The 461,373-nt window shown below is 49.9% G+C and carries 421 protein-coding genes, 3 pseudogenes and 1 riboswitch (1 of these 425 running past the window's edge); of the genes and pseudogenes, 268 read left to right on the top strand and 156 right to left on the bottom strand.

Annotated features, from left to right (window positions below):
* The 14 genes from ACX93W_RS05150 to ACX93W_RS05085 all read left to right on the top strand — a co-directional run.
* On the top strand, positions 1 to 382 hold the 3' portion of the coding sequence (locus ACX93W_RS05150; protein WP_459391232.1) for a hypothetical protein. 83 nt of this gene lie to the left of the window's left edge; 382 of the gene's 465 nt are visible here — the last part of the coding sequence; its start codon lies beyond the left edge, outside the window; the stop codon is at positions 380 to 382.
* Positions 375 to 899, top strand: a complete 525-nt coding sequence (locus ACX93W_RS05145; protein ID WP_459391231.1) for a hypothetical protein — start codon at positions 375 to 377, stop codon at positions 897 to 899. Before ACX93W_RS05150 ends, ACX93W_RS05145 begins: the two co-directional genes overlap by 8 nt.
* A 107-nt stretch (positions 900 to 1,006) precedes the next feature.
* Complete coding sequence (locus tag ACX93W_RS05140; RefSeq protein WP_459391230.1) at positions 1,007 to 1,243, top strand: hypothetical protein; 237 nt, start codon at positions 1,007 to 1,009, stop codon at positions 1,241 to 1,243.
* A 63-nt stretch (positions 1,244 to 1,306) separates the two neighbouring features.
* Positions 1,307 to 1,606 carry a hypothetical protein gene (locus tag ACX93W_RS05135; RefSeq protein ID WP_459391229.1) on the top strand — a complete coding sequence of 100 codons (300 nt, stop codon included), beginning with the start codon at positions 1,307 to 1,309 and terminating at the stop codon, positions 1,604 to 1,606.
* Between the two features lie 4 nt (positions 1,607 to 1,610).
* Complete coding sequence (locus tag ACX93W_RS05130; RefSeq protein WP_459391228.1) at positions 1,611 to 1,814, top strand: holin; 204 nt, start codon at positions 1,611 to 1,613, stop codon at positions 1,812 to 1,814.
* Positions 1,801 to 3,330, top strand: coding sequence for a phosphodiester glycosidase family protein (locus ACX93W_RS05125; RefSeq protein WP_459391227.1), 1,530 nt, complete (start codon positions 1,801 to 1,803; stop codon positions 3,328 to 3,330). The genes ACX93W_RS05130 and ACX93W_RS05125 overlap by 14 nt, the downstream gene beginning before the upstream one ends.
* Before the next feature lie 459 nt (positions 3,331 to 3,789).
* Complete coding sequence (locus ACX93W_RS05120; protein WP_459391226.1) at positions 3,790 to 4,971, top strand: hypothetical protein; 1,182 nt, start codon at positions 3,790 to 3,792, stop codon at positions 4,969 to 4,971.
* Positions 4,937 to 5,584, top strand: a complete 648-nt coding sequence (locus tag ACX93W_RS05115; protein WP_459391225.1) for a hypothetical protein — start codon at positions 4,937 to 4,939, stop codon at positions 5,582 to 5,584. Before ACX93W_RS05120 ends, ACX93W_RS05115 begins: the two co-directional genes overlap by 35 nt.
* The gene (locus tag ACX93W_RS05110; protein ID WP_459391224.1) at positions 5,584 to 6,225 is read left to right on the top strand and encodes a hypothetical protein; all 642 of its coding nucleotides are present in this window, start codon (positions 5,584 to 5,586) and stop codon (positions 6,223 to 6,225) included. Before ACX93W_RS05115 ends, ACX93W_RS05110 begins: the two co-directional genes overlap by 1 nt.
* A gap of 137 nt (positions 6,226 to 6,362) precedes the next feature.
* On the top strand, positions 6,363 to 7,625 hold the full coding sequence (locus ACX93W_RS05105; protein ID WP_459391223.1) for a DNA polymerase IV: 1,263 nt from the start codon (positions 6,363 to 6,365) through the stop codon (positions 7,623 to 7,625).
* Positions 7,622 to 8,131 (top strand): hypothetical protein, encoded by a 510-nt coding sequence (locus ACX93W_RS05100; protein ID WP_459391222.1) that lies wholly within the window; start codon positions 7,622 to 7,624, stop codon positions 8,129 to 8,131. The genes ACX93W_RS05105 and ACX93W_RS05100 overlap by 4 nt, the downstream gene beginning before the upstream one ends.
* Positions 8,100 to 8,345 carry a YolD-like family protein gene (locus ACX93W_RS05095; RefSeq protein WP_459391221.1) on the top strand — a complete coding sequence of 82 codons (246 nt, stop codon included), beginning with the start codon at positions 8,100 to 8,102 and terminating at the stop codon, positions 8,343 to 8,345. Before ACX93W_RS05100 ends, ACX93W_RS05095 begins: the two co-directional genes overlap by 32 nt.
* Before the next feature lie 36 nt (positions 8,346 to 8,381).
* Entirely contained in the window at positions 8,382 to 8,582 is a 201-nt protein-coding gene (locus ACX93W_RS05090) for a hypothetical protein (RefSeq protein WP_459391220.1), read from the top strand.
* A 109-nt stretch (positions 8,583 to 8,691) separates the two neighbouring features.
* Complete coding sequence (locus tag ACX93W_RS05085) at positions 8,692 to 9,084, top strand: DNA-directed RNA polymerase subunit alpha C-terminal domain-containing protein (RefSeq protein ID WP_459391219.1); 393 nt, start codon at positions 8,692 to 8,694, stop codon at positions 9,082 to 9,084.
* Positions 9,085 to 9,680: 596 nt separating this feature from the next.
* Here the strand turns inward: ACX93W_RS05085 and ACX93W_RS05080 are convergent.
* A complete protein-coding gene (locus ACX93W_RS05080; RefSeq protein ID WP_459392014.1) occupies positions 9,681 to 9,911 on the bottom strand; it encodes a helix-turn-helix domain-containing protein in 231 nt (76 codons plus the stop codon).
* A gap of 249 nt (positions 9,912 to 10,160) precedes the next feature.
* Between ACX93W_RS05080 and ACX93W_RS05075 the strand changes: the two genes are divergently transcribed.
* The 16 genes from ACX93W_RS05075 to ACX93W_RS05000 all read left to right on the top strand — a co-directional run bounded on the left by ACX93W_RS05075 (position 10,161) and on the right by ACX93W_RS05000 (position 22,795).
* Positions 10,161 to 10,448 (top strand): hypothetical protein, encoded by a 288-nt coding sequence (locus ACX93W_RS05075; RefSeq protein ID WP_459391218.1) that lies wholly within the window; start codon positions 10,161 to 10,163, stop codon positions 10,446 to 10,448.
* A 279-nt stretch (positions 10,449 to 10,727) separates the two neighbouring features.
* Positions 10,728 to 11,321, top strand: coding sequence for an RNA polymerase sigma factor (locus ACX93W_RS05070; RefSeq protein WP_459391217.1), 594 nt, complete (start codon positions 10,728 to 10,730; stop codon positions 11,319 to 11,321).
* Entirely contained in the window at positions 11,318 to 11,926 is a 609-nt protein-coding gene (locus tag ACX93W_RS05065; protein ID WP_459391216.1) for an anti-sigma factor family protein, read from the top strand. Before ACX93W_RS05070 ends, ACX93W_RS05065 begins: the two co-directional genes overlap by 4 nt.
* 39 nt (positions 11,927 to 11,965) lie before the next feature.
* The gene (locus ACX93W_RS05060; protein WP_459391215.1) at positions 11,966 to 12,553 is read left to right on the top strand and encodes a histidine phosphatase family protein; all 588 of its coding nucleotides are present in this window, start codon (positions 11,966 to 11,968) and stop codon (positions 12,551 to 12,553) included.
* Between the two features lie 325 nt (positions 12,554 to 12,878).
* Entirely contained in the window at positions 12,879 to 13,616 is a 738-nt protein-coding gene (locus ACX93W_RS05055) for an ABC transporter ATP-binding protein (RefSeq protein WP_459391214.1), read from the top strand.
* Positions 13,613 to 14,959 carry an ABC transporter permease gene (locus ACX93W_RS05050; protein WP_459391213.1) on the top strand — a complete coding sequence of 449 codons (1,347 nt, stop codon included), beginning with the start codon at positions 13,613 to 13,615 and terminating at the stop codon, positions 14,957 to 14,959. The genes ACX93W_RS05055 and ACX93W_RS05050 overlap by 4 nt, the downstream gene beginning before the upstream one ends.
* Before the next feature lie 62 nt (positions 14,960 to 15,021).
* Entirely contained in the window at positions 15,022 to 16,104 is a 1,083-nt protein-coding gene (locus ACX93W_RS05045) for an efflux RND transporter periplasmic adaptor subunit (protein ID WP_459391212.1), read from the top strand.
* 204 nt (positions 16,105 to 16,308) lie between these two features.
* Positions 16,309 to 17,475, top strand: coding sequence for a hypothetical protein (locus ACX93W_RS05040; RefSeq protein WP_459391211.1), 1,167 nt, complete (start codon positions 16,309 to 16,311; stop codon positions 17,473 to 17,475).
* A 55-nt stretch (positions 17,476 to 17,530) separates the two neighbouring features.
* A complete protein-coding gene (locus ACX93W_RS05035) occupies positions 17,531 to 18,037 on the top strand; it encodes a gamma carbonic anhydrase family protein (protein ID WP_459391210.1) in 507 nt (168 codons plus the stop codon).
* 22 nt (positions 18,038 to 18,059) lie between these two features.
* Complete coding sequence (locus tag ACX93W_RS05030; RefSeq protein WP_459391209.1) at positions 18,060 to 18,242, top strand: IDEAL domain-containing protein; 183 nt, start codon at positions 18,060 to 18,062, stop codon at positions 18,240 to 18,242.
* Positions 18,243 to 18,352: 110 nt separating this feature from the next.
* Positions 18,353 to 18,769, top strand: coding sequence for a DUF2487 family protein (locus ACX93W_RS05025; protein WP_459391208.1), 417 nt, complete (start codon positions 18,353 to 18,355; stop codon positions 18,767 to 18,769).
* 235 nt (positions 18,770 to 19,004) lie between these two features.
* Positions 19,005 to 19,535 carry a Rieske 2Fe-2S domain-containing protein gene (locus ACX93W_RS05020; protein WP_459391207.1) on the top strand — a complete coding sequence of 177 codons (531 nt, stop codon included), beginning with the start codon at positions 19,005 to 19,007 and terminating at the stop codon, positions 19,533 to 19,535.
* Between the two features lie 16 nt (positions 19,536 to 19,551).
* Entirely contained in the window at positions 19,552 to 20,223 is a 672-nt protein-coding gene (gene qcrB, locus ACX93W_RS05015; protein ID WP_068683858.1) for a menaquinol-cytochrome c reductase cytochrome b subunit, read from the top strand.
* A 45-nt stretch (positions 20,224 to 20,268) separates the two neighbouring features.
* Positions 20,269 to 21,123, top strand: a complete 855-nt coding sequence (locus ACX93W_RS05010; RefSeq protein WP_459391206.1) for a c-type cytochrome — start codon at positions 20,269 to 20,271, stop codon at positions 21,121 to 21,123.
* A 107-nt stretch (positions 21,124 to 21,230) separates the two neighbouring features.
* Complete coding sequence (locus ACX93W_RS05005) at positions 21,231 to 21,869, top strand: DUF1405 domain-containing protein (protein WP_459391205.1); 639 nt, start codon at positions 21,231 to 21,233, stop codon at positions 21,867 to 21,869.
* A gap of 44 nt (positions 21,870 to 21,913) precedes the next feature.
* Positions 21,914 to 22,795 (top strand): sporulation protein YpjB, encoded by an 882-nt coding sequence (locus tag ACX93W_RS05000; protein ID WP_459391204.1) that lies wholly within the window; start codon positions 21,914 to 21,916, stop codon positions 22,793 to 22,795.
* A gap of 12 nt (positions 22,796 to 22,807) precedes the next feature.
* On the opposite strand, the gene ACX93W_RS04995 is transcribed toward ACX93W_RS05000, so the two are convergent.
* Positions 22,808 to 23,671, bottom strand: a complete 864-nt coding sequence (locus tag ACX93W_RS04995) for a YitT family protein (protein ID WP_459391203.1) — start codon at positions 23,669 to 23,671, stop codon at positions 22,808 to 22,810.
* Positions 23,672 to 23,831: 160 nt separating this feature from the next.
* Between ACX93W_RS04995 and ACX93W_RS04990 the strand changes: the two genes are divergently transcribed.
* The 21 genes from ACX93W_RS04990 to ACX93W_RS04890 all read left to right on the top strand — a co-directional run bounded on the left by ACX93W_RS04990 (position 23,832) and on the right by ACX93W_RS04890 (position 44,120).
* On the top strand, positions 23,832 to 24,167 hold the full coding sequence (locus tag ACX93W_RS04990) for a nucleotide pyrophosphohydrolase (protein WP_459391202.1): 336 nt from the start codon (positions 23,832 to 23,834) through the stop codon (positions 24,165 to 24,167).
* Positions 24,168 to 24,218: 51 nt separating this feature from the next.
* Positions 24,219 to 24,761, top strand: a complete 543-nt coding sequence (locus ACX93W_RS04985; protein WP_459391201.1) for a tetratricopeptide repeat protein — start codon at positions 24,219 to 24,221, stop codon at positions 24,759 to 24,761.
* Positions 24,762 to 24,767: 6 nt separating this feature from the next.
* Positions 24,768 to 25,574: a 4-hydroxy-tetrahydrodipicolinate reductase gene (gene dapB / locus ACX93W_RS04980; RefSeq protein ID WP_459391200.1), complete on the top strand. Its 807-nt coding sequence runs from the start codon at positions 24,768 to 24,770 to the stop codon at positions 25,572 to 25,574.
* A 34-nt stretch (positions 25,575 to 25,608) separates the two neighbouring features.
* Positions 25,609 to 26,028: a methylglyoxal synthase gene (gene mgsA / locus ACX93W_RS04975; protein WP_459391199.1), complete on the top strand. Its 420-nt coding sequence runs from the start codon at positions 25,609 to 25,611 to the stop codon at positions 26,026 to 26,028.
* Positions 26,029 to 26,031: 3 nt separating this feature from the next.
* A complete protein-coding gene (bshB1, locus tag ACX93W_RS04970) occupies positions 26,032 to 26,724 on the top strand; it encodes a bacillithiol biosynthesis deacetylase BshB1 (protein WP_459391198.1) in 693 nt (230 codons plus the stop codon).
* Between the two features lie 62 nt (positions 26,725 to 26,786).
* Entirely contained in the window at positions 26,787 to 27,953 is a 1,167-nt protein-coding gene (gene bshA, locus ACX93W_RS04965; RefSeq protein WP_459391197.1) for an N-acetyl-alpha-D-glucosaminyl L-malate synthase BshA, read from the top strand.
* Positions 27,938 to 29,203, top strand: a complete 1,266-nt coding sequence (locus ACX93W_RS04960; RefSeq protein WP_459391196.1) for a CCA tRNA nucleotidyltransferase — start codon at positions 27,938 to 27,940, stop codon at positions 29,201 to 29,203. Before bshA ends, ACX93W_RS04960 begins: the two co-directional genes overlap by 16 nt.
* Positions 29,200 to 30,180 (top strand): biotin--[acetyl-CoA-carboxylase] ligase, encoded by a 981-nt coding sequence (locus ACX93W_RS04955; protein ID WP_459391195.1) that lies wholly within the window; start codon positions 29,200 to 29,202, stop codon positions 30,178 to 30,180. Before ACX93W_RS04960 ends, ACX93W_RS04955 begins: the two co-directional genes overlap by 4 nt.
* Positions 30,181 to 30,640: 460 nt before the next feature.
* The gene (gene panB, locus ACX93W_RS04950; RefSeq protein ID WP_459391194.1) at positions 30,641 to 31,543 is read left to right on the top strand and encodes a 3-methyl-2-oxobutanoate hydroxymethyltransferase; all 903 of its coding nucleotides are present in this window, start codon (positions 30,641 to 30,643) and stop codon (positions 31,541 to 31,543) included.
* A complete protein-coding gene (gene panC / locus ACX93W_RS04945) occupies positions 31,540 to 32,433 on the top strand; it encodes a pantoate--beta-alanine ligase (RefSeq protein WP_459391193.1) in 894 nt (297 codons plus the stop codon). The genes panB and panC overlap by 4 nt, the downstream gene beginning before the upstream one ends.
* On the top strand, positions 32,418 to 32,801 hold the full coding sequence (panD, locus tag ACX93W_RS04940) for an aspartate 1-decarboxylase (protein ID WP_459391192.1): 384 nt from the start codon (positions 32,418 to 32,420) through the stop codon (positions 32,799 to 32,801). Before panC ends, panD begins: the two co-directional genes overlap by 16 nt.
* A gap of 119 nt (positions 32,802 to 32,920) precedes the next feature.
* Positions 32,921 to 33,634, top strand: a complete 714-nt coding sequence (locus tag ACX93W_RS04935) for a hypothetical protein (RefSeq protein ID WP_459391191.1) — start codon at positions 32,921 to 32,923, stop codon at positions 33,632 to 33,634.
* Positions 33,635 to 33,648: 14 nt separating this feature from the next.
* The gene (dinG, locus tag ACX93W_RS04930) at positions 33,649 to 36,567 is read left to right on the top strand and encodes an ATP-dependent DNA helicase DinG (RefSeq protein ID WP_459391190.1); all 2,919 of its coding nucleotides are present in this window, start codon (positions 33,649 to 33,651) and stop codon (positions 36,565 to 36,567) included.
* A complete protein-coding gene (locus ACX93W_RS04925; protein WP_459391189.1) occupies positions 36,533 to 37,192 on the top strand; it encodes a redox-sensing transcriptional repressor Rex in 660 nt (219 codons plus the stop codon). The genes dinG and ACX93W_RS04925 overlap by 35 nt, the downstream gene beginning before the upstream one ends.
* A complete protein-coding gene (locus tag ACX93W_RS04920; protein WP_459391188.1) occupies positions 37,173 to 38,474 on the top strand; it encodes an amidohydrolase in 1,302 nt (433 codons plus the stop codon). The genes ACX93W_RS04925 and ACX93W_RS04920 overlap by 20 nt, the downstream gene beginning before the upstream one ends.
* A gap of 32 nt (positions 38,475 to 38,506) precedes the next feature.
* Positions 38,507 to 39,013, top strand: a complete 507-nt coding sequence (locus tag ACX93W_RS04915; protein ID WP_459391187.1) for a hypothetical protein — start codon at positions 38,507 to 38,509, stop codon at positions 39,011 to 39,013.
* 114 nt (positions 39,014 to 39,127) lie between these two features.
* A complete protein-coding gene (locus ACX93W_RS04910) occupies positions 39,128 to 39,667 on the top strand; it encodes a hypothetical protein (RefSeq protein WP_459391186.1) in 540 nt (179 codons plus the stop codon).
* Complete coding sequence (locus ACX93W_RS04905) at positions 39,660 to 41,153, top strand: AAA family ATPase (RefSeq protein ID WP_459391185.1); 1,494 nt, start codon at positions 39,660 to 39,662, stop codon at positions 41,151 to 41,153. Before ACX93W_RS04910 ends, ACX93W_RS04905 begins: the two co-directional genes overlap by 8 nt.
* A 119-nt stretch (positions 41,154 to 41,272) precedes the next feature.
* Positions 41,273 to 42,142 (top strand): 3-hydroxyacyl-CoA dehydrogenase family protein, encoded by an 870-nt coding sequence (locus ACX93W_RS04900; RefSeq protein ID WP_459391184.1) that lies wholly within the window; start codon positions 41,273 to 41,275, stop codon positions 42,140 to 42,142.
* Complete coding sequence (locus ACX93W_RS04895) at positions 42,142 to 43,350, top strand: acetate/propionate family kinase (protein ID WP_459391183.1); 1,209 nt, start codon at positions 42,142 to 42,144, stop codon at positions 43,348 to 43,350. The genes ACX93W_RS04900 and ACX93W_RS04895 overlap by 1 nt, the downstream gene beginning before the upstream one ends.
* A gap of 83 nt (positions 43,351 to 43,433) precedes the next feature.
* Entirely contained in the window at positions 43,434 to 44,120 is a 687-nt protein-coding gene (locus ACX93W_RS04890) for a DnaD domain protein (protein ID WP_459391182.1), read from the top strand.
* Positions 44,121 to 44,227: 107 nt separating this feature from the next.
* Here ACX93W_RS04890 and ACX93W_RS04885 read toward each other — a convergent pair whose 3' ends face one another.
* From ACX93W_RS04885 to ACX93W_RS04845, 9 genes are all read right to left on the bottom strand, one after another.
* The gene (locus ACX93W_RS04885) at positions 44,228 to 45,250 is read right to left on the bottom strand and encodes a MerR family transcriptional regulator (RefSeq protein WP_459391181.1); all 1,023 of its coding nucleotides are present in this window, start codon (positions 45,248 to 45,250) and stop codon (positions 44,228 to 44,230) included.
* Positions 45,251 to 45,264: 14 nt separating this feature from the next.
* Positions 45,265 to 45,918 carry a methylthioribulose 1-phosphate dehydratase gene (gene mtnB / locus ACX93W_RS04880; protein ID WP_459391180.1) on the bottom strand — a complete coding sequence of 218 codons (654 nt, stop codon included), beginning with the start codon at positions 45,916 to 45,918 and terminating at the stop codon, positions 45,265 to 45,267.
* Between the two features lie 5 nt (positions 45,919 to 45,923).
* Positions 45,924 to 46,580 carry a 2-hydroxy-3-keto-5-methylthiopentenyl-1-phosphate phosphatase gene (locus ACX93W_RS04875; protein WP_459391179.1) on the bottom strand — a complete coding sequence of 219 codons (657 nt, stop codon included), beginning with the start codon at positions 46,578 to 46,580 and terminating at the stop codon, positions 45,924 to 45,926.
* Between the two features lie 85 nt (positions 46,581 to 46,665).
* Complete coding sequence (locus ACX93W_RS04870; RefSeq protein ID WP_459391178.1) at positions 46,666 to 47,898, bottom strand: 2,3-diketo-5-methylthiopentyl-1-phosphate enolase; 1,233 nt, start codon at positions 47,896 to 47,898, stop codon at positions 46,666 to 46,668.
* The gene (gene proC, locus ACX93W_RS04865) at positions 47,895 to 48,764 is read right to left on the bottom strand and encodes a pyrroline-5-carboxylate reductase (protein WP_459391177.1); all 870 of its coding nucleotides are present in this window, start codon (positions 48,762 to 48,764) and stop codon (positions 47,895 to 47,897) included. Before proC ends, ACX93W_RS04870 begins: the two co-directional genes overlap by 4 nt.
* Before the next feature lie 26 nt (positions 48,765 to 48,790).
* Positions 48,791 to 50,044: a glutamate-5-semialdehyde dehydrogenase gene (locus tag ACX93W_RS04860; RefSeq protein WP_459392013.1), complete on the bottom strand. Its 1,254-nt coding sequence runs from the start codon at positions 50,042 to 50,044 to the stop codon at positions 48,791 to 48,793.
* A gap of 22 nt (positions 50,045 to 50,066) precedes the next feature.
* Complete coding sequence (gene proB, locus ACX93W_RS04855; RefSeq protein ID WP_459391176.1) at positions 50,067 to 51,176, bottom strand: glutamate 5-kinase; 1,110 nt, start codon at positions 51,174 to 51,176, stop codon at positions 50,067 to 50,069.
* A 562-nt stretch (positions 51,177 to 51,738) separates the two neighbouring features.
* On the bottom strand, positions 51,739 to 52,932 hold the full coding sequence (locus ACX93W_RS04850) for an aminotransferase class I/II-fold pyridoxal phosphate-dependent enzyme (RefSeq protein WP_459391175.1): 1,194 nt from the start codon (positions 52,930 to 52,932) through the stop codon (positions 51,739 to 51,741).
* A gap of 189 nt (positions 52,933 to 53,121) precedes the next feature.
* Positions 53,122 to 53,706: a hypothetical protein gene (locus tag ACX93W_RS04845; protein ID WP_459391174.1), complete on the bottom strand. Its 585-nt coding sequence runs from the start codon at positions 53,704 to 53,706 to the stop codon at positions 53,122 to 53,124.
* A 121-nt stretch (positions 53,707 to 53,827) separates the two neighbouring features.
* On the opposite strand from ACX93W_RS04845, the gene ACX93W_RS04840 reads away from it, so the two are divergent.
* Positions 53,828 to 54,631, top strand: a complete 804-nt coding sequence (locus tag ACX93W_RS04840; protein WP_459391173.1) for a carbon-nitrogen family hydrolase — start codon at positions 53,828 to 53,830, stop codon at positions 54,629 to 54,631.
* Between the two features lie 14 nt (positions 54,632 to 54,645).
* Here the strand turns inward: ACX93W_RS04840 and ACX93W_RS04835 are convergent, their stop codons facing one another.
* A complete protein-coding gene (locus tag ACX93W_RS04835) occupies positions 54,646 to 55,545 on the bottom strand; it encodes a LysR family transcriptional regulator (protein ID WP_459391172.1) in 900 nt (299 codons plus the stop codon).
* A 271-nt stretch (positions 55,546 to 55,816) separates the two neighbouring features.
* On the opposite strand from ACX93W_RS04835, the gene leuC reads away from it, so the two are divergent.
* From leuC to ACX93W_RS04750, 17 genes are all read left to right on the top strand, one after another.
* Positions 55,817 to 57,232 carry a 3-isopropylmalate dehydratase large subunit gene (leuC, locus tag ACX93W_RS04830; protein ID WP_459391171.1) on the top strand — a complete coding sequence of 472 codons (1,416 nt, stop codon included), beginning with the start codon at positions 55,817 to 55,819 and terminating at the stop codon, positions 57,230 to 57,232.
* A gap of 30 nt (positions 57,233 to 57,262) precedes the next feature.
* Positions 57,263 to 57,871: a 3-isopropylmalate dehydratase small subunit gene (gene leuD / locus ACX93W_RS04825; protein WP_459391170.1), complete on the top strand. Its 609-nt coding sequence runs from the start codon at positions 57,263 to 57,265 to the stop codon at positions 57,869 to 57,871.
* Between the two features lie 172 nt (positions 57,872 to 58,043).
* Positions 58,044 to 59,489: an N-acetylmuramoyl-L-alanine amidase gene (locus ACX93W_RS04820; protein ID WP_459391169.1), complete on the top strand. Its 1,446-nt coding sequence runs from the start codon at positions 58,044 to 58,046 to the stop codon at positions 59,487 to 59,489.
* Positions 59,490 to 59,666: 177 nt separating this feature from the next.
* Complete coding sequence (locus tag ACX93W_RS04815; protein WP_459391168.1) at positions 59,667 to 60,281, top strand: GerMN domain-containing protein; 615 nt, start codon at positions 59,667 to 59,669, stop codon at positions 60,279 to 60,281.
* 23 nt (positions 60,282 to 60,304) lie between these two features.
* Positions 60,305 to 62,404, top strand: a complete 2,100-nt coding sequence (locus ACX93W_RS04810; protein WP_459391167.1) for an S-layer homology domain-containing protein — start codon at positions 60,305 to 60,307, stop codon at positions 62,402 to 62,404.
* 150 nt (positions 62,405 to 62,554) lie between these two features.
* Positions 62,555 to 63,235, top strand: coding sequence for an endonuclease III (nth, locus tag ACX93W_RS04805; protein ID WP_459391166.1), 681 nt, complete (start codon positions 62,555 to 62,557; stop codon positions 63,233 to 63,235).
* 20 nt (positions 63,236 to 63,255) lie between these two features.
* On the top strand, positions 63,256 to 63,528 hold the full coding sequence (locus ACX93W_RS04800; protein ID WP_459391165.1) for an NAD/NADP transhydrogenase alpha subunit: 273 nt from the start codon (positions 63,256 to 63,258) through the stop codon (positions 63,526 to 63,528).
* Between the two features lies 1 nt (position 63,529).
* The gene (locus ACX93W_RS04795; protein WP_459391164.1) at positions 63,530 to 67,255 is read left to right on the top strand and encodes a dynamin family protein; all 3,726 of its coding nucleotides are present in this window, start codon (positions 63,530 to 63,532) and stop codon (positions 67,253 to 67,255) included.
* A gap of 292 nt (positions 67,256 to 67,547) precedes the next feature.
* Positions 67,548 to 69,353, top strand: coding sequence for an ABC transporter ATP-binding protein (locus ACX93W_RS04790; protein WP_459391163.1), 1,806 nt, complete (start codon positions 67,548 to 67,550; stop codon positions 69,351 to 69,353).
* A complete protein-coding gene (locus tag ACX93W_RS04785; RefSeq protein WP_459391162.1) occupies positions 69,343 to 71,166 on the top strand; it encodes an ABC transporter ATP-binding protein in 1,824 nt (607 codons plus the stop codon). Before ACX93W_RS04790 ends, ACX93W_RS04785 begins: the two co-directional genes overlap by 11 nt.
* Positions 71,167 to 71,240: 74 nt before the next feature.
* On the top strand, positions 71,241 to 72,425 hold the full coding sequence (gene purT / locus ACX93W_RS04780; RefSeq protein ID WP_459391161.1) for a formate-dependent phosphoribosylglycinamide formyltransferase: 1,185 nt from the start codon (positions 71,241 to 71,243) through the stop codon (positions 72,423 to 72,425).
* A gap of 27 nt (positions 72,426 to 72,452) precedes the next feature.
* Complete coding sequence (locus ACX93W_RS04775) at positions 72,453 to 72,746, top strand: YqkE family protein (protein WP_459391160.1); 294 nt, start codon at positions 72,453 to 72,455, stop codon at positions 72,744 to 72,746.
* A gap of 139 nt (positions 72,747 to 72,885) precedes the next feature.
* Positions 72,886 to 74,076, top strand: coding sequence for a M14 family metallopeptidase (locus ACX93W_RS04770; protein ID WP_459391159.1), 1,191 nt, complete (start codon positions 72,886 to 72,888; stop codon positions 74,074 to 74,076).
* A gap of 116 nt (positions 74,077 to 74,192) precedes the next feature.
* A complete protein-coding gene (locus ACX93W_RS04765; RefSeq protein WP_459391158.1) occupies positions 74,193 to 75,203 on the top strand; it encodes a DUF3137 domain-containing protein in 1,011 nt (336 codons plus the stop codon).
* A 344-nt stretch (positions 75,204 to 75,547) separates the two neighbouring features.
* Positions 75,548 to 77,518, top strand: a complete 1,971-nt coding sequence (gene parE / locus ACX93W_RS04760; RefSeq protein ID WP_459391157.1) for a DNA topoisomerase IV subunit B — start codon at positions 75,548 to 75,550, stop codon at positions 77,516 to 77,518.
* A 12-nt stretch (positions 77,519 to 77,530) separates the two neighbouring features.
* Positions 77,531 to 79,984 carry a DNA gyrase subunit A gene (gene gyrA, locus ACX93W_RS04755; protein WP_459391156.1) on the top strand — a complete coding sequence of 818 codons (2,454 nt, stop codon included), beginning with the start codon at positions 77,531 to 77,533 and terminating at the stop codon, positions 79,982 to 79,984.
* A gap of 287 nt (positions 79,985 to 80,271) precedes the next feature.
* A complete protein-coding gene (locus tag ACX93W_RS04750; protein ID WP_459391155.1) occupies positions 80,272 to 80,676 on the top strand; it encodes a MarR family transcriptional regulator in 405 nt (134 codons plus the stop codon).
* Between the two features lie 67 nt (positions 80,677 to 80,743).
* Here the strand turns inward: ACX93W_RS04750 and ACX93W_RS04745 are convergent, their stop codons facing one another.
* The 3 genes from ACX93W_RS04745 to ACX93W_RS04735 form a co-directional block, all read right to left on the bottom strand.
* Positions 80,744 to 81,985, bottom strand: coding sequence for a CapA family protein (locus ACX93W_RS04745; RefSeq protein ID WP_459391154.1), 1,242 nt, complete (start codon positions 81,983 to 81,985; stop codon positions 80,744 to 80,746).
* A gap of 204 nt (positions 81,986 to 82,189) precedes the next feature.
* Positions 82,190 to 82,900 (bottom strand): RluA family pseudouridine synthase, encoded by a 711-nt coding sequence (locus ACX93W_RS04740; protein WP_459391153.1) that lies wholly within the window; start codon positions 82,898 to 82,900, stop codon positions 82,190 to 82,192.
* The gene (locus ACX93W_RS04735; protein WP_459391152.1) at positions 82,897 to 83,766 is read right to left on the bottom strand and encodes a class I SAM-dependent methyltransferase; all 870 of its coding nucleotides are present in this window, start codon (positions 83,764 to 83,766) and stop codon (positions 82,897 to 82,899) included. Before ACX93W_RS04735 ends, ACX93W_RS04740 begins: the two co-directional genes overlap by 4 nt.
* Before the next feature lie 114 nt (positions 83,767 to 83,880).
* Between ACX93W_RS04735 and ACX93W_RS04730 the strand changes: the two genes are divergently transcribed.
* The 8 genes from ACX93W_RS04730 (at position 83,881) to ACX93W_RS04695 (ending at position 93,149) form a co-directional block, all read left to right on the top strand.
* Positions 83,881 to 84,072, top strand: coding sequence for a hypothetical protein (locus tag ACX93W_RS04730; RefSeq protein WP_459391151.1), 192 nt, complete (start codon positions 83,881 to 83,883; stop codon positions 84,070 to 84,072).
* A gap of 176 nt (positions 84,073 to 84,248) precedes the next feature.
* Positions 84,249 to 85,400 carry a hypothetical protein gene (locus ACX93W_RS04725; RefSeq protein ID WP_459391150.1) on the top strand — a complete coding sequence of 384 codons (1,152 nt, stop codon included), beginning with the start codon at positions 84,249 to 84,251 and terminating at the stop codon, positions 85,398 to 85,400.
* A 24-nt stretch (positions 85,401 to 85,424) separates the two neighbouring features.
* A complete protein-coding gene (wsfD, locus tag ACX93W_RS04720; protein WP_459391149.1) occupies positions 85,425 to 86,927 on the top strand; it encodes a glycan biosynthesis hexose transferase WsfD in 1,503 nt (500 codons plus the stop codon).
* A 35-nt stretch (positions 86,928 to 86,962) separates the two neighbouring features.
* Entirely contained in the window at positions 86,963 to 88,534 is a 1,572-nt protein-coding gene (locus tag ACX93W_RS04715; RefSeq protein WP_459391148.1) for a hypothetical protein, read from the top strand.
* A 10-nt stretch (positions 88,535 to 88,544) separates the two neighbouring features.
* Entirely contained in the window at positions 88,545 to 89,795 is a 1,251-nt protein-coding gene (locus tag ACX93W_RS04710; protein ID WP_459391147.1) for a glycosyltransferase family 2 protein, read from the top strand.
* Positions 89,796 to 89,808: 13 nt separating this feature from the next.
* Entirely contained in the window at positions 89,809 to 91,908 is a 2,100-nt protein-coding gene (locus ACX93W_RS04705; protein ID WP_459391146.1) for a cellulose biosynthesis cyclic di-GMP-binding regulatory protein BcsB, read from the top strand.
* Complete coding sequence (locus ACX93W_RS04700; protein ID WP_459391145.1) at positions 91,901 to 92,752, top strand: GGDEF domain-containing protein; 852 nt, start codon at positions 91,901 to 91,903, stop codon at positions 92,750 to 92,752. Before ACX93W_RS04705 ends, ACX93W_RS04700 begins: the two co-directional genes overlap by 8 nt.
* Positions 92,753 to 92,819: 67 nt before the next feature.
* Positions 92,820 to 93,149 (top strand): antibiotic biosynthesis monooxygenase, encoded by a 330-nt coding sequence (locus tag ACX93W_RS04695; protein WP_459391144.1) that lies wholly within the window; start codon positions 92,820 to 92,822, stop codon positions 93,147 to 93,149.
* A gap of 87 nt (positions 93,150 to 93,236) precedes the next feature.
* Here ACX93W_RS04695 and ACX93W_RS04690 read toward each other — a convergent pair whose 3' ends face one another.
* The 3 genes from ACX93W_RS04690 to ACX93W_RS04680 all read right to left on the bottom strand — a co-directional run bounded on the left by ACX93W_RS04690 (position 93,237) and on the right by ACX93W_RS04680 (position 95,974).
* Positions 93,237 to 93,533, bottom strand: a complete 297-nt coding sequence (locus ACX93W_RS04690; protein ID WP_459391143.1) for a hypothetical protein — start codon at positions 93,531 to 93,533, stop codon at positions 93,237 to 93,239.
* 84 nt (positions 93,534 to 93,617) lie between these two features.
* Positions 93,618 to 94,703, bottom strand: a complete 1,086-nt coding sequence (locus ACX93W_RS04685; protein WP_459391142.1) for a nitric oxide synthase oxygenase — start codon at positions 94,701 to 94,703, stop codon at positions 93,618 to 93,620.
* Positions 94,700 to 95,974, bottom strand: a complete 1,275-nt coding sequence (locus tag ACX93W_RS04680) for a serine hydrolase domain-containing protein (RefSeq protein ID WP_459391141.1) — start codon at positions 95,972 to 95,974, stop codon at positions 94,700 to 94,702. Before ACX93W_RS04680 ends, ACX93W_RS04685 begins: the two co-directional genes overlap by 4 nt.
* A 157-nt stretch (positions 95,975 to 96,131) precedes the next feature.
* On the opposite strand from ACX93W_RS04680, the gene ACX93W_RS04675 reads away from it, so the two are divergent.
* The gene (locus ACX93W_RS04675; protein WP_459391140.1) at positions 96,132 to 96,965 is read left to right on the top strand and encodes a helix-turn-helix transcriptional regulator; all 834 of its coding nucleotides are present in this window, start codon (positions 96,132 to 96,134) and stop codon (positions 96,963 to 96,965) included.
* 165 nt (positions 96,966 to 97,130) lie between these two features.
* On the opposite strand, the gene ACX93W_RS04670 is transcribed toward ACX93W_RS04675, so the two are convergent.
* A complete protein-coding gene (locus tag ACX93W_RS04670; protein WP_459391139.1) occupies positions 97,131 to 100,244 on the bottom strand; it encodes a hybrid sensor histidine kinase/response regulator in 3,114 nt (1,037 codons plus the stop codon).
* A gap of 151 nt (positions 100,245 to 100,395) precedes the next feature.
* Between ACX93W_RS04670 and ACX93W_RS04665 the strand changes: the two genes are divergently transcribed.
* Complete coding sequence (locus ACX93W_RS04665; RefSeq protein ID WP_459391138.1) at positions 100,396 to 101,505, top strand: HD domain-containing phosphohydrolase; 1,110 nt, start codon at positions 100,396 to 100,398, stop codon at positions 101,503 to 101,505.
* A gap of 154 nt (positions 101,506 to 101,659) precedes the next feature.
* On the opposite strand, the gene ACX93W_RS04660 is transcribed toward ACX93W_RS04665, so the two are convergent.
* From ACX93W_RS04660 to ACX93W_RS04650, 3 genes are all read right to left on the bottom strand, one after another.
* On the bottom strand, positions 101,660 to 103,537 hold the full coding sequence (locus tag ACX93W_RS04660; protein ID WP_459391137.1) for a glycosyl hydrolase family 18 protein: 1,878 nt from the start codon (positions 103,535 to 103,537) through the stop codon (positions 101,660 to 101,662).
* A gap of 298 nt (positions 103,538 to 103,835) precedes the next feature.
* Positions 103,836 to 104,123: a YxcD family protein gene (locus ACX93W_RS04655; RefSeq protein WP_459391136.1), complete on the bottom strand. Its 288-nt coding sequence runs from the start codon at positions 104,121 to 104,123 to the stop codon at positions 103,836 to 103,838.
* Positions 104,124 to 104,125: 2 nt separating this feature from the next.
* On the bottom strand, positions 104,126 to 104,551 hold the full coding sequence (locus tag ACX93W_RS04650) for a hypothetical protein (protein ID WP_459391135.1): 426 nt from the start codon (positions 104,549 to 104,551) through the stop codon (positions 104,126 to 104,128).
* 143 nt (positions 104,552 to 104,694) lie between these two features.
* Between ACX93W_RS04650 and ACX93W_RS04645 the strand changes: the two genes are divergently transcribed.
* From ACX93W_RS04645 to ACX93W_RS04535, 23 genes are all read left to right on the top strand, one after another.
* Entirely contained in the window at positions 104,695 to 105,225 is a 531-nt protein-coding gene (locus ACX93W_RS04645; RefSeq protein WP_459391134.1) for a DUF309 domain-containing protein, read from the top strand.
* Positions 105,226 to 105,432: 207 nt separating this feature from the next.
* Entirely contained in the window at positions 105,433 to 106,947 is a 1,515-nt protein-coding gene (locus ACX93W_RS04640) for a carboxypeptidase M32 (protein ID WP_459391133.1), read from the top strand.
* Between the two features lie 209 nt (positions 106,948 to 107,156).
* Positions 107,157 to 108,167, top strand: a complete 1,011-nt coding sequence (locus tag ACX93W_RS04635; protein ID WP_459391132.1) for an ABC transporter substrate-binding protein — start codon at positions 107,157 to 107,159, stop codon at positions 108,165 to 108,167.
* Between the two features lie 28 nt (positions 108,168 to 108,195).
* Positions 108,196 to 108,987, top strand: coding sequence for an ABC transporter ATP-binding protein (locus tag ACX93W_RS04630; RefSeq protein WP_459391131.1), 792 nt, complete (start codon positions 108,196 to 108,198; stop codon positions 108,985 to 108,987).
* Between the two features lie 355 nt (positions 108,988 to 109,342).
* Positions 109,343 to 110,140, top strand: a complete 798-nt coding sequence (locus ACX93W_RS04625) for an ABC transporter permease (RefSeq protein WP_459392012.1) — start codon at positions 109,343 to 109,345, stop codon at positions 110,138 to 110,140.
* 42 nt (positions 110,141 to 110,182) lie between these two features.
* A complete protein-coding gene (locus ACX93W_RS04620) occupies positions 110,183 to 111,151 on the top strand; it encodes an aromatic acid exporter family protein (RefSeq protein ID WP_459391130.1) in 969 nt (322 codons plus the stop codon).
* A gap of 1,169 nt (positions 111,152 to 112,320) precedes the next feature.
* The gene (locus tag ACX93W_RS04615; protein ID WP_459391129.1) at positions 112,321 to 112,890 is read left to right on the top strand and encodes an outer spore coat protein CotE; all 570 of its coding nucleotides are present in this window, start codon (positions 112,321 to 112,323) and stop codon (positions 112,888 to 112,890) included.
* A gap of 268 nt (positions 112,891 to 113,158) precedes the next feature.
* Positions 113,159 to 114,673 carry a putative amidoligase domain-containing protein gene (locus ACX93W_RS04610; RefSeq protein ID WP_459391128.1) on the top strand — a complete coding sequence of 505 codons (1,515 nt, stop codon included), beginning with the start codon at positions 113,159 to 113,161 and terminating at the stop codon, positions 114,671 to 114,673.
* Positions 114,674 to 114,912: 239 nt separating this feature from the next.
* Positions 114,913 to 117,747: a DNA mismatch repair protein MutS gene (mutS, locus tag ACX93W_RS04605; protein WP_459391127.1), complete on the top strand. Its 2,835-nt coding sequence runs from the start codon at positions 114,913 to 114,915 to the stop codon at positions 117,745 to 117,747.
* 196 nt (positions 117,748 to 117,943) lie between these two features.
* Positions 117,944 to 120,313, top strand: coding sequence for a DNA mismatch repair endonuclease MutL (gene mutL / locus ACX93W_RS04600; RefSeq protein ID WP_459391126.1), 2,370 nt, complete (start codon positions 117,944 to 117,946; stop codon positions 120,311 to 120,313).
* Positions 120,310 to 121,089, top strand: a complete 780-nt coding sequence (locus ACX93W_RS04595; protein ID WP_459391125.1) for a class I SAM-dependent methyltransferase — start codon at positions 120,310 to 120,312, stop codon at positions 121,087 to 121,089. The genes mutL and ACX93W_RS04595 overlap by 4 nt, the downstream gene beginning before the upstream one ends.
* Positions 121,079 to 122,107 (top strand): tRNA (adenosine(37)-N6)-dimethylallyltransferase MiaA, encoded by a 1,029-nt coding sequence (gene miaA / locus ACX93W_RS04590; protein ID WP_459391124.1) that lies wholly within the window; start codon positions 121,079 to 121,081, stop codon positions 122,105 to 122,107. The genes ACX93W_RS04595 and miaA overlap by 11 nt, the downstream gene beginning before the upstream one ends.
* A 6-nt stretch (positions 122,108 to 122,113) precedes the next feature.
* Entirely contained in the window at positions 122,114 to 122,353 is a 240-nt protein-coding gene (hfq, locus tag ACX93W_RS04585) for an RNA chaperone Hfq (protein ID WP_068683714.1), read from the top strand.
* A 258-nt stretch (positions 122,354 to 122,611) separates the two neighbouring features.
* Positions 122,612 to 125,083, top strand: coding sequence for a transglycosylase domain-containing protein (locus ACX93W_RS04580; RefSeq protein ID WP_459391123.1), 2,472 nt, complete (start codon positions 122,612 to 122,614; stop codon positions 125,081 to 125,083).
* A 45-nt stretch (positions 125,084 to 125,128) separates the two neighbouring features.
* The gene (locus ACX93W_RS04575; RefSeq protein ID WP_459391122.1) at positions 125,129 to 125,785 is read left to right on the top strand and encodes a peptidylprolyl isomerase; all 657 of its coding nucleotides are present in this window, start codon (positions 125,129 to 125,131) and stop codon (positions 125,783 to 125,785) included.
* 44 nt (positions 125,786 to 125,829) lie between these two features.
* Complete coding sequence (locus ACX93W_RS04570; RefSeq protein ID WP_459391121.1) at positions 125,830 to 126,300, top strand: VOC family protein; 471 nt, start codon at positions 125,830 to 125,832, stop codon at positions 126,298 to 126,300.
* Positions 126,301 to 126,519: 219 nt separating this feature from the next.
* A complete protein-coding gene (locus ACX93W_RS04565) occupies positions 126,520 to 127,077 on the top strand; it encodes a DUF402 domain-containing protein (protein WP_459391120.1) in 558 nt (185 codons plus the stop codon).
* Positions 127,074 to 127,751 (top strand): SanA/YdcF family protein, encoded by a 678-nt coding sequence (locus tag ACX93W_RS04560; protein WP_459391119.1) that lies wholly within the window; start codon positions 127,074 to 127,076, stop codon positions 127,749 to 127,751. The genes ACX93W_RS04565 and ACX93W_RS04560 overlap by 4 nt, the downstream gene beginning before the upstream one ends.
* 102 nt (positions 127,752 to 127,853) lie before the next feature.
* Positions 127,854 to 128,825 (top strand): AAA family ATPase, encoded by a 972-nt coding sequence (locus ACX93W_RS04555; protein WP_459391118.1) that lies wholly within the window; start codon positions 127,854 to 127,856, stop codon positions 128,823 to 128,825.
* Positions 128,826 to 128,877: 52 nt separating this feature from the next.
* The gene (locus ACX93W_RS04550) at positions 128,878 to 130,203 is read left to right on the top strand and encodes a methionine gamma-lyase family protein (protein WP_459391117.1); all 1,326 of its coding nucleotides are present in this window, start codon (positions 128,878 to 128,880) and stop codon (positions 130,201 to 130,203) included.
* A 61-nt stretch (positions 130,204 to 130,264) separates the two neighbouring features.
* Entirely contained in the window at positions 130,265 to 130,681 is a 417-nt protein-coding gene (locus ACX93W_RS04545; RefSeq protein ID WP_459391116.1) for a MerR family transcriptional regulator, read from the top strand.
* Positions 130,682 to 130,757: 76 nt separating this feature from the next.
* Positions 130,758 to 132,086: a type I glutamate--ammonia ligase gene (glnA, locus tag ACX93W_RS04540; protein WP_459391115.1), complete on the top strand. Its 1,329-nt coding sequence runs from the start codon at positions 130,758 to 130,760 to the stop codon at positions 132,084 to 132,086.
* A gap of 179 nt (positions 132,087 to 132,265) precedes the next feature.
* On the top strand, positions 132,266 to 132,973 hold the full coding sequence (locus ACX93W_RS04535; protein WP_459391114.1) for a DUF421 domain-containing protein: 708 nt from the start codon (positions 132,266 to 132,268) through the stop codon (positions 132,971 to 132,973).
* Between the two features lie 10 nt (positions 132,974 to 132,983).
* Here ACX93W_RS04535 and ACX93W_RS04530 read toward each other — a convergent pair whose 3' ends face one another.
* Together ACX93W_RS04530 and ku are read right to left on the bottom strand one after the other, a co-directional pair.
* The gene (locus ACX93W_RS04530; protein ID WP_459391113.1) at positions 132,984 to 133,466 is read right to left on the bottom strand and encodes a ferritin family protein; all 483 of its coding nucleotides are present in this window, start codon (positions 133,464 to 133,466) and stop codon (positions 132,984 to 132,986) included.
* 123 nt (positions 133,467 to 133,589) lie between these two features.
* Entirely contained in the window at positions 133,590 to 134,444 is an 855-nt protein-coding gene (gene ku / locus ACX93W_RS04525) for a non-homologous end joining protein Ku (RefSeq protein ID WP_459391112.1), read from the bottom strand.
* Positions 134,445 to 134,596: 152 nt separating this feature from the next.
* Between ku and ACX93W_RS04520 the strand changes: the two genes are divergently transcribed.
* From ACX93W_RS04520 to ACX93W_RS04495, 6 genes and pseudogenes are all read left to right on the top strand, one after another.
* On the top strand, positions 134,597 to 134,809 hold the full coding sequence (locus ACX93W_RS04520) for a spore coat associated protein CotJA (RefSeq protein ID WP_459391111.1): 213 nt from the start codon (positions 134,597 to 134,599) through the stop codon (positions 134,807 to 134,809).
* Between the two features lie 14 nt (positions 134,810 to 134,823).
* The gene (locus ACX93W_RS04515) at positions 134,824 to 135,087 is read left to right on the top strand and encodes a spore coat protein CotJB (RefSeq protein WP_459391110.1); all 264 of its coding nucleotides are present in this window, start codon (positions 134,824 to 134,826) and stop codon (positions 135,085 to 135,087) included.
* Positions 135,088 to 135,123: 36 nt separating this feature from the next.
* Complete coding sequence (locus ACX93W_RS04510) at positions 135,124 to 135,693, top strand: manganese catalase family protein (RefSeq protein ID WP_459391109.1); 570 nt, start codon at positions 135,124 to 135,126, stop codon at positions 135,691 to 135,693.
* Positions 135,694 to 135,841: 148 nt separating this feature from the next.
* Positions 135,842 to 135,998: pseudogene (locus ACX93W_RS04505) on the top strand (putative PEP-binding protein); the annotation flags it as partial.
* Positions 135,985 to 136,098 (top strand): annotated as a pseudogene (locus tag ACX93W_RS04500) (putative PEP-binding protein); the annotation flags it as partial. The pseudogenes ACX93W_RS04505 and ACX93W_RS04500, both read left to right, overlap by 14 nt.
* 234 nt (positions 136,099 to 136,332) lie before the next feature.
* Positions 136,333 to 137,541 (top strand): hypothetical protein, encoded by a 1,209-nt coding sequence (locus ACX93W_RS04495; protein ID WP_459391108.1) that lies wholly within the window; start codon positions 136,333 to 136,335, stop codon positions 137,539 to 137,541.
* A 261-nt stretch (positions 137,542 to 137,802) separates the two neighbouring features.
* Here the strand turns inward: ACX93W_RS04495 and ACX93W_RS04490 are convergent, their stop codons facing one another.
* On the bottom strand, positions 137,803 to 138,342 hold the full coding sequence (locus ACX93W_RS04490) for a CBO0543 family protein (RefSeq protein ID WP_459391107.1): 540 nt from the start codon (positions 138,340 to 138,342) through the stop codon (positions 137,803 to 137,805).
* A 181-nt stretch (positions 138,343 to 138,523) separates the two neighbouring features.
* Between ACX93W_RS04490 and ACX93W_RS04485 the strand changes: the two are divergent.
* The 12 genes and pseudogenes from ACX93W_RS04485 to ACX93W_RS04430 form a co-directional block, all read left to right on the top strand.
* A pseudogene (locus tag ACX93W_RS04485) lies at positions 138,524 to 138,736 on the top strand (SDR family NAD(P)-dependent oxidoreductase); the annotation flags it as partial.
* 51 nt (positions 138,737 to 138,787) lie between these two features.
* A complete protein-coding gene (locus ACX93W_RS04480; protein ID WP_459391106.1) occupies positions 138,788 to 138,949 on the top strand; it encodes an SDR family NAD(P)-dependent oxidoreductase in 162 nt (53 codons plus the stop codon).
* Positions 138,950 to 139,423: 474 nt separating this feature from the next.
* Positions 139,424 to 139,567, top strand: a complete 144-nt coding sequence (locus ACX93W_RS04475; protein ID WP_459391105.1) for a hypothetical protein — start codon at positions 139,424 to 139,426, stop codon at positions 139,565 to 139,567.
* A 57-nt stretch (positions 139,568 to 139,624) separates the two neighbouring features.
* On the top strand, positions 139,625 to 140,017 hold the full coding sequence (locus ACX93W_RS04470; protein ID WP_459391104.1) for a hypothetical protein: 393 nt from the start codon (positions 139,625 to 139,627) through the stop codon (positions 140,015 to 140,017).
* Complete coding sequence (locus tag ACX93W_RS04465) at positions 139,993 to 140,814, top strand: sensor histidine kinase (RefSeq protein ID WP_459391103.1); 822 nt, start codon at positions 139,993 to 139,995, stop codon at positions 140,812 to 140,814. Before ACX93W_RS04470 ends, ACX93W_RS04465 begins: the two co-directional genes overlap by 25 nt.
* Before the next feature lie 499 nt (positions 140,815 to 141,313).
* Positions 141,314 to 141,886, top strand: coding sequence for a TetR/AcrR family transcriptional regulator (locus tag ACX93W_RS04460; protein ID WP_459392011.1), 573 nt, complete (start codon positions 141,314 to 141,316; stop codon positions 141,884 to 141,886).
* 172 nt (positions 141,887 to 142,058) lie between these two features.
* Positions 142,059 to 142,817, top strand: a complete 759-nt coding sequence (locus ACX93W_RS04455) for an SDR family NAD(P)-dependent oxidoreductase (RefSeq protein ID WP_459391102.1) — start codon at positions 142,059 to 142,061, stop codon at positions 142,815 to 142,817.
* Positions 142,818 to 142,857: 40 nt separating this feature from the next.
* Complete coding sequence (locus ACX93W_RS04450; protein ID WP_459391101.1) at positions 142,858 to 143,943, top strand: alkene reductase; 1,086 nt, start codon at positions 142,858 to 142,860, stop codon at positions 143,941 to 143,943.
* Positions 143,944 to 144,022: 79 nt separating this feature from the next.
* Positions 144,023 to 145,021 carry an NADP-dependent oxidoreductase gene (locus ACX93W_RS04445; RefSeq protein ID WP_459391100.1) on the top strand — a complete coding sequence of 333 codons (999 nt, stop codon included), beginning with the start codon at positions 144,023 to 144,025 and terminating at the stop codon, positions 145,019 to 145,021.
* A 46-nt stretch (positions 145,022 to 145,067) separates the two neighbouring features.
* Positions 145,068 to 145,850: an SDR family NAD(P)-dependent oxidoreductase gene (locus tag ACX93W_RS04440; RefSeq protein ID WP_459391099.1), complete on the top strand. Its 783-nt coding sequence runs from the start codon at positions 145,068 to 145,070 to the stop codon at positions 145,848 to 145,850.
* Between the two features lie 24 nt (positions 145,851 to 145,874).
* Complete coding sequence (locus tag ACX93W_RS04435; protein WP_459391098.1) at positions 145,875 to 146,267, top strand: hypothetical protein; 393 nt, start codon at positions 145,875 to 145,877, stop codon at positions 146,265 to 146,267.
* A 395-nt stretch (positions 146,268 to 146,662) separates the two neighbouring features.
* Positions 146,663 to 147,883, top strand: a complete 1,221-nt coding sequence (locus ACX93W_RS04430; RefSeq protein WP_459391097.1) for a benzoate/H(+) symporter BenE family transporter — start codon at positions 146,663 to 146,665, stop codon at positions 147,881 to 147,883.
* 27 nt (positions 147,884 to 147,910) lie between these two features.
* Here ACX93W_RS04430 and pdxR read toward each other — a convergent pair whose 3' ends face one another.
* Positions 147,911 to 149,344: a MocR-like pyridoxine biosynthesis transcription factor PdxR gene (gene pdxR / locus ACX93W_RS04425; RefSeq protein WP_459392010.1), complete on the bottom strand. Its 1,434-nt coding sequence runs from the start codon at positions 149,342 to 149,344 to the stop codon at positions 147,911 to 147,913.
* A 589-nt stretch (positions 149,345 to 149,933) separates the two neighbouring features.
* Between pdxR and ACX93W_RS04420 the strand changes: the two genes are divergently transcribed.
* Positions 149,934 to 150,284 carry a DinB family protein gene (locus ACX93W_RS04420; protein ID WP_459391096.1) on the top strand — a complete coding sequence of 117 codons (351 nt, stop codon included), beginning with the start codon at positions 149,934 to 149,936 and terminating at the stop codon, positions 150,282 to 150,284.
* Positions 150,285 to 150,331: 47 nt separating this feature from the next.
* Here the strand turns inward: ACX93W_RS04420 and ACX93W_RS04415 are convergent, their stop codons facing one another.
* On the bottom strand, positions 150,332 to 150,574 hold the full coding sequence (locus ACX93W_RS04415) for a translation initiation factor 2 (protein ID WP_459391095.1): 243 nt from the start codon (positions 150,572 to 150,574) through the stop codon (positions 150,332 to 150,334).
* A gap of 183 nt (positions 150,575 to 150,757) precedes the next feature.
* Here ACX93W_RS04415 and ACX93W_RS04410 point away from each other — a divergent pair, with 183 nt between their 5' ends.
* The 7 genes from ACX93W_RS04410 (at position 150,758) to ACX93W_RS04380 (ending at position 156,033) form a co-directional block, all read left to right on the top strand.
* On the top strand, positions 150,758 to 151,222 hold the full coding sequence (locus ACX93W_RS04410) for a VOC family protein (RefSeq protein ID WP_459391094.1): 465 nt from the start codon (positions 150,758 to 150,760) through the stop codon (positions 151,220 to 151,222).
* A gap of 296 nt (positions 151,223 to 151,518) precedes the next feature.
* Complete coding sequence (locus tag ACX93W_RS04405) at positions 151,519 to 152,091, top strand: RNA polymerase sigma factor (protein ID WP_459391093.1); 573 nt, start codon at positions 151,519 to 151,521, stop codon at positions 152,089 to 152,091.
* Positions 152,069 to 152,392 carry a hypothetical protein gene (locus tag ACX93W_RS04400; protein WP_459391092.1) on the top strand — a complete coding sequence of 108 codons (324 nt, stop codon included), beginning with the start codon at positions 152,069 to 152,071 and terminating at the stop codon, positions 152,390 to 152,392. The genes ACX93W_RS04405 and ACX93W_RS04400 overlap by 23 nt, the downstream gene beginning before the upstream one ends.
* 34 nt (positions 152,393 to 152,426) lie before the next feature.
* Positions 152,427 to 153,302, top strand: coding sequence for an ABC transporter ATP-binding protein (locus ACX93W_RS04395; protein WP_459391091.1), 876 nt, complete (start codon positions 152,427 to 152,429; stop codon positions 153,300 to 153,302).
* Complete coding sequence (locus tag ACX93W_RS04390) at positions 153,299 to 154,588, top strand: ABC transporter permease (protein ID WP_459391090.1); 1,290 nt, start codon at positions 153,299 to 153,301, stop codon at positions 154,586 to 154,588. The genes ACX93W_RS04395 and ACX93W_RS04390 overlap by 4 nt, the downstream gene beginning before the upstream one ends.
* Positions 154,589 to 154,650: 62 nt before the next feature.
* Positions 154,651 to 155,262, top strand: a complete 612-nt coding sequence (locus ACX93W_RS04385) for a hypothetical protein (protein WP_459391089.1) — start codon at positions 154,651 to 154,653, stop codon at positions 155,260 to 155,262.
* A 150-nt stretch (positions 155,263 to 155,412) separates the two neighbouring features.
* A complete protein-coding gene (locus ACX93W_RS04380; RefSeq protein WP_459391088.1) occupies positions 155,413 to 156,033 on the top strand; it encodes an NAD(P)-dependent oxidoreductase in 621 nt (206 codons plus the stop codon).
* A 185-nt stretch (positions 156,034 to 156,218) separates the two neighbouring features.
* On the opposite strand, the gene ACX93W_RS04375 is transcribed toward ACX93W_RS04380, so the two are convergent.
* A complete protein-coding gene (locus tag ACX93W_RS04375) occupies positions 156,219 to 157,154 on the bottom strand; it encodes a metallophosphoesterase family protein (protein ID WP_459392009.1) in 936 nt (311 codons plus the stop codon).
* Positions 157,105 to 157,491: a hypothetical protein gene (locus ACX93W_RS04370; protein WP_459391087.1), complete on the bottom strand. Its 387-nt coding sequence runs from the start codon at positions 157,489 to 157,491 to the stop codon at positions 157,105 to 157,107. The genes ACX93W_RS04375 and ACX93W_RS04370 overlap by 50 nt, the downstream gene beginning before the upstream one ends.
* 59 nt (positions 157,492 to 157,550) lie before the next feature.
* On the opposite strand from ACX93W_RS04370, the gene ACX93W_RS04365 reads away from it, so the two are divergent.
* The 3 genes from ACX93W_RS04365 (at position 157,551) to ACX93W_RS04355 (ending at position 162,708) form a co-directional block, all read left to right on the top strand.
* Complete coding sequence (locus tag ACX93W_RS04365) at positions 157,551 to 158,027, top strand: iron-containing alcohol dehydrogenase (RefSeq protein WP_459391086.1); 477 nt, start codon at positions 157,551 to 157,553, stop codon at positions 158,025 to 158,027.
* Positions 158,028 to 158,131: 104 nt separating this feature from the next.
* A complete protein-coding gene (locus ACX93W_RS04360) occupies positions 158,132 to 159,964 on the top strand; it encodes a UbiD family decarboxylase (protein WP_459392008.1) in 1,833 nt (610 codons plus the stop codon).
* A 431-nt stretch (positions 159,965 to 160,395) separates the two neighbouring features.
* On the top strand, positions 160,396 to 162,708 hold the full coding sequence (locus ACX93W_RS04355) for a collagen-like triple helix repeat-containing protein (protein ID WP_459391085.1): 2,313 nt from the start codon (positions 160,396 to 160,398) through the stop codon (positions 162,706 to 162,708).
* Between the two features lie 77 nt (positions 162,709 to 162,785).
* Here the strand turns inward: ACX93W_RS04355 and ACX93W_RS04350 are convergent, their stop codons facing one another.
* A complete protein-coding gene (locus ACX93W_RS04350; RefSeq protein ID WP_459391084.1) occupies positions 162,786 to 163,658 on the bottom strand; it encodes a hypothetical protein in 873 nt (290 codons plus the stop codon).
* A gap of 266 nt (positions 163,659 to 163,924) precedes the next feature.
* Between ACX93W_RS04350 and ACX93W_RS04345 the strand changes: the two genes are divergently transcribed.
* From ACX93W_RS04345 to ACX93W_RS04320, 6 genes are all read left to right on the top strand, one after another.
* Positions 163,925 to 164,692 (top strand): DUF817 domain-containing protein, encoded by a 768-nt coding sequence (locus ACX93W_RS04345; RefSeq protein ID WP_459392007.1) that lies wholly within the window; start codon positions 163,925 to 163,927, stop codon positions 164,690 to 164,692.
* A 151-nt stretch (positions 164,693 to 164,843) separates the two neighbouring features.
* The gene (locus ACX93W_RS04340) at positions 164,844 to 165,080 is read left to right on the top strand and encodes a hypothetical protein (protein ID WP_459391083.1); all 237 of its coding nucleotides are present in this window, start codon (positions 164,844 to 164,846) and stop codon (positions 165,078 to 165,080) included.
* Positions 165,081 to 165,263: 183 nt separating this feature from the next.
* Positions 165,264 to 165,926: a hypothetical protein gene (locus ACX93W_RS04335; protein ID WP_459391082.1), complete on the top strand. Its 663-nt coding sequence runs from the start codon at positions 165,264 to 165,266 to the stop codon at positions 165,924 to 165,926.
* Positions 165,913 to 167,637, top strand: coding sequence for a GMC family oxidoreductase N-terminal domain-containing protein (locus ACX93W_RS04330; protein ID WP_459391081.1), 1,725 nt, complete (start codon positions 165,913 to 165,915; stop codon positions 167,635 to 167,637). The genes ACX93W_RS04335 and ACX93W_RS04330 overlap by 14 nt, the downstream gene beginning before the upstream one ends.
* 74 nt (positions 167,638 to 167,711) lie before the next feature.
* A complete protein-coding gene (locus tag ACX93W_RS04325; protein ID WP_459391080.1) occupies positions 167,712 to 168,704 on the top strand; it encodes a hypothetical protein in 993 nt (330 codons plus the stop codon).
* A 269-nt stretch (positions 168,705 to 168,973) separates the two neighbouring features.
* The gene (locus ACX93W_RS04320) at positions 168,974 to 169,453 is read left to right on the top strand and encodes a hypothetical protein (protein ID WP_459391079.1); all 480 of its coding nucleotides are present in this window, start codon (positions 168,974 to 168,976) and stop codon (positions 169,451 to 169,453) included.
* Positions 169,454 to 169,539: 86 nt separating this feature from the next.
* On the opposite strand, the gene ACX93W_RS04315 is transcribed toward ACX93W_RS04320, so the two are convergent.
* A complete protein-coding gene (locus ACX93W_RS04315; protein WP_459391078.1) occupies positions 169,540 to 169,821 on the bottom strand; it encodes a hypothetical protein in 282 nt (93 codons plus the stop codon).
* Between the two features lie 150 nt (positions 169,822 to 169,971).
* A complete protein-coding gene (lexA, locus tag ACX93W_RS04310; protein ID WP_459391077.1) occupies positions 169,972 to 170,592 on the bottom strand; it encodes a transcriptional repressor LexA in 621 nt (206 codons plus the stop codon).
* A gap of 279 nt (positions 170,593 to 170,871) precedes the next feature.
* On the opposite strand from lexA, the gene ACX93W_RS04305 reads away from it, so the two are divergent.
* From ACX93W_RS04305 to ACX93W_RS04285, 5 genes are all read left to right on the top strand, one after another.
* Entirely contained in the window at positions 170,872 to 171,147 is a 276-nt protein-coding gene (locus ACX93W_RS04305) for a LysM peptidoglycan-binding domain-containing protein (protein ID WP_459391076.1), read from the top strand.
* 211 nt (positions 171,148 to 171,358) lie between these two features.
* Positions 171,359 to 171,553, top strand: a complete 195-nt coding sequence (locus ACX93W_RS04300; RefSeq protein WP_459391075.1) for a DUF896 domain-containing protein — start codon at positions 171,359 to 171,361, stop codon at positions 171,551 to 171,553.
* Positions 171,554 to 171,574: 21 nt separating this feature from the next.
* On the top strand, positions 171,575 to 172,564 hold the full coding sequence (locus ACX93W_RS04295) for an aldo/keto reductase (RefSeq protein ID WP_459391074.1): 990 nt from the start codon (positions 171,575 to 171,577) through the stop codon (positions 172,562 to 172,564).
* 184 nt (positions 172,565 to 172,748) lie between these two features.
* Complete coding sequence (locus tag ACX93W_RS04290; RefSeq protein ID WP_459391073.1) at positions 172,749 to 173,177, top strand: hypothetical protein; 429 nt, start codon at positions 172,749 to 172,751, stop codon at positions 173,175 to 173,177.
* Between the two features lie 21 nt (positions 173,178 to 173,198).
* Positions 173,199 to 173,987, top strand: a complete 789-nt coding sequence (locus tag ACX93W_RS04285; protein WP_459391072.1) for an HAD family hydrolase — start codon at positions 173,199 to 173,201, stop codon at positions 173,985 to 173,987.
* Between the two features lie 87 nt (positions 173,988 to 174,074).
* On the opposite strand, the gene ACX93W_RS04280 is transcribed toward ACX93W_RS04285, so the two are convergent.
* Positions 174,075 to 174,617: a 1,2-dihydroxy-3-keto-5-methylthiopentene dioxygenase gene (locus ACX93W_RS04280; protein WP_459391071.1), complete on the bottom strand. Its 543-nt coding sequence runs from the start codon at positions 174,615 to 174,617 to the stop codon at positions 174,075 to 174,077.
* 141 nt (positions 174,618 to 174,758) lie between these two features.
* On the opposite strand from ACX93W_RS04280, the gene metH reads away from it, so the two are divergent.
* The 16 genes from metH to ACX93W_RS04200 all read left to right on the top strand — a co-directional run bounded on the left by metH (position 174,759) and on the right by ACX93W_RS04200 (position 196,364).
* Complete coding sequence (gene metH / locus ACX93W_RS04275; protein ID WP_459391070.1) at positions 174,759 to 178,199, top strand: methionine synthase; 3,441 nt, start codon at positions 174,759 to 174,761, stop codon at positions 178,197 to 178,199.
* 157 nt (positions 178,200 to 178,356) lie between these two features.
* Positions 178,357 to 179,319, top strand: a complete 963-nt coding sequence (rnz, locus tag ACX93W_RS04270; protein WP_459391069.1) for a ribonuclease Z — start codon at positions 178,357 to 178,359, stop codon at positions 179,317 to 179,319.
* A 101-nt stretch (positions 179,320 to 179,420) separates the two neighbouring features.
* Positions 179,421 to 181,709, top strand: a complete 2,289-nt coding sequence (locus ACX93W_RS04265) for a DEAD/DEAH box helicase (RefSeq protein ID WP_459392006.1) — start codon at positions 179,421 to 179,423, stop codon at positions 181,707 to 181,709.
* Positions 181,706 to 183,007 (top strand): ribonuclease H-like domain-containing protein, encoded by a 1,302-nt coding sequence (locus ACX93W_RS04260; RefSeq protein WP_459391068.1) that lies wholly within the window; start codon positions 181,706 to 181,708, stop codon positions 183,005 to 183,007. The genes ACX93W_RS04265 and ACX93W_RS04260 overlap by 4 nt, the downstream gene beginning before the upstream one ends.
* Positions 183,008 to 183,011: 4 nt before the next feature.
* Positions 183,012 to 183,848 carry a TIGR01457 family HAD-type hydrolase gene (locus ACX93W_RS04255; RefSeq protein WP_459391067.1) on the top strand — a complete coding sequence of 279 codons (837 nt, stop codon included), beginning with the start codon at positions 183,012 to 183,014 and terminating at the stop codon, positions 183,846 to 183,848.
* 7 nt (positions 183,849 to 183,855) lie between these two features.
* A complete protein-coding gene (locus ACX93W_RS04250) occupies positions 183,856 to 184,665 on the top strand; it encodes a DNA-formamidopyrimidine glycosylase family protein (protein ID WP_459391066.1) in 810 nt (269 codons plus the stop codon).
* Between the two features lie 49 nt (positions 184,666 to 184,714).
* On the top strand, positions 184,715 to 185,056 hold the full coding sequence (locus tag ACX93W_RS04245) for a cyclic-phosphate processing receiver domain-containing protein (protein WP_459391065.1): 342 nt from the start codon (positions 184,715 to 184,717) through the stop codon (positions 185,054 to 185,056).
* Between the two features lie 47 nt (positions 185,057 to 185,103).
* Positions 185,104 to 186,120: an SAM-dependent methyltransferase gene (locus ACX93W_RS04240; RefSeq protein ID WP_459391064.1), complete on the top strand. Its 1,017-nt coding sequence runs from the start codon at positions 185,104 to 185,106 to the stop codon at positions 186,118 to 186,120.
* A 102-nt stretch (positions 186,121 to 186,222) separates the two neighbouring features.
* On the top strand, positions 186,223 to 187,860 hold the full coding sequence (locus ACX93W_RS04235; protein ID WP_459391063.1) for a protein kinase domain-containing protein: 1,638 nt from the start codon (positions 186,223 to 186,225) through the stop codon (positions 187,858 to 187,860).
* A 97-nt stretch (positions 187,861 to 187,957) separates the two neighbouring features.
* Positions 187,958 to 188,656, top strand: a complete 699-nt coding sequence (locus ACX93W_RS04230; RefSeq protein WP_459391062.1) for a response regulator transcription factor — start codon at positions 187,958 to 187,960, stop codon at positions 188,654 to 188,656.
* Positions 188,653 to 190,011, top strand: coding sequence for a HAMP domain-containing sensor histidine kinase (locus ACX93W_RS04225; RefSeq protein WP_459391061.1), 1,359 nt, complete (start codon positions 188,653 to 188,655; stop codon positions 190,009 to 190,011). Before ACX93W_RS04230 ends, ACX93W_RS04225 begins: the two co-directional genes overlap by 4 nt.
* 70 nt (positions 190,012 to 190,081) lie before the next feature.
* On the top strand, positions 190,082 to 190,942 hold the full coding sequence (locus ACX93W_RS04220; RefSeq protein WP_459391060.1) for a carbon-nitrogen hydrolase family protein: 861 nt from the start codon (positions 190,082 to 190,084) through the stop codon (positions 190,940 to 190,942).
* A 78-nt stretch (positions 190,943 to 191,020) separates the two neighbouring features.
* Entirely contained in the window at positions 191,021 to 191,689 is a 669-nt protein-coding gene (locus ACX93W_RS04215; protein ID WP_459391059.1) for a GNAT family N-acetyltransferase, read from the top strand.
* A gap of 754 nt (positions 191,690 to 192,443) precedes the next feature.
* Positions 192,444 to 193,115 carry a GNAT family N-acetyltransferase gene (locus tag ACX93W_RS04210; protein ID WP_459392005.1) on the top strand — a complete coding sequence of 224 codons (672 nt, stop codon included), beginning with the start codon at positions 192,444 to 192,446 and terminating at the stop codon, positions 193,113 to 193,115.
* An 86-nt stretch (positions 193,116 to 193,201) separates the two neighbouring features.
* Entirely contained in the window at positions 193,202 to 193,906 is a 705-nt protein-coding gene (locus tag ACX93W_RS04205) for an MBL fold metallo-hydrolase (protein ID WP_459391058.1), read from the top strand.
* Positions 193,907 to 194,357: 451 nt separating this feature from the next.
* Positions 194,358 to 196,364 carry an endonuclease MutS2 gene (locus tag ACX93W_RS04200; RefSeq protein ID WP_459391057.1) on the top strand — a complete coding sequence of 669 codons (2,007 nt, stop codon included), beginning with the start codon at positions 194,358 to 194,360 and terminating at the stop codon, positions 196,362 to 196,364.
* Positions 196,365 to 196,401: 37 nt separating this feature from the next.
* On the opposite strand, the gene ACX93W_RS04195 is transcribed toward ACX93W_RS04200, so the two are convergent.
* Entirely contained in the window at positions 196,402 to 197,040 is a 639-nt protein-coding gene (locus tag ACX93W_RS04195) for a thiamine diphosphokinase (RefSeq protein WP_459391056.1), read from the bottom strand.
* Positions 197,041 to 197,234: 194 nt separating this feature from the next.
* Between ACX93W_RS04195 and ACX93W_RS04190 the strand changes: the two genes are divergently transcribed.
* Entirely contained in the window at positions 197,235 to 197,903 is a 669-nt protein-coding gene (locus ACX93W_RS04190; protein WP_459392004.1) for a trimeric intracellular cation channel family protein, read from the top strand.
* A gap of 3 nt (positions 197,904 to 197,906) precedes the next feature.
* Entirely contained in the window at positions 197,907 to 198,416 is a 510-nt protein-coding gene (locus tag ACX93W_RS04185; RefSeq protein ID WP_459391055.1) for a low molecular weight protein-tyrosine-phosphatase, read from the top strand.
* A 124-nt stretch (positions 198,417 to 198,540) separates the two neighbouring features.
* Here ACX93W_RS04185 and ACX93W_RS04180 read toward each other — a convergent pair whose 3' ends face one another.
* Positions 198,541 to 199,278, bottom strand: coding sequence for an alpha/beta hydrolase (locus ACX93W_RS04180; protein ID WP_459391054.1), 738 nt, complete (start codon positions 199,276 to 199,278; stop codon positions 198,541 to 198,543).
* Between the two features lie 371 nt (positions 199,279 to 199,649).
* Here ACX93W_RS04180 and pdhA point away from each other — a divergent pair, with 371 nt between their 5' ends.
* From pdhA to ACX93W_RS04125, 11 genes are all read left to right on the top strand, one after another.
* A complete protein-coding gene (gene pdhA, locus ACX93W_RS04175; protein WP_459391053.1) occupies positions 199,650 to 200,717 on the top strand; it encodes a pyruvate dehydrogenase (acetyl-transferring) E1 component subunit alpha in 1,068 nt (355 codons plus the stop codon).
* Between the two features lie 21 nt (positions 200,718 to 200,738).
* Positions 200,739 to 201,716: an alpha-ketoacid dehydrogenase subunit beta gene (locus tag ACX93W_RS04170; protein WP_459391052.1), complete on the top strand. Its 978-nt coding sequence runs from the start codon at positions 200,739 to 200,741 to the stop codon at positions 201,714 to 201,716.
* A 61-nt stretch (positions 201,717 to 201,777) separates the two neighbouring features.
* Positions 201,778 to 203,070: a dihydrolipoamide acetyltransferase family protein gene (locus ACX93W_RS04165; protein WP_459391051.1), complete on the top strand. Its 1,293-nt coding sequence runs from the start codon at positions 201,778 to 201,780 to the stop codon at positions 203,068 to 203,070.
* Between the two features lie 3 nt (positions 203,071 to 203,073).
* Positions 203,074 to 204,489, top strand: a complete 1,416-nt coding sequence (lpdA, locus tag ACX93W_RS04160) for a dihydrolipoyl dehydrogenase (protein ID WP_459391050.1) — start codon at positions 203,074 to 203,076, stop codon at positions 204,487 to 204,489.
* A gap of 125 nt (positions 204,490 to 204,614) precedes the next feature.
* A complete protein-coding gene (locus ACX93W_RS04155; RefSeq protein WP_459391049.1) occupies positions 204,615 to 205,118 on the top strand; it encodes an acyl-CoA thioesterase in 504 nt (167 codons plus the stop codon).
* A 166-nt stretch (positions 205,119 to 205,284) separates the two neighbouring features.
* Complete coding sequence (locus ACX93W_RS04150) at positions 205,285 to 206,241, top strand: thymidylate synthase (RefSeq protein WP_459391048.1); 957 nt, start codon at positions 205,285 to 205,287, stop codon at positions 206,239 to 206,241.
* 25 nt (positions 206,242 to 206,266) lie between these two features.
* Positions 206,267 to 206,758, top strand: a complete 492-nt coding sequence (locus ACX93W_RS04145; protein WP_459391047.1) for a dihydrofolate reductase — start codon at positions 206,267 to 206,269, stop codon at positions 206,756 to 206,758.
* Between the two features lie 179 nt (positions 206,759 to 206,937).
* Positions 206,938 to 208,425, top strand: a complete 1,488-nt coding sequence (locus tag ACX93W_RS04140; RefSeq protein WP_459391046.1) for a glutamate synthase subunit beta — start codon at positions 206,938 to 206,940, stop codon at positions 208,423 to 208,425.
* Between the two features lie 366 nt (positions 208,426 to 208,791).
* The gene (locus ACX93W_RS04135; protein WP_459391045.1) at positions 208,792 to 209,109 is read left to right on the top strand and encodes a hypothetical protein; all 318 of its coding nucleotides are present in this window, start codon (positions 208,792 to 208,794) and stop codon (positions 209,107 to 209,109) included.
* Between the two features lie 51 nt (positions 209,110 to 209,160).
* Positions 209,161 to 210,240, top strand: coding sequence for a hypothetical protein (locus ACX93W_RS04130; protein ID WP_459391044.1), 1,080 nt, complete (start codon positions 209,161 to 209,163; stop codon positions 210,238 to 210,240).
* 17 nt (positions 210,241 to 210,257) lie between these two features.
* Complete coding sequence (locus ACX93W_RS04125; protein WP_459391043.1) at positions 210,258 to 212,588, top strand: type IA DNA topoisomerase; 2,331 nt, start codon at positions 210,258 to 210,260, stop codon at positions 212,586 to 212,588.
* Between the two features lie 57 nt (positions 212,589 to 212,645).
* Here the strand turns inward: ACX93W_RS04125 and ACX93W_RS04120 are convergent, their stop codons facing one another.
* Positions 212,646 to 213,380, bottom strand: a complete 735-nt coding sequence (locus ACX93W_RS04120; RefSeq protein WP_459391042.1) for an HAD family hydrolase — start codon at positions 213,378 to 213,380, stop codon at positions 212,646 to 212,648.
* 130 nt (positions 213,381 to 213,510) lie between these two features.
* Complete coding sequence (locus ACX93W_RS04115) at positions 213,511 to 213,735, bottom strand: hypothetical protein (RefSeq protein ID WP_459391041.1); 225 nt, start codon at positions 213,733 to 213,735, stop codon at positions 213,511 to 213,513.
* 140 nt (positions 213,736 to 213,875) lie between these two features.
* On the opposite strand from ACX93W_RS04115, the gene ACX93W_RS04110 reads away from it, so the two are divergent.
* The 8 genes from ACX93W_RS04110 (at position 213,876) to ACX93W_RS04075 (ending at position 222,668) form a co-directional block, all read left to right on the top strand.
* Complete coding sequence (locus ACX93W_RS04110) at positions 213,876 to 214,601, top strand: phosphonate ABC transporter ATP-binding protein (RefSeq protein WP_459391040.1); 726 nt, start codon at positions 213,876 to 213,878, stop codon at positions 214,599 to 214,601.
* A 114-nt stretch (positions 214,602 to 214,715) separates the two neighbouring features.
* A complete protein-coding gene (locus ACX93W_RS04105; RefSeq protein WP_459391039.1) occupies positions 214,716 to 215,330 on the top strand; it encodes an RsiV family protein in 615 nt (204 codons plus the stop codon).
* A gap of 48 nt (positions 215,331 to 215,378) precedes the next feature.
* Positions 215,379 to 217,058 carry an APC family permease gene (locus tag ACX93W_RS04100; RefSeq protein ID WP_459391038.1) on the top strand — a complete coding sequence of 560 codons (1,680 nt, stop codon included), beginning with the start codon at positions 215,379 to 215,381 and terminating at the stop codon, positions 217,056 to 217,058.
* A gap of 208 nt (positions 217,059 to 217,266) precedes the next feature.
* Positions 217,267 to 218,286 carry a phosphotransferase gene (locus ACX93W_RS04095; protein WP_459391037.1) on the top strand — a complete coding sequence of 340 codons (1,020 nt, stop codon included), beginning with the start codon at positions 217,267 to 217,269 and terminating at the stop codon, positions 218,284 to 218,286.
* A gap of 23 nt (positions 218,287 to 218,309) precedes the next feature.
* On the top strand, positions 218,310 to 219,224 hold the full coding sequence (locus ACX93W_RS04090; protein WP_459391036.1) for a polysaccharide deacetylase family protein: 915 nt from the start codon (positions 218,310 to 218,312) through the stop codon (positions 219,222 to 219,224).
* A gap of 21 nt (positions 219,225 to 219,245) precedes the next feature.
* Positions 219,246 to 220,217, top strand: coding sequence for an AAA family ATPase (locus ACX93W_RS04085; RefSeq protein WP_459391035.1), 972 nt, complete (start codon positions 219,246 to 219,248; stop codon positions 220,215 to 220,217).
* A complete protein-coding gene (locus tag ACX93W_RS04080) occupies positions 220,214 to 221,314 on the top strand; it encodes a DUF58 domain-containing protein (protein WP_459391034.1) in 1,101 nt (366 codons plus the stop codon). The genes ACX93W_RS04085 and ACX93W_RS04080 overlap by 4 nt, the downstream gene beginning before the upstream one ends.
* Complete coding sequence (locus tag ACX93W_RS04075) at positions 221,298 to 222,668, top strand: DUF4129 domain-containing protein (protein ID WP_459391033.1); 1,371 nt, start codon at positions 221,298 to 221,300, stop codon at positions 222,666 to 222,668. Before ACX93W_RS04080 ends, ACX93W_RS04075 begins: the two co-directional genes overlap by 17 nt.
* A gap of 120 nt (positions 222,669 to 222,788) precedes the next feature.
* On the opposite strand, the gene ACX93W_RS04070 is transcribed toward ACX93W_RS04075, so the two are convergent.
* Complete coding sequence (locus ACX93W_RS04070; RefSeq protein ID WP_459391032.1) at positions 222,789 to 223,772, bottom strand: YpdA family putative bacillithiol disulfide reductase; 984 nt, start codon at positions 223,770 to 223,772, stop codon at positions 222,789 to 222,791.
* Positions 223,773 to 223,993: 221 nt separating this feature from the next.
* Here ACX93W_RS04070 and ACX93W_RS04065 point away from each other — a divergent pair, with 221 nt between their 5' ends.
* Positions 223,994 to 224,515 carry an ADP-heptose synthase gene (locus ACX93W_RS04065; protein WP_459391031.1) on the top strand — a complete coding sequence of 174 codons (522 nt, stop codon included), beginning with the start codon at positions 223,994 to 223,996 and terminating at the stop codon, positions 224,513 to 224,515.
* A 50-nt stretch (positions 224,516 to 224,565) separates the two neighbouring features.
* Here ACX93W_RS04065 and xerS read toward each other — a convergent pair whose 3' ends face one another.
* Positions 224,566 to 225,663, bottom strand: a complete 1,098-nt coding sequence (gene xerS, locus ACX93W_RS04060) for a tyrosine recombinase XerS (RefSeq protein WP_459391030.1) — start codon at positions 225,661 to 225,663, stop codon at positions 224,566 to 224,568.
* 152 nt (positions 225,664 to 225,815) lie between these two features.
* Between xerS and ACX93W_RS04055 the strand changes: the two genes are divergently transcribed.
* The 5 genes from ACX93W_RS04055 to ACX93W_RS04035 all read left to right on the top strand — a co-directional run bounded on the left by ACX93W_RS04055 (position 225,816) and on the right by ACX93W_RS04035 (position 229,420).
* Positions 225,816 to 226,568 carry a DsbA family oxidoreductase gene (locus ACX93W_RS04055; RefSeq protein ID WP_459391029.1) on the top strand — a complete coding sequence of 251 codons (753 nt, stop codon included), beginning with the start codon at positions 225,816 to 225,818 and terminating at the stop codon, positions 226,566 to 226,568.
* A complete protein-coding gene (locus ACX93W_RS04050) occupies positions 226,565 to 227,644 on the top strand; it encodes a lactonase family protein (protein WP_459391028.1) in 1,080 nt (359 codons plus the stop codon). The genes ACX93W_RS04055 and ACX93W_RS04050 overlap by 4 nt, the downstream gene beginning before the upstream one ends.
* A 152-nt stretch (positions 227,645 to 227,796) precedes the next feature.
* Positions 227,797 to 228,006, top strand: a complete 210-nt coding sequence (locus ACX93W_RS04045; RefSeq protein ID WP_459391027.1) for a cold-inducible protein YdjO-related protein — start codon at positions 227,797 to 227,799, stop codon at positions 228,004 to 228,006.
* Positions 228,007 to 228,041: 35 nt separating this feature from the next.
* Positions 228,042 to 228,497, top strand: a complete 456-nt coding sequence (locus ACX93W_RS04040) for a thiol-disulfide oxidoreductase DCC family protein (RefSeq protein WP_459391026.1) — start codon at positions 228,042 to 228,044, stop codon at positions 228,495 to 228,497.
* A 44-nt stretch (positions 228,498 to 228,541) separates the two neighbouring features.
* Positions 228,542 to 229,420, top strand: a complete 879-nt coding sequence (locus ACX93W_RS04035; RefSeq protein ID WP_459391025.1) for a radical SAM/SPASM domain-containing protein — start codon at positions 228,542 to 228,544, stop codon at positions 229,418 to 229,420.
* 36 nt (positions 229,421 to 229,456) lie between these two features.
* Here the strand turns inward: ACX93W_RS04035 and ACX93W_RS04030 are convergent, their stop codons facing one another.
* Together ACX93W_RS04030 and ACX93W_RS04025 are read right to left on the bottom strand one after the other, a co-directional pair.
* Positions 229,457 to 230,692 (bottom strand): chloride channel protein, encoded by a 1,236-nt coding sequence (locus ACX93W_RS04030; RefSeq protein WP_459391024.1) that lies wholly within the window; start codon positions 230,690 to 230,692, stop codon positions 229,457 to 229,459.
* A 2-nt stretch (positions 230,693 to 230,694) separates the two neighbouring features.
* Complete coding sequence (locus tag ACX93W_RS04025) at positions 230,695 to 231,504, bottom strand: hypothetical protein (protein WP_459391023.1); 810 nt, start codon at positions 231,502 to 231,504, stop codon at positions 230,695 to 230,697.
* Between the two features lie 229 nt (positions 231,505 to 231,733).
* Between ACX93W_RS04025 and ACX93W_RS04020 the strand changes: the two genes are divergently transcribed.
* From ACX93W_RS04020 to ACX93W_RS03995, 6 genes are all read left to right on the top strand, one after another.
* Positions 231,734 to 232,162: a GNAT family N-acetyltransferase gene (locus tag ACX93W_RS04020; RefSeq protein WP_459391022.1), complete on the top strand. Its 429-nt coding sequence runs from the start codon at positions 231,734 to 231,736 to the stop codon at positions 232,160 to 232,162.
* 19 nt (positions 232,163 to 232,181) lie between these two features.
* Positions 232,182 to 233,612 carry an MBOAT family O-acyltransferase gene (locus ACX93W_RS04015; RefSeq protein WP_459391021.1) on the top strand — a complete coding sequence of 477 codons (1,431 nt, stop codon included), beginning with the start codon at positions 232,182 to 232,184 and terminating at the stop codon, positions 233,610 to 233,612.
* A gap of 9 nt (positions 233,613 to 233,621) precedes the next feature.
* Positions 233,622 to 235,457: a polysaccharide deacetylase family protein gene (locus ACX93W_RS04010; RefSeq protein ID WP_459391020.1), complete on the top strand. Its 1,836-nt coding sequence runs from the start codon at positions 233,622 to 233,624 to the stop codon at positions 235,455 to 235,457.
* A 21-nt stretch (positions 235,458 to 235,478) separates the two neighbouring features.
* Positions 235,479 to 236,468, top strand: coding sequence for a zinc-binding dehydrogenase (locus ACX93W_RS04005; RefSeq protein WP_459391019.1), 990 nt, complete (start codon positions 235,479 to 235,481; stop codon positions 236,466 to 236,468).
* Between the two features lie 62 nt (positions 236,469 to 236,530).
* Positions 236,531 to 237,697, top strand: a complete 1,167-nt coding sequence (locus ACX93W_RS04000; protein WP_459391018.1) for a PstS family phosphate ABC transporter substrate-binding protein — start codon at positions 236,531 to 236,533, stop codon at positions 237,695 to 237,697.
* Positions 237,698 to 237,714: 17 nt separating this feature from the next.
* The gene (locus tag ACX93W_RS03995) at positions 237,715 to 238,686 is read left to right on the top strand and encodes a 2-hydroxyacid dehydrogenase (RefSeq protein ID WP_459391017.1); all 972 of its coding nucleotides are present in this window, start codon (positions 237,715 to 237,717) and stop codon (positions 238,684 to 238,686) included.
* A gap of 18 nt (positions 238,687 to 238,704) precedes the next feature.
* On the opposite strand, the gene ACX93W_RS03990 is transcribed toward ACX93W_RS03995, so the two are convergent.
* Together ACX93W_RS03990 and ACX93W_RS03985 are read right to left on the bottom strand one after the other, a co-directional pair.
* Positions 238,705 to 240,762: a molybdopterin-containing oxidoreductase family protein gene (locus tag ACX93W_RS03990; RefSeq protein ID WP_459391016.1), complete on the bottom strand. Its 2,058-nt coding sequence runs from the start codon at positions 240,760 to 240,762 to the stop codon at positions 238,705 to 238,707.
* Between the two features lie 73 nt (positions 240,763 to 240,835).
* Positions 240,836 to 241,621 carry a helix-turn-helix domain-containing protein gene (locus ACX93W_RS03985; protein ID WP_459391015.1) on the bottom strand — a complete coding sequence of 262 codons (786 nt, stop codon included), beginning with the start codon at positions 241,619 to 241,621 and terminating at the stop codon, positions 240,836 to 240,838.
* A gap of 109 nt (positions 241,622 to 241,730) precedes the next feature.
* Here ACX93W_RS03985 and pyk point away from each other — a divergent pair, with 109 nt between their 5' ends.
* The 4 genes from pyk to ACX93W_RS03965 all read left to right on the top strand — a co-directional run bounded on the left by pyk (position 241,731) and on the right by ACX93W_RS03965 (position 246,174).
* The gene (gene pyk, locus ACX93W_RS03980; protein ID WP_459391014.1) at positions 241,731 to 243,149 is read left to right on the top strand and encodes a pyruvate kinase; all 1,419 of its coding nucleotides are present in this window, start codon (positions 241,731 to 241,733) and stop codon (positions 243,147 to 243,149) included.
* Positions 243,150 to 243,758: 609 nt separating this feature from the next.
* Positions 243,759 to 244,793, top strand: a complete 1,035-nt coding sequence (locus ACX93W_RS03975) for an EamA family transporter (RefSeq protein ID WP_459391013.1) — start codon at positions 243,759 to 243,761, stop codon at positions 244,791 to 244,793.
* A 65-nt stretch (positions 244,794 to 244,858) separates the two neighbouring features.
* The gene (locus ACX93W_RS03970; protein WP_459391012.1) at positions 244,859 to 245,488 is read left to right on the top strand and encodes an SGNH/GDSL hydrolase family protein; all 630 of its coding nucleotides are present in this window, start codon (positions 244,859 to 244,861) and stop codon (positions 245,486 to 245,488) included.
* A 419-nt stretch (positions 245,489 to 245,907) separates the two neighbouring features.
* Positions 245,908 to 246,174 carry a CD3324 family protein gene (locus ACX93W_RS03965; RefSeq protein WP_459391011.1) on the top strand — a complete coding sequence of 89 codons (267 nt, stop codon included), beginning with the start codon at positions 245,908 to 245,910 and terminating at the stop codon, positions 246,172 to 246,174.
* Between the two features lie 125 nt (positions 246,175 to 246,299).
* On the opposite strand, the gene ACX93W_RS03960 is transcribed toward ACX93W_RS03965, so the two are convergent.
* Positions 246,300 to 246,590 (bottom strand): hypothetical protein, encoded by a 291-nt coding sequence (locus ACX93W_RS03960; RefSeq protein WP_459391010.1) that lies wholly within the window; start codon positions 246,588 to 246,590, stop codon positions 246,300 to 246,302.
* A 195-nt stretch (positions 246,591 to 246,785) separates the two neighbouring features.
* Here ACX93W_RS03960 and ACX93W_RS03955 point away from each other — a divergent pair, with 195 nt between their 5' ends.
* The 13 genes from ACX93W_RS03955 (at position 246,786) to ACX93W_RS03895 (ending at position 264,905) form a co-directional block, all read left to right on the top strand.
* Positions 246,786 to 251,291, top strand: a complete 4,506-nt coding sequence (locus ACX93W_RS03955; RefSeq protein WP_459391009.1) for a DEAD/DEAH box helicase — start codon at positions 246,786 to 246,788, stop codon at positions 251,289 to 251,291.
* Positions 251,292 to 251,547: 256 nt separating this feature from the next.
* Entirely contained in the window at positions 251,548 to 252,006 is a 459-nt protein-coding gene (locus ACX93W_RS03950; protein ID WP_459391008.1) for a MarR family winged helix-turn-helix transcriptional regulator, read from the top strand.
* A 167-nt stretch (positions 252,007 to 252,173) separates the two neighbouring features.
* Positions 252,174 to 253,763, top strand: a complete 1,590-nt coding sequence (locus ACX93W_RS03945) for an MDR family MFS transporter (RefSeq protein ID WP_459391007.1) — start codon at positions 252,174 to 252,176, stop codon at positions 253,761 to 253,763.
* Positions 253,764 to 253,952: 189 nt separating this feature from the next.
* Entirely contained in the window at positions 253,953 to 255,509 is a 1,557-nt protein-coding gene (locus tag ACX93W_RS03940) for an ABC-F family ATP-binding cassette domain-containing protein (RefSeq protein ID WP_459391006.1), read from the top strand.
* Positions 255,510 to 255,688: 179 nt separating this feature from the next.
* Entirely contained in the window at positions 255,689 to 256,408 is a 720-nt protein-coding gene (locus ACX93W_RS03935) for a YebC/PmpR family DNA-binding transcriptional regulator (RefSeq protein WP_459391005.1), read from the top strand.
* A gap of 349 nt (positions 256,409 to 256,757) precedes the next feature.
* The gene (locus ACX93W_RS03930) at positions 256,758 to 257,945 is read left to right on the top strand and encodes an MFS transporter (RefSeq protein WP_459391004.1); all 1,188 of its coding nucleotides are present in this window, start codon (positions 256,758 to 256,760) and stop codon (positions 257,943 to 257,945) included.
* 179 nt (positions 257,946 to 258,124) lie between these two features.
* Positions 258,125 to 259,165, top strand: coding sequence for an HD domain-containing phosphohydrolase (locus tag ACX93W_RS03925; RefSeq protein WP_459391003.1), 1,041 nt, complete (start codon positions 258,125 to 258,127; stop codon positions 259,163 to 259,165).
* Positions 259,166 to 259,219: 54 nt separating this feature from the next.
* Positions 259,220 to 259,801 (top strand): TetR/AcrR family transcriptional regulator, encoded by a 582-nt coding sequence (locus ACX93W_RS03920; protein ID WP_459391002.1) that lies wholly within the window; start codon positions 259,220 to 259,222, stop codon positions 259,799 to 259,801.
* A gap of 244 nt (positions 259,802 to 260,045) precedes the next feature.
* Positions 260,046 to 261,086: an NADH:flavin oxidoreductase gene (locus ACX93W_RS03915; RefSeq protein ID WP_459391001.1), complete on the top strand. Its 1,041-nt coding sequence runs from the start codon at positions 260,046 to 260,048 to the stop codon at positions 261,084 to 261,086.
* A 103-nt stretch (positions 261,087 to 261,189) separates the two neighbouring features.
* On the top strand, positions 261,190 to 261,612 hold the full coding sequence (locus tag ACX93W_RS03910) for an organic hydroperoxide resistance protein (RefSeq protein WP_459391000.1): 423 nt from the start codon (positions 261,190 to 261,192) through the stop codon (positions 261,610 to 261,612).
* A gap of 72 nt (positions 261,613 to 261,684) precedes the next feature.
* The gene (locus ACX93W_RS03905) at positions 261,685 to 262,806 is read left to right on the top strand and encodes an NAD(P)/FAD-dependent oxidoreductase (RefSeq protein ID WP_459390999.1); all 1,122 of its coding nucleotides are present in this window, start codon (positions 261,685 to 261,687) and stop codon (positions 262,804 to 262,806) included.
* A gap of 194 nt (positions 262,807 to 263,000) precedes the next feature.
* Complete coding sequence (locus ACX93W_RS03900; RefSeq protein ID WP_459390998.1) at positions 263,001 to 263,804, top strand: sugar phosphate isomerase/epimerase family protein; 804 nt, start codon at positions 263,001 to 263,003, stop codon at positions 263,802 to 263,804.
* 15 nt (positions 263,805 to 263,819) lie between these two features.
* Positions 263,820 to 264,905, top strand: coding sequence for a Gfo/Idh/MocA family protein (locus tag ACX93W_RS03895; RefSeq protein ID WP_459390997.1), 1,086 nt, complete (start codon positions 263,820 to 263,822; stop codon positions 264,903 to 264,905).
* A gap of 55 nt (positions 264,906 to 264,960) precedes the next feature.
* Here ACX93W_RS03895 and ACX93W_RS03890 read toward each other — a convergent pair whose 3' ends face one another.
* The 3 genes from ACX93W_RS03890 to ACX93W_RS03880 are packed head-to-tail and all read right to left on the bottom strand — an operon-like array spanning position 264,961 to position 268,895.
* Positions 264,961 to 266,154, bottom strand: coding sequence for a Ger(x)C family spore germination protein (locus tag ACX93W_RS03890; protein WP_459390996.1), 1,194 nt, complete (start codon positions 266,152 to 266,154; stop codon positions 264,961 to 264,963).
* Entirely contained in the window at positions 266,147 to 267,250 is a 1,104-nt protein-coding gene (locus ACX93W_RS03885; RefSeq protein ID WP_459390995.1) for a GerAB/ArcD/ProY family transporter, read from the bottom strand. The genes ACX93W_RS03890 and ACX93W_RS03885 overlap by 8 nt, the downstream gene beginning before the upstream one ends.
* A gap of 16 nt (positions 267,251 to 267,266) precedes the next feature.
* Positions 267,267 to 268,895: a spore germination protein gene (locus tag ACX93W_RS03880; RefSeq protein WP_459390994.1), complete on the bottom strand. Its 1,629-nt coding sequence runs from the start codon at positions 268,893 to 268,895 to the stop codon at positions 267,267 to 267,269.
* 230 nt (positions 268,896 to 269,125) lie between these two features.
* On the opposite strand from ACX93W_RS03880, the gene ACX93W_RS03875 reads away from it, so the two are divergent.
* Complete coding sequence (locus ACX93W_RS03875) at positions 269,126 to 269,632, top strand: TVP38/TMEM64 family protein (RefSeq protein ID WP_459390993.1); 507 nt, start codon at positions 269,126 to 269,128, stop codon at positions 269,630 to 269,632.
* A gap of 87 nt (positions 269,633 to 269,719) precedes the next feature.
* Here ACX93W_RS03875 and ACX93W_RS03870 read toward each other — a convergent pair whose 3' ends face one another.
* The 3 genes from ACX93W_RS03870 to ACX93W_RS03860 form a co-directional block, all read right to left on the bottom strand.
* Complete coding sequence (locus ACX93W_RS03870; protein ID WP_459390992.1) at positions 269,720 to 270,325, bottom strand: DUF1349 domain-containing protein; 606 nt, start codon at positions 270,323 to 270,325, stop codon at positions 269,720 to 269,722.
* 90 nt (positions 270,326 to 270,415) lie between these two features.
* Positions 270,416 to 272,752 carry an MMPL family transporter gene (locus tag ACX93W_RS03865; RefSeq protein WP_459390991.1) on the bottom strand — a complete coding sequence of 779 codons (2,337 nt, stop codon included), beginning with the start codon at positions 272,750 to 272,752 and terminating at the stop codon, positions 270,416 to 270,418.
* Between the two features lie 33 nt (positions 272,753 to 272,785).
* The gene (locus tag ACX93W_RS03860) at positions 272,786 to 273,397 is read right to left on the bottom strand and encodes a TetR/AcrR family transcriptional regulator (protein WP_459390990.1); all 612 of its coding nucleotides are present in this window, start codon (positions 273,395 to 273,397) and stop codon (positions 272,786 to 272,788) included.
* Positions 273,398 to 273,614: 217 nt separating this feature from the next.
* Here ACX93W_RS03860 and ACX93W_RS03855 point away from each other — a divergent pair, with 217 nt between their 5' ends.
* On the top strand, positions 273,615 to 274,544 hold the full coding sequence (locus ACX93W_RS03855; RefSeq protein WP_459390989.1) for an MBL fold metallo-hydrolase: 930 nt from the start codon (positions 273,615 to 273,617) through the stop codon (positions 274,542 to 274,544).
* A gap of 101 nt (positions 274,545 to 274,645) precedes the next feature.
* Here ACX93W_RS03855 and ACX93W_RS03850 read toward each other — a convergent pair whose 3' ends face one another.
* Positions 274,646 to 275,587, bottom strand: a complete 942-nt coding sequence (locus tag ACX93W_RS03850) for a tyrosine-type recombinase/integrase (protein WP_459390988.1) — start codon at positions 275,585 to 275,587, stop codon at positions 274,646 to 274,648.
* Positions 275,588 to 275,787: 200 nt separating this feature from the next.
* Here ACX93W_RS03850 and ACX93W_RS03845 point away from each other — a divergent pair, with 200 nt between their 5' ends.
* From ACX93W_RS03845 to ACX93W_RS03835, 3 genes are all read left to right on the top strand, one after another.
* Positions 275,788 to 276,132, top strand: a complete 345-nt coding sequence (locus ACX93W_RS03845) for a YojF family protein (RefSeq protein ID WP_459390987.1) — start codon at positions 275,788 to 275,790, stop codon at positions 276,130 to 276,132.
* 19 nt (positions 276,133 to 276,151) lie between these two features.
* Positions 276,152 to 276,826 carry a bacillithiol biosynthesis deacetylase BshB2 gene (gene bshB2, locus ACX93W_RS03840; RefSeq protein ID WP_459390986.1) on the top strand — a complete coding sequence of 225 codons (675 nt, stop codon included), beginning with the start codon at positions 276,152 to 276,154 and terminating at the stop codon, positions 276,824 to 276,826.
* Between the two features lie 262 nt (positions 276,827 to 277,088).
* A complete protein-coding gene (locus tag ACX93W_RS03835; RefSeq protein ID WP_459390985.1) occupies positions 277,089 to 277,697 on the top strand; it encodes a hypothetical protein in 609 nt (202 codons plus the stop codon).
* Here the strand turns inward: ACX93W_RS03835 and ACX93W_RS03830 are convergent.
* The gene (locus ACX93W_RS03830) at positions 277,691 to 278,419 is read right to left on the bottom strand and encodes an EcsC family protein (protein WP_459390984.1); all 729 of its coding nucleotides are present in this window, start codon (positions 278,417 to 278,419) and stop codon (positions 277,691 to 277,693) included. The genes ACX93W_RS03835 and ACX93W_RS03830 overlap by 7 nt on opposite strands.
* Positions 278,420 to 278,662: 243 nt before the next feature.
* Between ACX93W_RS03830 and ACX93W_RS03825 the strand changes: the two genes are divergently transcribed.
* Positions 278,663 to 281,344: a family 78 glycoside hydrolase catalytic domain gene (locus ACX93W_RS03825; protein ID WP_459390983.1), complete on the top strand. Its 2,682-nt coding sequence runs from the start codon at positions 278,663 to 278,665 to the stop codon at positions 281,342 to 281,344.
* A gap of 65 nt (positions 281,345 to 281,409) precedes the next feature.
* Here ACX93W_RS03825 and ACX93W_RS03820 read toward each other — a convergent pair whose 3' ends face one another.
* On the bottom strand, positions 281,410 to 282,273 hold the full coding sequence (locus ACX93W_RS03820; protein WP_459390982.1) for an AraC family transcriptional regulator: 864 nt from the start codon (positions 282,271 to 282,273) through the stop codon (positions 281,410 to 281,412).
* Positions 282,274 to 282,506: 233 nt separating this feature from the next.
* Between ACX93W_RS03820 and ACX93W_RS03815 the strand changes: the two genes are divergently transcribed.
* The 4 genes from ACX93W_RS03815 to ACX93W_RS03800 are packed head-to-tail and all read left to right on the top strand — an operon-like array spanning position 282,507 to position 285,717.
* Positions 282,507 to 282,869 carry an ArsR/SmtB family transcription factor gene (locus tag ACX93W_RS03815; protein ID WP_459390981.1) on the top strand — a complete coding sequence of 121 codons (363 nt, stop codon included), beginning with the start codon at positions 282,507 to 282,509 and terminating at the stop codon, positions 282,867 to 282,869.
* A gap of 37 nt (positions 282,870 to 282,906) precedes the next feature.
* On the top strand, positions 282,907 to 285,162 hold the full coding sequence (locus ACX93W_RS03810; RefSeq protein ID WP_459390980.1) for an ATP-binding cassette domain-containing protein: 2,256 nt from the start codon (positions 282,907 to 282,909) through the stop codon (positions 285,160 to 285,162).
* A gap of 46 nt (positions 285,163 to 285,208) precedes the next feature.
* The gene (locus ACX93W_RS03805; RefSeq protein WP_459390979.1) at positions 285,209 to 285,409 is read left to right on the top strand and encodes a hypothetical protein; all 201 of its coding nucleotides are present in this window, start codon (positions 285,209 to 285,211) and stop codon (positions 285,407 to 285,409) included.
* 53 nt (positions 285,410 to 285,462) lie between these two features.
* Entirely contained in the window at positions 285,463 to 285,717 is a 255-nt protein-coding gene (locus tag ACX93W_RS03800; RefSeq protein WP_459390978.1) for a hypothetical protein, read from the top strand.
* Between the two features lie 116 nt (positions 285,718 to 285,833).
* Here ACX93W_RS03800 and ACX93W_RS03795 read toward each other — a convergent pair whose 3' ends face one another.
* A complete protein-coding gene (locus ACX93W_RS03795) occupies positions 285,834 to 286,613 on the bottom strand; it encodes a GNAT family N-acetyltransferase (RefSeq protein ID WP_459390977.1) in 780 nt (259 codons plus the stop codon).
* Between the two features lie 284 nt (positions 286,614 to 286,897).
* On the opposite strand from ACX93W_RS03795, the gene ACX93W_RS03790 reads away from it, so the two are divergent.
* Positions 286,898 to 287,725: an EcsC family protein gene (locus tag ACX93W_RS03790; RefSeq protein WP_459392003.1), complete on the top strand. Its 828-nt coding sequence runs from the start codon at positions 286,898 to 286,900 to the stop codon at positions 287,723 to 287,725.
* An 18-nt stretch (positions 287,726 to 287,743) separates the two neighbouring features.
* Here ACX93W_RS03790 and ACX93W_RS03785 read toward each other — a convergent pair whose 3' ends face one another.
* Entirely contained in the window at positions 287,744 to 288,358 is a 615-nt protein-coding gene (locus ACX93W_RS03785) for a TetR/AcrR family transcriptional regulator (RefSeq protein WP_459390976.1), read from the bottom strand.
* 154 nt (positions 288,359 to 288,512) lie between these two features.
* Here ACX93W_RS03785 and ACX93W_RS03780 point away from each other — a divergent pair, with 154 nt between their 5' ends.
* Together ACX93W_RS03780 and ACX93W_RS03775 are read left to right on the top strand one after the other, a co-directional pair.
* Positions 288,513 to 289,454, top strand: coding sequence for a COX15/CtaA family protein (locus tag ACX93W_RS03780; protein WP_459390975.1), 942 nt, complete (start codon positions 288,513 to 288,515; stop codon positions 289,452 to 289,454).
* Between the two features lie 30 nt (positions 289,455 to 289,484).
* Positions 289,485 to 290,249 carry an alpha/beta hydrolase gene (locus ACX93W_RS03775; RefSeq protein ID WP_459390974.1) on the top strand — a complete coding sequence of 255 codons (765 nt, stop codon included), beginning with the start codon at positions 289,485 to 289,487 and terminating at the stop codon, positions 290,247 to 290,249.
* 92 nt (positions 290,250 to 290,341) lie between these two features.
* Here ACX93W_RS03775 and ACX93W_RS03770 read toward each other — a convergent pair whose 3' ends face one another.
* A complete protein-coding gene (locus tag ACX93W_RS03770; RefSeq protein ID WP_459390973.1) occupies positions 290,342 to 291,289 on the bottom strand; it encodes a DMT family transporter in 948 nt (315 codons plus the stop codon).
* A 148-nt stretch (positions 291,290 to 291,437) separates the two neighbouring features.
* Here ACX93W_RS03770 and ACX93W_RS03765 point away from each other — a divergent pair, with 148 nt between their 5' ends.
* The 5 genes from ACX93W_RS03765 (at position 291,438) to ACX93W_RS03745 (ending at position 296,235) form a co-directional block, all read left to right on the top strand.
* Positions 291,438 to 292,328 (top strand): AraC family transcriptional regulator, encoded by an 891-nt coding sequence (locus ACX93W_RS03765; protein WP_459390972.1) that lies wholly within the window; start codon positions 291,438 to 291,440, stop codon positions 292,326 to 292,328.
* Between the two features lie 334 nt (positions 292,329 to 292,662).
* Positions 292,663 to 293,691 carry a ribosome small subunit-dependent GTPase A gene (gene rsgA, locus ACX93W_RS03760; protein WP_459390971.1) on the top strand — a complete coding sequence of 343 codons (1,029 nt, stop codon included), beginning with the start codon at positions 292,663 to 292,665 and terminating at the stop codon, positions 293,689 to 293,691.
* 70 nt (positions 293,692 to 293,761) lie between these two features.
* Positions 293,762 to 294,304 carry a cyclase family protein gene (locus ACX93W_RS03755; protein ID WP_459390970.1) on the top strand — a complete coding sequence of 181 codons (543 nt, stop codon included), beginning with the start codon at positions 293,762 to 293,764 and terminating at the stop codon, positions 294,302 to 294,304.
* A 574-nt stretch (positions 294,305 to 294,878) separates the two neighbouring features.
* Positions 294,879 to 295,427, top strand: coding sequence for a GNAT family N-acetyltransferase (locus tag ACX93W_RS03750; protein WP_459390969.1), 549 nt, complete (start codon positions 294,879 to 294,881; stop codon positions 295,425 to 295,427).
* Positions 295,428 to 295,710: 283 nt separating this feature from the next.
* On the top strand, positions 295,711 to 296,235 hold the full coding sequence (locus tag ACX93W_RS03745) for a MogA/MoaB family molybdenum cofactor biosynthesis protein (RefSeq protein ID WP_459390968.1): 525 nt from the start codon (positions 295,711 to 295,713) through the stop codon (positions 296,233 to 296,235).
* Between the two features lie 109 nt (positions 296,236 to 296,344).
* Here ACX93W_RS03745 and ACX93W_RS03740 read toward each other — a convergent pair whose 3' ends face one another.
* From ACX93W_RS03740 to ACX93W_RS03730, 3 genes are read right to left on the bottom strand one after another with little or no spacing between them, the layout of a single operon-like run.
* Positions 296,345 to 297,367: a helix-turn-helix domain-containing protein gene (locus ACX93W_RS03740; protein WP_459390967.1), complete on the bottom strand. Its 1,023-nt coding sequence runs from the start codon at positions 297,365 to 297,367 to the stop codon at positions 296,345 to 296,347.
* A gap of 18 nt (positions 297,368 to 297,385) precedes the next feature.
* A complete protein-coding gene (locus tag ACX93W_RS03735) occupies positions 297,386 to 298,435 on the bottom strand; it encodes a Gfo/Idh/MocA family protein (RefSeq protein WP_459390966.1) in 1,050 nt (349 codons plus the stop codon).
* Positions 298,436 to 298,448: 13 nt separating this feature from the next.
* Entirely contained in the window at positions 298,449 to 299,531 is a 1,083-nt protein-coding gene (locus ACX93W_RS03730) for a Gfo/Idh/MocA family protein (RefSeq protein ID WP_459390965.1), read from the bottom strand.
* A gap of 267 nt (positions 299,532 to 299,798) precedes the next feature.
* Here ACX93W_RS03730 and ACX93W_RS03725 point away from each other — a divergent pair, with 267 nt between their 5' ends.
* From ACX93W_RS03725 to ACX93W_RS03680, 10 genes are all read left to right on the top strand, one after another.
* Positions 299,799 to 301,604, top strand: coding sequence for a cache domain-containing sensor histidine kinase (locus tag ACX93W_RS03725; protein ID WP_459390964.1), 1,806 nt, complete (start codon positions 299,799 to 299,801; stop codon positions 301,602 to 301,604).
* Between the two features lie 35 nt (positions 301,605 to 301,639).
* Positions 301,640 to 302,395, top strand: a complete 756-nt coding sequence (locus ACX93W_RS03720) for a response regulator transcription factor (protein ID WP_459390963.1) — start codon at positions 301,640 to 301,642, stop codon at positions 302,393 to 302,395.
* A gap of 34 nt (positions 302,396 to 302,429) precedes the next feature.
* Positions 302,430 to 304,085: an extracellular solute-binding protein gene (locus tag ACX93W_RS03715; protein WP_459390962.1), complete on the top strand. Its 1,656-nt coding sequence runs from the start codon at positions 302,430 to 302,432 to the stop codon at positions 304,083 to 304,085.
* A 413-nt stretch (positions 304,086 to 304,498) separates the two neighbouring features.
* Positions 304,499 to 305,440 (top strand): ABC transporter permease, encoded by a 942-nt coding sequence (locus tag ACX93W_RS03710; RefSeq protein WP_459392002.1) that lies wholly within the window; start codon positions 304,499 to 304,501, stop codon positions 305,438 to 305,440.
* A 1-nt stretch (position 305,441) separates the two neighbouring features.
* A complete protein-coding gene (locus ACX93W_RS03705) occupies positions 305,442 to 306,296 on the top strand; it encodes a carbohydrate ABC transporter permease (RefSeq protein WP_459390961.1) in 855 nt (284 codons plus the stop codon).
* 71 nt (positions 306,297 to 306,367) lie between these two features.
* Entirely contained in the window at positions 306,368 to 307,936 is a 1,569-nt protein-coding gene (locus ACX93W_RS03700; protein ID WP_459390960.1) for an extracellular solute-binding protein, read from the top strand.
* A 115-nt stretch (positions 307,937 to 308,051) separates the two neighbouring features.
* A complete protein-coding gene (locus tag ACX93W_RS03695) occupies positions 308,052 to 309,014 on the top strand; it encodes a sugar phosphate isomerase/epimerase family protein (RefSeq protein WP_459390959.1) in 963 nt (320 codons plus the stop codon).
* A 38-nt stretch (positions 309,015 to 309,052) separates the two neighbouring features.
* Entirely contained in the window at positions 309,053 to 309,574 is a 522-nt protein-coding gene (locus ACX93W_RS03690) for an MgtC/SapB family protein (protein WP_459390958.1), read from the top strand.
* Between the two features lie 141 nt (positions 309,575 to 309,715).
* Positions 309,716 to 310,744 (top strand): copper amine oxidase N-terminal domain-containing protein, encoded by a 1,029-nt coding sequence (locus ACX93W_RS03685; RefSeq protein WP_459390957.1) that lies wholly within the window; start codon positions 309,716 to 309,718, stop codon positions 310,742 to 310,744.
* A 41-nt stretch (positions 310,745 to 310,785) separates the two neighbouring features.
* A complete protein-coding gene (locus ACX93W_RS03680) occupies positions 310,786 to 311,346 on the top strand; it encodes a GNAT family N-acetyltransferase (RefSeq protein WP_459390956.1) in 561 nt (186 codons plus the stop codon).
* Positions 311,347 to 311,594: 248 nt separating this feature from the next.
* Here ACX93W_RS03680 and ACX93W_RS03675 read toward each other — a convergent pair whose 3' ends face one another.
* Both ACX93W_RS03675 and fabF read right to left on the bottom strand, forming a co-directional pair.
* Positions 311,595 to 312,485, bottom strand: coding sequence for a dihydrodipicolinate synthase family protein (locus tag ACX93W_RS03675; protein WP_459392001.1), 891 nt, complete (start codon positions 312,483 to 312,485; stop codon positions 311,595 to 311,597).
* A gap of 796 nt (positions 312,486 to 313,281) precedes the next feature.
* Positions 313,282 to 314,535: a beta-ketoacyl-ACP synthase II gene (fabF, locus tag ACX93W_RS03670; protein WP_459390955.1), complete on the bottom strand. Its 1,254-nt coding sequence runs from the start codon at positions 314,533 to 314,535 to the stop codon at positions 313,282 to 313,284.
* A 132-nt stretch (positions 314,536 to 314,667) separates the two neighbouring features.
* Here fabF and ACX93W_RS03665 point away from each other — a divergent pair, with 132 nt between their 5' ends.
* The 4 genes from ACX93W_RS03665 (at position 314,668) to ACX93W_RS03650 (ending at position 318,831) form a co-directional block, all read left to right on the top strand.
* Positions 314,668 to 315,513 (top strand): helix-turn-helix transcriptional regulator, encoded by an 846-nt coding sequence (locus tag ACX93W_RS03665; RefSeq protein ID WP_459390954.1) that lies wholly within the window; start codon positions 314,668 to 314,670, stop codon positions 315,511 to 315,513.
* A gap of 303 nt (positions 315,514 to 315,816) precedes the next feature.
* Positions 315,817 to 317,112: a histidine--tRNA ligase gene (locus ACX93W_RS03660; RefSeq protein WP_459390953.1), complete on the top strand. Its 1,296-nt coding sequence runs from the start codon at positions 315,817 to 315,819 to the stop codon at positions 317,110 to 317,112.
* An 8-nt stretch (positions 317,113 to 317,120) separates the two neighbouring features.
* Entirely contained in the window at positions 317,121 to 317,735 is a 615-nt protein-coding gene (locus tag ACX93W_RS03655; RefSeq protein ID WP_459390952.1) for a DNA-3-methyladenine glycosylase, read from the top strand.
* Between the two features lie 109 nt (positions 317,736 to 317,844).
* On the top strand, positions 317,845 to 318,831 hold the full coding sequence (locus ACX93W_RS03650) for a glycoside hydrolase family 43 protein (protein WP_459390951.1): 987 nt from the start codon (positions 317,845 to 317,847) through the stop codon (positions 318,829 to 318,831).
* Positions 318,832 to 318,880: 49 nt separating this feature from the next.
* Here ACX93W_RS03650 and ACX93W_RS03645 read toward each other — a convergent pair whose 3' ends face one another.
* The gene (locus ACX93W_RS03645) at positions 318,881 to 319,660 is read right to left on the bottom strand and encodes a helix-turn-helix transcriptional regulator (protein WP_459390950.1); all 780 of its coding nucleotides are present in this window, start codon (positions 319,658 to 319,660) and stop codon (positions 318,881 to 318,883) included.
* 117 nt (positions 319,661 to 319,777) lie between these two features.
* Between ACX93W_RS03645 and ACX93W_RS03640 the strand changes: the two genes are divergently transcribed.
* The 6 genes from ACX93W_RS03640 to ACX93W_RS03615 all read left to right on the top strand — a co-directional run bounded on the left by ACX93W_RS03640 (position 319,778) and on the right by ACX93W_RS03615 (position 328,873).
* Positions 319,778 to 320,917, top strand: a complete 1,140-nt coding sequence (locus ACX93W_RS03640; protein WP_459390949.1) for a DUF2264 domain-containing protein — start codon at positions 319,778 to 319,780, stop codon at positions 320,915 to 320,917.
* A gap of 174 nt (positions 320,918 to 321,091) precedes the next feature.
* Entirely contained in the window at positions 321,092 to 322,366 is a 1,275-nt protein-coding gene (locus ACX93W_RS03635) for a hypothetical protein (RefSeq protein WP_459390948.1), read from the top strand.
* A gap of 176 nt (positions 322,367 to 322,542) precedes the next feature.
* Positions 322,543 to 326,526 carry an S-layer homology domain-containing protein gene (locus ACX93W_RS03630; RefSeq protein WP_459390947.1) on the top strand — a complete coding sequence of 1,328 codons (3,984 nt, stop codon included), beginning with the start codon at positions 322,543 to 322,545 and terminating at the stop codon, positions 326,524 to 326,526.
* 159 nt (positions 326,527 to 326,685) lie between these two features.
* Entirely contained in the window at positions 326,686 to 327,666 is a 981-nt protein-coding gene (locus tag ACX93W_RS03625) for an alpha/beta fold hydrolase (RefSeq protein ID WP_459390946.1), read from the top strand.
* 279 nt (positions 327,667 to 327,945) lie between these two features.
* Entirely contained in the window at positions 327,946 to 328,170 is a 225-nt protein-coding gene (locus ACX93W_RS03620) for a hypothetical protein (protein ID WP_459390945.1), read from the top strand.
* 151 nt (positions 328,171 to 328,321) lie between these two features.
* Positions 328,322 to 328,873 carry a hypothetical protein gene (locus ACX93W_RS03615; RefSeq protein WP_459390944.1) on the top strand — a complete coding sequence of 184 codons (552 nt, stop codon included), beginning with the start codon at positions 328,322 to 328,324 and terminating at the stop codon, positions 328,871 to 328,873.
* A gap of 227 nt (positions 328,874 to 329,100) precedes the next feature.
* Here ACX93W_RS03615 and ACX93W_RS03610 read toward each other — a convergent pair whose 3' ends face one another.
* Entirely contained in the window at positions 329,101 to 329,682 is a 582-nt protein-coding gene (locus ACX93W_RS03610) for a TetR/AcrR family transcriptional regulator (RefSeq protein WP_459390943.1), read from the bottom strand.
* The gene (locus tag ACX93W_RS03605; RefSeq protein ID WP_459390942.1) at positions 329,679 to 330,140 is read right to left on the bottom strand and encodes a nuclear transport factor 2 family protein; all 462 of its coding nucleotides are present in this window, start codon (positions 330,138 to 330,140) and stop codon (positions 329,679 to 329,681) included. The genes ACX93W_RS03610 and ACX93W_RS03605 overlap by 4 nt, the downstream gene beginning before the upstream one ends.
* 316 nt (positions 330,141 to 330,456) lie before the next feature.
* On the opposite strand from ACX93W_RS03605, the gene ACX93W_RS03600 reads away from it, so the two are divergent.
* The 7 genes from ACX93W_RS03600 to ACX93W_RS03570 all read left to right on the top strand — a co-directional run bounded on the left by ACX93W_RS03600 (position 330,457) and on the right by ACX93W_RS03570 (position 335,768).
* A complete protein-coding gene (locus ACX93W_RS03600; protein WP_459390941.1) occupies positions 330,457 to 331,029 on the top strand; it encodes a dihydrofolate reductase family protein in 573 nt (190 codons plus the stop codon).
* Between the two features lie 440 nt (positions 331,030 to 331,469).
* Complete coding sequence (locus ACX93W_RS03595; protein ID WP_459390940.1) at positions 331,470 to 331,997, top strand: arsinothricin resistance N-acetyltransferase ArsN1 family A; 528 nt, start codon at positions 331,470 to 331,472, stop codon at positions 331,995 to 331,997.
* Between the two features lie 166 nt (positions 331,998 to 332,163).
* Complete coding sequence (locus ACX93W_RS03590; RefSeq protein WP_459390939.1) at positions 332,164 to 332,487, top strand: ArsR/SmtB family transcription factor; 324 nt, start codon at positions 332,164 to 332,166, stop codon at positions 332,485 to 332,487.
* A 13-nt stretch (positions 332,488 to 332,500) separates the two neighbouring features.
* A complete protein-coding gene (gene arsB, locus ACX93W_RS03585) occupies positions 332,501 to 333,556 on the top strand; it encodes an ACR3 family arsenite efflux transporter (protein WP_459392000.1) in 1,056 nt (351 codons plus the stop codon).
* 21 nt (positions 333,557 to 333,577) lie between these two features.
* Positions 333,578 to 334,000, top strand: coding sequence for an arsenate reductase (thioredoxin) (gene arsC / locus ACX93W_RS03580; RefSeq protein ID WP_459390938.1), 423 nt, complete (start codon positions 333,578 to 333,580; stop codon positions 333,998 to 334,000).
* A gap of 42 nt (positions 334,001 to 334,042) precedes the next feature.
* Positions 334,043 to 334,438 (top strand): protein-tyrosine phosphatase family protein, encoded by a 396-nt coding sequence (locus tag ACX93W_RS03575; protein WP_459390937.1) that lies wholly within the window; start codon positions 334,043 to 334,045, stop codon positions 334,436 to 334,438.
* Positions 334,439 to 334,808: 370 nt separating this feature from the next.
* A complete protein-coding gene (locus ACX93W_RS03570) occupies positions 334,809 to 335,768 on the top strand; it encodes a sensor histidine kinase (RefSeq protein WP_459390936.1) in 960 nt (319 codons plus the stop codon).
* Here the strand turns inward: ACX93W_RS03570 and ACX93W_RS03565 are convergent.
* Both ACX93W_RS03565 and ACX93W_RS03560 read right to left on the bottom strand, forming a co-directional pair.
* Positions 335,740 to 336,261 (bottom strand): DUF1905 domain-containing protein, encoded by a 522-nt coding sequence (locus ACX93W_RS03565; RefSeq protein WP_459390935.1) that lies wholly within the window; start codon positions 336,259 to 336,261, stop codon positions 335,740 to 335,742. The genes ACX93W_RS03570 and ACX93W_RS03565 overlap by 29 nt on opposite strands.
* 138 nt (positions 336,262 to 336,399) lie before the next feature.
* Positions 336,400 to 338,034, bottom strand: coding sequence for a hypothetical protein (locus ACX93W_RS03560; RefSeq protein ID WP_459390934.1), 1,635 nt, complete (start codon positions 338,032 to 338,034; stop codon positions 336,400 to 336,402).
* Between the two features lie 130 nt (positions 338,035 to 338,164).
* On the opposite strand from ACX93W_RS03560, the gene ACX93W_RS03555 reads away from it, so the two are divergent.
* Entirely contained in the window at positions 338,165 to 339,034 is an 870-nt protein-coding gene (locus ACX93W_RS03555) for a helix-turn-helix domain-containing protein (RefSeq protein ID WP_459390933.1), read from the top strand.
* Here ACX93W_RS03555 and ACX93W_RS03550 read toward each other — a convergent pair.
* The 7 genes from ACX93W_RS03550 to ACX93W_RS03520 all read right to left on the bottom strand — a co-directional run bounded on the left by ACX93W_RS03550 (position 339,024) and on the right by ACX93W_RS03520 (position 345,579).
* A complete protein-coding gene (locus tag ACX93W_RS03550; protein WP_459390932.1) occupies positions 339,024 to 339,998 on the bottom strand; it encodes an alpha/beta fold hydrolase in 975 nt (324 codons plus the stop codon). The two genes, ACX93W_RS03555 and ACX93W_RS03550, sit on opposite strands and share 11 nt — an antisense overlap.
* 118 nt (positions 339,999 to 340,116) lie before the next feature.
* Positions 340,117 to 341,493 carry a sensor histidine kinase gene (locus ACX93W_RS03545; RefSeq protein WP_459390931.1) on the bottom strand — a complete coding sequence of 459 codons (1,377 nt, stop codon included), beginning with the start codon at positions 341,491 to 341,493 and terminating at the stop codon, positions 340,117 to 340,119.
* Entirely contained in the window at positions 341,490 to 342,164 is a 675-nt protein-coding gene (locus ACX93W_RS03540; RefSeq protein ID WP_459390930.1) for a response regulator transcription factor, read from the bottom strand. Before ACX93W_RS03540 ends, ACX93W_RS03545 begins: the two co-directional genes overlap by 4 nt.
* A gap of 133 nt (positions 342,165 to 342,297) precedes the next feature.
* A complete protein-coding gene (locus ACX93W_RS03535; protein ID WP_459390929.1) occupies positions 342,298 to 342,879 on the bottom strand; it encodes a DJ-1/PfpI family protein in 582 nt (193 codons plus the stop codon).
* Positions 342,880 to 342,951: 72 nt separating this feature from the next.
* Positions 342,952 to 343,722 carry a phosphoribosylformimino-5-aminoimidazole carboxamide ribotide isomerase gene (hisA, locus tag ACX93W_RS03530; protein WP_459390928.1) on the bottom strand — a complete coding sequence of 257 codons (771 nt, stop codon included), beginning with the start codon at positions 343,720 to 343,722 and terminating at the stop codon, positions 342,952 to 342,954.
* 138 nt (positions 343,723 to 343,860) lie between these two features.
* Positions 343,861 to 345,291 carry an MDR family MFS transporter gene (locus ACX93W_RS03525; protein WP_459390927.1) on the bottom strand — a complete coding sequence of 477 codons (1,431 nt, stop codon included), beginning with the start codon at positions 345,289 to 345,291 and terminating at the stop codon, positions 343,861 to 343,863.
* 51 nt (positions 345,292 to 345,342) lie between these two features.
* Positions 345,343 to 345,579, bottom strand: coding sequence for a hypothetical protein (locus ACX93W_RS03520; protein ID WP_459390926.1), 237 nt, complete (start codon positions 345,577 to 345,579; stop codon positions 345,343 to 345,345).
* Positions 345,580 to 345,813: 234 nt separating this feature from the next.
* On the opposite strand from ACX93W_RS03520, the gene ACX93W_RS03515 reads away from it, so the two are divergent.
* On the top strand, positions 345,814 to 346,452 hold the full coding sequence (locus ACX93W_RS03515; protein WP_459390925.1) for a DedA family protein: 639 nt from the start codon (positions 345,814 to 345,816) through the stop codon (positions 346,450 to 346,452).
* 89 nt (positions 346,453 to 346,541) lie between these two features.
* On the opposite strand, the gene ACX93W_RS03510 is transcribed toward ACX93W_RS03515, so the two are convergent.
* Entirely contained in the window at positions 346,542 to 346,814 is a 273-nt protein-coding gene (locus ACX93W_RS03510; protein ID WP_459390924.1) for a hypothetical protein, read from the bottom strand.
* Positions 346,815 to 347,041: 227 nt separating this feature from the next.
* Here ACX93W_RS03510 and ACX93W_RS03505 point away from each other — a divergent pair, with 227 nt between their 5' ends.
* A complete protein-coding gene (locus ACX93W_RS03505) occupies positions 347,042 to 348,475 on the top strand; it encodes a hypothetical protein (RefSeq protein ID WP_459391999.1) in 1,434 nt (477 codons plus the stop codon).
* A 13-nt stretch (positions 348,476 to 348,488) separates the two neighbouring features.
* Here ACX93W_RS03505 and ACX93W_RS03500 read toward each other — a convergent pair whose 3' ends face one another.
* Positions 348,489 to 349,067 carry a hypothetical protein gene (locus ACX93W_RS03500; protein ID WP_459390923.1) on the bottom strand — a complete coding sequence of 193 codons (579 nt, stop codon included), beginning with the start codon at positions 349,065 to 349,067 and terminating at the stop codon, positions 348,489 to 348,491.
* A 117-nt stretch (positions 349,068 to 349,184) separates the two neighbouring features.
* The gene (locus tag ACX93W_RS03495) at positions 349,185 to 349,547 is read right to left on the bottom strand and encodes an immunity protein Imm33 domain-containing protein (protein WP_459390922.1); all 363 of its coding nucleotides are present in this window, start codon (positions 349,545 to 349,547) and stop codon (positions 349,185 to 349,187) included.
* A gap of 195 nt (positions 349,548 to 349,742) precedes the next feature.
* Here ACX93W_RS03495 and ACX93W_RS03490 point away from each other — a divergent pair, with 195 nt between their 5' ends.
* Positions 349,743 to 350,942 (top strand): oxalate decarboxylase family bicupin, encoded by a 1,200-nt coding sequence (locus ACX93W_RS03490; protein WP_459390921.1) that lies wholly within the window; start codon positions 349,743 to 349,745, stop codon positions 350,940 to 350,942.
* A gap of 188 nt (positions 350,943 to 351,130) precedes the next feature.
* Here the strand turns inward: ACX93W_RS03490 and ACX93W_RS03485 are convergent, their stop codons facing one another.
* Positions 351,131 to 353,347, bottom strand: a complete 2,217-nt coding sequence (locus ACX93W_RS03485) for an MMPL family transporter (protein WP_459390920.1) — start codon at positions 353,345 to 353,347, stop codon at positions 351,131 to 351,133.
* A gap of 218 nt (positions 353,348 to 353,565) precedes the next feature.
* Here ACX93W_RS03485 and ACX93W_RS03480 point away from each other — a divergent pair, with 218 nt between their 5' ends.
* Together ACX93W_RS03480 and ACX93W_RS03475 are read left to right on the top strand one after the other, a co-directional pair.
* Entirely contained in the window at positions 353,566 to 354,180 is a 615-nt protein-coding gene (locus ACX93W_RS03480) for a TetR/AcrR family transcriptional regulator (RefSeq protein ID WP_459390919.1), read from the top strand.
* Between the two features lie 54 nt (positions 354,181 to 354,234).
* Positions 354,235 to 354,528: a DUF3817 domain-containing protein gene (locus tag ACX93W_RS03475; protein ID WP_459390918.1), complete on the top strand. Its 294-nt coding sequence runs from the start codon at positions 354,235 to 354,237 to the stop codon at positions 354,526 to 354,528.
* A 103-nt stretch (positions 354,529 to 354,631) separates the two neighbouring features.
* On the opposite strand, the gene ACX93W_RS03470 is transcribed toward ACX93W_RS03475, so the two are convergent.
* The 7 genes from ACX93W_RS03470 to ACX93W_RS03440 form a co-directional block, all read right to left on the bottom strand.
* Positions 354,632 to 355,417 carry an undecaprenyl-diphosphate phosphatase gene (locus ACX93W_RS03470; RefSeq protein WP_459391998.1) on the bottom strand — a complete coding sequence of 262 codons (786 nt, stop codon included), beginning with the start codon at positions 355,415 to 355,417 and terminating at the stop codon, positions 354,632 to 354,634.
* A gap of 66 nt (positions 355,418 to 355,483) precedes the next feature.
* On the bottom strand, positions 355,484 to 356,578 hold the full coding sequence (locus ACX93W_RS03465) for a hemolysin family protein (RefSeq protein WP_459390917.1): 1,095 nt from the start codon (positions 356,576 to 356,578) through the stop codon (positions 355,484 to 355,486).
* A gap of 247 nt (positions 356,579 to 356,825) precedes the next feature.
* The gene (locus tag ACX93W_RS03460) at positions 356,826 to 357,989 is read right to left on the bottom strand and encodes a DUF3900 domain-containing protein (RefSeq protein ID WP_459390916.1); all 1,164 of its coding nucleotides are present in this window, start codon (positions 357,987 to 357,989) and stop codon (positions 356,826 to 356,828) included.
* A 27-nt stretch (positions 357,990 to 358,016) separates the two neighbouring features.
* Positions 358,017 to 360,125: a HelD family protein gene (locus tag ACX93W_RS03455; RefSeq protein ID WP_459390915.1), complete on the bottom strand. Its 2,109-nt coding sequence runs from the start codon at positions 360,123 to 360,125 to the stop codon at positions 358,017 to 358,019.
* A 146-nt stretch (positions 360,126 to 360,271) separates the two neighbouring features.
* Positions 360,272 to 360,571 carry a DUF1294 domain-containing protein gene (locus tag ACX93W_RS03450; RefSeq protein ID WP_459390914.1) on the bottom strand — a complete coding sequence of 100 codons (300 nt, stop codon included), beginning with the start codon at positions 360,569 to 360,571 and terminating at the stop codon, positions 360,272 to 360,274.
* A gap of 32 nt (positions 360,572 to 360,603) precedes the next feature.
* Positions 360,604 to 363,177 (bottom strand): ATP-dependent helicase HrpB, encoded by a 2,574-nt coding sequence (gene hrpB, locus ACX93W_RS03445; protein WP_459391997.1) that lies wholly within the window; start codon positions 363,175 to 363,177, stop codon positions 360,604 to 360,606.
* A 26-nt stretch (positions 363,178 to 363,203) separates the two neighbouring features.
* Positions 363,204 to 364,031 carry a hypothetical protein gene (locus ACX93W_RS03440; RefSeq protein ID WP_459390913.1) on the bottom strand — a complete coding sequence of 276 codons (828 nt, stop codon included), beginning with the start codon at positions 364,029 to 364,031 and terminating at the stop codon, positions 363,204 to 363,206.
* 204 nt (positions 364,032 to 364,235) lie between these two features.
* Between ACX93W_RS03440 and ACX93W_RS03435 the strand changes: the two genes are divergently transcribed.
* The 3 genes from ACX93W_RS03435 to ACX93W_RS03425 all read left to right on the top strand — a co-directional run bounded on the left by ACX93W_RS03435 (position 364,236) and on the right by ACX93W_RS03425 (position 367,836).
* Positions 364,236 to 365,987 (top strand): helix-turn-helix domain-containing protein, encoded by a 1,752-nt coding sequence (locus ACX93W_RS03435; protein ID WP_459390912.1) that lies wholly within the window; start codon positions 364,236 to 364,238, stop codon positions 365,985 to 365,987.
* Between the two features lie 142 nt (positions 365,988 to 366,129).
* A complete protein-coding gene (locus ACX93W_RS03430; protein WP_459390911.1) occupies positions 366,130 to 367,158 on the top strand; it encodes an ABC transporter substrate-binding protein in 1,029 nt (342 codons plus the stop codon).
* A 75-nt stretch (positions 367,159 to 367,233) separates the two neighbouring features.
* Positions 367,234 to 367,836, top strand: coding sequence for a nitroreductase family protein (locus ACX93W_RS03425; protein WP_459390910.1), 603 nt, complete (start codon positions 367,234 to 367,236; stop codon positions 367,834 to 367,836).
* Between the two features lie 108 nt (positions 367,837 to 367,944).
* Here the strand turns inward: ACX93W_RS03425 and ACX93W_RS03420 are convergent, their stop codons facing one another.
* The 35 genes from ACX93W_RS03420 to ACX93W_RS03250 form a co-directional block, all read right to left on the bottom strand.
* A complete protein-coding gene (locus ACX93W_RS03420; protein WP_459390909.1) occupies positions 367,945 to 369,732 on the bottom strand; it encodes a copper amine oxidase N-terminal domain-containing protein in 1,788 nt (595 codons plus the stop codon).
* 182 nt (positions 369,733 to 369,914) lie between these two features.
* Positions 369,915 to 370,394: a GNAT family N-acetyltransferase gene (locus ACX93W_RS03415; RefSeq protein WP_459390908.1), complete on the bottom strand. Its 480-nt coding sequence runs from the start codon at positions 370,392 to 370,394 to the stop codon at positions 369,915 to 369,917.
* A 20-nt stretch (positions 370,395 to 370,414) separates the two neighbouring features.
* Positions 370,415 to 370,924, bottom strand: coding sequence for a chloramphenicol phosphotransferase CPT family protein (locus ACX93W_RS03410; protein ID WP_459390907.1), 510 nt, complete (start codon positions 370,922 to 370,924; stop codon positions 370,415 to 370,417).
* 107 nt (positions 370,925 to 371,031) lie between these two features.
* A complete protein-coding gene (locus ACX93W_RS03405; RefSeq protein WP_459390906.1) occupies positions 371,032 to 371,661 on the bottom strand; it encodes a type 1 glutamine amidotransferase family protein in 630 nt (209 codons plus the stop codon).
* 114 nt (positions 371,662 to 371,775) lie between these two features.
* Complete coding sequence (locus tag ACX93W_RS03400) at positions 371,776 to 372,738, bottom strand: helix-turn-helix transcriptional regulator (RefSeq protein WP_459390905.1); 963 nt, start codon at positions 372,736 to 372,738, stop codon at positions 371,776 to 371,778.
* A gap of 13 nt (positions 372,739 to 372,751) precedes the next feature.
* Entirely contained in the window at positions 372,752 to 373,447 is a 696-nt protein-coding gene (locus ACX93W_RS03395) for a CD3324 family protein (protein ID WP_459390904.1), read from the bottom strand.
* Between the two features lie 14 nt (positions 373,448 to 373,461).
* On the bottom strand, positions 373,462 to 374,166 hold the full coding sequence (locus tag ACX93W_RS03390) for a hypothetical protein (protein WP_459390903.1): 705 nt from the start codon (positions 374,164 to 374,166) through the stop codon (positions 373,462 to 373,464).
* A 385-nt stretch (positions 374,167 to 374,551) separates the two neighbouring features.
* On the bottom strand, positions 374,552 to 375,265 hold the full coding sequence (locus tag ACX93W_RS03385) for an adenosylcobinamide amidohydrolase (protein ID WP_459390902.1): 714 nt from the start codon (positions 375,263 to 375,265) through the stop codon (positions 374,552 to 374,554).
* Positions 375,262 to 378,090: a cobyric acid synthase gene (locus ACX93W_RS03380; RefSeq protein ID WP_459390901.1), complete on the bottom strand. Its 2,829-nt coding sequence runs from the start codon at positions 378,088 to 378,090 to the stop codon at positions 375,262 to 375,264. The genes ACX93W_RS03385 and ACX93W_RS03380 overlap by 4 nt, the downstream gene beginning before the upstream one ends.
* 17 nt (positions 378,091 to 378,107) lie before the next feature.
* On the bottom strand, positions 378,108 to 378,932 hold the full coding sequence (gene cobS, locus ACX93W_RS03375) for an adenosylcobinamide-GDP ribazoletransferase (protein ID WP_459390900.1): 825 nt from the start codon (positions 378,930 to 378,932) through the stop codon (positions 378,108 to 378,110).
* The gene (gene cbiB / locus ACX93W_RS03370) at positions 378,914 to 379,894 is read right to left on the bottom strand and encodes an adenosylcobinamide-phosphate synthase CbiB (protein WP_459390899.1); all 981 of its coding nucleotides are present in this window, start codon (positions 379,892 to 379,894) and stop codon (positions 378,914 to 378,916) included. Before cbiB ends, cobS begins: the two co-directional genes overlap by 19 nt.
* Positions 379,894 to 380,580, bottom strand: a complete 687-nt coding sequence (gene cobU, locus ACX93W_RS03365; RefSeq protein WP_459390898.1) for a bifunctional adenosylcobinamide kinase/adenosylcobinamide-phosphate guanylyltransferase — start codon at positions 380,578 to 380,580, stop codon at positions 379,894 to 379,896. The genes cbiB and cobU overlap by 1 nt, the downstream gene beginning before the upstream one ends.
* Positions 380,581 to 380,582: 2 nt before the next feature.
* Positions 380,583 to 381,689: a nicotinate-nucleotide--dimethylbenzimidazole phosphoribosyltransferase gene (cobT, locus tag ACX93W_RS03360; RefSeq protein ID WP_459390897.1), complete on the bottom strand. Its 1,107-nt coding sequence runs from the start codon at positions 381,687 to 381,689 to the stop codon at positions 380,583 to 380,585.
* A 13-nt stretch (positions 381,690 to 381,702) separates the two neighbouring features.
* On the bottom strand, positions 381,703 to 382,497 hold the full coding sequence (locus ACX93W_RS03355) for an ABC transporter ATP-binding protein (protein WP_459390896.1): 795 nt from the start codon (positions 382,495 to 382,497) through the stop codon (positions 381,703 to 381,705).
* Entirely contained in the window at positions 382,494 to 383,498 is a 1,005-nt protein-coding gene (locus ACX93W_RS03350; protein WP_459390895.1) for a FecCD family ABC transporter permease, read from the bottom strand. Before ACX93W_RS03350 ends, ACX93W_RS03355 begins: the two co-directional genes overlap by 4 nt.
* Before the next feature lie 37 nt (positions 383,499 to 383,535).
* The gene (locus tag ACX93W_RS03345; RefSeq protein ID WP_459390894.1) at positions 383,536 to 384,549 is read right to left on the bottom strand and encodes an ABC transporter substrate-binding protein; all 1,014 of its coding nucleotides are present in this window, start codon (positions 384,547 to 384,549) and stop codon (positions 383,536 to 383,538) included.
* A gap of 198 nt (positions 384,550 to 384,747) precedes the next feature.
* A riboswitch (cobalamin riboswitch) is annotated at positions 384,748 to 384,950 on the bottom strand.
* A 281-nt stretch (positions 384,951 to 385,231) separates the two neighbouring features.
* Positions 385,232 to 386,101, bottom strand: a complete 870-nt coding sequence (locus ACX93W_RS03340) for an ATP-binding cassette domain-containing protein (RefSeq protein ID WP_459390893.1) — start codon at positions 386,099 to 386,101, stop codon at positions 385,232 to 385,234.
* On the bottom strand, positions 386,098 to 388,575 hold the full coding sequence (locus ACX93W_RS03335) for a hypothetical protein (RefSeq protein ID WP_459390892.1): 2,478 nt from the start codon (positions 388,573 to 388,575) through the stop codon (positions 386,098 to 386,100). Before ACX93W_RS03335 ends, ACX93W_RS03340 begins: the two co-directional genes overlap by 4 nt.
* 64 nt (positions 388,576 to 388,639) lie before the next feature.
* Positions 388,640 to 389,953, bottom strand: coding sequence for a hypothetical protein (locus ACX93W_RS03330; RefSeq protein WP_459390891.1), 1,314 nt, complete (start codon positions 389,951 to 389,953; stop codon positions 388,640 to 388,642).
* A gap of 439 nt (positions 389,954 to 390,392) precedes the next feature.
* A complete protein-coding gene (locus tag ACX93W_RS03325; RefSeq protein WP_459390890.1) occupies positions 390,393 to 390,875 on the bottom strand; it encodes a tetratricopeptide repeat protein in 483 nt (160 codons plus the stop codon).
* Positions 390,876 to 390,956: 81 nt separating this feature from the next.
* Complete coding sequence (locus ACX93W_RS03320; RefSeq protein WP_459390889.1) at positions 390,957 to 392,276, bottom strand: deoxyguanosinetriphosphate triphosphohydrolase family protein; 1,320 nt, start codon at positions 392,274 to 392,276, stop codon at positions 390,957 to 390,959.
* A 261-nt stretch (positions 392,277 to 392,537) separates the two neighbouring features.
* On the bottom strand, positions 392,538 to 393,527 hold the full coding sequence (locus tag ACX93W_RS03315; protein ID WP_459390888.1) for a Rieske 2Fe-2S domain-containing protein: 990 nt from the start codon (positions 393,525 to 393,527) through the stop codon (positions 392,538 to 392,540).
* A 23-nt stretch (positions 393,528 to 393,550) separates the two neighbouring features.
* Positions 393,551 to 394,711 (bottom strand): BMP family ABC transporter substrate-binding protein, encoded by a 1,161-nt coding sequence (locus ACX93W_RS03310; protein WP_459390887.1) that lies wholly within the window; start codon positions 394,709 to 394,711, stop codon positions 393,551 to 393,553.
* 24 nt (positions 394,712 to 394,735) lie between these two features.
* A complete protein-coding gene (locus ACX93W_RS03305) occupies positions 394,736 to 395,197 on the bottom strand; it encodes a (2Fe-2S)-binding protein (protein ID WP_459390886.1) in 462 nt (153 codons plus the stop codon).
* The gene (gene pucD / locus ACX93W_RS03300; RefSeq protein ID WP_459390885.1) at positions 395,194 to 397,515 is read right to left on the bottom strand and encodes a xanthine dehydrogenase subunit D; all 2,322 of its coding nucleotides are present in this window, start codon (positions 397,513 to 397,515) and stop codon (positions 395,194 to 395,196) included. The genes ACX93W_RS03305 and pucD overlap by 4 nt, the downstream gene beginning before the upstream one ends.
* A 37-nt stretch (positions 397,516 to 397,552) precedes the next feature.
* Positions 397,553 to 398,614: an FAD binding domain-containing protein gene (locus ACX93W_RS03295; protein ID WP_459390884.1), complete on the bottom strand. Its 1,062-nt coding sequence runs from the start codon at positions 398,612 to 398,614 to the stop codon at positions 397,553 to 397,555.
* Positions 398,615 to 398,633: 19 nt separating this feature from the next.
* Positions 398,634 to 399,563 carry an ABC transporter permease gene (locus ACX93W_RS03290; RefSeq protein WP_459390883.1) on the bottom strand — a complete coding sequence of 310 codons (930 nt, stop codon included), beginning with the start codon at positions 399,561 to 399,563 and terminating at the stop codon, positions 398,634 to 398,636.
* 98 nt (positions 399,564 to 399,661) lie between these two features.
* Positions 399,662 to 400,774, bottom strand: coding sequence for an ABC transporter permease (locus tag ACX93W_RS03285; protein ID WP_459390882.1), 1,113 nt, complete (start codon positions 400,772 to 400,774; stop codon positions 399,662 to 399,664).
* The gene (locus ACX93W_RS03280) at positions 400,771 to 402,303 is read right to left on the bottom strand and encodes an ABC transporter ATP-binding protein (RefSeq protein WP_459390881.1); all 1,533 of its coding nucleotides are present in this window, start codon (positions 402,301 to 402,303) and stop codon (positions 400,771 to 400,773) included. The genes ACX93W_RS03285 and ACX93W_RS03280 overlap by 4 nt, the downstream gene beginning before the upstream one ends.
* A complete protein-coding gene (locus ACX93W_RS03275; RefSeq protein ID WP_459390880.1) occupies positions 402,300 to 402,974 on the bottom strand; it encodes a nucleotidyltransferase family protein in 675 nt (224 codons plus the stop codon). The genes ACX93W_RS03280 and ACX93W_RS03275 overlap by 4 nt, the downstream gene beginning before the upstream one ends.
* Positions 402,904 to 404,091 (bottom strand): XdhC family protein, encoded by a 1,188-nt coding sequence (locus tag ACX93W_RS03270; protein WP_459390879.1) that lies wholly within the window; start codon positions 404,089 to 404,091, stop codon positions 402,904 to 402,906. The genes ACX93W_RS03275 and ACX93W_RS03270 overlap by 71 nt, the downstream gene beginning before the upstream one ends.
* A gap of 44 nt (positions 404,092 to 404,135) precedes the next feature.
* Positions 404,136 to 405,461 (bottom strand): 5'-deoxyadenosine deaminase, encoded by a 1,326-nt coding sequence (locus tag ACX93W_RS03265; protein WP_459390878.1) that lies wholly within the window; start codon positions 405,459 to 405,461, stop codon positions 404,136 to 404,138.
* Positions 405,462 to 405,529: 68 nt separating this feature from the next.
* Positions 405,530 to 405,886: a hydroxyisourate hydrolase gene (uraH, locus tag ACX93W_RS03260; RefSeq protein WP_459390877.1), complete on the bottom strand. Its 357-nt coding sequence runs from the start codon at positions 405,884 to 405,886 to the stop codon at positions 405,530 to 405,532.
* Complete coding sequence (uraD, locus tag ACX93W_RS03255; RefSeq protein ID WP_459390876.1) at positions 405,886 to 406,416, bottom strand: 2-oxo-4-hydroxy-4-carboxy-5-ureidoimidazoline decarboxylase; 531 nt, start codon at positions 406,414 to 406,416, stop codon at positions 405,886 to 405,888. The genes uraH and uraD overlap by 1 nt, the downstream gene beginning before the upstream one ends.
* A gap of 36 nt (positions 406,417 to 406,452) precedes the next feature.
* Positions 406,453 to 407,616: a pyridoxal-phosphate-dependent aminotransferase family protein gene (locus ACX93W_RS03250; protein WP_459390875.1), complete on the bottom strand. Its 1,164-nt coding sequence runs from the start codon at positions 407,614 to 407,616 to the stop codon at positions 406,453 to 406,455.
* 213 nt (positions 407,617 to 407,829) lie between these two features.
* Here ACX93W_RS03250 and ACX93W_RS03245 point away from each other — a divergent pair, with 213 nt between their 5' ends.
* Positions 407,830 to 409,482, top strand: a complete 1,653-nt coding sequence (locus ACX93W_RS03245) for a PucR family transcriptional regulator (RefSeq protein ID WP_459390874.1) — start codon at positions 407,830 to 407,832, stop codon at positions 409,480 to 409,482.
* Here ACX93W_RS03245 and add read toward each other — a convergent pair.
* Positions 409,463 to 410,578: an adenosine deaminase gene (add, locus tag ACX93W_RS03240; protein ID WP_459390873.1), complete on the bottom strand. Its 1,116-nt coding sequence runs from the start codon at positions 410,576 to 410,578 to the stop codon at positions 409,463 to 409,465. The two genes, ACX93W_RS03245 and add, sit on opposite strands and share 20 nt — an antisense overlap.
* A gap of 175 nt (positions 410,579 to 410,753) precedes the next feature.
* Between add and ACX93W_RS03235 the strand changes: the two genes are divergently transcribed.
* Complete coding sequence (locus ACX93W_RS03235) at positions 410,754 to 411,620, top strand: hypothetical protein (protein ID WP_459390872.1); 867 nt, start codon at positions 410,754 to 410,756, stop codon at positions 411,618 to 411,620.
* Between the two features lie 114 nt (positions 411,621 to 411,734).
* Here ACX93W_RS03235 and ACX93W_RS03230 read toward each other — a convergent pair whose 3' ends face one another.
* The 13 genes from ACX93W_RS03230 to ACX93W_RS03170 all read right to left on the bottom strand — a co-directional run bounded on the left by ACX93W_RS03230 (position 411,735) and on the right by ACX93W_RS03170 (position 432,148).
* The gene (locus ACX93W_RS03230) at positions 411,735 to 412,046 is read right to left on the bottom strand and encodes a rhodanese-like domain-containing protein (RefSeq protein ID WP_459390871.1); all 312 of its coding nucleotides are present in this window, start codon (positions 412,044 to 412,046) and stop codon (positions 411,735 to 411,737) included.
* A 212-nt stretch (positions 412,047 to 412,258) separates the two neighbouring features.
* Positions 412,259 to 415,252: a VWA domain-containing protein gene (locus ACX93W_RS03225; RefSeq protein WP_459390870.1), complete on the bottom strand. Its 2,994-nt coding sequence runs from the start codon at positions 415,250 to 415,252 to the stop codon at positions 412,259 to 412,261.
* Positions 415,236 to 417,242, bottom strand: coding sequence for a vWA domain-containing protein (locus tag ACX93W_RS03220; RefSeq protein ID WP_459390869.1), 2,007 nt, complete (start codon positions 417,240 to 417,242; stop codon positions 415,236 to 415,238). The genes ACX93W_RS03225 and ACX93W_RS03220 overlap by 17 nt, the downstream gene beginning before the upstream one ends.
* Positions 417,243 to 417,281: 39 nt before the next feature.
* Positions 417,282 to 418,301: a DUF58 domain-containing protein gene (locus tag ACX93W_RS03215; RefSeq protein ID WP_459390868.1), complete on the bottom strand. Its 1,020-nt coding sequence runs from the start codon at positions 418,299 to 418,301 to the stop codon at positions 417,282 to 417,284.
* Entirely contained in the window at positions 418,298 to 419,287 is a 990-nt protein-coding gene (locus tag ACX93W_RS03210) for an AAA family ATPase (protein ID WP_459390867.1), read from the bottom strand. Before ACX93W_RS03210 ends, ACX93W_RS03215 begins: the two co-directional genes overlap by 4 nt.
* A 13-nt stretch (positions 419,288 to 419,300) precedes the next feature.
* Positions 419,301 to 421,091, bottom strand: coding sequence for a hypothetical protein (locus ACX93W_RS03205; RefSeq protein ID WP_459390866.1), 1,791 nt, complete (start codon positions 421,089 to 421,091; stop codon positions 419,301 to 419,303).
* Positions 421,092 to 421,533: 442 nt separating this feature from the next.
* Positions 421,534 to 422,454, bottom strand: coding sequence for an ABC transporter permease (locus ACX93W_RS03200; protein WP_459390865.1), 921 nt, complete (start codon positions 422,452 to 422,454; stop codon positions 421,534 to 421,536).
* Positions 422,451 to 423,383, bottom strand: coding sequence for an ABC transporter ATP-binding protein (locus ACX93W_RS03195; RefSeq protein WP_459391996.1), 933 nt, complete (start codon positions 423,381 to 423,383; stop codon positions 422,451 to 422,453). Before ACX93W_RS03195 ends, ACX93W_RS03200 begins: the two co-directional genes overlap by 4 nt.
* Before the next feature lie 38 nt (positions 423,384 to 423,421).
* Positions 423,422 to 425,797, bottom strand: a complete 2,376-nt coding sequence (locus ACX93W_RS03190; protein WP_459390864.1) for a hypothetical protein — start codon at positions 425,795 to 425,797, stop codon at positions 423,422 to 423,424.
* A gap of 228 nt (positions 425,798 to 426,025) precedes the next feature.
* On the bottom strand, positions 426,026 to 426,688 hold the full coding sequence (locus ACX93W_RS03185) for a hypothetical protein (protein ID WP_459390863.1): 663 nt from the start codon (positions 426,686 to 426,688) through the stop codon (positions 426,026 to 426,028).
* A gap of 224 nt (positions 426,689 to 426,912) precedes the next feature.
* Positions 426,913 to 429,948, bottom strand: coding sequence for an efflux RND transporter permease subunit (locus tag ACX93W_RS03180; protein WP_459390862.1), 3,036 nt, complete (start codon positions 429,946 to 429,948; stop codon positions 426,913 to 426,915).
* Between the two features lie 30 nt (positions 429,949 to 429,978).
* Entirely contained in the window at positions 429,979 to 430,677 is a 699-nt protein-coding gene (locus ACX93W_RS03175) for a response regulator transcription factor (protein ID WP_459390861.1), read from the bottom strand.
* Positions 430,649 to 432,148 (bottom strand): sensor histidine kinase, encoded by a 1,500-nt coding sequence (locus tag ACX93W_RS03170; protein WP_459390860.1) that lies wholly within the window; start codon positions 432,146 to 432,148, stop codon positions 430,649 to 430,651. The genes ACX93W_RS03175 and ACX93W_RS03170 overlap by 29 nt, the downstream gene beginning before the upstream one ends.
* 255 nt (positions 432,149 to 432,403) lie before the next feature.
* Between ACX93W_RS03170 and ACX93W_RS03165 the strand changes: the two genes are divergently transcribed.
* Together ACX93W_RS03165 and ACX93W_RS03160 are read left to right on the top strand one after the other, a co-directional pair.
* Positions 432,404 to 433,654, top strand: a complete 1,251-nt coding sequence (locus ACX93W_RS03165) for an MFS transporter (RefSeq protein WP_459390859.1) — start codon at positions 432,404 to 432,406, stop codon at positions 433,652 to 433,654.
* Positions 433,647 to 434,336, top strand: coding sequence for an HAD family hydrolase (locus ACX93W_RS03160; RefSeq protein ID WP_459390858.1), 690 nt, complete (start codon positions 433,647 to 433,649; stop codon positions 434,334 to 434,336). The genes ACX93W_RS03165 and ACX93W_RS03160 overlap by 8 nt, the downstream gene beginning before the upstream one ends.
* Here ACX93W_RS03160 and ACX93W_RS03155 read toward each other — a convergent pair.
* The gene (locus tag ACX93W_RS03155; RefSeq protein ID WP_459390857.1) at positions 434,333 to 436,036 is read right to left on the bottom strand and encodes an ATP-binding cassette domain-containing protein; all 1,704 of its coding nucleotides are present in this window, start codon (positions 436,034 to 436,036) and stop codon (positions 434,333 to 434,335) included. The two genes, ACX93W_RS03160 and ACX93W_RS03155, sit on opposite strands and share 4 nt — an antisense overlap.
* Entirely contained in the window at positions 436,026 to 436,877 is an 852-nt protein-coding gene (locus ACX93W_RS03150; RefSeq protein WP_459390856.1) for an energy-coupling factor ABC transporter ATP-binding protein, read from the bottom strand. Before ACX93W_RS03150 ends, ACX93W_RS03155 begins: the two co-directional genes overlap by 11 nt.
* A 121-nt stretch (positions 436,878 to 436,998) precedes the next feature.
* Between ACX93W_RS03150 and ACX93W_RS03145 the strand changes: the two genes are divergently transcribed.
* Positions 436,999 to 437,586, top strand: coding sequence for a biotin transporter BioY (locus ACX93W_RS03145; RefSeq protein WP_459390855.1), 588 nt, complete (start codon positions 436,999 to 437,001; stop codon positions 437,584 to 437,586).
* 90 nt (positions 437,587 to 437,676) lie between these two features.
* Here ACX93W_RS03145 and ACX93W_RS03140 read toward each other — a convergent pair whose 3' ends face one another.
* The 3 genes from ACX93W_RS03140 to ACX93W_RS03130 form a co-directional block, all read right to left on the bottom strand.
* Positions 437,677 to 438,186, bottom strand: coding sequence for a RicAFT regulatory complex protein RicA family protein (locus ACX93W_RS03140; protein WP_459390854.1), 510 nt, complete (start codon positions 438,184 to 438,186; stop codon positions 437,677 to 437,679).
* A gap of 22 nt (positions 438,187 to 438,208) precedes the next feature.
* Positions 438,209 to 439,786, bottom strand: coding sequence for a tRNA (N6-isopentenyl adenosine(37)-C2)-methylthiotransferase MiaB (gene miaB, locus ACX93W_RS03135; protein ID WP_459390853.1), 1,578 nt, complete (start codon positions 439,784 to 439,786; stop codon positions 438,209 to 438,211).
* Between the two features lie 164 nt (positions 439,787 to 439,950).
* Positions 439,951 to 440,565 carry a TetR/AcrR family transcriptional regulator gene (locus ACX93W_RS03130; RefSeq protein WP_459390852.1) on the bottom strand — a complete coding sequence of 205 codons (615 nt, stop codon included), beginning with the start codon at positions 440,563 to 440,565 and terminating at the stop codon, positions 439,951 to 439,953.
* Positions 440,566 to 440,747: 182 nt separating this feature from the next.
* On the opposite strand from ACX93W_RS03130, the gene ACX93W_RS03125 reads away from it, so the two are divergent.
* Positions 440,748 to 442,238 carry an MDR family MFS transporter gene (locus ACX93W_RS03125; protein ID WP_459390851.1) on the top strand — a complete coding sequence of 497 codons (1,491 nt, stop codon included), beginning with the start codon at positions 440,748 to 440,750 and terminating at the stop codon, positions 442,236 to 442,238.
* Positions 442,239 to 442,327: 89 nt separating this feature from the next.
* Here ACX93W_RS03125 and ACX93W_RS03120 read toward each other — a convergent pair whose 3' ends face one another.
* The 18 genes from ACX93W_RS03120 to ACX93W_RS03035 form a co-directional block, all read right to left on the bottom strand.
* Positions 442,328 to 442,900 carry a phosphate propanoyltransferase gene (locus ACX93W_RS03120; RefSeq protein WP_459390850.1) on the bottom strand — a complete coding sequence of 191 codons (573 nt, stop codon included), beginning with the start codon at positions 442,898 to 442,900 and terminating at the stop codon, positions 442,328 to 442,330.
* Between the two features lie 192 nt (positions 442,901 to 443,092).
* A complete protein-coding gene (locus ACX93W_RS03115; RefSeq protein ID WP_459390849.1) occupies positions 443,093 to 444,037 on the bottom strand; it encodes a dipeptidase in 945 nt (314 codons plus the stop codon).
* Between the two features lie 85 nt (positions 444,038 to 444,122).
* Positions 444,123 to 444,383, bottom strand: coding sequence for a stage V sporulation protein S (locus ACX93W_RS03110; RefSeq protein ID WP_006036664.1), 261 nt, complete (start codon positions 444,381 to 444,383; stop codon positions 444,123 to 444,125).
* A 139-nt stretch (positions 444,384 to 444,522) separates the two neighbouring features.
* Positions 444,523 to 445,317, bottom strand: a complete 795-nt coding sequence (locus ACX93W_RS03105) for a TIGR00282 family metallophosphoesterase (protein ID WP_459390848.1) — start codon at positions 445,315 to 445,317, stop codon at positions 444,523 to 444,525.
* A gap of 67 nt (positions 445,318 to 445,384) precedes the next feature.
* Positions 445,385 to 446,935, bottom strand: a complete 1,551-nt coding sequence (rny, locus tag ACX93W_RS03100; RefSeq protein WP_459390847.1) for a ribonuclease Y — start codon at positions 446,933 to 446,935, stop codon at positions 445,385 to 445,387.
* Positions 446,936 to 447,122: 187 nt separating this feature from the next.
* The gene (locus ACX93W_RS03095; protein WP_459390846.1) at positions 447,123 to 447,824 is read right to left on the bottom strand and encodes a regulatory protein RecX; all 702 of its coding nucleotides are present in this window, start codon (positions 447,822 to 447,824) and stop codon (positions 447,123 to 447,125) included.
* 97 nt (positions 447,825 to 447,921) lie between these two features.
* Positions 447,922 to 448,971, bottom strand: a complete 1,050-nt coding sequence (gene recA / locus ACX93W_RS03090) for a recombinase RecA (protein ID WP_459390845.1) — start codon at positions 448,969 to 448,971, stop codon at positions 447,922 to 447,924.
* A 335-nt stretch (positions 448,972 to 449,306) separates the two neighbouring features.
* On the bottom strand, positions 449,307 to 450,554 hold the full coding sequence (locus ACX93W_RS03085) for a competence/damage-inducible protein A (RefSeq protein WP_459390844.1): 1,248 nt from the start codon (positions 450,552 to 450,554) through the stop codon (positions 449,307 to 449,309).
* Positions 450,555 to 450,664: 110 nt separating this feature from the next.
* Positions 450,665 to 451,240: a CDP-diacylglycerol--glycerol-3-phosphate 3-phosphatidyltransferase gene (gene pgsA, locus ACX93W_RS03080; protein ID WP_459390843.1), complete on the bottom strand. Its 576-nt coding sequence runs from the start codon at positions 451,238 to 451,240 to the stop codon at positions 450,665 to 450,667.
* 168 nt (positions 451,241 to 451,408) lie between these two features.
* A complete protein-coding gene (locus ACX93W_RS03075; protein ID WP_459390842.1) occupies positions 451,409 to 451,900 on the bottom strand; it encodes a YajQ family cyclic di-GMP-binding protein in 492 nt (163 codons plus the stop codon).
* A 35-nt stretch (positions 451,901 to 451,935) separates the two neighbouring features.
* Positions 451,936 to 452,832 (bottom strand): RodZ domain-containing protein, encoded by an 897-nt coding sequence (locus ACX93W_RS03070; RefSeq protein WP_459390841.1) that lies wholly within the window; start codon positions 452,830 to 452,832, stop codon positions 451,936 to 451,938.
* Positions 452,833 to 452,911: 79 nt separating this feature from the next.
* Positions 452,912 to 453,679 carry a DUF3388 domain-containing protein gene (locus tag ACX93W_RS03065; RefSeq protein ID WP_459390840.1) on the bottom strand — a complete coding sequence of 256 codons (768 nt, stop codon included), beginning with the start codon at positions 453,677 to 453,679 and terminating at the stop codon, positions 452,912 to 452,914.
* Positions 453,680 to 453,881: 202 nt separating this feature from the next.
* Entirely contained in the window at positions 453,882 to 454,133 is a 252-nt protein-coding gene (locus ACX93W_RS03060; protein WP_459390839.1) for a DUF3243 family protein, read from the bottom strand.
* Positions 454,134 to 454,245: 112 nt separating this feature from the next.
* Positions 454,246 to 454,992 (bottom strand): elongation factor P 5-aminopentanone reductase, encoded by a 747-nt coding sequence (gene ymfI, locus ACX93W_RS03055; RefSeq protein WP_459390838.1) that lies wholly within the window; start codon positions 454,990 to 454,992, stop codon positions 454,246 to 454,248.
* Positions 454,989 to 456,275 (bottom strand): EF-P 5-aminopentanol modification-associated protein YfmH, encoded by a 1,287-nt coding sequence (gene yfmH, locus ACX93W_RS03050; protein ID WP_459390837.1) that lies wholly within the window; start codon positions 456,273 to 456,275, stop codon positions 454,989 to 454,991. The genes ymfI and yfmH overlap by 4 nt, the downstream gene beginning before the upstream one ends.
* A gap of 3 nt (positions 456,276 to 456,278) precedes the next feature.
* Positions 456,279 to 457,553 carry an EF-P 5-aminopentanol modification-associated protein YfmF gene (gene yfmF, locus ACX93W_RS03045; protein ID WP_459390836.1) on the bottom strand — a complete coding sequence of 425 codons (1,275 nt, stop codon included), beginning with the start codon at positions 457,551 to 457,553 and terminating at the stop codon, positions 456,279 to 456,281.
* Between the two features lie 117 nt (positions 457,554 to 457,670).
* Entirely contained in the window at positions 457,671 to 458,450 is a 780-nt protein-coding gene (gene sleB, locus ACX93W_RS03040) for a spore cortex-lytic enzyme (RefSeq protein WP_459390835.1), read from the bottom strand.
* Positions 458,451 to 458,614: 164 nt separating this feature from the next.
* Complete coding sequence (locus ACX93W_RS03035) at positions 458,615 to 461,317, bottom strand: FtsK/SpoIIIE family DNA translocase (protein WP_459390834.1); 2,703 nt, start codon at positions 461,315 to 461,317, stop codon at positions 458,615 to 458,617.
* Positions 461,318 to 461,373 lie beyond the last annotated feature (56 nt).

Below are 461,373 nucleotides of genomic sequence, written 5' to 3'. Positions count from 1 at the left end.
CGATGTTTTGCACATGATAAACACCCCTTTGTTATCTCTTTCTGAAAAGTTGCCGTTCTCCAAGACTATATTTGCAACAGTTGCATTTAATATAATTGCTCGTGAATATAACGATTTTCATTTGAAAATTATTAACCCGGATGGAAAGACTATTCAAATTGTCGATTTGAACGAATATGTCATGGCTCCGTTGCAGAATGCACCTAAGGCGGAAAATGAAAATGAAGGTATTGCGTTAATGGGGGTAATAGGTGTAAAGCTAGGTGAAGTGGTCGAATTCGAGACAACAGGCGAATATAATTTTGTAGTATACTACAATGATGAACCGATTGGTATATCTTCATTGTTTATTGATGATGGTGGAAGTGATATGTATGAGTAGCGTCAATAAGAAGAGGTCTCGTAATTTATTTTCGATTCCCAACAACGGCGAATTCAACAAATATTACCCCCATATAACCTCTCCTCCTTCATTTAATATTGCAATAGAACAATTAACCAGAGGTTACAACGAACGTGCTTATGGATCGGGAGAAAGTGGTGATAAAATGGATGAATCCACAAAAATGATGATAGAACGACTCGAAAGGGATTCTAGAGAACGTGAAGAAAGATACCACAATGACGCTCGAGAACGTGAACAGCGATTAGAGAAACGTTTTGAGCGTATAGAAACGTTATTAAGTTCCTCTCGTCAAGAGATGCGTGATGACATAGCAGGTTTGAAGTCTGATATGAAAAGTGATGTTGCTGAGATTAAAACAGACTTTAAAGAAATGAAGCAAGATTTCAAAGATCTAAAGAAGTCTACTGACGACACTAATAAATGGATCATCGCTTTAGCCATAACTACGATTTTAGCAATAGTTGCCGTTGCGGTCAGCGTGTGGGTTAAGTGAATTTTAATTATCAGTAGTAATACAGTAGTTTTTATTATATACAATAGGAATATCAAAGCTCTCGACAGTTGTCGGGGGCTTATTTCATTTCGAGGGGAGAAATTAATTTGGCTGAAATCAAAAAGAAACTGGAAATCCTCGCCAACGTCGATAATCCAGTTGAAGAAATCAAGGAATGTGTAATTGCCATATCCATTATGCATGGCGTAGGGCAATTGGAGATTCTGAAGCAAGTTGAAATGTGGCTTGGGGAAACGATTACCGCAGCTGAAAAAGGTACCAAGGCAGCAGAAGAGGCAAGGTCAAAAGAAGCTAAACCAATAGAGGAGCAAGAGTCCAGTTAATCGGATTCTTGCTTTTTTATTTGCTTAGGAAAATTTTCCTGACCTTATGGAAGGGGTGATGGATTGGAAAAAGATACTTTGATAACGGTTATTGCCGTGATCGCTTCCCTTACAAGCATTTTTATCGGCTGGTGGGGAAGAGGCCGGACAATGAAGCAAGACGTTGCTTCTGGTGCAACCAAAGACGCTGAATTGAGAACTGACATGCAGTATATCAAACGGGGAATCGACGATGTTAGGATTGACCAAAAGTTACAGGGGCAGAGGTTTGATCAGTTGTCAGAGCGAGTAACACGAATTGAAGAAAGCACAAAATCTGCACACAGGCGGCTCGATAGATTCGAGAGCGCGAAAGGGGAATAATCAAATGACAAAAGAATGGATTAAAGCAGCAACAGTAAGGGCGGTAAAAACGGCAGCTCAAACGGCAATTGGTGCTATTGGGGCTGCAACAGTATTTAATCAGGTGGGCTGGGCAACGGTAGGCGGCACGGTGCTTCTCGCCACTATTACAAGCTTTTTAACATCATTGGCAGGCTTGCCAGAGGTTAAAAACGATGATCGGGCATAATCGCGCCAGCATCAAAAATGGTAAGGTCGAGCATGGCCCACTGACTTACCCGCGCACCGGCAAATACAGCAAGGCCGATGGCTATACCGATTACCGCCAGCTCGATATCCCGGCAGCAGCTATCATTCGAACGGAGTTGGTCACGGCAAAGGGGAAAACGGTATCCGGCATCCTGGCTGATATGGTCAAAAAATACGGCGGTAGTTGGGTATGCCTCAACGCCGCTTTTTTTGCGCCCGATGGCAGTCTGCTGGGCCTGACGCATCAAAACGGCAAGACGACCTATCCAGATGTCAAAGGCAAGACGGAGCAGCGCCCACACCTATACCGCAAGGGCGGACGCTTTGGCATTGGCAGACAGGCCAGTCCTGCGGGGCTTGATTGGGCTATCTCTGCTGTCCCTACGCTTGTCCAAAGCGGCAGCGCGGTCCTGACTCCAATTGCAGCGGAGCAAACGCCATCGGACGTTACAGCCACTAACCCGCGCATGATCACGAGCATCAAGCCGGATGGCACACTGGGCATCGTCGTTGTGGACGGTCGTGGCACTTATGACAAAGGCTTTACCAGCAGAGAGGCGGCGATCCTTGCGGCTCACCTCGGTTACACTAATGCGGTTAACCTGGACGGCGGGGGCAGCGCTACGCTGGCGGCGAATAACGACCAGCTCCGCAAGCTGCTGGACATCGACAAGGCCAATGGCAATAAGCGTCTGTATCATGTGGCGGACATGGGCGCGGATCAGCAGGAGCGCGTAGTCCATCATGCGCTTTGTATTCAGGTCGATCCGGCCAAGCTGCTGCCTGATTATATCGTCGATCACATTCCGGCAAGCACGCCTAAAAACCGCCGTTCGGGGAGAATGCTTAAAGCTTCAACCCTGACCATACACAACACTGGTAATCCAACCAGTACAGCTCACAATGAGCGAGCCTGGCTGACAAATCCAAAAAATGATGTGACGGCCAGCTATCATATTGTTATTGGTCCAGAGACAACAGCAGCGGACAGCCGGATTGTCGCTATTGAGACACTTCCTCTTAATGAGGTTGGCTGGCACGCTGGAGACGGTACTTTGGCAACCGGCGGTAATATGACATCTATCGGCATCGAAATTTGCGAGAGCGGTAATTATGCAGCCACACTAGAATTTGCCGTACAGCTTGTGGCCGAAATGCTGAAGGAACGCGGTTGGGGCGTTGATCGGTTGCGCCGCCATTGGGATTGGCCGTCATCCTCTGGCTACCGTAAGATTTGCCCGCGCCTCATGTATAATGGTGGGGAATGGACGGGCTGGAAAGAGTTTAAAGGCCGTGTCGCCGCTGCTCTTAATCCAGTTGTAAGCCCTCCGTATACTGTCAGTGATCAAGTCAACATTGAGGTCAACGGCAGGATTCTGGAGCAGAAGGGAACGCTTAAAGACGGAGTAACAAGCGTTCCTGTAAGGGTAGTCGCTGAAGCTCTTGGAGCTGAGGTGAGTTGGGAAGAAACTCGTCGCACGGTCGTCATTATATAAAGCAAAAAGAGAAAGGTCGTTTCTGTTTGATTTTCAACAATAATAAAACCCCAACAATGTCGATATTACAGCATTCTTGGGGTTTATTTTTTTTAGACATCAGGATAAAATATTTGCATTTTGGATAGCCCCATCAGATGTTACATCCCCATTAGTCCATTAATAATTTCGCTATTCTTCCTTAAAACTTTCCATATTCAGCTTCGACTCATTTTTCAGGCTCCAACTTGGTGGGGTGAAATCTGATTTTAGGACTATCTAACATGAACTGCCAAATAACTATTTTATCCTTTTTAGTTCAATTGGAGTGTAAGACCGCCAAAAAAGATGCTGTCAGTTAAATCCTCTTCCAATAGACAATCAATCAAGACGACATAATAGTACAAAAGTCTTGCATATTTTCGTTGTTTGTTAGATCATGGGATTATATCCTATTGATTGAAGTTGGAGGTAATTTACTTGTTATCCACAAAAGTAATGAAAAATATTCAATTGCAAGAATGGGAAGACTTTTTCAGAACATATAATGTACCTCGTTGGAGTGTTGAAACACGGGGTGGATCTAGTTTATTGAGATATAGTAAAATCAAAACTTTTTTACAAGATAATTTATCGTCAGAGACTCCATCATTTAGTGAGGAACAGTTAGATGATTTTATATTCGATAAGCTGTTCTATTCAAATTCTAATTATCATGTTTTGTATCAATTCAATACTTTCTTTGCAGATATGGGTACAACCATAGCTGATATTGAGGAGTTTGCACAAAGAAATTCTAATCTTATGATCAATGCATCATTAATAAATTGGCGGGACAATACTAACTTAATTAACCTTTGTACAATACGGCCAGAATTTAATGATGATGGTTTTATGCAGGCATTCAATATTCTGTTACGCATAGATACTTTGGATCAACAATACGGGGCAACAAATGCTTTTTGCGCAGTTACAATTGACCTAGAAAGAAATTTCTGCATTCTTAGATTCAATCAACTACAATTTGATCTCACAAGAACTGAGCTTATGGATATTGTTAAGGTTTTGAAAGCGACAAATGTTGAGGGAGAGGTATTTGAGCCACTTGAATTGAATATAACAACTTTCGATGAAACTGATGCAACTGCTTCAATATATGAAATGTTTGCAGAACTAAGTGCTGAGGCGGAAGCTGTACTTGATGCACAAGTTAATGATGAAACTGAAGATAAAATAAATGAATTCCTTTCAGAAATTGTGGCAGAAGTAAAAGAAGATTATGTTGAGCAAATAAAAAATGTTATTTATCAAGATATTACCGAAAGGATGGAAGACATTCAATTTGAAAAAGGGTGGATATTTAAATTTCATTTTCGGGAAAGTGACTACACTAGAGCATCATCAAGAAATGAGAAGAGATTACCGATTTACGATGTGAAGTCTTTTTGGCAGCTTAAAGAAATAATACACAATGCTCAATCTATGCAAGAGGCAAGTTTTCATTGGCATCTTAATGAAGTTCCTGGCGATGAAAACTTTGTGGATGTGCGAATTGAGTATAAAAATGGTACAATGATTGTGTACTACTACACTAAAATGAGGGTGAGTAGAAGGGAGAAGGAGGAATTTGTTTTACGAAAAATTAAAGCATATTTACAATAATTCCAACTGCAAGCACCACTTTCAAATTTCAGTTCTTGAATCACTCCATACTTTTATTCAACAATCCTTAAATAGTCGTAAAAAAAATATTAATCCACATGATTTTTCCAAATTCACTGGGCTAACATTAAAATCATCTCTTCAATTTTTACTTTACTTTTCTGATAAAGACGGCGTTTTTGAAGTTGTTTATTTTTTCGAATGTACTAAGTCAGTTTGCAACAATAGAATTTATTTAGTTGAAGACGACTTAAATAGCTCGGAGAATGTTGTTGCGTGTGAAGAATGTGGTAATTCTTATGTTATTGGAAATGTTCAAGAGTATATTAGGGCACATTTTAGAGTACGCAAAGAATATCTGAGTCAAATTCCAAAAATCACTACACAAGTAAGTAAGGTTGATCCTAAGTCCACTTTCGAAGCATTGAAAGGGCTATCCGATGATTTAAAGCAGAAGTCCCCTTCATCTTTAGATGAATTTTTGGAGTTTGGTGAAGGGGACGAGGAAAGTGTCGCTTTAGACCAATTGGATGAGGGGAATATTGATGAATCAGGTGAACAGATATCAAGAGTGGTAAGCAACTTTCTTATGAAGTGTAGACAGAGGTATTGATGAAAAAGAGTTTTGTTTATTATAGTTGGCTAATATTGGGATTCTCAGGCGGGAACCTTTTGTCATTCTTTATACTTGTACTTTTGTTACAAGAAGGATACTTTGAGAAACCTCTCGACAGTCTTTGGTCAGGTTTTTTTGAGCTATCAAGTTCTTTATTAGGTGGATTGGTTGGTGGGTTAACTGCATATTTTGTAGCAAAGTATCAAATAAAAAGTCAACATGAGGTTGATTCGAAAAACAAAGACAATGCTCAAAAGATAATATTTAACATAATATCTGAAGAAATGAAAATGAATCATAGTGTAATTAACGATATAACTGACATTATTCCAGATAGCGATTATGAAAGATTTCTTCTTGCCACATCGTTAGTTTCACAAGGTTACACTGAAGTAAAAGAAGCGTTACATATGTTATTATCCGATTTAACTCTCGATTTTTTAATGCAGGTTAGAAGTGAATTGACTAACTATGAGTACATAAATGTTCACAAAGCAATACATCATTTACTTGTTGTAAGTAAATTGGGCGAAAAAATCATGGAACTAAATAATGCTGAAAATATTGCAAATATGCTAAAGCAACTGAGACAAAATGCAATCATGTTTAATGAATATTATACTAATTTGAAATCCTAGACGGAGCCCCATTATACATGGAGGCTTTTTTGTTTGATTCATTTCTAATCAAAAAAACTTTTTGTGTGTTATTTCCATTGCATACCGAACATATATTTGCATATAATAAGAACAAACGTTCGTGATAGGGTGGGGAGATGGATTACGGGAAACGGTCTATATTGTTGATCGACGGTCAGTCATTTTATGCCAGCGTGGAAAAGTCAGCCCATCCAGAATATAAAGATAAGCCGGTTGCAGTTGGAGATCCGGACCGAAGGAGCGGTATCATATTAGCGGCCTGCCCAATTGCAAAATCGCGCGGCGTAACAACGGCCAGCAGGGTAGGAGAGGCTTTGGCGATATGCAAAGACCTTATCATAATTCGCCCCCGCATGCAGCGATATATTAGCATCTCATTGTTTATTACAAGCATCTTTGAGTCATTTACAGAACTGGTGGAGCCTTATTCAATTGATGAGCAATTCTTGGATGTGACAGGATCAGTTGCTCTTTACGGCTCTGCTGAAGAGATTGCACGAAAGATACAACATAATGTTCAACTTTCAACTGGCGTGCTTTCAAGGATCGGAATTGGCCCCACAAAGGTGCTTGCGAAAACGGCAACAGATAACTTTGCCAAAAAACGCCCTGAAGGCATTTTTCGGCTGGATGCAACTAACATCGAGCGGGATTTGTGGCCGCTGCCGATCAATAACATGTTCATGGTCGCCTCACGGATGACGGCCAGATTTACAATGCAGGGTCTACGCACCATTGGGGATATTGCAAGGCTTGAGCTTCCCGTTTTTAAAAAGATGATGCGCAGGATGATGGGTAAACAATCCGATATCCAAGCGGAATATTATTGGCAAACGGCCAACGGCATCGATCCAAGTCCTGTTGTTCCATCTATAGCGACACCGCTCAAGTCTGTGAGCCACGGTAAAGCGCTCAGAGCGTCATTGTACAGTCGTCGGGAGGATATCGAGGTAGTTTTATTGGAGTTGTGCGTTGAAGTCGGCAGGCGGGCGCGTTGCTTGGGAGTGCAGGGGAGGGTTGTTGCCCTTGGCGTTGGAGAAACGGATGGGCAGCGCGGAAATGTATTCAACCGGCAATTGACGCTAATTCGACCTACATCACTGACACATGATTTAGTCACCGCTGTGCAGACTCTCTTTGATCAATATTGGCAGGGACTACCTGTAACCCATATTGCGATTGCTTTGACGGGGTTGTCCTCAGATAAAATTCAGCAGCTGGATCTTTTTGAGGACCGCGCAAAACAATTTGACCTGGAGTTGGTAACGGACGAGATTAAAGACCGTTTTGGAGATGCATCTATTATGAGGGCGTCATCGCTGCTTAATTCTGGCGTGGCCCGCGAAAGAGCGGGGCAGATTGGAGGGCACTTTAAATGAGTAAACTGGACGGGAATGAACGATGGAAGACTAAAATGTTACTCACGGAACACAAGGAGCAATATGAACAGCGTCATCAACCCAAGATCATCGGTATGCCCACCAATGATGAAATGACAATGATTCGTGATTACATCATGTATCCAAATATCATATCAATGCTTCATCGTAGCATTGACCAAATTAGAACGGCTAACATCCCATTAAAAGAACTGCTTGCTCGTTGCCTGGAAGTCATTATGTTCTCGGTGACTGATGACTATTACATCCTTAAGCGTGATCTTAAGACGAGGAATATCCAGGTGTTCACGGATACAACTGATGACGGTGTTTTTTATCATCGTTACCTCTGTAGGGGATATGAAAACCGATTTGGCATTACGAGGGAAGCGCTGAAAGCAGAAATGGGTAACCGTCTGGCAAGATACACTGATCAGCTTTCCCAAAAACTAAAACGATCGGGAGGAAACGAAGATGGCGAAAGTAAAAGCGAAAAGACCCACTAGAGACGAATTTGTATTAGAGGAGCTGGGCGAGCGCTTAGTTGAAGCTAAGAATGAAGAAACGTTGATCGAACTTGAGGTTTGGGGACTTGACGAGCCGGTTAAAGGATTGATCACAAATATGGATTCAAGGACAAAACTTGTTCATGTCGAACACAATGGTGAACTATTTAAGGTTCCGTTCCTGGACATTATGAAAGTCGCAAATCCAAACTAACAAGACCCGGAGGAATGATTGCTAGGAGGTAATTCATTGGCAGTTGACATTGAAATAATTAAAGCTAAATTAATGCAATCATATGAAGATAAGACCACAGTTTCTTTTGTTGATTATGACGGCTATGCATACAAAGGGGTTGTAACAGGCATTGATCGGATATTCAGGGGATTTGAATTGAATGATAAAGAATGGCATGATCCATTAGCAATAGAATATTTAGAAGATGTAGAATGAGCTTTGGCGTACAGTTTGCAATAAAGGATACAGGAATATTTTCCCGTCTTCTCACCATGCCAATCCCTGCCATATACTGATTACAAGTCATTATGACAGGGGGCAGGCCGTGGATTCGCATCTAGAGAAACTAATGGAGAAATACGAAATACCTAGACAATACTATGAGTTGCCCGTCAAGCTGCTGGGGCAGTTTTTGTATGATATTGATAAGGTGCATTTATTTCCGAGGATCGTCAGCTCACTGAGAAAATCAGGCATCATTACTTTAGGGCAACTAATGAATGCAACAGAGTTGGATTTAATCGGAGTGCGCGGAATGGGCGATGACAGCCACAACCTAATGCACGCTCTACTCAGAAGAGGTACAGCAGATCCGGCTTGGTTATTGATTATGGAAGGTAAACCGATCCCGAGGAAATGGGAACCAGAGCAACCTTTTGACGATCATCTAACAGATTTGAAGAACCGATATTTCGAACGATTAAAAAACATGGAATAGAACTATAACTTCAAGAGCCGCGCGGTTGTTCATACGGCGGCTCTTTGTTGTTTAGAAGAAAGTATTGGCGGCAATGCTGTATTTGAGGTGAAAATCATGTCAAAGCGGAAACCGCCAATCGTAAGAGTTAAAAGCACTCAGGTCACTATTGAATATTACAGTGGTACAAAAAAAGGACCGATCATAGAACAACTTCATAGACTCCTCGCTTCACAGGGATATATAAGACTAAATCGGAATGAGTTAATCCACCTAGCAGGGATGACCAAATACGAGGGTGGGATACTTTATTTCGGAGAAGATGACCGTCTAAAATGCAATGTTCCAAGACGTTCAAAAAAAGAAATAAATGAGTATATAAAGCAAATGTCGAAAAATAATTTATGATTTTTATGAAATTTGACCAAAAGTACATATAGTTTTGGTCAAAAATAATTTTTTTGGTTCCATGGTTCGACAGCCGATAATGACAAGATGTGATATTCTAATATTAGAAAAGATTAATTAATTTATCAAACGAACCAATGAAGGGGGAATAGATATGTGGACCATTCCACTTTAGAACTAATAGCTCTAATACGCGATAGAAGGGCGGATCATTTATCCGCTTCTTGCTTCTTATCAATCCACTCATGAAGTTCACTTTCGTCACATTCGAGAAGCATACATGCAGTATGGATGTCTTCAGGCTGCATGGCCCTCTCGTTACGGCAAAAGTGGGAAATCATTCGTTGAGATCGCCCTGACCTACGAGCATATTCAGTTTGACTCCATCCTCGTCTCTTGAGTAGGTCAGGGAGCAAGCACCTTCCTCGTGAGAAGAGCATGCTTGTCATTTCCCCTTTTTCATAAATACAATTTTAATATACCATACAATAACGGCAACTGTATTTAATGAAAAAGGTTTAGTTAAAGCAATTTTATGGGCGTGAGCAGGATGATCTTCCTGTTCATCATGAGGGTAATTTGAGGGTTGATATAAATGTACAAACCAATACAAATAAATTATAATCGGAACATAAGTTCGCATACGAAGGTTGAAAACAATACAACATGAATTGAAAGGGTGGGGGCGTATGAGTTTGTTGGCGAATTATATCAATAAAAGGAAATGGGAAGTGGTTGAACTTTGTGAAGCAAGCAACGCCGATCTCAATGAAAATTTCTATGGCATCATCAAATTAATGAAACATCATTCTGAATCTGAAGAGTTGGATCGCTTCATTTCTGAAATTGAAGATATGTTTGCACAAAAAACAAACGTTGCCCACATTGCGTATAAACACGGACTACATGACGGACTAAAATTGCTTCAGAACATGAACGATGACATGCAAGGAATAATAGATACAGTTTCGGGATAGGACTTTCCACTCCTATCCAATAACTGTATCGTTCAACATGAACGGTGACCACTCCTCGGAGTGGTTTTTTTTTGCCCAAATGGAGATATGAGAATAATTTCATGAGTTCTGCGGAGCTCAAATGTCGAATGAAGCAGGAATTTGCGTGCGAAACACGAATAGTTAACCTACCCGTATGAATTGGGTTTTTGATGGAATGACCGCAACTTTTTGAATCCGGGCAGGTACAATGTATCGAGAAGTCCGGGAATATTCTGCAGGTGAGGAGGTTCGCCTGTCATGACGGATTCCCAGTTAATACGCGAGATAAAGGATGGCAATGTCGAACTGTACTCCGAGCTGATGCGGCGTTACCAGCGAAAAATATTGGCCTTTATCTTTCATATGCTGAAGAGCGCAAAGCTTGAGCTGCTGGCTGAGGATTTGTGTTCGGAAACATTTTATAAAGCCTATCGCAGTCTTCATTCTTTCAGGGAAATGGATGCTTCTTTTTCCACCTGGCTATATACGATTGCCCGCAATACCGTATTGAGCGAGCTCAGGAAACAGAAATCTGCCAATGTGTCGCTGGACGAAGCGGGTTATGAGCCGGCTGCTCCGATGGACGCTACTCCTGAACAACGCCTGTTGCGGAATGAACGGATGGATATGGTGCGCGATGCCATTAACAATTTGCCGGAGAAGCAGCGTTCAGCGCTTATTCTTCGGGAATATGAACAACTTGATTATCAGGAGATCGCCAGCATTCTTGGGCAAACCGTCAGTTCGGTCAAGTCGCTGCTTTTCCGGGCCAGGGCCAGCGTCAAGTCGCAGTTGGAGCCCTATTTCGGGAGCTCTCCCGCATCGGAGCCTTTTGAAAGGATGAATACATGATGAAGTGTGTTGAGGTGCAAAACCGATTTCCCCAATACTGGGATATGGACGAAGAAAACGAAGAGCGGATTGCGATAGAGGCCCATGTGCTGGATTGCCCTCACTGTTCCATTTTGTTTCATGATTGGGAGGACACCGACGACATGTTGGGCGAGCTTGCAAATGAACCGGCTCTTTTTGGTCCGTCCGAACACGTTAATCGCTCCGTTATGGACCGGATTTATGCGGAGCAGTCCTGGCTGATGCCCGTTCCAAGCAAAAGCTATCAATTTTCCCGTTCATTCCGTCGAAATTTGGCTATAATCATTGCAGCATGCATGGCTATGTTTGCTTGTGCGTTTTTTGTATTTGTTTTTGATTATCGCGACGCTACGCCTCAGGATGAAATGATCCAATTGAGCGGTCTGATGGATACGGGCAATGTGACTGGGGACAATGGCATTATGGCAGCGGGTTTTTACGCCGAGGTTCCGGTTGCCAGCATCAGCGATCCCTTTGTGCTGAAGGTGGTTCCGGCCTTTCCGCAATATTACGTTGCGTTGTCGCTGCTGGGTCTCGTCATGGCATTGCTGACGCTCAATTGGCTTTCCCGAACAAGGAACTGAGTTATATATGCATTGAACACCAGAGAAGGAGAGAGAGCATTGAAAATAGGATTGGTCAGACATGGCTTAACGGACTGGAATAAAAAAGGAATCATTCAAGGCCAAAGCGATATTCCTTTAAACGACGAAGGCAGGGATCAGGCTGCCAGACTTGCAGATTGGCTTGCTGAGGAGCCGGGATTGTGGGATGCAGTTGTCTCCAGCGATCTGCTGCGGGCGCGCGCTACGGCGAAGGTGATTGCCAGTAAACTCGACATTCCGCTTCTGGAATCCGATATTCGACTGAGAGAGCGGCATTTTGGGCAAGCGGAAGGCACTACACTGGCGGAACGCGAGGCTAAATGGGGAATGGACTGGAAGCAGCTTGATCTTGGCATAGAAAGTGATGAGGTGCTGAGGGTACGCGGCAGAGAAGCGCTAAAGCAGCTGGAGGATCGTGAAAAGGGCCGGAATATCCTTATTGTCTCGCACGGCAGCTTTATCGCCCAGATGCTTCTGGAATTATCCCCGGGGCTGGAGGATATCAAGCTTGGCAACTTATCCTACTCTATTCTGGAACAGCGAAACGGAAGCTGGCAAACGCTGCTCCACAATTGCACCAAACATTTGGCTGCAGCCAACGAATAGAAACCAATCAAGTGCGACGAGATGTCGCGCTTTTTTTGTGTTATTTTGCCAGGGTAGTGTGATTAAATAGATACGCTAAAGCCTGTTTCTTTGGGAAAATAAGTATTAATGTCCGGATGAAAGACGCTGTTGCGGTATAAATGGAAATAAAATGAAACGCATTTCAATCCTAATCCGTATTCAAGTCAGTGCGGTGAAATGGCGGACATTTCGAAATGAGATTATAAAAACTTTTTTTAAAATTTTTTTTAATTGTGTGCAGGGTTTGGTTTGAGGCCGCTCGTCTATTAGAGGGAGAGATTATGGGAATGAAGGAGTGGAGAAATTGCTTTCTGTAGAGGGCTTGTCCCATGCATTCAAAAATGGCAGCGAAACAACGCTGGTTTTGCAGCAAATTAATTTCCGTGTTCAAAAAGGAGAAATGATTGCCTTGCTCGGCAGCTCGGGTTCGGGGAAATCAACCTTGCTCAATTTAATGGCCGGTCTGATGAAGCCGACCGAAGGCCATATCTACATAGCTGATCACGATATCGTGAAAATGAATGAAAACAAGCTTGCGGAATTCAGGCGCAAACATATCGGATTTATTTTTCAGGCTTACGAATTGCTGCCCAATTTGACCGTACGTGAAAACATTGAACTTCCGCTTGTATTTCAGTCCATGAAACCATCGCTACGCAAACAGAAGGCGCTGCGGCTGCTGGAGCAGGTAGGCATTCCCGAAAAGGCGGAGTTATTCCCGTCCCAGCTTTCAGGCGGACAACAGCAGCGGGTAAGTATAGCGAGATCGCTGATTACGGAACCTTCGGTCATTTTTGCCGATGAACCAACGGGCAATCTGGACACAAAGACGGAAGAAGAGATTTTGGAAATTTTGAAGCGGCTTAACCAGACGATGAACACAACCTTTATTATCGTAACCCATGAACGCGAAGTCGCGCAGCAGACGGAATATATTATTACGCTGAAAGACGGGAAGCTGGAGACATCGCGCCAGCCCGAGGAACCCAAAGCGGATGAAGAAGCTGCTGCAATGCGGGAAGCCGAGGAGGTGCCGTCTTGAGAATCAGTGATCTGTCAAGATTGTCATGGGATCAGGTCAGACGCCGGAAGGTGGTGACCATGCTATGCGCGGCGGGGTTGTCGATCGGCTGTGCAGCTATTATTTTGGCCATGAGCATTGGGGAGTCCACGCAAAAGATCGTGGAATCGGAATTAAACACCTTTTTGAAAATGGACGAAATTACGGTGATGCCCAGCAACGGGGCACAAGGCGCTGATGCAAGCGAGGAAGCAAAAAACCGGGGATTGCTAACCGATCAAAAGCTGAACATTATGAGGAATTTGAAGCATGTCAAAGCCGTTGCCCCTTATCAGCAATTGAACTACATGCAGATGACAACCGTGGACGGCAAGCAAGGTTCTGCCAATATCATTGCGACCGACCTGAATACGCTGGAGAGCTTTGGCGAGTCCTTCATGCAGGGCCAGGCCGACGGCTCCGATGCCAACGGCGTTGTGCTCAGCTACGGAGCGACGATGGGGCTTATGGACCCCGATACTCGGGACAAGCTTTATGCGGCAATGGATCGAAATCCATACGATGCTACCGTGCAGGAGCAGTACCGTACGATGATGGTCGTGCCAACGTCCATGTTTAACGTGCAAATTCAGCTCAATAGAATAGATGAAACAGGCAAACAAAGAGTCAGCTCTCCGCTTCGGGTGATCGGCGTACTCAAGAAGCCCAAAGGGCAAAGCGATATTAGCATTTCGTATGACCGGACGATGTACATAACGATGGATGCGGCGGAAATGCTCAGAGCCGAGCTGAGTCTTTCGGCCGGAGAGGTCAGCGCAACGTCATACAATTCCGCCAAGGTGAAAGTGGATGCGGAGGAGCATGTCAAGGGAGTCGAGGGGCAGCTGCAAAAGCTCACCGTATCCACCCAATCCAATCTGCTTCAAAAAGAGCAGCTTGAGGAGCAGTTTGCTGTCTTTAAGGCGATTGCCATCGGCGCTGGCGTGTTCATCCTGATTATCGCCTCCATCTCGATTATCGTAGCGATGACCATGTCTACTTATCAACGCCGCAGGCAAATCGGCATTATGAAGGTTTTGGGAGCCAACTTGTCCCAGATCCGAAACATGTTTATTGTGGAGGCGGCGCTTCTTGGTTTGCTTGGAGGGCTGCTGGGCATTTTATTTTCCTACTGGATTGTATGGGGCATTAATGCGTTAATTCTTTCGTTGAACAATGGGGAAACCGATATCTCCATCTTTATTCCATTCTCCGCTATTCCTGTTGGCATGACCTTTGCAATTATGACCGGCATTATTTCCGGGATTTACCCGGCAGTCAGCGCTTCTCGGACAGATGCGCTATCGGCAATCAAACGCGATTAACGAGCAATGAGAGAAGTAAGAGGAACGACGCACCGAACAAGCAGAAAAGGGGAAAGGGAAACGTGAAGAAAAAAATTAAATGGATTGTAATCGCCATTATATTAGCGGGAATCAGTTTTGTGCTTTATTCCATGTCAAAGCCGGCTCCAGCCACGGATCTGGCGTTGGAATCGGAGGCGATCACGTTTCAGGTAACGAAGGAAACGTTGACGCAAAGTATTCAAGTCAAAGGCAAATCGCTTTATGAGCAGGAAACATCCATCTATTCTCCATTCAGCTCCAAAGTGACGTCATGGAAAGTGGAGGACGGGCAGCAGATTAACGAAGGCGATGTTTTGTTTACGCTGGATAAAACCGACCTGAACAACCAAATTACGCAAGAGGAAGCAGAGCTGCGCAAAGCCGATCTGGAGTCGGAGCTTCAAGCCTATATTGCCGGGATCGACAATGAAACCGCGGCAATGGACATGACGGAGGAAAATCGCAAAAAAATGCTTGCCAATCGCGAAATTTCCCGGCTATCCAAGGAGCTGGACAATGTGAGAAAGTCTATACAACAGCAAGGCCTCCAACAGAAAAAACAGCAGCTCAAGGAAGCGGAGTACCGTTCTCCTTCTACGGGAATATTCCTGTTTGATTCCGGTGCCAAGCAGGCTCGCGTTTTGGGCGACAACCAATATGTCGGCAAAATCGTAGATTTGGACAAGCTGCAGTTTATTGCGCTTGTTGGGGAACAGGACGTCTTCCGCATCAAACCCGGCATGGTCGTTAAAGTAACGATGACCGCAATGAAAGAAGTGCCGCTGTCGGGCACGGTCATCCATGTATCGAAATTTGCCAAAACGGGAACGGACCAGAACAGTCTGAATCAGGCCGCGCAATTCGAAGTTTCGATTTCTCTTGAGCCAAGCGAATACCTTATTGCGGGTTTATCGCTGACCGGCGATATTCAAACCGCCAGCAATGAAAATGTGCTTACTCTGCCATCTATAGCTGTCATGCGCGATCAAAGCTCCGCATACGTGATGCTTGACAGCGGGAATGGGGAGTTCCAGCGCAGGGATATTAAAACCGGCCTGGAAACCTCGGATAAAACCGAGGTGCTGGAAGGATTGCAGGAAGGCGACAAGGTAGCTTTGCCTTAAATGATTTTATCCCGCTATCCATAAAAAGAAGAGTCTGGCCGTATTCGGCTGGATTCTTTTTTTATTATGGGCGGAAATAACGTGGATTTTAAGTTGGGAGCGGGTATGAATTCACTGAATTGTCCAATAATGGTATTACAAGATGAATGCAGATTACTACGATAAAACGCCAGTTTCCTTCCCTGGAGGAGCGGAAAGGAGAGTATGATGAATTTATCGGATATGCTGGGGTATGCGGATATCGGCCAACTCAGCCGGATCGCGGCCGTATACAATTGCCAGTGCAATGGCAATTCAAAAAACGATTTGATTCAATCCATTCTGTCCACCGTCAGCCGACATGATGTTTTTGACAGCCAGATCGATACGATGAAGCTGGATGAGCTGCGTTTTCTGAATTCGCTATTGTTTGAAAACCGGGAGGCATATAGCTTGGAGGATTTAGTCGCCCGAGCCCAGCAAAGCCGGTTTGGTCTTGAACAGGAGCCGGCGAAGTCGGAGAGCGCGCCAACCAAACCCAAACAGCGGAAAAAGAAGCAGCCGCAGGAGCCCGAGCCCTTCAGTCCACGGGATATGATCCTTCGCTTCAAGCATCAAGGCTGGTTGTTCAACGGATTTAGCGGGCCCAACCGGTACATGTTTCAAGTGCCGGGCGATTTGAAGGAGCGTTTCCGCGAAACGTTGCGCAGAAGATTTGCGGAAGAGCTGGTGTATAGCGACGAGCCGCCTTTTTACCGGGATGAGCAGACGCTGCTGAAGGATGATGTCAATTTATTTTTGAAGTATGTTCAGCGTCATGAAATTGGGCTGATGCCGGATGGTTCCATGTATAAGCGCTTTGTTCTTCAGGCGCTGGAGCATATGGCCATTCGGGAGGAAATGCCGTCAAAAGGCGAGTGGAGATTCGGGTACGGCAGACATTTCAATCAATATCCCGACCGTTTTTCCTTCCTGTACGACTATTGCATGTCCATTGGCGCTTTAGAGGAAAGCGGGGGCCGTCTGACAGTGGCAGAGGGCGGCCGGGCCAGATTGGCGGAACCGCCGCTTCAGGACGACGAAAGGCTGTACCGGTATTGGCTCAAGCTTTACAAAACGCCGGTATCCAATCTGCTTTCCCTGGTTCATTGGATCCAAGCGCTTGCCAGTGATTGGGTTACGGCGGAATCGCTTAAAAAAAGCCTTCTTCCCTTCGTAAAGCCTTACTATTACGACAGCGCCGAAGCCGTGCTGGAGAGAAGAGTGTGGACCATGATGCTCCATCTGGGCCTGCTTCGGATTGGCGAACATCCCCTGCATGGAACGGTTCTGAGAATGACCAGAGCCGGCAACGCCATTGTAACGGGTGAGGGACTGCGAGAAGGACGTTGACAGGATTAGCCGCTGCTGCTAGAATCTCTCCCATATTGATGGAGGAGAGTGTCCTATGCTGTTGCCGTTTAAGGGCAAACACCCCGTTGTTGCGGAATCTGTTTTTATAGCGGAAGGCGCCAAGGTGATTGGCGAGGTCGAAATAGGTAAAAATAGCACAGTTTGGTTTAACGCGGTGCTGCGAGGCGATCTTGCTCCCATCGTGATCGGCCGCAGCTGCAATATCCAGGACGGTACGGTTGGCCATGTCAATACAAACCAGCCGCTCATCGTGGAAGATGAGGTTTCCGTCGGGCATAGCGCCATTATTCATGGCTGCAGACTGGGCAGAGGCACATTAATCGGAATGGGGGCCATCGTACTTAACGGCGCTGATATTGGTGAATATGCTTTAATAGGAGCCGGATCAATCGTTACAGAGAACAAGGTAATACCACCCTATACTCTATCACTGGGTTCACCAGCCAAAGTCGTTAGGGAACTGACAGAAGACGATTTGCTGCGGATGAGAAGAACGATGGAGAGCTACGTGACTAAAGGTGTGGAATATAGGATCTCTTAGCGCCGGCGTGGAGGTGTATCCTATGGACAAAATGAAAATGACGTACGAAACCATGTTGGGACTGGCAGCGGAGATGGTGCTTGACGACGCAGTCCTCCGGTTTCAAACAAACAGGCTTCAGCATGCAATCGACAATGCGCTTTCTGCTGGCGACGAGGATACGTTTCATCTTCTGGTCCGGCAGCTTAACGAACTTCAAACCTGACAAGGGGGACTCCGGTTCCGGGGAAGCGTATTTCTTCTCTGGCGCTCGGAGCCTTTCTTATGTAAAATGAAATGGATTTTAAAGAAAACGCTTTAAGAGGGGAAATCGGAATGAAATTCAGCGACATCAGCCTTGCCGAATGGGACGAGCTGCAGCCGTACCTGGATACGTGCCTGCTGCCGGTAACGGGCATGAACGGGGCGGAAACGCCGCCGGAGGCAACCCTCGCGCTGGAGAACCTGCGCGATCTGTTGGACCTTATCGAAATACCTTTTAAGGGAAGAGTGGTTACTTACCCCGCATGGCATTATACGACCGATGGAGAGGGATTGACGGAGGCTTTGGCCAAATGGATTTCGTCTCTGCGGTCAACGGGCTTTAAATATGTGCTGCTGGCAACGGCCAGCCCCAGCCTTGATCTGAGCCGGTGCGGAGCTGATGCCGTCATTAGTCCCGGCAACGATGGCGGCCAGCCGGAGCAAGGCGAAGTATCCTTGCTGATTAGATCGTTATGGAACGGTAAATAGTCATCAATATGGAAATGTAAGTGCATAGTTTTGCCCCTTTTTGGGTAAAACAAACATTAGCAACATCTAATTGTGACAAAGTATTAACAAATCATTGAACAAGTTTGCGGTTTTGACACAAAATTGTGACCAAATTATTGACGCTCCCTAATGCCTAAGCTATGATAAGTAATGTCTTGGTACCTGCCATGAAGTTATTCGCGAGATATGGTTGGCAAAGGGGGTTAGAACAGAAATGAGTAACCATGAACAGCATGAGTCGGCGCATCGGCCCGTTCAGAAAAAAGAAATGTCCCGGCGTCAATTTTTGTCCTATACGCTAGGGGGCACGACAGCCTTTATGATGGGCGGCGCAGTTTTGCCGATGGTTCGTTTTGCAGTTGACCCTCTTCTCGTGAAGAAGGGTGAAGGGACTTACGTAAAGGTTGTCGAAGAGAGCAAAATTACAGCGGAGCCGCAAGAATTCAAATTCAAAGTGCACCAGGTGGACGGCTGGTACGAAAGCGAGCCGGAGCTGGTATCCTGGATAGCACGGGATGCCGAGGGCAACATTTTTGCATTGTCGCCGGTGTGCAAGCATTTGGGCTGCACCATATTCTGGAACACTAAGGGCCAAAATGAATATGACTGTCCGTGCCACGATGCCCGATACACCAGAGACGGCAAAAACATTACGGTAGCCAGATTGCCGCTTGACGAGTACGATGTCAAGGTTGAAGACGGCATCGTTTATTTGGGGGCCATCAAGCCGAACACTAGAGTCTAAGGAGGGCGTACTTCAGATGTTTAAAAACGTATACAACTGGATTGATGAACGTCTTGATATTACGCCGCTTTGGAGAGACGTGGCGGATCACGAGGTGCCGGAGCATGTCAATCCCGCACATCACTTTTCCGCATTTGTGTATTGCTTTGGCGGCCTGACGTTTTTTATTACGGTGATTCAAATCCTGTCGGGCATGTTCCTGACCATGTATTATGTGCCTGATATTATCCACGCTTATGCAAGCGTTGACTTTTTGCAGCATCAGGTTGCATTTGGCCAGATTGTCCGCGGCATGCACCATTTTGGAGCAAGCCTTGTTATTGTAATGATGTTCCTACATACCCTGCGCGTTTTCTTCACGGGCTCGTATAAAGCTCCGCGCGAAATGAACTGGGTAGTCGGAATGCTCATCTTCTTTATTATGTTAGGATTGGGCTTTACCGGCTACCTGCTGCCATGGGATAACAAAGCTTACTACGCGACCAAGGTAGGGGTTGAAATTGCCGCTTCTGTTCCTTACATCGGACCTTACATTGCCGACTTCCTTTACGGTGGCGACATTGTAGGCGCGCAAACGCTAACACGCTTCTTCGCGATTCACGTATTTTTCTTGCCTGGCGCGTTGATTGCCATGTTGGCGGCGCATTTCCTAATGATTCGGAAACAAGGCATATCAGGACCACTATAAGTGGGACTTTTTGAACACGAACTATAAGGGAGGGAGGGCTTACTTATGGCTCATGGTCATAAATCGAAAGAAAAGGTTGTCTTCGTCGGCGACTCTCGCGTCAAAAAAGCCGGCATGTTCCAGACACCGCCTGATTACACGGCATTTCCGGGAAAGTCGGAAGCCTTTATCCCAAACTTCCTATTAAAGGAATGGATGGTCGGCTGTGTGGTGCTGGTCGGATTCCTGGTTTGGGTCATCGCGGAGCCTGCTCCGCTAGGTTATCCTGCCGATCCAACTAACGCATCCTTTATCCCGATGCCGGACTGGTATTTTCTCTTTTTGTATCAATTCCTGAAATACCCTTATGTTTCGCAGGATTATGTCCTGCTGGGCACCATGGGCATCCCGGGAATTATGTTTGGCGCCTTGATGCTGGCTCCGTTTCTGGACACAGGAAAGGAACGCCGTTTCTACCGTCGTCCAATTGCTTCTTCCCTGATGCTGCTTACCTTGGCGTCTTGCGTATACCTCACTGTCGTTTCCTGGGATCATTACCAGCACATGCTGGCGGAAAATAATACGATTCCAGAGCATCACGAACGTGCGGACAAGGCAAGGGAAGCGTTTGAAAGAGGAGAACCGCGGCCTAACCCGCTCAAGAAAACCGCGGCCATCATTGAAGCTGACGACCCAGCTATGTCCATAGCTCAAGCGCAATGTATCGGTTGTCATGCCGCGGATTTTAGCGGCACTGCAGGACCTGCGCTGATTGGCGTAGGCAATCGGTTGACCCAGGAGGAAATCGCCGCAATCATTACCAACGGCAGCGAAAACGGGGCAATGCCGCCTTTCAGCGATGCGCTTTCGGCCGAAGAAATTGACCAGTTGGCCGTATGGCTGGCGAAGCAAACCCAATAAGAATCAAGAAGGCCTGATTGTCATTTGACGATCGGCCTTTTTTTTCGCACAATAGAGACTGCGGGCATACGGTTCGCTACATATGAATACGGGAGAGGTAACGGGGAATGAATCTGAGCTTTTTTTGGAGCAAAAGCTTTTTGTTAAACCGGAGTTTTTTGTGGATCTTGTTTACGGTTAACTTTTTGGGTACGATCTACGGCTACATTTGGTATGATTACCAAATTCGGATGACCCTTCAGGAAAAACCGCTATGGATGCTGCCGTTTGTGCCAGATTCCCCTACGGCAAGCCTGTTTTTTACGTTAGCTCTGTTATTCCTGTTGTTTCCCCCTCGGAAAACTTCAGTTGTGACCAATGGATTTCGGATGCTGATTGAAGGATTGGCTGTAGTATGTTCCGTGAAATACGGAGTTTGGGCGGTTGCTATGATCTGGGCCGGCGCGGCTCAAGGCGATTTGTTGATCTGGAGCCATTATATGCTGATTGTCTCTCACCTGGGCATGGCGCTGGAGGCGCTTCTGTTTTTCCGCTTTATGAAGGCGGGAGCGGTTAGTCTGGCGATTGCGCTTGGCTGGCTGCTGCTGAATGATACAATGGACTATACCTTCGGTATTTTTCCAAGCTTGCCTAGAGAACTGCTGGATGACCTCGATGTGATCAAGTGGTTTACCGTGTCTCTTTCTTTTATCAGTTTTGGCCTTGCTTTGCTTGTATGGAAAAGACGCTCAAAAACCTCATCATAAAGCCGGACATCCCCTCATAAACTCTTTTATGGGGGGATGTCCGCATGAAGGCTCGTATCGCAGCTCCATTAATTCTATGTATATTGTTAACGCTGGCTTCGTCATGGTCAGTATGGATACGTCCGATAAACGCCGGGCATTTGGATCAGTCTCCCGGCGGTCACCATATCCAGCTTCAAGTAATGAATAATACCGCTTCTGATTTGTACGCCGCAGCTCTATCAAATGAACGGCATCTCGCGTACAACCGGCTGATGAAGCTAAAGCAGCAGACGGAAGCCGGCATGCTTCGGGGATTTGGCACGGAGGCCGGATGGGTTGCGCTGGATAACGAAATGACAGAGACAGAAGCTTTGCTGCTGTCCGGCTCTCCGTCGCGCGCCTGGGCGGAGGGAGCGGCCCGCATTGCGCTGGCCGCCGATGCGATGTCTTCCGGAAGCGGAGGTTTGTGGCTGCAATACGAAAAGCTGCTGGAGGATGATCTCGCAGCAATCCGCAAAGCCTGGAAGCGCAGCGCAGGCGATCCCGCAGCCGCTGCTGCGGCGCGGCTGAATAGTTTTTCAGCCCATGCAGGCCGGATCGCTCCCGCAGCCTTAATGGCTGGCTCCGCGCAGGCAACGGAACAGCTCCTACGGAGTATCAGTGAAGCTGCCGCGCTGCTTGATGCCAAGATGGCGGGAACTGCCGATGAACGCAGGCTCCAATTGGCGGTGGAAGCTGCTTTTGTCTCCATGGAAAACGCGTCATCCGCAATGTTTGAAGGCGAGGCCTATCGCAGCTCCGTCCAGCCGATTTCCGCGTCTGCCGGAAGGCCTGATGTTATGCAGTGGGCATTATTTTTGGGAACGCTGATTTCCGCCGTATTAACATGGACAGGCTGGAGGAAATACAAACAAAATCCGTTTGGCGTAAAAACGCTCCGCTAATAAGCGGAGCGTTTATTCCTCCTTGAAGCCTTCGCCAAGCACGTCGTGCACATCGTTAATGACGATAAAAGCATGGGGGTCGATTTTGCGTACTATGCCTTTGAGGCGCCGGGTTTCATAACGCCCGACTACGCAATAAACGACCTCTTTGTCTTGTCCCGAAAAGGCGCCTCTTGCCTGCATCAGCGTTACGCCTCTTTCCAGTTCCTTCGTAATGGCCGACGCAATCGCCGCGCTATGATCGGAGATGATGGAGAAAGCTTTGGCAGAATAAGCGCCATCCTGGATAAAGTCGATCAGCTTGGAGGCGACAAAAACAACAACGAGCGTATACAGCACCTTTTCCAGCGTGATGTAGAACAAGGAAAGGCCGATAATGAGAGCATCGAAGGAAAGGATGATCTGCCCCATGCTGTACCCTCTCCTGCGTGAGAGGATTCGGGCGATGATATCGATGCCTCCCGTTGTTCCTCCAAACCGAAAAACGATGCCGAGACCCGCGCCTAGCGTTGCCCCGGCGTAGAGAGCGATCAGCATGTGGTCGCCTGAGCTTTGGAAGGGGACTAGCCATCCCATCCGGATAAACCACTCCGTCAGCGCCAGAAAACCCGACAGCGAAACCGTGCCAAGGATCGTGTAGATCATCTGGAATTTGCCAAGAGCCCTCCAGCCTAACAGAAAAAGCGGAATGTTGAGCACCAGCGTCGTAATGGACAACGGCAATCCCGCTGCGTAATTGAGCAATACCCCTATCCCCGTTACGCCGCCCTCCATCAGCTGGTTGGGAATAAGGAAGTAGTGGAGGCCAAATGCGTAAATGGCCGTTCCCAGCATAATCGGCACAATCATTTTCAGCTGCGTCATCAATTGTTTCATTCCGGTTGCAACTCCTTTCCGCGGTGGACTGTCTCTTTATAGTATGGGCAAATATGCGCCAAGCAAAAAACATTGATTTTCATTAGAGCAATACGGTAACATAGGAGTCGTATAACCATAATTGCGTGAGTGCAACCTCTATTAGGAAAGGGAGTCCCCTATGGCGGATAAAACGATGTCCGATATACAGCGCGAGGTGGACGAATACATCTCGCAATTCAAGGAAGGTTACTTCAGCCCTTTAGCTTTGATGGCGCGTATGACCGAGGAGGTAGGGGAACTTGCTCGCGAAGTAAACCACTCCTACGGAGAAAAGCCCAAAAGAAGCGATGAAGCCGACAATTCCATAGAAATGGAGCTTGGTGATATCTTGTTTATTTTATCATGTTTTGCCAACTCTTTGGGAATTGATCTAAGCCAGGCCCATGACAAGGTCATGAACAAATTCAATACCCGGGACGCCGATCGCTGGACGAGGAAAACCGGAGAACTGTAAGCAAGCCCCCTACATATGCTGTACCATAATCCTGTACAGGAGGATGGACAGATGGATGGGGAAAGCTGTGTCCGAAAAGCGTACGAGTATATTCTGAACGGCGATTTTGAAGAGGCTATAGCATGGTTTGAGCAGGCGATTGCAGCGGAACCCGCCAACCCTGCCTTTTATCATAAATGCGCGGTATCCTGCGCTCGCAGCGGCAAATGGAGCAAAGCTAAGGTGTATGCCGATTTTGCGGAAAAGCTGGAGCCGGACAATGAGGAATACCGTTACCATTCCGGAGTGATACAGGCGAGGCTTCTGCTGATCGAAGCTAACGGCCTGCTTGCCCTTTCGCCGCCTATTATGGGAGAAGCGGCTTCCCTGCTTCGCCAGGCGGTGTCCTTGGACCCCCTGTACTTCGACGCTATTTTTACGCTTGCGCTCGTTTACCAAAGTGCGGGCGACTTGGAAGAAGCCTATATTAGCGCGCGGGAGGCGCTGCGCCTCGATCCACAGCATGCCGCCGCCAAGCGGCTGTTCGGCGATATCCGCCGCAAACGCAGATTTAGAGCCATAACCTCAACATTCAGCAGAAAAAAGGACAGGTGATTAGCAGTGACAAATCAAAGGATAAAAGTAGCAGTTACCGGAGCCGGCGGAAGAATGGGCCGAGAAGTCGTCAAAATGGTGCTGGAGGATGAAGCGCTGGAGCTTGTTGCTGCAGTCGATCCTTCAGCAGGCCCGGTTGACGCAGGCATTTTCGCCGGAGGCAAACATACCGGCGTAACGGTCAGCTCAACGCTCGAAGAAGCCTTGTCTTCAAGCCAAAGCGATGTTCTTGTAGACTTTACCGTACCTCAGGCCGCCTATATCAATACAAGAACCTCTATTGAATACGGTGTTCGCCCTGTCATCGGCACAACAGGCTTTACGCCGGAGCAAATTGCCGAGCTGGACGAGCTTTGCAAGCAAAAAGGAATCGGGGGGCTTATTGCGCCGAACTTCTCCATCGGAGCCATTCTGATGATGAAATTTGCGGCCCAGGCCGCCAAATATATGCCGCACGTCGAAATTATTGAATATCATGGCGACCAGAAATTGGATGCGCCATCCGGCACGTCGATCAAAACCGCTGAGTTGATCGCCGAGGCGAGGCAAGAGCTGAAACAGGGCAATCCTGCCGAGGAAGAGCTTATTGAGGGAGCTAGGGGCGCATATTACAACGGCTTCCGTATACATAGCGTCAGACTTCCAGGCGTATTCGCCCAACAGGAAGTTGTATTTGGCGGCCATGGACAGTCGTTGAAAATCCGCCATGATTCCTATGAACGTGCCGGTTATATGCCCGGGGTCAACGTTGCGGTCAAAAAGGTAATGACCTATAGCGGACTTGTATACGGCTTTGAGCATATCATGGACTAATCCAAAATCCGCTCCAGCTTGAGAGGAGAACATCATGTTGAAAATTGCATTTATCGCGCATGACCGTAAAAAAGAGGAAATCGTTAATTTTGTAACGGCATATGAGAAGGTATTTGTGCCGCATCAGCTTTATTCCACCGGGACAACCGGGACTCGCATTATGGAACAGACGGAGCTGAAGATTCACCGCTTTATGTCGGGTCCGCTTGGAGGAGACCAGCAGATCGGAGCAATGGTAGCCGAAAATGAAATGGATCTCATCATTTTTCTGCGCGATCCTTTGATGGCGCAGCCCCACGAGCCTGACATTATAGCGCTGCTTCGACTTTGCGACGTACAGGGCATACCGGTTGCAACAAACGTAGCTACGGCCGAATTGCTCGTCAAAGCGGTAGAACGCGGCGATTTTGCATGGCGCGAGCTTGTGCACAAGTACAAGCCGGGACTGGAGTAGGGGATGGACAAGCTGGATATTCTCATTTTTGGCGCGCATGCCGATGATGCGGAAATCGGCATGGGCGGCACGATTGCCAAGCATGTAGAAGCCGGTTGCCGCGTCGGCATATGCGATCTGACCCAAGCCGAGATGTCCTCCAATGGCACCGTGGAGCTGAGACGGCAAGAAGCCTCCTCAGCCGCTGCGGTGCTTGGCTTGTCGGCTCGCACCAACCTGCAGCTTCCCGATCGGGGACTGACGGGGGGGCCGGAGCAGATAGAGGCCATTGTGCGCGAAATTCGACGCTTTCGGCCGCGTCTTGTTTTTGCGCCCCATTGGGTTGACCGCCATCCTGATCATGTCGCCTGCAGCAAGCTGGTGGAGGAAGCGGTTTTTAACGCCAAGCTGCGCAATTTTTTGCCTGACATTCCCGCTGTCGGCATTGAGCAGCTGATCTATTATTACATTAATGACATGGAACATCCTTCGGCTGTGGTAGATATCAGCAGCCATTACGATAAAAAAAGAAAGTCGCTGGAGGCCTATGCCTCGCAATTTAATCTGAAGGCTACCGATAATAGCGTCGAAACGCCGCTGACAAACGGCTATTTGAAGCGAGTAGAAGCAAGAGATTATTTGCTCGGCCAAAGCAAGGGTTGGACCTATGCCGAAGGCTTTGCCATCAAATCACCGCTTACCGTTTCATTATTTTGACAAAAAGTACAGCCCATTCGGAATATAATGGTTCATGCGACAAACGCGGAGGTGCGAAGGGCATGGCAAGAAAGCTGAAAATCGGCATTACATGTTATCCGACACTCGGCGGATCGGGCGTTGTTGCAACGGAGCTTGGAAAGCTGCTTGCGGAACGCGGACATGAAATTCATTTTATCACGCACAGCATTCCTTTTCGGCTTGGCCAATTTCATAAAAATATTTTCTTTCATGAAGTAGAAGTAAACGATTATTATGTGTTCCGTTATCCGCCTTACGACTTGTCCCTTGCCAGCAAAATGGCGCAGGTTGTCAAGATGCAAGGACTGGATCTGCTTCATGTGCATTACGCCGTGCCGCATGCCGTATGCGCCCACTTGGCCAAACAGATGGTCGGCGATGAGCTAAAGACGGTTACGACGCTGCACGGAACGGATATTACGGTGCTTGCGCAAGATGAATCGCTGAAAGATCTAATTGCGTTGGCCATTAACCAAAGCGATGCCGTTACTGCGGTTTCCCGCGATTTGATCCAGGAAACAAGACGTCTCTTGGACATAACCAGACCCATGGACCTCACTTATAACTTCGTGGACAAACGCGTTTATTATCCACGGGATGTAACAGGTCTTCGCAGCGATTATGCGGCGCCCAACGAAAAAATACTTATGCATATATCCAATTTCCGTCCCGTCAAACGGGTAAGCGACGTCGTCGATATTTTCGAGAAGGTGTCGAAGCGGCTGCCTGCCAAGCTCTTGCTGGTAGGGGAAGGACCGGAATTGTCAAAAATTCAATATAAGATCAAAAGCATGGGCCTGGAGGAAAAAGTGCATTTCCTGGGCAAACAAGAGGATGTCGCACAAGTTATTTCCATGGCCGACGTTTTGCTGCTGCCTTCCGAGAAAGAAAGCTTTGGACTTGTTGCCCTGGAAGCTATGGCTTGCGGCGTTCCGACGATCGGCTCTAATGCTGGCGGTATTCCGGAGCTCGTTACGCATGGCATCACCGGCTTCCTTTCCAGCATCGGCGATGTGGAGGAAATGGCCAGCAATGCCGAGCTGCTTCTGACGGACGAAAAGCTGCACCAGCAGTTTAGGGAAGCCTGTCTGTACCGGGCTCACGAGGAGTTCTGCAATGACGGAATTACCGACCAATACGAAGCCATCTATTATCGCGTACTTGGCATTGAGGCAGAGGCGGAGAAGGCGATGTGTCAATCCCAATGAAAACGGAGCTTAGTTGCGGCATGAAGGCCGCTTTGCCGGTATTGCTGAAATTGATTCAGCACGGACATGAAGCGGTCTTTGTTGGCGGAGCCGTCAGAGACCTGATTCTGGGGCTGGAAGACAAGGACGTGGACATTGCCACCTCCGCACTGCCGGAGCAGACGATGGCGCTATTCCCCAAATGCATCGGCACGGGCCTGCAGCACGGCACAGTAACTGTGATGGTGGAGGGCAATGGGTACGAGGTAACAACCTATCGGCAGGAATCCCCTTACGAGGACCATAGGCGTCCCGGCGGAGTTGAATTTATTCATGATCTGGAAGGCGATTTGCTGCGGCGGGATTTTACGATTAATGCGATGGCTCTTGGTGCGGAAGGAGAGCTTCATGATCCCTTCGGGGGTTTGGAGGATTTGAAAAACCGCCGACTTCGATGCGTGGGTGACCCTGATGCCAGACTGCAAGAGGATGCTCTTCGCATGCTGCGCGGTGTTCGTTTTATCGGTACTTACGGACTTACTCCGTCGCTCTCCACCTGGAAGGCGCTTCGCCGTCATCGCGCCTTGCTTCGTCATGTCGCCATGGAGCGGGTCCAAGCTGAATTGGACAAAATGCTGGATGGTGTTGACCCTTCGCGCAGCCTGGTTTGGCTGCAGCGGAGCGGCCTGCTGAAGCATACGCGCGAAGAACTGGAACTGCCGGATTTGGCGGGCTGCCGGGATCTGCCCTGGCTGGAGAAGCTGTCCGGCAAGGACAATCGGTATTCCGCGTTATTTATCGCATGCGGAATGGATGGAGCTGCAGCATACTCCTGTATGAGCAAGCTGCGGTTTTCCGGCAAACGAATGGATGCCATAAGGAATCGGCTGAACATTCATTATCGCCACCTGTTTGTGCCGGAGGGGGCCGATGAGGCTTCTCTCTGGCGCAAAACCGTTCTGGAATACGGCAGTGAGGCGGCAAGCGAATGGCTGGAGATGACATTGCTCCTGCCGGATGACCTGGCTCCCGGAGTTACGGGTAAAAGCGATGATTTTCGGAGGACAATGGAGAATTTGCCTATTACATCCGCGCGCGAGCTGAACGTCAACGGAGCAGAGCTTGCCGAGGCGCTGGGAAGGAAGCCGGGACCGTGGACACGCGAAATGCTGCTGCGTCTGCTGCATGCCGTTGCGGACGGCGAACTGCCCAATCACAAAGAAGTCCTGATCTCTCAAGGGAAGAATTGGACAATGGAGAGTAGTCAATGAGCCAAAATGAATTGCTTGAGTTGTTTATTCAAAACCGGGGCCAATATGTGTCAGGCGCTTTTGCAAGCCAGGAGCTTGGCGTAAGCCGAACCGCGATATGGAAAGGCATTCGCAAGCTGGAGGCGGCAGGGTATGAATTTGAAGCCTCTACCAAGCTTGGTTATCGCCTGCTGTTTCACCCGGACAAGCTTGACGAGGATACAATTAAAGGTTTGTTGAAAACGAATTCGTTCGGGCATCCTTTGCATTACCGCGACGAGTTGGGCTCAACACAGGACGCGGTAAGGGCTTTTGCGGAGGAAGGGGCGGAAGAAGGCGTCTTGGTGGTAGCGGATTCTCAGCAATCGGGAAGGGGACGTATGGGACGGTCCTGGATTGCGCCAAAAGGAAAAGGCATCTGGATGAGCTTGCTGCTTCGTCCTTTGGTCCCCATTCATTGCGCGCCTCAGCTCACCTTGCTGGCAGCCGTCGCTTTATGCCGAAGCTTGAGAAGGGAAACGGGGCTCGACATCGGCATTAAATGGCCTAACGATTTATTGATTGAGGGGAAAAAAATAAGCGGCATCCTGCTGGAATCTGCGGCGGAAGATGAGCGGCTTAAATATATCATTGCCGGGATCGGCATCAGCGTTAATATGTCGCAAAACGATTACCCCGAGGAGCTTCTGGAAAAAGCGACTTCGCTTCGAATCGCTTCCGGAAGCAGTTTTTGCCGCGCCCAATTGATGACGTCTTTTTTGCTGGAATGGGAAACTCTTTACAAGCTGTATCTGGATACCGGCTTCCAGGGCATTGCAGCCCTGTGGGAATCCTTGTCCGTATCGCTCGGCAAAAGGATGGAGCTTACAACGCCTCAAGGCAAGTTGACCGGAGTTCCAATCGGGCTGGACAGTAGCGGCGCCATTATCGTCAAGCGGGACGACGGCGAGGTCGTCACTCTCTTTTCCGCGGAAATGGGTGAACCCAAACAGGCCTGATTATTTACGAATGCCGGTTGTTTTGGTAAACTGTAAGAGCAGGCGGTATTCTTGAGGAAGCTGCACTGTCGCAAAAAAACAAAGCTTTTGTGAAGGAATGGATCATGCATTCTGCTCTGAGCCGTAGGGACCGAGACAGAAGGAAGCATAAAAGGCAAACGTTTCCTTTTCTCTGTGGGAACCTTTTTAGCGGCGGCTAAAAGGTTTTTTTGTGTTTACACTACAAGGCGAGTTCAAAAAGTCCGGTTTTCAGTACCAAGAAGATGGGATGAAGCTAGAAATGGAGTAGCGGAGCTTAGTGAGAGCTAAGTGAGCAACCCCAATGTTTCCGGAGGAAACATACTTCGTAAGCCTACGCTTATTTCGGCTGAATTCCATATTCGATGTTGACTATGCCGCCAGGCATGTTTCGTAATGGAAAGCGGATTTTTTGAACAACCTTAACAAGGAGATGAAGAGGATGAGGAAACGGTTAGGCATACATGCCCTCCGGAAAATGAAAAACGAAGGAAATCCTATTTCGATGGTGACTGCCTACGATTATCCGTCGGCGATATTGGCGGAAGAGGCAGGAATCGACATTTTGCTGGTGGGCGATTCATTAGGCAATGTGGTGTTGGGCTATGAAACGACATTGCCTGTAACGCTTGACGATATCGTTTATCATACTAGAGCTGTTGCCAGAGCCGCTGGCGGCACCATGATTGTGGCGGACATGCCGTTTATGACATACGGCGCAAGCCGGGAGCACACATTGCTGAATGCCGCTCGCATCATGCGCGAAGGCGGAGCCCAGGCAATCAAGCTGGAGGGCGGTCAAGAAATCGCCGACGAGGTAAAGGCTCTTGTCAATGCCGGCATTCCGGTTATGGGACATATTGGACTGACGCCGCAATCCGTTCATCAGTTGGGCGGCTACAGAGTGCAGGGGAAGACGGAGGAAGACGCAGCCCGTCTGCTGCAGGATGCCATCCAATTGGAGAAAGCAGGAGCTTTCGCGATTGTATTGGAGCTTGTGACCGAGCAGGTTGCGGCTCAAATTACGAGCAAGCTGTCCATCCCCGTCATTGGGATCGGCGCTGGCAGATATTGCGATGGTCAGGTTCTGGTTTTCCATGATTTGCTGCAATATTCTTCTCCTTATTTTGAGAAAAAATTTGTTAAAACATACGCGGATATCGGGACAACGATCCGAGGCGCCATTGAAGGTTTCGTTCAGGATGTGAAAACAAAAGCGTTCCCGGCAGAGGAGCATGTCTTCCAGCCGGAAAGCAGAGGGCCGGAACAGCTTTACGGCGGCGGAGCCGCAACCAATAATGAGCAAGGCACATCGCAAAGCGCCAGGGAAGTGACGGCAAAATGATTATTTGCAGAACGATTCCGGATTTGAAGGAAAAGCTACGCGAAGCCAGAACCGGCGGCAAAAGCGTTGGTTTTGTGCCAACAATGGGATATTTGCACGAAGGACATGCCAGCTTGCTCAGAAAAGCGCGGAGTCGGGATGACGTTGTTGTGCTCAGTATATTTGTCAATCCCATGCAGTTTGGTCCGGGAGAGGATCTGGACCGATATCCGCGGAACGAGGAACGGGACCTGGTCCTTGCGGAAAGCTGCGGGTGCGACCTTGTTTTTCTGCCCGCCAAAGAAGAAATGTATCCCTCCAGGCCGCTCACCTCGGTAAAAATAAGCGGTTTGACGGAGCGGCTGTGCGGAGCCAGCAGACCGGGCCATTTTGATGGAGTTGGACTGGTGGTTGGCAAGCTGTTTAATCTCGTGTCTCCAACCCGGGCGTATTTCGGCATGAAGGATGCCCAGCAAGTGGCGGTTATCACGGCCATGACAGCAGATTTGAATTTCGACGTCGAAATCGTGACCGGCGAAATCGTCAGGGAGCCTGACGGTCTTGCGCTCAGTTCGCGCAATGTTTATCTCTCGCCCAAGCAGCGCGAGCAGGCAGTGGTTCTGTCGCGTTCTCTGAAGGAAGCGGGGGAATTGAGCCAGCAACCCGGAACGACGTCTGGAGGCCTGCTCCAAGCCGTCAGAGAGGCCATTGAAAGCGCAGAGGAAGCGGTTATCGATTATGTGGAGCTACTGCTCTATCCATCGCTGGAGCCCGTATCGCCGGACCAGCCGCTGAGTGAGTTGGAAGGAACCTATATCGTGGCGCTAGCTGTCAAATTTGGCTCCACGCGCCTGATTGACAATGCATTGTATAATCACATCGGAGGTGGATCATCATGTTCAGAACAATGATGAAGTCCAAGCTGCACCGGGCAACGGTAACGGAAGCAAATTTGAATTACGTAGGCAGCATTACCATCGATGAGGATTTGATGGATGCGGCGGATCTGCTTCCCAACGAAAAGGTGCAGATTGTCAACAACAACAACGGAGCGCGTTTTGAAACCTATGTCATCATTGGCGAAAGGGGATCTGGCGTGATCTGCCTGAATGGCGCCGCGGCAAGGCTGGTGCAGCCCGGGGACCAAGTCATTATTATTTCTTATGCTGCAATGACCAATGAAGAAGCCAGAAACTACAAGCCGATTGTCACTATTCTGGATAGCCAGAACAAACCGGTTAAACTGCTGAACGAAGAGCTGCACGCGACTGTCTTATAACTGTTTACATGGGATATTGCCGCCTGCATTATGCAACGACTGGCATGCCGTATGAAAAGACCCCTGCAAACAAAAAATGACCGTATCACACCTACTCCATTGATAAGGCGGGATGCGGCATGATTGGGCATGTGTTCGCAGTTATGAACGAAATGCTTGATGGGATCAAACAACAGTACCCGGGTTCAGCCGACCAGGAAAGAAGTCTTTTGCTGGAGCAGATTGCAGGGCTGAGGGCATTGAGTGACGAATTTATCGAGCATTGGCTTCAATTTGAGGAACGGCTTGCGGAGCTTGGAGAGTCGGCTGAGCAGCTTGCCAAACCAACCGTTGAAATATCTGCGGCTAAACAAACGGATGTCATCGGGAAGCCGGCTGGCGGCGCTATTCCTTGCAATCCCAATGATTTGGCCGTTCCCGACGAAGTTGCCGGCATTATGGACAAAGGACAAGGCTATTATAAATTATTTATGTTTGATGAAGCGGCAAAACATTTTCAAATTACGGTTGCCGCAGCTCCGGAATGCAATATGGCAAGGCTTTTTCTTGGCATGAGCCAGATGCATTTGCGAAATTGGAATGAAGCGCAAGGCCATTTTCAACTGCTTGTAGCATTGTCGGACTTTCCCAAATGGGTCGCTTTAGGATATAATGCGCTTGGGTGCATTCAAGCGATACGCATGAATATGGCTCTAGCCGAAGAGCTTTTTCGCAAGGCGCATGAGACATATCCCGAATTTAGTGATTCATTAAGCAATTTGCAATCATGCAGGCAGTCGGCGGCCGGACAATTGTGTCTTTATTTTGGCAGTACGGAGCTGATTTATTTGTGAGAGGACAGGGATGGATGAAGTATGCGATTCTGGATTTAGAGACAACCGGACATAGCGCCGACGATGAAATTATACAAATTGGCGTTGTGTTTGTCTCGCACGAGCTGACCGTATTGGATACGTACAGCTCATTTGTAAAACCCGCCATTATCATTCCATCCTTTATTACCGGGCTAACTGGCATCAATAACGATACGGTTAAAGATGCGCCTTCCTTGCACGAAGTATTGAAGGAATTGCTGCCGCTTATGGAGGATACCGTTCTTGTTGCGCATAACGTCGGCTTTGATTCCTCTTTTCTGAATCAAGCGCTCCAGCGCTGCGGATATTTGCCGCTTAACGGTCGCAAGCTGGATACGATGGATTTGCTCCGCATCCTGTTTCCTTCCATTACGACCTATCAGCTAGGGGCTGTCGCAGACCTTTTTGGCATCAGCCATGAACGTCAGCATCAGGCTGACAGCGATGCGATGGCCACGGCGGAGATATTTATTCGGGCCGTCCAAAAATTGCGCTCTTTGCCGCTGCTTACGTTGCAGCGGCTTACTGCGTTAATTGACTCCTCCAAGGATCTGCATTGGTTTTTGCGCCTGATCGAGCAGGAATTGGAACAAACGACGGTATTGGAATCGGCAGAATTTGACTATTATCGCCAGTTTGCTCTCAAGGCAAGGGAATGGAGCGAAGAGCAGCCTCCGCGTGGTGAAAGCAGTAATGAAGGGGATCAGTTATCGCTCACCTTCCCGGAATACCTCGACAGCATCAAAACAGCCATGATGGACAAGTTTGCGGCTTATGAAGAACGCGAGCCGCAAAACATTATGTTTGATGAAGTTTATAAAGCTTTATCGAGCGATAGCCATTTGCTGATTGAAGCAGGGACAGGAACGGGGAAATCGCTTGGGTATTTGATACCGGCGCTTTATTACGGCGTTCAAAGCGGCAGCAAGGTTGTTGTCAGCACGCACACCATCAACCTGCAGGAGCAAATCCGCGGGCGCGACGTGCCATTGCTGGAGGAAGTGCTGCCCTTTCCTTTTAGAGCGTCGATTTTTAAAGGCCGCGGAAATTATCTTTGCTTGCGCAAGTTCGAAGGCAAAGTGAATACTCTGGATTTCAATTCGCCCCATGAAGATGGAGTTACGGCTTCCCAAATGATCGTTTGGCTTGGGGAAACCGAAACCGGCGATCAAGAGGAATTGAATTTCGGAAGCAGGGGAGCGGATTTTTGGCAAACTGTCGCCAGCGACGCGGATTCTTGTCTGAACCGGGCATGCCCTTGGTTTAAACGATGTTACTATCATCGAGCCAAGCATGAATCCAATATTGCGGATGTGTGCATAACCAATCATTCCTTGCTTTTTACCGATGTTCAATCGGAGCACCGCTTGTTGCCTGCTTATTCCCATCTGGTCATTGACGAGGCTCATCACGTGGAGGAGACGGCAAGCAAGCATCTGGGTTTCAACGTGAATTATTATTCCTTCGTCAATACATCGATTCATTTGTATAAGGACAGCCGCAGCGGCTTGCTCCAAAATTTGCGTTACCGGTTGCAGCAAGAGGACGACGAACGGGTGAATGCGTGGATCGAAACCATCGATGCGCTGCTGATTCCCAAGCTTCAGAACATGAAGGAATATTGGGATAAGCTGTTTGAGCTGCTGTTTGCCCTTATCGGCACTTCCGGGGAAGGACCGGGCGACAACGGGGCGGCTGTATTGAGGCTGCAGGGCAGCCAGCCTCCGGAAGGCTGGGATGATATTGCAACCTACGAGGAGCATGTTCATACGGCTTTGTCCCTATGGCTTAAAGACTGCGAGAAGCTTGCATCGGATATCAAGGAACGGATTGATGATCACGGCGTTCAGGCGGCGCTGACGGATTTAAACGGTGAATTGAGAAATTTTGGGCGGATCAAGGATGAATTGCGGATTCTGGTCAAAATGGAACAGCCGGATTTTGTGTATTGGCTGGAAGCCAGCCCGGTTACGCGGCATCGCTCGCTGCATTTTTATGCGGCGCCGATTCAAGTCAGCAGGCAGCTGCAAACTTACTTCTTTGATGCCAAAGACAGCGTCATCATGACGTCGGCAACGTTGACCGTTCAGAAATCATTCCAATACGTTATGGAGCAGCTGGGGCTGGAAGGTTACGAAGTGCAGAACAGGCTTCAAACCGTGCAATTGCCGTCTCCTTTTCAGTACAGACAGCAGGCGCTGGTTATTGTGCCGCGAGATTTTCCGCCATATAAAGGAGCTTTCCCGGACCCTTCTTATCTGGAGCGGCTGGCGCAATCCATTGGGGATGTTGCCGTCGAAACCGGGGGCAAAATGCTGGTGCTGTTTACATCGTACCGAATGCTCAGAGCCGTCTACGAGTTGCTGAAAGATCCGTTGGAGGTTTCCGGCATACAGGTGCTGGGCCAAGGCATCGACAGCAGCAACCGGACCAAGCTGACGCGTCGTTTCCTGCAGCAGGCCGAATCCGTTTTGCTGGGCACAAGCAGCTTTTGGGAAGGCGTGGACATCCCCGGGGAAGCATTGACTTGCCTGGCTATCGTCCGATTGCCGTTTCAGCCGCCCAACCATCCCGTTGCCGAGGCAAAAGCGGAGGTGCTTCAGCGGAGGAAGCAAAATCCATTTATGAAGCTGTCCATACCGCAGGCGGTTATCCGGTTTAAGCAAGGATTTGGACGTTTGGTCCGAACGGCCCACGACAAAGGCATTGTCATTATTTATGATACTCGCGTGATCGAGACCTACTACGGCAAGCATTTTCTTTATTCCTTGCCGGGACCGAAAATGGAAACGATGTTTACAGCCCAGATCGTACCGAGAATTCGGGACTGGCTCATGCCGGAAAGTGAAGTTTCATACGAAGAGGGAGGCGACAGGGATGAAAAGCGCGAAAATATCGGAAGCGGTAGTTAGAAGGCTTCCTATCTATCTTCAATCCTTGAACGAATTGCACAGCCGCGAAATCGGAACGGTGTCCTCGCAGGAGCTTGGACAACGCCTGGATCTTAATCCGGCGCAAATTCGCAAGGATCTGGCCTATTTTGGAGAATTCGGTCGCAAGGGCATCGGTTATGACGTCATCTATCTGATCGAAAAAATTCGCCAGATTCTAAAAGTAAACCAGACGATCAATGTAGCATTGGTGGGGGCGGGCAACTTGGGCCTTGCCCTCTGCAACTACAACAAATATTCCAAAGACAATATGAAGATTACCGCCGTATTTGACGACAATCCTCAGAAGATAGGCACTAAAATCAACAACTTGCTTGTGCAGCCGATGGACGAGCTAGTGGAAACGGTCAAGGCGCGCGCGATTCGGATCGGCATTATTACGGTTCCTGCTATGGAAGCCCAAAATGTTGCTAACCGTTTTGTTGAAGCCGGCATAGAAGGCGTGCTTAACTTTGCTCCAGGCATTCTTCGCGTACCGGATGAAGTGCGTGTTCAGAATGCGGATTTTACCCGAGAATTGTTAAGTCTGGCGTATTATTTGAATCAGGACGAGGAGGAAAACGAAGATGGGCCAGCTCTGGATTAAAGACGGGCTTTTTATTTCGATGGAGGATGGCGTTGCGCCTTTTAGAGGCCATATGGTTGTTGAAGGCGACCTCATTACATACCTTGGCGATAAAACGCCGGAAGGCTTGCAGGAAGGCGTCGAAGTGCTGGATGGCAGCAAGCTTGCTTTTATGCCGGGGCTGATCAATACCCATGGTCATGCCGCTATGAGTCTGCTGCGCGGTTTCTCCGATGACCAGAAGCTGCAAGTATGGCTGGAGCAAAAAATGTGGCCGATGGAAGCCAAATACGAGGATGCAGATACAACGGCCGGCGCGGCGCTCGCTATTGTGGAGATGCTGAAGACGGGCACCACAACGTTTGTCGATATGTATGACCGTATGGACAAGGTAGCGGCTGTAACGGAGCAATCCGGCATTCGCGGCGTTTTGACGCGCGGCGTAATCGGACTCTGTCCTGAGGAAGTGCAAAAAGAGAAGCTGGACGAAGCCATCGCTTTTGCACGTGAATGGAATGGGGCTGCAAACGGCCGGATTTCCACCATGTTGTCCCCGCATGCGCCTTATACCTGTCCGCCGGCTTATATCGAAAAGTTTGTTCAGGCGGCGCATGATTATGACTTGCCTCTTCATACCCATATGTCCGAAACGATTGCCGAGGTCGAGCAAAATGTTGCCGATTACGGAAAACGGCCGGTGGAGCATCTAGATCAATTAGGCTTTTTCTCCCGTCCGGCGCTGCTTGCCCATGCGGTTCATCTGACTGATGACGAAATTGCCATTTTGGCAAGCAGGGGAGCCTCGATTTCCCATAATCCTGTGAGCAATCTCAAGCTTGCCAGCGGAATCGCCCGGCTGAACGATCTGATGAAAGCCGGCGTTAAAGTTTCGCTTGGCACGGATAGCGTAGCCAGCAATAACAATCTGGATTTGTTCCAGGAAATCAATATGGCGGCTTTGCTGCACAAAGGCGTCTCCGGCGATCCTACGGCGGTGCCGGCAGCGGAAGCGTTGAAGCTGGGCACTGTATACGGAGCCGAGGCGATCTGGCAAGGAGACCGCATCGGGAAACTGAAGGTTGGCTACAAGGCTGACTTTATCGGCATTAATTTGGATCAGCCGCATTTCTATCCGCTGTCCGATGTTGTGTCCCATCTGGTTTATGCGGGAACCGGCAGAGATGTTGTTCACGTCTGGGTGGACGGTCAGCAAGTACTGCGCAACGGTATTTGCACACAGCTTGACGAAGAAAAAATCGTCAGGGAAGCGGCCCTGCGTTTTGAAAGGCTGCTCAAGGGCTGATGAGGGCCGTTCAGAGAAAGCGAGCTCCTTTTATGACAAGGAAGCGTTGGATTTTGATTTCGATAGCGGCTATCGTCACATTGAGCGTCTGGTTTGGCTTTTATTTCCGCGATGTGATGAGTCCTCGCTGGAGCGAGCTTAACCAGGCCCGTGAAACGGCAATGCAAAGCGGTTTGATCGCCGATGTGGTGCAATTGGACAAACATGTCTGGGAGGAAGTAACCTGGGTCGCCGAAGGCAAGGACCCGCAAGAGCAGGAAATCTATCTGTTTATGCTGGCTAATGGCGAAATCGAAACGTTCCACAAAAGCAAGGTTTTGACGGAGCAGGAGCTTTTAGAACGATTCCAACGGGAAAAACCGGATAGCGAAGTCATCCGCATCTCGCCAGGCCGGCTGCGCGGCGGCCCAGCCTGGGAGATCTATTATACAGAGCCGTCAGGAAACGGTGTAAGCCACTACTATAGCTTTTACCGCTTTGATGAAAGCGCAGAGCTGCTGGATACATTCAGATTGCCGGCAACAACAACGGGACCGTAAGGTCCCGTTTCCTGTTTTTACACGCCCATTTCGGCATCTCGATATGATATACTCTGATATAGATGTTCTGATAGATCAAAGTATATCAAATATAGATGCGGAGGGATTTGAAGGATGAGAAAACCACGTTGGGCGCCTACTGCAATAATTGCTGCGTGTGCGGCAGGGTTGTTGTTCGGCGGCTATATGCTGTACAGCCATTTCTTTGTAGCCGCTCCGCTGGGCGAAGCGTTTAAATCCGTAACGGGCGTTGCGGAGGCTGGCGAACCCGTCGTTAACGAGAATAGCATTAAAGTAACTTTGGAGCTTGAAAAGGACGCAAGCTTGAGCCAGGTATACCGCGATGTTGCCGCTGCGGGGAAACAGAGCGGCGGAGACCGGAAGCTTGAACTGGATATCGCCGCCAAGTCCTCGGAAGAGCTTGAGCAGCTGTGGCAGAGCTTGCTGTTCCAGGTGGCGGAGGCCATGGAAAACAAGACGTATTCCGATATCCCGCAAGCGGTGGAGCAAGCCGCGAGCCGGCATGACAAAATAGAGGCATCCACCGAGATGGACGAGCGCAATGTTTACATTACGCTGAGAAAAGACGGAGCGGCTAAATATATGGTATTGCCGCGCGACGGCGCAAGCTTGGGGGTGTGGAGCCATGCGTAAGTACGGATTGGAGCTATTGATTGGCAGCGCAGCGGCACTTCTATTGTTTCTAGCCTATGTCGGCGTAAATGTGGTGCCAGTTCTTCTGCTCGTTTCGCTTGCGGCGGGTGTTGCTTTTGCATCGAAGGGCCGTGGGCGCTTAACGGCAATGTCGGGCAAAAACGGGCGTCAGATGCCCGTAAAATCAACGTTAACCTTCGAATCGATAGGCGGTCAGGATCGGGCCAAGGTAGAGCTTGTGGAAGCCCTGGATTTCCTGGTCAAACGGGAGCAAATCGCAAAGCTGGGCATTCGCCCTCTCAAAGGCATACTGCTTGCAGGCCCTCCGGGAACGGGAAAAACGCTGCTGGCTAAAGCCGCGGCTCAATACACCGATTCGGTTTACCTGGCGGCTTCCGGCAGTGAATTTGTCGAGATGTACGTCGGCGTAGGCGCCGGACGGATTCGCGATCTTTTCCGGGAAGCTCGCACCAAGGCGAAAAAAGACGGAAAAAGCAGCGCCGTTATTTTTATCGATGAAATCGAAGTGATTGGCGGCAAGCGCGACGGCGGACAGCAAAGGGAATATGACCAGACCTTGAACCAGCTCCTGACAGAAATGGACGGCATACACGGCAATGAAAACCCGCGTATTTTGCTTATTGCGGCAACTAACCGTAAAGAAATGCTGGACAGCGCCTTATTGCGTCCCGGCCGCTTCGATCGTCATATAACGGTTGATTTGCCGGATCGGAAGGGCAGACGTCATATTCTGGGCATCCATGCCGCTAACAAGCAGTTGGATAACTCGGTAGATCTGGACGAAATTGCAGAGCAAACCTTCAACTTCTCCGGCGCGCAGCTGGAGTCGGTTATGAACGAAGCCGCCATTTATGCTCTGCGCGAGGATTTAGAAGAAATCAGTAATCAGCATATGATTATGGCGATCGATAAGGTCATGCTGGGCGAAAGAAGCGACAAAGAAACGTCGCCTGACGAGCGCAGAAGAGTTGCCCTGCATGAGCTGGGCCATGCGATTGCTGCCGAAACGCTGCGTCCCGGCACCGTCTCCCAGGTTGCGCTGTCGCCGCGCGGCGGAGCGCTTGGTTATGTGCGGCATCAGCCGCTTCAAGACCAATATCTCTACAGCAAGCAATTTCTGAACGAGCAGATTATGATCGCGCTTGGAGGAGCCGCCGCGGAAGAGATGTTTTACGGCGAACGGAGCACCGGCTCCCGAGGCGATTTCGATCAAGCGGTGGGCATCGTCAAAAATTTGGTGGAATGCGGATTAACGGAACTGGGCATTATAGATTCAACCATGATGACCCCGGATCGCTGGGCGAAAATAACTTCATCTATTCTGGACGGTTTGATGGCGGAAACGAAGGAACGTCTGGAACGCCATCGTGACGTTTTTCAGTCATCGCTGCCTGAATTGTTGAAGGAGGAGAGCCTCGACGGAAGCCGTTTCCGTGAGCTCCTGTCGCAAAATATGGCGGTATAAGCAATAAAAACGGTTACATTATTACAATTTAAAGGCGGACCTAAGGTTCGTCTTCTTTTTTGTCGAAAATCCGTTATAATAGTAGAGAAATCTCAATCCAGAGGGAGCAGTTGCTGCATATGATAAAGAAAGTTGGCGTTATTGGATTAGGAACGATGGGGCAGGGCATTTCTGAAATGCTGGCCGCAAAGGGACTTGAGGTCGTTGTAATTGAAAGAACCAACGAGAGACTGTCTTACGGCATGAGCATGGTAGAAATCAGCCTGGACAAGCAAATTGAAAAATGGGCATTGACAGGCACAGAGAAAAAACTGATATTGTCCCGAATTCATGCTGCTATTACGTACGAAGAGCTGGCCAGCTGCGAGCTTGTCATTGAGACAATTTCGGAGGATCTGGAAGCGAAAAAAGAAGTTTTCCGTCGTCTGGATGATATTTGCAAGGAAAACACCATACTGGCAAGCAATACATCAACACTCAGCCTGACGGAACTGGCAAGCGCAACACGCTTTCCGCAGAGGGTTATCGGGCTTCACTTTATATATCCCGTTTCCAAAATCGATCTGGTCGAAATTGTACGCGGCTTGAAAACATCGGACGACACGTTTGCTCAAACGAAGTTTTTTGTAGAAGACGTCATTCATAAAAACGGAATAATGGTATTTGAATCGCCGGGCTTTGTGACAACAAGGCTTATTTGCTTGTTGATCAACGAGGCTCTCCATGTGCTTGAGGAAGGCGTTGCGTCTGCCGAGGACATCGATAATGCCATGAGAACCGGCTACAGCTTCCAGCACGGACCGTTCGAGATGGCGGACCGTTTTGGCCTGGATTCCGTACTTGCGGCGATGGAAAATATGTTCCGCGAATACGGCGAGCTGAAATATCGTCCATCCATCGTCTTGAAAAAGATGGTGCGCGCGGGGCATCTTGGCGTTAAAACGGGTTACGGCTTTTTCCACTATGACAAGGATGGGGATCGGATCTAATGAAAGTACTAGTAATTAATGCTGGCAGCTCGTCGCTGAAATACCAGCTCTACAATATGACGAATGAATCTGTGCTTGCGAGCGGCCGTGTCGAACGGATCGGCATGGATTCCTCCATTGTTACGCACGAACCAACTGACAAGCCGGAAGTTCGCGATGTGAGCGAAATTCTGGATCATGTTACAGCCGTTAAACGCGTAATCGACATGTTGACTCATGAAGAATACGGCGTTATCACTTCTATGGACGAAATCGATGCCGTTGGTCACCGCGTCGTACACGGCGGCGAGGTGTTCAAAAACTCCGTATTGGTTACGACCGAAGTCAAAAACGAAATCAAACGTTTGTTTGACTTGGCGCCGCTGCACAACCCGGCCCACATGATGGGGATTACCGCGGTTGACAACAATTTGCCGAATGTGCCGCAAGCGGTTGTATTCGACACGGCGTTCCATCAAACAATGCCGGCATCGTCTTACCTTTATCCGATTCCGAAGGTGCTGTACCGCCGACACAAAATTCGCCGTTACGGCTTCCACGGAACGTCGCATGCCTACGTCAGCGACGTGGCCGCCAGCTACTTGAAAAAGCCGCTTAAGGAGCTGAAAATGGTTACTTGCCATATCGGAAACGGCGCCAGCGTGACGGCTATTCTGGACGGCAAATCCTTCGATACCAGCATGGGCATGACTCCGCTGGAAGGTCTGATGATGGGTACAAGAAGCGGCGACATCGACCCTGCCATCGTTCCTTTTGTAATGGGCAAGGAAGAGCTTACGCTGAGCGAAGTCAACTCCATGTTGAACAAGCACAGCGGCATGATGGCCATCTCCGGCGTTAGCAGCGACATGCGCGAAGTAATAGACGCCATGAACGAAGGCGACGAAAACGCCAAGCTGGCTTTTGATATGTATGTATACCGCGTCCGGAAATATATTGGAGCTTACGCTGCTGCGATGAACGGCATCGATACGCTTATTTTTACAGCAGGCGTTGGCGAAAACTCCGCAGTGCTTCGCGAAGCGGTTTGCCAAGGCATTACGTTCCTGGGCATCGAGCTGGATAACGAAAAAAATGCTGTCCGCAGCAAAGAGGCAAGAGAAATTTCGACGCCAGATTCGCGAATTAAAGTATTGGTTGTTCCAACCAACGAAGAGCTGTTGATTGCAAGAGACACCTTTGAACTGGTTCAAAACGCCTCGAAGTAAGGCGGTTAAACCAACAACGAATACTAAAGTGCGCGCAGCGAGACCACGTACCGCATACACAGAGGCGGGGGGAGGATGCAGTCTTGAGCGATGATTTATGGAAGGCATATGCCCATGGCATGGCTGCAGCGCTTGGAGGGCGGGGGGTATACCTGCCCTCTTTGCTTCTTAAAAGCGGTGCCGATCTGGGACTTAACCATTCGGAAGTTATGCTGCTGCTGCAGATCTTGACCTATTCGGAGGGCGAAGGCAATGACTTCCCGACGCCAGCGGAGCTTGCCGAAGTGATGGGAAGCACATCCCGTCAGATCGAAGGCTGGCTGGGACGGCTGATCAAGGATGGTTTTTTGAGCATCGACGATTACATAGAGTCAGGTACAGGGCTGCAAGGCGAGCGATACAATTGGAGCGGGTGGCTGATGAAAGCGGCTGAATGGGAGTCGGCTCGAAAGCGGGAAGCCCGAAAGTCATCCGAGCCGTCGGCCCTGCGCAAGTCAAAGCCAAAACCGGACACCAATTTATTTTCGGTATTCGAGCAGGAGTTTGGCCGGCTGCTATCACCGATGGAATGTGAGACAATCAGCGCATGGCTGGACCAGGATAAGTATTCGGAGGAAATCATTTTATTTGCACTTAAGGAGTCCGTTTTTGCGGGCAAGCTGAGTTTACGGTATATCGATCGTATTCTGATGGAATGGAGCCGCAATCGGATTACCAATGCGGAAGAAGCCAGAGCGCATGCAAGCAAGTTTCATGGGGGACGCAGTTAATATAAAGTCTGCATTACGCAGCAGAAGCGGGACGGTGTTAGCTTCCCGCTCGTAACGTACGGGGAATGATACTGCTAGGTTGATGATTTATAGCTTTTGTTCAAACCCTAAGCCTTGACGCCATAGAGAATGCCGCTTCCAGCTTCCATGGAGTCAAAAACAACGGAATATCCATGGTTTTCCAACCACTCTTTAAGCTCGGCCAATGAAGACGGCGTTAATGCGCCTGATTTTTGGTCCGGGCTTTTATTATTAGCTTGAGACATTGGCTCTGCCCGGAACAAACCGGCAATCGCAAGCCGTCCGCCCGTTTTTAATACCCGATCCGCTTCCGCCAGCGCAATTAACTGCTGCGGAAGACTTAAATGCTGGAGAGACAAGGTACAGGCAGCAAAGTCGTACATATTTGAACTTAGCGGCAAAGCCAGCAAATTGCCCGCTCTGGCATCGACCTGCATCATTCTGGAGGACAGAAGCGCCAGCATTTCCGAGGATTGTTCCACGGCTGTCAGAGTAACGCCAGAAGCAATTAATAAGGCGGAGAAGTTGCCGCTGCCCGCGCCCAGGTCCAGCCCGCGCTCTCCGGGACGAGGATCCAGCCATTCCAGCGTACGCTGCAGCAGATATTCATACTGGTCCGCTTTAAGAAGATCGCCGTGGGCGGCGAGAGGGGCTAACGCACCATGCCGCCTTGCCAATTCATCGTAATTCCACTGATCGCTCCAGTCATTGCGCAAGGAACGTTTCTGCCGCAGCATAGCAGCGGATTGCTCGGCCTCTTCAAGCGTGGTTTTGTTTTCTCCTCGCCAGGCAGCGATCGTTTGCTCCAGCAAATGCAGCTCTTCCATGCCGCGAAGCAGCTCGCCATACAATGCAGACCGGGTTTCATCCAGCTTGCGAATAAAAGAAGCCGGCTCCTGGCGGCTTTGAAGCAACCCTCCGATTGCGGCGATAGGAACGCCAAGCTCGCGCAGGGCTACAATCCAGCGAAGCTGCTCCATATTTTCCTCATCATAGCTGCGATAGCCGTTATGATGTGTTTTTTCGGGCGATATCAGCCCTTTTTCCTCATAGAAACGAAGGGCCCTTGGCGTTACGCCAAGGGCTTTAGCTGCTTCATGCACCTTCATGGTTTCGATCTCCTTTAGCCTTTGCCGTTTTTGAGCAGCTCAAGCCGGTAGACATATTCAAAAATAAACTCAAACGCCTCCAGATGGCGTTTTGCTTCAAAGGCGTTGGCTCCCCATGCGTAAATGCCGTGCTTGCGCAGCAAAATGCCGGGAATGCGGCTATCAAAGCGTTCTGTTATTTCGGGAACGATGGAAGGAATATGAGCGAAATTGGAGACAATCGGAATTTCGATTTCCGCTTCTTCATCCCAGATATTAAAGCCCTTAATTAATTCAACGCCAACGGCAGGCACGCTTTTACGATCCCAGAAATATTCTGAAATGACATTGTTAAAGACAGTATGCACATGAAAAATCGCGCCTGCTCCCGTCAAACGATAAATTTCGCAATGGATCAACGTTTCGGCGGAAGGCTTAAGGCTTGTCGCTTCGGCGGGTTTCCCGTTTTGATCAACAAACAGGTAATCCTCTGGCGTATGGACAGTTTTGTCCTTGCCGCTTGCCGTAATGGCAAAATGGAACTCTTCAGGGCGATAGTCTCCTACGCGCACCGACAAATTGCCGCTTGTTCCAGGAAACCAGCCGCGTCCGGCAAACAGCTCCTTAACGGATCGCAATTCATGCAGCGCCGCTTGCTTATGCTCCGTTGTCAGACTTTGAAAACTCATGAACGTTACATCCTTTCTTTCTCCATCGCCGCAATAATATCGTGGAAGGATTCATACTCAGTGTGGCTTAACCCCAATTCCTTGCATTTTGCAGTCAAATGGGAGCGGGAAAAAATCCGGTCGGCCAGCTTGGCTCCTTCAAAATCGGTTACGCTGTCGCCAATTACGATTCGGGTGTAATCCTCAGCTGGAAAACGGCGCATAATGGTTGTTTTGCACATGCCGCAATCATTGCTGCATTGTCCGTCGCAAGGGTGGGGCCACGTAATGGCAATGCGTTCGCCGCTAAAATCGCTGCCGTTGCAATAAATATGATCTTGCGGAATATCAAAAGGCTTCAGCACGGGATACACAAAAAAATCAATGCCCCCGCTTGTTACATAAAACTCGATATCATTTGCTTTGCAATAGTGAAGAAATTGACGAAATCCATCCCGAATGACCGCATTGGAAACGCCAAAATCAACAACCTCCTCTTCCATGGAAGAGGGAAGAAGGGCAAACAAAGCGCCTACGCCGCTGCGGATGGACAGCTCTGTAGAAATCGTTTTTTCAGCCAGCGGTTTCCAGCCTTCCGGGTCAAAATGTTTGATGATGGCGATAATGTTGTCATTCACCGTGATAGTGCCGTCAAAGTCGCAAAAAACAACCTTTTTTTTCATCTAAACGTAAATCTCCTTCTAATTAAGATGAGAAAACCTCTAACGAGGCCTCTCAGATATAAGCGACCGCGTTTGGCCAGCCTCTTTATGATTCCCTGACGCCCCAGGCTTCGATAGCTGCAGACAGCTCCGCGTGGCCAGCAGAGGCAGCTGCCTCGCGCAACGGGATGCCTGCCTCCGCAGCCGCAATCGCTTGGCGGAATGCTTGTCCGCCCGCAGCGGTACCGCCGGGATGTCCGTGAATGCCTCCGCCTGCGTTAACGACAACATCTCTGCCAAAGTCTTTCAGAATAAGCGGAACCAAGCCGGGATGAATGCCGGCCGAGGGTACCGGGAAGCTGGTTTTTAGTCCATGAAGCGGAGCTAATAAAGCATCTTTGACGGCCATGTTTTCTTCCCTTGGCATCACAACCGAGCCGTAAGGGGAAGGGAAAAGGACCAGATCCGCTCCCGCCAGCCGCATCAGCTTGCCCAAAAGCAGGGAGGCGCTAATGCCGTAATGGGGGGAAGGGTAGATCGCACCGGCCATTGCGGGATGCGCTGCTATCGGCACCGAGATGTCCGGATCGCTGCTCAGCTCATGCAGTACGTCAAATCCGTAAGCCAACACGTTAAACAACAAGGCGTTGGCGCCGGCTGCAATTGCTTTACGGGCCTGATCGGCAAGGCGGGAGGTCGGACCAGTCAGATTGACAGCATAGAGCAGCTTTTGCCCCGTTTCGGCCTGAGCTTTGGCTGCTGCCTCCATACAAGCTTCCACGCGTTTCTCCAGTGGTGTAAGGGGGTTTTCAAACAGAATTTCATCGTCTTTGATCAGATCGACGCCGCCCAGCGCCTGGCGATAAAATTGCTCCTGCAGATTGGCCAGATCATATCCCACCACGGATTTGAAAATGCTCATGAGCAAGGGACGGTCGTGAACGCCCAGTAAATTCCGAACGCCTTCAAGGCCGAATTTGGGACCCGGGAATGCGGATGCATAATCCTGTGACACCTCAAGATCCACCAGCCTGATCTTGCCGTCCATGGACAACTTGCCAAATACGGTAACGAGCAAAGCGGGCAGATCGCGGCTGAAGTTGATGTCGGGATACGCAATGGCGATATCGGCATAACGGGTTCCGGCTGCTCCATCCGCGGATTCAAAAACCTCTACGGAAACAACCTTGCCAAGATGTTTTTCCATCTCCGCCTTTTGCGCTTCAGGCAGTTCCGTCCAGCTGCCCACGGTTAAGCCAACCGCTATGGACAACGCTTTTTTGTGGAAATCGGCTTTATCGTCAAAGGCGCGATAAGTCGCTACGCATACGCCGTTCATTTTGAAACGCTCCTTTCAATATCCCGACCCATCTCGCCCGCGCGTTCTGCCGCCCGGAACATGGCTTTGATAAAGGTGCCGGACCAATCCTGCTGCGATAACACCTCAATGGCTGCTTGGGTCGTGCCGCCCGGGGATGTTACCTTGCGCCGCAGGTCCTCCGGCTTTTCACCGGTTAAACGTACCATTTCGGCAGCTCCCGTAACGGTTTGCAAAATGAGGTGGTGCGCTGTTTCCCGTTCTATGCCAAGCTGGCTGGCCGCTTCGATCATGGCTTCCATAAAGTAATAGACGTAAGCGGGGCCGCTGCCCGACAGGCCGGTAATGGCTCCTTGCAGGTTCTCGTCCACCACGGCATGAATGCCAAAGGAGCTGAAGATGGTTTCTGTTATTTCGCGCTGCTCCTGCGATACGGAGGAGGAATAGCTGATGCCTGTTGCTCCCAAACCGATTGTACTCGATGTATTGGGCATGCAGCGGACAATGGGCTGATTGCCGCCCAGCAAAAAGGACATCGTTTCGATGGACAAACCCGCAATGACAGAAATAATAAGCGTTTTTGGCGATAACAGTCCGTTAAGCTGTACCAGCGCTTCCGCAGCATCTTTAGGTTTCATCGCGAGGAAGATAATATCCGCCTTGCCAAGCAATTCTTCCTTCGTAGATCCGTCCAAAAGGGTTGTAACGTCATAGAGACGTTTCAGCTCAGCCAGTCTTTCACCGCCGCTTCTGTTCAACATTGAAACGCGCTGTGGAGCCAGCAGTTTTTTTTGCAACATGCCCCGCAGGATCGCCTCCGACATGGAGCCTGCTCCATAAAAACATACATTTAAACTCGATATAGCATCGCTAGCTGCTGTATTCATTGATGTTTTCCTCCATTTTAGGCTATCTATCCTCTAATTTGGCCGCTGCCGTATATGCGATATTTGGTAGAAGTCAGGGAAGGCAGACCCATAGGTCCGCGCGCATGCAGCTTCTGCGTGCTAATTCCGATTTCCGCTCCGTAACCAAATTCGAATCCGTCGGTAAAACGGGTCGAAGCGTTGTGATAAACCGCAGCCGCATCAACTTCCTGGAGAAACCGTTTGGCGTTTTTATCGTCTTCCGTTACAATACATTCGGAATGTTTGGTTCCAAATGCGGCGATATGATTCAATGCCTCATCAAGGCCGGATACGATTTTTACATTTAAAATGTAGTCATTATATTCCGTTGCAAAATCTTCGTCCGTCGCTTGGCGCGCATTTGCCAGCTCGCCGGAGGTTACACCGCTGACGCGTAGCTCGGCGTCGGCTTTGACCATAGGAGCAATCAGCGCTTCCAGGCCGCCGTTTTTGGCAAAGCTCTCGTGGACAAGGAGCGTTTCCATCGAGTTGCACACGGATGGGCGCTGCATTTTGGCATTGTAAGCAATTGACGAAGCCATGGCAGCATCTGCGCTTTCGTCGACATAGACGTGGCAGATGCCAGCGCCGGTTTCAATGACGGGTACGGTGGCGTTTTCCACGACATTGCGGATTAATGCCGCGCCGCCCCGAGGGATGATCACATCCAATAGCCCGTTCAACCGAAGCATTTCGTTGACGGATGCACGGTCGGAGTCCTCAATGAGCTGGATAGCGTCAGGCGGCATATCCGTGGCCTTTAGGCTATTTCGCAAAACCTCCACGATTTTTGCATTGGAGGACAGGGCAGCCGAGCCGCCGCGCAGCACGACGCAGTTGCCGGTTTTCAGGCAAAGACCGGCGGCATCAACGGTTACATTAGGCCGTGCTTCGTAGATAATGCCGATAACGCCAATCGGAACGGCAATTTGCTCTACTTTCAAGCCGTTGGGGCGAGTGAAGGACTGAATGGTTGAGCCTACAGGATCCTGGAGCAGGACAATCTGTCGCAGACCTTCCGCAATGCCGGCGATACGTTCATCGTTCAGAGCAAGCCGATCCAGCAGGGAGGGGCTGGTGCCTTGTTCCTTGCCGCGGCGCAAATCCTCGGCGTTAGCGGCGATAATGTCGGAGCGATGAGCCACTAACGCGTCAGCCATCGCCTCCAGCGCTTTATTTTTTTGATCAGTTGTCAGCCGGTTCATGGCAGCGACCGATTGTTGCGCCGCAGTGGCTTTTTGTTTCACTTCACTTGTCATCATGTTCATCCTCGCTTTCACCTTATGATTTTAGTGTAATCCATTCGTCCCGATGTATCACTTCGATGCGGGCGACCTCGATTCGGCGCGCCACTTCCTCGCTGCCGAGGCCTGATGCGGCCTGCAGCTGCCATGCCGCATAGTTGACGACGCCGCGGCCTAATGTCGCTCCGTCGGAATCTACGACTTCAACCACGTCGCCGGGATGGAAGTCTCCCGATATAGCCGTCACTCCAGCAGGCAGCAGGCTTTTGCCGCGAACCAGCAACGCTTCAACCGCTCCGTTGTCCACCGTAATGACGCCTTGCGGAATGGAGTGGAAGCCAAGCCATTGCTTTTTCATGGGCAGGCTGTGGAGCTTGGTGTCAAAATAGGTGCCCTTGCCGCTGCCGGAAACGGCGCTTGCCAGATCATCCCTGGTCTGGATTTTGCCAATGAAAGTCCGGACGCCGCCCCGCATGGCGATTCGCGCGGCTTCGATTTTGGATCGCATGCCGCCGGTTCCCACGGCGGAGCCGGAGCCGCCGGCGACCTTAAGGATATCCTCGGATATTTGCTCCACAACGGATATTTTGGTCGCATTGGGATTGATGCGGGGATCCTCGGTGTAGAGGCCGTCCATGTCCGTAATGATAACCAGCTTGCTTGCTTTGGTCATGGCCGCGACCAGCGCCGATAAATTATCGTTGTCGCCAAACTTCAGAACAAGCTCGTCGGTTGCGACGGTGTCATTTTCATTAATAATGGGAATAATGCGACGTTTAAGCAGCTCCTCCAGCGTCATAAGCGCATTTTGAATACGTCTGCGGTTTGAGAAATCGGCTCTGGTCAACAAAATTTGAGCGGCGACAATGCCGTATTGGGCCAGCTCCTCCTGATATGCCTGCATAAGCAGCGCCTGACCAACTGCGGCGGAAGCTTGTTTTTCATGCACGGCCTTGGGTTTGGCGGCGTAGCCGATTCGCATGAATCCAGCTGCCACCGCTCCTGAAGTCACCAGCATCATTTCATCGCCTTTGGCATGCTGCGATGCCAATTCAGAGGCAAAAAAAGCGATGCGCTCCCGGTTTAAGCCGCCTTCCTCGGAGGTGAGGGAGCTGCTTCCTATTTTTACGACTATACGTTCCGACATTGAACATCCCGTCCTCATCTGATTTTATGACGACATTCTTTTCATGACGACAAAAAAGACTTTCATCCTATAAAGGACGAAAGTCTTAGCTTCCGCGGTACCACCTTTGTTGACAGCCCATAGTGAAACCGATAGGCCGTCCGTCTTTATGCCCTGTAACAGGGGGCGCTGTCCGGCTTGTCGCCGGCCGCTCGGAGGTAGGTTCAGCTTGGGGCCCACGGTAAATTCTTTCAGCCTTCGGAATTTACTCTCTGGACGCGGCCGTTCAAGCTTACTGGTCCCGTCATCACGTTCTATTTTAAATAGGTGTTCAAAAAGTTCGCTTTTCAGTACCGAGAAGATGGGATAAAGCTAGAAAGCGAGGAGCGTAGCTTAGTTAAAGCTAAGTGAGCACCTCAAATGTTTCTGAAAGAAGCATACTTCGGAAGCCTACGCTTATTTCGGCTGAATGCCATATTCGACGCTGCCTATGCCGCCAGGCAGACTTCGTAATGGGAAGTGGACTTTTTGAACATCCTCTCTAATTGTGATAAGGATAACATGAAAGAATTGCAGTGTAAAGCTATCGGAACAGCCCCAGCCGCCCGATTCTTGCAACGGCTTCGCGAAGTCTAGTTTCATCGCTTAGCAAGCCCAGCCGGACATAGCCTTCGCCGTTTGAACCAAAGCCGACGCCGGGCGCTACAACAACATCCGCCTCTTGCAAAAGCTTGTCGGCAAAGCTTTCCGAGGTAAAGCCCTCCGGTACGGGCAACCAGCAGAAGAAGGAGCCGCCAGGCTTCGCAGCCTTCCAGCCAATCTCGTCAAGCGCCTCGTATAGCGCGTCCCGTCTGGACTCGTAAACCGCGTTCAGCTCCGTCACGCATTCCTGCGGGCCGCTTAGCGCCAGCGCCGCTGCTTCCTGAATGCCGCCGAACAGGCTGCAATAATAATGATCCTGAATCAAATTGATCAGGGAAATGACATCGGCGTTGCCAAGGGCGAAGCCTACCCGCCAGCCTGCCATATTGTACGACTTGGACAAGGTGTAAAATTCAACGCCGACTTCTTTGGCGCCTGGCGTCTGGAGAAAGCTGACGGGACGTTTTCCGTCAAAGCCGATAGCTCCATATGCAAAGTCGCTTGCCATCACGACGCCGTTTTGCCGGGCAAAGGCAACACATTCCTCATAAAAAGCAGGCGTCGCTACCGCGCCGGTTGGGTTGTTGGGGTAGTTCATAAACATCAACTTGGCCTTGCCGGCGACGTCGGCTGGGATGGCTTTAAGATCTGGCAAAAAGCCGTTTTCTTCCTTGAGCGGTAAAAAGCTCATGCTTGCCCCAGCCAACGCCACGCCGGACCAATAGTCGGGATATCCGGGATCCGGCACGAGACAGATGTCGCCGGGATTCAGGAGACATTGGCTGATTTCGACCAGGCCTGTCTTGCCTCCGAACAATATGGCTACCTCGGTAGCGGGATCCAATTCTACGCCGTAATCTTCCCGGTAGCGCTTTGCTACGGCCTCTTTCAAAAAAGGATACCCGCTGAAAGGGGGATATTTATGGTACAAAGGATTGGCCGCAGCCTCCTGCAGCTTGGCTACAACGTGGGGCGGCGTCGGGCGGTCGGGATTGCCCTGGCCCAAATTAATGACATCTTTGCCTTGCGCAATTCTGGCGTTCGCTTTGCCCACCAGTTTGGCAAAAAACTGCTCCGGCAGTCCCGCCATCCGTTCCGCAGGCTGTACGAACCGAACATTCAAACCGCTTTCCATTCCATCACTCTCCGCATTCCTGACAATTATGCCACCGCTGCGCAAGTCGAGACACCTCGTCTTGCATAGACATTGACAATAATGTAGCACGAAGTAAGCCGGATTTGAAGATGTCTGAATCAATTCCTTTAAAGACACTTTGAAAAATAGGTTTTAAAGTGGAACTTTCGGCTGAATCCCATATTCGACTTAAAGCGGAAGAGCTATTCTTTTGACAAAATCGTCGATGGAGCTTCGGAACAAAAAGAGATAGGGCTTGCGCTCGTTATCAAAGGCCAGCAGGAGAGGCGGCTTCCCCTTGGCGATAAAGAGAAACAGGTTATCCGCATTAAAATGGATGCTGCCGCTGTGAATCGGCGCCGGCCCGGCAAGCGGTATCCGAACGACATAGCTGTAGCCTTGGCCGGGCGACAGCTGCGGTGCAAGTCCTGTCAACGTTTTTGTCCAACCCATAGCCATTTGCTGAAATGAGGTATCGTTCGGGACGGTTTTAATAATTTTGCCCATTTCCACATCAAATACTTGAATCGGGCCGGGAGTTGCAGAACCTTGCGTTGCCCCGTATGAACCAATCCATTTGCTGCCGCCGATTGCTGCACTTATGCTTCCAAGGACGCGCGAGTTCTGATCCGTAGAGTCAATTGATGCTTCTGCGCTGATAACAGAAGCTGCGGCCTCCATGCCCGGAACAACCTCGGAAGGCGCCAATCCAAGAGCCCACCAGATGCACCATGCCGCCGCTATAGCAATGCCAGTCCATTTTTTTGAAATCAAGATCATTCACTCCTCTAAATTGAATATGCTGCCAGCCTTCTACTCTTACCTTGCCCAGCTTGACAGGTAACCATGAGAGGGTATCATTAGGGAAATGAAGTATCAGCGGGAGGAAATGGCGATGAGCAAAGAGTTGAAGCTGGCGTTGCTGCAAATGGATATTAAAGCGGGGGATCCCGTAAGCAATTATATAAAAGTGGGAAAAATGCTGCACGATGCGGTGTCAGGGGATGTAAAGCCCGATGTCATTGTATTGCCGGAGATGTGGAATACGGGTTATGCGCTGACCGAAATAGAGAAACTGGCGGACAAAGAGGGCATCCGCACGAAGGAGCTTTTATCGGCCTTCAGCAGGGAGCATAGCCTTGTCGTGGTTGGTGGCTCCATAGCGGAGCTTAGAGAGGACGGCGTCTATAATACGTCTTATGCGTTCGGCAGAAACGGAGAAATCATTGGACAATATGCCAAAATGCATCTGTTCAGGCTGATGGATGAGGAAAAATATTTGAAATCGGGACAAAGCATGGGGCGGCTTGAAGTGGAGGGAGAAGAAGCGGCTTTAATGATTTGTTACGATATTCGTTTCCCCGAGCTATTTCGAAGTCTGGCGCTAGGCGGAGCCAAGCTGGCCTTTGTGCCGGCGGAGTGGCCTAACCCCCGCCTGCACCATTGGCGCACGCTTCTGACAGCCCGCGCCATTGAAAACCAGATGTATGTCATTGCGTGCAACCGCTGCGGAGCAAGCGGCGACACCAGCTTTTTCGGACATTCCCTTATCCTTGATCCATGGGGAGAAACGGTAGCCGAAGCGGGCGAGGAAGAAGGCATCCTCACTGGGGTTATTTCACTAGGCCTGGTGGACGAGGTCAGATCCAGAATTCCCGTTTTTGAGGACCGGCGTCCCTCTCTGTATCAACTGGACTAAATATAGTAGGAAAATCAAGGGCTCCCGATGTTTTTCATCGTGCTGTTTAAGGTTGAAATAAATGCGTCGGCTGCTTTGGACAGGTATCGTCCCTTGCGGCTTGCGACAACCAATTGCCTGGTCGGCTTGTTTGCTAGCGGCAGGTAAGCGGGCGACATGTCGGAGCCTTTGCCTCTGGTCAGCATTTGCGGCACAAAGGCGATGCCCATGCCGCCGGCCACAAGCGATTGCACGGTTTCAATATTGCTGCTTTCAAAAACGATAGAAGGCGTAAATCCTGACTGCTGGCAAAGCTCCACGGTAATTTGCCTGAAGCCTTGTCCTCTTTTGAGACCGATAAATGGCTCATTCGCCAGCTCGGCAATATCTACCGCTCCCTTTCGGGTTGCCAAAGGATGAGAGGGGGGAACGGCGAGACAAATCTCCTCCTCCAGAAACGGCTGCCACGCAAGTGAATTATCAATAAGCGGCAGGGAAAGCAAGCTGATGTCCGTGCCGCCGCTTGCGGTCAGCTGTTCCAGCTTGGCGGTTGTTTCTTCCACCAATACAACCTCGATCTGCGGGTATTTGGCTCCAAATTCGGGCAGCACCAGCGGCAGGACATGGGATCCGGTGATAGGCAAGGTTCCAACGACGAGACGTCCCCGTCTCATCTGGGCCATATCGTCCATCTCTTGTTTCAATTGCTCGACCGCATCCAGGATCGATTGGGACTTTTCTACAAAAACTTGTCCCGCCTGGGTCAACTCAACGGAGTTGGTGGTTCTTCTGAATAACAGAACGCCTAATTCCTGCTCCAGCTTGGAGAGCTGCTGGCTTAACGAAGGCTGCGCGATATGAAGCTTGTCGGCTGCCCTTGAAAAGTTTTTTTCGGCCGCGATTTGAAGGACATAATTTAGTTGTCTCAATTCCATGTTTTGAACTCCCCTTGTGCTCGTGCAGAAGCAGGTATTGGATAAAACGCCGATAACGCCAGGCCGGAACAATGATGCGATACACTGAAGCTGCCCGTCACCCAAAATCTGCGCCTGTACAAAACACTCTTTTTTTATTATAGTTAATTTCTATAGACATTATAGATATTATATCTTAGATCAATGAAGAAAGACATGGTATGATAGGTTTAATTTAAGGAGCCGAGAACTTCGGCGTCTATCGCAATTATGAACTTATGGGGTGAACAGAATGGCTAAAAAAACGATGTTCGAAAAGATCTGGGACAATCATGTCATTCATCAGGAAGAAGGCAAACCAAGCGTTATTTATATCGACCTTCAGCTGGTGCACGAAGTAACGTCGCCGCAAGCTTTTGAAGGCCTGCGCCTGTCGGGACGCAAAGTGCGCCGTCCGGACCTGACGTTTGCAACGATGGACCACAACGTTCCTACCAAGGATCGCTTCAATATTACAGATCCAATCTCCAAGCAGCAAATCGACACGTTGACTCAAAACTGTCAAGATTTCGGCGTTAAGCTGTACGGCCTGGACAGCCTCGATCAAGGGGTTGTGCACGTAATGGGGCCGGAACTGGGCCTGACGCATCCCGGCAAAACAATCGTTTGCGGCGACAGCCACACATCCACGCACGGAGCGTTCGGCGCGCTTGCTTTCGGTATCGGCACAAGCGAAGTTGAACACGTTATGGCGACTCAGTGCCTTCAGCAGTCCAAAGCCAAAACGATGGAAGTTCGCTTCCACGGCAAACGCAAGCCAGGCGTAACGGCAAAAGACTTGATCCTGGGCGTTATCGCGCAATACGGCACCGACTTTGCAACAGGTTATGTTATCGAATACCGTGGCGAAGCCATCACCAGCCTGACCATGGAAGAGCGCATGACGGTCTGCAACATGTCCATCGAAGCAGGCGCACGCGCCGGCTTGATCGCGCCTGACGAAACAACGTTCAACTATCTGCGCGGCCGCGAATATGCGCCGGCTAACTTCGACGAAGCGGTTGCCGAGTGGAGCAATCTGACGACGGACGAAGGCGCCGAGTTCGATACGGTTGTGGATTTCGATGTGGACTCCCTGATTCCGCAAGTAACCTGGGGAACAAGCCCCGGCATGGGCACAGACATTACGTCCGCTGTTCCGAATCCTGCCGACATGGCAACTGAAAATGAACGCAAGGCTGCTGAAAAAGCCCTTGAATATATGGATCTGAAGCCAGGGACGCCTATGACGGAGATCGAAATCGATTACGTCTTTATCGGTTCTTGTACGAACGGCCGTATCGAAGACCTTCGTGCCGCTGCGGAAATTGCCAGAGGTTACAAAGTAAGCGAAAAGGTAACGGCAATTGTAGTACCGGGCTCCGGGCGCGTAAAAATCCAGGCCGAGAAGGAAGGACTGGACAAAATCTTTACCGAAGCGGGCTTCGAGTGGCGCGATGCGGGCTGCTCCATGTGTCTTGCGATGAACCCCGACGTTCTCGTTCCGGGCCAACGCTGCGCTTCCACCTCGAACCGCAACTTCGAGGGACGTCAAGGACGCGGCGGCAGAACTCATCTGGTATCGCCTGCTATGGCGGTTGCCGCTGCAGTTAACGGCCGCTTTACCGATGTGCGCGACTGGGAAATCAAAGAGCCGGTATTGAGCTAAGCCGGGAAAGCAGAGAGGGGACTTATATCCATGGAACCATTCAAACAATTAACAGGAGTCGTTGCGCCCGTAGACCGGGTCAACGTTGATACAGACGCTATTATTCCAAAACAGTTTCTGAAGCGCATTGAGCGCAGCGGATTTGGACAATTTCTATTCTACGAGTGGCGTTTTCACGAAAACGGCGACATTAACGCTGAATTCGAGCCAAACAAACCCCGCTACGAAGGGGCTTCCGTATTGATCTCCCGCGCCAACTTCGGCTGCGGCTCCTCCCGTGAGCACGCGCCTTGGGCGATTCTGGACTACGGCTACAAAGTAATTATTGCGCCGTCGTACGCTGATATCTTTTTCAACAACTGCTTCAAAAACGGCATTCTTCCGATCAAGCTGAGCGAAGAGCAGGTTGAAGACCTGTTCCAGCGTACTGCGCAGCATGAAGGCTACAAGCTGCACGTTGATCTGGAGAGCAAATCGTTGTCCGACGATTTTGGCCTGAAGCTGTCGTTTGAAATCGACGAGCATCGCCGTCAATTCCTGCTGCAAGGTCTTGACGATATCGGACTTACGCTTCAGCATGAAGATAAAATTTCGGCTTACGAGCAAAAACATGCGGTTCGTCTGGGCCAACAAGCCTAAGCAAAAACCTCGAAAAAGAGGACAGTCCGGCAAATAAACCGGATTGTCCTCTTTTTTCCTCCAATCGCAACTTTTTCTGACATTATGCGTCTATATCTTTGTGTTCCTTGTCGGACAAGTTTGCCGGGGATAAACTTTGCCGGCGGGAACAAATCAGTCATCGAGGTGGGAAATGAAAAAGTCGTTATCCATTCTGCTGCTCCTGTCGGTTATGTTCACAATGTTTGCTACCGCCGGACATGCCGCCGGCAATCCGCCAAAGCTGTTCCTGAATGGAACTCAGCTGTTCTCTGACGTTGATCCGCTGCTTGAAAACGGAGTAACGTACGTACCGGTCGCCATTTTATCCGAAGGACTGGGCTATAAGGTCAGTTGGGACGGAACGCTCAAAAAGGTGACGATCCAGAAAGACGCCACGATGATTGAAATGATAATCAACGAAAAGCGTATGAATGTCAACGGAAACGACGTTGAGATGAACGCGGCGCCGCGGCTTTTGAACTGGCGCACGCTCGTTCCCGTTCGGATCGTCGGCGAACTGCTTGGCCTGGAATTTGATTGGAAGGAAAAAGAACGCGAAGTACATATGTCTGAACCCGTGCCGCAGCCTGAGCCGGAAACGCCTGTCGAGCCGCCGGTTGAAGAAGTTCCAATCGGCTATATCAGCGACATAAGCATTAACGGGAATTCTCAAATTGTGATTGCTCATTCCGGAGTTGTGTACGATGGCAAGCCGATTCAATATGAATCGCCGAAACGGTTGGTGTTTGATTTCAGGAACACGACCTATCTGCCGCATGTATTCCAGCAGTTTACCGAGGAATCGCAAGCTAAAGTAACCGTTGCCAGCAATCCGCTTTTGAACGGCTTCCGATATTCCCAATTCCAGACTAGTCCGCTCATTGCGAGACTGGTCATCGAAATTGGCGAGGATGCTGGATACGTATTGACACAAACCGAAGGCGAAATCGTAGTTTCTCTGATGCCTTCAAGCGACGTGCCGGTTATTGTTGCGCCAGAGCCTGAAACGCCGATTGAGCCCGAGGCGCCGGTTGAACAACCGCCGACGGACGACGGCATTATCGACATTGTCATTGACGCTGGTCATGGAGCCAAGGACCCCGGCGCTTACAGCAAGCCAAACGGCAAGTATGAGAAGGAATTCAACCTGAGCCTTGCGCTGAAGCTAAAGGCTGAGCTGGAAAAGGACAAGTCTTTCCGCGTCCATATGACCAGAAGCGATGATACCTTCCTGGAACTGAACGACAGAGTCAAATTTGCTGAAAATGTAGGAGCCGATCTTTTTATTTCGATTCATGCCAATAGCTTTACAAAAGATACCGTAAGCGGAACAGAAACCTATTACGAGCGTCCCGAAAGCAAAGCATTTGCGGAAATTGTCCACAAGCATTTGCTCAAGGGAACAGGACTGACTGACCGCGGCGTCAAAAAAGCGGCGTTCCGCGTCATAAAGGATACGACAATGCCGGCTATTTTGCTGGAGGTAGGTTATTTGTCCAGCCCGGTTGATTCCAAAGTGCTGTTTGACGAAAAAGCGCAAACGCGAATTGCTGTCGAATTGGCCAATGGCATCAAGGAATACGCAAAGTCAAAATAAAAGTGCGTGTTTAAAAAGTTCGCTTTTCAGTACCGAGAAGATGGAATGAAGCTAGAAATAGAGGACCGGATAGTTCGGCTGAATTTCATATTCGACGCTGATTATGCCGCTAGGCATGCTTCGTAATGGAAAGTGGACTTTTTAAACAACCTCTAAAAGGAATTGGAGTTGGTCAGCATGTCGAAACAAGGAAAAAAATGGAGCCTGCTGCTGGCTACCGCCGTTCTTGCGGTTTGGCTTGGCGGTTGTGCTGCTGTGGATAAGGAAAACGGTGGAGCCGTAAATGGTGAAACCCCGTCATCAGAGGTTACGGCGACTCCAAGCGCTGATGCATCCCCTTCACCGGAAGTCGAGGAGTCCGAAGCTCCCGCAACGCCTACACCTGATCCCAATGCCGAGCGTACAACAGTCACATTGCATGAGTCCGATGGCGAATTAATGGATATGGTCACGAGAGAGGTTGAAGTTTTCTACACAACCGATGAAGAGTTGATTGCGGCAACAATTGCGGAGCTGCAAAAAGAACCTGGAAACGGAAATATCTCACTCATGAACAAGATCGAAGTCAAATCATTGACGCTTGAAGGCGATCGGCTTGTGCTGGACATTCATATTCCACAAGAAGGAAGATTCGGCACATCCGGCGAACTTATGTTAGTATCCTCGCTTCAACAAACGGCCTTCCAGTTTGACTTCATTAATGAACTGGACATATTGCTGGATGGAGAAGCAGTTGATTCGCTAATGGGACATGTAGAGCTTCTTCATCCTATTACGCGTGAAAGCCAATAAACAAGTTGAAGGAGACCGGTTATATGCCAAAGCAATTGAAATGGAAAAAAATGATGAGCGGCATCCTTGCATTGTCGCTGGCAACCGGAGGAGGAGCGGTCTATTTGTCCGCTCCTGTTGCCGTTTTTGCTGAATCCGCCCTGAAGACGCCGTTTACGGATATGACTGCCGGGCACTGGGCAGAGAAGCATATTGCGAAGCTGTACCTGCAGGGAGTCATCGACGGTTACCGGAATTCGGTGGACAATACATTGACCTTCCAGCCGGAAAAAAGCATCACCCAGCAAGAAGCCGTTCTGATGGCTTTGAAATTCAGCGGCTTGAAGGACGAAGCCGAAGCGCGTTTTTCCTCTTCCATGGTGTTTTTCCAAGACGGATTTGAGGTCAGCTCGTTCTTTATGCCTTATATCGAATACGCATTTACCGAAGGTTTGCTTGACCGTACGGAAGAGTATAATTTGGCTTCCGCAGACAAGGAACAGACATGGGGAAGCAAGCCTGCCAGCCGTGAATGGGTTACCAAGCTGATTGTCAAAGCCATTGGCCAAAATGCGATCGCCCAGCAGCTTCAAACCGTTCCTTCCCATTTTGCCGATGGGTCCAGCATTTCTCAGCGTTACCTGGGATACGTCAATGCCGCGTTCCAGTTGAAGCTGATCACGGGCAAAACAGAAACGACGTTTGCTCCGGGCGATCCTGTCAACCGGGCGAGCCTGGCTACTCTGTTCAGCCGCGCTCAATACAATTTCCCAGTCCAATATGCCGGACAGGAAAATGGCGTTATATCGGATCTGCAGGATGGCTTGATCAAGCTGTATGACAATGGTACGGAAACGAGCTATTTTGTGGATGGCAATACGTTGTTCTATCATTACAATTCCGACAAGCCGATTACAGTATCGGAGCTTGTGGAATATAGCGACATTACCGTGATCGCCCGTGACGGCGTAGCCAAATATGTTGAAGTGCTGGGCGATGTTCAGCATACCGAAAATATTTCGGGTACATTCTTGCGCAACGTTCCCGAGGATCAAGCCTTTTACCTCTGGATTGACAAGGAGCCTGTCAAGTTTGCTTATGACGCTTCCACGCCTCTGGTAGATACAGACGGCAAGGTGCTTAATATCGCTGATATTAAAGAAGGACGCGCCATCACGCTGGTTCGCGACACTTTCCGTACCGAGCCAAAAATCATCAAGCTGGTTGCAGACGCTCAAGTGCCGGTAACGAAGGTGACTGGTGTGTTTACCGATGTAAAATCTAATTTGATAAGAATTAATGAAAACAATAATTATGTCACGAAGGAATTAGTGCTCGGGGCAACTGTTGAAATAAATGGTTTAACTGCTCCTAGCATTACAGATTTGATAGAAGGTTCTGATCAAGTCGAATTGTCCCTGAATGATCAAGACAAGGTTACCCATGTCAAAGTGCTTAACCGCGATGTCAAATTGCTTGCGGGAGCCGAAATTTGGGAGGTTAACGAAGCTAAAAACCTGATTGCCGTTACGGATTCCAACGGGAAATCACAGCTGCTGACCCTTACCGACAAAACCAAATTCGACTATATGGGCACAACTCTGGATCGCGCCGCAGCTATTGCCATGCTTCAAACCAATAAAAACGTCGTGATCAGCTATACGCATGACAGTGTTGTTCATATTAAATTTGTTCTTAACTACACCGGTACTTTAACTACGATCGATACCAAAAACAAAAAGCTTACGCTGCAAACGGCGGACGGAGCAATCGCGACTTTGCCTTACACATCAACAGTCGTAAGCGACGTTAACAAGCCGCTTGCTGCACACGGGGATTTGAAAACGGGAGATACGCTGACCGTCTTGCTCAAGCAGGATAAAGTCGAGGTAACCGCTATTCAGGTTCACCGGACCAATCAATACGAGGTTGTTTCCATCGATGTTGCAAAAAGAATAATCAAAGCCAAAAACCTGCTAAACGAAACATTCGATATCAATGTCAATAATGCAGAGTTGTTAAAAGCAGATGGCACGAAAGAGGTAATCGGCCTGTTTACAGCCGGCACCAAAATCGATGTTTCGTATGTAGGGACAAATGTATCCAAGGTAAAAATCGTAGCTTCAGGGGCATCAAACGGGTAAGCTGGCAGCTTATTCCACGCCTTTTGTGAAAAAAAAGAAAAAACTGCCCGAAAGGGCGGTTTTTTTTTGAGAAAAGCGGTTTTACTGGTTGCGTACCGTGACAAATTTCGCTACACTTTGAACGATAGTGCAAATGTGGAGGCTTTATTGATGAATGCGAAGCAGAAGATGCGTCATATATTGGATACTATAGCCGACATGTTTCCTGATGCGCATTGCGAGCTGAACCACAGCAATCCCTTCGAGCTGACGATCGCCGTATTGCTGTCAGCGCAATGCACGGATGAAACGGTCAATAAAGTGACGGAAGGATTGTTTCAGAAATATCGTTCTCCTTGGGATTATTTGAGCGTCCCGCTCGAGGAGCTGGAAAATGATATTCGCAGAATCGGATTATTTCGCAGCAAGGCGTCCAACATCCAGAAGTTAAGCCAAATCCTGATTGATAAGTATGAGGGAGAGGTGCCGGAAAGCCATGAGGGCTTAACGGAGCTTCCCGGTGTTGGTCGAAAGACGGCAAATGTGGTCATGTCGAATGCCTTTGGCGTGCCCGCGATAGCGGTGGATACGCATGTGGAGCGGGTTTCAAAGCGGTTGTCGATTGCGGCGGAAGACGATTCCGTGTTGACGGTGGAGCAAAAGCTCATGAAGCTTGTGCCCAAGGATGAGTGGACGTTAACCCATCATCGGCTCATTTTTTTCGGGCGATACCACTGCAAGGCGCAAAAGCCGCAATGTCCCATTTGTCCGCTGCTGGACATCTGCAAAGAGGGCAAGCGACGTATGAAGCCTGCCGCCAAGACCCAAACTAAAGCAAAGAAAGCCAAATAAGGAAACGAAGGATGATGAAAATGAAGTGCATTTCCGTGTATACCAACAATTTTGAGCTGTTCTCCGATATCTATGAGCAGGTGCTTGAAGCTCCGCCGCAGGAGAATGAAGATATTGTTATTGAAGGCATTACCGTAAGCGGCTCCGGAGACGTGCCCGACCAATATATCGACCGTATGCGCACGAAACCGGAAGTTGTTGTTATGAAAGAAAAAGAGCGCAACATTATGATTCTCCAGCACGGAAACGTATTCGAAATTTGCCTCCCCTCCGACGAAGAGGAAGCTGTCTAGGTTGACGGAACTGGCAACTATGAACACGCAGAATATAGCTGACGCTTTGCGCCGAATGGCGGAGTCATGGTCCCAAGCAGGCGATGACGGCCGTTCGGAGCAAGCGCAGGAACTGCTCAGTAAGCTGACCGATGGTCGGCTTACTGTTGCATTATGCGGTCATTTTTCGGCGGGCAAGTCCAGCCTTGTCAATGCGTTATGCGGGGCAAAGCTATTGCCATCAAGCCCAATTCCAACCAGCGCCAATATCGTGTCGATCCGGGGGGGCGACAGGCCATATGCGGCGGTGGAAACAGTTCGAAACGGCGAAGTTGTCCAAGCGGAGATTCCTATTGAAGAGCTGGACCGTTATTGCGTCGACGGAGAGCGCTTTCAATCGGTCTCCATTATTTATCCAAGTCCATTGCTGGGTCAAGATATCGTGCTGCTGGATACGCCGGGCATTGATTCCACGGACAATGCCCATCGGTTGGCGACGGAATCGGCGCTTCATCTGGCGGATGTTGTTTTCTATGTGATGGATTACAATCATGTCCAATCCGAGATCAATTTCGCTTTTGCCAAAAGTCTGAAGGATTGGGGAAAACCGCTTTATTTTATCGTCAACCAAATTGACAAACATCGGGATCGGGAATTAAGCTTCAGCGATTACGCCCGCAGCGTAGAGGAAGCTTTCCATGCCTGGCACCTGGAGCCGGCCGGTATTCTGTATTTGTCGCTGCGCCAGCCGGATCATCCGCAGCATCAATGGAACAGCTTGATCACTCTAATAAGGGAATTGGCGGATTCACGCGAGGAATTATGCGCTTACAGTGTCTATTCCTCGATGCGTCATTTGCTGCAGTCCCATTTGAAGCAGCGCGATGAGCAAATGGAGCCTGTAAGGCTTGCTCTTCTGGATGAAGCGGGAGGCGAGGAAGGGCTGCGAGAGGTAGAAGCAGCCATCCAACGATTGTTCGGGCTTAGCGTATCGCTTCAGAACGGGAAGGAAGAGTTCCGAGCCGGTCTGTTGCGAGAACTGCAGTCCATCCTGGATAATGCCAATATTACGCCAGCTAGTCTTCGGGACCTGGCGCAAGCTTTTCTGGAAAGCCGAAAACCTGGCTTTAGAGCCGGTCTGCTTTTTGCGGGCGCCAAAACGGCCGCGGAGCAGTCGCGCAGGCTAGAGGCCTTCAGCTCCGAGCTGCTTTCGTTGACGGATGCCGCTATCGACTGGCATGTAAGACAGCTGCTTCGTAAAGCGGGCGAAGGGATAGCTTTTGACATTGAGACTCTGGAAGCGGAAATGGGTTCAAAGCTGGCCTGGAGACCGGATGAGGATTGGCTGGCTGGCAAAATCAAACCCGGTGCGGTTATGGGCAATGAATATACGATGATTTATTGCAAAGAAATATCCGCCGATTTAAAAGGTCGGTACCGGGGATTGGCGCTGGAGGTTATTGATATTCTGGCGCAACATGCCATTAAAGCGGCCGATGAAAAAATTAGCGCTGTACGGCGGGAGCTGAAAGAAGCGGAGGAGCAGGCCGGCGCTGCACGCAGCCTTCGCCAGCTGGAACAGGAGGAAAGCCGTTATAAGGAGGGGCTGCAAGCTTTGCTGCCTCCGCCTGCGGCAAGCCCTGTATTACCGTTACCGCGGCGAGAAGCAACCAGGCTTGACGTAGCGGATTCGCACATGATTGCAGTCGGCAGCCAAGACACGTCGTGGGCAGCGGCTCATGCCGGACCATCTGAAGGCGGCGTTAAGCAGCCCGTTGTTTCAGGAGCGTCAGGGCATGAAGTAATGCAAGCCGGCGCTAAGCAGGACACATCCCGTGATACAGAGGAAGGCGGCTCCGCCTTGGGACTTCAGCGCGACGCCGCGGCACGGCTGTCCGCCGCTGCCGTGCTTCTGGAAGGCCAGCCAGCGCTTCATACTGCCGCTGCCTCCATGATCGAGAAGGCTGCGCGGTTGCAGAGCAGCACCTTTACCATTGCGCTGTTCGGCGCTTTCAGCGCGGGTAAATCCTCGCTGGCAAATGCCCTAATTGGGGAAGCGGTGCTGCCGGTATCTCCGAATCCAACGACGGCGGCAATTAACCGACTCATGCCGCCGGATAGCGACTATGAACATGGTACGGCACGAATCGTTATGAAGACTCGGGATGAGCTGCTTGCCGATCTTCGCTATTCGCTTCATTTGCTTGGGGAAGATGCCTCCGAGGCTGCTTTGCCGGACGCTTCCGCCATTATGGCTCTGGTGGATTCGCTTTCTCCCAATACAGTCGGAGCCGGTGGCCGGCCTCATTACAGCTTCCTGAGAGCTGCGCGGGCGGGATGGGCCAAACATGAACCGCTGCTTGGCCAGGTGCTGAAAGCGGAAAGAGCGGAATATGTTTCTTTTGTTGCGGAAGAGTCCCGTTCCTGTTTTGTCAGCAGCATCGACTTTCATTATCGCTGCCCGTTGACGGACGAAGGTATCGTGCTGGTTGATACGCCTGGAGCGGATTCCGTTAACGCCAGACATACCGGCGTTGCGTTCAACTATATCAAAAACGCGGATGCTATCTTGTTCGTCACCTATTACAACCATGCCTTTTCCCAGGCAGATCGCCAGTTTCTGGACCAGCTTGGGCGCGTGAAGGACCAGTTTGAGCTGGATAAAATGTTTTTTATCGTGAATGCAAGCGATCTTGCTTCAAGCACCGACGAGCTTAAAGGCGTGCTCAGCCATGTGGAGAGCAACCTTCAGAAGCACGGCATAACCTTTCCACGCCTCTATCCCGTTTCCAGCATTATGGCGCTGGATGGAAAAGAAGGGGGAGACCGGGAGGCCCTTGCGCAATCCGGATTGCCTCAGTTCGAAGAGGCGTTTCATTCCTTTGTCCGGCATGATCTGGGGCAGCTCGCCGTGCAGTCCGCTCAAGGCGAGATTCAGCGGGCTCTGCAATTGATTGATGGCTGGATCGCCGGGGCTGAAGGCGACGCAGCCAGCCGACAGGCTGAACTGGGCAAGCTGGAACGTCAACTGGATACCGCCAAAGCCGTCATCCAAAGCTTCAGGGAAGGAGAATTCCCGCAAGGCTTGCGACAGGAAATGAAGGAGCTTCTGTATTATGTTGTGCAGAGGCTGCAATTCCGGCTTGGTGACTTTTATCATTTAGCGTTTAATCCCTCCTCCTTGCAGGACGACGGACGGGACTTGAAGCGTGCGGTATGGACGTCATGGCTGGAGCTTCAACGGCTGTTCCAGCGTGAGCTGTCGCAGGAGCTGCAGGCCACTACGTTGAGGCTGGAAAGAGGTATATGGCGGGAACTGAACAAAGGGTACGAAAAATGCTGCAATGCTTTGCTGGAAGATATGCCGGACTATGTCCCCCCGCCTGGATCGGAAGGTTCGCTCCAGACGCCTGCCGAAGGAAGCGACTGGGAGGAGGGAGCCATCCAAGCCAAGTGGCTGTGGAGCCGATTCAAATCGCCTCGCCATTTCTTTGAAGGTGAGGGCAAAGACGGCTTGCGCAAGGAGCTGGAAGCCCTTGTTGTTCCGTCTCTGCAAAACAAGGCTGATTCCATTGGAGAAGAGTGGTTGAAGCATTACGAAGCCGTTTGGCAAAATGCCGCCGCGGCTCGCAGCGAGCGCCTGCTGAAGGATGTAGCATCTTTTGGCCAGGGCAAACGTCAGTCTTTGTCCGACCAATCCAATCTCGGAGCGCTTAAAGAACTGCGGAATTCTCTTATCCATCTATGATCTGCATTGTCTTACTATGAAATGTTCTCGGTATTCGCTAAATGCTTTTGCCGGCTGTGCAGCAGCCAGCAAAAGCATTTTTTTGCAGGTTGTGTGCGTTCATGCAAAAACGGAGTAATAGGCACATTCTATATACAATGAGGGACGATTTAGGAGCTTTTCGGTAGTCCATCTTCCTAATCGCCCCAATTGAAGGATTCCTTCGGAAATTCGCAAATTTATCGAATTTGCCCGTTATAAGGGATGCTGATAATATTCATTCATACCAAAAAAGATGGGGAGTTGGATTTCGTTGGATGTCATGAGGCGACTGAAAGCCTTCTATTTGCCCGAAGTAAAGTTTTTGTATTTATCCGTATTTTTTCTGATGTGCGCAACGGCTTTTGGACTTGTTTATCCTATGCTTCTCAGTTATTTAATCGAAAATGTCATTAAGCCGAGCCAGTTTGAAAAAGTGCCGATGCTGGCGCTTATTGTTGTAGGCGCTATCAGTTTGAAGGCGGTCAATCAGTTCCTCCATGGCTTTTTTGGCGGGCGATTGGGCAACAAAGTCGCATACCGTATGCGCAACGCCTTGTACGACAAGCTTCAAACCCTGTCTTATCAATATTATGACAAAGCCAAAACAGGCGATCTCATGTCGAGGCTGACTGCGGATCTTGAGGCAATCCGTCAATTTATCGGATTTGGATTTGCGCAAATTTTGAACATGGTCATCATGATTTTGTTCGGCGGCGCAATGATGCTTTATCTGAACTGGCAGCTGACGCTGATTACGTTGGCTCCTATTCCGCTGCTTATTATTATTGCGCTCCGATTCGAGAAGCTAATTCATCCCGCTTTTCAGGAAATGCGCCAAGCGATGAGCAATCTGACAACTGCCGTTCAGGAGAATATAACCGGGGTCAGAACGGTTAAATCCTTTGCCCGCGAAGGACATGAAGTTTCGAAGTTTTCCTTGCGCAGCGAGGCGTATCAGAACAACCAGGTTAGGGCGGCGACGCTGTGGGCCAAATTTTTCCCCGCAATGGAGGTCAGCGCCAATCTTTGTCCCGTTGTGCTGCTCGTTGCAGGCGGAATCATGGTTATTGACGGAACATTGCTGCTTGGCAATTTTGTCGCATTTTTCAGCTTGATCTGGTACATTGTTGGACCGATGTGGGGGCTTGGCTTCCATATTAACAACTATACGCAATTCAAGGCATCCGGCGAACGCGTGATCGGCCTGATGGAAGAGCATGTCCACGTTAATAATGTGGAGCATGCGGTAGAACTGGACGCACAGCATACGCGAGGACATGTCGTTTTTGATCGCGTCACGTTCAACTATCCCGACAAACCTGCAGCCTTGACCAATATTTCCATTGATGCAAAGCCGGGCGCGGTTATTGGCTTTTTGGGTGAAACAGGCTCCGGTAAATCAACGATTATTCAACTGCTCATGCGTGCCTATAACATCAAGCAGGGCAAAATTACGTTGGACGGCATCGATATCCGCAATCTGGACGTTGCATCTCTCAGACGTCAAATTGCGCCGGTATTTCAGGAAACCTTCCTCTTTTCGGCCGCCATTCGGGACAATATTGCTTACGGTGTGAGGGACGTCACACAAGAAGATATCGAACGGGCAGCCAAGCTGGCCAAAGCCCATGATTTTATTATGGAGATGCCGCAGGGCTACGACACGATTGTAGGCGAACGGGGAATGGGTCTGTCGGGCGGCCAGAAGCAGCGAATTGCGATTGCCAGAGCATTGATCAAAAATCCTCGTATTCTGGTGCTTGATGATGCCACAAGCGCGGTGGATATGGAAACCGAGCATGAAATTCAAGCCGGGTTTAAGGAACTGATGAAAGGGCGGACCACTTTTATTATTGCCCATCGGATTTCCTCGCTGCGTCATGCCGATGAAATTATTGTTCTGGAGAAGGGACATATCGTTCAGCGCGGAAAGCATGAAGAGCTGATCGCGCAAGAAGGCCCTTACCGCGACACCTACGACATTCAATACGCAGACTTTGAAGCAGCCAAGCAATCCCGCAGTGTATCCGGGGATTTGCATGACTATGCAAAAGGAGCAAGCAATCATGAGCGCTGAACAAGCATCGAAAGGACGGAATCGCAACGAACGTTTCGTCTATCAGGACGATGATGCCATTGAAAAACCGTTTAACTGGGCTCAACTCCGCAGATTGTATTTTTACATGAGGCCTTACCGCCGCCAGTTGATGCCCGTAATGATCATGATGGTGATCGGCACCTTAACCCGATTGGGCATCCCGCTTTTGATGCTGGAGGCGATTGACGGCATTCTTGACGAAACAAAGGGATCGCAAAATGTCTATCATCTGGTAGGTGTCGGCGCAGGTATGCTGGCTCTTTACATCCTCCAGTGGATCTCGAATACGTATCGGATCAAATATACGAACATTATCGGACAGCAGGTTATATACGATTTGAGGGCGCACCTGTTCAAACATATTCAAAAGTTGTCCTTCCGCTTCTACGACAAACGTCCGGCTGGCTCCATCCTGGTTCGCGTCACTAATGACGTCAACGCGCTTCAGGATTTGTTCACCAACGGCGTAGTCAACCTTTTGATGGATTGCATTCAATTGGCGGGTATCGTTATCATCCTGCTGGCATTAAACATCAAGCTTGGATTGGCGGTCATGATTACCGTTCCGCTGATGTTTATCGTGTCGACCTCGCTGCGCAAGCGTATCCGTTTCGCTTGGCAGGATGTCCGCATGAAGCAATCCCGCATCAATTCCCATTTGAATGAAAGCATTCAGGGGATGAAGGTAACGCAAGCGTTCGTGCAGGAAAAGGACAATATGGGCTTTTTCGATCACATGAACACAATCAACCTGAAGTCATGGAACAAGGCTTCGGCGCTGAACCAAACGTTTGGCCCCGTTATTGAAATAACCGCCGCGATCGGCACGTGTATCCTGTTCTGGTACGGCGCGATGCTGATTCAATCGGAAGCTATTACAATCGGTTTGCTGATTGCCTTTGCCAATTACATCGGCAACTTCTGGGAGCCGATCAACCGCTTGGGCCAGATGTATTCCCAGCTTCTGATCGCGATGGCTTCCTCGGAGCGGATATTTGAATTTATCGATGAAGAAACAACCGTTAAGGAAGGCGAAGAAGCCAAGCTATTGCCATCCATTAAAGGCGATGTAACCTTTGACAACATTGTGTTTGAATATGAAAAAGGACGCCAGGCGCTTAAAGGGATCAGCATTGATGTAAAAGCGGGCCAATCCATCGCGTTGGTAGGCCATACCGGCTCCGGAAAAAGCACCATCATTAATCTGCTCTGCCGCTTCTACGATCCCGTGCAAGGACGGGTGCTGATTGACGGCACCGACATCCGCGACGTCAATATCGAAAGCCTTCGTTCGCAGATAGGCATTGTGTTGCAGGATACGTTTATTTTTGCAGGATCCATTCGGGACAATATCCGCTACGGGCGTCTGGATGCGACAGACGACGAAATAATGGAAGCCGCCAAAGCGGTGCATGCCCATGACTTTATCATGGGGCTGCCGGATGGCTACGACACTCAAGTAGAAGAGCGGGGCAACGTGTTGTCCATGGGACAACGCCAGCTGCTTTCGTTCGCACGCGCGCTCTTGGCAGATCCTCGAATTCTTATACTGGACGAAGCAACTGCCAGCATCGATACAGAAACCGAGCTGAAAATCCAGGAAGCGCTGAAGACGCTGCTTGCAGGAAGGACTTCGTTTATGATTGCGCACCGCCTTTCTACCATCCGTCATGCAGACGATATTATTGTGCTGGATCACGGTGTTATCGTGGAGCAAGGCAATCATGAGCAGCTGGTTGCCAGACGAGGCGTTTATAACGGCTTAATCGAAGCCCAATTCCGCTTTTTGTAAGGGCCATATTGATTTTTAGAGATAGAACCTCCACAATGGAAATGACGAAATTTCTATGGTGGAGGTTCTTTATTGTGACTTATGGATCGCCGTTAGGCGCATACGGAAAAAAATTGCTGCTGCTTGGCTCTGGGGAGCTGGGCAAGGAAGTTGTTATGGAGGCGCAGCGGCTTGGCCTGGAATGTATTGCCGTGGACCGGTACGATCATGCTCCAGCCATGGCGGTTGCTCACCGCTCCTATGTACTCGATATGCTGGATGGCGATGCGCTTCGGCATTTGATTCAGCTGGAAAAGCCTGATTATATCGTACCGGAGATTGAAGCGATTGCGACAGAAACGCTGGTTGCATTGGAGGAAGAAGGGCATCGCGTCATTCCGACTGCAAGAGCCGCCAGGCTGACAATGGACCGCGAGGGTATTCGTCGACTGGCCGCGGAAGGTCTAGGCTTGCCGACGGCTCCGTACCAATTTGCAGATTCTCTGGAAGAATTGACGGAGGCCGCAACGCAGCTGGGTTTTCCTTGCGTCATTAAACCCATCATGAGTTCATCCGGTAAAGGACAAAGCGTATGCCGTTCGGCCGAAGAGCTGGAGAGCTGCTGGAACTATGCCATGGACGGCGGGCGAGCGCGCAACAGCCGCATTATCGTTGAAGGATTTGTAACCTTTCAATCGGAAATTACGCTGCTGACTGTCCGTTCGGTTTCGGGGACGTCATTCTGCGCGCCAATCGGGCATGTGCAGAAGGATGGCGATTATATCGAATCCTGGCAGCCGCATGAAATGACTGAGGTTCAAATCGCACAAGCTGAGGATATCGCGTTGAAAATAACAGACGAGCTAGGCGGATATGGCATCTACGGAGTGGAGTTGTTCCTGACGGAGGAAGGCGTATTGTTCAGCGAGGTTTCGCCTCGTCCGCACGATACCGGCATGGTAACGATGGCAACGCAAGACGTTTCGGAGTTTGGTCTGCACGTTCGCGCTATTCTGGGGCTGCCTATTCCCGGCATTCGCCTGTTGACGCCGGGCGCGTCTCATACGCTTAAAGCGGATCGCGATTCTGCAGCTTTCCGGATTAGCGGATTGGAGGAGGCTTTATCTGTTCCCAATACGCAGGTGCGCGTATTCGGAAAGCCCGTAGCGTTGCCCGGACGCCGTATGGCGGTTGCCCTTTCCTCAGCCGGAGATGTCGAAGGAGCAAGGGCTTTGGCAAGGCAGGCGGCACAGTCCCTGTCCATTCAATACGACAATTAAGACACACCTAAGGGGAAGGTGATAGAAATGGCTAAAAAGAAAAAAGGCGGTTATCCGTCAAACGGCAATACCCGAGGCAAAGCAGAAGAAACCGGCAGCAAGCAGCAGGAAGGCGGAGCAACGCTGAAGGAGCTGCTAGGCGCCGATGTTCTTGGCAAGCTGAAGGCGCAGGCTGACGAACTGAAGCGGAATGAGGCGGAAATCCAGGAACGTAAGCGTCAGGAAGCCGAGGAGGCCAAACGCCGGGAACAAAAGCTTCGCGAAAACGATTTTGCCTATTTGCTTGAGAACAGCAAATCCGGCGGGGGCAAATACAGCTAAGCATCCGCCCGCCAAGGAAAAGCCTGCCGCCCGGCAGGCTTCTTTTTTGCTGCTCCGCTAATGGGACGGGGTGCTGAGCGCATATACTGTTTTGATGGAAAAGCGACCATGGAAATGGCGACAGGAAGGTGGCTGCATCATGCAGATTGCGGTACAAAACGGCGATACGTATTGGAAGTTCAGCGTTATATTCGGGGTTCCGGTGCAATTAATCGCGGATTCCAATCCCGCAATATCGCCTGAAGCCTTGCAAGCGGGACAAGTTGTGCAAATTCCGGGCTATGAATGGCGTCGTCACACAGTAGTCGCTGGAGACTCCCTATGGCGGATTGCATCGGCCAACGGGATTTCCGTTGATTTGCTCTTGCGAAGCAATCCCGGCGCGTCGAGCGGCAATCTGGCAATCGGTTCCGTGCTGCTAGTGCCGCAGCGAATTACCCGCCGCATTATTCATGCGGAACGCCCTTATACTTACGCTGGTTTGACGGAGGATCTGAATGCGCTGATCGCCTTGTATCCGTTTCTGCGAAGGGACACAATGGGCAAATCCGTCATGGGCAAGGATATCCCCGAGCTGCGTGTAGGACATGGCAGCCGCATCGTTCATTTTAACGGTTCGATCCATGCCAACGAATGGATTACAACCTCTGTCCTGATGCTATTCCTGAATGATTATTTGTTGGCTCTAAGCAGCGGGGCAGATATTAGGGACGTCTCGACCTACCCGCTGTATCTCGAAACGACGTTGAGCCTGGTGCCCATGGTAAATCCGGATGGTGTTAATCTTGTCATTGATGGCGCGCCTGAAAGCGAGCCATACCGCAGCAGCGTAATTGCCATAAACGGAGGGAGCAACAGCTTTAGCGGGTGGAAAGCGAATATTGCAGGAGTGGACCTTAACAAGCAGTTCCCCGCCTTGTGGGAGCGGGATGCCGTGCTTGGTCCGCAAGAGCCTTCTCCGCGCGATTTTTCCGGTACGGCTCCGCTTACGGAACCGGAGGTTCGAGGGCTTGCGGACTTGACGCGCCGCAGCAATTTTGCCCTTGTTCTGGCCTTCCACACGCAAGGCGAAGTCATATACTGGGGCTTCCAGGGACTCGAGCCGCCGGAGTCCGCCATTTTGGCAGCGCGTTTTGCGGCCGCCAGCGGATATGAGGCGATCCGGTTTGTCGATAGCACGGCGGGTTATAAGGATTGGTTTATTCAAGATTGGCGGCGGCCGGGTTTTACGCTGGAGCTCGGAAGCGGCATCAACCCTTTGCCTTTATCGCAGCTGCCGGATATGTACGACAAGACGCTCGGCATTATGCTGATTGCTTTGCAAGGATAAATGTTTAAGTAAAAAATGGTACAGTTTGGTTGTATTTATATTGTATAATAGACGAGTTCAGACAATGGCGAACGCTTAAAGCGTTCAGAACAATAATGTTTAGGGAGAATGCAATCATGCTGTTTCCTGCCGCCGACCAACAGATGCAGTCCGTGGATACCGAAGCAAATTCCTTTGAACGGGAACGTCTTAAGTACAAAAAAGCTTACTGGAGCTGTTTTTTTGTCCTATCGCTTCTCTTGATTCTTGCTTTAACGACTTTGGTTTTACAGGTTCGGGGAGTTGGCATTGCTTTGGCTCTGATCACTCTTCTTGCTTTTATCGCGACCGCTATGCTTTTATGGCGCAAACGCTATTTTTTCCGGGAACGATTCAAACAGGAACTTATACCCGGCGTATTGCGTCAATTATTTCAAGAGCCGCATAATGCTAGCGCGGGCGCGGATAATGAAAACGTCTGGATCTACCGCCCCGACGGGGCAATCGACGAAAAGCGTATTCGCCAATCCCGCATGTTTGATGATGCTATCGACGAAATAACGGGAGAAGACTACTTAGCCGGGCAGCTTGGAGCGACCCGCTTTGAATTTTCGGAGCTGAAGCTGGTCCGTCTGGATGAAGACAATGAACGTCCCGTCAAGCATAAAGTATCGCTGTTCAAAGGCGTGTTGTTTATCGCGGATTTCCATACGAAATTGCAAGGCCGTACAATTCTGCAAGCAAGAAGTTTATTCGGGATCGGAAATGTGTTTAGCCGGGCATTCCACGCTATTGCGAACCAATTTCGGGATGAAGAGGATAAAATGGTTCCGGTAAAGATGGAATATAATTCCTTCAACCAGCTTTATGAAATATATTCAACGAATGAACACGAGGCAAGGAGTATTTTTTCTCATGCACTTATGGAAAGAATGGTTCGGGCTAAAAACTATCATCCGCGCATCGCGGCAATTTCTTTTGTCGATTCCAGCATGTATGCGGCAGTAAAAAGCAACCGCGGCTATTTGGAGCCGGATATGGCCAAGCCGATCGCCAAACAAATGGAAAACGTCAGAGACGAAGTTCTTTTTGTTCTCGGCTTGATCCAGTTGATGGGGCTGAACAACGGGGGCGAAACCCAGGAATAAATACGACAAGCACAGGATCCTTTGCAAGGGAAAGAGAGCTTCTCTTTACCTGCTGCAAGGGATTTTTCTTGCAAAATAATAATAAGGCGGGCGAAATTTGCGCAGTATGGTAACAACGGTTGCTGTTGCGGCATCGGCAACAATATGATAACGTATATCCGGCTTTGTTTTTTTCGATTACGCGAAAAATGAGGGGCGGAAGAAGGCGCATTGCCGGGATTTGAACCCGCCCGATTCGGTGTCGAGCCGCTGACTCAGACTGGCGCCGCATCTTTACGAATGGGAATAGTTGCTTTAAAATACTTGAAGACGATGCATTTGGCATTGATATTGGGAGGAAGCACATGGCTGAGCAATTGGATTTTATAGCGGGAGCGCCGGCCGAGGGACGAAACTACGAGGCCGATGACATACAAGTGCTTGAAGGCTTGACTGCCGTCCGGAAACGGCCGGGCATGTACATAGGCAGTACCAGCAGCTCCGGGCTGCATCATCTGGTATGGGAAATCGTCGATAATGCGGTGGACGAGCATTTGGCGAAATTTTGTTCCGCCATTGAGGTTACGCTGCACAAAAACGGCTCGATTACGGTACACGACAATGGGCGGGGCATCCCGACGGGCATGCACAAAACCGGGATCCCGACGCCGCAGGTTGTTTATACGATTCTTCACGCTGGCGGAAAATTCGGCGGCGGCGGTTACAAAAAGTCTGGCGGTTTGCACGGCGTAGGCGCATCCGTAACCAACGCGTTGTCGGAATGGCTGGAGGTTGAAATTTACCGGGACGGCAAAATTCACAAAATGCGCTTTGAATATTGGATTGACGATAACGGCAAGGAGCATGTGGGCGAACCGGTAACGGGACTGGACATTATCGGGAACACCAACCGCACCGGGACAAAAGTTACATTCAAACCGGACGGACGGGTTTTCCAAAGCGGCACCTCGTTTAATTACGACACCCTTGCGGAGCGTTTGCAGGAGATTGCGTTTCTGAACTCCGGCTTAAAGGTCAGCATCAAGGATGAGCGTTCCGGCAATGCCGACGTATTTCATTACGAAGGCGGCGCAAGCCAGTTTGTGCAATTCCTGAACGAAAATAAAACGGTGCTGCATGACGTTGTCCATTTTGTCGGGGAGCGGGACGACATTGAGGTTGAGGTTGCCCTTCAGTATAACGACGGCTACACGGAAACGATCGCATCGTTTGTCAATTCCATTCCGACAAGAGGCGGCGGCACCCACGAAACGGGATTCAAAACCGCATATACCCGTGTCATGAATGAATACGCCCGCAAATCGGGATTGTTAAAGGAAAAGGACAAAAACCTGGATGGCAGCGACCTTCGCGAAGGGATGATGTCTGTCATTAACATCAAAATGTCCGAGGTAGAGTTCGTCGGCCAAACCAAGGACCAACTCGGCAGCGCTTCCGCCCGCAGCGCGGTTGACGCCGTCGTTACGGACCGCATGAACGTCTTCCTAGAGGAAAACCCGCAGGTTGCCCAATCTCTTCTAAAAAAGGCGGTCCAGGCGTCCAAAGCGCGGGAAGCGGCCCGTAAGGCGCGCGAGGAAATCCGCAGCGGCAAAAAACGGAGCGAAAGCTCCAATCTGGGCGGAAAGCTCACGCCGGCACAATCCAAGGATTATGCGCGCAACGAGTTGTTTATCGTGGAAGGGGATTCCGCTGGCGGCTCCGCCAAGCAGGGACGCGACTCCAAGCATCAGGCGATTCTGCCCCTCAAGGGCAAGCCGATGAACCCGGAGAAAGCCCGCCTCGCGGATATTTTGCGCAATGATGAATACAAAGCGATCATTTCCGCGATCGGCGCAGGCGTAGGGCCGGAATTTGAAGCTGAAGAGAGCAACTACAGCAAAATTATCATCATGACTGACGCGGATACGGACGGCGCGCATATTCAAGTGCTGCTGCTGACGTTTTTTTATCGCTATATGAAACCGCTGATCGATTCCGGAAGGATTTATATCGCCCAGCCGCCGCTTTACAAAATTACCCGCAAATCGGGCAAGCTGGAGACGGTGCGGTATGCCTGGACGGACGAACAACTCCAAAACTATTTGAAAGAAATCGGCAAGGGCTACGAGCTTCAGCGCTACAAAGGACTTGGCGAGATGAATCCCGATCAATTATGGGAAACAACTATGAATCCGGAGACGCGCACGCTGTTGCTGGTTCAAATCGAGGATGCGGCAAAAGCGGAGCGAAGAGTGTCCACGTTGATGGGTGACAAAGTCGATCCACGCAAACGCTGGATTGTTGAAAATGTCGACTTTACGGAATACGAGGAATAGAGGGGAATAGCTATGGGTATTCTGGAACAATTTTTGCCCGCGTACCTGGAAGAGATTGTTGGCGACCGATTCGGACGCTACTCCAAATATATTATTCAAGACCGTGCTATACCGGACGTGCGGGATGGTCTGAAGCCGGTGCAACGCCGTATCCTGTACGCTATGTACGATTCAGGCAATACGCCGGACAAGCCATACCGCAAATCCGCCAAAACAGTCGGCGACGTGATGGGCAACTACCATCCCCATGGCGACTCATCGATCTACGAGGGCATGGTGCGGATGGCTCAGCCATGGAAAATGGGTCATCCGCTAGTGGATGGCCACGGCAACTGGGGCTCTCAGGATGATGATCCTGCTGCGGCGATGCGTTATACAGAAGCTCGGTTGTCCAACATTGCGCTTGAACTGCTTCGCGATATTGAAAAAAGAACGGTGCAGTTCAAGGACAATTTTGACAACACGACAAAAGAACCCGTCGTTTTGCCAGCGCGTTATCCCAATCTGCTGGTTAATGGGGTCAGCGGCATTTCTTCCGGCTTCGCTACGGAAATACCGCCTCATAATCTGCGAGAAGTCATTGACGCTTGTATCGCATGTATGGATCGCCCGAATATTGCCCTGGAGGAATTGATGGCAATCGTCAAAGGACCAGATTTCCCCACCGGCGGACTGATTATGGGCGAAGAAGGCATACGCGAAGCCTATACAACAGGCAAAGGCCGCATTTATTTGCGTTCCAAAACGGCAATCGAGGATTTGCGCGGCGGCAAGCAGCAAATCGTCATTACGGAAATACCGTACCAGGTTGTCAAGTCGCGGCTTGTAACCGCCATGGAAAATATCCGTCTTGAGAAAAAAATCGAAGGCATTGCCGAGGTTCGCGACGAAAGCGGACGGAATGGCTTGCGCATCGTTGTTGAGCTGAAGAAGGATGCGGATGGAGCCGGCATTTTGGCCTATTTGCTCAAAAAAACCGACTTGCAGGTCACCTACAATTTCAATATGGTGGCGATCGTCAACAAAGCACCACAGCAGCTTGGGCTGCTGCCGATGCTTGCAGCCTACATCGATCACCAAAAAGAAGTGGTCACCCATCGCACGGCTTACGATCTGGAAAAGGCAGAGGATCGGGCCCATGTGGTAGAAGGCTTGGTCAAGGCGCTTAATGTGCTGGATGAGGTCATTGCGACCATCAAGGCATCCAAAAACCGTGCCGACGCCCAGAACAACCTGGTTGCGAAATTTGCCTTTACAGAGCGCCAGGCCGATGCGATATTGACGCTGCAATTGTACCGCTTGACGAATTTGGAAATTACGGCGCTGGAGAAGGAATTGAAGGAAGCACAGAAGCGTATTGCGTATCTCCAATCTATTCTGAACAGCGAGAAAAAGCTGCTGGGCGTCATTAAAGACGAACTGCTGGAAATCCGGAACAAATACGGCATTGACCGCCGCAGCGATATTCAAGGCGAGGTCGAGGAGCTGAAGGTCAATCTTGAGGTTCTGGTTGCGCCTGAGGATGTATTGGTTACACTCAGCCAGGAAGGCTACATGAAGCGTACCACCATGTTGTCCTTTACCCGTTCGGGAGGCGAATTGGACAGCGCTGGCGTTAAAGACGGCGATATCATCCGCGAACTCCTGCAGGTCAACACCATCGATAATTTGCTGCTGTTTACGAGGAAGGGGCAATATTATCTGCTGCCGGTGCATCAAATTCCGGAATTTAAGTGGAAGGATACCGGTACGGCCGTTGTCAACATTATTCCGCTTCCGAAAGACGATTCCATTATTAGCGTCATTCCGGTCAAGGATATAAGCGCATCGCAGCAATCTATTGTTTTCGTAACCAAAAAAGGTCAAGTGAAGAGAAGCGAATTAAAGGACTATGCAACGACTCGGTCCACGGCGGTAGCCGCCTGCAAAGTCGGCGAAGGCGACGAAGTGATTAACGTAACGCTTAGCGAAGGCGGACGTCAGTTGATGCTTGTATCGCGGAACGGACTCAGCATTCGTTTTGACGAGGCGGAGGTGGGCAGCATGGGCCGCGTGGCTGCCGGCGTCAAGGGCATCAGCCTGCGAGACGGCGACGAGCTTGCGGCGGCGCTGTGGGTTTCTGACGATGAAGGCGAAGTGTTGGTCATATCCGACATCGGTTATGGAAAACGTTCGCTGCTGCTTGATTATCCTATCCAGGGCAGGGGCGGTAAAGGCGTTCAAACCTTTGAATTTAAAGAAGGCAAGCGAGTGCGTTCCAACGGAGCCTCCATCGTTGCCGCGTATTATTGCAGGGAGCCGCAGGATTTTGTGGCGATTACTTCGGGCGGCGGCAAATTAATTGCAAACTCCGAAAAAGCGCCGATCGAGGAACGAAAGGCTACTGGCAAGCAGCTGTTCGCAGTTGAGAAAAACGAGGTTATTATTTCCTCCTTTATCCGAACAACGCCGGAGCTGCAGGGCTAAAAAAGAATGGAGCCCGTTATGGCGTTTCGCCATAACGGGCCTTTTTTCGTAGCGCCCAAACAACTATTATGTCGGTTTTGCGTGAAGGTTAGCGATTAGAGGCGCAAACTATTAATTGCATTAACCTTTTATTCGACATTTTCAATTGTTATAATAGAGGAGTAGCTTGAATGTTTAGTTCGGCTGAATGCCATATTCGATGCCGATTATGCCGCAAGACATGCTTCGTAATGGGAAGCGGATTTTTTGAACAACCTCTATAATGGACAGAAAGCGGGTGGGAAGGCGTGGTAGCCGAGGACTTTGCGAAAGTTTGGACAAAGCTTTCGCGCGAATGGCGGATCAGCATGGAGCAATCGCTTGCTCCGCTTACAGAGGGACAGCTGAATGTGCTTGAGCTGCTTTTGGAATCAGATCCTATGAAACCATCTGATCTGATTCAGCATTTGTCTACAACTCCTGCGGCCGTTACAACCCTGCTGGACAGAATGGAGCGGAACGAGCTGGTTGTGCGTTCGAGGGACGATCAGGATCGGCGCATCGTATGGATAAAGGTTTCTGAGAAAGGGGCTGCGGAAGCGGAACGCGGCAAAGCTATCCGTCATTCCCTGATTGAGCAGTCGCTGGATCAGATTTCGGAATATAATCAAAAGCTGCTTGTTCTGCTGCTTGGCAAAGTAGCCAACCCATAAAAATAGCAACGTCATCAAAAAGCCCGGCTGCTCACATTCAGCAGCCGGGCTTTTTTTGATCATTGTTCTATTTCATAGATTCAAGCCGAGTGTTGAGCATGGTCAGGTCCCGCTGCAACGTCTCATAATCCGTAGCTGTCAATAACTCATCATCGGAGGCTGCCAACACGTCTTCAACGGGCAAAATCCGATAACGGAAGTTTTGATCCGGCTTGTAGCGATGCACCCAGGTCGGGATAGCTTCAACTTCTTTAATGACGGTGCCGCCTTCCGTCATGTTTTTGGATACCGAAACTTTAAAGATTACCCCGTAGTCCTTGGAATCTCCTCGCTGATTGGAAATGAAATTGCCCATGGAATAGATGATAAGGCACTCCTTGCGATTTCCGTCTTCGTCGAAGGCTTCAACCATTTCATAAGGCTGCACAACGTGGGGATGGGAGCCCGCAATAATGTCGGCGCCCGAAGCGGCAAGCGACCGGGCCAGGTTTTTCTGCGTTTCGCTAGGCACCGTCTGGTATTCGATTCCGAAATGAAGAGCTACTGTCACGAGATCGGCTCCTGCACTGCGCAGCTTGGCAATATCCCCCTTGATGGCCTCCTCGGAAATTAGATTAACGAGATAAGGTTTTCCCTTCGGAATCGGAATGCCGTTTGTTCCGTATGTATAGGACAAAATCCCCATTGTAATGCCGTTTTGTTCAACCAAAACCGGCGTATCCGCCTCCTCCTGGGAAGCTGCCGTACCGGTAAACGCAAAGCCAAGCTCCTTCAGATTGTCGATCGTGCGAAGCAGTCCTCGTTCCCCTTTGTCAAGCGAATGGTTATTGGCGGTTGACAGCATATTGAATCCGGCGTTTTTAAGCGCTTCCGCAAGCTCCAGCGGCGCATTGAACGACGGATAACCCGTGTAGCCAAAGTCCGCTCCCGCGATTGGTGTCTCTAGATTGGCCATTACCCAATCTCCGCTTTGCAGGATCGATTTGACCGGCTCGAAATAAGGATCGAAATTATAGCTTTTGGCAGCGGCATCGTATGCGCCAGGCAACTGCGGAGAATGGCTCATAATATCGCCGACGCCGATCCAGACCGCTTCGGCGAATACCGGCTCCGGCGTTGGTGTTGGCGATGGGGGAGATGTGTTTGGGGTTGCCGACGCCGAGGGACTGGTTTCAACCGCAAGCGGCGTTGGATTATTTGCAGCGGGAGTTGGATTGTCGTTTTTCGCTCCGGCAAAAATCCAAATGACGGAGGAAGCTGCCAGAAGCAGCAGGATGAATGCGGGTAAGACCCATCTTCTTTTTTTCATATATTCCATACGTCCTTTCTTGCAGAGCATGAAGCCGACTTGCCGCAGGCGGAGCAAATACCCCGTTGCGATGCAGCGCTCTTTCATGAGGCAAATGCAAAGCTTCGAGGAAACTCACCGTTGTGGAACGATGCTTGTAGAGGCTTCTTGTTGCTGAAAACCGTACTTTGTATACACGCACCTTTATGATTAAGCTGACATTTGCTACGAGGTGAAGTGTCTTGCCGCCGCCTCAAGCTGGTCCGGGCTCCAGGTTTTCCATGATCCCGCAAGCTCGGGCAAGGAAGAAAAGGATAAATGCTCCTTGGTTACGGGGTGGGGGAAGGATACGGAGGTCGACCATAAGGCAATACTGGACAAAGCGCCAGGTTTCCGGTTACCGTATTTTTGGTCTCCGGCCAAGGGATGGCCGATATGCGCTAGCTGGGCGCGTATTTGATGCGGTCGTCCCGTCTCTAAAGAAATCGCCAACAGCGATGAAGCGCCGTTACTGGCTATAACAGCATAGCTGAGCACCGCTTCCTTGGCGTCTGGTGCAGGATGATCCAGCACGGTTACAATATTGCGGCTTCCGTCCTTGGAAATATAATGGCGAAGCTTGGCGCTGCTTCTGGCCGGAACGCCGTGAGCGACACACATATAGGTTTTGCCAAAGGTGCGGCTTCTTACCGCTTCCGATAGACGCGAGGCCGATTTGGATGTTTTGGCGAATACCATTGCCCCCCCAACGGGGCGGTCGAGCCGATGGACCAACCCCAAATAAACATTGCCCGGTTTGTTGTAGCGAACCTTCAGATCATCCTTCAGAATCGTGAGCATGTCGGGATCGCCCGTTTCATCCTCTTGCGAAGGAATGCCTGGCGGTTTGACAACCACTAACAAATGATTGTCCTCGTACAAAATGCTGACCATCATGAACGGGACTCCCAGCGCCCCAGTATGCCGCAAGGCAATTGCAGGCCGGAAGCGGTAATGGGCAATCCGATTTCTCCGCAGTTGATCTCTCCGCCGTATTTGGCTTTCATGGTGTTATGCAGCAGATGATGCAGCACCGTCGGCGAAAGTCCCGTTGTGTACGAGTTGATCAGCAGAAATAACGGATTTGGCGACAGGATGGTTGTACAGGTTTGCAGGAACGGATATAGATTTTCCTCCAGTTTCCAGGTTTCACCGTTTGGTCCGCGGCCATAGGAAGGAGGGTCCATGATGATGGCGTCGTATTGACGGCCGCGGCGTTGTTCGCGCTGGACGAACTTGAACACATCATCGGTAATATACCGGATAGGCGCATTTTCCAGGCCGGACAAAGCGGCATTTTCTTTGGCCCATTGCACCATGCCTTTTGCGGCGTCCACATGGCAGACATCTGCTCCGGCTGAGGCAGCCGCGACAGTAGCGCCGCCTGAATATGCAAACAAATTGAGTACGCGGATCGGTCTGTTGGCATTTCTGATTTTGTTCATCATCCAGTCCCAGTTGGCGGCTTGCTCCGGGAACAATCCGGTATGCTTGAAGTTGGTCGGCTTAATATGGAAGGAAAGCTCGCCGTAAGAAATAGTCCAGCGTTCCGGCAGGCTTGGTTTCATATCCCATTTTCCGCCACCCGACGTGCTGCGGTGATAGTGGCCGTCGGCTTTTTTCCATTGCGGGGTTTCGTTCATGATGGGCCAAATAATTTGCGGGTCGGGTCTGCGCAGCACGTAAGAACCCCAGCGCTCCAGTTTGTCTCCGTCGCCCGTATCGATAATTTCGTAATCTCTCCATTGATCAGCTATGTACATATGCGGTAACCCTTCCTTGACTTCATTAAGTCTTGTAATATGTTGACATCATCGCTTATTATAACGAAGCGGAAGATACTAATCAATGAAAGACCGCATAGGGAGGCAAGGTAAATGATGAAGCTGGAATGCGAATGCGGCAATTCGACGTCGTTGTTTGCGACGGGAGACCGCGACGAGCATAATCGGGAATACATCGAGCTGGAGGACGATGACCGCTTTACATTCAAGGTGGGGGAAGACAGCGTCATTTTTCGCTGTTCATTTTGCGGATACACGTATCGGCTGAAGCAATACGAGAGCTGAGTGGAGGCCTGGCTGCCAGGCCTTTTTTATTTTTTAAAGCCGCATTTTAAACATTTTCCAAGAGTTATTCAAATTGTGTTTAGATTTTGTACAGCAGTTGATGGTAATATTATTAATGACGCTAAAAGAATGCTGTCGACTTGCGGCTTAACGTGTCGGAGAAGGGGGAATGGCGCATGTTGCGTTACAACCGCAGCAAGGTTGTCAAAACGGTAATCGTAACCGGCGGTCTTGCGCTGTTCCTTGCGGCATGCGGCTCACAGGATCAGGGAGCTGCGCCTCAGCCAAGCCAGACGGCATCGCCGCCTGCTATTCATCATTATGGCGATGTGTCGAATGCGCAAGACAGACGTCAACAATTACATGAATTTATTACCGAACATATGACGGGACCTTACGGCATCTATACAAACTTGCAGGATACGGCCCAGGATGCCGAATTAACGACGGGGCACGAGTTATTGAGCGAATCGGCCGGACTAATGATGAGGCAAGCCGTTTTAAATGGGAACCGGACGGAGTTTGAACAGGTGTGGGAATTGGCCCGCCAGACGTTTGATTCGGAAGAGATATTCAGCTACCGCTACAGCCCCAAGCTTGCGAAACGTTATTCGGTTAATGCGGCAGTTGACGATATGCGTATCATTCGGGCGCTATACGAAGCGGCCAACGAGTTCCAGGCTGAAGAATACCGAATGGAAGCAGATCGTTATGGCGCCCGCTTTTATGGGACAAACGTAAAAAACGGGCAACTGCACGATTTTTTTGATGAAGAATACAGCATAACTAATGACTTTATTACGTTATGTTATATTGATTTGAAGACATTAGAGCTGCTTTCCGTGGATACGGAGCAAAAGCAAAAGCTGCTGGACAGGATGGAGCTTGTTATAAAAGAGGGCTATTTGTCCAATGAATTTCCTTTTTACCAAACGCGCTACAGCTACGGTACCGGAGAGTATAGCGGCGAATCGGTTAATACGGTGGAATCATTGTTGACGATTCTGCATTTGGCCGAGGTAGGCAAGCATAAGCCTGAAAGCATCTCTTTCATTAAAGAGAAGGTAAGCGCAGGCGAAATGTACGGACGTTATTCAACAAGCGGCAAAGCCGAAACGGATATTCGGTCAACCGCTATTTATGCCATCACGGCTATGATTGGCTCGGTTCTTGGTGATCAGTCGCTTTACGAGGAGAGCATCAGCCAAATGAATCAGTTCCAAATCAGCGACAAAACCAGCGGGATGATGGGCGGTTTTGGCGATACGGGGACAAAACAGGCTTATTCCTTCGATAATTTGATGGCGTTGCTTGCTTATTCATATTAATGCTACAGGAAAGAGGGCGCTTAGATGAATCAGTCCAGGGCCGGCTTAACGCTAAGGCGCTTTTTGGCTTTTATGGCCCGGTATGTGTCACCGGCGGGATTTGCTGCAGCTGCAGCGCTTTTAATTACGGTCATTGCCTTGTTTACGCCGCCGTATATCGGTATGGCGGACAATGGAGATTTTTTCCGTGTTTTATACAGCAACGGCCTGTATTTCCATTTGCCGGACTATGACAGCCAATACCTTGGCTACTTTGTGAAGGAATTTGGCATTTTACAGTATTATAACGAAAATGGAGCTATATTTTCCTCCTCGCAATCGTTGTTTATCCAGCTCTCTCTTGCGTTAAACAAATTGTTGATCAGTTCAACGATATTTGATGTCAGAGTACAGTCGGCTTTGCTGACCCTCTTGTTTATTGCCGCATTATATTTGCTGGTGGAGAGCCTTACTTGGAAAATCAAGCCGAAATATGGCTACATTATAGCTTTGATTGCTGTTTTTATGTTTGCCGATACGGCGTATACCGCGTTTTTTAATTCCTTTTTCAGCGAAGGCATAGTCTTGATCATGCTGATGTTTACCTTTGCCTCAGGCTTACTGCTGTACAGAAGGCGGTATAACGACTATGTCATGCTTGTCGTTTTTTTAATCAGCGGCCTGCTGCTCACCACAAGCAAACAACAAAATGCGCCGGTAGGCGTCATATTGGCGGCGGCTTGTCTGTTTCTGTTTTTTATTTCAAAAGAAAAATCCTTTCGGTTTATGACTTTTGCAACATTGTCGCTTTTGTTTTTTGCAGGCGTCGCCACCTACGTTTTTATCCCGAAAGAATACGTAAATATTAATCAATATCATGCCATGACCCGTGGCGTGTTGCTTGGTTCGGACGATCCTGAAGCAGCTCTGGAAAAAATGGGAGTGGACAGGCAATATGCCATTTTGAAAAATAGCATTTATTATGAACCATTTACGACGGTGGACGTTAATTCCGATATATTGGAGAGAAACTTCTATAGTCAATACGGTTTTGGCAAAATATTGGGTTATTACCTCACACATCCCAGCCAGGCAATCGGCATGCTGGATCTGGCGGCCAAAAACGCGTTTACGATTCGACCGCCCGCAATGGGCAATTACGAAAAGGCGGAGGGAAAGCCATTTGGCAAACAAACCGTGTTTTTCTCCGGTTACAGCTTGATCAAAAAAGCGTTTGCGCCTAAAACCTTTGGTTTTATCGTGATCTGGATCGTAGTGATTGCAGGCGTATACATGCCATCCTTCGTATCCGCCGTAAGGACCAGGAATTTCCGGCATGCTTCGCGGCTGCCGCTTATTCTTGCCATGATTCTGATGGGGTTATCAGGCATTTTTGTCTCCATTATCGGGGCCGGGGATGCCGACTTGTCCAAACATGAATTTCTGTTTACCGCTACCTTTGATATGGTTACCTTTCTTGTTATTGCCGATTTGATTCGACGCAGGCTGTGGCATAACGGACACGAACTGGACACCGAACCGAAGTGAAAAACGATAGCAAGAGACAAGAAGGTGAAACCGCGATGAGAAATAAAAAGGCCGCAGCTATCATTTTTTCACTGCTGCTGCTTCTGGGAGCAAGCCAAGGCGTTTTTTGGCCAAACAAGGCCTACGGCGAAGAGACGCCCCCGCTTACCGTATTGTTGTTGTATGACAGCATGGCTCACGGCACAGAGAGGGCCGGAAATATCGAGCTGCTTCAGCGGCAATTATCTTCCTTTGGGACCGAGGTTACCGTATTGGCGGAGGATGATTATTCGCAAGGGCTGCTGGAGCAATATGACAGGCTGATTATGGTCAAAAACGCGCCGGAAATCAACCTGTTGAATCAACCTTTATTACAGGATATTGCAACATACCGGGGCCGGCTGTTGCAGATTGGTGGAGAGCTCAACGGACCTTTGCTTGAAGGGTTGCCCGTCACGCTACAAACTTCGTCCAGAAAGCAAAACGTAAAAATCGGCATTGGAGAGCTTTGGGAAGAAGCAGCTTCCGTTCAGGAAGCGACGTTTGTGCATGTGAAAGAAGATTCCGCTGGAGCGGTAAAGAGGATTGGCACACTGCTTCCTTCCGATTCAAACGATGAAGAAATGCCTTTTGCGGTCATGAACGAGGCAGCCGCTTACGTGCCCCTTTATATGAAAGGAAATCTTAGCGAGCTCGCTATGCTGTACGTTTTGAAGGATTGGTTTGGCAAAGAAGGGAATGGCGGAATGTATCTGCTTGTAAAAGAGATCTATCCCTTCTCCGATCTGGAGCTTCTGGCAGAGATGGCCGATCGTTTTTATGAAGCCGGCATTCCGTTTATCGCAAGCGTTCGGCCCGTATTCGACAACCTGGAATATCCGGCCATGATCAGATATCTGGAAACAATCAAATACATCCAGTCGCGAAACGGAAGCATTGTGGTGAACGCGCCGGTGGTAGCCTCAACTATCGGACAACGGGAGCATACGTTGAATTTGAAAATGGATTCATTCATCAATGCGCTGGGCGACTACGGAATTGCTCCGCTTGGCATGGGCGCCGAGCTGTATTGGTCCTATGATTCGGAATACGCGGAAGACGGCTTAAGCTTTTTCGACTCGGTGATTTTGTTTCCCAATCAGCTCATCATGCATCGGGCCCAAACCAATGTCTCGCAGCCCTATGCTTCAGCGCTTTATAGCATGCAGCCTGAAGATATCGGTTACGTGCATTCAGAGAAAAAGTGGCAGACGGTTCCCGTGGATATGGCTTTAACGCTGGATTTCCCTGACGATGAAGAGCAGTTGCAGGCGATGCTGGATAACGTGTTTGACCGGTGGCTGGTTTTTTCCGACTATAAGCTTGAGAATCATGAAGTGAAGTCATCGAAACACATTATCACATCCGGCAACGGCTTGTTATTGAACGGCAAACAGCTTAATTTTAATGATGCCGTCCTTATGGTGGATTCCGACTATCAATATGTCGATGAAGGAGTCGTCAGCTTTTCAAAATTGTTCAGCATCCAAAATAAAATCTTTATTGTGATTATCATTTTGGCATTGATTTTTTTTGGCGTCCTGTTTATGGCGGGATATCGATTGTACAAACGTAAATACTTGAAATAAGGAGAAGACTATGACGATTGCAGACATTTTAATGTTAATAGCCGTTATCTGCATTTGGTCCCTTCTGCTCGTAAATGTGGTGCTTATCATAGCGGGATATTTGTTCTATATCCAAAGCGAAAACGAGCCGGTGCCGGAAATTAAGGGAGAAGCGCCGTTTGTGACGATTATGGTTCCTGCGCATAACGAGGGCATAGTGATAACCAGAACGGTGGAATCATTGCTGGAGCTGGATTATCCGCATGATCGCTATGAAATTATCGTTATCAACGATAATTCCTCGGATAATAGCGCGGAGCTTTTGGCCAACGTCCAGCAGCGATATAAGGGCCGAAATCTCATTATTATCAGCACGGATTCCGTCACGGGGGGCAAAGGCAAATCCAACGCGCTTAACATTGGCTTCCAGCGAAGCAAAGGCGAGCTAATCGCCATCTATGATGCCGATAATACGCCGGAACGCACGGCGCTTCGTTATCTGGTAGGCGAAATTACGAATGACCCTACATTGGGCGCCGTTATCGGCAAATTCCGAACACGCAATAGGGACACAAACCTGTTAACCCGCTTTATCAACATCGAAACGTTGTCGTTCCAATGGATGGCTCAGGCGGGAAGATGGAAGCTGTTTAAGCTTTGCACGATTCCGGGAACAAACTTTATTATGCGCCGTCACATTATTGAAGATATCGGCGGCTGGGACGTTAAAGCAATCGCGGAGGATACAGAGATCAGCTTCCGCATCTATACAATGGGTTACCGTATTAAATTTCAGCCCAAGTCCGTTACGTGGGAGCAGGAGCCGCAAACGGTCAAAGTATGGTTCAAGCAGCGAACGCGCTGGGCGAAAGGAAATATTTATGTCATTGTCAAAAACATTCCGATGTTATTCGACAAAAAAGCGGCCAAGGTTCGTTTTGATATCCTTTATTTCTTATCCATTTATTTTCTTCTGTTAACGTCTCTGGTTATGTCGGATTTGCTGCTGATTCTTCACGCACTTGGGCTGGTCTACACAACAATTGCCGGATTCAGCTCCTTCCTGTGGCTGCTTGCCATTACCTTATTTATCGCGGGGACCTTTATTACGTTAACGACAGAGAAGGGGGAGCTCCGGCTTTCCAATGTATGGATTATTATGTTGATGTACGTATCCTATTGCCAGATGTGGATGGTTGTGGCCGCTTACGGCTTGTACAACTACATAAAGGATTTGTTGTTTAAGCGGGAAGTCAAATGGTACAAAACCGAACGTTATTAAAGCGGAGGAAAGCATGATGAAAAAAAGGTTGTTCAGCATAGGACTTATCTGCATGTCGCTGTTATTGGGGCAGTTTCTCCAACTGGGCAGCATGATCGCAAGCGCGGCCGAAGAGGCGGGGACGGAACGTTACGAGATGTCCGTCATCTCATCGGATGCCTCATTATCTGGAGCATACACGTCAAGACAAGAATATTTTCAAGTGCCGGAACATTGGGAGGTTGACGGAGCGACCCTGCATCTCGACTACCAGGTGTCGCAGCTTGCCATTGAGGATCGTTCCAGCATTACGCTGCAAATGAATGGCGCATCCTTTTATTCATTTCGCCCCGATCCCAACAAAGAGGGCAAGCAGCGCCTCACAGTCGCGATTCCGCCTGAAGTATTGACTGCGGGCACAAATACGCTGGCTTTGATAGGCAATGTCATGACAATTATCGACGATGTTCTTTGTTTGCCCGAGGACAGCAGGGATAACTGGCTTCAGCTGTATAGCAGCTCAAGCGTCAGCTTTAGCTATTCGACAAGCCCGCTGGACGGCACGATCCGCGACTTTGCGAAACGCTTCACGAGTCTGGAGAGCATGGGAAAAAGCTTAAATGCAATCACCATTCCGCAAGAAGCTTCTGCAGCCGAGATGGGAGCGGCCGTACAGGCATTATCCGGCTTCAGCAAGTCGAACAGCCAGCAGGACAAGCAGATTCCCCTGATTACTTTCGACAATCCATATTATGACAGCAAAGAGCTGGTTACGGCGGTTGGCCTCTACGATCGTCTTCCCGCTAATCTTCAATCGGCTCTTGGCAATCCTGATCTGGAAGGCCAAGCGCTGATTTCATTGGTGGAGCAGGATGGACAATGGGTATTGATTGTGACTTCCAAAGATGACGCATTGCTCGTCAAAGCAGGCCGTTTACTCGCCAATAGTGAACTGATGAGCCAACTGGACGGAAACAGCAAGGTTGTGGATGCCAACACCGATGTGTCGACTCCGCCGGTGGGCATTAGCCAAAACATTGTTTTGACCGAGGCAGGGGACACGTTGACGGGACCCCGTCATCAGGAAAAAGCTTATTTCGTTTCGCTGCCGGCAAATCGCTCCATAGCGGACGCCAGCAAAATCAGCCTTGATTTTCGGTACGCCAAAAACCTGAATTTCGAAAACTCCGTTGTGACCGTTCTGATCAACAATACGCCGATCGGGAGCAAAAAGCTGAGCGAGGAACTGGCGGACGGCGATTCCATGACGCTGACGATTCCGAAAAACTTGAATATTTCCGGCAATTTCTCCGTAGTCGTTGCATTTGATCTGGAGCTGGAAAATGCAGCTTGTATTCAAACACAGAGTTATATGCCATGGGCCTTTGTTACGAAGGACTCCGTCATGCAGCTGAATACAAAGGACCGCACCGAGCTATTGTTTAATAACTATCCTTATCCGTTCCTGCGCGATGGCGTATTTAACGAGGTTGCGGTTATCCTTCCGAAGGAACGCGACACTCATACGTATTTCAGCGTATCCAATCTGTTTAATCTGCTTGGCCAATATGCGGAGGGCAATACAGGTAATGTAGTCTTTTACGAGGATGATGTTGCGCCCGAGACGTTAAAAAAGCATAACGTAATTGCCATTGGCAGTTATCAGAATAATAAAGTGATTAGAGACGTCAACGATAACCTGTATTTTAAATACGATTCTGCCGGAAACGGGCTGTTATCCAACGAAAAAATGAGTATCGACTCCCAATACGGCACTCGACTGGGCACGCTGCAGCTGCTTGAATCGCCTTTTGATTCCGGACATGGCTTGCTGGCAGTTACAGCTGCAGATCCGCAATTTTATCAGCTGGCTTCCAAGCTGGTGGCAAGCCAGCAAACGATGTGGAGAGTATTTGGAGACGGGGTTACAGTAGATCGCGACGGCAACATCAACGCCTTCCGCTTTAAGCAGGATGCCGAACAGGATCGGCCGTCGGCAATTAGCAACATTACGGAGAGAACGGATGTGCTTTATTTTACTGTGGCCGCGGGGCTTGTGCTCGTGCTGGTTCTCGTTTCCTTAATTCTCCTGTTCCGCAAATATAGAAAACGGGGGGATCGCGACAATGCGTAATCAAAGCAGTATTATTTCGGACAGCGGATTTTTGCTGCTAATTGTGCTCAGCTTTATATCCATTGTTTTTACAGCCGGAGACCCCAATCAATACATGCAAAATATCATTTTTCTCAATGTCGCGTTTCTAATCGCGGTTATTACGTACTTCACAAATGTGACGGCCGGGCTGATTCTGAACCTTCTGTTTATTTTTGGCTTCGGCACGTACACGCTGTACGAAACGCTTGTTGTTGGAGGAACGATTAATAGCGCTAATTACTTCTGGCTGCTTATGACACCTCTGTTTACTGTCGTAACCTGGATGTTCTCTTATGCCAGCAGGCGTCTGCAGAGCGAGAACGAGCAGCTTAGAAGAGCCAATGACCGTCATGCAACGATGGACGAAAAAACAAATCTGCGGAATAGCCGTTCATTCCAGAACGACGCATCCATATTTATGGCGTTATCGACCCGCTACCAAATCCCGCTTACGCTCCTGGTCATCAATGTGAAGTACTGGGACGAGCTGCGGAGAATGATTAGCGAGGATGAAATGAACGAAGCTATTCTGGAATTATCCAAAGTTGGGCAAACGAGCATTCGGACGAACGATGCGCTCTATATGTTGAACACCGACAACCCCACATGGGGTATGCTGCTGTTCACCGACAGACCAGGCGCCAACATTGTAATCGACAGGCTGCGGCAAAAAGTGAAAGAGATTAATACTGCCGAGTTTTCTGCTAAATACAAGGTGGAATTAACCCTGAAAATCGGAGCGGTTCAACATGAGCCGGAATCGGTCACAACGCCTCTGGAGTTTATTGTCAGAGCCAGAAAAGAACTGGAGTACGATGTGTAGAGGTTTGACATTGAAAATCATTATCGGTACTATGAGGATATACGGTTCGATAATGGGAGGAAATCATTTGTATATTCAATTGCGGACAATGACAGTAAAACAAGGTTTTGGGGAACAAGTGGCGCAAACCTATGCTGTGCCGGGACATATTGACACAATGCCGGGGTTGATTGACCGTACGGTTATGGTCAACGCCCGAAGCAAAGAAACAGAAGAGGTTGTTATCTTGATTCGTTGGGAATCGCAGGATGCCTGGAAAAATTGGGAGAAGGATCCCGTTCACATCGCCGGACACCGTAATAAGCGAAATGCGGAAAAACCGGATTATTTGCTGGATGTATCCGTCAATATGTATCATGCCAACCATGTGTTCCAAGGCACCCACGGAAAAGAATAGCTCAGAAGCCGCTAGTTTGCTGCACTAATGGGAAAGGCCGCTTGCGCCATTGGCGTGTAAGCGGCCTTTGTGTTTTTTGATATAGCCCTAGTAACAATAATAGTATTCCCAAATCTTGTAGGAGTCGTCCTTGCAGTCCCACCAGTTCTTTTTGTTAAACCAGTTCCAAAAGCTGGCTTTAGGCGGATTATAGCTGTTTGTTTTGACGTAGTTGTCAAAGCTGGATTGGCTGTTGCTTGTACTCCCGCCAAAAAATGAAAAAATGGTTGAAATAAAGCTTTTGTTTTTGTCTTGAGCTGAAAACCCGGATGCAAAAGCGGAGGCCGGAAATGCCAGCAAAGCCATTAACAGCGTCAAGCAAATGACCCTTTTGAGCATGGACATGGGAAACCCCTCACAGTTCCACTAATATAAAGAACGATATTGTTCTTTATATAGAATATTACAACATGTCCCTAATATTGTAAATCAGGATTTGAAAAAATTAGGCGTAAGCTCTTCATCGTTAAAGCCTGTATGAAAAATGGAGGTGGCGGCAGGCGACATTGGCGGAATAAGCCAGGACCAGCGGCCGGTTATTTCGCGTCCCCGGTCCGCTTCATTTTTTTGAAAGCGGGCAAATTGTTGAGCAGCAGTATGATGGTCGACAATGGATACGCCATGCTTGCGGTAGGAGTGCAAAACAGCGATATTAAGCTCAACCAGCGCTTTGTCCTTCCATAAGGTAAAATCGCGAGCCGTATCTAATCCAAGCTTTTCGGCAATAGCGGGGAGCAGGTTGTAACGCGCCTCGTCAGTCAAATTGCGAGCGCCAATTTCGGTGCCCATATACCAGCCATTAAAAGGAGCAGCGGGATAGGAAATGCCTCCGATCTCTAACCGCATATCGGATACGATGGGAACGGCATACCATTTGATTCCCAGTTCCGCAATGGCTGTATATTGGGGATGCTCGATGGGGACCTCCTTGACTATACTTTGCGGCAGAGGGAACAATTGCGGTTTTTCGCCAGATGCATTAATAACTAGAGGAAGGACGTCAAAAGGCGTTCCTTCGCCTTGCCAGCCCAAATCCATACATGTCTTTGTGAAGTCCAGTGATGCAGGGTCCCCTACAATTGTTCCGTTCCTCTCGTAACCCGCGTACCGGATAAGCTGATGATTCCAGATGCGCGGGCCGCGTCCGTCAAGATCGGCGGCGGAAAATATCGTGATGAATGGCCGGATCGTTCCGCCGTTTGTGGCCGAAGCGATATGCTGGAGCAAAGCTTCTGCCATTTGCCCGGTTGTTTCGACATGACGGGCATCCGTTACGCTCAAGCTTTCCCAAAACAATCTGCCAATACATCGGTTGCTGTTGCGCCAAGCCATGCGTGCTCCGTGTTCCAATTCTTCTGCGGTATGCCTGTATGTTCCGCTATTTCTTATTTCAGTCTGAATAGCTTGGATTCTTTGTTCTGTTTCCAGACTGCTCTTGCGCAGCTCCCCGTAACACTTCTCGATAAAGGCAGCAGCTTCCTTAATTAGAGGGTTATCTCCCGAAGTATGGCTCAAAGTTGTTCACCTTCGATTTTTGACATGCCCAGAAAACTCCAACTGCCATTATCATCTTGCTTGAAATGATGGGTCCACAGGAAGTGGCAATGATGGAATTCGGTATCCGTTACCGGATAGATCGGATTGAGTTCCTTATTATTCCAGATAAAATAATATCCATTTTCGTTTTCTCCAACAACCGCCTTGCATCCGTACCCTTCATAAGTGCCTGCAAGGCGCTGGAAGTGTCCGGATGGCAAGCTGCAAGCAGGCGGAAATTCCGGTATGCGGGCGTCGAGCCCCAATGCCACATCGGCAAGACAATCTGCCAATGCGGTAACCGGAGTGAAATTGTAATTGCTCAAAACAATAATCGTTAACTTCTCTTCCGGGTAACGGTGCAGCTCGGTTCGGAAGCCATGATACGCGCCGCCATGGTACATTCTTCTGTGTCCATTGCGTCGATCAAGAAACCAGCCCATGCCGTATGGCGCTGATTCGTCATGAAGCATATCGTCAATAACGCCTTTTGGAAGCAGACTGTCTCCATAGAAGGATTGATCCCATTTCAGTAAATCCTCAACAGTGGAATACATTCCGCCTGCTGCGCCAACCGAGCTGATCTCGACATATTCGGCAGGAATAGGCGTGTTGCCTGATGCGTGATAGGCAGAAGCCAGATCCTGAACAATTGTACGGCCTGTCAGCAGTCCTGTATCTTTCATTCCAAGCGGATGGAGGATAAACTCTTGAAGAAACTGGTCATAGCTTTTGCCGCTGACGGCTTCTACGATAAGCCCGAGCAGGTAGTATCCGGAATTGTTGTAACTAAAACGTTCTCCCGGTACGCCATGGGGAAGATGTTTCGCCAACAGCTCAAAAAAGGCTTCTTTTCCCATCGGCCATTTGTTGTAGTTGCCATTGTATTGCGGCAGGGAGGTCATATTGGGCAAGCCGGATCGGTGATTCAGCAGATGCCGGACAGTGATGGCTCCGAATGTTTTCATTTCAGGTATGTATTGGGATGCCAGAGCGTCCAGTTGAAGCCGATTTTGACGTGCCAGCAGCATAATCGCCATAGCGGCAAACGATTTGCTTATGGACCAGATGCCGAAGCGGGTATTGCGCCGATTGGGAACGCGGTGTTCCAGAGAAGCAGAGCCGTAGGCGCCCAGATGTACAATCCTGCCTTCGCGGGCAACCAGCACGGTTCCGCTGAACGGCCATTTTTCCCGATATTGATCGATGTATTTCTGCAGAGAAGACGTGATCGTAGCCGTTGTAGTCATGAGGGATTCTCCTTCCGTTGATAACCACTATTGTAACATGAACGATATACGATCAACTATTCGGAAATAGGCCAGCTGCGATTGACAGAAAGGGCTGAAGTCATTAGTATTAAAGATAGTGAGAATCGTTATCAATGCAAGGGGGAGAAGATGTCCCATGTACTACGAAGAACTGTCACAAGCATTTGCGGAAGTGCCGTTGGAAGTGTACGGCATATACCGGACGCAGTTGGAGTCCGGCATCTATCGAGGCCATGCCGAGCAGCCGACAACAAGGAGCGCGCTGCTTATTCCGCTGCAAGGTTCAGCGGAGTTTTATTTCGACGATCAGGAAGCAATCAGTCTAAAACCCGGCAAAGCGCTTATTGGCGGGAAAGGCATGCGTCTGGAGCTGGAAGTGGGGGAAGAGGGTTTTGTTTATTTTTTGGCCCATTTCCTGCCGTACGACGGCTGCCATGAACTAAGCGGCAAGCTGACCGGCTTGTCCGTGCTGGAACTCCAGACCGAGCCGGGACATCTTATGCTGATGGATCAGCTTCTGCAGCTTGACGGAGCTCCCGGGCAAGTGGAGAAGCTGGAGAAAAAGGCGTTATTTTATCAGCTTGCCGGAAAGGTATTATCCTCGGAGCGGGCATTTCACAACCGCCAAAGCAGCGATATGGTGCAGGATGCCATCCGTTATATAACAACGTGTTACATGGATGCCATTACGCTGGAGTCGCTGTCGACGCGTTATGATCTAAAGCCTAAATACTTCTCTTTTCTGTTCCAGAAATATGTCGGGATCAGCCCAATCCATTATTTGATCCAATATCGGATGTTGTGCGCTCAAAAGCTGCTGTTGACAGGTCAATATCCCGTGTCGGACGTAGCGCGAAGCGTAGGATATTCCGATGCTTATTATTTTAGCAGGCTGTTCAAAAAGCACACCGGAATTCCTCCCAGCCAGGCATCATTGTTCGGCATGCGAAATAATCCATCTTTATTATAACAAACCCGGAGCTTGGGGCACTGACGGATGAATGGGAAACAAGCAATGTACGGCATTCAGGCGGTTATTGATGCCCTGGATTCCGCACAATAGGCCAGTAACGCAAGCAAGGGGCAGTCCATTGCATTTTCTCCTTCGGGAGAATGCAATAGACCGCCCCTTTTTTTAATTCTGCGCAGCTTGTCGGTCGGGAATTCGGAACGAGATGCTGGTGCCTTGGTCCGGGATGCTTTTGATCATCAAGCCTTTACCATAGTGTTGAATCAGGCGTCGATGGGTGTTGGCAATGCCGATGCCGCCATTTCGGTCAAAGGCTTGCTTCAGCAGCTTATCCGCCTTGTCCTGCGTCATGCCTTTGCCGTTGTCGCGAATTTCAATCACAACCTCGTCGTTTTGCCTCTGGATAGCTATCGTTATCGTTCCGCCTCGGGACAAACTCATAATGCCATGCTTCACGGCATTTTCAACCAGCGGCTGGATAGACAGAGGAGGGAGATACAGGTGAATCTCCTGCTGAATCTCCCAATTCACGTTAAGCCGTTCCTCGAACCGTTCCTTTTCGATATAGAGATAAGCCCGAACCAGCTCCAGCTCATGCGACAGGACAACTAGTTCTCCAGCATTGAGGAAATGGAAGCTGATTCGCAAATAGGAGGTAAAGGCTTCCGCAAGCATTCTCATTTTTTCGCTGTCGATATCGCTTAACGCCAGGATGGAGCTTAATGTATTAAACAGGAAGTGGGGATGAATCTGGGCTTGCAGGTAAGCAGCCTCCATCCGCAGCCTTTCCGTTACGGACCGCTTTAGCGTTGTAAGCGACCAGACGCGGTATTTTAGTTCAAGCCCATCCACCGGTTTGGTCAAATAATCATTTGCTCCAGCCGAAAAGCCGGCATAAACATCCGCAGGCTGGCTTCTGGCGGTCAGCAGCAGGATGGGGAGCTCTGATATGGAGTAGCGCTCGCGAATTTCTCTGGCAAGCTCGTATCCATTCATGGACGGCATCATGACGTCGGTGATGACCAAGTCCCATTGCCGCGTCGGAAGCAGCTTCAACGCCTCTTTGCCCGAAGTTGCAAATGTCAGCAGATAAGGACCGCTCGCCAGAATATTGGACAATATTCTTAGATTAACGGGATCGTCGTCCACCGCCAGAATGTGTACCCGATTAACCTCGTCCTCTGGCCCGGAAGCTGCCGAAAGCCAGCTTTCCTCCCACTCCTTATCCTCTACGTTTTCGACCAAAATGGCATTAGGGGGTTCAGTCCTTGACTCAGAGTCAGCAATTGCGGTCATGGACCGTTCAGCCTGTGCCAGTGAAAACCCGAAGGTTGTTCCTTTGCCGGGCGCAGATTGCACATTCAACTGGCTGTCGTGCAGCTCCACCAGTTGCTTGCAAATGCTCAGCCCTAGTCCAAAGCCGCCGCCTTCGCCGTCGTCCCCTTGCTCATAGGGCAAAAAGATGACCTTCAGCGCATCCTCATGGATACCGGCTCCCGTGTCGGTAACCTTAATGATGATTTTGCCCCCGGTTTCCTCGGCCGAAATGGTAATGGAGCCTTCCTGCGTATGTTTAATGGCGTTATGAACCAAATTAAACAGAATTTGAATCAGTCGTTTTTCGTCAGCCATGACCGGAGGGAGGTCCTCGGGAATGGCCGAAATCAGTTTCAGCGGTTTATCCTCTGTCAGATAGGCCAGCATATCCAACACGCCGGGCACGATGGCGTCCAGCCGGAGAGGAGTTACATGAAGCCGGATTCCGTTCTCCTTAAGTGTAAGCAGCTCAAGCAAATCGTCCAGCAAACTGGACATGCGTTTGCCGATTTTGAGCAGCAGCCCCATATCCTTCAGACTTCGCGATCCCATGTCCTGTTCTCTTGAAACAACGCTTTGGGCAATGTTGATTATTCCGTGCAGCGGCGTTCGCAGCTCATGCGAGGTATGGGCCAGAAAACGATCCTTCACTTCATCCGCAGCTCTCAGCTTTGCATTCAACCGGGCGTTTTCCAAAGCGTTGCTCATATAGCTTTTAAACCAATAAGTCGAAAAGGATATGATGGCGATCAGAATATCCAGCGGATAATATTCGCCGTAAACAAATTGCCTGCTGCTCAGCACGCCCCAGACAATGCTGGACAAAATGCTCATTGCCGCCAGCATCAGAAAAATCGCACCGGGCCGGCGCTTCATCAGCATGAATACAATCAGCGCCAAAAACCAGAGAACGGGAAGCATGTAAAAGAGATTAAAAAGATTGTATTTCACCGAATAATGTACGGCAGGGGTTGGGGCAACGACTACAAATAAGCAATAAAGCAGGTGCAGAATGGTATAGGAGCGAAACCATCCTTTATCCCCTTTGCTCTTGGCAAAGTTACGGGTGAGCAGCAGCATAAAGTAGGTCAAACTGATATAGGACAAAATGGTGAGCTTGACCGTCCAGGCATAAGTGATTGGCAGCCAATACAACAACAAATAATCGTGACTGACCACAATAGAGATTCCGGCTGAAGTCAGAAGACCAAAAAAGACGAAAAAAGCTATTTTTGTCCGGTCCAGTAAATAAAGAATACAAGCGTATACGCCGTGCAGGAGCAAAATGACAAAGGTGGTTAACTGAAAACCGATGGAATTCCAGCGTACCGTGTCCACGGATGATTGCAAACCAAGCATCACGGGCTTAATCAATCCGCCCCGGTAGGGGTTATCGAAATTGGCAACCCTGATGTTCAATACAAGCAAGGATTCTCCTTTGGCCGTCGTATACGACGGCGTATAACCCGCGCGTCTCGGAACATAGTCGGCTTTATTGTCGGCCGGCACACCAAATGTCCAAGATGGTTTACCGTTAATTTCCGTGACGGATGATGTTTCAACCTGCTTGATCCAGAAGGTATAGGGATCGTCATCGGCAGGTTCAGGAACGGCAATGGTCAGTTGGTATACACCGTAGCCATACGCGTTAGAAGCCGCGCCAAACGTCCCGCCGTTCTGCCAGCTGCCGGGAACCTGAACATAGGAAGGTTCGCCGGCAGTCTCAAAGCTGTCGGGATAAAACTCCCATTCGCCGTTAAGCGCCAAAGGCCGATTTTGCGAGAAGTCCCAATCCCTTAAATCAACAAAGCCCTTTTCGATAACAGGGACCGAAGGCGGAGCGTTCCACTGCACCCAGATGAGGCGCATGGTCAGCAAAAAGGCTAAAAAGAACAGCATAATCAGACTATATTTGATGAGGATGGAGCGGCTGTGTTTTGTCATGCTGTTTAAGTTCGACATGATTAACGATCTTCCTTCTCAAAAGACTTGCCTCGGCGTATAATTCGACAAAATCATGTCGAAAAACATCGCTTCGCCCGATAAATTGCAGGAATTCAAAGCTTTCGCATCGAATTAAATTGACAAAAGAAATGGGATGAGGAACGCCAGAATGAATCAAGTGTCCGGAAGTGCCGAAGAATTGCTGGCCGTAATTTTCGACTACACCGCCAGAATTGCCAATGAAAACAGGCTCCAGCACGTGTTAGTGTTAATGGCCGACATGGGACGTGATATGGTAAAGGCTGATCGCTGTGCCGTATGGCTGATCGACCATAAAGCAGGGCAATTATTTACGGCAATTGCCCACGGCGTCGGAGAACTCCGGATCGCGGCAGGCACTGGAATTGTTGGTGCATGCATTGCATCGGGGGAGCCGCTTCTTATTGACGACGCTTATCTGGACCATCGCCATAGCCCGGACAGCGACAAAAAAACGGGATACCGGACCAAGGCGGTTTTGTGCATTCCGTTTCGCAACAATGCCGGCGAAGTAATCGGGGCATATCAAGCGATTAACAAGCTTGGATCGGACGAGGTTTTTTCAGCTTTGGACTTGCGGCATTTGTCGCTTGCCGCCGCTTATACCGGAAAAGCGCTCGAGGCCGTTATGCTGCATGAAGAGATGCTGGAGACGCAAAGAGAGATTATCTCTGTCATGGGCGAGATCGGGGAAAGCCGTTCCAAGGAAACGGGTCATCACGTCCGCCGGGTTGCGCAATATTCCTATCTGCTTGCGCTTGGCCTCGGCATGGAGGAGAAGGAAGCCGACCTGTTGCGAAGCGTGTCTCCGATGCATGATATTGGCAAAGTCGCCATCCCCGACTCCATCTTGCTCAAGCCTGGAAAGTTAACGGAGGAAGAGTTCCAGCTTATGAAAAACCATACGTTGATCGGCCATCAGCTTTTGCGCCATTCCAAAAGGGAAATGCTGCAGGCTGCTTCGATTGTGGCCCTTCAGCATCATGAAAAATGGGACGGAAGCGGTTATCCCAACGGTTTAAAAGGTGAGGAAATTCATCCCTACGGCCGGATTACTGCCGTTGCGGACGTTTTTGACGCGCTTGGCAGCAGCCGCGCTTATAAAAAAGCCTGGGAATTGGACGATATCATCAATTTGCTCAATATGGAAAAAGGGAAACATTTTGATCCCGGAGTTGTTGACGCCTTTATGACCATGCTGCCACGCATTCTTGAAATTCGCGACGCGGAGTCGGATTAGATGTACATAAATGGGGCTGACCGAAAAGTTTGACATGGTGAATACTTATTCAGCAAAACCGGTCTCTACCGGTCCTTTCTGCTGACTATTTATTCGTTCCACATGACTTTTCGGACAACCCCAACTTATTGTTCCGGATTGTTCCGGGGACTTATTAAGATTTGGACCGCAATATCTTGGTCCATAACTCGGCATCCTCATAACCTAAACGCCACGCGGCAACGCCTGCCAAATCGTATTTTTTGGCAATGGCAATACGAGCCAGCACGGTTTCATGCGTTTCAGCCCAGAACACATGGGTGTATCCATCCTTCTGGTAGGTATATTTCCACTGGCCGGATTCCGCATGGTAAACTCCTGTAGCGTTGTTTTCCTGAATCAGCCTTGGAATCTCCTTCATAAAGATAGCCCTGTTGTCGACCATCCTTCCGGACGCGTCAAGCCGCCATTCCCTCACATAAAAGGGGATACCAAGCATCAGCTTGCTGCGGGGAACGCCGTAATCCAGAAACTGCTTGACGCCCTCCTCAGCCCACGCGAGTCCGGCTACGGAGCCAGGTTTGTCGCTGCCTCTCCAATGCTCGTCATAAGCCATAATAATAACAGTATCCACAATGGAGGACAACGCCGCGTGATCGTAGGCCGTCAGATGGTTCCAGCTTATGCTGCCTCGCGGCAAATCGATGGAAACCTTCAGTTTTTTGGCGTGGGCGGCACTGGTTAATGCTTTAACAAATGCGGTATAGGCTGCCCGGTCGGCTCCCGCAACTTCCTCAAAGTCCAGGTTGACGCCATAAACGCCTAGCTCGGATAACCGCCCGACCAATGCGTCGATAAAGACAGTTTGCGCTTCCTTATTTTTAAGAAATTGGCTTGTCATTGCACGATCAAACTGATTATGAACCAGCGGAACGGTTAAAATGCCTCTTTCCTTCAACATCGCCACGGTTGCAGGGTTGGAGGTATCCTCCAGCCCGCCGTTGGCATCAGTCAACTGAAACCAGGTTGGCGAATCCATGTCCAGCCCTTGCGTGCCGGCGACATGGCTTTGAATCGTTGCGGAAGCGCTGCTTCCGTTCCAGCCCAGCACCACCAGCGGTTTCACATTGGTCCAGAGCTTACGGCCCTCCAATGTTACGATTGAAGCGTTCGCGTAATAAGTCGCATAGGAAAGGGCGGAGGCGAGCTTATGAAAGCTATTGATTTTACGGTCGCCTTGGAATACCTGTAGGTAGGGATAGCTGGACCATAATACTTTCCCGTCGTTCAGCACCTCGGTATTGGCAAGCGTAACGGCCAGCTTAACCGCCTCCGGCAATCCGCGGAAAGCTTTAACGAGCTTGCCGTTTTGCCTCACCTCGTAGCCCGGAATCGTGGAATGGACAACGGCTCCGCTTTTCAGATTAATCAGTTGGCTGCCAGGAAGGTTTTCGGCTGCCGCAATTCCGTTTTTCAGAAAGGAAATGGGTCCAATGGACTCCGCCGCTTGACCGTTAACGGTCACCTGATAGAGAGGTTCGGCCGCGCTTTGCGCCGCAGCCTGCTCCGGGGTCAGGTTATCCCATATCCATTTCCCCGTTGCCAGTTCAATGACATGGGCATTGCTCCATTTTTTCGCTTCTTTCTTGGCTTCTTCCAGCGTGACATAATTCCAGTCCGGCAACGTGATATCGCCCTGATAAAGACGATAAGCAGCATAGGAAGAGTAGCTCCAGCCCGTACTCTGCAAATCTCGGATATGTACATTTTTTTGGCTTTTTGCGAGCGCTAGAGCGTCCGCGTACGTTCCGAATTCCCAAGCCGCCTCGGAGGCGCCGTTTACATAAACCTTGTACCTTGGAAAGTTGTCCCAAACCCACTGTCTGCCGGCAATCTGCTCGACATGACTGTAGCGGAATTGTTTGGCGTAATACACGGCTTCCGATTGAGACGCAAATTCTTTCAATGGTTTTTCGTTCTGGTAGACGCGGTATTGTGTCATCTTGCCGCTAGCGGCTTCACTCCTTGGCGGAGCAGCCAGCGTCAAACCCATCACCAATACTGCCGAGACCGCAAGCAGAATCGCTTTTCTAACTGTAAAACTTGCCTTTAAGCGCGGTCTCTGAGTTGCAATGGGCCTCGATAAAGGATTCATCCGCATTGGTTTGCAATCACTCTCCTCTGTTAATCTAGTACATTAGACGCGAGAGGAGGGGAGGAGTTGCTTCAATGTGGTGTAGTAAAATGTGGGAATGGGCGGAAAAATAAAGAAGATAAACAAAAAAAAGCAGGATGCCTGGTTCGGCAGCCTGCTGGATAAACAAAAGATGAGCTTGCATGGTACAACTACATTAACCGGCGAATTCCGCCCAAAATTCGCCTTGCTCTTCATCCAGGCCAAGCTTAATATCGGACCGGAAAACGCGGCGGTTTTGCTGGGAGTAGAGATATTGCTCGATGGCTTCCAGCAAATTGGACTCTATCAAATACTGGCTGCGGCCTGCTACCCAAATTTCAGCGGTATAGCCGTATTCCTCATCCCAGGATAGCTGCACCTCGACCTCTGTAGGCGCTATGCCGCGCCGTTCGGAGACATGAAGGCAAATCGCGTTAATGATTTCATCCGTATAAAGTCTCACGATTACTGAGGCCTCCGCGGATCAGGACGTTGTTCCTTCTTGCTTCGCAAGTAAACAAAGGCAACCCGGATCAGCATAATGACCGCAAAAATCGCCAGCAAATTGATCAATAGGCCAAAAATTTCGCCCATTGCGCCCATGCCGCCAAACATGCTGCCGAACAACAGACCTGCCAAACCGCCTGCTACCATGCCTTTCATAAAGCCGCTGCCGCCGAACAAACCGCCTGTTTTGGCAGCTGTGCCAGCCGTTGCGCCGCCAGTAGTGGAGCCGGTAGTGGTCTTGCTTACATTATCTGTTTTTTTCGGGGTTTGCGTAAAGCTTTGTTTTGGCGATTTGAAGCCGCCGCGTCTTGCGTCCGCCTCCTGCGGGAAGCCAATTGCCAGCAGCAGGGTAAGCGCGATCATAACCAAGAACCCTTTTTTCATTACGTTCTTTCTCCTCCTGTTAAATAAGGTATCTAATTTGCTAACATAATGGAATACGGCTACTATGGAATCAGGTTTCATTTTTTTATGGACAAACTTTATTGAATTATGATATTTCTCACAGTTGAGGGTTGGGTGGACAGATGAAGGATTATCCTGATGCCTATTGTTCCTATTTAATTGAATTTCATGCAACAAGAGACTACTTTGAGTGCCACGAGCTGCTGGAGGAGCACTGGAAAAATCATCCTCAAGACGGCTATTCCGCTATGTGGGTAGGCCTTATCGGGGTAGCTGTGGGGCAATATCATGAACGGCGGGGCAATTTGCGCGGCGCAGCCAAGAGTTATTCCCATGCAATGGGCAGGCTAAGGGAAGCCAACCTTGAATTGCTGGGCCTGGATACGATCAAGCTGATCCGGCAGCTAGAGGAACGGAGCGCTGCGGCGGAGCACGCATTGCCTTATGCGGACATGATGCTTCCGCTTGCTGATCGCAACCTGCTGGAGAGATGCGTGAAGACCTGTGTCGAGCTGGGGCTGGAATGGGGCGCGCCAAGTCCGATGGGAGATGAGGGATTGATTCATCGCCACAAGCTGCGCGACCGCTCTGAAGTTATTGCCGCAAGAGAAGAAGCGCTGAAGCAGAACCGCCGCAATGGGAAAAGCGAATAGAGTCAGCATGTTTGGTATAACATTTTCATGACTGAAAAATTGCCTGCGGAGATCATGCTAGAGGCGAATCCTGAACGTGGAAGGCGCTAACGCGGCAGCGGGCGAAAGTTGCGGAGCGCAGTTTCAGGGTTTAATATATTTATAGGAAGCAAGCTGCGGCTAGCTGCCAATAATGATGGCCGGTATGGCGAAAGGCGGAGTGGAACAATGACGCAAAAACAGCAAGACATTTTGGCGGGCTTCAGGGAAAGAATACATAAGATTCAAAGCTATGGAGAAGCGCTTGCGCTGATGCATTGGGATTTGCGGACGGGCGCGCCGCGCAAAGGGATGGACATAAGATCAGAATCGCTGGGCGTATTGTCAGGCGCTATGTTCGAGCTTTCTGTTGCGCCCGAGCTGGGAGAATGGCTGGAGCAGCTGGAGGAAAAGGCTGCATTTTCGGAGCTGTCGGAAATGGATCAAAGGCTGGTTCAGGAAACCCGCAAACAATATGACCGCAGCGTCAAAATTCCGCCAAAGCTGTTCCAGGAATACACCGTGCTGGCATCCCAGTCGGAGTCCAAATGGGAAGAAGCCAAACACAACAACGACTTTGCAAGCTTCCAGCCTTATTTGGAAAAAGTCATCGGCTACACCAATCAGTTTATTGATTTGTGGGGACCGGGAGCAACCCGCTACGACACCTTGCTGGACGAATACGAACCTGGCATGACAGTTGCCGAGCTGGACTCCATCTTCGGCGGGTTGCGCGCTGAGCTTGTGCCGCTGGCGGAAGCGATAGCGGCTTCGCCGCATCAGCCGGATACCTCTTTCCTTGAAGGGGCGTTTGACAAGGAAGCGCAGAAGGACTTTGGCCTCTATATTCTTGGACAAATGGGCTACGATTTTGCGGCGGGACGACTGGACGAAAGCGCTCATCCCTTTGCAACGGGGCTGAACCCGGGCGATGTTCGCATCACAACCCGCTATTTGCCGAACGATGTAACCTTTGCTCTGTTCGGAACCATTCATGAAGGCGGGCATGCCTTGTATGAACAAAACATCGCTGCCGAGCTGACCGGAACAACGCTTGCTACAGGCACTTCCATGGGTATCCACGAATCGCAATCGCGCTTCTGGGAAAATGTGATCGGCAGAAGCCCGGGCTTCTGGCAGCGTTATTTTGGCGAGTTCCAAAAACGGTTTCCGGGCCAGCTGAATGTTTCGTGGGAGGAGTTCTACCGCGGCAATAACGTTGTTAAGCCGTCCCTTATCCGCATCGAGGCCGACGAGCTCACGTATAATCTGCATATCATTATCCGGTATGAGCTGGAGAAGCTGATCTTTAACGGAGGCGCTAAAGCAGCTGACCTTCCTGAGCTCTGGAACAGCAAATACAAGGAATACCTTGGCGTGGTTCCAGGCAGCGACTCGGAAGGCGTGCTTCAGGACGTGCATTGGTCCGGCGGGGCGTTTGGCTACTTCCCATCCTATTCGCTCGGCAACATGTACGCTGCCCAGTTTACGGATACGATGGAGCGCGAAATTCCGGATATGTGGGAGCAGGTTAGCCGCGGCGAGCTGCTTCCCATCAAGGAGTGGCTGGGCGACCGCATCCACCGTTTCGGCAAGATGCGTACGCCGTCCGAGCTGATCACCTCTGTAACGGGCAAAAGCCTGGATCCGCAATATTTGGTGAGCTATCTGAAGTCCAAATACAGTGATATCTACCGGCTGTAAAAATTCCAAAACGCTAATCGTATAAACTCTTTCCAAGATTACCTTAGCGACAAATTAATTTAGTTAAGCAAAGCCCGCAGGAGAATCCGTGCAAACGGACCCCCGCGGGCTTTTTTGGCGTTATGTCTACGTCAGCTTATCACTTACGGCATCTGTTTTGCATAGGCTGTTGTACATTAATTTTTGCCAATTGGCGGGAGGAATGACCTATGAAAAAAGGCAGGCTGGGATTGCTGCTGGCCGTCCTGCTGGCGGCATCAGCCGTATTGTCCGGATGCGGCAAGGACAGCGGGGAGAAAAAACATGTGGTGATCGGCGAAGTGACGCGGTCGCTGTTTTATGCGCCGCAATATGTGGCGATCGAAAAGGGATTTTTTGACCAGGAAGGATTGGACATCGAGCTCACGACAACGCCTGGCGGCGATAAAACAATGACGGCGCTTCTGTCCGGCTCCATTGACGTTGCGCTGGTGGGATCGGAAACGTCGATCTACGTCTACCAGCAAGGAGCCGATGATCCCGTTATCAATTTTGCCCAGTTGACCCAAACCGACGGAACCTTCCTTGTGGCAAGGGAGAAAATCAACAGCTTTGATTGGTCGGAGCTTAAAGATTCTGTATTCCTTGGGCAAAGAAAAGGCGGCATGCCGCAAATGGCGGGCGAATTCGCGATGAAGAAAAACGGCATTAATCCCGGCGTTGACCTGGAAATGATTCAGAATATCGATTTTGCAAACATCGCCGCCGCTTTTTCGTCGGGAACGGGAGATTACGTTCAGTTATTCGAGCCTACCGCCTCTATTTTTGAAAAAGAAGGCAGAGGGTATGTCGCGGCATCCTTCGGCGTAGAAAGCGGGCATTTGCCCTACACCGTGTTTATGGCGAAGCAAAGCTACATCGACAAAAACAGCGAGCATATTCAAGCGTTTACCAATGCCGTGTACAAGGCGCAGAAATGGGTCGCGGAGCATAGCGCAGAGGAAATCGCGGACGTCGTCATTCCTTACTTTGAAAATGTAGACAGAGACATCCTGATCAGCTCCATCGACCGCTACAAATCGCAGGGTTCATTTGCGGAGAATCCCGTTGTGGATGAAGGGGAGTGGAGCAATCTGCTGAACGTCATGACGGAAGCCGGCGAGCTGGCCCAGGCAGCGGAACATGGGGATTTGGTGGATACGAGTTTTGCGGAAGCCGCGATTGCAGATTCCGCCAAATAGAGCGCTAGAATCAAAGGAGGAGGATGTGATGAAGCAAACGCCGGCTATGGAGCTGCGGGGAGTCTCTCACGTCTATGTCAACGACAAGGGCGCTTATCTGGCGGTGGAAGGTGTCCAGTTGGCTGTTGCCCGCGGCGAGTTTGTCAGTCTTGTAGGTCCAAGCGGCTGTGGCAAAACGACCCTCCTCAGCCTCCTTGCCGGCCTTTTTCCGCCAACGCTTGGGCATGTGCTGCTGGATGGCAAAGCCGTTACGGGTCCGGCTCCGCAGGTGGGCTATATGCTGCAGCAGGACTACTTGTTCCCATGGCGCACCATTGCGGACAATGCCGCCGTCGGCCTGGAAATCCAGGGACGCAAAACGCCGCAAAGCATGGAAAAGGTAGGGGAATGGCTTGCGGAACTGGGGCTTGAGGGGAGCGGGGGACGATATCCCCATGAGCTGTCGGGCGGCATGAGGCAACGCGTCGCCCTTGTCAGGACGTTGGTTACCGAGCCGGAGGTGCTGCTGCTCGACGAGCCATTTTCCGCGCTGGACCTGCAAATCAAGCTGCAGCTGGAGGACCTTGTTGAGAAAACGCTCCGTCGTTTGGGCAAAACGGCGGTGCTGGTGACGCATGATTTGGCGGAGGCCGTTGCAATGAGCGACCGAATAATCGTAATGGGCCGCGGACCTGGCCGCATCACTCGCGAAATCATCGTGCCGGATGCGCTCCGTGCGGCTTCGCCGCTAGAAGCAAGGGGGCTGCCGGAATACGGCGAGCTTTTCCGGGAACTGTGGGAGGAGCTGGAGGAAAAGGAGGAGGACAGCAATGGCGCATGACGATCCCGGCGGACGTACACGGGAGCCGTTGACCGGTGACGGGTCGGAACTGGCCGGACTTGGCGAAAATCATCAGCGGGACGAGAAGCTGGCTGGGGAGGGGGCAGGCCGTGCTGGCAGTGGCGGTAACCATAAGCGAGACGAGAAGCAGGCTGGAGAGGGACCAGGCTGGGCCGGCAGTGGCAGGAAACATCGGTGGAATGCGAATCAGGCTGAGGGCAGGCCGGAACAAGCCGGACTTAGCGGAAAACGTCAGCAAGATGCGAAGCTGGCTGGGGAGGGGGCAGGCCGTGCTGGCAATGGCGGTAACCATCAGCGAGACGAGAAGCCGTCTGGTGATGAGCGCGACCGGCTAATGAAGCAGCTTCACTTGAAGCATTTAGAACGTCAAAAGAAGCAGTCGGCTGCCGCAGGCGCAACGCAATTGGCTTTGCTTCTGTTTTTTTGCGGCTTATGGGAGCTTGCAGGGCAAAACAAATGGATCGACCCTCTGTTGTTCAGCTACCCTTCAAAGCTGGCTGCCCAATTATGGAGCGGCTTGTATGGCGGAAGTCTGTGGCCGCATATCGGGGTGACGGTGTCGGAGACGGTTGCCGGTTTTGTGCTGGGTACGCTGGTTGGGACAGCGCTTGCCGCGCTGCTGTGGTGGTTTCCGTTTCTCTCCCGAGTGCTGGACCCGTATCTGGTAGTTTTGAACAGCATGCCAAAGGTGGCGTTGGGCCCAATCTTCATTGTAGCGTTAGGTCCCGGCTTCTTTTCCATTTTGGCTATCACGTTGTCCGTCACGGTCATTATTACGACTCTGAACATCTACAACCGCTTCAGGGAGATCGACGGCGGTTATATCAAGGTGGTTCGCCTCTTTGGAGCCAACCGGATGCAGCTGTTCCGGCTAGTCATTCTGCCGGGTTCATTCCCCGTGATCATTTCAACGCTCAAGGTGAATGTCGGCCTGGCTTGGATCGGCGTTATCGTAGGGGAGTTTCTTGTTGCCAAAACGGGGCTGGGCTACCAGATCATTTACGGCTTTCAGGTTTTCAATTTTACGCTGGTGCTGTCAAGCCTGGTTGTTATTGGCGTTGTGGCGACCGCGATGTACCGTGCCGTAGCGGCCTTGGAGAAGAGGTTGACGGCGGGCTGGCGAGAGCGGTAGGATGTGGAAGAACACATTCCATCGGATTCGGAGATACATTCTATGGGCATTCGGATTGTCAAAACGGCAGCCGCTGCGATTGCGGCTATTTATACGGCACTTTACTTGGAGCTTGAGCCTGCGCTGGCCGCGGGCATTCTGGCGATACTCGGCGTCGAGGCGACTCGGATGAAAGGGCTCAAAAGCGCAGCCATCCGGTTCATCGCTTCGGTGCTGGGGCTTTTTTTCGCTTCGCTTATTTTTACGCTGTTCGGCTTTCATTATTGGGTCGTAGCGATTTTTATTCTGTTTACTTTTCCGATACTGTCACGCTTTATGTTGAAGGACGGCATTTTGACCAGCTGTGTTATCGTCTTTCATCTGTTTGCCTACAAGGAGGTCACGGCGGACATTATCGCGAACGAAGTGCTTCTGCTGCTGGTGGGCCTTGGCTGGGCGACCGTTATTAATGTCATGTACATGCCCAAGGAGGATCGAAGCCTGGCCGCGCTCAAAAGCGGACTGGAGGAAGCGTTCAGCGCAATTTTTTGCGAGATGGCGCTTACGCTGCGCAATCCCGGCCATGTCTGGTCAGGCAGCCAATTGCTTGAAGCCGAGGTAATCATGGCAAAAGGGGCGGAAGGTTCGCTGCGCAGCCGCGAAAACCGGCTTTGGCTGCATGAAGCTTATTGGACAAGCTATTTTCAGATGCGTCGCGAGCAATTCACGTCGATTGGACAAATGCTGGCGGAGCTGTCGCTTGTATATGAAAAGGTGCCGCAAGGCGAACATCTGGCGGATCTGTTCGATCAGCTGTCGATCGACGTCAAAAAAGACGTATACACCGGGGAAGCCGAACGAATGGCTCACGACCTTGTGGGACTGTTTCGCGGCATGGAGCTGCCCAAAACGCGCGAGGAATTCGAGATCCGCGCCAAGTTGTTGACGCTGCTTCACGAAGTGGACCGTTACCTCGCCGTCGCCAGACGGCTGAAAAAGAAGCCGAAGGAAGAGAGCAGACAGGAAGCGTAGTGTTTTGCGGGGGGAGAAGGGCGACGGGCGTAAAGGGTGAAATATGGAATATGGCAAGAAGAGAACAGAGTTGAAGTGTGCGGAGGAAGGGACAAGGGAAGAAAGAACAAAGATGAAGTGTGCGGAGGAAGGGAACATGGGACGAAGAGAACAATGGTGAAGGGAGTAAATGGAGCGATCAAAGTGGGAAATGGTGAATGGGAGTGAAGGGCGAAAATGAAGATAAAGGCGAAGGGGGGCGCAGGGCGCAAATGATGCAGGATGCGTAAGGGATCAAATGGCAAACAAAACAACCCTGTAACCTACTTCGTTCCGTAGTCTGCACCAGCCGGAGCCTACCTCGCCAACAGCCTAACGGTCATCTATGACCGGCAGAACCTAAAAGCGGAAATCTACTCCGTTCCGTAGTGTGCACCAGCCGGAGCCTACCTCGCCCAACAGCCTAACGGTCATCTATGACCGGCAGAACCTAAAAATGGCTGTTTTCTTCCCTGTAACGGTCACCTATGTCCATTAGCGCTCAAAAGTGGTGTTTTTTGGACGAAAATGAGCGTTAACGGCCATTAATGACCGTTACAAATTGGATTTCTGTAAAAAGGAGCATCTAAAGGTCATGGATGACCGTAAGAGGAAGGCGTGTGGTGTGTGGTGCGCTCTTCAAGGGCGCAGCTAACGTTTTGAGATCGGACTGTGCGATCCGTCCATAGAGGTTTCTTTTATTGACAGTCGATCGCTTGGTTCTGAGCTGGCATCTTTTTATTGTAGGTTTCTTTTAATCGCTTCTATGTTTGCTGCATGCTTATTAATGCATGAATGTTGGTTTCCCATGAGCTGATGCTTCCTCATATGTATAATTTAAGCAAGCTGCGTTTTTACGTATTAGTTAGGTCTTCTTCGTAGACATCATTTCTGCATTGCGCCTTGGGAAGTTCGACTGTAGCATATATCGCGCTGCATGCCGCCATTTCCACTTCATATTTTCGCCAAGCAGAGAATAGAATGTAGCAAGCGGGAAAAACGATGGTGTGGATTTTCCCCGTTCTGCGGCCCGTGCTAGCTGCGGCAGGAGACATGCAAAATAAATTTTTCGGATTAGACTCGTTTAATCAACAAACGCCTATGACCTGCATACACTTTAATTGAATGATTGTATGGAGGAGGTTAAATCAATGACTATTGCAGATAAACAGCTACAGTGCAGAGAAATAATAACAAAAGCTGTCTGCGGCAAGGGTCGTAAGTTTTCCACTGTAACCCATACCGTTACACCGCCTCACCATCCGACCAGTATTTTGGGCGCATGGATAATCAACCATCAGTATGAAGCGGTTCGTTCGGGCGACGGTATAGAGGTGATCGGTACTTACGATATCAATATTTGGTATTCGTACAACAAAAACTCCCAAACGGACGTAGCCAAGGAATCCGTACAATTCGTCGAAAATGTTCCGCTTTCGTATGTTGATCCCAAGCACAGGGCTGCGACAGAGGAAGTGTCAGCCGAGGTGCTTCAGGAGCCCAACTGCATTGAGGCGAACATTTCCTCTAGCGGCGCAAGCGTAGTAGTGCGCGTCGAGCGGGAGTTTGCGGTCGAGATGATTGCCGAGACGAAAGTCTGCGTAGCTGTTGTTCCGGGCGGCTGCAGCGATCATGATGACAAGGATTTTGAGTTCAGCCTTGGCGACGAGGACGGAGACTTCGAGGACCTGGATTCCGATTTGCTGGACGACGAGCTGTAACTCGCCGTCTGGCAATAATGCATTGTTCTCTTTTGGATACGGCATTATATGCTGCTTCGGCGGCAAATTCGAGGGCGAAAGCCCTCCTTTTTTTTGGCATCGCAAGTCCTTGGCGCCCGATTCATTATCATACAGGCGCTCATTGGTGGGGAGTGGCACGCTGTGGCTGCTGCAAGCGATCACCGTTGGATTGAAAGTCTGGAGGTTTGCGGTAGTGCGCTCTTCTCGTTGAAATCGGCAGCTGCCGCATACGAAAGGTGGCATGGGAATGGGGGAGCTGTGGGTTTGGGACGGAACTGCATATGAATCCATGATGTCCGAGGATGCGCCTCGTCGTTTGCCTTTGAATAAGTCGCCACGCCAAGGAGATGTCGTATTGCCGCTTACATGGAGCTTGCTGCCTCGCTCTTCGAAGCAAGTTGGAATCTGGCTGCTTAATGAAGGCGCTTCTTCGCTTGAGGACATGAGCCTTGGGCGGCAGCGTGAACTTTGGCGTATGTCGGGCCTCGGTGTAGCAGAGGGGCTGCCTGACGAGCGGTTGTTTGTTGTGGAGGTATGCAATCTGGAGCCGCTTTCCGTAATGCGTGCAGAAAATGGCGTCTGGCAAAAGACGGTGATGGCAATGTCAGAGCAGCAGCAACCAGAGAAGATAGAACTCAAAAGAGGTGCTGAACCTAAAATTAGAGGATACTTGGAACGTAAAGATATAGGGGGAACGGGACAGCAAGATAGTGGAGGCGCGGCATCCTGGAGAAGCAGCCGCGCCGGGGAATGGCCGAGCGACGCAGCGCTGCGGAGGGTCGCGCGCGTTGCCGTGCGCGCGTTGTATGTGCTCCGCCTCGATATTGGCGAGGCGGTTGTTGCCCTTGCCGGCGACGGCCGCTGCGCCGTCAGAGGGGTGCGGCCGCTGCTTGGCGACGGCGCAAGCCAGTCGGCCGCGCTGCGGCGTTTCGCCGCAATGCTTGACGCGGCGGGAGCCATTGACGAGGGTCGGCGCATATTGCTGGGCGCCGATCCCGAGTTTGTGCTGCTGATGCCGAGCGGCAAGGTGGCTCCGGCATCGCGCTTTTTCGGCGCCGGCGCCGGGGGAGCAGCGGGCGCCGACGCCGTGTTGGTGGGGCGACGGCTGCTCTATCCCGTCGCCGAGCTGCGGCCGGCGCCGGCGGAGGGCCCCGCCGCGCTGGCCGGCAATATCCGGCGGCTGATGCTTGCCGCCGCCGCAAAGGTGCGCGACCCGAGGCTGCGCTGGGTCGCGGGAGCCATGCCCGTGCCGGGGCTTGCGCTCGGCGGGCATATCCACATCAGCGGAGCGCCGCTCACCAGCCGCCTGCTGCGCCTGCTGGACAACTGCGCGGCCTATCCGCTGGCTATGGTGGAGGACCCCGCCGGGCGCGGCCGCCGTCCCCGATACGGCAGTCTCGGGGACTTTCGCTTGCAGCCGCATGGCGGGTTTGAATACCGGACGCTGCCGAGCTGGCTTGTCTCTCCGGCAGCGGCCAAAGCCGCTTTTGCGCTGGCGCTGCTTTGCGCAAGGGAAGCCGCGACGCTGCCAAGAATCCCGGCAGCGGAAGAGCGTTACCGCGCCGCCTATTATGCCGGCGACCGAAAAGAGTTATCCGCATGCCTGGACGACATCGCGGATGTAATGACAAGGTGTGCCAGCTACGAGGAGCTGGCTCCCTTCATAGAGCCGTTGTTTCAAGCGGCAAGAGCGGGCAAAACATGGGACGAACAAAGCGATTTTCGACTCAAATGGCGAATCCCGTTTCCGCAGTATAATTAATGCGGTTAATTAAATCCGTTAAGTAAATTCGTTAATTAAATATCGATAATAATAGGTGTTATGTAATTGGGGAGATGCCTGAGATGCCTTATAACCCGCCTATGAGTTTTTTAAGGGCGCCTTTCACTGTCTTTTCCCACGCAGAATAAGGGCTTTAAGCGGTAAATCCGCATGGTTATGGCGCACGTCTGTTCCGCTTGGTATAATAACATATTATATACATAGCAGGAGGAGCAGCAATGAGCGGTTATACTCCGATGATTCAGCAATATTTGGCAATCAAGGAAGAAGCGAAAGATGCCTTTTTATTTTTCCGATTAGGCGATTTTTACGAAATGTTTTTTAACGACGCCATCGAAGCGTCGCGCGAGCTTGAAATCACGTTGACGGGAAGGGAAGGCGGCGGAGCGGCCAAAATTCCGATGTGCGGCGTTCCCTACCATTCCGCTGAAAACTATATAGCCCGGCTTGTCGAAAAAGGATACAAGGTGGCGATATGCGAGCAAGTCGAAGATCCCGCCGCTGCAAAAGGCGTGGTCCGCCGCGAAATTGTCCGTATCGTTACACCGGGCACCGTAATGGAAACAAAATCGCTGGAGAGCAAGCACAACAATTTTATTGCTGCGGTAGATTTGGCCGGCGGCATGATTGGATTAGCGGCTTGCGATTTGACGACCGGAGAGCTATACGTGACCTCCTTCCCGCAGCAAGGCGAAGCGATGATGGACGAGCTTAACGTTTATAATCCTTCCGAGGTTGTAGGGAGCGAAAGCCTGCTTGGCGCTTTGCAGGGCGCGGCCTCATGGGGAGGAACGGCTGTTCTTACCGCAAGAGCCGCCGTATCTCGGGAAAGGCTGGCCGAGCAATTTGGAGACGGGGAACTGGCTGGTCTTTCACCGGCGCGTTTGCAAGCTGTAGGCGTTATGATTGGTTATTTGGAGGATACCCAGAAGCGATCCTTGGGACACGTGCGGAGTATCGCTTCTTATGAGCCGAATCAATATATGATTCTGGACCACTACACGCGCCGCAATCTGGAATTGACGGAAACAGTACGCGACCGGAGCAAAAAAGGCTCGTTGCTCTGGCTGCTGGATCGGACGGGCACCTCCATGGGAGCCAGGCTGCTGCGCCGCTGGATCGACAAGCCGCTCCTGAGCAGCTCAGCAATCGGCAAACGGCTTGACGCTGTTGAGACGTTGTATCGCAACCTGATTTTGCGAGAAGACGTTCGCAGCCAGCTCAGTCCGATCTACGATTTGGAGCGCCTGGTGGGGCGTGTCGCTTACGGCAACGCCAACGGGCGCGACTTGAACGCGCTGAAAGCATCCCTTCTGCGCATTCCGGCTTTGATGGAGCTGTGCCATAATTCCGGTTCGGCGGTGCTGCAAGACCTCGTGCGCGATGCCGACGACTGCGGAGACATTGCGGATATGATCGAAACCGTGCTGGTGGACGAACCTCCGATTTCCATCCGTGAAGGCGGTTTGATTAAGGGCGGATACGACGAATATCTGGACCAGCTTCGGGAAGCCAGCACAAACGGGAAAAAATGGCTAGCTGAGCTTGAGCGCCAGGAACGGGAAGCGACTGGCATTAAATCGATCAAAATCGGCTTCAACAAAGTATTTGGCTATTATCTGGAGGTATCCAAAGCCAATCTGGCCATGCTGCCTGAAGGCCGCTATGAGCGCAAGCAGACGCTGGCTAACGCTGAGCGGTTCGTCACGCCTGAACTGAAAGAGAAGGAACGGCTGATTCTGGAAGCCGAGGACAAAATGGTCGATCTGGAGTATGCCCGTTTTATCGAGCTGCGCGACCATATTGCGCTTCATCTTCACCGCTTGCAGCGCGCGGCTGCGATGATTGCGGAGCTGGACGTCTACCAGTCGCTTGCGACGGTGAGCGCAGAGCGCCGCTATACCCGTCCGAATGTGACGGAAGGATTTGATCTTGCCATCAGAGAGGGCCGCCATCCCGTGGTCGAAGCGATGATGGACGGAACGCCTTTTATCGCCAATGATGCGGTGCTAAGCAATAACGATCAGCGGATTTTGCTGATTACAGGACCCAATATGGCTGGCAAAAGCACCTACATGCGCCAGACTGCCTTAATTTGCGTAATGGCGCAGATCGGCTGCTTCGTTCCGGCCCGGAGCGCGGAAATTCCGCTGGTCGACCGCATTTTTACCCGGATTGGCGCAGCTGACGATCTGATCGGCGGACAAAGCACGTTTATGGTAGAAATGAAGGACATTCAAATCATGACGGAAAAAGCGACCCCGAGCAGCCTTGTCATCATTGACGAGCTTGGCAGAGGCACATCTACTGGCGAAGGGATGGCGATTGCGCAAGCCGTTATTGAATTTGCCCACCATCATATTGGCTGCAAGGCGCTGGTGTCCACTCATTTCCATGAACTGGCCCATCTGGAGGAGTCGTTGTCTTCCCTGGGCAATGCCCGGATGGCGGTTGAAGAAAGCGGGGAGGATGTAACGTTCCTGCGGCGTTTGATTCCAGGCGCAGCCAGCACCAGCTATGGCATATATTGCGCGAGACTGGCCGGCTTGCCCGACTCCATAATTCAGAGAGCCTACAGCTTGCTGGAGGCTACAAGCAACGGGCATGCCGCAGAAAGCCCGTCCCGAGCCGGCGTTTCTACTTTTCCCACGGCAAGTTCGGGAGAGGGACGCGATCATTCCAACCAATTTGCGGCTGTCGTACATGAATCGGAACCGTCTGCTTATGAGAGTGGCCAATCCGTCAAAATAGCGAACCCGGAAGATCGTTCAACCCAAGCGAATGTATTTAACAGCATTAATGATAATGAAATTAATGACATTAATAATTCGATGCCGATCCTGAATGTTGATCGGAAAGACGGCCCATCTGCTGTCGTGCAGCTATCCATGTTCGAGGAGCCTGCTGCTGCGGCCGAGAGTCATGGTAGGCGCAAAGCGTCGCCTAAAGCTGAACAGCTTGCAGACGATCTGCGCAAGCTTGATCTCTTTAATATGACGCCGATGCAGGCGATGCAGTGGTTGAATGAAATGAAGGGCAAGCTGAGGGAGTAGCGATTAGACGTAGACCCCCTGACAAAAGCCCCTGCGCTGCGAATAGAGTTTATGGGGACATTGCGTATTCGGCTGAATGGCGATTAGGGAACAGCTCATTTTGAGAACTGCATAATCGGGGTACCGATTGATTGGAGATCGGAATAGTGATCTGAATAGTTCGATCTGAACAGTTCAATGAAAGGAGGGGATGAGGTTGTCCAGAATAAAAGTGCTGGATGAAAAGCTGGCTAACCAGATTGCCGCAGGCGAGGTGGTGGAGCGCCCGTCTTCCGTGGTGAAGGAACTTGTGGAAAATGCAATTGACGCGGGCAGCACCACGATTGACGTTTACGTCGAGGAAGGCGGTTTGACGCTGATCCGCGTTGTCGACAATGGGGGAGGCATCGACCCCGAAGATTTGCCAACCGCTTTTCAGCGCCATGCCACCAGCAAAATTTCTTCCGGCAGCGATCTGTTCCGCATAGCCAGCCTGGGCTTTCGCGGAGAAGCCTTGCCCAGTATCGCGGCGGTTTCCCGATTAAGCGCCATTTCGGCCAATAGCGACAGCGGGCTCGCGAGAAAACTGGTTATTGAAGGCGGGAGCATCGTCACGGAGGAACCGGCGAATTCACCGCAAGGAACGGAAATGTCGGTACGGGATTTATTTTATAACACGCCTGCCCGCTTAAAGTATATGAAGTCGATTCAGACGGAGCTTGGCCATATTTCCGATTATATGAATCGGGTAGCGCTGGCTCATCCCGGTATCGCGATTACACTTAAGCACAATGGTTCCTCGCTGCTTCAGACGCTTGGCACCGGCGATCGTTTGCAGGTCATAGCCGCCGTTTATGGAAGCAGTACAGCAAAAGCGATGCTGGCTGTATCCGCGTCGGATCCCGATTTCGAGCTGACGGGTTATGTGTCCAAGCCAGAGCTGACAAGAGCCAACCGCAACGGAATTACGCTAGTCGTTAATGGTCGCTACATTCGTAGCTTTGCGGTAAACGCCGCGCTCCAGCAGGCATACCACACGCTGCTGCCCATCAATCGCTTTCCGCTGGCAGTGCTTGAGGTTGAGATGCATCCCTCTCTTCTGGATGTCAACGTGCATCCTTCCAAAATGGAGGTGCGTTTCAGCAAAGAAACGGAGCTGAAGGCGCTTATCGAAAAAGCCGTCAAGGCTGTGCTGGGAGCGCAGCGATACATACCTGGCCCGGACTCCGGCAAAAAGCAGCCTCGGTCAGGCCCGCTCTATGTGCAGGAATCCATAGCGTTCCATATTGGTGATCGCCTTGAGCCCGGCAGCAATCCATCGGACCAGGCAAAATCAAGCATTACAGCCGATGGGGGAACGCCAGGGGGGGCAGGCAGCGGCAGCAGGCTGCCCGACAACCGTCAGGAGCCGCGAAGCATCAGCTATAATCAAGCGCGTCCGTTCAATGGCTATGCGAATGAGCGAAATCAGCAAATCCCTCGGGCGGCCGTCGAAAAGTTGTATGCGCCGCCGCGGCAAAATCCGGGTTTGCCAAATGGAAAACATGCCCAAGCTGAATATAGCAGCCAAGCTGATTATAGCGTCCAAGCCGCAGATTCTGCTAACCAGGGACGTCAAGCCGACACCGCAATGGAAAGCAAGGGCGCATTCGGCGATAAGCCGGGAAATGCCGACGTTCCATACGGTCAAAGCCAAAACGAGCAGCTTAAACATGAGGAATTGCCCAGAGATGTTGAACCGCTACAACCTGCAGAACAGTTCAGCTATGAAACGGCCGAAGTTATCCATGAAAACAATGAGGCTATCCATGAAAACGATGAGGCTATTCACGAAGCGGGCGTAGCAGGTCCAGAGACTCCAACCGAAATAGATGACTCAAGGGATGGAGAACCCTTAAACGCTAACGATATTTCAGATGATGGAGAAGGTCAAAACCATAGAGACGCCTCGGAATCTAGTGCTGTTCCTAACGTTCGTGAAGCTCCGGTACCGTCTCCCGGTTTTCCCGAGCTGCATTGGATCGGCCAGCATCATGGGACTTATATTGTGGCCCAGGCGGACGACGGGCTTTATCTGATTGACCAGCATGCGGCGCACGAGCGAATCAATTATGAATATTATCTCTATCAGTTTGGCCACCCGGCGGCCGAAAGCCAAGGGCTGCTGGTTCCTCTGACGCTGGAATTTACGCCTGGGGAAGCGATGCAGCTGCGCGACAGGTTAGAGCTGTTCCGGGAAGCCGGGGTGGATATCGAGCCGTTTGGAGCGCAGACATTTCTGGTCCGGGCGTATCCGCAATGGCTGCCTCACGGCGAGGAGAAAGCGGTGCTGGAGGAAATGGCGGAGCTGCTGATCGCGGAACGGAAAAGCATCGATATTGGAAAGCTTAGGGAAAAAGCGGCCATCATGTGCGCCTGCAAGGCGTCCATCAAAGCCAATGACCGAATGACGCGTGAAGAAGGCGATGTACTTCTGGCAAGGCTATCGGGCTGCAGCCAGCCGTATACTTGCCCGCACGGGCGGCCCATTATCGTCCATCTGTCCACGTACCAGCTGGAAAAAATGTTTAAACGGGTGATGTCATGATCGTTACAACAGCTCCACGGCCCTCGGAAACGGCCAGACGGAGAGCCTCCAAACTGGCAGCGGAGCTGGGAGCTTCGCTTGTGCAGCGGCGGGGAGCGACTGTACGCCAATTGCTCGGCGCGGCCTCCGGCAAACAAGCGATAGTCGTGACGGAACGCGAGGTCCGTTTTTATGACGGGGAAGATGCAAAACCGCTATTTTTTCATCCAAGCATGGCCTTTATCCGGGTCAAAAGGTTAAGGGACGGCGGTAGCGATCCGCTTGTCGAATGGTCGGGCTGCAAACCCGGCGACGCCATTATCGATTGTACGGCCGGAATGGCCGGCGATTCTCTTGTTTTGTCCTATGCGGCCGGTGAAACCGGCTCGGTAACGGCGCTGGAGAGCGGGGAGGTGCTGGCTGCGCTTGTCCGTGAAGGGTTGTCCTCCTACCAGTCGGGACTCCGCGACGTGGACGATGCGATGCGGCGGATCCGGCTTGTGACGGCGGCACACCGCGATTATTTGGCAAGCTGTCCTGACAAAAGCGCCGATATTGTTTATTTTGACCCCATGTTCCGTAAGCCGGTTTATGAGTCCTCTGCCATTTCCGCATTTCGTCCCATTGCCAATGGCGATGCGTTGTCGGAGGAAGCGATTTTCCATGCCAAGCGAGTGGCGAGAAAAACGGTCATTATGAAAGAACACGGGGCTAGCGGAGAATTCCAGCGGCTCGGCTTTACGCCGTGTCAGCCGGGCGTTCCCAAAATTACGTATGGAGTGATACATGTTGATTGAACACCAGAAGCGTTGGAATCTGCCAAGCGGAGAATCTAATGGCGGCAAAATTCCTTTGCTTGTGCTGATTGGCCCAACCGCGATAGGCAAAACCGCTCTCAGCCTCAGTATAGCGGAGCAGTGGAACGCCGAAATTATTTCCGGCGATTCCATGCAGGTTTATCGTGAAATGGATATCGGAACGGCAAAAATCAAAAAAGAAGAACGGCGGGGCATCCCGCATCATCTGATCGACATCGTTGATCCTGACCAGGCTTATTCCGCCGCCGATTTTCAAAATGATGCAAGAAACGCAATTGCCGAAATTGCGGGACGAGGCAAACTTCCTTTTATCGTTGGGGGGACGGGATTATATATTGAATCGCTTTGTTATGACTACCGTTTTGCGGATCATGGCTCGGATGAGTCGTTTCGGACCCTTCAGGAGGCCTATGCCGCCTCGCACGGGGTTGAGGCGTTGCATAAGCGTCTGGCGGAGGTGGACGCGGAGACGGCGGAGCGGCTCCATCCCAATGATGTGCGCCGCGTCATCAGGGCGCTTGAAGTGCATCATTTGACTGGCGTGCCTTTCAGCAAGCAGCAGGCGGGGCAGCGGAAGGAATCGCCATACGAGCTTATCATTTTGGGGCTGGCGATGGATCGTGCGGCACTGTATCGCCGTATCGAGGAGCGAATTGACATCATGCTGAATGAAGGTTTGCAGGCCGAAGTAGAGAGCTTAATGAAGCGGGTTCCGCCGCCCCATCCGACGCCGCTTCAGGCGTTGGGCTACAAAGAGCTGGTGTCTTATTTGCGCGGAGAATTGTCCTATGAAGCCGCCGTAGAGCTGCTGAAAAGGGACACAAGAAGGTTTGCAAAACGCCAGCTTTCCTGGTTCCGGCACATGAACGAAATTCACTGGTTCGACACAGATGAAAATTTTCAAGAGAATTTGAATGCAATTCATGGTATAATAGCAGGAAAGTTTCAAGGTTATCTTGAATATAATTCTAATCAATCTTTTGTAGACGGGGGTTAGCGTCCAATGAACAAGTCGATCAATATTCAAGATACGTTTCTGAATCAGCTACGCAAAGAAAACATTCCGGTAACCGTTTTTTTGATGAACGGTTTTCAAATTCGTGGCGTCATCAAAGCCTTCGATAATTTTACGATTATTATCGACAGCGAAGGCCGGCAACAAATGGTGTACAAGCATGCCGTATCGACTTTTATGCCTCAACGCAATGTTTCGCTGATGCAGCAGGACGGCCCGACGGCTTAATTTAACGGCGCCGGACAAGGCTATTTGCTGGTTGGCCGCTCCTGATTCTTCCGGGCTGGAAGACGGGAAAACAGGTCGGTTTTGGCCATTATTTCAGGATTCGCGAAGCGCTGAAACGGAAAGTCATGAAACTTTCTTATAGAAAGGTTCGTTTAACTAGATAGCGGCATGCAGGAGCAACCCGCTTTAACGGGTTGCTTTTGTCATTTTGAGGCAATGCTGTCTACTAGCGAACAAGTGAGCAGGAGGGAAGCCGTCATGACGGAGAAAAAAGCCAGGGGGGCCGCAAGACCCGCAAAAAAGAAAAAGAAAAGAATGTCGGGACAGGCTTGGTTTTACACCATCTTTTTTACACTGGTTATTGGTGTGGTATGTGCGATTATTGGTTATTTGCTTATTATTCTAAACGGCGAGCGGCTGCTTGCCGAACATGGGAACAAGCTGGATTTTGGAGAAGCGTCCATTGTCTACGATGTCGACGGCAACGAGATTTCGAGGCTGTACGTTTTTGACGAGCATCGCGAGGCCGCAGAGTATTCGGAAATTCCGAAGCATATGCTGGAGGCGATTGTGGCAACGGAGGATCGAAGATTTTACGACCATTCCGGGCTGGATTTCTTCGCGATCGGACGCGCGCTGGTTAAGGACGTTGTTGCCAGAAAAGCGGTTGAAGGCGGCAGCACCATCACCCAGCAGCTGGCGAAAAACGTATTTTTGTCAGCGGATAAGACGTTTTTCCGAAAAGCGACGGAGGCTTCAATCGCCGTGGCGCTTGAGCAGGATATGACGAAAGACGAAATTTTGACCATGTATTTAAACCGGATTTATTTTGGCAAAGGCATTTATGGCGTGAAGGCGGCGGCGCAATTTTACTTTGGCGCAGAGCTGTCGGAGCTTGAATTATGGCAAAGCGCCACGCTGGCGGCCATGCCAAAGGGTCCCAATTTGTACAACCCCATAAATAACCCGGAAGAGTCCATGAAACGCAGAGCCGTTGTCTTGCAGCTCATGTACCAGGAAGGCTACATTACGGAATCGCAGATGAATGAAGCCAAAGCGGTTGTTTATGTGCAGCCTGTCAATCAGGATCAACTGAAGACCGGCTCCTACCATGCGTTTGTCGATTACGTCATCGACGAAGCCATGGCCAAAATGAACATCGACGAAAACGAGCTGCGGGTCAGCGGGCTGCAAATCTATACGACATTGAGTGTGCAAGCACAACAGACAGTCGAAAAAGAGTTTGCCAACGCAGCTAACTTTGAAGAAAGCAAAGATGACCAAATTGTTCAAGGCGCCATGGTCATTATGGATCACCAGACCGGAGAGGTTAAAGCTATTGCAGGCGGCCGGGATTATGAAAAGCGCAGCTGGAATCGCGCGGTGAAGCCGCGTCAGCCGGGGTCCTCGATCAAACCGATCGTAGCGTACGGACCGGCGCTTGAGACCGGGAATTATACACCGTCTACCGTTCTGAAGAACGATCAAAAATGTTTTGGCAACTATTGTCCAACCGACCGTTGGGGTCCAGTCGAGGTATCCATGACGCAAGCCATTAAGGATTCCCGCAACCTCGCAGCCGTCTGGATGCTGAATGAAATTGGAGTGAAAACCGGTGCCAATTTTGCAAAAAAACTCGGCATTCCGGTACTGGACGATGACATGAACCTGGCGTTGGCGCTTGGCGGCATGACGCGCGGGGCTTCCCCGATGCAGATGGCGACGGCGTACAGTGTAATGGCAAACGGAGGGAAGTCCGTTGATGCCCATTCCATCCTTCGCATTCAGAAAAAGGGCAAGGATGTTTACACCTATAAGGCGCCGGAAACGAAGCAGCTGATGTCTGCTCAAACCGCGGCTTATTTGACACAAATGATGCAAACGGTCATCGAGCAAGGCGGAACCGGAACAAGAGCCGCGATCGACCGCCCTGTAGCGGGCAAAACGGGTACCACTCAGCATGGTATCCCGGGTTATTCGGGCTCGGGCATCAAGGATGCCTGGTTTGTCGGTTATACGCCGGAGTGGACAGCGGCCGTCTGGATGGGCTACGATAAGACTGACGTTGATCATATTTTGCAAAAGGGCAGCTCGCAATCGGCGGCTTTGTTCGCCAAGGTCATGCAGCCTGCGCTAAAAGGCGTGCCGAAGAGAAGTTTCCAGTCGGCTCAGCCCGTGCAAGAAGAAGAGGAAGAAGAAGAACAGCCATTAACTACGGTTAACGGTCTCAGCGCTGTTTTCGAGCAAGAAAGCATTAAAGTGATCCTGAGTTGGGCCGCAAACGAAGAGCCCGATATCACGTATGAGGTTTTCCGCAAAGAGGAAGGGAATAGCGGCTATATCTCCTTTGTGGATGATGTTGCAGGCACATCCGTGGAGGATATGAGTGTTTTCCCTGGTGTTACTTATGATTATTACGTGGTTGCGCACGACAAGGCCAGAAATGTAAAAAGCGAGCCTTCGGCAGTCGTTACCGTAAGCATTCCGCAAATCGACCTTGGCACGCCGGGCATACCGATGGAGCCGCCATCGGAAACTCCGCCAGTGGAAACATTGCCGGTGGAAACGCCGCAAGCAACTCCGGATCAAGGCGGGGAGCAGCCTACAGCTACTCCGTCGCCGACAGGCGACGGAAGCATCGGCGGCGAAGCGCCTATAGAGACGCCGCTTTCAACAGAAGCTTCCGGTGAAACCGAAGAAGGCCAAGACACGGCGGAAACGCAAGGTTAATTTCGATGGTTGCCGACAGGCTTGTCATGAGATGGGTGGTTGGAAATGTTGAAATCAAGAAGATTTTGGTTTGCTGCCGCGATGATGACGGTTATGCTTATCCTGTTGGCGGGCTGCGGATCGGGCAGCACAAGTGCCGGCGCCTCCAATCAAGATGAGGAGCCGGGAGAGGTGAAAATCTCCAGCTGGAGCAAAATGCCGGAAATGGCTATTGATCCCGACAAAAGCTACCGCGCCGTCGTGGAAACAAGCATGGGTACCTTCGGCATCAACTTGAATGCGGAAGACGCCCCGGTGACAGTGAACAACTTTGTATTTCTGGCAAACGAAGGTTTCTATGAAGGCTTGACCTTTCACAATGTAATTGATTCCTTTATGATTCAAGCCGGCGATCCGCTGGGCAATGGAACGGGGAATGCGGGTTACCGCATTCCCGACGAGCTGGATACCGAAACCTCGTATCACGAAGGCACGGTGGCGATGTTCAATACAGGCGTGCCAAACTCGGGGAGCAGCCAGTTTTTTATCTGCACGGGTCCTGACGCAGCCAATCTAAACCGCCAACCGGACTATGCGGTATTTGGCGAAATCGACCAAGGCATGGATGTGGTCAAGAGCATTGCAAGCGTTCCTGCCCAAAACGGTAAGCCGCTTGAAGATGTTACAATCATAAGCGTGACGATTGAGGTTAAAGCCTTGTAGGCGGTTTTTAGGAACGATTTATTAAACGAAGGCGAGTGAGTTCATTGATTAAAGGACTGTATGAAGCCCATCTGCCTGTCCGAAATCTGGAAATTTCCATTCCATTTTACACAAGCTTGGGTTTAACGATGGCTTGGCGAGATGCAGATACCGCTTTTTTCTGGATTCAGCACGGCATTAGCTGGGTCGGGTTATGGGAAGGGGAAGAGCATAAAACGCCTTATCATCCTTCGTTGCGGCATATCGCATTCCGAACAAGTTATGAGGAGTTGAAGCAGTCACTCAATTGGCTGGATTCGATTGGCGTTGAGGCGGTCCCATTCGGCAGGCGGCATTCTGTGGAGCCTTTTGTCAGACCTAATCAGGGGAATGCCTCCGTGTACTTTAATGATCCGGACGGCAATAGTCTGGAGCTTATGTGCTTTGTTGATGTGCCGGAGTCCCTTCGGCATATAACGGACAAGCTTTCGTTTCAGGAATGGGAAGCTATGCTGGCATCGTCGTCAACGAAATGAAAAAACCGCAATTTGGGCTTTTGCAGCAAGAAAAACCGCGTTTAGCGGCAGGCTTTAAAAGCCACAACACATCAGGCGCGCGTCATGTCAAACATGCGCGCGCTTCTTTTTATAAGCGGAGGCCCGGTTTATTTTCGCGGTCCGCTGGAGATGGACGTTAAGATATGGTAATCTTTTTCTATAGGTGGATTCCTAAATGAACGGAAAGGTACGTTCCTTATGAAAAGAAAATTTTCTGATCGCGCGAATTGGCGCCGTATCCTGCGCAGGAGCTATTCCTGTCTGGCTCTTGACGGCGACGAGTTCAAAGGACTCGTTACCTTTTACCGCATTCATGAGCTGCGTGAGCCGTTATGGAAGGAATACGATGGAAAAAGGCTGTGCCTTGCCGACCGCGGCTACTTGTGGATGCAGCATTTTCCGAAAGGCGAGCATTTTGTCGTAACAACAATGTTTGATGATAAAGGGCGAGTGGTGCAATGGTATATCGACGTTTGCAAAACGCAGGGACTAACCGACCAGCAAGTGCCATGGTTTGACGATTTGTATCTGGACGTCGTTGTTTTGCCAAGCGGCGAAGTGTACCTGATGGACGAGGATGAGCTGGAGGACGCGGTGAGACAAGGCGATGTAACGGGCAAGGAAGCCGCGCTTGCGCGCAAGACGGCCGGCAAGCTGCTATCCAGTATCAAAAGCGGCAGATTCCGTTATTTTACGTTAAGTCTCAAGCACCGAAAAAGCCTGCTTGCCCAGAGGGGAGAATTAAGCGAGTCATGAAGAAAGCAGCAAAAAAAAGGAGCAGGCCGCGTCGTCGAGGGACCGCCTTTCGACCGTGGCGGCTCCTGTTTCGTTTTATACTGGCCGCATTTACGGCAACGGCAATCTGGTGCGTATACGTGCTGTGGCTCGTAGGCAGCTATGATATACCGGAGAAATATCCTCCGGCGGATGCCGGCATTGTGCTTGGCGCCGCTCTGTGGAATGACCGGCCAAGTCCGGCTTTGCGCGAGCGCCTGGAGCTGGCTATACGTCTGTACGAGGAAGGGACGGTGAAGCGGCTTATCTTGACCGGCGGCCATGGAGGCCGGCATTCAAGCTTGTCCGAGGCTGAAGGCATGCGAGATTATCTCGTTGCAGCCGGAGTGCCGGAAGAGGCCCTGTTGCTAGAGGACAAGGCAGCCGACACGTATCAGAATCTGGTATTCAGCCATGCCGTCGGCGAACGGGAGGGCGTGACCAATTATTTGATTATTACCCATGACTATCATGCTACCCGGGCGGAGGAAATGGCTCGGTATGCGGGATTGGATGCAATGGCCGTTGCTGCCGTGCATTCCGACGTGCTGAATCCATATTATAACAACACTCGGGAAATGCTTGCGTATTCCAAGTGGAAGCTGGACTGGGCCTTGATGAAGCTAGGCATTCTTTCTCCTCCAACGCTGCCGTGAATCTGCTAATATGGCGCTGCAAGATAGAATAAACTTGTAGTGTATATCGGATGATTGACCGTAAATTCGGCCGCATCCGGTTGAAGGAGGGCGGTGCACGGGATGAGTGGAGGAGTGATTTCGGGAACCGGCAGCAGCTCTGCCAGGCCTTCCCGGCAAATCAATGTAGTGCTTAGAAGCCAGGAATCATTTAGCGGCGGAGCGGCTCATGCGCTTGATGCGGAGCCGATTCCACAGGTTAAGCCGCTTCCGGCGGTGGACCATTTTGCGGATATTCAAAAAGAGCTGGACCCCATGATCGGGATGGACAGCGTCAAAGCTCTCGTCTATGAAATTTATGCGTTGCTGTACATCGGCCGCATGCGTCTTGAAGCTGGCCTGTCCGGCGGCTCGCAGGTCTATCATATGATTTTCAAAGGCAATCCCGGCACGGGCAAAACAACGATTGCCCGCATTGTTGCAAAGCTATTTCAAAAGATGGGCGTTTTGTCCAAAGGGCATTTGATTGAGGTTGAGCGGGCGGATCTGGTCGGCGAATACATCGGACACACAGCCCAAAAAACAAGGGACCTCGTTCGCAAGGCGCTTGGCGGCGTCTTGTTTGTGGATGAGGCCTACAGCCTCGCGCGCGGCGGTGAAAAGGATTTTGGCAAGGAAGCTATCGATACGCTTGTAAAAGCGATGGAGGACCATCGGAATCAATTTGTACTTATTTTGGCGGGATATCCGCTTGAAATTGAGCAATTTTTGGCAACGAACCCGGGACTGCCTTCGCGGTTTCCGCTTCAAATTGAATTTCCCGACTACTCAGTGGATCAACTTCTTCAGATTGGCGAGCAGATGGTCAAGGAACGCGATTACGTGCTGCTCCCGCAAAGCATGTTCAAGCTGAGACAGCATTTGATACAGGAAAAACTAAATGATTTGTTTTCGTTCAGCAACGCCAGATTCGTGCGCAATATTCTTGAAAAAGCGATGCGCCATCAGGCAGTGAGGCTGATCGGCCAATATTCCAGCTCTATTCCGACCAAAAGCGAGCTGATGAGCATTCGGCCGGAGGACTTGAAGCTTTAACCCGGCGAGAGTTCTGAACGGGAGATATCAGACAGAGGAGACTTGAGAAGCAATGAATGAAAGGCAGCAACACGACCAAACAGAACAACAAAACCAAACGGAGCAGCAAGTATTATGGGAGTCGCTGGTGCGGCTTGCGGAAACGGCGGAGGATGAAGCGGCATCCGCATTTCGCGCCATCGACCGGACGGCGGAGCGCAACCAGTGGAAGGTAATTCAAGCTTTCAAGAAGCACGGCGTCAGCGATTTTCATTTTTCGGGTTCGACGGGGTATGGATATAACGACAGGGGACGCGAGGTACTGGATCTCGTCTATGCCGACGCGATGGGGGCGGAAGCGGCGCTGGTGCGGCCTCATTTTGCTTCCGGCACGCATACGATTAGCACCGCGCTGTTCGGCGTGCTGCGTCCCGGCGACGAGCTGTTGTACATAACGGGCAGTCCTTACGATACGCTTCACAAGGTGATCGGAAAACCAGGCGACGGCACGGGTTCCCTGCGCGACTGGGGGGTGCACTGCTCCGAGGTGGCTTTGCTGCCTGACGGCTCGCTGGACTGGACGGCAATTGTGTCCGCCATCACAGAGCGAACAAAGGTAATTGGCGTACAACGCTCCAGAGGATACGATTGGCGCTCCTCTTATACGATTGCGCAAATTGCGGAGATCGTAGAGCGAATCAAGGCAATACGGAGCAATCTGATCGTTTTTGTCGACAATTGTTATGGCGAATTCACAGAGTTGATGGAGCCGACACAGGTAGGGGCGGATTTGATGGCGGGTTCGCTCATCAAAAATCCCGGCGGCGGTTTAGCGGAGACGGGCGGCTACATTGCCGGAAAACAGGCCTACGTCGAAGCCGCTTCGTATCGGCTGACCGCGCCCGGCATCGGCTCCGAGGTGGGCGCGATGCTGGGCACGCTTCGCTCCATTTATCAGGGGTTGTTCCTTGCCCCACATCTGGTGGGACAAGCGTTGAAGGGCAGCGTGCTGGCTGCCGCATTGTTCCAGCGGCTCGGCTTTGAAACGAAGCCGCGTTGGGACGAGCCCCGGACGGATCTCATCCAGGCGGTGCGCTTTGGCGCTCCGAAGCCGTTGATTGCTTTTGTGCAGAGCATTCAAAAAGCGGCCGCTGTGGATGCCCATGTTGTGCCGGAGCCATGGGATATGCCCGGATATGAAAGTCCGGTGATCATGGCGGCGGGCACTTTTATCCAGGGAGGCAGTCTGGAGCTGTCGGCCGACGCTCCGATTCGCGAGCCATACATCGCTTATATGCAGGGCGGATTAACGTATGCTCATGCCAAATATGGTATTTTGACAGCTCTGGAAAGGCTTGTTTCAGAAGGACAAATTGTGATTAAACCTCACATAACTTGACACGTTTGTGACGGGAAGCTACAATGGAGCTATAACTGAGTTATTGGAAGGTTGATGCGACATGGCTGATGAAATACGCAGAAATATGGCCTTGTTCCCGATCGGCATCGTGATGAAGCTGACGGACCTGACGGCCCGGCAAATCCGGTATTACGAGCAGCATGAGCTGATTGTTCCGGCCAGAACAGCGGGCAATCAACGCCTGTTTTCGTTTAACGATGTAGAACGATTGCTGGAAATTAAATCACTGATTGAAAAAGGCGTAAATATCGCCGGCATTAAGCAAGTTATGAATCCGGTTTCGAAGGAATCGGACGACGCAACGATTGTAAGCGAGCAATCCGAGGTCACCCGCAGGGAAATGTCCGAGCAGCAGCTGCACCGTTTGCTGAAGCAGCAGCTGATGGAGAAGAGACCTGGACGCGCCTCGATGATTCAAGGTCAGCTGACTCGGTTTATGAATCATAATAAGCGCTAATTAAAAGCCGCTTATGGCTCCTGGAGTTTAATCAAATGCGGACTTTTTGTACAACCTTAATCAAGGAGATGATTCAATGAGCTACACAAAAGAGGATATTAAACGTATTGCCGAGGAACAGAATGTCCGGTTTATCCGGCTGCAGTTTACCGATTTGCTGGGTTCGATTAAAAACGTCGAAATTCCCGTAAGCCAGTTGGACAAGGCACTTGATAATAAAATGATGTTTGACGGTTCTTCCATCGAAGGTTATGTGCGTATCGAAGAATCCGATATGTATCTCTACCCGGATCTTGACACCTGGGTTGTTTTCCCTTGGGTTGCACAAGACCGCGTTGCTCGTCTGATTTGCGACATTTACATGCCTGACGGCACTCCGTTTGCCGGCGATCCGCGCGGCATTCTGAAGCGCGTGCTGAAGGAAGCGGAAGAGATGGGATATACGGCGATGAATGTAGGTCCGGAACCGGAATTTTTCCTGTTCAAAACGGATGAGTCCGGCGAGCCTACAACGGAGCTGAACGATCAAGGCGGTTACTTCGACCTTGCGCCTATGGATCTTGGCGAAAACTGTCGCCGCGAAATCGTGTTGACGCTGGAGGAAATGGGCTTTGAAATCGAAGCCTCCCACCATGAAGTCGCTCCGGGCCAGCATGAAATCGACTTTAAATATGCGGACGCAATCAAAGCGGCCGACCAGATTCAAACGTTTAAGCTGGTTGTTAAAACAATTGCCCGCGTACACGGTCTGCATGCAACCTTCATGCCAAAACCGCTGTTCGGCGTCAATGGCTCCGGCATGCACTGCCACCAATCCTTGTTCCAAGGCAGCACTAACGTGTTTTATGACGAAAAGGACAAGCTGGGACTCAGCGAAACCGCTCGTTACTACATGGCTGGCATTCTGAAGCATGCTCGCGCCATGGCGGCGATTACGAACCCGACGATCAATTCCTACAAACGTCTGGTACCGGGTTACGAGGCGCCTTGTTATGTGGCATGGTCCGCCAGCAACCGTTCGCCGATGATCCGTATTCCGGCTTCGCGCGGTCTTTCGACACGCGTTGAGGTTCGCAACCCCGATCCGGCGGCTAACCCGTATCTTGCGCTTGCGGTTATGCTTAAAGCTGGTCTGGATGGTATTCAAAACAGAGAGGTTTTGCCTGCTCCAACGGATCGCAACATCTACATCATGTCGGAAGAGGAGCGCCAGGACGCCGGCATTCCAAGCCTGCCGCTTGATTTGAAGGAAGCGCTGGATGAGCTGCTGCGCAGCGATGTAATCTGCGACGCTCTCGGCGACCATGCCTTGGCTCACTTCTACGAGCTGAAGGAAATCGAGTGGGATATGTACCGCACGCAAGTGCACCAATGGGAAAGAGATCAATATCTGACGCACTACTAAGAGGGTAAAAGCTTGTTATAGTAAGGGTTGTCAATGGATAGAAACCGGATGAAAAACATCATGTTTTTCATCCGGTTTTTTTGTGTTAGCCAGAGTTGCATACTGCTGCAAAAGCAGTTTAATCATAGGATTTTGTGGACATAGTATGGATGAGGATTAAAGGAATAGGAGTTGTTTGGATGGACCACCTTATTATTCTGATCAGAAGTATTTCTGCATTTGTCATTCTAATGTTGATTGCAAGGTTGCTGGGAAAACAAACCTTATCCAATATGAACTTCCATGAATTTGTAACGGCTGTTATATTAGGGGCCATGGCTGCCAACTTTGCATTTAATGAAAAGATAGAGGTTACGCATCTTGTTATAGCGCTATCCGTTTTTACTCTAACTTCCTTTATTCTATCCAAACTTTTTTTGAAATTCAGGAGTTTTAAGATGTGGACCGAAGGAACCCCAACCGTTCTAATTGAAGGCGGCGCAATTCTAGAGAGCAATTTGAAGAAAAATAATATGACACTGGATTCTCTAAATCAGCAGCTTCGTCAAAAAGAGATTTTTAATATCGAAGATGTGGAATATGCACTTCTTGAAATTAATGGTAAGTTGTCTGTTCAAAAGAAAAAAGAGCTACTTCCGGTTACACTGAAGGACCTTCGGCTAAATCCGGGCCATACCTCGCAATTTCCGATAGAGCTAATCATTGACGGACAGGTTTTACAAAAAAATCTGGAGTCTAACCAGATTTCGGAAGACTGGCTGATGTCGCAGCTCAAATCACGGGGCAAAGAGCCGGCAAACGTATTTTATGCTGTAAGAGGCAGCAATGGTCAACTTTATGTGGATGAATATAACGATAAGATCCAACATCCGATCGACATTGAATAAGCTTTATGGCTTAACCGAGATTTTTTGCAATCAGGTAATTGTATTTGGAGGCGTGTTTAAGCTCATCCAATATAATGCCAAATACCGTGTCTTTGTAAATGCCCGCAGGCAACCCGAACCACATGTTGCGATATTTTTCCACCGCTCCCAATTCTCCTTGAAGTGCCCGCTGTAAACCCTCTAGATAACGGGTTACCTTTTGATAAGGTTCACTACCCTCTGTCGTAACTTCCTGACCGGTCAGTTCCCGGTACATCTCTCTAAACATTTTATTGTGGCCTCGTTCATCATTTCGGATACCTGCTATTAGATCTACTTGCTCCTGGGAAGGCGCGAGGCTGATTAATTCATCATAAAACAGTTCATCGTTTCGTTCCCCTTGAATGGCTTCTTTCATGATTTGCAAGGAAACATTGTAATTGGTATTCCAGACTGGCGAAAAAGGTGATCGTACCGTGTAAGGATTTACCCAGTAAAAATTATGATAGTACAAACGTAACAACTCCCAGCATTTATTTGCTGAGAGTATATGCACGATAGCCCAATTTGGTTCTAAAACAGGGATTCTATTCCTGATTCTGGCGGAGAGCAGGTTTATTAGTTATTGAAGCTTTCATCATGACGTTTTTGCCGCTTTGGGTTTTGCCGGCTTTCGTTTTTTCGGTGTAGCGGCGGCGCCTCCGGTGTCTGTGGGGGTTTGCACGGCCTGAAGCGAGGCCTGAAGCGCAGCCATCAGGTCGATTACTTTGCTTGGCCCGGCCGCAGCAGGCGCGGCTACCAGGTCCGGATTTTCGCCTGCAACCTTATCTTCAATAAGCGCTAACAAATTAGCACGGTATTCGTCTGTATATTTAGTGGGATCAAACGGCTCGCTTAATTGTTCAACAAGCGTTTTAGCCATAGATAGCTCCTTGTCGTTAATAGCTGGAGTAAGCGGTAAATTGGGAACCTGGTTAATGGAGCGGATTTCGTCGGGGAACAGCATCGTTTCCAGACAAAGGCAGTTATCGACCACCCGGATAGCCGCCAAGCTGCTTTTTGCCCTAATGTTGATGGTGGCAATTCCGATTTTTCCGGTTTGGCGTATCGCCTCTAGAAGCAAGGAATACGCCCCAGATCCCGCCATATCGGGCGAAAGATAATACGGTTTTTCAAAATAAATGGGATCAATATCGACAAGGTCAACAAAATCCAATATTCGGATTGTCCGTGCCGCCTCCGGCTTCAGCGCTTCAATTTCCTCTTCTTTTATGATGACGTATTTATCCTTCTCGTACTGAAATCCCTTCACAATTTCCTCGGGCCCCACTTCTTTGTCGCAATGCGGGCATTTTTTCTCATATTTGATCGGCATGCCGCACTCCTTGTGCAGTTGTCTGAAATGGACATCCCGATCTTCTGTTGCAGAATGCATTTTGACGGGAACATGAACAAGTCCAAAGCTGATTGCGCCTTTCCATACCGTTTGCATACGCTCACTCCAATCTCATTTTCCCGATAGTTTTCCCTGTTGGGCAATGAAAGTATTCTTCAGCATTTGCAAAAGCAGTCGCTTGCACATATCGTACAACCCGTGGTTCATAACGTGTAAGAGGAGGAATAGGCCTGAAAGGAGTGAGAGGAATGGATGATCAATTCCGCTATTATAAACCTTTTGTTAGTCCGCTTGACCCTTGCCCGCCAATTCCGATAAAAAGCTACAATGTCCCGCTGCAGCTGTTCATCAATTTTCAGCCCCCCGATTGGCCGCAATACCAGCCTCACGAAGCTTTGAAAAAGGGTACGTTATGGCCCGCATTATTTGCTCCGTATCCTGATCCATTAACTGGAACGTAAGGGGGGACCGAAGCATGTCCATTGTGCTGGACGACGCTTATTACAAGCTGCTTCACGATTTGCAGGCAGCTGATTTTGTGCTGGTGGAGTTGAATCTTTATCTGGACACACATCCCGAGGATGAAACTGCCATCAAACAGTACAATCAATATGCCGAGCTTCGTAAAAGGATCGCGGCACAATACGAAGCGCAATATGGCCCCTTGATGCATTTTGGCCATAGCTTATCCAAAATGCCATGGCAGTGGAAGGAAGCGCCTTGGCCTTGGCAGGTTTGAGTTCACCAATAACGCAGAGAATGGAGGAAGGCGTTCATGTGGGTGTATGAAAAAAAGCTCCAATATCCCGTCAGGGTTAGCAAATGCGACCCGCTTATGGCCAAGTTTTTGATCGAGCAATACGGCGGCGCGGATGGTGAACTCGCGGCCGCGCTTCGTTATTTGAATCAACGTTATACGATTCCCGATAAGGTAGTGGGACTGCTAACGGACATAGGGACAGAGGAATTTGCCCATCTCGAAATGATCGCCACGATGATCTACAAGCTGACGAAGGATGCAACGCCGGAGCAGATGAAGGCGGCTGGGCTCGGCGACCATTATGCGAATCATGACAAAGCGCTATTTTACCAAAATGCATCCGGCGTGCCGTGGACGGCCAGCTACATTCAAGCCAAGGGAGATCCCATTGCCGATCTGTATGAGGATATTGCGGCGGAGGAAAAAGCGAGGGCGACCTATCAATGGCTGATCGATATGACGGACGATGTGGACCTGCAGGATAGCCTGAAGTTCCTTCGGGAGCGGGAGATCGTACATTCCTTGCGTTTCCGCGAAGCAGTGGAGATTTTGAAGGAGAAGCGGGACGAGCGGATTTTTTATTGATTATTAAACTGATATATAGATAAACAGTAAAACCGTAGAGACAAAATGAACAAACTGCACTCAATTGTTAGACACATCTAACGTTGGAGGTGCAGTTCTTTTTGCTGCGGTATTTTTTTGTGTCAAATCGATAACTTTTTCTTTTGCTAATGGCGGTGAGGGCGAAGGGCTGTACTGCACTGAATTTCTGTACATGGGCCGTGACAAACTCCCATCCGAGGAAGTTTAGACAATGCCTACCGGTTGGTGCTTGAAGCCATGAACGGTCAACCCGTTGCGAGCGTGCGCTGGATATTAGCGGTGATAATAGCTGGAGCATCCGAAGGAAACCAATTGGCTAAAGAGGTCGACTTTTTCAGCATTGGAACGAATGATCTTATTCAGTATACGATGACTGCTAATCAGGCGGCTATAGCGGCCATTGGTTTGAAGACGTTGCAAGTCGGAGACAAAGATAGATGGGCGATAAGGCGCCAGGGAGCGCTATGAAGGAAAGTCATGCGAATAATAGTTCGTTCGGCAGTTGTTGCAGAGCAAAAAAATACCCTACAATAGGGACGAGTTTAATGAAGTGGGAATGTTTAGCATTTAACATTGTTGTGCCCAACAAGGCTGGATGCAAAAGAAAGGGAGATGAAAATGCCGAATGACAAGAAAGCTCATCCTTATACCAATCCCATAAGCGAACCCGGTCGATATCCAATTGATTTGACCGCTCCTCAAAGTCACACCTTGATTATTAAGCCCGGCGTAGGCAGCTTGTCCATTGGACCGTCTGATTTAGGGACGAAGGCGGATCTTCATGCTGTTGCTGCTGCGGATTTGAATTGGAGTGTATTTGAAGTCTTTGCGACGCCGGCAGGCTCGCCATGGCCGCGATACCTGAATTATACAGGCAGCGATACAGGCTTTTTTGAATGGGCAAAAAGCCGTCCCGTTGAAGAGATGACATGGAGCCCCGTTTTGTCAACGGACACGGCGGTGGATGCGACTCAATCCAAGTTTCATGGTTTAAACATCAATCTCGACCAGCCTGGAGGTCAACTTAGCCTTAGGCTTCCAAAGGAATGTTATCGCCTCAGCGTGTCTGGCGATCTGTTGCGATTTTCCGCCACAGGCGATTTGCCATCCATGCTGGTGTTGGCACCGTATACTAGCAAACGTAAAAATGCAGAGCCTTTTATATTGCCGGACTTGGGAGAGTTGCGTCATGTTACGAACTTGATGCTTCAAAATGAACCTATGGCGCAACCTATTTCGCTGGAGTGCATAAGCCGGTTTCCAAACCTGACCTCCTTAAGCCTGTGGGGAAATTTCTGCGATTTGGGTACATTGGCCGTGCTTGAAGGGCTGGTTAATCTGGAACTGCGGTTTATGCCTGATCTGACTTATCTGCCCGCGCTGGATTCGTGGCCGCTGCTGGACCGATTCATTGCTTATAATGTCGAAGAGGACGGGGGCAAGCAGCTAAAAAAACAAATGAAAGCTCGTGCCATAACCCGTCCATGGAACGACTACGCATCAGTAAGCAAATTGCGAAAGGCGGAGTGGTGGACAAGCGAATATGGCCAACCATTTTCTTCCTGGCCGAAACGTCTGGCGAAGGTGGCTAACGAAGCGTACAACCTTGCACAGGAAGCGCTGGCACAGGCAAGAAGTTTGGCCGAAGCCGAAGTCGCTATTACTGACTTCGCCAAACGCTTCAATGCTCTCAAAGGCATTGAAACCACCGAACGCGAAGACCTTGGCGAAGCGGTATGGCAGCTTAGCCAAGGCGATCATTTGATTAGCGAGCCTATACCAGAGGAACTGGCTCAGCGCTGGTTTGATTCCGTGCGTGATTACTGAATGAGGGGATTTTTTATTGATATATTTTGAAAGAAATAGTCATTTCTAAAAAATTGAGTATTTCTTACATTGTGCATCCATAAACCATGAGGTAAAGGCTCCAATGAATGGGGGTTTTTATTTTTGAAGTTTGAAGATGATTATGCGATTGCGATTATGCAGCTCCGGCTTCGTCAGATAACTTTCGGTGAGATGATGTGACCAGCTTATGCGAAAATACGGTAAGTATTTCTTGGAATAACTGTAGGACGCGTCCCGGTTTCAAACCAAATCTATATGGGATTTGACGAATCTCCAGGCTAAAACGACTAAAAAAAACGCGGTGGAATAGGAAATGAATGTCCATCCGATATGCCAGCCGTTTGTATACGTCACCCGTCCCAATATTAGCGCAAGATATTCAAGCAATGTGGTGAATGTAATGAACAGCAAAAATAAAATAATGGATGGGATTCCGAATAATCGCTTGGTTAAGGAGTAAATCATCAGGCAACCAAGCACTGCGTATAGACCAAGGTCAAGCGGGATGGCTGATATGGTCTCGTTGCGTTTCAGGATTGGTTTGAAATGCCAAAAGTCAAAATAAAACCCGATTGTGTTAATTAAAATGGCAATAAGCGCGGTAATAGGGCTCATCACCATAAACAATTTCGCATGTTTACAAGCCAGGGGGTATGCAAGCAACCATGGGAGTAAAAATCCAATTATAAGATTTAGAAACATGCTTGTTAAACTCCTCGATACAATATTTAAAAATCGATCATCAAAAGAAATGTTCATCAAACGCAAGCCTGATTTCATCAGTGTTTAACTTCAATTATTATGTAATGGAAAGGCAAGTGTTATTCGGCATGCGGTTCAAAAATAGATAACATTGAGGAAATCACTGCCGGCCGCGGCTAACTCAGGAGGTGAAGTGATTTCGGTTAGAGCCTAGTGGAGCAGCAGGATAGTTTAAAGTTCCTTTGGAAGCGGGAGATCATCCCTAACGTTTCCTTTTGGCGGATGGTATCACGCTACAAAGTTTGCTGTGGAAGAATTTTCAGACGCTTTGCGCATGGAAGTTGCGCCGTTGGGTATTGATGTAATTATGATCGAACCAGGTGGAATAAAAACAGATTGGGGCAGCATTACAGCAGAGCATCTCAAGCAATCCTCAGTGACAGAGCATATGATAAGCTCTCGCAAAAATTAACCTGACATTATTGAGCAAGTAGAGCCTAAAATCATTTAGGGGGACTAATCAATGAATTACGATGGTAAGGTTTGTGTTGTAACGGGCGGAGCAAACGGCATTGGTCGTTGTATTGTTGAGGAATTTTTAGATGCGGGTGCTTGTGTTGCCTTTAATGATGTCGATGATGAAGCTGCTGAGAGATTAATTCTAAAATACGGAATAGACAAATAGATGGTGGAATGAGTAAGCAGATGATTTATCATAACGATCAAGGATGGACATTTAAACCTTAAATCAATAGTGAGGGACTTGGGGTGATGTAAAAACACCACCGCGTTCCAAATTCACTTCTTTTTCTTCCTGAAAAGACCGAAAAATATGATGAAAATTAAAACGACGATTATGAACCCACTCAATGTGATCACCCCTATTTCGGATTATAGCATGAGCAAATAGAGTTTTGGAGTTTTCTTGAAAAAAACAGTGACCCATAAGAAGGATACTTTGAAAAAAGTTCCTCTCCTGTGGGTCATTTGTATTGTGGAGGGAGAGTTATGTGGGCATCAGCACCTGGAAAGCGAAATAGATATTTTTTTCGTCGACTCTGTGTCAGAATTAGGTCGAGCTTGTATGATTTCTGTTTGTGTAGTTCCGATATGATAAGGGTATATTAGACAAGGTGTGCCATCTGAGAGGATGATCAACTTGAAAAACGGACTTTTTCGTCTAAGCTGGAACTCTATACGATTCAAGCTGGTGGTGGGCTTGCTGCTTACCGTTCCAATGGTGATTTTGCTTATCTACAACAATGGATACGCGATTGGGGTCGTGCACAGCAAGGTCGCGTAATCCAACCGTAATTTAATAACGATGTGCATGGCTCAGATTGATAGCAACTTACACGACGTGGATAAATATTTAACCAATCTTATCGTGAATGACAAGGACTTGCAGGAGCTTGAATATTTCTATTCGGAACAAAATCGCATGTTAGCTAAAGTTCGCCTCGATAATAAGCTGAAGGCCGACATATCGTCCCATCCGTCCATCGATTCCTTATTTGTGTTTAGCGTGAATGGACAGGATTATATCGAAGTTTACAAGGATTATGAAAGTATTCAGGAAAGAATGTCCATAAGCGACTATGTGCAAACAACGATACAGGAACTCATCGAAACGGAAGGGACGACGGACAGCCAATGGGAGGTTAAGCAAATTGATAATACATACTATTTGCTGCGCATCCTTCAAACCAAAGATGCATATGTAGGAGCTTGGGCAAACATCGTGGCGGGTTGATTCTGATTCCTGTATGCTTCCTCGTTTTGCGCACAATGGTGCTGCGTCCGCTCAATCGAATTTTAACCGTAATGAGAAGAGTTGGAGAAGGAAATTTAAACACTCGGATCGATTCATTCCCGACATCCAACGAATTTAGAGTCGTCAACGAAACGTTTAATCATATGATCGGTCAAGTGCAAGAGCTGCGCATCCATGTACGGAATCATGAGTTAATTCAGGAAATGTCGATGAGTCTCGTTCAATATTTTCGTTATATGTTTCGCAGCAATCTGACTTTGGTTCCTCTAAAAGATGAAATCAAGCATATCCGCAACTATATGCGTATCCAAGAGATGCGTTTTCCCGGAAAATTATCCTTTGCATTAACTATGCCCGATTACTTGCAAGATACCGGCTTTCGAACCGTTGAAGACACGGCAGAACAGGGGCTCCTCTTGAACGGAAAGCCGATCAAGCTTAACGGCGTATGCCGACATCAGGAATTTGGAGGCATTGGCAATGCTATTTTGAAAGACCACATGGAGCAAGATATGTCTCTTATCCGGGAAATCGGCGCAAACAGTGTACGTCTTGCACATTACCAGCACGATGATTATTTTTACACGCTTTGTGATCGGCATGGGTTGCTGGTATGGGCGGAAATTCCCTTTATTTCGATTTCGTCGACGATTGATCCCGAAAATAGGAATGCAATGGAACAATTGGGATTTCTGATCAAACAAGCCTATAACCACACTTCGATTTATTGCTGGGGCGTTCAAAACGAAATTACAACGCAGAAGAGATCGAATTAAAGAAAGAGAATTATTCTACATTCGATACGATCGAAGAGCTCTACAAAAACTCGTCGGCCAAATCAGTGTTGCTTAAATATTTACAAACCATCCGTTTTTTGAGGCGACGATGAGCGTTATGTCCATTCAGAAAATGTCTCAGCTTGCGTTCTATAACATTCCGCCGGAGCTGATGACCGTCATTAACCAGGAACTGAATGCCATTCCCAAATCGCAAGACTAAGCAACGAAGTAAACTACCAGTAAGAGAGGTAAGCGAGTACACTAATTACTACAAAGCAAACCTGCCAGCAATATAAAGTACACCGCTTAGAATGGACCTTGGATTAAACAGCAGGTTTATCCGATGAAATTCCAGGGGGTGCATTTTTAATAGCAAAAGGGACAGAAATTTAAGCGGTATACGCATTTACTAAAAAAGCGTTTGGAAATTGGGGTACGGATAACTGGTTTGCCAAACAATCAATTAATTGTATAATGGTTACTCGAGGTGATGATGATGGCAAGATCCAAAGAATTTGAGGTCGATGTAGCTTTAGATAAAGCAATGCATCTATTCTGGACACAAGGATATGAGAAAACATCAATGCAAGACTTGGTTGACTGTATGGGGATTCATCGAAAAAGTATCTATGATACCTTTGGGGATAAACACACCTTATTTATGAAAGCTTTGGAACGATATGAAATGAATCAGACTAGAAGAATCCAGCTTTTGCTTAAAAAAGAAAAACCAATCAAACAATTGATTCGCGATATATTTGAGTCGACCGTCATAAACAATGGAGGTCCTTTAGGGTGTTTTTTGGTTAACTCAGGTGTGGAACTCGGTGTATTAGACCCTGAAGTTTCATCCTTGGTTGGCAATAGTTATACGCGAACGGAGGAATTCTTGTCTGCCCTTGTACTAGAAGGACAACAAACGGGGGAAATTAAGGCTGACCTTGATCCGGTCGTTATTTCTCAATATCTAATGAATTCCTGGCTAGGACTGCGTGCGTTGGTTAAGACTACAACAGATCAACAAAAGTTAACGAATATTATAGATATGTCGCTATCTGTTTTAAACTAAGGCTTGTATCACATGACTTAAACAAACATAAAAATAATTCTTTACCGTTCGTTCTACAAATGGTATACTAACACACAAGTTAGAACTAACTTTTTTTGCACATTAAAGAACGATCGTTCAATAAAGTGGAATCTAACTACAATAAACGAAAGAATATGAGGGAGAGAATAAGATGAAATATACAGTTATTACAGGAGCAAGCTCAGGGATTGGATATGAAACAGCTTTAGCATTTGCTAAACACGGGAAAAATTTGATTCTTGTGGCTAGAAGAATGGATAAATTGGAAGAGCTTAAATCGATCATTCAGGAAATGAATTCCAACGTTAAAGTTATTGTTCAACCAAGCGACCTATCTGTTGCCGCAGAAGCTTACGCGCTATATAACAATCTAAAGGACTATCAAATTGAAACGTGGATTAATAATGCGGGACTTGGTGAAGGCTCGTTCATTGCTAATCAAAATTTGGATAAAGTAGAGATGATGCTGCGTGTTAACATCGAATCCTTGACCATTCTTTCAACACTGTATGTGCGAGATTATGCAGATGTAGAAGGTACGCAGTTAATTAATGTATCTTCAGCGCTTGGATATGCTATTGCTGTTGGCAGTGTTGCATATTCTGCTTCCAAATACTACGTGAGTGCCTTTACAGAAGGTCTAGCCAAAGAATTGGAATTGAAAGGTGCAAAACTAAGGGCGAAAATTCTGGCACCAGCGATAACAGAAACTGAATTCGTGCAAAAATCTATAGATGCTGAAGGCTTTGATTATAAGGCAAATATGCCTAAGTACCATACGGCCAAAGAAATGGCTGGCTTTATGGTGGAATTGTATGATCATAACGAAGCGGTCGTAGGGATTGTAGATCAAAACTATGATTTCCATTTGAGAGGCGCAATCTACCCGGTCATTTCAGAATTGAATTAAATCTATCGAAAATATCATGAAGGCTAAGGAGTGTATTTCATTGGAAAAGGTTTGGAGTAAAACGAAAATTGGCAAAATGGAGCTGCCCCATCGATTAGCAATGGCACCCATGACACGCAGTCGAGCACAAGAAGATGGTACTCCTGGAGAGTTGGCTGCACTTTATTATGCTCAGCGTGCAACAATGGGGCTCCTAATTACGGAAGGTACACAACCTTCTGATGATGGACAAGGTTACTTGTGGTCACCTGGCATTTATAACGATAAGCATATTGAAGGATGGAAAAAGGTAACGGATGCCGTACATGAAGCTGGCGGATATGTTTACATTCAGTTAATGCATGCTGGTCGGATGTCGCATCCGGACAACACCCCACATCATCGTCAACCTGTTGCTCCATCAGCAATCGCGCCGGGCGTAGAAATATTCACAGCTACTGGGTCGCAGGAAATTCCTGTTCCACGTGAGTTGAGCCAGGAGGATATTCAAACCACAATTAACGACTTCCGAAAAGCAGCTGCTGCAGCAATTAAGGCAGGTGCGGATGGTGTTGAAATTCATGGAGCCAATGGATATTTGATTAATCAATTTTTAGGAGCAAACTCGAATATACGCACAGACGAGTATGGTGGATCTGTAGAGAATCGTGCTCGCTTTGCAATTGAAGTAACGAAAGCAATCGTCGATGAAATTGGAGCAGAACGAACGGCATTCCGCATTTCGCCAGGAACGCCACTTGGTGGAATCCAGGATGGTGAACAAGGACCTGAACTTTATCGCTACCTTGTAAAGGAATTGGCTCAATTGGATTTGGTGTACCTCCATATCATGCATCTCGGAGATGAAAACTTGCTTCAAGACATTCGTTCGATCTGGAAGAATTCACTGTTAGTCAATCGGGCTGGAAGAACGTTGGAGGATCTCAGTGTAGATTTAGATCGAGATCTCGCCGATCTGGTACCGGTTGGCGTATGGTCTTTAGCCAATCCAGATTTAGTTGAACGCCTTCAACAAGGTGCGCCGCTAAATGAAGCCGATCCGACAACATTTTTTGGATTGGGAAGTAAAGGGTACACGGATTACCCTACATTGGAAGAATTAAAGTCGCAAGAGGGCTCGCGCTAGAAATAATCATAAGACATGGCGTACAACTAAATATTGTACGCCATATTTATAGTCTGTTAGTAAAGGAAGAGGATGGAAGATGAAAGCGGCTCAAATACAGAAATACTCCCGAAAAATTCAGGTTGGAATCAATCATATTGATACACCGCAAATTCTTAGTCGTGAGGTCCTCGTTAAAGTAAAAGCTGCGGGTGTAAATCCACTGGATCTAATGAATATGAATGGCAGTGTTCGGATGATTGCCGATTATAAGTTGCCATTAACCTTAGGGAATGAGTTATCGGGTGTCATTGAAGCTGTCGGTGATGATGTTTTGAATTTTAAAGTGGGGGATTCCGTATATACAAGGTTACCTCTGAATAAAATTGGTGCGTTTGCTGAATATGCGGCTGTGCATGAGGATGCCTTATCCAGAATGCCTGAAAATCTTTCTTTTGTTGAAGCTGCAGCGGTACCCCTTACCGCATTGACCGCGTATCAAGCATTGCATGATATACTCCGAGCCGAGCCAAATAAAAAACTGTTTATTCCTGGAGGTACGGGAGGATTCGGAGCAATGGCCATACCAATTGCCAAGTCTATGGGATTAACGGTTATAACAAGTGGAAGCGAGAGAGGCAGATCGCGTACATTATCTATTGGAGCAGATCAATTTATTAATTATAAGACTGAGCATTACGCTGATATCCTATCTGATATCGATTATGTGATCGACACGCTGGGCGCGGATGAAATCAAAGCGGAATTGAGCATTTTGAAACGACATGGGAAGTTAGTTTCTTTGAAAGCAGGGCCCAATTATCGTTTTGCAGTAGACAGTCATTTTCCGATGTGGAAAAAAGCATTGTTTGGTCTCGTAGGTGCACGTTTTGATTCTTTAGCACGGAAGAATCAAAACGAATATCGTTTTTTATTCGTGCACTCCAGCGGGCTTCAATTACATGAAATCACAACCCTCGTGGAAAAAGAAAATATCAGACCTTCGATCGATTCAACATATACGTTTGATAACATTGAACAAGCATTGATTAAAGTGTCAACGGGTCACTCTCAAGGCAAAGTAATTCTTACCTTCTAAAGGCTTGAGAAAATCAGTTTAAATTAGAGGAGAGGTAAGCGATAGTATGAGAAAGACCGTTCTAATTACAGGGGTATCCGGTGGGATCGGTAAAGAGTTGGCAGATCGGTTTGCCAAAGGTGGACATCATATTGTGCTGGTAGCTCGCAGCGAAGTTAAAATATTGGATCTTGCACAAGAGTATCGGAAAAAATACGGCATTCAGGCGACGGTTATTGCCAAAGATGTAGCGGCACATGGAGCACCACAAGAAATTTTTAATGAGTTAAAGGAAAAGGGGATTGTTGTTGACTATCTTGTCAACAATGCGGGATTCGGTCTGTTCGGGACATTTATGGAGACAGATATGGAACAAGAGATCAATATGATTGATGTAAATATTAAAGCTTTAACTGTGATGACGAAGCTGTTCCTGCCTGATATGATTCATCGTGGATACGGCGGAGTGATGAATGTGGCTTCGTTGGTAGGTTTTTTCCCTGGACCTTTGATGTCAGTATATTATGCGACAAAAGCGTACGTGCTATCGTTCACCGAGGCTTTGGAGAATGAAGTAAGAGGTACTGGCGTTACAGTGACGGCACTGTGTCCAGGTCTGACATCTACCGGATTTGTTGAACGTTCAGGTATGGGTGTTTCAAAAATGCTGCAGGGTCCGATCATGGAAGCGGGACAGGTGGCAGAAGAAGGATATCGAGGCTTCCTGCGTGGCAAGACATTAATTATGCCAGGAGCTCGTAACCGATTCATTGCCTTTATGCCGCGCTTGTTACCGCGTAAGATGATGACTCGCATAATTAGATTCTCCCAAGACAAGACAGGACATTAAACATTTAAAAAGGAGCTGGTTGAAATGGTTTTTTATGATTCCCCTCATGCAACCGTTACATGGAATGAGGAAAACAAGGTAGTTGTTTTGCAATGGAAGAGCTTTGCGAAAGGTGAACAATATCGTACACCACTAAATAAAGTGTTGGAGTTAGCGGTGCAAAAACGCACGAATAAGGCGTTATACGATAGCCGTCACTTGGCCGTTATTTCGCCAGATGACCAAGAATGGGTTGCACAAGAGTGGTATCTGAGATCAATGGAGGCCGGAATTAAGTATTCAGCACTGATTGTTCCCCATAAAGCGATAGCTAAATCAAGTGCAAACCGAATGCTCTCAGGAATGGACATATCCAATCCAACTCAAGAATTCCATGACATAGATGAGGCATTTCATTGGCTCAAGTCTATTAAATAAGAGTGAATGAAGGGAGCTAATCCTTGTTGACGTTATAGGATTATGCATGTTCGACAATAATGTCTTTGATTTTGACCAGAAGCAGTTGCTGCCGCTGCCGCTGCCGCTGCCGCTTGGGTATTGGCTTCAAGCTACGATAATAGCCTGATTCGCTGACAGCAAGTGCTTCGCACATCGGCCGTGGCGGTCCATCGATTCATGAAGTCCATCTCCTCTAAAATGAAAAGCTGATCGCTAAGGGGTCCCCGAAAGGGGCTTCTTTTTTTTCGCAGATCAAAATTTCATCTGGGAATCTACTTTTGGATTGCTCAAAATAAATATTTTGGACGTATATACACAGTCCATAGGTTGATATACTGACATAGTATTTTCCAAAGGGGAGGAAGGCGTACAACATGAAAGATTCATCTTATTCACTTCGCGGCGGTGATGTCATATCGCCTGTTTTAGCGGCTTTAATTTCAGTTATTGTCAATTATGGTGGTACTTTTATTCTTGTGTTTCAGGCGGCGAAAGTTGCCAATCTAAGTCCGGAAATGACAGCTTCATGGATTTGGTCTATTTCAATTGGGGTTGGGATAACCGGGATCTGGTTGAGCTACCGGTATAGAGAGCCGATTATAACTGCATGGTCAACGCCAGGCGTTGCATTTCTTGTTTCGGCATTGGCGGTCACGCCTTATCCGGAAGCTATCGGAGCTTACATGATTTCTGCATTGGCCTTTATTGGATTAGGGCTATCCGGTATGTTTGAACGGTTTGTCCGACTTATTCCTTCGGGAATTGCTTCAGGTTTGCTAGCGGGTATTTTATTGCAATTTGGCATTTCAGCCTTTGAAGGAGCAAAAGTAGATCCTTTACTTGTCGTACTATTGTTTGCGGCATATATCTTATTGAGGCGGTTTACAAGCAGGTATGCAATCGTGGGCATTCTGATTATCGGTTTAGCGTATTTAATTAGTATGGAAAAAGCGGACTTCAGCTCTATAAGTTTAGCAATTGCGTCACCTGTTTTTGTCGTTCCGGAGTTTTCGCTGCACGCGGTATTGGGCGTAGCGCTGCCCTTGTTTATTATTACTTTGACCGGACAATATATGCCCGGCATGCTAGTTTTGCGAAATGATGGTTTTAAGACGAGCGCAAATCCAATTTTGACGGTCACAGGTTTAGGTTCTCTCTTAGCAGCACCGTTTGGTTCGCATGCTTTTAATATAGCAGCCATTACAGCAGCGATTTGTACAGGAAAAGATGCTCATGAGGATTCATCAAAACGTTATATTGCAGGTATCGCCTGCGGTGTTTTTTACATCATTGTTGGTATTTTCGGCGTGACGCTTGCTGCATTGTTTTTAGTCCTGCCTGCAACTTTTATTGCGACGCTGGCGGGCTTGGCCCTGATCGGTACAATTGGCGGCAGCCTTGCCAATGCTTTAATGGAACCAAAAGGCCGTGAAACTGCATTAATCACGTTTTTGGCAACAGCAGCAAATGTAACCCTGCTTGGTGTTGGGGGCGCATTTTGGGGACTTGTTGCGGGGTTGGCGGCACATTTGATCATACATGGGAAATTCAATAAAAAGAACGACACATTTTCCAATCAGCAACTAACAAAATAAACCTGGATAATGGCTCGGCAAAGATACTTATTGCAATAGTATCGTTGCCAAACGTCCAATTCCTTGCTCAATGGCAGCTTCATCTACTTTAGCGAATCCAAGTATCCATCCTTTTCGGCTGCTTTCCAAACAGTATTTGCTGAGGGGATAAATTTGAATTCCGTTTTCAATAGCTAGATTCGTAACTGTCTTTTCGTCAAATGCCGAATCTGTCTCAAGAAGCATATGCAGTCCGGTTTCGACGCCGCTAAGTGTAAATCGTTCGCTAAGGCCGGTTGAGACGATAGCCTTAGTCATGGCCTCATGCCGTCGCCGATACACATTCCGCACTCGCCTCATATGCCGCAAGAAGTGGCCGTGTTCAATAAAATGAGACAGCGTTAATTGCTCCATAATTGGCAGGTGACGATAAGTAAATTCCTGTACTTGAGCAAGCCGGCGAATAGCTTCATGAGGGCCAACAATGGCTGATATCCGAATGCCGGGAGCGATCATTTTGGAAAAACTCATCATATACAATGTGTTCTGGGGCAGCTGACTAAACAAAGTAGGCAGTGGATCGCCGCGGTAACGAAATTCGCTATCGTAATCATCTTCCACAATCCAAAATTGAGATTGAGCGGCCATGTGTATCAATTGTTGCCGACGCGGTTCCGACATAATCACGCCTGCTGCGCACTGATGGGATGGCGTAACATACACAAGCTTGGATTCCGGATGAATGTGGTCGACGCAAAGTCCGAAATCATCGACGGGAGCAGGGACCACCTTCATTTTTCGATAACTCATCGCCATCCAGGCCGCAGGGAATCCCGGGTCTTCAACCGTTACGGTTTCGCCTTCCTGTAGCAGGGCTTGGGCAATTAAATCGATGCTGTGCTGAGCGCCGGAGGTTAATAAAATCTGGTCAGCGTGCACATGAATGCCTCGTTCGAGTGACAAGTATCGTTGAATCTGTTCGCGAAGCGGCAGAAAACCCTTTGCGTCGCCATAAGCCCAGATATTGGAATCCGCGCCAGTTGAAGCTTGCAAAAAGGATTGTCTCCAATTTTTGTGAAATTGCTCATCTAAATAAGGCTCGTGGGGACTAAAATCAATTTCGGGTTTAATGCTTGCGTTATGTCCAAACCAATTGTGCAAATGACCTATGGAGACATTCATTAATGGTAAATCGGGCGTTGTGGGCCCTGCCGATTCCTTAACCTCTGTAGGAGATGCCGTATAGTTCCATTCATTAACTCTTGTCCCGCCTCGACGGGAAGTTACCGTGTATCCACGGCTGAATAGCTCTTCGTACACAATTTGTATGGTAGAACGCGATACGCCAATTTGCAACGCCAGTTCACGCGAAGGAAGCAGCAATTCGCCAGGCGGCCATTTTCCGGTCATAATATGATCGATCGCCTGATTCAAAAGCTGCTGCCAGATCGGACGGACATCGTCACGGTTTACTTTTAATATTATAGTCACCACCGTTGTACTCTACCGAATTTATGGACTGCTAAAATACCGTGAAATTGCCAATCCATTGATTGATATACTATCATAGCAATCTTTAGTTCTGCAAGCAGATGTATATACAAACGTTGAGTCATGAAAAGTGCCGATACATTCAGTTTATAGGAAGTTCTAAGAGTTTGAGAGAGGGAGGGGGCGAGATAGCAGTAAACTGCATTGCGAAGTGTCGCGCCCCTCCTAATAGGAATGAATGTGCGGGAAATCATGTTAGTTCATGTCTGTAATCAGATAGACTTGCAAGCGCGAAATCCGAGGCTTGGATAAACGCAAGATGGAAGATTGTTGAGGGTGAGCGCAAATACCCCTGCATACGATTCCGTGCACCAGCGGCCACCACGAAGAGCTGCTCTTTGTTTGTAGGCGCGCCGCCAGAAACCATGAAGGTTTTTGTAGTCGGAATGGCCATCCGGGCTAACTGACGCAGGAATTGCTAGAAGCTTCAATTCCGGGTCCACTGAAAGGCTGTTTAATTTCCCTTTGCCATATTGACCCGTGTCACCAGTCCCCGTAACATGAGGAGGAGTTAAAACAGATGGATGTATTACGCAGTCAATATGAAATGATAACGCGCACAAGGGAATCATTATTTCGTTTTTGCGAAAGCATGTCTCCTGCAGATTATGTAAAAGAGGTTGAAGCATCAGGCGGAACGTCTATTTGCAGTTTGAATATTCATGTTGCCGATTGTTATCGGGTATGGTTGGGAAATCGCGGCCTGGGCAAATCACTTCCAAAAGTAAAACCAGAATCCATTAAAGGTGTACTGGAAACACGCGAATTATTTAAAAAAACAGATGTTTTGGTTGATGAATTTCATCATAGAGGGCAAATATTAAAATTAGGAAGACAACTTGGATATATCCCGCCCAAAATGAACCTCTAAAAACTTACTAATGATAGAAGATAAACGATATAGATTTGAATTGCCGCTCAAATGATGGGGCGGTTTCTAATCTTAATGAGCTCGCTTATATAATAGTCAAGCTGTCGCTGAGTTGATTCCACATCCTGAACATTACGGCTGCCAGACTCATTTTGCAAATCCTGTTCTATAGCCTCTAGCGCTAATCCGGCAGCTAAAGCGGCGATTCCATCGCCTATTGTAGCTATGGAGGCTCCTATAAATGCTAACTTGGCAATTTCGATATCACGCAGCTTCTTATTGATATCCACATGTATCCCCTCCAATTTACATGTATTAGTATATGTGAATTTACTTCTTTCCGTGAAAAGATTGAGCAAAATCATACTAATCGAAGGTTCTCCTCTTTTTTTATCTCGGCATGAAATGGTGACATATAGTAGTCACCTATTGTGGATTATACTACATGTATAACAAGAAGGAGGTTGTACTTGATGTCAGCTATTGCTTATTTGAATTTTGACGGAACGGCGGAAGAAGTGATTGGATTTTATTGTGAAGCTTTAAACGCAACGGAAGTGAAAATGGTGAAGTTTGGGGATATTCCACAAAATCCTAACTACCCATTGCCGGAAAATGAGTTGGATATGGTCATGGAGTCTTCCATAGAATTTGTAGGCGGAAAAATCATGTTGTCGGATATTTTGCCTTCAATGAAGGCGGTAACAGGTGAACTGGTAAAAGGGAATAATATATTGATTAGTCTAATCATTGATGATAAGCAAAAACTGGAAGAGTACTTTAGTCAGCTATCCCTGGGCGGACATGTTATTATGCCGTTATCCAATACTCCCTGGTCATCTTGCTTTGGATTGCTTGTTGATAAATATGGAGTTAACTGGAAATTCAATAGCGACGCAGATCAGTTTCTTGACCAAGTAATTTCCAATAAAAAATAACTCATACTGAAAAATGGTCTTCGAACTGAAGGCCATTTTTTGTGTTGTATTAAATCTACTCATGTGTCGTTGTGTCTGTACTTATTCTTATTTAAGTCCTTGGCCGACTTTGTTCTTATGATTTTCCCCCTTAAGACTATATGCTCATCTCGCCCATTTCGCGACTCTCCGGTACAAGACGTTAAGTTCGTCACTGACTTAAATGATGACATTCCTAATAATGGACTGTAACGATTTACTGTCGATGGACGAATAAGAGAGGACATGTCAAAAAGCTGAGAGGCGGAGAGGGTGGGATGCATCAGGAGGAAGTGAAGCTCAGGATGTTTGTTCAGGGCAGCCATGCTGCCTTTGAAGAAATCGTTTTGGCTTACCGGGAGCCTGCAATCCGTTTTGCGTGCCAGTATGTCCATGATCGATATGTTGCAGAGGATTTAGTTCAGGATTGTTTTGCCCACCTGTACGTATATCCATGGAAATACAATTTTCAAGCTTCCTTCAAAACTTATTTGTTTACGCTGATTCGCAACAAGTCCGTAGACTACTTGCGCAAAAAAGCAAGAAGGCGGGAATGTGCGGAACAGGATGAGGAAGCAAGGAGCAAAATGGAGGAAATGGCTCCGGGGCCAGAGCAGAGAGCGCTGGAACTAGAAAGCAGGCAATATTGGGAGAAGCTGCTTAATTCCTTAAGCACGGAGTACAGATCAGCCCTATATATGGTCGACGTGGAGGGAATGTCGCCTAAGGAAGCAGCCGAAGTGCAAGGCAAGACGTCTGCGGGCTTTAGGGTTACGCTTTTCCGGGCAAGAAAGAAGCTAAGAACATTTGTGGAAAAGGAGGATTGGTATGGAAAGCCGGAATGGGACTGATCATAACAAAATCATTAATAAAGCGGATGATGAACTTTTTTTGCGCGGCATCTATCGAAAAGCGTCCGTCCTGGAATGCGAACGGAGAGAGAATGAACGTGTTTTGATCAATCGCAAAAAATTGCGCAAGCAATGGCTTATCAGAATGGGCGTGACGATGGCTGCTGTTATCGGATTCATTTTGATATTGACATTGAACTCTTTTGATAGGGTGGCTGTTCTGATGCTGTCCTCTATTCTCCTTGTTCTGGGACTGCTGCTGGAGCATATGGAGTTGCGAACGTCTGCTAACAAAGAATAGAAGAGCCAAAGGCATATAATGGAGCGTGAACGTGATGGAGGTAACCTTAAACGAGTTGACCAAACGTTTTGGACAAAAAACCGCATTAAATGGTGTGACACTGAGATGGGGAGAGGGCGTGCAGGGATTGCTCGGGCCTAACGGTGCGGGCAAAACAACGCTGATGAGACTGCTGGCCACTCTGCTTACACCAACTTCAGGCAATGCAATAATAGATGGGGTTCCGCTAAAAGAGAAGCAGCAAATCAGGCAACTGATCGGTTATTTGCCTCAGGAGTTTTCTTTTTATCCCGGCATGTCCGTGGTGGACGCATTGGACTATCTTGCCGTTCTTTCGGGGCTCAACGCGGCTTCCCATCGAAAAAGAAAAATAAACGAATTGCTGGAAGCCGTTAATCTGGAGAAGCACCGTAAAACAAAGGTTAAAGCGTTATCCGGCGGCATGAAACGAAGGCTGGGAATTGCCCAAGCGATGATTCACGAGCCAAAACTGCTAATTGTGGATGAACCCACCGCGGGATTGGATCCCGAGGAACGCATACGTTTTCGCCAGCTGCTTGCCGGTTTCTCCAAAAACAGAACCGTCCTTTTATCTACGCATGTGGTGGAAGACATTGAAGCCTCTTGCCGTGAAGTAACCGTACTCACGGAGGGTTCGGTCCCCTTTCAGGGCAGTGTCGCGCAGTTAGCGGAGCAAGCTAGAGGAAAGGTGTGGACGGCTGAAATGGATAGCTCCGAATGGCATGTCGCAAACCGGTCATTCAGAATCGTTTCAGCGGTGGCCAAAGGTTCCTGTATGAGTGCCAGGCTTCTGGCCGACTCCGCTCCGCTACCCGGGGCAACATCCTGCGAGCCAACAATGGAGGACGGTTACCTCTGCCTGGTCAAGGAGGGAGGGAGCTTCCGATGAGCTTTTTGACACTGCTCGGCAAGGAAATGGGAATGTTGTTCCGCAATATGGTTTTGTATTTGCTGATCGCCGTTATTGTTTTATTTTATTGGAGTAATTACGCAACGGAGGAAAGCTGGAATGAAGGCAGGGCGCCTGTCCCGCCTATAGAAATATCGGATCAGGTCTCGGCACATAGCGGGGGGCTGGGAGGTGGAGACGCTTCGGAAGGGACTCCTCCAATGCCTGTATATGGTTTTAAAAAAATAACGGCTCCCGAACTCGTTGCCCAGCGTTATCTTTGGATGCTGGAGGATGATTTGGAGAAGGGATGGACGGAACAGCGAATTGTTTTTGGAGTGATTGCAAACAAAAGCCGGTTGTCCGAGAGGGACCGGGAGTACATGAATGAGAGCCGAGCGAAGCTCGAACGGGTTGTAAAAGACCCGGCTTCATATACTGGGGTTGAGGTGCGGCAAATCGCTGCTGACCTGGATAGCGAGCTTGGGGGTTGGACCAATTACATGCGAGAAGGCGTTTCATTTATGGAGCCGATTGAAACGTTTGAAGGCGCGATGGAAAGCTATCATGCGTTAAAGGCAGAGTATGACAAAAGAGTAGCGGGCAATCAGGTTTTCTCTGGGATGGCTAGGTTGTTCAGCGATTATATGGGACTTACTGCGGGTTTGTTTCCTGTATTTTTGGCAGCCTTTACGATGGGCCGAGATCGGAGCAGCCGGATGATTGAACTCGTCTCCAGTCGTTCGATCCGGGCATGGCGTTATGTTGGGGCAAGGTATTTGGCTCATGTTATTCTGATCTCGCTGGTTTATTTACTGCTTGCGGCAGTGGGAGCATGGCAAACGGCAGAAGCGCTTGGCGGGGTTGGAGTGTTTGGAGACGTATTGCTGATTTTTCTGTCATACAGTGTGGGCTGGCTTATTCCTACTATAATGGCGACGACTGCATTTGGCTTGCTGATCAGCATTGTGGCGGGCAGTGGTATTGCCGTAATACCTCTTCAAATGGTTTGGTGGTTTATTTCGGTTTTCCCTCTCATTGGAGACTATAGAGTGTTTAAGCTCTTTTTGCGGTTTAATACGGCTGCCGAGGCGGAAACCTATCATCGGTATGGGAATGCGATTTTGGCCAACCGATTGTTCTACGTCTTCTTAGCTTTGGCGATGGTGGCTGTCGCAGCACGGATATGGGAACGCAAAAGGAGCAGCGGGAAAATGACAATAAGCAGATTTGGACCCAAGAAAAGGCGGGCAGAGATGCCGTTGAAGAGTGGAGGTGAGGGATGAGCGCTCATTCATCGTCTATACACTCTGATTCTTTTGGTAAACAGGATGGGGCAGCGGTTCTTTTGATACGGAATTTACGCCTTCTTGCGGGTCCGTTTTGGTTAGCGGCGTTTGTGATTGTTTTAACGCTTGCGGTTTTTTCCAACCCGTCCTTTATGGCGACTGCTGATGCGGCGTTTTGGGGCGAGCGTTTCGTGACGCTGTTGACCCTGCTTCTGTTCCCGCCGTTGGCGTTGATGGAATCGGGTGGCATAGGAGAAGGTTTACTTGCGAAAAGGCACCGTTTTGAGATTGTTTTTGTATGCCGATGGTTATTGTCCGCAGGGTATATGGCTATTCTAGTGGCTGTATTTTACGGGGTTACAGGAGTAATGGGAGCCAACTTTGGCGGCATGCTTATCGTTGGTGTCCTGATTAACAGTCTGGCGCTTGGTTCGGTTGCTTTGCTGGCCGCCATCCTTTTTGGAAGCCTTTCTGGAGGATATATACTTGCAGTGGCCTGGTATTTACTGGATTGGATGACAAAAGGGAAATGGACCGGGCAGTTCTATTTATTCAGCATGTCGGACGGATTTTGGAATGCGGATAAGTTGTGGCTTCTCGCCTTGTCGTTGCTGTGTCTGATCGGTTCGGCATGGATATTGCCTATTTTAATGAAGGGCACGGCTGCTTGAGAGCCTGCCATTTGTTAAACGAAACCCACTGGTGTAAGGCTCCGATTAGTTGGGGCCTTTTTTTTCTGCGTTTTCAATCGGAGCAACACCTTTCGGGTTATACTTATATTCTCGAACATTATTAATATTCTCTAAAGGAGACTTCATCCCATGAACATATTAATTTTAGGTGCAACTGGACGGGTGGGAAGCCAACTCGTTGCCCTTGCCCTTCGTGATAGCCACCACGTTACGGCATTGGTCCGCAATCCGGAAAAGATTGGAACTAATAATAATCATCTAGCCATTATTCATGGTAATGTTTTGAATCAGGATGACCTCAGGCTTGCCATGTATGGAGTAGATGTCGTTATAAGCGCGCTAAATACGGATGGCACAACTACGTTATCCCAAAGCATGCCCCTCATAATGGACGCAATGCAAAAAGAGGGTATCCAAAGAATCATTACGATTGGTACCGCAGGCATTCTGCAAAGCAGAGCTACCCCCGAAGTGCTTCGTTATCAGTCAAGCGAATCAAGGCGCAAATCCGTTCGTGCAGCTGAAGAGCATCATAAAGCGTACGATTTGTTAAAGCAATCCATACTGGATTGGACTATTGTTTGTCCCACGTATTTGCCGGATGGCGATAATGTGGGGGTATATCGGGTTGAACGGGATTTTTTGCCGGTAGGCGGGGTAGAGATATCCGTGCCGGATACGGCACATTTTGCATATAGCCAAATAACAAGCAACGCTTTTGTAAAATCACGAGCAGGTATTGCCTATTAAGGCTCTGAGAAGACAAGAGCGCAAGGGGCAATTATCCTTCTGAGGGCGCTCATATAATGTAAAGCCAATGCAGGACAATTGCAAACGTCGAAATAGCTCCCACGATCACTCGGGAGCTATTTTTTATGAACCAATATTATATCTGGATAACGCATAAATGCTTCCTAGCGTGTTCCTACCGTTGCTTACTGCAAATTAATAACATTAGGGGGGTAGATCCAACGCTTTTGGATGTGCTCGCGTTTTTTTATAACAATCCGATTTTGATAAACATCCACAATCAGGCTTTCGCTTTTGTTACATTTCGACTGCTCCTTTACGACTTGTCTAACGGAGCCGCTTCCGACCATGTAGAAGTGGTCATAGCAAAATTGTTTCGTGGTTTCTAAATCCTCATGAGTATGCCCGGTAAACAAAATAATCGGTTTATGCTTTTCGAGAATATGCCGTAGTTTTTCGTGTTGGACAATCCCTCTCTCAAGAGCCGAACCATCCAAGGAGCGCTTCAGCGGCTGATGAAGAAAAATAAACGTCGGGCGATTGGGTCCATTATAGCTTGCCGCCTCTTCTTGAAGTCGCTCTGAAAGCCAATGAAGCTGTTTTTGGCTTAGATACGCATCTTCGTGAACGGAAGGATCTTCATCGCGATATCGCTCTCCGCTTAAAAAAATAAAATGATAACCGTTCAGCCAAACATCATGATAGACCTGATCATATTTAAAATGCGCAAGGAATAGCCCCTTTGCTTGAATACTTGTCCAGTTTGGGTTGAGTTGGCGGCCAAAATGACTTTTATCCCAGACCTGGTAATACTCGTGATTTCCGAGTGTAGCATGCACCGAAGGATGAGGAACCTTGTCCAAAAGTGTAATCAGTCGTTGATAATCTTGACTGTAACCGTCCGTTAAGTCTCCATTAAGCACAAGAAGGGAGCTTCGCGGGTTTACCGACTGGTGGTCCTTGAGAGATTCCAGGAATAGTTGATGTGACCGTTGATCGAAGTCTACGATATGTATGTCGCTGAGAACAGAAAAGGTAAATGGAAGATCATCGTTTTTTGCCGCCGTTTTATTAAAGGAACAAAGGAGCAGGATAAACAATAAGCTGCAGGCAAGTTTCACTTTCAAAAGATTTTCTCCTCGTGTGCAGCAAAAATTGTTGAGCAAGCTCCAGTAATTCAAGCTTGATAAACTCCTGCGCAGTTTCAGTTTTCCCCGTTTCTTTTTTAAAACATATCCGACAAATAGTTGGGGGAATACCCCATGGCTTGCGCAAGTCCCTTGACCCGAGGCATACCCGATTTCTTGATCGCTTCGGGAGTGCATTGCTGCAGGTGTCCAGATTTCCGCTAAACTCCACCTGAATATGCTGGACGATCCGTTCCACCATTTCTTTTTCCTGATCGGACAGGTGAAGCGCTTCGTTGGCCTCACATGCAAAAAAGCTGTAATCGGACATTTTATGCCACAGTGAGCCGCCTCTTATTAAATCGCGATGGAAGCATAACATCCAGCCATTTGAAAATATTTGATATCCTCACCTTGTCGGCAACAGGAAGCGAGATGAACAGCTCCGCCGTTATTACAAACGAAGACAATACCGAAAAGTTTGGTTTTAACAGTCCTGCGGTATTTCCTGCCGTCTCGGTTATCAACCCCGAGCTTCAAGCGACAGTAGGCAACGAATATTTGGCGTATTCCGCCGTAGATATTTTGTCCCATTTCCTGGATTTGTATTTACAGCAACCTACATTCCTGCTAGGTTTGGCCGTGGTTTATCCTGCCTGGATGAATCGGCATATGCCGACCAACAGAACGCGTTATGAGCAATTCACGCGCAATGTATTTGGATTGAATGATGCAGAATCAGGCATTGAGGCGCTTACGGACTGGTTTGTTCAGATTGGTGCGCCGATCAAGCTGATTCAAGTTGAAATCGGCTCGGACAAGATCGAAGAGATCGCCGACCATAAGGGAATAGAAGGGCGCCATTAAGTTGGCGTCTTTTTTCTATTGTCCATAGTTGAGATATTATTCACATATAGGTACTATAGAGAAAGGGCCAATATAGGGCTAGCTGGTGAAGGGAGTGTTTTACCATTTATAAAACATTGGAAGCTTGCATAAAAGATTTAGAGCAACATGGGCATCTCATACGAATCCGGGAGGAAGTAGATCCCGAGCTTGAAATGGCTGCCATTCACCTACGAGTATATGAAGCGGGAGGGCCGGCCCTCCTATTTGAAAATGTCAAAGGATCGCGTTTTCAGGCGGTATCGAATTTATTCGGAACGCTTGAGCGAAGCAAATTTATTTTTAGACAGACATGGGCCTCAACGCAAAACGTCATCGCCTTGCGCAATGATCCGATGAAGGCTTTAAAAAATCCTTTCCGGCACATTCAGGCCGGTGCTTCGGGAATAAAAGCCTTGCCTCTTAAACAAGGGAATGTGCTGTCCAGCTTTAAAGAAATCAAGATAAGCGACCTTCCGTTAATTAAACATTGGCCAATGGATGGAGGAGCCTTCGTTACATTGCCGCAGGTATACTCCGAAGATCCCGATAAAAAAGGGGTTATGAAAGCAAACCTCGGGATGTACAGGGTACAGCTTACAGGCAATGATTTTGAAACGAACAAGGATATCGGCTTGCATTATCAGATCCATCGGGGCATCGGCATTCATCAGCATAAAGCCAACCGTAAAGGCGAGCCGCTTAAGGTAAGCATTTTTGTCGGCGGACCGCCTGCGCATACCATATCTGCCGTTATGCCGCTGCCGGAAGGACTGAGCGAGCTGCTGTTTGCCGGGTTACTATCGGGCAGAAGATTCAGGTACGGCTATGACGGGGATGGTTACTGTATTAGCGGGGATGCCGACTTTGTCATTACCGGGGACATTTATCCCGGCGAAACAAAACCCGAGGGACCTTTCGGAGACCACCTTGGTTATTATAGCTTGGTTCATCCTTTTCCTGTGATGCGTATCCGCAAAGTGTATGCAAGGCAAAATGCAATCTGGCCTTTTACAGTCGTTGGCCGGCCGCCGCAGGAGGATACGTCGTTTGGAGCGCTCATTCACGAACTTACAGGTTCAGCCATCAAGCAGGAGATCCCGGGGGTAAAAGAGGTTCATGCCGTAGATGCCGCAGGCGTTCATCCTTTGCTTCTGGCAATTGGTTACGAGCGTTATACGCCTTACACTAAGGTGAAACAGCCGGCTGAGCTGCTTACAATCGCTAACCGGATTCTTGGCACAAACCAACTAAGCCTTGCCAAGTATTTATTCATTGCTGCAGAGGAAGAACAACCCCTGAGCACTCATCAATTACCGGAATTCCTTTCCTATATATTGGAACGAATTGATTTGAAGCGAGATATTCATTTTCAAACGAACACCACCATCGATACATTGGATTATTCCGGCAGCGGTTTGAATCAGGGGAGCAAAGTTGTATTTGCTGCATGCGGCGAAAAAAAGCGCGACCTTTGCACCGAAGTTCCGGAGCAGCTTAAGGAACTACGGGATTACGTCAACCCGCGGCTTGTTCTCCCGGGTATTGCTGCTATCGAAGGACCGGCGTTTCATACCTATGCTGATGCAGAGAAGCAATTGCAAGAGCTGACCACTGCCATAAGCGCACGCGGAGAGATGTCCAATTGTCCGCTGATTGTTTTATGCGACGATAGCACCTTCCTCAGTGAAGAAGTAGATAATTTTCTTTGGACAACCTTCACACGGAGCAACCCTTCCCATGATATTTACGGGGTGAACGCTGGCATTACGTTTAAACATTGGGGCTGCGACAATGTCATCATCGATGCCAGAACGAAGCCGCATCATGCTCCGCCGCTTATTTTGGACCAAGCCGTTGAAAAACGAATTGATCAATTATTCGCTAAAAATGGAAGTTTAGGCGGTTTGTTGAGGTAGTCGTTATTATAAAAATGCATATGGATTAGAATTGGGTAAAGGCGCCATTTTGATGGGGCCTTTATTTGTTTTGTAATTCATTAATGACATTAATTCCCTATCCTTCAGGGGAATCAGGGAACAACAGCGATTGGAAGAGCTTTTCATATGCCGACCCACACTGCGAAAACTCTTTTACTCAACTTATATCATTTTATTTCTTTGAAAGGAAACCAGCATACGCACAAACAAGCACCGTGCGTTTTACATAAAATAATCGAGATTAAAGGGAGGTGCAGGTGTTGGGAATGCGATTGAACAAAAAAAGGACAGTGAGGCTGATTAAGAAGAGAAGAGAACAATCTCTATCTGTTTTATCTAATTCATCCTCGAAAAAATCAAAAAAAAGAGTGATCCATTCGCACAAACGAAGAAAAAAGCATGATGACGTATTGTTTAATGTAATCGGGCCAAATGGAGACGCCACAGTAGAGAAGTGCGGAAATCTTGTTTTTGAATCCGAAACGATAGATATCGAAGTTTCCAAAGGATCGGCAATTGTTCGTCTTGAAGCTCCGGTTGGTCCTGAGGGGCCGAGGGGAAAACGCGGGAAACACGGAAAACATGGTAAACATGGCAAGAGAGGTAAACGAGGAGAAAGAGGGCCGACAGGAGCAACTGGCGCTACAGGCGCGACAGGCGATACAGGTGAAACGGGAGCAACTGGGGCTACCGGAGCTACAGGATCAACGGGAGCAACCGGGGCTACAGGACAAACAGGTAGCACTGGAGCCACTGGCGGAACAGGAGCAACCGGAGCAACCGGGGCTACAGGACAGACCGGTACGACAGGCGACACTGGAGCGACTGGAGTAACAGGCCCAACCGGTCCGACAGGCCCAACCGGTCCGACAGGACCGACGGGTCAAACAGGCGAGACAGGTGAAACCGGAGCAACCGGAGCTGATGGTACAACTGGGGCGACTGGCGCAGATGGAGCGACAGGCCCAACAGGCCCAACAGGTCCAACGGGAGCAGGCGGTGCAACTGGAGCAACCGGAGCGGATGGAGCAACAGGCCCGACCGGCCCAACTGGAGCAACCGGAGCCGATGGAGCAACGGGCCCGACCGGCCCAACAGGAACAGGCGGCGCAACTGGTGCAACCGGAGCTGATGGAGTGACTGGCGCAGACGGAGTAACAGGCCCTATCGGCCCTACCGGCCCAACGGGAGCAGGCGGCGCAACTGGTGCAACCGGAGCTGATGGAGCGACTGGCGCAGACGGAGCGACAGGCCCTACCGGCCCAACGGGAGCAGACGGGGCAACTGGTGCAACTGGAGCTGATGGAGCGACTGGCGCAGACGGAGCAACAGGCCCTACCGGCCCTACCGGCCCAACGGGAGCAGACGGGGCAACTGGTGCAACCGGAGCTGATGGAGCGACAGGCCCAACAGGAACAGGCGGCGCAACTGGTGCAACCGGAGCGGACGGAGCGACAGGCTCTACCGGCCCAACGGGAGCAGGCGGTGCAACTGGAGCAACCGGAGCTGATGGAGCGACTGGCGCAACTGGAGCAACCGGAGCTGATGGAGCAACAGGCCCTACCGGCCCAACGGGAGCAGGCGGAGCAACTGGTGCAACCGGAGCTGATGGAGCGACCGGCCCAACGGGAGCAGACGGGGCAACGGGTGCAACTGGAGCTGATGGAGCGACTGGCGCAGACGGAGCAACAGGCCCGACCGGCGCAACGGGAGCAGGCGGCGCAACTGGAGCAACCGGAGCTGATGGAGCGACAGGCCCGACCGGCCCAACGGGAGCAGACGGGGCAACGGGTGCAACCGGAGCTGATGGAGCGACTGGCGCAGACGGAGCGACAGGCCCGACCGGCCCAACTGGAGCAACCGGAGCCGATGGAGCAACGGGCCCGACCGGCCCAACAGGAACAGGCGGCGCAACTGGTGCAACCGGAGCTGATGGAGCGACTGGCGCAGACGGAGCAACAGGCCCGACCGGCCCAACGGGAGCAGGCGGAGCAACGGGTGCAACCGGAGCTGATGGAGCGACCGGCCCAACGGGAGCAGACGGGGCAACCGGAGCTGATGGAGCGACTGGCGCAGACGGAGCAACTGGCCCGACCGGCCCAACGGGAACAGGCGGCGCAACTGGTGCAACCGGAGCTGATGGAGCGACTGGCGCAGACGGAGCGACAGGCCCTACCGGCCCAACTGGAGCAGACGGGGCAACCGGTGCTACTGGGGCAACAGGACCCGAACCGACGTTTTTCACAAAAGTAATTAACTTTGGCGGGAACAATGTTGGCTTTCAGCGTATAGCCGGCTCGCCGGGAGCTCTCTCCAATGCGATTCCATATGTCGATGCAGCCGATGGAAGCGTAGTGGCTTTTTCGGGGGCGATAGATGTAAACAACTTGCCAATCGGAACGTACCTTATCCAAGTATGCTTTGATGTCATTAACAACTCAGTTGCTCCGTTGGCGGGCAATATCATCTCCACCATTACGCTAACCACTACTGCCGTTTTGTCCGGCACACTCATTTTCTCTATTCGTCCAACAGATGTAGGAGCGCAGCCCGTGCGCGTTTCCAATGGAGCCGCATATGCGGTTACACCAAATGCAACAGTCACATGGACCAGCAATATTGCTGGTAACCCTGTTACAAGAAATGACGCCATTTCGGTATTCTTGAATATGAACGTAACACAAAATGCCGTTTACTCCGTTTATATTTCAACGGCTATTTAAGCAATCGCTGCGATTGTTCAATCAACAAGCCAAGACAAAAGAGAGGGGCCGACGATGTTCTCCTCTCTTGCTTGCGCTCATTTATTGTTTTTAAAGGTGGATTCCAATGCTGAAATCGCCGCTCCCCAATGTTCCGCATCGCTTTTCGCTATAACGCTGCCATGGCGCGCTGTCAGGGTTAAGACTGGATTTTCGGAGGCGTCGGAATCATCTTGCAGACGATAAAAAACAAGATATTCCTCTTCAAGTTCAATGTACTGAGGGAGAAAAAAGGCTTCTTTTGAAGCAATCCGCTCGTCGCCCTTATATTGCTTTATCAACTCTGAAGCTGCCAATTTGATGGCTTTGTTTTCCTCAATAACAGAAGTTGGTTTTAGGCGCAATACATAGTCCGAAGCATCAATGAGTTGGGACAAGTCTTGAGCCTGCTCAAGCACCGTATTGGCAGGGCCATCAAAGGTTGACAGTGTGGACGATTTGTTTATTTCATCCCTAATTTGCCCAGAGGTTTTGCCGCTAAATGGCCCAACGGCGAATCTCCCTCCTTCTAGCGGATTGGGATGAATAAGAGAGGCATAGGTAGGTCCTTCAAAATATTCGGAGTTTCGCTGTTCCAGAAACAGCAGATATTGCGTTCCTTCCTCCGCAAGCGGTTCGGCAGAAAATACGGAAATGGAGTGCTCCTCCAAATGATCCCTTCCTTTTAGCTGTTCTTTAACTTTGACCGAATACTCTATGGTTGTTTTGCTAAACTCGCTGCTGCTTGCCAATTCGCCTACTATAATATAGTCGGATAGCGCTACAATATCATCCATTGTACGAATCGAAGGATCTATTAAGGCGCTGTTTAAGCCGGCCTGAAAATCATATTCCCGATCATTCTCCGCACTGCATGCGGAAAGTCCCAAAGCTAGCGATAGGAACAATAAAATGCCTCTGACACGCTTCATCTTATCTCTCCTCTCTAATTAACTTTCTTTTATATGAAAATATAGTAACATGAGGAAAATAACGCGTACACTCATTTTATGGATAGCCATTATGATCGAGGTGCAAAAAACAAGAAAAACGCAAACATTGATTTTCTCTTTTTCGAAGCTCTCCTTGCCTATATGATAAATGGAGCATGAACTTGGGTTCAACATGAACCGTTCAGAGGAATGCTGCCGCCGTTTCAATACGGTATGGAAAGGAGCAGATTTAATTGAAATCGATCATGCAACTTCTGCATTTTGGCTACCATCAGGCGATGAGCTGCATTTTTCCTGTCGCTATTTTTGTCACATTGGCACTTACAAGCGCACTCGAGATTCCTTATCTCCCCCGCTATGACGTTATTTTGCTTATACTGCTTGGCGTGCAATATTTGATGTACCGGAGCGGATTAGAGACGCTTGACGAAATAAAAGTGATTTGTGTCTTCCACTTGATTGGTTTAGCGCTGGAGCTGTACAAGGTGTGGATGGGGTCATGGTCTTATCCGGATCCCGGGTATAGTAAGCTTTTTGGCGTCCCGCTTTACAGCGGATTTATGTATGCGAGTGTTGCGAGTTTTATGTGCCAGATTTGGCGAAGATTGCGCATGGATATGACTGGATGGCCGGGACTTGCGCCTGCTGCCTTATTGGGAGGGGCTATTTATTTCAATTTCTTCACCCATCATTTTATTCCCGATTTTCGCTGGTGGCTCACCGCGCTTGTATTTATCGTCTTCTGGAAAACGAGAATTATTTACCGGGTGCGGAAAGCAACTTATGTGATGCCCTTAACGCTTGCTTTTATCATTGTTGGCTTCTTTATATGGGCGGCGGAAAATATTGCGACCTTTCTGGGCGCGTGGAAATATCCCGATCAGCATGAAACCTGGCGTCTGGTCAGCTTCAGCAAAATCAGCTCATGGTTTCTTCTGGTTATCATCAGCGTTATTATCGTGGCCCAGCTCAAACATGTGAAGGCTGGCCGCGCTGCGAACAAAGAAATGTAGCTGAGGGCACATGCCCTGGTAATCGCCATTTACCTGAATTACCCTAGGGCTTGTTTGCAAACACACCCTAAAAAAATCTCCACAGAGACAAAACCTTAACGTGCCAACCGGCACTATATAGATGAAGCCCAAAGCCAATAGCCGAAGCAGGATGACTCCCGATAAGCTATCATTCGGAATAGAGCTTCAACTGTATAGAGACTACTACGACTACTGCTATCAAAAGATTGCTGGAAGTTCGCCCGGCAACGATCGCGTCAATCTTCATTTCGCCACCAAATCGTTCCTCGGCGGATTATTCCCGATGCTCGTTACGCAATCGCTGGAAGATGGATATTTAAAGTATAGCCATCACAAAATGGTTGGCGTAGTCCACTTGCTTCGCTAGTTTTCCCGCTGTCGGGTCGGCCGTTAATGACGGTCGGCCTTATTGCGTTTGGGATAAATTCAGTATGCCGGAATGGGTCATAATTCGCCTTTTGCCGAATAGGAATAGTGAATCGGGCAGGTATGCCCATACGCATCTTTGACTGTACAAGTGCGGTTTTCAGCTCTAAAAGGGAGGGTTATTATGCATCCCGCTCATGCTTATGCCAGAAATGTTGACTTAAGCACCTTAACGACCTTTCGAGCGCTTGTGTCGGCTCTCATTCCCAATACGCCGGAGCTTTCCGTTTTTGGGGCGGAGCAAACCTTGGGCGCAACGGATTTCTGTATTCAGGACTATCTGATTTGGGAATTGGATCACTCCCTGTTGCTTGTTGCAAGCGAGGGCCTCGCCAATATTCCATTGTCGGCGTCAACCGCCATTCTGCTTAATGCAGGAGCTATTGAGCTGCTTAATGCCGGGCAGGCGCAATGCTGGCCAAACTTGACCATATGGCATCTCAGCCCATTTGCGTCCATTGCCGCCATCGACCGCATTCGCGTTCTCCAATTTCTAGGGGATGCTCAGTTAGAAATGGGCCCGCTGCCGCCTCCTTATGGCAACAAGATATGGATTGTTGCCATGATAAGCTTCCTGAACCGGCATAGTATGTTTGGCAATTATTCCGAATGGCCCGCCTACGGAAGTACGCGTCTGATGACGCCGGTTGACCGCAGGCTGCAATATTTTCCCGTTAGCTGGAGTCAAGTCGGCTATCCCGGGGTGCAGCCCGGCTATCGGGTTTTTATGGGATCTCCATTAACCATTGTGAGAGAAGGAGGGACGTCAACTGTTGTATCAAGCTGAAAAGGCTTTCGATGCCGACGTCATTGTCATTGGTTCGGGGGGCGGCGGAGCCGTTGTGGCCAAGGAACTGGGCGAAGCCGGATTGAATGTGCTGGTGCTTGAAGCAGGTCCCTGGTACGGAAATAAAAAATGGGAAAATCCGAACAGCGAACGAGGCGGGGAATGGAGCTCGGAATACGGCGACCTGGATATCGGAATTTATAAAAAAATTTACAACGGCTACGAAAATAATATGAACGACATGGTTTCCGGCGCGTTCCGCTTTGGCCCCGCCGACCGCGGCCGCCCTCCGTGGCACCGGATGATAGCAGGAAAGGGAGCGATTTGGCAGGTTGCAGGCGTAGGAGGAACAACCCAGCATTACTGGACGCAATCTCCTCGCGCCTTTCCGTCTGCAATTGACGGGATTTGGCCGATCAGCTATCGCGAACTGATGCCCTATTACGAAAAAGCGGAGGCCACGTTGCCTGTACAATTTTCGCCTACGACACCGAAGGAGGAATTGTTTTATTACGGCGCCAAAAAAGCGGGCTGGAGCCTGAATCCCACCCTCAACGTCACTCAGCCCGGGTACCGGCCCAACCCCAACGCCATTTTGCCCGTCAACGAACATCTGATGGACCCTAATTATTCGCTGGAGCAGTTGTCCCATATGGAAGGGTGCACGCTCAAAGGGAACTGCGTAAACGGATGCAGCGTAGGGCCCTCCGTTGACCGGATTGCCAAAAGAAGCACGCTGGTCAGCTATGTGCCGCTGGCGCTTAAGACAGGCCGTGTAGCCATTCGCCCAAATTCTTTTGTCATAAAAGTGCTGACCGAAGCCGATGCCCAAGGAGGAGTTCGGACAAGCGGCGTTTTGTTCAGGGATACATGGTCTGGCGAGATCGGCGAGTTGTCGGCTAAAGTGGTGGTCATGGCCGCAGGTTGTATCGAATCGCCGCGCTTATGGCTGAACTCCGATCTTCCGCACAATGATTGGGTGGGCAGGGGTTTGACCAATCATTGCTTCGACTGGGTTGGCGGCGTATTCGACGAACGGGATTTGCTTCGGGTGATGGGCGTAAACCAGGTGTATCCTTATGCGGGACATACATCGGGCGCGCGGGTCGACATACCGGGCATCGGGATTTTCCAGGTTTCTTGCCTTAGCCCCGGACTGATGTCTTATTTGACCTACGGCTTCAGCGAGGCTGGATACAACGCCTTAAATCCCCCTGCGAAAGGCGAACCTTGGGATATTCGAGGCATGGTCGCAGGTCCTCAACTGAAAGAGCTCATGATGAATTACACAAGAACGATGACGATGCTGCTGCTTACAGACGATGAAACGTTGTACCACAACCGGGTGGAGGTAGATCCGCTGCTCAGGGATGAAAACGGCCCGATTCCGGTTATCCATTACACGCCAAGCGCCAAAACGTTGAAGCGGCGCGATCAATTGGCCAGATATGCGTCAGAGACGCTGCAGCAAGCGGGCGCCCGCTCCATTATCCGCTCAGATACGCCTTTTTCCTTTATGCTTCATCTGGAAAGTACGATGAGAATAGGACACGTGGTAGATGTCAATTGCGAAGCCTACCAAGTCAAACGGCTGTTTATTGCGGATAATAGCGTCCATTACAATGGAATAGGCGGCCCGAATCCGACTCTGACGACGCAAGCTTTGGCCACGAGAACAGCTGAGAAAATCGCATTCCTCTACTTTTCTTAGGAGCGCCATAGTTGGAAGCTGGTTTATTATAGTATACTTCTAGTGACCAGAGTTTGACTGAGAGGGGACAGGAAATGGCCTATTGGACGAAATCGGTTTTTTCGGACTTGCCTGCGGCGGCGAAGGATGCATGGCTGAAAGAGCTTGTGCAGGCGCTGCCTGGCGGGTTTTCTTATAAAGGACTTGCGTCTTTTGAAAGGTTTGGAACTGCTCTGGAAACGGGAGTATATCTCTATGGAGATAGAGAGTTTGTTTATGTTCCGGGAGATGCGGTGACGCTTGGCTGGGAGGACTGGCAAGAAGGAATGGACGAAGACACGGAGGAGGAATTCCGGGCTACGTTGGATGAATACGATGTGGAGGATGGCACCGCCTTTTTGAAAAGCATGATGTCCCCGGTCCGCAAGGCTGACATTCCGCCGATGCTGGTTGAACGTTACGCGCGCGGAATTGGCTGGATCGAGGTTGCCGAGCAGGATGAGGAAGCCTATGACTACGAGGATTTTCACGAGGAGCTGGAAAAGTTCAAAACCTCCGGCTATAACGAATATACGTGCTACAACAGCTTCAAATTTGTTCGGGAACAAGACGCCGTAAGATGTTATCTTTTTGATGAAGAATTGACTTATGGAGGGCTTGTTGAAGAGCTTTCATCAGAAGGTTTTTCGCTGCCTAACGAGGATCAGTGGGAATACCTGTACGGCGGCGGCTGCCGCACCCTGTTTCCATGGGGAGACAGCTTTGATTACAGCCTGCGGGTAAAATATTTCGGCGACGAGGATGGGGCGGACTCAGCCGGCAAGGAGAAAGGATATGACCTTGAGAAGCCAAACGGATTCGGGCTTTGTTTTGCAGGCGATCCTTATCAATATGAGCTGATCTCGGGAGAAACCTCCTTTTTGCTCAAGGGCGGAGACGGCGGCGGGATGGTATGCGGCGGTACGGGCTTGCTAATGGGGTATTTGCCGGCCGTTGCCCCGTATTACCGCGATCCGTATGGGCAAGAGCTGGAGTGGGAGGACCTGTTTGATCATATGAATATCAGGAGAATCATTGTCCTGAAGTAAGGGACAACGTATGTTTATCCCTTTAACGTCATCGTTAAGCAAAATAATGCCAAGAACAGGTTGGAGAAATCCAGGCCTGTTTTTTTTGGGCCGGGTAGGGATATTTTAGTGGTTGCAAGGAAATGATGAATCATATAGAATGAGAACAAATGTTCTGTTTATGGAGCCGGTTAACAATCGTGGCAGGACATCGTAATGAAGTCATTACGGGACCGCATTCGCTCTGCTGCTGCGAGCAGAGGCGGACGGCACAAAACGGGGGGCTTTGAATGAGCAAGCTTGACGGAAACGAAAGATGGAAATCCAAGATGCTTTTGACGGAACATCAGGAGCAGCATGACCAGCGTGGCCAAATTCCCGTTAGCGGCCGTCCTGGATTAGAGGAATTGACCATGATACGCGACTACATTATGTTTCCGCATATCATTGCAATGCTGCAGAAGGGGATGGAGCATATCCGCGTGTCGCGGCTTCCCCTCAAGGACCTGAACATTCGTTGTCTTGAAATATTTATGTTGCGTACAACGGATGAATATTATGACCTGAAGCGATCTCTGAAACGGCGTAACATTAAAGTGTTTACGGATGAAACCGGGGACGGAATTCTGTATCACCGCTATTTGTGCCGGGGATACGAAGAGCGGTTTGGCATTGCGCGGGAAGCGCTGCGGATGGAGATCAGCAATAAAATGACTCAATACATTGAGGAACTGGGAGAACAGCTGCGGGCGCCCAAACGGGAAGGGTAAGAAATACAACAGGAGGGACGGGCGGCCCCGCCATTCATACGCACAAATGATGGACCATCTCTTGCGAGATGGTTTTTGCTTTTTCTTTATTTATTTGCTTGATACAGCTCGAGTGAGACGTTTTCCGACTCCTCATGATCGGGCAACTGGGAATAAAACATCCCATAGAGCAAGGCATATTTCTCATCATCGGAATCGGAGTGAATTTCTATGTATTCACCATAGGTGGTGTCAATGCTAAAATAGCGAAGCTGCGTAATGATTTCGCCGCTATCCGACTTTATCGTCTCCGAGTCGTAAGCAACGGACTGGATCTCGTCCAGGTTTACTTTGTGATCCAGAATTGCTGGCAGTTGGTCTATCATCATTGCCCTCCTTATGTAGACAAAAAGCGCAAGTCCTAAGGAAATGCTGCAATGCATCCCGAAACCTGCGCTTTATATTGTAGAATAGGTTAACATCTTGCTCACCCCGCTAAACGTCTCCAAAAGAATTCAGAGAGAGGTGCTGGTCGCACTTCAGTGAATGTCGCGGAACAATCCGATTACTTTACCCAGAATGGTCACATTAGGCAGCAGAATCGGTTTCATGGAAGCATTCTCGGGCTGCAGGCGAATGTGATCCCTCTCTTTGTAGAACGTTTTGACGGTAGCCTCGTCGTCCTCCGTCATCGCAACCACGATTTCGCCGTTGTTGGCCGTTTGCTGCTGTCGCACAATCACATAGTCGCCGTTATGTATGCCGGCTTCAATCATGCTGTCGCCAATAACATTAAGAATAAAAACGTTGCTGTCCCCTACATAATGGGAAGGAAGCGGGAAATAATCCTCTATATTCTCCGTCGCCGTAATGGGCAGGCCTGCGGTAACTTTGCCCACGATTGGCACCTGCGCTACGGGAAGCGGAATGACGTTGTCATTGGGATCCTGGTTAAGGATTTCGATCGCGCGAGGCTTCGTGGGGTCGCGGCGGATAAAACCCTTCTTTTCCAAACGGTCCAGATGGCCGTGTACCGTGGAGCTGGAGAGCAATCCGACAGCTTCGGCAATTTCTCGTACGGACGGGGGATAACCCTTATCCTTGACTTCCTGCTTGATAAAATCAAGAATCGAATTTTGTCGCTTGGAAATCTTCGACACTTCCATCATCTCCATTCATGCTTATTGTGACAAATTATAGCACAGAACCGAGGTTCGTACAAACATAAGTTCTCAAGCACAAAAGTTCGCATTTTGTATTGACCGCAAACATTTGTTCGTGTTATCTTAAAAACAGAACAAACGTTTGGGGTGCTGAATATGCTAATGATGAGTTCAAGCAATAGCTCTTACAAGTCCATTCATGTTATGAACGCTATAGGAAAGACACAGGAGAAGATCTCCGGTCTCCGGCAGGTTGCCAATTGGATTAGAGGCCACATGCTGAAAGCTATTGTCAGCGCGGTATTATTTGCGGTGTTGTCCACATGCTTTCTGATTGCCGTGACCAATGCTTTGCCGGAAACGGTTGCGGAACCTTCCGGTAACGAAATTGTAATTGCAGTGGGCAGCGGCGACACTCTCTGGGGCATTGCCGGTCGCCATAGCGACGGGGGTCAGGATATCCGGTATGTCGTACACATGATTAAGGAACGGAACGGCTTGCAGACCTCTGCCATCATGCCTGGCCAAAGGCTCATACTTCCTGAATTATAAGTAAGGATCACTTTGTCTCATCGCGCTTCCTTCATATCCCATTAGTCATAGATAGCAATAAGGCCTGTTGCGTTACGCAGGCCTTATTGCTTTTTTATTTGTATGCTTTCAAAGGCTTGCAGAGGTCGCTTATACCTTGACAATGAGGCGCTGGAAGTGTCAAAGTAAGGAGAAGTGATTTTTGCAGCATGACCGGAGGGAGCAGAGAGTAATGGATATTGACAAGTTGATTGCCAGAATTAATGAATTGTCGCGCAAGAACAAAACGGTAGGACTAAGCGATGAAGAAACAAAAGAGCGTGACGAGCTGCGCCAGCAATACCTGAATAATTTCAAACAGAATTTCAGGCAGCAGCTGGACACTATTAAATATGTAGAAGACGAAGAAAACAACATCACGCATTAAGTTTGGAGGGCGGTTTAACCGATGAACTACCATTTGCTAGGGAAAAGCGGGCTTGCAGTATCCGAATTGTGTCTGGGAACGATGACTTTCGGCAATACGACCAGCGAAGGCGATTCTATAGAAATGATTCACCGGTTTCTGGACAAGGGCGGCAATTTTCTGGATACGGCAAACGTTTATGTTAACGGGCGTTCGGAGGAAATTGTCGGAAAGGCCATACAAGGCAAGCGTTCGGAGGTAGTGCTGGCTACCAAGGTTCGGATGGTAACCTCGCCTCACGTAAACGGGGCTGGTTTGTCGCGCAAACACATCATGGACGAGGTCGATGCCAGCCTCAGGCGGCTTCAGACGGATTATATCGATCTTTATCAGGTTCATGCCTGGGATCAGGCGACGCCGATCGAAGAGACGCTGCGAAGTTTGGATGATCTGGTTACGTCGGGCAAAGTTCGCTACATTGGCTGCTCCAACTTTTTTGCATGGCAGCTGATGAAAAGCCTGGCTTGCAGCGATGTCAACCGTTACGTTCGGTTTGTATCGCTCCAGCCGCAATACAGCCTTGTCAGCCGGCAGATGGATAGGGAAATGATGCCGCTTTGCCTGGAGGAAAAGGTTGGCCTCATTCCTTGGGCTCCGCTTGGAGGCGGTTTCCTGACGGGAAGATACGGGCGCGAGGAGCCGACGGAAGGCCGTTTAACGGCAAAAGCGGGTGAAAGCTCGTGGCAATATCGGAATACCGAACGTAATTTTTACATACTGGATACGCTGCTGGACGCGGCCCGTCAGGTGGGAAAAACGCCTGCCCAAACCGCGCTTAATTGGCTGCTGGGGAAAGAAGGAATCGTTTCGCCGATTTTTGGCGCCAGCACGTTGGCTCAGTTTGAGGATAATATCGGGGCTGCGGGCTGGGAACTGCCCCAGGAGCTATGGGACAAGCTGGATCAGGCCAGCGCCCTGCCCCAGGACTATCCGGATCGTTTTATCGAGAAATTCCGCCGTCCCTTGCTATAAGGTCTAATCGTTCGAGTTCAAAGGTTCGGTTTTCCGACATAGGCAAGAGGCAGGCTCCGGCTGCCGGAAAGAGCAGCATGTATAATAATGAAGCGGAGGAATGGCAGTGTCACGCTCATGGGAACGCAAAGTACGTAAAAATATGAGTACCATTAATAAAGCAAGGAAGAAACAGGGTCACAGCATGATGACTCCCAGCGCGGAGAAGATTGACCGTTTTACCGGGCGCAATATCATTATGCCTGTTATGCTGCTGCTGTTTGTAGGGGCTTACAATGTTCTCATGCAAACCGATCCTAATTTCCAGGGCGGGGCAATGTATTGGACAACCTTAATTGCCTATATCGCGCTGGCGGCGCTGTTTTTCTTCCGTCGTCCTTATTTGAACGTTGGCAAGGATTATGTGCAATCGCGCCGCTTTACGGGCGACAAAAGGGTCAAGGCTGCCGATATTGAGCGGATTACCGTGTTGAAAGGTTATGTTGTCGTAAGACCGAAAAAAGGCGGAGGCTGGACTTTTTCGCGTTTGCTGAACCGTTTCAAAACGGATGATATGGCGGCAAGGCTGGAATCGTTTGCTGCAGCGCACGGTATCGAATTTGAGCAAAAATAAAAAATGGGAGTGTAGGGGAACATGGCTAAAAAAGCGGTATTATTTGACTTGGACGATACGTTGCTGTGGGATGACCGCAGCGTAAAGGAAGCTTTCCACGCAACTTGCGAGGCAGGCGCGGCTGAAGCCGGGGTTGATGGGGCAGAGCTTGAGGAAGCCGTTCGCAAGGAAGCGAGAGCGCTTTACGAGTCCTATGAGACGTTTCCGTTTACAAAAATGATCGGCATCAATCCTTTCGAGGGGCTTTGGGCTAACTTTACCGCTGGCGAACAGGAGGAGTTCCGCAAGCTTCAAGCGCTGGCTCCAGGCTACCGCAAGGCTGCATGGACGCTTGGACTCAAAGCGCTTGGCGTAGACAATGAAGAGCTTGGGGCAAAACTTGCGGAGCAGTTTCCAGCCGAGCGCCGGAAACGCCCGTTGGTCTATGATGAAACGTTTGCCGTTTTGGATGCTCTTAAGGGCAAGTACAGCCTGCTTCTGCTTACAAACGGTTCCCCGGATTTGCAGCAGGAAAAATTGGACGGGGTGCCTGAACTGATGCCTTATTTTGATCATATCATTATTTCAGGCCAATTCGGGGAAGGCAAGCCAGCGGCGTCTATTTTCAAGCATGCGCTGGAGCGACTCGGCATTGAGCCGGAGGAAGGGATCATGGTAGGCGACAAGTTGACTACCGATATTTTGGGCGCCAACACAATTGGCATGACCTCCGTCTGGATTAACCGCCACGGAGCGGTACGGAATGATGAAATCGTGCCTAGTCATGAAATTTCCAGTCTGCATGAGCTCTTGGCCCTGCTTGAGGAATAGAGACGCAAGTTTATAGGTAGCAAAAAAGGCCCCCGCCCGGCTTGGGCCGGAGCGAGGGCTTTACTGCATTTTTAAATGCGAGGCTGCTTATTTCGATTGGAATTTCTCATCAGCATAAGGATGCGCGATCCAGCCTTCTGTTTCAATGAACAGGCGAACGGCTACGATTTGGCGGTTTTCCATCAGCGTGAAGAAATGCGGCGTGTCCTCGGATACGGAGATAACATCTCCCGCTTCCAGCTCAACATCGAAGTAACCAACTTCGTCAGCGCCCTTGATGACAAAGATGCCGCGTCCCGCTGTAATGGCGCGTACTTCGTCTTCTGTATGGGTGTGTACATTTTCAAATTTTTTCAAAAGCTCATCCAGGTTTGGAGTCGCATCCGAGAGGGAAATAATATCCCATGTCAGATAGCCGCGCCGAGCGGCAAGATTATTGATATCATCTTGGAATGTCTCCAGGATTTGCGCTTTTTCTTCATCGGACAGTTCAAATTTATTTTGCAATTCTGCCGGCAGCTTGGCAGGATTCCAGTGTTCGTAGAGAACCCCTTGGCTTTTCAGGAAAGCTTGAACGTTTTCCTCTCCTTTAATACGTTCCTCTGTGTTGCGAATTCTAATTTCAGCCATGATCATTCCCTCTTTTCCAATAGAAATTAAATGATATAATAATTATAAAACAAACAGCATCAAATGTCGATGAGAAACCTTTTCACCTAAAAGGGATTCTGCTAAACTATTTGTTAATGATTTCGGGAAGGGTGTAGCAACGTGTCGAAGCCGACCTTACAACAACTGTTCCAGGAGCGCATATTGATTCTGGACGGCGCGATGGGTACGATGATTCAGCAAGCTGACTTGAACGAGGATGATTTTGGCGGAGCCGAGCTGGACGGCTGCAATGAAATGCTGGTATTAACCCGTCCGGACGTCATAACGTCCATCCATGAGCAATATCTGGAAGCGGGCGCGGATATTTTGGAAACCAATACCTTTGGCGCGACTAGCGTCGTGCTGGCGGATTACGATATCCCTGAAAAAGCAAGAGAGATCAATTTGGCGGCTGCCAAGCTTGCGATTGACGCCGCGCAGAAATACAGCACGCCGGAGAAGCCTCGTTATGTGGCGGGCGCTCTGGGACCAACCACCAAAACGTTGTCCGTTACTGGCGGCGTAACTTTTGACGAGCTTGTAGAAAGCTATTACGAGCAGGCGCTTGCTTTGCTGGAGGCGGGCGTGGATGCGCTTTTGCTGGAAACCTCGCAGGATACGCTTAACGTCAAGGCAGGCAGCATCGGCATTCGCAACGCGTTTGAGACATCGGGAATAGAAGTGCCGATTATGATATCCGGCACAATCGAGCCGATGGGCACTACGCTTGCGGGTCAAAGCATCGAATCCTTTTATATCTCGCTGGAGCATTTGAAGCCCGTATCGGTCGGTCTGAACTGCGCCACCGGTCCGGAATTTATGCGCGACCATATCCGGACGTTAAGCGAAATTGCCGGTGCGGCAGTCAGCTGTTACCCCAATGCGGGTCTGCCCGATGAAAATGGGCAGTACCACGAGTCTCCAGAGTCCCTGGCGCGCAAGCTTGCCGCGTTTGCGGAGCAGGGCTGGCTGAATATGGCTGGCGGCTGCTGCGGAACGACGCCCGCCCATATCCGGGCCATGGCGGAAACCATGGCGGCTTACGAGCCGCGCAGAACGATGGGAGCTCATCCCGATGCTGTATCCGGCATCGATACCGTATTTATCGAGGATGACAATCGCCCCATCATGATCGGCGAACGTACAAATATATCCGGTTCGCGCAAATTCAAACGCCTGATCAAGGAAGAGAAGTTTGACGAAGCGTCGGAAATCGCAAGATCGCAGGTAAAGGGCGGCGCCCATGTCATTGACATCAACCTGCAGGATACCGACATCGACGAGGCGTACGCGGTGCAGCAATTTTTGCCCCAGGTGGTCAAGAAGATTAAAGCGCCGCTCATGCTGGATTCCACGTATGACCATATTATCGAGCTGGGCTTGAAATATTCACAGGGCAAAGCCATCATTAACTCCATCAATCTGGAGGATGGCGAAAGCAAATTTGAACAGATCGTTCCGCTTATCCATCGTTACGGCGCGGCCGTTGTTATGATTCTGATTGACGAGCGGGGGCAAGCTGTTTCCCGTGAAGCCAAGCTGGAGGTCGCGGAGCGTTCCTACAAGCTGTTGACGGAAAAATACGGCATTAATTCGGAAGATATTATTTTTGACCCTAATATGTTTCCGGTTGGCTCCGGTGACCCGCAATATATCGGTTCTGCGGTGGAGACGCTGGAGGGCATTCGTTCCATTAAGGAAAAATTCCCGCGCGCCAAAACGATTCTGGGATTGAGCAACATTTCCTTTGGTCTGCCTGATGCAGGACGCGAGGTATTAAACTCGGTTTATCTGTACCATGCAACTAAGGCTGGGCTGGATTATGCCATTGTCAACACGGAAAAGCTGGAGCGTTATGCCTCTATACCAGAGGAGGAGCGCAAACTGGCGGAGGCGCTGATCTACGATACCAATGACGATACGCTTGCGGCGTTCGTTGCGGCGTTCCGTAATAAAAAGGTAGAGAAAAAAGAAAAAATCTCCACCTTGACGCTGGAGGAACGCCTGGCTTCCTACATTGTGGAAGGAACAAAGGAAGGGCTTATTCCGGATTTGGACGAAGCGCTCAAAAAGTATGTGCCTCTGGAAATCATCAACGGGCCGCTTATGAGGGGCATGGAAGAAGTAGGTCGATTATTCAACGGCAATGAACTGATTGTTGCAGAAGTGCTGCAAAGCGCGGAAGTGATGAAGGCTTCCGTCACCCATTTGGAGCAATTTATGGAGAAGGAAGAAAGCTCCGTCAAAGGTAAAATTATTTTGGCCACGGTAAAAGGCGATGTGCACGACATCGGCAAAAACCTGGTGGAAATTATCCTTTCCAACAACGGATACAAAATCATCAATCTCGGAATCAAGGTTCCGCCTGAACAATTGATCGAAGCGTACCGCCAGGAAAAAGCCGATGCAATCGGCTTGTCGGGTCTGCTCGTCAAATCTGCGCAGCAGATGGTCATTACCGCTCAGGATATGCGCAATGCGGGCATCAGCGCGCCTATACTGGTAGGAGGCGCTGCGCTTACGCGCAAATTTACTAAAACGAGAATCGGCCCGGAATACGACGGATTGGTTCTATACGCCAAAGACGCTATGGACGGGCTGGATATCGCCAACAAGCTGATGGATCCGGAGCATCGCCAGCGTCTTGAAGAAGAATTGGCAGCTTACAAAGCTTCCGGGGCAGCGGAAGAGGAGACGGTAAAACCGATGCCGCAGCTGACGCGGGCGGTTCGCTCCAAAATTTCCCCGGACGCTCCTGTGTTTGCGCCGCCGGATTGTCAGCGCCACGTCCTGCGAGACGTGCCGATTCCGCATATCGTGCCGTATGTCAATATGCAGATGCTGCTGGGCCATCATTTGGGGATTAAAGGAACCGTCGAAAAGCTGTTGGCGGAGGGCAATGAAAAAGCGCTGCATTTGAAAGACACGGTCGAAACCATCTTTGCGGAGGGCGGCAAGGAAGGTTACCTGCGTGCGCATGCCATGTACCGCTTTTTCCCGGCCCAGTCCAGCGGCAACGATGTTATTGTGTATGATCCGGATGAACCCGGCAAAGAGATCAAACGGTTTACATTCCCGCGCCAAGCGGTTGAGCCGCATCTTTGTCTGGCGGATTTCCTGAAGTCGGTGGAAAGCGGCGTAATGGATTATGTTGGCTTCCTGGTCGTAACTGCGGGCCAAGGCATTCGCGAATTAGCCAATGAGTGGAAAGACAAGGGCGATTATCTTCGTTCCCATGCGCTGCAAGCCGTTGCGCTGGAGACCGCGGAAGGACTTGCCGAAAAGATCCATCATATGATGCGCGAGCTTTCCGGCTACCCTGACCCGCCGGAAATGACAATGAAACAGAGACATGGCGCGCGTTACCAAGGTATCCGTGTATCGTTTGGATATCCGGCATGCCCTAATTTGGAGGACCAAGAGCCGCTGTTCCAGCTATTGAAGCCGGAGGATATCGGAGTGGAGCTGACGGAAGGTTTTATGATGGAGCCCGAGGCGTCCGTATCCGCAATGGTGTTCGCCCATCCGGAAGCGCAATATTTTAATGTTGAAAAAGTATAAAAATCGAGTTATGCTGCTAGGCATATTTCGTAATGGGAAGCAGACTTTTTGAACCACCTCTTTAAGGGCCTTCCTCCATTCGACTGGAAAGATCGGATGGAGGAGGCTTTTTTCGCTAAATACAGGAGTGCCGTATGAAGGAGGCAATCAGGAAATTATGAAAATGTGGTTTTTGGGAACCGGCGCAGGCCGGCCGGCTAAACATCGCAATGTAAGCGCCATTGCGCTGCAGCTTCCGGAGCCCCGCGGCTGGTGGCTGTTTGATGCCGGCGAAGCAACTCAGCATAGCCTGCTTCATTTGCCGCTTAAGCTGTCCCGTCTGGAAGCGATTTTTATTACGCATCTGCATGGCGATCATCTGTTTGGATTGCCGGGACTTCTGGGAAGCCGGTCGTTTGACGGGGGGACAAGCCCGCTGAAGATATATGGCCCAAAAGGGTTAAAGAGCTATGTGGAAACCACTTTCGCCATAAGCGGAACGCATGTGGAGTACGAGCTGACCATTATCGAGCTGGAGGAAGACGGAGGGCTTGACGCCTTTTACCGGGATGATCTGCTTCAGGTCGATGCCCGGCTGCTTCATCATCGGGTTCCGTGCTTTGGTTATCGCGTGACGGAGAACGACAGACCGGGACGGCTGATGGCGGAGAAGCTGAAGGACCGCGGCTTGGAATCAGGTCCCGCTTTCGGAAAGCTAAAGCGGGGAGAAAGCGTGGAGCTTCCGGACGGAAGCATTGTGAAGCCGGAAGACTTTACCGACGGCATGGTGCCAGGGCGGGTAGTGACGATACTCGGCGATACAAGCCCTTGCAGTGCGGTGGGTGAGCTTGCGCGGAATGCCGATCTGCTGGTGCATGAAGCAACCTTTGCGGCCGGATTGGAAGAGAAAGCCCATGAATTCGGGCACAGCACAACGACCGAAGCGGCAAAAGCTGCGCTTGCTGCGGGAGCCGCAAAGCTGGCAATGACGCATTTTAGCGGCAGATACGGGAACGAAGAGTTGTCGCAGCTGGAGGAAGAGGCCAAGTCTGTATTCCCGTCTGTTTTTGCTGCAACAGATGGAAGCTGCGTTGATATTCCCCGGCGTTCCACGGTTCGCGATGAAATGCAGGGCAAATAGCATTGCGCACCGAACATGTATTCTGTACAATATAGAACAGCGGAAGCCTTTGCCGGGAGGGGCAAGGCTTCATGGAACGGAAACGGGGAGTGATGGGGAGTATGAACAGATGGACAGGCAAGGCTGGCAGCTTTGAGGAATGGCTGGACCATATCCGACAGGACACGGAGATCATGGGCAACGTAACGCACTGGAGGACGATTCCTTCCAGGGAGGCTCAATTTGCGCCGCTGCCGTCTTTGCTGCATCAGCGTTTACGGGATGCGCTTAGCGGAAGGGGCATTAACGGCTTGTATCGCCATCAAGCGGAAGCCTTTGATGCCGTCAGCCAAGGGAAACATGTCGTAGCGGTAACCCCGACCGCCTCTGGCAAAACCTACTGCTACAACCTGCCCGTTCTGCAAAGCCTGCTGGACAATGATGAAGGAAGAGCGCTGTATCTGTTTCCTACCAAAGCGCTAGCGCAGGATCAGGTAGCGGAGCTGCAGGAGCTTGCGAACTTGATGGACGTAGATATCAAGACGCACACTTATGACGGGGATACGCCTCCCACGGTTCGAAATGCGATCCGCAATGCCGGACATATCGTGGTGACGAATCCCGATATGCTTCATTCCGCGATTTTGCCGCATCATACCAAATGGGTCAAGCTGTTTGAAAACCTCAAATATATCGTGATCGACGAAGTGCATGCCTACCGTGGCGTATTCGGCAGCCATGTCGCCAATGTCATTCGTCGTCTGAAGCGGATAGCGGCTTTTTACGGATCCAAGCCGCAATTCATTTGCGCGTCCGCAACGATCGATAATCCGCGAGAGCACGCGGAAGCGCTTATCGGGGAGACGGTGGCCCTGGTTGACAACAACGGAGCGCCGATGGGCGAAAAACATTTTGTGTTTTATAACCCGCCCGTTGTCAACAAGCAGCTTGGCATCCGCAGAAGCAGCGTGCTGGAAACGAGGAAGCTGGCGGCGCGGCTGTTGAAGCAGGGAATCCAAACAATCGTGTTTGCGCGCAGCCGCGTTCGGGTCGAGCTTCTGCTGACCTACTTGCAGGAGCTGGTGCGGGATAAGCTGTCGCCGTCAACCATCAGAGGTTATCGGGGAGGGTACCTGCCCAACCTGAGGCGCGAAATCGAACGGGGGCTGCGGAGCGGCGAAATTCGCGGCGTTGTCAGCACCAACGCGTTGGAGCTTGGCATAGACATCGGACAGCTTCAGGCTTGTGTGCTTAACGGATATCCAGGAACGGTAGCCAGCACCTGGCAGCAATCCGGCCGCGCGGGACGGCGGCAGGAAAGCTCGGTTACCTTTATGGTGGCAAGCAGCAATCCGCTGGACCAATACATGATTCAGAATCCGGACTTTTTCTTTAATCGCCCGCCTGAACGGGCGCTTATTCATCCCGATAACCTGCTTATTCTGATCGACCATGTAAAGTGCGCGTCATATGAGCTGCCCTTCAATAGAGGAGAAACCTTCGGAGGCGAAAAACTGGAGGATTTGATGGAGTTTCTGGTGGAGGAAAAGGTGCTGCATTATGCCGACGACCGTTGGTATTGGATGAACCAGTCTTTTCCCGCCCACAACATTTCGCTGCGGTCCGCCGCCCAGGAGAATTTCGTTATTGTCGATATGACGGATAGCCAGCACCGGGTGTTAGGAGAGGTGGACCGTTTCAGCGCTCCAACGCTTATTCACGAGGAAGCCATCTACATTCATGAAGGCGTCCAATACCAGGTGGAAAAGCTGGACCACCCTGAGAAAAAAGCATACGTGCGGCAGGTTGACGTCGATTATTACACCGATGCGCAGCTGGCAGTGGAGCTGAAAGTGCTTCATGTGGACAAGGAAGCCGTAACCGGAGAGCTGCTGCGGCAATATGGAGAGTTGACCGTCAACGCCAAGGCGACTATTTTCAAAAAAATTCGTTTGCGCACTCATGAAAATATCGGTTCCGGCCCCATCCATCTTCCGGAGGAGGAGCTGCATACGAGCGGCTACTGGTTCTCCTTCAACGAGGAAGCTGCGGCGCGGCGGAGCAAAAACGAAATGCAGTTTGCACTGCTTGGCATCGCCAACGTTCTGGTACATATCGCCCCGCTGTACTTGATGTGCGATCCCTTCGATATCCGTGTCGTGCCTCAGGTGAAGGCGGTTCATACCGGACGCCCAACCATTTATTTCTATGACCGTTATCCTGGCGGAATCGGTCTGAGCGAGCGGCTGTACCAGGTGCATGACGAGCTGATCCGGCGGGCCAAAGCGCTTATTTCCCGCTGCTCCTGTCTGAGCGGCTGCCCGGCATGCGTTGGTCCGATCGAGGAAGTTGGACTCTTGGGCAAGCAACAGGCCATGCAGCTGCTTACGGAAGTAGGTGGAGCGGAATGAGCGGTTTCAGAGATAGAATGAACAGGCTACGCGGAGGGGGAGAAGAAACATCGCCCTCCCGTTCTGCAGCTTTGCCAGATTCGTCAGTGGAAGAGAAGGAGACCGACCCTGCTGAAGCGGCCTGGCGGGCAATGGGGGTTGTCTTGCGCCAAACGGATAAGGGAAGTTATCTTCAACGCCGGACTCAATATCCCGCTACTCATCGTCATGGCATACATGCGCTGAGCGAATGGCGGGATGCCGAGGAAGGTTTGCGGATGTTTCATCACAGCCGTGGCGAAATAGGGGAGGAAGCCATACTCTATCTGGATCTGGAAACGACGGGGCTTGGCTCGGGAACCGGCAATGTTCCCTTTATGGTGGGTCTATCCTATATGGAGAACGGGTTCTGGGTCGTGGAACAAAATTTGATTCGCCATCCCTCGGAGGAACGTGCCATGCTGCACGACCTTGCGCTTCGGATCGGCCGTTGCAGTCATCTTGCGACCTACAATGGCAAAAGCTTCGATTGGCCCCTTGTCAAAAGCCGAATGATTATGAATTCAATTCCTCTGCCTTCGGAAGACCCGCAACATCTGGATTTTTTGCACCCGTCGCGTTCAATCTGGCGCAATACGCTGCCTTCGCTTAAGCTGAGTTATGTGGAAGAAGAAAGACTTGGCATACAGCGCGTGGAGGATGTGCCGGGTTCGCTTGCGCCTAGCCTCTATTTTCAATATTTGGCCAGCGGAGATCCCGCCCCTCTTGATGGCGTCTTCCGGCACAATGAAAGCGATTTGTTGTCTCTGGTTTGCTTGTCCGTCCGTTTTGGACTGCTGCTTCGCGGCGAAATTTTTAACCGCATTCCTTATCCGGAGGAAGCCGAAGAGCTTGTCCGAAGCGGCTTGTGGCTGGAGAAAATGGGGCTTGGCCCTCTGGCTGAACCGCTGTACCTTTTGGCGGATGGTAAGGATGCCGATAACTCGTTATGGCTGAAGCTAGCCGAACGTGACAAGAAGGCTGGAAACTTTGAGCGCGCTGTGTTATTGTGGCAGAAGGTCGTCAGCATTTCCGGGAGCCGGCTCGGTCCGGATGCCCAGGAAGCTTGCGTCCAGCTTTCTATGCATTTTGAGCATCGGGTTAAGGATTTGCACCAGGGTCTTCATTATGCGCAATTGGCGCTTCGGGGATCAGAGGAACGGGAATCCCTGCTCAAGCGAAAAGGAAAACGAAAATCCGATGTGGACGGCATGCGCGCACGGGTGGAGAGATTGTGGCGCAAAACGGGAGTCCATCATCGTTTGGAATGCGGGGAATAGACAATTGGAACCATTCAAAGCAAAAGCGCTGCTTATTGACCTGGATGGCACGATTTATCACGGCAAACACGCCATTGAAGGCGCGGACCGGTTGATCGTTTGCTTGAAGGAAGCAGGCTTGCCTTATCGTTTTGTTACGAATAATTCGTCCTCTTCGCCCAACAAGGTAGCCGAGCGGTTGAGAGACATGGGCATTGACGCTGAACCGGCCGATGTATGCACTTCGGCGCAAGCTGCCGCAGCTTATGTAGCGAGCCGCAAGCCAGGGGCTACCGTCCATGTAATAGGCGAGGAAGGATTGCTGGAGTCTTTGCGGGATGCCGGGTTAAACCTTCAGGGCGAGGCGCCGGACTTTGTTGTACAGGGCATAGACCGCTGCTTTACATATGAAAAAGCAGCGCTTGCAGTGGACCGGATTAGAGGCGGCGCAACCTATGTGTTGACCAATCCCGATTTGCTTCTGCCATCGGATAACGGTTTTATACCCGGCGCAGGCTCGATTGGAGCAATGCTGGCTGCCGCAAGCGGCGCCGAGCCGGTATTGATCGGCAAACCATCATCCATTTTAATGGACTACGCTTTAGAGCAATTGGGCTGCAAGGCGGAGGATACCTGGGTGATCGGCGACAATTTGGCTACGGATATAGCAGCGGGCAAAGCTGCCGGTTGCGGCACGCTGCTCGTGCTGACGGGATTAACAACCCGTGACAATTATGAGATGTATGCGCAAAAGGCGGGCTGCAGACCGGATTTGATCTGCCCAGCTTTGGATGATGTAATGAAATGGATTGCCGGTGAACAAACGGCGCACACAGGCTTGTTGCCAATCAGGGAGGAATGACATTTACATGCTGGAGCTTCCGGAGCTGGAATTGTACCGGGCTTTGCTGGCAGAACGCTGCGCAGGGTTGCGGATTACAGCCTTTACTATAAAAAACAAAGCATTTAAGCCGTTAAAAAGCAAGGAGCAGGAGCTTGTAGATACAAGCATCTGGTTTGTGGAACGCCGGTATGGGCTGATCGTTTTCCATCTGGACAACGGCAAACGGTTGACTGTCGCTTTTAATGAGCATGGTTATCCTTATTTCTGCACGGCGGAGGAAACAAGGGGCATAAAGGGAGATTTGATCATTTCCTTTGGCGACAAAAACCTCTTTTTGGTTGGCGTGGAAAGCGACGGGATCGGGTTGCTGTCAGTGAAGCAATTGGAAGAAAGCTTAAGAGGCCAGGCGCTTGATCCACTGGACAAACGCTTTACATTGACCAAATGGAATGAAAGCTTGTCCAAAAAACGGGGTTATGTTAAATCCGCCTTGACGGATGCCAAGCTTTTGCCAGGCATTGGCCCGGTTTATTCTGATGAAATCGCATTTGCGGCAGGCATTGCTCCAAACGCCAAAGTGCCGGAGCTAAGCCGCGAACAGAGGGAAGCGTTGTACAAAGCGATAGCCGAAACGATTCGCCAGTCGATTTCAAGCGGAGGCGTTAAAAACCAGCCGCTTTTTCCCGGAGACGAGTTATCCGGCGGCTTTGGAGAGCGGCTTCAGGTATACGGGCGCGAAGGCGAACTGTGCAGCCGTTGTGGCGGCACAATAGCAAAAGTAACGGTTGCGACACGCAAAGCCTATTGCTGTCCGCAATGCCAAACCGTCAACTAAGCAGTGATTGTACGGCAGCGCCGAACAGAATTGGGAAGGAGGAAGCCGCATGATTCATGTCTATTTGGATGACTACCGGGCTTGCCCGGCCGGATTTGTGCTCGCCAAGGATGCGCGGGAGTGCCGCCTGCTGCTGGAGGCAGAGGCTGTTGATATCCTGTCGCTAGACTTTGATTTGGGATGGGGACAGCCTACGGGCATGGAGGTGGTTCGGCATATAATCGCCAGCCGCAAGTTTCCCCGCCGTATCTATATCCATACCTCCAGCGCAGCGGGCCGCGTCAGCATGTATCATGAATTGAGCCATCATCTTCCGTCGGACACTCAATTGTTCGGAGGACCAATGCCGGCTTCACTGCTTCAGGAAATCGCAAGCACCGCAATGTCCTGAGACAGAGGGCGGCGCGCTAAAAGACAGGATGAAAGAGGCAACCCATCGTGAGTTTATGGATTGGAACGGCTAATCAGGGCTATGCCCCTTATGCAATGGAAGAAATACGAAAAATAATACCGGGCTGCGGCTTCAAGCCGCTTTCTCCAGGCGAGGTTTTCTGGATGGAAAGCCCGCTGGACAAAGACGCGACGATGAATGCGCTGCATGGCTCCGAGCTAGTGTTTCTGCGCCATATTCAGCCCGTCGAGATCTCTTTGGACGCATCAGGCGACAGCAGTGATCTGGATAAGCTTGCCGATGTTCTTCGTGAGGCTTCGTCTTTTTTTCAGGGGAAAAGAGCGGCTGTTCATCTTCGTAAAGCAGCCGGCTCCTCATTCAGCTATGGCGCTTCCGAAACAAAAACGGCGCTTGAAGCGGTATTGACGGAAGCAGGGGCTGAGCCCGATGTACAGCATCCCGAGGTTATATTTTCGATTTATGCGTCACGGGATGACTTGTTCGCGGGTTATGCAACGCCCTATGACATGCTATCGGATTGGCCGGGCGGCGCAGTCCGTTTCCAACGGGAAGACGGACAGATATCCCGCGCCAAATTCAAGCTGCTGGAGGCGGAGAGAGCCTTTGGTCTAGACTATAGCCAATTTGCCCGAGCAATCGATATCGGCGCCGCTCCGGGCGGATGGACTTCTCTGCTGCTGGAACGAGGGCTAAACGTAACGGCGGTTGATCCCGCTGAATTACATTCCTCCCTGCAAGGCCATCCGGCGCTCCGGCATCTGAAGATAAACGCTTCGGAAATTAAGCTGGAGAAGGGTTCCTACGACCTTCTTGTTTGTGATATGAGCTGGAGTCCGATGCAAATGAGCAGGCTGGTTCTTGATTTGAGGGATTCGCTGGCTCCAGGCGCAAAAGCCATTATTACCGTAAAGCTTATGCATCGCAAGCCGCTGCAAAGCATTCGGGAGGTCAAAGAGCGTCTCGGAACGGGATTCCATATTCTGAGAAGCAAGCAGTTGTTTCATAACCGCGAGGAAATAACGCTTTTTGCAGAGAAAAAATAGTGTTTCGGCAATAACGCAAACAGGGAAAGAATCCCGAATGATCTGTCTTTGACGGATTGTTCGGGATTTTTTTATGCCCAAGCCTTGAGAGGAGATATGACGATGGAACCAAAAATGGAACGCGTGAACGAAGGATATAGAAGGACAACACCGCTGCAAGGTCATAGTTCGCCGGGATCTCGCCGCAAAAATGAAGGCGACATAATTGGTGATCGATACCGCATTTTACGCATAATTGGAGAAGGCGGGATGGGTATTGTATACGCGGCGGAGGATCTGCGACTTGGAGGCATGGTTCGGGCAGTCAAAATCGGGGTATCTGGAAATAGCAGAGAGGGGTTGGGTGAAGAGGCGGCCACACTGATGAGGCTTAACCATCCTCATTTGCCGCAGCTGCTGGATTATTGTCCGGCGAAAAGCCTTGATGATGTCGAGGCGCTGGTAATGGACTATTTTGAGGGCATAACGGGAATAGAAGCTGTTCATTCGGGGGGACTGGAGCAAGAGTGCGTGCTCGGGATTGGTATCCAGCTTTGCGATGCGCTCTCTTACCTGCACGAGCAGCCGGTTCCCGTCATTCATCGGGACTTGAAGCCGTCCAACATCCTGATTGGAGCCGGGGGACACGTCAAGCTGATTGATTTTGGCATATCGCGTTTATTTCAGGTAGGACAGACCCATGACACGGTTATGCTGGGCACAGCGGGATTTGCTTCTCCGGAGCAGCGGCAGGGCGCCCAGAGCGATGCCAGAAGCGATGTATACGGCTTGGGCGCTCTGTTGTATTTCCTGGCATCGGGAGGCGGAATGATCGGGAACGGCAGCCGCAAGGAGCAGCTAAGCCTGTTGGCGAAGCTGGAGGGCCGCTTCACCGCCGAGGCCCGCCAACTGCTCAGCGACATGCTGGAGCCGGACAAAAGCCGCCGTCCCCAGAGCATGCGCCAGGTGCGCGAAGTCATGCTGCAATGCGGCGGCCGGCAAGCAGGACTGAAACAGACTTACGGCGGAGGCGGCTCGTTCCGCCGGAGTCGGGCCAAATGGATCAGCGTTTTGTCGCTGACTCCGGGAGCAGGCGCAACCACGCTGGCCCTGACGCTTGCCTGGATGCTGGCTCGCGAGGGCAAGGCGACAACGGCGTTGGAATACGCCGGATTGGCGTCCGAATGGACGGAGCTGCTGCCGGGCTGCTGGGAGGGTCAACCCAATATGGAGCAGGGCATATGCCGGGGAGGGCTGAACCGCGCAAAAAACGCCATCCATGTGCAATTGCTGTCTCTTCAGGGGATATCATCACGCAGCGCAAATCCCCGGTCGGCGCTGCTTGGCCAAGCGCTGCGCGAGGCCGAAGGAGAATATGTCATTGCCGATTTGTCCAGCGGCTGGGATGGAGATGCTCTTCAAGGAATGCTGTCCCAGTCCAGCTTGGTGCTTGCAGTAGGCGACCCTGCGTTGTCCAAATGGCAAATCCCCAAACTTCTGAAGCTTGCTGCGCTTAAGGAGCAGTTGGAGAAGGAGGGGCGGCATTTGCACTGGATTGCCAACAAGGACTTGAAATTCCGGGGCAGGCAGGAGTGGCTGTCTTCCTTTCCGGCCCTTCCGCTCGCGGTCGTGCCGTTGTTGCCGGCCCGCGAGGTGCTGGATACGCTTTGGAGAGGGAGATGGCTCACCGAGCATCCCGTGTTGGGGCAGGAGCTGGATAAGGCTTTTCGCCCTATTGTTGGGGATGTTTTGAAGCTCTGAAGAGCGACTGCCGGCGTATGGATTGGAATGGACTGGCTTGCATTTGCGGAGCCCCTTCATTATGATGAAAGTACTATGCAATGGAAGGAGTCAATTCATGAACGAGCGTGTTCTTGTGGTTGAGGATGAAGCGGGAATCGCGCGCATATTGCAGTTGGAGCTGGAGCATGAGGGCTATGTCGTTGGCGTCGCAAGCGATGGTCGCACTGGCTACGAGATGGCTTCGGGCGGCGATTGGCAGCTTGTGCTGCTGGACGTCATGCTGCCGGAGATGAGCGGCATTGAAGTGCTTCGGCTGATACGGCAAGCGGGAAATCCGGTGCCGATCATTTTGCTGACGGCAAGGGATACGGTGCCCGATAAGGTAAGCGGCTTCGAGCATGGAGCCAATGACTATATAACAAAACCTTTTGCCATGGAGGAACTGCTTGCGAGGGTGCGCAATATTCTGCGGATTTTCCAGAAGTATCCGCGCGAGGCCGAAGGCTCCGATCTGATCAAGCTAGGCGATTTGTCCATTGAGCTTCGCACTCGCAAGGTGTATCGCAAAGATATTTTGATCGAGCTGACGCCGAGAGAATTCGAACTGCTGGTTTATCTCGTGGAAAATCGCAATGTGGAGAAGTCGCGCGAAGATATTTTGTCCGAAGTATGGGGGTATGACTTTATCGGGGAAACCAACCTGGTAGACGTGTATATCCGGTACTTGCGGCAGAAGCTGGACAAAGGCTACCGGCACAAGCTGATTCATACGGTGCGTGGCGTAGGATATATGATTAAGGAGCCGGATGCATGACGCTGCGTAAACGTTTTACGCTTTTTACGATATTTTGGCTTATCCTGATTTTGATTTTTTTCAATATATTCGTTTATTTCTACGTGATCAAAATAACGACCCAAAGCGAAGAAGAGGTCATTGCGACAAAGGTCAATCTGATGCTGGAAAATCCCCGAATACAGAGCGGGCGGGGCCTCAATTCGCCGGATCTGCTGGTGGAATATCATAATGTCAACGAAATGATCCGGATTATTGTGCCCAATAACCGGGTCGTGAACATATCCGGCACACATCCCGTTTTGATGGAGCTGCCCGCCCAGTTCGAGGCGATTCATCATACGGGCATGCTGACGAAAGGCGGAGAGCGTATCCTCTTTATGAGGGTGCCGTTGTACGAGGACGGCAAGGTCATCGCCATGCTGGAGGTCAACCGCATTTTGGACGAGCTGGACGATTATTTGCAGGTGCTGGTTGCGGCGCTTAGCGTGACTAGCGGCGGCGCCATCCTGTTTGCCATCTTCGGCACTTATTGGTTTACGTCCAAGCTGACTGCGCCGATTCAGCAAATGGTAAATACGATGCGCGAAATTGACCGAAGCGGAAAGCTGCGGCAGATCGAGGTAGGCAACCGGGAGGAATCCGCGGAGCTGCAGCAGCTGGTTCGGGCGTTTAACCAGATGATCGGCCGGCTGGATCGAACGTTTGCGCGGCAAAAACAGTTTGTCGCCGATGCCTCTCATGAGCTCAAAACGCCATTAACCGTCATTTCCAGCTACGCGAACATGCTGAAGCGTTGGGGTCGCGACAACGAAAGCGTGCGCGACGAGGCCATCGACGCAATTGCCAGGGAAGCGGAAAGATTGCAGAACCTGACCAAGTCCATGCTGACACTTGCGGAAGCGGAGCAGGAGGATTGGCTGCGCCTGGAGCTGTTCGACGTGGTGCAGGTGGTTGACGAACTGGCGACGATGCTGCAAACGACGTTCCAGCGTCCGATTCGCGTAAAAACATTATCCAGAGTAGTTCGCATGGTCGGGGACAAGGACAAAATCAGGCAGCTGCTTGTTATTTTGCTGGATAATGCGATTAAATACTCGAAAGACCCTATTGATATTTCTATTACTTTGATGCGCAACATTGTCAAAATCGAGGTTAAGGACAAAGGGATGGGCATCTCCGAAAAAGAAATTCCGCATCTGTTCGAACGTTTCTACCGCGTAGACGGCGCACGAAGCCGCACAACGGGCGGCGTAGGTCTGGGATTGTCCATCGCCAAACGAATAGTCGATATGCATGAAGGGAAAATCGATGTGTTCAGCTTGCCTGACCTGGGAACAACCATCACGCTGCAATTCAAGCAGCGCCGCTCTTGAGAAGCGCCGTGTTTTTATCTAGCGCGGCAGCTGACTAATCTGCAATAATAACAATTCGGGAGGAAAAGCAATGAAGTTTCGCACTGCCGCCGTACAGTATCATTTGGCGGATATTGATCATATCGAGGAGTTCAAGCATCAGGTTACCCATTATGTCAAAACGGCTTCGGAATACGGCGTACAATTTTTGCTGTTTCCGGAGTTTATGACGACCCAGCTTCTGTCCCTGGGCGATGGCAGCGGAAATGCGCTGCCGATCGAAAGGCTGCCTGATTTTACAGAGGCCTACATAACGTTGTTTCAGGAATTGGCTAAGGCCTATGACATGTACATTGTTGGCGGAACGCATGTCGTAGAGGTTGAGGGAGGCAAACTCCGCAATGCCGCCCACTTGTTTCATCCCGATGGAAAAATCGATGTCCAGCACAAAATCCATCTGACGCCTACCGAGGAGACGGAATGGAATATGTCCAAAGGCGATGGCGTGGAAGTGTTCCAAACGAAGTTTGGCACGATCGCTATGTTGACCTGCTATGATATCGAATTTCCGGAAATTGTGCGGATGGCCAGGGCAAAAGGAGCAGATGTTATTTTCTGTCCATCCTGCACGGACGACAGACATGGGTTTTACCGCGTCCGGTATTGCTGCCACGCGCGCACGATCGAAAATCAGATTTACGTGGTTGCGACGGGTACGGTTGGTTCGCTGCGCAAGGTCGATTTTATGAGGGGCAATTTTGGTCAAGCGGCCATTATCGCTCCCAATGATATTCCGTTCCCGCCAGGAGGCATTATTGCGGAAGGCGTTATTAACGACGACATGCTTGTTGTAGGCGACCTTGATCTCGACCTGCTGGAAGAGGTGCGGAAAAACGGTTCCGTCATGACCTGGCGCGACCGCAGAGCCGATCTGTATACGGACTGGTCTTAGCGAAAACGGCTCTGTGTTAGATCCAGCCTGGACGAACGATAAAGGAACGGCAGCGTTCCGTAGGAAGGAGGCTGCAAGTTGAACAAACAACTTTATATCATAAATGAAGGCAAACCTGAACTGGCTACCATTCGGAGCTATGGAGCTGCCGATTTTGACGGAATGATCGACGTGCAGCGCGAAAGCTTTCCTCCGCCTTACCCGGAGGAGCTGCTCTGGAACAAGGAGCAGCTGTCAAATCATGTGACAAAGTTCCCGCAGGGAGCGCTTTGCGTGGAGATTGGAGGCCGGTTGGCAGGGTCGATGACCGCCCTCCTAGTGAATATGGGAGACTATCATGGCTCACATAGCTGGGAGACCATTGCGGACAATGGATACATAGGCAACCATAACCCAAAAGGCGACACACTTTACGTCATCGACGTATGCGTCATTCCCGCTTACCGCAAGGCCGGCGTCGGCAAATGGCTGATGCAGTCCATGTATGAAACGGTTGTGCATCTTGGCTTAAAGCGGCTCCTTGGAGGCGGCCGCATGCCGGGATATGCCGCCAAAGCGGATAACGCGTCGCCAGAGCAATATCTGGAAAAGGTGATTTCGGGAGAGTGGAAGGACCCGGTCATCACCTTTTTGCTGAAGTGCGGAAGAATGCCAATCGGAGTGGAGCGCAATTATTTGGACGACGAGCAATCCTTGAACAATGCCGCATTGATGGAATGGCGCAACCCATTTCTCCATGCGGAATAAAGCTAGAAATCGAGGAGCGGAGCTTAGTGGGAGCTAAGTGAGCACCCCAAATGTTTCTGAAAGAAACATACTTCGGAAGCCTACGCTTATTTCGGCTGAATGCCATATTCGACGTCAACCTTGCCGCTAGGCAAGCTGCGTAATGGAAAGCGGACTTTTTGAACATCCTCTATAAATCAAAAGTTCAAAAAGTTCGGTTTTCAGTACCGAGAAGATGGGATGAAGCTAGAAACTGAGTAGCGGAGCTTAGTGGAAGCTAAGTGAGCAACGGAAGCTTCGGCTGAATGCTATATTCGACGTCAACCTTGCCGCTAGGCAAGCTGCGTAATGGAAAGCGGACTTTTTGAACATCCTCTATAAATCAAAAGTTTAAAAAGTTCGGTTTTCAGTACCGAGAAGATGGGATGAAGCTAGAAACTGAGTAGCGGAGCTTAGTGGAAGCTAAGTGAGCAACGGAAGTTTCGGCTGAATGCCATATTCGACGTCAACCTTGCCGCTAGGCAAGCTGCGTAATGGAAAGCGGACTTTTTGAACATCCTCTATAAATCAAAAGTTTAAAAAGTTCGGTTTTCAGTACCGAGAAGATGGGATGAAGCTAGAAACTGAGTAGCGAAGCTTAGTGGAAGCTAAGTGAGCAACGGAAGCTTCGGCTGAATGCCATATTCGATGTCAACCTTGCCGCTAGGCAAGCTGCGTAATGGAAAGCGGACTTTTTGAACATCCTATAAAAGAAAGCGAGTGTGTTTGAACGATGTTGACTTATCACCGTGTAACATCCCTAGACGATCCTTACTTTAAGCCTCTGCATGAATTGCTAGGGACTATTTTTCCGCCTGAAGAGGTGCTGGCGTACGAGCTCTGGCGCGAGCCGCTTCTGGATCCATCCATTCATGTCTATGCGGCCTTGTATGGAGAGGAAGTTGTGGGAGCCACGGAGTACCGCTATTATCCCGACCTGCGCGTAGCCATGACGGATTTCACCATTATCGGAAAACCGGCAATGGGCATCGGACGTTTCCTGCTGCGCAACCGCGAGAAGGACTTGCAGCGGCTGGCGCAAGAATCCGGCACCGAGCCGCTTGGCATGTTCGCAGAGGTGTATGACCCGTACCGCGCTGCGGAACATGGTTTTGGCGGCGTATCTCCGATGAACCCTTATGTTCGCCGCGAGGTGTTGTCCCATATCGGCTACAAGCGTCTGGACTTTACCTATGTGCATCCGTCCTGGGATCACGAGGGACAGGCAGTGGAAGAACTGGATCTATGCTTCCTTCCGCAAGACGAGGAGCGCCAGGAGCTGGACGCTGCGTTGATTGCTACCTTCCTGGAAGGTTATTATTCCGCGCTGCCCAATAAACCGGAGGCATGGCTCGATATGGTCGAAAGCCTCAATAAACGCGAGACGGTTCAATTAAAACCGCTATGACGGAGCTTATTTTTCGCGGAACGGGCGATTCACAAGGCGTTCCGCGTGTTTATTGCCAATGCGCCGTATGCGAGGAGGCAAGGCTGTTGGGACCGGACGGAGGCATTAACCGCAGGTTTCGCTCTTCCTTGCAAATCAATGATGACAAGGCTGGTGTCCTCTGGATTGACTGCGGTCCCGACTGGAAGCTGCAAATGGAGGCGGCGGGGCTGAGAAGAATAGATGCCATGCTGATAACCCATGCCCACTACGATCATATTGGCGGGTTGCCGGAGTGGTACGATGTTTGCCGCTGGACAGACCAAACCGGAATTTTATATGCGCCGTCTGAAGTGATTAGCGAAATCAGGTCGCGTTTTCCATGGCTGGAGAGCCGGATTCGCTATTTGCCATTCGACGAAATTTTAACCTTTGGCGATTGGGAAGCAACTAGCTGGCGGGTCAATCATGGGAAAAACGGATATTCGTATGCTTTTCACTTCAGACATGCCGCAAACCGTTATTCGTGGGCGTATTGCAGCGACGCAATTGATTTGACGGAAGAACAGAAAAAGCCGCTGGAAGGATTGGATCTGCTGGTTCTGGGAACCAGCTTTTACAAGGAGCCGTATCCCCGCGAAACTCGTTCTGTCTATGATGTAACGGAAGCAGCCGAGCTTGCGGCGGCTTTGAAACCAGGGCAAATGTGGCTCACCCATATGTCGCATGATATCGACATCAGGGGAGGACATACCTTGCCGTCGGGAATGGAATATGCGGCGACAGGCCAATTGATCACACTGCCGGTTTGAAAACTCTGCAACGAAGCCGGAAGTCTAAGCCAAAACAGGCAGTGAGATCGCACTATTGACTTCTATAATGTGGTTCAGTTAAGATAAGGTGGAATAAGGTTAAAGTGTTTATACAACCTTTACAAAGGGGAAATTTTAATGATTACCGGTGTTCTTAACTCATAAATTGGATATGACCAAGCATCATGAAGGTCCTGCTGAACGTATAGTAGAGGCTTTGTTTCGTGATCTGGTCCCATGAGTTGAGAACATGAGGATTTCCGCCTGCATACCTGAAGGTAGACAGACTGAACACCGTGCTTCTTGGCAAGCACGGTTTTTTTGTTGCCATTTTTTGTATAGCGCCGCATAAGCGCTCTATTTGGCAATGGTCTGTTGTCCCGAAAGACAGGAAGAGACGCTCACGCGTTCCTTCCTGTCTTTTTTGTTTATAAAAAAGGAGGCATAAAGCATGAATGAAGCAACTTTAAAAACGCTGGAATACGACAAAGTGAAAGAAAGCATCGCAGATTTGGCGGTATCTTCCGCAGGAAAAATGCTTGTGGAAGAAATGAAGCCGCTAACGGAAATACGGGCTGTCGAGTCCAGATTGCGCGAAACGGAGGAAGGCTGTCGGCTTTTGGCCAGAGGAGCGAGCATCCCATTATCCGCTATGGACGGTATTCAGGATTTGCTGTTATTGCTCGGCAAAGGCAGAGTTTACAATGAGCAGGAATTGGAGCAGCTGGCGGTGTGGCTAACCTCCGTTGCTCAAATGAAACGTTATATGGTCAGCAAACATGAGCTGGCGCCTACCATTTCAGGTTATGGCGCAAATCTGGATGAATGTCCTCGCCTGAGGGAGGAATTGCAGCGATGCTTGAGATACGGGCAGCTCCTCGACGAAGCAAGTCCAGAGCTGGGCTATATTCGCAGGCACATCTATGCAGTAGAGGATAAAATCGAAAAGCGGATGAACCAGCTGATGGGCAAATACAGAAGTTATTTGCAAGAAGCCGTCATAAGCCGGCGAGGCGGCAGATTGGTGTTGGCCGTAAAACGCGAACAGCGAAAATTTGTGCCCGGCTCGGTGCTGGACGAATCCGCCAGCGGGCAAACGCTGTTTGTGGAGCCGACAGATATCGGTGCGCTGCAAGGCGAGCTTGCTGACTGGAAGGCAGCGGAGGAACGCGAGCGTTACGCTGTTTTGGCCGCATTGTCCCAGCAAGCGGAGGTTCATGGGAGAGCTCTGTTCGCGAATAGGGAAGTCATGGCGATTCTAGATTACATTACGGCGCGCGCCAAATGGTCGCAAAGCTGCGGCGGACGACGCATTACGACAGCTTCAGCACCTGTTATCGTCTTGCGCGACGCCCGCCATCCGCTATTAGGGAGAGAGTGCGAGCCGCTTAACGTTGAGCTGGGTTTGGACTGGAAGCAGCTTATTATTACTGGACCCAATACAGGCGGAAAAACGATCGCGTTAAAAACGATAGGTTTGCTGGCGCTACTCCATCAGAGCGGTTTGCTTGTGCCGGCCGGAGAGGGCAGCACATTGGGGCTGTTTACCCATATCGCCGCCGATATCGGAGACGGCCAAAGTCTGGAACAATCGCTAAGCACCTTTTCCGCACATTTGTCCGTGTTAAGCGCCATGCTAAATGAAGCGGATTCCGGCAGCCTGTTGCTGCTGGATGAGATGGCGGCGGGAACCGATCCTTCCGAAGGCATATCGCTATCTATCGCCGTTTTGGAGACGCTGCTGGAGCGCCGTTCATTGGTTGCCGCAACCACACATTTTAATGAAATAAAGACCTATGCGGGTTCTACGGAAGGCTGCATGAATGCACGGATGGCCTTTCATCCCGATACGCTTCGGCCGCTTTACCGGCTTGAGATCGGGGAGGCGGGAGAAAGTCACGCCTTTGACATTGCAAGACGTTACGGTTTGCCGGATGCTGTACTGGCGAGAGCCCAAGCGTTGCTTCAGCAGCATACAAAGCCGGCGCCAGACACTGAATGCTATCCGGGAAGGAAAGTCGAAGGCAATAAGGAAAGGCCTGAGGGCAAGGGGATACGCCAACACGAAAGTAGAAGCGGGAAGAAGCAGGCACAAGTTAATAGAAGGAATGGATTAAACGAGACTGGCCGGGAAAAAGAGGAGAACGCGGCTCCAACCGCCGCGCAGGCGTTTCAGAAGGGCGACTCTGTCTGGATTTATCCCCTCCGCAGAGCGGGAATTGTTTTCCGGCCTGCGGATGAACGGGGCAATGTCATTGTCCAGGTGAAGGGGGAAAAGCTGACCTTTAACCGGAAACGACTCAAGCTTTACATCCAGAAAGGAGAGCTTTACCCCGGCGAGGACTACGATATGGCAATTGTCTTCGATACAAAAGAAAACCGCAAGGCGCGCCATCAGCTGGAGCGGAAGCATGTTGAAGGATTAGAAATCGTGACGGAGGCAAAGGATGTGGACTAAGCGTTGTCTAAAGCCCGCCATGAGTTTTAAGACAACGCTAATCCCGGCTTTGGATCACGAGCAATTTGCCGCTTGCCAGGGTAACTTGTCCCGTCTGCGCAGCCAGCACATTGCTAATGCCTAAAGACTGGCCAATCGTTAGAGTGGCATCCTGGAGCGGATATTGAAATCCGGTCAATGTGATGCCGGTTACTGATTCCGTCAACGGCAGCAGAGATACTTGAGAGTAGCCGAGCTGATGCACGTCAAGACTGGATGTGGCGAGTGCAATTGCATTGTGCTTGTCCAGTATGCAGGCTTCGATTCCTTCGGCTTCGGCAAGCGCCAACAGATGAACGTTTGCGAGCGCATGATCAAATCGGGTGCCGAGGGCGCCCAGCAGCTTGATGCGGGCCGGTTTTTTGGAGAGGGCTAGACGAAAGGCCATCTCGGTGTCGGTGTAATTTTTGTCGACAGGATCGCAGGTAATGAACTCGCCGCAATTAGCGGCAATTCTCTCCTGTTCCTCTGCCGTTACGGAATCAAAGTCGCCAATCGCGACATGAGGGGCAATGCCATTGTCCACCAAAAATAAAGCGCCGCTATCGGCGCCGATCAAGTAGTCGCCGTCTTCTATATGTTGAAGCGCCCAAGCGCCAAGGCTTCCGCCTGTACAAATGATTATGCTGATGCCCATTATGTATTCTCCCATTCTGACAGATATCCAATCTTTGATAGTATAGCTCCTGTGGGCAAATCCTACAATAAAGGCGGGATAAGGAGCTGTCGCCTATTGTACAAATTTGTCGTTGCGAACACGGGCTAGCGGGGATAAAATGGGGGAGGGGCGGAGCAGAGTGTAATGGGAAGCGAGGCTAGGCAACAGTGAGCATGGATATTTTCAGCGTGTTCAGCTTGATCGGCACGATTGCGTTTGCGGTCAGCGGCGCCGTGGTGGCGATGGAAGAGGAATACGATATTTTGGGCGTGTACGTGTTAGGGCTGGTTACAGCTTTTGGCGGAGGGGTCATCCGGAATTTGCTTATCGGCATGCCGGTAACCATGCTGTGGAGCCAGGGGTATTTGCTGAAAACGGCACTTGTGGCGATGACGATTGTGTTTCTGCTTCCGGTCAGATGGATTCTTCGCTGGCGCAGAAGCGAAGCTTTTTTTGATGCAATCGGATTGTCGGCTTTTGCCATTCAAGGAGCGCTTTATGCAACCCAAATGAACCATCCGCTCAGCGCGGTGCTGGTTGCCGGGATGCTGACGGGTATCGGAGGAGGCATCATCCGCGATTTGCTTGCGGGAAGAAAACCGCTGGTGCTGAAGGATGAGATTTATGCGGTATGGGCCATGTTAGCGGGGCTAGCCGTCGGCATGGGCTGGTTTGTTGGGCCTGTGGAGCTGCTGGTGTTATTTGTTATCATTATCGCATTCCGGATGATGTCGGTCTATTTCAAGTGGAAGCTGCCGCGCAGGTCGTTGAAAGGAGCGTTTGCCGCATCCGCCAACAACGCAAACCGCAAGAGCAATTTTTTCAAAAGAAAGGGTAGTTAGCGGATGGAAAAAAAGGCGCGAATCCTGTTTGTATGCCTGGGCAATATTTGCCGTTCGCCCATGGCGGAAGCCGTTATGCGGCATGAAGTCGCCAAAGCTGGTTTGAGCAGCGTCGTGGAAGTGGATTCTGCGGGCACGGGCGATTGGCATCTGGGCAAGCCCCCTCATGAAGGAACTCGCCATGTGCTGGATCAGCATGGCATTTCTTATGCGGGAATGGCGGCGAGACAGGTCAAACGCGATGATTATGATCAATTTCACTACATCGTTTGCATGGACGGGAAAAATTACGGAGACGTCCGAAAGCTGTTCGGCATAGGCGGCGTGCACGACGGAGCCGGGGAGAACGCTTGGCCCAAGGTGCTGACCTTTATGAGCCTTTTGCCAAAACGCGGCTCGGAGGATGTTCCAGATCCGTATTACACCGGCAACTTTGATTTCGTTTATGAGTTAGTGGAAGAGGGTTGCGAAGCTCTGCTTCAAAAAGTGAAGGCTGATTTGGAGCTTGATTAACGCTTGCCGGACCGGCAGCGAAGACGATGCTTAACCCCGCGAGGGATATACATCTTGTCTTCGTGTCCACCGGTCCGCAGCAAGTACGAAGGTATTGTTGTTTTACAAGCAGGTAGGGGAGTGTTTATTCCACTTCAATAAAGTGGAGGAGAGCTTGCGGCACTTCCTGCTGCCAGAAGCCCCATTGATGTTTGCCGTCTTTTTCTTCATAGAAAACGGAGGCGCCCTTTTGCTTCAGAATCGCTACGGTATCGCGGTTAAGCTGCACAAAATCAAATACGCCGCGGTCTGTTTCGAAAGCGTTCTCCTGCAGTCCGACGATCATATACATATGCAGTCCGCTTAGATCGGAAGACTCCGCAAGAATTTGCTGAGATGCAGGGTAGAAGGCGCCCGACATGGAGATTACGGAATTAAAAAGTTCAGGGTGGCTTACAGCCAGATGAAGGCTTGCCGTTCCCCCAAGGGAGTCGCCTGCAAGAATCCGGTACTGTGGTTCCCGCCGAACGGAAAAGCGTTCTTCAATAAAAGGGACAAGCTCTTCGGCGAAAAAAGCGATATAGCCGGCGTAACGGTTTCCATCCGGCGCATATTCATCACTGCGAACCGATTTGTCGACATCAACGCCTACAATGAGGAACGGCTCCAGTCCCTCGTCCAGGATAAGACGCGTGGCGGTGGTCGCGATCCGGCCGAAATTGAAAAAATCCTCGCCGTCCTGGCAGTAGACAACGGGATAGCTCAGCAGCTCATTATAGCCCGGTGGAAGAAAGACGCGAAGGTTTCGGCTGCCTTCCGGCAAATACCGGCTTTCCACCGTTTCTTTCAGAATGGTTCTTTTCATGTAGGGATCGTTGCTCATGGATATGCTCCTTTGCGTGAATGGAATGGAAAACCTTAGTTATGGGAACACAATAAAAGTGCGTGTTCAATAACCTCTAAAAAGGGGTCATATCAACTCAAGCAGCACCCAGCTTCCAGGTCGCCTGCAATTAGATTCCTTCTTGAGCCTGAAATGGCGCTGCAAGCGACACAAGAGATTGTTGTATTATTCTGTTACAGTGATTTTTGTCATCTGTAGCATATACAATTTCTTAAAAAAGAATAAAAATCTCTTCGAAAATCGGGGGTTTTTCTCTTTTTGCTTTGACCATTTTTGCTAAACAGGTTTATAATAATTCTATAACAGAGCAACCTGATTTTCAAATATTTCAATTGAGGTGAGCGTTCAAAATGAGCAAACTGCCATACGAAGTTCAAACGGAGCCAGTAGCACCGTTGTCCGTATTGTCGCTCGATGGAGAAGTAACAAATCCGGACCTGCTTCCGGAATTGTCTGATGATCAATTAAAGGAAATTATGTACCGTATGGTATTTACCCGTACTTGGGACGAGCGGGCCGTTAACCTGGGCCGTCAAGGCCGCCTCGGCTTCTACGCTCCGGTTTCGGGTCAAGAAGCTTCCATGGTTGGCAGCGAATATGCACTGAACAAAGACGATTTCATTTGCCCGGGCTACCGCGATATGCCGCAATTGGTATGGCACGGACTTCCGCTGTACCAAGCGTTCCTGTACTCCCGTGGACACCAGCACGGCGGACAAATCCCTGAAGACGTGCATGTATTGATGCCGCAAATTATTATCGGCGCTCAAATTCTGCATGCCACTGGCGTAGCTATGGCATTCAAGAAAAAAGGCGAAAAACGCGTTGCCATTACGTACACAGGCGATGGCGGTTCCTCCGAAGGCGATTTCTACGAAGGTCTGAACTTTGCCGGCGTATACAAACTGCCTGTCATTTATGCTGTTCAAAACAATGGTTATGCAATCACAACGCCGTTCGAGAAACAAACGGCTTCCCTGTCCATCGCTCACAAAGCGGTTGCAGCCGGCATCAAAGGCGTACAAGTTGACGGCATGGACGTTCTGGCCGTTATCAAAGCTGTTCGCGACGCGGCTGAGCGCGGCAGAAACGGCGAAGGCGCAACGCTGATCGAGCTGTTGACGTACCGTTTCCGTCCGCATTCCCTTGCAGACGATGCGACTAAATACCGCACTAAAGACGAAGAAGCAGAATGGGCTCTTAAAGATCCGATTATCCGTTATGGCAAATACCTGGAGAAAAAAGGTCTTTGGACGGAAGAAGATACAAACCGCGTAAAAGAAGAAGCAAAAGCTGCTGTAATCGAAAACATCAAAAAAGCTGAAGCTGTTGAAAAAATGACGGTTGCCGGCTTGATCGATACAATGTTCGAAACAACACCGCAACACCTTGAAGAACAAAAGGCCGATTTTCAGTAAGAAGGGGAGGATTAAACAATCATGGCACAAATGAATATGCTTGAAGCGATTCGCGATGCAATGCGCGTAGAATTGACACGTGATCCCAACGTAGTCATCTTCGGTGAAGATGTGGGCAAGGTTGGTGGCGTGTTCCGTGTAACAGAAGGTTTGCAAAAGGAATTTGGCGAGGAGCGCGTATTTGATACGCCGCTTGCTGAATCCGCAATTGCCGGTATGGCGGTTGGCATGGGGCTGCAAGGCTTCCGTCCTATCGCGGAAATCCAGTTTGTAGGCTTCATCTATGAAGCGCTTGACCAAATGTTCATCCAAGCAGCACGTATGCGTTACCGTTCCGGCGGCCGCTACAACTCGCCGATCGTATTCCGCACGCCTTTCGGCGGCGGCGTTAAGGCAGCCGAGCTGCACACGGACTCCCTTGAAGGTCTTGCGATTCAAACGCCGGGCATCAAGGTGATTATTCCTTCCAATCCTTACGATGCAAAAGGCCTGATGATCTCTGCGATCCGTGATAACGATCCGGTGTTCTTCATGGAGCATCTTAACCTGTACCGTGCGTTCAAGGCAGAAGTGCCTGAAGGCGAATATACCATTGAAATCGGCAAAGCCAACGTTGTTCGCGAAGGCAGCGACGTTACGATTCTGGCTTACGGCATGATGGTTCACACCGCTGTTAAAGCTGCGGATGAGCTGGAAAAACAAGGCGTAAAAGCGGAAGTTATCGACCTTCGCACGCTTCTGCCGCTGGATATCGACACCATTGTGGCTTCCATTCAAAAAACAAACCGCGCTATCGTGGTGCAAGAAGCGCAAAAAACATCCGGCGTAGCCGCTGAAGTAATTGCGCAAATTAACGAAAAAGCAATTCTGCATCTGGAAGCGCCAGTTCTTCGCGTAGCGGGCCCGGATACCGTATATCCATTCGCGCAAATCGAAGACGCATGGCTGCCTACACCTGCACGCATTGTTGCGGCTGCCAAAAAGGTTATTGAATTTTAAGGCTTTTTAGTTGACATATTGTAATACTTGACAGGGAAAATGCTAAAGGAGGTTGCTTGCGGTGGCAAAATTTGAATATAAGTTTCCGGAGCTTGGCGAAGGCCTGCACGAAGGCGAGATTGTAAAAGTATTGATCCAGCCCGGTCAAACCGTAACAGATGACGACATTATTATGGAAGTGCAAAACGACAAGGCGATTGTTGAAGTGCCTTGTCCGGTAAACGGCAAAGTGCTTGAGGTAAAGGTGAAGGACGGACAAGTATGCCATGTTGGCGAACTTGTAGCGATCATCGAAGCTGAAGGCGAACTTCCTGAGGGAGCGGAAGCTCCTGCCGAAGAGCCGAAGAAAGAAGAAGCGGCGCCTGCGGCTTCCGCAGCTCCGGCCGCGGCTCCAGCAGTAGAAGCGAAAGCAACTAATGCTGCAGTTCTGGCTACGCCAAGCGTTCGCAAGTTTGCTCGCGAGCAAGGCGTAGATCTGGCTCAAGTGAACGGCTCCGGCAAAAATGGCCGCATCACTCGCGAGGACGTTAGCGGATTTGACGGCGCTGCTGCACCTGCAGCCGCTACTGAAGCTCCTGCAGCGAGCGCAGCTTCCCAAGAAGCTCCAAAAGCAGCTGCGGAATCCAAACCGGTTGTATCCGGAGACGCATACCGTCCGGAAGAGCGCGTTCCTTTCAAAGGCATTCGCAAAGTTATCGCCGGCGCGATGTCCAAATCGGTTTACACCGCTCCTCACGTTACCATCATGGACGAAGTGGACGTTACCGAGCTTGTTGCGCTGCGTGCAAAATACAAGCCTTATGCGGAGAAAAAAGGCTCCAAGCTTACTTACCTGCCATTTATCGTCAAAGCTTTGGTTGCAGCTTGCCGCCAGTTCCCGATCATGAACTCCACGCTGGATGAGGCTAACCAAGAAATCGTTTACCGCAAATACTACAATGTTGGTATTGCAACGGACACCGACAATGGTTTGATCGTTCCTGTTATCGAAGATGCTGACCGTAAAAACATCTTTATGGTTGCAGACAAAATCCGCGACCTGGCTCTTCGTGGACGCGACGGCAAACTTGCCGGCAACGAACTGAAAGGCAGCACAATCACGATTTCCAACATTGGTTCCGCAGGCGGCATGTTCTTTACGCCGGTTATCAACTTCCCTGAGGTTGCTATCCTGGGTACTGGTCGTATTTCCGAAAAAGCGATTGTACGCGACGGCGAAATCGTTGCTGCTCCTGTAATGGCACTGTCGCTCAGCTTTGACCACCGTCTGATCGACGGCGCAACAGCCCAAAACTTTATGAACTATATCAAGCAGCTTCTGGCGCAGCCTGAACTGTTTATTATGGAGGTATAAGAGATGGTAGTAGGCGACGCTTCACTCGATATCGATACGTTGGTCATTGGTGCAGGTCCCGGCGGTTATGTTGCCGCCATCCGCGCCGCGCAGCTTGGTCAAAATGTTCTGGTTGTCGACAAGGAATATGTTGGCGGCGTATGTCTGAACGTAGGCTGTATTCCTTCCAAAGCACTCATCTCCGCCGCTCATCAATTTGAGTCCGTGAGCCATGCATCCACTTTTGGCATTGAAGTTGGAGAAGCCAAAGTTGATTTCAGCAAAGTTCAAGAGTTTAAAAACGGCATCGTCAAAAAGCTTACTGGCGGCGTTGCATCCTTGCTGAAAGCGAACAAGGTTCAATACTTCCAAGGCGAAGTGATGTTCATCAACGAAAACGAAGCGCGTGTCTTCAACGATCAAGAAGCGCCTCGTTACCGTTTCAAAAACTGCATTATCGCTACAGGCTCGCGTCCAATCGAGCTGAAAGCATTCCCATACAGCAAACGCATCGTGTCTTCTACAGGCGCGTTGTCGCTGCCTGAAATTCCGAAAAGCCTCGTTGTTATCGGCGGCGGCTACATCGGAATCGAGCTTGGCCAAATGTACTCCAAGTTCGGCACTAAAGTAACTGTAATCGAAGGTTCGGATTCCATCCTGCCGGGCTTCGACAAAGATATGTCCTCCATTGTTGCCAAGAAACTGAAGAGCACTAATGTTGACATTGTTACCGGCGCGCAAGCAAAAAGCGCGGAGCAAACCGATAATGATGTTACAATTACGTACACAGTAGGCGACAAAGAAGAAAAAGTAACAGCTGATTACCTGCTCGTTACTGTTGGACGCCGTCCTAACACAGACGGAGAGCTTGGCCTGGATCTGGCTGGCGTAAAAACAACCGACCGCGGTCTGGTTGAAGTTGACGCACAATGCCGCACAAACGTATCGCATATCTATGCGATCGGCGACATTACGGCTGGCCCTGCGCTTGCGCACAAAGCCATGTACGAAGGCCGTGTTGCTGCGGAAGCAATCTCCGGTTTGACCAGCGTTGTTGACTACAAATGCGTGCCTGCCGTTTGCTTCTCCGATCCGGAATGCGCAAGCGTCGGCATCAGCGAAAAAGAAGCAAAAGACCAAGGCCTTAAAGTCAAAGTTGGCAAATTCCCATTTGCCGCGAATGGCCGCGCGCTTTCGCTTAACGCTTCCGAAGGTTTCGTGAAGCTGATTTCCGATCCGGACTCCGGTCTTGTGCTTGGCGCACACATCGTTGGCCTGGAAGCATCCAATATGATCGCAGAATTGGCGTTGGCTATCGAGATGGGCGCTACCCTTGAGGATATTGCGCTTACGATCCATGCTCACCCAACGCTGGGCGAAATCGTTCTGGACGCAGCCGAGGTTGCATTGGGCCATCCGATTCACACTTTTGTGAAATAAGAGCCTAATATCCGGAATTATATAGATTTCACAGCAAAGAGGTCAGGCGGTTTCATACCGCCGCGGCCTCTTTGCGCATATTATGGCCTATATGGATAATTGCGGCGATGAAGGGGAGACAACGTATGGAAGTGCTAGAGCCCAAAGCGACCAATCAGTCCCGAACTTTGATGACTCAGCTCATTTTTCCGCAAGACACTAATCACTACGACACCATGTTTGGCGGCAAGCTTATGGAATACATGGACAAGGTAGCGGCAATTGCGGCTATGCGGCATGCAAGGGGAAGAGTTGTTACCGCTTCAACGGACAGTCTGGACTTTCTTGCTCCAATCCGGATTGGAGAAGTCATCGAGGTGGAAGCGTTCGTCTCCTGGACCAGCCGCAGTTCGATGGAAATCTACGTCAGCGTTGTATCGGAAAATTTGTATAGCGGCGAGCGCAAGCCGACGGTCACTGCCTTTTTTACGTTTGTTGCGCTAGACGATAACGGCAAACCAACGCCAGTTCCTCCCGTGGAGCCGGAAACGGAGGAGGAGAAGGCGCTGTTTCTTTCCGCGCCGGAGCGTCATGCCTTGCGCAAGCAGCGCAAGAGGGAGAGAGCGGTTAGCGGGAAAAATCCTGGCTAGACTCTTTGGGGATGAACGAACGCGTTTAGCCGTGGTGGAAACAAAAAACGGTCGTGAAACGGCTAACGGAATGATATAATGAGTGTCATTAAGGTGTTGTCTTGCATAAGGCTGGATTTGGCATCAATTGTCGCAGCACCAACAGCATCGGGAGGTTGAAGTTTTCATGAACGGCGAGCAGCAATATTTGCAACTGCTGAGGGATGTGCTGGACAAGGGTTCGCGCAAGGAAGACCGGACGGGGACGGGAACAATCTCGACATTTGGTTATCAGATGCGATTTGATCTGTCTCAAGGATTTCCGTTGATGACTACCAAGCGCGTAGCTTTTAAGCTGGTGGCCAGCGAGTTGTTATGGTTTATTAACGGCGATACCAACATTCGTTATTTGCTTAAGCACAATAATAATATTTGGAATGAATGGGCCTTCAAAAAATGGGTGGAGAGCGATGCCTACAATGGCCCGGATATGAAAGATTTTGGCCTGCGCTCCCAAACTGACGAAACCTTTGCCGTTTTGTACAGGGAGCAAATGGACCTTTTTAAAGACCGGATTTTGAATGACGACGTATTTGCCGAGCAGTTCGGCGAGCTTGGAAATGTTTACGGCAAGCAGTGGAGGGACTGGCGCACTTCCCGCGGGGACAGCGTGGACCAGCTTCGCGATGTGATCGAGAGTATCAAGAAAACCCCGGATTCCAGAAGATTGATTGTTTCGGCCTGGAACCCGGAAGATGTGCCGACCAATATGGCATTGCCGCCATGCCACACTATGTTCCAGTTCTATGTTTCGGAGGGCAAGCTGTCCTGCCAACTGTATCAGCGCAGCGGCGATATTTTCCTGGGGGTGCCGTTTAATATTGCCAGCTATGCGCTGTTGACGCATCTCATTGCGCATGAGTGCGGGTTGGAGCCCGGCGAATTCATCCACACCTTGGGAGACGCGCACATCTATCTCAACCATCTGGACCAAATACAGGAGCAGTTGACGCGTGAGCCAAAGCCGCTGCCCAAGCTGGTGCTGAATGGCGATAAAACCTCGCTTTTTGATATGGAGCTGGAAGATCTCAAGCTGGAGAACTACGAGCCCCACCCCGGCATTAAAGCGCCGGTGGCCGTATAAACAACGTTTTAGGGAGGTGGCAAGGATGTCGGTAACGATGATTGCGGCTATGGATATTAACCGGACCATAGGCATTCATAACGAGCTGCCGTGGAGATTGCCCGCGGAAATGGCTTATTTTAAAGAAAAGACAATGGGGAAAACCGTATTGATGGGACGAAAGACCTTTCAAACGCTGCGTAAGCCGCTGGAAGGCCGCGTAAACGCCGTATTGACAAGAGGGGATGGAAGCGGTCTTGCTGGCTGCGAAATCGTACAATCGGCCGATGAGGCGCTCCAAAAATATGCCGGAGACGGCATCGAACTGATGGTTGCCGGCGGGGCGGAGATCTATCATTTGTTTTTGCCGCATGCGGACAAGATATTGCTTACCGTCGTGGACACGGACATTCCGGGAGGCGACGCCTTTTTTCCGGCGTTGGATGCTGCCGAATGGAAAATAACGGGAAGCCAATCCAGAGAGATCGATGACAATAATCCGTATTCATTTACCTTCTATAGATATGAGCGTGCTTGAATTCAATCATCATTCCAAATCAAGATTTGACGAACGATTCGTCATAAAGTGCAAATGATTGTGCGGAAAATCCATTAACGATCCTGTCTCAGTAATGCTAGCATGTTATAATAAAACGCACAGACTGCAATCAACATAAAATAGCAGCATACAGGAACGAGGACGGAGGAACTGCAATCATGTCTACACCAACTGGATTTATGGAATATCAGCGCCAACTGCCGGCCGATCGCGATCCTATCGATCGCATCAAGGACTGGAATGAATTTCATAAGCATTTGAGCGACGAACAGCTTCGCACGCAAGGCGCGCGCTGCATGGACTGCGGCACGCCATATTGTCATACGGGCATGGAATTGGCGGGCTCCGTATCGGGTTGCCCGGTCAACAACCTGATTCCGGAATGGAACAACCTCATTTACAGAGGGTTGTGGCGCGAGGCGCTTGAGCGTTTGCACAAAACGAATAATTTCCCTGAGTTCACCGGCCGCGTCTGCCCGGCTCCTTGCGAAGGTTCCTGTACAGTTGGCCTGATCGGCGACGCCGTAACGATTAAAACAATCGAACAGGCCATTATTGACCGCGGCTTTGAAGAAGGCTGGGTTGTTCCACAGCCGCCGAAAATGCGCACGGGCAAAAAGGTAGCGGTAGTAGGCTCGGGACCAGCAGGTCTGGCGACGGCCGCTCAGCTGAACAAAGCCGGTCATACCGTCACGGTATACGAGCGCGCAGACCGGATTGGCGGTTTGTTGGTGTACGGCATCCCGACCATGAAGCTGGAGAAACATGTTGTTCAGCGCCGGGTTGATCTGCTTGCAGAAGAAGGCATTCAGTTTGTGACGAACACGGAAATCGGCAAAGATATTTCCGCTAACGAATTGCTTGACAGTTTCGATGCGGTCGTACTGTGCGGAGGTTCCACCCGCGCCCGCGACGTGGAAATGGAAGGCCGCCATTTGAAAGGCGTTCATAAAGCGATGGACTATTTGAACGGCACGATCAAAAGCTATCTGGATTCCAATCTGGAAGACGGGAAGTACATTTCTGCAAAGGACAAAGACGTCATCGTGATCGGCGGCGGCGACACTGGTTCTGACTGCGTCGCAACGGCGCTGCGCCATGGCTGCAAATCCGTTACGCAATTTGGCACACATGCCAAAGCTCCGCTGGAGCGCGACACCATTAATAACCCGTGGCCGCAGTTCCCGAATGTTTACACGCTTGATTACGCCCATGAAGAAGCAAAAGCTTTGTTTGGCGAAGATCCTCGCGCATTCTCCGTTCTGACGAAAAAATTCGTCGGCGACGAAAACGGAAACCTGAAAGAGCTGCACACTGTACAGATCGAACGGACTGTCGACGAAACAGGACGTAAAATTTACACCGAGATCCCGGGAACGGAAAAAGTATGGCCGGCTGATCTTGTATTTATCGCAGTAGGATTTGAAGGTCCGGAAACTACGATTATCGAGCAGTTGGGACTGGAGCAGGATCGTCGTTCCAACGTAAAAGCAAGATACGGAAAATATGTAACAAACGTGGAGAAGGTATTTGCCGCAGGCGATATGCGTCGTGGACAAAGCCTTGTCGTATGGGCCATCAACGAAGGCCGTGAGGCTGCTCGCGAGGTAGACAAATATTTGACAGGCTCCTCCATGCTGCCTTAAGAGGTAGTTCAAAAAGTCCGCTTTCCATTGCGGAAAATGCCTGGCGGCATAACCAGCGTCGAATATGGAATTCAGCCGAAACATCCGGTCCTCACATAGCTACCACTACGCTCCGGTCCTCTGTTTCTAGCTTCATTCCATCTTCTCGGCACTGAAAACCGAACTTTTTGAACCGCATTTAATGAGGTAGTTCAAAAAGTCCGCTTTCCATTGCGGAAAATGCCTGGCGGCATAACCAGCGTCGAATATGGAATTCAGCAGAAATTTAATAAGGTAGCGTGGCCCCGTGAGGGCGACGCTGAACCTATTCCGTGAGCGCCTTCGGGCGCTTTCTTGTTTTTTAGCCGCAAAGGAGAGTGCAAAACGATGATTAAATACGGAATGGATACAGTACACGAGCTTGTATTTGCCGGATTTCAAGCCAGGATCGAAAAACGGGACAGTCAATGGATCGACGTCTGGCTAAAGCCCGAATTGGCGGAATCATCCCTATTGCCTGGGGATATCATCGATTTTTCTATTTTGGTCATCGCCACGCCGGATGGACGCTTGGTTCAAAGCGTAGCGCTGGATGAGGAATGCGACTGCGAATATAGCTTCACCATTGGCGAAAAAGAACAAATCGCCGCATTTATCGAGCGGGATGACATTCAGCGCCAAATTTGCGAGGCAGCAATACCGTAAGCAGGAAAGTTGTGGTAAAATCGGTGTGAAGACAAGGTGCCGGGGGTTATAATGATGACTGCCAATCCTGCCTATATATTAACGCCGACTGATGTAAAGAATATACGCGGGTACGTACATAACAAATATGCCGCTATGCCAAGCGACAAACGAGTGGAGATTGTGGCGGACGCGGTCCAGCGGATCATTCACCGGCAATTGCCGGATTTTGAGCTGTCGCTGAAGCAGCGTTTGACTAGCGAATTGATTCGCTCCACAGTCATGCAGGAGCAGCGGCCGGTAAGCGCCGACGATGTGTACCGGCTTTGCCTGGAACTTGACCAAAACGATGAAAAAATCGCGGGCCCCCTTCAAAAGTGGATTAACGTGCAAGGCGAGAGGTTGGCTGCTGCAGATGGAGCGTTATCCGCGGTTTCTTCTAGAAACCAGGCACTAGACGTTCAAGGAGCCTCTGCAACCGCAACGTTGCTTCCGGAGGTTGGCGAGACTAGCAGGCCAAAGCAGAAAAAGACGCTGCTTTACAGCCTGTTATTTGTTCTGCTTGCCGGCTGCTCCATTATATACGCGGCAGGATATATGACGACGCCAAGCGTGGCGGTGAACGACGAAATGACGAGCGTCGCTCTAAACAACCCACAGCAGGGTCCTGTTATGCCGTCTCTGCTCAACGAATTGCCGGCAGAGATGAGATATGCGGAAGTAGCGCCGGAAGCGCTGCTTTCCTATTTGACAAGCCGCAATTCGCTGCTGGCGGACGAGCCTTATTTTAACGATATTATGGTGACGGCCAAAGAATTCGATATCCACCCGGCGTTGCTGTTCGCTATTACGGGACAGGAGCAAGCCTTTGTGCCCCGAGACAATAAGCGGGCGCGCGAGATCGTTAATAATCCGTTTAATGTATTCCATAGCTGGCAGGATTATAATACAACGACAAGGGAATCCGCGCAGATTGCGTCCAGAACCATAAATCGGTTAAGCAAGGACCGTCCGAACGGAACCGAGCCGCTTGTCTGGATTAATCGTCAATATGCCGAAGACCCGAACTGGTCGACGGGCGTGGCTTCCATATTCAAAGCGATCGTGAATCATCTGGAGAGTCATCGCGTCACCGAGAAAGCTGTTTCATAAGGGAGTGACCTTAACCATTGAAAACGCTGATCATAGCGGAAAAACCCGATATGGGGCGCAATATTGCGGCCGTCATCGAACCGCGCGCCAAAAATCATCGGACCTATATAGAGGGCGAACAATACATTATTACATGGGCGATCGGCCATTTGATCGGACTTGCAGAGCCGGACGCTTATGATGTGAAGTACAAAAAATGGAACATCAACGATTTGCCTATCATTCCAGAGGCTTTCAAGCTGGTGGCGAACCGCAAAACGGCGGATCAGCTCAAAGTCATCAAGGAACTTGCCAAACGCTCGGGGCAACTGGTGAATTGCTGCGATGCGGGGCGGGAAGGCCAATATATCTTTTCGCTGATTCAGCGCCATCTGAAGCTGCGCCAGCCGGTCAAGCGGCTATGGATCTCCGATTTGACGCCGGAGAGCATTCGCAAAGGGTTTGACGAGCTGAAGGACGGCTCGGAATACGACAATTTAACAAAAGCGGCCACAGCGCGAAGCGAAGCGGATTGGCTGATTGGCATGAACGGTTCGCGCGCTTTTACAACAAAGCATAATGTATTGCTGTCGGTTGGCCGTGTTCAAACGCCGGTGCTAGCGCTGATCTATGACAGGCAAAAAATCATCGAAGCCTTTTCCTCGCTCAAATATTATGTGGTGGAGGCGGAGCTGCAGCAAGGAGAAACCGTCTTTCGCGGCACTTGGATGGGTGACCGGTTAACGGACAGCGACAAAGCGGGAGCGATTGCGGCCAAAGTTAGCGGCAAGCCGGGCATTATTGAATCTTATGAAATTAAGGACGTTAAGGAATATCCGTTAAAGTTGTACGACCTGACTTTGCTTCAGCGGGAAGCCAATGGACGGTACGGATTTTCCGCTAAAAAAACATTGGATATTGCCCAAGCCTTGTACGAAAAACACAAGGTAATTTCCTATCCCAGAACCAACTCCAACTATGTGACGGAGCAAAATATTCCGGAAATGCACAAAGCGTTGTCCGCCTTGCAGGGAACCTCCTATGATAAATGGGTAAGCTCTGCCAACCGGGCTTTGGTGCATAAAGGGAATAAATTCATTTGTAATCCCGCCAGGGTCGAGGATCACCACGCGATTCTTCCCACTACCCGCAAGGCAGGAGAGTTGTCTGGCGATGAAGCCAAGCTGTACGATCTCATCGTTAAACGTTTCTTGTCTCAATTTTATCCCCCGGCTGAATACAAGTCGCATACGGTTGTAACCGAGGTGGAAAAAGAGAGGTTCAAGAGCAGCATCAAGGAGCTGCAGAGCTTGGGCTGGAAAGTTATTTATAACGACGAGAAGAAGGAAAAGGCCAAAGAAAAAACGGATAAAGCTCAAAAAGAGCAGGAGAGCGATGACGAGGTAGAGGTTGCTTATCCGTTCCGCTTGAACAAGGAGCAAGGTGTCACGTGCACCGGGGCCGAGGCCAAGGAAAAGGAAACTCAGCCCCCAAAGCCTTTTACGGAAGGCACATTGTTGAAGGCTATGGAGAGCGCGGGCAAAGACATTGAAGACGGAGACGTACGGGATGCTATGAAGGATTCCGGTTTAGGAACTCCCGCTACTCGCGCGGCCACGATTGAACGGTTAAAAAAGGTTGAATATATAGCGATGCAGGGCAAACGGATTCTCATTACGCAAAAAGGCAAAACGGCAATTGAGCTGATCCGCGACGCTGGCGTGGAGCTGCTGACATCGCCGGAAATGACCGGCATGTGGGAAAAACGGTTAAGCGAAATCGCGCGCGGTACCGCTTCTAACGAGCAGTTTATGGAGAATGTTAAAAAATTCGCCACAATGATCGTTCAAAAAGCGAAGGGGCAGGTCAGAATCGACAGCTCCGCCTTCCAAAATGCCGAGTCTCAAGGCAAAGGGGGAAGAGGCGGCAGCAAAGGAGCGACAGGGAGCACGCGAGCTTCATCGGCGAGATCAACAGCAGCAAACACCGGGGCAGCCTCTAGAAAACCGGCTGCTGCTTCAAAGACTGCCGCTCGCAGCAGTACGGCTAATGCGGCTTCCGGCAGTACTGAAAACCAGTCTGGCCTATCTCTGGAGCCGCAAAAGGTGGCAGCATGTCCTCGTCCGGGCTGCGGCGGGTATTTGTTCATGGGCCGCAAGGGTTATGGATGCAGTCATTACAAATCCGGATGCAGCTTTGTTATTTGGAAGGAAAGCTTTGGCCGTAAGTTGAGTGATACCCAGGTCAAGGCGCTTGTGGAAAAAGGAAAAACAGCAAAGCTAAAACTATCCGTCAGAGAAGGGGAAGCGGCGGAAGGGAAAATCGTGCTGCTTGATCCAGCAACGGGGAAGCTCGGAGTCGAGATGTAGAAAAATTAAACCCGCCAGCAGTCGCTTAATCGCGGAAGCTGGCGGGTTTTTGTTTACTTAGCGGCCAATAAAGTTGTGAATAGCATCCGGCACCTGAATCAAGTGATCCAGAGTCAGAAAAGCACCACGCGGTTGCACATCGATGCCAACCACGTTGTAATGCCATTCCATCTGTGTGCGCATGTGGATGGCATGAATGCCGGCTGTTAGCGCAGGAACAACATCCGTACGAATGGAATTGCCGATCATCCACGTGTTGTCTCTGTCGAAGCTGCGGGACGACAATATACCTTCCATTGCTTCGCTGTTCTTAAGCTGACGAATATAGATATTGGAGCCAAAATAATGTTCTAGCCCCATACGCTGAATCTTGCGGCGCTGAATGGGCTCTTCGCCGCCGGTATAAAGATGAAGCTCGTGGCCGGCTTCCGCCAATGTATCCAGCGTTCGTTCCATGTTCGGATAGGGCTCGGTTTCATGTTCATAAGCTCCCATGCCAAGCTTCCATAAAAAAGCTACTTCTGTTGCAGAACGTTTCCGGCCAGTCAGATGACTGAAGTGCGAATACGTGTCCAGAAAGGATTGCGGGAAGTGTTCGCTCTTAAAGCCGCTAATGCTGACCAGTGCAACATCGCATTCCATCTGCATGCTGCGAATTTCATCGGCCGTCACCGCGTCAAAACCGCCAAACCAGACCGTCATCGTATCCACGAATTGATCGATTACAAAGAAAAAATATTTATTGCAATAAATTAACGTATCATCAAGATCAAATAAAATTTGCTGCTTCATCAAGCCTGTTCTCCTTTGCCGTTCAATACGCATTGCGTAGTTGGTATATACCAATCTACCGCATCTGACCCCGAAACGTCAAACCCTCGCGAAGAGTAATCCACAAGGCAAGAACAGGGAGGCGTACCAATCATGCGTACTTCAATTGCGATTGATGCAGTTGATTTTTGATAAAAGCAATCCGCCTTCTAACATAAAAGTCGCGGCTGTCGCTCTTCAAATCTCGGGGACCGATCACCTCCTCTGTGTTGTTGTCGATAATGACTAACCTGCCGTCGCTAAAAAATTTAAAGGTTAAATCGCGAAACGGTCGACCTTTCTCTACATAACGAAAATTTTCACAGCTAACTCCCATGGTGTACCGGCCTCCTTCAACGCTTCAATATTCAGAACATTTGTTCTTTTTTCAGTATACCAAACATTTGTTCGTGTGGAAAGTGTTTTTTATTTGCCGTAAACTAGTTTCATAGGTTATTGTCAGAAAGGGAGCGGGGCATGTTACGGATAAAAGGATTGACCAAAAGAATACCCGGAGGCCCGAAGGTGCTTGACGATGTTAGCTTCGACGCCTACGAGGGAGATTTTGTTGCTGTGAAAGGAAGCAGCGGCAGCGGCAAATCGATGCTGTTGAAATGCCTTGCCCTCCAAGAAACATGGAGCTCGGGAAGTTACCAATTCAACGGGAAGGACGTGTCCCGGGGAAGCTGGACCACAAAGATGAAGCTTAGACAGCAGGTTGCTTACCTGGAGGAAAAACCGTTCCTGTATCCCGATAAAACGGGTTTGAAAAATGTGATCATTGGCTCTGTTTCCCAAACGCCGGCATGGCGCAGATGGAGCGGCATGATGCGCAGCGACGACTACATGGGCGCGATGGAAATGATAGAAAAGCGCGGTTTGCTGGACAAGGCGCATTTGAAGGCCCGCAATCTCAGCGGCGGCGAACGGCAGAGGATGGCGATTGCCCGGGCGCTTGTGCACGGCGCAAAGGTCATTGTAGCGGACGAGCCTGTATCGGGCCTTGATCCGCATGCGGCGGACGAAGTTCTTGGCGAACTGAAAGCGCTCTGCAAAAATGAAGGCATCATCGTCATCGCAGTGCTTCATCAAGGCGATTGGGCCGAACGGTATGCGGACCGCATTCTGGGTTTAAATCAGGGCAAGCTGGTTCTCGATGTTTACGGTAGAAAACTGACGATGCGCGAGAAGGGGCTTTTGTAAGCGAGAAGGCGGCGGGGGCAACCTCAGCCGCCTTTGTCATGAGACGAGCTGTCTTGGACATAAGCTAAACCATTCCAGTGTGATTAAACCCCTTAAAGGATGGTGCGACGCTTCATGTCCATTTCTTCACCTCTTGTTGTTCAAACTGTAAAAGCTGTTTTTCCAAAAACAACTCTGCTTGTTCCCCATGTATCCGGGGGAAGCCATCATGACGGCGCTGTTCGAGTCATTAATGAAAGCATAGGGGCAGAGGTACGCAATCTGAGAGCCAGCCAGGGACCGTTAGATGACCCCAGAGCGGAAATGCTGGGCTGGTTTGAGGTAAAAACCAATGAAAAAAATGTATTCAGCCTTTCGCTATTTAATTATGCCTATACCGGCGGAGCGCATGGCATGACGCTTCAGCAATCGCTGACTTTTGATGCTGTCACAGGGAAGCGTTATACGCTGGCCGAGTTGTTCAAACCCGGCAGCAACTACATAGAGGTTATTAGCGCTATTGTTGCCGCATCCATCGTCAAACGCGGCATTGAACCTCTGGAGTCCTTTAAGTCAATTTCCCCCGACCAATCCTTCTATATCGCCGACCGGTCGCTCGTCATTTATTTTCAGCTGTATGAGCTGGCTGCTTATGTGTACGGCTTTCTGTATTTCCCCATTTCCGTGTACGAGCTTCAATCCATTATTAATGAAAATGGCCCGTTAGGCGCAATGCTTGAGGGGAGTTAACGACTTCCATGAGGTTGTTGTTAAAAGCGATTGAAAGGGGATGGCGACATGTTCGCGGCCTTGTTGGGATGTTTGCCGGCAGTTGCCGCAGGGGCGTTAATACTGGCATTGGGCTGGAAGGCGCAGGGAGGCATAGAGTCCTCGCGTTATCAGAGCATGTCCATGTACGGCCTTGACGCGCAATTGCTTCAGGACAAATCGGACTTGCATCGGCTTGGCCTGGCGCAAATTTTGTCCCGCAGATGGCGGGGCATTCCCGCGTTAGGCCTTTCATTTAATACAATGGCGATGATTGGAAGCGCGGCTATGCTGTTTGGCCCGGCTTTGATCGCAGGGGGACCAACCGTCGTAGGGATTGGTTTTCCCCTCCTGGCTCTCCTAAGCTTGCCGGTTGCCGCGGCGCTTGCGGAATTGATGTCTGCTGTGCCGTCATCAGGAGGCATTTACCACGTAGCGTACCTGTTTGGGGGACGGCGCTGGGCGATCTGCACCGGCTGGCTTCATGCCATCGGACAGGTGGCTATGCTTGCTCTTCTGATTGGCGGCTGCGCTGTTTTTGCCAGTATGCTGCTTGCCGCCCGGCTTGGGTATGAGCAGTCGCCATTGACTCTGGGACTAGCGGCAGCGGCAGTGGCCTGCTCGCTGGCCGCAGCCAATCTGTGGGGCCATAAAGCGCGCCAAAGCTTGGCTGCGGCGGGCGTCTGGCTTCAGCTGCTGCTTGCGGCAGCCATATTGGGCGGGCTGGCTTGGTTTTTTTGGCCCGGCGATTATTCGCCAGCCGCATTATATGCTTTTCGGGATATCGGTTGGAGCGGTGCGGCGGGGCCTGAGGGACTTCTTCTTGGCACGCTGTTGCTCCTGAAGCTGTTTACCGGAATGGAAGGCGCGGCTCAAGGCGCAGAAGAAACGATAGAGCCGCGTGTGAGAGTTCCTTGGAGCATTTATATGTCGGTCGCATTTGTTTTTGCCTTTGGTTTTGTGCTGCTTATGTTCATGACATTGGTTTTGCCGTCGTCCCTGGCAAGCGGTTCTAATCTGGCGTTAGCTCCCTGGATGAGCGGTTTTGCGGGCGGAGAGTGGTTCCTGCAAAGCGCCATGGCGGGATGGGGAGGAACTGCCGCCATAGCTATCATGATCGTTTTGTCTTTGTGGCTAAGCGGAGTTCAGGCAGCAGGGATCTGCGCCAGAACGCTGTTTGCTATGGCCCGCGACGAAGCTTTGCCGTGCAGCCGCCGCCTGGCGACCGTTTCGGTGAGCCGCCAACTGCCTATAACGGCAATATGTTATGCTGCTGTCCTCCCGCTGGCGCTGCTTGCGGCTTGTGCCGCTGCAGGCTTGAACAATCTCTTCTTGCTGCTGCTGTCACTTGGATTAACGGGGTTTCAGCTTGCTTACGCGGTGCCGATTGGCTTGCGGCTTAAGTCATTGTTCGGCAACAGAAGAAAGGCTGAGCTTGCTGCTTCGCACGGTGAAGGCCCTTGGCATCTTGGCAGCTGGAGCAAGCCGATTCATACAACTGCATTTGCCTGGCTGGCGGCCAGCGGCATTCTCTCCGCTCTATTCATTCATCCTGGAGGCGGGGCTGCCATTGCTGTTCTTTTGGCTCTGGCAGCGTTGAGGGAAACCATCGTTCGCAAACGTCGAACCCGAATCGGAGAGGGGCGGGATACCATGAGGAAAGCAAACCGCGAGCTTGCCGTCCTTGAGGGAAATTACCCATTGAATTAACGAGGCGGCCGGGAAATGACGTGTGGGAAATAGAAATAATCCAACCGCTTTATTTCCCGGGGAAGCGCAATAAGCTACAGAAAACAGAAGCTTTCGACACTGCGGCCAAAAGCTGTCCGCCATTCTGTCGAAAGCTGCTTTTTTGCCATCTTCTCCCTCTGGCGCTTATAATAAAGCTATGAAATAGATAGCGGGAGGAGCAGTGAGATTGAAGCAACAGGAAGATAACGCGCAGATCGGATTAGGCCGAGATGAGCTTTTGCGGGAATTGTGGCAGCGTTTTTGTCCAAACGAGCCCCTAGAGCTGACTATAGGGGAAAGCGGCATGAACAATGTTACGGTCATGGGGAGCTCGCGCGGCGAAAGGTTTGTTTTGCGCGTTTATAACAACTATGGAAATATGGGAGCGGTAAATTTAGAGCATGAGATGTTGGACAAGCTTGGCCAGCTCCCCGATCTGCCTTTTTTTGTGCCCCGGCCGTTGGCCAATGAAGCCGGAGAAACCGTGGCGGCATTGTCAGACGGAAGAGCCGGCGCCGTTTTTCGCTACATCGAAGGAGTTCGCCCGTCGGCAACATCGGAGAGGGACGCTTTTCAGTTAGGCGAAGCTGCCGGCCGCTTGATCAACACGATGAAGGACATCAAACTGAACGGCAAACCGCAATACAGTCCTTACCATGCCTTCGCCGCCTCATACGCCGCGATGACAGGCGAAAGACTGGTGTCGCTTGCCGATGCTTCGCCGCTTTTGGCAGGAAAGCGCGAGGAGCTTGCCGCTATCCAGCTCCACAGAGAGGAAGCGGAACGGCAATGTCCGGAAGCTGCCGCTCTGCCTCAGCAGTGGATTCACGGCGATCTCGTTTTCAACAACTCCTTGAGCGACGGCAGCCGCATTACCGGCATTCTGGATTTTGAATTTGTAACCGTCGATTGCCGCGCCATGGAGCTTGCCGTGCTTGTCGTTGATTTAATGAAGCCTTGGAATGAGGGAGCCGCACAGGGGATCCATGCCGTAATCCAGGGGTTTGGAAGCCAGGTCTCGCTGAACAAAAAGGAGCTTCGCCTCCTGCCCGTATTGGTTAAGCTGCGATTGCTGGATGTCGCGCTGCATTTTGCAATAAGGTTTGCGGATAGGATCGATAGCGACGAGGTGTTGGCCTGCATTATCGACGACACGATATACGGCCTGGATTGGCTAGCCAAGTATTCCATTCTGCCGGAGGGCTGAATGATAATTGAGGAGGAACAGGAATGAGCCTGGCACAGCAGTTGGGATATAGGGACGATGAGGTGCTTCTGATTATCAATGCGGATGATTACGGGTTATGCCACTCTGTCAACCAGTCCGTGCAGCAGCTGCTTGCAGAGGGGGCAGTCAGCTCCGCCACATTGATGACGCCATGCGCATGGGCGCGCGAGGCGGCTCATTGGAGCGCTTCCAACAAACATTTGGATGTAGGCGTCCATTTTACGTTTACAAGCGAATGGGAGATGTATAAATGGGGGCCGGTGACGGCTAGCGGAGACGTGTCTTCCCTGGTTACGGAGGAAGGTTATTTCCCGGCGGGAACAAAAGCATTCGAAGAACAGGCGGATGCCGGCCAAGTAAGGCTGGAGCTTATCAGCCAGTTGGAGCGAGCGCTCGCTTTTGGCATGACGCCAACTCATGCGGACAACCACATGGGCAGTGTATATGGACTTGCTACGGGCCGCCACTTCCTGACCGAAGTGCTGGAAGTATGCGCGGAGTACGGCCTGCCGTTTCGTCTGCCCCGATACATCACGCCTGAGAAAGGCGGCATTGCGCCGCCCGAGATGGAGGAAAAGGCGAAGGCTATAGCTGCTTTGGCGGATGCCAAAGGCGTCGTGATCCTGGATTATTTGGTAGGTTTACCCTTCCACAAGCAGGCGGAAGAAAACTACGAAAGCTTCAAAGCCGATATGAAAGGTCTGCTGGCTTCGTTGAAGCCAGGAGTGACGGAGCTGATTATTCATCCGTCTCTGGCGGCAGAGGAACTAAACGCCTTCCACGCGCAACCGGAGAAAAGGGTAATGGAGCATCAATTATTTAGGGATGAGGAAATGTCGGCCTTCATGAAGGAGCGCGGCATCAGGTTAATCAGGTGGCGAGAGCTCCAGCAGCTGCAGCAGGGGAAAAAAGCGTAAAGGATAAGGAGTGCAACGTAAATGTCATTTCAGGAAGTGCAGAGTTTGGCGGAGCGTCTGCGCCGCAATATCGGAGAGGTTATAGTCGGAAAAGAGGATGTCATCGAGCTGCTGTTTATCGGATTGGTCACCTCGGGACATGTATTGCTGGAGGATGTGCCGGGCACCGGCAAAACAATGCTGGCAAAAGCCTTTGCCAAATCGTTGTCGCTGCAATTCAAGCGCGTCCAATTTACGCCTGATTTGCTGCCCTCGGATTTAAGCGGCATTCATTATTATAATCAGAAGCAAAATGATTTTGTGTTTCGTTCAGGACCTTTGTTTACCAACCTGCTGCTTGCGGATGAGATCAATCGTGCAACGCCGCGGACACAGTCGAGCCTGCTGGAGTGTATGGAGGAACGGCAAATCAGCATTGACGGGGAGACCAAAACGCTGGAACGCCCGTTCATGGTAATCGCTACCCAAAACCCGGTTGAGCATCAAGGAACCTTCCCGCTGCCGGAAGCGCAGCTTGACCGGTTTCTTTTCAAAATCAAAATGGGCTATCCCACTCAAGGAGAAGGATTAAGCCTGCTGAAGCGGTTTAAGGAAACTAACCCGCTGGCTGATCTGCAAAGCATTGCCGGCAGCTACGAAATACAGCAGGCGCAAGAGGCTTATCCTGCCGTTAAGGCCGATGACGACGTGCTGCTTTATTTGCTGCAATTAGTAGAGCGCACGCGCGTCCGCGACGATGTGTTGATCGGAGTTAGCCCGCGCGGGAGTCAAGCGCTTCTTCGCGCTTCGCAGGTCCATGCTATATTGCGCGGCAGGGGCTTTGTGACGCCCGACGACATCAAAGCGATGGCGAAGCCCGTGCTTAGCCACAGGCTGGCGCTCCGCGCGCTGGGCAGAGGGCAGGAGCATGCCGGCAAAATCATTGATGAAATTTTGCAGGGGCTTGAAGTGCCGTCGGAAGCCGGACTTACAGCCCACTCGCCGAGCCGATGATCTTTGTATGGTTTATTTTAGCGGCAGGAGCTGTTCTCTTTGCTCAGAACCGGCTGTTCAAAGTATTGGTATTATCGCGCCTGAGCTATACGCGCCGCTTCCGCCAGAAGCAATGCTTCTGCGGGGACGAAGTGCAGCTGGTGGAGGAACTGCGGAATGAAAAGTGGCTGCCGGTTCCATGGCTTCGCGCGGAGTCGCTGCTGCCGAGCTCGCTCCGATTCCGGAAAAGCGATAATTTTGATGTCAGCAGCGGACAGTATTCCCAAAATCACCGCAGCTTTTTCAGCCTTGCGCCCTACACCAAACTAACACGGACTCATACGCTAACCGCAGCTAAGCGGGGAAAATTCAAGCTGGAAACCGTCACGTTGTCCGGGGGAGATTTGCTGGGAAATGGCGAACGTACGTTTGTTATCCCCCTGAAAAGCGAGCTGACCGTTTATCCGCTGCCATTGCTGCCCGATCTGGGCGACCTGCCGTCTCACAGCTGGCAGGGGGAGCACAGCGTCAGGCGCTACATTGCGCCGGATCCCTTCGTTGTTGTTGGCGCTAGGCCATACAGGAGCGGCGATACGATGAAATCCGTCGACTGGAAGGCAACCGCGCGAACGGGAGAGCTTCAGGTGCATCAATACGATTACACGGCGGACACGGAGCTGATGGTTTTTTTGAACGTGGAGAGCGGCAAAGGCATGTGGAGAGCCGTGACGGACGAAGAGCTGATTGAAACCGGCATCAGTTGGGCGGCGGGAGCGGTCGGCAAAGCGATTGCTGGAGGCATGTCGGCTGGATTTGCAAGCAATATGCCTCAAGAGGGCATGACTGAAAGCCCATACATCAAGCCGTCCGGCGGCCAAGAGCATCTTTATCGGATGCTTGACCTGATGGCGGGATTGCAAATGCAGCGTACGGAAGCGTTTGTGGAAGTGTTAAGAAGAGCCGAAACTGCCGGGACGACCAGCCAGGATATGCTGATCATTTCTACGTTTTGGGACGAAACGCTGGAGCAAGCGGCAGCCAGGCTGCGCTACAACGGCAATGCCGTAACGGTCTGGATGCTGGAAGGTAAGGGGGGCGCCCATGCAAGGGGAAAATAGCGCAGGCCAAAATTCCGAAGGTGCTGATAGAAACTGGAGCGACAGCTGGAAACCGGCGGTCCGGGGCATGGCGGAGCTCCTGTTTTATTTGCCTTTCCTGCTGCTTGCAGTCGTTTGGCTTTTGCCCCAACACGATGTTTATCCATGGCTGCTTACTTTGTGGCTGCCTTATACTGCAGCCGCGTTGTTGATCCATAAGTCGGAAACTCTAAAATTATGGCGCAGGCTTCTGGGAGCCGTGTTAATAGGCGCGGTTCATATTGCCGTATTTGCCTTTTTGCGGGGGCTGACCGATTATGGCGTATTATGGTTGCTCTGCATCGCAACTAGCATCTGGATGGCTGACAGAGGATTCGCTATGCGGTTGCAGGGATGGTACGATTCGTTCAGTTTTAATTCCATGGCTGCTTGTATCCTGGCATATTTCATTTTGACCGGCATCATTTATTGGGGGCCGGATCGGCTTGCTCCCTATTCAGCGCCAGCGGCGTTTTGTGGTATTGCAGCTCTCATTTTATTTTTGCTAACCGTTAATCACCGCCATTTGAGCAGAGAAATCATTGACAGAGGCAAAACCTCCGCAGTGCAATCGGCAAGAAGGCGAAACCAATGGATGATGGCTATTCTTGTTGGCCTGACTGTATTCATTTCTGTTTTCCGGCAGCTTCAGCAGTGGGTGGAGCAAGGGCTAAAAGGGGCGTTTGCGGCGCTCATGGAGCTATTCCGCTCGGAGCCGTCGCAGCCGCAACCAGAGGAGGCGATTCCGGAATCGCCTGATTCAATGCTGCCGCCGGTGGAGCCGCGAGAGCCCGCCCTTTGGATGAAACTGCTGGAGCAGGCGCTTTGGTATATCATCTATGGCTTAATCATCGTTGCCGCCATTGTATTGCTTTTTTTCGCCATTCGAAAGCTCATTGGCATGTCCAAATCGCTATGGGACAAGCTGTTCCATACAAAAACTCTCGACAATGGGGACGATACGGCGTACAAGGATGAAATCGAAAGCTTAGTGTCATTAAGCAAATGGAAGAGAAACAAGTCTTCCAAAGCCAAGGATACTAAGCGACATGCTTCCCAAGCATGGTCTCAGCTAGCTAGCAATCGTGAAAAAATCCGCTTTCTGTACGTACAGATGGTAAAGCGCGGCATTTCCGAGGGCTACTCATACCGCAAAGAACAAACGCCGAGGGAAACGGCAGAAGAATTGGCAAAGCAGCAGGAGGGACGGAATGGAGCGGCTGGATTTGAGCTGGACCGTTTTGTCGATCTTTACGAACAAGCAAGATATGGCGGCATGGAGCCGGATGCCCGGGAAGTAGAGCTGTACCGGAGCCGCTTGAACGGGGAAAAATGAACGAATCTCCAAAATAACGCCCCCTCCGTCATGCGGACGGGACCTGGTCGAGGAAATAAAGGACTCTTCAGGTTCCGCTCACGCATGGCTGAGGGGGCATTTCTTTCTATAATGTTCAACTTATATCGAGCGTTGCGAGAGCAACGCAGCTATTTTGACCCCGTGGAATCGGCCGGATTCAATAAAAATTTCGTTGGCTTCGCGTCGGGATGCCACAACGCCTGCCAGGAAAATGCCCTGGACATTGGTTTCCATCGTCTCCTCGTTAAAGGTAGGGAAACCCTCCGGCTCAATGGTGACCCCCGCAGCGGTCAAGAAATTCCGGTCGGGATGAAAACCCGTTAAAGCCAGCACAAAATCATTGGCAATCTCGGTTATGCCCTCCGGCCCTTTTACTGTCAGAGAACGAGGGTGGACTTCTGTCACATTGGATTTAAAAAACATGCCGATGGAGCCTTTGGCCACCTTGCTCTCGAATAGAGGACGCACCCAAGGCTTAATGCCGGGATAATATCCTTCTCCCCGATAAATAACGGTCACCTCAGCGCCAACCCGTTCCAGTTCAAGCGCCGCGTCAATCGCGGAGTTGCTGCCGCCAATAATCGCAACCTTCATGCCTACGTAAGGATGCGCCTCCCTGAAAAAATGGCTCACTTTGTCCATATTCTCACCAGGTATGTCAAGTATGTTGGGATGGTCAAAATAACCAGTAGCGATAACGACATTGTGGCAGCCAAACGTTAGCTTTTCATCAAAACGATCCGCGCCTTCCAGGACAAAGCTGCCGTCCGGCTGGCGATGAATAGCGTTAATTCCGACATAAGGCAAAATATTGACTTTATGCCGCTGGGCCGCCGTCCGATAATAATGGAGTGCTTCGATTCGCGAAGGCTTCTCGTGAGCGGTTGTAAACGGGATATCTCCGATTTCCAGAAGCTCCGGCGAACTGAAAAAATGCATATATGTAGGATATTGGGAAATGGAATGCGCAATGTTGCGCTTTTCGATAACGAGCGGTTTAATTCCAGCCCGCTGTAATTCAATTGCCGCTGCAAGACCACAGGGTCCCGCGCCGATAATAATGGTATGGTGAAATGATTGCACGCTTCATCCTCCTGATCTTTAATGCTGTACTGTCATTTTACTGCCACCGGGCCCCTTCTGCAAATGTGACGGAAATACGTTATTGTACAGGTTGCTGTATAGGGTATAATGGTTACAAAAATATTTTTTTGAATAACTTGTTAATCTCTTAATCTTAAGAGGCAAACGCAGGCTTCATCGGCTGCGCGAAGCCATTACAGAAAAAGCAAGGGGGAGACGCCGTGCGCAGGCGATTTGTTATTGAGGCGGTTATGATTGCTACGTATGGGCATCTTCTTGTACCTAGCCGTCCGGTCGACTTTATTGTGCCATATTCATCCATCGCGGAGCTGTATGATATGAGAGACGGAACACAGCCTGTCATGGATGACCCGGAGGAAGATGGGCATGTAAGAGCCAAAATCAATGAATTGATTGCTTTTTTCGAGGACTCGCTGAACCGCAAAAAAATTGAGAAGGCTCTTCAGGTGCCATGGCGGGAAAGCGCTCCGCTGCTGCTGAATGATAGCATTCAGTTTACGGTTGTTCATGCCGTGGACAATGCGCAATACGGCGAACGCTTTGATCCTGTAGAGACAGAACTGCTGTTGTCGGCCATCAAGCTGGATGTGCCGCTGCTCTCGGATCAATTCGAATTTCAGGATAAGCTGATCGAAGCGGAAGTACCGGTACAGGTTTATGATATCGAGGATTTTGAATTTGCGGTTGAGGAAGGCATTTCGCCTGTTGATTTGGAGCTGTAAGGGGCATTGGTCATGGCAGGGTGACCGGAAAAAGCGGCGGTACGGCAAGGTCATTCATCGGCCTTGCTGTCCGCCGCTCTTTTTTCGATGGCCTCGGCCATTGTTTTGTCCGTCAGGTGGGCATAGATTTGCGTAGTTTCGGGCGATGCATGTCCCAGCTGCTCCTGGGTTTTGTACAGATCATTCTGCAGGTAATAATCAGTGGCGAAAGAATGCCGCAGCTTATGGACGGACAGGAACGGCTTCCCAAACCGTTTGGCGTATTTAATGACCATGGCCTGTATCGCCCGTTTGGTCATGCGCGAACCCTCCTGCTTGCCGTTGGCGACCGCCAGAAACAAGGCCTTTTCACGCTTCGGCGCTTTATAACGGGTTTCGCGGAGGAGCAGATAAGCTTGAAGATCGGCAACGGCATCCTGACGGAAATAAACCGGCGTTTTGAAGGTATCGTCATTTTTGCCTTTTCGGTAAACATAACAAAGTCTCTTCTTCAGGTCGATGTCATCCACGTTCAGATTAACCAGCTCCGAAACGCGCAGTCCGGAATGGAGAATAAAGCTGATAATGCAGGAGTCTCTTGTTGCATTCAACTCGTAGGACAGTAGAGCTTGCTTGTTGGTCGCAACATCCGTACCGTATTGCACCTTCACATAATGCATAAACTCCGTTATTTCTTCCTCTTGAAGCAGCTTGCCTTCCAGCTTTGCAGCGGTATCCTTGGGTTTATGGCTTCTTTTGATGCTGACTTTGGCCATTACATTCCGCTTGAGCAGGGGGTAGAAATCATCGTCTTCAGCAATCTGGCTCAAATAATGGAACAGAGAGCGAAGGGAAGAAAGTTTGCGTGAGATCGTTGTCCGGTTATTGCGCTCGGGCTTGTGAGTCGACAGAAACATCCGATAGCTGTCGATGCTTTCCATCTTCAGCACTTCAAGGTCCTGAAGGGGGATATCCTTCCAGGTGGAGGCGGTTGTCAAGCCTTCGCCCATCAGCCAATTCATAAAGGTTTCATAATCGCGCATGTACTCCACCAGGGAGGACGGAGACAGATCGGGCAGCTTGTATTGAACAAACTGTTCAATATACCAGGGCATGAACGGCAGCTTGGCCTCCAGCTCCGCGCGGTCTTTCAGTTTGAGAATATTCACGGCGGTTCCTCCGGATAGATGTTTGTATTTCTATTGTAGCAACCGTATGCATGCGGAACAACAGAAAGTGTATAGAAAGCCCATGTTGAACAGTGTGCGTCTGTGAGTAAAGTCATGGTATAATATAGCGATAACGTTTGGGGGTGCAAAAAATGAAGGTTGAAATTTGGTCGGACTTTGTTTGTCCGTTCTGTTATATTGGCAAGCGCCGTTTTGAAGAGGCGTTGCTGCAGTTCCCTCATCGGGAACACGTGCAGACGACGTTCAAGAGCTTTGAGCTTGATCCCAATGCCGACTCATCGGCCCGCCGCAGCGAGATCGAGATGCTGGCGGGAAAATACGGCATGAGCCTGGAGCAGGCTAAAGGAATGACCGAAAATGTCGTCCAGCAAGCAGCTGCTGTTGGCTTGCATTTTACATTTGAAAACGCCTGTGCGGAAAATACGTTTCATGGCCATCGGTTAGCCCACTATGCCGAGTCGCAAGGGAAAGGCCTGGTTTTAAGTGAGCGTTTGCTTAAAGCGCATTTTACAGACAACTCTCCTATCGGCGATTATGAAAGTTTGGCTGATTTGGCTCAAGAGATCGGCCTTGACCGTAACGAAGCGCTGGCAGTGCTGGAAAGCGGACAATACGCTGATGCAGTCAGAGCCGATGAAGAGGAAGCGTCCCGCCTTGGCGTCCGAGGCGTGCCGTTTTTTGTGTTTGACCGCAAGTTTGCGGTATCTGGCGCACAGCCGGCGGAGGTTTTTCTGAACGCTCTGAACAAAGCCTGGGAGGAGCAAAACCCGGTCCTGACGGAACTTGCCGGGGATGAAGATGCAGCACTCTGCGAGGATGGAAGCTGCGCCGTACCGGGAACGGAAAATTCAGAATCAGCCAACGCGGGAGGGCAATCGAAATGAGTAAAGACAATCAAACTCTGTATGTGTTTGCGGGTTCCTATGCCTCTAGGGAGGAACAAGGGGTAAAGGTGTACAAGCTTGATGAAGAAACAGGCGCCCTTACGCTTCAGTCACAATACGCGGGATTGCAAAACCCCACTTTTGTCAATGTAGACGCCGAAAACAAGCTGTTGTATGCCATTTCGGAAGCGGTTGACGGAAACGGCGTCAAATCGGGCGAAGCCGCATCTTTCCGAATCGACGCAGCAACAGGCGCGCTAACGCCGCTGAACACTGCGGCTACCGTCCAGAACACGACTTGCCATATCCAACGCGATGCCCGAAATCGATATTTGACCGTGACCAGCTATCACGGCGGCATGACGGGATTGCTTGCCATTAACGAGGACGGCAGCATCGGAAACTTGCTTGATGTCAAGCAGCATGAAGGACGCGGACCCCATCCAAACCAGGATCGTCCCCATCCGCACTCCAGCTTCTATAGCCCTAACGGCAATTATTTGTATGTGCAGGATCTTGGGCTGGACATCATAGCGGTTTATTTGCTTGATGCAGAAAACGGCAAATTGGAACTGCAGTCCAAAACAAAACTGGAGCCAGGCGCAGGACCTCGCCATCTGGTATTCCATCCCACGGCTCCGTTTGTTTATGTCATTAATGAACTGAATTCGACGGTTACCGTTTTGCGTCATGACGCGCAATACGGGAGTTTGGAGGCGCTGCATTCGTACAGTACGCTTCCGGAGGGCTTCAGCGGCGAAAACGGCTGCGCCGAAATTGCCATTTCCCGTGACGGGAACTATTTGTACGGCTCCAATCGCGGACATGACAGCATTGTCGTCTACAAGGTAAACAGAGAAACAGGCGGGCTTGAGACTGTGCAGCATGTCTCGACAGGCGGCGGACATCCTCGCCATTTTGCTCTGACGCCAAATGGCAACTGGCTGCTTGCTGCCAATCGCGATGGCAACAACATCGTTACTTTCCGCGTCGACACGACTTCGGGCAAGCTTGAACCTGCGGGACACGAAGTTTCGGCGTCCAAGCCGGTTTGCGTCATCCCGGTTTATTTGTAACAACACCTTTATTTGAACAATTCAGGGATAGTTGCCGGGTTTACCCGTGATGCCTTTTAAGTTTATGACATTAATGATTAACGATGCTAATCATATAAATACTAGGGCTTCGCTCAGGAGCTAATTGCAGAAATGAAAGGAATCGTGTAGTTGTGAGTATTGCGGGAGACACCAAGAGTGATTTGAAACCAACGAAAATTTGGAAATGCAAAAATAGGGAATGCAAGGCCTGGGTCAGAGACGAATTTGCCGCGACGGAGCAGCAATGTCCGCTATGCAAAGGACCCATGCATCGCAGCATGAGGCATTTGCCACCGGTACAGAATAAGCCTAAGCGACAGCCGCGCGGAAGCAAAGAGTAGCAAAGGCATGAGCTGCGGAAAGGAAGGGCGAGGAAATGGGAAAAGGCTATATTGGAGAGGAAAATGCCGGGCGTCGGGAAGACCAAACCAATATCGCGCTCATTGATGGCGAATGTGTTTTGTGCCACAACCTTACGGCTTTTGCGGTCAAACATGACAAAAAGCGAAAGCTGCATTTTGCCACGCTGCAATCGCCTGTGGGCCGAAGATTGCTGGGCGAAGAAGCTATCGATGCAAAAGGCCCTCGTTCCTTCCTGTTTGTTCGGGGCGGAGTCATTTACAGCAGATCGGGAGCTGTCCTGCGTGCCGCCGCGACGGTTGGAGGATGGTTTTCGCTGCTGTATCTGTTCATTATTATTCCGGCGCCGCTGCGAGACTGGGCCTATGATTGGGTGGCCAAAAACCGATACCGCTGGTTCGGCAAGTCATCCAGCTGCCTGATGCCAAGCGAAGACGTAAAATCTCGCTTTTTGAAGGACGGGCTTCATTAGGGTGGTCGTTTGTCCATACCAGGTAGAAACGGAGTTTTTAGGGCATGAAACGATTTAAGAAGTTTTATATCGAGACAACAAGCATCTGCAATTTATCCTGTTATTTTTGTCCGCCAACCCAACGGGCAAAAGGTTTTTTGTCTGTTCAGGACTTTTCCGATACGCTGGATCAGATCAAGCCTTTTACCGACTATATTTATTTTCATGTTAAAGGCGAGCCGCTGCTCCACCCCAAGCTGGATGAACTGCTGGATATCAGCCATGAAAAAGGCTTTAAAGTCAACATCACGACCAACGGCACTTTAATCGTCAAAAACAGGGACAAGCTTCTGGGCAAACCTGCGCTGCGGCAAATCAATTTTTCGCTGCACAGCTTTGATGGACATCCCGGTTCCCAGGATAAAGCGGGTTATTTGGCTGATATATTAAGTTTCACGAAGGAAGCTGTAGCATCCAGCAAGCTGATAGTATCCTACCGCCTGTGGAATCTGGATATGGATAATGAGGTCAATCGCCAAGCGCATAAAAACCGCGAGCTGCTGGCCATGATCGAAGAAGCCTTTGGCCTGGATTATTTGATCGAAGAGAGATTTAAGCCGGGGAGCGGCGTCAAAATCGCAGAACGGATTTATTTGAACCAGGACCCTGAATTCAAATGGCCGGATCTCAAAGAGCCGGAGGACGACGGAAAAGGCTTCTGTCACGGCATGCGCAATCAGGCTGGCGTGCTGATCGACGGAACTGTCATTCCTTGCTGTCTGGATGGGGAAGGGGTTATTGATCTTGGCAATATCCGCAAGCAGCCGTTTGGCGATATTGTAAACGGCGACCGCGCGGTCAAGCTGTACGAAGGATTTTCCCGACGTGAAGCGGTGGAGGAGCTTTGCCGGAAATGCGGGTACCGTCAACGCTTCGGCACTTAAACATTTATTGAGGTTGTTCAAAAAGTCCGCTTTCCATTATGAAGGATGTCTAGCGGAACTTTTTGAACGAGAACGTACATGCGAGGCATAAATCCCGGCTTTGCCCGATAGCAAAAAGCTGACCGCGCAGGCAAGTATGACATATGGCGCGCTTTGCATGCCGAATAGCTCCGTGCCAAGCACCATGCAGGCTAGCGGTGTTTTGGCCGCAGCGCCGAATACCGCTGCAAAGCCCAGCGCCGCGAGCAATGAAGCTGGGAGCGAAAGCATTGGCGCAAGAGCGCTGCCTGCAGTTGAACCAATAACAAAAAGCGGCGTTACTTCACCGCCCGGAAATCCGGCGCCTAGCGTCACAACAGTAAATAATAGTTTGAGAAACGGCGCAAAGGGAGATGCGGGTTCCGCAAAGGCATTTTCCATTAAAGGCAGGCCAAGTCCCAAATAATCACGGCTGCCGATGGCATAAACCAGTATCACGACCAACAGGCCCCCGACAAAACCTCGAACGGGGGGATGGCTGAAGAGCGTTCCCAAGCCCCATTTAACAACGCTTAACCCCTTCACAAACATCAGAGCCATTAGCCCGAACACAACGCCCGCAACTGCAATTTTCATCAAAATCAAACCGCTCAGCTCCGGAACGAGTCCAATGGAGTAGTGACTGTGCCTTATGCCCCAGGCCAGGGTTACGCCATGACCGATATAACTTGCAAGCAAGCAAGAAAATAATGAGCGCAGGATCATATTCCGCTTAGCTCCAACCTCCAGGCCAAAAATCGCAGCGGCAATGGGAGTTCCGAATACGGAGCCAAATCCGGCGCACACGCCGTATAAGACGAGCAGACGGGAATCCCTCTCCGATAATCTCAGCCTTTTGCCTATTGCCGCAGACAAGCTGCCGCCCATTTGAACGGCGGTGCCCTCGCGTCCCGCGGAGCCACCCAGCAGATGGGTCAAAAGTGTTCCGAACAGAACCAGCGGTGCCATGGGAAATGGCACAATTCCTTTTCCTTGATGAATTTGCTCGAATACCAGATTGTTTCCCCGGCCGGCCTCTTTGCCGTATTTCATGTAAAGGAGTGCAGCAAAAGCGCCGCCAAAGGGAAGAAGCCACAACAAGAAGTCATGCTGAGCTTGAAGGGAAGAAACAACATGCAGGCCGGCAAGGAATAACGCGGAAGCCGAACCTGCAGCAAGGCCGGCGGCGGCAGGCAAACCGGCATAACGTAAGAGTAGCCCTGAAATTCCATCGATTGAAGATAGCTGTTTCATACTTAATTCGCAGCGCTTTCGGCTAAAATTTCCGCCTTCCGCTGTTCTCTTTCATCAGTGGAGAGAAGAGGGCAGGTATAACACTTTACGCCGCCTTCCTTACGGTCATTGAAGCAACAGGCGGATCGAACAATGAGTTTGCTTTCTGACTGCTGAAAGGGATTTTCGATCAATTTTGGCGTATGGGAAAACGGATTGCGGCGTCTTTCGAACAGCTCTCCCGGCAATGATTCCAGAATTGCAGATTGTTTATGGATTTGCTCAACGAAATGCGGAAGAGAAATTTGCCCGATAACATAATCCCGTACAGAATGCAGCCCCGAGCCAAACTGGTTCCAGATCATGTCCGGCTTGAACTCTGCGGTCTCCGCAACTGCGCGAATAAAGGGAACGGCGGTCCCGCTAATGAAAGCAGCCCAGCCTTCGGCAATATCACGCTCCCGAGCCTCGCCTTCAGCCGCAATGGGATGAAGCGTCAATTCATCAATACGATATCCCAGGTGGTAATAATCTCCGTGCTTTTCGAATTGCAAAGTTAAGTCCTGTAGCCTGAAATGAACAAAAACGTTGTTCATGCTCAAAAAATAAAGAGTGGCAGTACTCAGGTAAAACATCGTCCGTCCAATCATGGATGCGGGATAAAGCAGGCCGTGGCTTAAAGTGGCTTTTTCAAAATAATGCAATGTCTCGCGACAAGTTGCGGCATTCAGAATATCGGCTGCCGGGAGCTGATGTTCTGGGTGTTCGACACCCTGCGGCGAAATGCGATAAAACGAATGAATCATGGAAAAATCAAGCGGCTGAGCCGACATAAAGGTTTCCCTCCCACGTAAGTAACAGACATCTGCGCATTTGCGGCACAGTCTAGGTTTCAAGTCGAACTCATTATAGAAGCCGCCGCAACTCCTGTCAATGATTGCCGGCATAGCGCTTCTCCCGCTTGGTTTGCCTGACAGAAACCGAGAGCTCTCAAGCACTTTGGCATTTGCATGAAATGCCATTATAATAGAGTGGTATTGATGAAGGGAGTGGCGGACGGCCATGATAACAACAGAGAAAGTCGTAACTCCGGAGCAGCTCCGGGAGGCGTTCCGCGTACGGATGGAAGTATTCGTAGAGGAACAGGGCGTATCGGCGGAAGCCGAAATTGACGAGTATGAAGAAAGCAGCATTCATGTGCTGGCCCGCAACAACGGGCAACCCGCTGGCGCAGGCCGGCTAAGGGTCGTAGAGGAGACGGCGAAGCTGGAGCGGATTTGCGTGCTCAATCATTTCCGTATTGGCGGCACCGGCAAAGCAATTATGATCAAGCTGGAGGAGATTGCGAAGGAAATGGGGCTTAAGAAGGCAAAGCTGCATGCCCAGACGCAAGCTGCAGGCTTTTATGAAAAGCTTGGCTACGCCAGCGATTCCGACGTGTTTATGGAAGAAGGCATTCCCCATGTCAGAATGATCAAAGCTTTAAACTGACCGAAAGAAGGTTATCTCCTTGATATTTTCGACCTACACGTTTATTTTTATTTTTTTGCCCGTTACTTTTCTCGTCTATCGGGTATTAAGCGCATTTAAGCTGGCGCTTGCGGCCAAAATTTGGCTGGTGCTGGCGTCGCTTTATTTCTACGCGCAGGGCAGCGGAACGTTTACGGCGCTTTTCCTGGTTGACGTGCTCGTCAACTATGCCTTGGGCCATCTCATTATCCGCTGTATGAAAAACGGCGCCGCCTGGCGCGGAAGATTGCTGCTGACAGTTGGTCTTTTGCTCAATATCGCTTTTTTGGGTTATTACAAATACGCCAACTTCATGATTGAAAACATCAACATGCTGACGGGACAAGCCTTTGCCTTGCTGCAGATTGTGCTCCCGCTCGGCATTTCCTTTTACACCTTCCAGTTGATTGCTTATCTGGTGGACTGCTACCGCGGCAAAAGCGAAAAAACGCCGCTGGTGGATTTTATGCTGTTCATTACTTTTTTCCCGCAGCTGATCGTGGGACCGATTGTCCATCATGCCGATGTCATTCCGCAATACCAGTCCAAGGCGATGCCTGTGCTGAATGGTCTGAACATCATGACAGGCATTTTCCTGTTCTCCATCGGCTGCGCCAAAAAAATTATGCTGGCGGACCCGCTGACGAGCTATGCGGTTACCTTTTATTCCGACGTGGCGGCGGGAGACACGTTGACGGCCTGGCTTGCATCGGTCGGATATACGATCTCCTATTATTTTGACTTGTCCGGATATGCGGACATGGCGCTAGGACTCGCTCTGTTCTTTAACATCCGGCTGCCCCATAACTTCAACTCGCCGTATCGGGCACGGAATTTCCGTGAATATTGGCAGCGTTGGCATATGACGTTGTCCAAATTTTTGTCGGATTATATATTCAGAAGCTTTTACCGGAAAGGAAGCGGCAGCTTCAATTTTTATTTTTCGGTAATGATGACGTTTTTTGTATCCGGCTTTTGGCACGGCGCGGGCTGGCAGTTTATTCTGTGGGGCGTCATTAACGGCGTGTTTGTCTGTTTCGCCCACATGATGTACCGCAACAAATGGAAGCTTCCGTTCCTGCTGGCTTGGCTGCTGACATTTGCGGGGGTTGTATTGACCCGGATTCTGTTTGTTTCCAGGGACGCGAAGGAAGCATGGGACGTCATGGCGAAAATGATGAGCCTGAAGGATTTTGCCGGGATGGGGTTGACCGGGGCACTGGAGAAAATAATGTCATTCGGCGCGTATAACGCCTACGTCATTGTTCTGCTGCTGATCGGCATGGGCATTTCCTTCTTTGGGAAAAACAGCGCACAGCTAACCGAAAACTTCACGCCGCGCTTGCGCCATGCGGTTGTGGCTGCGGTGCTTCTGAGCATCAGTCTGGCGCAGATGACATCCGTATCCAAATTTTTGTACTTCCAATTTTGAGGTGAAAACATGACGTTACGCAAATGGCTGACCGCTTTTGTCGCTTCGCTGGTGCTTGGGGCCGGGCTTGTGGCGGGTTTTAATGTAATCGTCGACCCCTTCGGCGTGTTCGGGGACAAAGTGCTGGGCTGGCATGCTTATAATATGAACAACAATCCGCGCGTCGCCAAAATCGGCTATCTGGACAAGTATCACGAACGCTATAATTCCTATATTATCGGGGGCTCCAAGTCCAGTTCCATATCGCCGGAGCTGCTGGATCGCTATTATGGCGACGATGCCAGCTTTTACAGCATGCTGATGTACGGCGGCGACTTTAACGATTATGAAAAAACGGTCTATTATCTAATGGATCACTATAAGCCGGAAAATATCGTGCTTCATATGAGTCTGCAGGAAATTAGCCATTTCAATGAAAAAGCGACGGATTTCAAGCAATCGCTGCATGGCAAAGTTTCAGGCGAGCCGCTGTGGCGGTTTTATCTGGATTACCTTAAGCTCAATCCTTCTTACAGTTACGCCAAGCTGGAGGGTTATGCAAAAAGAGCTGCTGATCCGTTTCAATTTGCGACTTTTATCCCCGAAACCGGCGTATACAATAAGGTGAGACGGGATGCGGAACCCGTGGACGACCGGGAAGCCTTCATGGCGGCCAACAGTACGGCATTTGCTCCCTTCGGCAAGCTGGAGGCCGTTGCGCTGGACAAAAACGTGCAGTCCCTGAAACGTATCAAGGATTATGTGGAATCGAGAGGGGCTACCTTTCGCCTGATCACGGGGGCGACGTCGGAGCAGGAGATGAAAAGCTACGATCTGGCGAAGCTGAAGGAATATTGGGTCAAGCTGGCGGATGTAACGGACTTTTGGGATTTTACCGGCTACACCGGTATTAGCGGAGATCCCCGTTATTTCTATGATACAATGCATTATCGGAATACGCTGGGGGAAATGATGCTGGGCTACATATTCCAGGACCCCGAAGTTTATGTGCCGGCCGATTTTGGACACTACACCACGGCGGAAAACGTCAAGGACCATGCAGAGCAGGTATTTGCTGCGCCTCCGGCATTATCCGGCGAAAAAGCTACCGTGCCGATTCTGGTTTATCATCATATCGACGACAATCCCTACGAACCGAATTCGCTGATTATACCGGTTGCCAAATTCCGCACCGACATGGAAGCGGTCAAGGCGGCTGGCTTCCAAACAATCACCCTGCAGCAGGTCATCGATTATGTTGACGGAAAGGCCGAACTCCCGGATAATCCGCTAGTCATTACGTTTGACGACGGCTATTTGAGTAATTACGAATATGCCTATCCCGTTTTGAAGGAGCTCGGCATGCATGCCACCATTTCCGCCATCGGCTGGTCGGTCGGCAGGGACGAGCATCGGCTTCCCGGCAAGCAGTTCTATCCGCATTTTACGTGGGAGCAGGCGAAGGAGATGGAGGATTCCGGTGTGATCGATATCCAGAACCATTCCTTCGATATGCATGAAACGTCGCCCGATGATTCCGAAGTGCGCAATGGGGTGCTGCCAAAAGAAGGCGAAAGCACCGGGGCGTACGCAAGAGCTTTGACAGAGGATCTTCAATATATGAAGGATCAGATTGAAGAGCATGCCGGTGGCGAGGTCAACGTGTTTACGTACCCGTTTGGCTATTATACACATCTCTCGGAGCAAGTCTTGAAGGATTTGGGCTACCGTTCGACGTTATCCACTAAATCCGGGTTGAACGAAATTGTCAAGGGCGATACGAGGACTCTGTTTGCGCTTAAGCGAATCAACGCTGGGCCGGAAGTGCCAAGCGAAGTATTGGTGCAAAGATTGCAAGGAAAATGACGGAAAAACGGAGGCGTACAAATGAAAGCAATCGCGCAGCTAGGTCCGGGAAAGCCGGAAGAGCTTATATTGACCGAGCTTGACAAGCCGGCGCCCGGAAGCGGCGAAATTGTGGTCCGCATTCATGCGGCAAGCTTAAACCCGGTCGATTACAAAATGATGGCCGCCGGACATCTTTCCTGGACCTACCCCCATGTGCCCGGCGTAGACGCATCGGGTATGGTGGAGGAGGTCGGCGAGGGAGTGACGGAATGGCAAAAGGGGGACCGGGTCGTTTTTCATGGAAGCGTATTTGCTGGCGGCGTATGCGCGGAATATGCGGTCACGACGGCGCATACCGTCTCCCGCATCCCGGACCGCGTCAGCTTTGAAGCAGCCGCGGCTTTTCCTTGCGCGGGCTTAACAGCCTATCAGGCGCTTATCCGATGTATGCACATTCAACCCGGCCAATCCCTGTTCGTTCATGGAGGAGCGGGAGGCGTAGGCGGGTATGCCATACAATTGGCACGCGTATTTGGCGCCGGAACGATCATGACAAGCTGTTCGTCACATAATTTTGATTATGTAAACAAATTGGGTGCTGATTTCGCTTTTGACTACAATTCCGAAGACGTGCATGCCCGAATGCTGGAAGCTACCGGAGGGGAAGGGCCGGATCTTATTTTGAATACGGTTAATCGCGCCGTATCGCAGAAGGATCTAAGCGCGCTATCATTTGGCGGACAGCTCGCTTGCATAGCCGGAGCTCCGGAAACCGTTGCGGATTTTCAGCCCTCCACCAAAACCTTTACTTTGCATAAGCTAATGCTGGGCGGGGCGCATAACTCGGGAAGCACAAAAGCGCAGAGGGATCTTGCGACAATGGGCAATGAGTTCCTGGGATTAATGGCTAAAGGTCTAATTGACCCTATGATTGAACAAATAATCGCTTTAGAGGAAGTGCCCCAAGCGTTAAAAAGACTCTCGGAGCGCCATGTGCGCGGCAAAATTGTCGTGAAGGTACTACAATAAGTTAGTACTATCCGGTTCGGCTCCCTTTTCTTATGATGAAAGCAGAAGAGGGGGAGTCGGATTTGAAACGTTCATCATGGGAAAATGTCGGTTTGTTTGTGGTGTTTGCGCCAATGATTGCGCTTGTTGGATTTGTTCTTTGGGTCGGAACGGCCATATTTATAAGCGATCGTCTCTATACCTACCTGATTCCGGTTGCGGTGATTGCGGGTATTGCCTTGCTCGCCATCGGTTTATTGGGCGGGCTTAAGGGCAAGTGGGGCAAACGACTGATCGGCGCTTTGTTGATTGCGGCCATTTTAACGATTGCGGGCAATGAAAGCGTCAAGCTTTATCATAAAAGCTTTGGAGTAGTCGGCAGCGAGGTCAGTCTGTATGCCTATAAACCGTTCACCAAAGGCACAAAGGCGGTTTCGCTGGACGAGGAGCCTGCCTTTAAATCCGGACAGCCGCTGCCCGCAATGGACGGAGCGACTGCGCTATACCCGTTGTACTCATCATTTGCCCAAGCTGTTTATCCGGAGGGCGATTACAACCCAAGCAACAGCAAGGTTCGCTCTAGCAAAACGCCTGAGGCGTATGCAAGCTTGATAAAAGGCGAAGCTGATATCATTTTTGTTGCGGGACCGTCCGACATGCAGCTGCAGAATGCCAAAACGGCTGGTGTCGAAATGAAACTGACGCCGCTTGGTAAAGAAGCCTTTGTCTTTTTTGTACATAAGGATAATCTCGTCACAGGGCTGACAACTGAGCAAGTAAAAGAAATCTATTCGGGTAAACTAACAAACTGGTCGCAGCTAGGCGGCAAAAACGGAGCCATTAAAGCGTTCCAGCGTCCGGAAGACAGCGGAAGCCAAACAGCGCTTCAGCGCCTGATGGGTGAAACGGAACTGATGGAGCCGCTGAAGGAAGAGATTGCCGGAGGCATGGGCGGCATCATTTCGCAAACAGCTGATTATCGCAATTATCCCGGAGCAATCGGTTATTCTTTTTTGTTTTATGCAACGGAAATGGTGGGCAACGGCAAAATCCGCTTGCTTGAAATCGATGGAATCGCACCAACACGAGAAAACATAAGCAATGGTACATATCCGCTGGCCAGCAATTTTTATGCGGTTACAACGGACTCTGACAATCCCAACTTGGAAGGGCTGCTGGAGTGGATAACGTCGGAGCAGGGGCAAAAAATCGTAGAGAAGGTTGGCTATACGCCAGTGGGCAATAACTAGGACAGGAGAGGTGCCGTTTGAAACCTTACATTTTTTCGGACCGTCCGCTGCCGGACAACGTGAAGGCTTATTTAATGGAGCATAGCCGTCTGGACGTTTGGGAAGGCAAAGATACATTAACACGCGAGGAGCTGCATGCCAGGCTGGCTGAGGCTAACGGATTTCTGACGGCAGGCCGGCGGGTGGATAAAGAGCTGCTAGCGGCTGCGCCAAAGCTGCAAGCCGTCAGCACGGTCAGCGTAGGCTACAATCATTTTGCCATAGAGGATATGCTGGCAGCGGGAGTGGTTGGCACGCATACGCCATACGTGCTGGATGACTCGGTTGCGGATCTTGTGCTGGCCCTTATGTTGTCCAGCGCCAGGCGAGTGGCAGAGCTGGATCGGCATGTTCGCGAAGGCAAATGGAAACGGGGAGATGGAGATAACCTGTTTGGCATTGACGTTCATCATGGAACGGCGGGCATTATCGGAATGGGACGAATCGGGGAAGCTGTCGCAAGGAGAGCGGCCCTTGGCTTCGGCATGAAAGTGCTCTATCACAACCGCAGCCGCAGACCGCATGTGGAAGCAAACTATGGCGCTGCCTATGCTACATTGGAAGAGCTTCTGCAGCATAGCGATTTCGTTATTATGCTGGCTCCGTTGACGGAAGATACAAAAGGATTGTTGGGCGCCAGGGAGTTTGCGATGATGAAGCCAAGCACGATCCTTATTAACGCTTCGCGCGGCGCCACGCTTGACGAAGATGCCTTGATCGACGCATTGGAGAGAGGCGTCATACGCGGTGCGGGCCTGGACGTGTTTGAACGGGAGCCGCTTCCTCAAGACAGCCGCTTGGTGAAGCTGGACAATGTTGTGCTCTTGCCGCATATTGGCTCCGCCACGACTAAAACCCGCACTGATATGGCGATGCTTGCCGCCGAAAATCTGGTCAGCGCGCTGAAGGGCGAAACGCCCTCCTGCTTAATTCCTGAATTCAAGTCGTAGCCAAACGGCGAGGACCGCTTACGACGAAATACCGTCGGCTTTTACAACCTCCACGCGATTGGAGAAAAAGACGGCTCCGCCTCCCATATCGGACAAGCGCTGAGGAGTCAGCTTGTTTACCGCTCCTTTGCCGCCGCTGGCATCATCCCACCATAACCCTTGGGTCACCAGCACGCCGGGGAGCACATCCTCGCCGGTTTTTAACGTTAATTCAATCTCGCCGCGATCGTTGCGAACAAGCACCTGATCGCCTTCGGCCAGCTCCAATGCCGCCGCGTCATCGCGGTGCATAACGAGAGTTGGCCTTTTTTCCAGCTTTTGAAGCTTGGCCTGATTGGCGAAGGTTGAATTAAGATAGCTGTGATTCGGCCCAGTTGTCAGCCAGAACGGATAATCAGTTTCCTCCAGCAACGGCGTGTGAACAGGGACGGGGGACAGGCCGGCGGCTTTCATCGAGCCGGAATAAAACTCAACCTTTCCGCTTGGCGTCCGGAGGCGCTCCTCCAGAAGAACGCGGCGGCCTCCGCCGGCTTTTAGCCAGTCATGCTCCCGCAACGTATCTAGATTGATTCCTTCAAGCAAAGGATTTAGTTCGGGGTCAAGCGCATCGGCAATCATTTGCTCCTCATCAATATCAAACGCCTCGGGCTCAAAGCCCATCCGAAGTCCCAACTCCTTGAACAAGGTGAAATTGGATTTGCATTCTCCTGGAACCGGCAAAACGGGTTTGCCTAACTGTACGTATAAGTGCCAATAGGAAGAATACAAATCAAGATTCTCCATATGGGATGTAGACGGCAGCACAAGGTCGGCATATTGAGCCGTATCCGTCTGGAAGAGATCATGAACCACGATAAACAAATCCTCGCGCATCAATCCGTCTCTGACCTTATTGAGCTCCGGCGCAACAATGGCGGGATTGCTATTGTAGACAAACAACATGCGGATTGGCGGGTCCAGTTCCGTCAGCGCTTCTCCCAACCGGTTCATATTGATTTGGCGGACGCCGGGATTGGATGCAAGATCGGGGCGCTCCACCTTGCTGCCGTTAAAGCGGGAGTACCAGCCGTTGCCTTTCATCGCGCCGCCCCCGGGAATATCCCATTGTCCGGTCAAAGCGGGGAGACAAGCGATTGTGCGAACGATCATACCTCCATTGTCATGATGCTGCAGGCCGTTGCCGATTCGGATAAAAGAAGGGGAGACGCTGCCGTACAAATGGGCCAGCTCTTCGATTTTTGCCGCAGGCACGCCCGTCAGTTCAGCCACGACATGAGGCTCGTAGCGTTTTGCTTCCTCGGCAAGCTCGTCATATCCGATTGTAAACTGATTGACAAAATCATGGTTCACCATGCCGTCGCGAATCAGCACATGCATGAGGCCAAGCGCAAGAGCTCCATCCGAACCAGGATTGACCAGAATAAATTCATCGGCCCATGTCGAAGTGCGGTTGCGATGCACATCGATATGGATGATGCGAGCGCCTCGTTTGCGGGCCTCCGACGCCAAAGCCGTCTGATGCATATTAGTGGAAACCAGGTTGCAGCCCCAGATGATAAACAGCTTGGTATGAATGGTTTCTTCCGGATCGATGCCCGCGGACGCGCCCATTGTATAGCTGTAGCCCGCCGAACCGGCCGCGTTGCAGATCGTCCGCTGGAGATGGCTGGCGCCTAGACGATGGAAAAAGCGCCGATCCATGCCTTCCGCGCTGAGTACGCCCATATTGCCGTAAAAGCTGTACGGCATAATGCTTTCTGCGCCGTAACGTTCTGTCAGATCCTTCATGCGAGAGGTGATTTCATCAAAAGCTTCCTCCCATGAGATGCGCTGGAACTGGCCGCTTCCTTTGGGTCCAATCCGGCGCATAGGGTGCATGAGCCGATCAGGATGATGGATGCGATCCGGCAGTTGCCTTACCTTATTGCATATTGCCCCTTTAGTAACGGGGTGTTCAGGGTCGCCGGTGACGCTTGTCACTTTACCCTCGTTAACAGTCACATGAAGCCCGCATGTATCGGGGCAATCAAAGGGACATACGGAACGGACAATGCCGTCGGATACAAATGTTGTCATGGGTTCACACAACCTTTCATTCATGCAGGCTCCCTAGAAGGACAAAGCCTTATTTTGCTGATAAGTCTATTATTCAGTATACTCCTTTTGGCCGTTCCTTTAAATAATGAGAAGGGGGCACGCCAAACTGCCGTTTGAACAAGCGCTGAAAATAGGAGACATCGGTATAACCCAGATACTCTGAAATTTCGGTGATGCTAAGCAGCGATTCCGTGAGCATATAGACGGCTGTGCGCATTCTCACTGCATGAACATATTCGCTAATCGTTTGGCCGGTCATCCGGCGAAAGAGGGAGGCGGCATAGTTGGGACTGCGTCCAATGCATTCGCCAAGCAGCTCTTTTGTTATTTTATCGCGATAGCCGGTCCCGATATAGGCTTTCATCCGCTCCGTATGTTGAATGCAAATATCGGAGGGTTCGCCGCGATCCAACTCGCGGCTCCAGAGCACGAGCGTTTCCATGATAACGGCCGCATTGCGGACGGCGGCGTAGGGGGCATCTTCCTCCCATTCCTTGGCGGCGGAGCGGAGCCTTTCCACGCTATAGTCAAAGCAGCCCGCTTTGGCTGCAGCGCCGCTGTCATTTTGGAGCAATGGGAGTGTCACATGATTGACATTTGTTTTCAAAAAATAGACAAGTTTTTCGTGAAAGACGGTTGGAACGCTTTTGCCGTAGTAGTCTGCGCCGGCAGGAATATAGAGGAAGTCGCCTTTCTCCGCAATAATTTTCTTACCATTAATGCGAAAAAGGCATTTGCCGTAGGTCATGACGATAAACAGCGATAAATCGGCATTTTCCTTGGAATCTCCGTACCAGCCCATGCCACGGTCAAAGCTGATCTTTTCCACTGTGAGCATGCTCCACCTCGCGGTACTATTTTACATCTATCATACTATATTTCATGTACGTTGTCTTGCAGTTCCTCTACAATTGGGGAGAGCAGAACAACCATGGAGGGATTCAACGATGAGCCAAACTAAAATTGTATGTACGATGGGACCGTCAAGCAACTCTGTACCAATCCTTAAAGAAATGATGAATGCGGGTATGACCGTAGCCCGCTTGAATATGGCGCACGGCGAGCTGGAAGACCACAGCGCGCGCATCGCGCTGGTTCGCGAAGCGGCTGAAGCGGCAAACAAAATCGTTGCCGTCATGATGGACATTAAAGGACCGGAAATCCGTATCGGCAATCTGGAAGAGAGCTCTTACGCCCTCAAAACAGGCGACAAGCTGACATTGACAAGCCGCCAAGTTGCGGGTACAGCGGAGTGCGTGCCGGTTAACTACCCCGATCTTCCAAGCGACGTTAAAGCTGGCGACCGTATTCTGATCGACGACGGTTTGATCGAGCTGGTAGTTGAGGAAGTTGTTGATACTGAAATCAACTGTCTGGTTTTGAACGGCGGCGCGCTTAAACCTCGCAAAGGCGTTAACCTGCCAGGTATCAGCACAAGCCTTCCAGGCGTAACGGACCGCGATATTCGCCATATCCGTTTCGGCATCGAAGAAAAAATCGACATTATCGCAATGTCTTTTGTCCGCAAAGCGGAGGACGTTCTGCAAGTAAAACAAATTTTGGAGGATGCCGGCGCAGGTCACATCGCGATCATCTCCAAAATCGAAAACCAAGAAGGCGTAGACAACCTTGACGCCATCATCGAAGCATCCGACGGCATTATGGTTGCTCGCGGCGACCTGGGCGTGGAAATTCCGGCCGAGGACGTTCCTATGCTTCAACGCATCATGATTCAAAAATCCAACGTGGCCGGCAAACCGGTTATCGTAGCAACTCAAATGCTGGATTCCATGCAGGTTAACCCGCGTCCGACTCGCGCTGAAGTGAGCGACGTTGCCAATGCGGTTCTGCAAGGCGCTGACTGCATCATGTTGTCCGGCGAATCCGCAGCGGGCAAATATCCGCTTGAATCCGTTCGTATGATGGCTCAAATCGCTGACCGTACAGAAGCAACTGTTGATTACGACGCTGCTTTTGAAAGCCGCATGACGGCTCCAATCGGCTCCATTACGGAAGTCATCAGCCAATCCGTTGTAAGCTCCTCGCTGCAACTGGGCGCAAAAGCCATTCTGACGCCGACAGAAAGCGGCTTTACCGCTCGCATGGTGTCCAAATATCGTCCAAAAGCGCCGATTATTGCGATTTCCTCGCATGACAGCGTATTGAAGCGTTTGACGATGACTCGCGGCGTAGTGCCGGTTAAAGGCGAAAACGTTACTTCGACGGATGAAATGTTCAAACTGTCCATCGCTAAATCCGCTGAAACAGGAATCGTTCAATCCGGCGACTACGTTGTTATTTCCGCAGGCGTACCAAGCGGAAAAGCAGGCGCAACCAACCTGATTCAAATTCATCAAGTTGACTAATTGTTCTTGACAGGACAAGCCGGCTTGTGCCACAATGAATGCTGCTGATTCATCATGCATTCGTATAATCCCGCATAACCGCGAAAGGCACAGGGCGGGGGTTTCTACGGAAAGCCTAACTTTCCAGCTACGAATAACAAGTTGTCCCTCCAAAGAGGGCAGCTTGCTTATCCGTAGCTTTTTTGCGTTGATAACCCGTAATGGAAAGCGGACTTTTTGAACTACCTCATACAATCAGGTTCAAAAAGTTCGGTTTTCAGTACCGAGAAGATGGAATGAAACTAGAAAATGAGTAGCGGAGCTTAGTGGAAGCTAAGTGAGCAACGGAGGTTTCGGTTGAATGCCATATTCGACGCCGGCCATGACGCTAGTCATGATCCGAAATGGAAAGCGGACTTTTTGAACTACCTCATACAATCAGGTTCAAAAAGTTCGGTTTTCAGTACCGAGAAGATGGAATGAAACTAGAAAATGAGTAGCGGAGCTTAGTGGAAGCTAAGTGAGCAACGGAAGTTTCGGTTGAATGCCATATTCGACGCCGGCCATGACGCTAGTCATGATCCGAAATGGAAAGCGGACTTTTTGAACTACCTATTAGGGGGAAGAGATGTGAAGCATGTATTATCGGTATTACTTGGCGCAGCCAGCTACGGCGTATTGTCGACTCTCGTCGTGAAAGCATATGAGGCGGGCTACAGTCTTGGCGAAGTAACCGGCTCTCAAATGATGGTTGGATTTCTGTTAAGCTGGGGGTTTGCCTATTGGCTGAAGCTCCGCCGCAAAAACGGCGCAAAGGGGCTCAAAGCGGGAATCAACCATAACAACAATGTAACCACAATCAAGACAACGGATAGAAATCATACAGCCAGTCAGGGGGGCACAAGCGAAGCAGGAGGGGCAACAACAAAGCTTTCCTGGAAGCAGCGCATGATTCTCATGGCTGCAGGCATGCCAACCGCCATTACCGGGCTGCTTTATTATGAATCGCTGCGTTACATTCCAGCTTCGCTGGCGATCTTGCTTCTTTTTCAATTTACCTGGATCAGCGTATTGGTCCAATCCGTGAGGCTGCGCAAACGGCCCGCAGGATTGATGTATTGGACGTTATTTATTTTATTAAGCGGAACGTTTCTGGCGGCGGGCGTTTTGGAGCAGGGAATGGGAAGGCTGCATCTCTTGGGCTTGCTGCTGGGCTTTTTGTCCGCAATCAGCTATACGCTCTTCATTCTGGTGAGCGGCAAGGCGGTGCAGAGCGCCCCGCCGGCGGAACGCAGCAAATGGATGATGGCCGGCGCGCTGCTCTTGATCTGGAGCATTTTCCCACCGCAATTTCTGTGGAACGGGGATTTGCAATCCAGCCTGCTGCTGTTCGGAACGTTTCTGGGCTTGTTCGGCGCATTTATACCGCCGCTGCTGTTTGCATACGGCGTTCCGCATATTGGGGAAGGGCTTGCCGGCATTCTTGGCGCAGCCGAACTTCCCGTTGCGGTCCTGCTGTCCTCGGTAGTGCTGCATGAGCAGGTGTCGGCGCTCCAATGGGGAGGCGTTGTTCTGGTATTGATCGGCATTGCTCTGCCGGAGTGGATGAAACACCGGAAAAAAATGCCCCGATTGATCATTGACAGGTCCAAAACCGGGGGGTAGAATTAACGATCATCATGGTATTGTCTTCCAGAATATTCTTATAGCGCTTAGGAGGAATTTGGGCAATGTCACTTATCCCTAAACATGCAACGGTTTTATTTCAAGGCGACAGCATCACGGACTGCGGACGCAATTATAGCGATCCCGACAGCCTGGGGCATGGTTATGCCCATCTCATCGCTTCGCAATTCGGTTTCCTGAATCCCGACAGTGGAGTAACCTTTCTGAACCGGGGGATCGGGGGAAATCGCCTGCCTGATCTGGAGTCCAGATGGCAGCGTGATTGTCTGGACCTAAAGCCGGATGTGTTATCCATTTACATCGGCATCAATGATACCTGGCGCAGATACGATAACGACGACTATACGCCGGCAGATGTCTTTTATGAGCGCTATCGCAAACTGATTGTGGATGCCAAAAGCTCGCTTGACGTTTCGCTGATACTGATCGAGCCTTTTGTGCTTCCCGTTCCTGAAGACCGCCGCGCGTGGCGGGAGGATCTGGATCCCAAAATCGCTGCGGTTCGGGAATTGGCGGCGGAGTTCAAAGCGCCTTATGTGCCGCTTGACGGTTTGTTCGCGGCGAGCAGCGTGTCAACCGGACCAGCCTATTGGGCTGCTGACGGCGTTCATCCCACGGCTCCCGGCCATGCTCTTATTGCAGACGCCTGGCTGCGCGCGGTGAAGGCGATCTAGGTCTCGCATCTCAGCACGCGTTGTTGAGTCAACCTCAATACGGAATTTTGGTAAAGTTTATTTTATAGCTGTTCTTTTCCTGGAAATCCCACTCGGACCGGATCTATAATAAAGGTGTCGGGCCGACGAATTTCAGAAGAAAGGAGCTGATCGATTTGATTAAGAACCTTGAGGTGGTTTCCGGTTAATGCCGGAGACTGCCTTCCACGGAGGAGGCCCTTGGGCCTCCTCTTATATTTTCTGAAGTCGGTGATTGAACATTGGAACAATGTTCTTTATAATGAATAATGAGCCATAAAAAGGCAACCAAAACCCAAAGAAAGGGAGGAAGCAAAACATGACGCAAGTAATGCTTATGAGTGGAATGTCGAATGTCGTAGGATCGTATCGTTTAAACCAATTTCAGGAGGACTTTGACCGTGAACTACAAAAATGGAAGAGACGTGCTTCCCCCTAGCCTTTTGCTGGAGCTGCAAAAGTATATTCAAGGCGATTTGATTTATATACCAAAACCTGCCAATCAGCGCGCAAGCTGGGGCGAAGTGAGCGGAACGCGCAAGCTGCTGGCGGAACGAAACCGTGAAATCGTTCAGTGTTACAGCGACGGCGCATCGGTCGCCGAGCTTGAGAGACAGTACCATCTGTCCAGCGAAAGCATACGGAAAATTATTGTGAAGGCCCGCTAATGATTAAGGACCTTAACTATCATCAAAAGAAAAAACAACCATCGGAGCACAGCGTACGTAATCGCAGTCCGATGGTTGTTTTTTTGTTGTCGCCAGAGCATGTTTGCAAACACGCGTTAGGTCAATCAAGCTAAGCTGGCGCCGGGAAGGCGCAGCGTTGTTCTGGGATACTTGTAATCATCGCGGAAACACAGCGTATCGGAATCGTAACTGGATTGCGACAGGCGGTGAGATACCTCGAATACCGGCAGTTCGGGATGGACGTGAAGGGAGGAACGGTAGAAACAGCAGCCTTCAAAATGGAACTGAAGCGATGTAATAATAATGACACAATCAGTAAAGCTGCAGTTTGTAAAGCAGAAGCCATCAAAAAAGATAGTTTCATTGGTAAAGCATTGGTTCGAAATCATTTTCATTCGTATACTCTCCTAAAAGATATGGTATGCCAGCGCTAACGCGAGCTCTTTATCATGCTAACAGATGGCGTCTGCAATGTTTGTCAAATTATGGATGGCGTATGTAAAGAGTTATCGACATCCTGTATAATAGTACCATGTACAAAAAGATCGGTACCCGTATTGAAGAAAATGCAATCTCCGGGAGTTGAAGCGATGTCCACATCCGACATACCGCATTTCCATCCTCTCTTGCAGGCTTGGTTCAGCCAAAGCTTTGGCGAACCAACCGATGTCCAGCGCCAGTCATGGGCAGCTATAACAGCAGGGAAGCATACCCTGATCGCTGCGCCGACGGGCTCCGGAAAAACGCTTGCCGCATTGCTGCCATGCGTTAATGCAAGTCTAAGCAAGCCTGATTCGCGAGAAAATTCGCGCAAAGGCGTGGAAACGCTCTATATTACGCCGCTTAAGGCGTTAAATAATGATATTCAGCATCATGTTGTCGGATTTGGCGAGCAATTGGAAGCTGCTGCAGAAAAGCTGGGAATTCCATGGCCGGGCTACCGCAGCGCCGTTCGTACGGGCGATACAACCCCGGCGCAGCGCAGATCTATGCTCAAGAATCCGCCGCAGCTTTTAATAACTACGCCGGAATCCCTATTTATTTTGCTGACGTCAGAGCAAGGAAGGGGCATTCTGCGTTTTGTTAAGCAGGTCATTATTGATGAAATTCATGATTTGGCCGGAGATAAACGCGGTTCCCATTTATCTCTTTCGCTGGAGAGACTAACCTCGTTAACGGGAAGCCGCATCCAGCGAATTGGCGTATCCGCAACTCAGAAACCGCTGTCAGCGGTGGCAGCATTCCTTGGCGGATGGATGGATCCCGGGAGCGCTGAAGCAGCCGGGTCCAGCCAGGGCGAAGAAGCTGCCCGCTCTCATAGCCTCGGATTTATTCCGCGGCCTGTACATATCGTGGAAAGCAACATGGACAAAAAGCTGGATGTCACTCTTTGCATGCCGCAGCTGGCCGGGATTCAAACCTCGCGGGAGGCGGTATGGGGACCGCTGTTAAAAACCATGTTTAGCCTGATGGAGGGGCGCCGTTCGGTGCTTGTTTTTGTTAACAGCCGGCGGTTATGCGAAAGATTGGTGCTGCGGATCAACGATTTTGCTGGCATGGATATGGCAAGATCGCATCACGGCAGCATGTCCAAGGAGCTGCGCCTGGAGGCGGAAGCCCGGCTCAAAAGCGGCGACTTGCGCTGTCTGGTCGCAACCTCGTCCCTTGAGCTTGGCATTGATGTCGGACATATCGATCTGGTCATTCAGATCGATTCTCCGCTTAGCGCGGCATCCGGGATTCAGCGGATAGGCCGGGCGGGCCATGCCGTAGGCGACACCTCGGCCGGCGTCATAATCCCCCGTTACAGGGGGGCGCTGCCGGAAGCGGCGGTGCTTGGCAAATGCATCGCCGAACGGGATATTGATCCGATTGTCATTCCCGAGCGGCCAATCGATGTATTGTCCCAGCAAACCATTGCGATCGCTGGCTCCGCCGAGTCGGTGCTAAACGTTGATGAACTGCATCGTCTGGTTGCGGGCAGCGACAGCTATCGTGAGCTGGACCGCGTGATGCTGGAGGAAATTCTGAACGTGCTGGCGGGCTTTTACCCCTTCTCCAGACCCATTCTGGATTGGAATCGGGAGAGCGGAGAAATCGCAAAACGGGGAAATACGGCGATTGCGGCGCTGAGAGGCGCGGGGACGATTCCCCAAAGCTCGCAATATCCAGTTCATCATATAGACAGCCGTACCCACCTGGGAGAGCTGGACGAGGAATTTGTGCTGGAAAGCCGAGTCGGCGATGTCTTCCTGCTGGGCACGAACTCATGGATGATCAGACAAATCGAAAAGGATCGGGTTTATGTCTCCGAAAGCGCAAACAGCTTTAGCGAAATCCCTTTTTGGCGAAATGAAGGACCGGGGCGGTCTTTCCGTCTTGGGAAGCAAATCGGAGCTTTTATGGAGACGCTCTCCGACATGCTGCGGCTTGACTCCAGATCCAACAGGGAACGCGGAGCGCACTGGAGCCAGCTTGCGGAGCTGTCGCAATTGGTTCCGGACGAGGCGGCCCGGAAGCAAACCTACGATTTTCTGCGCGGACCATATGGCATGGACGACGGATCGGCTACTGAATTGATGTCGTATGTCTCGTCCCAGCATGCCGTAAGCGAGCTGCCAACGTCCAAAACAATTGTGGTAGAGCATTACCGCGATATGATGAACCAGACGCATGTGGTGGTTTTGAATCATTTTGGACGGCGCATCAACCGCACGTGGCTGCTTGCGCTGCAGCGCCAGTTCGAGCTCCTGCTTCCTTATACGCTCTATGGCAATGCCAAAGACAACGGCATCGAATTTGTGCTTCCGGAATGGGATTCCTCCTGGCTGCGTGTATTTCGGGAAGTGATGCCCGGCAACGTCGAGCAGCTGCTTATGGACGGGATGACAGGTTCGCCGCTGCTTGCCATCGCTTTCCGAAGAATTGCGGAAACCGGGCTTCTTCTTGCACGAAGCTTTACCCGCACGCCGATGTGGCAGATGCGCCTGCGCAGCGAAGAGCTGCTGCGCGATTCACTGCCCTACGCGGACAAATTTCCGTTTTTGGCTGAAGCGATGAGAGAATGCATGCATGACTATCTGGATCTGCAAGGACTCAAGGAAGTGCTGACAGGCATACAGGAAGGGGACATGACACTTCTCATTACAGAGACGGCTTATCCATCTCCTATGGCGACTCAATTCCTGGCCGATTACGTCAACATGAAGGTTTATGAAGGCGATGGTCTGAATCTGGAGACGCAAGCTAGCCTGCTGGCAATCAGCCGTGAGCTGGCAGGTACGTTATTTGGCCCGGAAGCAGTAAAAGGCGTGTTGTCCCCAAGCGCCATTCTGGAAGAAGAAAACCGCCTTCTGCACCCTTCCCATACGCCTAACAGCGCAGCCGGACTGCTGGAGCTGCTGAAGCAGCACGGGGAAAGCAGCCTGAAGGAGTTAAGCGAAATAGCCGGCCCAAAGACGAGAGAGTGGGTGATGGAGCTTATCCACCAAAACGCGATTGCCGAATTGACTTCCGGCAATGGAATAGTGCGTTGGTATTGCGCAGAGGAAGAGACGATGTACAAGTCGCTTGATGCGAAGCCCGAAGCTGCAGCATTTGTACTGAACCGTTACGTGGAGGGAGTCATGTCTTTTTCGTCAGACGATTTGACGGAGCGTTACCCTATTTTGACAACGGCACGCGCCGAGGAATGGATACAGTCTCTGAGTAAGCAGGGACGTATCGTGCCAACGCCGTTCCAAACCGGAAGGAATAAGGAGAGCTGGAGCGGCAGCAGGATCGTGGAACGTTTGATCAAAACATCGCTGCGCGAGGCGAGAAGCCAGGTACAGCCCGTAAATCCGTGGCGATGGTGCGGCTTGCTGGCGGAACGCCAACATGTTGGGCAAGGAAACGCTGTGGGCGGCAGTCTAAGCATAGTGGAGACTTTGCGGAAGCTGCAAGGCTTATACATGCCTGTATCGCACTGGGAGTCGCTTATTTTTCCCGCACGAATTCCTAATTACAGGAAGGAAGAGCTGGACATGCTGTGCTCGGCGGGGGAGCTGATCTGGCTTGGGGAAAAAGGGGAGGGGCGCAAAGAAGGGAAAATCGCATTTTTCCTAAGCGATCAAGCTGGATTGTTTGCGCCGATTGTTGAGCGTGCAAGCCGGAACCAGACTGCCCATCCTGAGCTGCTGGAGCTGTTGAAGACCGGGGGAGCTGCATTTTTGACGGGTTTAAGCCGCAATTACGGCAAGCCGCCAAGTGAAACGTTGAGCGATCTGCTGGAGCTTGTATGGGAAGGCCATGCCTCCAATGACCAGTTCGCTCCGCTTCGAGTGAAGAGAGGAAAAAACGGCGATCTTGCCCAAGGCGGGTCCGGCTTTGGGCGCTGGTATTGGACCGGAAGCTTGGCGGCATCGGCTCCGAGCAAGCAGCCCCAAGGAGCGGAAGCAGATAGCAATGGAAGCAAACGGACTAAAGAACTGGCAGAATCCGCATTGGGCTGGCTGCATCAGCTCCTAGAAGGGTACGGCATCATTACAAAAGAGCTGATTCATGCCGTATCGCCTTTTAGCTGGGATGACATGCTCCCTCTGCTTGGAAAGCTGGAGGAATGGGGAACTGTCGTTCGAGGCCGTTTCATCGAAGGCCAATCCGGCATGCAATTTGCGCCTCCGGGCATTGCTTCCCGATTGACCGAGGCGGCAAAAGCCAACGGCGAGTTGACGATACTGTCGGCGCTGGACCCTGCCAACCCCTTTGGATTGATGATGGATTGGCCGGATACTCCCGGCATAACCTGTGCCCGGAAAACAGGAAGTTATCTGGTTGTAGGCGACGGGAAATGGCGCTATTGGATCGAAAACAATGGCAAACGAATATACAACATGGAAGAGGATTATGGAAAAAACAGTGATGACACCCATCAATTGCGCAAGGTTTTCAGTACCATACTTCATACTCAGCGCTTGACCAAAATTGTTATTGATAAGTGGAACAATAAACCTGTTGCGGAATCCGAGGCGGCAGATCTGCTGCAAAGCATAGGAGCGGAAAGAGATGGAAAATCGTACGTGTTATGGATGAGCCGGCTGCAGGCCAGGTCTTGAGTCATCGTATGAGAAAACCTTTATTGAAGTCTCTCGAAGATGAGTGACCGCTTAAAGCGGCAAGTTTTATCGCCAATACGAGCAAGAAAACGCCGATTCCGGCGCCCATGCGGCAAACCGGAATCGGCGTTTTGCTATTTTACGGATGCAATTGTGAACGATGGAGACACCATCTTGACATTAATTCATTTAGTGATTAATATTTATAAAAGTTAATAGTTTAGTTCTAAAATAAAATGGAGAGGCGGTGATTGAAGTGAACTCTTTATCCGGCCGATTTTTCAGATCCATTGTGTTGCTGCATCGGGGCCTCAAGTCGGAAGCTGTTAAACGGATGGACTCCGAAATAACGGGAGCGCAACTTTTCCTGCTGCATGCAATCGCCGATCGCCAAAAATGCAAGCTGACCGACCTGGCGGAACTGCTGGACGTGAAACCTAGCGCTGTAACGGTGATGATCGACCGCATGGTGAAATGCGGATATGTCATCCGCGTCCGCGACAGCCAGGATCGCCGTGTTATTATGGCGGAGTTGACTGATAACGGCTATGCGGCGTTGACCGCAGCCAGAAATATTCAGCTTGAAATCACGGAGCATTATTTGGACATCCTAGAACCGGAGGAAAGAGAAACGGTAACCAATCTGCTTGAAAGGCTGGCGGCGGCTTACCATAAACCAGGGGAAGCCCCGAACAATGTAAATTCAACTAAATAATTCTCAGCAGCAGGCTAAAGTGAGAAAGATTCCGGGAACAACAGCGATCGGAATAAACTTTCACACGACGGCCATACTTCCTGAAAATCATTAGTTGAATTTATATAGTTAACGTCATTAATTAACAACTCGTTTAGACGCTTTTTACAGAAAGAGGGAGAGACATCATGGAAGATTTATCGCCAAAACGGAAAATGACAATTATGTTCGCCATTATTGCAGCTATGTTTTTTTCCGCTATTAACCAAACCATCGTCAGCACGGCAATGCCACGCATCATCGCTGTTCTGAACGGGATGGAGCATTACAGCTGGGTGATTACGATTTATATGCTGACCTCAACGCTATCCACCGTACTGGTCGGTAAGTTGTCAGACATTTATGGCCGGAAGCCGTTTATTCTGAGCGGCATCGTTATTTTTATGATAGGGGCCTTTATGACCGGCCTATCCAAAACCATTTTTGACATGATCCTGTACCGCGGCATTCAAGGCGTTGGCGCAGGCATCATTATGGCAACCGTCTTTTCGGCGGTTGGCGATTTGTTTCCGCCAAGGGAGCGGGCCAAATGGACCGGCGTAATGATGGCCGTGTTCGGCTTCTCCAGCGTAATCGGCCCTGCGCTTGGCGGATGGCTGGTTGACCATTTTGCGTGGAAGTGGTTGTTCTGGATTTTCTTGCCGCTGGGACTTGTTGCTTTCTTTATGATCTTGTTCCTGTTCCCCAAAACGGAGAAGAAACCGGCGGAAAGCATCGATTATGCCGGTTCGTTGCTTCTTAGCGTTGCCATTATTGCGTTGTTGTTAGGCTTTACATGGGCCGGAACGAAATATGATTGGGCCTCTTTCCAGATTCTCGGTTTGTTCGCAACAAGCGTTGTTTTCACCTTGTTCTTCATATTGGTTGAACGAAAGGCCAAAAGCCCCGTGCTTCCGTTGTCGCTTTTCCGCAACGACATTATTACCGTTTCCAATGTGGTAGGTTTTCTGATGAATGCCGGCATGATGGGCGCATTGATTTATTTGCCGTTTTTTGTGCAAGGCGTGGAGGGCATTTCGCCAACCTACTCCGGCTACGTTACGATGCCGATGTCAATTGCGATGGTGATCCTGAGTTCAGTAATCGGGCGGTATATTACCAAAACGGGAAAATATAAGCGTTATGCGCTTACCGGATTGCCCATTATGGTCGCCGGCATGTTGATTATGGCGTTTATGAACAGCGTTTGGGTGGCCGTAATCGCCATGATTGTTTTTGGTACGGGATTGGGTATCGGCATGCCTATCTTTTCGCTCACCGTCCAAAATGCGGCTCGTCCCGAAGAGCTTGGCGTCGCAACGGCTTCTTCGCAGCTGTTCCGCAACCTGGGCGGCACCATCGGCATTGCGGTGATGGGTACCATCATGCAATCCAGCCTGCTCAAAAATATGAAGGAGGCGTCCGCTTCGCCAGACGGCTTTGACTTTGCATCGCTTGACCCAGCGCTTGCATCGCAGCTTGCAGAGTTCCAGCATCCCGAGATGCTGCTCGATCAGCCCAAGCTCGTTGAGCTTCAAAACACATTGCCAAGCGATATCCAGCCCCTCATTGCAAAAATGATTGATACTCTGCGCGAGGCGCTAAGCTCGTCCTTGTCGGTGGTGTTCCTGTGGGGAACCGCATTAATCGCCGTAGCTCTGCTGCTTACGTTTTTCCTTCGGGAAATTCCGCTTCGCACATCCAACCGGATGCCCGACAACGAGCCGCAAGCTTCTTAATTCCGGAAGGGCTTTTGCTTTTCAAATTATCGAAGCGTAAAGCGGTGCTTGCCTGGAATCCTATTTCGTAGAGACCTTGCCCCAAAATGGGGAAGGTCTCTTTTGTCTTTTACATTTTCTATGTTGAGTTAACCCTCCGTTACCGATTATAATAGTCAAGTATCAAGTCTAACGGAAAAGGTGTCATAAATGAGCATATTAAATGTAGAACGTTTGAGCCACGGTTTTGGCGACCGTGCTATCTTTAACGAGGTTTCCTTTCGATTGCTGAAAGGAGAGCATATCGGACTGATCGGCGCCAACGGCGAAGGCAAGTCCACCTTCATGAATATTATTACCGGCAAGCTTCAGCCTGATGACGGCAAGGTGGAGTGGTCCAAGCGCATGCGCGTCGGTTATCTGGATCAACATGCCGTGTTGACCAAAGGCATGACTATTCGTGATGTGTTGAAGGGCGCATTTCAATACCTGCTGGATATGGAGCAGGAAATGAACGATATGTATGGCCGAATGGGCGAGGTTTCGCCCGAAGAGCTTGAGCAGCTACTGGAGGATGTGGGCACAATCCAGGATACGCTCACCAATCAGGATTTTTATTTGATCGATGCCAAAGTGGATGAGACGGCCAGAGGCCTCGGTCTGACGGATATCGGCCTTGACAAAGATGTCAACGACCTCAGCGGCGGTCAGCGGACTAAAGTTCTGTTAGCCAAGCTGCTATTGGAAAAACCCGACATTTTGCTGCTTGACGAGCCCACCAACTATCTGGATGAAGTCCATATCGAATGGTTGAAGCGTTACCTGCAGGGCTACGAAAATGCGTTTATTCTGATTTCCCACGATATTCCGTTCCTGAACAGCGTAATCAACCTGATATACCATATGGAAAATCAGGAGTTGAACCGATATGTCGGCGACTATGACCACTTCATGGAAGTGTACGAAATGAAGAAGCAGCAGCTGGAATCCGCCTACAAGCGCCAGCAGCAGGAAATCTCCGATCTGAAGGATTTTGTTGCCCGCAACAAAGCCAGCGTCGCTACGCGCAATATGGCGATGTCGAGGCAGAAAAAGCTGGACAAGATGGACGTCATCGAACTGGCTAAAGAAAAGCCAAAGCCGCAGTTTAACTTCAAGGAAGGCCGGACAGCGGGCCGCGCGATCTTTGAAGCAAGACAGCTTGTAATCGGCTATTCGGAGCCGCTGTCGCGCAGCCTGGATCTCCGTATGGAGCGCGGTCAGAAGATCGCACTTGTCGGCGCTAACGGCATCGGCAAAACGACGCTTTTGCGCAGTATCCTGGGTGAAATCAATCCGGTTGCCGGAGAGGTGGAGCTAGGCGATAATTTGCAAATTGGCTATTTCGAACAAGAAGCCAAGGAAGCCAATTACAATACATGCATTGAGGAAATCTGGAACGAGTTCCCGTCCCTGAATCAATTCGAGGTGCGCGCCGCCCTGGCAAAATGCGGATTGACCACCAAGCATATCGAAAGCAAAATCACCGTTCTCAGCGGCGGAGAAAAAGCCAAGGTTCGCCTTTGCAAGCTCATTAACCGCGAAACTAACTTGCTGGTGCTCGACGAGCCGACGAACCATCTCGACGTCGATGCCAAGGAAGAGCTGAAGCGAGCGCTTAAAGCCTATAAAGGCAGTATTTTGCTTATTTCCCACGAACCTGATTTTTACCGCGATGTCGTTAGCAACATCTGGAACTGCGAATCGTGGACAACAAAAGTATTCTAATTCAACAAACGTGCCGAAACCCTTCTTGCCAAACGCAATGAAGGGTTTTTTTTGAACAAAGATGTCAATTAATCGTCAAAAAATTTTCGATTTCGTGAACCCAGAATGATGCTTGTCCGCAGCATGGGAATATAGGTATAATAGCTAAGGATAAGATTACCGTAGAAAGTGGGAGCAGTATGGGGCGCAAATGGAATAACATTAAGGAAAAAAAGGCATCCAAGGATGCCAATACAAGTAGAGTCTACGCAAAATTCGGCGTTGAAATTTATGTGGCAGCAAAAAAAGGCGAGCCTGATCCTGAATCGAACCGCGCATTAAAGGTCGTATTGGAGCGGGCCAAAACCTATAACGTGCCCAAAGCGATTATCGACCGGGCGCTCGACAAAGCAAAAGGCAGCGCGGACGAAAACTATCACGAGCTGCGTTACGAAGGCTTTGGGCCAAACGGCTCCATGGTTATTGTAGATACGTTGACCAATAACGTGAACCGTACCGCTCCTGCCGTGCGCTCTGCCTTTAATAAGCAGGGTGGCAGCATGGGCGTCAGCGGCTCCGTTGCCTATATGTTTGACGCAACAGCCGTTTTCGGCGTTACCGGCAAGTCGCTTGACGAAGTTATGGAGCTTATGCTTGAAGCGGACGTTGATGTTCGTGACATTCTGGAAGAGGATGAAGCCGTAATCGTCTACGCCGAGCCTGACCAGTTCCATGCAGTTCAAGAAGCTTTCAAAAGCGTCGGCATTACGGAATTTACTGTGGCTGAGCTGACCATGCTGGCTCAGAACGACATCACGCTGCAGCCTGACGTGCAGGCGCAATTCGAAAAGCTGATTGACGCGCTCGAAGATTTGGAGGATGTACAACAGGTTTACCATAACGTTGACCTGTCGGAATAGGGAAATCAAATCAATCGGCCCACTGTGGGCCGATTGTACGTTAAGGGGACGCTGTATCTCATACGGCGTTCCCTTACTCATGATTAGGAAAAATTTGATCAACCGCTTTAAGTGCATGTTCAAAAAGTTCGCTTTTCAGTACCGAGAAGATGACTTGAAGCTAGGAATTGAGGAGCGGAGCGTAGTGATGGCTACGTGAGGACCTCAAATGTTTCCGGAGGAACATACTACGTAAGCATACGCTTAGTTCGGCTGAATGTCATATTCGATGTCGGCCATGCTGTTAGGCACGCTTCGTAGTGGAAAGAGGACTTTTTGAACAACCGCTTTAAGGGAGAGTGCAATTTCATTGACTTCAGGCATCTTTGCTTCACAAACCAATTCTTTTCGCTATAAGCTTGTTCTATTGTTAGCTGTCGTCATTGTTGCAGGCATGAGCCAAGGGTTGCTGCTCCCTTTATTGTCTATTCTGCTAGAGGATGCCGGAATTCCCGCAGACCAAAACGGCATGAATTCGGTCGCGATGTATATCGGCGTTTTTGGCATGATGTTTTTTGTGGAGAGGCCGGTAAGGGCTTGGGGCTATAAAAAAGTAATTATTGCCGGCATCGCATTGGTCGCCTGCTCGGTCCTGCTATTCCCGCTAACCAGTTCGCTTGCCGTCTGGTTTGTCCTGCGGCTGCTCGTCGGAGTTGGCGACAGCGCCCTGCATTACGCGACGCAGCTCTGGATTGTAAGTTCCAGCCCTGCGGAGAAACGCGGCAGATACATTTCGCTTTACGGCATGGCTTATGGCCTCGGCTTCAGTATTGGTCCGCTTGGCATTAACCTGCTGCAAATAGGCAGGCCTGCGCCGTTTCTTGTTTCGGGCATTATCTTTTTAAGCGTCATGCTTCTGGTGTTCAAGCTTCCGCAAGAAAAGCCGGAAATGCCGCAGCGAGGAGAGGCAGGCCGAAAGCGGTATTTGACAACCTATCGCCTTGCATGGTTTGCGCTGATTCCGGCGGTCCTGTTCGGTTTGGTGGAGTCATCCATGAACAGCACTTTTCCGCTTTACGGATTGCGGACGGAGCTTGACCAGCATTGGATTTCGTTGCTGCTTCTTGCGTTTGGAGCAGGAAGCTTGATTCTGCAGCTGCCATTAGGCATTCTGAGCGACAGGGCAGGGCGAAAACCGGTGCTTATGCTTTGCGGAATAGCGGGTTCCCTGTCTTTTTTGGCAATTCCGTTTGCGGACGGCACCATCGCTATTCTCATGCTTCTGTTTATCGTCGCCGGCGGAGCGGTAGGTTCCTTTTTTTCGTTGGGCCTGGCCTATGCTGCCGACATTCTGCCGAAGGAAATTCTGCCAGCCGCCAATGTGGCGGGTTCGATCCATTTTAGCATCGGCAGTATTTTGGGTCCGCTGCTTGGCGGTTACGGCTTGTCGTATTTATCGGATAACAGCGTATTTCTGCTGCTTGGGTCGGCATTTCTGCTCTTTTCGCTGCTGGGATTCGCTTTCCGGCCGCAAACTCGTCCCCGATCCATCTCATAAATCTATTGCAACATAGCCTCCGGCACCCTATGATGGTAGTGACTAAGAAATACTTGGGAAAGACATTAGCAGGATGGTTCCTATTTACGGCTGATACATACATTAGATACGATCAGGAGGCCTGTCAAAATGAGTACGATCTTGCTCGTTAAGGATAATAGAATGAACCGGGACATGCGGTGACAACGATAAACAACTTCAGTCAAGCCAAAATCCTTATTGTGGATGGACAGGGAAACAATATAGATCTGTTGGAACGCATCCTGTCCCGTGCGGGATATACCCGTCTGCACTGTACGCCAAAAGAGGCTGATTTGCAGCAGACGCTTGGGGAAATCGAACCCGATATCGTTCTTTTGGACATGCAAATGCAGGAGATGGACTGTCTTCAGGCGTTGGCTTTGATTCGGGAGCATACGGGCGAAAATGCATTTTTGCCTGTTCTGATGCTCATGGAGGATCATTCGCCAAGTCTCAGACAGCATGGACTGCAAGCCGGCGTAAACGATTTTTTGGTTAAGCCCTACGATAAGACGGAAGTGGTTCTGCGGATTAATAACCTGTTGAAAACACGTTCGTATCACATACAGCTCCAACTCCAAAACAGCAATTTGGAGGAAAGGGTCCGCGAAAGGACGGAGGAGCTGAAAAAGGCAAAAAGAGAGACGTTGAAGCTCCTTGGGCGGATTGGGGAATACCGGGACGATATGACCGGCAGTCATACCCAGCGCGTGGGCAAGCTTGCGGGACGGCTTGCAGAAAAAATCGGCTTATCCCGGGATCATGCCGATATGATCGCCATTTCAGCGCCGCTTCACGATATTGGGAAAATCGGTATTGCCGACAATATTTTATTGAAGCCCGGCCGCTTTGAACCCCATGAATTTGAACAAATGAAGGAACATACGATCATTGGCGCCAATATGCTGGAGGGCAGCTCGTTTACCGTACTGAAGCTTGCCCAAATCATTGCCAAAAGCCACCACGAGAAGTGGGATGGCAGCGGTTACCCTGAAGGGCTTTTGGGGAAGCAAATACCGATTGAAGCGCGCATCGTGGCCTTGGCGGATTTTTATGATGCATTGACGCACGAGAGGCCTTACAAAATAGCCTGGAGCCATGAAGAAACGCTTGTGGAAATCAAACGGCAGCGCAGCAAACATTTTGACCCTGAGGTGGTAGACGCCTTTATGACGATGATGAGCGATGACATAGAATAGCGGGTGAGCGATCGAGTTGTTGACTACCGGGTCAAGAACTGCTATGCTCATGTTATGAGCAGACCAAGAGAATTCGACGTTGACCGTGCGCTGCACCAGTCCATGGAGGTTTTTTGGACAAAAGGGTTCAAATCCACTTCATATGACGATTTGACGCGCGCAACCCAAGTGAAGAAGCAAAGCTTTTATTGCCTGTTCAAAGACAAGAGAGCTTTATTCATTAAGGCGCTTGCTCTATATCGCGAGCAAAGCGTTGCCGTAGTGAAGGAGCTGGCGGCTGAAGAAACGCCACCTTTGGAGAAGCTGAAAGCCATTAGCGACGCAGCTCTTCACCGGAACAAAAATTCGGATTGCCGAGGTTGCCTGATGGTCAATTCCGTGTTGGAATTCGGTACGGAGGACGAGGAAGTAACCCGGGAAATCAAAGAAATGTTTCATGAAGTGGAGCAAATTATAGAAATCGTTATACAAGACGGACAAAAGCGGGGAGCCATCACGAGCCGCCTCACGAGCAAGGAGCTTGCCGTCTACTTGAACAATGTATGGAGCGGCATCAAAATGATGGAGAAGTCTGGTTCTTCCGAGGATCGTATTGATGTCGTTCTTAACGCGGCTTTGGCGCTGCTGGAGCCGTGAATTTTTTTGCCAAGTTATTGACTGCGAAGTCAATAACGGAGTCTAACGAGCCGGTACATAAAGTTGAGGAGGTGAGAATTTGAGTTACAGGACTTGGACAATGTTCCAGTCAAAAAAATCATTTAACAAGGTAAGCAGCGTCGTATTGGATGCTTTTCTTTTTGCCATGTTGTTGACTGGTAAGTCAAAAAAGATGGAGACAATATAAGAAATAGAGATACAAACACATAACGGAGGGATTCCTTTGCAAACTGCCAAATCTGTCGAAGCTTTATTTACACCGTTCCAAGCCGGAAGCTTAACGTTGTCCAACCGAATCGTTATGGCGCCGATGACCCGCCAGTTTTCGCCGGAAGGCGTTCCGGGTGAAAATGTTGCCGCCTATTACAAGCGTCGCGCGGAAAACGGGGTAGGCCTTATTGTAACCGAAGGCACGATCATTGAGCATGCCGATGCCTCGGATCAAGGTAATGTGCCTCATATTTACGGCGAAGCCGCGCTGAAAGGCTGGTCTAAAGTGGTTGAAGCCGTGCATGCTGCAGGCGGCAAGATCATTCCGCAAATTTGGCATATGGGCGCAAAAGGCCAAGTCAATGATTATTCGGCGGCCGAAATTGCCGAGATCGTGGATTCCTTTGCCCGTTCGGCAGCCGCAGCCAAGGAAATTGGCTTTGACGGCATTGAAATACACGGGGCGCATGGTTATTTGATCGATCAGTTTTTCTGGGAGAAAACCAATAACCGCACCGACCAATACGGCGGTGACTACTTAGCGAGAGCCACGTTTGCGGTCGAGGTGATTAAGGCTTGCCGCCAAGCTGTGGGGCCCGATTTCCCTATTGTTTTCCGTTACTCCCAATGGAAATCCAGCGAATATACCGCCAAACTGGCTAAAACGCCGGAAGAGCTGGAACAGTTCCTGAAGCTGCTTAGCGATGCGGGAGTTGATGTATTCCATTGCTCCACGCGCCGCTTCTGGGAGCCCGAATTCGAAGGCTCCGATCTGAACTTGGCAGGCTGGACTAAAAAGTTGAGCGGGAAACCGGTTATTACGGTTGGTTCCGTTGGACTCGACACTGATTTTATGACCTTGTTTACGGAAGGAAAAGGCGGCAATACACAAGGTATCGACGACCTTATCAAGCGTTTGGAAAATGGAGAATTTGATCTGGTTGCTATCGGGCGGGCCCTGCTGAGCGACCCTGCTTGGGCAAACAAAGTCCGTGAAGGCCGGCTTGACGATGTATTGCCTTTTACACGGGAATCGTTAGCCTCTTTACATTAATGCTGCCTGAAGACATTCTTCGGGAAAAATAAATAAGCTCATGCATATTTCATGATGCGCCAAACCATCCTTTACTTGAATGAGACAAGAAAGGATGATAAAAATGAGCGTATTGTATACAGCGTCGGCTACGGTAACGGGAGGCAGGGAAGGCAGGGTGCAAACCCCTGACAGCGTGCTCGACCTGGAATTGTCCATGCCAAAAGAGCTTGGAGGAAAGGGAGGCAGCGGCACCAATCCGGAGCAATTGTTTGCTGCGGGTTATGCTTCCTGTTTCGACAGCGCTCTGCAATTGGTCATTGGCAGAAAAAAAGTGAGCGACGTAACTGCTACGAAAGTGACCGCGCATGTATCATTGCTGAAAGACGAGACCGACAGTGGCTACAAGCTAGGTGTAAAGCTGCAAGTCACCGTTGCGGGAATCGGGCAAGAGCAAGCCAGTGAATTGGTCGCTGCGGCCCATGCCGTCTGCCCGTATTCCAAAGCGACCAGAGGCAATATCGACGTGGAAACAAGCAACGAGTAGCCTCTTTGCGTTAGGTATCCCGTTTATTGTGGTTATCCGTTATTTACTTATTGGAGAGAGAGGACCCGTACAGTGAAGTGCATCGTAATTGGAGCAGGCATTATGGGGGCGTCCACCGCTTATCATCTTGCCAGTATGGGGGCCGAGGTCACGCTTATCGATCGCCAGGATAAAGGTCAAGCAACGGATGCGGCCGCCGGCATTATTTGCCCCTGGGTATCCCAACGGCGCAATAAAGCCTGGTATCGCCTGGCGTCTGCGGGAGCGCGTTATTATCCCGATCTCATCGCGGAGTTGGAAAAGGCAGGGGAAAGGGAAACCGGCTATGCCCGAGTCGGCGCATTGCTGCTTCATGACAGCGAGGATAAACTGGCCAAGCTAGAAGAAAGAGCAAAGCTGCGCAGGGAAGAGGCTCCTGAAATAGGCGAAATCGCATCACTCGACGGTTTTGCGACAAAGTCGCGTTTTCCGCTCCTGGCGGACGACTATCGCTCGGTATACATTGAAGGAGCCGCGCGTGTCGACGGACGAGCGCTAAGGGATGCGCTCGTCCGTGCCGCCGTTCGGCATGGAGCTATGTTGCTGCGAGGGGACGCAGTGCTGGACCTCGACACAAATCGCGTCAAAGGCGTTAAGATTGGCGACAGGGCCTATGAAGGGGATGCAACGATTGTGTGCGCAGGCGTCTGGGCAAAGGAGCTTTTTGGACAGGCGGGGATCAGCTTTCAAGTAACGAGCCAAAAAGCGCAGATTTTGCATCTCCAGACGCAAAGCGGACATCCAACAAAACATTGGCCGGTAGTCATGCCGCCGACCGATCAATATTTGCTTGCCTTTGACCATCAAAGGCTTGTTGTTGGCGCGACGCATGAAAACGATGGGGTGCTAGTGGACGAACCAGTCGCAACGGCAGGCGGATTGCAAGAGGTGTTAAATAAAGGCCTTGCGGTTGCGCCAGGTATGGCTGATTCCGAAATCGTGGAGACGAGAGTTGGCTTTCGGCCCTTTACGCCGGGCTTCCTGCCGATTGCGGGCAAATGTCCGGGCTTAGAGGGATTGTTTGCAGCAAACGGGTTAGGCTCATCCGGACTAACGGTTGGTCCTTTTTTAGGGGATCAACTGGCTAAGCTTACGCTAGGGCTGCCGTTTGAGATTGATTTTAATGATTACAACTTGCAAGTTGCCATCGGATAACGAGCTTTTGGCCAAGAATGAGTTAAATTGCTCGGAAAAAGCAAAATACTGCTTGATATTTACATTTCATCGTATTATTCTAGTTCATAACAACGATGACTTGCAATGGAAGCAACTTATCCAGCGGATTCCATCGGAATCCGCTTTTCTGCGCTTCAATACGTTCATTCATTCCGGAAAGGAAGTTTTTTAATATGAACCTGGGGATTATTGCTCCAGCCGAAGAAAGCAGCTTTATTCTGGCTCAGAAGCGAAAGCTGCATTTTTTGGAGTTTTGCGTAAACGAAGGGGACGATGTAACGGCATTTTGCGACCGGGTTGGCGAGCTGTCGGCGTGGAAGGAACAATATGACATACAAATTGGCTCCATTGGACGCTGGAAATCAATAAGGATTGACCGAAGCGGTGACATCGTCCAAGATGAGCTTAAGCGCTGTTTTGAGCTGATCGATGTCGCTTCAGAGCTTCAATGTCCCAGCTTTGTCGTCGGCTGCAATTACGTGGACGAGCTTTCCCTGTACGACAATTGCACAGCGGCAATTCGTTTTTTTGGAGAGCTGCTGACATATGCAAGCTCCAAAACCGTCAACATATCCACATACAACTGCCGAAAAGTCAATTTCGTGCATTCACCCGACGTTTGGCGGATCATCCACGGCCATTTGCCTCAGTTAGGCATCAAATATGACCCGTCGCATGCACGTTTTTTTGGCGGAGATTATTTGCAGGAAACGTTTGATTGGGGACATCGATTCTATCATGTCCATCTCAAAGGCTCGCTTTTGATCAACGGCGTAAAGGTGGATGAACCACCTGCCGGCATGGATCAAACGGATTGGAAGTCGTTTTTGGCCACGCTCAGGGCGGTTGGCTATAGCGCAGGCCTGAGCATTGAACCGCGAAAGTCGGCGCTGCCTGATGAATTGGCGGACAGGGGCGTTGATTATTCGGCATCCTATTTTAGAAAACTGCTGCTTGAGTCTGGTCATGAGGAATAAGACGGAGGTGAAAAAATGACGAAAAAATTGAAATATGCGCTTATCGGCGCAGGCGGAAATGCCGAGAAAAAACATATTCACGGTTATCTTTCGCTGGACGATGTACAGGTTGTCGCCATCTGCGACATCGATTTGGACAAAGCCTCAAAAATGGCGCAAAAATACAATGTTGCTCGTGCTTATCAGGACTACAAAGAAATGTTCGCAAAGGAAAAGCCGGATATTGTCAGCATCGTTACGCCAAACTTCCTGCATGCCGAAATCACGGAATTTGCGTTGTCGCAAGGCGCGAATGTCCATTGCGAAAAACCACTTAGCATAAGCGCTGAAGAAGCGAATCGCATCCTTGAGGCACGGGACCGGTACGGCAAGCTGGTTATGATAGGCTTGAATAATCGCTTCACCAATGAAGCTGTTTTTCTGAAAAAGTGGATCGATGATGGCCATTTGGGGGAAATCTACAGCGCCAAAGCCGGTTGGGTGAGAAGGAGCGGTATTCCGGGCAGAGGCACGTGGTTTACGGACAAAAAGCGTTCCGGCGGTGGTGTTTTGATCGATTTGGGCGCCCACTACCTGGATCTGGCGCTTTATTTGATGAATCTTCCAAAGGTATCCTATGTGGCAGGAAGAACTTATCAAAATTTCATTCATACGACGGCGCGCAATCGAAACGGCTACAAAGGGATTGAAGGAGGCGTCTTCAATGTGGAAGACGCAGCTATTGGTTACATTGGACTGGATAACGGGGCATCGCTGTCGTTTGATTTTAGCTGGGCTTCCAATATTGAGGAAGACCGGTTTTATGTCGAGCTTATGGGCACCAAAGGCGGGGCAAGCCTTGTCAACGGCACGCTGAAGCTTTTTGGGGATAGCTCCGATATTTGCCTCGATATTACGCCAAAGCTGAAGCTGAATCCCCAGTTGCAATTATTGAATGAATTCCGCCATTTTGTTGATGCCATTCATAAACGCTCCAGTACGCTTGTTGCTCCGGCGGATGACGGTTTGTATTTTGCTGAAATTGTAGACGCCTTCTACGAAAGCGCAGCAAAAGGAATTCCGGTTCAAGTCTTGTCAGGATATCCAAGCGTCTTGGTCTAATCAAAGAAACGGCAATTCCGATATCGGAATTGCTTTTTTTACGGGGTACCCTCATTTAATCATTCGTAAACGAACCAAATTCGGTGATGCTTAATTTATAATCGAACGTAATTTCAGTTTTGCTGAATATGTCATCCCATTCTTCTTTGACCTTTTTCCATATATGGGGATGTTTGATTGACAATACTTCCCCAAAACCGGCAACATCTGTCTTGTAGTCGGTCTGAAGCTTACGCATTAGCGTGTTAATTATGTTTTTAAGCTTGGCTTTGAACAATTCCTCTACATCTTTTACATTTGATTCCTTTTGCGTATACTGACCTCTGCTGTTCCAGATTTCAATCAGGCGGCCTTCGGTTTTGATGGAAACGTGAAACGCGATTTTGTTGCCGGATACGTCTGCCTTGATTTTGCTTTTCATCGCCTTTATTTCGTAAGTAATGGGTTCATTGTCCCGGTCGTAAGTTTTGATAACACCGGCATGACCTTCATTTTTTATCCAAGCCAAGCCTTCGGTATCCTCCTGATTCAAATTGCCGATCCATTGGCCGCTAGAGCCCTTAATGATGCCTACACCGGAAAATTCGGTTTCTCCTTTGGCCGTAACCAGGTTTTGCAGAACAAAGCTTTTTTTGGCGTACATCAGGGCATCCAGTCTGGATAACGTTACGGCATTAATAACCTTGCTTGTTCTAGACCTGTTGCGAAGCATGCCGGATATGTGGAAGGATGGGATCTCGTTAGGCTGCGAAGAGTAAAGGGTATCCTTGGCCGGTCCTCTGCTAATGAAGACCAGGGTACTAGGCCGGATGTCATTATCTCGCAAAACAAAATCCATTAATTGTTCAATGGCCTGCACCTTTAGCAGCTCGGCGCAAATGACGATGACTTTCAGGTGATGGCCGATGATCGGGCGGTCCCGGCGAATCGAAAATTGACGAAAAATTTCAAGGATAGAATCGCCGCTAGCTGAAGTATTCAAATAGTGCTTTTTGGTATCCGATTTTTTCTTGTCTTCGCCGCCTGCCGATTTTGTCGGTACGATTTGGATAGTGGCCATCACTTTATTCCTTTTGGAATACCGCGCGCCTTTGGCTTCAAACTCTTTTTCGACGGGAGCCGGTTGACCGACATCCAGAGCCAATCCAGCGTATAGGGCCAAGTCCTCGATCTCCTTGCTGCTCCAGCAGCCCGTCAGAAGGGCAGGAAGGAGCACGATCAGAATCAGACACTTGACTAACCTAGACATGCTGCTTCAATCCCTTCACTCGAACCCACCATACAATGCTAAGAAGCACGGTTACCAAAAGAAATAGCCACACACCCATCACTCCAATTGCGTCACCTAACGCAAACAGGTCCTGACGGGTTTTGGGCACCATCGTTGCTAGAAAAAGCAATGGAACCATCACAAAAATCATCGATTGGAAGGGGCGCTTAAAAAGTTGAGATACACCTAGCGATGCCTGGAAAAAGAAGCTGCAAAAATTGCAAAACATCTGCATCAGCCAGATAACCATCAATGGAAACTCAAGCCGTTCTACAAAAAATCCCGTTATTTCAAAACTGCGAATTAAGTCGATCGTTGGCCAGGTGCTTGTAATAACCGAATTGATCGAAAGACCTCCAACGACAAGAATAATGGTGAGGAAGTACAGTCCAAAAGGGATGGCAATACCGCCAAGCATCGCTTTTGCAGCTTGCTTGGGGTTCTCCATAAAAGCAACAATGGTCATGACCACCTCGCAACCGGTGTAGATCAGGATTGACGACTTTAACCCTTTTAGCACCGGCATAATTCCTTCGCCCAACACTGGCCTTAGATTGCTTACTTCAAATATCCGAAGGCTGAATCCATAGGAGACAATCAGAACCAGGATGGTGATCGGAAAAACGATTTGATAAACACGAGCGATCGAGTTAATGCCGCCGCTGACGAGATAAGCACCCGCCCAGATAAAGGGCAAAACCATCGCCCAAATCGGCGTTCCTTCCAGAAGAAAAAATAAGCCTACTTCAGCCAACGAGCGAATTTCAAACCCAGCGATTATGATGAAATACAGGACCAACAGCATGCAAAGGATTTTTCCCGGCCATTTGCCAACTATTTTACCTGCGAATTCAAAAATGGTCTGTCCCTGAAATTTAAGACAAAGACTTACCATAAGCAAAATAACCGGCATAATGATGATACCGCCAAGCAAGATCGTAATCCAGGAATCCGGCGATTCCATGGCTTGGGTTACGCTGCGCGGCATGGTCAAAATACCGGCGCCAAGTACGGTGTTGGTCAAAAAAACAGTTGCTTGCGAGGTTGTGATTTTATCATCGGTTCTCTTAAACAAACGAAGACCTCCCGGCTTATGATTTTTTTCGTTCATTTTTTGTTTTCAGCATGGCTGGCCGCCTTTTCATCAAGGAAAACGGTGCGCGAAGGAACACATCCTTCCAATCTCGCAGACGGTAAGGCGTAACTGGCGTCAAATACGGAACGCCAAAGCTCTTGAGCTTGGTTAAATGACTGCACAGGAGAAGGAAAAACAAGATGGTTCCGTACATGCCGAGGAAAGCGGCAAAAACCATGCCGACAAAACGCAGCAAACGAAGCGTAAAGCCAGCGCTGTACGTAGGAATCGAGAAGGAGGAGATAGCTGTAACGGCTACAACAATGACCAGAAACGGGCTAACTATGCCGGCTTGCACAGCAGCGTCGCCGATGATCAAACCTCCGACGATGCCCATCGCCGGTCCAATCGGCTTGGGCAGACGGATGCCGGCCTCCCGCAAAATTTCGATAGCTACCTCCAGAATCAGCACCTCGATAACAGAAGGAAACGGGACGCCTTGCCTGGTTTCGATAATCGTCAAGGCAAGCTCGGTCGGAATGAGACCGGGATGGAACGAAATAAACGAAATATAAAGCGCTGGCGACATTAATGCAAGAAAGGCTGCGAGAAATCGCAGCATGCGAAGAAGCGAGCTGGGCAACCAGCGCTCGTAATAGTCCTCCGGCGATTGAAGCAGCATGCTGAAGGTGGATGGAACGATTAAAGCAAATGGCGTGCCGTCAAGCAATATGCCGATTCGACCGGCCAATATTTCATTGATGACTCTGTCTGGCCGCTCCGTATTTTGCGTTTGCTGGAAAGGGCTTAAATAGTTATCCTCGATCAACTGCTCGACGTAACCGGATTCCGCCAGAAAATCCATATCCATTTTTTCGATGCGGGCTTGAACCTCGCGCAGCAAATCTTCGTTGACGATATCCTTCATATAAGCGATTGCAAGATCTCTCTTCAAGCGGGTCCCGACCCGATAAGATTTCATCACCAACTGGTCGCTAAAGCCTTGACGCCGTAGCATGGACGTATTTTCGCTAAGGATTTCGGTAAAACCTACCCTCGGTCCACGCAACAGCGCTTCGGATACGGGCTCCATAACAGGGCGGTTCGCTCCGTCCGGCAGCTCGATCAATAAACCTCGCGGAAACCCTTCAATTAATAAGCCGGTATGGCCAAACAATACGGAACGGTTAAATGCGCCAATATCGCCGGCTTCAATCAAGCTGTTAATAGGAAGGATAGCTCCCGCATTAAGCGGCAAGCCCAATTCCTCTGCCGTAGCCTCGAACATCAGAAATTCAAGCAGCTTCAAATTTAGAAGGCGATCATTTTGCATGCCGTCCACATAAACCAGCAGGCCTCGGCAATTCATCTTGGCCATCGGAAATTCCCTTGTCCGAAAATCGCAATTTTCACCAATGAGGTCTTTGATGATCTGAATGTCTTCCTCGTAGTTCCCCGTAAATGGTACATTTTCTTCATGCAGCTCCTTTTTTTCTACAGCACGATTGACGTTTGGTCCAGGAGCTTTCCCCACAAAATGGTAAAGCTTCCTATACAGAAAAAACATCAGAAGAGGAACCAAAAGCGCAATGATGGCTTGAGCAAAAATCGTCCAATCAGGGATATATTTCATGATGGCTGACATGGGCTGTATCCCCTCCACAGGAAATTGCCGGATAGGCGCTTTTGTTGAAGCTTTCCAAAGTTTGCTTCTTTTTATGCAAGTTGCCCCATTTAAGATGAAGCTGCAACGTCCAAAGCATTAGAATTATCCTGTTCATCGTCGAAGAAATCATACTACATTTATAAGGAACTGAAAGACGAATCGCCAATGTGGCTAAAGTGTTCAAGAAAATAGAATGGAGAAACAATAGAGTGGACGTTCTTTTTGATAGTGAACAAACGGCGGAATGGTTAAAGGGGTTTGGGATATGGGGGGCTTTAATCAGCATAACGCTCAATATCCTCATTAGCGTTGCCGGCGTATTGCCATCCGTTTTTTTATCCGGCGTAAATGGGATTGTTTTCGGGTTGTCTGCCGGTTTTGTCATCTCGATTATAGGGGAAACGTTAGGCGCTTTGATCTCGTATTGGCTTTATCGAAAGGGGATTTCAAAGCTTCGGGGAAGAAAAGGAAGTCGTCAGGGCAAATGGAGCAGGGCGTTTGCTTCGGCTAGACCCGCAAAGCAATTTGTCCTGATGTTGATCGCGCGGATCATGCCGTTTATCCCGTCAGGCGCAATTACTTTTGCTGCTTCGTGGTACAGGATGAATGTCTATTTATTCATGGCGGCTACAGTGATAGGGAAAGCACCTTCGATAGCTGCGGAAGTATGGCTGGGTCAGGGCTTGTTTTATTGGATCAAAAATAGCTGGTTTTAGTCGGAGAGCCGCGCCTCTTCATTTGAAAACAAGAGAGGCGCGGTTTGTGAAGAGGAATGCTGCTGTTGGCAGCTGATACTTAAACTGCTAGACGCCCATACGGATGTTTTTAACCGATTTCGACTCCAGAGAGAAGTGTTCGTATACTCGTTCGCCGCCTTGCCCCTGGGGAGCTTGAGCCAATAAACCAACCTTTACTGTGTCACCCACCGGCAAACTGAAGAAACGCATCATATCGAATTTTTCGCCATCCAGGGAATAATGAAAGGCAAAGGAATTGCCCAATCTAGCGACCTGCAGCCAAACCTCTTTACCGTCGATATTACAACCGTTGGCGTCGTCCGATACACCGTTGGTCACTACGCTTACTACGGCGTTGGTGTCGAAATCCGTTAGCTCGAAACAGGCTTTGGCCCATACCTGCAGGTCTTTCATAACCATGACAGAAGCGGAGTCGTACGTATCCCTGAACTCGTGACTCGTCTTCACTTTCATGACGAAATCTCCGGTTACCTCCGTATAGAAAAAAGGCGCGTTCGTTAAATTTTCGGGCGTGATTCCAACTTCGGCGGTTGGAGTATGGTTGCAGAAAAAATCGCTTTTTTCAGGCGCGTGCATGATAACCGCATCATTTTGAAAAGAAATCCTGTTTTCGTTCACCCATTTAAAGGCTTTGAAATCGGCTTGTCCCATAATGAATCCTCCCAAGTTACATCAAATGTAAATCCATACAGTAGCATTATAAAAAAAATCGGAGGAAAATAGTAGTACAATCATCTTCAATTATGCAACTATTCCATTATTCTTTTGCGCTTCAAGCTCCGCTATCAGCTTATCGCCTTCAACGTCCAGATTAGGGAGAATGCGATCCAGCCATTTCGGCAGTGACCATGCCTTGTCGCCAAAGAGGGACATGACGGCAGGCACCAGCGTCATACGAATCGCAAACGCATCGATTAGGATGCCAAGCGCCAACGCAAAGCCGATTTGTTTGATCATAATATCATGCGTAAAAATAAAGCCGGCAAAAACGGACACCATGATGATGGCCGCCGCAACTACGACACGGCTCGCCATCTGGTAGCCAAGTCTGATGCTTTCATGTCCGCGATGGCCGTGCACATAGGATTCCCGCATCGAAGAAACGAGGAAAACCTGATAATCCATAGCAAGGCCATACAAAATGCCGGTAACCATAATCGGGATAAAGCTAAGCAGCGGTCCACCCGTATCAAAGCCGAACAGTTCATGACCGTAACCCCATTGGAAAACGGCAGTCGTTAAACCAAAAGTCGCCAATATGCTGAGCAAAAAGCCGATCGTTGCCTTGATTGGAACAAGGATGGAACGGAAAACAAGCAACAATATGATCAAGGACAAAATAACAATGATACCTACATAAACAGGGAATACTTCCGACAATTTGGCGGACATGTCGATGTTGACGGCCGTAAGACCGGTTACGCCAAGCGTCACCCCGTATTTGCCGGCAATATCGGAATCCCCGGAACGCAGCTCTTCCACAAGCTTTTTCGTGGCGGGATCGGATGGACCGGAATCCGGAATAAGGCTTAAAATTGCCATTTTTCCATTTTCGCTAACACCGGCGGGATTTACGACAGAAACATGCTCAATTTGCATGAGTTCTTGTGCAAGACCTCCCAATGTTTCCATGGTTACGAACTGGGAGGCATCCTCAGGTTCGGCAACGATCAGAAGCGGCCCGTTAAAACCTTCGCCAAAGCCTTTTGCAATGACATCATAGCTCTGCCGTTCGGCCGTATCCAGATTGGCGGTTGCACCGGATGGCATGCCAAGCTCCATTTTGGCAACCGGGATGGCGGCAGCTCCCAATAAGACGATTACGCCAACAATGACAAGCCAGCGGAATTTGATGACGCCGGAAACCCACACATTAGCGATTTTGTTCTGCTCTTTTGCCGCTTTCACTCCATATTTTTCACGTGCCTTGCGCGAACAGATGCGTTCTCCCAGCAATCCCAGCAAAGCGGGAAGCAGCGTAAGAGCAATCAGTACATTAAACAAGACTGTAATGGAAGCGACGATGGCCATCGTGCTCAAGAAGGAGATCCCGATGACCAGCAGACCGAACAAAGCAATGATAACCGTAAGGCCGGCGAAAAATACCGCGCTGCCTGCCGTTCCCACTGCCCGGCCAGCCGCTTCGCGAGCGGAGAGCTTCTGATCGAAAATAAGGCGTCTCTGGCGATTGACGATAAATAAGGCGTAATCAATGCCGACGGCAAGGCCGATCATCAAGGCCAACACAGGCGTAAACGAGGTCATCGTCACAAATTTGGAAGCTGCGAACGCGCCGCCAACACCTGCTGCTACGCCAAAAAGCGCAATCACGATAGGGAGTCCGGATGCCACGACGGAACCCAATGTCAGAAACAGTACGATTGCGGCTACAACCAAGCCGTAAATTTCATTGGTCCCGATTGGAATCGAGTTTTCTTTGAGCGAATCGCTTGGCAATACGGTTATGGACGTATTTGCTTCCGCATGCATAGCTGCATCAATGATAGAAGCCGTTACGCCTTTGGGAAGGGATGTTTGCTGCACAGTAAACTGAAATTGAAAAAGAGCGATATTGCCTTCACTGGCGATCAATACGCCGGGAATCGGCATGCCGTCGATCATAAGCGGACCGTAGGGAGGAAGTGCCCCTTGTTGTGCTGCGGCACCTCCCGCCGCCGCAGCGGCTTGTTTCTCCATCATTTCTTGTTGCATCGCAGCCGCGCCATCATCGCCGCGAGCCGCCATAAGCTCAGCGGGATTAATAACATAATCTTGATTATACACTTCATTAATGGCGTTAATCATTGCCGCTGCATTAGCTTCGGTATCAAGCCGTTCGCCATCCGGAACAAGGAATATCACGCTGCCTTGTCCGCCCGACGCTTCGGGCAATTCCTTCTCCAATTTGTCCAGTATCTTCTGGGAGGCCGTGCCTTCAAGCTTAATATCGGACGAAACGTGGATGCCATTGGTGGCGAGCAAAGCTCCAACCAGAGCAAGGACAAGAATCCAGCCAATGATAAAGAACCAAGGTTTGTCATAGGCTTGCTTGCCGATTCGGTAAAGTAGTTTTGACATGATACGGATTTCTCTCCTATTCTGTTATCTATTCTAAAACCCGTGTCGCAAGTAGTTGAATGCGGTATCGATGTATTCGTCGAATGTTGCTATACCCTCATTTTCGCTTGCAGGAGCACCAGGAAGCTGTACTTTCACGCTGCCGTCAAGCATTGGAAGGATGATCGCGCAAACGGAGCCGGCCAAAATGTGGCTGTAGCCTAATGGATACCTGTCCTTGAACAATTCATCCAATGTTTCTTGAGCAGCCGTTTGCAATCGATGAACCATTGTCAACGTATACGGAACGAGGCTTGGATTTGTTTTGGACAGCTCCAGAATTTGATGGACGCGACGAAGCACACCTTCAGTTAATTGCATTTTGATAAATTGATACATTACTTCAATCGGCACGGAATCCTCGGGAAGCGCATGAATCATATCGATGTATTCATCATGGCCGTGAATGACTTCCGCCGCCATCACAACTGCTTCTTCCTTGCAGGAAAAGTGATTAGCAAACGTTCGTCGCGAGTAACCGGCCTTTTGCACGATGTCTTCGACGACAAACCCATCTAGCCCTCGCTCCATCGCTAAGTGAAATGCTGCTTCCGACATGGCGCTCGCCGTTGCTTCTTTCTTTTTTCTTCTCAAGCTTTGATTCACTTCTTATTCACCTCCAACTTGCCATTTATAGAATGGATAATGTTATTCTATCACTTAGTTGCCCATTGTGCAATTTTGCTCATTGGGCATTTTATGTCGCAGTTAGGTGCATGCTTTGCCAAAGATGCGGCTCCTCCGGTAAAGCTGTATAATAAGGAAAGTTCAGTTATTTAAACCTATTATGGTGAGGCTAATTAAAAGGGGCGTAGCGGCAGCTATGAAAAAAAGATTTGTCAACAACGATGGCTCATCCAATCAAAAAGCTTTTTCCGATTTTCGGCAATGGCAAAAGGAGCGGCGCGCCAAAAAGAAGGATTTATCCTACATCATTCCGCGTGTCAAGCCCGACCTGGAGCTACTTTCCGCCAACAAAACGGAACCAACCGTTACCTTTATTGGCCATTCCACATTTTTGATTCAACTGGGCGGCCTCAATATTGTGACCGATCCGGTGTGGGCGAACCGAATGGGGATGGGAGCCAGGCTTGCGAAACCGGGAATCGCGATTAAGGATTTGCCGCCGATCGACGTTGTGGTTTTGTCGCATGCCCATTATGACCATCTGCATTTGGGCAGTTTGCGCCGTTTGCCCGGCGACTTCATTCTTCTTGTGCCGGAGGGTTTGCAATCTTGGTTTCGCCGAAAAGGCTTTGACCGCGTGCAGGAGTTTTCCTGGTGGGACGATAAAAACGTTGGAGGGGTTACGTTTGGTTTTGTGCCAGCAAAACATTGGACGCGTCGAACCCCATGGGATACAAATACTTCGCATTGGGGCGGCTGGATTATGACTTATGGCGAGGATTGTTTGTATTTTGCAGGAGATAGCGGATATGACGATATTTTCGTGCGGATTGGGGAGAAATATCCCCATATTTCAGTTGCGTTAATACCGATAGGGGCTTACGAGCCGGAATGGTTTATGGGGAATTCCCACATGACGCCGGAACAGGCCATCCAAACATTTGATGACGTCAAAGGCCAGGTTTTTATCCCAATGCATTATGACGCATTTCATTTGGCCGACGATACGCCAAAGGAGGCGTTGGACCGGCTACTGGCAGAGTGGAAGCGAAGGGAATTGCCTGATCAGAAGCTTTGGATGATGGAGCTAGGAAGGACGATGAAGTGGCCTTTCGCTAATATTTAATGTCATTAATAAACGCAGAAAAATCATTAAAAAGCCTGCATGGTTATGGAACCAGCGGGCTTTTTGCGTAGAATAGAATTCTTTTGGGTTAGGCGCAAGCTTCAGCTTGAAACCGATTGTCCGATGAACGGAATGGAAGGGCGCACGGTTTGCATCGCTCGTTCCTTGGCTTCGTCCAGTACATGCGTATAAATCTGCGTTGTCGAAATATCTTCATGTCCAAGCAGCTCCTGCACGGCGCGCAAATCCGCTCCGTTTCGCAACAGATCGGTTGCAAACGAATGCCTTAGTTTATGGGAGGATAAAGCTTGTCCCGCAAATTGAGGGTATTCTTTGACGAGCGCTGCAAATGTTTTTTCCGCGACAGCTTGAACCATCCGTTGACTGATCCTTCGCCTGAATTGGGATACAAAAAACGCCGAGGCGTCTTTTTTGCTTCGCGGTTCGATCCGTTCGCTCAATGCCGACTGCAGCAGCTGGCTCAATTCAGGAGGGAGGGGGAGATAACGCCATTTGTCGCCTTTCCCCAAGACACCCAGAATGGAGCCTTCCCGATCAAAATCCGATATGTTGAGGCGAACAACCTCGCTAACCCGAAGCCCCGCATAGGCCATTAAAGCCATAATGGAAATATCGCGAACCAAATATCGGCCTTTCACGAGATGGAGGCAAGCATCCAGAAACGGTTTTTGCAAAAAAGCCGGTTTTCGGTTTTTTTCCACTTTTGCTTTTTCGATATCCATGGCGGGGTTGGAGCTTGCTTCTTTAAATTTAATCATAACCTTGTAAAATAGACGGATCGCAGATTGGCAGCGATTCCGGTACCGAGGACCTGCGCCGCTTTCCCGGACACGAGTCAAATGTTTCATCACATCGATATCGGAGACTTGATGGATGTCTTTTCCATCTATGCTGACAAGAAAATGTCTGATGTCATGCAAGTAACCTCGCTGCGTCGCTTTGGAATATTCGCGGTCTTTCATATAAATCTCAAAAAGGTCAACTTCGCGCCGAAATTGCTCTATCTTTTCGCTGTACTCCATGTCATTTTCTCCTGAATAATCGATTTAATCGGAAATTGCATTAAATATAGATTTAATGCAATTTTAGTATAGCAAAAATGGCCATTAAAAACCATGCCGCTCTGGAAGAGCTTTTCTGGATTGATGCAAACCGCTCGTGGTAAAATTGAGTTATCTTCATTTTTTAACTTATACGTTCATTAACGATAAAGGAGATCGCCATGCAGCCGATACAACCACAAGATATTCAAACCAGAATTGATCATCTGGCTGATCAGGATTTATATGTACATCTGGAGCTGACAACGGGAGCTTATGCAAGTCACCTGGACAGCTCGCGTCACCCCGCATCGGCCTTTATTTCCAATGCGGCAATTCGTTATTCTCATGGTTCCATTTCCGGGGCAGGGCCTTATCGGGTTGGTTTAAAAACATCGCAAGGCTGGATATACGCTGAAGGATTAACTCATGTTGACGAGAATGAGCAGAGCCGTCTTATTCTCGCTGGCCATGACAGTCAAGGGAAATTGATCGTCGCTTTGCAATTGAGCCGGGAAAGCTTCTGAATCGGAGGAACAAAAGAAAATGACTAATCAACTAACGCACCATCAACGTATTCTGGTTGTTTTTCCGCATCCCGACGATGAATCGTTTACTGCGGCGGGAACGCTGGCGATGGCGATCGAAGGCGGCACCCAGGTTACCTATGCCTGCTTGACTCTGGGGGAAATGGGACGAAACATGGGCATTCCGCCATTTGCCAACCGGGTGACCTTGCCTTCCATTCGAAAAAAAGAGCTGGAAGAGTCCGCGCAAGCAATTGGCATACAGGATCTGCGAATGCTTGGTTTCCATGACAAAATGATCGAATTCGAAAATCCCGATTTACTGGACCGTGTACTTACCGATCTGCTAAAAGAACTGCAACCAAGTCTCGTTTTTACCTTCTACCCGGGATACAGCGTTCATCCCGATCATGATGCAACCGGCGCCGCAGTGATAAGGGCGATCGAAAAGCTCCCCGCAGCCGAAAGGCCCGTCGTCTATTGCAGCGCGTTCTCCAGCGGGCACGAGGGAGTAATCGGGAAAGCGGATATCATTATAGACGCAAGCAAATTCCTTCCGCAAAAAATGGCATCGATCAAAGCGCATCGGACTCAATTTCAGGCAGCGGAGCTGGTTGGAAACAAGGAGCTCGACAGCGAAGAAATCAAGGCAAGATTTGGCACTGAGACATTCTGGACGTATCGCTTTAACTAATAGGATCCATAAATATAATTATGTAAACTACTGGCGAATGTCGGTAGTTTTTTTGTCACTGTTTTGTAAAAGAAAAATACAGGATAAAGATCTATCATCTCCAAGAAACTTCATCTATAATGGTAAAATGAGTATAATATGGTAATGAAGTTAATGGGGTTAATTATTAATCGACGTTTATTATTGGCGCATTTGATACGGGTTAATTTTAAAGGAGGAATCGTAATTACAAATCGACCCGGAACCGCTTACAGGTGATATTATGAATGCGATCGGCCATCCTGAGATCGTTCCATTAGTGACGGCGGCAGATCGGTTTTTTGTTACGGTATCCAGCAATCCGAATGATCCAGAGAGGGATCTGGGCATAGGCCAAGTCGCTTTCCGCTTTACGCTTAACGTACCTGGCAAAAATGGCGAAAGGCAACTTTCCTACGAAGCTAATAATACTTCCGACAATAATGAGCTCGCAATCATTTACATCGGAGAAATTAAATATGAAGGTTTGCCCAATGAAATTCGCCACCCTCGCATTGGACATCAATTGACCGACTTGTTTTCCTCTGTTAGGGATTTCCCGGCGAAGGCTTATCGAGAGAGGACTCAATACGGGGCGGAGCAAGCGGATATGTATCAAATCCGCTTTAATGATGGCCTCCTTATGGCGGAGAGTTTATCTTATGACAGGAACGGACCCGTAAACGTCAATAACAACAGCGGGATTCCGTTTGTAATTACGAATATGCAGTGGGGAGAAGTTGTTAATGAGTCGTTGGATGTCGACAATCCCAGACGTTATCACGGCATGGGAGGTCAAAATGGAGTTAACCTGCAATATTACCCTGTTTTGCATATGAACGGGAATCATTGATTTAATCTGCGTAAACGGTAGGCGTTTGCCGCGATTTCGCGAAGATCCCCGAGAATGCTGTAATTCGCCCAAGCACCTGCCACAGCGCCAATGCCCGGAACCATTTGCAGCATTTTACGAAAATCGATGGCATCGCGGTATTCCTTCTGGAACGTCTCCCAATCCATCTGCTTGGCATAGTCGCCATCCGATTGCCACATTGCCTTTTCTCTCTCCCAATGCTTGATGGAATACAGCAACTCCGCTCTTTTTTCCGGCCCCGAAAAAGCCATCTGAAACACCTTCAGCACAAAAACCCGTTCGGAAAAATTCTTCGTGTCGTAACCATAAACATGGGCAAGCTCAAACAAATATTTCATTTTGATCGCGATTAAAGCAGGGAAGTCCACCATGCTGAGCATAATACCTCCAGCACCTGTGCCCGCGCCTTCAGCTACCGCGATTTTTTGATAAAGGGAAAAAAGCTCGCCCGCCTCTTGATCGGCATGCTCCAGATTCGTAAATGCCAATACGGGTCTACGGGGTGTATATTCTGCGCCAAACAAAGCTGTACGCACTATGGATTTAATCGTTGTTGTAATAATAGCGTGCATCTTGGGAGGAATGAGCTGATTGATCCGGGCTCCTATGGATTTCGATGCCTTCTCCAGCAGGCCTGGCGTTTTGAACAAGCTGCGTTCCCATTCGGCAAGTTCATTACGTACCTTTTGTTCATAATTCATAATCAATCGCTCCTCTATAAGACTTCACTTCATTGTAAAATCGATCTGCCTCTTGCGAAACAGACCACAGCAGGTTACGCGGCCCGACAAAAGTCCAGTATGTTAGCTCTTTAGAGAATTTTCCCTATGGCGACAAAGATGTCACGATTGCAGGGGGTAATGTCCCGATTGCGTAATGTTTGAGGCTGCCCTTTGTTCTAAAGTATAGTCATAACATGATTTTTCATGAAGGGGGCCATTCTTATGTTGTCTATCGCTCAGCTCACTTGCGAATACAAGGTTAATCCAATTGGCATTGATATGGAGAATACTCCGCGAATCAGCTGGAAGCTTCACTCCGATACCAGAGCATGCCTGCAATCCGCTTACCGTATTCAAATTTCCTCCTCCGATAATTTTGACCAGCTGTTATGGGACTCCGGCCAACTCAATTCAACCCAGTCCCTGCATGTAGAACTGAATGGACTGCGTTTATCCTCCAGGACGCGCTACTATTATCGTGTAAAAGCTTGGGACAATACCGGGATGGAAAGCTATTGGTCAGAACCGGCTTTTTTCCAAACCGGCCTTCAAAATCCCGGGGAGTGGGAGGCGGAATGGATTGCCGCGCCTGCTAATACATTGCGGGATGGCGTTTGTCCCCAACTCCGGACATTTTTCAATGTCCAGGGAGAGATTGAAAACGCAACAATCTATGTTACCGCCTTAGGTCTGTACGAATTGCAGCTTAATAAGGAACGAGTAAGTCATCATTATTTTACGCCGGGATGGACCAGCTACAACAATCGCTTGCAATACCAAACCTATGATGTGACGAATGATTTGCATAGAGGAAAAAACACGCTGGGCGCTTTATTGGGAGACGGCTGGTACAAGGGCTACCTTGGCTGGCGCAACGATCGCGAAATGTATGGCTCCAGGCGGGCGCTTTTGCTGGAGCTGCATATTCGGTATGCCGATGGCTCGCAGCAGCATGTATATTCGGATTCCAGCTGGCAGGCCGCAGAAAGTCCTGTGTTGATGTCCGATATCTATATGGGCGAACATTATGACGCACAATTAGCCTACGATTTGAATGATGAAAGCGCAGAGCGCTGGCACTCGGTGGAGCAAATCCAGCACAGCAAAACCATTTTGGTCCCGCAAGAAAACGAACCTGTAACAAAAATTGAGTACATCAAGCCGATCAAACTATGGCATACGCCGGATGGCGAGTTGGTGCTTGATATGGGCCAAAATATGGTCGGCTGGCTCCGATTTGAGGTCAAAGGCAAAGCTGGTCAAACCGTCGAGCTTATCCATGCCGAGGTGCTCGATAGCAAAGGCAACTTTTACCGGGAAAATATAAGGGCGGCGCAGCAGCGAATTCAATATACATTAAAGGGTGACGCGAAGGAGACCTTCGAGCCCCATTTTACCTTTCAAGGTTTCCGTTATGTCCAATTAAAGGGTTTTGGCGCAGAGGCAGCGCTTGAGGATTTCAACGGGGTTGTTCTTCATTCCAAGCTGGAACGGACAGGTGAATTCGAATGTTCGGACCCTCTCGTCAACCGGCTGCACCATAATATTTTGTGGGGGCAAAAGGGGAATTTCCTGGACGTTCCTACCGATTGCCCGCAGCGCGACGAGCGAATGGGCTGGACCGGGGATGCACAAGCCTTTGTTCGCACGGCTTCCTATCTGATGAACACCGCTCCCTTTTTTACAAAATGGCTCCGTGATTTGCAGGCGGATCAGATGCCGGAAGGTGGCGTTCCGTTCTATATTCCAAATCTGAAGGAATCCTATTCCATTGAATCCAATTGGGGCGAAACTCATCATTCCTCCGCTGCTTGGGGGGATGCGGCCACCATTTGCCCGTGGACGATTTATGAAATGTATGGGGACAATCGGCTTCTGGCGCAGCAATACCAGAGCATGAAGAAATGGGTGGCCTACATTTACGCCCAAGGCGACAATCCTTACCTGTGGAATACGGGATTCCATTATGGTGATTGGCTGGCTCTTGATTCTGATAAGGGGGGATGGGAGGCTAATTTTGGAGCGACCGACCGCCACTATGTCGCCACTGCGTTTTACGCGTATTCCACATCTCTTGTTCAAAAAGCGGCAGCAGCTTTGGGTTATAATGAGGATGCGGAGTATTACCAAACGCTGCACGGACACATTGTTCAAGCCTTCCGCAATGAATATGTCGCCTCTGACGGCAGCCTTACCGTGCTTACGCAAACTGCCCATATACTGGCGCTTCACTTCGAGCTAGTGGATGGTCCAGTTAAGGAGCGAACCGTTCAGAAGCTGAAGGAATTGCTGGCCGATGCCGGAGATCATCTGAAGACGGGTTTTGTTGGTACGCCTTATTTAAACCCCGTTTTGAGCTCAACAGGCAACAATGAACTGGCTTATCGGCTGCTCTTTCATACCGATTATCCTTCCTGGCTTTATCAAGTGACCAAAGGCGCAACGACGGTATGGGAGCATTGGGACGGCATTAAGGAGGATGGCAGCTTTAAGGATGGGGGAATGGTGTCGTTCAACCATTACGCCTACGGCTCCATCGGCGAATGGCTCTATCGCTTTGTGGCGGGGATCGGACCGGATGAATCTCAACCTGGCTTCAGACGGGTGCATATCAAACCTATGCCGGGTCCTGGGCTGCGCTACGTCAAAGCAAGCCTGGAGACGATGTACGGCACGGTAGCATGCAACTGGAACTTGGCGGAAAATGGAACTATGGAGCTTCAAATTACGATTCCTGCCAATGCAACAGGCGAAGCCATTTTGCCTGGCGCCAAGCTTGAGGGATTGCTTGAAAACGGAGGACCCGTTGTCAAGGCTGACGGCATATCGGGTATAGAAGTCTGCGATGGGGGCGTTAAAGTGGAGCTAGGCTCCGGCAGCTACGTTTTTTCATACGCGGTATAACATCAATCCTTTTCATACGTCAAAAAGAAAAAAACGTCTCCTGGCCATACCCGCCGGGAGACGTTTTAGTTATTCAGCTTGCGGAATTCCGCAGGCGATTTGCCCACAACCTTTTTGAACACCGCATTAAACGCTCCGCTGTTGCGGTAACCGACCAGCTCGGCGATATAGCTGATTTTGTAGGAGGTATGCCGCAAAAGCTCGCAGCTTTTTTGAATGCGGGCATTCCGTAAATAAGCGCCAAACGGCTGGCCAAAATGCTTTTGAAACAATCGCTGAAGATGTCTGCCGCTCCATTTGGAGCTGACCGACAAATCACTTAGCGTGATAGGAAGCGAAAGATGATTTTCAATATAATCAATGATAATGGAAAAGTCTGCGACATTAGGCTCCGCTCCTGCTGAATCTTTATTATTCAAGCGATAAACGGCAATAACAAGCTGGCTTAAATACGCCTGCATCAGGCTTGCGAAACCGGGACCAGGGACCAGCTTTTCGCGATACATCGCCATCAGGAGTCGTTCTATTGCGCCATCACTGTCAAAAACAGAGAAATATGACTGATTTTGGTTAGCCAGCTTCGTTAAGTGAACGACAATGTCTTCCTCCAGCAGCCGGGATAGCTGCTCCACCATGTCTTTGCCAAAAAGGCAGTTGTAAACAATTAACGGCTGTTCAGAGCCGCCGGGGGAGGAAGGCCGGAAAACATGGGAGGCGCCTACCGGAATCGCAAATAGCATTCCCTTGTGGACGGGAAAGGTTTCGTTTTGGATATAATGAAAGCCCTTACCTTCTGCAACATAGCAATATTCAATAAATTCGTGAGAGTGAAATGGGACCTCAAAGTCTTCCGGATATCGAACGATATCAAGAAGAGGGTGGTTGCGCAAAAAATAATGGCTTTCAAACAGCGTTGTGGCTTGATTCACCGGAGTTTCCTCCTTTTCTTAGAAAGAATAGTTGCTCTCATTATAGTTGAACAAAGGGGCAAAATCTACGGATTCCCTTGGCGAAAAGATAGCATTGACAGGACACCGAATGGTGCCTATAATCTAAACGTCACCAAAAGGTGTCTAATTTGTGTCCGAGTTGTGTGCCCGATACATAGAAGAGATTGATCGAAACAACGATCCCCGGGTCATACTACTTAGGAGGTGGTGCCATGAGCGTAAATGCCCCGTCAAGGGATGTATTCGACGCGTTTGCGGATCCGACCAGACGCCAATTGATCGGCATGCTGGCGGAAGCGAAAGATAAACCGCTCCATGAGCTGACGGCAGGTTTTTCGATGGGCCGTACAGCCATATTCAAGCATTTGACCATTCTGAAAGAAGCCGGGCTGGTGCTGGACGAAAAGGTAGGGAGAGAAACTCGTTTTCGGCTGAATGCAGCGCCGCTCCGGGAAATTCATGACTGGGTGGCTTTTTATACAAAGTTCTGGAGCCCTAATATGATGCGATTGAATCAAATAAAACACGACTGGAGCAATTGGTGCGGAGAGCTTGAAAAGCTGTTGAGTCGTTAATAGCAAGATATAGAAGAGAAGCGAAAGGGAGTTGTGCATGAACGAGAGCAATCAGGAGTTTATCGTTTTAGCGGGTGCGCGAGAAAACAATCTCAAGAATGTATCCTTACGTATTCCGAAGCGAAAAATCACGATTTTTACCGGTGTATCCGGTTCAGGCAAATCTTCGATCGTCTTTGATACCATCGCTGCGGAATCCACACGTTTGCTGAACGAAAATTTCAGTATGTTTGTGCGCAATTTTCTGCCGCGTGTCCCGCAACCGGATACAGACGCAATTGAAAACTTGAGCATGGCGGTTATCGTAGACCAGAAGCGACTCGGCGGAGGTTCCCATTCCACGATGGGTACGATCACCGATATTTCCCCGATTCTTCGCCTTCTTTTCTCACGGGCGGGACAACCCCATATCGGCGAGCCGCATTTATTTTCGTTTAACGATCCCCAAGGGATGTGTCCGGAGTGCAGCGGTCTGGGCCGCAGGTTGGGCGTCGATATAAGCAAAGCGGTGGATATGACTAAGTCGTTGAACGAAGGCGCGATTATGCTGCCGGATTATTCGGTTAGCGGCTGGGAATGGAATATGGTTGTGCAGTCGGGTTCCTATGATATCGACAAAAAGCTAAGCGACTATAGCGATGACGAGCTGGATCGGCTGCTGTACGGCAAGGCCAAAAAGGTTCAGATGGATTTTGCGGGCAAAGCGATGAACATAACGGTTGAAGGCGTTATCGAAAAGTTTACGAACAAATACATCAAGCAGGATGTTAAAACAAAGTCGGAGCGTACGCAGAAGGCCGTTGCGCCGTTTATCACGGAAGGCCCATGCAGCAGCTGCAAAGGAGCAAGATTGAGCCAAACAACGCTTGGCTGCCGGATTAACGACCTCAACATTGCGGAGATGTCGTCCATGGAGGTTGGCGGACTCATTAAGGTCATCCGGGAGATCGAGCATCCTGCGGCAGGGCCGATCAGCAAGGCGCTTTCCGAGCGGCTCCAGCATCTGGTCGATATCGGTCTGGATTACTTGACGCTCGACAGGGAGACCGATACATTGTCCGGCGGCGAATCACAGCGGGTCAAAATGGTTAAACATCTCAGCGGCAGTCTGGTGGATGTGACGTATATCTTCGACGAACCCAGCGTTGGCCTGCATCCCCGCGACGTACACCGGTTGAATGAATTGCTGCAGAAGCTGCGGGACAAAGGCAATACGGTCATTGTTGTCGAGCATGATCCAGACGTCATCAAGGTAGCGGATCATATCGTTGATGTTGGTCCTCATGCCGGCAGCCGCGGAGGCAACGTTGTATATGAAGGGAGCTATCAGGGACTGCTGGAATCCGGCACGCTGACGGGCAATCATATGAAGCTGCCGCTGCAGCTGAAGAGTGAATGCAGAAAGCCCACGGGGACGCTTCCCATCCGCAATGCCAATTTGCATAATTTGCGCAATGTAAGTGTTGACGTGCCAACCGGCGTGTTGACCGTTGTTACCGGTGTGGCAGGCTCGGGCAAAAGCACATTGATCAACGAAATATTTCTGGGTCAGCATCCCGACGCAATCGTGATCGACCAATCTGCGGTTGGCGTATCCACGCGTTCCAATCCTGCGACCTATACGGGAATTATGGATGATGTACGGAAAGCGTTTGCTTCCGCAAACAAAGTCAACCAAGGATTGTTCAGCTTTAATTCCAAAGGCGCATGCGAGAACTGTCAGGGACTTGGAGTGGTGTACACAGACCTGGCTTTTCTGGATAGCGTCAAGCTGCCATGTGAGGTTTGCGGCGGAAAACGGTTTAAGGAAGAGGTGCTTGCGTACAAGCTGAACGGCAAATCGATTGCCGAAGTGCTGGCGATGACGGTTGAGCAGGCGCTCGAGTTTTTCCAGTTAAAAGAAGTGGTTCGCAGGCTCCAGGCGATGAGCGATGTGGGACTAAACTACATTACGCTAGGCCAACCGCTAAGCACGCTTTCGGGCGGTGAATGCCAGCGCATTAAGCTTGCCAGCGAGCTGCACAAAAAAGGCAGCATTTACGTGATGGACGAACCTACGACCGGTTTGCATATGTCGGATATCGGACTGCTGATGGGCATTATGAACCGACTGGTGGATGCCGGCAATACGGTGGTCGTTATCGAACATAACCTCGCCGTCATTAGCCATGCGGACTGGATCATTGATATGGGACCGGACGGCGGCAGCAGAGGCGGTCAGGTCGTGTTTCAGGGCACGCCGGCTGATATGATTGCTTCGGAGCAATCGATTACCGGAAAATATTTGGTTTGAGGGTAAAGGCAGAGAGGCTCAATTTACGTTATAGGGGGAGACGCCAATGGGATTTAGCGATTTTTTGTCCATATTCAAAAAGCGGGAAATAACGTTTATCGAAAGCGTGAAAGAGACCGAAGATGTCTATTCCTTTTTGTTTGCAAAAGACAAGGACTTCTCTTGGAAGGCTGGCCAATACGTTTTGGTTAGCATTAGGCACAAAAAGATCAAAAACGGTACAAAACCGTTCAGCATAGCATCCTGAACCAACTGGAATCGGAGGGAGCTACGGGGAAACACAACATCCGGCTGCTCTATTTGGATAGCCAGGAAGCCTATCCTTTTAAAGAAGAGATAGATCGGCTGGCAGGGGCTTCTTCATTATCAATAAGCTATCTGGCATCCAGAGAAGATTTGAACCGGGAAATTGAGGTTTTCGCCTCCTCGCATAAGAGCGAGGGCGGCTACTTTGTTGCGGGGCCTAAATCGATGGTTGACTTCATCGCTGCCTTTTTGCAAGATCATCAAATTCCGAAAAAAGTAATCAAAAAGGATGCTTTTTTCGGATATTAAAAGCTGCGGGGAAAAGGGTTCCTCCGGTTAATTTAAAGCAGTGGTAGTCTAGGACATGATAAAAAAATCTCAGACTACCACTTTTTTTATTGGAATAACGTGCATCGTTAGTTATGTTATTCCTTTTTAACGAAGACCGAGTATCTTTCCGGTTCTGCAAAACTCAACTTTCTAGCCAAATTGATTGAAGCCAGATTATGAACGTCACAATCCCATCTCGGTATTAAATTTCGATTTAAACACTCTATTATAAAAGCTTCTGCAGTAAATTGAGCCACTCCTCGACCCCTAAAATGATCATTGGTAATAATATCTATCTCCGCATATTCTAATGACGAAAATATTGACACACATTCCCCTGCGGGCACATTGTTATGAATTACAGAGAAACCGAATCCTTTCTGCATAAAATTTTCTACCGATCCCCAGTATTTAATGATATAGGCTATGTTAAAATTTCTATTCTCATAAAGCCTTGCTTCATTTGTCTTATTTAGTTGAAAGTTATCCGGTAAATTAGCTTTACTTAATTTCAAAAAATGGTTCTCATTAAAATCAAAAGAATACCTTTCCAATTGTTTCAATTCAGCCCCGAACAGTTCCTTGATTCTCTTGTCCCAATTTTCAGATGAAGAAAACAAAGTAAATCTTTCGTTAGTAATCTTTCTACTCTTAAATTTGTCAATAAGAAAGTCTGAGAAGTTATCATTTTTCTCGTTCCCAACAACTACGTATATACCCGAAGAGGTTCCTATTAGTGCTGAACACTCATCAACAACCAATTCTCCTGCAATATAATTATCTAGTACCGAGTAAGCGAATGTGGGAATAATATTGCTTTTATTTTCTCTTAGTATATCTTTTACGAAAATTGCAGAAGTTAAGTACTCGTTCATTCCAAACAAATCCTTTCCAACTATTCTTATAGCGCTAGAAATATATAATTATATACATAATAGTTGACTCAGTTAGACAGATAATCAATTAATCTGATAATAATATAATTACTTTGCCTCGACAACTTTAAAGATAAGGTAATGATTTTTCAGTAAACCAGCCTGCCCGTTATATGAATGAAGCTAGCCCGCCGACTGGTTCGGCAGTCTTTTTTATGAAACGTTTATTCGTCTTGTGCGGTATTGTATGTCTAAAGGATTATTGGAGCGAGGTGTTTCGGCAAATGGCGATTATAGAAACGGAAGATGCTTTAAGAGAGGAACTACGAAAGGTCGAGCAATGGGAGAAGGATCAGAAGGGGCTTTTTTTCTGGGATAAAATCGGCAGATTGCCATTTGTGCTCCTGGATCGGCTTACGCCAAAGTTTATACAGGACAAAATCGGAACCGCGCTCGACGAGGTTGGCCATTATGTGCAGAGCGGCGGGAAATATTTGATCAATAAAGAACGGGCATACCGCACCTTTTTCCCGCAAGGGGAGTGGAATGAAGAAACCTCGCTGGAGGAAATCGGACAACTTCCGCTGTCCATTATGGATGGGGAGGCGGACAAAATCATAACCTCAAGCAGTACAACAGCCGCCGTGCAAGGCGCAACCACGGGAATCGGCGGCATCTTTACGCTCGCCATCGACATCCCGCTTCTCTTGGGAATTTCGATAAAAGCGCTGCAGGAGGTTGCCATGAGCTACGGCTATGATCCAACCGAAAAGTCCGAGCGGATTTTTATCGTCAAGTGCATGCAGTTTTCATCCTCCGACATCGTGGGCAAAAAAGCGATTCTGGAAGATCTGGCCGCTTTCCATACGGGCGAAAAAAGCGGTCAAATGATTTCCCAGCTGCAGGGCTGGCGCGAAGTCATGCTTACGTACCGGGATAACTTCGGATGGAAAAAGTTATTCCAGATGATCCCGATCGCCGGCATGTTGTTTGGCGCTTTTTTGAATCGCTCCAGCCTAAAAGATGTTACCGAGACCGGGAAGATGATGTACCGCAAACGCAGAATTTTGGAAAAGCTGCAGGCTGCGGAAAGTATTCAAAAACTCCCCTGAGATCAGGCAATTCGTTTTTTACTCGGATGCTCCACGCAAAAAAATGCCGACGATCTCTTTTGCCAACGCTAGATTGGACTCATATTTTTGCAGGGTGTCCTTCCGGTTGCCCAACAGCATCATCGCGGAAAAGGTGTGGGCCAGAAACATAGGGTCGTTGGCCCGAAGAATACGGTTGTCCATCGCTTCCTTGAAATGATCGGCCAATACCTGGTAAATATGATGCTCGGCCCCTCTGATTTCGTGTATTTGCTCCTCGTTCAGAAAGGGTTCCGCCTCTCTCAGCATCGTTTCAATTTCGGCATGTGGATTGGTTAACCGCGCTTCGGCTACGGAAACCAATCCCGCTTCCAGATGCTCCGCTTCAGCCAAAATACGGGCTATATGCTCATGTACATGATTCAATACGGTTGTAACCGCCACTTTAAATAATTCCGGTTTACTCGTGAAATGATAATAGATGGAGGGTTTGGATACATGGCATGCTTCCGCGATTTGGTGAAGCGATACCGGTTCATATCCGTACTCCATAAACCGTTTGGATGCCGTTTGAATGATCATTTCTTGTATGGGCAGATCGTCTTTTGCATGCTTGGGTCTTCCAGGCGCACGTTGCGAGTGATTTTTTATCATAACTACCTCCATGAATATTTTATGACATCTCATCATTTTTATCAAAAACATCTTGTAAATTTACCTACCGGTAAATATAATTTAATGGGATCAACCAAATCCTTCAATGAAAAAAATCATGGAATCATCAAAAATGCGGGCAGGTGAAGACAATTTGAGAAACATCATTACATTAAAAAGGCTTAGTTATGTAACAACATTGTTTATGTTTTTTGCGACATTTGGCGGAGGTATCGTTACCCGAACCGAATCCGGTCTAGGCTGCGGGACAGAATGGCCGTTATGTCATGGGAAATTTGTTCCGGCTCATACGCTCGCTTCCTTTATCGAATACACGCATCGGCTGGTTAGCACGACAGCGGGCATTTTGGCCGTAGCCGCGTTTATCGCTTTCCTGGTGTATTGCAAGCATCGGAGAGATTTGCAATTTTTTGCGGGGTTAACGCTGATTTTTGTCATCATTCAAGGCGCGATGGGAGCTTTGGCCGTTGTTTTCTCGCAATCTCCACCCGTAATGGCGCTTCATTTGGGCTTTGCTTTTATCGCTTTGGCCAGCTCATTAATGACGAGTCTTGGCGCCAGGCAAGAGGAGAAGATGGGGGGACTTGCTAAGTTTAAGCAAATGCCGCGGACAGGCAAGCCATTCCGCAATCTCGTGTGGGGCTTGACCGTTTATTCCTATCTGGTTGTTTATACGGGTGCTTTTGTCAGTCATACCGACTCGGCAGGCTCCTGTACCGGACTGTTTTGCACGGGTAGCAACTTGCCGGAACTGGCAAGCGGAATAAGGATCGAAATGATTCACCGCTTAGCTGGTATGCTGTTGATGCTGCTGATCGTGGTGCTTTGGGTATGGATCTACAAGCACTATAGAAGCAACCGCGAATTGATGATGCAAGCCAATTTCTCTGTTGCTCTCATCTTGTTCCAGGTTCTGACCGGAGTCGCGATGTTATTTACGCTGAGCCGCCCGGAAGTGTATATGTTTGTTGTGCTTGCTCATATGACTGCCATTGCCGTTTTGTTCGGCATGCTCACTTATATGAGTTATCTTGTCTGGAGGCTGTCAAAACCAGCAGAAATTGAAAACCGCTAATTATTTGTTAATCTAAAGGAGAGTTTCCCTGTGGCAAAGACAAAACGAAAAAACATATGGCTGCGCATACTGTTATGGGGCTTCCTATTAATTGCGCTTATTGTTGGCGGCGCACTCCTGTATCTTGACTCTCAAACCTATGCCCCCTCCAATAAGGCGGAGTCGGCCTTCCAAGGCAATACCGAGGTTGCAGTAACCGAAGTGAAAGACGGCTTTAAATTTGAACCAGCAGATGGAAGCGCCATTCAGCCCAATATTATTTTTTATCCAGGCGGTTTGGTCGAGCCCGAGAGTTATTCGCCGTTTGCAAGCGAGCTTGCTAAGCTGGGCCATCGGGTATACATTGCGAAGATGCCGCTTAACCTGGCTATATTCGGACAAAATAAAGCAGATTCCTTCGTGAGCGAACATCCGGGCGAGTCTTATATAATCGGGGGACACTCGCTAGGAGGGGCATTTGCGGCAAGATATGCAAACCAGCATAGCGATAAGCTTATTGGCATCTATTTCCTGGCGTCGTATGCCGATGATGGAGGAACGCTTGCCGATACAAGCCTTTCCGCGCTGCAAATTACAGGGTCAGCGGATGGCGTTCTGAATTGGGAAGAATGGGAAAAAACCAAGTCTAATCTCCCTCAAAACACAGCCTTTGTTTCGATTGAAGGCGGAAATCATGGACAATTTGGCTCCTATGGTAAACAAAAGGGAGATAATGATCCCCAAATTGGTGAGGCGGAACAGTTGGAGCAAGTAATTGAAGCTATGCAGAATTGGATAGAGCAATTATCGCAATAGAGGGTGCTGCAAAAAAGCTCCGTAATATGAATTGAAAGCCAAAGCTTGCTGGAAAATCAGCAAGCTTTGGCTTTTCTTATGGCTGCAAATAATCAAGTGAGAGCTTTCCGGACTTCGCCGGTATTTTGGCTGCTCTTCACGTTATGTTTTGAAATCGCGCTTTTCATCCAAAAATACATCCCCATGCCCAGCAAAGTTAATAGGCCGCCCCACCATTGGAAGTGCGAAATGGATTCTCCCAGCAATAAAAAGGCAAGCAGGATGGCGATGACCGGTTCACCGATAATGCCTACCGAAACGGTGGTTGCCCCGATTGATTTTAACAGGATGTTGAAAATATATTGACCAAATATCGTTGGAATAATCGCAAGCAAGAGGAAGTACGTCCAATCGGATGCCTCGTATTGAATCAACGATTGGTTGTTGACTAGATTGTAGAGCAGCAGAACGAAGCCTCCAATGGAAAATACGATAACGCTGTACAGGTTGGCATCCAGTTTGCGGCTTACTTTCTGTCCTGCGAGCATATAAGCCGACACCATTAATGTCCCGATAAGCGATAAGCCGTCCCCGATCAATGCTTCCCGCGATATGCCGATATCCCCCCATGCAATAATGATCGAGCCCAGAAGCGCTGCCAGCATACAAACGATGGTTAGCGGGCCGATTTTTTCGTTAAACAAAAAATAAGATCCGATCATAACAAAGAGAGGCTGCAACGTCAGAATCACCATGGAGCTTGCGACGGATGTATAAACCAGCGACTCCATCCAGAACAAAAAATGCAATCCGATAAAGATTCCGGCTAACGTTACGGTGAACCAATCCCTTTTGCCCATATCCAGTGAACGGAGCTTTCTCCAGGATACAAAAGGAAGCATAATAAGCACGGTAATAAACAATCTGTACATTCCCGCCACGGACGTTGGCGTTTCCGAAAAAAATTTAATCAGAATAGAAGAGATCGATACAGACAAAATGCTAATAAAAAGCAATAGATAAGGATGAAGGGATAAAGACGGCTGCTGTTGCTTAAACATGTTTCCTCCCGGATGTCTGACAATCGCCTATGCATAGGTTTGATTTGGAAATTCAAGGCCGAATATAATATTATCATCGCGCTTTGCTTTTTTGTGCAATAATATCTTTAAATACTATCGAAATATCGTCAAAAGTAAGAGGTGCCCCGTGAAGAAAGAACTGTATGAAGCTATTCAATACCCCAATATGTCATTTCCATTTATCATGTATACCCACACACAGCACGAAACCGTGCCAAAGGGAAGAGGCTTTAACGATTTGCACTGGCACGAGGAGCTGCAGATCACCTTGGCAACAAAAGGGAAGCTGACGATACAAGTGAACGGTATCCAGCATGTATTAGAAACAGGCCAGGCCATCGTCTTGAACAAAGGCGTTCTCCACATCATTACTCAGCTATCGCCGAACGGCCAATATGTCAGCTTTAACTTTCCCGAGAAGCTTCTTGCCTTTTATTCCGAAAGCGCCATGGAGCAACATTATGTGCTTCCTTATACCAACTCCAACTTAGCTGCCTATGTCATTAAGGGCGATGTTCCTTGGCAGCAGCAATTCATCGGTTTGCTGCGAGAAATGAAGCAGACATTTGATGGGCCAAAAGCGTGGGGATGGGAGTATGAAGTTTCTATCCTGACTGTTAGGCTGTGGCTGCTTTTTATTGCCAACATATCCTTGTCGGCTGAAGAAACGTCGCACTACAATAAGCTTCAGCAGGAGCGGCTTCAGTTGATGCTGAGCTATATCCATCAGCATTACAGTCAACCGGTTTCGCTGAAGGAAATTGCCGACGTGGCGCATTTAAGCGTCTCGGAATGTACGCGCAGCTTTAAAAAAACGGTACGCATGACCCCTTACGATTATCTGGTCAGATACCGGATCAAAAAAAGCTGCGATTTATTGCTATCCAGCGACCATACGATTACCGAAATTGCTGAGCTTGTTGGTTTTAATCATGTAAACCATTTTATTCAGTCGTTTAAAAAACAGCATAATCAGACGCCTAGAGCGTTCAGGAAAATGAGAAATGAACCGGTTTGACTGAGACGGGCCGTAAGTTAAGCCTTGGAGCAGCGGACCTGGTGGAAAACAGCTTTAATTATTTTCCACCTTTAACCGGAAACCACCTTATGTTACAGTGGCTATATAAGAAACCGAAAGGAGTGGGGACAATGACAAATGACATGATGTATGTGCGGGTTGCAAGTTACGGTCCTCATGGCGCGTTGCGTTAAGCTCTTAAGCTAATCGCCCTGGGGACCCGTGTCTCCGGGGCTTTTCTGCGTCTTTTTGAGGATGCAGCAGCAGTTAAGCCGCCGGTCGCTAAGATCGCGGCTTTTTGCGTTTCATTTTTTTGATTTGGAGGAAGCAATCATTGAATTTAATTGAATTGGGTTGGCATTCTGGTTATGACCAACAATTTTCACCCTATCGGGAGCGGGGGTATGCCGCAGGGCGTGTCATCAAAGAGCACCGTCATTTCTTTCAAATCGCTATGGAGGACGAAGAAGTGCTTGGCGAAGTATCCGGAAAAATGAGGTTTGACGCGCTGGAGCGGGCTGATTTGCCCGCTGTTGGAGACTGGGTCGTTTTGAAGCATGAGGGAGGCAGGGGGATTATCCACGCTATTTTACCAAGGAAAAGCAAGTTTTCGCGGAATACGGCGGGCGCAACGTCGGATGAACAAATCGTCGCCGCCAATATCGATACCGCGTTTCTTGTTATGGCTCTGCATCAAGACTTTAATCTGCGAAGGCTGGAGCGTTACCTGCTGCTGGCTTGGGATAGCGGCGCAACCCCTGTTATTGTGCTGAGCAAAATCGATTTATGTCAAAATGCCGAAGAAAAGATCGCGGAAGTACAAGGAATAGCTCCGGGCGTTCCTATCCATGCGATCAGCGCGCTCCATATACAGGGCTTGCAGGAGCTGCAGCCTTATTTGGGCCAAGGTCGCACGGCTGCATTGATCGGCTCCTCCGGCGTTGGCAAGTCAACACTCATCAACGCGCTTGCGGGCAGTGACCTGCAGCGCGTCAATGAAATCAGAGAAGCGGACGGGCGCGGCAAACATACAACTACGCATCGCGAATTGATTGTGCTTCCGTCAGGCGGCATCATTATTGACACGCCAGGCATGCGCGAGCTGCAGCTCAACGCTTCGGAGGATGGTTTAAGCTCGGCTTTTGAGGACATCGAAGGGTTAATGGAGCAATGCCGCTATCGGGACTGCAAACACCGCGACGAACCGGGCTGCGCCATAAAGTCGGCTCTCGCAACGGGCAAGCTTGACCCAAGCCGCTACGACAACTATCTTAAAATGGAGAGGGAGCTGGCTTATGCAGAACGGCGGGAAAATGAAAAGCTGAGAAAGATGGATAAAGCATCCAAAAAGCTCCGAAAATAAATGAGCAACGACTGCTCTCAACAAATGATAAGCGGTGTGATAGGGTAGGAGAAGGAAAGGAGGCGACTGGATGAAAGTGATCGATTTGTCAATGTTCATTACCAATGATATGCCTGTTTATCCAGGCGATCCAGAGGTCAAAGTCAAACTTCTGCATACCTATGATACACATACCTGGGAATTGCGCGAACTTTGTATGGGGAGCCACACCGGAAGTCATGTAGACGCGCCCTCGCACATGCACTCTGGCGCCGCTACACTGGACGATCTGCCGCTAGAACGATTTTTTGGAGCATCGCAGCTTGTACGATTGGCGGATTCCGTATGGCCGGAAGACCGCGGATTATTTTTCATAGGACCGGTAGGGATTGAAGCCCTTGAGCGGTTAACGGCGTTGCGGCCGCCATTCGTTGGCGGTGAACTATCTGAAGAGCTGGAGAGGGCGTTGTTAGGCAGCGGTATCCTAACGTATACAGGACTTCAGGGTTTAGAGCGACTTCCGGTCGGGAAGGACTTTATGTTTTACGGATTTCCTCTTCGTATTGCCTCTGGCGATGGTTCCCCTGTACGTGCTGTTGCCATAATTGACGATCAAGTTGAAGTTGTAGAGTAGGCAATAACCTAATTTTGATTTTCTGAATTACGCCGATTAAATAGAATGACATCCGTCATATGTTTAATGACATTAAACAAACATATATATAATTATGTAAACAAAAATTCAAAAAAGCTATTGTTAGCAGCGGCCGATCAACAAAAAAAGCCGATCACGTTGATCGGCCGCTAGCTTTTGTTAAATTATTTGCTATACCTATCGACATCGCTCATTGATCTGGAGTGCCTGAGTTGATAGGAATGGTAGGTGTCCACGCTTTTGACTCGAATGACAGACGCCCATACGCTGGTTACCAATACTAGCAGCCCCATCAGAGCATATGAAATCTTGTGATAATTAAAATAAAACCCCAAAACAATGCCAGCGATAGACAGAAGAAGTATGATCACCGGTGACCACTTAAATAGTGTTTTCAATCCCTTCTCCCCCCTTCTAGTTATTTACATATTCCAATAATAGCATATCAAGCCCTGGCATTAAAGTATGACATACATCCGCCATGTCATTATCTTTACTTAAATGGGTAGTTATGGTATTATCCCTTTCTACTAGATTAAAGGGACGTGATGTCATGATTATTGAACAGCGTGAATTCAACGTAAAAGGACTAACGTACACAATCCGACCGGCAGAGAAAAACGATGCAAAAAAACTGTCCGAGCTGCGACTGCAAATTGACGGCGAAACGGAAAACATGGATAGAGAGCAAGGGGAAGGGATCATTGATGAAGCGGGATTCCAACGCCTTATTGAAGCTGATACCAATCATCCCCGACATTTGTTTTTAGTCGCCGATCTGGATGGGAAATTGATAGGCTATTCTCGGTGTCAAGGAAATGACTTAAAACGGTTTACTCATAAAGTGGTGTTTGGTTTGGGGGTGCTGAAGGAATTTTGGGGATATGCCATCGGTAAAAATATGATGAAAGTAAGTATTTCATGGGCCGATTCAATCGGGATAAAAAAAATCGTGCTGGATGGTGTGCTTGAGACTAACAAAAACGCCATTGAACTATACAAGAAGCTCGGTTTTGAAATCGAAGGTACGATGAAAAAGGATAAGTTGCTTGCCGACGGAAAATATTACACCAGTTACATCATGTCAAGATTTAATGAGTAGGGCCTGCAAATAGAAATCGCCTCAGCACAATAATTAACGTTATTAAATATATTCTTTCACTTAATGTCATTAAGAATACATAAACATGTTTATGTAAACAAATAAATAAATGACTATTCAAAACTTCGTCTGCAAAGTAGTGGAAATAGACTGCTGTGTACAATAGCTAATCGCTTTGGCAGTCAATTGCACGTTTAACCTGCGCCTAGCTTGACAGCTGGAAAGTCAAGGGATACGCTTTTAACAGGAAGGTAGAGCATCTAATGTAAATGGGGTAAGGAACATGACGATTTCATCTGTTGAGCAACACCGCAAAGAAAGCCCTAAAATGGTCAACTGCATGATTATTACCGTTTCGGATACAAGAACGCCGGAAACAGACAAAAGCGGAGCGCTGATGCGCGAAATGCTTCAGGAGGCGGGTTATGCGGTAGGAGCGTACCAGATCGTAAAGGACGATTATGCTGACATACAGGAAGCCGTCCGCAGCGGACTTGCCAATGAATCAATAGAAGCGATTCTGCTCAATGGCGGTACGGGAATTGCTTTGCGCGATACATCCTACGAAGCGATTAGAGATTTGCTGGACAAGGAGATGCACGGCTTTGGCGAATTATTCCGCTATTTGAGCTATGCCGAAGATATCGGTACGGCTGCGATCCTAAGCAGAGCCATTGGCGGCGTAAGCAGCGGAAAGGCCGTCTTCTCCATGCCTGGATCAACGGGAGCCGTTCGGCTTGCGATTAGCCGAATCATCGTTCCGGAGCTGCGGCATGTCATGCGCGAAATTTATAAAGACATCAAATAAGGCGTTTAGCCTATCATCATCCAGCGTAAGTGGACATCTGATTCCAAGGAATTGAGATGCCCACTTTTTTCTTGGTTGTTCTTAGTGATATCGTACGATTTGACACCTGCTACTGCCTTTTAGGGTAGTTCCGATATTGCTGCGGCGTCATGCCAAGCTTTCGCTTGAATACCCGGTGCAAATAATTGGCGCTGGAAAAGCCGTTGTGCAGGGCCAATTGCTCGATTGTTTTGCGGCTTTCGCCAAGCTCGCGGCATACATGGTCGAGGCGGATGCTTTCAATGTAGTCGCTAAAGGTTGAGCCGGTTTGCGATTTCAGAATGCGCTGCAGCTGGCGCGGGCTAATATGAATCACTTCAGCAACCGCCTCCAGCGTCAACGGCTCCTGATAGTTGTCCTTCATAAATTGCTCGGCAAGCCGGCAGCGATAGCGGTTAATATCCCGCGAAGGAAGCTGCAAATGCTCCGGTTCGGGAAAATAAGACCGTGCCGTGCGCAGCAAAATTTGGATGATACACTGCCGGATGACGGTTAAGAGGCCTGGCTGGTTTTCATACCAGGCACGATAAGCGGCAAGAAAACATTCCATCGCCTTGAAGCGATCGTGGGAAGGACGTTGCGGAATAAGCCCCAACTGGCGCACGCATGCCTCGGCTTCCCGCCACTCGGAAGCCATTCCCCAGCCTGCGGCGGGTTCGCCTTCGTCAAGACGGACAATTTGGACACGCAGGCACAACTCGTCCATACCTTCCTTGGCGTCAGCCTCCTGATAATGCATAACGCCTGGCGCCGTCACATACATCATGCCTTCGCCTACACGGCAGGGCATATTCTCCAGAATGACCATTCCCGAGCCGCGTGGAACAAAATGAAATTCGTATTCCTCCGAATGTTTGTGAAACCGATCGATTTTGCCCGGCGGAAACGTAGTGAGGTGGAAGCGGACGACGCAAATGCCGTAAGGTCCCCAGCGAAAATCAGCCTGCACATGCTCCAGCGCATGCCGCTGCTCCTTCATAAGCCGGTAAGGGTATGTGTGATCGCCGTCCGTGGCGTCTTCGTCGATCACGGGTGCAAGGTTTTGCCGGATAGCCGGCGTAAGCGGTTCCGTTCCTCTTCGAAGCTTGGCCATTGCCGTTCCTCCTCCAGTTTATTGTTCACATTTAGTTGATTGCAGATGAACCGAACTTCCTAAGCGCGCAGATTGTGATGCCGCCTCCATCAGCCGGGTCAGATCCAGCGCCGCTGCAAGATTGTCATCGGCTCGTGTGCCGTTGCGGATGTGGTTCACCCATTGCGCAAAGGCGCTTGGCCGAGCGGCTGGCATGTCGTATTCATGCCACAGCTTTGACTTTTCATCGTCAAGCAGGGCGCTTTTGTACATCAGCTTGCCATCCTTGGCGCAATAGATTGCGCTGCCTTCGGTGCCGTGAAGCTCCAGCGTAAAAGGCGACGACCGGTTGACAAAGCCCGCTTCCACGATGCCAATCGCGCCGCTGCCGTACTGCAGCGTAACGACGGCGTTATCTTCAACTTCCTTGCCGGTGCAGTAGCCAAAAGCGGCACTGATCGAAGCAGGCATGCCGAGCAGGAACCGTACAATTGACATCGGATGGCACCCAAGATCCATCATAGCGCCGCCGCCCGCCTCCGCCAAGCGGAAGAAACCTTCAGGCAAATAGCCATGCGGTCCGGCCTCCGACGGCAAAGCGCCGCTATGCGACAGGCGAGCGCGAGCTAGCGTCAGCCCGCCAAGCAAGCCGCTATCTGCAAGCTCTCGCATGCCCAGCACAAAAGGGAGGTTCAAGCGCGGCAGCGAAACGACCATCGGAACCCCGGCTTCATCCGAAGCCCGTATAACATCAAGGCAATCGGCTTCGCTCAGCGCAATGACTTTTTCTGTAAAAATCGCCTTGCCTGCTTTTGCGGCAGCGATCAGCACTTCAGGATGCCGCGTTGTTGCTTCGGTTACGATAACTCCGTCGATGGCGGGGTCGTCAAGCAGCTGCTCCAAATTGTTGAAATAAGGGACGCCGTGCAGGCTTGCTTCCCGCTGGCCGCGCTCCGGGTTTTCGTCCCAAACGGCAACCAGCTCGGTATCGTGACGCTCGATCGCCAGCTTGGCGTAATCCTTGGCATGGACATGCCAAAAGCTGAGTACAGCAACGCGCAGCTTGGGTAGTGATCCATTTGTTGTCATAGGAGCAGCCTCCTTAATCAAAATAGATCGCTTCGCCCGTGCGGGACGACTCATAAATCGCTTCCAACAGCTGAGATACAACTAACGCTTGTTTCGGCGTAACAACGGGCTCGGTATCATGAACGACAGCGTCGATCCACATGCGCATTTCAACATCCTGCATCGACTCGCGTTTGCCATCGTAGAAGTCGACGCCTTTGGGATCAAGCTTGAACTGTTTTTCATACAGCTTCCCATGGGACTCTCCGTTAATGCGCAAGCCATCCGTCATATCGGCTCCCGCCTCGGTGCCGCTAAGCGTGCAACGCGCCTCGCGCGTATCAAGCGTATTGAGCGCCCAGCTTGATTCCAGCATAATGGTGGCGCCATTTTTCATAATAATCATGCCAAAAGCGGAATCCTCGACCTTAAACTTGTCGGGATCCCATGGTCCCCAGGAGTTGGCCGCATTCGCACGCTTTGACAGCTTGTGGTAGGCAGAACCCAATACAACGCTTGGCTCATAATTGTTCATCAGCCAAAGCGTCAAATCCAAGGCGTGGGTGCCAATATCGATAAGCGGCCCGCCGCCTTGCTTTTCTTCATCCAGAAAAACGCCCCAGGTCGGCACGCCTCGTCTACGGACCGCATGCGCCTTTGCAAAATAAATTTCGCCAAGCTCGCCTTCCTCGCACATTTTTTTGAGCAGGAGGCTGTCCGAACGGAAGCGGTTGTTATAGCCGATTGTGAGCTTTTTGCCCGTTCGATTGGCCGCTTCCAGCATCAATACAGCATCGGACGCTTTCTTGGCCATCGGTTTTTCGCACATCACATGTTTGCCGGCTTCCAGCGCCGCAATGGTTATTTCGGCATGGGTGTCGTTGGCCGTGCAGACGTGAACAACATCGATATCCCCCCGTGCGAGCAGTTCCCGGTAGTCCCCATAAACATTGGCTTCCGGCGCGCCAAACTGATCGGCAGCCTTTTGCGCCCGATCGATATAGATATCGCAAAACGCGACAAGCTCAACTTGCTCCATTTTCTGCAAGCTTGGCAAATGTTTACCGTTCGCAATGCCGCCACAGCCGATAATAGCCACTTTTACTCTCTTATTCATCACGTTTCCTCCTAAGCATAACATATTCTCGGGCTCATTCTAGCACGATTGGAAGAAGGGAGATAATGAACGATCACGACAAATTGGTGTGCACGATCGCGACATTCTTGCCGATTAACATAATCTTTAAAGTAACGAGGCCATAAATGGTGTTATGCTTTGGACAGATTATTTGCCATAGTATTGCCACAATCCCCCCAAAATGCGGTATGATACCTTCAAGGTAAATATGCCGTAAGCAGACAGGGGGAACGGGAGCTGTCCAGCATGCGTATTTGGAAATGGCTGTGGAGCAGCGTAACTAACAGTTTTAAGCTCAAGCTGATCGGCAGCCTGTTTTTTATCATTATCGTAGCCTTCGGCATTGCCAGCTTGTACACGTATCGGAGCAATCAGCTATTGTTCCGGGAAGAGCTGAGCAAGCAAGCGCGCATCACAAATCAGGAAGCGCTTTCAAAGCTGGAGCTGAAGGTTCAGGAGATGAAGCGCATCTCGCAATTGCTCGTATTTAAGGGCGAAATCGAAGACATGATTACACGCTACAACCGCTACAAGGACAACGACAAGTTTCAGCTTTATCTGGAAATGCAAAGAATCGACGAGATGATCAATCAGCTCCGGTCCGAAGCGCCTTATATAACGGGCCTGTACATGCTGGATCCCGATGGCGAAACCGCCTATTACCGCTACAATACGCCAGCCATCAACGAGCCGAACAAAAGCTCGCTGGATCGGGTCAGGCTGAATCTTGCCGAAACGTCGGGCGAGCTCATCTGGATGCGGATGCCGCTGCCAAGCGAAATTGAACCGGATGGCTTTCGCAATACAATCGTTGCCGCACGATGGATGATTAACAGCTTCCAGCAGCGGTACGGCATGCTCGTTATGTCTATTGACGAGTCGTATTTGGCGGAGGGGCTGCAGGAGCTTACGAAGGACGGAACGGGCATGGTTTATTTGTTCAACCGTTCCAACGAGCTGCTGTATGCCAATGACAAATCGTTAAGCGAGGAAGAGCTGAAGGGCATCAGAGAGGCCGAGAACTCCAAAGTTATCGGCGGAGAGCTCTATTCACGCAGCGAGTCTCTTAATCCGCCCACAGACTCGTTTCTGCTTGTCAGCTCCAGGTCGATGGACAAAATCGAGGAACAAAACCGGCGTATTTCGGAACATATTATCATTGCTGGTTTGCTTATCGCTTTTGTCGCTTGTCTGCTGATCGTGTTGACATTGGAGCGGCTGCTGCTTCCGCTTGCCGATCTGCTGAAAGGGCTTCAACGGCTGCGCTCCGGCAAATTTGAAACACGGATCAAAGTGGGCACTAAGGACGAGCTGGCCTATATCGGCGAAAGCTTCAATGCGATGGCGGAGCATGTCGAAGGGCTGATCAAGAAGGTGTACATGACTCAGCTTAGCGAACGGGACGCAGAGCTCAAAGCGCTTCAAGCGCAGCTCAACCCGCATTTTTTGCATAATTTTTTTAACGAGGTGTATTGGAAGCTGCAACTGCAGGGGCAAAAGGATACAGCTGCGCTTATAGCCGCTGTGTCGGAAATATTGAAACATTCGCTCATGCCCGTGCATATGCCGACGACAGTGGAGGAAGAGCTGCGCCAAATCCGTAATTACGTCAAAATTCAGGCCGAGCTGTTCGAGACGGATTTTGAATTTGGCATTCATGCGGACGATGCGGCTCTAAGCGGCGGGATGATGCGTTCGCTGCTTCAGCCGCTAGTCGAAAATGTATTTATGCACGCCTTCCGCAACCAGCTCGATCATAAGGTGCTGCAGATCAGCGTCCGGGAGAAGGAAGGTTTCCTGTGCATTGAAATCGCCGATAACGGCTGCGGGATGGACCGGGAACAAATCGATCAGCTGCTGTATGGAAGGGAATCCCATGTGGGCGAAAACCGGCGCGAAAGCATCGGCGTACGCAATGTCGCCCGGCGTATCGAGCTGCTGCATGGCGACCCTTATAGACTTGAAATTGACAGCAAGCCAGGTCATGGAACGATCATGCGTCTTTATCTGCCTGTAGAATCAGCCAACGCGGCGGAGGCTGCCGCAATTTGATCATTATTCGTCTATTTCGAAGGGAGCGAAGCAGGATGGGCTACGGAAATGCGATGGTGGTTGAGGACCAGTATCATTTTCGCAAAGGTCTCGTCAAAATGATCCAGGAGAGCGAGCATAAGTGGCAGGTCGTAAGCGAAGCAAGCAACGGGATTGATGCTTTAAAAATGCTGGAGGTGCACAAGCCGGATCTTGTGCTGACCGATATTCGGATGCCGGCGATGGACGGCATTGAATTTGTGACTCAAATGCGTCGGTTGCACCCGGATATGATCGTTGTCATTTTGACCGGTTATAAACATTTTGAATATGCGCAGGCGGCCGTTAAGCTTGGCGTTATGGATTTTCTCGTTAAGCCTTGTACGGAGGAGGATGTGCGCGCCATGCTGGACATGGCGAGCGAGCGTTTCAAGGCCAGCTTGGCTCGAGAGACCCAGGGAGAAGCAGCCCGGCCTGAAATAAAACTCGATGGCGCAGTCGGCAAAGCGATCTCCTATGTTGAAATGCATTACGCCGACGATTGCCGGATGACGGAGGTAGCCGGACATGTGCGTCTTAACCCCAGCTATTTCAGCATGCTGTTCAAGAAGGAAACGGGGGAAAGCTTCACTGGCTACGTTACGAGATACCGTATGGAGAAAGCGATGCATTTGCTTCGCACAACGGATATGAAGGTGTTCGAAATTGCCAGCGTGACGGGTTTTGGGGAACCAAACTATTTTACAAACGTGTTCCGGCAGCACTATAATCTGTCGCCGAAGGAATGGCGCAGACAGCAAGGTCTGACGTAATTGCCGGGATGCTACAGGGATAGGAGGCGGAGTTATGGGATACATCGACAGGCGGATCATTGCCTTTGCGGCTGCATGCGCCGCAGCTGCGGTAATGTCCGGCTGCAGCTTGATGTTCGGAGACGCCGGAAGCAGCGGTGAACGCCGGGCGGATGACCGAGGAAGGGTATCCGTGGGCGTGCAGGATAGAGGTTCGGTTGCTTCATCCGAAGGTTCATACGAGAACAACCGCTGGACGCGGTGGATTGTGGCAAATGCGCCCGTAAACGTCGAATTCGTGCCCGTTCTCCGAAGCGAATCGAAGAAGCTGCTTAGCGTGATGTTCGCGTCGGGTTCTGCGCCGGATATTATCAACGAAACGAACGCGCCGTTCCGCAACAATTTGTATGAGCAAGGCCGGCTGCTCCCGCTGGACGATCTGCTCCAATATATGCCGAATTACGCCAAGCTGCTGGAAGAGCATCCGCAGCTGCGCTATGCCGGCACGAAGTCGGATGGCAAGCTGTATGAAATCGGCCGCGTCAACGAAGCCAATCCGCTTCATGTCTTGTTTATACGCCAGGATTGGCTGGATAACCTTGGGCTGGACACGCCAAGAACAACAGAAGAGCTTATGGTTGTTGCAGAAGCGTTTGCCAAGCGCGATCCCGACGGCAATGGGAGGGACGATACGCTGGGCTTAAACATTAGCTACGCGTCAGATGGTGCCGTCAATGAAATATTCGGCATCCAGCAGGATCATAGCTGGGGCTTGAAGGATGGCCTCGTTGTCCGGCAATGGGACAAGGAACTGGCGGCGCTAGGCTTCAAGAAAGAGCTCTACGACGCCGGCGCGATTGACCGCGATTTCATACGGGATAAGGACGGAAGCAAAGCGAAACAGGATTTTATCTCCGGCAAGCTTGGCATTTACGTCAATTACAGCATGAACTGGTTTGAATTCACGACAAGGGACCTGATCTCGCTCCAACGCAATGATCCTGCCGCGGTTGTTGTGCCGCTGGAATATCCATCCTCGCCATTTGGCCAATATACGGGGGCCATCGACAACCCTTACCAGATGACGACTGTATTCAATATTACGACGAAGGACCCGCTGGCGGCAGCTCAATATATCGATTTTATTCTGGAGCCGGATACATCGAATCGGCTGTTCAAGGGCGAAGAGGGCGTTCATTGGGTAGCATCCGTGAACGGAGGTTGCCCTGTTTACACAGACGATTTGAAATGGCGGACGGAGGTGGGCTATGCCGCTGCTTATGGCTTGTTCTTGAGCAGGGGAACGGAAAAATGCCATTTTGTCGAAAATCAGTTTAACCCCGATGATGAAGTTCAACGGAAGGGATTGGAGATGTACCGGGAGGCGTACAAGCTGTACCTGGACCCTGAGAAGGAATACCCTGGTTTGACGCTTGGCGACCATGTACCGGGACTGCCTAATGAGCTGGATGAAATCCGGACAAAAGCGCTGAAGGAAACGACGGATTTTTACGTCAAAGCGATCGTAAGCGGGGAGCGGTACAGTGCGGAGCAAGCAGTTGAAGACGCAAAGGCGGCATGGGCAGCGACTGGCGGCGACCGCATTGTGGCATATATGAACGAATGGTATGCCGCTAACAAGGAAACGGCCTTTCTCGCCGACGATGTCTGGACAGTTGTCGCCAGGCAAACAAAGGTGTCAGAGCAGTAATCAATCCTTATATTTCTCCCCCTTGACTTTACCCTGCACGGGTGATTATATACTCCCAATAAGAAAGAAATCGTTCCAATAAACAACGACAACCCAGGACTTATTTCCATGTCTTTGGCTTGTCGTTTTTTCAGCGAAAAAATGTAAGCGCTTATAAAAATGACGTGTAAAGTTGTTGTAAAAGCAGCTCGTCACCTTAAAAATTTATAGTTTTCCCGGCGGCTTGAAAGCTGCCTTTTCATCCCCTTTATTTCTCGAAAAGCCTTGATACTACGCGATTTTCCCTCATTTGCAATCACTAAAACCTCTCAAAAAACACCTGATATATTTATAGTTGAATCACCCTATGGCGTCCCCTAGAATCGTACTTAAGAAAGCGGATTCCTTACGCTGGAGGGGGACAAAAGATGGAGATGGGAACGGCGAAAGTCATGACGATCAGACTAAAAAAAGAGCCGTTATGGAAGCGGATGTGGAAGGAACGATGGCTGTATATTTTGATGCTCCCCGGAGTCGCATTTTTTGTTATTTACAAATACGTTCCGATGTGGGGCGTCTTGATGGCCTTTCAACGATACCAGCCTCATTTGGGCGTTATGGGCAGCGAATGGGTGGGCTTGCGGCATTTTGAGCGGTTTTTCTCGGAGCCTCAATTTTGGACGCTGCTCCGTAACACACTGTACATCGCGATACTCGACACGGGCGTCTTTTTTCCGCTCACCATTATTCTTGCGCTTATGCTGAACGAGCTGCGTTCGGAAATATACAAGCGCACTGTGCAAACGCTCGTTTACGTACCGCATTTTCTGTCCTGGGTCGTTGTGGTTGGCATCAGCTACATTTTGCTGACCACCGAAGGAGGCATTATTAACGAACTGCTCGCCCTGATGGGTATGGATAAGGTGCAGTTTCTGATGAGCGAGTTCTGGTTCCGGCCGCTTATCATCCTGCAGATGATCTGGAAGGATGCCGGATGGGGGACTATTATCTTCCTGGCCGCACTGGCGGGAGTTAATCCCAGTCTGTACGAGGCGGCGCGCATCGACGGGGCCAATCGCTGGCGGCTTCTGTGGCATATTACGCTTCCCAGCATCCGCAGCGTCGTCGTCATCCTGTTGATCCTGAGACTGGGCAACTTTATCGACCTTGGCTTCGAACAAATCTTTCTGATGCTGAATGCGATGAACCGCGAAGTTGGCGAAGTATTCGACACTTACGTCTATCAGGTCGGCATGCAGCAGGGACAGTTCAGCTATAGCGCCGCGGTGGGATTGTTCAAGGCAGTGGTTGGATTAATTCTCGTCGTATCGGCCAATTGGCTGGCAAAGCGGCTTGGAGAGGAAGGGATCTACTGACATGGTGAAGGACACAAGCTTTGGAAGCAAGCTGTTCGACAAAATCAATATTACGGCGCTTGCCCTTTTTTCCCTGGTCACGTTTCTGCCGTTTCTGTACGTCGTGGTCGTCTCTTTCTCAACCAGCACAACGCTCATTCCCAAAAGCTTCTCCATCGAAGCCTACAAGTATATTTTTTCGGCGGACACCTTTACGAGAAGTCTCCGGGTGTCGATCTTCGTCACGGTAATCGGCACGTTGTTCCAGCTTATCATGACGTCGCTAATGGCGTATTCGCTGTCGCACCGGAATTTGCCGGGCAGAAGTATCGTATTGCTGATGGTGCTTTTTACAATGCTCTTCAGCGGCGGCATGATTCCGACTTATTTTGTCGTAAAGGCGACGGGGCTGCTGGATTCGCTGGCTGCACTCATTATTCCCGGCGCGATCAGCGCGTTTAACCTGATCATTCTCAAAAACTTTTTCCAGAGCATACCGGAAGAGCTGAAGGAGTCCGCCAAAATGGACGGCAGCCACGAGCTCGGCGTATTATTCCGCATCGTGCTGCCGCTGTCCCTGCCCGCAATGGCCGCTTTTGGCCTGTTCTACGCGGTCGGCATCTGGAACCAATATTTCAGCGCGATCTTGTATCTGACCGATGCGAACAAATATCCCGTTCAGGTCATTTTGCGCCAGGTCATCATCCTGACCAACGGCTCCATCGGCGATACGGCGGAAATCGAAAACGTGCCGTATTACGGCAATTCGATCAAAATGGCGGTTATCGTCATTGCGACCGTCCCGATCATGATGGTTTACCCGTTTCTGCAAAAGCATTTTGCCAAAGGCGTATTGCTGGGTTCGGTTAAAGGATAGTGAAGGCTTAAGAAATTAAGCCGCCGCCAATCTTTTAATAGATCAATTTTAGAGGAAAAGAGGGGTTCACATTGAAGGGATGGATTAAAGGTTCGCGGCAAAGTCTGGCGCTTCTGATGGCTTCCACTATGGTTGTGGTAAGCGCCTGTTCCAGCGGAGGGGGGGCCGGCACTGTAAACTCGACCACAGGAAACGAAAAACCAACCGCTACAAGCACATCTACCGGAGAAAATTCCGGGCAAGCCGAGCAGGAGCCGCTGGCAATCAAGCTCATGTACAACTTCGACGGGGTTGAATTCCCTAAAGAAGGCAACGATGTTCAGAAGTATATCGAGCAAGCGACAAACACGAAGCTTACGGTTAGCGCTTTGCCAGGCAGCTCCTATGAGGAGCGGCTGCCGATTATGATCGCCTCCGACGATATGCCCGACGCTTTCCCGATACCAAGACGGCATCAGAAGCTGCCCTACGTTGTTAACGCAGTTCAAGCCGGCCTTTTCTGGGAAATCGACCCTTATCTGGAGCAGTTCCCGAACCTGAGCGCAATTAATCCCGTCATTTACGAAAATATCGCTTACGAAGGCAAAACATACGGATTGCCGCGTGAAAGAGCGCTGGCTCGCCGCGCACTTCAGTTCCGTTCCGATTGGGTTGCCAATGTAGGCTTGGAAACGCCAAAGACAATCGACGATTTCTACAACATGCTGGTCGCGTTCAAAAACAACGATCCCGACAAAAACGGCCAAGCCGACACAACGGGCATGACGGCAAAGGAGGTTGGACTTTGGTTCGCGCCTTATTTCGGGGCTCCCAACCAGTGGAAAATCGAAGACGGAAAGTTTATCCGGGACGTGCAAACGGAAGAATTCCTGAACGCATTGAAGTTTGAGAAAAAGCTTTACGACGAAGGTTTAATGAACAAAGACTTCGCCGTTATCGAGCGTCCGGAATGGACGGGAGCGGCGGAAAACGGCAAAGCCGGCGTCCGCGTTGACGTAACAGGCTCTACAGCAGGCCTTGACTCAGTAGCAAAAGAAAACTTGGGCCCGGATGCGGCCTTCAGCATGATCAGCATTTTGGAAGGCGAACACGGCAAACGGATTAATATGGAGGGTGGCCACAACGGCTTCTTCCTGTTCCCGAAATCCAGTATTAAAACAGAAGAGCATCTGCTGCGCGTCCTGAAGTTTTTTGACGACCTGGCAGGCGAAGAAATCTCCAACCTGTTTGTATGGGGCCTCGAAGGCGTTCACTACGAGCTGAAAGACGGCAAGCCGGTTGCAATCGAAGACAACAAACATGGCGACGAAATCGGCTCCGCGTATGCTGCGCCGCTGGGAACATTGGCTCCAGCCACAAATGCAATGCAAGGCGAATTGTCGGAGCTGGGCAAGCTTGAGCAGGAGCTGAATGCGGAAAATGCGGAGTTCGGCATTGTTGATCCTACGATGCCGCTTATCTCGGAAACCTTCCTGGAGCAAGGGGCTCAGCTTGAAACGATTCTGTCGGATGCCAATATCAAATTTGTAATGGGTTCCATTACAGAAGAGCAATGGAAGGGCGAGGTTGACCGCTGGCTGAAAAGCGGCGGAAGCAAAATCGCGCAGGAATACGAAGAAGCGCAAGCCAAGTTGAATTAGTTCTTCAAATTCAATAATGGATATAATCAGGGAGTTTGGGCCGAAAACCCAAGCTCCTTACCTGTACGTTCACCAACCTGAAGATAACCCATAATCTGCAAACGGAGGGAACACAATGAATCAAATGGTGCATAAAAAAGGTTATTCTTTTTCCACAATGTGGAATCTCAGACGTCATAGCAGCGGAAGAGACATGATTCAGGAAATCAAAAGCTTGGGCTTTAACCAGGTCGAGCTTAACTATAATGTAAACGATGAGCTGTTATCCACGATTGTGCCGATGATTGAAGGCGGCGACATCGCGATATCCAGCGTGCATAATGTCTTTCCATTTATCGACGACAAGGATTACGATACCGATTCGGTCATGCTTGGCTTTGATGATCTCGACAAGCGCCGCCGGGCCGTTGATTTATTAAAACGCTCCGTCGATTACGCATTCCGTTTTGGAGCAAAAGCAGTTGTTGTCCATCCGGGCGAGGTACCGTTCCATTACAATATCGATGCCGCGCTTAAAAAGCTATGGGTGGAGCAAGGCAAGGATTCACCCCAATACCAAGCGCTTTGGAGCGAAATGATGGAGCGCCGAAACGGGCTGGCCCCCATCCATGTCGCGCGAATTACGAAATGCTTGGAGGAAGTGTGCGAATATATTCAGAAGCACGGACTTGGCATCAAAATCGGCATCGAAACACGCTCCCGCTGTAACCAAATTCCGACACTTCAGGAAGCCAATCAGATCATAACCGAGCTAAATGGCGCGCCCGTCGGCCTGTGGTTTGACATCGGCCACGGCATGATGATGGAGCGGATGGGATTGTACGAAACTGAAAGGGAAGTCCAGGCATTTGCCCGCGAGGGCAAGGTGCTTGGCGTCCATATTCATGAAACGGTCGGGATTGTCGACCATTGGTGTCCCTATATCCACAGCCAGGATTCCTCCGGCTTTGACGTTTTTTTGCCGGTTATCCAGGCCGCGGAGCTTAAAGTATATGAGCTTCGTGCCCCATGCAAAATAGAGGAAATCGAAGCAAGCTACAGGATCATGCACGAAAAAATCGAAAAGCTGTCCCTTTAATTGCCGAGGCAGCCGCAACTGAAAGAAGGAATGCCAGATTGGCCACGGATCATTATGTATCAGCCTGGTTAGGCGAATACGAATGGCTGTTTCGCTTATTCGTCAGCTGCTTGCTGGGCTTTATCATCGGGCTTAACCGGACGCATAAACACAAGCCAGCGGGAGTCAAAACTTATATGTTTGTTTCGGCGGCTTCCGCCTTGATCACGATTGTGTCGATTCAAAGCGTAGGCATGTACGCGGATATACGAGAGCATACGATGATGGACCCCATGCGGCTTGCCGCCCAAATCGTAACGGGCCTCGGCTTTATCGGAGCGGGCATTATTTTGAAAGACGGCATACGTGTCGTGGGCTTAACATCGGCGGCGATGATTTTTTTCACCGGCGGGGTTGGCATCGGCATAGGGGCGGGTTTTTATACCGTGGTTGGGATTGCGATAGCGGTAACGACTTTGTTCGTGAAGTTTGGGGAATGGATCGAGAAGCGGGAGAAAAAAGCCGACTTAAAAAGGGGGGCGGCGCAAGCGATGGAGGGAGCAGTGGAGGAAGCGGGGTAACTTGCCTGAAGGTTATATCGATCATAGAAAACTCTTCCAATATTGATGACTTTCCGGCATAATCGAAGTAACATGACTTAAAATCATCAGGCTATTTATAGCCTCCTGCCATGTAATGCATCATAAAGGAGAGATTTGGAAGTGCGCCGTTTTCATTATGTTTTAATTCTTTTATTGCTTATGAGCTATTCGACTCCCGTCTTCGCAGCCGATTCCAATTCATCGCATGCTGATCGGCAATCTGTTCATAACCCTTCCATCACCATCAACGGAAAAAACATAACCTTTGAGGGCCCTCTGCCTGCTCTCGTAAATGGAAAAACCTATGTCCCCGTCCAGCTTTTTGAGCATGCTGAGATCCAAGCAAATATATGGGAATTTCTCAACGGGAAAGACCCTAACTTGACGATTTCATATTCCAATGAATCACTAAATGTTTATTTGGATAGACGCGAATACATGGTTTATACGTATATGCCTGATGGCGAACGAAAACAAACACCAATGGAATGGAGCAGTCCCGCTCCTTACTTATTAGATGGTGACATAATGGTTCCGCTCCGCTGGATTGCCGAACGCATGGGTATCACTGTGGAATGGAATGCTCAAACTAGCACAGCTATACTGACCACTGACGAAATCTTTCGCGCGGAACTCGATTTGCCGGAGGAATGGGAAGAGTGGCTTGGCGAGAAACCCATGAAGATTGATGATCCTACAGGATTGGCGATAACAGAGGATGAGTTGTCGGAATATGCAACTTCAAACGAGCTTTTTGTACTAGATTCACGCATCGTTGATAAATATACGGCAATTTTCCTATATATCAGTGAGGAAGATGGATCGCAATCCCTTACTACGAAATACGTCGAACGTTTAAGGAACGGAAGTCTGGAAGGAAACATATCTGTAGGGGTAGGAAAAAACGATAATGACATTACTTTGCGAAGGAGCGGGCATCTCCTTGCAATCGGCATGTTTGAACAAGGCCTGGAAAAGAATTTCACGCATTTCAAGGTCGTTTATTATCACGATGGCGAGCGCAAGGAAACCACTCATTCGATTGCAGGCAAACAAGGACTTTTCTTCGAGCTTCCGAATGGCGTTACCGGCGGGACAATTACATTTTACGGTGAAGATGATTACGTCTACGAAACATACTTCTATTAAGACCTTGCGGCCTGAACATGTTTAGCATTGAGGAGACTACCATGAGAACCAAGTTTGTATTTGACGTTTTTCCTGTTCTTGCAACCGAGCACTTTACCCTGCGGTCTGCAAGGGAGCAGGACAGCCTTGATCTTTTTGCGCTATATTCGCAAGAAAAAGTGGCTCAATATTTGCCGTTTCCTCCTTTTGCATCCGTGGATGATGCAATGGGAGAGATCAAATGGTATTCAAAAATTTTAGCGGAGCAGACGGGCTTACGCTGGATGATTGAGGACGCGAAGAGCGACAAGGTTATAGGCACCTGCGGATTCCTCAATCGGGAGGCAATCCATAACCGTGCGGAGATCGGATACGACCTTCATCCCGATTATTGGGGAAAGGGAGTGATGACCGAAGTTGCGCGTGCCGTATTGCATTTTGGCTTTGCACACATGGAATTAAACAAAATCGAAGCGAAGGCAGACCCGCAGAATGAGGCTTCAAGCTCGTTGCTGAAAAAACTGGGTTTTCAACAAGAAGGACTGCTACGAAAGCATGAGTTTGAAAAGGGAAGATATGTTGATCTTGCTGTGTTCTCAATATTAAAAAGTGAATGGAAATAAGCAAAAGCAGGTATAGCGCCATACTTTCTAATCATGCATTGGAGGATGCGTGATAAGAAAGTTTGGCGTTTTTTTGCTGGAATTGTAAGAAGCAGATTGGCAATCAGTTCATTAAGCTAGCAGGCAGGATAATCAAACAAGATAAGTGGAGGTTTTATGTTTCGCATTTGATCCATATTGCGTAGTAAAAACAATAGCCCACTAATCAAGGTAGCGGGCTATTGTGGCGGGGAAGATGATTCTAATGTTCAGAGTTCCAGTTGTAGATTATTAAGGATACTTTCCAATTCTTGCTTAGTAATACCATTTAAACTTTTTAGAGGTAGCGGAAGACTTGGATAGTTTGAGAGTCCCTGAATCTCCGCTATTGTAGCAACGACACGTAAACTGCCATGCTTTTGAAACATCTTCCAAAGAGGTAGAAGGTACGCAGATTGAATTTCGGCTTCAAAAGATTGTCCAGCAAGCGCTAGACGAGTTATTTTTGTGCAAATATCAGGAAATAGTCCCCCTAGTACAGAAAACCAGGCATCACATCCAGCGTTTAAACCAACAACTGCAAACGGATCACCACTAATTCCTATTGTAACGTCAGTAGGTATTTGAGAACGCAAGCTTTCTACTTTCTTCTTAGCTGTATCTAAATCCTGAATCCCTGGTATTTTTATGGACCGGACATGTTGTAACTGAGTAATTTGTCCATGCAATTCATCACTAAATCGGAAGTGTGTTGTACTTGGGTTATCATAAACGCACAACGGAATTGAAAGGGATCTTGTCACAGTTTCGTAGAGGGAGAATACCTCATTCTCAGTAAGTTGCTGATAGGAAACAGGAGCTAAGAGCACAGCATTTGCCCCAGCCTTTTGAGCATCATCGGCTAACTGGAGAACATCTCGTGTACGTAATGCACTAACCCCAATCATTATTGGTATTCCCTCGGAATGCTCAATTGAGATTTGAGCAATACGCATGCGTTCTTCTCGATTGAGATAAATATAACTGCCGGTTGATCCCAAAACACCTATTGAATCTACATTCGCTGAAGTTAGACGTTTAAATAGCTTTATAAAAGTGGCTTCATCGACCCCAGTTTCATTCATCGGGGTTAGAGGAAATGCAGATAAGCCCGTAAACATCATAGTCACTCCTTTTAAGGAATCGTTTATATATATTATTTATAATAAGGCTTACTCACAGAGTTTAAAAGGTACAGAATTTTATGTTTAAACAGGGGCTGTTTTTTATCCTTAATGAACAGTACGACAGGCAAGGCGAATTAACGATCCAAACTATGTAGTAACATTATCAACAATCTCTGCACCAATTAAGTGTTGGACATCCTAAATAACCAAAAAATGAGTAAAATGATTCCTGTGATTCGGCCTATAAACACGTCAGAAAAATTAGCTTCTTTATTCTCTTGTAATATGTGGTTACGAAGCTTCAAACCAGCGGTTGGAAAAATAATAAGTACAAGTGAAAAAGCGATAAAAAATAAATAAAAAATAATCATAAATCCCAACTCCTTTTTCTGTAATACGCTTAATCGTAAGTTGGGTAACAGATATTTCCAAAAAGATTGTAAGACAAAGTACAACGATTGCGTCCCATTGAAATAACAGGTCATTTTGCGGGATTATTAAAGAATGAATAATACAAACGAGACACGATAGTTCCGCAAGACTTTTGCACCGGCACTTTCTCTAAGCGATAACGTCGTTCCGATTAGTTCGGATGGTTATCCAATCTGATAAATGACATGACTGATCAATCGTACAATACATAGTCGATAGGGGGTGGATTACGCTTATGTGCAGTTTGATTAGGCAGCGTTTCTTTAGCCACCGTAACCCTAGAGAAAAGCTGGAGTGGAAACGAGAACACGTCCATTTCCCTCCAGCATTTTCTTTTTGGTACGATTAGACGGCTCTTTTAGCAAGAGGTGTCATCAGTTTCATAAGCTTTAATGATAATAGCTGAATTATGTCCGCCAAAGCCAAAGGAATTGGACATGCCGATACGGAGCGGGACATGCCTGGCTTCATTCGGCACATAATCCAGATCGCATGCAGGATCATTTGTTTGTAGATTAATAGTAGGCGGAATAACTCCCTGTTGAAGACACTTAACCAATGCAATTGCTTCAACGCCGCCGGAAGCGCCAAGCATATGGCCCGTCATGGATTTATTGGCGGTAACGGGAATGCGATACGCTTCGTCCCCGAACACCTTTTTGATAGCTGCCGTTTCGGATCGATCGCCAATAACCGTGCTTGTAGCATGGGCGCTAATTACGTCGATGTCAGCAGGTGAGAGACGTGCCTCTTTCAATGCCAGTTGCATGGCTCTTGCCGCCCCGTTGCCGTCCTCAGGCGTTGCTACCATATGATAAGCATCCGAACTTGCGCCATACCCTACAACTTCCCCCAAAATAGTTGCACCTCGCGCCAGCGCATGAGTAAAGGATTCCAGTATAACGATTCCGGCTCCTTCAGCCATCACAAAACCATCACGCTCCGCGTCAAAGGGGCGGCTTACTCTATCCGGTTCAGCATTACGGTAGGACAGGGCGGTTGCATTAGCAAAGCTGGACAGCGCGATTTCCGTTACGGCAGCTTCGGCTCCTCCCGCAAAGATCAGATCCGAACGCCCGGCTTGAATTGTGAAAAATGCTTCGCCAATGGCCGTATTTCCGATTGAACAAGCTGTAACCGGAGCGAGAGTTGGTCCCAAGGCTCCATATTTAATGCTAATCAGCGCAGCAGCCATATTGGGAATCATCATGGGCACAAGCGTTGGGCTAACTCGTTCCGGTCCACGCGCAGCAAGCTTTTCGCTTTGGCTCATCAGTGTCTGAATTCCGCCGATTCCCGAACCAACATATACTCCCATACGCTCACGATCGATTTTCTCAAGGTCCAACTCGGCTTGTTGAATGGCTTGCTCTGCTGCAGCAAGTGCAAAATGACAGAAACGATCCATGCGCCTGGCTTCTTTTGCCCCAAACCATGTAACGGGATCAAAATTCTGCACCGTACCAGCAATGGCGACCTTTTGACCAGAGGTATCAAATGCTTCGATTTGCCGAATGCCAGACTTCCCTTCAACCAGGCGGGACCAAAACGTCTCGATATCGTTGCCAAGGGGCGATATGACGCCCATACCCGTAATGACGACTCTTTCCATAAATAAAAGCCTCCTTCTTCGTTTAAATCCTTGGATATTAAAGCTATAATGTCATGTAAGATATCCTATTACAAGATAGCGTTTATCCTAGTATAAATACTTCTATCCTTTAGGATGAAAGGAGAAGGAATCATGAACTCTCAGGTTAGATTGCAAGCATTATCGGCATTTCTTAAGAGCCAGCGGGCCAAAATATCGCCTGAAACGGTTGGTTTTCCCTCTATTCGAAGGCGCACGCCAGGTTTACGCCGCGAGGAAGTTGCTCAACTCGCCGGTGTAAGCACAACCTGGTACACCTGGCTGGAGCAAGGGAGGAACATTCAGGTATCCCATTCGGTGCTCGACTGCGTTGCAAAAGCGTTGCAGTTAAATGGAGATGAACGAAAATATTTATATTCGCTTGCCTTTGAAGGAGGCGATGAACCTTATTCCAGCACGCTGGAATCGCTCCAACTGAGTCCTTCGCTGCAAAAGATCATTACGGAACTAAAATATTGCCCGGTCATCGTGTCAGACCGAAAATGCAATATCGTTGGATGGAACAAGGCGGCAGAATATGTTTTTCTGAATTTCAACCAAATCCCTCCCGAGGAACGAAACATGATCCAGCTTCTCTTCGACCGCAGGGAATTCCGACGGCTGGCAGTTAACTGGGAGCAGTTCTCCAGCGGTTTCCTAGCGATGTTCCGAACCTATTATGGCCAATATGTAGAGGATGAATGGTATGATCAGTTTCTGAAGCAAATGAGACAGACCCATCCCGAATTTAACCGGATGTGGGAGCAAAGCCAGGTAAGCTATGCCCCGCAAGTACATTTGGAATTTCGACATGCGAAAGCAGGCAAAATGGTTTATGAATTGTTGTCGTTAAAGGTGTACGGTGTTGACGATTTACGCTGCAGCATCTATACTCCTGCCGCCGACACGCCTACTGAAGCCAAACTGCGGCAGCTTATGGCAGAAGAACAAATACGATAAGAATTCATGCAGCAGGAAATTGCACTTGACGATATCGGGCTTATGGCCTACCGCCATAAAGGGTTGCATATCACCTCATAGTCCGTTATAATTTCCATTAATCAAGAACCCTTGGAGGAGATCGCATATGGTTACCGTTATGCTAAATCAACTTCATCATCACAATCAGCGTTAGCACGCCTGTAAAAAACAGGGTGGGCTAACGCTTCTCGCGTTGGCCTCCCTGCGGCATACCAAACGCGCAGGACCATGAGGTCCTGCGCGTTTTTTTATTTTTTTCAAAAAAGAAAGGGGACCACAACCATGCAAAATGTAAAAGGTACGTACGATTTTATCGGTCAGCAGCAAGCCATTAGAAAATATGTGCAAGATACTCTTCTGGAAGTGTTTGAATGGTATGATTTTGATGGAATGGATTCAACGATTTTGAGTGAGCTTGATCTTTTGACTTCGAAATATGCAGGTGGCGACGAAATCGTAAAAGAGATGTATCAATTAACCGATCAAGGAAAACGAAGTCTGGGACTCCGATATGACTTGACCATTCCGTTTGCAAAGGTGATTGCTTTAAACCCCGGTATTGAGCTTCCATTCAAGCGGTACGAAATCGGGAAGGTGTTTAGGGATGGGCCTGTCAAACGCGGTCGTTTACGCGAGTTTATTCAATGCGACGTCGATGTTGTCGGTATAGAGGGGCCAGAAGCGGAAGCTGAACTCCTGCAATTAGCAGCAGAAGCGTTTAACAGATTGGATATCCCCATTATTGTAAAATGGAACAATCGGCGATTTCTTGGCGAGGTACTTGAATCGGTTGGTGTACCCCCTGAAAATAAGCTTACCGTTATGTTAACACTCGACAAAATAGAGAAAATTGGAGCAAAAGAGGTAGCTAAAGAGCTCGCAAGCAAAGGCGTCGATAACCGTTGCATTATTCGGCTTTTGGAATTAATCAATTTGGATAACCCAACGTTTGAACAAATTGTTTTGACATGTGGCATTCAAGGGAATACCGGCGCTCAGGAAGTTGTGGCTCTCCAGAATCTTATTCAAAAAGTAGGGTTAGTTCAAACCTGCAAGTTCGATCCTTTTCTTTCCCGAGGACTTTCGTTTTATACCGGAACGGTTTATGAGATTTTTGATGCTTCAACTACGTTTTCTTCAAGCTTGGGAGGCGGAGGGAGGTATGATGACATCATCGGCAAATTAGTCGGTAAAGAGGACATTCAATATCCCACTGTAGGTCTGTCGTTCGGAATGGAATCCATAATGGAAATGATCAGCAATCGATTTATTCAACCATTGCAACGCGCTACTGTTGTCGTTATACCTATTGGAGACACTATTGCGGAAGCCTTAAAAGCAGCAGCTGAAATAAGAAGCTCCGGTATACGGACTCAGGTAGACACAAGCAAACGAAAACTGAAGAAATCTCTTGCCAGCGCTGCGGGCAAAGGAATTCCTTACGTGATTTTCATCGGAGAAGACGAAGCATCTGCCGGCAGCTTGCGCTTAAAAGATATGAACGAAATGAGCGAAACGGTTGTCAGTGTAACAGAAGCCATACAAATGATAAAGGGAATGACAGTGGAAAGGAATTGAACCTCGCTATGGGCAAGCTTCATCGGGATTTTTATAACCGCGACGCATTAACGGTCGCAAAAGAGCTTTTAGGCAACATTCTCGTTCACGAAGTTGATGGCGTTAAACTAGCAGCAGTAATCGTTGAAACGGAAGCATACGGCGGTACTGAAGATAAAGCCGCGCATTTTTACGGAGGAAAACGTACGCCTCGAGTTGAGGTCGTTTACGGCGATCCCGGCTTCTCGTATGTTTACCTGATTTACGGCATGTACCATTGCTTTAATGTCGTGACCGGCGGCAAAAATGATCCTCAAGCGGTGTTAATCCGTGCCTTAGAGCCGCTTGAGGGCATCGAGCTCATGGCTCTTAACCGATTCGGCAAACCCCTCCAGCAGCTAGCCAAAAGAGAGGTTCTGGGCCTGACGAACGGACCGGGAAAGCTATGCAAAGCTTTGGCGATTGATAAAAGCCATTATGGCGAAGATTTATGCGGAAGTCGGTTGTATGTGGAAGAAGGGGAAAATGAGCCATCGTTCCATACTGTTACTGCGAAGCGGGTTGGCATCGATTACGCGGAAGAAGCTAAAGATTTTCCGTGGCGTTTTTATATTCAAAATAACAAATATGTATCCGTTAAATAGTCAACCGGGACTTTATCTAGACTAATTAACGTGCTAAACTAAATAACGAACAGTAAGCGCTACCAAAATATTTTATATTCCATCATTTCAATTTGAAAGGATGATTCAGGTGAACGTGTATAATGATGCTTCGGATGTTTCAAATCCGCGTGGCGGCATTAAGCTGCAAGATATTCCAGCACATGACCCCTTTGTCGTTGCCGACAGCGCAACGCAAACCTATTATTTGTACACGGGGGGAAGCCCCAGGCTAAACGGGATGGACCGTTACGGCGTGCTTGCCTACAAAAGCAAAGATTTGGAGAATTGGGAGGGGCCGTATGTTGTATTCGAGGTGCCCGATGACATATGGGCAAACCCGCAGCATGGAGCATGGGCGCCAGAGGTTCATTTATATGAAGGACGCTATCATTTGTTTGTTACGCTGCACAACAATGACCGATCGCTTCATGGAGAAGGATATGGAGGTTATCCGCTTCAGTGGCGCGGATCTGTGATTGCCGTTGCTGACTCCCCGTTAGGGCCGTTCCAATTGACGAAACGGGATGCGCCTATTGTTAGTGAACAATTAATGACGTTGGACGGCTCATTATACATAGACGAAGAAGGAAGTCCGTGGATGGTATACTGCCACGAATGGGTGCAGACGGCTGACGGAACGATCGAAGCGATCCGACTGAAGGAGGATCTGACAGACCGGTCAACTTCGGAGCCGATTCATTTATTCAACGGCTCTTCAGCTCCCTGGGATAATGGCGAGCTTTTGGCCGATGGGTCAACCTCTGTATATGTAACGGATGGCTGTCAGCTGTATCGGACAAGCGATAATCGGCTTATCATGTTGTGGTCTACCTATGAAAAAGGCAGCTATGTCCAAACTATCGCCCGTTCCGTCACTGGGAAGTTAGAGGGACCTTGGGAGCAGCTGGAACCGCTCGTATATGAAGATAGCGGCCATGGCATGTTATTCCAAACATTCCAAGGAGAGTGGCGTCTCATTCTTCATTCGCCATTCCCGATGCCGCAATCCAGATGCAAGCTGTATGAAATGACCGATACCGGCGAGACTTTTATCGTAAAGTCGGCTATTGCTTGACGCCTAACCCTTTGATCCCATGATTCAGCGCTCCTGCTGATCGGGCGGCTTACTCCATTCTGAACCTAAACTTCCTAGGCGACACGCCAACAAACTTTTTAAACTGTCTCATAAAATGGGTATCGTTTTCGTAGCCGCATGATTGGGCGATTTGCGCGATCGGCAGCTCGCTGTGATCCAACAGATATTTAGCATGCTCTAACCGGGCATGGATGATATCCGTCAAGACCGAACAGCCAAACAACTCCTTATAGATGTGTTGGAAATACGATTTGCTCAAATTCAAACGCCCAGCCAGCTCCGCTACGGAAAATTGTATATGAGGCGAGAGATAAAGATCGTTGCGCAACTCGGTAAATTGGATGTAGTACCGTTGGAGCTGATGGGGAGCCGTTCTTTCCCGCAAGTCGCTCAGTTTCATAAAAAAGGACTGGAGATCGCAATTGATGATCGATTCGCGCAGTTTTCCGCGAAGTCTTGAGCTATTCTGGAGCTCCATCATACATCTGGAAATCAACTGAGGATCAGATGCCTCAATGAGCGCATCCAGCGGGAAATCGATGTTCTGAAGAAATTCGTGAAAATCAGTGCCGTTGCAATGCAGCCAATCGTTAACAAACGGACTTTCCAACTCGCGGTATTCATGTGGGGTATGAGGTTGAAAAAGAATAAAGGTATGTTTTTCAGCAATTATTGTCTTATCGCGCACCGTCACTTCCGCTCTGCTTTTAAAAAATACAAAGGTGTAATTTCCGGAGCCGTTCGGTCGATTCCTCAGGATTCCTTCATGGTGTACCGTATGGTAGCCGCAAGAAAACAACTTAAGCATCTTTTCTCCCCCTCAGCACAATTGGTCAGTTTTTGATGATTATAGTTCATTGAATGACGGGAAACAACCCACTATAATTCTTTTAAAAATACTGACGAATTAGAGGGGGTTACTTAAGTGTCGGCCGATCGAAAATATTGGGTGGATACCTTGGTTCAAATTGCTCATCCCGTGCTCAATGCCTTATCGGAAAAAAAGCTTGCCCTTGTCATGCCTGTTGAATCAAGCGGAGAGAACCGGTCCGAATACACTTATTTAGAAGCTTTGGGTCGAACGCTGGCTGGAATTGCGCCTTGGCTTGAGCATGGGCCGCGATCAGGCGACGAAGGAGAAATTCGCGGCAATATGGCAGAATTGGCAAGGCGGTCCATCGAAGCGGCAACCGATCCGTCTTCACCAGACTTTATGAACTTCACAAGGGGCGGACAACCTGTTGTTGATGCCGCATTTCTTGCAAATGCGCTGCTCCGCGCTCCAAAGGAGCTTTATGAACGTCTCGATGAGAAAACAAAAGAACATGTAAAAACGGCTTTGCTTGCAACTCGCGCGATACGTCCCGTCTTTAGCAATTGGCTGTTGTTCAGTGCCATGATCGAAGCTGCTCTTTTTCGTATGGGAGTTGAATCATGGGATCGCATGCGCGTGGATTATGCTTTGAGGCAGCATGAGCAATGGTATAAAGGCGACGGCGCATACGGCGATGGCCCTGCCTTTCATTGGGATTACTACAACAGCTTTGTCATTCAGCCCATGCTGATTGATATATTGAATACGATTGGAGATCAGTTTGAAGATTGGAAGGGACTCCGATCAAACGTGCTGGAGAGGGCGGCTCGCTACGCAGCCGTTTTGGAACGAATGATATCGCCGGAAGGCACTTTCCCGCCGTTAGGGCGTTCGCTTTCCTATCGTTTCGGCGCTTTTCAGCATCTGTCCCTGATGGCTTTGAGAGAAGAATTGCCTGCAGAGCTTGAGCCTGCCCAAGTGCGCTGCGCTCTCACGGCTGTAATCAAGCGACAGATTCAGATGCCCGGCACGTTCGATGAAGCAGGGTGGCTCCGTATCGGCTTCGCCGGCAGTCAGCCTGAAATAGGCGAAGGCTATATATCGACGGGCAGCTTATACCTGTGCACGACCGTGTTTCTTGCGCTAGGCCTGCCGGCGAATGCCGATTTCTGGCAAGGTGAAGCCGAGTGGACCTCGCTGAGAGTGTGGTCCGGAGGAAGCGTGAAGCTGGATAATGCTATAGTCGGCTAGACGAATAACTAATTTTCCCAAAGATCATGCAACGTCAAATGTCCAAGAAAAAATAAAACGTTTCTCCGATGCATGGATTTTATGGAAACATTTTGAACAAATGTTGCGTCTATACTCATGAATGGAAGCTGCAATTATTCCGTCTTCCAATCACATGAGAGCGAGGGAGAAACGATGCAGGCAAAATGGAAAAAGGGGCTGCTAGCCGCAGGAGCGGTTGTTGTGGCTGGCGCAGGAGCAGCCTGGCTTCTGCTAGGAGGCTTGGACCAGAACATACCTCCTGATGAAGAAACCAAGCCAATTCTGGCAATGGAAGCTTCTGCAGAACCAGCTCCTTCAGCTTCGATGAGTCCCATCAGCCAAACGCCGGATGGTGAATTTGCGTTGTTCACCGGCTCCGAGCAGGGCGGGCATTCGATCATTACGATTGAACGGAAGGATGGAACCCGCCAAACCTACGATTGGCCGTTCGTACGTGAATGGGGCGAGGCGTCCCCGTTGTTGAAGTACAGCGATCTGAACAACGATGGGACGGATGAACTGGTTGTCCACTGGACCGGCATTGCGTCCGACGGGGAACAAATCGAGAATCTTCGTGTAATCGACACCGAGAACTTTAACGAATACACGATGCCGTTAATCGAAGAACTGCTTACTGACCGGATCGATTCGAAGGTGACCCCATTGGATGGATATGCCTGGGTTGAATTGATAGTTGACGAGCAACGATTTCAGAAAGTGCTTGGAGGACAGCCAATCGAAGGTTGGGGAGACCACATTAATGTTGGCAGAAAGCTGACCTTTCATATTCAGGAGCAACCAAATAGAACGTATGCGATAGTCGAGCTGTATGCCGGAGGCGGCAAGCCCGGAGTCAAGCTAGGCAACTTGGAGATTGACCTTATGGTAGAGCCAAATGATCGTACCGGGGCGGAAGAGCTGTTGACCATAAAGCCAAACGCCATTCAATACCTGCCCGTTAACACCGCAGTCAATGAAATCCCCCTGCTTGCCATTAAAACAGGAGACGACTATGTGGCTCTGCAGGATTGGGATGACCAAAAGGATTTAAAGCAGCTTCTCGGGGAACCAAGTGCTGAGCAGATCAAGCAATTGGGTGAAGACGCCGGGACCTATCAAGGCATGTATGTGAAGACGCTGGCATACGACGGAATGGAAATGACCATGAATTCTCCGAACGGGGAGCGGTTTTATGTAGTGAACATGAAGGTCAATGGACCCGCGTATTCAACTTCTTTGGGGATTACAGTAGGTGACCCGGCAGCACTCGTGCTGGAGAAATATCCGAACGCAATCATTGCCAAGGATGGCCGCAAGCCTCCAGACAATTTTGCGTATGCGGTTAGCGAAGACTTTTATATGAACCTGTATATCGACATCAAAGAAGGCATCGTAAACGAGCTATATTATGAATATCTGCTGAATTAAAGCATAAGCAATCCACGAGTCGTCGGGCTAACTCCCACGGCTCTTTTTTTACGTTATAGTCAAAAAATAAATTTCAATTTACAAAATATCTATCTGCTACAAACAATACGAAAACACTTTATTGCTAAAGTAACGAAGTTGTTTAAGAAATATATTTTATAAAAAAGGAGAACAAAATGATTAAAAAATGGAAAACATGTTTATCAGTCCTATTATCAGCCGCGTTACTGCTTGGCGGCATCGGACAACCGGTACAGCAAGCGCAAGCGGCAGAGGAGCAGCCCATTGTTTGGATGTCCAAAAATGCGGAATGGAAGTACCTTGATACCGGTGTGGATCAAGGAAACTCGTGGCAAAGCAGCTATGGGGATAAGGATTGGGCAATCGGCCAGGCGCCGCTTGGCTTTGCCGCCACAACGACTAAATTCGGCAGCTTGAATACAACGATAAGCTTCGGCTCAGATAGCAGAAATAAACATACCACCTCTTATTTTGTGACGAATCTAAATGTTGACCTCGATGAGATCAACAGCTATGGCCAGCTGCTTGGCAACTTCGGAATCGACGACGGAGCTGTTATGTACGTGAACGGCACGGAAGTTTTTCGGGCCGGCATGCCTGAAGGAACAATTACTTATTCGACCTTTGCAACTTCCAATAAATCAAATCCGGTTCTCTACAATGAGATTGATTTGACCGCCCCGCTAAAAGCAAACCTCCAGGACGGGGATAACGTCATTGCGGTTGAAGTTCACCAATCCACGCTCACAAGCTCGGATTTGTACTTCGATATGGAGTTAACCGCTATGCTCGACGCCCCTCCATTGGAAGTAAGCAAAGTAGTGGTTACGTTTAATGGCAACCCGCAGACATCCAAAGGCTTCGTCTGGTATACGCCATTGACATCTACCCGCAGCGATTTGGAGGTTGTGGAAAAGACAGGCGGGCAAGCGGATTTTGGTAATGCCCAAGCCTTTATCGGCAACGCCAAAACGGCAACAAATTCGATTGCCGAGCATGTTCATAAGGCCGAAGCCGCCGGCTTGAAACCAGACACGGAATATTTCTTCCGCGTTGGCGACAAGGATTTAAATATATGGAGTGAAACAGGAGTATTCGAAACCGCTCCTGCGGAGAAGGTTCCATTTACATTCATTGATTTGACAGATACGCAGGCAAAGGAAGAGGATGAAGCTATTTTATCCGGCCAAACGCTGGAAAAAGCTCTTGCAACGGTTCCCGATGCTAAATTCGTCGTTCATAATGGCGATGTAGTGGAAAACGGAACAGCCGAAGAAGAATGGAACTGGCTGCTGGGCCACTCCCAAAACAGTCTGCTTCGCACAACGATTGTTCCGGCTGCAGGCAACCATGAACCAAGCGGCAGCTCATTCTTCGAGCATTTCAATTTGCAGCAGGCTGAAAATTCCGCTACCGTGTCTGGTGCCTATTATTCCTACGATTACAGCAATGTTCATTTTATCGTACTTAATACAAACGAAAATTCTTCTGAATATGCCAACATGTCGCTAGAACAAGTCGAGTGGCTGAAGCAGGATGTTGCCAAAGCAAAAGAAGCAGGCGCTGAATGGATCATTCTTAATATGCACAAAGGTCCTTATACGACAGCAAGCCATGCAACCGATACCGACATTATGGGTGCAACCGGATTACGGACAAAAATTGCTCCGCTGATCGCAGAGTTAAAAATCGATCTGGTGCTGCAAGGACATGACCACATCTACGCCCGGACCAAACCGATTCAATCGGATGGAACAGCAGAGGATGTTGAGAAAATAACGGAAACCCTGAACGGCGAATCGATTGAATATGCGGTAAAACCGGATGGAACCATTTATTTGATTCCGGGTACAGCTGGAGCAAAGGTGTACAAGAAAAACACAAAAACCCAGCTTGGCGATGATTACTTTAATCTGTTTGAACGTTCTGAGGAAAACCACTCGCAAAAGTACGCAGACACGCCGGCTGGCGTAACGGGACAAGTACAAAACTTTGTAGGCATTACGGTGGATGGCGGCAAGCTGACAGCCGTATCGTATGAAATCGACCAGAATCTGAATGATGCAAAACCTTTTATTATCGATCAGTTCGGTATTATGAAGGATAACGCCGAGGTACTGGAGAAAGTAAGCAAAGTGACGGTTACTTTTCACGGTAATCCAGTTCACGACAAAGGCTTCACCTGGTACACAAGCCACAAAGTAACGGGCAGCGACCTGCAGGTCATTGAGAAAACGGGTGAAATCGCCGATTTTGCTGAGGCGACTACTTTCCAGGGCCGTTCCGCGGCTTCGACAAACTCGCCTTCCGAACTGGTGCATAAAGCGGAAGCGACTGCTCTTAAAGCCAACACTTCTTATTTCTTCAGAGTGGGAGACAAAGAAGCCGGCATTTGGAGTGAAACGGGAACCTTTGCTACAGCGCCGGAGAGCGGAGCATTTACGTTTATCGACTTGGCTGACACGCAAGCAAAAGACGAGGAAGAAGCCATTTTATCGTCCGAAACATTGGCTAAAGCTTTAAAAACAGTGCCATATGCACAATTTGTCGTTCATAACGGCGATATTGTCGATAAAGGCATTGTGGAGGATCAATGGAACTGGCTGTTGGGCCATTCTCAGAATAGCTTGCTGAATACAACGATCGTACCGTCAGCGGGCAATCACGAGGACAAAAACTTTGCGTTCTACGAGCATTTTAATATCAAGCAGCCTGAAGGTTCTGCAATCGAGACTGGAGCGTATTATTCTTACACTTACAGCAATGCTCACTTTATTGTTTTGAACTCCAACGAGGATTCCGAAGAGTATGCCAACTTCTCCGTTGAGCAAGTGGAGTGGCTGAAGCAGGATGTCAAGAAGGCCAAGGAAGCTGGCGCTGAATGGATTATTGTCAACATCCATAAAGGACCGTATACAACATCCAATCATGCAACGGACAGCGATATCATGGGCGAAAATGGCGTCCGCAACAAAATTGCTCCGTTAATGGCAGAGCTTGGCATCGATTTTGTACTGCAAGGGCATGATCATATCTATGCTCGCACCAAACCGATCAAAAAAGACGGCTCTGCCGCTGAGACCGAAATCATTACGGAACAGCTAAATGGACAAACGATCCAGTATACGCTCAACCCTGATGGTTCGATCTATCTGATTCCTGCAACTGCGGGGCCAAAGGTTTATTTTAAAAATAAGAAGCCTGAGCTCGGAGATTCTTATTACGACTTGTTTGAACGTGCAGAAGAAAACCATGCGGCTAAATATGGCTTTGACGGAGACAGAACGGATCGTCCGAAACGGGGCCAGGTTCAAAATTTTGTTGGGATAACAATTGACGGCAACAAGCTGACAGCCGTATCCTACGAAATCGATCAAAACTTAAATGACGCCGAACCGTTTATCATTGATCAATTCGGCATCGTTAAGCAGAAGTCGACAGGTCCGGTAACGCCGCCGGTTACAACACCTGTAACACCACCGGTAACCGGTCCCGTTGTAACACCAAATCCAACCCCGACACCAACAGTGACGCCGAGTCCAAGCCCGGTGCCGACACCTGGAACAGGCGGGGGAGAGACGCCTAGTCCGGCTCCAGCCACAACCTTTAAGGACGATAAAGGGCATTGGGCAGAGGAAAACATCAAAAAAGCTGTTGCAGACGGCTTGATTACCGGTTATGATGACAACACCTTCCGCCCAAATAAAGTGGTGTCCCGAGCGGAATTTGTAACCATCCTTGGACGGGCGCTGTCGTTAGAGCCAGTCAGCAATCCGGTTGCTTTCAAGGACATGGACAAAATTCCATCCTGGGCACAGGACCATGTAGCAAAAGCCGTTCAAGCAGGCATCATTAACGGCTATTCCGACGAGACATTTGGCCCTGCCAATGCTCTGAATCGCGCAGAAATGATTACCATGATTATTAGAGCAGCAGGCATTAAACCAGATGCAAATGCAAATGTTAGCTTTGCCGATGCAAACGATATTCCAGCTTGGGCTATCCCTTATGTAGCTACGGCCAGCCAAATGGGATTGACGAACGGAGTAGGCGGAAACCGGTTTGCTCCGCTGAAGAGCGCAACGCGCGCAGAAGCGCTCACGATTATTTTGGCGTTGCAGGAACAATTGAATAAATAAGTATTACGATGGGGAGGACGTTGCATCACAATGATGCGATGTCTTCTTTTTTTCGTTTGTTCATACTCCGTTCATATTGCCGTCATGTGGGGGACATGTTGCTTGGTTACACTTAAATAAGTCGTTAAGTCGACACTACAGATATAAGGACAGGAGAAGATGGACGTGACAGAAACGATAACAACAAAAGCTGGAAATAAGGGCCGCAAGAAACGGCGTTTATGGCTAAAAATAATAGGTGGCATTGTCGGGGTATTCGTGCTCTTCTTGGGCATTACATTTGTTGTTCATACAATAAGCAACGGGATCGAAAAGAAAAAAATCGAATCCTATGGCCAATATGTCGACGTGGATGGCAAAAAAATGAATGTGTCCATTCAAGGCAGCGGCGAACAAACGATTGTACTCCTTCCGGGACAAGGAACTCCGTCGCCCGTACTTGATTTCAAATTGCTGATCGATGAACTAACTTCGGATTACAGAGTTGTGGCTCTCGAGCCTTTCGGTTATGGATTAAGCGATAAAACGGAAAAGGCAAGAACAACGGAAAATATCGTTAGCGAAATACACGAGGCTGTAGAGCAGCTTGGCCTAGATCGTTACATTCTTATGGGACATTCCATCACTGGACTTTACGCCGTTTCTTATGTGGAGAACTATCGTGATGAAGTTACCGCTTTTATCGGTATCGATAGCAGTGTTCCGAACCAGCCCGGCATGGATGTTAAGCTGCCTTTAAAAACCATGAAGTTTCTTCAAGATTCCGGCCTTATGAGAGTGCTCAAAAAAGTGAGTGGAGATTCATACAAGTCGCTGGCATACGATGAGCATACCAAAGAACAAATGAATTTGATTTCGAATCAAGTTTCGAGCAACCCCACATTGATAAATGAGCTGAAGCACCTGGGGTCTAATTTTAAAAACGGAGAGCTGCTCACTTATCCTGAAGAATTGCCGATGCTGCTTTTTGTTCAATCCAATAACGAACACAATGACCAATGGATCCCGCTGCATGAAGAGCAGATCAAACAATCGGCACTGGGCAAAATGATTCCGATGGAGGGCTCGCATTACCTGCATCATACGAAATTCAAAGAAATAGCAGAAGAGTTCAAAGCGTATATGAAAGAAATCCAATAACTATATTCGGTTCAAAAGATTTTGGAGACGAAGTAGTAGTCGATACTATACTAAACTAAGCACCTTCAAGAGATTGCTTTCATGTCTACCGATATGGGGCACCTTTGAAGGTGTTTTTTGCGTAAGCTGGCCCAACGCAGAACAAAAAACTGACTTTCGTCATATTGGAAGTGACCATGTCTACCTGTTTTCAACACATACATCTTCTATAATTTGGACATTAAGCCTGATCGTGAAATCATCTTTAATGATCCCAATAGGAAATGAGGTTTTGAAGTAATGAACAGAAATATGATTTGGGGAATCGTGTTACTAGCGCTGAGTTTGTATTTTAAGCCGCTATTAGCGATAGTGGGGCTGAATGAAAGGATATTGGGATTGTATTGGCATGGTGAAGCAGTGTTTACATTGAATCCAATCATCGTTCAGGTTATTCTCGGTGCAATTGGGATCATGATGCTAATGATCGGTGTTAGGCAAGTTGCAAAACAGAAGAATACATAGTTGAAAAGAATTGAAGACCACAAAAGCATTAACTATCCAAATGTATGTCAAGAATGCTTTAAGTTAATCAAGACATAGTATCGATAGTTCCTTCCCCTTATTATTTGTTATATGAGTTGCTTATTAATTTGATTGAGGGAAGGGAAGCATAATGGAACGAAAATTACCCTTATTTATTGTGACTGGAGCTAGTGGTGTAGGGAAGACGACAGTCATGCATGAACTCCGCTCACTACTGCCTGAATTCAATGTTTTCAGCACAGATTTAGATAATTTTGGTATAACAGCAGCTAAGCTCGACTACCAGGACAGATTCAACTTATTGCTTCACTTTGCTCATGCGACGGCTATGTCTGGCAGGGGTACAATTATTTGCGGTACTATTATGCCATGGGATGCAAAGAAATGCGAAAAATATGATTGTTTCAGCGAAGTATGCTTTATAAACTTACATTGCGATGATGCTACGCGCAACAGCCGACTTCGTAATCGGGAAGATAAGGCTATGTGGAGCGATGATATGCTTAAACAACATGAACAATTTGCTCAATGGCTCCTAGACAATGCAGAAACTGCGTACAATCCACCTATGCCAACAATCGACACGACATCTACTCCTACTTCCCACGTAGCTGAGCAGATTAAAAGATATGTCATGATTAATAATAAGCTTCAAAAACCAGAATCGGATATTTTTATATAATACGCATATGATTTTCAATGAATGCAAGTTCTTATCCAAATTCAAAAACAAGAACTTGCATTCATAATTGAAATAAGACTACAACATATTTCATCTTTCAATTTACTTGAAAGCACCGATTCAACCCTTTCAAATTGTTCAGTTAACAAGTCGATTATTTGAGACAAAGTTGGAGGCTCAATATTCCAGTCAGAAGGATGTTGACCTCCCATAAAGTTGCCAATTTGTCAGTGACCAGCGTTGCTTTTAGAAACATAAGTTGAGACTCGTTGTGACAGATTTGCCAACGTACGTTCAAAAAAGGAATCATCATTAAGTGCTCTACTCAAAATTAATCCTCCTTGAATACTAGCAATTGTTTCCTCTGAAATTTGGTCAGCAGTCTCTTCAGAGATACCTGTTTGAACTAGTGCCGCGCTTAAGGCCTCAATCCATCTTATAAAATATTGCCGAATAACAGCAGCGAATCGATCTCTTGTTTCGTCCAAAGCGAATGCGCCAATAAGGCATATGCGCTGACCAGATTGAAAATAAGAATCGACCTCTTGCCACATATGATCAATGGCTGCCAGGGGTTCATTCTTTTCGAGCGGTTCAAAAATGTTCTTGATAAACCATTGATCAATATGAGCAAGAATTTCAGCAGCCATCTCATCTTTTCCACCCGGAAAGAAATAATATAAGCTTCCTTTAGAAAGACGCGTACGGGCTGTAATTTTACTCAAAGATGCACCCTCATAACCTAATTCACGAAATACCTCAGTGACGAGAGGGATGACATCCGATTTTTCAAAAACAGTGCGAGTCATAGGTTTAACTCACTTAGGCTTGGATGTTCAGGGGGGCGCGTGCCGAGAGGCCAATGAAACTTTCGTTCCTCTTCCTTAATCGGCATGTCATTAATCGAAGCAAATCTACGCTTCATCAAGCCGTCGTCAGCGAACTCCCAATTCTCGTTACCGTACGATCTGAACCAATTGCCACTATCATCATGCCATTCATATGCGAATCTAACTGCAATACGGTTATCCGTAAATGACCAAAGCTCCTTGATAAGGCGGTAGTCCAGTTCCTTGGCCCATTTTCTAGTTAGCAAAGAGACAATTTCTTGGCGGCCTGTTATAAATTCGCTCCGATTTCTCCAATAACAATCCTCAGTATACACAAGTGAGACGCGCTGAGGGTCTCGGCTATTCCAGCTGTCTTCTGCCATACGAGTTTTTTGGATTGCTGTCTCGCGAGTGAATGGGGGAGTTAAATTATTCATTAATTTTTCCTCACTTTCTATACCGTTTGTATCAGTATAAACCGATCGGTTTATAATTGCAAGTTTACATCCCACATTCAATATCAATTTAAACAGACTGTCACATCTAAATTTAAATTGACCGCGCGGCATTCTTGTAGTCCGATACCGGCAATATCCGGCACAATGACACGGTAATGTTCTGCCGAACTTTAATCCCATTTGAAATGGATTAAACAAGCTCGTCAATAAGATACTAGTAAAATGGTGAAGAAGATGAATGTACTTTTGGACAAATGGCTGAAACATATGGGATCGTAATAAAGGAGAACTGAAAATGAGAAAACTTGTTCTATTTCTGCACTCATCACTTGACGGTTTTGTCGAAGGGCCGAATGGTGAAATGGACATAAGCTGGGTTTCCTACGATACTGATCTGGAGAAACACGCGAAAGAAATTCTGAGTACTGCCGACACTGTCATTTGGGGGCGTGGGACTTATCAGATGATGCACAGTTACTGGCCATCTGTGTCTTCGGACCCAGCAGCTTCGCAGCATGAACGGAATCATGCCGAGTGGATCGAAAAGACAACTAAAATCGTTTTTTCCAAGACACTGGAGAAAGTGGAATGGAATCATTCAAGACTCGTGAAAGACGGAGTAGAGGAAGAGATCAATAACCTCAAAAAGCAGCCAGGCAAGGATATGGTCATCCTCGGCAGTCCTAGATTCGCACACCACCTTATGCAGCTTGACTTGATTGATGAGTATAAAATAACAGTTTCTCCCATACTGATTGGTAAGGGATTACCGTTATTCCAAGGTCTTAAGGAGAAAATCAAGCTTAAGCTAATCGAAAACAAGACTTTTGATTCTGGAGTCGTAGGTCTCGTCTACAGACGAACTTAGAGAATAGCTCAATTGAGAACAATCATTTGGGTAAGGAATTTTCGTTTTGAAGTCGCTAATTTAGCGACTTTTTTTATCGGTACAAGTACTTGTCCCGAGCCAAAAGTTGGCAGGCAGTCCTTACCCAATAACCAAGATGAGGGGCTGTGGAAGACTGGTTAAATCAATTTTTTGAAGGGATGGAACATATATTGCATATTACAATAATTGTATAAATAGAGTAGTATACCTCTTATGTATTGTTTAAAAGTTAGGACGATTTTTCTAACAACATCGTTGTCAATGCAAGGATAACCCAATGTTCCGTCGAATTATTTCAGATACGATAAATTCTTCAACTCCATTCACCAACATAAAATCAAGAATTTTTACAATATCAAATCAGTAATGCGGAATTAACTAATGTCGATCGTAAACTTTGTATGAAAGAGGTCGCCTTGATGCAACATAATAACTCCTTAGAAAATAGTCAATCTTATATTGTTAGAACTGCACTTTCATCTGATTTAGAAGCAATCTTGAAAATTTATAACCAGGGAATCGAAGATAGGATTGCTACACTGGAGACAGAAACAAAGAATATGGAATACATGAAAAGCTGGTTTGAAGATCACCAGGACAGATATCAAATACTAGTCGCAGAAGATGAAGGCCAGTTGGCAGGTTGGGCTTCATTAAATCGGTACTCTCAACGTAGTGCATACGACGGTGTCGCAGATCTGTCGATCTACATATCGCGTGAGTGTCGCGGTAAAGGTTTTGGTGGCCATTTGTTATCAGCCATTGAACAAACAGCAATAGAAAAACAGTTTTATAAAATCGTCCTTTTCACATTTCCCAATAATATTGGTGGTCAGAAATTGTATCGTAAACATGGTTATCGTGAGGTCGGGATCTTCGAGAAACAAGGGATATTAGATGGCAATATGATTGATGTTATGGTCATGGAAAAGATGTTAATGAATTAAACTTACAATTGCTAAAGGTGAAGGAAGGGGCTTAATTTAAGCTCCTTTTTCTTTTGAATTGAACATCTGATAATACATAGAAAAAAATAGAGAACAGAAATCAAAGCTTGACATACGAATAAACATATAACAATATAGTTATATGCTTATGGAGAGGTGACTATGAATGGAGTTTGATGAATTAGCTGATGTATTAAAGGCGATTGCGGACCCAACAAGGCTAAAAATGATCTCTTTACTGCGTACGCGAGATTGTTGCGTATGCGAACTGGTTCCCATTTTTAATATATCGCAACCGGCGATATCGAAACATATTAGTCGCTTAAAATCCGCCCAACTAGTAAGTGAAACCCGGAAAGGGCAATGGGTGTTTTATTCGCTCAATGAACAGCCTTTAAAGGATATTGGCTTTGCGCTGTCCAATCTCCCCGATTTATCCATCGAGCTGCAAAAGTTGAAGCAACAGGGCCTGCTGGTCAATTGTGAATAAAGGAGGTTGGATGATGAAGGAACAGGTGAGTAAGCGACTTTCATTTCTTGATCGCTACCTTACAGTATGGATTTTTGTTGCGATGGCTTTGGGTATCGGTATTGGGTATGTTTCACCAGAATTTACGGGGATGTTAAATAGCTTTCAGGTAGGAACTACGTCTGTCCCTATTGCAGCGGGGTTGATTCTAATGATGTACCCTCCACTAGCTAAGGTGCGCTATGAAGAAATTGGCCATGTATTTCGGGATCGAAAGGTTTTATTGATTTCCTTAGTGCAAAACTGGCTAATAGGTCCCATTCTTATGTTCGTATTAGCGATTGTTTTTCTTCATGATTACCCGGAATACATGGTTGGTCTAATCATGATTGGGTTGGCTCGTTGTATTGCCATGGTCATTGTATGGAATGACTTATGTAGAGGAGATACAGAATACGCAGCTGGCTTGGTCGCCTTTAATTCCATTTTTCAAGTTTTGTTTTATTCGGTCTATGCGTATGTGTTTATTACGGTTCTGCCCGGTTGGTTTGGACTCGAAGGCATCGTGGTGGACATTACGATGTGGGAAGTGGCCAAAAGTGTTTTCATTTATCTGGGGATTCCGTTTCTGGCCGGAATGACGACACGTTATGTTTTTGTGAAGGCGAAGGGGCGGTCTTGGTATGAAGAGGAATTTATTCCGAAGATTAGTCCAATTACATTGATTGCGTTATTGTTTACGATCGTCGTTATGTTCTCCATAAAAGGTGAAATGATCATTCAATTGCCGCTTGATGTGGTTAGGATTGCCGTACCATTATTGATTTATTTTGTTGTTATGTTCCTTATTTCCTTCTTCATGGCGAAAAAGGCAGGGGCCAGCTATAAAATTAGTTCATCTCTAGCTTTCACGGCTTCGGGAAACAATTTCGAGCTTGCGATCGCAGTGGCCATCGGCGTATTTGGATTGCATTCCGGTGCTGCCTTCGCTGCCGTCATTGGTCCTTTAGTCGAAGTGCCGGTGATGATTGCTTTAGTTAACATTGCTCCCCGTTTTCAACGCAAATACTTTTCAAAAGAAGCTGGTTAAAAAAGAATTGGAGGAATCATAATGTCGAACAAAAAAATCTTATACTTTTTATGTACGGGGAATTCGTGCCGGAGTCAGATAGCAGAGGGATTTGGGCATCACTATCTTAGCGAGAAATTCGATGTGTACAGTGCCGGCATCGAGGCGCACGGGTTGAATCCAAAAGCGGTTAAAGCTATGGCGGAGAAAGGAATCGACATTACAAATCAAACCTCGGATATTATCGATCCGGATATTTTGAATAAAGCCGACTTTGTGGTTACCCTTTGCGGAGATGCAAATGACAAATGTCCGATTACACCGCCGCATGTCACTCGCTTCCATTGGGGCTTCGACGACCCTGCCAAAGCAACGGGAAGTGAAGAAGAGCGGTGGGGTGTTTTCCAGCGCGTTCGGGACGAAATCGAGGCTCGAATCAAACAGTTTGCCAATGATGGGAAGTAAAAGAATATGGCTAGGAAAACATCTGGATAAGGAGCACAGCTTATGTCAAAAAATTATCATGCATTAGTAGAAGATCGGATCTTTATGGGCGGGGCTGAAGATGTCAAGGATATGGTGACCGTTGAAAATTGTCAAATCATTGTTGATCTAAGGGAAGAGGCAACAGAGTGTTCTTATCTAGAGCCTAATGTGACTTGGGTAAAGGTAGCCATCGGTGACAATGCTTTGATCCCGCAAGAAGATTTATTTTGCCAAGCCATTAATCATGTAGTGGATGCGTACAATAGTGGAAAAAAAGTAGGCTTTCATTGTGGCGGCGGCAAGGGGAGAACTGGAGCTGTCTCCATAGGTACTCTGATTGCGCTTGGAAAAGCGAAGACGATTCAGGAGGCAGAAACGATGGCTGCAGCCATTCGTCCAATCATTAAAATTCGCTAACCTCAGCACGAAGCTTTAGAGAAAATCTTTGGTGAATGATTGTGCAAGGGCTCATTGTCTTACTACGAAAGTCAGTCCCGATTCACTGATCGGGACTTTTTGTCAGCAAAATAAAACATTAGATCAACGTAGGTTTTTAATAGACAGTGGGTGAATAAGTAGAAGTTATTTTAGAATCAGATAATAAAGATGATAAATGTTGACACTGCATATTAGAATTCATGTGATACAAGGGATAATCCAGATTTACTTACATATGTACAAAATACGAGTTTTGTGTAATAGTAAAAGAAAATTCAGGTTAATGTTCTTTTAAATTCCGTATTTAGTTTTTGTATAGCGCTCACCTTATCAAACTTGATTTCTTTCTTTGCCTATCACATTAGTGGCATACCTGTTCATCCCGTTATTTATTTTCATGTTTGTTTTTACATTTTTTATACTGACACGTAGAATTGTTTCCGATCTAGTTAAACTGGAAAGCGGTCTGCAAATTATTTCGGAAGGAAACCTCGATTACCGTGTTCCTGTCGTGCGAAAAGACGAAATCGGGAGAGTTGCTGAAAAAATTAATGTGATGACGGAGAGGCTTCAAGAGCAATTAGGAAAGGAACGTGCAATTGAGCAATCAAAAATGGAATTAATAACTGGTATTTCGCATGACCTCCGCACGCCTCTTACCAGCATAATTGGTTATATTGAGTTATTACGAAGCGATTCCTTTCAATCAAAGGATGAATATATGCGATTCATTCAAAATACATACAATAAAACCATCCATTTTAAAAAAATGCTGGACGATTTGTTTGAGTATACGCGTCTTTCCTCTCATGAAGCGCATATCGAAATGCAAGAAATCGATCTCTCCAAACTTCTCGCTCAGTTATTATTTGAATTCGAACCGCTCGCCCAAGAAAACGATATGCAAGTGGCCATGGAGCTGGCAGATCCACCCGTCAATACTTTAGTGGATAGCGAAAAAATAGCACGAGCTATCGATAATTTGCTAATGAACGCTCTTAAATATTCCATAAAACCGGGAACCATAGGGATCAAACTTCAAGCGGATCCATCATTTGCGACGATATCCATTGAAAACGAAGGCCCTCCCCTTTCATCCGAACAAGAGCAGCGGCTGTTTGAGCGCTTTTATAAAGCTGATCTCGCCCGCAGTAGCGAAGGAATACAAGTTGGTGCGGGTTTGGGCCTATCTATTGCCAGAAATATTGCCGAATTGCATGGAGGATCACTAATGCTTTGGCATCAAAATGGCCATTATGTCTTCTCTTTAGCCATTCCGATTAAACTCTCTCTTGAGGGTAATGTTTAAGTTTGTTTACTAATGCTAATACTCGGTTAATTTTCGTTTCGTCCTTTTTGGCAATTTCAATATAATTGATTTGTTCTCGCTTCAAATAATCAGGTTGATTCAGGAAAATACCCAGGATGTCATTTTCACTTAGCTTTTCCTCGATATAAACAGGTAAAACGATATTTCGTTTTTCTTCGTTTTTTTGAAGAATGACATGGAGAGAATCGCCACGCTCTTTACGTACCGTTCTTCGTATGAATTCATTGTATACAAAATAATGCCCGTTTTTTGACGGTAACAACGTATGGTCAAACTCATGCCCGTCAATGTTGATCTGAACAGGCACTTTACCGTTAGTGCGAAACAATTCGCTTACCGAATAGGGAAAATATACGACTTTCCATTTGATTTTCCCTTCCAGCATCTTTATCTCGCTATCAAATTCATAGACCATTTTGAGTGTCACTCCTTTTATAAAGAAGCTTAAAACCATTACCATCTGATCGCTCATGTTTATTAATTCGATTCTCATAATATAGTATCATGACTATATTCTTGTTTTTATAACAAAAACCTCCTTCCTGAATGGTGTTCGATTGTCAAATTTGTGAATATCCTCATTCTCCCATACTGTCCTGCAACGCTACTTTCATACCTTTACAAGCTGTTGCTCCCAATCCATACATTCACGCAGCCTTTGGCTGATGGTAGCCGGATAACGTTTTGTATCGCCTTCAAACAAAGCCAGCGCAGGAATGGTATACTCTTTTTTGCTTTTGTCGATGCTGGCCCAGTCCCAGCCAACCTCATGTACGCCAGAGCTGCCGTTTAGGCCGGGGTAAGCCAAATATTCCGTTTGTCGGGCGTACTTCAGCATGGCATGCTCCAATCCAAGCGGTCCCCCGCTGGTGGCAAAAAGCCCAAAGGAACCCCATAACGCATCATATCCATCCTCGCCCATTAGCAGCTTATCGGGGTAACGTTCGGAAAACGTTTTTGCAAAAGCGGCTATGCCTTCGTAGGGAGAATAATCCGGCGCATTGGACCAGCGAATAGCCCCGTCAAGAAAAATGCCGTCAAAGTCATAATCGCTCATGAGCTCATCGACTCGCGCCAGCATGTGGGCTTGCAATTCAGGATGGCCGTAATTCATAATGTACCCCATGTTTTCTTTTGACAAATCGCTGTTCCAATCAATCCAATCCTGCGCATGCGGCTCTCCGTTAGCATCTTTCAGCGTTGCGCCTAACAAATGATGCTCTTGCAGAAATTGCCGTGTGGCCAGATTGGGGCCGCCAAGCATCGGTATCACCTTAACGCCAAGCGAATGCGCGGCTGCCACTAATTTTCGCAGTCCCTCTGCTCCGCCTAGACGATCACCCGGCACATGCGAAGGATAGGTGCAATAATAGCGGCCATCCCATGCCGGCAGAAATGCGAGTACATGTTTCCCTGGAATCTCTTTGCAAATATCGCGGAGTTGCTCCTCCATGTTGTTGAATGTGTTGAACACATATCCCGTCCAATGCTCGCCATGAAAGTTGACGACAACCTTAATGTCATTTAGCCACTGCAAATCTTTCCGATCCTTTAATGGCTTAATACCGAAGTGTTGCTCCAGATCGAGGCAGCGCTCGGCTACCACTTCTGCTCTTGTTTGCACCATCCCCATTTTCCACGGAGGCAGCGTTATTTGGTTGGTCCATTGCCTGCGATCCTCTTCATGTGAGAGCTGAAGCACAGGGGCTTGCTCCTCCACATCGTAATAAGCCGCAAAGCCTTTTTTGCGTACTTGGCTATCCTTGGACAGAACATACCATTCCTTTGGACCGTTTTTTTGCGACGACCTTTCTCCTACAATAACAAGTGGCATCATTGCATCTCTGCCGGGATAACTTAGCGGCTGAATGCCGGCGGGATGTTTGAACTCACGCCTTCCCATATTTTCGGAATCCGTTTCAAAATAGCCGATCGAGAGGCCTATAACATGGATTAGCAGCGATTTGCATCGTTCCGTTGCATGTTCGCCGCGTCCGCTGATCAATATGGATACGTCATCCGTGTTTTTCTCAAGTATCAGCTCAAGGTATCCTTCGGCGGATAATTGTCCTCCGGCTGCCGATAATTGATTTGCAGTAAGTTTCAGCTTGCCGCTATTCTCGACTATCGTAATATGCTCCAGCGAGGGGCAATACAGGTTGCTCTCCGTTGCAAGCCTTATAGCAAAATTCAAACCCCCGAAGGAGACGTAACTATCGCCAAAAAAATATCCGATCGAATACAAATCAATCAACTCCTCTGACATTAAAAATGTTAAGTGTTGATTTGATTTTATCGATAAAATGATACAGAATAATAGTAGATATCCAAACGTTTTTCGTACAATCTAAACCTGCTCGAGAGGTGCACACATTATGTATTTCATTAACTTTAATGCGCCGCCGCTGCCTCATTATTTGATTGGCGGGGCGCAAACGCTGAAAAAAGGCGCTTCTCATGCCTCTAGATCCGGCATCGGAGTATTCGATATGCTGATTGTTGCAGAAGGTGCTTTATATATCGGAGAATCAGGCAGGGAGTGGAAACTGGAGAAGTGGGATCTATTGATTCTGCGGCCGGACGCTCATCATTATCCTGCCGCGCCTTGCAGCGAAGATACGCGGTTTTATTGGATTCACTTTCAAACGGGTCAGTCGTGGGAAGAATTATCCCAACAATCGATGGAGGAACAACCTGCTGAATTGGGGAAATACAGTCATTTTGGCAATGCCTACTCCCTTTCTATACCTAAGTTCTGGTCTATTAAGAATAGTGACGATGTGGAAAAAGAGATCGGGGCATTACTTTCCTTAAACAACAAAACGTCAAGCGCGCGTTGCTGGGACCAGCAGGCATCCTTTCAAAGGCTGCTGCGGATGATCTGCCAAGAAATGCACGATATGCGCGTTTCTGCTGGCCAGCGATTAGCGGAGAGCGTAGCGGAATATTTGCGAAGCTGCTACAAGGAACCTTTACGAAACGAAGCATTAGCGGACCAGTTTCATTTTCATTCCATTTACATAACCCGAGTTATGCAGCACTATTACGGCTGTACGCCGCTCCATTATTTGCAGCGCTTTAGAGTGGAACAAGCAAAACTGATGCTGGTGAATACAGACTGCAGCATTGCCGAAATTGCCAGCGAAACAGGATTTGAAAGCAATACCTACTTTACCCGCTGCTTCCGCAAAATCGTACAAAAGACACCTCGGGAATATCGCAGTCAGTTCCGGATCACTCCATAAATGACCGTACCTTCTCAGTGATCTCTTTTGAATTCGTATGGTGCAGGTAATGCGTACCTTCCATCTTGACGAGTTCTCCATTGTTGGACTGTTCGATTTGCTCTTCGTGCAGAGCAATCCATCCTTCAACTTCCGGATCGTCTGCCACAACAAACAATAACAACGGTAGATCTGCGGGGAACGACAACTGCTGAGCGTCTTTGAAGTTGGATGCAGTATGCTGCATCTCATTCAGCATTGTAGCGTTGCTTTCGTTTTTATTGGCTAACAGCTTCATCTGTTCTACTGTGTGCTGATCAAAGTCCAGTCCGGCATAGGGATCTGGACCTACGCTTTTCAGTAATCTGTTCAGTCCAGACTTCTTGAGAAAATCAAGCGCTTCTATTGGGACGTCGTCTTCCATTCCCGGCTGGGTTGGCACGCTGGTGTCAATCCCAACAAAAGCAGTCACTTCTTCAGAGAAATCATTGATATATTGCAGTCCATACACGCCAAAAATGGAATGGCCCATTAGCATGTAACGATTAATCTGAAGCTGCGATAACGCCTCGTGAATCTCGCTTGCAATATTTTTCGACGTTCTTTCTTTATCCGTTTGATCGCTTAACCCATAACCAAAAGGCTCTACAGCAACTACGGTATAATTACGCGAAAGCTCATCAATAAGCATCTCAAAATCAAGCGCCGGCGCAGCGGTCCCATATCCAGGAAGAAGGACGATGGTTTCTTCCCCGTTCCCTTGAATCAGAACATTCATCTTTTTGCCATCCACTGAAACCTGCTGCCTGTACGGCTCAATTTTTTTCAGCTCGGACTTATTGCTAAACACATTCACAAGATATACCGTGAGAAAGAACAACCCCAGAAGAAGAACAAATCCTCCAACGATTTTCAGTAATAGGCTGCCTATTCGACGACCAATTGACTTTTGTTTCTTCTGCTTCCATTCCATCGATTCTGTCATGTCCATCTTCTCCTGTCCATTCTGTCGGCGCTTCTCTTAAGGATCGCTGTACACATTTTAATCCATGAAGATGTATTCTTCATGACATCAATATGAACGGAAAATGAACAGATAAGAGTTATGCAAATAAAGGGTTATCCTGCTTCATCGGCAGCGTCACGCTAATGGTTGTGCCTACGCCGAATTGGCTTTCAACCGCCAGAGCGCCTCCATGGAGCGAAACGATCTGCTTGACGATGGCAAGCCCTATGCCGCTGCCATTGTTCTTTCGTTTATGCGAACGATCGGCCTTGAAGAAGCGGTCAAAAATATGCTTCTGGTCCTCTGGAGCAATGCCGATGCCATTATCGCGAATCGAGACGGTGACAGAGTAAGCGTCCTGCTCAATGACGATGGAAACAGTCCCGTCGATCTCGGAAAACTTGATGCTATTGACGATGATATTGCTCCATACCTGATTCAACAGCTCATAATCCGCAGTTATTTTTGTGGTATGCAATTGAAGATCAAATCCTATATTCCGAGCCGACCATTGCGGCTGGAGCAGAACAATGACCCTGCGGATCTGTTCATCCAGGCTGTATTCACTTGGCTGAAGCTGCTGAGAATGCGACTCAAGCAAGCTGAGCTTTAACAAGCCGTCATTCATTCTGGACATTCTTTCCGCTTCTTCAATAATAATATCCAGGTAGCGCCCTCGCTCTTTCTCTGGCAAATCGACCCCTTTAAGCGCAATGGCATAACCGGAAATGGAGGTTAGCGGCGACTTGATCTCATGAGAAACATTCGCCACAAAGTCTCTTCGCATTTGCTCCAGTTGACGCAAGTCATGCGTCATTTGCTCAAAGCTTCGCGCCAAATCGCCAAGCTCGCCGGATTGCTTAATATTCAGCTTGACGTCAAAATCGCCTCTAGCAATCCGTTTCGTTGCTTTAGTCAGCTTGTTGATCGGCCTTATCAAATAAATCGAAGAAATCAAAATCAACAAGCTTCCAATCAGTAAGAAATAGATCAAAAACGAATAAATCCACCTAATCAAAAAGGCGGTCGAAGGCGGTGTCAGAGGATCGACAAACATCGCTTTAACTCCGTCTTCCGTTTGCAGTGGAAGCCCCAATAAAATGGCGGAAACCCCGTTGGAGTTGACTTGAACCATGCCCCCGGCCAACACAGTCTTGATTTGTTCCATCGTTACAGTAGCCAGCGTATGATCATTCAATGACCCGTAAGACTGTACTTGCCCGCTTTGATCGAAAATACGAATATAATAGGAATCCAGCTGCTTCATATCGCGCAGATAAGATTCTGCTTCATCTCCGGGCAATGATTCGTATACCCGCACAGTATCAGTCCCAAAGTTTAACAAAAGTGCTTGAAGATTTTCATTCAGCTTTTCTTGAAATACCCAAACCGCTACATAAAATGCGATCACCGAGCCCGCAACAACAATTGTAAAAAAGGTAAGCACCATACGGAGGTACAGAGACTTGATCATGCTTTAACCTCAAGACGGTAACCAAGGCCGCGTACGGTCTCGATAGAGAAATCTTCTGTTTCGGCAAAACGCTCCCTTAGCCGTTTAATATGTACATCTATCGTACGATCGTCTCCGCTGTAATTCAGGCCCCAGATTTGATCGATCAACTGCTCCCGGGTGTAGACCTGACCCGGCGTTCCCGCTAGCTTGAACAGCAGCTCGAACTCTTTTAGCGGCAGCGCGATCGTTTCGCTCCCTCTTGTCACCTTATAGGTCTGCCTGTCCAGCGTAACCCCGCCAAGCTGAATCATCTGTGTTGTGCCGATCCGGTATCGTTTCAGCAGAGCCCTTACACGAACCGTTAATTCCAGCGGGTCAAAAGGTTTCGTTAGATAATCATCCGTCCCAAGCTCAAAGCCTTTAACTTTTTCCCAGGTTTCGCCTCTTGCAGTCAGCATCAGCAAAGGGAGATCCGGATTGGCTCTGCGAAGCTCCTTGCATAACGCCCAGCCGTCCATAACGGGCATCATGATATCAAGCACAACAAGATCAATCGGCATCGAGCCGTACAGCGACAATGCTTCCTTGCCATCCGCCGCTTCGACTGTCGAAAATCCATCATTGCGCAGAAATAAACAAACTAATTCACGTATATTATCATCATCGTCAGCAACCAATATTGTTGTCATACGGTCCCGCTTCCTTTCTTTCTCATGCGTATATTCATAGGTGCAGAACCAGTATATCAAACGAAGCAGCGACAGTCTAAGACTTAATAAAGTCTTTGACTGCCGCTGCTGTCATTCAACAATTTTCAACATGCTAACCTTCAATAATACCAACATGCGTGTATGGATAATCCATTTGCTTCTTAATATTATCGATCTCTTCATTTCCTAAAAACTGTTCAATGACATATAACCCTAAATCTATAGATGTAGCTACGCCACCGCCTGTTATCACATTGCCATCCCGAACAATTCTTGTTTTTATGACTTCCGTACAATAAGGCTCTAACAGCTCATAACAAAATGGATGTGTCGTTGCCTTTTTATTTTGTAGAAATCCTGCCGCCCCAAGGAGTAAAGAGCCCGTACATACTGAGATTTTATACTCGACATTTTGCGCTTTCTTTAACCAATCAATAAAATCTTCATCAAACCTTAGCGCCCTGGTTCCTAAGCCGCCGGGAACAAACAACATATCATACTTCGATAGATCCGGGTTCACCACATTAACTTTAATTCTCATGCCCAGCTCATCCGTTATTTCCTCTTTAAGCCCGCACAAATCCCAAGTTGAATCCTTTGTAGGTTCAAAATATTTAAGTCGAGTAATGACATCATAAAACCCAATCAAATCTAAAAATGTGATTCCGTCGAAAAGAACAAATGCTATCTTCATTGGATCACTCCCCTATTAGATATCGATTCGAGCAATAACGGAATGATCTCCCCTCCACGGTTAGGCAATTCCCTAAGCCTTTGGACGGCCGTCGTTTAAAGCGCGGCTATAAGCCACTACGTCAGCATAAGGCAATTTCCCGCCAAAAATATCAAGCGCGCTGCCGATCGTCAAATCCAGCTTTCCATTAGACAAAGCATCGAATTGCTCCATATCGGCAAGGGACCTTGCTCCGCCGGCATAGGTTGTCGGGATGGTGGTCCAAGCAGCCAAATCACGAACCAGGCTTTGCTGAATACCGCTTTGCTTGCCCTCCACGTCTACGGCGTGGATGAGAAATTCGCAGCAATACGATTCAAGATAAGCGACATTGGCCGGATTTACCTCAAAATCGCTGTACACCCGCCATTGATCCGTCACGACAAACCATTTGCCGTCCTTTTCCTTGCAGCTCAAGTCAATGACCAGCCTGTCCTTACCCACTTCGGACAAAATAGCATCCAGATTTTCCGTATTCAGCCCCCCGCCTTGAAAAATATAAGAGGTAACGATAACGGCGCTTGCTCCTTTTTCCAGATAGCCCGAAGCATTTTCGGCCTTGATGCCTCCGCCGACCTGAAGTCCCCCGGGATAAGCCTGAAGCGCCCTAGTCGCAGCGGCTTCGTTTCCCGGACCAAGCATAATAACATGTCCGCCGGTCAAGCGGTCATTGCGGAACATTTCGGCATAATAAACGGAATCATGTCCGGACACAAAATTTTCAACCAAAGAATCGTTTAACGTTTCGCCTACAATTTGTTTAACTTTTCCGTCGTGCAAATCTATGCAAGGTCTAAATTTCAATGTTCTGCCTCGTTTCCGTTTCAAGATAGGCGTAAAATGCCTGCGGCAGCTTGCCCTTAGCAAACGCCTGAAGCTCCAGCTTTTATTGTGACACACACTTTCCCGTTGCCGCAAGACCGTAGGCCTCCGAATTGCAGATTATCTTGACTTCCCTGCTCCCGCCTTCTGCCCCGGCTCATTCTGCTCATGCTCCAGCTTGGGCACAAACAAGGAGAGCAGCAGCACGCCAACGCATAACCACGCCACCCAAACAAAAATCTGGTGCAGGCTTCCCTCCAGCACAGCGGGATCAATATCATTGGCTTCCCCGGTATGCAGCAGCATTCCAAACAACGTAATTCCCAACGTCTGCCCCAACGTACGGATAAAGTTGTTGCTTGCCACTGCGGCGCCTCTAATCTCGGCTCCGACAGAAGAAGTAACGGCAATGGTCATCGAGGTCAGGACAAGCCCGAAGGAGATGCCCGCGCAAAATGTAAACAGAATCAATAGCGCAATCGGCGTTCCGCTGCTAACAAGCGCAAAACCAGCGCTGCCAATGAGCAGCAGGCATGCCGCCAGCAGGCTGATCGCCCGAAGCCCGATTCGGGCAATGAGATTGCCCGCCAGGATGGAGCCGAGCGGCCAAGCGATCGACAACGGAATCATCAAGATTCCAGAATACGTCGCGGAATACCCCGCCACCCCTTGAAACCACAGCGGCAAATAAAAGATAACGGCGACATTGACCAGACATAGCAAAAAGCTGATCGCATTCGCCATGCTGATAACGGGATTTCGGAACAATTGAAAAGGAATCATCGGTTCCGGAGACTTTTTCTCAATCACGGCAAATGCCGCAAGAAAAACAACCGCTACCGTTAAAAACGGCAGTACTTCCGCCAAACCGGCTTGTTGTCCCGTCTCGCCTCCCAATTGACTTAAAGCGTAGAGCAGACCAAACATCCCGATGGCAAAGGTGATAATGCCAGGGTAATCGATATATTTCTTTTTGCGTTCGACCTTATCCTTCAAGGATACTGACAGCAGATACAGTGCAACTACGCCAAACGGCAAATTCATGTAAAATATGGCACGCCATGACACATAATCGACCAGCAAACCGCCAATTAATGGTCCTGATATACCGGCAATTCCCCAAATACTGGACATCCATCCCTGGACTTTAGCCCGTTGCTGGAAAGGATACAGATCGCCGATAATGGTATAGGGAATTGTCGTTAACGCTCCCGCTCCCAGTCCCTGCAGGCCGCGGAACAAGATAAGCTGATTCATGGATTGCGCGATGCCCGATAGCATCGATCCGCTCAAAAAAATGGACGCTCCGATGATAAACATCGTTTTGCGACCGTACAAATCCGATAATTTGCCATAAATCGGCGTTGTAATCACACTAGCAAGCAAATAAATAGAGATTACCCAACTGTACAACTGAACGCCGGACAGCTCCCCCGTAATTTTGGGCATGGCTGTTCCAACGATGGTACCTTCAATGGCCGCCAGAAAGGTGGCGACAAACAATGCAACCGTTACTTTTTTTCTGGAGCCGGATTGGCTGCTTGCATTCATGGTTTTGTTCCCTTCGCTTGACTTCGGCAGAGAAACCTATGTAGAGTACCTTTAAACGGCAGACTTTTTGCATTGCGTCGAACAGACGGAGAAACAATGGCGCAGTACAAAATGATTTCGCTGCGACTCGTCAGCACCCCAGAATGCGGGATCGCGGAACATGCCAATCAACGCGCTTTTGGCCGCGCGGCTTGCAGCGCCTTCATCGGATAGCAGCTTGAGACATACCGTATAGGCAGTAGCTTCTACACCTTTTAGAATCTCTATTTTAGCCTGAAAATTGCTCATCTTCCATAACCGCCTTCCGAATCCTCCCTTACACTATTCTCCATTGTAAAGGTGATATTGGGACAAAAGGTTACGAAAAGGTTAAAATGGTTATCAATGGGTAAACAGAGAAACGGTTTCCCATTACCAGCGTATAACTTTACGTCCGGCCTATATTGATGTTGACGCCATATGGCCTATGGCCATTGCCAGGCAGTCGCCGGATGAATCTTTGAAGAATAGGAAGCGTGTTGAATGGCATATGACTTGCTGTTGGCAATAATTGAACGGGTCGGCTATGCGGCCTTGTTCCTGGTTCTATGCCTGGGTTTGATTGGGCTGCCTATTCCAAACGAAACCGTCGTAATGACCGGCGGCGCTTTATCGGCTTCCGGCGTTTTGTCGCCGGTTCCCGCATACATCATGACGTTTCTTGGCATCTGCTCCGCTATGTCCTTCAGCTATAGCATCGGTCGTTTTTCGGGCTATAAACTGAATAGCTGGTTTCGGAGCAAAAAGAATATCGGGCGGTTTATTGAACGAGCCGAGGAATTAAGCGGCAAATTTGGCGGATATGCCATCAGCATCAGCCTTTGCTTGCCGTTCCTTAGACATGTAACCCCTTACGTAGTCGGGGTCAACAACATGAAATACAGCCGGTTTGCCATGTTTGCTTACCCTTCCGCCTTGGTCTGGACCTCGATCTATTTCTATCTGGGCTCCGTCGTAGGCGACAAGGCCAGAGAGCTTGCGGACCTGATCTATCAATACGGGGTGTGGGCAATTGTATTGCTGGGCCTTGTAGCCGCTATCGTTTTGGCCTCCAAATACACCCAATACCGCAATAAGCATCGGGATAAGCAAGAACACGGAGATATAGATTCTTCCCTTTAAGCCGCAGAAAAAGCCTGCTTGCGCCACATTCCCGCGGCAAGCAGGCTTGCCGCTTCCAGCTTTATTTTCCTACCTTATAACCTCTATTCTTACAACCGAACGAGCTTGTCCTGTGCAGCCTGTACAAGCTGATCGAACAACTCATCGTTTTCCTCTAATTCGTCTTCCAGCTCCAGCAGCTGCTCCTCATTGCCGGATTCATTCAGGAAAAACAACCCATAACCCCATTCGGTCGCTTTTCTGCTATGCAGCGTCATTTCATATTGATTAAGGTGGCCCTCCACGGAAAAATGAACCTTGCCGACATAACCGCTGTCTTTCGTGTATGTCATGGAGGCTTCAATGATATTGATGACTGCCATTCCCTTACCTTCCTTTCCATTCCCTCATTGTATTTCGAGCATGCTCCAATTCCTATGTAGAATAGCATAGCCAAGATGCCTTCGCAATGTTTTCCAATTCAGACGGAGTCATGCTGGCGCAGGTGCGGAATACTTCCATTTCCGCTAACGTCTACTCTCCTTCCTGCATACGATACATTACGGTAACCGCTTGGACGGCTATCGCCTATACGTGGGAGGATGGGCATATGACAGTTGAATTGACGGCGCTGCATTGGGTGTATCTTGCATTTGTAGTGGGGATTATCGGCTTTATGCTGATTCGGCGGGACACGACGTTAATCTGCGTAGCGGGAATATTGGGAGTGGGCATTCTTGCCACGACTACCGCCCAAGGCTCTGTCAGCGGTATTTTCAACAGCTTTATTTATGCCATTAAGGAATTGATCGGCACCATTTTAATTATTTCCATCATCGTTGCCATGAGTCGAATATTGATCCGTACAGGCATCAACGAAATCATGATCGCCCCGTTTGCGCGGTTGATCCGGACGCCGGCGATGGCTTTTTGGGGCATCGGTCTCATCATGATGGTGGCTTCCCTCTTTTTCTGGCCGTCGCCAGCCGTCGCGCTAATCGGGGCGGTATTGCTTCCCGTAGCGCTTAGAGTTGGTCTTCCGGCGCTTGGAGCCGCCATGGCGATGAATTTGTTCGGACACGGGATTGCGCTTTCGGGAGATTATATTATACAGGGCGCTCCGAAGCTGACTGCCGATGCGGCGGGACTTCAAGTGAATGAAGTAATGGCTGCCAGCATTCCTCTGGTTCTTGTCATGGGAACCGTTACAACCGTAGCGGCTTATTGGATGATGAAACGCGACCAACGTCTGGGGACATGGAGAAGCGGTTTGATTCAAAGCGCAAAAATAGCGGAGGTCAATCATTCTTCCAGTGGAAATGAAGACTCTAGCGGCGAGGAAATCGAAAGCGTTTTGTCCCCAACGTCCAAAAAAGTGCTTGCTGCGGTAATTCCGCTGCTGTATGCCTTGAATGTTGCGGCGATGTTTGCGCTGGATCTTCAGGGCGGGGATGCCACCGCGTTAATTGGCGGCACGTCAATCATGATCATGCTTGTGATTACGATGATGGCGCATCGAGGCAAAGGTCTGGAGAAAACAACCGGTTATTTAATCGAGGGCTTTTTGTTCGGGTTTCGTGTATTCGGTCCTGTCATCCCCATTGCCGCCTTTTTCTACCTGGGCGATTCCGGCTTTTTTGAATTGTTCGGCTCTCGCCTTCCGGAAAGCTCCAGCGGCATCGTGAACGACTTGGGCATGGCGCTTGCTCATGAAGTGCCCGTAAACGGCGCGGTAGGCGCCGTTACGCTGACATTGGTTGGCGCGGTGACGGGGCTCGACGGATCGGGCTTCTCCGGCATATCGCTAGCCGGCTCTATCGCCCTGCTCTTCGGGCAAGCTATCGGCTCCGGTGTGGCGACATTAACCGCGCTGGGCCAAGTAGCCGCAATATGGGTTGGCGGCGGAACAATTATCCCATGGGCGTTAATTCCAGCAGCCGCCATCTGCGGCGTCAGCCCGTTCGAGCTTGCGCGAAGAAACATCAAGCCTGTTCTGCTCGGTCTTGCCGTTACAACCATCGTTGCCATGTTCCTGATTATTTAGATCAGTTGATTGGTCAAGGTCGATCAGCTGGTCTGCGCCGATAGATGATAATCGCTCCCGCGACCGCAACCAACGCCGCTACGGCCAGCGCAATCCACCAGAGGAAACTGCTCGCATTGTCTGCTGCAGCTGGTTGCTGAGGCGGCGTTGAGCCTGTTCCAAGCTCGGTCAGATCCGCGCTGGCCGAGTTAAAGTCAACCGTTCGGCTGCATAGGCTTACATCCAGCGATTTGCCGTTATCGCGCGCATAGACCAGATAACGTTTTCCTTCTTCAAACTCAAAGCCACAGCTCGCTCCGCTTTCTGCGGAGGTTACGCTGAGGGTAGAGGTGACCTTTCCCTTCCACACCTCATTGACTCGAAACGTCCAGGTAACCGGGTCAGCCGATGAAGAAGAAAAAATAGTCGACGGCCTTTTCTTTCCCGTAACAATTCCTTCAAACACGGCATCATGATTGGCCAGCGTTTCCTGAACGCTGCCATTCACCACGCAGCTGCATGCGCTTGCCCGCTCCGGCGGCGCCGCAAGTATCCCGATGGCTACCGCAATAATGAGTAACATATAAAAGCTTTTGCCCCGAATTCCAGCCATTGTTCTGCTCCCCCTTCTCTATATGCGAAATGACTGTTCATTAATCCAACGCAAATTATGGAAAAAATGTTGCACAAAAAGAAAAAAGGCCGATGTATAGCCGGCCCTCTTCAAAAATCAACGCTTCAGCAATTCTTCGTCAAACCATACATCTTCGTAATCCTCCGCAATGATAAACCGCCAACCTGGCGAAAGTCCCAAATATTTGCTGATTTTGGGGTCCCATTCGTTTAAATGGGCCACATGGAGCGGCACAAAAAAATCATCGGCTTCCGAATATTCATCCGCCCATATGTACCAACCCGTTGTATCGCCTTCCGGCAACAGGCGCAATCCGTGAATGGGCTCAAGCCCCTCCTTGACATTCCAGGCAATGCCTACCTTAAGATGCAGCTCGCTTTCCATATAATCGGCCCTATATTTCCGGCACATACTCTTTTGTTCCGTGATGTATAACTCCATGTTAAACGCTTCGCCCATTCCTCAACCGCCTCTCATACCTTTCATTTCCATTCTCTCTTTTACCCCTGTGCTCTGCCACACTTAGCGCTACTTCAGCTTGCCCGGACAAGGTCAAGATGTCAAGTTCCAACAACACCTGGAAGGCATACTCGCTTGAGAACGCGCATATCTATTTCCAGTTCAGTTCATTTCTGCGAAGAAGAGGTGGGCAAAATGGAAAATAACCGCGGCAATCCGGGGCCTTTCCCCTATATCCCGCAGCCTATTCGGCCGGACGGCGCTGGCGGCGTGGACCGAGGGCCCAGAGACATCATGCGGGATTTGCAAAATCCCGATATGCTCGTGCCTCCTATAACGGATGCGGGGCTAATCCCGAACTTGCGCTTTTCGTTCTCCGACACCAATATGACCCTAAACCACGGCGGTTGGTCAAGGGAAATTACGATTAGGGAGCTGCCTGTCGCAACGACATTGGCGGGCGTCAACATGAGTCTGACTCCCGGCGGCGTTCGTGAGCTGCATTGGCATCAGCAGGCGGAATGGTCGTACATGCTGCTGGGGCATGCACGAATTACCGCCGTTGACCAGAATGGACGCAACTTTATTGCCGATGTGGGTCCAGGCGATTTGTGGTATTTTCCGCCCGGCATTCCCCACTCCATTCAAGGGCTTGATGACGGATGTCAATTTCTGCTCGTATTCGATGACGGGCATTTCTCCGATTTAAACACCTTGTCCATTTCGGACTGGTTTGCGCATACGCCGAAGGATGTCCTTTCGGCTAACTTCGGCGTTCCGATAGAAGCCTTTTCCAATATTCCTTCGCAACAGGTATATATTTATCAGGACAAGGTGCCGGGTCCATTGTCTACACAGCAAGTTCAGTCCCCGTATGGCACCATTCCGCTGTCCTTCAAACATTCCTTGCTTGCGCAGCAGCCGATCCAAACGCCAGGGGGAAGCGTACGCATCGTCGACTCCTCCAACTTCCCTATCTCAACAAAGATTGCGGCTGCGCTGGTTGAGATACAGCCTGGCGCCATGCGCGAGCTGCATTGGCATCCCAACAACGATGAATGGCAATATTATCTTTCCGGGCAAGGACGCATGACCGTTTTTGCGGGCAATGGCTCGGCAAGAACCTTTGATGTCCGCGCCGGAGACGTCGGCTATGTTCCGTTTGCTTTTGGCCATTATATTCAGAATACAGGCACGGAAAGCATCTGGTTTCTGGAAATATTCAAAAGCGCCCGCTTTCAGGATGTTTCGCTTAATCAATGGATGGCGCTTACTCCGCCGGAACTGGTTAGCGGCAATTTGAATGTTGGTCCCGAAGTGATCGACGCGCTTAGAAAAGAGAAGTGGCCAGTCGTCAAATATCCGGGGTTTTCCTATTATCCCAAACCGCGTTGAAGCAGCTTTACACCTATCATGCCTATCTCATCCTATGACCAAAGTCTAATGGAAGTGCCTATTCCGTTCTCTGCGAATAAGCAAACAGCCGCCAAGATTGTCCCGCAGGGGACAATCTTGGCGGCTGTTTAATCAACGCTGCGGAGAATTAACTTCCTTTGGGCAGCGCGTGTTTGTCGGTTAAAGCATTACTCTGCGGAAACCTCTTTACGCTCCGCCGTGGTCTTCAACCGGCCCGGCCAGAAAGCGGCTTTGCCGATAATGGACGTAATGGCGGGCACCAGGAACGGCCTGACGATAAACGTATCCATTAAGACGCCAATCGCCGTAATGAGGCCGAACTGGACAAGCACCTGAATCGGCATTGTAGCCAGTACCGCAAAGGTAGCCGCCAGAATAAGTCCGGCTGAGGTGATGACGCCGCCGGTTTCGGCTACGCCTTCCTTGATCGCTTGCTTCAGCGGCATAACCTTCGCTTTTTGCCAAATGCTCGAAATCATAAAGATATTGTAATCCTCGCCCAGCGCGATGAGGAACACAAAGGAATACAGCGGAATCGAACCTTGAATGGCTTCAACGCCAAAGCCGTAATGCAGAATAATCCAGCCCAGGCCAAGCGCTGCGGCATACGACAATAATACAGTCAAAATGAGGTACGCCGTTGCGGTAATGGACCGCAAATAAGCAAGCAGCAGCACCGCGATCAACCCGATGACAAGCGGAATAATAACGCGATTATCGCGGTCGGTTACCGCTTTGGTATCGTATTGCTCTGCTGTTTGGCCCCCAATCCATACCGAGGAATCAGCATTTGTTACCCCGTCCGCTCCAAGCTTTGCAGCAGCGGCATCCCTAAGCTCGGGAATAGCGGCCATTGCCTCCAGCGAATAAGGATTGATATCCAGCACAACGCTGTACGACGAATAAGTGCCGTCGATTTCGCTGATCTGGCGTTCGCCGACATGGTCAACCGCCGGATGCGCCGCCAAAGCTTCACGCAGACCACTATCCGCTCCTCCATCCTGTACAATTACAGTTACCGGAGCTAGTTCGCCTGGCGTAAAAGCTTCGGCAATGGTGTCAAAGCCTTGCCGTGACGGCATATCCTTCGGAAAGGATGACAGCAGGTCATACGTAAACGAAATTTGCGTGGCAAATGTCGCAAGCAAACCTAATACAAGCGTGCAGCTAACCACAACTCTCCATGGTTTGGCGACAACGAGATTCCCGATTCGGGCCCCCATTTTCCGTTCCGGGTCATGAGGCTTATAGGACTTGCCTTTCTTTTTCGCGTGCTCGCGCTCCTCCTCCGTTGTGCGCGGTATGAAGGGGAAAAACGAAGCCCGGCCGATAATTGCAAGCAAAGCCGGCACAAGCGTCAGACTGGCAATCATCATAATGAGGATTGAAAGACTGAATGGCACCGCAAACCGTTCGTAAGCTCCAAACTTTGCTACCAGCAAAGCCAAGAGCGACAGAACGACTGTAAAGCCGCTCATGGCGATTGCGCCGGATGCGCCTTGGAAGGAACGGCGGAGCGCTGTCTTGCGGTCGCTGTCTTTTGTAAGTTCCTGACGGAATCGGGTTATAAAAAACAAGCAGTAATCGGTCCCCGCGCCAAAAAGCAGCACAGTCATAATGGCGATGGCCTGGGAATCCACCGCGATCCAGCCCTCTCTAGCCATCCAGCCCAGCAGCGGACTTGTAACCGCGTAAGCGAAGCCTACCCCGACGAGCGGAATTACGGCAAGGATTGGCGAACGGTAGATGAGCAGCAGCAGCACGAGCACAAGCAATACTGTCGCTAGCAGCAGCACGAAGTCCGCATTCAGGAACAGGTCCGTTGCGTCCACCGCAATGCCCGCTGGCCCGGTAATTCTGGCGCTCAGCTCATTGCCCGCATCGGCAGCGGATAGATCGCTTCCCGCCGATGTCCTGATCCTCTCCTGAAGCTCGTGCAGACTTTCCTTGAGCTCCTCGGTTTCCATTCCTTCCTGGAAGGGTACAGGCTGAACCAGCGTGCTTCCGTCCTCGGAAGCCATGCCTTGCAGAACAGGCGGAGGCAGCTGATGAAGCGGAATACCCGCTTCCTGCCCTTGCAGCGGAGATGCCTCGAGCTGCCGGGAGGTCTCAATGATGAGACCATAATCTTGCTCATTCAAGCCGCCTTCACGGTGCCAGACCAGCAATGCCGGCAATCCGGTATTGGCCGGAAAATACTCCTTCATAAGCGCTGCCGCTTGAACAGAAGGACTGTTGTCTTGCAGGTTTGGCGCATTGTTCCGTTCCTCATCGCCTACGGCAGGCAAAGCGACTGTCAGAATCACGGCAATGGCGATCCATATGACAAGCGTCGCCCAGCGAGCTTTTGGACCGGTAAACAGCCCTCCTATTTTATTGAACATTTCCTCTTCCTCCCTTTCATCTCTCAGCGCTTGTTCCAAAAGACCATTTTGGGTCACGATGCATGCCTGACAGCATTCATGCGCTAACCGGACTTTTTAAACTCGCACTTACAACCGGTTTCGTATACAATATGGTTATGAATAATACAATTATATATACTCGAAGGTTAATTAATCAACAGCCTTTTTGAAAAAATCTTGAATTGGAGGACCAGGCCTTGAACAAATCAATCGGCAAACGCAAACCGGGCCGGCCGAAAGCGACTGAATCGCCACAAACCATGGTGCAAATCCTGCGGACTGCTTCTTTTCTTTTTATGGAGCAAGGGTTTGAGAAGGTCTCGCTTGAGACGGTAGCCAAGGCAAGCGGCATCACAAAAGCGAGCGTTTATTATTATTTCAGCAACAAGTCCATTCTATTTACAGAATGCTTGTTATTCGTGCTCAAAATCGCGCATGACAGCACCGCCGCCATCATCAACGGACCGGGAACGCTGCGCGAACGCATGCAGGAAGTTGCTGTGAGACATATGAAAAATACGCATGTCGATTTTGAAACGATGATGCGCGAGGCATCGCTCGGTTTGTCGGAGAAGCAAATTGCGGCCATCCGCAAGGGAGAAGGCATGCTGCACCAGGTGCTTCAGCATGCTTTTGCAGAATCGGTAAGCAAAGGCGAAATCATTCAGTGCGACCCTATTCTTCTCTCTCACCTGTTTACGTCAATGCTGACTGTGAGAAATCGCAAGGAAATTGTGAACGATCTGCAAACTGTGGAACAATCTGCCGCGGACATCGTAGAACTGTTGTGGAGCGGACTGGCACCCCGCTAATGTGGTTGTTTAACACTTCAATCATCCAGTTTGTTGCCCGAAGGAGGTCCTGTTATGTTTAAAACAACGATTGGCCGACTCCGGATGATCGGAATTATTGAAGGCATCTCTTTTTTGGCCCTGCTTTTTATTGCTATGCCAATGAAATATGTGGGAGATATTCCGGAAGCCGTCACCATTGTTGGCGCCGTTCACGGGTTGTTGTTCGCCCTCTATTACTTGGCCGTCATCCATGTCTGGGTTGAAAAAAGCTGGCCCCTTGGCAAAGTCGCGCTGGCCGCTATAGCCGCCATTTTGCCCTTCGGTCCGTTTGTACTGGACCATAAAGTATTGAAGCACGAAGTTTAGGCCGTGGAGGCTGTGTAACGAAAAAACGCTTAGACGAAAAAAGGTATCCAATATGTCCCCAGGGACAAGCGGATACCTTTTTTCAATGATGACAGAGTTTTGCTTATAGGATGATCCAGGCAAAAAGTGCGGCAAGACCAAAACGATAATAGGCAAACCAGCTGAGCCGGATTTTTTTCATCATATTGATGAAGGTGACAACCGCGATCATGCCGACAACAAACGCGGCAATCAGCCCTACGGCGAATAACGGCAGGTCGTTCAGCGTCAGAAACTCCCGGCTGCCCACCAGATCAACGGCGCTTGCACCCATCATGATGGGAACAGATACGATAAAGGTAAATTCAGCCGACGCCTTCTGGCTTGTGCCCGTCAGCATGCCGCCGGATATCGTGGAGCCTGATCTGGAAAAGCCCGGCCAAAGCGACAAAATCTGAAAGCAGCCGATCAGAAACGCCTGCTTGTACGTGATGTCGTCCAGTCCCTCGGACTTGACCGGAACCTTGGTTCGGTCGGCCACGATCATTAATATGCCTCCCAAAACCAGGCCGATAAGCACGGTTTTGGGACCAAACAGATAATCCTTGATCAATCCATGCAGCAGAACGCCCAACACGCCGGCAGGCAGCATGGCAAGCGCGATATGCAGCGCATTCAGCCCGCTTCCCTTGCGAAAATTAAAATTCAACAGCTTGATAAACCGGTTTCGGTACAGTACCAGCACTGCAAGCACCGCACCTAATTGTATGACTACTTCAAACGTTTTGGCTCGATCGCCGGTAAAATTCAGCAATTCCGCCGTCAGAATGAGATGCCCTGTCGACGACACAGGCAGAAATTCCGTTAGCCCTTCAACAATCCCCATAATAATGGCGTGGATCAGATCCATCACTTTTGATGCGCTCCCCTCGGCAATCGGCGGTTTTTCTTAACGGCTTGGCCTTACGTTATATGTTTATGCATGTCCGTACTGGCTCATTTCATTTTCTTCTCTTTGCCCCGGAAAATCAATCTCATCCTGATCTCCATCATTGTCAAATTCATCGCGAATTTCGCCGAAAATCTCCTCCACGATGTCTTCGATGGTCAATAGTCCGGACGTTCCGCCGAATTCATCCAGCAATATAGCCATATGCGTCCTCTCCAGCTGCATTTTGCGCAACAAACGGTTGATGGGCAGAATATCCGGCACAGCCAGCACGGGCTGAAGCAAATGGGAAAGCTCAGGCACGCTAGCTTCCCCGCATCGCAGGAACAAATGTTTGGTGTTGAGCAAACCGACCACATGATCCTTATCCCCGTCCGTAACCGGATACCTTGTATATTGCTCTTCCTGCATGATCGCCAGATTTTTGCTGTAGCTGTGGTTCAGGTCCAAACAAATCATTCTGCGGCGAGGCACCATCACGTCGCGGGCCAACGTATCGTCGAATTGAAACACATTATTGACATAAAGCAGCTCGTTTTCGTTAATCAGGCCGCTTTCATGGCTCTCCGTTAAAATATGGCGGATCTCCTCCTCCGAATGCGCTTCATGCTCGGAAGCGGGACGGAAGCCAAGCAAGCGAACCAGGCCGTTGGCCGAGCCGTTCAACAGCCAGATAAAGGGATACATCGCTTTATGGAACATGATGAGATAGGGAGCCGTAATCAGGCTGAGTTGCTCTGCCTTGTGGAGGGCAACCGTTTTGGGCGCCAGCTCCCCCAGCACAACATGCAAATAAGTGACGATCACAAAGGCGGCGGCAAACGAAATAACCGTGCCTGTCCTTCCTTCGACGCCAAGGCTTTGCAGCAGCGGCCTTAGCACATGCTCGACGGTGGGTTCGCCAAGCCAGCCTAATCCTAGCGAGGTGATGGTAATGCCAAGCTGGCAGGCGGACAAATAGCCGTCCAGATGGCTTGTTACCTGCTGGACGGCTTTGGCGTTGCGGACCCCTTCATCGGTCAACTGCTGCACCCGGCTCGCCCGGATACGGATAATGGCAAATTCGGAAGCGACAAAAAAAGAAGTGAGCGCCAGCAGCGCCGCAAACAGCAACAAGTTCATTAAGGCTACGCCCCTCGCCGAGGAAATTGGGGAACGGAGCCGCTTTGCCGCAAGCAGACCTCACGCATTTAATACCTCAATACGTCGGTCGCGTTGGCAAGCTAACCCATTCCGCCTATTCAGCGTTGCCTCATTTCGCCTTCGGCATACCTCGATAGCCTCCACCGCGCCTTAATGCTGCGTATAGAAAGCCCATTATACAACGCTTCTACAACGAGCTGCACCTCATTCAACATGCCTGTGCCGCTTACCACGGCACATCGTCGGGATTGCTCCCGGCGTCGGAGCTGCCATCAAAGCCGCCGCCGCCTTCGCCGTTGCTGGAATCGCCGAATTGCTCCTCCGGCTCATTGGTGCCAATTACCGGCAGCAAGTCTTCCAGCTCGCCGGGGTTCAGCAGCTCCACAGGGGACATTCCCTTTTCGAACAAGAAAGAATCCCCTTCGATAACCGCTACATATTTGCCATTATGTTTGGCAAAATGAATTGCTCCGCCAAAGTCGGACAACAATCCCTTTACCGTCACCCCGCCTAGCTTAAAGGCAAACGGCAAATCCGGCTTTTGCTCCACAAGGGCTGCCGCTGCGGTTTCCACCTGCTCCTGCGACCACCACTCCTGCAGCTCCCGCTTTTCGCTGGCGGCCCATAGCTCAACCGCATTTTCCTCCTGGCTCCGCTCGGTCCCTTCCTCCTCCTGCCATTTGTCCGCGATGAATTGATGCACCATTTCCACCACTTGCTCGCCGATTACCTCGGGCAGCGGTTTTTCGTAGGAAACGTATTTCAGGAAGTCCTCAAAATAGCGGGCATGGGAGGCCTGATGAATTTTCAGCTCCCAATGCTCCAGCACACCTTCCTCCGGCATATGCGGATATTGAATCGACTTGATGCTGCGCGCGCTGATTGCCATTTCCACATGGGAAATGAGATTTCTTTCGTCGGCAATACGGGCGATTTTGGGCTCAAAATCACATTTCAGCAGAAACAGGAAGGGCTCGTTGAAAAAGGTATGCAGCTGGGCGCGCGCGATAATAAAAGCGCCGCCCCTTACCGCGCTGGTATCCATATAGATCCGCACCAGCTCATCCGCAATGCCGATATAGCGCTCCTGGGTGTCCGCGTCTCTCAGCCGCTGGAACAGGTTATAGTTGCCATTGCTGCCAAGCTCGTAGCCGGGTTCAACCATAAATCTGCCGATTTTGGTCGGAGCGTTTGGCGTGTTGGGATTGCGCTCCGCTTTGCGTTTAATAATGCGGACAAACTCCTCGTCCAGAAACCGCTTCAGCTCGCTGTCTTCATAATCATCGGCATCCATCGTCTGGTAATGCTTGAATCGTCTGCCTGACGTGTTGTTGTCCTCGCCATCGTTCATAATGACAAAAAAAGATAGATATTGCATTCGCAAATCCACGCTGCATGTCCCCCGTCAACGTATATTTCATTCCTCTTTCAAAAGCAATGTCCTCTCGCCGCGATACAACAATTTAAGCTTGTGAAGCGCACGCGTGCAGGCAACATAGAGCAGCTTCGCATCCATTTCGCTATACGACTCGGCTCCCGCATCTGCAATCAGCACGGCGTCAAATTCAAGTCCCTTGGATAAATAAGCCGGAACCACCGTCAAACCTCCGCCATAGGTCGGCTGTTTCGTTTGCACCAGCGATACCTCCATGTCCCGCTCGCGCAAATACTCATAGATGTGCTGGCATTCCGCCGCCGTGCGTCCAATGACGGAAATGGTGTCCAAGCCGCCTTCGCTCTGCCAACCCGATAGCGTAGTGTGGATAGCCGCTAACCAGGCATCGCCGTCGGTTTGTTCCACAACAACCGGATCACCGCTCCGGAACACCGGAACCGCCGGTTTTACGCCGCCTGTCATGCCGCCCAATATGATATTGGCGAACTCAATAATTTCCATAGTCGAACGGTAGCTGCGGTTCAACTCAAAAAATCCCGTGTCGTTATCTTCAAACAACGATTGCAGCTCCTGCCATCGTGTAATGCCGACGTAGCTGTGAATGCCCTGCTGCAGGTCTCCCAGCACCGTCATGGACACATTTCGCTGACATAGCTTCAATGCTTGCAGCTGAAGCGGCGAATAATCCTGCGCTTCGTCGATGACGATATGGTCAAAGGCTGCTTTTTGCAGGCCAAAAAGCTTGAGATGAAGGTAAGCAAGCGCGGCCAGATCCTCTGAAGCAGCTTCACCTTTTGCCAGCGTCGCGGCGGTCGCTTTTGCCAGCTTTGCGGGAATGGCGGCTGACGCTTTTTTGCCCTTGAACAACGAAGCATACAGCTGCGGGGCCGTGTAGGACGGTATACGTTTAACGAAGGTATTTAATTTGGCCAGCGCCGCCGAACGTTTCTTTTTGTCGGCAATACCTCGCGCCTTCAGCTCGGACTCCAGCCAACGCCTGATCCGGCTGGCCAAGCGGTCTCGCTTCTCCATCAGCGACTCTTCGCCGTAATCCGTCTGAAACCATTCCTGCATTTGCTCCGGCTTTAGCTCCCACCCCTCCAGCGGAACAAACGAAACCTCCGGTACGATGCCGCTGCGCAGACCATCCAGCGCTTCATCCAAAATCGCCTTAAACGCAAGGCTGCCTTTGAAAGCGCCAGAAGCGTTTTCCAGATCTTCGATTGTGCGCTTCTCCTCAAACCAATAGGCCAGCGACTCTGAAGGATCGCTTGGTTTAAGCTCATGCTGCAGCAGCTCCATCGTCCAATCGGTAAAGGTGGTTTGGCTGATATCGCCTACGCCAAGCTCCGGCAGGACGCCGGAAATATAGTCGAGGAACATCCGGCTCGGAGCAAAAATAATCATTCGTTCCGCCGTGATGCTTCCTTCATATTGATAGAGCAGGAAGGCTAAGCGATGCAGGGCGACCGTCGTTTTTCCGCTTCCCGCAACGCCTTGAATAAAAAGCGCTTTGTTCCGCTCCGCGCGGATAATAGAGTCCTGCTCCCCTTGAATCGTCGATACGATATCTCTTAGCTTGTTGTCTTTGTTTTCTCCCAGCCGGTAGAGCAAAAACTCGTCGGAGACTCCGCTCTCCTCCTGTCCTCGCACATAGCTGTCCACGAGTCGAACTAATTCCTTATTGCGAACCATCAGGTTTCGCTTCAAATGGACATAGCCGCTTATTTCGCCATCCGGCGATTGGTAGATCGCTTCAGCCTCGCCGCCCGTAAAGGAATAAAAAAGGCTAGCCGCAGGAGCTCGCCAATCAACCACAAGCAGCTCTCCGCCGCCGCCGTCTTTGGCAACGCCGGCTTTCCCGATATATAACGGCTTTGGATCGGCCTCCGCGTCCTTGCTGGGGGTGCCGTCTACTGCGGTTTCCTGGAAATCGAGACGGCCAAAATAAGGCTCGCGAACCGCAATTTCCAATCTGCGTTTCCGTTCTTCGTTCTGAAGGTCCAACATTTGCTCCGTAAAATCGTGGCCGGTATATCGCGGCCCGAATTCGCCAAGCTGCTGAGTAATGTTATCCAGCGTCATCTCAAGCCTTTGCTTCTCCAGCAACAAGTTCCTGTCTTCTTCCATTTGGCGCTGATCTCCTTCCAGGATTAAGTTTGGACATACATAGCAAAGGGCTGAATCCGTCTATGAATTCAGCTCCTCCGCATGACCTTCATTGCCGCTCGGCTAAAGCCGCAAACAATAAGGATTCTTCCAGTTCGATGATTGGCCTAATCCGCCAAATTTTTGGCGAGCATCCAGCCCAATACAATCAACAAAATTAAATGTATTGCCAGCAGATAGGGAATGCCGACCGAAAAAGCGCGATGCTGCGTCTTATGACGCCACCATTTCATGCCGGCCCATACGCCTGCCGCGCCACCTATAAACGCAGCCGTGAAAAAGTGCTTTTCCGGCACTCGCCTTCTGCTATCGCGCCTAACGGCGCGCCGTTTGTCAACGCCCATCAGCACAAAGGTATAGGCGTTCAGTATCATCAAATAACCGCCAAGCAAATAAATCAGCAGCATGGCAATATCGCCTCCTCTCCCTGAATGCGTCCTCAGCCCTTTTGCTGCGGCGTTGTCCGAGGTTTGGCCCGGTTGGTCGGGGTAGCCTCGTAGGGATTATCCGGCCAATAATGCTTGGGATAGCGCCCTTTCAGATCCTTCTTCACCTCAAAATAACCGTTGCTCCAAAAACTCGCCAAGTCCTGCGTAACCTGAACCGGCCGCCCAGCCGGAGATAAGAGATGCAGCGTCAGCGGCAGTCTGCCTCCCGCAAGCCGGGGCGTCTCCGCAAGCCCAAACAGCTCCTGAAGACGCACCGCCGCAAAGGGTTTGGCGGGATTGCTGTAATCTATCGGTATTCTCGAACCGCTAGGCACACTCCAATGGAGCGGCGTTTCGGCGTCAAGCTCGGAACGCTGCTTCCACGTAAGCAGGCCTTCCAGCAGGTTCGTCACATTCATTTTTTCCAGTTCGGCATACGCGCGAATGCCCCCAAGATGCGGCTTCAGCCAATCCTCCAGCGAATCCATCAAGGCATTCTCCGAAACATCGGGCCACTCTCTTGCACCGGCAGCCTGCATCGCCCACATTCGATGGAGAAGTCCTCGCGCAGATTTGCTGAAAGGAATGAAGGAAAAGCCCCTTTCACGGATTAGCTTTAGCCACATATCCCCTGCGCCCTCCGGATCAAAGCCGCCTTTTAACGGGGTTTCCTTCAGGATGAGGGTACCAAGCTTGAGCCTTCGGCGGCCGCGAATGGCGCGAGCCTCCTCCTCCCACTCCAAGCTTTCTTCCTCTGTAATAAAAGATGCCAGCTCCTGCTGCAATTCCTCCCGGTCAAGCAGATCGGCCAATAAAATACGGCCTTCGACACCGGCATCGTCCAGCTCGCATACCACCAGGTACGGCGCCTGCGACAGCTGCTGATCGGCGCTCAAAGCGGCAGCGCCCCGTCCGGCTGCAAGCAGATATCTGCCGTCGCTTCTGCGCTGCGCGATCCGATCCGGGTAAGCATGGGCAAGCAAGCCGCCCGTTGTGAGGTCTTTAGCTCCGCCGCTGCCCGTTGATGAGCGGCCTGAAGGCGCTGCTGCAGCCATGTTGTCTTTGAGGCGAGTGCCTGCGTTGTCATATTCTGTGACCAGACCGCCGCTGCGCTCAAGCATGGTCTGCCAGCGCTCCGCTTGGGCCAGCAGCCTTTTCAGGGAGGGATCGCGGTCGCCGCTCTCCAGCCTTCTCAGCCGGAGTCCGATGTCTACGCTGCGCTCATTGGGCAGAAGATTGCGTTCGCTCAGCAGAGCAGCCAAACGGCTGGCAAGGCCAAGCTGCCCCGTCTCCTTGCCCCGCAGAAGCATGGCGCCTAGCCTTGGATGAAGGCCAAGCGACGCGATGGCTTTGCCGGCTGCCGTTGGCCCGCCAGCCGCTGTTAGACTACCCAGCGCTTGCAGCAGCTCCGTCGCAGCCCCATAAGCCGGAGCAGGCGGAGGCGTCAGCCAGCTTAACTCCTGCGGATCATTCACTCCCCATACCGCAAGCTCAAGACGAAGCGCCGCCAAATCGCTTTCCGCTATTTCGGGATTGCCGAATTCCGGCAAAGCGCTATGTTCGGCTTCACTCCAAAGGCGGATGCATAAGCCCGGAGCCAATCTGCCGGCGCGGCCGCGGCGCTGATCGGCAGACGCCTTGGAGACGGGCACCGTCTCCAGCCTGCTCATGCCTGTGCGCGGCGAAAAACGGGATACCCGCATCAAGCCGCTATCCACAACAATGCGAACTCCTTCCACGGTCAGACTGGACTCCGCGATCGAAGTCGCCAATACGATTTTCCGCCCGCCTTCCGGAGCAGGCGCAATTGCCGCAGCTTGCTCCTCCAGAGACAATGTGCCACGCAGCTCCCGCACCGAGGTTCCGGCAGGCAATCCGCGATCCGTCAATTGTTTTGCCGTTCGGCGTATTTCCGCATTGCCTGGCAGAAAGGCCAACACATCGCCATCCCTCTCTAACAGGGCGCCCATGATTGCAACCGCCATCTTCTCCTCCAGCTTTTGCTTGGCACTCGGCAAGGAGTGGCGCGTCTCCACGGGAAAGGAACGACCTCGGCTTGCAATGACCGGAGCCCCGTCCAGCAATTCCGCTACACGTTCCGCATCCAGCGTTGCTGACATGACTAGAAGCCGCAAATCCTCCCGTAAAAGCCCCTGGCATTGCAGGGCCAGCGCCAGACCCAAATCGCCATGCAGATGCCGCTCATGAAATTCGTCAAAAAGGATTGCGCCGACGCCTGTTAAACCGGGATCCTCCTGAAGCATTCGCGTCAGGATGCCTTCCGTCACCACTTCAATAACCGTGCGTGGGCCAACCTTGCTATCCAGCCGGACGCGGTAGCCTACCCGTTCGCCTACGCTTTCTCCAAGCTGCTTCGCCATAAAGGCAGCTGCCGAACGGGCAGCCAGCCTGCGCGGCTCAAGCATAATGATTTTGCCGCCGTCAAGCCATGGCTCATCCAGCATGGCAAGCGGAACTCGCGTCGTTTTGCCCGCTCCCGGGTCAGCTGTCAGCACTGCGCAATTGCCGTTCTGAAGCGCAGCCAGCAGCTCCGGCAGCACCTCGTCAATTGGAAGAGGTTGTATCACCTTTTTGCTCCCACCCTGTTCATTTAATCATGGACAATTCGCAGCATTTGCACGACTGGGCGATTGTCTCCGCGCAGCGCCGTTTCACCGGCTAATAATTGAGAGGAGCCGTCTCCGTCCAGAAAAATGCCGTCTACCAGCTTGTCCCCGCCAATCTGCTCTTTGATCGCAGCGCGAAACTGCTCTAACGTGCCTTTTGTTTCACTAACGACCAAATACAAAACTCCGTCTTGGTCGTAAACAGCTCCTGAACGGAGACGCATATCGTCCGGAAACGGCGCGTTTTCCAATAACGCCGCTTCCCTCCATGCGGAATCGTCATTCAGCGTCATGCTGATGCCGCCTTGCGCCCAGAAGTTTGAGGGGTCGGTCACGGCCAGTTCGCTCCATGGACCGGCTTTTTGGACAGACAGCAAATCTGTCGCTCCGTCCCAAATGAGCGTACCACGGCTATATTTGACATTTTCGCTGCCGCTGCCATACGCTCCCGTTTCGCCATTCATTGCTTTGCCATTCCTGATGCTGATGCTGAGCAAATCCTGACCATAAAAAAAGCCGCCATTGATGCCGGTAAACTCTCTGTCCGCCACATTGGCGTTAATGACAACCGGCTCGACATTTTTGGGGTCAGTCATCAGCACGTGAAGCTCCATGCCTTGCGACGACTGGGCCGTCATATAGCGGTAGCCGTTGTTAAGATCAAGCATTTGATTTCTTGCATCGCGGTCTAGCAGGGATGTCAGAAGGACATAAAACAAAATCGCGGCAACAGCCGCAATAACCAATAAAGAAACCAGGACAACGATCAGTTGCTTGCGTTTTATCCCCTTGGCCGCCGAAACTTCGCTCATGTCATTCTCTCCGTTTCTATTGTTATCAGTCTTCTAGTTTAATCGGTTTATGACGTAGTTGTCCAGCTTCTGCAGGCGCTTCTGCTTACGAGTCGCACCTATTTAGGAATAGGCGCGCCTAGCGGGACGCTTTATGCTACAATTAGTGATAATCGTTATCACTATATATGAATGTATACAGAGGAAAGGAGCTTGATCCCGGCCATGAAATCCGTCTATTCTGATTCATCGTCACCGGCGACGTTTTTGCTGGTCGATATTTCCAAGCTCAGTCCATCGAGCCTCCCGCCTCGCCAGCCATCCCTGCATCATCTTCTCTACATCGTTTCAGGCAATGGCAGCCTCAACCTTTCGGACGGGCACCCAGAAGGTGCAGAGAAACGTGATGCGCATTCGCCACAAAATGCAGCTGTTCATTCCCTCTATGCCGGGAGCTGCTTTATGCTTACTCCGGATCTTCACTGGACTCTGGAGTTTCCCGAGGAGAATCAGCTTCAAGGCTTTGTGCTGGCGTTCGATGGCATCGTTCTGACCGGCAGACAGCAGCCCGCTGGACGGCTTGGACGCGAGCCGTTCCGCTTCCCCTATTCCGGCCAGGTCTATCACTATGAGCAGCCCTCCATCCGGGAGCAAATTCAAGCGTTGTATGACAGCCGCGCAGGTTCACCATCGTTTTCCCTTTACGCCTGGCAGCGCGATTTCCTCCAGCTGCTTGACCATATCCGACAGCAGGTTGATACGATTGAATCGGACATAAATGCCTCTTCGCTGGAAGAAGGGCCGATCGACCGAACGATCCGTTATATGAAGGAAGCTTATTCCCGCGAGTTGACGAGGGAGCATCTGGCGGATATAGCCGGAATGAGCGCCGGTTATTTCTCCGCTGCCTTTCGCAAGCAAACCGGCAAAAGTCCGATGGACATGCTTGCCGAAATTCGGATCCAACGCGCGAAGGAATTGCTGCTATGCTGCACCTACCCGCTTCGCACGATAGCCCAAACTGTCGGCTTCAGCACCGAGTTCTATTTTAGCAGCCGCTTCAAGCAATTGACGGGGTTCTCCCCCACCGAATATGTCAAGCGCGACAGAGTACGAAAGCTTGCCAGCTCGCAGCTGATTACCACTCAATTGCGCCGTGCCGGCAGCCGCCCCGTACCGGAGAAGTCGTCGGAGCGCATCGTCGGGCTTTTTCTTGAGGATCATCTGACGGCATTAGGTGTAAAGCCTGTTCTGCAATATGCCTGGTCTGGCTACTATCAACGCTATCTCTCCCCTTATCTGGAGGATGTCGATAAGCTGGACGTGGCTCGAATCGACTTCGGCCGGCTGCGGCAAGCGCAGCCGGATCGCATCTTGCTCGGCTTTTCCCATTTTGCGTCGGAAGGGAGATACGAACAGTTTGCGGGTATCGCGCCAACCATTGTTTTTCAGGATGCGCATGACAACTGGCGTTCCATGCTGACCAGCCTCGCCCAAATTATTGATCGCGAACGCGAAGCGAAGGAAGTCATTGCCCGCTATGAAGCCAAAGCCATGGAGGCCCGTTCGGTTCTCTCCCGTAAAATAGGAGGCGGAACTGTCGCGTTGCTAAGGCTTCATTTTCGCCATGGCTTATGCCTGTACGGCGGGTTTGCGGGTTACACCAGCCCTGTACTGTACGAAGACCTGAGGTTGGCCATGCCCCCGTTGCTGCAGGAATGGCAAAGGAACGGGATACAGCCCGTTACGCCTATAGCGCCCGAAGTGCTGGAGCAACTGGATGCGGATTATTTGTTTCTAATCGTTGACGACGGACAAGCCGTACTATTGGAGGAACTCCTGGCCAGCAAGCTGTGGAACAGCCTTCGAGCGGTGCGCAGCAAGCGTGTTTTTCAAGGCAACACCGATGTATGGATGACGTTTGGCATTATCGCGCATGAGCGAAAAATAGAATTTGCTCTGTCTGCCCTGAACTAGCTGAACGGCTAAACGAGCCGCTCCAAACGCAATCTGCCAATATCATAAAGAAAATCTGCTTTTTCACTATGGTTTCTTCAACTTGGGGCGTGCTAAACTGTTTTAGCAGTGAGAATCTTTATCAAGTAGAGGGGATACCATAATGAACGTTTTACAACCGGGCAAGCCATTATTGAAGTTAATTGTGCTGATAACGCTACTTGCGCTATTGGCCGCTTGCGGCAGTACGAAGAATGAAAACAGCGGCACTGCCGCAGAGCCATCGACCAGCGAATCAAGTCCAGTAGCTTCCGGAACCGGCGATACCTCAGAGGAGCCAGACGAATCTGCCCCCCGCCTCTTTCAGCATGAATTTGGAACCATTGAAGCGCCCGCCAATCCCGAACGAATCATCGCGCTTTATATGGAGGACTATTTGGTCGCTCTGGGACTGAAGCCGATTACGCAGACGGTTATCGGAAACTTTTCGCTGAAGTATCTCCAGCCCTATATCGGCGATCTTCCCAAGATCGATACAAGCGCAATCGATTTTGAGGCCGTTTTGAGCGCTCAGCCGGATCTTGTCATGTTGGCCTTCCCCACCTACGCGAACGAAGGGAAATACGAGTTGTTTGAAAAAATAGCGCCAACCTACGTCTTTGCCTCCGATACGCCGGACAATTGGCGCGATGCGGTGCAAACTGTCGGGCAGCTGACCGGAAAGACGGCTGAAGCCGATAAAGTGCTTTCCGATTACGCCGCCAAAACCGAAGCGGCCAAATCTAAATTAAAAGAGAAGCTTGGCGATGAAACCGTTGCCTTGATCCGCGTCCGCAGCAACAAAGAATTGCGCTTGTACGGCGGGCCTGGCGGTTATGCCGGTAACGTGCTTTATACCGATCTTGGCTTGAATCCGCCGCAGATTGTTAAGGATCTTGTCTGGGGCGAGCAGAGTATGAGCGTTATCTCGCAGGAAATCATCCCGCAAATCGATGCCGACCATTTGTTTCTGACCTATGACGAAGGCGGCAAGGAGCTTGCACAGGAAATATTGGATAGTGACATCTGGAAATCGCTCCCGGCTGTACAGAAGGGTCAGGTGTACGAGGTTAGCCTGGATCATTGGATGACTTATGGTCCCATCGCTTACAACCTGAAGGTTGACGACGTGCTGCAAGCATTGGCGCCTTAGATCCCTAGCATTGGGGTAGCCCGTGTCTGGCAAGCCCCGCATCTACTATGCTTTCATTACGAAAGGAGCCCTATTATGTCCTCGCAAAACTATGAAATCATCACTCGTACGATCCGCGAGAGAAGAACGGTCAACCAATTCAAACCCGATCCTATTCCAAGAAGTTTGATGCTTGAACTTCTTGAGTCAGCCGGCTGGGCCCCGTTCCATTCTCTTCGCGAGCCGTGGCGCTACATTCTTTTTGAAGGCGAAGGCCGTAAAGTGTTTTCCGACGCCGTCCTCTCCACCTATGCCGAGGAAAAGCGCAAGCAGGTTGGCGAGCGCGTTGCTCAGGTGTACTGTCAAGAGGTGCCGCTGCATCTGCTCGTGCTGATTGAGGAGGAGCCACGTCCCAAGGAATGGGAGGAAGCGCTTTGCGCGGCCAGCACGCTGATTCATAATTTGCAGCTGCTGGCCTGGGAGCAAGGAATCGGGCTGGTATGGAAAACAAATGATTATAACTGGGACCCGCGTTTCCGAGCCGCCGCAGGAGTCAAGCCGGGACAAAAGGTGGTTGGCACTCTTCATCTGGGGTATTTTGACCGGGAAAAGCTGCGCCGTCCCCGCCCCCGAAGGGCGGTTGCCGATTTGTTAACCATAATTGACGGCAGCATTGAAGGCAACAGTATTAACACGTAGTCATTCGCCGCTTGCAAAAAGCATCGCTCCTTCCAGACGGAAGCGCGATGCTTTTTTGTGATCTCTGTAAATTGCCTTACGATTCAATCCCACCTATGTCAAAACGGTCTACCGGTCAAGCGCTCTATCGTCCAGCGGATAGAAAATGAGGTTGATCGGGAACGCCGAGCCGGCTGGAGGACTGAATTCGATGTCCAGGCTTTTTTCATGACCCGTTGTTTTATGCAGCATAATCATGCCGTCAAATGCCGTTAGCACGCCCGAAGCCGGCACTTTAACCATCTCGCCGTTGATTTTGAAAGGTCCCTTAAACGGTCCGCCTTTTGCCAAAATCATAATCGCCATACGCCCCGGATTGTCGGAATGGATGCGATAAACTGTACCATAGTTGCCTGGCAATGTAGCGTCTGTGCCGCGCTGTGGATCATACCCGGTTTGGAACGGATCTGTTTTACCGTCGCCAATAACCAGCTTTGCCGGTTTTTTGAGCCCTTCCTTGGACAAATTTACCTTCCAGTCAAAACCGGCAATCTGGAATGTGCCGCGAATATGGCCGTTAAACGGCAGCTTCGTCATATTCAGCATATCTTTTGAGACGTTGTCCGCAGCGGCAAACGTAAACGCAACTTCACCGTCCGTCTCGACATCGTACATCAAATTAACTCCTTGCCCAGGATGGAAATCCGGGTATTGCTTATAAACAAACGTTTCGCCTGGCGGCACCACCATCATTTCATCCTCAGTGTCGTCCAGTAAAAAATCGACCATCGCTTCGCTGCCGATCAGATGCGCATAGATAGACGGGAATACCTCGCCCTTATTCGTTGTCGTGATCGTAACGGGTTTGTCGCTGTTATTGGTTGCCAAGATGGCAAAACCGACCTTCTGTCCCGTTCCGTTGATATGATCCGCGTAAAGTCGGCCTTTGCCGTTAATGACATCCTGATAGAGAATGCCGGTTTCCGTAAAGGTTTCCGGGCTGTCGCTCATCAGCAGCGTACGCGATTTGTCCTCCGTCACCTGCTTCGCCAGATCAGGAAGATTAAAATAATTTTTATACAGCGTATTCCAATCCGTTGCTATGTAACCGCCAATCGGCTTTGTATAAATCGGATATTCCGCTTCCGACAGATACGTTTCGTCTTCAACAATGAGATAGCGGGTAAAAGGCGCGCTGCTGTTCCCGTTTTTGTCGGTTGTCACCAATGTTATCGGGTACGTGCCAGGCTCGAAGAATACCTCTTCCCTTCCCGTCCAGTCGAGTTTCAGTCCTTCCGAATCGGGGTCATAGCTCAAATTAATATATTTGACGGGTTCACCGGTCCGGTAGCTGCTTTTGCCAAACGAAAATTTGGCGACCGGTTTGGAATTATTTTGATCCGGGTCAAAATTGCCTTCCGGCTTGCGCACATGAAGCACGTCCACCCGGCGCAGCTCGGCATTGTATGTATAGGTCGCTCCCATATAGTCCGAAAGCCAGGTCAGCTTGATCATTAATCGGCCGTTTATCAGCATCGCGACATCGTCGAAAGGCTGTGCGAAGCCGTTGACCCAAGCCTCCTTGTTAACGGTATCCAGCAAAATTTCATGCGTGGGCGTTTCCATCAGGATCGTCCTTGTTTTTTCCTGCCATTCCACCTTCATGCCAAAAGCATCGCCCAAAAATTTGACCGGTACATAGGTTCGGCCTTTACGTACAGTCGCCGGGGAGTCCAGCGTCACCTGCTGGCCGTTTAGAAAAGCTTCATTGTTGTCGATGTAAAACACAACATAATTGGTTCCCGCCGCGATGGTTGGTTCATTAGCGGCGGCATGGCTTAGCGGGGCGGTTAGCAGCATGGCGGATAAAAGCGCCACGGCGACTTTCCTTTTTGCTGCCCCTTTCAAATACGGCATTATTGCATCTCCTCTTCATCATTAAATAACAGTCATACGAATAGACGAGGATTTGTGAAAAAAGTTGCTGCTTCTCCGCTCCATACCCGTTGCCGATATTTTTACTCCTTAAAAGCGTTGCCAAAGTCAGGGAGTTTCACACTTCGGCCTCTTAACCAAAGTACACCGGTGTCGTTTGAAAATTAGTTCTCAAGTATTTTTTCCATGATCACATTACCATCATTGTCCTCAATGACTTTATAATTTAGTTTATGATATAAATTGTAGGCTGGTTCATTGAATTTAAATACACTAAGCTTGAGTTTTCTCATTCCTTTTTCTTTGGCGTCCTTCTCAATCCATTTCATCGTTTCAAATCCATATCCTTTATTTCTGTAATTTTGCATAACCAAAAAATCGCAAATGAATCCTGCTTCGTCCTCTTTTTCATACCAAATAAACCCAACGTTATCTAAGCTGTCATTTATCATTACATATAAAAAATTATTTTCTGTTGATAAACCCATTGGAAGTATTTCATTGAATTCTTTTTCAGCACTTTCAATTGCATCTTCTTTATCGCTGCTCATGTTGGATTTAATCAAATCTTCTGCATAGTCATTAACGGACCACTCTTTAAATTTCTCAAATTCATTTTCTGACATGTTTCGAATCTTTATCATTTTTAATAACCCCTATTCGTTTATTGTAGAGAATCCAAAATCAGCCCAGCGCATTGTTCGGAAGAGTTCAGATGTGTGTTTACTGTGAAATGATATGGTATATGTTGCGCCATAATGTCGTGCTGCCATTGAGATTGGCCTTCGCCCCGGTTTCCACGCTCAATATTTCGTTGGCGGCAAATTTCTAACGGACAATACACTTCAATGAGGTAGAGGGGATATCCAGCGAATAGCTCCTCTACTTTTTCATAATGCGGTTTCAACTCCGGCCTCTCGACCAAAATGCCGTCAATCAGCACATTTTTGCCATGATCCGAAAAAAGCTTGGCGGTATGATACATCATCATAATAGCTTCGCTCAAATATTTCCAATAATCCTCGCGAAGATAATGATCGCCGATCATTTCCTCAAAAAGATCATTGGCAACAACATAATAAAATTCCTCCGAGCTTGCCTGGATGGCATCAACGATCGATGTTTTTCCTGAGCTCGTAACCCCGTTTAAAAATACAATTTTTCCTTTTTCCACTTGTGCAAGCCCCTTTCCTGTTTAAGTAATTTCATTTTAACGGTTAGAGAGTTACAAAGGGGAAGAAAAAATAGCTTTAAAAGAACTGTACCTGTTAATACTTACTTCTACTGAACAGCTTCCATCAACTCAAAAAAGTATTTTGACTCATGCGTTTGATTAAGCTTGAACCAGGAATGCAGTGCCTCCGGCAAAAATACATCCAGCGCCTTTAATACATGTGCTGCAAATTCCAGCGGGGCTATCCCTGTGGCAGTCACCAAATTGCCATCCGTCACTGCCGGTTCATTTTCATAGAATTGTTCTCCTCTATATTGGGGACAAGCTACTTTTAAATAGTCCAAATTGTTACTTGTATGTCTTCTGTTGTCAAGCATTCCCGCATTGGCAAGCCCAAATGTTGCTCCACAAATCGCTGCAATCATTGCACCTTCCCCAAAGGATGCAGAGGCCTTTTCCAATAAAGGCTCATGAATAGGATCACCCCAGGTGTTGCCCCCTGGAAGTATCAAAACATCAGCACTTCCGATATGACATTCCTCCATCGATAAACGTGGTAGAATGGTTACTCCCCCCATTGAAGTAACGGGATTTTTATTTATGCCTACGGTTACCACCTCCAAAGGGGCCAGTTCTTTTTTGAAATACCTTCCTGAATTTAATTCCGCAATTAAATAACCCGTTTCCCAGTCCGACATCGTGTCAAATACATAAAGGTACACGTTCCTGTTTCGCATATTATTCTCCTTTAGAAAGTGGTTTAAAAAGCTCGCTTTTGATAATTGAGAGCCCTTTTTGTTGATACCGCCTATTATAAAAAAACTTCACTGACAACCTTCGTCAGTGAAGTTCTAATCTTGATAATGTTTTTGTAATTCATTAAGCACTTCGATGATTTTTTTCTTTAAGCCTAGCGGCTCAATGACTTGAATGGAAGGGCCATAGGGCAAAAGCAAATTCGGTATAAAGTGATAAACGGCCTCTTCTGTCAATAAAAACAGAACCCGGTTCGAGCTCCGTTCTTTCAAATGATGCGCCAAATACCAATGTTCACAAAGGTTATCTAATGCACTGGTCTTTCCTCCAAGAACTAACGGCATAAGCTCAGCTTGATTCCCTGCTTCCGGAATAAGGTTGTTCATAAAAAATTCGCCTGCCGAAAAAGGCTCCGGACGAAGGAAAGACTTTCCTATTTGGATCAAGCTGATGATTCTTCCAACTCTAAAACTGCGGATTTCCTTTTTCAAATGACAAAATGCAATGACATACCAATTCTGATTCCAATAGATGATGCCATAGGGATCGACCAATCTGTGCTTGGGCTTTGTTGCTCGACCCGAATGGTACAAAATGTTTATTGAAATTTGGTTAATGACGCCTTGCTCTAACTCCTTCAATACAGGTTCTACTGCCGATTTTTCAACAGGAGATAAAACCTCGAGCCCCTCTAAATGCTGTCTAATCCTTTTATCCTGATCCTGATTGGAATGCATTTTTAGCTTTGATGTTGCTCGCTCCAGATCTTCATCCAAAAAATAACCGGCATTTTTGGCAAAATCAGCGGCTTGCAGCAAAGCCGTTTTCTCTTCAACAGTAAAAAGAAGCGGGCTCATAATAAAATCATTTAACAGGCTGTATCCCCCGTTATGCCCCGCGTCTGAAATAATGGGAACGCCGCTGGCAGAAAGGGCATCAATATAACGGTAAACCGTCCGGATATTCATCTCCAGCTTTTCAGACAATTGTTTTGCAGTCATTTTCCTGCCTGATTTCAATAGCCAAAGGATTGCCATCATGTTATCGATTTTTGACATGGTACCTACCTCATTATTCTTTCACGTAAAAAAAGACATTGCCAAAATGATTATTATATCTTCTGTAATCGGCGCTGCCTTTTAATGTTATTATGGACGGATACGCGTTTACTCTGCAGCGCTTCAATAATGAAAACAGCTCTTGCTGCACCGTGCAATAAAACTTCCCGGCTTCATATTGAACCAGGAGCGGAGACTGTTGTGACAGGGAATCCTTATCGCATTCCTCCGAACGGTCTGCGCACCCGCTTTCAATGGGCTGAATGAGGCGCAGCGGCAGCTTCACTACTCCGAAGAAAAGGGGCTCGCCCTCCAGAATATCCTGGCATTCGGAACCCTCTTTACTGGAAAATAGGAGATAACATTGAATCCATTCTTCGATTAATCCGACACCCGCGTATTGAACAGCCGATGCGACGGTTGGATAATAGGCCAGGTTGTTTGGTGTTTTTTTTGAATAAATAATCTTTTTGATAGAGTCCAGGGACAGAAAATATTCGTCCGCCAGCTCTGAAACCGTTATGCCGTGGGCATATTTGTTGCGAATCATCCGATTTCGTTTCAGTAACTGATCCCGGTAGCCGGAAGCTTCGCCCCATCCCCGCTTATCATCTCCAGCTGGAAAATAAAGCAGTTTTCCCGCCGCGTATTTCTGTACCTCCGCAAACAATTCCTCAGGGAGGATGTCTCTGGCATTTTCATATTTCATTTCATCACCACTGTTTATAATGCGTAAATTCGGTCCCTCAGCTCACTGATTGATTTCATAATGCTGGCACACGATATTTCATCATCAATTGACGCATGCCACCTCAAGCCATGTAATCCCTTCAAATACCCCATACACAGAAACCTTTCCTTGAAATCCGGAACAACGATACCCTTTTTATCTAAATAAGGAATAAGCAGCTCCGGGATTTTCATGTATGGCTTATTGAGATCCATGATGGCGAAATCCACCAGGAAGTCGCCAATTCCCGCAAAAGTCCAGTCCGGAAATCCAACCGTTGATTTGCCGTCGGTAATCATATTTTCGAAAAACATAAAGTCGTTGACCAAGTAGCGGTGCCCTTCACAAAAAGAAATGCGGGATTCTATCTCCTTATAGTAGTGCTCAAAAAACTCCCGCTCCAGCAGCGTCGTATTAAACATCTCACGCCAATTATACCAATATCCTTCTTTGTTTTCCGCAAAACTGTCAAGTATATATTCTCTGCTTGTTTTATGCTCCGTCTTTCCCTGCTCGTTTAATTGACCATAACCTTCCACGTCCGAAATATCTGATTTATGAATTTCACTGATTTTATCAAAAAACAACTCATGGCAATCCTGGAACTGCTCAGGGGTTAATTGGTCGGCGACAATTCCATTCGGCGTCATATTTACTTTTTCTGATAGGATCGATTTGAGGATGCTGTCTCGGCTCATCGTTGTATCTCCTTTGCTACTCATCTTCATTGCATCAGGCGCGCGTCTGACCTAACCATACAATAACCCCTCCGTTGTGTAAAAAATAGGGCGTAAATTGTTTAAGGCAACTTTGCATAATTTTAGGATTTATTGATGTTGCAGCAAAAATCGACGAATTGTCGTGTTCACATATTCCTTTTGCTCCAGCATCAAACAATGCCCGGCGCCGTCTAGGATGTAGCTTGTAGATTGGGGCAAAACATCACTAACTTGTTGTTTAACCTGCTTGGCATCGTAGATTTTTTCCTCGTCTCCCACCAAAAATAGGACCGGGGATATAAGATTATGCCACTCCTCTTTTTCGATAACGCGAGGAACAACAGGCAGCTGCGATTTTCCGGCGTTACAGGTTACTCTTTTGTGTTCCGGCAGCTTCCAGCACCGTTTGATAAACAGCTTCGCCGATGGCGCAGCCTATCGTTGTAGCCGCCCCGGCATAAGCGTGAACCGCTCCATCCAGAGCCTGCTGGCTAACGCCAATCGCAATCGCGTCGGTTGTTGTTCCGGTAGCCCCGTAGCTCGTTCCATGCTCCAAAATACGCAGATCCTGAAGCGCTGCGGATTTAGCTTCTGTTGCCGTTATGACCGCGTTCACCATAGCCGATTCCGTCATCGCGCCTTGGATCGCCAGCATCGTGTTGATTGTTCCGGGGCTGTAGGCAGAATACGTTTGCCGGGACACGCCCGCTCGTGCCGCATTCCGCGTACCGGCCGTTGTGCACACCAATAAGTTGAAACAATCGCCTTCCACCTCTTGAATAGAGGCTTGTTTCAGGTTGGCAGCCGTTATAAACGCTATCGTTTCCTCGGCATTTAGTCCCCACAAAGCGCAGCGGCTGATAAGATCCAGACGCGGATTATCGCAATTGTAATTGATCGGAACATGCCAGTTGACCATTGTTTTTGCCCTGGAAAAGCCACCCGGAAGGATGGCGCTGCTTAACGTGTGGAGGTGAATGGGCGCATGAAGCTGAATACGATCTTCAATAAGTTCCAGCGAAAGCCCGGGCCAAAAGCGTGAGCAATAGCGGTTATCGCTAACAAAAGGCTGCGTCATGACCGCGCCCTCCCTTTAAGTCCAGCGATTTCATAAATAAGCGTGAGATTCAGATGGTTTCTTGCATGCTCCGCAAGCCGGTCGAAAGCCTCCTCACGCTTGCTTCTGAACTGAAGAGCTGATGGCAGCTCCGGCCAATTACGCAGACGGCGCAATCCGTTGAGCCAGTTTCTGCGGAAGTCGTCATTATGAAAAATTCCGTGTATAAACGTGCCCCATACCTTCCCGTCTGCGCTGCTTAAGCCTTCCTCTTTGAAAAGGGAAAATCCGGTTGCAGCTTCGGTATCGCTCTCTTTTACCAAGGTCTCCCGTATACGAAAAGGCTTGTGCAGGAGAGCAGCGTCATTCAGCATGGTCAGTTCTCCCATATGGATTTCGTATCCCGAAATCGGATAGCTCTCTCCATTACCTCCAAAAACGGCCCTTCCTTCAACTCGGACCGTCTTTTTTTCCGATGCAAATACCGTTTCAAACGGAAAAACATCCAATCCCCGCATGACAGAAGTTTCGTCTTCTACGCCAAGGCGGTCAATCAGCTTGACCCCTAACATTTCATAACCTCCGCATATGCCAACAACGGAGCCTCCGCTTTCCATATAACGAATGAGCGGTTCCTCCAGCCCCTGTGTTCTCAGCCAACGCAGCGCTTCAAATGTATTTTTGCAGCCCGGCAGCAATACGGCGTCTGGCTCGCCCCATTCCTCCACACTCTCTACATAGCGCACAAAGACGTCCTCTTCCGCATCCAGCGGATCAAAATCGGAGAAATTGGACAAGGTCGGCAACGCAATAACCGCTACATCAAGCCTCTGCCTCGACGATCCCGGCAAGGCCCCTTTTCCGCGTTTGGCTTCATTTAGCGAAAGTGAATCCTCCGCTTCCAGCCCAAGCTGCGGCAAATAGGGCAACACCCCAAGCACGGGTTTGCCGGTTTTCTCCTCCAGCCAGTCCAGCCCCGGCTTCAGCAAAGCGATTTCGCCGCGAAACTTGTTGATAATAAAGCCGCAAACGCGATCCCGCTCCTCCGGCTCCAATAGCTCCAGCGTTCCTATAATGGAGGCAAAAACACCGCCTCGGTCTATATCGCTGACAAGGATAACAGGCGCATCTCCCCACGCAGCCATGTTCATATTGACAATATCTCGATCCTTGAGATTGATCTCGGCAGGACTTCCCGCACCTTCCATGACGACAATATGCGAGGATTGCCTTAACCGGTGCAACGATTCCCGCACAATCGCACCGGCTATCGGCAAATACTGCTCCCGATAAGCTTTGGCTTTTAAATTGCCCAGCGGTTTGCCGTGCACAACGACCTGCGAAGCCATCTCGCCGGATGGTTTCAGCAGAATCGGATTCATGTCGGTGGTCGCGGCAATTCCGCAAGCATCCGCCTGCATGCCTTGCGCCACGCCAATCTCCTTGCCGTCCAGCGTTACATAGGCGTTAAGCGACATATTTTGCGATTTAAACGGCTTCGTTACGTAACCATCCTGCGTAAAAATGCGGCATAATGCCGTGGTGACTATGCTTTTGCCAACATCGGAAGCGGTTCCCTGAACCATAAGCGTGGCGCCAAGTTGCGGCTTGGCAGCCGATTTAACATCACTTGGAAGACTGCTTGCATCCGTAGTCGAATTGTTACTATGCAAAAGATTATTTTCATGTTCTACTAAACGTTTATTTCCCGTTAGAAGCTTACTCCCGCTTGCAAGGTTGTTATCGGATAACGGTGAAGTCTCCTTTATAAGCAAGCATGCATCCAACGCTTCCAGCAATCGAAGATTGTCAGCCCTAAGCTTGACCGCTACCCGGATGCTGCCGCTATCAAGTCCTGAGAACCGCGAAGCATTGCGGATCAATACGCCAAGCCGGCCCAATTCCCGCTGCAATCGTTCAGCATCGAAACCAGAGTCTGGGGGCAAATGCAGCAGCAAATAATTGGCGGAGCTATCGCATACGTCGAAGCCGCGTCCTTGCAGCTGTTCAGCAAGCCACCCCCGCTCGCTCGGGAGCCACTCCAGCGTTTTTGCCGCAAAATCCTTTTCGCTTAACATCGTGATTCCGATTTCCTGAGCCAGCGAGTTGACGCTCCACGGAACCTGAAGACTACGCATTGCCTGAATTAGTGAAGAAGAAGCGGCAGCATAACCAAGCCGTATGCCGGGGATGCTGTAAAACTTCGTCATGGAGCGGGTTACGATCAATCGCTCGTGAGAAACAACATGGCGAAATACACTCCAGCTTTGCTCGTCCGGCACAAAATCCATAAAGGCTTCATCGACTAGTACAGAGGCACCGCTGTTCAATAACATCTTAATTAATCGCGGCTCGACCAAAGCTCCCGTAGGATTATTAGGGGAACCCAACACGTAAAGCGATGCGCCCGATTCCGAAATAGCTTTGCGCACCTCATCTTCTGTAAGCCGGAACCCATTGCTTCGCTGTAACGGCATTTCATAAAGCTCGCAGCCGATTTTGGACAATGCATCGCCATATTCCTGAAAGCAAGGAACGGCGATAGCCGCCTTCTCAGGACGAAGAACGCGCACCGCCAGGTCGATTAGCTCCGCTGCACCGTTCCCCACCATCAAAGCTTCCTCTGGAATATCATGGTGCAGAGCCAGCTTTCGGACAAGTTCACGAACGGCAGGATCGGGATAAGCCGAAATCCGCTTGGCGTAGTCTAGCAAAACTTCGCTTACTGCAGTCGGCGGTCCTAACGGATTCATATTGGAACTGAAATCGACAAATGCGTTTGGTTCAAGGCCAAACTCCTCCCTTGCCGTTGTCAAATCCCCTCCATGTCCATAACGCTCCAGCATGCATCATCACCGCTTTCTTATAGTAGCAGAAGCAGCATAACCAACAGCACGGCTGCTTCCACCGCTTCATTCATTGCTCCGTACGTGTCTCCCGTTAAACCTCCAAGCTTCCGGTTTAGCCATACCGCCATTGTGCCTCCAACAGCAAGTGCAGCAACCGCACACGGGGCTGTAATCAAAATCGTCTCTTTTATATTTATGCCAATAATCATTAATGACGTTAATGATGATATGACGGCTATAATTGCCGCCATCAGCGCTTTTGAATAATTAACGCCACTAAATAACCGTCCCAGGCCGCTCTCAGGAGTAGCCGGGCGCCAGAAAGCCATAGCAATGGTCATCCAGGTTCGGCTCCAAATCGAAGAAAGCAAAATAGCGGCAATCAGCGCCGCATTGTCGCCGTTCATTGAATGTTCGCTCGCAGCAGGCAACTCCGTCAGAATGGATATTTTTAAAAACAGAAGAAGAACAGCGGCCAATACGCCCATTGCGCCGACCCGGCTGTCCTTCATAATTTCAAGCATTTTTTCTCTGGAGCGATGGCTGAGCACTCCGTCAGCCGTATCCATCCACCCGTCCATATGAAGGCCGCCGCTAAGCGCTAGCCACCCCGCCAAACCAAGCGCCGCCGCTGGTCCCGAGGGAAGAAACTGCAGCAGCAGCCACGACCATAGAGCTGCTATTACGCCAATAGCTGCACCCGCGACTGGAAAATAAACGGCGGAAAGCGACAAAATCGAGCGCTCGAACGGAACATTCACCGGAACCGGTATGCGGGTCAGAAATTGAAAAGCCGCCGCTATAGCCTGAGCTTGTTTTTTTATAATAGACAAAGCCATAAAACAATCACTCCTATCCAGACCAATGCGCTTACCATATACAATAAGGAAACGGTGGAGAGAATATCTTTTGGTTTAATAGGCCGGGTCGCCCAGCCCATGACAGCGCGGTTACTGGTTACGCCGCCGTATGTATTGGTGCCTCCTAATTGAATGCCGATAGCTCCCGCCACAGCGGATTCCGGTATGCCGCTATTGGGGCTGGGATGGCTCCGGGCGAACCTTAGCATGGAGTGAACGGCCTTGCCGCTCTTCATGCCCGGGAGCAGAAGCGCGGAAAAAGCAAGCAGCAAACCGCAAAGCCTTGCCGGAATCAGGTTTAGCACATCGTCGGTTCTTGCGGAAAACCAGCCGAAAAAACGGTATTTTTCATTTCGGTAACCGACCATAGAATCCAGTGTGTTTGCGGCCCGATAGGCCATGGCAAGCGGAGCGCCGCCCAACAAAGCAAAAAAAACGGGAGACAGGAAGGCATCAACCGTATTTTCCGCCACCGTCTCCACGGCAGCGCGCGACGTTTCCCCTTCGTCAAGTTGACGGGTATCCCGCCCCACAATATAACCGGCATACTTTCGGGCTTCCGCCAGATTACCTTCCGACAGCGGCCGGTAAACTTGCATGGCGGCCTGTTTCAAGCCTTTTACAGCAATAGTTGTGGAAACAAACCAGGCGGATACGGTGTAACCAACCCAGGGATGAACCCAGTTCGCAGCCCAAACGATAGACCACATGATGCCAAATGACAATCCAATTGTGGATAAAGCCAACACAACACCTAGTAGTCTGCCCGCAAAAGGGCTGCTTTGATAGCGTTCCCTGCCAAGGAAACGTTCCATGGCGGAGATAAAGCGGCCTATCCAAATAACGGGATGAGTCGGCCATTTGGGATCGCCTACGATCCAATCGATTAGTATGGCCGCAGCCGCAATAAGCAGCATCTCCTGAAAGGAGTAGATGAACATCAAAACTCCTCCAGCCTAAAGGCAAGGGCTTTTATATCAACCGGAATGCCGGCTGTTACCAGAAAAACCCGGCTGCTTGACGCCGCAATGGCTTGATTAAGGCGACCCGCCTCATCGCGAAAAGCTCTTCCAAGGGCATATTCCGGCACAATTCCGTTCCCCACCTCATTAGTCACGGCCAGCAGCGGGAAGGGATACCGCGCGATTGCGTCGGCCAGCTTCTCCATCTCATTCTGCAAGCGCTGTGTCTTTCCCCTTTTGGATTGATCCTGTAGTTGATCCTGAGGTTGTTCATGAGAATTGCCCTGATTTTGGCGGCCGCCCGCTTCGGTTTCAGCAACCACATCCTCCAAAAGCAGCATGTGGTTGGTCAGCCACAGCGTCAAACAATCAAGGAGAACAACCGGCGGCTTTTCATCCCGTGCTCGAAGCTCCTGCACCTCGTTTTCCAGCTGTTTGGACAATTCGTCCAGCAGCTCGCCAACCCGCAGAGGCTCTTCTAATGTCGTCCAGGCAAAACCGTCCTCCTCGCGCTGAACCTGATGACGGCCAATCCGTTCTTTCATTTCTTGGTCATAAGGCTGACAAGTCGCTATGTAAATCCCCCTGCTGCCAATATGAGCTGCGTAGGCTTCGGCAAAACGGCTTTTGCCGCTGCGCGCTCCCCCGGTTATTAAAACCGCCACGGCTACCGCACCTCCGTATGGCTTCCCGAAATCCCCGCGCTGTCAAAAGTCGCCATTTGCCCCATTAATGCTAATGACGCATCAAGCAAATGGAAGCAGAGCACTGCGCCGGTTCCTTCTCCCAATCGCATATCCAGCGTCAGCAAAGGACTTAAGCCAATTTCCTTCAGCAAAGCGGGATGTCCTAGCTCCTGCGACACATGGGAGCCGATCATATAGGGAATACAGGCCGGAGCCAGCCTTGCTGCAACAAGCGCTGCGGTGGAGGAAATGTAACCATCGATAACAATCGGACAACGTCTGGAGGCCGCTCCGATAATAACGCCGACCAAACCGGCAATCTCCGCTCCTCCAACCTTGCTAAGCACGTCCAACGGCTCATTACGGTCAGGTTTGTTGACCTCAAGCGCCTTTTCAACCACAACGCGTTTGCGCAGCAGGCCTTCATCCGAAATTCCAGTTCCCCTGCCCACTGTTTCCTCTGGCGAAAGACCTGTCAATGCCGAAACAATAGCAGCGCTTGCCGTCGTATTCCCGATCCCCATCTCTCCCGTGGCAAACAATGCAGTGCCGCTGTCAGCAAGCTCATTTGCCGTATCCAAACCCGCGATTAATGCAGACAACGTTTCTTCCTTCGTCATGGCGGGACCTTTGGTCATATTAGCCGTACCCCAAACCGCCTTGCGGCTCACCAGTCCGGGATGCGATATCGGCGAAGCTACACCCACGTCCACACAGACAACTTTAGCGCCAGCAGCCCGGGCCAACACATTGACCGCAGCGCCTCCGTTCAGAAAGTTCAGCACCATTTGCGGCGTGACCTCCTGCGGAAATGCGCTGATCCCTTCTTCACAAACGCCGTGATCACCGGCCATAACCACAACCGCCCGGCTCGACAAATCCGGCCACAGCGTTCCCGTCACTCCAGCCAGCTGCGCTGCAATCTCTTCCAGCTTGCCCAGACTTCCCGGCGGTTTGGTCAAACGATCGGAATGCTGTCTGGCCTCCGCTGCGGCAGCTTCATCAAACGGGCGAATTTGGCCAATTGCCGTCAGCAATTTTTCGCTCCCAAACAGCGATTCTAGACCATTAACCGTCTTATCCTTCATTACTTATCCCTCCTTACAAAGCAGTTCTTCTAAATCCGGGCTGAAGCATAATTTGCGGCGCTCCGGTGAGCGGATGATTAATGATAGTTGCTCCGGTGCCGTACAGCTCCCGAATTAACTGACCGGTGAGCACTTCCACTGGTTGGCCCTTTGAGGCGACCTTGCCGTTATGCAGGGCGATCAGCTCATCGCAATAGAGAGCCGCCAGATTGAGATCATGCAGAACGGCTATAACCAGCAATTGTTTTTGCCGCTGCCATCCCTTGACGATATCCAGAAGCGCAATCTGGTACCCGATATCCAGATAGGTGGTCGGTTCATCCAGCAACAGGATGGTAGGCTGCTGTACCATCAGCTTTGCCAGCGCAACCCGCTGACGTTCGCCGCCGCTCAGCTCTATCAGCCTTCTTTGCTGGAGATCCATCAAACCCATCGCCTGGAGCGCTTCGTCAATGATGGGAGCCGGGTCATCTTCCTCTCCCCCCAGCCAGCTTTGATACGGAAACCGGCCCATGCCGACTACTTCTCTGACCGTAAAGCCAGCGGGAGGCAGACCGCCCTGTTGGAGCACGGCAAGCGTACGGGCCAGATGCTTGCGCGGTATTTCGCTCATCTCGCCGCCATTCAGCATCACCGATCCGCCGACGGGTTGGGCTGTTCCCGCAAGCAGTTGAAGCAAGGTTGACTTGCCGACGCCATTTGGACCAATAATGCCATAAAAACCGCCAGGCCGGAATGATAAATTGATGTCGTTCAACACTTCATTGCCCTGTACCTGTTGGCTCACATTAACGAGTTCAATACTCAATGACCGTCACCTCTCTCTCCCCTCATTCGGCGGTTCAGCATCCAAGCGAATACCGGAGCCCCTACAAGAGCGGTAATGACGCCTAGCGGAAGTTCCTTTGGAGACAACGCCGTCCGGGCAAGCGTATCAGCCCACAGCATAAAAATGCCGCCCCCGATTGCCGACAACGGGATCAGCAACCGGTAGTCCGGTCCCAGCAGCAAACGAATCAAATGCGGAATAACAAGACCGACAAAGCCGATGACGCCGGATACGGAAACAGCCGCCGCAGTTAGCAGAGTAGAAAAAATGAGCACCATCAATTTGGTTTTCTCCACCCTGACGCCCAGATTAGCCGCATGCCGCTCGCCAAGCACCAGCAAATTCAACGACTGGCTATAAAAAAACAATACGGGAAGGCCAATCGCGAGGAACGGCAGTACCATATAGACATGACTCCAGCTGCGCAGCGCAAGCGATCCCATGATCCAGAACAGAATCTGATTAATGACACCTTGCGACATCGACACCATCAACGAAACAAATGCGCCAAGAAAGGCTTGAATAATGACACCTGACAAAATAAGAGTTTCAATGCCCATAACACCCCGAGAGCGCGATAATGCAATAACCGCAAGCAACGCCGTAATGCCCGTCAGGAAAGCGACAAGCGGAATCGTCCAGATACCAATCGCAAATTGCAGGCCGAATAAAATAATAAAAGCCGCCCCGACAGAGCTGCCGGAAGCGACGCCAAGTGTATAGGGATCTGCGAGAGGATTGCGCAGCACGCCCTGAAAGCCGGCTCCCGCAAGCGCCAGGCAGGCTCCTACAAGCACCGCCAGAAGCACTCTGGATAACCGAACCTGCGTAACTACAGCCACCTCGCCCTGGCTCCAGCCATGATCCTGATCGGCCAGCCATGGAAGCTGGTGAATCAGGATGCCCCATACATCGGCGAAGGAAATGCCTGCCGAACCGATCGACAGACTAGCTACCACAGAAACAGCAAGAAGGAGCATAGCTGCTCCTCCATAGCCTAACACTTTAAGTTTCATCTTACTTCACAAGGTCAGGATGAATGACCTTGGCTACTTCCAGCAAACCGTCAGCCAAACGAGGGCCAACGCGCACAAGCGGATCATTGGATACCATGTACATTGCGTTGTTTTTAACTGCGTCAATGGCATCCCAGCCTGGACGACCTTCGATTGCCGTCAGAATAGAGCTTTTTTCTTCGCCAAAATCAGGATAAATAATAATCGCCGGGTTTTGTGTAATGACTTCCTCGGCATTCACTTCATGCCAGCCAGGAACAGCGGATGCGATGTTAACGCCGCCTGCAAGAGTAATCAACTCATCAAGGAACTCGCCCGAACCAACGGTGTAGCCTGGCGAAAACTCAAGAAATACCTTTTTAGCTTCTGCGCCTTTTACCGCGTCAGTTACTTGTTGCTTCACTTGAACCATATGCTGTGCAACCTCGCCTGCTTTTTCTTGCAGGTTCATGATTTTGCCCAGTTCCTCCACTTTTGCTACGACTGCGTCATACGTTTTGGGATTAGTAGCATATACCGCGTAGCCCAACTCGCGAAGTTGAGTGATCGCATCGCCGTTCATGCTGGAGTTCGCCAGGATCAATTCCGGGTTAAGAGCGGCAACCGCTTCAATGTTAGTTGTCATATCGCCAATCTTTGCAATGGAATTGGCTTCTTCAGGGTAGTTGCTCCATTGGTCAACGCCAACAACCGTCGAGCCGCCGCCAATCGCAAAAATCGTTTCCGTCTCGCTCGGCACCAGTGTAACGACTGCGCCCGGCGCTTTTTCAAACGTCAATTCCGTTCCTGTTTCGTCCGTTATCGTCAGCGGATATTCCGTCTGGGCCGCAGCCGGTTCTTCTGCTTCCGGCGTTGTCGAAGGTTCTGCGCTTGCTGTTTGCTCTGCTGCGCTGGACTCGCTAGGCGATGGGCTAACTTCAGCATTGCCGCCGCCGCATGCTGCGATCAATGCCATCATCAGGACCAGCATTACCGCCATTGCCGATTTCATGTTCAACTTGTTCAACCAATTCATTGTAATCATCCACTCCTATTTCTGTTTAATGAACCTTTTCAAACCTTCTGTATTGTTCGCCCTTCTGGACAAAAAAGGGCTAAACGCAAAAAAAGGCAACCCCGACCCCCTTGTGCCGGAAATGCCAAAGTGAAGCCTGCGACAACATAGCCGCAAAGCCAACTGCTTCTCCAACACCTCCCTAAGTCCACGTAGGTTTCAGCGTTATGCAATGGGGCAGGTCTCCTGACTTGGACAAAAAAACGGCGTCTTCCCGAAGCATAACGCTTCAGTGACCAATGCTGTTTTTCCGCCGCAGCTTTAAATGCGGCAATGTCCTTACAGTGGCGGGTCCGCGCCGGATTTACACCGGCTTCCCTATTAAGTCTCAGCCAAGCGGCAGCCCGGAAGTTACGAACCTGCGGCTTGCGTTATTGGCTTTGACACCCAATTGCGATACATATGCTTGATTCAGTAGTAACTATACACGGCAAACCCCAGTTTGTCTATCCCTTTAAGAGGATGTTCAAAAAGGTTGCTTCCCATTACGCGGCATGCCTGGCGGCTTGAGCGGCGTCGAATATGGCATTCAGCCGGAATTTCCGTTACTCACGTAGCTGCCACTACGCTCTCCCTACATGTACGCTTGTCTTTAATCGCTCAAAAGCCCTCCGTCGGTCTGACTCTCGGAAAATCACCCAGATTAACCAAAATGATATAGGTACAAATCTTCCAGATTAGGCCGCACCGCTTCATACGTATATCCCTCTGGCAAAGTCTCGCTCACAACTCGAACTTTGATTCCTTGGCTATCGGTGTAGATGTTGCTGACGCGAAACTGCCGCTGCAATATGCCAAGCTCCTGTTCCCCCGTGAGTCTCACCTCGAACACATGTCCCTCCATCGTCTGCAACAAACGGGCTGGCTCATCCATCGTCAACAGCTTTCCCTGCCGAAGCAGAATTACTTGTCTGGAAATATATTCAATATCCGTCACCACATGTGTAGCGATAATAACAATCTTGTTAATCGCGATCGTTGAGATGAAATTGCGAATATTAATACGCTCTTTCGGATCTAGGCCCGCTGTTGGCTCATCCAAAATAAGCACGGCGGGATCATTAAGCAGCGCTTGGGCAATCAAAATGCGCTGCTTCATCCCTCCTGAATAGGTGGACAAGCGCTTATGTGCCTGATCGGATAGACTCACCACTTCCAACAGCTCTGGAATGACTGCCTTCGCGCGTTTCCTGTTTAATCCTTTCATGGCAGCCATGTACCATAAGAAACGATGGCCCGTAAACTGGTCATACATCTGCTGCTGCTGGGGCATATAGCCCAGCACTTCGCGATATTGCTGCCCCAGCTCATTAATATTTCTATCATTGTAGAGAATCGCTCCGCAATCCGCCCGCATGTTACCAACAATTAGATTCAGTAAGGTCGATTTCCCCGCTCCATTTGGACCTAATAGACCATACACCCCGCTGTGCAATTCTAATTCAATGCCGTCAAGCGCTTTTACCCTCCCACCGTTATAACTCTTGCTGACTTCCGCAATATGCAGCTTCAATCGACATCAGCCCCTTTCACGGCATAGTCTCGCGTGCTACGTGCGCGCAAGTGTCCAGCTTCCCATAACCCTGCCCTCCCAATCAGGTAGTAACGCCAGGCCAGTCCTAAACAGACAACCAGCAGGAGAACAAGCGACGTGAAGTAAACAACAATTGCGCCAATGGACTGTGTTCCAAACATGCGAAAACCCAGCTGCGCGTAATGCAAAGTATACTTCGTCAACTCGTCATAACCGAGCCATGTCAAGAAGGTCGGACAACAAACTAGCACGAATCCTGATAGCAAGGTTAGTGACAACTTCTTCAACACTTGCGAGAGCAGGAGCATAACTGCGCTCATCGTTGCCGCGCCTAGCCATTGACCGAGAATGACGAGAATGACCAGCCCACGTAGATTAAGCTGTATGGACAACTGCTCATAGGGTTCTACATTTTGAATCGGAGCCTCCCAATCCAGCGCCGGATAAAGACGGGCTACATTCACATACTGGGCGGCATAAATAATCGCCAAAAGAAGCGTGATGATCGCTAGACCATAGAACCATGTGGTTAAAAATAATTTCCATCTTCCATGCCTTGTAGTCTTAAGCAGGGCCAACATCTGACTGCGTGTATCGAGCGTATAGCTGCCGGCCAGCAGCAAAGTCAACAAAAATACCACAATCATGGTATTAATCGTATCCCGATTGTTATTCTGAAATAAGTAATCGGAGGCATACATATTGACCATGTAGGCCGTGATGCCACGTGTTTGCTCATTCGCCTGAACAGACTGATATTGATTGTAAAGTTTGTTAAAGGCATTGTTACTGAGCGATAGCTGATTGGCATCATCCTGCGTTTGTCGTGTATCATCAGAGATACTGTCATCTGTCTCTTGCATTGGCACATCGAGCGTTTGCAGATCACTCCATGCACCATTACGCCGTTTCATTTCTTGCTCGATGTAAGCCGCCTTATCGGCTGTAAGCAAACCACCGGCCTGTTCCATATAATCATTGTAATAATATTGATCATTATCCATGATCAAACGTGCATTATGGATATCTTGCCAGCCGATCAACAATGCGACCAGTACAATCAACCATCCCCTGGCTGTCCCCCATTGCTTCAACGATTCCTGCCACCAGATCGCAATGCTCTGATGGAGTGGAGCGAGTGCCCGCATCATTAGCTGTCTGATACGGTACCACCACTGAAAACCGCCAATCCTCTGCTTGCCGAAAGACCGATCCAACGCAATTCCGGTAACTGCGGGAAGCGCAACCACCAGCAAACCAATCACAACGACGGACACCCAGAGATTCGTAAACGGGTAGCCAAACAGATTTAGATTGACATAGTTCGTTAGTATGTGAGCCATATCGAAGAAGGCAACTACATTAATATACTTGAACAGATTCAAATACGAAGCAGGATGGATGAACGTGTATGCCAAATAACTCGCAGCCAGCACCAACGCCAGCGCCAGCAAGGACTTCCCTGGATGTTGGAACAAGATGATAAAAAGCGCAATCAATAAGGCAAGTACAACACTTACAACCATCTTCCCCAAAAGAAAAGCAACCAAATATTCATGAACGGTAAGCGGCAGATTCGCAAACTTGAACGCATCCATCGATTGAATATAGCGTGATCCGTCGCCTATACCATAAAGTTGACTGGATATTAGAATTACGCTTCCATAAAAGATCATGGCAATGACAAGTGCTGACCCCGTAAGCATCAATAACTTAGCGATGATCAGTCTGGCATGACCGTTTTTCATTGTGCGGAACAAGAGCAGTTGTCCTTGTTCGCGCTCTGTATTGAAGAGGAATAACGCTAATAAGATAAGGATCGTCAATAGCATCATATCGGTCACGCGATAATGCGTTGCGGTAACAACGCCATAATCAAGACCTAGTTGCAAAGAAATACCCTTGACACGTTCGAAGTCCTGCGGTGTCTTCATAATATTCCGATACGAGAAGCTATGCGAATCATTGAAGATCGAATAGTTCCGCATCTTCTGTGCTTGTATTTCAATCTGGTTCACATAATCCGGATAAGTTTGCAGAGCATTAACTTGTTCCAGAATCGTCTCATTAAAAACAATATGATGCATCAACAACATTGGGTTGTTGACATATTCACTTGATGAATACTGCGCACCATAACGTAGATAATTTTCATCGTTCGCAAAGATACGCATGGCTTCATTTTCAGGATCTCGTTCGATATTGTTAGCAATGAGATACGCGGATAACTGATCACGGCTCACCAATGCTAACTCATAAGCTGCTCCAACAGATAACTCGCGAAATCTAGCTTCATAATCCATGTATTGAGCATGATTTTCGATAATTTCCCTATGCTGCTGCAGCTCCTGCTGAATATAGATCAAACCGTTACTAACCAACAGCAAGGAAATGAGAATGATTAAGATCTTCCTCTTACTTAGTTTCACCAGTTCATACAGAAGTATCTTCACTTGGTTCCCCTACCATTTCGCCAGTCCCCGCATGCTAACTTCGGCTTCATCTCAACTAACTTGATCAAAATGTTTCATAAACTGCTGTTTCCATCAGCAACTTCAATTTTGCGCCTCCACGAACATTTAACTGCGATTTATCCAATACATAGGTTCTTTGTGTATCAGAATCTGTAGCTTGGAAAAACATATAGCGATCATCTCCAACAAGCCCCGGGCTATAATTGGTCAGCATCGATATGTCAACGGTATTCACTTCTTTATAATTCCAATCATATACAACCATCTCTTGCGCAATATCAGCGTAATCCGGGCTCTTAATAAGCCAACTTACTGGATTGAGATAGAAGTAACTCTGATCTGCATACGCCCATGATATAAGCGGCAAGTTTACCGGTACGATGGACACGTCCTGACCATCCAAATCCGAGTTATGGATCCGCCATGCTGCCGGATCCTTCGGGTCGACTGGATAAATGTTCGAGAATAGCCTGTTCCCGTATATTCCATATATGGCAACCCCACCTTCAGAACGATGAGACAGCTTGATTTCAGGTATACCCGAAATAGATAGATTTCCTTGATCATCAGTGAACAAAACATTGGATTCCTGCGTGTTGATGTCATACCCTATCGTTCTAAATATATTGCTGCCAGAATCCATGAAATAAAGCATGTTCCCATATGCGGTAAGGTCATTGATAGTATGACCAGAGCTTAACGAGTACAAAATAACCGCTTCTTTGTCAGGGTTCGCCAAAGAAACGGATACAACAGACGGTTTTGCCACCTCATCAACCGTCATCAGGTTATTCACATAGAAGATTTGATCGCGATGGATAACAACAGGTAACGGCGGAGCGTCAAACTTTCGTATGACCTTTCGATTCGTCCCGTCTTTATCCATACGAATCAGCGCATATTGTTTATCATGAAATGAGTCTTTATCCGTCCGCTCAATTCGCTCAACCATATAGAGTTTATTTTTGTAGTAACTTATTGTAGCAGTAGCAAATGACTCACCGTCCGTTCGCACAAATGCATTGCAATTACGCGGTACATGTGTAGCGCTATCCGGTGTGCAGTCATTATTAGGGTTGTTATCCAACAAAATAGGCTCCATGTTCTGTTTATCCATGTAATATAAATAAGAACCATTGAGTATATAGTAGCCATCTGCACTCGCTGCAATTCCCTGACCCTTGCCCTGCCAATGAAAATGGTATTGATAGTCGGTGTCAAAGTGATAGGGTGATTGAGCCTTATCTTGGCTTATGACGGGTAATATATCATCGTTGTCATTTGAACGACAACCCAACATAGTGATCACAAAACAGATACTTATCAAACATTTTGTGATTTTACGGATGATAATCAATACCATGCCCCCCACGAATGAAATTTAGATCAAGTGAGTACCTGGATGCTCCGATCCGAAGTATCTATATGCAAATAACTTTACCTCTAGTTCATGTCGATGAAGTTTCATCTCCAATTCTCGTTTTCAATCAATTTCATGCAAAGAGAACCATCATTAAAGAACTAACCATCACCCGTCTACCAAACAATCATTTTCCAACAAATATATTCTTTTAATTGAATCAACTAACAGATACCCAATATCCTATTAAACCATATCTTATATTTGTTTATTCTGTCAAATATTATATGTTTCATCAATAAAAATTACACATGTACCTTACCATCTCTGCTTCCACCTTCAATTTAACCCTCTCCTTGAGCAGTAATGGCGATACGATGAACTAAAAAAGAGAGCGATCCAAAAGGACGCTCTCATCAGAATTTCACAACACTCGCTAATCCCACACCCGACTCAACTTATCACAATAGAAAGCAATCGCTTTCTTGTACTTTTGAATACCGCTATCACTACTCGTATCTGCTAATTGCTTCAATAAAATCTCCATTGCTTCACTGTAAGCATTCTGATTGAATCGTACCATCGCATAAAATACTTGGAATTCTCTACGATCGGGGTACATGCTAATGGCTTCCTCGAAAATGTGCTGGGCTTCTTTATACATGCCCAAAGCTCGAAGCGTGCTGCCGAGCCCTACATATGCGCCTTGTCTTTCCTCATCACGCAAATCCAATTCAAGGGCTCTTTTGTAATAGGGTATTGCTTCCTTTTCTAATTCCATTACATCATGAACCCAGGCACATTGATACCAAACCGAAGGGTTCAGCGGATCTTGATTGAGTAAGTCAAGCAATAACGTTTTTGCTTCCTCTAATTGACCGGACTCTCTTAAATGAATGGCTCTTTCAAGTTTGTTCATGTTTATGTTTTTCATCCCTTATAATCTACCTTCATTTCATCCAACTCCAACGCTCATGCAGCTGCCGCTACGCTTTGCTCCTTAATCCCGCTCGTAGATGGAGCCGATCCGGCTGGCGAACAGCTCGGTGTAAACCTTCTCCGCGTAAGCGTCCGTCATACCCGCGATGTAGTCGGCCACTAGCCGTTCCCAAGGCCATTCTTCCTTTTGGCGCTCGTAGCTTTGCACCCAATCCGGAGGCAGGATCAAACGTCCGGTGTCGATATGCTGGAGGCTATCCCACAGACGCTTCAGCATATTTTCGCTGCGCTTCTGCAGCCTTTGCACGCGAAAATCTTTAATCATCGTCACCCAAGCAACCTTTTTCAATATTTCCATGATGCGCAGCATTTCCAGATCCTCTACGCCGTCTTTCACAAAGGTCACGCGCTTCCAGCCGCTTTTGGGATCGTCGATAATGCCCACCGAGCTGGCAAAACGGCTAACCCAGCGCGCTTTCATCTCCCGTCTGGTACGCGAGGATTCCCGGCCATATTGAACAAAAACGGAATGCCACTGGCGGTAATAATCCTCCAGCACTCTTGTCACCATCGCCTTTAGATCGGTTTTGGCCCATTGCACCGATTCCATGCTGGCGGGATCGTTCATGATTTCGCCAACTACGCCGTTAACCAGCCAATCATCCTGGAAAAAATCTTCTGACAGCAATATTTTTCCGGCGCGTATGCCGTCTTCAATATCATGGGTGGAATAGGCGATATCATCGCACAGGTCCATCAGCTGCGCTTCCAGCGTGCTGCATCCCTCCGGCATCCCCCACAGATCTCTGAGGTAGCTGATGCCGGCCCATTCCATGGGATAAACCCCCTTCATCCGGGAGGGATGGTTCAGGCAATAAGGATATTTGTTGATCGCCAGCAGCACGGCCGCCGTCAGGTCAAGCCCTCTTTCGCTGCCCGCCCGTTTCTCCAGAAACATTAAAATTCTGAAGTTTTGCGCATTTCCTTCATAAGAAATGCCATGGCGTTCACGCAGGATATGATCCAGCACCTCTTCGCCCTTATGTCCAAAAGGCGGATGGCCCAGGTCATGGGCGAGCGCCGCGCATTCCACAACCTCGGGCAGCAGCATCAGGCCGGGATGTTCATTGTTCGCGAGAAAGCCGTACGTTTTGGAGAGGCGCCTTGCCACCTCGCGCGCGATTTGCGACACCTCGATGGAATGGGTCAATCTTGTACGGTAATAGTCTCCGGAGCCCGCTCCGAATACTTGAGATTTTCCTTGCAGCCGGCGAAAAGCGGGCGATTGGATCAGGCGCGCATAATCCTTTTCGTATTCGTCCCGGTCCTCGCTGGACAATGTGTTGTCTGTATCATGCAATCTAAGTTTGCGAATATTCATCTTCATCACCATTTCTTTTTAGAGGTTGTTCAAAAAGTACGCTTTCCATTACGAAGCATGCCTCGCGGCATAATCAGCATCGAATATGAAATTCAGCCGAAATGTCCGGTGCTCACTTAGCTCCCACTAAGCTCCGCTCCTCCATTTCTAGCTTCATCTCATCTTCTCGGTACTGAAAACCAAACTTTTAGAACCCGCACTTATAATAAAAAAGCGGCGCAAGCCGGATGGATTACCGGCGATGCGCACGCTTTGTCAAGCCTATTCCGTTCCGAAGGTAACTCCGGAGCTTTGCAGCATTCTGCGGTAGGCAATGCTCAATCTGTCGCATTTGAGATGCAGCTCTGCCTGCAAATCCAGCGGCAGCAGCTCAGGCTTCTGATTTTCCACGATGACTCGGTCCTGCTCCAGCAGCAGGTCCTGGAAGGATACGAAGGTTTCCTCCGGTTCATCCAGCGCGTAATTGCGCTCCATAATCATAAATGCCGTGCTGTGGCCGATATTGCGTGGCAGTACAAATAAATAAAGATGAAACCGGTCGTCGCAACCATCAATCCGCTTGGTCAGCGAGACGCTCATGGGATGATAGATTTCGTAGGTGTAGAAGGTATTGACCCCAACGCCTCTTCCGTCAGGATCGGGCTGATATACTTCGATTTCGTCGGTTGCAAGCGTCCCTCCTGCTTCATGCACGCGATAATCGTTAATTTCCGAATATTCGCTGTCGCCGAGCAGCCCCCCATGCACATACATGAGATGAGAGACGTCCAGAAAATTTTCTACGACGCGCGGGCCAGCCGCTTCAATTTCGTAAGGCCCCATGTATACCTGGACAAAATCCTCCCGCAAGCCGTTTTGCCCGATAACGGGTTCTTCGGTTGCCGGACTCCCCAGACACACCCATATGATACCATAAGCTTCAAGACAGCGAAAGCCGGGCGTTGCCGCCTTGAGCGGAATCGCTGCGCCTTCCGGCAAGGACGGGATGCGGGTGCATTTGCCGCAAGTATCGTACGTCCAACCATGGTAAGGACATACGATTTCGTCTCCGCTCACCCTGCCAAGCGACAGGGGCACGCCACGATGAATGCACAAATCCTTCAAGGCGTGAACGCCGCGCGAAGTGCGGAACACAACCACACGCTCATTCAGCACTTCAACAGCCGCCGGAGCTTCTCCAAGATGAGACGACAGCAGAACGGGATGCCATAAATGAAGAAGCGCTGGATCTTGCAAGGTTTGAACCGTCATATCGGAGCTCCTCCTCATGGCTGTTATTTCGGGATCGTGCCTTTAATGCCCTTGACAAAATAGTCCATGATCAAAATATCCTCCTGCTTCAGGAACTCGCCTTCCGCAACCTTCAATTCGTCTCCCTGATCGTAGATCGGCCCGGTGAAGACTTGCAGCTTTTCATCCAAAATGTCGGTTTTGGCGCTGTTCACAAGCTCCTGGACGTCCTGGGGAACATTTTTGCCAAACGGGGCGATATCCACCATGTTTTCTTTAAACCCGCCATAATAGGAATGGCTTTCCCAAACGCCGTCGATCAAGTCCTGAATCACCTCTACGTAGTAGGGGCCCCAGTTCAAAACGGGATTGGTTACATAGGTTTCCGGCGCGTAGCGGTTCATGTCGGAGTCGTTGCCCATGCCCCAAACGCCGCGCTCCTGCGCCGCCTGAATGCCGGCGGGCGAATCCTGGTAGTTAGCCAGCACGTCGACGCCTTGGTCCAACAGCGTAATAGCCGCCTGGCGCTCCGTCGCGGGGTCAAACCACGTATTGCTCCAAACTACCGACACTTCGATATCGGGATTGACGCTTTGGGCGGCCAGCGTAAACGCATTGATCGTATAGATGACCTCCGGTATCGGGAATGCTCCGACGTAGCCGATTTTGTTGTTTTGGGTCAGCTTGCCTGCCGCCAATCCCGCAAGATAGCCGGGCTGGTACCCCTTCCCTTGATAGGTTGCGAGATTCGGCAACGTTTTGTAGCCGGTTGCGTGCATGAATTTAACGTCGGGATATTTGCCAGCCACATTCACCATGGAATCCATGTAGCCAAAGCTGGTGCCGAAAATAATATCATTTTCTTGAGCAAGCTCCTCGAAAACGCGCTCGGCATCCGGACCTTCAGGGACATTTTCGACAACGGTCGCTTTAATGCCGAAGGTTTCCTCCACCATCTGGCGGCCTTTGTCATGCTCAAAGGTCCAGCCCCCGTCACCAGGCACGCCGATATAGACAAATGCAACCTTCGGAAGCTCCTTCTCGGCTTCGGGAGACGCTTCAGCGCCACCTGACTCTTGTGACGGAGACGGGGATGGAGACGGACTTGGGCTTGCGGCGGGCGCGGATGCCTGCGAACAAGCGGCGATGAACAGCATCATTAGGGATAGTGCGGCAACGGCCGTTTTTTTGTACATGTTTTTCATTTGGTTTCCCCTCTCCATTTATATCTAGATTTTGCAAGACTTCACCGCGCGCAAGATGCCTCCATAACCCGTACAGCGGCATAAATTGCCCGACAATCCTTCTCGTATCTGTTCGCTCGTCGGACTGGAATGTTCATCCAGCAAAGCTTTAACGGATATAATCATGCCCGACGTGCAATAGCCGCATTGAAACCCTCCTTCCTCCAAAAAGGCTTGCTGAACGGGATGAAGTGTCTCCCCTTGGGCCAAGCCTTCAATCGTCGTAATCGTTTTTCCGCTGCACTGATAGGCCATGACCAGGCAGGAATTGACGGCTTTTCCGTCCAACAGCACCATGCAAGCTCCGCATCGGCCAAGCTCGCAGGACACCTTGGTGCCTGTCAGGCCCAGAGCCTCTCTTAGCAGCACAACCAGCTTATCCGACGGCTCCGCTGCAACCTCCGCCTCCTGGCCGTTTACGCTTGCCCTCCAGATGTATCCGCTCATGGCGATCCCACCTTTTCGCTCAACAGGTCGGGCAAAACGCCGCTCAGCTCCTCCCTTGAAATGGGAAGTTTGCCGATGGATATCCCGATGGCATGATGGACGGCAGCCGTAACAGCCGGCGCAAGGACCACGGAACCAACTTCGCCGATGCCGCGCGGCCCGTACGGATCATCTTGCGGCAGCTCCTGTATGGCATCGATTTGAAAGCCTGGCGATATGTCGCAAATGCCGGGTATCAAATAGGTGTCAAAATTCATGGTCCGCGGGACCCCATCGCTAAACAACACATCCTCGAACAACGTAAAGCCTTGCGCCATAACGCTCCCTCCTTCGATTTGCCCGACATATCCCATGGGATTGACGGCCGGTCCCGCCGCCACGGCATGATATTGATCCAGCACTGAAACTGCTCCGGTCAACAGGTTAATCTCAACCTCCACGGCAGCTGCGGTAGCCGTGTACAGATAATGGCCGCCGACGACAGGATCCGGCGTTACGGGGAAATGAAAATCCGCCTCCAGCTGTATTTCCTCTCCCGCAGCGGCAGCCAACGCCGCATACGTAATCAGCGGAGAAGCCTTATTTTCAACATACCCGTCAAAACCGTCCGCATCTGCTTTGCGCCAAACTCCTCCCGGTCCCGTCCGAAGCCCGGCGGTCGGCAAACCGTAGGTTTGCGAAGCTATTCGACACAGGATCTCCGATAAACGCGGAACCAGATCCTTAAGCGCCATATAGGCAACCGTCGTGGAGCGGGAAGCCGTGCTGGAGCCGTTATGCGGCGTACGATCGGTATCTCCGATGACGATGCGCAAATCGCCACGGTCGCAGCCCAGCATCTCCGTTAGCATAATTTCCAGCGTGGCCGTTATGCCTTGGCCGAACTCTTCAAAGCTGAATGCCGCCTCCAGCTTGCCATCGGCGCTTAAACCCAGCCTTCCGCCTCCGGGATCCGGTATGCCGTAGCCAAGACCGGAGCCATGCATGGTCATTGCCGCGCCGACACCCCGTTTTATCCATGGCGGCGATTTTGGCTCGCCTTTTTTCACCATTTCCCTTCTCTGCCAAATCGACGAGCTTGCTACGGATTGCCACACTTGATCCGGTCCGTCGTTTGGCAGCACCGTTTGGCCAAGCGGCCCGGGATCGTTCCGCTCTCTCAGATTGATCCGTCGCAGCAGCCAAGGGTCCATGCCCGAAGCTGCCGCAAGCCGGTCCAACTGGCTTTCAAGCGCGAAGATAGACTGGTTGCCGCCGAATCCGCGAAATTCGCCCGATACTCCGTTATTGGTAAACACGGAAACGCCTTTTACCGAAACATGGGGGATGCGGTAAGGGCCAATGCTTTGTTCGGTCGCAAAATTGAGCACAGGTCCTCCCAACGTGCTGTAGGCGCCTGTATCCGCCACGATCGTTACTCGATGGGCAAGCAGCTTCCCGTTGCGGTCCATGCCTGTTTTCATGATCAGCTTCATCGGATGGCGCTTGAGGCCTGCCGTTACAGATTCGCGGCGGGAATTGTGTATTTTGACCGGCTTTCCCGTCGCCAGCGCCAGGAGCGAGCCATATGGCTGAACGTTTAATTCATCCTTTCCGCCAAAGGAGCCGCCGATCGGGCTGGAAATGATCCGGATCCGGTCCTCCGGTATAGCCAAAATGCGGGAAAGCTGCATCCGGTCCTTAAAGCCATGCTGGGTAGCGGCGTACACGGTCAGCCGTCCGTCCTCCTCCGGCACAAAAAGTCCGCCTTCCGTCTCCATATAGGCATGCATCTGGCGTGGCGTATAATAGATGCCTTCCGTTACGTGCGCGCAGCCCTCAAAAACCTGCTCCGGCTCTCCCCGGCTATAATCCGTCCTATGCAGCACGTTTCCGCCGGGATGAAGCAGCGGCGCATCCTCCAGGAGCGCTTCTTCGGGATCGGTCACGACGGGCAGCGGTTCATAGTCTACTTGAATGAGCGACAGCGCGTATAATGCCTGCTCCTTGGTTTCAGCCGCAACGGCGGCAATCGCATCCCCGGTATACCGCACAACCTCGCTGCAAAACACCGGCTGATCAGGGTTGACGATGCCAAAGCCGTTTAAGCCCGGCACATCCTCGTGAGTCAGCACCGCCGCCACTCCGGGCGCTCTGAGCGCTTCCTCCTTGCGAATGTCAATAATTCTGGCATGAGGATAAGAGCTTCTCAGCACCTTTCCGTGCAGCATGCCCGGCATAGAGAGATCGGTCAAATAGCTCAGGCTCCCCGACACCTTTGCCGGGCCATCCGGCCTTGTTTTCCACCGCTTCCCTGCGGATTCCCGATTAAGCAGCATTCACATCCCCCCCTTTCCCATTAGTAAAACGCTGGCTTCACAGCTCCAGAAGCGTCCACAATCTCGCGGTTAAAAGATTGGCGGAAACCTCCTTGCGGTAATCCGCGCCGGCAAAGGGATCGCCCGCAACAGCGCAGCCCTCTCTGATCAGGGTGTGCAGGGCAGCTATGGAGGAACGGCCCAGCGTCTGGCCATTCAGGTAGCGCTCCGCTTCGTACAGCCGATGCGGCAGCGCCGCTCCCCCTCCTGCAACCAACCGGACCTGCCGGAATCTGCCCTTTCGATCAATGCTCCCTATTGCCGCAACGGTTACGACGGAGGGGGTAAAGGCTTCCCGCCTGCCCAGCTTTTCAAAAAAGCTGAAACCCCGAAGCTCCACTTGCTTTTCACTTGCCTCACCTTGCGCTGCATTGCCGACCACAGTTGCAGTACCGGTTTCATTTGAATGCCCGCTTATGCTTCCGGTTCCACTTGCCGTTCCGCTTCCATCTTCTTTTCCACTTGAGTATCCGACTCCATTTGCAATTCTGCTCACGTTTCCGGCTGCGCCTGTCCTTTCGCTTGCAGGAATAGCAACTTCAAGGATTAAAGCGCCGTTTTCCCTGGCGTGGCTCCCTCCTTCCAGCCAGTCCACTAAACTCATGATTTCCGGCTCAGGGCCGCCTCTGTATAAAACGAGCTCGGCATCCAACGCCAACAAAGCGGTAACGGCATCGCCCGACAAGCTGGCAATATTCCCTCCCAGAGTAGCAAGCCTTCTAATCGAAGGCGCCGCAATGGCTGACACGGCTTGAACCAAGACAGGGGCATGCTCAGCCAGCACGCAGCTCCGCCTGCAATCCTCCAAGCTAGTCAACGCGCCGATAACTAACTCCTCTTTTTCCGCGTCGAATGCGATCCCACTGTATTTCTTGACGCCATCCAGGCCGATCATTAGCGACGGCGCCGGAGCAACGCCATTTTCCCACTGCGTCCTCAGCAGCGTGCCCCCGGATACATAGACGGCTCCCGCGCCGCCTTCCTGCTTCAGATGCCACGCCTCCTGGAGCGAAGAAGGTTCAGCAACCTTCACCGTGCGATTTCCATAGTGAACAGCCATATGGGTCCGGCCTCCTTCCTCAAAACCTCTGCTCGCGCACATATGCAGCGCCAAGCGCCTTGGGCTCCGGTGACGGCCGATGCCGCCCCCGCCAGCCCACAATCATCAGGATAAGAATCGTTACGAGATAAGGCAGCATTTTTAGAAAATAGGACGGGACTCCGATATCCATTAATTGAAGGCGGAAGCCCAAAGCGTCCAGACCGCCAAACAAATAAGCTCCGCCCAAGGCATAGAGCGGATTCCAGGCCGCCAAAATGATTAATGCGATGGCGATCCAGCCTCTGCCGGAGGTCATGCCTTCCATCCAGTTCGGCGAATACACCATGATCAGATATGACCCGGCAAGCCCCATCAGCATGGCTCCGCCAATAACGTGGAGATACCGCGTCAGGCCCACCCTTAGCCCCATGGCGTCGGAGGTGGCGGGATTGTCTCCGATTGCCCTGAGATGAAGCCCCCACGACGTTTTGTACATATAGAGATAAAGCACGGCAACGAGTCCAAAGCTGATCCAGACAAAAAGATCCAGATTGGAGAAGATGGCGCCCGCAAAAGGAAGCTTTTCCAGCCATGGCATGGAAACCCGCGGAACCGCCACAGCGAGGGCCGCGCCCGCGACCGGCTTGCCCAGATAAGCGCTAAGCCCGGTTCCAAAAAGAGTCAGCGCCAAACCGCTGACAATCTGGTTGGCCCGCAGAGTCACACAGAGAAAAGCATGGGCGAGGCCGATTCCGCCCGCGGCGGCCAGCGAAGCCAGTACGGACAGCAGCATATTGCCGGTCCCCACGAAGGTCAGGCACGAAACAACCGCGCCGATCAGCATGGTGCCCTCCGTCCCCAGGAAAATGACGCCGGAGCGTTCGCTCAAGATGCCGCCCAGCACGGCGAACAAAAGAGGCGTACCGGATGAAATTGCCGCAATAATCAGATAAATGTAAAAATCCATCCCCATAACCTCCTACCATCACCCAAACTGACTCCGGCAAACGATTTTGACCGATGAGCTTGCAGACCACCCTGACAGATGACCTCGGCAAAGAATGATCAGCGGCGAACCAAACGGTATTTCCCCAACATTTCACCGCCGATCAGCGTAATGAGAATCGCGCCTTGCAGCATCATCGACATGGATGAAGGCAAACCGATTGTCTGAACGCTGTAGCCTCCCACAATCAACCCCCCAACAAACAGCGAGGTCGGGATCATGGCCCAAGGATTCAGCTTGGCCAGCCATGCCACGATAATGGCGGTATAGCCGTAACCCGGCGATATGCCGTACATGAGCCGGTGGGCAACGCCGGACACTTCGCTCATGCCTGCAAGTCCCGCCAGCCCTCCGCTAATCATCATGACGAGCAGAATATGGCGGTTGATAGAGATTCCGCCGTATTTGGCAGCATTCGGATTTGCCCCCAGCACCTTCATCTCGTAGCCCCAGCGCGTTTTGCTGAAGAAAAAAGCAAATGCAGCCACCGCGACGAGCGCAAACAGCAAGCCATAGTGGAGCCGCGTCCCCTGAAAGGTCATCATTTGCTGCTCCGGCAGAAAAAGCGGCGTGCCCGGAAAATTAAAGCCGGCGGGGTCTCGCCACGGTCCAAAAACAAGATAGTCGAGCAGCAGCAAAGCGACATAATTCAGCATCAGCGAAGTAATCAGCTCGTTAACGCCAAAGTAAGCGCGGGGCACTGCGGTAAATAAACCCCATACCGCGCCCGCTGCCATTCCGGCTGCCGCCATCACGGGAATGTAAAGCCCTCCCGGCAGCGACGGCATATAGATCGTGACGGCTGTTGCCGCAATGGCTCCAGCCACCAGTTGGCCTTCTGCGCCGATATTCCAGATGGAAATGCGGTAAGCTACCGCTACGCCAAGTCCGCAGAGCAGAAGCGGTATGCTTTTGACCAGCGTTTCGCTAATGCCGAAGGAGCTGCCAAATGCGCCTTTTGCCATTTTGGCGTATACCGTCAGAGGATTCATTCCGTTCAGCCAGATAAAAATCGCACAGATGGCGAGCGCCGCAAGCACCGAAGCAAGCGGCATCCACCACGCTCCGCCCCTTTTAAGGTGATCGTATTGCAATTCAAACGGCAGCTTTAGCGAAGCTATTTTGCGCCTTTCCGCCTTGCCAATGACTTCAGCAGCCGATTTCCGGTTCATACAGCGGCCTCCTCCGACTGATTCAATCCCGCCATCATACGGCCGATCTTTTCCTTGTCCGGCTGCGCTCCGGCAACTTCCCCAACGATAACGCCGTTATACATGACGAGTATGCGATCGGATAGACCCATGACCTCGTCCAAATCCTCCGAAATAAGCAAGACGCCCGCAGCGCCGCTGCGCAGCTCCAGCAGCATGGCGTGGACCGCCTCCGCAGCGCCGACATCCAGTCCTTGCGTGGGATGTACCGCCACCATCAGCTTAGGTTCCTGGCCTATTTCGCGTGCTAGGAGAAGCTTCTGCTGATTGCCCCCGGACAGCTGTCGGACAGGGCTCTCCAGGTCGGGCGCGCGGACGTCGAAATGGCGGACTAAGCCTTCGCTCCAAGTGGCGTTGCTTTTTTTCTTGAGCAGTCCAAAGCGGGAGCGCTCGGTCCTGTCATAGGTTTTCAGCAGCAAATTGTCAACAATGCCAAGACTGCCGGCAAGACCGCTTTTCATCCGGTTTTCCGGGACGTGGGCAATGCCTTCCCGAATGCGTTGTCGAATGGAACTGCGCTCCATCCGTCTGCCAAGGTAATGCATGCGGCCTCCAGCCCATTCCCTTAGCCCCGTCAGCGCCTCCGCCAGCTCCAATTGACCGTTGCCGGCTACACCTGCGATCCCGACGATTTCGCCTTCTCGCACCTGAAAGCTGACCCCATCCAATGAACGTCCTCCGTGCTCGTTGGCCACCGTCATGCCGTCCACTGCCAGCACAATATCCCCGGGCTTCCTCGGCTGGAGGGACAAACCCTCCTTTATCTCGCGTCCAACCATTAATTCAGCCAGCCGGGAGGCGTCGGTGTCCTCCGGATTACATTCGGCCACCGTTTTTCCGCGGCGCATAATGGTAATGGCATCCGCCACGGCCATCACTTCTTTTAATTTGTGCGTCGTAATCACCATTGTTTTGCCGCTTTTTTTCAAGTCTTGCAGCGTTGCGAACAACACCTCCGCCTCGCCAGGCGTCAACACGGAGGTAGGTTCATCCAGCAGAATGATATCGGCTCCCCGATAAAGCGTCTTGACAATTTCGACTCTCTGCTGCTCCCCGACGGAAAGACTCCATACCGGTTTTAACAAATCAACGCCCAAGCCGTATGCGCTGCAAATCGCATCGATCTCCCGGAGCTTTTTCTTGCGCCAGGAGCCCCCGCGCCAAACTTCGCCCCGTTCTCCCAAAATAATATTTTCGAGTGCGGTCAAGGTGGGAACAAGCCGGAAATTCTGATGCACCATTCCGATGCCAAGCGCCATCGCGTCGCGCGGCGATGCAATTCGGGCCGATCTTCCATGAATCAGCATTTCGCCGCTGTCCGCTCTGTAAATACCCGTCAGCAGACTCATAACCGTGCTTTTTCCGGCTCCGTTTTCGCCCAGCAGCGCATGGATTTCGCCGCGCTTTACCGAAAAATCTACGTGATCGTTTGCCAGCACCTCGCCAAAGCGCTTGATTATTCCTTTCATTTGAATGGCATATCGGCTCACCGCTCCCCCTCCTCTTTCCTCTGCCCCTTCAATGCGATGTAGTAACGATTCAATTCTTGCAAATCTTCCTCTGTATCAACATCCAGCAATCGTCCGAAGTCTGGAACCAAAACTTCGTCGCCTCGCCATTGGTTGTCTGCCAGCAATTTCCGGGCGCCCGCGTCACCATTCAGCTTTAACAGCTCGCCATACATGCTGCTAGCGAGCAGAATGGGAGGTTGCCTTGTAACGCCGTCGCTGCTGGCGACGTAATCAAGTCCCTTTTGGCCAAGGAAGCGGCAAATCAAATGATTGATCATGTCACCGGTGACCAGCGGCTGATCGCCAAGCAATATGACCAGGCCACGCGGCAGTTCCCCGGATAACCGAATCGTCTCCAAGCCGCTCCGTATGGAATGCGACATGCCCAGTTCAGCTCCCTCCGCTTCCAAAATGACACAAGGTTTTCCAATACTGTCCGGTCCCCGAGAATAAGGCTTCAGCCAGCTTCTATCGCTCCCCTTGCGGATAACGACATAAACAGAGTCGAGCCGCGAATCCAGCGCGGCAGCAAGCCCCATGCCGCCTAATGTCTCTCCGCCCGCGCAAGGCCATTCGATATCAAGCTTGCTTCGCCCCATCCGGCTTGCGCTCCCGGCTGCGAGGTACAATCCCGCTATCCCGCTCCCCATGCTTCATCCTCCCCCGCCTGACGCTGATCAGCTCCGCAGCTATGCTGATTGCGATTTCCTCCGGACCGTCTCCCGCAATGGGCAGCCCTACAGGGTAATGAAGCATTGAGGGAGCCGGCTTGCCGCCAAGCATCCGCTCTGTGCGCGATGTCGAACCCATCAGCCCGATGTAACGAGGGGAGCCGGCAAGCGCAAACTCCAGAAACTCCCCATCCCGCTGAAACTGATGGCTCATTATAACGACGTAATCTCCTTCTCCAACGTCCAGCTTGCCCCGCAATTCAGAGGGAAAGCCGCAAACAATCTCTGCGCCGGGAAACCGTTCAGCCTTACAGACGCCTTCCCGGAAATCGGCCACGGTCACCCGAAATCCGGCCCGCAAGGCCAGATCGCATACCGGCTTTGCATCATCTCCCGCGCCAAACAGCACCAATCTTGGCTTGGGATGCCATAACATAACGATGTTATTGTCTTCCGTAATCGAAAGGGAGTCGCTTTTTACGCCAGATTGGCCCATTTGTGACCATGAGGAATCTCGAGCGGATTGGTTGACGTGCGTCCGTTTTACAGCACCTGAGGATTGCTCCGAATGTTCCGATTGAGCAGCGAGGGAAGTTTCTTTGGTGTGAATCGGTCGGACAACAGCTGCGGATAGCTCATCGTGTGCAAGTAGCGATGTACGGTCTGCCAGGAGAGCCGAATATCGGGAGGGCAGCAGGCTGTCATCCATATGGCGGACAAATATGACTGAGCCTCCCTTCTCCAAAAGCTCTCCAGCCTCGGAGAGCGCCTTCAACAGCGGGCCGGTTACCGGCTCCAGCAAAATCGTTATTTTCCCGCCGCAGCCAATCGCCTCCCCCCACGAAAAGTCGTCGACGGATGTCATATCGTATAACACCTGCTGCGGCTTGCCCCCGCCGAGAACGGCGGGCACATATGCCGCCAGATCGGCTTCCAGACAGCCAGGACTTAAACTGCCCTCCTTGCCGCCTCCCTCCGCCAACACCATCATTGAGCCTGCCTTGCGGTATGCATGGCCTGCCACATCAACAATGCTGGCCAAAACACAACGACCCGGCATCCTTAATGCCTCTTTGACAACATCTGCGGCGTCCATCTCCGCCACCTCCCTTTCGTAAAGGATGAAAGGCGAGCATTACCCTACGCCAGCCTTTTCAGAAGCCGTTCAATGGAACGGTCCGCTTCTCTCAGCACGGTCTGCTTATTGACCGTGAGCAGGGATTTGTTCTCCATCAACAGCTTGCCGTCAACCATGACGGTATCCACATCGCTGTAGCCAGCGGAATAAACAATACGGGAATAGGGATCTGCCTGAAACGAAGGATAGGCATGAAACTCATCCAGCTCCAGCAAAATCAAATCGGCTTTTTTGCCTGCTTCAATGCTCCCTATTTCCTTCTCCATCCCCAGCACCTCCGCGCCGCCCATGGTCGCCATGCGCAGCACCTGCCGCGCATCCATCACGGTTGGGCCGTGAAGCGTCTTCTGCACAAGCGCCGCCATACGCATCTCCGAAAACATATCAAGCGTATTGTTGCATGGCGCTCCGTCAGAGCCGATGCCCACATGGATATGTCTGCCAAGCAAATCCGGAATCTCCGCAATGCCGGACGCCAGCTTCAAATTAGAGCCTGGACAATGCGTTACCTTGACGCCTCGATCCCGGATAATCCTCTTTTCATCCTCGTCAAGCCAGACGCAATGCGCCAATATCAGATCCGGCGAAGCAAGTCCGATATGGTCCAGATAAGCCACGTTCCGTTTCCCTCGCTCGCTCTCTACCAAAGCGATTTCGCCAATATTTTCAGAAGCATGGGTATGCACCTTCACGCCATATTTCTTCGATAAATCCCGGACGCCGATTAACAGCTCCTCGGTGCAAGAGACAACAAATCGGGGACAAAAGACGTATGAAATGCGGCCGTTGTCCCTTCCGTGCCATTTTTCCAGTAGCTCCACGCTGTCGCGCAAGGATTTCTCTGTATTCTCCTGCAGCGGAAGAGGCACCTCGGTTCCGTGATCCATCATCACTTTGCCCGACAACGCCCGGATCCCGCTTTCCTCGATAGCGCGAAACGCCGCGTCGGTATGATGCACTGTCTCCATATCCAGAATGGTCGTTGTGCCGCTGCGAAGCAATTCGCCGATTCCAAGCATTGCGGAATAATAAACGGACTCCTCGTCATGTGCCGCCTCCAGCGGCCAAATCCGCTTTTTCAGCCAATCCAGCAACTCCAGATCGTCGGCGCGCCCGCGAAACAACGTCTGGCAAAGATGGATATGGGTTTGAACAAATCCCGGGAGCAGAACCTTGCCAGCGGCCTCAATCACCTTGTCTGCGACAGCATCAAAGGAGCCGCCAACCTTCGAAATGACACCACCTTCAATCAGCACGTCACCGGTTTCCACTGTTCCTTTTTCGTCCATAGCTACGATTTGCGCATTTTTAATCAAGATTGATGACATGTTAATTTCTCCTCTCGCCGCATTGGGCCCAGCGGCAGCCGCTCTATGGCTTGAAGCCAGCCTCCCAATCAGCTTCCCCGGTAAGTGGTATAACCTCCGGGCGATGCCAGCAGCGGAATATGGTAATGGCTGCCGTTTTCTTCAACAACGAAACGAACGGGAATAACCTCCCAGATCGTTGGCATAAAGCGCGTATGGGGAGCATTTCTGAAATATTCCCCGATATAAAACCGGATTTCATATTGTCCGGATTCCAATTCATCTCCGGCAAGCAGCGCCCCTTCGATTCGGCCATCTCCGTTCGTCAGCCCGCTTGAAGCCAGCGCCGCCCCTTTTTCCTCATTCAGACGGTACAGCTCAATTCTGACGTCTTTGGCCGGTATGCCGGCAGCGGTATCCAGCACATGAGTGGAAAGTCCCTTCATTATCCTTTGCCACCTCCAACAATCGCTCTGTCCATTTCCATATGCTGAAGTCTGAACAGCGCAATTTTGAACACTTCCTCCAGCGCCTTGCGTTTTTCCTGATCCACGCTGCTTTGCATGCGCGACTGCATAGAATCGGCGATCATATCGGCTGTCAGCCCTCGCACCGCTATAATAAAAGGAAAACCGTATTTATCCCGGTATTTCCGGTTCAACTCGCTGAAAATGTAGGCTTCGTCGCGCGCAAGGCGATCCAGCCCCGCCCCGCTTTGCTCCTTAACGGAGGACTCCGTCATCGAAATTCGAGCCCCCAGCTCGGGATGGGCATTCAGGAGCATAAGCTGCTCCTCGTCACTGGCGCCGAGCACGACCTGGGCCATTTTGCTCAAGAAATCGGCTCTCCCCGCAAAAGGAAGCTTCTCCCATGCACGCTCCGCCACCCATGGCGATTTTTCAAACAAAAAGCCAAACCGCTTCACAAATGCACCTTGCTCCATCCCGTTGCCTTCCTTCACCCATTCCTCCATCATTGCCGCCTCCCTGGTTGCATCGTCATTGCTGCATTGTTAATGCTGTTCGTAGAAGTTTTCCGCAGCGGCAAGAGCCAGCCCCTCCGTCAGCCCAAAACCTTCCTCTAATAAAGCAAGCTCCATTTCCTGAATCGTTTTTATAACACGCTGCCGATTGGCTCCCGGACCGATCGTTGCCAATCTCCAAATATCGACATCCAATCCCGGAGGTGGACCCGCAATTGCAATACCCCGCCCCCATAGCCGATTTTTTGTCGCATCTCCCGATACCCCTTCCGGAACCAGGACAACCGCCATCATTGGGAGATTGCCCTCGCCAGCGCCGAATGGCCGTAGCCCCATCGCGAGAAGTCCGGCTTCCAGCGCTCCCGCATGCAATTGCTGCCTGGCGAATCTGGATTCTATTCCCTCACGAAGCGCTATGGATAATCCTTCCCTCAGCGCCCGCAGCCCGCGATGGCTTTCCAGTCCGTCTCCTTGACGCGTCATTTCCCGCTGACTATCGGCCCGTTTTCTGGCTTCGTGGCTTCTGATGCTCCATCTGCGGCCCGCAAGCCGCGCTTCGACTCTTTCGTTATAGCTGATCTGTTCGATCATATCGGGGATGCAGAGGCATTTGCCGGGACCACCCGCAACGGCGTCGACCTGCCAATCGTCAATCCGGAGCGGAACGCAGCCCGATGTTGCGCCTACATCAACAAGGAGCAAAATATCAAGCTCTTGGCAGGCCTTTCCGATTTCCTCGAGGCTTTGCATTTTGCCAGTCGTCAAATCGCCATGGACCAGACTAACCAAAGCAGGCCGCCGCTTTTTCATCTCTTTTACAATTTCATCGGGATCAAATATTCGACCCCACTGCTGCTCCATCGTTACAACGTCAGCACCGCAGCGCTCCAGCCGCCCGGCGAGACGCAAACCGTCTCCTCCATAAACGGGCACAAGAACCGTCTCGCTATGCCGCAACAGCTTCTCGGCCAATAACTCGGTTCCCGATCTTGGTACCCCGCTTCCCGTAAACGAAAATCCGTTGGAAGTCTGCAGCAGCACTTTCAGCATGGCTGTTGTTTCTTCCATAACGGCTTCCAATCCGCCAGGCGAGGTCTCTTCCGCGTACATGGCCCGATAAACATCGGGATGGATCTCCACAATATCTGGTGTCATCAGCATACAAGGATCAGGCGGCATTCCATTTGACTTCATCGCCCCACCCCTTTATGTCATATTACCTAACACATTAAATTGAATTGAACTTATCATATGACGGGATCGAACATTTGTCATTGTACATTTTCACCAGTGTTTGCCCCTAGCTTCGTGCAAGCTATCTAAATATAGCTGACATATCCCTTTCCCGAACGTTAAAAACAGGTTATTATATGTCATATATACTAACATTTAAGTGAGGCGAATGTTATGCTGCTAAAAGATTTATTGCAGATTCCGTCCCTGCGCAACACGCGAATTGCCGCAGGCGTTAACGGCTTAAGCCGCAATGTCGTGTCGGTAAACATGATGGACGCCCCCGATATCATCCATTATCTTCGTCCCCAAGAACTGCTCCTGACCACTGCATACGCAGTCAAGGATCAGCCGGAATCATTAGAGGAGCTTGTGCACCAGATGGCTGGCGCCGGATGCGCCGGTCTCGCCATTAAAACCAAACGGTTTCTGGAGGAAATTCCGTCATCCGTCATTGAAACGGCAAACGATCTCCATTTTCCGTTATTGGAGCTATCTTTGGACTATTCGCTAGGCGAAGTGTTAAACGGCGCTTTAAGCAGCATTTTGGAAAATAAAACGGATGAGCTGACTTACGCTTTGGAGACGCATCATACCTTTTTCAACTTGATTCTAAACGGAGAAGGTTTGAGCGAAATTGTGGAGAAGCTGTCGCAGCTGATCGCTGCTCCCGTTGTCATTTTGGGTCCGCAGCTGGAGCTGATTAGCCTGTCGGTGTCCAATAAGCCCAACTTGAAAAGGCTAAACGATTTTTTGGCGGGAAAACCGGGCAATAAACAGCCGCTGGCTGGCGGTTTGTACCACGTACTGGCGAGCGATGGCTCCGGAAACGATGGAATCATTATGCTTCAGCCAATCCCCACCTACCAGCGGCAAGGCTACATCGCCGCTTTCCCAAGAGATGAAAGCCACCAAAAGCTGCATGGGCTGGCGCTGGAGCAGGCGGCTAACGTATTGGGCTTTGAAATGCTGAAGACGCAAGCCGTCAAGGACCGGGCGCGCCGTTTCAAAATCGATTTTTTTACGGAGCTGGTTCAAGGAGACATCCAGTCAGAGCAGGAAATTATTCACCGGGGCAAGCAATACGGATTGTTTCCCGGAGAGTCCATGTTGTGCATTTTGTGCGGCAGAGAGGGAGATGAACGGCAAACGCCAGGCAGGAACGACCCGGGAGCCATGGAGAAAAAAGCGCGCGAAACCGACGCCTTGTATCAGGATATCAGCAAGCAGCTTCAATTATTGAAAAGCGAGGGTGTCCTCTTCACGTTAAAAGACAAATTTGTACTGCTGCTGCATGGAAAAGAATGGATAGGCTCTGCTGCGGAAGGCAAACTGCGATTGGCGGGACAATTGACGAATTTAGCGGAAGCGATCGCCTCAGCCAGCGCCGTCCAATTAAACTTCGGGATAAGCAGCCCCTTTTCCAAGCTGCTGGATATTCCAAAAGCGTTTAAGCAAGCGACGGATGCCTATAAATTGGGACGAAGCCATAACAAGGCCAAGTTCGTCCAGTTTTATCATACGAAGGAATTGGTTGATCTGCTGAAGCTGATTCCCGTTGACGATCTTCAGGAATTTGTGCGGGATACATTCGAGGATTGGAGCGGCATCGAAGAAAGCGAGCAGTTGGAATGGCGGCGCACGCTCAGCGTTTTTTACGACAATCATTGCCATATCGGCGAAACGGCCAAACAGCTGTACATTCATCGGAATACCGTGCTGTACCGGCTCAACCGGATCGAACAGCTGACGGGGGCGCAGGTGCGCAACCCCGCCGACAGTTTACGTATCCGAATGGCGCTGCAAATCAAGGAAATGTTGATGTAGAAGCCGACGCAAGCCAGGCCAACTGGCTTGCCGCCATTTTTTGCAGCAGCTCTTCTTTTTCGGCAGCCGGCAAAAAAGCCGATTTCACGCCATTCATGACGAGGCCGCATAACTCCTCTGCAGACAGGCGGAAATGCTGACAGAGCTCGCTGTACTCCTTGGTGATCGTTGTGTCCGACACCGTCAGATTGTCGGTATTGACCGTTACGGTAATGCCTCTTTCCATATAAAAGCGAAGCGGATAGTCCTCCCAGCTCTCCACAGCTTTGGTCTGCAGATTGCTTACAGGGCAAAGTTCAAGAGGAATATCCATCTCTGCGATCAGAGACATGACCTCGCTGTTGTCCCGCATCCTTATGCCATGACCGATTCGTCTTGCGTTGAGACCAAGAACGGCTTCTCGTACGCTCTCCGCGCCGGCTGCTTCGCCAGCGTGAATGGTTGCTGGAAGGCCCAATTCCCTGGCAAGCCGGAATTCTTCCGAATACAGCTCCGCCGGATAGGCCGCTTCCGCGCCGGCCAGGTCAACCGCCACCAGCCCGCGTCCCAAATGACGTGACGCTGCAGAAATAACTTCCAGATTCATCTCTCCGGTATGGCCTCGCAGACAGATGGCAATACAGCGGGCTTTTACGCCAAAGCGCCTCTCTCCTCTGTTCAAACCCGCTATGACGGCCGCTATGACCTCATCCGCATTAAGACCGGATTCTGTATGAAGCTGAGGAGCAAACCTGACTTCAATGTAGAGGCAATGATGTTCCGCCGCTTGTTCCACAACCTCGAATGCAGCCAGCTCCAAGGCCTCAGCCGTTTGAAGAAACGGACAAACAAAATCAAACTTTTCCAAATATTGCGCAAGCGAAAGGCATCCTTTGTCCGCTTTCATATAAGGGAGCAGCTCTTCAACAGAGTTGGCAGGCAGGCTCGCGCCGCTTTTTTGAGCCAATGCCAATATCGTTTCCGGCTTTACGCTTCCATCCAAATGCAAATGCAAATCGACCTTAGGCATCATCTTCAGCCAATCATACGATACATTTTCTGACATTGACTTCACGTTAGAGTGGGGCTCGCAGTGTATTCCAGATGTAGTTCTCATTGCCATTCCTCCCTGCCTCCAGATTTTTATCTTATACTATATAACAAAATCATGCGATGTGTAAACATATTTGACGTCAATGGGTTACATTCCATATTTTCCAATCTCTTCATTTCCTGGCCTGCAATGCCGATATTATTAGTATGACCTTCAAGATGGAAATGAGGAGAAAAAGATGAAAGTACCTGCAACAACAGCAAACTGGATTCCCGAACATCTTAAACGCGGCACAGCCGCATCCTTGAGCAAGGGAGATCAATTCAAACAGGCCATTGAATCGATAGGCCGAGTCGAAAACGTTGATCTGCTGGACATCAGTTCCGAAGGAAGAGAACTGGCTGCCGGAGACATCCAGCACAAGCCGGCCGTGTATTGGGGCGGCACCGAAATCAATGCAGCCTTGGACAAAAGCCTTCAGGGTCAGCCGGAGAATATCAAAGACGGCGTGAACAGCATTATTCAAAATAATTTTTATCCGCAAGGAGATCTCAGTCAGGACGAAAGGAATGCCCTGCTGGACGCCGGAATGGCGCAAGCCCGCTTTATTGCCGACAACTACATAAAAGACCCTAAAAACAAAGATTTGTTTCTGAGCACCATTCAGCAGATTGGGGCAATAGCCAAAACAGGCGAAATGGATGCCTCAACCGGCCAAATGAAGTATGCAAACCTCCCGAGCCGCCCAGCCGGCGCGCCTGAGGATTATATCCACCCTAGCGAATTGATGGAACGATTCGATCCGCAAACTTTTGAGAAGTATAAAAACGCGACCGATATTACAGAAAAACTGTCCATCCTATTGAAATTTGTCAAAACGTCGGGAAGAAACCAGGAATGGCGCGATGAATTCCGCGAAGAAACCAAAGCGCTCAAGCAAAAGCTGGCTGATACGGATACGGGAAGCCGCTTCAAGAATACCGACACTTCCTCCCTTTCCGCTTTTGTATCGGATATGTTCAAGCGCATACAGCCAGCCGATTCTCCTGCGCTGACGGCAAATATTCATGCATTTGCCGCCATTTTCGGACAAAGCAAGCCTTAAACCAATTTCCGCGGCCTATGTCGTTTAAAAGCCGCAAAAAAAGAGTCGCGCATCCCCCCCCCTTGCTGGGAGCGCGGCTCTTCTATCGTTAAGGCTAATTAATACGGGGCGTGCCTATGATCCGGTAGCAATCTCTCCCGGCCAAGCCAGCATTCCACCCACGACATTAGCTACCTCGAAACCTTGCAGCGTCAGAAACTCGCAAACTCTGCCGCTTCTGGCTCCGCTTCGGCATATGAACACAACTTCCCCTTCGATGTCATGCACTTCATGAGCACGGGCTTGAAATTGGGACAGCGGAATACTGCGCGCTTCCTTGATGTGCCCTTCTTCCCACTCATCGGGCTCCCGGACATCAATCAGATTCAGCCCTTCGCCGTTTGACAACCTTTCAAAAAGCTCTTGAGACGAAATTTCAGCATGCATTGTGCCATCCTCCAATCTACTTGCGGAACAATTCCGCTTAGGTGTGTATGCTAACCCGCTTAAGGGCATCATTCACCGTCTTTCACCCCATACTGGCGGTGTCTAACATGTTCCCTAGACAGAATTGTAACTGTTCGGAGCCCAACTGTCCATGCCATTGTATAATCGATCACATATGGGTATCCATCTGAACCGGCATGACCGCAACCTTGTTAGCGTTTGTTTTTCTGCTTGGCCGCAAGAAGCCGGTTTATCGTTTGGGATTTAGCCGAGGACTGCCCGGCTTCACCACCCCCGCTCTGTGCTTCAGGAGATTGCTGCGAAGGCTGTGCCTTGGCCCCAAACACACTCTGACGTCCTTGATCGGTTACATCATTCTCCAACGATCCTCCATTACTCTTGCGTTCCGGTGACGGCACGGTCGTACTACGTCGCTCAGCCCTCACAACATCCGGCATTCGTGTATGTCCCTTTGCCTCATCGTGCGGCGTATTCGCATCCAGAAACTTCCGCTTCTGTCCCGTTCGCTCGCGCAGCTTGTGCAAGGAGACCCCCGCAGGGCTTGCGCCAGCAGCGCCTTTAGTATTTCCCGCTGAAGAACCGGTAGTCAGCTTAACTCCCGACAGCCATTTGCCCCAAGGCACGGACAACCTCCGCAACGCAATATCAAGCAGCCAAAGCAAAAGCGCAGCAATAAGCAGAAGTCTGCTCCAATCATAAGGCAGCTTCGCCTGTATGGGAGCTTCCCGGAATGCTTCAGCAGCATCTTCAAGCGTCATAACACGGCCGCCGGTTGTGTCTGCAAGCTGGTTCAACAGCTCCAAACCTTCCTCCCCGCCAATCCGGTATTCCGGCGCGTAGGGTACAACAAAGCCGACAGTGGAACCACCCGCCACCGCAGAAGCACCCTCAGCATCTTCTGTTCGGGTTCCGATCTGCGCCAGATAAGCTCCAGGATCAGGCGTTGCCACTTTCCCTTCGTATCGGCCAGGAGCAACCGGCATCAACTCCAGTACGGATGCGGTGCCTCCCCCGCTTTCCAGCATTGCGACCAGCTTGTCCGAATCGCCATTGCCCAAACCCGCCGCATCATCGCTTTCAACCACTACGGTAGCCGTCCCTCCGTCGCGTTGCAGAGAAATTTGATACGGCTGGCTTTCAAACTGCGGGAAGGTCCACTTCACCCATTCCGCGAATACGGCGGGAAACCGGTCCCAGGTCATCCAATCGGGCGACCATTTGCCAGCGGCATCGCTAGTCCATGCAAGGCTTCGTCCCGAGCCGTATGTCCAACGCGCCAAGACGGGATCGCCGTCCGGAGACCATAAGGCCACCTCGGCGAGCTCTTTTGCCGTTGTTGCGATATACGCCTGAAGGGACGGAAGACCGTTGTGCCATAGCCTGGACCAATCCCCCGCTTCCCCGGTCTTTGGCGTAAAAGCTCCGTCCACGATGTAAGTCCGGGACATGAGTACCGTTTCACGGCTAAAAATCGCCGGAAGCGTGCTTTGATCGGTCGTATAGTAATATCGTCCGTTGGCATTTTGGGCAAGACGCTCCAGCAGCGCCTGATCCGAGCCTTGCCCGATCGCTACGGTGGAGAGAGTCATCATTTCCTCGTTCATAGCGTCCGTAATGATGTTGTAGTTCATTTGCGTTGCGGATTGCCCATCGGTTAACAGAATCATATGTTTTCGCTGGGCGTCGATTTCGCTCAACGCTTTATACCCTTCGTTCAGGGCGGAATAAATTTCGGTGCCTCCGGCAGGCTGAATACCCTTGATTTTTTCGATAACCTCGTCGCGCTGATCCAGCTTGGTCGGCTCAACAACCCACCACGGAGAAGAGTCGAATGCGACAACGCCTACCGTGTCCTGATCCCGAAGCAATTCGATCGTGCGCATGGCGGCTTCCTTGGCCAACTCCAACGGCCCATCCGCCATACTGCCGGAACGGTCAATGACCAGAACGAGGCCAAGGCTTGGCATTTGCTTTTTGCCCTGCAAATCCATATATACCGGAAGCGCGCGCTCAATGGGGGTTTGGAAATAACCGCCCAGCCCGAAGCTTTGATCGCCGCCAAGCATAACAAGGCCGACTCCATATTGGGACGTCGCTTTGCCAATCCATTCCATAGGCTTCTCAGAGATGCGCGTTGCGGGCACATTGTTCAAAATAATGCTGTCGTATGCAGCATATTCCGCCAACTCTACCGAGAGTTGCTCCGGCATAATCGTCCTGTATGCAATAGCGGACGATTTAAGCGCCGCTTCCAGATTGGCGGACGAACCCGTTGTTCCCTCCACGATCAGCACCATGGGCGGACCGCTTATGCGGCTGAACGCATAGGCCTCGTTATTTAGCGGCTGTTCGTCCCCGTCCGCAAATACTTCCGCGCGGAACCGGTGAAAGCCAGCTTCCAGCGCCAAGCTTTGCATCACAAAACGGTTGCTGCCACGTTCGACCTGCACCATTGATGTGCCGATTTCCGTATTATCCTGATACAAACGGATTAGGGCTTCCCCGGCGAACGTGCTCTGAAGCTCCACCTCGAGCGCAAAGGTTTCGCCTTGTCCCAAATTTTGGGGAACTTGAAGCTCTTCCACGGACACGTCCCTTGTCTGACGGGAGGATAAATGCACGACATCAACCGGAATGCCCGCATCCGATAAAAGCCTTGCGCTTCTTCTGGCGTCGCCTGCATTTTCCTCGCCGTCGGACAACAACACGATCCTTCCCCCGCCATTGTCGCGCAGCAGGGCGCCCGCCAGCTGCAGCCCTTTGGCCAGATCGCTGTAACCGCCGTTCAGCCCGGTATGAAAGGTATAACCCGTTTCACTTGGCAAATCATCTGCAGACATCGCTTTGTCGATAATGGGGTTGGCGCCAACCGAGATGATTCCGCCAATATCGTCTGCCTCCTTGTTTCTCCACGCCTCGCCAATCCAGGCGCCAATCGCGTTTTCCTGATTTACGCTTGCCGAACGGTCGGCAACAAACGCCACATTGACGTGCTGAAGCTTGCGATACGGCTGCAGACCGGCAATTAATGCAATAATGAGCAGCAAGATCAGACTACGGGTACTGATTGCCGCTATTTTGCGGATGCCTGTTAATCGCGGAGCGGCGGCGGCCATCCACCATATATATACTCCCCATGGGAGCAGAAGGAACAGGAACCAAGGGGCGTTAACCTGTATGCCCACGCCGGTACACCTCCCATTCCGCAACCAGCAAAAGCAGGAGCAAGCCCATGACGGCTGCCGTGAGCGGCAAATTCGTCATAGGTTCATCCGTGCCGGTTTGTTCTTGAACTGATTCTTGACCGTCATTTGGAACAGCAAGCTTTAGCTCCAGCTTTCCCTCCTGAAGCGGAGACAGCTCTTCGCGGCTGGCCGATAGTGCTAAAAAGCGTTCTTGCAGCAGCAGGCCCGAATTGTCCTCCTCGGCCAATTTGTACAAGCCGGGTATCGCCGGAGCTTCATAAACGCCCGCCCCCAGCCCCAACAGCTGCCGAGGCCGCCGCAACGCTTCGTCGTCAGCGGCAAACCCCGTCTCCCATGGCTCTACCGGTATCCAATAGGCAGTAGCGGTTTCGGGATGCAGGGAAAGCTCGATTCCTTGCCCTGCTGTGGCATAACCCAAATGTCCTTGCCCTCCATTCATCCAACCGGCGGCCTGCATGATTAAAACGGGAAATTCCGGACGAAGAGGCAAATCGCTGTCCTGAAGCCTGAAGGTGAATCTCAGCTGAGGCTTGCCGTTATGATTTCCGGCATAAATAGCCGGAATTCCGCCATAGGTTAATACCGGTCGTCCCCAATCCACCTCGCCGGCATCCGGTTTGGCGAATCGGGAAATATGGGTATCCTGGAACGATAAATAGGCTGTGACCTCATGTTCAAGGATATCGACTCCTGTACCGGCCGGCTGGGCTATTTCACTGCCGCTGCTGCCGGGGCGGTCAATAATCCACAACGGCTTGTCCGCCAGCAACTTCTGCCAGGCAGCGTTATCCTCGACCTTATCCAGCGTTCCGTCAAGCAAAATCCACCCAATCTCCTCCCCCTGCGCGCCTGAAGGCGGCTCCGTTTCCGGGAGCATTCTGACCGGCTGGACGCCGGCAAGCAGCAGCGCCTTCTCCAGAAACAGATTGCCTTCGGTAACCAGCAGAACTTTAGGCGTTGTTTGAACGGCGGGAAATGCATAGGCAAAATTGTCGCCGACCCATGCATCCGATGTTTTCAACTCAGCTTTATAGTAATCGGCAGGTGGAAGCCCCCGGGCTTCGCCGCTATTCCATTCCCCCGACTCGGCCGAGATTTCAAGCAACGCTACCTGCTCGCGCGCTCCGTCCTTCTCATAAGCATAAAGGTTAACGGTAAAATTTTTCGTCGTAACGCCATCATTGCGAACCGTTATAACCGCTTGGTTATAGCCGGGCCGGGAAACGTCCTCCTTCATGCCAAAGCTGAGAATGCCGACATTGCCGGGTTCTCCTTCGATCATGGAAACAATGCTCCGGGTTTGCAGCGGAAGAGCGTTGCTATCCGCAAAGTCATGCCAATTGCCGTCTGTAAAAATAACCGTAATACCATCATCGCCATATTGATGGATCGAATCCGCAAGCGACAACGCTGCTGTGTTGTCCGAATAACCATAGGTCGGACTAATGCTTCGCAAAATGTCCTTGACCATATCATGATCGGTTTCGCGCGATGCCAGCACTTCTGGCTGGGAGCCGTTGACGACAATGGATACCTGCCGCTTAGGGGGCTGCTCGTCCAGCCATTGCTCCGCAGCGCGCAGAGCAGCGTCCAGCTTGGTGTCCGATGAACCGGATTGCCCCTGAACGTCGGGCTCTAGTCCATTTCCGCCAGCGGCTGCTTTAGCGGTCATGCTGCCGGAACGGTCAATCAGCATGACTGCATGCCCGCTCTGGGTGATTGACCGCGTTATAACCGGCTCCATCAATGCCAAAACAAGCAGAAGCGCCGCCAGAAGCTGCATAAAAAGCAGGAGCCTGCCCCGCAGCTTTTGCCACGGCGAATTGGCCTCCTGCTCTTGAAGCACGCGCCGCCATAACAGATGGCTTGGCACCTTCGTATTTTGATATTGCTTCTTCAAAATGTACATGACTATAATGGCCGAGCAAGCTAACGCAAACAAGGCCGATGAAGCCGATAAAAACTGCAAGCAGCCCCCTCCTCTCCCGGGATTTCATTTATGCAATAGTCAGGTTTTAATGGCTCCGGGGACAGCCGCAAGCCGCTGCAACGCGGTTTTGATCGGGATGCTGGTGTCAAGCGAAACAAAAACAGCGCCTTTTTCGCCGCAAATAGCCTTCAGCTCCTGTTGATAAGCTGCCGCTTCCTCCCGATACCGTTTCAGAATCCGGGGCGATACCGCAACTTCCTTGCCCGTGCCAAGCTCGCTGTCGATCAGCCTTAGCTCGCCGCTTAGAACCGGATTAAGCTCTTCCGGATTCAGGACCTGCACAAGCACCACGCTTTGTCCCGCAGCGACAAGTGACAGCAGCGTTTCCTGGATGCCGCTTTCGTAAAGGGCGTCCGTAAACAGCCAGCTTACTCCGGAACGGCGGGGCAAAGCCCCCGGCTGCCGGAAAGGAACGGACATATCCAAATACGGGAAAGCAGAGGCTTGTCCCTGATTTTGGCCAGTCTGCAAATCCTCCCTCTGAGTCGCCTCCGCTTCTTTTTCGCCTTCCCTGACGGCATCCGCCAAATATCGGAACAACTTGGCGGCAGATACGCGACCGCGCAATGGCCCAAGCTCCCGCTTGACGCCTTGCTCGTCAAACTGGCGAACAATCAGCCGGTCATCTCCGCACAATGCCACATAGCCGACGCATGCCGCAAGCCGCATCGCGTACAGCAGCTTGCCTTCACCGGCGCGGGTTGCGCCCAGCATGGAGCGCGACACATCCATATAGAGATGGAGATGAAGCTCCTGTTCATCCCAATATTGGCGCATAAAAGCTTTGCCCGTCCGTCCATAGACATTCCAGTCAATCCGCCTGACATCATCGCCGGGAGCATATGGCCTGTAGTCGGCAAATTCCTGAGAGCCTCCCATTGTGAAGGAGCGGCGTTTGCCCGCAAGCGTCCCGCGGATTCTACCGCCCGCAGCTATGCTCAGCCTCTCCAATCCCGACAGCAGCTCCTTTTCCGGAAACAGCAGCTTGTAATCGGCATCACCCTGAGAAGAACCGGGGTCAAGCCGGCCGCCGTTCATCGGCTTGCCTCGATTTCCGCAAGGATGGCTGCGCTCATCTCATCACTTGAAATCCCCATTGCCTGCGCTTCATAACCAAGCACGATACGATGCCTAAGCACGGGCGGAGCCGCCTCGCGGATATCGTTCCAGGACACATGCAGCCTGCCGCTGCAGAGAGCCCGCACCTTGCTTATCGCAATCAGCGCCTGCAGCGCGCGGGGACCGGCGCCGAAGCGAACATGCCGTTTCACTTCCTCTGGCGCATCGGCCTCCCCGGGATGCGTCATCATAACGATGCGCACTGCCGTATCCAGCATTTCCTCGCTGACCAGCAGCTCTTTGGCTGCCAACTGCAAAGCTACCAGTTCATCTCCATTCAACGCGGTTTGAGCTTTTACCGCAACGGGCGAAGTCGTCCGCACCACAATCTCCTTTAGCTCCTCCCGCGTAGGGTAACGTACCCCGATTTTGAGAAGGAAGCGGTCAAGCTGCGCTTCCGGCAGCGGATAGGTGCCCTCCTGTTCAATTGGATTTTGCGTAGCCAAGACAAAAAAGGGCTTGGGCAAAATATGCGTTTCTCCGCCCGCAGTTACCGTTCCCTCCTGCATCGCCTCCAGCAAAGCGCTTTGCGTCTTGGGCGTTGCACGGTTGATCTCGTCCGCAAGCACCAGATTACCAAACAGCGGACCGGGTTGAAACCGGGAAACAGCAGCGCCTTGCGTTGAAAAATCGATCAGATTTGTTCCTGTTATATCGGACGGCATCAGGTCGGGGGTAAACTGGATACGCGAAAATTTCAGTGCAACAACATCCGCAACCGTCCTAACCAGCATGGTTTTGCCCAAGCCGGGTATTCCTTCAAGCAGAGCGTGTCCGCCGGCGATCAGACACCAGAGCAGCTGCTCCACCACCTCGTTTTGCCCTACGATGACACGGCCGATTTCTCCCTTGACGGCCGCGATTCGGCTAGCCGCAGCCTCCAATTGCTCCTTGCTTTCTATCATTGCAGTTCCCCCTCTAGCGATCCGGCTGAATTTCGTCAAAATATTGCTTTACCTTATCCTGCAGGCTAGCGGGAAGTCTTGTGCGACCCAACGTTTTTTTGGCCTCGGCGGCATATTGACTGTATACATCTTCATAAGGCCGGGTCGTGCCGTCAATAACAGGAGATTGTCCGCCGGTTTGCGTCTCCCCTCCCGTTGTTGGCCCGCCGTCAACCTCCACATTGCCTTCTCCCTCCAAGCTTCGCGGCGTGGTCACCAGGTCGCGGCCGCCCATGCCGATTCCCGCGCCGCTTCCAGAGCCAGCGCCAGATCCCTGGCCGCCACTGCCGGAACCTGCGCCTTGCCCACTGCCGGCTCCTTGTCCGCTTCCAGAACCCGATCCTGCTCCCTGGCCGCTTCCGGCTCCTTGTCCTTCAGCGCTTCCTTGGCCTTGCCCGGGACTCTGGCCGCTACCTTGGCTGCCGCCTTGAGCCTGGCCTCCGTTTCCTTGAGTCCCTCCCGGGTTTTGTCCCGAGCCCTGGCTGCCAGTTTCACCGCTTTGGCCTTCGCCTGAGTTTTCGCCGGATCCGCTGTTAGAGCCGCTTGAACCGGAACTGCCGATTGCTTCGCTCCAGCGCGACGGGACGTCGCCTCCCTGCTGAGACAAGCCTTCAGCCAATTGGGAGCCGCCTTCACTGATGCGGTCAGCCATCGAACGCGCAAGCTGTTCCAAAGCGGCTTTGGACACCCCTTCGCCCAATGCCTCTTGAAGCGCGCTCAATCCGTCATTTTCTCCCTCCGCAGGAGATGATGGTTCGCCATGCCGAACCTGTTCGGCCGCTTGCTGCAATGCCTCCTGAAGCGATTCGGCTCCTTCCGCATCCTGCAGCGCCGCCAATTCCTCCAGCAAGTCGGCAAGCTGATCGCGTTCCTGCTGCGACAGTTGAACCATTTCGTTGCGCAACCTCTCCACCGCTTCATCAACGGCTGCGGCATCCATTTGTTCCAGCGCTTTTCCAAGCTCCTCTAATCCGCGAGTTTGACTCATCTCTCCAGCCATATCTTGAAGTGATTGGATCGCTTGTTTTGCATCCTCGGCGATTTCGCCCAGCTTCTCCAACGTTTCCGCCAGCTCCTCCAGCACATCGCTGTTATCCAGACCAAGAGCCTCAAGCTCCTTCCGCAGCTCCTCAAGCGTTTGCTCCAGCTTAAGGCGATCTTCGGCATTCAGCGCAGCCTCGGTTGACACTTCTATTTCCTTGTCAATCTCCGACTGCATTGCCTCTAGTACCGCTTTGGTTTCCGACAACGCCTGCGCCTTATCCTTCATGGGATTGGGGTAAAAGAGCAATACTGCGGCAATCAGCCACAATGACATCAAACCAATCGCCGTCTTCCTCCATTGCCTCCAGTGAGGCCAAGGAAGCCTCTCCTTTAGACGGGCGACATATTCACCCGCCGCTTCAGATGCCGCTTCCCGCTGCAACCGAACAATGGCCTCGGACGCGCTTGATTTGCCCTCCAGCACATCAAGCGCGGTGATCACGGCGTCTTCTCCTCCGCCATGATCCACGGCTCGCGCCGCCTCCCTGATCGAAGCGCGCCTCCAAATGCCGATGGCTATGCCCGCTCCAAAGCCGCATGCGGACAAAACCGCCAGCCAAACTTCAACATGGAGCATGGGAAATAGCCTGCCGGCTCCTAATAGAAGGACGCCCGCGGCACTGCCACCCAGCAATCCTGCGGAAGCAAGACGCACGCCGCGTTGAAACGATATTCTGATCTGCACCTTGTTGAGTAAATTATATAATGGTTCCCGCTCCATCGCTAACGCCCCCTTAGAGGAAGTTCAAAAAGTTCGCTTTCCATTGCGAATCATGCCGAGAGGCATGGTCGGCGTCGAATATGGAATTCAGCCGAAAATTCCGCTGCTCTCGTAGCCTCGACTACGCTCCGCTGCTCATTTTCTAGCTTCGTCCCATCTTCTTGGCACTGAAAACCGGACTTTTTGAACCTTTATTTGTATGAGGAAGTTCAAAAAGTTCGCTTTCCATTGCGAGTCATGCCTGGCGGCATGGTCGGCGTCGAATATGGAATTCAGCCGAAATCTCCGATACTCACTTAGCTTTCACTAAGCTCCGTTTCTCGATTTCTAGCTTCGTCCCATCTTCTTGGCACTGGAAACCGAACTTTTTGAACCTTTATTTGTATGAGGTCGTTCAAAAAGTTCGCTTCCCTTAAGCATGTTTCTTTCAGAAACTGCCGTATTATTTCTTCTTGAGTCTTGGTCTGAGTTTGCGGACGGACAACCAGAGCGCAAGGGCCGACAGCACGCTGTAGATAATCATAAATTCTTGCCACAACGCCATAGGAGCGCCTTTGGTTTGCCCTCCGCTCCACCGGTTAATCGTATACACCGAATCCGAGAACGAAGGGTCCAAAATGCTGTACAGGGCTGTAGCGGGATTAAGCGCCAAAATATGTCCGATCCACGTGTAGCTGCTTGTGCTTATTCCTTGATTGGCTGCCGCTTGTTGCGAAATGCTCAGCATGATAAAAAACAGAATAGCCGTGCCGGCATAAATAAACAATGTGATGCCGTATGTGGAAATAACGGAAATCATCGTCCGTTTCAGCAGCGTCGAAAACAAGATGCCGAAGGAACCCAATACCAGCATCATGAACAAATAGAACACAAAAACAAGCGCAAGCTGTTTAGGCGACACGCCGCCGTACAGGAACATAATGCCGTAGATAGGCAGCGTGCTTACCACGATCAGCACCATAAAGCTCAGCGAAGAAACTAGTTTGCTCAGGATGATGGTGGTCGAGCTTTGCTGCGTCGTAAGCAGCAGGTTAAGCGTCTGCTTTTCCCGCTCGCCGCTTATGACGCCGGCCGTAAGGCCTGGAGCCATAAACGAAATCAGCCCCAATTGCGCAAAGCTCAGAAAATAAAACAATACTCTGCTCTCCTCCGGGTTATACATGCCGCTGCGTCCCGAAAGCTCCTGCGTCAAAAAGATGGCGCTTAGCGATATCAAGCCAATCGCCAGCAAATAGAAAAACAACGTCCACATCGCTCGCGGCGATCTCATGCGAAGCCGGAATTCCTTATCCAGCACGGGGTTGATCATTTTGATGCGCCAATGGGTGAAGCCGCCGGCTTTTGCCGATTTTTGTACGCTCATGACTCGTCTGGCCCCCCTCTTGTAATTTCCAAAAAGACATCCTCCAGATTGCTTTGCGCTTCGCTGAAGGACACGATCTCAAAACCAGAAGACATCATGTCTCGCAACAGTTCCGCCTGCTCCAAGTCACCGCCGCCGAAGTGGACGTTAATGCCGTCTTCTTCCTTAAGAAGCTTGTTGACATGATTGCGGTCGCGCAGGAAATGCTCCGCTTCATCCAATCTGTTCAGAAGCCTGATATGCAAATACCGCTTGACCCGCAGACGGTTTTGAATTTCTCCCACATTGCCGACCGCTCTCATTAATCCGTGTTCGATAACGCCGATTTCATCAACCATTTCAGCAAGCTCCGGCAGGATATGGGATGAAATGATAATGGTTTTGCCCATCGTTTTTAATTCCTTCAATATTTCCCGCATTTCGATCCTTGCGCGGGGATCCAGACCGGAAGCAGGTTCATCCAGAATGAGCAGCTCGGGATCGTGGACAAGACAGCGGGCCAGGCACAAGCGCTGCTTCATCCCCCGCGACAACGTATCAACGTACGCATCCTTTTTGTCGCTCAGATTCACCAACTCCAGCAAACCCGGAATCAACTCGTCGCGCTCCGCTTTTGGAATACCGTAGCTAGCGCCGTAAAAATGCATATATTCCATCGTTTTGAACTGATCGTACACTCCGAAAAAGTCGGGCATGTAGCCAATCCGTTTCCGCACCTCATGGGGATGTCTGGTAACGTCAAAGCCGTCAACCTTTGCATAACCGTTGTCCGGCGCCATCAATGTGGCCAGTATAGACATCGTTGTTGATTTGCCGGCGCCATTAGGTCCAACAAACCCGAATACGGTGCCTTTGGCAATGGTCAAATCAATTCCTTTTAGCGCCTGAAAGCTTCCAAACGACTTGGAAAGGCCTCTAATCTCGATCATGGGAGCCGATTCCTCATGGTTTACTGATGTATTTCCCATTAGTGAAGCACCTTCCCTTCCATGGAGATTTGAGGAAAGCCGATATCTCCCTCAATCGTTGCATCAAGCTTGACCTTAATGGAATTGCTCTCCGTCATATATTCGCTCGGAGCGCCAAGCGAACCGTTCATCTCAATCCACTCTCCGCTTTCTTCATGCCAGATACTCCATACCATGCCGGATCCGCGATTGCCGCCGTAAAATGTAAAATCAATGCTTTCATAGGCAACACTGTAACTGTCGGGAACAAAATATTCCAGAATAAGCTCTCCGGTACCGACATTAATCATTCCGTTGCCATAATTATTAAAGTATGAAAGCGAATTGGAAGCAACCGCTGGCTGCATTGCTCCCGGAGGCACGGTAACGGTCCCGTCACCGCGAATGACGCCATCCAGATTTCTGAACATCACCCTCAGCCTATCCGTTTTGACTTTTTCTCCATTTACCAGATACGGGCTTTCATGATCCACCGCAAATCCGACAACAACCGGCGCATTTGTATTTACCGAGCCGTAATTATTCAGCAGCGCAGAATTCAGCAGATCGCGCTCCCTGCCATGATCGTCGTTGCTATCGGGGTAAACGTTGAAGCCATAGCTGTAATAATTATAACTCCCGGAGGAAAAGCCTGCCGGCTGCGTCGCACTGCCGCTTTCGCCGATTTTCAAATCCCCGATCGGAACGGCAACACCGGCGTAAAGCAAATGAACATCTTTTAGATCGGATGCCGTGTTGTTGGTGACATGTACCTTCATGGAGCTATTCGTCTTTTCATAGGCAATATCCAGCGATCCCGTTTCTTCGGGATCCGCCAGTCTCTTGTCCATCAGCAGCTTGCGTGTAGACCAATAAGGAACGGATCGCCATGTCACTTCGGTTCCATCGGCCTGTGACCGGATCAGATTGGTGCCGCTCTCCAAATAACCGCTTGCGCCCATCGAATCTTGATACAGCCTTAGCTGCCGTGTTCCCGGCAAGTCCATGCTGACTGTACCGCCCGATGGACTGAATAAAGCCGCTCCGCTTGATACAAGCGCCTTGCCGTCATCTGTAAACTGAATCATTTCGATAACGTGCGAAGAGATATTCCGCTTGTCTCCGGAACCAACCAAAAAGATGGAGACCCCCATCACAATAGACAACGACGGAATGAGCCACCAGCTCCATTCCCTGCGATCGGCTTTTGCCAAAATCAGATAGAGAATCGGCGCCACGATTATGACATATACGCTAAATAGAAGGATAAGCAATCCAAACGGCGGCGTTTTGATGGATGGAAATTGATCCAGCGTTCTCCGCAAATCCCAATATAAATTATCGTAAGGCACCGCGTTTTTGCCTTGAATGCCGCCTGGCGTCAACGAAATCTGCATAATTCTGGACCACAGCGTTGCGCTTCCAGGCCATGTTGCAATGGGCTCAAGCGCCGCATCAAAAGCCACGTATGCAACATCGCCAAGGCCATAATCCTTGTTGACCGCGATAGGGTAATCGCCCTCGCTAAACAAAACATCGCCTGCTACAATATTACCCGTTGAGACTGTAAGAGGTTTGTCCCCGCTGTAACCGGCGCCTCCGGCTGCTTGAAGCGTGGTTGCCGCCTTCAGGTCCACCTGTGCGGTTCCAGTCATTTGAAACGGAGCTAGATCCTTAAAGGGTTCCGCTGTCTTCGCATACCCAGCGCCGCCGGATAAAACCAGCATACCGCCTTGTGCTGTCCAGTCCTGAATTGCCCGGATCTGACCTTCGGTCCAATCGGCCCCGATATCATTAATGACCAAAACGTTCAGCATGCTCAGCAAATAACCTTCCTCCGGCACGTCTTGCGGCTCTATAGGAAGCACCTTGAGATCGTACCCCTTTTGGTTCAGTGATGGCATGTAGTTCAATGTATCGGGGTCCCGGGAAACGACTCCTATCAAAAAGCTGCTTGTGTTTCTCCCCGTTACAAATGTATTGCCGAGCAGCTTAACTTCCTTGCTGTTTTTGGCTTTGTAACCGCCTTCGTGAAAGGTTAGCCGGTTAGTATCCTTGCTCAAATCCGTTCCCGGAATGCCAAAGTTCAAGAGAACCGGACTTCCTGGCGGCAGCTCGACGGCTTGTACGATATCGGCTGATACGCCTGTTGAGTCCAAGTAGGAAAAAACCAGATCGCCTTTTATCGGCTTGTTCCCGTCATTGGTTAATGTTACGTTGATGGGAATCCATTTTGAATCGGTATAGTTCCCATCTATGCCGACGTTGCTGCTTACCGATATTCCGGCCGCCTCGTCTCCGTAAATCCGCTCGCCGGATATTGGTGCATATAGCAGCATTGCGGCCATCGCCAGCGCTCCCAGCAGCCATGTTGTTTTTCGGCTCCACACTTTCACTCTGCAACCCCTCTTCATTCCGAATTGTTATCTATCATCATTTTAACGTATTTGTCCCCTAAATTGTTGCATCAAATTCCAGTTTTTTCATTAATATCATTAACTATTTGTGGAAACAAAATGGAGATGTCCGCTAAACTCCATAATAAAAAGTTGAGCAGAAAACGCAAGTTTTCCGTTCAACTTTTGTGTGTTCTCTATTATTCGTCTTTTTAACCGATCATTTCATTAGATTATAAAAGCAATTGCTATAAACACATAGCTCCATTTAAAATCTCTTTCACAAACGACATAAATGATGCCTGCCAATACGGAAAAAAACATCGTGAATAAACCGCCATTTACTCCTTGAAGAAAGATATGCGTGACACCCCATGTCAAAGCTAGAAACAGACCCCCGCTCGGGATGTTTTTGCTTATTGCAAATTGGTGTTCGGCGAAGCGTTGACCAAAGATAATACATAACACGATAAGTGCCGATTCGCCTAAGTAATAGAATAGTTGCAACAGATACGTGAAAATATCTCCTTGCGAACCATTTTGAAATTCAACTAGCGGCTTGAAACCATCAAAACCAATGAATGTAGCAATGGTTATCATAACGATTAAAACCAGAACGACTAAAAGCTTACGTCCCGTTGGTTGATGTCTGACCGCAAAAACGTCGTAAGCAAATTTCTTTTTTGAATAATGAATCAGTAAATATGAAAAAGCAAACCAAAAAACGCCCGTCACAATAGAGTGTAATCCTTTACTTAACGCCTCTACGTCAAATATATGAATAATCATCCCTGGCAAGAGCTCTAAACTAAATCCAGCAAAAGCATACAATCCTAACCACAGAAATTCAATAGGCTGAACCTTTTTTGCATTGCCGGCATCTGAGATCATTTTTTTCTCCTCTTTTCGGCATTTTCCATGATTATATATCATGCACAGAAGAGGTACATCAGACAAAAACAGTACGATTGTATGAAGAAAATAAAAAACACCTCCAAGGTTAATATCACCATATTTTTCAACATGGTTATATCCCTCGAAGGTGTTTTCATTTGTCACACGTTATGGTCGCAGTTTCAAACCAGACTTTTGCCCTCTACCTTACATTTCAGGGCTTATTGGACAGCCGGCGTGGACTGCTTGCGGGATTTTTTGCGATTCAGGAATTCATATACAATCGGAACGATGATAAGGGTAAGCAGCGTCGAGCTCGTCAAACCGCCGATGACCGTTACCGCCATGCCTTTGGAGATCAGGCCTCCGGATTCAAAACCGAGGGCAAGCGGCAGCAATGCGCCAACCGTTGCGATCGCCGTCATCAGAATGGGTCTGAGTCTGGTTACGCCAGCCTCCAGAAGCGCTTCGCGCACCGATAATCCTTCGTTCTCTTTGTGAATAACGCGGTCTATGAGCACGATGGCATTGGTGACGACGATGCCGATCAGCATCAATGCTCCAATCAACGCAGTGGCGCTAATTGTTTCGCCTGCAATATACAGTGCCAGCATTGCTCCGATTATCGTAAACGGAAGCGAGAACAAGATCGTCAGAGGCGTCAATCCTCCGCCAAAGGTCAATACAAGCACCAGATATACAACTGCAATGGCCGCCACAATAGCAAGGCCGAGCTGCTGGAAGGTTTCGTTAAGCTGCTCCGTCACGCCGCCCATTTTGATTTCAATGCCGCCAGGCAGATCCATCTCATCAATCAATGTATTCAGTTCCTTGGAAACGACGTTCAGATTGGACGATTTTACATCTGCTGATACTTGCGTATAAATACGGTCATTCAGACGCGTAATCGTATTGGGGGATTCTCCCTCCTGAATGGTTACGACATCTTTAAGCGGAACCTCCATGCCAAACGGAGAAGCCAGCATTACGTTTTCCAGATCGGCACGGCTGCCATACGTTTTTGCATCCGTTTTGACATACACATTAAATTGAGAGCCATCCTTTTCGATGGTTGCCAATACCGGACGCTGACGTTCGGGACTAAGAGCCATTGCAATTTGACCCGCTGTCAATCCATAACCGCTTAACGCTTCACGGTCGGCAACGAGTTTATATTGCTCATAGGTTTCGGACAAGCTGGAGCTGATATTGTCAAGATCGCTGCGTTCGCCCAGCTTGGCCATCAGTTCATCCACAACGGGCCCCAGCGAGTTCATGTCCGGGCCGAATACTTGCAAATTAATGGTAGAGCCGCCAAGCCCTCCGCCGGTGAAGTCTTGTTGCTTCCACTCGCCTCCGCCATTTAACTCCTGCAGCAGCGGCACGATTCTTGCTTTTTCAGCGGTAAAATCACTATAGGACTCATCGTAGCTCAGGTTAAACAACGCTTGTCTGGAAGCGCCGGGGCTAAACGGATTTTGTCCGCCGATGGAATATTGCACGATATTCAGGCCTTCCCGGCCGATTAACACCTTTTCGGCTTCAAGCGCCATATCCTTCACATGCTCAAGCGTTTCACCCGGAGCCGGATTATAGGTGACGATCATTGATTTTTGCTCGTCCTCCGGAAGGAAGCTTACGCCAACAACATTGTACAGGAGCCCGCTTCCCACCAACAGCAGCAGAGCCGCTCCGAATGTAATCAGCTTATGATTCAGCGACCAGTTCAAAACGCCCTTGTACCAAAGCGCCAATTTGCCTGGCTTGTCGTCATGCCCCTTGCCTTTTTTGATGCCGTTTTTGAACATCATGTGGGCCATCATCGGAACGACGGTAATCGCCACGATAAGCGATGCGGCAAGCGCAAAAACAACCGTAAGGGCAAATGGCATGAAAATTTCGCCTACCATGCCGGAAACAAAGCCCAGCGGCAGGAATACAGCCATCGTAACGATTGTGGACGACATGATCGGCACAAACATTTCTTTGGTGGCGTCAAGAATAAGCGCTTTGCCGCTCAACTTCTCTGACGTCATGGACATTCGTCGATAAATATTTTCAACAACAACAATGGAATCATCGATTACCCGTCCGATCGCAACGGTAATCGCTCCAAGCGTCATGATGTTAAGCGTAATGTCCATTTGCTTCAGCACCAGCAGCGCCATCACGATCGAAAGAGGGATCGATACGATGGAAATGATGGTGGAACGAATGTTGCGCAGGAACAGCAGGATGATGAATACGGCGCACAACGCGCCGATAACCGCCTTGCTCAACATCGTGTGAACGGAATCTTCAATCGGTTTTCCTTGGTCCAGCGTCAATTGAATGCTGAGCCCTTTGTTTTGAGCTTCAAGTTCTTGTATTTCCTTTTTGACCAAATTGGCGACTTCGACCGTATTGGCATCCGCGGCTTTGACAATGCTGATTCCAATCGCTTCTTCACCGTTGGTTATGGAGATCGACTCCGCCTTGTCATTCACGGACAGCTCTGCCACATCGCTGAGCTTGACGCCGGGAATTAATGCCAGATTGCGCAAATCATCTTCAGATACAATGTTTCCATCCACAAGCACGGCTTTTTCCGTATTGCCGAATTCAAAAATACCCAGCGGCACCGATAAAGCCGATCCCTGGATGATGCCTTTTACCATATCTTCGGTCAGGCCCGCCGCCTCAAGCGCTGCGGCATTAAAAGACAGTTCGCCTTCCGTAATATTTTGACCTGATACTTGCACGCTGCCTATGCCATCCAAACCTTGCAGTCTTGGCACAATGCTTTGCTCAACAGTCTCCGTCAGCTCCTTTAGCGACTGATCGCTGCTGGAAAGACTGAGCGAGAGAATGGGAAATGAATTAAAGCTAAGCCGGGACACGCTTGGTTCAACGGCTCCATCCGGCAAGGAAAGTTCGTTCAATACTTTGCTGACTTCGCTGACCGCTTTGTCCATATCCGTTTCGAAGTCGTATTGAATAATAACGGAAGACGCGTTTTCATAGGAGGTTGAAGTTATCGTGTCAACGCCGTTCAAATTGCGAGTGCGCTGCTCGATCGGCTTGCTGATCTTCTCCATCACTTCTTCCGGCGCAGCGCCGGGATATACAGTCGTTACGCTTACGATAGGTATTGTAATATCGGGGATCGTCTCCATCTTCATGCTTGTGCCTGCTTGCAGACCCGCAACCAGAACAATTAACGTAATGATCCATAGCGCAAACTTGTTATTCAGTGAAAATTGGATAATGCTTTTCAACCGTACCACTCCTTCTCTATATTGTTGCAGCTACACCTTAAATCGGTAGCCGACTCCCCAAATGGTTTCGATGTATTGCGGATTGGAGGGATCATGCTCAATCTTCTCCCGCAACCGCCGGATATGGACCGTTACGGTCGCGGCGTCGCCATTGGAGTCCAATCCCCAAATTCGCTGGAACAGCTCTTCCTTCTCGAAAACGCGATTGGGATGTGAAGCCAATAGAACCAGCAAATCATATTCTTTGGAGGTGAGCATGACCTCGGCATCGTGTATTTCCACACGGCGCGCTTCTTTGTCAATCAGCAATCCTCTGATCCCGATGATATGGCCGCTTCCGTTTTTTTCTTTGCCGGAGGTAAGCCTTTCGTACCTGGCCAGATGGGCCTTGACGCGGGCAACCAGCTCGCTTGGGCTAAACGGTTTGGTCATATAATCATCGGCCCCGAGGCCAAGGCCTCTTATTTTATCGATATCCTCCTTTTTGGAGGTTACGAGCAATACGGGCATATCATTGCCCGCTCCGCGAATTTGGCGGCAGATTTCAAATCCGTCCATTTTGGGAAGCATCACATCCAGAATGATGAGATCGAAATTTCCGCCTAGCGCTTTTCTGAGCCCCTCATCGCCCTTGCTTTCAATGGTAACGGAAAAACCATGGCTTTCCAGGTAATCCCGCTCCAGCTCCGCAATCGCCAGCTCATCCTCGATTATCAGAATCTCCTTCATGTTCTGTCACCGCCTTGCTCTCTCTAAATTTCGGCAGCTTAAGCGTGATCGCCGCCCCGCCGCCTGCTCCGGATTCGGCTTGGACCGAGCCGCCATGGCCCTCAATCATCTGCTTAACGATGGCAAGTCCCAATCCGCTGCCGCCGGTTTCGGAATTTCGGGATTGCTCCGCGCGGTAAAAGCGGTCAAAAATATAAGGCAAATCCTCCGCGTCGATCCCCGGTCCCGTGTCCTCCAATACAATCCAGACCTCGTCTCCGTTATCCTTGATAGCAACCGATATCACTTTGTCCCCCGCTTGCTGATGAGCCATATATTTGACGCTATTGCCGATTATATTGACAAATACGCGGTTCAGCTTGTCGGGATCGGCCGCAACCGGGAGCGCTTCTTCGGATACAGAAGTGCAGTGAAGAGCTACACCGTCCTTCTCCAGTTCAAAACGCTGCTCATCCATAAAATCCTCCACGAAACGGCGCATATCCACGATTTTAAAATCATACGCCACCTTGTGCAAATCCAATTTGGAAAACAGGAATAGCTCGTCGATCAGCTGATCCATATCGCTTGCCTTGCGGTAAATCGTCGCGATGTAACGTTGTTTCATTTCGTCGGTGCTGGCTATGCCGTCCATAATGCCCTCCACATATCCTTTGATTGCGGATATCGGCGTTTTTAAATCATGGGATATATGAGACAGCAGCAGCTTTCGGTTTTCTTCGTATTGAAGGCTCTGGTCAATGGACTCCTTCAGACGTACCCTCATGTCTTCAAACGCTGAACCAACCTGGGCGATTTCGGTGCCCGAGCCCTTCCCGCACACGCCTCTAATATCCAGCGATTGATCCAGCTCGCCTTCCTTGATCCGCAACGCCGCCTTACGCAGAAGCTGCAACGGCTTAATAATGCTCCGGGATACAAAGTAGGTCAACATCAGTCCCGTCAATGCGATAAAAACCAGCATGATGGAGAGGCTGAGAGGATGCCAGAATAGCGGATACGGCGCCGTCCTGTGGAGCAAAACCGCTTTACCGGGGCTTCCGTCCGGATATTGAAATTCAATCCCGTTGGATGAAAAGGGATAGAGCTTAAAGTGATGCTCAGACGGATAACGGTCAGCAATAGCCCCCCAATCCTCATCAGGCGCCAGCTCGGTAAGAAATGGAGAAACCTCGACCACTTCATCATTTTTCTCCAAAATAAGTCCAGCCCATTGTTCGCTCAGCCTATTTTGCATAGACTCCACATAGCTGCTGTCTTCCAGCTTCCCCGGTTCATTCCGAATAATGTAAGAAAACTCGCCGTATACGCTGGCCTGGTTAAAGCGTTCCTCCACCTGCACGTTTTCCAATTCCCTGATATCCTTGACTCCTGAGTAATGCAGAATCATAAGCGCTAACAGGACCAATAGAATAAAAGGAACAAACGCCATAGCCAGATACGATAGATACAATCTTAGCCGAATGGACACGGCCTCACTCCCTGCAACTATGTATTTATTAGGGCATGTTTGCAAACACGCCTTAGGCCTAACGTAATCATAAAGGCCATTTCTAACGGAAAAGAAAATAAAAGATTACAAAATTATTACGTTTTTGCAGGCAAACCTTACGTTATACGGTATTGGCTGGCTCCGGTTCCCTTTAAACGCATGTCAACGGCTTAAAAAAACCGTGACATCGGCGCAATCATGGTCTACATTGATACAAGAAAGGAGCTTGCTACTGTGACTACATCAACCGGCGCCATGCAGCGGCTGCTGTTTACTATTGTAACTCTTCTATACTGGACGTCCATGTATATCTATGTTCCAACCCTGTCACCCTATTTGAAAAACTCGGGGTATTCTCTTCAGTTTATCGGAATCGTGCTGGGCAGCTACGGCTTTATTCAAATGTTGATCCGGTTTCCACTCGGCATTGCATCCGACCGCATGGGTCGAAGAAAACCGTTTATTCTGCTGGGCATGCTGACCGCTGCCGGCAGCTGCCTCCTGTTCATGATCCCCGATTCATGGATCTGGCCGCTTGCAGGCCGGGTCGTCGCGGGCATCTGCGCTTCGACTTGGGTCGCCTTTACGGTGATGTATGCGGGCTATTTCGGCAGCGGAAGCACAGGCAAAGCAATGGGCAACATCAGTTTGATGACTGTGGGGGGACAAATGCTGGGCATGCTGTTAAGCGGCGCGTTAGCTGACCGTTTTAGCCCTAATGCTCCGTTCCTGCTAGGCGCTGCGGCGGCTGCATGCGGACTTTTGCTTGCTTTAGGGCTCAAGGAGCAGCCCCCGGTACAGAATGGGCAAGCCGCGATGTCCTTTTCCAAAATAAAAGAGGTTGTCATCAATGTTACGCTTCTGCGCGTATCTTTATTGTCCATTCTCGCCCATGGCATATTGTTTATAACCATGTTTGGTTTTACGCCATTAAAAGCGGCTGAGCTTGGGGCAAATGGCGCTCAGCTTACCCTGCTCGTTTTTTCATTTATGCTGCCGCATGCCGTGGCTTCATTTGGGAGCGCCGCGTGGATCGTGCCTAAACTGGGCTATCAGCGAACGTTGCTTGCGGGATTTGTCTTAAGCGGAATCTGTACGGGGCTGATGCCTTTTATGTCTTCCATGACAGGCCTTTACATTACGCAAGCGCTCAATGGCCTTGGCCAAGGCCTTCACCTGCCTCTGCTGCTTGGGCTGGCGATCGCGGATGTCGACAACTCCAATCGGGCGACCGCAATGGGAATGTACCAGGCGCTCTATGCAATCGGGATGTTTTCGGGCCCGTTTCTGGCAGGCTGGCTGAATGAAACCTGGGGGCTGGACAGCGGATTTGCTTTTGGCACCATGCTGGCCGTAGGCGCCGTCTTGCTGTTATGGCGCTGGGCCGCTTCCGAACGTCGCCGCTCCGGCAAACTATGGGGCCGCAATGGGGGCAATCAGTCAAAAGCAGCCACACAGGACATGGGGGCTCGAAATCATGATTAAAAATAATGCGAATAAGGGAATAAAAGCACCTCCTCTGTCTGAGGAACTTGCCAATCCCCGGCCTGCGTTCTCCCAGGAATACACAATGCCCCAGCTTGTGCTGGATATTGGCGGAGTGCTGGCAACCAACCTGGCGCCTCGTTTCTGGAGGATGATTGCTGATGCCTCAAGTTTAGACCAGGAACAATTATATGCTGACTACAAAAAGGATATCGGCCCCGGGTTATGGAGGGGAACGGTCAGCGAGGATCAATTCTGGGAATGGCTGGACGGGAAAACAGAATCGATCGGCGCTGAGCGCTACAGAGCATTTTTGAATGAATGCCTGGTCCCGCTTCCTGCTTTATCCATGCTGGCTGAATGGCGTTTGCATGCCGATATTCATATTTTAAGCAATCATGTCCAGTCATGGGTTCTGCCCCTGTTGGAGCCGTTTCGCGCTTCTCTCGGGCATGTCATCATCTCCAGCGCCATCGGTTATGAAAAACCGCAGCCCGAGCTGTTTCAGACTGCGGCAAAGCTGCTTCCGCCGGGGAGTCCTGTGCTGTTCGTGGACGACAGCCCAAAAAATTTATTGCAGGCCCAACAATCAGGGTGGCATGTATTGCATGCGGACGAAAACGGCCTATGGACGAAACAAGTCCGGCAATGGCTGCTTAACGCGCCTGTACTCCGCAATTAGTTCATCCACAATAATACGGCACAACTGCAGGAGGCCGCCAGCAGAAGCAAGATATCGCTGCGGCCCGGACGCAGACGAAAGCCGTAAACCGGCTTTTCCCTCTGAATCCCGAACCCTCGCGCCTCCAAAGCATCTGCCATATTTTCCGCTAGACGAAGAATGCTCCTCATATATGGAATCAGCATAACCTTCAATTGGGATAATGGCAGCCCTTTGGAAGCTACTTTTCCTCTTGCCTTTGAAACTCGCCGGAATCTGCCCCACTCTTCCATTAGCAGCGGGATAAAGCGAAAAATGAGACTGACCAACATTGTAAAGGAAGATACCGGAACCCCAAATTTCATTAACCATCCAAAAGTCTGATCCAGCGCCCTTTGCAAACGGAACGGCGTAACAAGGCCAAGCATAGGCATGCCAAGCACCATCATTAAAAAAAGCTGGGATAACCTGATCGCAGTCGCCTCGGCGCCGGACCAATCAAATGTTAGCGGTCCGAATCGCAATCCCGCAATGGCAACCAATAAGGCCGATAGGATGGCGACGCCGCGAATAACAGGCAACCAGTGCTTGAACAGAGGCCAGCAAGGACCAGCTAATGCCAGGGTAACAATTCCCGATGCGGCAATGCCTGGCCAAGTCCCTTGCGTCAGCATGCATGCCGTAATCATCAAATAAGCCGCCATCAATACGCGCGGATCAAAAGTATGCGGATGCAGCCATTTTGCGCCTTGTCGTACAGGAGCTGATTGGACTGTATGTCGACGATGCTCCAGAGCCTCGGCCGCTTCATTGGATGAGTTCCGTTTAATATGAGCCGCTTCGCCTCCGGTTTGGATCTGGGGATAGGAATCGCTATCCATATTTGCAATATGGCCTTCATGGCTTTTCTGTTCCTTGTTGCGCCATGCGGCGGCAAGACGTTCGGCCATAACAGCCGGCTCCTCCCGGCGGGGCAGTTCGTGGGCTTCAGCTGTCCTAAGCATACCTCCATCCAGTACCAGCGCCTGATCCGCCAGCTCAAACAGCGCTTCCGGCTCATGGGTTGCGATGATGGCTCCGCCCCCCTTTGCTTTATGCAAGGAAAGAACCTCAGCCAACTGTTTTTTCCCCTTTTCGTCCAAGCCCGCGGTTGGTTCGTCCAGGAGCAGCCACGCCGGATTGCTAACGAGCAGGCAAGCCAATGCCAGACGCCGCTGCTGCCCTCCGCTAAGACTCCACGGATCCCGCTCCAGCAGATCGTGCGGAAAACCTGCCGCCTCTGCGGCGGATGTGATTAAATCCCCATGCTTATCCCGGGAAACCGAATAGGGGGTAAGGCCGTATGCGATTTCCCCGTACGCAGTTGGTTTGAACCATTGCGATTGTGATTGCTGCATGGAAATGCCAAGCTTCAGCAGCACATCCGCATTCAGCCTTTGACGGCGTTTTCCCTTCCAAAGGCTATCTTGTCCATGCCAAATGTCTCCCGCCGCCAGCTCCCTTAAACCCGCTAAACTCTCCAGCAGGGTTGATTTCCCGGCACCATTTCGTCCGACAAGCAAAGTTATGGTCCCGCCGGGGAAAACGGCGCTTATGTCGTTCAGCAACATGCCGCCTGACTCATCAGCGATACTGACATGGCGTAAAGTCAAATGTTCGCCGGATAGATCTTTGGCTGAAATAAAAAAGTCATTAGCTGCAATAACGTCTTTATCTGTCATAACGCATCACGGCCTCCTCAAGCTCTCTCCGGTTCAACGGAACAGGCTCAAGCGCCATGCCGTGTTGAACCAATTCACGGGCGACCTGCACCGCATATGGAGGCATAAAGCCGTGCCGTTCGCCGGGACTTTGGCCCGACTCATCTCTGCCAAACAATTGATGGGCAGCCTCGTCAAATACAATGCGACCCGCTTCCAACAACAAAACCCTGTCAGCGGAATTTAGCTCATCCAGCAGCTGGGTCACCCAAATAACCGTTACACCGCTCTCATGCAGACGCCGAACCTGGCTTAATACATAGGCGGAAGCTTCGGAATCCAGCATGGCCGTTGGTTCATCCAACAGCAGCATGGAAGGAGCAACCGCCAGACAACCGGCAATAGCCGTCAACTGCTTCTGCCCCCCAGACAACGTATCCATTTTCTGATGAAGCCGTCCTCCGAGCCCAACCTTGGCAAGAACTTCTTCCGCTTTATTGATAATTTCGGCTTCAGGGCATCCATGTCTCTCCAGCATGAGGACAACATCCTCCCAAGGCGTGGAGCCAATCAGGCCCGCATCGGGATGCTGCATCACTATAGGCGCAGCTCCCTGCAAAATATCGCTTTGCTGCTTCTCTCCGCCATACCGAATGTCGCCTGTAACCTCAAAATGATGGATTCCTGCCACTAATCTGGACAACGTGCTTTTTCCGCTGCCGTTCATTCCTATCACAGAAATCCACTCGCCCTGCCGAATACGCAAATTTATTGCATGCAGAAGACGGACCTCTTCCGATCGGTCACGCGACTTTACTGTAACGGACACATCCTCCAGTTCAACTATGAGCTGTTGCGTCACTTTTTTCCTCCGACCTCTTCCCAAGTTCACTTGGCTATGCTAGAATCCTATTTGTTAACCTAAATTCATGATAATAGGTTAACAATAAAATAACAAGACTTTGAAGGAGACTTTCCCTACCATGCAAATCATTAATATTCGCGGGTTAGTATTTACGGCCTTATTTGCGGCTTTGTTTATCGTGCTTAGCATGCAGCAAATGCGACTGCCCATATCCGCCATTCCCATTACGCTGCAGACGCTGGGCATTATATTTGCAGGTCTATTCCTGAAGCCCAAATACGCTTTCGGAAGCATTTTTGCCGTTATTCTGCTGGCGCTGCCAGGTCTTCCGTTGTTCGGCGGCAGAGGCGGCTTGTCTCATCTCCTGGGACCAACCGGCGGCTTTATTTTTGCGTTTCCGTTTTGCGCAATGCTGACCAGCGTAGCTATCAACAACGTTTTTGGCAACGAAAAAATAGGACGTAACAAGCCGCTACTGCTTGTTTTATTGTTCCTTATCTTTTTTGTAATCAGCTCCGTGCTTTGTTACCCAACAGGGCTGTTATGGATGAAACACGTGCTTGCCGATTATACATGGACAAAAACGTTTAACGTTGCTTTGACCTTCCTTCCGGGAGATGCCATTAAATCTGCATTTGGCGCTATCATCGGCACGGCTATGTATACTTATATCAAGGACTTCCGTTCACGGCTTCAACCCCGTTAATAGCGAAAATAAAACTTGCGCCTATTAAAATGCCAAAAACCTTCAGCGCTCCCTTCGCTTTCCGAGGAGTTCTGAAGGTTTTTAGTTTAATCAGTCGCTGCACTCCTCGGGATCCGGGAGCTGCGCGTCTTCCATATTGATTCGGTCCGAAACAGTATCACGGATGACCGTCACGACCATTTGAAGTAAATAATTGATGTCGCTTTGGCTTTGCTGGAACTGCGAGACAATCGGTATGCCATCCAGTTCATCCTGAAGTGTTTCCATTTCGGCCTCGATTTTTTTGACCATATCCGCATTTTTAAAGGTAGTTTCAAAGGCCACAACTTCTTTTTGCTTCTTCTTGATCTGAGCAATCAAATCCTGAATTCGCTTGTTTCCGTTGATCTGCGCTTCGGCCCTGCGGTATTGCTGGACTTCTGCCGAACCGTAGATAACCTCGGCCAGTTCCTTTGTTTTTTGCAAAATATCCTCTTTGACAATCAGATCGCGAGTATGAAAGGAAGGAATCGCAGGACCTTCGCCATGATTGCATCCGCCGTGATGATGATCCCCGTCATGCTCTTTGTCTTGACCTGTCTTAAGTCCCTGCTCTGCCATCGTATTCGCTCCTTATATGCCGTTAACCAACGGCTTGTTCTGAAGGGATGCCAATTGGCTCCGCTTTAATATACCAGGTTTGCGCATCCGTAACTTTCGCCTGCACAAATTGGCCAATCCATTCCTTTGGACCCTCCAGGTGAACGAGTTTGTTGGTCCGGGTGCGTCCCGAAAGCACATTGGGATTGTTTTTGCTTTCGCCTTCTACCAGCACTTCAATCGTCTGGCCGATCAGCTCTTCATTTTTCTCTCTACAGATGGAGGCCATTAAGTCATTGAGGCGCTGAAGCCGTTTTTTCTTGACTTCCATAGGGACATTATCCTCCATGCCAGCGGCCGGAGTGCCTTCCCTCGGCGAATAGATAAAGGTATAGCCAAACTCAAAACCAACCTGTTGCACCAGCGACATCGTATCCTCAAACTGCTCGTCGGTTTCGCCAGGGAAACCTACAATGATATCGGAGCTGAGTACGACATCCGGGATGGCGGTTTTGATTCTGGACACGAGATCCAGGAAGCTTTCCCGCGTATATTTCCGGCTCATCCGCTTCAGCACCTCGGTGCTTCCGGATTGAACCGGAAGATGAATATGCTCCACCAGATTGCCCCTGCCTCCCAGCACCTCGATCAAATGATCGTCGAAGTCGCGGGGATGGCTGGTCGTAAAGCGAACGCGAGGAATATCGATTTGCGAAATATCCTTCATCAGATGTCCGAAACGATACTCAATGTCTTCAAAATCTTTGCCATATGCGTTTACATTTTGCCCCAGCAGCGTGATTTCTTTATAGCCCTTGCGCGCAAGATCGCGAACCTCCGCAATAACATCCTCCGGCCTCCGGCTCCGCTCCTTGCCCCGGGTAAAGGGAACGATGCAATAGGTGCAGAACTTGTCGCAGCCGTACATGATGTTGACCCAGGCGCGCAGACCTTCGCGTTTTTTAGGCATATTTTCAATAATGTCGCCTTCTTTGGACCAAACCTCCACAACCATCTCTTTGCTGAAATATGCGGACTCCAGCAGGTTAGGCAGACGGTGAATATTGTGGGTGCCGAAGATCATATCGACAAAAGCATGCTTTTGCAAAATACGGCCTACGACGGATTCCTCCTGGGACATACAGCCGCAAACGCCAAGCAGCAGACCCGGCTTTTCCGTCTTGAGCACCTTCAAATGGCCAAGCTCGCCAAACACCTTGTCCTCCGCATTTTCGCGGATCGCGCATGTGTTCAGCAGGATGACATCCGCTTTGCTTCGATCATCGGTCCAGAGATATCCCATCTCTTCAAACATGCCCTTCATAACCTCGGTATCATGTTCGTTCATTTGGCAACCATAAGTCTGAATCAGATAAAACTTGCCGACCCCCATCGTTTTCAGATGTTCCGGGATCGAAAAGTCGTAATGCACCTGAATATCTTCTTTGCCCCGCTTCTTCTCATCTCGATAGGATGGCGCGGAGTTGATTTGGATATTGCGTCCTTTTATCCGGTACGTCGTTTTTCCCTCTTGCTCATCAATCACTTTGGCATCGGAAAAATCAAAGTATTTGGAGTAATCTTTTTCGGTTTTCTGGAGCTTTGAACCGGTCTCCTTCATTGGTATCCATGACCTCATTTCATAATCCGTCAATTCAAGCGAACGTATAATCTATAATTTCGGTTCATTTTAAAGAATGTGTTCAAATAACCGCACAAGCATCAATAAAAAATTATATCACAACCGCCTAATCTAATCCATAAAAGCGACGGTCAGTTCTCCAACTATTTGTTTGGTGCAACAAATAAAGGCGCGATCACGGATTGGTAAAAGCTATCCGCTACTTGCTGCGATGTGTATCCCTTGTCGCAAATTAAATGGGTATACATATGCGGCGACAGCATTGAAATGTAGGCATGCGCCGTAAAATCGGTATTAATGGGATGCGCCAGCTCATCGCTGGTTGCGCTATTGAGCAGCTTTTCCAGCAGGCCGTGCATTTCACGGTATGGCTGTGATTTGAAAAAGTCTTCTTTATTTACAGCCGGCGTATTTTGGGCATGAATAACACCAAGCCACTGCAGCTTTTTATCTAAAAAATACACCATGATATTCACGATTTGCTTAAGACGGCTGGCAACGGGCTCATGCTGCTTCTGTTCGACGATTTCCCGGATCCGGCGAAGCAGCTCGTTAAAATTGCCATGCATCATCTCCATGCACAGGTCGGCCTTATTGCCGTAACGCCGATAAAGCGTCCCTTGGCCGATTCCCGCTTTTTTGGCAATTTGGTGCATGCTAACGGATTCGACGCCATGTTCGTCAAAAAGCTGACTGGCCGTTTTTTTGATGACATCTCTCAGTTCCTCACTGGAACGTTGCGGATTTCCAGTCGTCATTGTCATTTCCCCTTAAACTAAAATTAAACTTTATCGCATTGACTTTTATCACAAACGTTTGTATTATTCTTAGGTGCGGACAATTGTCCGCTAAAAAATCCTATCTCTATTGTAGCCGCAGCAGCTTATGTGGTCAATGAAAGAAGGAGCCCATTCGGTCAAGCATCCAAGGAGGAACATCGATGTCAACATCTGCTTCAAACCCCAAAAACGAACAAGCGGTTTCCATCAAAAGCATAATGCTTCCGCTAATCGCTATTATCGTGGGCATGTTTATGGTCATTCTTGACGGAACGGCGATGAACGTAGCTCTGGATCAATTTATGAAGGACTTTCAAAGCAACTTTTCGCTCGTGCAGTGGACAGTTACTGGATATGCGCTTGCGCAAGCCGCAGTTATTCCGCTCGCAGGCTGGCTGTCAGACCGTTTTGGCGCCAAAAAGATTTTTCTGATTTCGATCGTGCTGTTTACGTTGGGATCGCTGCTTTGCGGCATCGCCGGTTCCATTGAGCAGCTGATTATTTTCCGGATTCTTCAAGGCCTCGGCGGCGGCATGGTTGCGCCAATCGCAATGGCCTTTACGTACCGGCTTAGCCCTCCCGGCAAACAAGGCGCCGTTATGGGCATGATCGGTATCCCGATGCTGCTTGCTCCGGCTCTTGGTCCGGTTGTATCGGGTTGGCTAGTGGAATACGCAAGCTGGCACTGGATTTTCCTGATTAATTTGCCTATCGGCATTATCGCCGTTATTGTCGGCATTCGTACATTGCCTAATTTGGAGCGCCAAATCGTGCCATCCCTTGATTTGCTGGGCATGATATTTGCGCCGATCGCATTTGCAGGCCTTGCATACGGCATCAGCTCCGCTGGCGGAGAGCATGGCGGCGGCAACGGCTGGACCGCGCCGGAAACGCTGACCGGCCTGATTGTTGGCGGCGTTGCCCTGATTATTTTCATTATTGTAGAGTTGAAGCGGAAACAGCCGCTGCTTGAGCTTCGCGTATTCAAATCCAGCGATTTCACACGCGGCATTTTGCTGCAATGGATTGTGCAGATCGCATTGTTTGGAACCCTGTTTCTTATTCCCGTCTTCCTTATTCAAGCCAAAGGCTATACTGCTTTTGAAACAGGTTTGATCCTGCTGCCTCAAGCTTTGTCCGCTGGTATCGGCATGCCGATTGGCGGCAAGCTGTTCGACAAGTTTGGCGCAAGACCCGTTGTTTTGTTCGGCTTGGCTTTGATAACAACTGGCGCTTTCCTGTTGTCCAACATTTCGTCCGGCACAAGCATTCCGGAAATTATGCTTCCGCTTGTACTGCTCGGCATGGGCATGGGCTTTTCCATGATGCCGCTTAATACGCATATTATTCAGTCTGCGCCTAAACATCTCGTTGGCCGGGTAACTTCGTTAACAAGCGCCGCGCAGCAGGTTATGAGCTCGTTCGCGATTGCCGGATTGTCCACCCTGCTGGCTGACCGCGTCAAACATTACAGCACCGTTAGTCCCGGTCCTGACATTCCGTATTTCTCTTTTGGCGACGTATTTTTTGTCTTAGGCTTTGTTGCGGTTTTCGGCATGCTGGTTGCCCTGCTGCTCCGCCGGCCCAAAAACCAAGGCGAATCCGACGGCTCTGAATCCGGAGCTGAAATGAACATGATGATGGGTCACTGATTGCATCCATCAGCCTCAATAAACAAAAAAAAACGGAGCCGGGATAAAATCCCTGCTCCGTTTTTTCATATTCGCCCCATATGTGAGGATTAATCGATAATTTCAGCGGTATCCCCGTTTTTCACGCCTGCCGCATTTGCTTCATCGGTGTCGATGTGCATGTCCAGCGCAAAATCATCCGAAACGCGTGCAATCACATGTTCGAAAACAACACCGCGTTCTCCGCCTACGCGTACGCGAAGTTTGGCTTTATCCGCAATTCCGAAACGCTCGGCATCGCTTGTATGGAAATGAATATGGCGCGCTGCAACGATAACGCCCTCTTCAATAGTCACTTCACCAGCCGGGCCTGCAATCGTGATGCCCGCAGAACCTTTAATATCGCCCGATTCCCGAACAGGCGCTTTGACGCCAAGAGTAAAGGAATCCGTCTGGGATACTTCCAGTTGAGTCGCTTTACGAGCCGGACCCAAAATTCTCACTTTCGGAAAAGTTCCTTTGCTTCCCGTTACGCTTACCGTTTCATTGGCGGCGTATTGTCCCGGTTGAGACAACGGCTTCATCTCGGTTAGTTGATACCCTTTGCCAAACAGGATTTCAACATGCTCCTGAGACAAATGAATATGTCTTGCTGATACGCCTACCGGTACTTTCTTTTCCATTCTGTACACTCTCCATCCTCCAATATGTCTTCCAAACCAATCAAATGAACCTTTCGTTGGCATGAAAATGCCTTCGACCTCTCTATCATAGCATTTATTGGTTTTCAGAAACAAGCAATCAGAAGTGTCCGGTTCATTACAGTTTAGCGAAATACCGGTGATGGAGAGTGCTCCGCCTCCCTTTTCTTTTGTTCAAATAGGCAGATGGCGTTCAAAAAAAGACCACGCATTTTGCGACATAAATCCTCTGGTCTGCTCCTCAGTATATCGCTTGAGCAGCTCATTGCGCAGGTTATACAGCTCGCCAGGGTGGGAAAGACCAGGCACATGCTCATCAATGCCGTCAAAATCCGAACCAAGCGCAATGGCTTTTTCTCCGCCCATACCGCAGATATGATCAATATGGCGCAGCACATGTCCAACTGTCGCTAGTCCGCTTGGCTCAAGAAACCAGGGTACGTACGTAACGCCAATCAAGCCGCCGCCTTGTATTAACGCTCCAATCTGGGCATCGGTCAAATTGCGGGGATGGTCGCATACCGAGCGAGCGTTGGAATGAGACGCAATAAACGGCGAATCCAGCAAAGACGCCACCTCCCAGAAAGCCCGCTCCGACAAATGCGAAGCATCCAGCAGCATTTCCAAATCGCGGCATTGCCTAACAAATTGTTCCCCCAAGGCGGTTAATCCGCCTCCCCTGGTTTCCATTATTCCGTCTGCCGCCCAGTTGGCTCCGTTCCACGTTAACCCGACCGCGCGTACGCCTAACGTGTGCAGCAGCCGCAGCAAAACGGCAGGATTGTTCTGTAAAGGGGCTACCCCTTCCAAGGAGAGCATGGCCCCAACAGCCCCTTGAGCGCGGCATTTCCGCAGATCCTCCCTGCTCCGGACAAAAACGACACCAGGACAACTCAGCACCTTTTCGTAGAACAAATCTACGCTTTCCAATAAAGGATACAGTCCTCTATCATCCAAACGCGGCGGAATAAATACCGCAAACACTTGCAGCCGGCTCCCGCATTCGCCAAGACGCTCATACGTTACATCCAGCCCCTGGGAACCATTCCCCTGAAAATTCAGCTCTTTCCTGGTCATCAGCTTAAATAAAGCATCACAATGCAAATCCACGCTTTCCATTGCAAGCCCCTCCCAAGCAAAAAGCCCGTTTACAGTCGTAAACAGGCAAGTAGCTCCATGTATTTATTCTGATCCTTTATCTGCTTTATCGCGGTTCGACAATCAGCTTAATCGCCGTACGATCTTCCCCGTCGATGACGATGTCCGTAAATGCCGGAATACAAATTAAATCTACGCCGCTTGGAGCAACAAAACCTCTGGCAATCGCTACCGCCTTGATCGCTTGATTGAGTGCGCCGGCGCCAATGGCTTGAAGCTCGGCCCCGCCGCGTTCCCGTAGAACCCCAGCCAACGCGCCAGCAACGGAATTAGGATTGGATTTGGCTGAAACCTTTAATACATCCATGAAAAGTACCTCCCCTAGAATGTTGGATGGTTCCCACTTTTTAAATAATATTCGAGAGAGGTGGAAAAATTCCTGCTTTTCGGGAGTAAAATTCACTGTAGATTCTGAATTGCGAGATAATTGAAACAAAAAGGCTGCTTTACATCAGCAGCCAATCCTCTTCGGTCAGACGAATTTTTGTTACTTTTTGCGCCTTGCCCGTTGCATCATCGATTTGGACAACCAGTCCATGCAAATGCCATTTCCCTTCATCAACTACAAACCGTGAAGGCAGCCCCGTCAAAAAGCGATGCAGCACAGCTTCCTTCTCCATGCCCAACACGCCTTCCTTGGAACCGGTCATTCCTACATCCGTGATATAAGCCGTTCCGCCTGGCAGCACGGTATCGTCATTGGTCTGAACATGGGTATGTGTGCCAAGAACAACCGAAGCTCTTCCGTCCAGATACCAGCCCATAGCGATTTTCTCTGATGTTGCTTCCGCATGGAAATCGACCAGAATGGTCTTTGTACGGCTAGAAGCTTCCTCAATAAGCTCATCGGCTTTCAGAAAAGGACAATCATTCGGCGGAAGAAAAGCTCTGCCTTGAAGATTCAAAATGGCCATGCTTTTGCCGCCGCCTTGAATATAGGCCATGCCTCTGCCCGGCGCGGCCGGCGAGAAGTTGGCTGGGCGGACAATCCGGGGTTCATCGTCAATCCATTGGAAAATATCTTTATTATCCCATGTATGATTGCCCATCGTAATCCCGTGTACGCCCCAGTCAAAAAACTCTTTAGCAATCGTTTTTGTAATCCCTCTGCCTGCAGCGGCGTTTTCTCCGTTTACGACAATAATATGCGGGTTATATTTGCTCCGAAGCGCCGGTAATGTCTCTTTAAGCGCGCTTCTGCCCACATTGCCGACAATGTCACCGATAAACAATATATTCATTAACAGGTTCCTTCCTGAAAAGAACAGAAAAGTGGCTGACAGGCAGCCACTTTTCCGAACAACATTTTTATTTGGCGTATTCCACTGCCCGCGTCTCGCGAATAACGGTAACCTTGATATGTCCCGGATAATCCAGTTCACTCTCGATTTTTTTCGTTATGTCGCGAGCAAGACGGAATGCTTCCGTATCATCAATTTTCTCAGGCTGCACCATAACGCGTACTTCGCGTCCTGCTTGAATCGCATACGATTTTTCCACGCCGTCGAAGGATTCCGTAATGGCTTCCAGCTTCTCCAGACGTTTGATGTAGGTTTCAAGCGTTTCGCGGCGTGCGCCAGGTCTAGCCGCCGACAATGCGTCAGCCGCACCAACCAGCATTGCAATAACAGAAGTTGCTTCTGTATCGCCGTGATGGGATGCAATACTGTTGATAACAACGGGATGCTCTTTGTATTTTTTGGCCAGTTCCACGCCAATTTCCACATGGGAGCCTTCCACTTCATGGTCAAGCGCTTTGCCGATATCATGAAGCAATCCCGAACGTTTCGCAAGCGTCACGTCCTCGCCCAACTCAGCTGCCATAAGGCCAGTCAGATACGCAACTTCCATGGAGTGCTTCAGCACATTTTGTCCATAGCTCGTCCGGTATTTGAGTCTGCCCAATATCTTGATCAAATCAGGATGCAATCCATGCACGCCAACCTCGAAAGTAGCCTGTTCGCCGTACTCGCGAACCCGCTCGTCAATTTCCTTGCGGGATTTTTCGACCATTTCTTCAATGCGCGCTGGATGGATGCGTCCATCAGCTACAAGCTTCTCAAGAGAAGTTCGGGCAATTTCACGTCTAATAGGGTCAAAGCCCGACAGAATGACCGCTTCCGGTGTATCGTCGATAATGAGATCGATACCAGTCAATGTTTCCAGAGCGCGAATATTCCGGCCTTCGCGACCAATGATACGGCCCTTCATCTCTTCATTCGGCAGCGTAACAACGGAAACCGTCGTTTCTGCCACATGATCGGCCGCACAACGCTGAATCGCCAATGAAATAATATCACGCGCTTTTTTGTCGGCTTCTTCCTTAGCCTGCTGCTCGATCTCTTTGATCATTTGCGCGGTTTCATGGCGTACTTCCTGCTCGACGTTGGTCAAAATAATCGACTTGGCGTCTTCCATTGTCAAGCTGGATATACGTTCCAGTTCGCTTTGCTGTTGTTTGTAAATACTGTCAATCTGTTCCTGGGTTTCTTCGATTCGTTTTTCCTTGTTGGCTACAGTTTCTTCTTTGCGTTCCAAAGTTTCCAACTTTTTATCCAGCGACTCTTCCTTTTGTAGCAGCCGTCTTTCTAAACGCTGTACTTCGTTGCGCCGCTCGCGAATGTCCTTTTCAGCTTCTGTACGGAGTCTGTGGACTTCGTCTTTCGCCTCAAGCACCGTTTCTTTTTTCTGTGCTTCTGCGTCCTTTTTTGCGTTTTCCACAATTTGAACCGCGGCTTGCTCAGCACTTGAAATTTTTGCCTCGGCAATCGACTTTCGAGTAAAATAACCAATCCCAAAGAAAATTGCGCCAACAAGGATGCAAACGAGGATGAAGATCCAGGTGTTGATGTCTCCCATCTTGTTCACCTCCTTGCCGCATACACCAAGGCATTGCTTGGGATGATATTTGGTTTTAACCGGCTTCCATACCGTTTCATCGTACACATTTTGACGAAAATAATACTTTTGAATCAACTTTTGGAAGAAAAATCGATTCAGCCGTAAAGGATTACACTTTCATTTTATCTTTTCATAAAAACAGTTGTCAAGCAAAAGCCCCATCTTCTTCCTCAGGTGAAGAATGGTCTGGCTCCCAGCTTACACCCTTCAAAGCTTCTCGCACAATATGAGAAGGAAATCCCCGACGAAGCAAAAAGGCGGTCAGCTTATTTTTCCGGTCGCGAAGCTCGCCTTTTACGGAACGGCTTTTTTTAAGAGCCAGCTTTTGGGCTGCCTCCAGCTCGCTGCTTTCATCCATTTGGGACAATGCGGCAGACGCAAGTTCCTTTGGCACGCCTCTCTGCTGAAGCTCCTGTCTGATCATCAGGCGTCCCTTTAAACCGGAGTTCATCCGGCTTGCAGCAAATTGCTTTGCATACTCTTCATCATCTACCAGATTTTCATTTTCTAAACGGTCAAGCGCATGCTCGATATGCTGTTCATCCATTTCCTTGCGTTGCAAATATTGCTTTAGCTGGTTTCGGGTCCTCGGCTTTGCTCCAAGATAACGCAAGCCCAAGCTATATGCCTGATGCTGCAGGTCCTTGATGACGATTTCTTCAATTAGCTCCGGGGTAACCACGCTGCCCTTAAACAATCGGTAGGCCACCATGATATCTTCATGCAGGGACAATAGAAGTTTTCCCTCAGCGGCGTACAGCAGATACCTGTTCCTTGCTTCTTTGTCCACTCGCACAGTTATAATTTCCAACTCTTCTTCGCTTGCGTTCTGAAGATTTTGACTCAAAACTTGTTTTCGCTCCTTCCACTGCCATTACAACATCAATGACACAAAAAGCCTCGCCACTCTTGGTAGAGCAGCGAAGCTTCCTATGTTTTATCCGTTATTCCACTTCTTCAAAATCCTCATCCTCTTCGTCCTGTGAGAAGTTGGCAGGTGTTGCCGTTGCGGACAAATTGCTTGCATCGCGAATTCTCTTCTCGATGACAGCTGAAATCTCCGTATGCTCCTTCAAAAACTGCTTGGCATTTTCACGGCCTTGTCCAAGACGTTCTCCGTCGTAGGAAAACCATGCGCCGCTTTTTTGTACGATGTCCATCTCTACACCGATATCAACCAAGCTGCCTTCTTTGGAAATGCCTTCGCCATACATAATATCAATCTCCGCTTGCTTGAACGGCGGAGCCACTTTGTTCTTAACGACCTTGATTCGAGTACGGTTGCCGACCATATCGTTGCCTTGCTTGAGCGTCTCGACACGGCGAACATCCAGACGTACGCTGGAGTAGAATTTAAGGGCTCTTCCGCCCGGCGTTGTTTCCGGGTTGCCGAACATAACGCCAACCTTCTCGCGAAGCTGGTTAATAAAGATCGCGATCGTTTTGGATTTGGAGATGGCACCGGACAACTTCCGCAGTGCTTGCGACATAAGGCGTGCTTGCAAACCTACGTGGGAGTCGCCCATATCTCCTTCGATTTCAGCTTTTGGCACAAGTGCCGCTACGGAGTCAATAACGATGATGTCAACAGCTCCGCTGCGTACCAGCGCTTCCGCAATTTCTAGCGCCTGCTCGCCGGTATCCGGCTGCGAAAGAAGCAATTCATCGATGTTGACGCCAAGCTTGCTGGCATACAGTGGATCAAGCGCATGCTCCGCATCGATAAAAGCAGCTTGTCCGCCAATGCGTTGCACCTCTGCGATAGCATGGAGAGCAACCGTTGTTTTACCAGAAGATTCAGGTCCGTAAACTTCTACAACTCTTCCTCGCGGCAAACCGCCGATTCCAAGTGCAATATCTAGGGCAAGGGAGCCGCTGGGCACGGTCTCAACCTGCATATGAGTTGATTCACCCAATTTCATAATGGAGCCTTTGCCAAATTGCTTCTCAATTTGACGAAGGGCGTTGTCCAAAGCTGCGCGACGATCCGCCAACACACTCACATCCTTCACGATTTATATTGATATCATAACTCATTTCCGAAGCTTTGCCAATCCTTTTTTCGAACAAACATTCGTATTTTTTATTGCGGATGAAACAGCCCTCTAAACGGCCGGAAAAAACAGCCGCCGCAAAAGCAGGCTTCATTCATCGCCCCCGCGTTCCCCCATTCCGCAAAGTTTGTAGTGCCTGAATTCCGAATGGCACGCTGCCTGATAGATTGAGAATGAACATAAAAAAACCGCAGCAAAGTAATCTTCGCCACGGTTCTTCCGATCAACTATTGTCCATTATACGCCATGATTCTTCATTTGACAACCTCATTTACTTAAGCCCGCAGCGCCAGCCACAGCCTGTAAAGCGCCGCTTTGACGGCTCTCAGTCTGATCATGGAGCGTCCGCCGCTCATCTGGACCTTATGGACAACGGTTTCTTTGTCCCGCTCCGCTATAGCGAAATAAACAAGCCCTACAGGCTTGCCCTCCGATTCCGCCGGGCCCGCCACTCCAGTCAAGGATACGCCAAAATCGGCATCGCAGATTCTGCGCACGTTTTCCGCCATAAGCGCGGCCGTGGATTCGCTGATTGCGCCGGGAGCGCCTTCTCCCTCCAGCTGCGACATAGGGATGCCCAGCAGCTGGTGCTTCATCGCGTTGGTGTATGTAACCACGCCCCCGACAAACTCCCCGCTGCTGCCCGGCACGTTCGTCACCAGCTCTGCGAACAGTCCTCCGCTGCAGCTCTCAGCGCTTGCCAGACGCCTTCCGGATGTCCGCAGCAGCTGCACGATCTCCGCTTCGATCGGAACGTCCTGCTGGGCGTATAGATGCTCTCCGACGCGTTCGGTGATGAGATCGACGGCTTTTTGAATCCGCTCGTCGGCTTCCTGCGAAGTCGCCGCTTTTGTAGAGACGCGAATGGATACTTCGCCCTCCTTCGCATACGGCGCCAGGGTAGGATCGTTTTGCCCCTCGATCAAATCCAGCAGCTTGGCTTCCAGATTGGATTCTCCAATACCTGCAAATTTGAGCAGACGGGAGAATAGAGGACGCTCTTCGCCCAGCATGGAGCGAAGCCAGTCCTGAGTAGGACCTTCCAGCATGGGAACCATCTCTCTAGGCGGTCCCGGAAGAAGCACGTACAACGTTCCATCCTGCTCCAGCGCGTTTCCGACCGCCAGCCCCGTTGTATTTTCGAGTGGGTGGCTGCCTTGCAGCATATGGGCTTGCCTGCGATTGCTTTCGACCATATCCATGCCCCGCGAAGAGAACAGATTCCGTATAGCGTCCATGGACGGCTCATGCATGATCAGCTCCCGACCCAGGTAGTCGGCCAGCACATCTTTTGTCAGGTCATCCTGAGTCGGACCCAGGCCGCCTGTGAAAACAAGGAGATCCGCGCGGCTCCGGCCGATCTCGATGGCTTGCCTCAGCCTTGCGGCATTATCGCCTACAACCGTCTGAAAATATACATCAATGCCAAGCTCCGCCAATTTCAGCGACAACGCCTGAGCATTCGTGTTGACAATTTGACCCAACAGCAATTCCGTTCCAACCGCAATAATTTCAGCTTTCATCCACTTGCTCCTCCTCTTGGTTCTGGCAGTTTTTCTCGATGGAAAAGCACTTCTCCGTCCTGCGGAAAAGTGCTCTTAAAGATTCGCTCGCCTTTAATAACGGTTAAGCCTTATTCAACCGGTATCAGTTTTTTGTTTTTCATAAAATAGTCAAAACCGGAATAAAGCGTGATGGCCGCTGCAACCCAACTGGAGATGATGTCGAACGGAAAATCAAATAACGCAAACGGGAAATTGTTAAGCAGCAAAGCGATGATCATCGTAATTTGAATGGCCGTTTTCCATTTGCCCCATTTGCTCGCCGCCATGACCGTGCCTTCCAGAAGCGCGATCTGACGCAAGCCGGTAACTGCAAATTCGCGGCTGATAATAATGATGGCGATTAACGCATTCAACTTGTCCATCTCTACCAGCGAAATGAGCACGGCAGCAACCAGGAGTTTGTCGGCTAGCGGATCCAGCAATTTGCCCAGATTGGTAACGATTTTGTTTTTTCGGGCAATGTAGCCGTCCAATCCATCTGTGCTTGCCGCTACGATAAAAATAATCGCGGCTACTAATTGATTATATGTAATCGTATAGTCAGAAATGGAAAACGAGCCCAAATTAACATTGATCAGCAAAAAAAACATAATGACCGGCACCAAAAAAATACGAGCCAGCGTTATACGGTTGGCTAAATTCACTTACATTCCCTCCCCGGAACATTCAAACCAGCATACAGACTCTGTACCGCCGCATATGGGGGCGGACCTGCATATTGTCCCCGGGCTGACATTTCCGGAAGCACGGGCAATTCCCGCAGCAGTCTTTTCTTCAAACATCCCATTCACTTCCAGTTTCTGCAAAATTGATTAACGGTAGTTGGTAAACTGAAGCTCCACAGGCAAATCCGCTCCGCGCAACATGGCAATGATAGCCTGCAGATCATCCCGGCTTTTTCCCGTAACGCGAATTTGGTCGCCTTGAATCTGACTTTTTACTTTTATCTTGGAATCACGGATCATCGTATTGATTTTTTTGGCAACGTCCTGCTCAATGCCTTGTCTGAGCTTGATACGCTGGCGCACTGTGCCGCCGGAAGCCCCTTCAATCTTTCCAAAATCCATATTTTTGATCGGAACGCCACGCTTGACCATTTTGGATTGCAAAATATCCACTACGCTTTTAAGCTTGTAGTCATCGTCGGAGCCAACCACAATATCCTCTTTTTCAAGCGAAATGCTGCTTTTGCTTCCTTTGAAATCAAACCGCGTTTCGATTTCTCGTTCCGCTTGAGTAATTGCATTTCCTAACTCCTGCATATCCACTTTGGATACAATATCAAAAAAACTTTCCGAGCTCATGCTTCACTCTCCGTTTCCATGCCTTTATTTATTCATTATTCCGCTGTTTGCGTTCCTTCGGGAGATTCCGCTCCTTCAGGCTCGGCAATTAGCGGCTGGAGCAACAATTTTTTGGATGCGGCTCTGTCGCCGTCGGGCACCAGCACCCCGTTAACCGTAATTTCCGTAAAATCGGAACGGCCAACGTTAATGTAAAGCGGTCCGGTCAAATCGTATTCCTGAACGGCTCCGTCTTCGGCATTTGCGTAATACAGCTTTTCGCCGCCAGCGCTTCCGGTCCGCACCTCGACCCAGTTTCTGCCGCCTGTTACCTTCAGCTGCACTTTAAAGGTGCCGCCTGCCGGTCCGATATCGAATTGATCCGCTTTGCCTACCTTGCTGCTGAACGTAACGGTAGTCGGCGATTGAGTAGGCTCCGGCGTAGCGGAAGGCGAAACCGAAGGCGTTGCCCCGCTGCCGCTGCCGCTGCTATTATCCGGCGGAGGGCTTGCATTGTCCGTAATCGGCGTCTCCTCCAGCTTATTGGTATCGGTGTCGTCTTTATTGATCACGTAGAACCAAATCAGGATGACAATCAGAATAAGAAAACTCCACATGAGCAGATTAAAGCCGAATCTGCCCAGCCGGTCGGAGGTTTGAGCTTTGATGCGACGGGGCTTTCGGGCCGGAATCGGCTCCGCATTTTGCTCCACGGGAGCAGCAGGAACCTCATGCTGATATAAACGCAGCACTTCATCGGGATCCAGACCAACCGCTTCCGAATAATTTTTCACAAATGCGCGCACGTAAAAAGTTCCCGGCAACACGCGATAATCCCCGGATTCAATTGCTTCCAGGTACCTTTTTCTTATTTTCGTCAGTTCCTGTATGTCTTCCAGCGATAAGCCCCGCTCTTCCCGCGCTTTGCGAAGCAACGCGCCTAAATCAGACATGAAAAAGCCTCCTTTCCAAGCGTAAGCGGCGGAGTGCGCCATTACGCTCTCCCTCCCGCTTCGCAAGCATCAATCCATATTAAAAATCGTCAGAATAATGTGCGGTAAACGTCTCGTATGTAATCTCTTCATCCGGCGTATTGCGCAGCTCCACGATTAGATCAAAATGACTATAGTCATAATGCGATTCCTTAATGAAAATATCGGGATGTTCAATCACTTTAGTGGAAGGCATTGACATAATTTCCTGCAGCAGAGCATAGTGACGCTCGTTGGAGCGAATAGTGCTTACGATCCCGTCAATGATAAAAATATTGTTTGGCTGCATTTCCTCTTCCGAAAGCTGGCTGCGCACCGTTTGGCGAAGCAGCGTAGAGGATACAAAAGTCCATCTCTTGTTGGAGCAAACGCTTCCCGCAATGATGGATTCCGTTTTGCCTACTCTCGGCATGCCGCGCAAGCCAATGACGTGATTGCCGTCCCTTTTGAAAATTTCGCCCAAGAAATCAACAAGCAGACCCAACTCGTCACGCGTAAACCGGAACGTTTTGCGGTCATCGGAATCCCGTTCAATATATCTGCCATGGCGAACCGCCAAAATATCCACAATCGTTGGAGCACGCAGCTTGTTCACTGTAATATTATCCACTTTTTGCAGCATCTTGCCAAGCAGTTCTATCTTTTCTTCATCGTCCGTTTGCAGCAGCATGCCCCTGGTCCGATCCTCGACCCCGTTGATCGTCATAATGTTGACGCCAAGCATACCGAGCAGCGAAGCGATATCCCCTAACAAGCCCGGGCGGTTCTTATGTATTTTGTACTCCATGTACCACTGTTTTGTCTCCAAGATGCTTTCACCGTCCTAAACTTGAATGATATAAGAAGTTGTGCAAAAAGTCCACTTTAGATTCTGTGCGGTCTTTCTATCCGATCTTCATTTTACTATCCCACAGTCTATTCTACAAATTTCGCCACAATCCTGCAAACGGAATGGATTCATTGCAGAAAAGCCTCCCGTCAGGAGGCTTTTCCGCTTGGTATGATGCCTGCTATGATTGTTCCGCGACCTTCATCATCAAGCGCGCTATCGTTTTTTTGTCGGCTTCATCGCCAACATCCCATAGCTGCTTTAACACTCGCTCTTCATCATTGCGGGGATCCACTTTTTCGTCCAGGAAACTTCCGACTTCAAAAGCCAGCTTCGAAATGGTGTCCTCCGACATCCCCATTTTTTTGGCTTGCTCAATGCGGTCGGCCAAAAAATGCTTCCAGGTTTCAAAGTTCGTCAGAACAGTCGACATGCCTTTTCGCCTCCTCGGTTGGTGTGAAAAAGAATCATCAACAGTCATTAGGATAGCCCCGGGAGGAGAAGTTTATTCGGTTTGCCCATTGGCATCTCCTGCTTGCGCAGGTCTATGTATGCCAGCCCCCATTGGGGCTGATGATTTGTCCCGTGATGTAAGAAGATTCCGGCAGTGATAAAAAATAAACCAGAGACGCAATTTCATCCGCCGAGCCAAAACGTCCCGCCGGTATTTCCTGCTCCAGCGCCGCTTTTTCCTCAGGATTAAAATTGTCCATCATCAATGTATCCACGACGCCGGGCGCAACCGCGTTAACGGTCACGCCGGAGGGCGCCAGCTCTTTGGCCAGCGCCTTGGTGAAAGCGTTCATGCCGCCTTTGGTCGTGGAATACAGGACTTCGCATGATGCGCCGGACATTCCCCAAACCGAGGATACATTAATAATGCGCCCGTAACGCTGGGACACCATATGCTTCATAAACAGCTGGGTGCAAAGAAACATCCCCTTCAAATTTACAGCCATGACATCATCCCATTCCTGCTCGCTCACATCGCTCAGCAGCCCATAATGGGCTATACCTCCGTTGTTGACCAGAATATCGGGCTTGATGCCGTGGCTGTCAAGCTTGTCGCGCATCCGTGCCAGCTGATCACTTGATTTCAGATCCGCTGATATGGTCATTACATTGGCTCCAAGCATCATGCAGGCTCTTGCCGTTTCATTCGCCTGCTCATGGGACTGCAAATAATGTAAAACAATGTTAACCCCTTCCGATGCAAATCGTTTTGCAATCGCGGAGCCGATCCCCCTGCTGCCCCCCGTAATCAAAACCGTCGTTTCCTGCAGCGTCTTCATTCCGAGGGCTGCTCCACGATACATACCGCAAGACGGTCAAAGTTGAAATGTTCGCGAAGCCGCTTGTTCACTTCATCCAGCGTGCAGTCTTCATAATGGGTCAAAACCCGGAACATGTCGCTTTCACGGAACCGGTAACGGGTAAATTCGCCCGCGATAGCTTCGGGGGAGTTCAGCATACGCAGGTAACCGCCAATTTTTTTTCGTTTGGCGCGTTGGAAAGCTTCATCTGTTATTCCGGCTTCTTTGGCTTCTTTTATCGCAGTTTGGATTTCCGAAAGCAGCCTGTCGGGATCCGGCGTATCGCCGCCCATCGCAGAAAAGCCATAGTCGCTTGTGGAATTGTATTCATGTCCGAAGGAATCCGAAATGAGCTTCTGCTCGTAAAGCCCTTGATAGAGCTTCGAGCTTGGCCCCAGCAGCGCTTCCATCATCAGTTTGGCAGCTATTTCATGTCTCAGCAGCTCGTCGCCTGTAAAGCCCGTTTTTTGCTCCTTGAAGCCAAACATGCATTTAGGCTGCGATACAGAAAGCTTCACAACTTTTCGCGGCGACTGCACTTCCTCCGGCTCTTCCTCGAAAATCCGGGAGATCGCTCCTTGATCGGGAAACGACTTGCTGCTCTGATTATCCCTCACAAGACGGAAAACCTCTTCCGGCTGAACACCGCCTACGACAAACAGAAGCATGTTGGACGGGTGGTAAAAGGTATGGTAGCAGCTGTATAACGTTTCTTTGTCAATCTGCCAGATGGACTCCGCCGTTCCTGCTATATCGATCCGGACGGGGTGCGTTTTGTACAGCGATTCGATCAGGCCAAAATAAACGCGCCAATCCGCATTGTCGCGGTACATGTTGATTTCCTGCTCGATGATCCCTTTTTCCTTATTCACATTTTCGTCCGTAAAATAAGGATTTTGCACAAAGTCGATCAAGGTGCTCAAATTTTCATACACCTGCTCGCTGGCGGAATATAAATAAACGGTCCGGTCAAAGGAGGTAAACGCGTTAGCCGAAGCGCCTTGCGAAGCAAATTTGGCGAAAATATCTCCCTCCGGCTCTTCGAACATTTTGTGCTCCAGAAAATGGGCGATGCCGTCCGGCACCTTTACCGGTTCGCCTTGCCCAACCGAAAAGTGATTGTCAATGGAGCCGTAGCGAGTGGAGAAAGTGGCATAGGTCTTATTAAAACCTTCCTTGGGCAGCACGATAACCTCAAGGCCGTTATCCATCACTTCGCGGTACAACGTTTCCTGTACATGTTGGTAATCCAGCTTTTCCATGAGTTACGCCTCCTTCCGGTTTCGCAGGAAATAGACGGTTTCCAGCCGGACTCGCTTGCCGACCTCTGCGACGTCTTCCGGCGTAATAGCAGCGATCTGGGCCATTAATTCATCCCGTGTCCGCCGGTTGCCGCTTACTACACCGTTAAAATCGTAGGCAATCATCTCGTAGGCGGAATCCTGTATCTCGCGCAAATGTCCCGTAATCATTGCTTTGGTCTGATTCATTTCCAGCTGGGACAGCTCGCCCTTGGACATGCTGGCCAATTGCTCAGTAATAATAGCCAGCGCTTTATCATAATTTTGAAATTCGATGCCAGACTGAATGCCGCAAATGCCCTTATGCCCGTCAAGCCTTGAGGATGCGTAGTAGGCCAAGCTTTCTTTTTCACGGACATTACGGAACAGCTTGGAATGGGGATAACCGCCCAATATGCCATTGTACATCAGCATTGCCGCATAAGCGTCGTCTCCGTATGTAACGCCGGTTCTGAGGCCCATGTTAAGCTTGCCCTGGTTGACATCCATTTCCTCCACAACGCATCTTGTCTCTTTGATGGAATACCCCTTGTCGGGCGCGCTATAGGCGCCGGGCTGCCTCGGCTTCAGCTTAAAGGCTTTGCCTGCCAGCTCGGCAACCTCTTCAAGGGTCGTATCCCCTGCAACGTACAAATCAAGTGCGGCATTGTCCAGCCAGGACGAATAATGCCGGTACAGCGCTTCCGGGGTTATGCCGGCTATCTCATCAATGCGGCCCAATGCCTGCAGACGATACGGCTCATCCTTGCACATCTCTTCTACGCAGCGTTCAGCGGAATAACGAATTTTATCGTTAACAATGGCTTGCAGCCGATTCCGCAGCGTTTCCTTCTCCGATTCGACGTAGGCGCCGCGAAATTTCCCTTCCTCCAGAAGAGGTTCGCTCACCACATCGCCTAAAAAGGTTAGAGCTTCCGCCAACAAGGAATGATTAGTGGATACAAAGCGGTCATTAATTACGTCCATCCGGAATTGCACGATCTGGGCATCGCCCCTTTTGTACACGTCAAATCCAAAACCGGCTCCATACATATCATCCAGCTTTTCCCGAAAAGCAATACTTTCCGGTGTTGCGGCCGTGCCTCTCCTGAGCACAAACGGCGACAAGGCGACCGGCGTTACCGTTTCCTCGTGAAGCGGAACACCGGCGTAAAGCGATATGGCAAATGTTTTGAAAACCTTTGTCGGAAGAACATGGAGGTTGATTGCGCCAAGCTGCCCTCTTTGAAATTCACTCACGCGTCATGCCCCTTTCAGGTACGCTTTTTCATTATTTTACTTCACACTAAATGGAAGAAGCAACCACCTCTGCACTTGGCAGAAATGACTGCTTCCTTCAGCGGCTGATCTATGTTTTTACATACAGAAAATGTGTTTGCCGATGGTCTTGAATTGAGGCCGGGTCCAGATCCATTTGGAGGTGGCCGTTTCCGGGTTAAAATAATACAGGCAGCCTTGCGTGGGGTCATTGCCTCCAATCGCATCCTCCACTGCTTTTCTGGCGCTGGCATTCGGCGTTAAATAAATTTGGCCGTCATCCACCGCCGTAAACGCCCGTGGCTGAAAAATGACCCCGTAGACCGTATTGGGGAAGTTTTCATCTTTCACGCGATTCAGAATAACGGCCGCAACAGCCACTTGGCCTTCATACGGTTCGCCGCGCGCTTCGCCGTACACCGCGTTGGCCATGATCTGAATATCGTTTTCGGTAAGGCCAAGCCGGTTCGATTTCTGCAGCGGCGGATTCCCCGCAGTGGCTGAACCGCCTCCCGATGATCCTGCGCCGGCGGAACCTCCGGCAGTGCTGCCCGGCTTCCAGTTTTTCGTAGCGTCGACCAGCTTCTTTTTGGTCGCCGCACCAACGACGCCATCGGATTTTAAGCCGAATTTCCATTGAAACCAGGTAACCGCGCCTTTGGTTTTGGAGCCAAATACGCCGTCAATGGCCCCGTTATAATAACCCAAATACGTCAAACGGCCTTGCAGCTCATTTACATCCTGGCCGCTGGAGCCAACCCGGAGCGTGGCGCCCGTAAAAGCTGCCTCCGTTCCTCCGCCATATCCCTTAAATAGAGAAAAGGTGCCAAACAGCAGCATAACGATAACCACCGTTACCGTTAATAAGTAATGTCTCATGTCGGAATCTGCCTTTCTCTTGCAAGTTAGTTTGCTTCAGGAAGCGTTGCCTGACTCTAGTATGAGAAAGATAACCGCCTTCTATGCAAACTCTTGCCATGGGAAGCCAGTTCCGGACATAAAAAAACCGGCAACCAAACTAACGGTTGCCGGTCCAGATCAAATCAGGAGCTTATCTTATTGGCTTCGAGCATTTCGGGCGTAACCAATACTTCCCTTGGTTTGCTGCCTTCGTAAGGTCCAACGATTGATTTGGCCTCCATCTGGTCAATCAGCCGAGCAGCGCGGGTATACCCAATTCTCATGCGCCTCTGGAGAAGCGACACGGAAGCCTGCTTGGCTTCTACGACGATTTGCACGGCCTGGTCGAACAGCTCGTCCAGCACCACGCCATCCTCGGTGCTCTCATCGTCAATTTCCGGAACAAGATCTTCCTTGTACTCCGCTTCTCCTTGATCGCGCGCGAAAGCAACCAGCGCTTCCACCTCGCTGTCGGACAAAAAAGCGCCTTGCACGCGGGTTGGCTTGGATACGCCAACCGGCAGGAACAACATATCGCCCCGGCCCAGCAGTTTTTCCGCACCGGCGGAATCCAGAATCGTTCTGGAGTCCACTTGGGAAGAAACGCCAAAGGCAATCCGGGAAGGAATATTGGCCTTGATAACGCCCGTTATAACGTCTACCGAAGGACGCTGGGTCGCTATAATCAAATGAATGCCCGCTGCCCGCGCCATTTGGGCAAGGCGCGCTATCGCATCCTCGACATCATTTGCCGCTACCATCATCAAATCCGCAAGCTCGTCGACGATGACCACAATGTAAGGAAGAACCGCGCTTGGGTTGCCCTCCATCAAGGCATTGTATCCTTCGATATTGCGGGTAGCTGATTTGGAGAACAACTCGTATCGCTTCTCCATCTCTACTACAATTTTTTTGAGCGCCAGCGACGCGCGGCGCGGGTTGGTAACGACCGGAGCCAGCAGATGGGGAATGCCGTTGTATACGTTCAACTCCACCATTTTGGGATCGATCATAAGAAATTTGACTTCATCGGGCTTTGCCTTATACAGAATGCTTGTTATAATGCCGTTGATGCACACCGACTTGCCGGAACCCGTTGCTCCCGCTACAAGAAGATGGGGCATTCGCGCCAGGTTGCCTACAATCGTCATGCCGGAAATATCCCTGCCAAATGCGATGGACAACTTGGAAGTCGCATTCTGGAAAGCCGGCGTTTCCATCACCTCGCGCATTGTCACGACGGAAACCTCGGAATTGGGAACCTCGATGCCAATTGCGGATTTGCCCGGTATCGGCGCCTCCATCCGAATGTCCTTGGCCGCCAGCGCCAGCGCAATATCATCCGTCAGTCCCACGATCCGGCTTACTTTAACGCCGGTAGCAGGCTGGACTTCATAACGGGTAACGGCCGGTCCCCGGACTACGTCCAGTACCTTTGCCCGTACGCCAAAGCTTTCAAGCGTGGCTTCCAGCTTGCGCCTTGAATCGTACATATCCGCGCCTTCGGCGCTTTTACTCATCCCGCTAGGCTTGTTAAGCAATGAAAACGGCGGCAGACGATAAGGCTTGGGTGCTGAGATATCTACAGATTGAGGCTCTGCTATCGGTCTGCGCGGAGCGTTTTCTCCTCCGGCGGTCAGAAATTCCGTCTCCGTTCCCTCAACCAATTCACCGACCACTTCGCCTTCATGGTCTTGTTCCGGGTCGAGCGGGAGTTCCTCTCCAGATGGCTGCAGACCGGATTCAGGATGGAGATTTTCCCGTTCGTCGTTCCACTGTTGCGCAGCTTGGAATGGCTCTTGCTGAAGATCATCTTCATTATGTATGGCTTGTTCCCATTCCTCCAGCTTATCCGGCGCCACGGCCTCTCCTCCCCACGGAGGCAGTTCTTCGCTGTGATGATCCTCGTTCCGCATTTCCTCCTGAACTTCGCCCGACTGTTCCCACGGCCCTGCTTCTTCTTCACCATAGGGATAACTTTCGTTGCCGGCCGGCGGCTCTTGCTCCGGAAGCTGCCATTCATCATGATGGCCATGATCGGTTTCCTCACTGCCCTGCTGCTTCCATGCAAAAAAGAGCGATTTCCTTTTTTTCTGCGGCGCAGGCTCGTAATGATCGTCGTCTTCAATAACGTCAGTATCGTTTGCCATGACGTCGCCGCTGCGGTCATGCGCTGCGGCAACCGGCGCCTTGCGACGTCGGCGTTTGCTGCTCTTCAGTTTGGCGAAAAGCAGCTTAAGCACTCTCTGCAGCCGTTTTTTCAACCAAGAAATAAGCTCGACATAAGATTTGCCGGTAATCAGCATCAGCGCTATCGCATACATGACGAAATTAATGATGAAAGCGCCGTAATAACCAAACAGAGAAAATAACATGCCGTAGAGAAGCGCGCCAGTGTATCCGCCGCTTATCGCTTTGTCGCGTATGCTCTCTCCGGGAATCGCCTGGGAAACCAACAGCTCCTCCTGCAACGACTCGTTTAACACACTGACGATGACGCCGCCGGACAAGGCCTCCCGCTCCACTCCCGCAAAACGGGTATTGATTTCGGTAATCGCGCTGCTAAGCGCCAATGCCAGAACAAAAACAAGCAATCCCGTTCTCCGGCTTGTCCAGCCACGCGGCCAAGCGCGCTTCACCATTACGCTAAGACCTACGAAAATGCCGACAAGCGCCAGCACAAAATAAAACTTGCCCAGGATCAGCCCGAACAGTTTTGATAAAGCGCGTCCCACTGTTGCCTCGCCGGAAAGCGCAATAATTGAAATCGTAATAAGCAAAATGCCGTAAACTTCATATTTAAGCGTTGCGGCAACCGACTTTTTTCTTCTCTTTTTTTTCGCCAATTCCGTCACCTCTGGTTTATCATTATAGCACAGTTCAGAAGGACGGACTATTTTCA

Source organism: Paenibacillus sp. CAU 1782, assembly GCF_054551715.1.
This window is presented reverse-complemented; position numbering and strand designations above follow the sequence as displayed.

Coding starts and splice junctions, on each gene's coding strand:
- ACX93W_RS05145 (WP_459391231.1), top strand. CDS start 375: ATGAGTAGCGTCAATAAGAAGAGGTCTCGTAATTTATTTTCGATTCCC.
- ACX93W_RS05130 (WP_459391228.1), top strand. CDS start 1,611: ATGACAAAAGAATGGATTAAAGCAGCAACAGTAAGGGCGGTAAAAACG.
- ACX93W_RS05125 (WP_459391227.1), top strand. CDS start 1,801: ATGATCGGGCATAATCGCGCCAGCATCAAAAATGGTAAGGTCGAGCAT.
- ACX93W_RS05110 (WP_459391224.1), top strand. CDS start 5,584: ATGAAAAAGAGTTTTGTTTATTATAGTTGGCTAATATTGGGATTCTCA.
- ACX93W_RS05105 (WP_459391223.1), top strand. CDS start 6,363: ATGGATTACGGGAAACGGTCTATATTGTTGATCGACGGTCAGTCATTT.
- ACX93W_RS05100 (WP_459391222.1), top strand. CDS start 7,622: ATGAGTAAACTGGACGGGAATGAACGATGGAAGACTAAAATGTTACTC.
- ACX93W_RS05095 (WP_459391221.1), top strand. CDS start 8,100: ATGGCGAAAGTAAAAGCGAAAAGACCCACTAGAGACGAATTTGTATTA.
- ACX93W_RS05080 (WP_459392014.1), bottom strand. CDS start 9,911: ATGCTCTTCTCACGAGGAAGGTGCTTGCTCCCTGACCTACTCAAGAGA.
- ACX93W_RS05075 (WP_459391218.1), top strand. CDS start 10,161: ATGAGTTTGTTGGCGAATTATATCAATAAAAGGAAATGGGAAGTGGTT.
- ACX93W_RS05070 (WP_459391217.1), top strand. CDS start 10,728: ATGACGGATTCCCAGTTAATACGCGAGATAAAGGATGGCAATGTCGAA.
- ACX93W_RS05065 (WP_459391216.1), top strand. CDS start 11,318: ATGATGAAGTGTGTTGAGGTGCAAAACCGATTTCCCCAATACTGGGAT.
- ACX93W_RS05040 (WP_459391211.1), top strand. CDS start 16,309: ATGATGAATTTATCGGATATGCTGGGGTATGCGGATATCGGCCAACTC.
- ACX93W_RS05035 (WP_459391210.1), top strand. CDS start 17,531: ATGCTGTTGCCGTTTAAGGGCAAACACCCCGTTGTTGCGGAATCTGTT.
- ACX93W_RS05030 (WP_459391209.1), top strand. CDS start 18,060: ATGGACAAAATGAAAATGACGTACGAAACCATGTTGGGACTGGCAGCG.
- ACX93W_RS05025 (WP_459391208.1), top strand. CDS start 18,353: ATGAAATTCAGCGACATCAGCCTTGCCGAATGGGACGAGCTGCAGCCG.
- ACX93W_RS05020 (WP_459391207.1), top strand. CDS start 19,005: ATGAGTAACCATGAACAGCATGAGTCGGCGCATCGGCCCGTTCAGAAA.
- qcrB (WP_068683858.1), top strand. CDS start 19,552: ATGTTTAAAAACGTATACAACTGGATTGATGAACGTCTTGATATTACG.
- ACX93W_RS05010 (WP_459391206.1), top strand. CDS start 20,269: ATGGCTCATGGTCATAAATCGAAAGAAAAGGTTGTCTTCGTCGGCGAC.
- ACX93W_RS05005 (WP_459391205.1), top strand. CDS start 21,231: ATGAATCTGAGCTTTTTTTGGAGCAAAAGCTTTTTGTTAAACCGGAGT.
- ACX93W_RS05000 (WP_459391204.1), top strand. CDS start 21,914: ATGAAGGCTCGTATCGCAGCTCCATTAATTCTATGTATATTGTTAACG.
- ACX93W_RS04995 (WP_459391203.1), bottom strand. CDS start 23,671: ATGAAACAATTGATGACGCAGCTGAAAATGATTGTGCCGATTATGCTG.
- ACX93W_RS04990 (WP_459391202.1), top strand. CDS start 23,832: ATGGCGGATAAAACGATGTCCGATATACAGCGCGAGGTGGACGAATAC.
- ACX93W_RS04985 (WP_459391201.1), top strand. CDS start 24,219: ATGGATGGGGAAAGCTGTGTCCGAAAAGCGTACGAGTATATTCTGAAC.
- mgsA (WP_459391199.1), top strand. CDS start 25,609: ATGTTGAAAATTGCATTTATCGCGCATGACCGTAAAAAAGAGGAAATC.
- bshB1 (WP_459391198.1), top strand. CDS start 26,032: ATGGACAAGCTGGATATTCTCATTTTTGGCGCGCATGCCGATGATGCG.
- bshA (WP_459391197.1), top strand. CDS start 26,787: ATGGCAAGAAAGCTGAAAATCGGCATTACATGTTATCCGACACTCGGC.
- ACX93W_RS04955 (WP_459391195.1), top strand. CDS start 29,200: ATGAGCCAAAATGAATTGCTTGAGTTGTTTATTCAAAACCGGGGCCAA.
- panB (WP_459391194.1), top strand. CDS start 30,641: ATGAGGAAACGGTTAGGCATACATGCCCTCCGGAAAATGAAAAACGAA.
- panC (WP_459391193.1), top strand. CDS start 31,540: ATGATTATTTGCAGAACGATTCCGGATTTGAAGGAAAAGCTACGCGAA.
- panD (WP_459391192.1), top strand. CDS start 32,418: ATGTTCAGAACAATGATGAAGTCCAAGCTGCACCGGGCAACGGTAACG.
- ACX93W_RS04935 (WP_459391191.1), top strand. CDS start 32,921: ATGATTGGGCATGTGTTCGCAGTTATGAACGAAATGCTTGATGGGATC.
- dinG (WP_459391190.1), top strand. CDS start 33,649: ATGAAGTATGCGATTCTGGATTTAGAGACAACCGGACATAGCGCCGAC.
- ACX93W_RS04925 (WP_459391189.1), top strand. CDS start 36,533: ATGAAAAGCGCGAAAATATCGGAAGCGGTAGTTAGAAGGCTTCCTATC.
- ACX93W_RS04920 (WP_459391188.1), top strand. CDS start 37,173: ATGGGCCAGCTCTGGATTAAAGACGGGCTTTTTATTTCGATGGAGGAT.
- ACX93W_RS04915 (WP_459391187.1), top strand. CDS start 38,507: ATGACAAGGAAGCGTTGGATTTTGATTTCGATAGCGGCTATCGTCACA.
- ACX93W_RS04910 (WP_459391186.1), top strand. CDS start 39,128: ATGAGAAAACCACGTTGGGCGCCTACTGCAATAATTGCTGCGTGTGCG.
- ACX93W_RS04905 (WP_459391185.1), top strand. CDS start 39,660: ATGCGTAAGTACGGATTGGAGCTATTGATTGGCAGCGCAGCGGCACTT.
- ACX93W_RS04900 (WP_459391184.1), top strand. CDS start 41,273: ATGATAAAGAAAGTTGGCGTTATTGGATTAGGAACGATGGGGCAGGGC.
- ACX93W_RS04895 (WP_459391183.1), top strand. CDS start 42,142: ATGAAAGTACTAGTAATTAATGCTGGCAGCTCGTCGCTGAAATACCAG.
- ACX93W_RS04885 (WP_459391181.1), bottom strand. CDS start 45,250: ATGAAGGTGCATGAAGCAGCTAAAGCCCTTGGCGTAACGCCAAGGGCC.
- mtnB (WP_459391180.1), bottom strand. CDS start 45,918: ATGAGTTTTCAAAGTCTGACAACGGAGCATAAGCAAGCGGCGCTGCAT.
- ACX93W_RS04875 (WP_459391179.1), bottom strand. CDS start 46,580: ATGAAAAAAAAGGTTGTTTTTTGCGACTTTGACGGCACTATCACGGTG.
- ACX93W_RS04870 (WP_459391178.1), bottom strand. CDS start 47,898: ATGAACGGCGTATGCGTAGCGACTTATCGCGCCTTTGACGATAAAGCC.
- proC (WP_459391177.1), bottom strand. CDS start 48,764: ATGAATACAGCAGCTAGCGATGCTATATCGAGTTTAAATGTATGTTTT.
- ACX93W_RS04860 (WP_459392013.1), bottom strand. CDS start 50,044: ATGACAAGTGAAGTGAAACAAAAAGCCACTGCGGCGCAACAATCGGTC.
- proB (WP_459391176.1), bottom strand. CDS start 51,176: ATGTCGGAACGTATAGTCGTAAAAATAGGAAGCAGCTCCCTCACCTCC.
- ACX93W_RS04850 (WP_459391175.1), bottom strand. CDS start 52,932: ATGGAAAGCGGTTTGAATGTTCGGTTCGTACAGCCTGCGGAACGGATG.
- ACX93W_RS04840 (WP_459391173.1), top strand. CDS start 53,828: ATGAGCAAAGAGTTGAAGCTGGCGTTGCTGCAAATGGATATTAAAGCG.
- ACX93W_RS04835 (WP_459391172.1), bottom strand. CDS start 55,545: ATGGAATTGAGACAACTAAATTATGTCCTTCAAATCGCGGCCGAAAAA.
- leuC (WP_459391171.1), top strand. CDS start 55,817: ATGGCTAAAAAAACGATGTTCGAAAAGATCTGGGACAATCATGTCATT.
- leuD (WP_459391170.1), top strand. CDS start 57,263: ATGGAACCATTCAAACAATTAACAGGAGTCGTTGCGCCCGTAGACCGG.
- ACX93W_RS04820 (WP_459391169.1), top strand. CDS start 58,044: ATGAAAAAGTCGTTATCCATTCTGCTGCTCCTGTCGGTTATGTTCACA.
- ACX93W_RS04815 (WP_459391168.1), top strand. CDS start 59,667: ATGTCGAAACAAGGAAAAAAATGGAGCCTGCTGCTGGCTACCGCCGTT.
- ACX93W_RS04810 (WP_459391167.1), top strand. CDS start 60,305: ATGCCAAAGCAATTGAAATGGAAAAAAATGATGAGCGGCATCCTTGCA.
- nth (WP_459391166.1), top strand. CDS start 62,555: ATGAATGCGAAGCAGAAGATGCGTCATATATTGGATACTATAGCCGAC.
- ACX93W_RS04800 (WP_459391165.1), top strand. CDS start 63,256: ATGAAGTGCATTTCCGTGTATACCAACAATTTTGAGCTGTTCTCCGAT.
- ACX93W_RS04785 (WP_459391162.1), top strand. CDS start 69,343: ATGAGCGCTGAACAAGCATCGAAAGGACGGAATCGCAACGAACGTTTC.
- ACX93W_RS04775 (WP_459391160.1), top strand. CDS start 72,453: ATGGCTAAAAAGAAAAAAGGCGGTTATCCGTCAAACGGCAATACCCGA.
- ACX93W_RS04770 (WP_459391159.1), top strand. CDS start 72,886: ATGCAGATTGCGGTACAAAACGGCGATACGTATTGGAAGTTCAGCGTT.
- ACX93W_RS04765 (WP_459391158.1), top strand. CDS start 74,193: ATGCTGTTTCCTGCCGCCGACCAACAGATGCAGTCCGTGGATACCGAA.
- parE (WP_459391157.1), top strand. CDS start 75,548: ATGGCTGAGCAATTGGATTTTATAGCGGGAGCGCCGGCCGAGGGACGA.
- gyrA (WP_459391156.1), top strand. CDS start 77,531: ATGGGTATTCTGGAACAATTTTTGCCCGCGTACCTGGAAGAGATTGTT.
- ACX93W_RS04745 (WP_459391154.1), bottom strand. CDS start 81,985: ATGAAAAAAAGAAGATGGGTCTTACCCGCATTCATCCTGCTGCTTCTG.
- ACX93W_RS04740 (WP_459391153.1), bottom strand. CDS start 82,900: ATGATGGTCAGCATTTTGTACGAGGACAATCATTTGTTAGTGGTTGTC.
- ACX93W_RS04735 (WP_459391152.1), bottom strand. CDS start 83,766: ATGTACATAGCTGATCAATGGAGAGATTACGAAATTATCGATACGGGC.
- ACX93W_RS04730 (WP_459391151.1), top strand. CDS start 83,881: ATGATGAAGCTGGAATGCGAATGCGGCAATTCGACGTCGTTGTTTGCG.
- ACX93W_RS04725 (WP_459391150.1), top strand. CDS start 84,249: ATGTTGCGTTACAACCGCAGCAAGGTTGTCAAAACGGTAATCGTAACC.
- wsfD (WP_459391149.1), top strand. CDS start 85,425: ATGAATCAGTCCAGGGCCGGCTTAACGCTAAGGCGCTTTTTGGCTTTT.
- ACX93W_RS04715 (WP_459391148.1), top strand. CDS start 86,963: ATGAGAAATAAAAAGGCCGCAGCTATCATTTTTTCACTGCTGCTGCTT.
- ACX93W_RS04710 (WP_459391147.1), top strand. CDS start 88,545: ATGACGATTGCAGACATTTTAATGTTAATAGCCGTTATCTGCATTTGG.
- ACX93W_RS04705 (WP_459391146.1), top strand. CDS start 89,809: ATGATGAAAAAAAGGTTGTTCAGCATAGGACTTATCTGCATGTCGCTG.
- ACX93W_RS04700 (WP_459391145.1), top strand. CDS start 91,901: ATGCGTAATCAAAGCAGTATTATTTCGGACAGCGGATTTTTGCTGCTA.
- ACX93W_RS04690 (WP_459391143.1), bottom strand. CDS start 93,533: ATGTCCATGCTCAAAAGGGTCATTTGCTTGACGCTGTTAATGGCTTTG.
- ACX93W_RS04680 (WP_459391141.1), bottom strand. CDS start 95,974: ATGACTACAACGGCTACGATCACGTCTTCTCTGCAGAAATACATCGAT.
- ACX93W_RS04675 (WP_459391140.1), top strand. CDS start 96,132: ATGTACTACGAAGAACTGTCACAAGCATTTGCGGAAGTGCCGTTGGAA.
- ACX93W_RS04670 (WP_459391139.1), bottom strand. CDS start 100,244: ATGTCGAACTTAAACAGCATGACAAAACACAGCCGCTCCATCCTCATC.
- ACX93W_RS04665 (WP_459391138.1), top strand. CDS start 100,396: ATGAATCAAGTGTCCGGAAGTGCCGAAGAATTGCTGGCCGTAATTTTC.
- ACX93W_RS04660 (WP_459391137.1), bottom strand. CDS start 103,537: ATGGGTTTGACGCTGGCTGCTCCGCCAAGGAGTGAAGCCGCTAGCGGC.
- ACX93W_RS04650 (WP_459391135.1), bottom strand. CDS start 104,551: ATGAAAAAAGGGTTCTTGGTTATGATCGCGCTTACCCTGCTGCTGGCA.
- ACX93W_RS04645 (WP_459391134.1), top strand. CDS start 104,695: ATGAAGGATTATCCTGATGCCTATTGTTCCTATTTAATTGAATTTCAT.
- ACX93W_RS04640 (WP_459391133.1), top strand. CDS start 105,433: ATGACGCAAAAACAGCAAGACATTTTGGCGGGCTTCAGGGAAAGAATA.
- ACX93W_RS04635 (WP_459391132.1), top strand. CDS start 107,157: ATGAAAAAAGGCAGGCTGGGATTGCTGCTGGCCGTCCTGCTGGCGGCA.
- ACX93W_RS04630 (WP_459391131.1), top strand. CDS start 108,196: ATGAAGCAAACGCCGGCTATGGAGCTGCGGGGAGTCTCTCACGTCTAT.
- ACX93W_RS04625 (WP_459392012.1), top strand. CDS start 109,343: ATGAAGCAGCTTCACTTGAAGCATTTAGAACGTCAAAAGAAGCAGTCG.
- ACX93W_RS04620 (WP_459391130.1), top strand. CDS start 110,183: ATGGGCATTCGGATTGTCAAAACGGCAGCCGCTGCGATTGCGGCTATT.
- ACX93W_RS04615 (WP_459391129.1), top strand. CDS start 112,321: ATGACTATTGCAGATAAACAGCTACAGTGCAGAGAAATAATAACAAAA.
- ACX93W_RS04610 (WP_459391128.1), top strand. CDS start 113,159: ATGGGGGAGCTGTGGGTTTGGGACGGAACTGCATATGAATCCATGATG.
- mutS (WP_459391127.1), top strand. CDS start 114,913: ATGAGCGGTTATACTCCGATGATTCAGCAATATTTGGCAATCAAGGAA.
- ACX93W_RS04595 (WP_459391125.1), top strand. CDS start 120,310: ATGATCGTTACAACAGCTCCACGGCCCTCGGAAACGGCCAGACGGAGA.
- miaA (WP_459391124.1), top strand. CDS start 121,079: ATGTTGATTGAACACCAGAAGCGTTGGAATCTGCCAAGCGGAGAATCT.
- hfq (WP_068683714.1), top strand. CDS start 122,114: ATGAACAAGTCGATCAATATTCAAGATACGTTTCTGAATCAGCTACGC.
- ACX93W_RS04580 (WP_459391123.1), top strand. CDS start 122,612: ATGACGGAGAAAAAAGCCAGGGGGGCCGCAAGACCCGCAAAAAAGAAA.
- ACX93W_RS04575 (WP_459391122.1), top strand. CDS start 125,129: ATGTTGAAATCAAGAAGATTTTGGTTTGCTGCCGCGATGATGACGGTT.
- ACX93W_RS04565 (WP_459391120.1), top strand. CDS start 126,520: ATGAAAAGAAAATTTTCTGATCGCGCGAATTGGCGCCGTATCCTGCGC.
- ACX93W_RS04560 (WP_459391119.1), top strand. CDS start 127,074: ATGAAGAAAGCAGCAAAAAAAAGGAGCAGGCCGCGTCGTCGAGGGACC.
- ACX93W_RS04555 (WP_459391118.1), top strand. CDS start 127,854: ATGAGTGGAGGAGTGATTTCGGGAACCGGCAGCAGCTCTGCCAGGCCT.
- ACX93W_RS04550 (WP_459391117.1), top strand. CDS start 128,878: ATGAATGAAAGGCAGCAACACGACCAAACAGAACAACAAAACCAAACG.
- ACX93W_RS04545 (WP_459391116.1), top strand. CDS start 130,265: ATGGCTGATGAAATACGCAGAAATATGGCCTTGTTCCCGATCGGCATC.
- glnA (WP_459391115.1), top strand. CDS start 130,758: ATGAGCTACACAAAAGAGGATATTAAACGTATTGCCGAGGAACAGAAT.
- ACX93W_RS04535 (WP_459391114.1), top strand. CDS start 132,266: ATGGACCACCTTATTATTCTGATCAGAAGTATTTCTGCATTTGTCATT.
- ku (WP_459391112.1), bottom strand. CDS start 134,444: ATGCAAACGGTATGGAAAGGCGCAATCAGCTTTGGACTTGTTCATGTT.
- ACX93W_RS04520 (WP_459391111.1), top strand. CDS start 134,597: ATGGATGATCAATTCCGCTATTATAAACCTTTTGTTAGTCCGCTTGAC.
- ACX93W_RS04515 (WP_459391110.1), top strand. CDS start 134,824: ATGTCCATTGTGCTGGACGACGCTTATTACAAGCTGCTTCACGATTTG.
- ACX93W_RS04510 (WP_459391109.1), top strand. CDS start 135,124: ATGTGGGTGTATGAAAAAAAGCTCCAATATCCCGTCAGGGTTAGCAAA.
- ACX93W_RS04495 (WP_459391108.1), top strand. CDS start 136,333: ATGCCGAATGACAAGAAAGCTCATCCTTATACCAATCCCATAAGCGAA.
- ACX93W_RS04490 (WP_459391107.1), bottom strand. CDS start 138,342: ATGAAATCAGGCTTGCGTTTGATGAACATTTCTTTTGATGATCGATTT.
- ACX93W_RS04480 (WP_459391106.1), top strand. CDS start 138,788: ATGAATTACGATGGTAAGGTTTGTGTTGTAACGGGCGGAGCAAACGGC.
- ACX93W_RS04460 (WP_459392011.1), top strand. CDS start 141,314: ATGGCAAGATCCAAAGAATTTGAGGTCGATGTAGCTTTAGATAAAGCA.
- ACX93W_RS04455 (WP_459391102.1), top strand. CDS start 142,059: ATGAAATATACAGTTATTACAGGAGCAAGCTCAGGGATTGGATATGAA.
- ACX93W_RS04445 (WP_459391100.1), top strand. CDS start 144,023: ATGAAAGCGGCTCAAATACAGAAATACTCCCGAAAAATTCAGGTTGGA.
- ACX93W_RS04440 (WP_459391099.1), top strand. CDS start 145,068: ATGAGAAAGACCGTTCTAATTACAGGGGTATCCGGTGGGATCGGTAAA.
- ACX93W_RS04435 (WP_459391098.1), top strand. CDS start 145,875: ATGGTTTTTTATGATTCCCCTCATGCAACCGTTACATGGAATGAGGAA.
- ACX93W_RS04430 (WP_459391097.1), top strand. CDS start 146,663: ATGAAAGATTCATCTTATTCACTTCGCGGCGGTGATGTCATATCGCCT.
- ACX93W_RS04420 (WP_459391096.1), top strand. CDS start 149,934: ATGGATGTATTACGCAGTCAATATGAAATGATAACGCGCACAAGGGAA.
- ACX93W_RS04410 (WP_459391094.1), top strand. CDS start 150,758: ATGTCAGCTATTGCTTATTTGAATTTTGACGGAACGGCGGAAGAAGTG.
- ACX93W_RS04405 (WP_459391093.1), top strand. CDS start 151,519: ATGCATCAGGAGGAAGTGAAGCTCAGGATGTTTGTTCAGGGCAGCCAT.
- ACX93W_RS04400 (WP_459391092.1), top strand. CDS start 152,069: ATGGAAAGCCGGAATGGGACTGATCATAACAAAATCATTAATAAAGCG.
- ACX93W_RS04395 (WP_459391091.1), top strand. CDS start 152,427: ATGGAGGTAACCTTAAACGAGTTGACCAAACGTTTTGGACAAAAAACC.
- ACX93W_RS04390 (WP_459391090.1), top strand. CDS start 153,299: ATGAGCTTTTTGACACTGCTCGGCAAGGAAATGGGAATGTTGTTCCGC.
- ACX93W_RS04380 (WP_459391088.1), top strand. CDS start 155,413: ATGAACATATTAATTTTAGGTGCAACTGGACGGGTGGGAAGCCAACTC.
- ACX93W_RS04370 (WP_459391087.1), bottom strand. CDS start 157,491: ATGTCCGATTACAGCTTTTTTGCATGTGAGGCCAACGAAGCGCTTCAC.
- ACX93W_RS04350 (WP_459391084.1), bottom strand. CDS start 163,658: ATGAAGCGTGTCAGAGGCATTTTATTGTTCCTATCGCTAGCTTTGGGA.
- ACX93W_RS04345 (WP_459392007.1), top strand. CDS start 163,925: ATGCAACTTCTGCATTTTGGCTACCATCAGGCGATGAGCTGCATTTTT.
- ACX93W_RS04340 (WP_459391083.1), top strand. CDS start 164,844: ATGACTCCCGATAAGCTATCATTCGGAATAGAGCTTCAACTGTATAGA.
- ACX93W_RS04335 (WP_459391082.1), top strand. CDS start 165,264: ATGCATCCCGCTCATGCTTATGCCAGAAATGTTGACTTAAGCACCTTA.
- ACX93W_RS04325 (WP_459391080.1), top strand. CDS start 167,712: ATGGCCTATTGGACGAAATCGGTTTTTTCGGACTTGCCTGCGGCGGCG.
- ACX93W_RS04320 (WP_459391079.1), top strand. CDS start 168,974: ATGAGCAAGCTTGACGGAAACGAAAGATGGAAATCCAAGATGCTTTTG.
- ACX93W_RS04315 (WP_459391078.1), bottom strand. CDS start 169,821: ATGATGATAGACCAACTGCCAGCAATTCTGGATCACAAAGTAAACCTG.
- ACX93W_RS04305 (WP_459391076.1), top strand. CDS start 170,872: ATGCTGAAAGCTATTGTCAGCGCGGTATTATTTGCGGTGTTGTCCACA.
- ACX93W_RS04300 (WP_459391075.1), top strand. CDS start 171,359: ATGGATATTGACAAGTTGATTGCCAGAATTAATGAATTGTCGCGCAAG.
- ACX93W_RS04295 (WP_459391074.1), top strand. CDS start 171,575: ATGAACTACCATTTGCTAGGGAAAAGCGGGCTTGCAGTATCCGAATTG.
- ACX93W_RS04290 (WP_459391073.1), top strand. CDS start 172,749: ATGATGACTCCCAGCGCGGAGAAGATTGACCGTTTTACCGGGCGCAAT.
- ACX93W_RS04285 (WP_459391072.1), top strand. CDS start 173,199: ATGGCTAAAAAAGCGGTATTATTTGACTTGGACGATACGTTGCTGTGG.
- ACX93W_RS04280 (WP_459391071.1), bottom strand. CDS start 174,617: ATGGCTGAAATTAGAATTCGCAACACAGAGGAACGTATTAAAGGAGAG.
- rnz (WP_459391069.1), top strand. CDS start 178,357: ATGAAAATGTGGTTTTTGGGAACCGGCGCAGGCCGGCCGGCTAAACAT.
- ACX93W_RS04265 (WP_459392006.1), top strand. CDS start 179,421: ATGAACAGATGGACAGGCAAGGCTGGCAGCTTTGAGGAATGGCTGGAC.
- ACX93W_RS04260 (WP_459391068.1), top strand. CDS start 181,706: ATGAGCGGTTTCAGAGATAGAATGAACAGGCTACGCGGAGGGGGAGAA.
- ACX93W_RS04250 (WP_459391066.1), top strand. CDS start 183,856: ATGCTGGAGCTTCCGGAGCTGGAATTGTACCGGGCTTTGCTGGCAGAA.
- ACX93W_RS04245 (WP_459391065.1), top strand. CDS start 184,715: ATGATTCATGTCTATTTGGATGACTACCGGGCTTGCCCGGCCGGATTT.
- ACX93W_RS04235 (WP_459391063.1), top strand. CDS start 186,223: ATGGAACCAAAAATGGAACGCGTGAACGAAGGATATAGAAGGACAACA.
- ACX93W_RS04230 (WP_459391062.1), top strand. CDS start 187,958: ATGAACGAGCGTGTTCTTGTGGTTGAGGATGAAGCGGGAATCGCGCGC.
- ACX93W_RS04225 (WP_459391061.1), top strand. CDS start 188,653: ATGACGCTGCGTAAACGTTTTACGCTTTTTACGATATTTTGGCTTATC.
- ACX93W_RS04220 (WP_459391060.1), top strand. CDS start 190,082: ATGAAGTTTCGCACTGCCGCCGTACAGTATCATTTGGCGGATATTGAT.
- ACX93W_RS04200 (WP_459391057.1), top strand. CDS start 194,358: ATGAATGAAGCAACTTTAAAAACGCTGGAATACGACAAAGTGAAAGAA.
- ACX93W_RS04195 (WP_459391056.1), bottom strand. CDS start 197,040: ATGGGCATCAGCATAATCATTTGTACAGGCGGAAGCCTTGGCGCTTGG.
- ACX93W_RS04190 (WP_459392004.1), top strand. CDS start 197,235: ATGGATATTTTCAGCGTGTTCAGCTTGATCGGCACGATTGCGTTTGCG.
- ACX93W_RS04185 (WP_459391055.1), top strand. CDS start 197,907: ATGGAAAAAAAGGCGCGAATCCTGTTTGTATGCCTGGGCAATATTTGC.
- ACX93W_RS04180 (WP_459391054.1), bottom strand. CDS start 199,278: ATGAGCAACGATCCCTACATGAAAAGAACCATTCTGAAAGAAACGGTG.
- pdhA (WP_459391053.1), top strand. CDS start 199,650: ATGAGCAAACTGCCATACGAAGTTCAAACGGAGCCAGTAGCACCGTTG.
- ACX93W_RS04170 (WP_459391052.1), top strand. CDS start 200,739: ATGGCACAAATGAATATGCTTGAAGCGATTCGCGATGCAATGCGCGTA.
- lpdA (WP_459391050.1), top strand. CDS start 203,074: ATGGTAGTAGGCGACGCTTCACTCGATATCGATACGTTGGTCATTGGT.
- ACX93W_RS04155 (WP_459391049.1), top strand. CDS start 204,615: ATGGAAGTGCTAGAGCCCAAAGCGACCAATCAGTCCCGAACTTTGATG.
- ACX93W_RS04150 (WP_459391048.1), top strand. CDS start 205,285: ATGAACGGCGAGCAGCAATATTTGCAACTGCTGAGGGATGTGCTGGAC.
- ACX93W_RS04145 (WP_459391047.1), top strand. CDS start 206,267: ATGTCGGTAACGATGATTGCGGCTATGGATATTAACCGGACCATAGGC.
- ACX93W_RS04140 (WP_459391046.1), top strand. CDS start 206,938: ATGTCTACACCAACTGGATTTATGGAATATCAGCGCCAACTGCCGGCC.
- ACX93W_RS04135 (WP_459391045.1), top strand. CDS start 208,792: ATGATTAAATACGGAATGGATACAGTACACGAGCTTGTATTTGCCGGA.
- ACX93W_RS04130 (WP_459391044.1), top strand. CDS start 209,161: ATGATGACTGCCAATCCTGCCTATATATTAACGCCGACTGATGTAAAG.
- ACX93W_RS04120 (WP_459391042.1), bottom strand. CDS start 213,380: ATGAAGCAGCAAATTTTATTTGATCTTGATGATACGTTAATTTATTGC.
- ACX93W_RS04115 (WP_459391041.1), bottom strand. CDS start 213,735: ATGGGAGTTAGCTGTGAAAATTTTCGTTATGTAGAGAAAGGTCGACCG.
- ACX93W_RS04110 (WP_459391040.1), top strand. CDS start 213,876: ATGTTACGGATAAAAGGATTGACCAAAAGAATACCCGGAGGCCCGAAG.
- ACX93W_RS04105 (WP_459391039.1), top strand. CDS start 214,716: ATGTCCATTTCTTCACCTCTTGTTGTTCAAACTGTAAAAGCTGTTTTT.
- ACX93W_RS04100 (WP_459391038.1), top strand. CDS start 215,379: ATGTTCGCGGCCTTGTTGGGATGTTTGCCGGCAGTTGCCGCAGGGGCG.
- ACX93W_RS04090 (WP_459391036.1), top strand. CDS start 218,310: ATGAGCCTGGCACAGCAGTTGGGATATAGGGACGATGAGGTGCTTCTG.
- ACX93W_RS04085 (WP_459391035.1), top strand. CDS start 219,246: ATGTCATTTCAGGAAGTGCAGAGTTTGGCGGAGCGTCTGCGCCGCAAT.
- ACX93W_RS04080 (WP_459391034.1), top strand. CDS start 220,214: ATGATCTTTGTATGGTTTATTTTAGCGGCAGGAGCTGTTCTCTTTGCT.
- ACX93W_RS04075 (WP_459391033.1), top strand. CDS start 221,298: ATGCAAGGGGAAAATAGCGCAGGCCAAAATTCCGAAGGTGCTGATAGA.
- ACX93W_RS04055 (WP_459391029.1), top strand. CDS start 225,816: ATGAAGGTTGAAATTTGGTCGGACTTTGTTTGTCCGTTCTGTTATATT.
- ACX93W_RS04050 (WP_459391028.1), top strand. CDS start 226,565: ATGAGTAAAGACAATCAAACTCTGTATGTGTTTGCGGGTTCCTATGCC.
- ACX93W_RS04040 (WP_459391026.1), top strand. CDS start 228,042: ATGGGAAAAGGCTATATTGGAGAGGAAAATGCCGGGCGTCGGGAAGAC.
- ACX93W_RS04035 (WP_459391025.1), top strand. CDS start 228,542: ATGAAACGATTTAAGAAGTTTTATATCGAGACAACAAGCATCTGCAAT.
- ACX93W_RS04030 (WP_459391024.1), bottom strand. CDS start 230,692: ATGAAACAGCTATCTTCAATCGATGGAATTTCAGGGCTACTCTTACGT.
- ACX93W_RS04025 (WP_459391023.1), bottom strand. CDS start 231,504: ATGTCGGCTCAGCCGCTTGATTTTTCCATGATTCATTCGTTTTATCGC.
- ACX93W_RS04020 (WP_459391022.1), top strand. CDS start 231,734: ATGATAACAACAGAGAAAGTCGTAACTCCGGAGCAGCTCCGGGAGGCG.
- ACX93W_RS04010 (WP_459391020.1), top strand. CDS start 233,622: ATGACGTTACGCAAATGGCTGACCGCTTTTGTCGCTTCGCTGGTGCTT.
- ACX93W_RS04005 (WP_459391019.1), top strand. CDS start 235,479: ATGAAAGCAATCGCGCAGCTAGGTCCGGGAAAGCCGGAAGAGCTTATA.
- ACX93W_RS03990 (WP_459391016.1), bottom strand. CDS start 240,762: ATGACAACATTTGTATCCGACGGCATTGTCCGTTCCGTATGTCCCTTT.
- ACX93W_RS03985 (WP_459391015.1), bottom strand. CDS start 241,621: ATGCTCACAGTGGAAAAGATCAGCTTTGACCGTGGCATGGGCTGGTAC.
- pyk (WP_459391014.1), top strand. CDS start 241,731: ATGAGCCAAACTAAAATTGTATGTACGATGGGACCGTCAAGCAACTCT.
- ACX93W_RS03970 (WP_459391012.1), top strand. CDS start 244,859: ATGTCACTTATCCCTAAACATGCAACGGTTTTATTTCAAGGCGACAGC.
- ACX93W_RS03960 (WP_459391010.1), bottom strand. CDS start 246,590: ATGAAAATGATTTCGAACCAATGCTTTACCAATGAAACTATCTTTTTT.
- ACX93W_RS03955 (WP_459391009.1), top strand. CDS start 246,786: ATGTCCACATCCGACATACCGCATTTCCATCCTCTCTTGCAGGCTTGG.
- ACX93W_RS03945 (WP_459391007.1), top strand. CDS start 252,174: ATGGAAGATTTATCGCCAAAACGGAAAATGACAATTATGTTCGCCATT.
- ACX93W_RS03940 (WP_459391006.1), top strand. CDS start 253,953: ATGAGCATATTAAATGTAGAACGTTTGAGCCACGGTTTTGGCGACCGT.
- ACX93W_RS03935 (WP_459391005.1), top strand. CDS start 255,689: ATGGGGCGCAAATGGAATAACATTAAGGAAAAAAAGGCATCCAAGGAT.
- ACX93W_RS03920 (WP_459391002.1), top strand. CDS start 259,220: ATGAGCAGACCAAGAGAATTCGACGTTGACCGTGCGCTGCACCAGTCC.
- ACX93W_RS03910 (WP_459391000.1), top strand. CDS start 261,190: ATGAGCGTATTGTATACAGCGTCGGCTACGGTAACGGGAGGCAGGGAA.
- ACX93W_RS03900 (WP_459390998.1), top strand. CDS start 263,001: ATGAACCTGGGGATTATTGCTCCAGCCGAAGAAAGCAGCTTTATTCTG.
- ACX93W_RS03895 (WP_459390997.1), top strand. CDS start 263,820: ATGACGAAAAAATTGAAATATGCGCTTATCGGCGCAGGCGGAAATGCC.
- ACX93W_RS03890 (WP_459390996.1), bottom strand. CDS start 266,154: ATGTCTAGGTTAGTCAAGTGTCTGATTCTGATCGTGCTCCTTCCTGCC.
- ACX93W_RS03880 (WP_459390994.1), bottom strand. CDS start 268,895: ATGTCAGCCATCATGAAATATATCCCTGATTGGACGATTTTTGCTCAA.
- ACX93W_RS03870 (WP_459390992.1), bottom strand. CDS start 270,325: ATGGGACAAGCCGATTTCAAAGCCTTTAAATGGGTGAACGAAAACAGG.
- ACX93W_RS03865 (WP_459390991.1), bottom strand. CDS start 272,752: ATGTCAAAACTACTTTACCGAATCGGCAAGCAAGCCTATGACAAACCT.
- ACX93W_RS03855 (WP_459390989.1), top strand. CDS start 273,615: ATGAAAAAAAGATTTGTCAACAACGATGGCTCATCCAATCAAAAAGCT.
- ACX93W_RS03850 (WP_459390988.1), bottom strand. CDS start 275,587: ATGGAGTACAGCGAAAAGATAGAGCAATTTCGGCGCGAAGTTGACCTT.
- ACX93W_RS03845 (WP_459390987.1), top strand. CDS start 275,788: ATGCAGCCGATACAACCACAAGATATTCAAACCAGAATTGATCATCTG.
- bshB2 (WP_459390986.1), top strand. CDS start 276,152: ATGACTAATCAACTAACGCACCATCAACGTATTCTGGTTGTTTTTCCG.
- ACX93W_RS03835 (WP_459390985.1), top strand. CDS start 277,089: ATGAATGCGATCGGCCATCCTGAGATCGTTCCATTAGTGACGGCGGCA.
- ACX93W_RS03830 (WP_459390984.1), bottom strand. CDS start 278,419: ATGAATTATGAACAAAAGGTACGTAATGAACTTGCCGAATGGGAACGC.
- ACX93W_RS03825 (WP_459390983.1), top strand. CDS start 278,663: ATGTTGTCTATCGCTCAGCTCACTTGCGAATACAAGGTTAATCCAATT.
- ACX93W_RS03815 (WP_459390981.1), top strand. CDS start 282,507: ATGAGCGTAAATGCCCCGTCAAGGGATGTATTCGACGCGTTTGCGGAT.
- ACX93W_RS03810 (WP_459390980.1), top strand. CDS start 282,907: ATGAACGAGAGCAATCAGGAGTTTATCGTTTTAGCGGGTGCGCGAGAA.
- ACX93W_RS03805 (WP_459390979.1), top strand. CDS start 285,209: ATGGGATTTAGCGATTTTTTGTCCATATTCAAAAAGCGGGAAATAACG.
- ACX93W_RS03795 (WP_459390977.1), bottom strand. CDS start 286,613: ATGAACGAGTACTTAACTTCTGCAATTTTCGTAAAAGATATACTAAGA.
- ACX93W_RS03790 (WP_459392003.1), top strand. CDS start 286,898: ATGGCGATTATAGAAACGGAAGATGCTTTAAGAGAGGAACTACGAAAG.
- ACX93W_RS03785 (WP_459390976.1), bottom strand. CDS start 288,358: ATGATAAAAAATCACTCGCAACGTGCGCCTGGAAGACCCAAGCATGCA.
- ACX93W_RS03770 (WP_459390973.1), bottom strand. CDS start 291,289: ATGTTTAAGCAACAGCAGCCGTCTTTATCCCTTCATCCTTATCTATTG.
- ACX93W_RS03755 (WP_459390970.1), top strand. CDS start 293,762: ATGAAAGTGATCGATTTGTCAATGTTCATTACCAATGATATGCCTGTT.
- ACX93W_RS03750 (WP_459390969.1), top strand. CDS start 294,879: ATGATTATTGAACAGCGTGAATTCAACGTAAAAGGACTAACGTACACA.
- ACX93W_RS03745 (WP_459390968.1), top strand. CDS start 295,711: ATGACGATTTCATCTGTTGAGCAACACCGCAAAGAAAGCCCTAAAATG.
- ACX93W_RS03740 (WP_459390967.1), bottom strand. CDS start 297,367: ATGGCCAAGCTTCGAAGAGGAACGGAACCGCTTACGCCGGCTATCCGG.
- ACX93W_RS03735 (WP_459390966.1), bottom strand. CDS start 298,435: ATGACAACAAATGGATCACTACCCAAGCTGCGCGTTGCTGTACTCAGC.
- ACX93W_RS03730 (WP_459390965.1), bottom strand. CDS start 299,531: ATGAATAAGAGAGTAAAAGTGGCTATTATCGGCTGTGGCGGCATTGCG.
- ACX93W_RS03725 (WP_459390964.1), top strand. CDS start 299,799: ATGCGTATTTGGAAATGGCTGTGGAGCAGCGTAACTAACAGTTTTAAG.
- ACX93W_RS03720 (WP_459390963.1), top strand. CDS start 301,640: ATGGGCTACGGAAATGCGATGGTGGTTGAGGACCAGTATCATTTTCGC.
- ACX93W_RS03715 (WP_459390962.1), top strand. CDS start 302,430: ATGGGATACATCGACAGGCGGATCATTGCCTTTGCGGCTGCATGCGCC.
- ACX93W_RS03710 (WP_459392002.1), top strand. CDS start 304,499: ATGGGAACGGCGAAAGTCATGACGATCAGACTAAAAAAAGAGCCGTTA.
- ACX93W_RS03705 (WP_459390961.1), top strand. CDS start 305,442: ATGGTGAAGGACACAAGCTTTGGAAGCAAGCTGTTCGACAAAATCAAT.
- ACX93W_RS03695 (WP_459390959.1), top strand. CDS start 308,052: ATGAATCAAATGGTGCATAAAAAAGGTTATTCTTTTTCCACAATGTGG.
- ACX93W_RS03680 (WP_459390956.1), top strand. CDS start 310,786: ATGAGAACCAAGTTTGTATTTGACGTTTTTCCTGTTCTTGCAACCGAG.
- ACX93W_RS03675 (WP_459392001.1), bottom strand. CDS start 312,485: ATGTTTACGGGCTTATCTGCATTTCCTCTAACCCCGATGAATGAAACT.
- fabF (WP_459390955.1), bottom strand. CDS start 314,535: ATGGAAAGAGTCGTCATTACGGGTATGGGCGTCATATCGCCCCTTGGC.
- ACX93W_RS03665 (WP_459390954.1), top strand. CDS start 314,668: ATGAACTCTCAGGTTAGATTGCAAGCATTATCGGCATTTCTTAAGAGC.
- ACX93W_RS03660 (WP_459390953.1), top strand. CDS start 315,817: ATGCAAAATGTAAAAGGTACGTACGATTTTATCGGTCAGCAGCAAGCC.
- ACX93W_RS03655 (WP_459390952.1), top strand. CDS start 317,121: ATGGGCAAGCTTCATCGGGATTTTTATAACCGCGACGCATTAACGGTC.
- ACX93W_RS03645 (WP_459390950.1), bottom strand. CDS start 319,660: ATGCTTAAGTTGTTTTCTTGCGGCTACCATACGGTACACCATGAAGGA.
- ACX93W_RS03635 (WP_459390948.1), top strand. CDS start 321,092: ATGCAGGCAAAATGGAAAAAGGGGCTGCTAGCCGCAGGAGCGGTTGTT.
- ACX93W_RS03630 (WP_459390947.1), top strand. CDS start 322,543: ATGATTAAAAAATGGAAAACATGTTTATCAGTCCTATTATCAGCCGCG.
- ACX93W_RS03625 (WP_459390946.1), top strand. CDS start 326,686: ATGGACGTGACAGAAACGATAACAACAAAAGCTGGAAATAAGGGCCGC.
- ACX93W_RS03620 (WP_459390945.1), top strand. CDS start 327,946: ATGAACAGAAATATGATTTGGGGAATCGTGTTACTAGCGCTGAGTTTG.
- ACX93W_RS03615 (WP_459390944.1), top strand. CDS start 328,322: ATGGAACGAAAATTACCCTTATTTATTGTGACTGGAGCTAGTGGTGTA.
- ACX93W_RS03610 (WP_459390943.1), bottom strand. CDS start 329,682: ATGACTCGCACTGTTTTTGAAAAATCGGATGTCATCCCTCTCGTCACT.
- ACX93W_RS03605 (WP_459390942.1), bottom strand. CDS start 330,140: ATGAATAATTTAACTCCCCCATTCACTCGCGAGACAGCAATCCAAAAA.
- ACX93W_RS03600 (WP_459390941.1), top strand. CDS start 330,457: ATGAGAAAACTTGTTCTATTTCTGCACTCATCACTTGACGGTTTTGTC.
- ACX93W_RS03595 (WP_459390940.1), top strand. CDS start 331,470: ATGCAACATAATAACTCCTTAGAAAATAGTCAATCTTATATTGTTAGA.
- ACX93W_RS03590 (WP_459390939.1), top strand. CDS start 332,164: ATGGAGTTTGATGAATTAGCTGATGTATTAAAGGCGATTGCGGACCCA.
- arsB (WP_459392000.1), top strand. CDS start 332,501: ATGAAGGAACAGGTGAGTAAGCGACTTTCATTTCTTGATCGCTACCTT.
- arsC (WP_459390938.1), top strand. CDS start 333,578: ATGTCGAACAAAAAAATCTTATACTTTTTATGTACGGGGAATTCGTGC.
- ACX93W_RS03575 (WP_459390937.1), top strand. CDS start 334,043: ATGTCAAAAAATTATCATGCATTAGTAGAAGATCGGATCTTTATGGGC.
- ACX93W_RS03565 (WP_459390935.1), bottom strand. CDS start 336,261: ATGAGCGATCAGATGGTAATGGTTTTAAGCTTCTTTATAAAAGGAGTG.
- ACX93W_RS03555 (WP_459390933.1), top strand. CDS start 338,165: ATGTATTTCATTAACTTTAATGCGCCGCCGCTGCCTCATTATTTGATT.
- ACX93W_RS03550 (WP_459390932.1), bottom strand. CDS start 339,998: ATGACAGAATCGATGGAATGGAAGCAGAAGAAACAAAAGTCAATTGGT.
- ACX93W_RS03545 (WP_459390931.1), bottom strand. CDS start 341,493: ATGATCAAGTCTCTGTACCTCCGTATGGTGCTTACCTTTTTTACAATT.
- ACX93W_RS03540 (WP_459390930.1), bottom strand. CDS start 342,164: ATGACAACAATATTGGTTGCTGACGATGATGATAATATACGTGAATTA.
- ACX93W_RS03535 (WP_459390929.1), bottom strand. CDS start 342,879: ATGAAGATAGCATTTGTTCTTTTCGACGGAATCACATTTTTAGATTTG.
- ACX93W_RS03525 (WP_459390927.1), bottom strand. CDS start 345,291: ATGAATGCAAGCAGCCAATCCGGCTCCAGAAAAAAAGTAACGGTTGCA.
- ACX93W_RS03520 (WP_459390926.1), bottom strand. CDS start 345,579: ATGAGCAATTTTCAGGCTAAAATAGAGATTCTAAAAGGTGTAGAAGCT.
- ACX93W_RS03515 (WP_459390925.1), top strand. CDS start 345,814: ATGGCATATGACTTGCTGTTGGCAATAATTGAACGGGTCGGCTATGCG.
- ACX93W_RS03510 (WP_459390924.1), bottom strand. CDS start 346,814: ATGGCAGTCATCAATATCATTGAAGCCTCCATGACATACACGAAAGAC.
- ACX93W_RS03505 (WP_459391999.1), top strand. CDS start 347,042: ATGACAGTTGAATTGACGGCGCTGCATTGGGTGTATCTTGCATTTGTA.
- ACX93W_RS03500 (WP_459390923.1), bottom strand. CDS start 349,067: ATGGCTGGAATTCGGGGCAAAAGCTTTTATATGTTACTCATTATTGCG.
- ACX93W_RS03495 (WP_459390922.1), bottom strand. CDS start 349,547: ATGGGCGAAGCGTTTAACATGGAGTTATACATCACGGAACAAAAGAGT.
- ACX93W_RS03490 (WP_459390921.1), top strand. CDS start 349,743: ATGGAAAATAACCGCGGCAATCCGGGGCCTTTCCCCTATATCCCGCAG.
- ACX93W_RS03485 (WP_459390920.1), bottom strand. CDS start 353,347: ATGTTCAATAAAATAGGAGGGCTGTTTACCGGTCCAAAAGCTCGCTGG.
- ACX93W_RS03475 (WP_459390918.1), top strand. CDS start 354,235: ATGTTTAAAACAACGATTGGCCGACTCCGGATGATCGGAATTATTGAA.
- ACX93W_RS03470 (WP_459391998.1), bottom strand. CDS start 355,417: ATGGATCTGATCCACGCCATTATTATGGGGATTGTTGAAGGGCTAACG.
- ACX93W_RS03465 (WP_459390917.1), bottom strand. CDS start 356,578: ATGAACTTGTTGCTGTTTGCGGCGCTGCTGGCGCTCACTTCTTTTTTT.
- ACX93W_RS03455 (WP_459390915.1), bottom strand. CDS start 360,125: ATGGAAGAAGACAGGAACTTGTTGCTGGAGAAGCAAAGGCTTGAGATG.
- ACX93W_RS03450 (WP_459390914.1), bottom strand. CDS start 360,571: ATGCTGCTGATTTATTTGCTTGGCGGTTATTTGATGATACTGAACGCC.
- ACX93W_RS03440 (WP_459390913.1), bottom strand. CDS start 364,031: ATGAGCGAAGTTTCGGCGGCCAAGGGGATAAAACGCAAGCAACTGATC.
- ACX93W_RS03435 (WP_459390912.1), top strand. CDS start 364,236: ATGAAATCCGTCTATTCTGATTCATCGTCACCGGCGACGTTTTTGCTG.
- ACX93W_RS03430 (WP_459390911.1), top strand. CDS start 366,130: ATGAACGTTTTACAACCGGGCAAGCCATTATTGAAGTTAATTGTGCTG.
- ACX93W_RS03425 (WP_459390910.1), top strand. CDS start 367,234: ATGTCCTCGCAAAACTATGAAATCATCACTCGTACGATCCGCGAGAGA.
- ACX93W_RS03420 (WP_459390909.1), bottom strand. CDS start 369,732: ATGCCGTATTTGAAAGGGGCAGCAAAAAGGAAAGTCGCCGTGGCGCTT.
- ACX93W_RS03415 (WP_459390908.1), bottom strand. CDS start 370,394: ATGATAAAGATTCGAAACATGTCAGAAAATGAATTTGAGAAATTTAAA.
- ACX93W_RS03405 (WP_459390906.1), bottom strand. CDS start 371,661: ATGCGAAACAGGAACGTGTACCTTTATGTATTTGACACGATGTCGGAC.
- ACX93W_RS03400 (WP_459390905.1), bottom strand. CDS start 372,738: ATGTCAAAAATCGATAACATGATGGCAATCCTTTGGCTATTGAAATCA.
- ACX93W_RS03395 (WP_459390904.1), bottom strand. CDS start 373,447: ATGAAATATGAAAATGCCAGAGACATCCTCCCTGAGGAATTGTTTGCG.
- ACX93W_RS03390 (WP_459390903.1), bottom strand. CDS start 374,166: ATGAGCCGAGACAGCATCCTCAAATCGATCCTATCAGAAAAAGTAAAT.
- ACX93W_RS03385 (WP_459390902.1), bottom strand. CDS start 375,265: ATGACGCAGCCTTTTGTTAGCGATAACCGCTATTGCTCACGCTTTTGG.
- ACX93W_RS03380 (WP_459390901.1), bottom strand. CDS start 378,090: ATGCTGGAGCGTTATGGACATGGAGGGGATTTGACAACGGCAAGGGAG.
- cobS (WP_459390900.1), bottom strand. CDS start 378,932: ATGGCTTTGTCTATTATAAAAAAACAAGCTCAGGCTATAGCGGCGGCT.
- cbiB (WP_459390899.1), bottom strand. CDS start 379,894: ATGTTCATCTACTCCTTTCAGGAGATGCTGCTTATTGCGGCTGCGGCC.
- cobT (WP_459390897.1), bottom strand. CDS start 381,689: ATGAAGGATAAGACGGTTAATGGTCTAGAATCGCTGTTTGGGAGCGAA.
- ACX93W_RS03350 (WP_459390895.1), bottom strand. CDS start 383,498: ATGCTCCTTCTTGCTGTTTCTGTGGTAGCTAGTCTGTCGATCGGTTCG.
- ACX93W_RS03345 (WP_459390894.1), bottom strand. CDS start 384,549: ATGAATTGGTTGAACAAGTTGAACATGAAATCGGCAATGGCGGTAATG.
- ACX93W_RS03325 (WP_459390890.1), bottom strand. CDS start 390,875: ATGAACAAACTTGAAAGAGCCATTCATTTAAGAGAGTCCGGTCAATTA.
- ACX93W_RS03320 (WP_459390889.1), bottom strand. CDS start 392,276: ATGAATATTCGCAAACTTAGATTGCATGATACAGACAACACATTGTCC.
- ACX93W_RS03315 (WP_459390888.1), bottom strand. CDS start 393,527: ATGACGGTTCAAACCTTGCAAGATCCAGCGCTTCTTCATTTATGGCAT.
- ACX93W_RS03310 (WP_459390887.1), bottom strand. CDS start 394,711: ATGAAAAACATGTACAAAAAAACGGCCGTTGCCGCACTATCCCTAATG.
- ACX93W_RS03305 (WP_459390886.1), bottom strand. CDS start 395,197: ATGAGCGGATACATCTGGAGGGCAAGCGTAAACGGCCAGGAGGCGGAG.
- pucD (WP_459390885.1), bottom strand. CDS start 397,515: ATGCTGCTTAATCGGGAATCCGCAGGGAAGCGGTGGAAAACAAGGCCG.
- ACX93W_RS03295 (WP_459390884.1), bottom strand. CDS start 398,614: ATGGCTGTTCACTATGGAAATCGCACGGTGAAGGTTGCTGAACCTTCT.
- ACX93W_RS03290 (WP_459390883.1), bottom strand. CDS start 399,563: ATGGATTTTTACATTTATCTGATTATTGCGGCAATTTCATCCGGTACG.
- ACX93W_RS03285 (WP_459390882.1), bottom strand. CDS start 400,774: ATGAACCGGAAATCGGCTGCTGAAGTCATTGGCAAGGCGGAAAGGCGC.
- ACX93W_RS03275 (WP_459390880.1), bottom strand. CDS start 402,974: ATGGGGAGCGGGATAGCGGGATTGTACCTCGCAGCCGGGAGCGCAAGC.
- ACX93W_RS03270 (WP_459390879.1), bottom strand. CDS start 404,091: ATGGACGCCGCAGATGTTGTCAAAGAGGCATTAAGGATGCCGGGTCGT.
- ACX93W_RS03265 (WP_459390878.1), bottom strand. CDS start 405,461: ATGTCATCAATCTTGATTAAAAATGCGCAAATCGTAGCTATGGACGAA.
- uraH (WP_459390877.1), bottom strand. CDS start 405,886: ATGAAGGGACTTTCCACTCATGTGCTGGATACCGCTGCCGGCATACCG.
- uraD (WP_459390876.1), bottom strand. CDS start 406,416: ATGATGGAGGAATGGGTGAAGGAAGGCAACGGGATGGAGCAAGGTGCA.
- ACX93W_RS03250 (WP_459390875.1), bottom strand. CDS start 407,616: ATGAAGTCAAATGGAATGCCGCCTGATCCTTGTATGCTGATGACACCA.
- ACX93W_RS03245 (WP_459390874.1), top strand. CDS start 407,830: ATGCTGCTAAAAGATTTATTGCAGATTCCGTCCCTGCGCAACACGCGA.
- add (WP_459390873.1), bottom strand. CDS start 410,578: ATGAGAACTACATCTGGAATACACTGCGAGCCCCACTCTAACGTGAAG.
- ACX93W_RS03235 (WP_459390872.1), top strand. CDS start 410,754: ATGAAAGTACCTGCAACAACAGCAAACTGGATTCCCGAACATCTTAAA.
- ACX93W_RS03230 (WP_459390871.1), bottom strand. CDS start 412,046: ATGCATGCTGAAATTTCGTCTCAAGAGCTTTTTGAAAGGTTGTCAAAC.
- ACX93W_RS03215 (WP_459390868.1), bottom strand. CDS start 418,301: ATGAACGGCGGCCGGCTTGACCCCGGTTCTTCTCAGGGTGATGCCGAT.
- ACX93W_RS03210 (WP_459390867.1), bottom strand. CDS start 419,287: ATGATAGAAAGCAAGGAGCAATTGGAGGCTGCGGCTAGCCGAATCGCG.
- ACX93W_RS03205 (WP_459390866.1), bottom strand. CDS start 421,091: ATGGAGCGGGAACCATTATATAATTTACTCAACAAGGTGCAGATCAGA.
- ACX93W_RS03200 (WP_459390865.1), bottom strand. CDS start 422,454: ATGAGCGTACAAAAATCGGCAAAAGCCGGCGGCTTCACCCATTGGCGC.
- ACX93W_RS03195 (WP_459391996.1), bottom strand. CDS start 423,383: ATGATCGAGATTAGAGGCCTTTCCAAGTCGTTTGGAAGCTTTCAGGCG.
- ACX93W_RS03185 (WP_459390863.1), bottom strand. CDS start 426,688: ATGATCTCAGATGCCGGCAATGCAAAAAAGGTTCAGCCTATTGAATTT.
- ACX93W_RS03175 (WP_459390861.1), bottom strand. CDS start 430,677: ATGAAGGAGATTCTGATAATCGAGGATGAGCTGGCGATTGCGGAGCTG.
- ACX93W_RS03160 (WP_459390858.1), top strand. CDS start 433,647: ATGATTAAAAATAATGCGAATAAGGGAATAAAAGCACCTCCTCTGTCT.
- ACX93W_RS03155 (WP_459390857.1), bottom strand. CDS start 436,036: ATGACAGATAAAGACGTTATTGCAGCTAATGACTTTTTTATTTCAGCC.
- ACX93W_RS03145 (WP_459390855.1), top strand. CDS start 436,999: ATGCAAATCATTAATATTCGCGGGTTAGTATTTACGGCCTTATTTGCG.
- ACX93W_RS03140 (WP_459390854.1), bottom strand. CDS start 438,186: ATGGCAGAGCAGGGACTTAAGACAGGTCAAGACAAAGAGCATGACGGG.
- miaB (WP_459390853.1), bottom strand. CDS start 439,786: ATGAAGGAGACCGGTTCAAAGCTCCAGAAAACCGAAAAAGATTACTCC.
- ACX93W_RS03130 (WP_459390852.1), bottom strand. CDS start 440,565: ATGACGACTGGAAATCCGCAACGTTCCAGTGAGGAACTGAGAGATGTC.
- ACX93W_RS03125 (WP_459390851.1), top strand. CDS start 440,748: ATGTCAACATCTGCTTCAAACCCCAAAAACGAACAAGCGGTTTCCATC.
- ACX93W_RS03120 (WP_459390850.1), bottom strand. CDS start 442,900: ATGGAAAAGAAAGTACCGGTAGGCGTATCAGCAAGACATATTCATTTG.
- ACX93W_RS03115 (WP_459390849.1), bottom strand. CDS start 444,037: ATGGAAAGCGTGGATTTGCATTGTGATGCTTTATTTAAGCTGATGACC.
- ACX93W_RS03110 (WP_006036664.1), bottom strand. CDS start 444,383: ATGGATGTATTAAAGGTTTCAGCCAAATCCAATCCTAATTCCGTTGCT.
- ACX93W_RS03105 (WP_459390848.1), bottom strand. CDS start 445,317: ATGAATATATTGTTTATCGGTGACATTGTCGGCAATGTGGGCAGAAGC.
- rny (WP_459390847.1), bottom strand. CDS start 446,935: ATGGGAGACATCAACACCTGGATCTTCATCCTCGTTTGCATCCTTGTT.
- ACX93W_RS03085 (WP_459390844.1), bottom strand. CDS start 450,554: ATGAAAGCTGAAATTATTGCGGTTGGAACGGAATTGCTGTTGGGTCAA.
- ACX93W_RS03075 (WP_459390842.1), bottom strand. CDS start 451,900: ATGAGCTCGGAAAGTTTTTTTGATATTGTATCCAAAGTGGATATGCAG.
- ACX93W_RS03070 (WP_459390841.1), bottom strand. CDS start 452,832: ATGTCTGATTTAGGCGCGTTGCTTCGCAAAGCGCGGGAAGAGCGGGGC.
- ACX93W_RS03060 (WP_459390839.1), bottom strand. CDS start 454,133: ATGTCGACTGTTCTGACGAACTTTGAAACCTGGAAGCATTTTTTGGCC.
- ymfI (WP_459390838.1), bottom strand. CDS start 454,992: ATGAAGACGCTGCAGGAAACGACGGTTTTGATTACGGGGGGCAGCAGG.
- yfmH (WP_459390837.1), bottom strand. CDS start 456,275: ATGGAAAAGCTGGATTACCAACATGTACAGGAAACGTTGTACCGCGAA.
- sleB (WP_459390835.1), bottom strand. CDS start 458,450: ATGAGACATTACTTATTAACGGTAACGGTGGTTATCGTTATGCTGCTG.